Annotated in this window: 421 protein-coding genes, 9 tRNA genes, 3 rRNA genes, 3 pseudogenes, 1 riboswitch and 1 other annotated feature (2 of these 438 running past the window's edge); of the genes and pseudogenes, 190 read left to right on the top strand and 246 right to left on the bottom strand. The window is 56.4% G+C overall.

Features of this window, described 5'->3' with window-relative positions; genetic code table 11:
* Positions 1 to 1,778: the 3' portion of a glucose/quinate/shikimate family membrane-bound PQQ-dependent dehydrogenase gene (locus GVO84_RS03935; RefSeq protein ID WP_159515529.1), read on the top strand. It extends 613 nt beyond the left edge of the window; 1,778 of the gene's 2,391 nt are visible here — the last part of the coding sequence; the start codon falls outside the window, past its left edge; the stop codon is at positions 1,776 to 1,778.
* A gap of 136 nt (positions 1,779 to 1,914) precedes the next feature.
* Here the strand turns inward: GVO84_RS03935 and cueO are convergent, their stop codons facing one another.
* On the bottom strand, positions 1,915 to 3,483 hold the full coding sequence (cueO, locus tag GVO84_RS03930; RefSeq protein ID WP_159515528.1) for a multicopper oxidase CueO: 1,569 nt from the start codon (positions 3,481 to 3,483) through the stop codon (positions 1,915 to 1,917).
* Between the two features lie 145 nt (positions 3,484 to 3,628).
* Here cueO and GVO84_RS03925 point away from each other — a divergent pair, with 145 nt between their 5' ends.
* The 3 genes from GVO84_RS03925 to speD all read left to right on the top strand — a co-directional run bounded on the left by GVO84_RS03925 (position 3,629) and on the right by speD (position 5,755).
* Positions 3,629 to 3,976, top strand: a complete 348-nt coding sequence (locus tag GVO84_RS03925; protein WP_121425082.1) for a YacC family pilotin-like protein — start codon at positions 3,629 to 3,631, stop codon at positions 3,974 to 3,976.
* Positions 3,977 to 4,090: 114 nt separating this feature from the next.
* A complete protein-coding gene (gene speE, locus GVO84_RS03920; protein ID WP_023310424.1) occupies positions 4,091 to 4,960 on the top strand; it encodes a polyamine aminopropyltransferase in 870 nt (289 codons plus the stop codon).
* Complete coding sequence (speD, locus tag GVO84_RS03915) at positions 4,961 to 5,755, top strand: adenosylmethionine decarboxylase (RefSeq protein WP_023334531.1); 795 nt, start codon at positions 4,961 to 4,963, stop codon at positions 5,753 to 5,755.
* 31 nt (positions 5,756 to 5,786) lie between these two features.
* On the opposite strand, the gene yacL is transcribed toward speD, so the two are convergent.
* On the bottom strand, positions 5,787 to 6,149 hold the full coding sequence (gene yacL, locus GVO84_RS03910; protein WP_023310423.1) for a protein YacL: 363 nt from the start codon (positions 6,147 to 6,149) through the stop codon (positions 5,787 to 5,789).
* 182 nt (positions 6,150 to 6,331) lie between these two features.
* On the bottom strand, positions 6,332 to 8,929 hold the full coding sequence (gene acnB, locus GVO84_RS03905) for a bifunctional aconitate hydratase 2/2-methylisocitrate dehydratase (RefSeq protein ID WP_023334530.1): 2,598 nt from the start codon (positions 8,927 to 8,929) through the stop codon (positions 6,332 to 6,334).
* Between the two features lie 621 nt (positions 8,930 to 9,550).
* Between acnB and GVO84_RS03900 the strand changes: the two genes are divergently transcribed.
* Positions 9,551 to 11,116, top strand: a complete 1,566-nt coding sequence (locus GVO84_RS03900) for a DUF3300 domain-containing protein (RefSeq protein ID WP_159515527.1) — start codon at positions 9,551 to 9,553, stop codon at positions 11,114 to 11,116.
* 10 nt (positions 11,117 to 11,126) lie between these two features.
* Positions 11,127 to 11,918 carry a DUF2950 family protein gene (locus tag GVO84_RS03895; RefSeq protein WP_159515526.1) on the top strand — a complete coding sequence of 264 codons (792 nt, stop codon included), beginning with the start codon at positions 11,127 to 11,129 and terminating at the stop codon, positions 11,916 to 11,918.
* A gap of 53 nt (positions 11,919 to 11,971) precedes the next feature.
* Here the strand turns inward: GVO84_RS03895 and lpdA are convergent, their stop codons facing one another.
* The 4 genes from lpdA to pdhR all read right to left on the bottom strand — a co-directional run bounded on the left by lpdA (position 11,972) and on the right by pdhR (position 19,033).
* On the bottom strand, positions 11,972 to 13,396 hold the full coding sequence (lpdA, locus tag GVO84_RS03890) for a dihydrolipoyl dehydrogenase (RefSeq protein ID WP_003856313.1): 1,425 nt from the start codon (positions 13,394 to 13,396) through the stop codon (positions 11,972 to 11,974).
* Positions 13,397 to 13,571: 175 nt separating this feature from the next.
* Positions 13,572 to 15,467, bottom strand: a complete 1,896-nt coding sequence (aceF, locus tag GVO84_RS03885; protein ID WP_159515525.1) for a pyruvate dehydrogenase complex dihydrolipoyllysine-residue acetyltransferase — start codon at positions 15,465 to 15,467, stop codon at positions 13,572 to 13,574.
* Positions 15,468 to 15,481: 14 nt separating this feature from the next.
* Entirely contained in the window at positions 15,482 to 18,145 is a 2,664-nt protein-coding gene (aceE, locus tag GVO84_RS03880; RefSeq protein ID WP_059310644.1) for a pyruvate dehydrogenase (acetyl-transferring), homodimeric type, read from the bottom strand.
* Positions 18,146 to 18,268: 123 nt separating this feature from the next.
* Positions 18,269 to 19,033: a pyruvate dehydrogenase complex transcriptional repressor PdhR gene (pdhR, locus tag GVO84_RS03875; RefSeq protein ID WP_008501960.1), complete on the bottom strand. Its 765-nt coding sequence runs from the start codon at positions 19,031 to 19,033 to the stop codon at positions 18,269 to 18,271.
* Positions 19,034 to 19,296: 263 nt separating this feature from the next.
* Here pdhR and GVO84_RS03870 point away from each other — a divergent pair, with 263 nt between their 5' ends.
* The 4 genes from GVO84_RS03870 (at position 19,297) to GVO84_RS03855 (ending at position 23,464) form a co-directional block, all read left to right on the top strand.
* Positions 19,297 to 19,524, top strand: a complete 228-nt coding sequence (locus tag GVO84_RS03870; RefSeq protein WP_159515524.1) for a hypothetical protein — start codon at positions 19,297 to 19,299, stop codon at positions 19,522 to 19,524.
* A 46-nt stretch (positions 19,525 to 19,570) separates the two neighbouring features.
* Positions 19,571 to 20,941: an aromatic amino acid transporter AroP gene (aroP, locus tag GVO84_RS03865; protein ID WP_121425028.1), complete on the top strand. Its 1,371-nt coding sequence runs from the start codon at positions 19,571 to 19,573 to the stop codon at positions 20,939 to 20,941.
* Between the two features lie 164 nt (positions 20,942 to 21,105).
* A complete protein-coding gene (locus GVO84_RS03860) occupies positions 21,106 to 22,503 on the top strand; it encodes a glycoside-pentoside-hexuronide (GPH):cation symporter (RefSeq protein ID WP_159515523.1) in 1,398 nt (465 codons plus the stop codon).
* Between the two features lie 10 nt (positions 22,504 to 22,513).
* Positions 22,514 to 23,464, top strand: coding sequence for a glycoside hydrolase family 43 protein (locus tag GVO84_RS03855; protein WP_121425027.1), 951 nt, complete (start codon positions 22,514 to 22,516; stop codon positions 23,462 to 23,464).
* An 18-nt stretch (positions 23,465 to 23,482) separates the two neighbouring features.
* Here the strand turns inward: GVO84_RS03855 and ampE are convergent, their stop codons facing one another.
* Positions 23,483 to 24,337, bottom strand: coding sequence for a beta-lactamase regulator AmpE (gene ampE, locus GVO84_RS03850; protein ID WP_159515522.1), 855 nt, complete (start codon positions 24,335 to 24,337; stop codon positions 23,483 to 23,485).
* A 9-nt stretch (positions 24,338 to 24,346) separates the two neighbouring features.
* Entirely contained in the window at positions 24,347 to 24,898 is a 552-nt protein-coding gene (ampD, locus tag GVO84_RS03845; protein ID WP_159515521.1) for a 1,6-anhydro-N-acetylmuramyl-L-alanine amidase AmpD, read from the bottom strand.
* Between the two features lie 87 nt (positions 24,899 to 24,985).
* Here ampD and nadC point away from each other — a divergent pair, with 87 nt between their 5' ends.
* The 4 genes from nadC (at position 24,986) to hofC (ending at position 29,058) form a co-directional block, all read left to right on the top strand.
* Positions 24,986 to 25,879: a carboxylating nicotinate-nucleotide diphosphorylase gene (gene nadC / locus GVO84_RS03840; RefSeq protein ID WP_159515520.1), complete on the top strand. Its 894-nt coding sequence runs from the start codon at positions 24,986 to 24,988 to the stop codon at positions 25,877 to 25,879.
* Positions 25,880 to 26,053: 174 nt separating this feature from the next.
* The gene (gene ppdD, locus GVO84_RS03835; RefSeq protein WP_159515519.1) at positions 26,054 to 26,491 is read left to right on the top strand and encodes a prepilin peptidase-dependent pilin; all 438 of its coding nucleotides are present in this window, start codon (positions 26,054 to 26,056) and stop codon (positions 26,489 to 26,491) included.
* Between the two features lie 10 nt (positions 26,492 to 26,501).
* Positions 26,502 to 27,884: a type II secretion system protein GspE gene (gene gspE / locus GVO84_RS03830; RefSeq protein WP_159515518.1), complete on the top strand. Its 1,383-nt coding sequence runs from the start codon at positions 26,502 to 26,504 to the stop codon at positions 27,882 to 27,884.
* Complete coding sequence (gene hofC / locus GVO84_RS03825) at positions 27,874 to 29,058, top strand: protein transport protein HofC (protein WP_159515517.1); 1,185 nt, start codon at positions 27,874 to 27,876, stop codon at positions 29,056 to 29,058. Before gspE ends, hofC begins: the two co-directional genes overlap by 11 nt.
* Positions 29,059 to 29,103: 45 nt before the next feature.
* On the opposite strand, the gene GVO84_RS03820 is transcribed toward hofC, so the two are convergent.
* Positions 29,104 to 30,147: a GMP reductase gene (locus GVO84_RS03820; protein ID WP_023310407.1), complete on the bottom strand. Its 1,044-nt coding sequence runs from the start codon at positions 30,145 to 30,147 to the stop codon at positions 29,104 to 29,106.
* A gap of 228 nt (positions 30,148 to 30,375) precedes the next feature.
* On the opposite strand from GVO84_RS03820, the gene coaE reads away from it, so the two are divergent.
* Genes coaE through yacG form a run of 3 tightly spaced genes read left to right on the top strand, consistent with a single transcriptional unit; the run spans position 30,376 to position 31,943 of the window.
* A complete protein-coding gene (gene coaE, locus GVO84_RS03815) occupies positions 30,376 to 30,996 on the top strand; it encodes a dephospho-CoA kinase (RefSeq protein ID WP_121425022.1) in 621 nt (206 codons plus the stop codon).
* Positions 30,996 to 31,739, top strand: a complete 744-nt coding sequence (zapD, locus tag GVO84_RS03810) for a cell division protein ZapD (protein WP_023310405.1) — start codon at positions 30,996 to 30,998, stop codon at positions 31,737 to 31,739. The genes coaE and zapD overlap by 1 nt, the downstream gene beginning before the upstream one ends.
* 9 nt (positions 31,740 to 31,748) lie before the next feature.
* Complete coding sequence (gene yacG / locus GVO84_RS03805; protein ID WP_023310404.1) at positions 31,749 to 31,943, top strand: DNA gyrase inhibitor YacG; 195 nt, start codon at positions 31,749 to 31,751, stop codon at positions 31,941 to 31,943.
* A 34-nt stretch (positions 31,944 to 31,977) separates the two neighbouring features.
* Here yacG and mutT read toward each other — a convergent pair whose 3' ends face one another.
* The 23 genes from mutT to leuO form a co-directional block, all read right to left on the bottom strand.
* A complete protein-coding gene (gene mutT, locus GVO84_RS03800; protein ID WP_023310403.1) occupies positions 31,978 to 32,370 on the bottom strand; it encodes an 8-oxo-dGTP diphosphatase MutT in 393 nt (130 codons plus the stop codon).
* A 57-nt stretch (positions 32,371 to 32,427) separates the two neighbouring features.
* Positions 32,428 to 35,133, bottom strand: coding sequence for a preprotein translocase subunit SecA (gene secA, locus GVO84_RS03795; RefSeq protein WP_032660674.1), 2,706 nt, complete (start codon positions 35,131 to 35,133; stop codon positions 32,428 to 32,430).
* A gap of 58 nt (positions 35,134 to 35,191) precedes the next feature.
* A complete protein-coding gene (gene secM / locus GVO84_RS03790) occupies positions 35,192 to 35,695 on the bottom strand; it encodes a secA translation cis-regulator SecM (RefSeq protein ID WP_201283087.1) in 504 nt (167 codons plus the stop codon).
* 279 nt (positions 35,696 to 35,974) lie between these two features.
* A complete protein-coding gene (gene lpxC / locus GVO84_RS03785; RefSeq protein ID WP_008501977.1) occupies positions 35,975 to 36,892 on the bottom strand; it encodes a UDP-3-O-acyl-N-acetylglucosamine deacetylase in 918 nt (305 codons plus the stop codon).
* A 101-nt stretch (positions 36,893 to 36,993) separates the two neighbouring features.
* Positions 36,994 to 38,145: a cell division protein FtsZ gene (gene ftsZ, locus GVO84_RS03780; protein ID WP_008501978.1), complete on the bottom strand. Its 1,152-nt coding sequence runs from the start codon at positions 38,143 to 38,145 to the stop codon at positions 36,994 to 36,996.
* A 63-nt stretch (positions 38,146 to 38,208) separates the two neighbouring features.
* Positions 38,209 to 39,465 carry a cell division protein FtsA gene (ftsA, locus tag GVO84_RS03775; protein WP_023334508.1) on the bottom strand — a complete coding sequence of 419 codons (1,257 nt, stop codon included), beginning with the start codon at positions 39,463 to 39,465 and terminating at the stop codon, positions 38,209 to 38,211.
* Positions 39,462 to 40,304, bottom strand: a complete 843-nt coding sequence (gene ftsQ / locus GVO84_RS03770) for a cell division protein FtsQ (protein ID WP_023334507.1) — start codon at positions 40,302 to 40,304, stop codon at positions 39,462 to 39,464. The genes ftsA and ftsQ overlap by 4 nt, the downstream gene beginning before the upstream one ends.
* Before the next feature lies 1 nt (position 40,305).
* Positions 40,306 to 41,226 carry a D-alanine--D-alanine ligase gene (locus GVO84_RS03765; protein ID WP_159515516.1) on the bottom strand — a complete coding sequence of 307 codons (921 nt, stop codon included), beginning with the start codon at positions 41,224 to 41,226 and terminating at the stop codon, positions 40,306 to 40,308.
* The gene (gene murC / locus GVO84_RS03760; RefSeq protein WP_159515515.1) at positions 41,219 to 42,694 is read right to left on the bottom strand and encodes a UDP-N-acetylmuramate--L-alanine ligase; all 1,476 of its coding nucleotides are present in this window, start codon (positions 42,692 to 42,694) and stop codon (positions 41,219 to 41,221) included. Before murC ends, GVO84_RS03765 begins: the two co-directional genes overlap by 8 nt.
* Before the next feature lie 56 nt (positions 42,695 to 42,750).
* Positions 42,751 to 43,815, bottom strand: coding sequence for an undecaprenyldiphospho-muramoylpentapeptide beta-N-acetylglucosaminyltransferase (gene murG / locus GVO84_RS03755; RefSeq protein WP_023334504.1), 1,065 nt, complete (start codon positions 43,813 to 43,815; stop codon positions 42,751 to 42,753).
* Positions 43,812 to 45,056 carry a cell division protein FtsW gene (ftsW, locus tag GVO84_RS03750; protein WP_023310395.1) on the bottom strand — a complete coding sequence of 415 codons (1,245 nt, stop codon included), beginning with the start codon at positions 45,054 to 45,056 and terminating at the stop codon, positions 43,812 to 43,814. The genes murG and ftsW overlap by 4 nt, the downstream gene beginning before the upstream one ends.
* Positions 45,056 to 46,372: a UDP-N-acetylmuramoyl-L-alanine--D-glutamate ligase gene (gene murD, locus GVO84_RS03745; protein WP_159515514.1), complete on the bottom strand. Its 1,317-nt coding sequence runs from the start codon at positions 46,370 to 46,372 to the stop codon at positions 45,056 to 45,058. Before murD ends, ftsW begins: the two co-directional genes overlap by 1 nt.
* Positions 46,373 to 46,374: 2 nt before the next feature.
* Positions 46,375 to 47,457: a phospho-N-acetylmuramoyl-pentapeptide-transferase gene (gene mraY, locus GVO84_RS03740; RefSeq protein ID WP_008501985.1), complete on the bottom strand. Its 1,083-nt coding sequence runs from the start codon at positions 47,455 to 47,457 to the stop codon at positions 46,375 to 46,377.
* Positions 47,451 to 48,809, bottom strand: coding sequence for a UDP-N-acetylmuramoyl-tripeptide--D-alanyl-D-alanine ligase (gene murF / locus GVO84_RS03735; protein WP_159515513.1), 1,359 nt, complete (start codon positions 48,807 to 48,809; stop codon positions 47,451 to 47,453). Before murF ends, mraY begins: the two co-directional genes overlap by 7 nt.
* Positions 48,806 to 50,293: a UDP-N-acetylmuramoyl-L-alanyl-D-glutamate--2,6-diaminopimelate ligase gene (gene murE / locus GVO84_RS03730; protein WP_159515512.1), complete on the bottom strand. Its 1,488-nt coding sequence runs from the start codon at positions 50,291 to 50,293 to the stop codon at positions 48,806 to 48,808. The genes murF and murE overlap by 4 nt, the downstream gene beginning before the upstream one ends.
* Positions 50,280 to 52,046: a peptidoglycan glycosyltransferase FtsI gene (locus GVO84_RS03725; protein ID WP_159515511.1), complete on the bottom strand. Its 1,767-nt coding sequence runs from the start codon at positions 52,044 to 52,046 to the stop codon at positions 50,280 to 50,282. The genes murE and GVO84_RS03725 overlap by 14 nt, the downstream gene beginning before the upstream one ends.
* A gap of 15 nt (positions 52,047 to 52,061) precedes the next feature.
* The gene (ftsL, locus tag GVO84_RS03720) at positions 52,062 to 52,427 is read right to left on the bottom strand and encodes a cell division protein FtsL (protein WP_008501989.1); all 366 of its coding nucleotides are present in this window, start codon (positions 52,425 to 52,427) and stop codon (positions 52,062 to 52,064) included.
* Entirely contained in the window at positions 52,424 to 53,365 is a 942-nt protein-coding gene (gene rsmH / locus GVO84_RS03715) for a 16S rRNA (cytosine(1402)-N(4))-methyltransferase RsmH (protein ID WP_021240527.1), read from the bottom strand. The genes ftsL and rsmH overlap by 4 nt, the downstream gene beginning before the upstream one ends.
* A gap of 2 nt (positions 53,366 to 53,367) precedes the next feature.
* Positions 53,368 to 53,826, bottom strand: a complete 459-nt coding sequence (mraZ, locus tag GVO84_RS03710) for a division/cell wall cluster transcriptional repressor MraZ (protein ID WP_032642561.1) — start codon at positions 53,824 to 53,826, stop codon at positions 53,368 to 53,370.
* A gap of 600 nt (positions 53,827 to 54,426) precedes the next feature.
* Positions 54,427 to 55,434, bottom strand: coding sequence for a catabolite repressor/activator (gene cra, locus GVO84_RS03705; protein ID WP_008501993.1), 1,008 nt, complete (start codon positions 55,432 to 55,434; stop codon positions 54,427 to 54,429).
* 179 nt (positions 55,435 to 55,613) lie between these two features.
* Positions 55,614 to 56,105, bottom strand: coding sequence for an acetolactate synthase small subunit (gene ilvN / locus GVO84_RS03700; RefSeq protein ID WP_023310389.1), 492 nt, complete (start codon positions 56,103 to 56,105; stop codon positions 55,614 to 55,616).
* A gap of 1 nt (position 56,106) precedes the next feature.
* Positions 56,107 to 57,831, bottom strand: a complete 1,725-nt coding sequence (gene ilvI, locus GVO84_RS03695; protein WP_159515510.1) for an acetolactate synthase 3 large subunit — start codon at positions 57,829 to 57,831, stop codon at positions 56,107 to 56,109.
* Between the two features lie 380 nt (positions 57,832 to 58,211).
* Positions 58,212 to 59,174, bottom strand: a complete 963-nt coding sequence (gene leuO, locus GVO84_RS03690) for a transcriptional regulator LeuO (RefSeq protein ID WP_306432148.1) — start codon at positions 59,172 to 59,174, stop codon at positions 58,212 to 58,214.
* A gap of 588 nt (positions 59,175 to 59,762) precedes the next feature.
* Between leuO and leuL the strand changes: the two genes are divergently transcribed.
* The 5 genes from leuL to leuD all read left to right on the top strand — a co-directional run bounded on the left by leuL (position 59,763) and on the right by leuD (position 64,622).
* On the top strand, positions 59,763 to 59,849 hold the full coding sequence (gene leuL / locus GVO84_RS03685; protein ID WP_071787438.1) for a leu operon leader peptide: 87 nt from the start codon (positions 59,763 to 59,765) through the stop codon (positions 59,847 to 59,849).
* 91 nt (positions 59,850 to 59,940) lie between these two features.
* On the top strand, positions 59,941 to 61,512 hold the full coding sequence (gene leuA / locus GVO84_RS03680; RefSeq protein WP_024907451.1) for a 2-isopropylmalate synthase: 1,572 nt from the start codon (positions 59,941 to 59,943) through the stop codon (positions 61,510 to 61,512).
* The gene (gene leuB / locus GVO84_RS03675; RefSeq protein ID WP_159515509.1) at positions 61,512 to 62,603 is read left to right on the top strand and encodes a 3-isopropylmalate dehydrogenase; all 1,092 of its coding nucleotides are present in this window, start codon (positions 61,512 to 61,514) and stop codon (positions 62,601 to 62,603) included. The genes leuA and leuB overlap by 1 nt, the downstream gene beginning before the upstream one ends.
* A 2-nt stretch (positions 62,604 to 62,605) precedes the next feature.
* On the top strand, positions 62,606 to 64,006 hold the full coding sequence (gene leuC, locus GVO84_RS03670; RefSeq protein WP_159515508.1) for a 3-isopropylmalate dehydratase large subunit: 1,401 nt from the start codon (positions 62,606 to 62,608) through the stop codon (positions 64,004 to 64,006).
* Between the two features lie 10 nt (positions 64,007 to 64,016).
* Positions 64,017 to 64,622 carry a 3-isopropylmalate dehydratase small subunit gene (leuD, locus tag GVO84_RS03665; protein ID WP_159515507.1) on the top strand — a complete coding sequence of 202 codons (606 nt, stop codon included), beginning with the start codon at positions 64,017 to 64,019 and terminating at the stop codon, positions 64,620 to 64,622.
* Positions 64,623 to 64,714: 92 nt separating this feature from the next.
* Here leuD and GVO84_RS03660 read toward each other — a convergent pair whose 3' ends face one another.
* The 3 genes from GVO84_RS03660 to sgrT all read right to left on the bottom strand — a co-directional run bounded on the left by GVO84_RS03660 (position 64,715) and on the right by sgrT (position 66,535).
* On the bottom strand, positions 64,715 to 64,867 hold the full coding sequence (locus tag GVO84_RS03660) for a Hok/Gef family protein (protein ID WP_010427008.1): 153 nt from the start codon (positions 64,865 to 64,867) through the stop codon (positions 64,715 to 64,717).
* 217 nt (positions 64,868 to 65,084) lie between these two features.
* Positions 65,085 to 66,263, bottom strand: a complete 1,179-nt coding sequence (locus GVO84_RS03655; RefSeq protein WP_159515506.1) for a sugar efflux transporter — start codon at positions 66,261 to 66,263, stop codon at positions 65,085 to 65,087.
* 119 nt (positions 66,264 to 66,382) lie between these two features.
* On the bottom strand, positions 66,383 to 66,535 hold the full coding sequence (sgrT, locus tag GVO84_RS03650) for a glucose uptake inhibitor SgrT (protein ID WP_159515505.1): 153 nt from the start codon (positions 66,533 to 66,535) through the stop codon (positions 66,383 to 66,385).
* Between the two features lie 88 nt (positions 66,536 to 66,623).
* Here sgrT and sgrR point away from each other — a divergent pair, with 88 nt between their 5' ends.
* The 4 genes from sgrR to thiQ all read left to right on the top strand — a co-directional run bounded on the left by sgrR (position 66,624) and on the right by thiQ (position 71,702).
* On the top strand, positions 66,624 to 68,279 hold the full coding sequence (gene sgrR, locus GVO84_RS03645; RefSeq protein ID WP_121425008.1) for an HTH-type transcriptional regulator SgrR: 1,656 nt from the start codon (positions 66,624 to 66,626) through the stop codon (positions 68,277 to 68,279).
* A gap of 36 nt (positions 68,280 to 68,315) precedes the next feature.
* A riboswitch (TPP riboswitch) is annotated at positions 68,316 to 68,416 on the top strand.
* A 31-nt stretch (positions 68,417 to 68,447) separates the two neighbouring features.
* The gene (gene thiB, locus GVO84_RS03640; RefSeq protein ID WP_159515504.1) at positions 68,448 to 69,431 is read left to right on the top strand and encodes a thiamine ABC transporter substrate binding subunit; all 984 of its coding nucleotides are present in this window, start codon (positions 68,448 to 68,450) and stop codon (positions 69,429 to 69,431) included.
* The gene (gene thiP / locus GVO84_RS03635; RefSeq protein ID WP_159515503.1) at positions 69,407 to 71,017 is read left to right on the top strand and encodes a thiamine/thiamine pyrophosphate ABC transporter permease ThiP; all 1,611 of its coding nucleotides are present in this window, start codon (positions 69,407 to 69,409) and stop codon (positions 71,015 to 71,017) included. Before thiB ends, thiP begins: the two co-directional genes overlap by 25 nt.
* A complete protein-coding gene (thiQ, locus tag GVO84_RS03630; protein WP_159515502.1) occupies positions 71,001 to 71,702 on the top strand; it encodes a thiamine ABC transporter ATP-binding protein ThiQ in 702 nt (233 codons plus the stop codon). Before thiP ends, thiQ begins: the two co-directional genes overlap by 17 nt.
* 471 nt (positions 71,703 to 72,173) lie before the next feature.
* On the opposite strand, the gene GVO84_RS03625 is transcribed toward thiQ, so the two are convergent.
* Together GVO84_RS03625 and araC are read right to left on the bottom strand one after the other, a co-directional pair.
* Positions 72,174 to 72,941, bottom strand: coding sequence for a DedA family protein (locus GVO84_RS03625; protein WP_121425004.1), 768 nt, complete (start codon positions 72,939 to 72,941; stop codon positions 72,174 to 72,176).
* Positions 72,942 to 73,059: 118 nt separating this feature from the next.
* Complete coding sequence (gene araC / locus GVO84_RS03620; RefSeq protein WP_023310373.1) at positions 73,060 to 73,905, bottom strand: arabinose operon transcriptional regulator AraC; 846 nt, start codon at positions 73,903 to 73,905, stop codon at positions 73,060 to 73,062.
* A 337-nt stretch (positions 73,906 to 74,242) separates the two neighbouring features.
* On the opposite strand from araC, the gene araB reads away from it, so the two are divergent.
* From araB to rluA, 6 genes are all read left to right on the top strand, one after another.
* Positions 74,243 to 75,952: a ribulokinase gene (araB, locus tag GVO84_RS03615; RefSeq protein ID WP_159515501.1), complete on the top strand. Its 1,710-nt coding sequence runs from the start codon at positions 74,243 to 74,245 to the stop codon at positions 75,950 to 75,952.
* 10 nt (positions 75,953 to 75,962) lie between these two features.
* Positions 75,963 to 77,465: an L-arabinose isomerase gene (gene araA, locus GVO84_RS03610; protein WP_023310371.1), complete on the top strand. Its 1,503-nt coding sequence runs from the start codon at positions 75,963 to 75,965 to the stop codon at positions 77,463 to 77,465.
* An 86-nt stretch (positions 77,466 to 77,551) separates the two neighbouring features.
* Positions 77,552 to 78,247: an L-ribulose-5-phosphate 4-epimerase gene (araD, locus tag GVO84_RS03605; protein WP_039260840.1), complete on the top strand. Its 696-nt coding sequence runs from the start codon at positions 77,552 to 77,554 to the stop codon at positions 78,245 to 78,247.
* Positions 78,248 to 78,403: 156 nt separating this feature from the next.
* Positions 78,404 to 80,761 (top strand): DNA polymerase II, encoded by a 2,358-nt coding sequence (polB, locus tag GVO84_RS03600; RefSeq protein ID WP_121425002.1) that lies wholly within the window; start codon positions 78,404 to 78,406, stop codon positions 80,759 to 80,761.
* Positions 80,762 to 80,889: 128 nt separating this feature from the next.
* Positions 80,890 to 83,796 (top strand): RNA polymerase-associated protein RapA, encoded by a 2,907-nt coding sequence (rapA, locus tag GVO84_RS03595; protein WP_159515500.1) that lies wholly within the window; start codon positions 80,890 to 80,892, stop codon positions 83,794 to 83,796.
* Positions 83,797 to 83,808: 12 nt separating this feature from the next.
* Positions 83,809 to 84,468, top strand: coding sequence for a bifunctional tRNA pseudouridine(32) synthase/23S rRNA pseudouridine(746) synthase RluA (gene rluA / locus GVO84_RS03590; protein ID WP_159515499.1), 660 nt, complete (start codon positions 83,809 to 83,811; stop codon positions 84,466 to 84,468).
* Positions 84,469 to 84,496: 28 nt separating this feature from the next.
* Here the strand turns inward: rluA and djlA are convergent, their stop codons facing one another.
* Entirely contained in the window at positions 84,497 to 85,312 is an 816-nt protein-coding gene (gene djlA / locus GVO84_RS03585; RefSeq protein WP_008502016.1) for a co-chaperone DjlA, read from the bottom strand.
* 239 nt (positions 85,313 to 85,551) lie between these two features.
* Between djlA and lptD the strand changes: the two genes are divergently transcribed.
* The 6 genes from lptD to apaH are packed head-to-tail and all read left to right on the top strand — an operon-like array spanning position 85,552 to position 92,275.
* Positions 85,552 to 87,897 (top strand): LPS assembly protein LptD, encoded by a 2,346-nt coding sequence (lptD, locus tag GVO84_RS03580; protein WP_121425000.1) that lies wholly within the window; start codon positions 85,552 to 85,554, stop codon positions 87,895 to 87,897.
* Between the two features lie 53 nt (positions 87,898 to 87,950).
* Positions 87,951 to 89,237 carry a peptidylprolyl isomerase SurA gene (surA, locus tag GVO84_RS03575; RefSeq protein WP_159515498.1) on the top strand — a complete coding sequence of 429 codons (1,287 nt, stop codon included), beginning with the start codon at positions 87,951 to 87,953 and terminating at the stop codon, positions 89,235 to 89,237.
* Complete coding sequence (gene pdxA / locus GVO84_RS03570) at positions 89,237 to 90,223, top strand: 4-hydroxythreonine-4-phosphate dehydrogenase PdxA (RefSeq protein WP_029740873.1); 987 nt, start codon at positions 89,237 to 89,239, stop codon at positions 90,221 to 90,223. The genes surA and pdxA overlap by 1 nt, the downstream gene beginning before the upstream one ends.
* Positions 90,220 to 91,041 (top strand): 16S rRNA (adenine(1518)-N(6)/adenine(1519)-N(6))-dimethyltransferase RsmA, encoded by an 822-nt coding sequence (gene rsmA / locus GVO84_RS03565; protein ID WP_023310362.1) that lies wholly within the window; start codon positions 90,220 to 90,222, stop codon positions 91,039 to 91,041. Before pdxA ends, rsmA begins: the two co-directional genes overlap by 4 nt.
* 3 nt (positions 91,042 to 91,044) lie before the next feature.
* On the top strand, positions 91,045 to 91,422 hold the full coding sequence (gene apaG / locus GVO84_RS03560; RefSeq protein WP_121424998.1) for a Co2+/Mg2+ efflux protein ApaG: 378 nt from the start codon (positions 91,045 to 91,047) through the stop codon (positions 91,420 to 91,422).
* Between the two features lie 4 nt (positions 91,423 to 91,426).
* Complete coding sequence (apaH, locus tag GVO84_RS03555; protein WP_159515497.1) at positions 91,427 to 92,275, top strand: bis(5'-nucleosyl)-tetraphosphatase (symmetrical) ApaH; 849 nt, start codon at positions 91,427 to 91,429, stop codon at positions 92,273 to 92,275.
* Between the two features lie 81 nt (positions 92,276 to 92,356).
* On the opposite strand, the gene folA is transcribed toward apaH, so the two are convergent.
* The 13 genes and pseudogenes from folA to GVO84_RS03490 all read right to left on the bottom strand — a co-directional run bounded on the left by folA (position 92,357) and on the right by GVO84_RS03490 (position 107,721).
* Positions 92,357 to 92,836, bottom strand: coding sequence for a type 3 dihydrofolate reductase (gene folA / locus GVO84_RS03550; RefSeq protein ID WP_045907772.1), 480 nt, complete (start codon positions 92,834 to 92,836; stop codon positions 92,357 to 92,359).
* A 114-nt stretch (positions 92,837 to 92,950) separates the two neighbouring features.
* On the bottom strand, positions 92,951 to 94,816 hold the full coding sequence (kefC, locus tag GVO84_RS03545) for a glutathione-regulated potassium-efflux system protein KefC (protein WP_121424996.1): 1,866 nt from the start codon (positions 94,814 to 94,816) through the stop codon (positions 92,951 to 92,953).
* Positions 94,809 to 95,339, bottom strand: a complete 531-nt coding sequence (gene kefF / locus GVO84_RS03540; RefSeq protein WP_159515496.1) for a glutathione-regulated potassium-efflux system oxidoreductase KefF — start codon at positions 95,337 to 95,339, stop codon at positions 94,809 to 94,811. Before kefF ends, kefC begins: the two co-directional genes overlap by 8 nt.
* A 103-nt stretch (positions 95,340 to 95,442) precedes the next feature.
* A complete protein-coding gene (locus tag GVO84_RS03535; RefSeq protein ID WP_023310357.1) occupies positions 95,443 to 95,676 on the bottom strand; it encodes a YgdI/YgdR family lipoprotein in 234 nt (77 codons plus the stop codon).
* Positions 95,677 to 95,815: 139 nt separating this feature from the next.
* Positions 95,816 to 99,040 (bottom strand): carbamoyl-phosphate synthase large subunit, encoded by a 3,225-nt coding sequence (gene carB / locus GVO84_RS03530; RefSeq protein ID WP_023310356.1) that lies wholly within the window; start codon positions 99,038 to 99,040, stop codon positions 95,816 to 95,818.
* An 18-nt stretch (positions 99,041 to 99,058) separates the two neighbouring features.
* Complete coding sequence (gene carA / locus GVO84_RS03525; protein ID WP_010427050.1) at positions 99,059 to 100,207, bottom strand: glutamine-hydrolyzing carbamoyl-phosphate synthase small subunit; 1,149 nt, start codon at positions 100,205 to 100,207, stop codon at positions 99,059 to 99,061.
* Positions 100,208 to 100,660: 453 nt separating this feature from the next.
* Positions 100,661 to 101,482 (bottom strand): 4-hydroxy-tetrahydrodipicolinate reductase, encoded by an 822-nt coding sequence (gene dapB, locus GVO84_RS03520; protein ID WP_159515495.1) that lies wholly within the window; start codon positions 101,480 to 101,482, stop codon positions 100,661 to 100,663.
* A 205-nt stretch (positions 101,483 to 101,687) separates the two neighbouring features.
* Entirely contained in the window at positions 101,688 to 102,638 is a 951-nt protein-coding gene (gene ispH, locus GVO84_RS03515; RefSeq protein ID WP_159515494.1) for a 4-hydroxy-3-methylbut-2-enyl diphosphate reductase, read from the bottom strand.
* Between the two features lies 1 nt (position 102,639).
* Positions 102,640 to 103,089 carry an FKBP-type peptidyl-prolyl cis-trans isomerase gene (gene fkpB / locus GVO84_RS03510; protein ID WP_003856450.1) on the bottom strand — a complete coding sequence of 150 codons (450 nt, stop codon included), beginning with the start codon at positions 103,087 to 103,089 and terminating at the stop codon, positions 102,640 to 102,642.
* A 117-nt stretch (positions 103,090 to 103,206) separates the two neighbouring features.
* Positions 103,207 to 103,707: a signal peptidase II gene (gene lspA, locus GVO84_RS03505; RefSeq protein WP_048975056.1), complete on the bottom strand. Its 501-nt coding sequence runs from the start codon at positions 103,705 to 103,707 to the stop codon at positions 103,207 to 103,209.
* Positions 103,707 to 106,523 (bottom strand): isoleucine--tRNA ligase, encoded by a 2,817-nt coding sequence (ileS, locus tag GVO84_RS03500; protein ID WP_159515493.1) that lies wholly within the window; start codon positions 106,521 to 106,523, stop codon positions 103,707 to 103,709. Before ileS ends, lspA begins: the two co-directional genes overlap by 1 nt.
* Before the next feature lie 45 nt (positions 106,524 to 106,568).
* Positions 106,569 to 107,495, bottom strand: a complete 927-nt coding sequence (gene ribF, locus GVO84_RS03495) for a bifunctional riboflavin kinase/FAD synthetase (protein ID WP_159515492.1) — start codon at positions 107,493 to 107,495, stop codon at positions 106,569 to 106,571.
* Positions 107,496 to 107,502: 7 nt separating this feature from the next.
* Positions 107,503 to 107,721 (bottom strand): annotated as a pseudogene (locus GVO84_RS03490) (DUF2575 domain-containing protein).
* 101 nt (positions 107,722 to 107,822) lie between these two features.
* Here GVO84_RS03490 and rpsT point away from each other — a divergent pair.
* Positions 107,823 to 108,086, top strand: coding sequence for a 30S ribosomal protein S20 (gene rpsT / locus GVO84_RS03485; protein WP_003856458.1), 264 nt, complete (start codon positions 107,823 to 107,825; stop codon positions 108,084 to 108,086).
* 57 nt (positions 108,087 to 108,143) lie between these two features.
* Here rpsT and nhaR read toward each other — a convergent pair whose 3' ends face one another.
* The 4 genes from nhaR to dnaK form a co-directional block, all read right to left on the bottom strand.
* Entirely contained in the window at positions 108,144 to 109,043 is a 900-nt protein-coding gene (nhaR, locus tag GVO84_RS03480; RefSeq protein WP_029740864.1) for a transcriptional activator NhaR, read from the bottom strand.
* Positions 109,044 to 109,101: 58 nt separating this feature from the next.
* Complete coding sequence (gene nhaA, locus GVO84_RS03475) at positions 109,102 to 110,277, bottom strand: Na+/H+ antiporter NhaA (protein WP_159515491.1); 1,176 nt, start codon at positions 110,275 to 110,277, stop codon at positions 109,102 to 109,104.
* A 172-nt stretch (positions 110,278 to 110,449) separates the two neighbouring features.
* Positions 110,450 to 111,595: a molecular chaperone DnaJ gene (dnaJ, locus tag GVO84_RS03470; RefSeq protein WP_159515490.1), complete on the bottom strand. Its 1,146-nt coding sequence runs from the start codon at positions 111,593 to 111,595 to the stop codon at positions 110,450 to 110,452.
* An 87-nt stretch (positions 111,596 to 111,682) separates the two neighbouring features.
* Entirely contained in the window at positions 111,683 to 113,596 is a 1,914-nt protein-coding gene (gene dnaK, locus GVO84_RS03465) for a molecular chaperone DnaK (protein WP_024907421.1), read from the bottom strand.
* 296 nt (positions 113,597 to 113,892) lie between these two features.
* Between dnaK and satP the strand changes: the two genes are divergently transcribed.
* Positions 113,893 to 114,459, top strand: coding sequence for an acetate uptake transporter (gene satP, locus GVO84_RS03460; protein WP_023334461.1), 567 nt, complete (start codon positions 113,893 to 113,895; stop codon positions 114,457 to 114,459).
* On the opposite strand, the gene GVO84_RS03455 is transcribed toward satP, so the two are convergent.
* The 3 genes from GVO84_RS03455 to tal form a co-directional block, all read right to left on the bottom strand.
* Complete coding sequence (locus GVO84_RS03455) at positions 114,436 to 115,758, bottom strand: MFS transporter (RefSeq protein WP_159515489.1); 1,323 nt, start codon at positions 115,756 to 115,758, stop codon at positions 114,436 to 114,438. The genes satP and GVO84_RS03455 overlap by 24 nt on opposite strands.
* Positions 115,759 to 115,880: 122 nt before the next feature.
* Positions 115,881 to 116,468, bottom strand: a complete 588-nt coding sequence (mog, locus tag GVO84_RS03450; protein ID WP_159515488.1) for a molybdopterin adenylyltransferase — start codon at positions 116,466 to 116,468, stop codon at positions 115,881 to 115,883.
* Between the two features lie 110 nt (positions 116,469 to 116,578).
* Positions 116,579 to 117,532 (bottom strand): transaldolase, encoded by a 954-nt coding sequence (gene tal / locus GVO84_RS03445; protein WP_023334458.1) that lies wholly within the window; start codon positions 117,530 to 117,532, stop codon positions 116,579 to 116,581.
* A gap of 262 nt (positions 117,533 to 117,794) precedes the next feature.
* Here tal and GVO84_RS03440 point away from each other — a divergent pair, with 262 nt between their 5' ends.
* Positions 117,795 to 119,225, top strand: coding sequence for an alanine/glycine:cation symporter family protein (locus tag GVO84_RS03440; protein ID WP_121932470.1), 1,431 nt, complete (start codon positions 117,795 to 117,797; stop codon positions 119,223 to 119,225).
* Positions 119,226 to 119,291: 66 nt separating this feature from the next.
* On the top strand, positions 119,292 to 120,065 hold the full coding sequence (gene yaaA / locus GVO84_RS03435; RefSeq protein ID WP_159515487.1) for a peroxide stress protein YaaA: 774 nt from the start codon (positions 119,292 to 119,294) through the stop codon (positions 120,063 to 120,065).
* Between the two features lie 32 nt (positions 120,066 to 120,097).
* Here yaaA and GVO84_RS03430 read toward each other — a convergent pair whose 3' ends face one another.
* The 7 genes from GVO84_RS03430 to yjjY form a co-directional block, all read right to left on the bottom strand.
* Complete coding sequence (locus GVO84_RS03430) at positions 120,098 to 120,400, bottom strand: DUF2502 domain-containing protein (RefSeq protein WP_159515486.1); 303 nt, start codon at positions 120,398 to 120,400, stop codon at positions 120,098 to 120,100.
* Positions 120,401 to 120,739: 339 nt separating this feature from the next.
* On the bottom strand, positions 120,740 to 122,026 hold the full coding sequence (thrC, locus tag GVO84_RS03425; protein WP_159515485.1) for a threonine synthase: 1,287 nt from the start codon (positions 122,024 to 122,026) through the stop codon (positions 120,740 to 120,742).
* A gap of 3 nt (positions 122,027 to 122,029) precedes the next feature.
* Positions 122,030 to 122,959, bottom strand: coding sequence for a homoserine kinase (gene thrB, locus GVO84_RS03420; RefSeq protein ID WP_159515484.1), 930 nt, complete (start codon positions 122,957 to 122,959; stop codon positions 122,030 to 122,032).
* 1 nt (position 122,960) lies between these two features.
* Positions 122,961 to 125,423, bottom strand: coding sequence for a bifunctional aspartate kinase/homoserine dehydrogenase I (thrA, locus tag GVO84_RS03415; protein ID WP_159515483.1), 2,463 nt, complete (start codon positions 125,421 to 125,423; stop codon positions 122,961 to 122,963).
* A 24-nt stretch (positions 125,424 to 125,447) separates the two neighbouring features.
* Positions 125,448 to 125,565, bottom strand: a sequence feature (Thr leader region).
* Positions 125,504 to 125,572, bottom strand: coding sequence for a thr operon leader peptide (gene thrL, locus GVO84_RS03410; RefSeq protein WP_015572623.1), 69 nt, complete (start codon positions 125,570 to 125,572; stop codon positions 125,504 to 125,506). It overlaps the preceding feature by 62 nt.
* Before the next feature lie 211 nt (positions 125,573 to 125,783).
* Positions 125,784 to 126,470 (bottom strand): tRNA/rRNA methyltransferase, encoded by a 687-nt coding sequence (locus GVO84_RS03405; protein WP_029740855.1) that lies wholly within the window; start codon positions 126,468 to 126,470, stop codon positions 125,784 to 125,786.
* Between the two features lie 399 nt (positions 126,471 to 126,869).
* Positions 126,870 to 127,010: a protein YjjY gene (yjjY, locus tag GVO84_RS03400; RefSeq protein WP_085928893.1), complete on the bottom strand. Its 141-nt coding sequence runs from the start codon at positions 127,008 to 127,010 to the stop codon at positions 126,870 to 126,872.
* 95 nt (positions 127,011 to 127,105) lie between these two features.
* On the opposite strand from yjjY, the gene arcA (GVO84_RS03395) reads away from it, so the two are divergent.
* Positions 127,106 to 127,822: a two-component system response regulator ArcA gene (gene arcA / locus GVO84_RS03395; RefSeq protein WP_003856501.1), complete on the top strand. Its 717-nt coding sequence runs from the start codon at positions 127,106 to 127,108 to the stop codon at positions 127,820 to 127,822.
* A 46-nt stretch (positions 127,823 to 127,868) separates the two neighbouring features.
* Here the strand turns inward: arcA (GVO84_RS03395) and creD are convergent, their stop codons facing one another.
* From creD to creA, 4 genes are read right to left on the bottom strand one after another with little or no spacing between them, the layout of a single operon-like run.
* Positions 127,869 to 129,221: a cell envelope integrity protein CreD gene (gene creD / locus GVO84_RS03390; protein ID WP_059347196.1), complete on the bottom strand. Its 1,353-nt coding sequence runs from the start codon at positions 129,219 to 129,221 to the stop codon at positions 127,869 to 127,871.
* Positions 129,222 to 129,277: 56 nt separating this feature from the next.
* Positions 129,278 to 130,702: a two-component system sensor histidine kinase CreC gene (gene creC, locus GVO84_RS03385; RefSeq protein WP_159515482.1), complete on the bottom strand. Its 1,425-nt coding sequence runs from the start codon at positions 130,700 to 130,702 to the stop codon at positions 129,278 to 129,280.
* Complete coding sequence (creB, locus tag GVO84_RS03380) at positions 130,702 to 131,391, bottom strand: two-component system response regulator CreB (protein ID WP_159515481.1); 690 nt, start codon at positions 131,389 to 131,391, stop codon at positions 130,702 to 130,704. Before creB ends, creC begins: the two co-directional genes overlap by 1 nt.
* Positions 131,392 to 131,405: 14 nt before the next feature.
* Positions 131,406 to 131,876 (bottom strand): protein CreA, encoded by a 471-nt coding sequence (gene creA, locus GVO84_RS03375; RefSeq protein ID WP_121424986.1) that lies wholly within the window; start codon positions 131,874 to 131,876, stop codon positions 131,406 to 131,408.
* 211 nt (positions 131,877 to 132,087) lie between these two features.
* Between creA and robA the strand changes: the two genes are divergently transcribed.
* The gene (gene robA / locus GVO84_RS03370) at positions 132,088 to 132,957 is read left to right on the top strand and encodes an MDR efflux pump AcrAB transcriptional activator RobA (RefSeq protein WP_159515480.1); all 870 of its coding nucleotides are present in this window, start codon (positions 132,088 to 132,090) and stop codon (positions 132,955 to 132,957) included.
* Here robA and gpmB read toward each other — a convergent pair.
* The gene (gene gpmB, locus GVO84_RS03365) at positions 132,954 to 133,601 is read right to left on the bottom strand and encodes a 2,3-diphosphoglycerate-dependent phosphoglycerate mutase GpmB (protein WP_008502057.1); all 648 of its coding nucleotides are present in this window, start codon (positions 133,599 to 133,601) and stop codon (positions 132,954 to 132,956) included. The genes robA and gpmB overlap by 4 nt on opposite strands.
* Positions 133,602 to 133,652: 51 nt before the next feature.
* Here gpmB and yjjX point away from each other — a divergent pair, with 51 nt between their 5' ends.
* The gene (gene yjjX, locus GVO84_RS03360) at positions 133,653 to 134,168 is read left to right on the top strand and encodes an inosine/xanthosine triphosphatase (protein WP_023334447.1); all 516 of its coding nucleotides are present in this window, start codon (positions 133,653 to 133,655) and stop codon (positions 134,166 to 134,168) included.
* Positions 134,169 to 134,195: 27 nt separating this feature from the next.
* Here the strand turns inward: yjjX and trpR are convergent, their stop codons facing one another.
* Both trpR and sltY read right to left on the bottom strand, forming a co-directional pair.
* Positions 134,196 to 134,525 (bottom strand): trp operon repressor, encoded by a 330-nt coding sequence (gene trpR / locus GVO84_RS03355; protein WP_010427104.1) that lies wholly within the window; start codon positions 134,523 to 134,525, stop codon positions 134,196 to 134,198.
* 55 nt (positions 134,526 to 134,580) lie between these two features.
* Positions 134,581 to 136,518, bottom strand: a complete 1,938-nt coding sequence (gene sltY, locus GVO84_RS03350) for a murein transglycosylase (protein WP_159515479.1) — start codon at positions 136,516 to 136,518, stop codon at positions 134,581 to 134,583.
* 227 nt (positions 136,519 to 136,745) lie between these two features.
* Between sltY and ettA the strand changes: the two genes are divergently transcribed.
* Positions 136,746 to 138,413 (top strand): energy-dependent translational throttle protein EttA, encoded by a 1,668-nt coding sequence (gene ettA, locus GVO84_RS03345; protein WP_159515478.1) that lies wholly within the window; start codon positions 136,746 to 136,748, stop codon positions 138,411 to 138,413.
* Positions 138,414 to 138,541: 128 nt separating this feature from the next.
* On the opposite strand, the gene GVO84_RS03340 is transcribed toward ettA, so the two are convergent.
* The gene (locus GVO84_RS03340) at positions 138,542 to 139,441 is read right to left on the bottom strand and encodes a LysR family transcriptional regulator (RefSeq protein ID WP_121424983.1); all 900 of its coding nucleotides are present in this window, start codon (positions 139,439 to 139,441) and stop codon (positions 138,542 to 138,544) included.
* A gap of 108 nt (positions 139,442 to 139,549) precedes the next feature.
* Between GVO84_RS03340 and GVO84_RS03335 the strand changes: the two genes are divergently transcribed.
* Positions 139,550 to 140,551: a zinc-binding alcohol dehydrogenase family protein gene (locus GVO84_RS03335; protein ID WP_121424982.1), complete on the top strand. Its 1,002-nt coding sequence runs from the start codon at positions 139,550 to 139,552 to the stop codon at positions 140,549 to 140,551.
* A gap of 65 nt (positions 140,552 to 140,616) precedes the next feature.
* Here GVO84_RS03335 and nadR read toward each other — a convergent pair whose 3' ends face one another.
* From nadR to serB, 3 genes are all read right to left on the bottom strand, one after another.
* Positions 140,617 to 141,849 carry a multifunctional transcriptional regulator/nicotinamide-nucleotide adenylyltransferase/ribosylnicotinamide kinase NadR gene (gene nadR / locus GVO84_RS03330; RefSeq protein WP_015572616.1) on the bottom strand — a complete coding sequence of 411 codons (1,233 nt, stop codon included), beginning with the start codon at positions 141,847 to 141,849 and terminating at the stop codon, positions 140,617 to 140,619.
* Between the two features lie 37 nt (positions 141,850 to 141,886).
* Entirely contained in the window at positions 141,887 to 143,272 is a 1,386-nt protein-coding gene (gene radA, locus GVO84_RS03325) for a DNA repair protein RadA (RefSeq protein WP_014068810.1), read from the bottom strand.
* Positions 143,273 to 143,346: 74 nt separating this feature from the next.
* Positions 143,347 to 144,315 (bottom strand): phosphoserine phosphatase, encoded by a 969-nt coding sequence (gene serB / locus GVO84_RS03320; protein WP_025757501.1) that lies wholly within the window; start codon positions 144,313 to 144,315, stop codon positions 143,347 to 143,349.
* Between the two features lie 117 nt (positions 144,316 to 144,432).
* Here serB and GVO84_RS03315 point away from each other — a divergent pair, with 117 nt between their 5' ends.
* Positions 144,433 to 145,077, top strand: coding sequence for a YtjB family periplasmic protein (locus tag GVO84_RS03315; RefSeq protein WP_159515477.1), 645 nt, complete (start codon positions 144,433 to 144,435; stop codon positions 145,075 to 145,077).
* Between the two features lie 39 nt (positions 145,078 to 145,116).
* Positions 145,117 to 146,133, top strand: a complete 1,017-nt coding sequence (gene lplA / locus GVO84_RS03310) for a lipoate--protein ligase LplA (protein WP_159515476.1) — start codon at positions 145,117 to 145,119, stop codon at positions 146,131 to 146,133.
* An 85-nt stretch (positions 146,134 to 146,218) separates the two neighbouring features.
* On the opposite strand, the gene deoD is transcribed toward lplA, so the two are convergent.
* From deoD to deoC, 4 genes are all read right to left on the bottom strand, one after another.
* Complete coding sequence (gene deoD / locus GVO84_RS03305) at positions 146,219 to 146,941, bottom strand: purine-nucleoside phosphorylase (protein ID WP_010427122.1); 723 nt, start codon at positions 146,939 to 146,941, stop codon at positions 146,219 to 146,221.
* 105 nt (positions 146,942 to 147,046) lie between these two features.
* The gene (gene deoB / locus GVO84_RS03300) at positions 147,047 to 148,270 is read right to left on the bottom strand and encodes a phosphopentomutase (protein ID WP_159515475.1); all 1,224 of its coding nucleotides are present in this window, start codon (positions 148,268 to 148,270) and stop codon (positions 147,047 to 147,049) included.
* A 52-nt stretch (positions 148,271 to 148,322) separates the two neighbouring features.
* Positions 148,323 to 149,645 carry a thymidine phosphorylase gene (gene deoA, locus GVO84_RS03295; protein WP_121425080.1) on the bottom strand — a complete coding sequence of 441 codons (1,323 nt, stop codon included), beginning with the start codon at positions 149,643 to 149,645 and terminating at the stop codon, positions 148,323 to 148,325.
* A 109-nt stretch (positions 149,646 to 149,754) separates the two neighbouring features.
* Complete coding sequence (gene deoC, locus GVO84_RS03290) at positions 149,755 to 150,534, bottom strand: deoxyribose-phosphate aldolase (protein ID WP_201283086.1); 780 nt, start codon at positions 150,532 to 150,534, stop codon at positions 149,755 to 149,757.
* Positions 150,535 to 150,796: 262 nt separating this feature from the next.
* On the opposite strand from deoC, the gene GVO84_RS03285 reads away from it, so the two are divergent.
* Both GVO84_RS03285 and GVO84_RS03280 read left to right on the top strand, forming a co-directional pair.
* On the top strand, positions 150,797 to 152,344 hold the full coding sequence (locus tag GVO84_RS03285) for a YjjI family glycine radical enzyme (protein WP_159515474.1): 1,548 nt from the start codon (positions 150,797 to 150,799) through the stop codon (positions 152,342 to 152,344).
* Positions 152,319 to 153,179 (top strand): YjjW family glycine radical enzyme activase, encoded by an 861-nt coding sequence (locus tag GVO84_RS03280; protein WP_159515473.1) that lies wholly within the window; start codon positions 152,319 to 152,321, stop codon positions 153,177 to 153,179. The genes GVO84_RS03285 and GVO84_RS03280 overlap by 26 nt, the downstream gene beginning before the upstream one ends.
* Here the strand turns inward: GVO84_RS03280 and GVO84_RS03275 are convergent.
* The 8 genes from GVO84_RS03275 to GVO84_RS03240 all read right to left on the bottom strand — a co-directional run bounded on the left by GVO84_RS03275 (position 153,174) and on the right by GVO84_RS03240 (position 159,536).
* Positions 153,174 to 153,956, bottom strand: a complete 783-nt coding sequence (locus GVO84_RS03275) for a TatD family hydrolase (RefSeq protein WP_159515472.1) — start codon at positions 153,954 to 153,956, stop codon at positions 153,174 to 153,176. The genes GVO84_RS03280 and GVO84_RS03275 overlap by 6 nt on opposite strands.
* Complete coding sequence (locus GVO84_RS03270) at positions 153,953 to 155,005, bottom strand: patatin-like phospholipase family protein (protein ID WP_159515471.1); 1,053 nt, start codon at positions 155,003 to 155,005, stop codon at positions 153,953 to 153,955. The genes GVO84_RS03275 and GVO84_RS03270 overlap by 4 nt, the downstream gene beginning before the upstream one ends.
* A 120-nt stretch (positions 155,006 to 155,125) precedes the next feature.
* Positions 155,126 to 155,287: a DUF1328 domain-containing protein gene (locus GVO84_RS03265; RefSeq protein ID WP_003856556.1), complete on the bottom strand. Its 162-nt coding sequence runs from the start codon at positions 155,285 to 155,287 to the stop codon at positions 155,126 to 155,128.
* Positions 155,288 to 155,414: 127 nt separating this feature from the next.
* Positions 155,415 to 156,032, bottom strand: a complete 618-nt coding sequence (gene osmY / locus GVO84_RS03260; RefSeq protein WP_032660819.1) for a molecular chaperone OsmY — start codon at positions 156,030 to 156,032, stop codon at positions 155,415 to 155,417.
* Positions 156,033 to 156,331: 299 nt separating this feature from the next.
* Entirely contained in the window at positions 156,332 to 157,921 is a 1,590-nt protein-coding gene (gene prfC / locus GVO84_RS03255; RefSeq protein ID WP_023334426.1) for a peptide chain release factor 3, read from the bottom strand.
* A 91-nt stretch (positions 157,922 to 158,012) separates the two neighbouring features.
* Entirely contained in the window at positions 158,013 to 158,690 is a 678-nt protein-coding gene (gene yjjG / locus GVO84_RS03250; RefSeq protein ID WP_032660825.1) for a pyrimidine 5'-nucleotidase, read from the bottom strand.
* A gap of 20 nt (positions 158,691 to 158,710) precedes the next feature.
* Positions 158,711 to 159,154, bottom strand: a complete 444-nt coding sequence (gene rimI / locus GVO84_RS03245) for a ribosomal protein S18-alanine N-acetyltransferase (RefSeq protein ID WP_063143284.1) — start codon at positions 159,152 to 159,154, stop codon at positions 158,711 to 158,713.
* Entirely contained in the window at positions 159,123 to 159,536 is a 414-nt protein-coding gene (locus GVO84_RS03240; RefSeq protein WP_063143283.1) for a DNA polymerase III subunit psi, read from the bottom strand. The genes rimI and GVO84_RS03240 overlap by 32 nt, the downstream gene beginning before the upstream one ends.
* A 102-nt stretch (positions 159,537 to 159,638) precedes the next feature.
* Here GVO84_RS03240 and rsmC point away from each other — a divergent pair, with 102 nt between their 5' ends.
* The 4 genes from rsmC to GVO84_RS03220 all read left to right on the top strand — a co-directional run bounded on the left by rsmC (position 159,639) and on the right by GVO84_RS03220 (position 161,160).
* Positions 159,639 to 160,667: a 16S rRNA (guanine(1207)-N(2))-methyltransferase RsmC gene (gene rsmC / locus GVO84_RS03235; RefSeq protein WP_121424966.1), complete on the top strand. Its 1,029-nt coding sequence runs from the start codon at positions 159,639 to 159,641 to the stop codon at positions 160,665 to 160,667.
* A gap of 172 nt (positions 160,668 to 160,839) precedes the next feature.
* A tRNA-Leu gene (locus GVO84_RS03230) sits at positions 160,840 to 160,926 on the top strand.
* 28 nt (positions 160,927 to 160,954) lie between these two features.
* A tRNA-Leu gene (locus GVO84_RS03225) sits at positions 160,955 to 161,041 on the top strand.
* Positions 161,042 to 161,074: 33 nt separating this feature from the next.
* Positions 161,075 to 161,160, top strand: a tRNA-Leu gene (locus GVO84_RS03220).
* A gap of 41 nt (positions 161,161 to 161,201) precedes the next feature.
* Here the strand turns inward: GVO84_RS03220 and GVO84_RS03215 are convergent.
* The gene (locus GVO84_RS03215) at positions 161,202 to 161,471 is read right to left on the bottom strand and encodes a DUF1435 domain-containing protein (protein ID WP_032660829.1); all 270 of its coding nucleotides are present in this window, start codon (positions 161,469 to 161,471) and stop codon (positions 161,202 to 161,204) included.
* Between the two features lie 215 nt (positions 161,472 to 161,686).
* On the opposite strand from GVO84_RS03215, the gene GVO84_RS03210 reads away from it, so the two are divergent.
* Both GVO84_RS03210 and fhuF read left to right on the top strand, forming a co-directional pair.
* Complete coding sequence (locus GVO84_RS03210; RefSeq protein WP_159515470.1) at positions 161,687 to 162,751, top strand: GGDEF domain-containing protein; 1,065 nt, start codon at positions 161,687 to 161,689, stop codon at positions 162,749 to 162,751.
* A 95-nt stretch (positions 162,752 to 162,846) separates the two neighbouring features.
* On the top strand, positions 162,847 to 163,635 hold the full coding sequence (gene fhuF, locus GVO84_RS03205) for a siderophore-iron reductase FhuF (RefSeq protein ID WP_159515469.1): 789 nt from the start codon (positions 162,847 to 162,849) through the stop codon (positions 163,633 to 163,635).
* Between the two features lie 95 nt (positions 163,636 to 163,730).
* Here fhuF and GVO84_RS03200 read toward each other — a convergent pair whose 3' ends face one another.
* Positions 163,731 to 165,077 (bottom strand): PTS sugar transporter subunit IIC, encoded by a 1,347-nt coding sequence (locus GVO84_RS03200; protein ID WP_159515468.1) that lies wholly within the window; start codon positions 165,075 to 165,077, stop codon positions 163,731 to 163,733.
* A gap of 328 nt (positions 165,078 to 165,405) precedes the next feature.
* Between GVO84_RS03200 and GVO84_RS03195 the strand changes: the two genes are divergently transcribed.
* On the top strand, positions 165,406 to 165,864 hold the full coding sequence (locus tag GVO84_RS03195) for a YbaK/EbsC family protein (RefSeq protein ID WP_008502085.1): 459 nt from the start codon (positions 165,406 to 165,408) through the stop codon (positions 165,862 to 165,864).
* A 38-nt stretch (positions 165,865 to 165,902) separates the two neighbouring features.
* Here GVO84_RS03195 and bglJ read toward each other — a convergent pair whose 3' ends face one another.
* Complete coding sequence (gene bglJ, locus GVO84_RS03190; RefSeq protein WP_159515704.1) at positions 165,903 to 166,538, bottom strand: DNA-binding transcriptional activator BglJ; 636 nt, start codon at positions 166,536 to 166,538, stop codon at positions 165,903 to 165,905.
* The gene (locus GVO84_RS03185) at positions 166,535 to 167,272 is read right to left on the bottom strand and encodes a helix-turn-helix transcriptional regulator (RefSeq protein WP_121424961.1); all 738 of its coding nucleotides are present in this window, start codon (positions 167,270 to 167,272) and stop codon (positions 166,535 to 166,537) included. The genes bglJ and GVO84_RS03185 overlap by 4 nt, the downstream gene beginning before the upstream one ends.
* Before the next feature lie 410 nt (positions 167,273 to 167,682).
* Between GVO84_RS03185 and GVO84_RS03180 the strand changes: the two genes are divergently transcribed.
* From GVO84_RS03180 to GVO84_RS03135, 10 genes are all read left to right on the top strand, one after another.
* Positions 167,683 to 168,459: a threonine/serine ThrE exporter family protein gene (locus GVO84_RS03180; RefSeq protein WP_023334415.1), complete on the top strand. Its 777-nt coding sequence runs from the start codon at positions 167,683 to 167,685 to the stop codon at positions 168,457 to 168,459.
* The gene (locus GVO84_RS03175; protein ID WP_020885295.1) at positions 168,450 to 168,923 is read left to right on the top strand and encodes a threonine/serine exporter; all 474 of its coding nucleotides are present in this window, start codon (positions 168,450 to 168,452) and stop codon (positions 168,921 to 168,923) included. Before GVO84_RS03180 ends, GVO84_RS03175 begins: the two co-directional genes overlap by 10 nt.
* Positions 168,924 to 168,990: 67 nt before the next feature.
* Positions 168,991 to 169,632: a TetR family transcriptional regulator gene (locus GVO84_RS03170; RefSeq protein WP_159515467.1), complete on the top strand. Its 642-nt coding sequence runs from the start codon at positions 168,991 to 168,993 to the stop codon at positions 169,630 to 169,632.
* Positions 169,633 to 169,673: 41 nt separating this feature from the next.
* Positions 169,674 to 170,126, top strand: a complete 453-nt coding sequence (locus GVO84_RS03165) for a MarR family winged helix-turn-helix transcriptional regulator (protein ID WP_121425078.1) — start codon at positions 169,674 to 169,676, stop codon at positions 170,124 to 170,126.
* Between the two features lie 83 nt (positions 170,127 to 170,209).
* Complete coding sequence (locus GVO84_RS03160) at positions 170,210 to 170,638, top strand: organic hydroperoxide resistance protein (protein ID WP_010427173.1); 429 nt, start codon at positions 170,210 to 170,212, stop codon at positions 170,636 to 170,638.
* A 148-nt stretch (positions 170,639 to 170,786) separates the two neighbouring features.
* Positions 170,787 to 171,332 carry a primosomal protein DnaT gene (gene dnaT / locus GVO84_RS03155; protein ID WP_063143277.1) on the top strand — a complete coding sequence of 182 codons (546 nt, stop codon included), beginning with the start codon at positions 170,787 to 170,789 and terminating at the stop codon, positions 171,330 to 171,332.
* Positions 171,329 to 172,066, top strand: a complete 738-nt coding sequence (gene dnaC, locus GVO84_RS03150; RefSeq protein WP_023334409.1) for a DNA replication protein DnaC — start codon at positions 171,329 to 171,331, stop codon at positions 172,064 to 172,066. The genes dnaT and dnaC overlap by 4 nt, the downstream gene beginning before the upstream one ends.
* Before the next feature lie 83 nt (positions 172,067 to 172,149).
* On the top strand, positions 172,150 to 172,632 hold the full coding sequence (locus tag GVO84_RS03145; protein WP_121425077.1) for a DUF2501 domain-containing protein: 483 nt from the start codon (positions 172,150 to 172,152) through the stop codon (positions 172,630 to 172,632).
* Between the two features lie 270 nt (positions 172,633 to 172,902).
* Positions 172,903 to 175,194 (top strand): phosphatidylglycerol--membrane-oligosaccharide glycerophosphotransferase, encoded by a 2,292-nt coding sequence (gene opgB, locus GVO84_RS03140; protein ID WP_159515466.1) that lies wholly within the window; start codon positions 172,903 to 172,905, stop codon positions 175,192 to 175,194.
* A complete protein-coding gene (locus GVO84_RS03135) occupies positions 175,194 to 175,709 on the top strand; it encodes a GNAT family N-acetyltransferase (protein ID WP_159515465.1) in 516 nt (171 codons plus the stop codon). Before opgB ends, GVO84_RS03135 begins: the two co-directional genes overlap by 1 nt.
* A gap of 138 nt (positions 175,710 to 175,847) precedes the next feature.
* On the opposite strand, the gene tsr is transcribed toward GVO84_RS03135, so the two are convergent.
* Together tsr and hpaR are read right to left on the bottom strand one after the other, a co-directional pair.
* A complete protein-coding gene (gene tsr / locus GVO84_RS03130; protein ID WP_029741346.1) occupies positions 175,848 to 177,512 on the bottom strand; it encodes a methyl-accepting chemotaxis protein in 1,665 nt (554 codons plus the stop codon).
* Positions 177,513 to 177,595: 83 nt separating this feature from the next.
* The gene (gene hpaR / locus GVO84_RS03125; protein WP_023334396.1) at positions 177,596 to 178,036 is read right to left on the bottom strand and encodes a homoprotocatechuate degradation operon regulator HpaR; all 441 of its coding nucleotides are present in this window, start codon (positions 178,034 to 178,036) and stop codon (positions 177,596 to 177,598) included.
* Positions 178,037 to 178,307: 271 nt separating this feature from the next.
* Between hpaR and hpaG the strand changes: the two genes are divergently transcribed.
* The 14 genes from hpaG to yjiA all read left to right on the top strand — a co-directional run bounded on the left by hpaG (position 178,308) and on the right by yjiA (position 193,281).
* Positions 178,308 to 179,585, top strand: coding sequence for a 4-hydroxyphenylacetate degradation bifunctional isomerase/decarboxylase (gene hpaG, locus GVO84_RS03120; protein WP_159515464.1), 1,278 nt, complete (start codon positions 178,308 to 178,310; stop codon positions 179,583 to 179,585).
* On the top strand, positions 179,582 to 181,048 hold the full coding sequence (gene hpaE / locus GVO84_RS03115) for a 5-carboxymethyl-2-hydroxymuconate semialdehyde dehydrogenase (RefSeq protein ID WP_149367762.1): 1,467 nt from the start codon (positions 179,582 to 179,584) through the stop codon (positions 181,046 to 181,048). The genes hpaG and hpaE overlap by 4 nt, the downstream gene beginning before the upstream one ends.
* Before the next feature lie 2 nt (positions 181,049 to 181,050).
* The gene (gene hpaD, locus GVO84_RS03110) at positions 181,051 to 181,902 is read left to right on the top strand and encodes a 3,4-dihydroxyphenylacetate 2,3-dioxygenase (protein ID WP_121424955.1); all 852 of its coding nucleotides are present in this window, start codon (positions 181,051 to 181,053) and stop codon (positions 181,900 to 181,902) included.
* 9 nt (positions 181,903 to 181,911) lie between these two features.
* Entirely contained in the window at positions 181,912 to 182,292 is a 381-nt protein-coding gene (locus tag GVO84_RS03105; protein WP_159515463.1) for a 5-carboxymethyl-2-hydroxymuconate Delta-isomerase, read from the top strand.
* 107 nt (positions 182,293 to 182,399) lie between these two features.
* Positions 182,400 to 183,203 carry a 2-oxo-hept-4-ene-1,7-dioate hydratase gene (gene hpaH, locus GVO84_RS03100; RefSeq protein WP_042717304.1) on the top strand — a complete coding sequence of 268 codons (804 nt, stop codon included), beginning with the start codon at positions 182,400 to 182,402 and terminating at the stop codon, positions 183,201 to 183,203.
* Positions 183,204 to 183,212: 9 nt separating this feature from the next.
* On the top strand, positions 183,213 to 184,010 hold the full coding sequence (gene hpaI / locus GVO84_RS03095) for a 4-hydroxy-2-oxoheptanedioate aldolase (RefSeq protein WP_159515462.1): 798 nt from the start codon (positions 183,213 to 183,215) through the stop codon (positions 184,008 to 184,010).
* Positions 184,011 to 184,031: 21 nt separating this feature from the next.
* Positions 184,032 to 185,384, top strand: a complete 1,353-nt coding sequence (hpaX, locus tag GVO84_RS03090; RefSeq protein WP_159515461.1) for a 4-hydroxyphenylacetate permease — start codon at positions 184,032 to 184,034, stop codon at positions 185,382 to 185,384.
* Positions 185,356 to 186,246: a 4-hydroxyphenylacetate catabolism regulatory protein HpaA gene (gene hpaA / locus GVO84_RS03085; protein ID WP_042717310.1), complete on the top strand. Its 891-nt coding sequence runs from the start codon at positions 185,356 to 185,358 to the stop codon at positions 186,244 to 186,246. Before hpaX ends, hpaA begins: the two co-directional genes overlap by 29 nt.
* Before the next feature lie 232 nt (positions 186,247 to 186,478).
* Complete coding sequence (hpaB, locus tag GVO84_RS03080; RefSeq protein ID WP_121424951.1) at positions 186,479 to 188,041, top strand: 4-hydroxyphenylacetate 3-monooxygenase, oxygenase component; 1,563 nt, start codon at positions 186,479 to 186,481, stop codon at positions 188,039 to 188,041.
* A gap of 17 nt (positions 188,042 to 188,058) precedes the next feature.
* Positions 188,059 to 188,571: a 4-hydroxyphenylacetate 3-monooxygenase reductase subunit gene (locus tag GVO84_RS03075; RefSeq protein ID WP_159515460.1), complete on the top strand. Its 513-nt coding sequence runs from the start codon at positions 188,059 to 188,061 to the stop codon at positions 188,569 to 188,571.
* Positions 188,572 to 188,750: 179 nt separating this feature from the next.
* Positions 188,751 to 189,668 carry a helix-turn-helix transcriptional regulator gene (locus tag GVO84_RS03070; RefSeq protein WP_159515459.1) on the top strand — a complete coding sequence of 306 codons (918 nt, stop codon included), beginning with the start codon at positions 188,751 to 188,753 and terminating at the stop codon, positions 189,666 to 189,668.
* A 191-nt stretch (positions 189,669 to 189,859) separates the two neighbouring features.
* The gene (locus GVO84_RS03065) at positions 189,860 to 192,013 is read left to right on the top strand and encodes a carbon starvation CstA family protein (protein ID WP_023334384.1); all 2,154 of its coding nucleotides are present in this window, start codon (positions 189,860 to 189,862) and stop codon (positions 192,011 to 192,013) included.
* A 100-nt stretch (positions 192,014 to 192,113) separates the two neighbouring features.
* The gene (locus GVO84_RS03060) at positions 192,114 to 192,317 is read left to right on the top strand and encodes a YbdD/YjiX family protein (protein ID WP_003856610.1); all 204 of its coding nucleotides are present in this window, start codon (positions 192,114 to 192,116) and stop codon (positions 192,315 to 192,317) included.
* A gap of 10 nt (positions 192,318 to 192,327) precedes the next feature.
* A complete protein-coding gene (yjiA, locus tag GVO84_RS03055; protein WP_121424948.1) occupies positions 192,328 to 193,281 on the top strand; it encodes a GTPase in 954 nt (317 codons plus the stop codon).
* A 53-nt stretch (positions 193,282 to 193,334) separates the two neighbouring features.
* Here the strand turns inward: yjiA and GVO84_RS03050 are convergent, their stop codons facing one another.
* Complete coding sequence (locus GVO84_RS03050) at positions 193,335 to 194,693, bottom strand: esterase-like activity of phytase family protein (protein WP_159515458.1); 1,359 nt, start codon at positions 194,691 to 194,693, stop codon at positions 193,335 to 193,337.
* 410 nt (positions 194,694 to 195,103) lie between these two features.
* Between GVO84_RS03050 and GVO84_RS03045 the strand changes: the two genes are divergently transcribed.
* Positions 195,104 to 195,649, top strand: coding sequence for a YfaZ family outer membrane protein (locus tag GVO84_RS03045; RefSeq protein WP_063143257.1), 546 nt, complete (start codon positions 195,104 to 195,106; stop codon positions 195,647 to 195,649).
* A 167-nt stretch (positions 195,650 to 195,816) separates the two neighbouring features.
* Here the strand turns inward: GVO84_RS03045 and GVO84_RS03040 are convergent, their stop codons facing one another.
* A complete protein-coding gene (locus GVO84_RS03040; protein WP_159515457.1) occupies positions 195,817 to 197,187 on the bottom strand; it encodes an NAD-dependent succinate-semialdehyde dehydrogenase in 1,371 nt (456 codons plus the stop codon).
* 151 nt (positions 197,188 to 197,338) lie between these two features.
* On the opposite strand from GVO84_RS03040, the gene GVO84_RS03035 reads away from it, so the two are divergent.
* Both GVO84_RS03035 and GVO84_RS03030 read left to right on the top strand, forming a co-directional pair.
* Positions 197,339 to 198,082 carry a helix-turn-helix transcriptional regulator gene (locus tag GVO84_RS03035; RefSeq protein ID WP_159515456.1) on the top strand — a complete coding sequence of 248 codons (744 nt, stop codon included), beginning with the start codon at positions 197,339 to 197,341 and terminating at the stop codon, positions 198,080 to 198,082.
* A gap of 47 nt (positions 198,083 to 198,129) precedes the next feature.
* Complete coding sequence (locus GVO84_RS03030; protein WP_121424943.1) at positions 198,130 to 198,768, top strand: LysE family translocator; 639 nt, start codon at positions 198,130 to 198,132, stop codon at positions 198,766 to 198,768.
* A 30-nt stretch (positions 198,769 to 198,798) separates the two neighbouring features.
* On the opposite strand, the gene GVO84_RS03025 is transcribed toward GVO84_RS03030, so the two are convergent.
* On the bottom strand, positions 198,799 to 199,101 hold the full coding sequence (locus GVO84_RS03025) for a BrnA antitoxin family protein (RefSeq protein ID WP_116342305.1): 303 nt from the start codon (positions 199,099 to 199,101) through the stop codon (positions 198,799 to 198,801).
* The gene (locus tag GVO84_RS03020; protein ID WP_010427219.1) at positions 199,088 to 199,375 is read right to left on the bottom strand and encodes a BrnT family toxin; all 288 of its coding nucleotides are present in this window, start codon (positions 199,373 to 199,375) and stop codon (positions 199,088 to 199,090) included. Before GVO84_RS03020 ends, GVO84_RS03025 begins: the two co-directional genes overlap by 14 nt.
* Before the next feature lie 170 nt (positions 199,376 to 199,545).
* Here GVO84_RS03020 and GVO84_RS03015 point away from each other — a divergent pair, with 170 nt between their 5' ends.
* Positions 199,546 to 200,817 carry a DUF445 domain-containing protein gene (locus GVO84_RS03015; protein ID WP_159515455.1) on the top strand — a complete coding sequence of 424 codons (1,272 nt, stop codon included), beginning with the start codon at positions 199,546 to 199,548 and terminating at the stop codon, positions 200,815 to 200,817.
* On the opposite strand, the gene GVO84_RS03010 is transcribed toward GVO84_RS03015, so the two are convergent.
* The 7 genes from GVO84_RS03010 to GVO84_RS02980 all read right to left on the bottom strand — a co-directional run bounded on the left by GVO84_RS03010 (position 200,814) and on the right by GVO84_RS02980 (position 206,527).
* On the bottom strand, positions 200,814 to 201,890 hold the full coding sequence (locus tag GVO84_RS03010) for a DUF2955 domain-containing protein (RefSeq protein ID WP_119935694.1): 1,077 nt from the start codon (positions 201,888 to 201,890) through the stop codon (positions 200,814 to 200,816). The genes GVO84_RS03015 and GVO84_RS03010 overlap by 4 nt on opposite strands.
* 4 nt (positions 201,891 to 201,894) lie before the next feature.
* Positions 201,895 to 202,962 carry an HlyD family secretion protein gene (locus GVO84_RS03005; RefSeq protein ID WP_121932425.1) on the bottom strand — a complete coding sequence of 356 codons (1,068 nt, stop codon included), beginning with the start codon at positions 202,960 to 202,962 and terminating at the stop codon, positions 201,895 to 201,897.
* The gene (locus GVO84_RS03000) at positions 202,959 to 203,429 is read right to left on the bottom strand and encodes a MarR family winged helix-turn-helix transcriptional regulator (protein ID WP_121424941.1); all 471 of its coding nucleotides are present in this window, start codon (positions 203,427 to 203,429) and stop codon (positions 202,959 to 202,961) included. The genes GVO84_RS03005 and GVO84_RS03000 overlap by 4 nt, the downstream gene beginning before the upstream one ends.
* A gap of 148 nt (positions 203,430 to 203,577) precedes the next feature.
* Positions 203,578 to 204,273 (bottom strand): ArsR/SmtB family transcription factor, encoded by a 696-nt coding sequence (locus tag GVO84_RS02995; RefSeq protein ID WP_159515454.1) that lies wholly within the window; start codon positions 204,271 to 204,273, stop codon positions 203,578 to 203,580.
* Entirely contained in the window at positions 204,248 to 204,643 is a 396-nt protein-coding gene (locus GVO84_RS02990) for an amino acid-binding protein (protein WP_159515453.1), read from the bottom strand. Before GVO84_RS02990 ends, GVO84_RS02995 begins: the two co-directional genes overlap by 26 nt.
* The gene (locus GVO84_RS02985; RefSeq protein WP_159515452.1) at positions 204,636 to 204,959 is read right to left on the bottom strand and encodes an antibiotic biosynthesis monooxygenase family protein; all 324 of its coding nucleotides are present in this window, start codon (positions 204,957 to 204,959) and stop codon (positions 204,636 to 204,638) included. Before GVO84_RS02985 ends, GVO84_RS02990 begins: the two co-directional genes overlap by 8 nt.
* Before the next feature lie 152 nt (positions 204,960 to 205,111).
* Positions 205,112 to 206,527, bottom strand: a complete 1,416-nt coding sequence (locus GVO84_RS02980) for an aldehyde dehydrogenase family protein (protein WP_159515451.1) — start codon at positions 206,525 to 206,527, stop codon at positions 205,112 to 205,114.
* 100 nt (positions 206,528 to 206,627) lie between these two features.
* Here GVO84_RS02980 and GVO84_RS02975 point away from each other — a divergent pair, with 100 nt between their 5' ends.
* Positions 206,628 to 207,530: a LysR family transcriptional regulator gene (locus GVO84_RS02975; RefSeq protein WP_159515450.1), complete on the top strand. Its 903-nt coding sequence runs from the start codon at positions 206,628 to 206,630 to the stop codon at positions 207,528 to 207,530.
* Here GVO84_RS02975 and GVO84_RS02970 read toward each other — a convergent pair.
* Positions 207,517 to 207,996 carry a carboxymuconolactone decarboxylase family protein gene (locus GVO84_RS02970; RefSeq protein WP_023334367.1) on the bottom strand — a complete coding sequence of 160 codons (480 nt, stop codon included), beginning with the start codon at positions 207,994 to 207,996 and terminating at the stop codon, positions 207,517 to 207,519. The two genes, GVO84_RS02975 and GVO84_RS02970, sit on opposite strands and share 14 nt — an antisense overlap.
* A 102-nt stretch (positions 207,997 to 208,098) precedes the next feature.
* Between GVO84_RS02970 and GVO84_RS02965 the strand changes: the two genes are divergently transcribed.
* Positions 208,099 to 209,487: a PLP-dependent aminotransferase family protein gene (locus tag GVO84_RS02965; RefSeq protein WP_159515449.1), complete on the top strand. Its 1,389-nt coding sequence runs from the start codon at positions 208,099 to 208,101 to the stop codon at positions 209,485 to 209,487.
* Between the two features lie 137 nt (positions 209,488 to 209,624).
* Here the strand turns inward: GVO84_RS02965 and GVO84_RS02960 are convergent, their stop codons facing one another.
* The gene (locus GVO84_RS02960; RefSeq protein WP_003863073.1) at positions 209,625 to 209,786 is read right to left on the bottom strand and encodes a DUF1127 domain-containing protein; all 162 of its coding nucleotides are present in this window, start codon (positions 209,784 to 209,786) and stop codon (positions 209,625 to 209,627) included.
* A gap of 176 nt (positions 209,787 to 209,962) precedes the next feature.
* On the opposite strand from GVO84_RS02960, the gene GVO84_RS02955 reads away from it, so the two are divergent.
* On the top strand, positions 209,963 to 211,381 hold the full coding sequence (locus GVO84_RS02955; protein WP_159515448.1) for a PLP-dependent aminotransferase family protein: 1,419 nt from the start codon (positions 209,963 to 209,965) through the stop codon (positions 211,379 to 211,381).
* Between the two features lie 100 nt (positions 211,382 to 211,481).
* Here the strand turns inward: GVO84_RS02955 and GVO84_RS02950 are convergent, their stop codons facing one another.
* Positions 211,482 to 212,603 carry a cupin domain-containing protein gene (locus GVO84_RS02950; protein ID WP_159515447.1) on the bottom strand — a complete coding sequence of 374 codons (1,122 nt, stop codon included), beginning with the start codon at positions 212,601 to 212,603 and terminating at the stop codon, positions 211,482 to 211,484.
* 134 nt (positions 212,604 to 212,737) lie between these two features.
* Positions 212,738 to 213,340: an ATP-dependent Clp protease proteolytic subunit gene (locus GVO84_RS02945; RefSeq protein WP_008501342.1), complete on the bottom strand. Its 603-nt coding sequence runs from the start codon at positions 213,338 to 213,340 to the stop codon at positions 212,738 to 212,740.
* 88 nt (positions 213,341 to 213,428) lie between these two features.
* Between GVO84_RS02945 and GVO84_RS02940 the strand changes: the two genes are divergently transcribed.
* Together GVO84_RS02940 and GVO84_RS02935 are read left to right on the top strand one after the other, a co-directional pair.
* Positions 213,429 to 213,815 (top strand): VOC family protein, encoded by a 387-nt coding sequence (locus GVO84_RS02940; RefSeq protein ID WP_159515446.1) that lies wholly within the window; start codon positions 213,429 to 213,431, stop codon positions 213,813 to 213,815.
* A 185-nt stretch (positions 213,816 to 214,000) separates the two neighbouring features.
* Complete coding sequence (locus GVO84_RS02935; RefSeq protein WP_121932418.1) at positions 214,001 to 214,618, top strand: response regulator transcription factor; 618 nt, start codon at positions 214,001 to 214,003, stop codon at positions 214,616 to 214,618.
* Between the two features lie 3 nt (positions 214,619 to 214,621).
* On the opposite strand, the gene GVO84_RS02930 is transcribed toward GVO84_RS02935, so the two are convergent.
* From GVO84_RS02930 to GVO84_RS02910, 5 genes are all read right to left on the bottom strand, one after another.
* Positions 214,622 to 220,204, bottom strand: coding sequence for a trifunctional serine/threonine-protein kinase/ATP-binding protein/sensor histidine kinase (locus GVO84_RS02930; RefSeq protein ID WP_159515445.1), 5,583 nt, complete (start codon positions 220,202 to 220,204; stop codon positions 214,622 to 214,624).
* Positions 220,205 to 220,213: 9 nt separating this feature from the next.
* On the bottom strand, positions 220,214 to 220,594 hold the full coding sequence (locus GVO84_RS02925) for a response regulator transcription factor (RefSeq protein ID WP_159515444.1): 381 nt from the start codon (positions 220,592 to 220,594) through the stop codon (positions 220,214 to 220,216).
* 23 nt (positions 220,595 to 220,617) lie between these two features.
* On the bottom strand, positions 220,618 to 220,878 hold the full coding sequence (locus tag GVO84_RS02920) for a XapX domain-containing protein (RefSeq protein WP_010427264.1): 261 nt from the start codon (positions 220,876 to 220,878) through the stop codon (positions 220,618 to 220,620).
* Positions 220,875 to 221,096: a DUF1427 family protein gene (locus GVO84_RS02915; RefSeq protein WP_069303606.1), complete on the bottom strand. Its 222-nt coding sequence runs from the start codon at positions 221,094 to 221,096 to the stop codon at positions 220,875 to 220,877. The genes GVO84_RS02920 and GVO84_RS02915 overlap by 4 nt, the downstream gene beginning before the upstream one ends.
* A 61-nt stretch (positions 221,097 to 221,157) precedes the next feature.
* On the bottom strand, positions 221,158 to 221,844 hold the full coding sequence (locus GVO84_RS02910) for a hydrolase (RefSeq protein WP_008501349.1): 687 nt from the start codon (positions 221,842 to 221,844) through the stop codon (positions 221,158 to 221,160).
* Positions 221,845 to 222,062: 218 nt separating this feature from the next.
* Here GVO84_RS02910 and GVO84_RS02905 point away from each other — a divergent pair, with 218 nt between their 5' ends.
* From GVO84_RS02905 to GVO84_RS02890, 4 genes are read left to right on the top strand one after another with little or no spacing between them, the layout of a single operon-like run.
* A complete protein-coding gene (locus GVO84_RS02905; RefSeq protein WP_159515443.1) occupies positions 222,063 to 223,934 on the top strand; it encodes an amidohydrolase in 1,872 nt (623 codons plus the stop codon).
* Entirely contained in the window at positions 223,934 to 224,341 is a 408-nt protein-coding gene (locus GVO84_RS02900; RefSeq protein ID WP_159515442.1) for a DoxX family protein, read from the top strand. Before GVO84_RS02905 ends, GVO84_RS02900 begins: the two co-directional genes overlap by 1 nt.
* Positions 224,338 to 225,957 (top strand): MFS transporter, encoded by a 1,620-nt coding sequence (locus GVO84_RS02895; protein ID WP_126796770.1) that lies wholly within the window; start codon positions 224,338 to 224,340, stop codon positions 225,955 to 225,957. Before GVO84_RS02900 ends, GVO84_RS02895 begins: the two co-directional genes overlap by 4 nt.
* A gap of 30 nt (positions 225,958 to 225,987) precedes the next feature.
* On the top strand, positions 225,988 to 226,809 hold the full coding sequence (locus GVO84_RS02890) for an alpha/beta fold hydrolase (RefSeq protein WP_023293378.1): 822 nt from the start codon (positions 225,988 to 225,990) through the stop codon (positions 226,807 to 226,809).
* On the opposite strand, the gene GVO84_RS02885 is transcribed toward GVO84_RS02890, so the two are convergent.
* Together GVO84_RS02885 and GVO84_RS02880 are read right to left on the bottom strand one after the other, a co-directional pair.
* Positions 226,772 to 228,193, bottom strand: coding sequence for an MFS transporter (locus GVO84_RS02885; RefSeq protein WP_159515441.1), 1,422 nt, complete (start codon positions 228,191 to 228,193; stop codon positions 226,772 to 226,774). The two genes, GVO84_RS02890 and GVO84_RS02885, sit on opposite strands and share 38 nt — an antisense overlap.
* Positions 228,194 to 228,243: 50 nt before the next feature.
* Positions 228,244 to 229,332 (bottom strand): cellulase family glycosylhydrolase, encoded by a 1,089-nt coding sequence (locus GVO84_RS02880; RefSeq protein ID WP_159515440.1) that lies wholly within the window; start codon positions 229,330 to 229,332, stop codon positions 228,244 to 228,246.
* 185 nt (positions 229,333 to 229,517) lie between these two features.
* Here GVO84_RS02880 and GVO84_RS02875 point away from each other — a divergent pair, with 185 nt between their 5' ends.
* Positions 229,518 to 230,525, top strand: coding sequence for a LacI family DNA-binding transcriptional regulator (locus tag GVO84_RS02875; protein ID WP_159515439.1), 1,008 nt, complete (start codon positions 229,518 to 229,520; stop codon positions 230,523 to 230,525).
* Here GVO84_RS02875 and fosA read toward each other — a convergent pair.
* Positions 230,511 to 230,936: a FosA/FosA2 family fosfomycin resistance glutathione transferase gene (gene fosA, locus GVO84_RS02870; protein ID WP_040020209.1), complete on the bottom strand. Its 426-nt coding sequence runs from the start codon at positions 230,934 to 230,936 to the stop codon at positions 230,511 to 230,513. The genes GVO84_RS02875 and fosA overlap by 15 nt on opposite strands.
* Positions 230,937 to 231,135: 199 nt before the next feature.
* Here fosA and trpS point away from each other — a divergent pair, with 199 nt between their 5' ends.
* Positions 231,136 to 232,137, top strand: coding sequence for a tryptophan--tRNA ligase (gene trpS, locus GVO84_RS02865; RefSeq protein ID WP_159515438.1), 1,002 nt, complete (start codon positions 231,136 to 231,138; stop codon positions 232,135 to 232,137).
* A gap of 43 nt (positions 232,138 to 232,180) precedes the next feature.
* Here the strand turns inward: trpS and GVO84_RS02860 are convergent, their stop codons facing one another.
* Both GVO84_RS02860 and GVO84_RS02855 read right to left on the bottom strand, forming a co-directional pair.
* Entirely contained in the window at positions 232,181 to 232,636 is a 456-nt protein-coding gene (locus GVO84_RS02860) for a SymE family type I addiction module toxin (RefSeq protein ID WP_095429133.1), read from the bottom strand.
* Between the two features lie 301 nt (positions 232,637 to 232,937).
* On the bottom strand, positions 232,938 to 233,246 hold the full coding sequence (locus tag GVO84_RS02855) for a helix-turn-helix domain-containing protein (RefSeq protein ID WP_063152437.1): 309 nt from the start codon (positions 233,244 to 233,246) through the stop codon (positions 232,938 to 232,940).
* 557 nt (positions 233,247 to 233,803) lie between these two features.
* On the opposite strand from GVO84_RS02855, the gene dndB reads away from it, so the two are divergent.
* From dndB to dndE, 4 genes are read left to right on the top strand one after another with little or no spacing between them, the layout of a single operon-like run.
* Positions 233,804 to 234,889, top strand: coding sequence for a DNA sulfur modification protein DndB (dndB, locus tag GVO84_RS02850; protein ID WP_159515437.1), 1,086 nt, complete (start codon positions 233,804 to 233,806; stop codon positions 234,887 to 234,889).
* Positions 234,886 to 236,520, top strand: coding sequence for a DNA phosphorothioation system sulfurtransferase DndC (gene dndC / locus GVO84_RS02845; RefSeq protein ID WP_159515436.1), 1,635 nt, complete (start codon positions 234,886 to 234,888; stop codon positions 236,518 to 236,520). Before dndB ends, dndC begins: the two co-directional genes overlap by 4 nt.
* Positions 236,510 to 238,519: a DNA sulfur modification protein DndD gene (dndD, locus tag GVO84_RS02840; RefSeq protein ID WP_159515703.1), complete on the top strand. Its 2,010-nt coding sequence runs from the start codon at positions 236,510 to 236,512 to the stop codon at positions 238,517 to 238,519. Before dndC ends, dndD begins: the two co-directional genes overlap by 11 nt.
* Positions 238,519 to 238,878: a DNA sulfur modification protein DndE gene (gene dndE / locus GVO84_RS02835; protein ID WP_159515435.1), complete on the top strand. Its 360-nt coding sequence runs from the start codon at positions 238,519 to 238,521 to the stop codon at positions 238,876 to 238,878. Before dndD ends, dndE begins: the two co-directional genes overlap by 1 nt.
* 49 nt (positions 238,879 to 238,927) lie before the next feature.
* On the opposite strand, the gene GVO84_RS02830 is transcribed toward dndE, so the two are convergent.
* The 6 genes and pseudogenes from GVO84_RS02830 to GVO84_RS02805 all read right to left on the bottom strand — a co-directional run.
* A complete protein-coding gene (locus GVO84_RS02830; RefSeq protein ID WP_159515434.1) occupies positions 238,928 to 240,136 on the bottom strand; it encodes a DGQHR domain-containing protein in 1,209 nt (402 codons plus the stop codon).
* 2 nt (positions 240,137 to 240,138) lie between these two features.
* Positions 240,139 to 240,642 (bottom strand): hypothetical protein, encoded by a 504-nt coding sequence (locus tag GVO84_RS02825; protein ID WP_159515433.1) that lies wholly within the window; start codon positions 240,640 to 240,642, stop codon positions 240,139 to 240,141.
* Entirely contained in the window at positions 240,642 to 245,747 is a 5,106-nt protein-coding gene (gene dptH / locus GVO84_RS02820) for a DNA phosphorothioation-dependent restriction protein DptH (RefSeq protein WP_159515432.1), read from the bottom strand. Before dptH ends, GVO84_RS02825 begins: the two co-directional genes overlap by 1 nt.
* A complete protein-coding gene (gene dptG / locus GVO84_RS02815) occupies positions 245,728 to 247,053 on the bottom strand; it encodes a DNA phosphorothioation-dependent restriction protein DptG (protein WP_159515431.1) in 1,326 nt (441 codons plus the stop codon). Before dptG ends, dptH begins: the two co-directional genes overlap by 20 nt.
* A gap of 4 nt (positions 247,054 to 247,057) precedes the next feature.
* Positions 247,058 to 248,707, bottom strand: coding sequence for a DNA phosphorothioation-dependent restriction protein DptF (dptF, locus tag GVO84_RS02810; RefSeq protein WP_159515430.1), 1,650 nt, complete (start codon positions 248,705 to 248,707; stop codon positions 247,058 to 247,060).
* A 292-nt stretch (positions 248,708 to 248,999) separates the two neighbouring features.
* Positions 249,000 to 249,247: pseudogene (locus GVO84_RS02805) on the bottom strand (Arm DNA-binding domain-containing protein); the annotation flags it as partial.
* Positions 249,248 to 249,601: 354 nt separating this feature from the next.
* Between GVO84_RS02805 and GVO84_RS02800 the strand changes: the two are divergent.
* A complete protein-coding gene (locus GVO84_RS02800; protein ID WP_047646536.1) occupies positions 249,602 to 250,852 on the top strand; it encodes a site-specific integrase in 1,251 nt (416 codons plus the stop codon).
* A gap of 90 nt (positions 250,853 to 250,942) precedes the next feature.
* On the opposite strand, the gene GVO84_RS02795 is transcribed toward GVO84_RS02800, so the two are convergent.
* From GVO84_RS02795 to GVO84_RS02735, 13 genes are all read right to left on the bottom strand, one after another.
* Positions 250,943 to 251,410: a hypothetical protein gene (locus GVO84_RS02795; RefSeq protein WP_047646535.1), complete on the bottom strand. Its 468-nt coding sequence runs from the start codon at positions 251,408 to 251,410 to the stop codon at positions 250,943 to 250,945.
* Positions 251,411 to 251,464: 54 nt separating this feature from the next.
* Positions 251,465 to 251,593: a hypothetical protein gene (locus GVO84_RS02790; protein ID WP_023294885.1), complete on the bottom strand. Its 129-nt coding sequence runs from the start codon at positions 251,591 to 251,593 to the stop codon at positions 251,465 to 251,467.
* 146 nt (positions 251,594 to 251,739) lie between these two features.
* Entirely contained in the window at positions 251,740 to 252,771 is a 1,032-nt protein-coding gene (locus tag GVO84_RS02785) for a hypothetical protein (protein WP_159515429.1), read from the bottom strand.
* On the bottom strand, positions 252,771 to 252,962 hold the full coding sequence (locus GVO84_RS02780) for a hypothetical protein (protein ID WP_025203992.1): 192 nt from the start codon (positions 252,960 to 252,962) through the stop codon (positions 252,771 to 252,773). Before GVO84_RS02780 ends, GVO84_RS02785 begins: the two co-directional genes overlap by 1 nt.
* A 121-nt stretch (positions 252,963 to 253,083) precedes the next feature.
* Complete coding sequence (locus GVO84_RS02775; protein ID WP_025203991.1) at positions 253,084 to 254,115, bottom strand: major capsid protein; 1,032 nt, start codon at positions 254,113 to 254,115, stop codon at positions 253,084 to 253,086.
* A 21-nt stretch (positions 254,116 to 254,136) separates the two neighbouring features.
* On the bottom strand, positions 254,137 to 254,505 hold the full coding sequence (locus GVO84_RS02770; protein WP_025203990.1) for a hypothetical protein: 369 nt from the start codon (positions 254,503 to 254,505) through the stop codon (positions 254,137 to 254,139).
* Positions 254,502 to 254,726: a hypothetical protein gene (locus tag GVO84_RS02765; RefSeq protein ID WP_025203989.1), complete on the bottom strand. Its 225-nt coding sequence runs from the start codon at positions 254,724 to 254,726 to the stop codon at positions 254,502 to 254,504. Before GVO84_RS02765 ends, GVO84_RS02770 begins: the two co-directional genes overlap by 4 nt.
* Positions 254,727 to 255,444: 718 nt before the next feature.
* Positions 255,445 to 255,789: a hypothetical protein gene (locus tag GVO84_RS02760; RefSeq protein ID WP_159515428.1), complete on the bottom strand. Its 345-nt coding sequence runs from the start codon at positions 255,787 to 255,789 to the stop codon at positions 255,445 to 255,447.
* On the bottom strand, positions 255,782 to 256,165 hold the full coding sequence (locus GVO84_RS02755) for a hypothetical protein (protein ID WP_159515427.1): 384 nt from the start codon (positions 256,163 to 256,165) through the stop codon (positions 255,782 to 255,784). Before GVO84_RS02755 ends, GVO84_RS02760 begins: the two co-directional genes overlap by 8 nt.
* Positions 256,166 to 256,273: 108 nt before the next feature.
* A complete protein-coding gene (locus GVO84_RS02750) occupies positions 256,274 to 256,555 on the bottom strand; it encodes a hypothetical protein (RefSeq protein ID WP_159515426.1) in 282 nt (93 codons plus the stop codon).
* 12 nt (positions 256,556 to 256,567) lie between these two features.
* Positions 256,568 to 257,191, bottom strand: a complete 624-nt coding sequence (locus GVO84_RS02745; RefSeq protein ID WP_159515425.1) for a helix-turn-helix domain-containing protein — start codon at positions 257,189 to 257,191, stop codon at positions 256,568 to 256,570.
* Positions 257,192 to 257,244: 53 nt separating this feature from the next.
* On the bottom strand, positions 257,245 to 257,412 hold the full coding sequence (locus GVO84_RS02740) for a hypothetical protein (RefSeq protein WP_167853599.1): 168 nt from the start codon (positions 257,410 to 257,412) through the stop codon (positions 257,245 to 257,247).
* A gap of 19 nt (positions 257,413 to 257,431) precedes the next feature.
* Positions 257,432 to 257,617 (bottom strand): hypothetical protein, encoded by a 186-nt coding sequence (locus tag GVO84_RS02735; RefSeq protein ID WP_025203984.1) that lies wholly within the window; start codon positions 257,615 to 257,617, stop codon positions 257,432 to 257,434.
* Positions 257,618 to 259,385: 1,768 nt separating this feature from the next.
* Here GVO84_RS02735 and GVO84_RS02730 point away from each other — a divergent pair.
* On the top strand, positions 259,386 to 259,946 hold the full coding sequence (locus GVO84_RS02730) for a tyrosine-type recombinase/integrase (RefSeq protein ID WP_032937054.1): 561 nt from the start codon (positions 259,386 to 259,388) through the stop codon (positions 259,944 to 259,946).
* Positions 259,947 to 259,956: 10 nt separating this feature from the next.
* On the top strand, positions 259,957 to 260,163 hold the full coding sequence (locus tag GVO84_RS02725) for a hypothetical protein (protein ID WP_236545915.1): 207 nt from the start codon (positions 259,957 to 259,959) through the stop codon (positions 260,161 to 260,163).
* Between the two features lie 23 nt (positions 260,164 to 260,186).
* On the opposite strand, the gene GVO84_RS02720 is transcribed toward GVO84_RS02725, so the two are convergent.
* Positions 260,187 to 260,477: a hypothetical protein gene (locus GVO84_RS02720; protein ID WP_159515424.1), complete on the bottom strand. Its 291-nt coding sequence runs from the start codon at positions 260,475 to 260,477 to the stop codon at positions 260,187 to 260,189.
* Positions 260,478 to 260,487: 10 nt separating this feature from the next.
* Positions 260,488 to 260,898, bottom strand: a complete 411-nt coding sequence (locus GVO84_RS02715; RefSeq protein WP_047646524.1) for a hypothetical protein — start codon at positions 260,896 to 260,898, stop codon at positions 260,488 to 260,490.
* 196 nt (positions 260,899 to 261,094) lie between these two features.
* Between GVO84_RS02715 and yecR the strand changes: the two genes are divergently transcribed.
* A complete protein-coding gene (gene yecR, locus GVO84_RS02710) occupies positions 261,095 to 261,415 on the top strand; it encodes a YecR family lipoprotein (RefSeq protein ID WP_072034176.1) in 321 nt (106 codons plus the stop codon).
* Between the two features lie 23 nt (positions 261,416 to 261,438).
* On the opposite strand, the gene GVO84_RS02705 is transcribed toward yecR, so the two are convergent.
* The 6 genes from GVO84_RS02705 to rraB form a co-directional block, all read right to left on the bottom strand.
* A complete protein-coding gene (locus GVO84_RS02705) occupies positions 261,439 to 261,795 on the bottom strand; it encodes a putative T6SS immunity periplasmic lipoprotein (protein WP_047646523.1) in 357 nt (118 codons plus the stop codon).
* 2 nt (positions 261,796 to 261,797) lie between these two features.
* The gene (locus GVO84_RS02700; RefSeq protein WP_047646522.1) at positions 261,798 to 262,340 is read right to left on the bottom strand and encodes a type IV secretion protein Rhs; all 543 of its coding nucleotides are present in this window, start codon (positions 262,338 to 262,340) and stop codon (positions 261,798 to 261,800) included.
* 519 nt (positions 262,341 to 262,859) lie between these two features.
* Positions 262,860 to 262,944: transfer RNA gene (locus GVO84_RS02695), tRNA-Leu, on the bottom strand.
* Positions 262,945 to 263,048: 104 nt separating this feature from the next.
* Positions 263,049 to 263,771, bottom strand: a complete 723-nt coding sequence (locus GVO84_RS02690) for a topoisomerase II (RefSeq protein WP_159515423.1) — start codon at positions 263,769 to 263,771, stop codon at positions 263,049 to 263,051.
* Positions 263,772 to 263,801: 30 nt separating this feature from the next.
* The gene (miaE, locus tag GVO84_RS02685) at positions 263,802 to 264,560 is read right to left on the bottom strand and encodes a tRNA isopentenyl-2-thiomethyl-A-37 hydroxylase MiaE (protein ID WP_022646893.1); all 759 of its coding nucleotides are present in this window, start codon (positions 264,558 to 264,560) and stop codon (positions 263,802 to 263,804) included.
* Positions 264,561 to 264,606: 46 nt separating this feature from the next.
* Entirely contained in the window at positions 264,607 to 265,032 is a 426-nt protein-coding gene (gene rraB, locus GVO84_RS02680; protein ID WP_029739283.1) for a ribonuclease E inhibitor RraB, read from the bottom strand.
* 99 nt (positions 265,033 to 265,131) lie between these two features.
* On the opposite strand from rraB, the gene argL reads away from it, so the two are divergent.
* The 3 genes from argL to xynR all read left to right on the top strand — a co-directional run bounded on the left by argL (position 265,132) and on the right by xynR (position 267,143).
* A complete protein-coding gene (gene argL, locus GVO84_RS02675) occupies positions 265,132 to 265,227 on the top strand; it encodes a putative translational regulatory protein ArgL (protein ID WP_213328991.1) in 96 nt (31 codons plus the stop codon).
* On the top strand, positions 265,197 to 266,201 hold the full coding sequence (argF, locus tag GVO84_RS02670) for an ornithine carbamoyltransferase (protein ID WP_010427327.1): 1,005 nt from the start codon (positions 265,197 to 265,199) through the stop codon (positions 266,199 to 266,201). The genes argL and argF (GVO84_RS02670) overlap by 31 nt, the downstream gene beginning before the upstream one ends.
* 180 nt (positions 266,202 to 266,381) lie before the next feature.
* Complete coding sequence (gene xynR / locus GVO84_RS02665) at positions 266,382 to 267,143, top strand: DNA-binding transcriptional repressor XynR (RefSeq protein ID WP_159515422.1); 762 nt, start codon at positions 266,382 to 266,384, stop codon at positions 267,141 to 267,143.
* Here xynR and GVO84_RS02660 read toward each other — a convergent pair.
* The 5 genes from GVO84_RS02660 to GVO84_RS02640 form a co-directional block, all read right to left on the bottom strand.
* Positions 267,128 to 268,738, bottom strand: a complete 1,611-nt coding sequence (locus GVO84_RS02660; protein WP_159515421.1) for a glycoside hydrolase family 43 protein — start codon at positions 268,736 to 268,738, stop codon at positions 267,128 to 267,130. The genes xynR and GVO84_RS02660 overlap by 16 nt on opposite strands.
* A gap of 11 nt (positions 268,739 to 268,749) precedes the next feature.
* The gene (locus GVO84_RS02655; RefSeq protein WP_159515420.1) at positions 268,750 to 270,132 is read right to left on the bottom strand and encodes an MFS transporter; all 1,383 of its coding nucleotides are present in this window, start codon (positions 270,130 to 270,132) and stop codon (positions 268,750 to 268,752) included.
* A gap of 226 nt (positions 270,133 to 270,358) precedes the next feature.
* Positions 270,359 to 272,326 carry a xylonate dehydratase YagF gene (gene yagF, locus GVO84_RS02650; RefSeq protein WP_159515419.1) on the bottom strand — a complete coding sequence of 656 codons (1,968 nt, stop codon included), beginning with the start codon at positions 272,324 to 272,326 and terminating at the stop codon, positions 270,359 to 270,361.
* 14 nt (positions 272,327 to 272,340) lie between these two features.
* On the bottom strand, positions 272,341 to 273,249 hold the full coding sequence (yagE, locus tag GVO84_RS02645) for a 2-keto-3-deoxygluconate aldolase (RefSeq protein WP_159515418.1): 909 nt from the start codon (positions 273,247 to 273,249) through the stop codon (positions 272,341 to 272,343).
* A gap of 242 nt (positions 273,250 to 273,491) precedes the next feature.
* A complete protein-coding gene (locus GVO84_RS02640) occupies positions 273,492 to 273,944 on the bottom strand; it encodes a YhcH/YjgK/YiaL family protein (protein WP_159515417.1) in 453 nt (150 codons plus the stop codon).
* Between the two features lie 675 nt (positions 273,945 to 274,619).
* On the opposite strand from GVO84_RS02640, the gene arcA (GVO84_RS02635) reads away from it, so the two are divergent.
* From arcA (GVO84_RS02635) to GVO84_RS02615, 5 genes are all read left to right on the top strand, one after another.
* A complete protein-coding gene (arcA, locus tag GVO84_RS02635; protein ID WP_159515416.1) occupies positions 274,620 to 275,840 on the top strand; it encodes an arginine deiminase in 1,221 nt (406 codons plus the stop codon).
* Between the two features lie 10 nt (positions 275,841 to 275,850).
* A complete protein-coding gene (gene arcC / locus GVO84_RS02630; RefSeq protein ID WP_159515415.1) occupies positions 275,851 to 276,762 on the top strand; it encodes a carbamate kinase in 912 nt (303 codons plus the stop codon).
* Positions 276,763 to 276,890: 128 nt separating this feature from the next.
* Entirely contained in the window at positions 276,891 to 277,895 is a 1,005-nt protein-coding gene (argF, locus tag GVO84_RS02625; protein ID WP_159515414.1) for an ornithine carbamoyltransferase, read from the top strand.
* A 47-nt stretch (positions 277,896 to 277,942) separates the two neighbouring features.
* Positions 277,943 to 279,346, top strand: a complete 1,404-nt coding sequence (locus tag GVO84_RS02620) for a YfcC family protein (protein WP_121424897.1) — start codon at positions 277,943 to 277,945, stop codon at positions 279,344 to 279,346.
* Between the two features lie 75 nt (positions 279,347 to 279,421).
* Positions 279,422 to 279,901: an arginine repressor gene (locus tag GVO84_RS02615; protein WP_023334317.1), complete on the top strand. Its 480-nt coding sequence runs from the start codon at positions 279,422 to 279,424 to the stop codon at positions 279,899 to 279,901.
* A 3-nt stretch (positions 279,902 to 279,904) separates the two neighbouring features.
* Here the strand turns inward: GVO84_RS02615 and GVO84_RS02610 are convergent.
* A pseudogene (locus GVO84_RS02610) lies at positions 279,905 to 280,022 on the bottom strand (hypothetical protein).
* On the opposite strand from GVO84_RS02610, the gene GVO84_RS02605 reads away from it, so the two are divergent.
* The 5 genes from GVO84_RS02605 (at position 280,002) to gbpA (ending at position 283,598) form a co-directional block, all read left to right on the top strand.
* The gene (locus GVO84_RS02605) at positions 280,002 to 280,106 is read left to right on the top strand and encodes a pyrBI operon leader peptide (protein ID WP_022646880.1); all 105 of its coding nucleotides are present in this window, start codon (positions 280,002 to 280,004) and stop codon (positions 280,104 to 280,106) included. The pseudogene GVO84_RS02610 and the gene GVO84_RS02605 overlap by 21 nt on opposite strands.
* A gap of 34 nt (positions 280,107 to 280,140) precedes the next feature.
* Positions 280,141 to 281,073: an aspartate carbamoyltransferase gene (gene pyrB / locus GVO84_RS02600; protein WP_025759900.1), complete on the top strand. Its 933-nt coding sequence runs from the start codon at positions 280,141 to 280,143 to the stop codon at positions 281,071 to 281,073.
* 12 nt (positions 281,074 to 281,085) lie between these two features.
* A complete protein-coding gene (gene pyrI, locus GVO84_RS02595; protein ID WP_023310197.1) occupies positions 281,086 to 281,547 on the top strand; it encodes an aspartate carbamoyltransferase regulatory subunit in 462 nt (153 codons plus the stop codon).
* A 74-nt stretch (positions 281,548 to 281,621) separates the two neighbouring features.
* Positions 281,622 to 282,008, top strand: coding sequence for a 2-iminobutanoate/2-iminopropanoate deaminase (gene ridA / locus GVO84_RS02590; RefSeq protein WP_014882305.1), 387 nt, complete (start codon positions 281,622 to 281,624; stop codon positions 282,006 to 282,008).
* A gap of 138 nt (positions 282,009 to 282,146) precedes the next feature.
* Complete coding sequence (gbpA, locus tag GVO84_RS02585) at positions 282,147 to 283,598, top strand: N-acetylglucosamine-binding protein GbpA (protein ID WP_159515413.1); 1,452 nt, start codon at positions 282,147 to 282,149, stop codon at positions 283,596 to 283,598.
* A 95-nt stretch (positions 283,599 to 283,693) separates the two neighbouring features.
* Here the strand turns inward: gbpA and GVO84_RS02580 are convergent, their stop codons facing one another.
* Positions 283,694 to 286,078 carry a beta-N-acetylhexosaminidase gene (locus GVO84_RS02580; RefSeq protein ID WP_159515412.1) on the bottom strand — a complete coding sequence of 795 codons (2,385 nt, stop codon included), beginning with the start codon at positions 286,076 to 286,078 and terminating at the stop codon, positions 283,694 to 283,696.
* Positions 286,079 to 286,300: 222 nt separating this feature from the next.
* Positions 286,301 to 289,009 carry a magnesium-translocating P-type ATPase gene (gene mgtA / locus GVO84_RS02575; RefSeq protein ID WP_159515411.1) on the bottom strand — a complete coding sequence of 903 codons (2,709 nt, stop codon included), beginning with the start codon at positions 289,007 to 289,009 and terminating at the stop codon, positions 286,301 to 286,303.
* A gap of 391 nt (positions 289,010 to 289,400) precedes the next feature.
* Between mgtA and treR the strand changes: the two genes are divergently transcribed.
* The 5 genes from treR (at position 289,401) to nrdG (ending at position 296,677) form a co-directional block, all read left to right on the top strand.
* Positions 289,401 to 290,348: a trehalose operon repressor TreR gene (gene treR, locus GVO84_RS02570; protein ID WP_159515410.1), complete on the top strand. Its 948-nt coding sequence runs from the start codon at positions 289,401 to 289,403 to the stop codon at positions 290,346 to 290,348.
* A 129-nt stretch (positions 290,349 to 290,477) separates the two neighbouring features.
* Positions 290,478 to 291,896 (top strand): PTS trehalose transporter subunit IIBC, encoded by a 1,419-nt coding sequence (gene treB / locus GVO84_RS02565; RefSeq protein ID WP_193940877.1) that lies wholly within the window; start codon positions 290,478 to 290,480, stop codon positions 291,894 to 291,896.
* 51 nt (positions 291,897 to 291,947) lie between these two features.
* Complete coding sequence (treC, locus tag GVO84_RS02560; RefSeq protein WP_159515408.1) at positions 291,948 to 293,591, top strand: alpha,alpha-phosphotrehalase; 1,644 nt, start codon at positions 291,948 to 291,950, stop codon at positions 293,589 to 293,591.
* Between the two features lie 376 nt (positions 293,592 to 293,967).
* Positions 293,968 to 296,106, top strand: a complete 2,139-nt coding sequence (gene nrdD, locus GVO84_RS02555; RefSeq protein WP_159515407.1) for an anaerobic ribonucleoside-triphosphate reductase — start codon at positions 293,968 to 293,970, stop codon at positions 296,104 to 296,106.
* 106 nt (positions 296,107 to 296,212) lie between these two features.
* Positions 296,213 to 296,677, top strand: coding sequence for an anaerobic ribonucleoside-triphosphate reductase-activating protein (gene nrdG / locus GVO84_RS02550; protein WP_159515406.1), 465 nt, complete (start codon positions 296,213 to 296,215; stop codon positions 296,675 to 296,677).
* 3 nt (positions 296,678 to 296,680) lie between these two features.
* On the opposite strand, the gene GVO84_RS02545 is transcribed toward nrdG, so the two are convergent.
* The 14 genes from GVO84_RS02545 to pmbA all read right to left on the bottom strand — a co-directional run bounded on the left by GVO84_RS02545 (position 296,681) and on the right by pmbA (position 308,045).
* Positions 296,681 to 296,965, bottom strand: coding sequence for a type II toxin-antitoxin system RelE family toxin (locus tag GVO84_RS02545; RefSeq protein WP_120159597.1), 285 nt, complete (start codon positions 296,963 to 296,965; stop codon positions 296,681 to 296,683).
* On the bottom strand, positions 296,955 to 297,197 hold the full coding sequence (locus tag GVO84_RS02540) for a type II toxin-antitoxin system RelB/DinJ family antitoxin (RefSeq protein ID WP_063144050.1): 243 nt from the start codon (positions 297,195 to 297,197) through the stop codon (positions 296,955 to 296,957). Before GVO84_RS02540 ends, GVO84_RS02545 begins: the two co-directional genes overlap by 11 nt.
* Before the next feature lie 77 nt (positions 297,198 to 297,274).
* Positions 297,275 to 299,185 (bottom strand): BglG family transcription antiterminator, encoded by a 1,911-nt coding sequence (locus GVO84_RS02535; protein ID WP_159515405.1) that lies wholly within the window; start codon positions 299,183 to 299,185, stop codon positions 297,275 to 297,277.
* Between the two features lie 19 nt (positions 299,186 to 299,204).
* Positions 299,205 to 300,341 (bottom strand): lactonase family protein, encoded by a 1,137-nt coding sequence (locus GVO84_RS02530; protein WP_159515404.1) that lies wholly within the window; start codon positions 300,339 to 300,341, stop codon positions 299,205 to 299,207.
* Between the two features lie 124 nt (positions 300,342 to 300,465).
* The gene (gene dagF / locus GVO84_RS02525; protein ID WP_159515403.1) at positions 300,466 to 301,206 is read right to left on the bottom strand and encodes a 2-dehydro-3-deoxy-phosphogluconate aldolase; all 741 of its coding nucleotides are present in this window, start codon (positions 301,204 to 301,206) and stop codon (positions 300,466 to 300,468) included.
* Positions 301,203 to 302,321, bottom strand: coding sequence for a DgaE family pyridoxal phosphate-dependent ammonia lyase (locus GVO84_RS02520; protein ID WP_029739261.1), 1,119 nt, complete (start codon positions 302,319 to 302,321; stop codon positions 301,203 to 301,205). The genes dagF and GVO84_RS02520 overlap by 4 nt, the downstream gene beginning before the upstream one ends.
* Positions 302,305 to 303,438, bottom strand: coding sequence for an amidohydrolase/deacetylase family metallohydrolase (locus tag GVO84_RS02515; protein ID WP_159515402.1), 1,134 nt, complete (start codon positions 303,436 to 303,438; stop codon positions 302,305 to 302,307). Before GVO84_RS02515 ends, GVO84_RS02520 begins: the two co-directional genes overlap by 17 nt.
* A gap of 42 nt (positions 303,439 to 303,480) precedes the next feature.
* Entirely contained in the window at positions 303,481 to 304,122 is a 642-nt protein-coding gene (locus tag GVO84_RS02510; protein WP_010427370.1) for a DUF4310 family protein, read from the bottom strand.
* A gap of 13 nt (positions 304,123 to 304,135) precedes the next feature.
* The gene (locus GVO84_RS02505; RefSeq protein ID WP_023310182.1) at positions 304,136 to 304,912 is read right to left on the bottom strand and encodes a DUF4311 domain-containing protein; all 777 of its coding nucleotides are present in this window, start codon (positions 304,910 to 304,912) and stop codon (positions 304,136 to 304,138) included.
* Between the two features lie 22 nt (positions 304,913 to 304,934).
* The gene (locus GVO84_RS02500) at positions 304,935 to 305,234 is read right to left on the bottom strand and encodes a DUF4312 family protein (RefSeq protein WP_006810338.1); all 300 of its coding nucleotides are present in this window, start codon (positions 305,232 to 305,234) and stop codon (positions 304,935 to 304,937) included.
* A gap of 2 nt (positions 305,235 to 305,236) precedes the next feature.
* A complete protein-coding gene (locus GVO84_RS02495) occupies positions 305,237 to 305,599 on the bottom strand; it encodes an SFCGS family glycine-rich protein (protein WP_010427372.1) in 363 nt (120 codons plus the stop codon).
* Positions 305,600 to 305,609: 10 nt separating this feature from the next.
* Entirely contained in the window at positions 305,610 to 305,948 is a 339-nt protein-coding gene (locus GVO84_RS02490; RefSeq protein ID WP_025911967.1) for a glycine dehydrogenase, read from the bottom strand.
* Between the two features lie 316 nt (positions 305,949 to 306,264).
* Positions 306,265 to 306,651, bottom strand: coding sequence for a cytochrome b562 (gene cybC / locus GVO84_RS02485; protein WP_032651443.1), 387 nt, complete (start codon positions 306,649 to 306,651; stop codon positions 306,265 to 306,267).
* A gap of 41 nt (positions 306,652 to 306,692) precedes the next feature.
* On the bottom strand, positions 306,693 to 308,045 hold the full coding sequence (gene pmbA, locus GVO84_RS02480; RefSeq protein ID WP_023310180.1) for a metalloprotease PmbA: 1,353 nt from the start codon (positions 308,043 to 308,045) through the stop codon (positions 306,693 to 306,695).
* A 95-nt stretch (positions 308,046 to 308,140) separates the two neighbouring features.
* Between pmbA and yjgA the strand changes: the two genes are divergently transcribed.
* Complete coding sequence (gene yjgA / locus GVO84_RS02475) at positions 308,141 to 308,692, top strand: ribosome biogenesis factor YjgA (RefSeq protein ID WP_042713463.1); 552 nt, start codon at positions 308,141 to 308,143, stop codon at positions 308,690 to 308,692.
* Positions 308,693 to 308,786: 94 nt separating this feature from the next.
* Here the strand turns inward: yjgA and mpl are convergent, their stop codons facing one another.
* Positions 308,787 to 310,166 carry a UDP-N-acetylmuramate:L-alanyl-gamma-D-glutamyl-meso-diaminopimelate ligase gene (gene mpl / locus GVO84_RS02470; RefSeq protein ID WP_159515401.1) on the bottom strand — a complete coding sequence of 460 codons (1,380 nt, stop codon included), beginning with the start codon at positions 310,164 to 310,166 and terminating at the stop codon, positions 308,787 to 308,789.
* Between the two features lie 197 nt (positions 310,167 to 310,363).
* On the opposite strand from mpl, the gene fbp reads away from it, so the two are divergent.
* Both fbp and GVO84_RS02460 read left to right on the top strand, forming a co-directional pair.
* A complete protein-coding gene (gene fbp, locus GVO84_RS02465) occupies positions 310,364 to 311,362 on the top strand; it encodes a class 1 fructose-bisphosphatase (protein ID WP_023310178.1) in 999 nt (332 codons plus the stop codon).
* A gap of 150 nt (positions 311,363 to 311,512) precedes the next feature.
* Entirely contained in the window at positions 311,513 to 311,869 is a 357-nt protein-coding gene (locus tag GVO84_RS02460; RefSeq protein ID WP_121424882.1) for a helix-turn-helix domain-containing protein, read from the top strand.
* Here GVO84_RS02460 and GVO84_RS02455 read toward each other — a convergent pair.
* The 5 genes from GVO84_RS02455 to ytfQ form a co-directional block, all read right to left on the bottom strand.
* On the bottom strand, positions 311,841 to 313,412 hold the full coding sequence (locus tag GVO84_RS02455) for a methyl-accepting chemotaxis protein (protein ID WP_159515400.1): 1,572 nt from the start codon (positions 313,410 to 313,412) through the stop codon (positions 311,841 to 311,843). The two genes, GVO84_RS02460 and GVO84_RS02455, sit on opposite strands and share 29 nt — an antisense overlap.
* 93 nt (positions 313,413 to 313,505) lie before the next feature.
* On the bottom strand, positions 313,506 to 314,507 hold the full coding sequence (gene yjfF / locus GVO84_RS02450) for a galactofuranose ABC transporter, permease protein YjfF (RefSeq protein WP_023293434.1): 1,002 nt from the start codon (positions 314,505 to 314,507) through the stop codon (positions 313,506 to 313,508).
* Positions 314,494 to 315,519: a galactofuranose ABC transporter, ATP-binding protein YtfT gene (gene ytfT, locus GVO84_RS02445; protein ID WP_201283085.1), complete on the bottom strand. Its 1,026-nt coding sequence runs from the start codon at positions 315,517 to 315,519 to the stop codon at positions 314,494 to 314,496. The genes yjfF and ytfT overlap by 14 nt, the downstream gene beginning before the upstream one ends.
* A gap of 10 nt (positions 315,520 to 315,529) precedes the next feature.
* A complete protein-coding gene (ytfR, locus tag GVO84_RS02440) occupies positions 315,530 to 317,032 on the bottom strand; it encodes a galactofuranose ABC transporter, ATP-binding protein YtfR (RefSeq protein ID WP_159515399.1) in 1,503 nt (500 codons plus the stop codon).
* A 139-nt stretch (positions 317,033 to 317,171) separates the two neighbouring features.
* The gene (gene ytfQ / locus GVO84_RS02435) at positions 317,172 to 318,128 is read right to left on the bottom strand and encodes a galactofuranose ABC transporter substrate-binding protein YtfQ (RefSeq protein WP_014830433.1); all 957 of its coding nucleotides are present in this window, start codon (positions 318,126 to 318,128) and stop codon (positions 317,172 to 317,174) included.
* Between the two features lie 309 nt (positions 318,129 to 318,437).
* On the opposite strand from ytfQ, the gene ppa reads away from it, so the two are divergent.
* Positions 318,438 to 318,968: an inorganic diphosphatase gene (gene ppa, locus GVO84_RS02430; protein ID WP_010427397.1), complete on the top strand. Its 531-nt coding sequence runs from the start codon at positions 318,438 to 318,440 to the stop codon at positions 318,966 to 318,968.
* Positions 318,969 to 319,086: 118 nt separating this feature from the next.
* Here the strand turns inward: ppa and GVO84_RS02425 are convergent, their stop codons facing one another.
* From GVO84_RS02425 to tamA, 3 genes are read right to left on the bottom strand one after another with little or no spacing between them, the layout of a single operon-like run.
* Positions 319,087 to 319,431: a gamma-glutamylcyclotransferase family protein gene (locus GVO84_RS02425; RefSeq protein ID WP_014830431.1), complete on the bottom strand. Its 345-nt coding sequence runs from the start codon at positions 319,429 to 319,431 to the stop codon at positions 319,087 to 319,089.
* A 2-nt stretch (positions 319,432 to 319,433) separates the two neighbouring features.
* Positions 319,434 to 323,210, bottom strand: coding sequence for an autotransporter assembly complex protein TamB (gene tamB, locus GVO84_RS02420; RefSeq protein ID WP_159515398.1), 3,777 nt, complete (start codon positions 323,208 to 323,210; stop codon positions 319,434 to 319,436).
* Complete coding sequence (gene tamA / locus GVO84_RS02415; protein ID WP_159515397.1) at positions 323,207 to 324,940, bottom strand: autotransporter assembly complex protein TamA; 1,734 nt, start codon at positions 324,938 to 324,940, stop codon at positions 323,207 to 323,209. Before tamA ends, tamB begins: the two co-directional genes overlap by 4 nt.
* A gap of 224 nt (positions 324,941 to 325,164) precedes the next feature.
* Between tamA and msrA the strand changes: the two genes are divergently transcribed.
* A complete protein-coding gene (msrA, locus tag GVO84_RS02410; protein WP_029741954.1) occupies positions 325,165 to 325,806 on the top strand; it encodes a peptide-methionine (S)-S-oxide reductase MsrA in 642 nt (213 codons plus the stop codon).
* On the opposite strand, the gene GVO84_RS02405 is transcribed toward msrA, so the two are convergent.
* Positions 325,807 to 326,865 (bottom strand): LacI family DNA-binding transcriptional regulator, encoded by a 1,059-nt coding sequence (locus GVO84_RS02405; protein WP_159515396.1) that lies wholly within the window; start codon positions 326,863 to 326,865, stop codon positions 325,807 to 325,809.
* A gap of 192 nt (positions 326,866 to 327,057) precedes the next feature.
* Here GVO84_RS02405 and GVO84_RS02400 point away from each other — a divergent pair, with 192 nt between their 5' ends.
* From GVO84_RS02400 to GVO84_RS02375, 6 genes are all read left to right on the top strand, one after another.
* Positions 327,058 to 328,209 (top strand): Gfo/Idh/MocA family protein, encoded by a 1,152-nt coding sequence (locus GVO84_RS02400; protein WP_159515395.1) that lies wholly within the window; start codon positions 327,058 to 327,060, stop codon positions 328,207 to 328,209.
* A 16-nt stretch (positions 328,210 to 328,225) separates the two neighbouring features.
* Positions 328,226 to 329,395 (top strand): Gfo/Idh/MocA family protein, encoded by a 1,170-nt coding sequence (locus GVO84_RS02395; protein ID WP_159515394.1) that lies wholly within the window; start codon positions 328,226 to 328,228, stop codon positions 329,393 to 329,395.
* Between the two features lie 11 nt (positions 329,396 to 329,406).
* Positions 329,407 to 330,474 carry a Gfo/Idh/MocA family protein gene (locus GVO84_RS02390; RefSeq protein ID WP_159515393.1) on the top strand — a complete coding sequence of 356 codons (1,068 nt, stop codon included), beginning with the start codon at positions 329,407 to 329,409 and terminating at the stop codon, positions 330,472 to 330,474.
* Positions 330,475 to 330,486: 12 nt separating this feature from the next.
* Positions 330,487 to 331,509 carry a Gfo/Idh/MocA family protein gene (locus GVO84_RS02385; protein WP_159515392.1) on the top strand — a complete coding sequence of 341 codons (1,023 nt, stop codon included), beginning with the start codon at positions 330,487 to 330,489 and terminating at the stop codon, positions 331,507 to 331,509.
* Positions 331,510 to 331,588: 79 nt separating this feature from the next.
* Complete coding sequence (locus GVO84_RS02380; RefSeq protein ID WP_159515391.1) at positions 331,589 to 333,136, top strand: MFS transporter; 1,548 nt, start codon at positions 331,589 to 331,591, stop codon at positions 333,134 to 333,136.
* 196 nt (positions 333,137 to 333,332) lie between these two features.
* A complete protein-coding gene (locus GVO84_RS02375; RefSeq protein ID WP_032662457.1) occupies positions 333,333 to 334,670 on the top strand; it encodes a hemolysin family protein in 1,338 nt (445 codons plus the stop codon).
* A gap of 70 nt (positions 334,671 to 334,740) precedes the next feature.
* Here the strand turns inward: GVO84_RS02375 and GVO84_RS02370 are convergent, their stop codons facing one another.
* Positions 334,741 to 334,947, bottom strand: coding sequence for a DUF1107 domain-containing protein (locus GVO84_RS02370; RefSeq protein WP_008501430.1), 207 nt, complete (start codon positions 334,945 to 334,947; stop codon positions 334,741 to 334,743).
* Positions 334,948 to 335,271: 324 nt separating this feature from the next.
* On the opposite strand from GVO84_RS02370, the gene GVO84_RS02365 reads away from it, so the two are divergent.
* Positions 335,272 to 335,829, top strand: coding sequence for a YtfJ family protein (locus tag GVO84_RS02365; RefSeq protein ID WP_121424870.1), 558 nt, complete (start codon positions 335,272 to 335,274; stop codon positions 335,827 to 335,829).
* On the opposite strand, the gene cysQ is transcribed toward GVO84_RS02365, so the two are convergent.
* Positions 335,823 to 336,563: a 3'(2'),5'-bisphosphate nucleotidase CysQ gene (gene cysQ / locus GVO84_RS02360; RefSeq protein ID WP_023310160.1), complete on the bottom strand. Its 741-nt coding sequence runs from the start codon at positions 336,561 to 336,563 to the stop codon at positions 335,823 to 335,825. The two genes, GVO84_RS02365 and cysQ, sit on opposite strands and share 7 nt — an antisense overlap.
* A 190-nt stretch (positions 336,564 to 336,753) precedes the next feature.
* Between cysQ and GVO84_RS02355 the strand changes: the two genes are divergently transcribed.
* The gene (locus GVO84_RS02355; protein WP_159515390.1) at positions 336,754 to 338,697 is read left to right on the top strand and encodes a bifunctional 2',3'-cyclic-nucleotide 2'-phosphodiesterase/3'-nucleotidase; all 1,944 of its coding nucleotides are present in this window, start codon (positions 336,754 to 336,756) and stop codon (positions 338,695 to 338,697) included.
* A 98-nt stretch (positions 338,698 to 338,795) separates the two neighbouring features.
* Here GVO84_RS02355 and GVO84_RS02350 read toward each other — a convergent pair whose 3' ends face one another.
* On the bottom strand, positions 338,796 to 339,182 hold the full coding sequence (locus tag GVO84_RS02350) for a winged helix-turn-helix transcriptional regulator (protein ID WP_023334278.1): 387 nt from the start codon (positions 339,180 to 339,182) through the stop codon (positions 338,796 to 338,798).
* A gap of 84 nt (positions 339,183 to 339,266) precedes the next feature.
* On the opposite strand from GVO84_RS02350, the gene GVO84_RS02345 reads away from it, so the two are divergent.
* Together GVO84_RS02345 and GVO84_RS02340 are read left to right on the top strand one after the other, a co-directional pair.
* Positions 339,267 to 340,115 carry an SDR family oxidoreductase gene (locus tag GVO84_RS02345; protein ID WP_121424867.1) on the top strand — a complete coding sequence of 283 codons (849 nt, stop codon included), beginning with the start codon at positions 339,267 to 339,269 and terminating at the stop codon, positions 340,113 to 340,115.
* Between the two features lie 96 nt (positions 340,116 to 340,211).
* Entirely contained in the window at positions 340,212 to 340,925 is a 714-nt protein-coding gene (locus tag GVO84_RS02340; RefSeq protein ID WP_159515389.1) for a 4'-phosphopantetheinyl transferase family protein, read from the top strand.
* Here GVO84_RS02340 and GVO84_RS02335 read toward each other — a convergent pair.
* From GVO84_RS02335 to GVO84_RS02300, 8 genes are all read right to left on the bottom strand, one after another.
* Positions 340,893 to 341,840 (bottom strand): alpha/beta fold hydrolase, encoded by a 948-nt coding sequence (locus GVO84_RS02335; protein WP_159515388.1) that lies wholly within the window; start codon positions 341,838 to 341,840, stop codon positions 340,893 to 340,895. The genes GVO84_RS02340 and GVO84_RS02335 overlap by 33 nt on opposite strands.
* A complete protein-coding gene (locus GVO84_RS02330) occupies positions 341,833 to 343,002 on the bottom strand; it encodes an alkane 1-monooxygenase (protein ID WP_159515387.1) in 1,170 nt (389 codons plus the stop codon). The genes GVO84_RS02335 and GVO84_RS02330 overlap by 8 nt, the downstream gene beginning before the upstream one ends.
* Positions 342,996 to 344,051 carry a 2Fe-2S iron-sulfur cluster binding domain-containing protein gene (locus GVO84_RS02325; RefSeq protein WP_159515386.1) on the bottom strand — a complete coding sequence of 352 codons (1,056 nt, stop codon included), beginning with the start codon at positions 344,049 to 344,051 and terminating at the stop codon, positions 342,996 to 342,998. The genes GVO84_RS02330 and GVO84_RS02325 overlap by 7 nt, the downstream gene beginning before the upstream one ends.
* A 1-nt stretch (position 344,052) precedes the next feature.
* Positions 344,053 to 345,069: an arylesterase gene (locus tag GVO84_RS02320; RefSeq protein ID WP_159515385.1), complete on the bottom strand. Its 1,017-nt coding sequence runs from the start codon at positions 345,067 to 345,069 to the stop codon at positions 344,053 to 344,055.
* The gene (locus tag GVO84_RS02315) at positions 345,066 to 352,802 is read right to left on the bottom strand and encodes a type I polyketide synthase (RefSeq protein ID WP_159515701.1); all 7,737 of its coding nucleotides are present in this window, start codon (positions 352,800 to 352,802) and stop codon (positions 345,066 to 345,068) included. Before GVO84_RS02315 ends, GVO84_RS02320 begins: the two co-directional genes overlap by 4 nt.
* A gap of 43 nt (positions 352,803 to 352,845) precedes the next feature.
* Positions 352,846 to 353,673, bottom strand: a complete 828-nt coding sequence (locus tag GVO84_RS02310) for a hypothetical protein (RefSeq protein ID WP_104949582.1) — start codon at positions 353,671 to 353,673, stop codon at positions 352,846 to 352,848.
* Between the two features lie 25 nt (positions 353,674 to 353,698).
* Positions 353,699 to 354,109: a membrane protein gene (locus GVO84_RS02305; RefSeq protein ID WP_024907308.1), complete on the bottom strand. Its 411-nt coding sequence runs from the start codon at positions 354,107 to 354,109 to the stop codon at positions 353,699 to 353,701.
* Between the two features lie 91 nt (positions 354,110 to 354,200).
* Positions 354,201 to 356,099: a beta-ketoacyl synthase gene (locus tag GVO84_RS02300; protein ID WP_159515384.1), complete on the bottom strand. Its 1,899-nt coding sequence runs from the start codon at positions 356,097 to 356,099 to the stop codon at positions 354,201 to 354,203.
* Between the two features lie 176 nt (positions 356,100 to 356,275).
* Here GVO84_RS02300 and GVO84_RS02295 point away from each other — a divergent pair, with 176 nt between their 5' ends.
* The 3 genes from GVO84_RS02295 to GVO84_RS02285 all read left to right on the top strand — a co-directional run bounded on the left by GVO84_RS02295 (position 356,276) and on the right by GVO84_RS02285 (position 359,233).
* The gene (locus GVO84_RS02295) at positions 356,276 to 357,319 is read left to right on the top strand and encodes a GlxA family transcriptional regulator (protein WP_236545913.1); all 1,044 of its coding nucleotides are present in this window, start codon (positions 356,276 to 356,278) and stop codon (positions 357,317 to 357,319) included.
* Between the two features lie 48 nt (positions 357,320 to 357,367).
* Entirely contained in the window at positions 357,368 to 358,192 is an 825-nt protein-coding gene (locus tag GVO84_RS02290; RefSeq protein WP_159515383.1) for an AraC family transcriptional regulator, read from the top strand.
* 75 nt (positions 358,193 to 358,267) lie between these two features.
* Complete coding sequence (locus GVO84_RS02285; protein WP_159515382.1) at positions 358,268 to 359,233, top strand: DMT family transporter; 966 nt, start codon at positions 358,268 to 358,270, stop codon at positions 359,231 to 359,233.
* Between the two features lie 87 nt (positions 359,234 to 359,320).
* Here GVO84_RS02285 and GVO84_RS02280 read toward each other — a convergent pair whose 3' ends face one another.
* Positions 359,321 to 360,970, bottom strand: a complete 1,650-nt coding sequence (locus tag GVO84_RS02280; protein ID WP_121424858.1) for a methyl-accepting chemotaxis protein — start codon at positions 360,968 to 360,970, stop codon at positions 359,321 to 359,323.
* Positions 360,971 to 361,213: 243 nt separating this feature from the next.
* On the opposite strand from GVO84_RS02280, the gene ytfE reads away from it, so the two are divergent.
* Complete coding sequence (gene ytfE / locus GVO84_RS02275; RefSeq protein WP_159515381.1) at positions 361,214 to 361,876, top strand: iron-sulfur cluster repair protein YtfE; 663 nt, start codon at positions 361,214 to 361,216, stop codon at positions 361,874 to 361,876.
* A 97-nt stretch (positions 361,877 to 361,973) separates the two neighbouring features.
* On the opposite strand, the gene cycA is transcribed toward ytfE, so the two are convergent.
* Together cycA and fklB are read right to left on the bottom strand one after the other, a co-directional pair.
* Complete coding sequence (gene cycA / locus GVO84_RS02270; RefSeq protein WP_024907315.1) at positions 361,974 to 363,383, bottom strand: D-serine/D-alanine/glycine transporter; 1,410 nt, start codon at positions 363,381 to 363,383, stop codon at positions 361,974 to 361,976.
* Positions 363,384 to 363,694: 311 nt separating this feature from the next.
* Positions 363,695 to 364,315 (bottom strand): FKBP-type peptidyl-prolyl cis-trans isomerase, encoded by a 621-nt coding sequence (fklB, locus tag GVO84_RS02265; RefSeq protein WP_008502892.1) that lies wholly within the window; start codon positions 364,313 to 364,315, stop codon positions 363,695 to 363,697.
* Between the two features lie 233 nt (positions 364,316 to 364,548).
* Here fklB and GVO84_RS02260 point away from each other — a divergent pair, with 233 nt between their 5' ends.
* A complete protein-coding gene (locus tag GVO84_RS02260) occupies positions 364,549 to 365,193 on the top strand; it encodes an OapA family protein (RefSeq protein WP_121424856.1) in 645 nt (214 codons plus the stop codon).
* 67 nt (positions 365,194 to 365,260) lie between these two features.
* Here GVO84_RS02260 and rplI read toward each other — a convergent pair whose 3' ends face one another.
* Genes rplI through rpsF form a run of 4 tightly spaced genes read right to left on the bottom strand, consistent with a single transcriptional unit; the run spans position 365,261 to position 366,700 of the window.
* Positions 365,261 to 365,710 carry a 50S ribosomal protein L9 gene (gene rplI, locus GVO84_RS02255; RefSeq protein WP_023310148.1) on the bottom strand — a complete coding sequence of 150 codons (450 nt, stop codon included), beginning with the start codon at positions 365,708 to 365,710 and terminating at the stop codon, positions 365,261 to 365,263.
* A 41-nt stretch (positions 365,711 to 365,751) separates the two neighbouring features.
* A complete protein-coding gene (gene rpsR, locus GVO84_RS02250) occupies positions 365,752 to 365,979 on the bottom strand; it encodes a 30S ribosomal protein S18 (protein WP_000135199.1) in 228 nt (75 codons plus the stop codon).
* A 4-nt stretch (positions 365,980 to 365,983) separates the two neighbouring features.
* A complete protein-coding gene (priB, locus tag GVO84_RS02245) occupies positions 365,984 to 366,298 on the bottom strand; it encodes a primosomal replication protein N (RefSeq protein WP_008502895.1) in 315 nt (104 codons plus the stop codon).
* Between the two features lie 6 nt (positions 366,299 to 366,304).
* The gene (rpsF, locus tag GVO84_RS02240; RefSeq protein WP_080328808.1) at positions 366,305 to 366,700 is read right to left on the bottom strand and encodes a 30S ribosomal protein S6; all 396 of its coding nucleotides are present in this window, start codon (positions 366,698 to 366,700) and stop codon (positions 366,305 to 366,307) included.
* A 341-nt stretch (positions 366,701 to 367,041) separates the two neighbouring features.
* Here rpsF and yjfY point away from each other — a divergent pair, with 341 nt between their 5' ends.
* A complete protein-coding gene (gene yjfY, locus GVO84_RS02235; protein WP_159515380.1) occupies positions 367,042 to 367,317 on the top strand; it encodes a DUF1471 family protein YjfY in 276 nt (91 codons plus the stop codon).
* A 142-nt stretch (positions 367,318 to 367,459) separates the two neighbouring features.
* On the opposite strand, the gene GVO84_RS02230 is transcribed toward yjfY, so the two are convergent.
* Genes GVO84_RS02230 through ulaA form a run of 6 tightly spaced genes read right to left on the bottom strand, consistent with a single transcriptional unit; the run spans position 367,460 to position 371,868 of the window.
* Entirely contained in the window at positions 367,460 to 368,146 is a 687-nt protein-coding gene (locus GVO84_RS02230; RefSeq protein WP_159515379.1) for an L-ribulose-5-phosphate 4-epimerase, read from the bottom strand.
* Positions 368,139 to 368,999: an L-ribulose-5-phosphate 3-epimerase gene (locus tag GVO84_RS02225; protein WP_159515378.1), complete on the bottom strand. Its 861-nt coding sequence runs from the start codon at positions 368,997 to 368,999 to the stop codon at positions 368,139 to 368,141. Before GVO84_RS02225 ends, GVO84_RS02230 begins: the two co-directional genes overlap by 8 nt.
* Positions 369,000 to 369,008: 9 nt before the next feature.
* Entirely contained in the window at positions 369,009 to 369,659 is a 651-nt protein-coding gene (ulaD, locus tag GVO84_RS02220) for a 3-keto-L-gulonate-6-phosphate decarboxylase UlaD (RefSeq protein WP_063144079.1), read from the bottom strand.
* Between the two features lie 12 nt (positions 369,660 to 369,671).
* Complete coding sequence (gene ulaC, locus GVO84_RS02215; RefSeq protein ID WP_013095304.1) at positions 369,672 to 370,139, bottom strand: PTS ascorbate transporter subunit IIA; 468 nt, start codon at positions 370,137 to 370,139, stop codon at positions 369,672 to 369,674.
* Positions 370,140 to 370,149: 10 nt separating this feature from the next.
* Positions 370,150 to 370,455 carry a PTS ascorbate transporter subunit IIB gene (gene ulaB, locus GVO84_RS02210; RefSeq protein WP_003856022.1) on the bottom strand — a complete coding sequence of 102 codons (306 nt, stop codon included), beginning with the start codon at positions 370,453 to 370,455 and terminating at the stop codon, positions 370,150 to 370,152.
* A 12-nt stretch (positions 370,456 to 370,467) separates the two neighbouring features.
* On the bottom strand, positions 370,468 to 371,868 hold the full coding sequence (gene ulaA, locus GVO84_RS02205) for a PTS ascorbate transporter subunit IIC (RefSeq protein WP_126545637.1): 1,401 nt from the start codon (positions 371,866 to 371,868) through the stop codon (positions 370,468 to 370,470).
* A gap of 358 nt (positions 371,869 to 372,226) precedes the next feature.
* Here ulaA and ulaG point away from each other — a divergent pair, with 358 nt between their 5' ends.
* Positions 372,227 to 373,291, top strand: a complete 1,065-nt coding sequence (ulaG, locus tag GVO84_RS02200; protein WP_010427455.1) for an L-ascorbate 6-phosphate lactonase — start codon at positions 372,227 to 372,229, stop codon at positions 373,289 to 373,291.
* A 110-nt stretch (positions 373,292 to 373,401) separates the two neighbouring features.
* Positions 373,402 to 374,157: an HTH-type transcriptional regulator UlaR gene (ulaR, locus tag GVO84_RS02195; protein WP_045907973.1), complete on the top strand. Its 756-nt coding sequence runs from the start codon at positions 373,402 to 373,404 to the stop codon at positions 374,155 to 374,157.
* On the opposite strand, the gene yjfP is transcribed toward ulaR, so the two are convergent.
* Positions 374,154 to 374,876: an esterase gene (gene yjfP / locus GVO84_RS02190; protein WP_159515377.1), complete on the bottom strand. Its 723-nt coding sequence runs from the start codon at positions 374,874 to 374,876 to the stop codon at positions 374,154 to 374,156. The genes ulaR and yjfP overlap by 4 nt on opposite strands.
* 137 nt (positions 374,877 to 375,013) lie before the next feature.
* Here yjfP and bsmA point away from each other — a divergent pair, with 137 nt between their 5' ends.
* From bsmA to GVO84_RS02175, 3 genes are all read left to right on the top strand, one after another.
* Positions 375,014 to 375,343 carry a biofilm peroxide resistance protein BsmA gene (bsmA, locus tag GVO84_RS02185; protein ID WP_029740376.1) on the top strand — a complete coding sequence of 110 codons (330 nt, stop codon included), beginning with the start codon at positions 375,014 to 375,016 and terminating at the stop codon, positions 375,341 to 375,343.
* 136 nt (positions 375,344 to 375,479) lie between these two features.
* Positions 375,480 to 375,767 carry a DUF1471 family protease activator YjfN gene (yjfN, locus tag GVO84_RS02180; protein WP_032665074.1) on the top strand — a complete coding sequence of 96 codons (288 nt, stop codon included), beginning with the start codon at positions 375,480 to 375,482 and terminating at the stop codon, positions 375,765 to 375,767.
* 172 nt (positions 375,768 to 375,939) lie between these two features.
* Positions 375,940 to 377,871: a methyl-accepting chemotaxis protein gene (locus tag GVO84_RS02175; protein ID WP_159515376.1), complete on the top strand. Its 1,932-nt coding sequence runs from the start codon at positions 375,940 to 375,942 to the stop codon at positions 377,869 to 377,871.
* Here the strand turns inward: GVO84_RS02175 and GVO84_RS02170 are convergent.
* Positions 377,868 to 379,490 (bottom strand): isovaleryl-CoA dehydrogenase, encoded by a 1,623-nt coding sequence (locus tag GVO84_RS02170; protein ID WP_159515375.1) that lies wholly within the window; start codon positions 379,488 to 379,490, stop codon positions 377,868 to 377,870. The two genes, GVO84_RS02175 and GVO84_RS02170, sit on opposite strands and share 4 nt — an antisense overlap.
* A gap of 193 nt (positions 379,491 to 379,683) precedes the next feature.
* Between GVO84_RS02170 and GVO84_RS02165 the strand changes: the two genes are divergently transcribed.
* Positions 379,684 to 380,958 carry an MFS transporter gene (locus GVO84_RS02165; RefSeq protein ID WP_121424849.1) on the top strand — a complete coding sequence of 425 codons (1,275 nt, stop codon included), beginning with the start codon at positions 379,684 to 379,686 and terminating at the stop codon, positions 380,956 to 380,958.
* Between the two features lie 84 nt (positions 380,959 to 381,042).
* Here GVO84_RS02165 and rlmB read toward each other — a convergent pair whose 3' ends face one another.
* The 14 genes from rlmB to nnr form a co-directional block, all read right to left on the bottom strand.
* The gene (rlmB, locus tag GVO84_RS02160) at positions 381,043 to 381,774 is read right to left on the bottom strand and encodes a 23S rRNA (guanosine(2251)-2'-O)-methyltransferase RlmB (RefSeq protein WP_058840431.1); all 732 of its coding nucleotides are present in this window, start codon (positions 381,772 to 381,774) and stop codon (positions 381,043 to 381,045) included.
* 66 nt (positions 381,775 to 381,840) lie between these two features.
* Positions 381,841 to 384,285, bottom strand: coding sequence for a ribonuclease R (gene rnr / locus GVO84_RS02155; protein WP_159515374.1), 2,445 nt, complete (start codon positions 384,283 to 384,285; stop codon positions 381,841 to 381,843).
* 38 nt (positions 384,286 to 384,323) lie between these two features.
* Complete coding sequence (gene nsrR / locus GVO84_RS02150; RefSeq protein ID WP_023334253.1) at positions 384,324 to 384,749, bottom strand: nitric oxide-sensing transcriptional repressor NsrR; 426 nt, start codon at positions 384,747 to 384,749, stop codon at positions 384,324 to 384,326.
* 193 nt (positions 384,750 to 384,942) lie between these two features.
* On the bottom strand, positions 384,943 to 386,241 hold the full coding sequence (locus GVO84_RS02145; protein WP_024907332.1) for an adenylosuccinate synthase: 1,299 nt from the start codon (positions 386,239 to 386,241) through the stop codon (positions 384,943 to 384,945).
* Between the two features lie 104 nt (positions 386,242 to 386,345).
* Positions 386,346 to 386,543: a DUF2065 domain-containing protein gene (locus GVO84_RS02140; RefSeq protein WP_003855996.1), complete on the bottom strand. Its 198-nt coding sequence runs from the start codon at positions 386,541 to 386,543 to the stop codon at positions 386,346 to 386,348.
* Between the two features lie 71 nt (positions 386,544 to 386,614).
* Positions 386,615 to 387,619, bottom strand: coding sequence for a protease modulator HflC (hflC, locus tag GVO84_RS02135; protein ID WP_159515373.1), 1,005 nt, complete (start codon positions 387,617 to 387,619; stop codon positions 386,615 to 386,617).
* Between the two features lie 2 nt (positions 387,620 to 387,621).
* On the bottom strand, positions 387,622 to 388,881 hold the full coding sequence (gene hflK, locus GVO84_RS02130) for an FtsH protease activity modulator HflK (RefSeq protein ID WP_121424846.1): 1,260 nt from the start codon (positions 388,879 to 388,881) through the stop codon (positions 387,622 to 387,624).
* Positions 388,882 to 388,937: 56 nt separating this feature from the next.
* Complete coding sequence (hflX, locus tag GVO84_RS02125) at positions 388,938 to 390,218, bottom strand: ribosome rescue GTPase HflX (RefSeq protein WP_023310136.1); 1,281 nt, start codon at positions 390,216 to 390,218, stop codon at positions 388,938 to 388,940.
* 74 nt (positions 390,219 to 390,292) lie between these two features.
* Complete coding sequence (gene hfq / locus GVO84_RS02120) at positions 390,293 to 390,604, bottom strand: RNA chaperone Hfq (RefSeq protein WP_023334248.1); 312 nt, start codon at positions 390,602 to 390,604, stop codon at positions 390,293 to 390,295.
* An 85-nt stretch (positions 390,605 to 390,689) separates the two neighbouring features.
* Positions 390,690 to 391,640 carry a tRNA (adenosine(37)-N6)-dimethylallyltransferase MiaA gene (gene miaA, locus GVO84_RS02115; RefSeq protein WP_063144099.1) on the bottom strand — a complete coding sequence of 317 codons (951 nt, stop codon included), beginning with the start codon at positions 391,638 to 391,640 and terminating at the stop codon, positions 390,690 to 390,692.
* Positions 391,633 to 393,477 carry a DNA mismatch repair endonuclease MutL gene (mutL, locus tag GVO84_RS02110; RefSeq protein ID WP_159515372.1) on the bottom strand — a complete coding sequence of 615 codons (1,845 nt, stop codon included), beginning with the start codon at positions 393,475 to 393,477 and terminating at the stop codon, positions 391,633 to 391,635. The genes miaA and mutL overlap by 8 nt, the downstream gene beginning before the upstream one ends.
* Positions 393,478 to 393,486: 9 nt before the next feature.
* On the bottom strand, positions 393,487 to 394,827 hold the full coding sequence (amiB, locus tag GVO84_RS02105; protein ID WP_159515371.1) for an N-acetylmuramoyl-L-alanine amidase AmiB: 1,341 nt from the start codon (positions 394,825 to 394,827) through the stop codon (positions 393,487 to 393,489).
* A gap of 16 nt (positions 394,828 to 394,843) precedes the next feature.
* Positions 394,844 to 395,305: a tRNA (adenosine(37)-N6)-threonylcarbamoyltransferase complex ATPase subunit type 1 TsaE gene (gene tsaE / locus GVO84_RS02100; protein WP_013095283.1), complete on the bottom strand. Its 462-nt coding sequence runs from the start codon at positions 395,303 to 395,305 to the stop codon at positions 394,844 to 394,846.
* Positions 395,298 to 396,821 carry a bifunctional ADP-dependent NAD(P)H-hydrate dehydratase/NAD(P)H-hydrate epimerase gene (gene nnr / locus GVO84_RS02095; protein WP_159515370.1) on the bottom strand — a complete coding sequence of 508 codons (1,524 nt, stop codon included), beginning with the start codon at positions 396,819 to 396,821 and terminating at the stop codon, positions 395,298 to 395,300. The genes tsaE and nnr overlap by 8 nt, the downstream gene beginning before the upstream one ends.
* Between nnr and queG the strand changes: the two genes are divergently transcribed.
* Positions 396,820 to 397,959, top strand: coding sequence for a tRNA epoxyqueuosine(34) reductase QueG (gene queG / locus GVO84_RS02090; RefSeq protein WP_148244452.1), 1,140 nt, complete (start codon positions 396,820 to 396,822; stop codon positions 397,957 to 397,959). The two genes, nnr and queG, sit on opposite strands and share 2 nt — an antisense overlap.
* A gap of 270 nt (positions 397,960 to 398,229) precedes the next feature.
* Here queG and GVO84_RS02085 read toward each other — a convergent pair.
* From GVO84_RS02085 to orn, 4 genes are all read right to left on the bottom strand, one after another.
* Positions 398,230 to 398,305: transfer RNA gene (locus tag GVO84_RS02085), tRNA-Gly, on the bottom strand.
* 36 nt (positions 398,306 to 398,341) lie between these two features.
* Positions 398,342 to 398,417, bottom strand: a tRNA-Gly gene (locus GVO84_RS02080).
* Between the two features lie 36 nt (positions 398,418 to 398,453).
* Positions 398,454 to 398,529 (bottom strand) — tRNA-Gly (locus GVO84_RS02075).
* 196 nt (positions 398,530 to 398,725) lie between these two features.
* A complete protein-coding gene (orn, locus tag GVO84_RS02070; RefSeq protein WP_121424841.1) occupies positions 398,726 to 399,271 on the bottom strand; it encodes an oligoribonuclease in 546 nt (181 codons plus the stop codon).
* Between the two features lie 107 nt (positions 399,272 to 399,378).
* Between orn and rsgA the strand changes: the two genes are divergently transcribed.
* The 3 genes from rsgA to mscM all read left to right on the top strand — a co-directional run bounded on the left by rsgA (position 399,379) and on the right by mscM (position 404,840).
* Positions 399,379 to 400,431 (top strand): small ribosomal subunit biogenesis GTPase RsgA, encoded by a 1,053-nt coding sequence (rsgA, locus tag GVO84_RS02065; RefSeq protein WP_023334242.1) that lies wholly within the window; start codon positions 399,379 to 399,381, stop codon positions 400,429 to 400,431.
* A gap of 97 nt (positions 400,432 to 400,528) precedes the next feature.
* Complete coding sequence (asd, locus tag GVO84_RS02060) at positions 400,529 to 401,497, top strand: archaetidylserine decarboxylase (protein WP_121424840.1); 969 nt, start codon at positions 400,529 to 400,531, stop codon at positions 401,495 to 401,497.
* Positions 401,498 to 401,516: 19 nt separating this feature from the next.
* Positions 401,517 to 404,840, top strand: a complete 3,324-nt coding sequence (mscM, locus tag GVO84_RS02055) for a miniconductance mechanosensitive channel MscM (protein ID WP_121424839.1) — start codon at positions 401,517 to 401,519, stop codon at positions 404,838 to 404,840.
* Positions 404,841 to 404,877: 37 nt separating this feature from the next.
* Here mscM and yjeM read toward each other — a convergent pair whose 3' ends face one another.
* On the bottom strand, positions 404,878 to 406,377 hold the full coding sequence (gene yjeM, locus GVO84_RS02050) for a glutamate/gamma-aminobutyrate family transporter YjeM (RefSeq protein ID WP_159515369.1): 1,500 nt from the start codon (positions 406,375 to 406,377) through the stop codon (positions 404,878 to 404,880).
* 195 nt (positions 406,378 to 406,572) lie between these two features.
* Positions 406,573 to 407,550 (bottom strand): elongation factor P--(R)-beta-lysine ligase, encoded by a 978-nt coding sequence (gene epmA / locus GVO84_RS02045; protein ID WP_023334238.1) that lies wholly within the window; start codon positions 407,548 to 407,550, stop codon positions 406,573 to 406,575.
* A 310-nt stretch (positions 407,551 to 407,860) separates the two neighbouring features.
* Here epmA and frdA point away from each other — a divergent pair, with 310 nt between their 5' ends.
* From frdA to frdD, 4 genes are read left to right on the top strand one after another with little or no spacing between them, the layout of a single operon-like run.
* Complete coding sequence (gene frdA / locus GVO84_RS02040; RefSeq protein WP_121424837.1) at positions 407,861 to 409,651, top strand: fumarate reductase (quinol) flavoprotein subunit; 1,791 nt, start codon at positions 407,861 to 407,863, stop codon at positions 409,649 to 409,651.
* Complete coding sequence (locus GVO84_RS02035) at positions 409,644 to 410,378, top strand: succinate dehydrogenase/fumarate reductase iron-sulfur subunit (RefSeq protein ID WP_023310124.1); 735 nt, start codon at positions 409,644 to 409,646, stop codon at positions 410,376 to 410,378. Before frdA ends, GVO84_RS02035 begins: the two co-directional genes overlap by 8 nt.
* A gap of 10 nt (positions 410,379 to 410,388) precedes the next feature.
* Positions 410,389 to 410,784 (top strand): fumarate reductase subunit FrdC, encoded by a 396-nt coding sequence (frdC, locus tag GVO84_RS02030; protein ID WP_111965403.1) that lies wholly within the window; start codon positions 410,389 to 410,391, stop codon positions 410,782 to 410,784.
* 10 nt (positions 410,785 to 410,794) lie between these two features.
* A complete protein-coding gene (gene frdD / locus GVO84_RS02025) occupies positions 410,795 to 411,154 on the top strand; it encodes a fumarate reductase subunit FrdD (protein ID WP_000609653.1) in 360 nt (119 codons plus the stop codon).
* 29 nt (positions 411,155 to 411,183) lie between these two features.
* Here frdD and ampR read toward each other — a convergent pair whose 3' ends face one another.
* Positions 411,184 to 412,059: a LysR family transcriptional regulator AmpR gene (gene ampR / locus GVO84_RS02020; protein ID WP_121424835.1), complete on the bottom strand. Its 876-nt coding sequence runs from the start codon at positions 412,057 to 412,059 to the stop codon at positions 411,184 to 411,186.
* A 132-nt stretch (positions 412,060 to 412,191) separates the two neighbouring features.
* On the opposite strand from ampR, the gene blaACT reads away from it, so the two are divergent.
* Together blaACT and GVO84_RS02010 are read left to right on the top strand one after the other, a co-directional pair.
* On the top strand, positions 412,192 to 413,337 hold the full coding sequence (blaACT, locus tag GVO84_RS02015; RefSeq protein ID WP_159515699.1) for an ACT family cephalosporin-hydrolyzing class C beta-lactamase: 1,146 nt from the start codon (positions 412,192 to 412,194) through the stop codon (positions 413,335 to 413,337).
* A gap of 122 nt (positions 413,338 to 413,459) precedes the next feature.
* A complete protein-coding gene (locus GVO84_RS02010; protein ID WP_045888999.1) occupies positions 413,460 to 413,990 on the top strand; it encodes a lipocalin family protein in 531 nt (176 codons plus the stop codon).
* On the opposite strand, the gene sugE is transcribed toward GVO84_RS02010, so the two are convergent.
* On the bottom strand, positions 413,987 to 414,304 hold the full coding sequence (gene sugE / locus GVO84_RS02005; protein WP_006178944.1) for a quaternary ammonium compound efflux SMR transporter SugE: 318 nt from the start codon (positions 414,302 to 414,304) through the stop codon (positions 413,987 to 413,989). The genes GVO84_RS02010 and sugE overlap by 4 nt on opposite strands.
* Before the next feature lie 261 nt (positions 414,305 to 414,565).
* On the opposite strand from sugE, the gene GVO84_RS02000 reads away from it, so the two are divergent.
* Entirely contained in the window at positions 414,566 to 415,165 is a 600-nt protein-coding gene (locus GVO84_RS02000) for a helix-turn-helix transcriptional regulator (RefSeq protein ID WP_121424834.1), read from the top strand.
* A 38-nt stretch (positions 415,166 to 415,203) separates the two neighbouring features.
* Here the strand turns inward: GVO84_RS02000 and ecnB are convergent, their stop codons facing one another.
* The 3 genes from ecnB to efp form a co-directional block, all read right to left on the bottom strand.
* Positions 415,204 to 415,350, bottom strand: a complete 147-nt coding sequence (gene ecnB / locus GVO84_RS01995; protein ID WP_047346104.1) for a lipoprotein toxin entericidin B — start codon at positions 415,348 to 415,350, stop codon at positions 415,204 to 415,206.
* A 108-nt stretch (positions 415,351 to 415,458) separates the two neighbouring features.
* On the bottom strand, positions 415,459 to 415,590 hold the full coding sequence (locus GVO84_RS01990; RefSeq protein ID WP_032643762.1) for an entericidin A/B family lipoprotein: 132 nt from the start codon (positions 415,588 to 415,590) through the stop codon (positions 415,459 to 415,461).
* 58 nt (positions 415,591 to 415,648) lie between these two features.
* Positions 415,649 to 416,215, bottom strand: a complete 567-nt coding sequence (gene efp, locus GVO84_RS01985) for an elongation factor P (protein ID WP_010427766.1) — start codon at positions 416,213 to 416,215, stop codon at positions 415,649 to 415,651.
* 40 nt (positions 416,216 to 416,255) lie between these two features.
* On the opposite strand from efp, the gene epmB reads away from it, so the two are divergent.
* Positions 416,256 to 417,284 carry an EF-P beta-lysylation protein EpmB gene (gene epmB, locus GVO84_RS01980; RefSeq protein ID WP_159515368.1) on the top strand — a complete coding sequence of 343 codons (1,029 nt, stop codon included), beginning with the start codon at positions 416,256 to 416,258 and terminating at the stop codon, positions 417,282 to 417,284.
* Between the two features lie 66 nt (positions 417,285 to 417,350).
* Here the strand turns inward: epmB and GVO84_RS01975 are convergent, their stop codons facing one another.
* From GVO84_RS01975 to GVO84_RS01965, 3 genes are all read right to left on the bottom strand, one after another.
* The gene (locus GVO84_RS01975) at positions 417,351 to 417,704 is read right to left on the bottom strand and encodes a DUF4156 domain-containing protein (protein ID WP_023310115.1); all 354 of its coding nucleotides are present in this window, start codon (positions 417,702 to 417,704) and stop codon (positions 417,351 to 417,353) included.
* A gap of 134 nt (positions 417,705 to 417,838) precedes the next feature.
* On the bottom strand, positions 417,839 to 419,482 hold the full coding sequence (gene groL / locus GVO84_RS01970; protein WP_010427772.1) for a chaperonin GroEL: 1,644 nt from the start codon (positions 419,480 to 419,482) through the stop codon (positions 417,839 to 417,841).
* 31 nt (positions 419,483 to 419,513) lie between these two features.
* Positions 419,514 to 419,807 carry a co-chaperone GroES gene (locus GVO84_RS01965; RefSeq protein WP_003855929.1) on the bottom strand — a complete coding sequence of 98 codons (294 nt, stop codon included), beginning with the start codon at positions 419,805 to 419,807 and terminating at the stop codon, positions 419,514 to 419,516.
* Positions 419,808 to 419,987: 180 nt separating this feature from the next.
* On the opposite strand from GVO84_RS01965, the gene yjeH reads away from it, so the two are divergent.
* On the top strand, positions 419,988 to 421,235 hold the full coding sequence (yjeH, locus tag GVO84_RS01960) for an L-methionine/branched-chain amino acid transporter (RefSeq protein WP_159515367.1): 1,248 nt from the start codon (positions 419,988 to 419,990) through the stop codon (positions 421,233 to 421,235).
* 24 nt (positions 421,236 to 421,259) lie between these two features.
* Here the strand turns inward: yjeH and GVO84_RS01955 are convergent, their stop codons facing one another.
* Entirely contained in the window at positions 421,260 to 421,724 is a 465-nt protein-coding gene (locus GVO84_RS01955; RefSeq protein ID WP_183078920.1) for an FxsA family protein, read from the bottom strand.
* 335 nt (positions 421,725 to 422,059) lie between these two features.
* On the opposite strand from GVO84_RS01955, the gene aspA reads away from it, so the two are divergent.
* The 5 genes from aspA to GVO84_RS01930 all read left to right on the top strand — a co-directional run bounded on the left by aspA (position 422,060) and on the right by GVO84_RS01930 (position 427,666).
* Positions 422,060 to 423,496, top strand: a complete 1,437-nt coding sequence (aspA, locus tag GVO84_RS01950; RefSeq protein ID WP_003855923.1) for an aspartate ammonia-lyase — start codon at positions 422,060 to 422,062, stop codon at positions 423,494 to 423,496.
* A gap of 115 nt (positions 423,497 to 423,611) precedes the next feature.
* Positions 423,612 to 424,913 (top strand): anaerobic C4-dicarboxylate transporter, encoded by a 1,302-nt coding sequence (locus tag GVO84_RS01945; RefSeq protein WP_024907357.1) that lies wholly within the window; start codon positions 423,612 to 423,614, stop codon positions 424,911 to 424,913.
* A gap of 113 nt (positions 424,914 to 425,026) precedes the next feature.
* Positions 425,027 to 425,350 carry a divalent cation tolerance protein CutA gene (gene cutA / locus GVO84_RS01940; RefSeq protein WP_014168278.1) on the top strand — a complete coding sequence of 108 codons (324 nt, stop codon included), beginning with the start codon at positions 425,027 to 425,029 and terminating at the stop codon, positions 425,348 to 425,350.
* Positions 425,326 to 427,041 (top strand): protein-disulfide reductase DsbD, encoded by a 1,716-nt coding sequence (locus tag GVO84_RS01935; protein ID WP_159515366.1) that lies wholly within the window; start codon positions 425,326 to 425,328, stop codon positions 427,039 to 427,041. Before cutA ends, GVO84_RS01935 begins: the two co-directional genes overlap by 25 nt.
* A 49-nt stretch (positions 427,042 to 427,090) precedes the next feature.
* Positions 427,091 to 427,666, top strand: coding sequence for a transcriptional regulator (locus GVO84_RS01930; protein WP_159515365.1), 576 nt, complete (start codon positions 427,091 to 427,093; stop codon positions 427,664 to 427,666).
* Here GVO84_RS01930 and GVO84_RS01925 read toward each other — a convergent pair.
* Positions 427,663 to 428,253: a LysE family translocator gene (locus tag GVO84_RS01925; protein WP_159515364.1), complete on the bottom strand. Its 591-nt coding sequence runs from the start codon at positions 428,251 to 428,253 to the stop codon at positions 427,663 to 427,665. The two genes, GVO84_RS01930 and GVO84_RS01925, sit on opposite strands and share 4 nt — an antisense overlap.
* A 36-nt stretch (positions 428,254 to 428,289) precedes the next feature.
* A complete protein-coding gene (locus GVO84_RS01920; RefSeq protein WP_159515363.1) occupies positions 428,290 to 429,135 on the bottom strand; it encodes an AraC family transcriptional regulator in 846 nt (281 codons plus the stop codon).
* A 169-nt stretch (positions 429,136 to 429,304) separates the two neighbouring features.
* Between GVO84_RS01920 and GVO84_RS01915 the strand changes: the two genes are divergently transcribed.
* Positions 429,305 to 429,380 (top strand) — tRNA-Phe (locus GVO84_RS01915).
* 214 nt (positions 429,381 to 429,594) lie between these two features.
* Here GVO84_RS01915 and rrf read toward each other — a convergent pair.
* From rrf to GVO84_RS01895, 4 genes are all read right to left on the bottom strand, one after another.
* Positions 429,595 to 429,710: ribosomal RNA gene (gene rrf, locus GVO84_RS01910) — 5S ribosomal RNA — on the bottom strand.
* A 71-nt stretch (positions 429,711 to 429,781) separates the two neighbouring features.
* Positions 429,782 to 432,687, bottom strand: a 23S ribosomal RNA gene (locus GVO84_RS01905).
* A gap of 193 nt (positions 432,688 to 432,880) precedes the next feature.
* Positions 432,881 to 432,956 (bottom strand) — tRNA-Glu (locus tag GVO84_RS01900).
* A gap of 85 nt (positions 432,957 to 433,041) precedes the next feature.
* A 16S ribosomal RNA gene (locus GVO84_RS01895) occupies positions 433,042 to 434,583 on the bottom strand.
* Together the 16S, 23S and 5S rRNA genes with 1 tRNA gene alongside form the textbook arrangement of a ribosomal RNA operon.
* A gap of 496 nt (positions 434,584 to 435,079) precedes the next feature.
* On the opposite strand from GVO84_RS01895, the gene GVO84_RS01890 reads away from it, so the two are divergent.
* Complete coding sequence (locus tag GVO84_RS01890; protein ID WP_159515362.1) at positions 435,080 to 436,033, top strand: nickel/cobalt transporter; 954 nt, start codon at positions 435,080 to 435,082, stop codon at positions 436,031 to 436,033.
* 35 nt (positions 436,034 to 436,068) lie between these two features.
* Here the strand turns inward: GVO84_RS01890 and proP are convergent, their stop codons facing one another.
* Positions 436,069 to 437,571, bottom strand: a complete 1,503-nt coding sequence (proP, locus tag GVO84_RS01885; protein ID WP_047345547.1) for a glycine betaine/L-proline transporter ProP — start codon at positions 437,569 to 437,571, stop codon at positions 436,069 to 436,071.
* Between the two features lie 648 nt (positions 437,572 to 438,219).
* Here proP and kdgT point away from each other — a divergent pair.
* Complete coding sequence (kdgT, locus tag GVO84_RS01880; protein WP_159515361.1) at positions 438,220 to 439,212, top strand: 2-keto-3-deoxygluconate transporter; 993 nt, start codon at positions 438,220 to 438,222, stop codon at positions 439,210 to 439,212.
* 63 nt (positions 439,213 to 439,275) lie between these two features.
* On the opposite strand, the gene GVO84_RS01875 is transcribed toward kdgT, so the two are convergent.
* Together GVO84_RS01875 and crfC are read right to left on the bottom strand one after the other, a co-directional pair.
* Complete coding sequence (locus tag GVO84_RS01875; RefSeq protein ID WP_121426273.1) at positions 439,276 to 440,151, bottom strand: diguanylate cyclase regulator RdcB family protein; 876 nt, start codon at positions 440,149 to 440,151, stop codon at positions 439,276 to 439,278.
* Positions 440,148 to 442,502, bottom strand: coding sequence for a clamp-binding protein CrfC (gene crfC, locus GVO84_RS01870; protein ID WP_159515360.1), 2,355 nt, complete (start codon positions 442,500 to 442,502; stop codon positions 440,148 to 440,150). Before crfC ends, GVO84_RS01875 begins: the two co-directional genes overlap by 4 nt.
* A 597-nt stretch (positions 442,503 to 443,099) precedes the next feature.
* Between crfC and GVO84_RS01865 the strand changes: the two genes are divergently transcribed.
* The 16 genes from GVO84_RS01865 (at position 443,100) to phnP (ending at position 455,006) form a co-directional block, all read left to right on the top strand.
* Positions 443,100 to 443,435: a zinc ribbon domain-containing protein YjdM gene (locus GVO84_RS01865; RefSeq protein ID WP_023334217.1), complete on the top strand. Its 336-nt coding sequence runs from the start codon at positions 443,100 to 443,102 to the stop codon at positions 443,433 to 443,435.
* Between the two features lie 80 nt (positions 443,436 to 443,515).
* Positions 443,516 to 443,959 (top strand): VOC family metalloprotein YjdN, encoded by a 444-nt coding sequence (gene yjdN / locus GVO84_RS01860; protein WP_159515359.1) that lies wholly within the window; start codon positions 443,516 to 443,518, stop codon positions 443,957 to 443,959.
* Between the two features lie 173 nt (positions 443,960 to 444,132).
* Positions 444,133 to 444,921, top strand: a complete 789-nt coding sequence (phnC, locus tag GVO84_RS01855) for a phosphonate ABC transporter ATP-binding protein (RefSeq protein WP_159515358.1) — start codon at positions 444,133 to 444,135, stop codon at positions 444,919 to 444,921.
* A gap of 24 nt (positions 444,922 to 444,945) precedes the next feature.
* Positions 444,946 to 445,962 (top strand): phosphonate ABC transporter substrate-binding protein, encoded by a 1,017-nt coding sequence (gene phnD / locus GVO84_RS01850; protein WP_159515357.1) that lies wholly within the window; start codon positions 444,946 to 444,948, stop codon positions 445,960 to 445,962.
* A 117-nt stretch (positions 445,963 to 446,079) separates the two neighbouring features.
* Positions 446,080 to 446,859, top strand: coding sequence for a phosphonate ABC transporter, permease protein PhnE (phnE, locus tag GVO84_RS01845; RefSeq protein WP_159515356.1), 780 nt, complete (start codon positions 446,080 to 446,082; stop codon positions 446,857 to 446,859).
* Between the two features lie 20 nt (positions 446,860 to 446,879).
* The gene (gene phnF, locus GVO84_RS01840) at positions 446,880 to 447,605 is read left to right on the top strand and encodes a phosphonate metabolism transcriptional regulator PhnF (RefSeq protein ID WP_159515355.1); all 726 of its coding nucleotides are present in this window, start codon (positions 446,880 to 446,882) and stop codon (positions 447,603 to 447,605) included.
* Entirely contained in the window at positions 447,606 to 448,058 is a 453-nt protein-coding gene (gene phnG, locus GVO84_RS01835; RefSeq protein ID WP_159515354.1) for a phosphonate C-P lyase system protein PhnG, read from the top strand.
* Positions 448,055 to 448,639 (top strand): phosphonate C-P lyase system protein PhnH, encoded by a 585-nt coding sequence (phnH, locus tag GVO84_RS01830; RefSeq protein WP_032662532.1) that lies wholly within the window; start codon positions 448,055 to 448,057, stop codon positions 448,637 to 448,639. The genes phnG and phnH overlap by 4 nt, the downstream gene beginning before the upstream one ends.
* Positions 448,639 to 449,703, top strand: a complete 1,065-nt coding sequence (locus tag GVO84_RS01825) for a carbon-phosphorus lyase complex subunit PhnI (protein ID WP_159515353.1) — start codon at positions 448,639 to 448,641, stop codon at positions 449,701 to 449,703. Before phnH ends, GVO84_RS01825 begins: the two co-directional genes overlap by 1 nt.
* Positions 449,696 to 450,541: an alpha-D-ribose 1-methylphosphonate 5-phosphate C-P-lyase PhnJ gene (gene phnJ / locus GVO84_RS01820; protein WP_159515352.1), complete on the top strand. Its 846-nt coding sequence runs from the start codon at positions 449,696 to 449,698 to the stop codon at positions 450,539 to 450,541. Before GVO84_RS01825 ends, phnJ begins: the two co-directional genes overlap by 8 nt.
* Positions 450,538 to 451,293 (top strand): phosphonate C-P lyase system protein PhnK, encoded by a 756-nt coding sequence (gene phnK / locus GVO84_RS01815; RefSeq protein ID WP_048958899.1) that lies wholly within the window; start codon positions 450,538 to 450,540, stop codon positions 451,291 to 451,293. The genes phnJ and phnK overlap by 4 nt, the downstream gene beginning before the upstream one ends.
* Before the next feature lie 156 nt (positions 451,294 to 451,449).
* Positions 451,450 to 452,130, top strand: coding sequence for a phosphonate C-P lyase system protein PhnL (phnL, locus tag GVO84_RS01810; protein ID WP_159515351.1), 681 nt, complete (start codon positions 451,450 to 451,452; stop codon positions 452,128 to 452,130).
* Positions 452,127 to 453,263 (top strand): alpha-D-ribose 1-methylphosphonate 5-triphosphate diphosphatase, encoded by a 1,137-nt coding sequence (gene phnM, locus GVO84_RS01805; RefSeq protein ID WP_159515350.1) that lies wholly within the window; start codon positions 452,127 to 452,129, stop codon positions 453,261 to 453,263. The genes phnL and phnM overlap by 4 nt, the downstream gene beginning before the upstream one ends.
* Positions 453,260 to 453,811, top strand: a complete 552-nt coding sequence (gene phnN / locus GVO84_RS01800; RefSeq protein ID WP_121426261.1) for a ribose 1,5-bisphosphokinase — start codon at positions 453,260 to 453,262, stop codon at positions 453,809 to 453,811. Before phnM ends, phnN begins: the two co-directional genes overlap by 4 nt.
* Positions 453,804 to 454,238, top strand: coding sequence for an aminoalkylphosphonate N-acetyltransferase (phnO, locus tag GVO84_RS01795; protein WP_159515349.1), 435 nt, complete (start codon positions 453,804 to 453,806; stop codon positions 454,236 to 454,238). Before phnN ends, phnO begins: the two co-directional genes overlap by 8 nt.
* 9 nt (positions 454,239 to 454,247) lie before the next feature.
* Positions 454,248 to 455,006 carry a phosphonate metabolism protein PhnP gene (gene phnP / locus GVO84_RS01790; RefSeq protein ID WP_159515348.1) on the top strand — a complete coding sequence of 253 codons (759 nt, stop codon included), beginning with the start codon at positions 454,248 to 454,250 and terminating at the stop codon, positions 455,004 to 455,006.
* A gap of 82 nt (positions 455,007 to 455,088) precedes the next feature.
* Here phnP and yjdP read toward each other — a convergent pair whose 3' ends face one another.
* The 3 genes from yjdP to GVO84_RS01775 all read right to left on the bottom strand — a co-directional run bounded on the left by yjdP (position 455,089) and on the right by GVO84_RS01775 (position 458,512).
* Complete coding sequence (yjdP, locus tag GVO84_RS01785; RefSeq protein ID WP_121426258.1) at positions 455,089 to 455,412, bottom strand: DDRRRQL repeat protein YjdP; 324 nt, start codon at positions 455,410 to 455,412, stop codon at positions 455,089 to 455,091.
* Positions 455,413 to 455,487: 75 nt separating this feature from the next.
* On the bottom strand, positions 455,488 to 456,114 hold the full coding sequence (locus GVO84_RS01780) for a GNAT family N-acetyltransferase (RefSeq protein WP_159515347.1): 627 nt from the start codon (positions 456,112 to 456,114) through the stop codon (positions 455,488 to 455,490).
* A gap of 121 nt (positions 456,115 to 456,235) precedes the next feature.
* A complete protein-coding gene (locus GVO84_RS01775; RefSeq protein WP_159515346.1) occupies positions 456,236 to 458,512 on the bottom strand; it encodes a hybrid sensor histidine kinase/response regulator in 2,277 nt (758 codons plus the stop codon).
* A 233-nt stretch (positions 458,513 to 458,745) separates the two neighbouring features.
* On the opposite strand from GVO84_RS01775, the gene GVO84_RS01770 reads away from it, so the two are divergent.
* The 3 genes in view from GVO84_RS01770 to GVO84_RS01760 are tightly spaced (at most 32 nt apart) and all read left to right on the top strand, a layout consistent with a single transcriptional unit that may run on beyond the window.
* Positions 458,746 to 460,263, top strand: coding sequence for a sugar ABC transporter ATP-binding protein (locus tag GVO84_RS01770; RefSeq protein ID WP_159515345.1), 1,518 nt, complete (start codon positions 458,746 to 458,748; stop codon positions 460,261 to 460,263).
* The gene (locus tag GVO84_RS01765; RefSeq protein ID WP_032662554.1) at positions 460,260 to 461,255 is read left to right on the top strand and encodes an ABC transporter permease subunit; all 996 of its coding nucleotides are present in this window, start codon (positions 460,260 to 460,262) and stop codon (positions 461,253 to 461,255) included. The genes GVO84_RS01770 and GVO84_RS01765 overlap by 4 nt, the downstream gene beginning before the upstream one ends.
* 32 nt (positions 461,256 to 461,287) lie before the next feature.
* Positions 461,288 to 461,373 carry the 5' portion of an ABC transporter substrate-binding protein gene (locus tag GVO84_RS01760; RefSeq protein WP_021242935.1) on the top strand. Its footprint extends 856 nt past the window's final position, so only the first 86 of its 942 coding nucleotides appear in the window; it begins with the start codon at positions 461,288 to 461,290; the stop codon falls past the right edge of the window.

Raw genomic sequence — 461,373 nt, 5'->3', positions numbered from 1 at the left:
TGAAGATGCCGAACGATCCGGGCGAGCTGACCAACGAAGTGACGCCAATTAAAGTTGGCAACATGCTTTATCTGTGTACGGCGCACCAGCGTCTGTTCGCGCTCGACGCGGCCACCGGTAAAGAGAAATGGCACTTCGATCCACAGCTGAACTCCAACCCGTCCTTCCAGCACGTCACCTGCCGTGGCGTCTCTTACCACGAAGCGCGTGCCGATAATGCCAGCCCGGAGGTCATTGCCGACTGTCCTCGCCGCATTATGCTGCCGGTGAACGATGGCCGTCTGTTCGCCATCAATGCCGAAACGGGCAAGCTGTGCGAAACCTTTGCTAACAAAGGTATCCTGAACCTGCAGACCAACATGCCGGACACCACGCCGGGTCTGTATGAGCCAACCTCGCCGCCAATCATCACCGATAAAACTATCGTGATTGCCGGTTCGGTAACTGATAACTTCTCCACGCGTGAAACCTCCGGCGTTATCCGTGGTTTCGACGTAAACACCGGTAAACTGCTGTGGGCCTTCGACCCGGGCGCGAAAGATCCAAACGCGATCCCGTCGGACGAGCACACCTTTACCTTTAACTCGCCAAACTCCTGGGCACCAGCGGCGTATGACGCGAAGCTGGACCTGGTCTACCTGCCAATGGGCGTCACCACGCCGGATATCTGGGGCGGTAACCGCACGCCGGAGCAGGAGCGCTATGCGAGCGCTATCGTGGCGCTGAACGCGACCACCGGTAAGCTGGCGTGGAGCTACCAGACCGTTCACCACGATCTGTGGGATATGGATATGCCGTCCCAGCCGACGCTGGCGGACATTACCGTTGACGGCAAAACCGTGCCGGTGATTTACGCCCCGGCGAAAACCGGCAACATCTTCGTCCTGGATCGCAGCAACGGTAAGCTGGTTGTCTCTGCCCCGGAAAAACCGGTTCCACAGGGTGCAGCGAAAGGCGATTACGTCAGCAAAACCCAGCCGTTCTCTGACCTGAGCTTCCGTCCGAAGAAAGACCTCAGCGGGGCAGACATGTGGGGTGCCACCATGTTTGACCAGCTGGTGTGCCGCGTGATGTTCCACCAGCTGCGCTATGAGGGCATCTTCACGCCGCCGTCTGAGCAGGGCACGCTGGTCTTCCCGGGTAACCTGGGGATGTTCGAGTGGGGCGGGATCTCCGTCGACCCGAACCGTCAGGTGGCGATTGCCAACCCAATGGCGCTGCCGTTCGTTTCCCGTCTGATCCCACGCGGTCCGGGCAACCCAATGGAGCAGCCGAAAGACGCGAAAGGCAGCGGTACCGAAGCCGGCATTCAGCCGCAGTACGGCGTACCGTTTGGCGTGACGCTGAACCCGTTCCTGTCTCCGTTTGGTCTGCCGTGTAAACAGCCTGCCTGGGGTTATATCTCCGGTCTGGATCTGAAAACTAACCAGATCGTGTGGAAAAAACGTATTGGTACGCCACAGGACAGCATGCCGTTCCCGATGCCGGTTCCGGTGCCGTTCAATATGGGTATGCCGATGCTGGGTGGCCCAATTTCCACCGCCGGTAACGTGCTATTCATCGCGGCAACCGCAGATAACTACCTGCGCGCGTACAACATGACCAACGGTGAAAAACTGTGGCAAGGCCGTCTGCCGGCCGGTGGACAGGCCACACCGATGACCTATGAGGTGAATGGCAAGCAGTACGTTGTCATCTCTGCGGGCGGTCACGGTTCGTTTGGCACGAAGATGGGCGACTACATCGTCGCGTATGCGCTGCCTGACGAAAACAAGTAACTGAAAAAGCCGGGTGGCGGCTACGCCTTACCCGGCCTACGAAAAGATGCAAAACGGCAACTTCGGTTGCCGTTTTTGTGTTTGTTCCCTCTCCCCGTGGGAGAGGGTCAGGGTGAGGGCATCAGGCCGCACTGTTTTAAACAGTGAAACCGAGCATCATCCCCGTATCCTCATGCTCCAGCAGGTGGCAGTGCGCCATATAGGCAAACTCCTTCGGCGCGTCGTGGTCAAACTTCACCAGCACCTCGCTGACGCCGCCTTCCACTCTCACCGTGTCTTTCCAGCCCGCGCGATGCGCATCCGGCGCTTTGCCGTTCTCTGAAAGAATGCGGAACTGGGTGCCGTGGATGTGGAACGGGTGCAGCATCATGTCCCCTTCGCCTGAAATCACCCAGCGCTCAAACTGGCCCTTTGTCGCAGCAAACATCGGCGCGTTCATGTCGAACGCTTTGCCGTTGATCGTATTGGCGTTGTGGAAATCAAAGCCATGATCGCCGTGATTCATATTCCCCATGCCGCCCATTTTCCCATGGTCCATATTCATATGGCCCATCATCTGCCCGTGATGCATCCCCGCCATCGCCTTATCGCCATATTTCGCCATCAGCGCCTGCATGCCCATCATGTCGAGCATCGGGTTCATGGAGAGCTGCAGCTTGCGCTGCGTAAGCCCGTCAAGCGACGGGAGCGCTGGCAGCGTGGTTAACATATCAGGCAGCGTGCCGGAAGCGGCCACCAGTAATGGCTGAATACGCAGCACCGGATGCGGCTTATCAAACGGTGCGACCGACATCCCCATCTGGCTAACCGGCAGGGTTACGAGGTCAAACGGCTTGCCGTCGCTGATGTCCACCAGCACCTCAAAGCGTTCACCCATCAGCATCGGCAGCTCGCTCACCTTCACCGGCTCCGGCAGCAGGCCGCCGTCGCTCGCTACCACATACAGCGGGCGTTTATCGCTGGCCGCAAAATTGAGCGAGCGTGCGTTACAGCCGTTGAGCAGGCGCAGGCGCAGCCAGCCTTTCGGCGCGGCATGCTGCGGGTAAATGGCGCCGTTGGTCAGCAGCGTGTCGCCAAACCAGCCTACCGCCGCGCTCATCACGTCCAGCTGGTAGTCAATTTGCCCGTCAGCGTTGAATTTCTTGTCCTGCACAATCACCGGCACATCGTCGATGCCCCACTGTTTCGGCAGGCGCAGCAGGCGGCTTTCGTCGTCTTCAATCAGCACCAGCCCCGCCAGCCCCATCGCAACCTGATGGCCCGTCTTGCCATGCTGATGCGGGTGGAACCAGCAGGTCGCCGCGCGCTGGTCAGGCGTAAAGGTGACGCTGCGCGTGCCGCCCGCTTTGATGACGCCCTGCGGCCCGCCGTCCACCTCGCCCGGCACTTCCAGCCCGTGCCAGTGCAGCGTCGTCTCTTCCGACAGCGTGTTATGGATATCGACGGTAACGGTTTTTCCTTTGCGCAGCTGGAGCGCCGGGCCAAGGAGATTTCCGTTATAGCCCCAGGTTGTGGCGGTATTTGCACCAAAGGTCGTTTTGCCCGATTGCACCACAAGCTGGATACGGCTTCGCGCGTCAGCAGTTACTAAGTCAGGGATGGGTAAGGCGGGCCTGTCAGCCGCGAAAACCGCGCGGCTCCAGAGAGGTAATGCGCTGGCAGCCCCCAGCACAGCGGAATATTTTAAAAAATCACGACGTTGCATGTTCATTTCCTTATTTCCAGCAGGCGATCTTTTGAGCATAAACCCTCCCCTTACCGGAAGGTCAAGTCAAGCGGCAATAATAAAGATCGTCGCACCGGCATCAAGTATGCTAACGTTAATTTTCCGTGAAGAAGTGGTAGAAGCAATGAAGATGTTTTTCAGGACAATTTTGTTCGGTAGCCTGATGGCGATGTGTGCGAACAGCTATGCGCTAAGTGAAAATGAAGCGGAAGATATGGCCGATTTAACGGCGGTTTTTGTATTCCTGAAAAATGATTGTGGCTACCAGAATTTACCCAACGGGCAAATTCGCCGCGCGCTGGTCTTTTTTGCCCAGCAAAACCAGTGGGATCTCAGTAACTACGACAGCTTCGACATGAAGGCGCTCGGCGAAGACAGCTACCGTGACCTAAGCGGTATTGGTATTCCCACGGCCAAAAAATGCAAAGCGCTGGCTCGTGATTCACTCAGCCTGCTCGCCTACGTGAAATAACCTTCCCAACGCCTCCTGTTGAACCTCTGGCCGTGCAACCACGGTTAGAGTTAGCTATCATGTTTCGTTCATTTTTTGTGAGCGTAATGGATGTTTACACAGGAGGAGTTCGCTATGGCCGACCACACGTTGTGGCATGAAACACTGCATGACCAGTTTGGTCAGTACTTTGCCGTTGATAACGTGCTCTATCATGAGAAAACCGATCACCAGGATCTGATCATCTTCGAGAATGCCGCCTTTGGCCGCGTCATGGCGCTGGACGGCGTCGTGCAAACGACCGAGCGAGATGAGTTTATCTATCATGAGATGATGACCCACGTCCCGCTGCTGGCGCACGGTCACGCGAAGCATGTCCTGATTATCGGCGGTGGCGACGGCGCAATGCTGCGTGAAGTTTCCCGCCATCGTTCCATTGAAACCATCACCATGGTGGAAATCGATGCAGGCGTCGTCTCTTTCTGCCGTCAGTATCTGCCCAACCACAATGCCGGTAGCTATGACGATCCGCGCTTTAGCCTGGTGATTGACGACGGCGTTAACTTTGTTAACCAGACCTCGCAGACCTTTGACGTTATTATCTCCGACTGCACCGACCCTATCGGCCCCGGCGCGTCGCTGTTTACCTCCTCATTCTACGAAGGCTGCAAGCGCTGCCTGAACCCGGGCGGGATCTTCGTCGCACAAAATGGCGTCTGCTTCCTGCAGCAGGATGAAGCGCTCGACAGCCATCGTAAGCTCAGCACCTATTTCGATGATGTCAGCTTCTATCAGGCGGCCATTCCGACCTATTACGGTGGGATCATGACCTTTGCCTGGGCGACGGATAACGACGTGCTGCGCCATCTCTCCACCGAAATTATTCAGGCCCGCTTCCATCAGGCCGGTCTTCAGTGCCGATACTACAATCCGGCTATTCATACCGCAGCGTTTGCGCTGCCGCAGTACCTGCAAGACGCATTATCCACTAAGGGGGTGAGCTAATTGAAAAAGCTTAAACTGCATGGCTTTAACAACCTGACGAAAAGCCTGAGTTTTTGTATTTACGATATCTGCTATGCCAAAACAGCGGAAGAACGCGATGGTTACATCGCCTATATCGACGAACTCTACAACGCCAACCGTCTGACCGAGATCCTGTCAGAAACCTGTTCCATTATTGGCGCAAACATCCTGAACATCGCCCGACAGGATTATGAACCCCAGGGCGCCAGCGTAACCATACTGGTCAGCGAAGAGCCGGTCGATCCTAAGCTTATCGACAAAACTGAACATCCGGGCCCGCTGCCGGAAGTGGTCGTGGCCCACCTGGATAAAAGCCATATCTGCGTGCACACCTACCCAGAGAGTCACCCGGAAGGCGGGCTGTGTACGTTCCGTGCCGATATCGAAGTGTCGACCTGCGGCGTGATTTCCCCGCTGAACGCGCTGAACTATTTAATTCACCAGCTGGAATCGGACATCGTCACCATTGATTATCGCGTGCGTGGTTTCACCCGTGATATCAACGGCATGAAGCACTTCATCGACCACGAGATCAACTCCATCCAGAACTTTATGTCCGACGACATGAAATCGCTGTACGACATGATGGACGTGAACGTGTACCAGGAAAACATCTTCCATACCAAGATGTTACTGAAGGAATTCGACCTTAAGCACTATATGTTCCACACGAAGCCGGAAGATTTGAGCGAAGAAGAGCGTAAGGCAATTACTGACCTGCTCTGGAAAGAGATGCGCGAGATCTACTACGGCCGCAATATTCCGGCCGTGTAAAAGCAAACCGGAGCAGGGATGCTCCGGTCTGTTATTTCTGTTTCATGAAGTCACGGTAGGCATTTACCACCTGAAGGAAATCCTCTACGCCGCACATCGACAGGCTCTCTTCGTCGTAGTAGCTCATCCCCTCTTCCATCTCGTCACCTGAAAACTCGAGCTGGTTGGCACGCACCATGACCTCTTCACCGTCCATCCACAGCGTGTATTCATGCCCGGCGCGCTGCCAGGAGCGTTCACTGCCTTTCACCGTATTTGCCGCCTGTTCAACCTCATCAAGAAGTGCGAGATTTTCTTTCACCTCTTCGTTAAACCAGTGTCCAACGGCTTCGTGGCCCATCGACATACGCACTTTCACCACTCCGGTGATGTCGCGCAGAAATTCGTAATCCATAGTGTTTTCCTCTGCAAAGCCATTAGGGTAATTATCGCAGCAGCGAGGAAGAAAAAAAGCGTGAGAGGTGGGAGGAATGAAAATAAAAAAGCCCCTCACCTTAACCCTCTCCCCAAAGGGGAGAGGGAACTGGGCTCCCCTCGCCCCTTCGGGGAGAGGGGCTGGGGGTGAGGGGTTGGTTTTTATACCGCCGTCTGGAAGATAACCCCGTCGGCCTTCTCGGTGTACTGAGAGAGCTGGTCGAAGTTCAGATAGCGATAGGTATCCACCGCGGTCTTATCCACCTGAGCCACAAAGGTCTGGTACTCTTCCGGCGTTGGCAGTTTGCCAATCAGCGCCGCAACCGCCGCCAGCTCCGCAGAGGCCAGGAAGACGTTCGCACCGGTACCTAAACGGTTCGGGAAGTTACGGGTAGAGGTAGAAACCACCGTCGCACCGTCGGCTACGCGCGCCTGGTTGCCCATACACAGTGAACAGCCAGGGATTTCAATACGCGCACCGCTCTTACCAAACACGCTGTAGTAGCCCTCTTCTGTCAGCTGAGCCGCGTCCATACGGGTTGGCGGCGCCACCCACAGACGGGTTGGCAGCTGGCCTTTGTGGGTATCCAGAAGCTTACCGGCGGCACGGAAGTGACCGATGTTGGTCATGCAGGAACCGATAAACACTTCGTCGATCTTCTCGCCCTGCACTTCAGACAGCGGACGCGCGTCGTCCGGATCGTTCGGTGCACACAGGATTGGCTCTTTGATATCCGCCAGATCGATGTCGATCACCGCCGCGTAGTCTGCGTCAGCATCGGCTTCCAGCAGCTGCGGATCGGCCAGCCATTTTTCCATGCCCTGGATACGGCGCTCAAGTGTACGACGGTCGCCGTAGCCTTCTGCAATCATCCACTTCAGCAGCACGATGTTAGAGTTAAGATACTCAATAATCGGCTCTTTGTTCAGCTTGATGGTACAGCCCGCCGCAGAACGCTCGGCGGAGGCATCGGTCAGCTCGAACGCCTGTTCCACTTTCAGATCCGGCAGACCTTCGATTTCCAGGATGCGGCCAGAGAAGATGTTTTTCTTCCCTTTCTTCTCAACGGTCAGCAGGCCCTGTTTAATCGCATACAGCGGGATCGCGTGAACCAGGTCGCGCAGGGTGATACCCGGCTGCATTTTACCTTTGAAGCGCACCAGCACCGATTCCGGCATATCCAGCGGCATCACGCCGGTCGCAGCAGCAAACGCCACCAGACCAGAGCCCGCCGGGAAAGAGATACCGATTGGGAAACGGGTATGGGAGTCACCGCCGGTACCCACGGTATCAGGCAGCAGCATGCGGTTCAGCCAGGAGTGGATGACGCCGTCACCCGGACGCAGAGACACGCCGCCGCGGTTCATGATGAAGTCTGGCAGCGTGTGGTGCGTGGTCACGTCAACCGGCTTCGGATAGGCCGCCGTGTGGCAGAAGGACTGCATCACCAGATCAGAAGAGAAGCCCAGGCACGCCAGGTCTTTCAGTTCGTCACGGGTCATTGGGCCAGTGGTATCCTGAGAGCCCACGGAGGTCATTTTCGGTTCGCAGTATGCGCCCGGACGCACGCCGGCGACGCCGCATGCGCGACCGACCATTTTCTGCGCCAGCGAGTAGCCGCGGCTGCTTTCCGCCACATCTTTCGCCTGACGGAACACGTCGGAGTGCGGCAAACCGAGCGCTTCACGCGCTTTGGTGGTCAGGCCACGACCGATAATCAGCGGGATACGGCCACCGGCGCGAACTTCGTCGATCAGCACGTCGGTTTTCAGCTCGAAGCTTGCCAGCAGCTCGTTGGTTTCGTGGTTACGCACTTCACCTTTGTACGGGTAAACGTCAATCACGTCGCCCATGTTCAGGTTAGAAACATCCACTTCAATCGGCAGTGCGCCCGCATCTTCCATGGTGTTAAAGAAGATTGGTGCAATTTTGCCGCCAAGGCACAGGCCACCGCCGCGCTTGTTCGGCACGTGCGGAATGTCGTCGCCCATGAACCACAGCACGGAGTTGGTCGCGGACTTACGGGAAGAACCGGTACCCACAACGTCGCCCACGTAGGCCAGCGGGAACCCTTTTTTCTGCAGGGCTTCGATCTGTTTGATCGGGCCGACGCTGCCCGGCTGATCCGGCTCAATACCTTCACGGGCGTTTTTCAGCATCGCCAGGGCGTGCAGAGGGATATCCGGGCGAGACCACGCATCCGGCGCCGGAGAGAGGTCATCGGTGTTAGTTTCACCGGTCACTTTAAAGACGGTCACGGTGATTTTTTCAGCCAGAGCAGGACGGTTCAGGAACCATTCCGCATCAGCCCAGGACTGCATCACCTGCTTCGCATAGACGTTGCCTGCTTTGGCTTTTTCTTCTACGTCATAGAAGTTATCGAACATCAGCAGCGTGGAAGAGAGCGCTTTAGCGGCAATCGGTGCCAGCTTGTCGTTATCCAGCGCGTCAATCAGCGGATGAATGTTGTAACCACCCTGCATGGTGCCGAGCAGTTCAATGGCTTTTTCAGGAGTAACCAGTGGGGAGGTGGCTTCGCCTTTGGCGATAGCAGCAAGGAATCCGGCTTTTACGTAGGCAGCTTCATCTACGCCAGGCGGTACGCGGTTGATCAGCAGATCTAACAGGAATTCTTCTTCGCCCTTAGGCGGGTTCTTCAGCAGCTCGACGAGCGCGGCCATTTGGGTTGCATCTAAAGGTTTGGGTACAATTCCCTCGGCGGCACGTTCTGCTACGTGCTTACGGTATTCTTCTAGCACGACGGTTCTCCTCGCTCTCATTGTCATATGCGGCGGGCGTTCTCTTCACGCTCCTGTGAGACAGCAGTTTGTAGGGTAAATGCCCGATACCGCGTCGGGCAGCATAGCAGGATTTCTGCACAGTGTTAATCCGTTTACAAAAAAGCAACATTAAAAAATTTGCTGAATCGTTAAGCATGGTGTAGCGGGGAGACAAGACGAATTTTGGGTACAAAAAAACCGCCTGATAGCGGTTTATTTGTTGCCTTGCGGTGGTAGCACACCGTGTTGGCAGATTTGCGGCAATGCACTCATCGTGAATAATGCGCCTGAGTATGCGGATCCGCAAGCACATCTTTTTACTGCTAACCGCACTACACGGTGGCTGGAACATATTCGACATCACGGTGCTGTTTGTCGTCAACCTCGGTAACTAGCTGCTGGCCGCTCGCAAGAGCGGCCTTCTGAATTCCCAGCGCCTTTTCCCGCATCGCATATAATTGTGTAATAAATACTCACACTCTTTATCCGGACGTACCGGACGCTTCCCAATAAAAGTCAAAACAGTAAAAGACGGGTGAATAATACTCACGCCAACCGTAACGCCTCACGGCACAGCGCTTGTCTCGTTGGAGTCATTTTATGAAGTTGCCCTTTAAGCCACATCTGCTCGTCCTTCTGTGCAGTGCCGGGCTGTTTGCCGCCTCAGGCGTCATGTTTGTCAAAAGTCGCGCAACGGAGCCCGCTGCGCCGGCCCCCGTCGCACAACAGCCGGCTACACCGGCAGCGCCTGCCGCAGCCCAGCCCGCCCCTGCTGTCGCGCCAGCCTACACCGCCGCGCAAATCGATCAATGGGTTGCTCCCATCGCGCTCTACCCGGATGCCCTGCTGTCGCAAATTTTAATGGCGTCGACCTATCCGGCCAACGTGATCCAGGCGGCGCAGTGGTCTAAAGACAACCCTAAAATGGAAGGGGACGCCGCGATTCAGGCCGTTGCCAGCCAGCCCTGGGATCCCAGCGTAAAATCGCTGGTCGCGTTTCCTCAGCTTATGTCCCTGATGGGTGAAAACCCGCCGTGGGTACAAAATCTGGGTGATGCGTTTCTCGCGCAGCCGAAGGACGTGATGGATTCCGTTCAGCGCCTGCGCGCGCTGGCGCAGAAGACCGGCGCTTTACAATCCACGCCTCAGCAGACGGTCACCACCGTGACAAAACCGGCATCAGCGAAAACCAGCACCACTGAGACAACGACAGCCACGACGTCCGCGCCCGCCCCAACGGTAATCAAAATTGAATCCGCCGATCCGCAGGTTGTTTACGTCCCTACCTATAACCCCAATACGGTTTACGGGACCTGGCCAAACACCGCCTATCCGCCCACCTATCTCCCGCCTACACCCGGGGAGCAGTTTGGCAACAGCTTCGTAAACGGTTTAGGCTTCAGCCTGGGCGTCGCCACAACCTATGCCATCTTCAGCAACATCGACTGGGATGATGACGATGACTGGGACCACCACCATCACGATGATGACTGGGACAATCACGGCGGCTATAACCGCAACGGTGATAACAACATCAATATCAACGTTGATAACTTCAATAAAATCAGTGGGCAGCGCCTGACGGACGCCAACCGCACCTGGCAGCACAACCCGGCCTACCGGGAAGGCGTGCCCTATCCGACTAACCAGCTCAACACTCGCTTCCACTCCACCAACACGGCAACAGGGCTCAGTTCAACGCAGCAAAAACCGGTTAACCGCGATAGCCAGCGTCAGGCCGCGCTGAGCCAGATGGAGAAATCCACGGGCAAAACCTTCCCCCAAACGGCGCGCACCGGAACGAAAGATGTGCAGCGTCAGGCCTCAAGCGAACAGCTGAAGCAGATTTCGCAGCGCAATAACTACCGTGGCTACGACACCAAACCGCAGACGGCGAAGCGGAGCACCGCGCAGCAGCGAGAAAATCGCCAGACCACCGCGCAGAGACAAGAGAAGCGGGTTTCTCAGCCCGCGCAGCAACGCCCTCTCCAGCAGCGAAATAACCAGCCGCGGGCCAATGCGCTGAGCGGTAACGACAGCCGCTCCGCCAACTGGCAGGCGCAACAGCAGCGCGGTGCGCAAAGCAGGCAGCTTGCTGCTCGCCAGCAGCAGCCGCGTCAGGCGTCTGGTGGACGTGCTGAACGCCGTGAAATTCGACATCGCTAAGGGAACCGACATGAAAAGTAAACTACTCAGTGGAATCGTGTTGTTCATGCTTTCGGCCTCGGTGATGGCGCAGCAGTCTTTTAGCACACCCGCTCAGGCAACCGATGCGCTGGCCAAAGCCATCAGTGAGCAAAATGAGAGCGCGATGACCAACCTGCTCGGAGAGAACTGGCGCGATTTTCTGCCCCCTGAAGGCGTTGATCCGGATGCTGTCGATCGCTTCCTGCGCGACTGGAACGTCCGTCACAACACGGTTGTCGAAGGGGATACGGCGCATCTGGTTGTGGGAGACAGCGGCTGGCAGCTACCCATCCCGGTGATCAAAACCTCTGCCGGCTGGCAGTTCGATATCAAAGAAGGGGCTGAGGAGATCCTGACCCGCGAAATCGGGCGTAACGAGCTCGCCGCCATTGAAGCCTTACATGCCTATGTTGATGCGCAGCAAAGCTATTTTGCGATGAACCAGACATACGCGCAGAAGATTGTCAGCTCGAAAGGGAAAAAAGACGGTCTATACTGGCCAGCCTCGCCCGGCGAAGCGCCCAGCCCTCTCGGCCCGGCATTTAGCCCGAAAGAGCCTGGTACCGGCTATCACGGCTATCGCTTTAGAATTCTGCCGGATAATCACGGTTTCGCGATGGTTGCCTGGCCGGTCAGCTATGGTCAGACGGGCGTAATGAGCTTTGTGATAAACCAGGACGACAAGGTGTACCAGTCCGATCTCGGCAGCGATTCAGAGCAGAAAGCCCGGGCGCTAGCCACCTATGGCCCTGATAAAACCTGGCAGCCGGTGTCGCCCTAAACGCAGCGCATAAAAAAAGCGGCCATTGGCCGCTTTTTTTTATCTGAAGAAACTTATTTCTTCTTCGCTTTCGCGTTTGGCAGGTCGGTGATGCTGCCTTCAAACACTTCTGCCGCCAGACCCACGGACTCGTGCAGAGTCGGGTGAGCGTGGATGGTCAGCGCGATGTCTTCAGCGTCACAGCCCATTTCGATAGCCAGACCGATTTCACCCAGCAGCTCGCCGCCGTTGGTACCGACAATCGCACCACCGATGACGCGGTGAGTCTCTTTGTCGAAGATCAGTTTGGTCATACCGTCAGCGCAGTCGGACGCGATAGCACGGCCAGAAGCAGCCCACGGGAAGGTGGCGGTTTCGTAGCTGATGCCTTTCTCTTTCGCTTCTTTCTCGGTCAGACCCACCCATGCCACTTCTGGCTCGGTGTACGCGATGGATGGAATGACTTTCGGATCGAAGTAGTGCTTCATGCCGGCGATAACTTCAGCGGCAACGTGACCTTCGTGAACACCTTTGTGCGCCAGCATTGGCTGACCGACGATGTCGCCGATAGCAAAGATGTGCGGCACGTTAGTGCGCAGCTGTTTGTCAACGCGGATAAAGCCACGGTCGTCCACTTCGACGCCAGCTTTGCCCGCGTCGAGGTTTTTACCGTTCGGCACGCGGCCGATAGCCACCAGCACGGCGTCGTAACGCTGTGGTTCGGATGGGGCTTTTTTGCCTTCCATGGAAACGTAAATACCGTCTTCTTTCGCTTCAACGGCAGTCACTTTGGTTTCCAGCATCAGGTTGAATTTCTTGCTGATGCGTTTGGTGAAGACTTTAACGATGTCTTTGTCGGCAGCCGGGATAACCTGGTCGAACATTTCAACCACGTCGATCTCTGAACCCAGCGCATGGTACACGGTACCCATTTCCAGACCGATGATACCGCCGCCCATGACCAGCAGACGCTTAGGAACGGTTTTCAGCTCCAGCGCATCGGTGGAATCCCACACGCGTGGATCTTCATGCGGAATGAATGGCAGTTCGATTGGGCGAGAGCCTGCCGCGATGATCGCGTTGTCGAAGTTGATCACGGTTTTGCCGTTTTCGCCTTCCACTTCCAGGGTGTTCGCACCGGTGAATTTACCCAGACCGTTTACCACTTTCACCTTACGGCCTTTGGCCATACCCGCCAGACCGCCGGTCAGCTGAGTGATAACTTTCTCTTTCCAGGTACGAATTTTGTCGATATCGGTTTTTGGCTCGCCGAAGACGATACCGTGTTCAGCCAGCGCTTTGGCTTCTTCGATAACTTTCGCTACGTGCAGCAGCGCTTTAGAAGGGATACAGCCGACGTTCAGACAAACACCGCCGAGGGTGCTGTAACGTTCTACGATGACGGTTTCCAGACCTAAATCCGCTGCACGGAATGCTGCGGAGTAACCTGCCGGGCCTGCCCCAAGTACTACGACCTGAGTTTTGATTTCTGTGCTCATCATGACCTCTTAATTTATACCCGTCGTCCACCGGGTCGTTCTATCCGCCCGCAGTTTACAAAATTGTTAACAATTTTGAAACAACAAACGGCTCACGAATTGTCGCTTTCGCCAATAACCTCACAAACACCATGAGATTATCAGAAAAAAGCCGGCCGACTGGCCGGCTTTTCGATTACATCACCAGGCGGCGAATGTCGCTCAGGGTGTTGTTGATGATGGTGATGAAGCGCGCACCATCAGCACCGTCGATCACGCGGTGGTCGAAGGACAGAGAGATTGGCATCATCAGACGCGGCACGAACTCTTTGCCATTCCACACCGGCTCCATCGCTGATTTGGACACACCGAGGATAGCCACTTCCGGCGCGTTCACGATCGGCGCGAAGTGGGTGGTACCCAGGCCGCCGATGCTGGAGATAGTGAAGCAGCCGCCCTGCATTTCGCCGGCAGTCAGCTTACCATCACGCGCTTTCTTGGAGATCACGGTCAGTTCACGGGACAGCTCGGTAATGCTCTTCTTGTTCACGTCTTTGAAGACCGGAACAACCAGACCATTTGGCGTATCAACCGCAACACCGATGTTGATGTATTTCTTCAGCGTCAGCTTCTGACCGTCTTCGGACAGGGAGCTGTTGAAGCGTGGCATCTGCTCAAGGGCAGCGGCAACGGCTTTCATGATGAAGACCACTGGGGTGAATTTCACGTCCAGTTTGCGCTTCTCTGCTTCAGCGTTCTGCTGTTTACGGAACGCTTCCAGATCGGTGATATCGGTCTTATCGAAGTGCGTAACGTGCGGGATCATCACCCAGTTACGGCTCAGGTTAGCACCAGAGATTTTCTGGATGCGGCCCAGCTCCACTTCTTCGATTTCGCCGAACTTGCTGAAGTCCACTTTCGGCCATGGCAGCATGCCCGGGATACCGCCACCGGCGGCGGCAGCTGGTGCAGCTTCGGCGCGTTTCACCGCGTCTTTCACGTAGGTCTGAACGTCTTCACGCAGGATACGACCCTTACGGCCGGTCCCTTTCACTTTCGCCAGGTTCACACCGAATTCGCGCGCCAGGCGACGAATCAGCGGGGTCGCGTGGACGTAAGCGTCGTTTTCAGCGAACTCAGATTTTTCTGCTTTAGCAGCAGGGGCAGCGGCTGGTTTAGCAGCCTGAGCCGGTGCAGCAGCAGGGGCTGGAGCAGCCGCGGCAGCCGGAGCTGCGGCAGGCGCAGCGCCTTCCACTTCGAAGACCATGATCAGAGAGCCGGTAGAGACTTTGTCGCCGGTGCTGATTTTGATCTCTTTAACGGTACCCGCGAACGGTGCAGGGACTTCCATAGAAGCCTTGTCGCCTTCAACGGTGATCAGTGACTGTTCAGCGGCAACTTTATCGCCCACTTTCACCATCACTTCGGTCACTTCAACTTCGTCACCGCCGATGTCCGGTACGTTAACGTCTTTCGCCCCGCCAGCAGCTGCTGGTGCAGCAGCCGGAGCCGGAGCAGCGGCCTGTGCAGGCGCGGCGGCGCCTTCTGCACCCGCCACTTCGAAGATCATGATAAGCGACCCGGTAGACACTTTGTCACCAGTGTTGATCTTGATTTCTTTAACGGTACCCGCGAACGGAGCCGGCACTTCCATAGAGGCTTTGTCGCCTTCTACGGTGATCAGTGACTGCTCGGCCGCAACGGTGTCGCCCACTTTCACCAGGATTTCAGTGACTTCAACTTCGTCACCGCCGATGTCAGGCACGTTCACTTCTTTCGCGCTCGCGGCAGCTGCTGGAGCAGCGGCGGCCGGAGCGGCTTTCTTCTCTTCCTGCGCAGGTGCAGCAGCTGCTGCACCGTCGGCGGAATCGAAAATCATGATCAGTTTGCCGGTCTCGGTTTTATCGCCAACAGAGACTTTGATCTCTTTAACGATGCCAGCCTGAGGAGACGGGACTTCCATAGAGGCTTTGTCGCCTTCTACGGTGATCAGCGACTGTTCAGCTTCAACTTTGTCGCCTACTTTGACCAGGATCTCGGTGATTTCAACTTCATCAGCCCCGATGTCCGGTACATTGATTTCGATAGCCATTATTCTTTTACCTCTTACGCCAGACGCGGGTTAACTTTTTCTGCATCGATGTTGAATTTGGTGATTGCGTCCGCAACCACTTTCTTATCGATTTCGCCACGTTTAGCCAGTTCGCCCAGTGCTGCTACAACCACGTAAGAAGCATCAACTTCGAAGTGGTGACGCAGGTTTTCGCGGCTGTCAGAACGACCGAAGCCGTCAGTACCCAGAACGCGATAATCATCAGCTGGAACGTAAGTACGAACCTGCTCAGCGAACAGTTTCATATAGTCAGTAGACGCCACCGCTGGCGCGTCGTTCATCACCTGAGCGATGTACGGAACGCGTGGAGTTTCCATTGGGTGCAGCATGTTCCAACGCTCACAATCCTGGCCATCACGCGCCAGTTCAGTGAAGGAAGTCACAGAGTACACGTCGGAACCCACACCGTAGTCTTTCGCCAGGATCTGCGCTGCTTCACGTACGTGACGCAGGATAGAGCCGGAGCCCAGCAGCTGAACTTTACCTTTGCTACCTTCGAGGGTTTCGAGTTTGTAGATACCTTTACGGATACCTTCCTCGGCACCTGCTGGCATTGCCGGCATGTGGTAGTTTTCGTTCAGGGTGGTGATGTAGTAGTAAATGTTCTCTTGCGCTTCACCGTACATGCGCTGCAGACCGTCATGCATGATGACTGCCACTTCGTACGCGTAAGACGGATCGTAAGAGATACAGTTAGGGATAGTCAGAGACTGAATGTGGCTGTGGCCATCTTCGTGCTGCAGACCTTCACCGTTCAGAGTCGTACGACCGGAGGTACCGCCTACCAGGAAGCCGCGAGCCTGCTGGTCGCCTGCCTGCCAGCACAGGTCACCGATACGCTGGAACCCGAACATGGAGTAGTAGATGTAGAACGGGATCATCGGCAGGTTGTTGGTGCTGTAAGAGGTCGCAGCAGCCAGCCAGGATGCGCCTGCGCCCAGCTCGTTGATACCTTCCTGCAGGATCTGACCTTTCTCGTCTTCTTTGTAGTATGCAACCTGCTCACGGTCCTGCGGGGTGTACTGCTGGCCGTTCGGGCTGTAGATACCGATCTGACGGAACAGACCTTCCATACCGAAAGTACGCGCTTCGTCGGCGATGATTGGAACCAGACGATCTTTGATCGACTTGTTCTTCAGCATCACGTTCAGGGCACGAACGAAAGCGATAGTGGTAGAGATCTCTTTGTTCTGCTCTTCCAGCAGCTGAGAGAAGTCTTCCAGCGCTGGCAGTTCCAGCTTCTCGGTGAAGTTTGGCTGACGAGCTGGCAGGTAGCCTTTCAGCGCCTGACGACGTTCGTGCAGGTACTTGTGCTCTTCAGAACCTTCCGGGAAGGTGATGTAAGACAGGTTTTCTACCTGCTCATCGGTCACTGGAACGTTGAAACGGTCGCGGATATAACGCACGCCGTCCATGTTCATTTTCTTAACCTGGTGAGCGATGTTTTTACCTTCTGCGGTATCACCCATGCCGTAACCTTTGATGGTATGGGCCAGGATTACAGTCGCTTTACCTTTGGTTTCCTGCGCTTTTTTCAGTGCAGCGTAGACTTTCTTCGGATCGTGACCACCGCGGTTCAGGGCCCAGATCTGCTCATCAGTCCAGTCTGCAACCAGTGCTGCGGTTTCAGGATATTTACCGAAGAAGTGCTCACGAACGTAGGCACCGTCTTTGGATTTGAAGGTCTGGTAGTCACCGTCAACGGTTTCGTTCATCAGCTGGATCAGTTTGCCGCTGGTGTCTTTACGCAGCAGCTCATCCCAACGACCGCCCCACATGACTTTGATCACGTTCCAGCCAGCACCAGCGAAGATGCCTTCCAGTTCGTTGATGATCTTGCCGTTACCGGTTACCGGACCATCCAGACGCTGCAGGTTACAGTTGATGATGAAGCACAGGTTGTCCAGCTTCTCACGGGTAGCGATGGTGATCGCACCTTTGGATTCTGGCTCATCCATTTCGCCGTCGCCCAGGAAGGCGTAAACGGTCTGCTCAGAGGTGTCTTTCAGACCACGGTGTTCCAGGTATTTCAGGAATTTAGCCTGATAGATCGCACCGATTGGGCCCAGACCCATAGATACGGTCGGGAACTGCCAGAATTCAGGCATCAGTTTAGGGTGCGGGTAAGAAGACAGACCTTTACCGTGAACTTCCTGACGGAAGTTGTTCATCTGCTCTTCAGTCAGACGACCTTCCAGGAATGCACGTGCATAGATGCCAGGAGAGATGTGGCCCTGGAAGTACACCAGATCGCCGCCGTCTTTCTCGTTCGCTGCACGGAAGAAGTGGTTGAAGCACACTTCGTAAACGGTTGCAGAAGACTGGAAGGACGCCATGTGGCCACCCAGTTCCAGGTCTTTCTTGGATGCGCGCAGAACGGTCATGATGGCGTTCCAGCGGATTGCAGAACGGATACGACGTTCCAGATCCAGATTGCCCGGGTATTCCGGTTCGTCTTCGACGGCAATCGTGTTTACGTAGTTGCTAGCCCCTGCACCTGAAGCAACCTTCACACCGCCTTTGCGGGCTTCAGAAAGCAGCTGATCAATCAGATACTGAGCGCGCTCAACACCTTCTTCACGGATGACCGATTCGATCGCCTGTAGCCAGTCGCGAGTTTCGATCGGATCCACGTCATTTTGGAGACGTTCTGACATGGGGGTATTCCTTATCTATCTAATACGTTGATTTGTCTGGAACCTGTCCCATTGTGCTCTTGGGTAAGAACACAATAAGACAGGTTCTGCGTTTAGTTGCCGCGCTCTAAAAGTACCTGGCGCTTAATCCTTTCGTTGCTGTATGCGGCGTAATGAACGTTCGCGACGCGATTGTTCACGGCTGCGGTCCAGCAAGATTTCCTCAATGAAAGCCAGATGGCGGTGCGACGCTTCGCGCGCCTGCTCCGGTTCCCCGGCCATTATCGCCTCGAATACTCGGGTGCGATGGTTGCTTACCAGTGGGAGCATGTCCCGACGGGCATACAACAATTCAAAATTCTGACGAACGTTCTGGGCCAGCATGGGCTCCATGCAGCGTAGCAGATGGAGGAGCACCACGTTGTGGGCCGCTTCGGTGACGGCAATTTGATACTGGACGACGGCGCTGGACTCGGCGTCTAAGTCGCCGGACTGCTGTGCCCGTTCAATGGCCTGATGCAGCTCGCGGATACGCACGCGATCTTCATCAGTGCTGCGAAGTGCGGCGTAATAGGCCGCAATACCTTCAAGCGCGTGACGGGTCTCAAGCAGGTCAAACTGGGATTCTGGGTGGTCAGAGAGAAGTTCTACCAGCGGATCGCTGAAGCTCTGCCACAGGCTGTTTTGCACAAAGGTTCCGCCGCCCTGGCGACGAAGCAGCAAGCCCTTTGCTTCGAGACGTTGAATCGCCTCACGCAGAGAGGGACGTGAAACGTCGAACTGTTTTGCCAGCTCGCGTTCTGGCGGAAGTTTCTCACCCGGGCGCAGAGTCCCTTCGAGGATTAAAAACTCCAGCTGCTGCTCAATCACATCAGATAGTTTTGGTTGGCGAATTTTGCTGTAGGCCATATTCCCTGTCTTACGCCTTTTTGCCCGGAGTCAATTGGTCTTACCAATTTCTATTTCGTATCGCTAAAGTAACAAAGTATTCACCTTCTGTCCATATTGGTTTTGATTGAAATCAGTAAACCCTGCACATTTTAACAACCTTACAGAAATAACGTTTCAGAAATGTAACTTTGCACAAATGAGTTGATTACTCCTTAAGAGGGAGTTTTAACCATAATGAAACGAGGGTTTTTGCAATCTGAAGCGATTCAACAAGGCAAATAATGAAAATTCGCCCACTTATGGAGCATTTCTATTCTATAGGTTGGGTTAGGAAGAATAAGCGGGACGATTTACAAATGCTTTCTTTTTATTCAAGTCGTCATCACCCCTTCATAAAGCAGGTGCATTCACAGGCGCTTACCACTATTCTTGCGCTTACGGAAGTCATCTCCGCTTTTTTCGGTCTCGTTAACCGTAAAGAAATGAATACAGAATATGGATTTTCATAATTACACACGCACAGCGTGAATATAACAACCACACACGAGGTTTCAAATGGAAGCTCAACAGCACGGCGATCAGCTAAAGCGCGGGCTTAAAAACCGCCATATACAGCTCATCGCACTGGGCGGTGCAATTGGTACCGGCCTGTTTCTGGGCAGCGCGTCCGTTATCCAGTCAGCCGGTCCCGGCATTATTTTGGGTTACGCGATAGCCGGTTTTATTGCCTTTCTGATTATGCGCCAGCTGGGTGAAATGGTCGTTGAAGAGCCGGTCGCAGGCTCCTTCAGCCACTTTGCCTATAAATACTGGGGCAGCTTTGCCGGTTTCGCATCGGGCTGGAACTACTGGGTGCTGTACGTTCTGGTTGCCATGGCTGAGCTTACCGCCGTCGGGAAATACATTCAGTTCTGGTATCCCGAGATCCCAACCTGGGCCTCCGCAGCGGCTTTCTTCGTCATTATTAACGCCATTAACCTGACCAACGTAAAAGTATTCGGGGAAATGGAGTTCTGGTTTGCCATTATTAAGGTGATTGCCGTAGTGGCGATGATCATCTTCGGCGGCTGGCTGCTGTTCAGCGGCAACGGCGGCCCGCAGGCAACCGTGCGCAACCTCTGGGAACAGGGCGGATTCCTGCCTCACGGCATGACGGGCCTGGTGATGATGATGGCTATCATTATGTTCTCCTTCGGCGGCCTGGAGCTGGTGGGCATCACCGCCGCTGAAGCCGACAACCCGGAGCAGAGCATTCCAAAAGCCACTAACCAGGTTATCTACCGCATTCTGATCTTCTATGTGGGCTCGCTGGCCGTGCTGCTCTCCCTGCTGCCGTGGACCCGCGTGACCGCCGACACCAGCCCGTTTGTGCTGATCTTCCACGAGCTGGGCGACACCTTTGTCGCTAACGCCCTGAACATCGTGGTGCTGACCGCAGCGCTCTCCGTTTACAACAGCTGCGTGTACTGCAACAGCCGCATGCTGTTCGGCCTGGCCCAGCAGGGCAACGCGCCAAAAGCGCTGCTCAACGTCGATAAGCGCGGCGTGCCGGTAAACACCATTCTGGTTTCGGCAGTCGTGACCGCGCTGTGCGTGCTCATTAACTACCTGGCACCGGAATCGGCGTTTGGTCTGCTGATGGCGCTGGTGGTCTCAGCCCTGGTCATCAACTGGGCGATGATCAGCCTGGCGCACATGAAGTTCCGCCGCGCCAAGCAGCAGCAGGGCGTTACCACCCGCTTCCCTGCCCTGCTTTACCCGCTGGGCAACTGGGTTTGCCTGGTGTTCATGGCGGCCGTGCTGGTGATCATGCTGATCACCCCGGGTATGGCGATTTCCGTCTACCTGATCCCGGTCTGGATTGCGATCCTGGGCGTTGGCTATCTCTTCAGCCAGAAAAGCCGTAATGCCATGAAGGCCCACTAAGCCTCTCTCCGCGGCGCCTGCTTTTGCGGGTGCCGCGCGGTGTTACCTCCCTCACACTTTCACGCCCACAGCGCATTTATCCATATCACCGCCCTGATACTGCAACGCATATATTCCTTTGCCAGCGAATAATTCTCTCCATACCGTAAACCGGAGAGCTGTCGATGGATAACAACACACTGTCAGTAAAAGAAAAGATCGGCTATGGGATGGGCGACGCGGGATGCAACATCATCTTCGGCGCCATCATGCTGTTTGTTAACTATTTTTATACGGATATTTTTGGCCTGGCGCCTGCGCTGGTCGGCGTGCTGCTGCTTTCCGTCCGCGTGATTGACGCCGTAACGGACCCGATCATGGGCGCGATTGCCGACCGTACCCGCAGTAAATATGGCCGGTTTCGTCCATGGCTGCTGTGGATTGCGTTCCCCTACGCGCTGTTCAGCATCCTGATGTTCACCACGCCAGAGTGGAGCTATAACAGCAAAGTTATCTATGCGTTTGTCACCTACTTCCTGCTCTCTTTGACCTATACGGCAATCAACATTCCCTACTGCTCGCTCGGCGGGGTGATCACCAACGATCCAAAAGAACGCGTCGCCTGCCAGTCGTATCGCTTCGTGCTGGTCGGCATCGCCACGCTACTGCTGTCTCTGACGCTGCTGCCAATGGCCGACTGGTTTGGTGGGGACAACAAGGCCAAAGGCTATCAGATGGCGATGACCGTGCTGGCGTTGATTGGAACCTGCATGTTCCTGTTCTGCTTCGCCACCGTGCGCGAGCGCGTGCGCCCGGCGGTACAGACCAACGACGAGCTGAAAAACGATCTGAAAGACGTGTGGAAGAACGACCAGTGGGTACGCATTCTGCTCCTGACCCTGTGCAATGTCTGCCCGGGCTTTATCCGCATGGCGGCCACCATGTATTACGTCACCTGGGTGATGGGCCAGAGCACCCACTTCGCCACGCTGTTTATCAGCCTGGGCGTAGTCGGCATGATGCTCGGCAGCGTGCTGGCAAAAGTGCTGACCGACCGCTGGTGTAAGCTGAAGGTTTTCTTTTGGACCAACATCGTGCTGGCGGTATTCTCAACCGCCTTTTATTTCTTCGACCCGAAAGCCACCGTTACCATCGTGGTGCTCTACTTCCTGCTGAACATCCTGCACCAGATCCCGTCTCCGCTGCACTGGTCGCTGATGGCCGACGTGGACGACTACGGCGAGTGGAAAACCGGGAAACGCATCACCGGGATCAGCTTCTCCGGCAACATCTTCTTCCTGAAGCTGGGCCTGGCGATTGCCGGCGCGATGGTCGGCTTCCTGCTCTCCTGGTACGGTTATGACGCGGGCGCCAAAGCGCAAAGCGCGGACGCCATTAACGGGATCGTGCTGCTCTTTACCGTCATTCCCGGCATTGGATACTTAATTACCGCTGGCGTGGTACGTCTGCTGAAAGTGGACCGCGAAACCATGAAGCAGATCCAGTCCGATCTGGAAAAGCGTCGCGCCAACTACCGCGAGCTGAACGATTATCAGGAACTTAAAGCCGCTGAGACTAAATAAGGAAAGCTGAATGCAAACCTGGCCAAACCCGTTTATTGAGCAACGCGCCGATCCGTATATTTTGCATCACGAGGGGCAATACTATTTCATTGCCTCCGTGCCGGAGTACGACAGGCTGGCGATCCGCCGCGCCGACACGCTGGAAGGGCTACGCGACGCTGAAGAGGTCGTTGTCTGGCGTAAACCCGAGAGCGGCCCGATGAGTCAGCTAATCTGGGCGCCGGAACTGCACCACATTGACGGCAAGTGGTACATCTATTTTGCCGCGACGCACACCCAGGCGCTCGACGCGCTCGGGATGTTCCAGCACCGTATGTTTGCTGTTGAATGTGCCGACAGCGATCCGCTCACCGGCGCGTGGGTAGAAAAAGGCCAAATAAAAACGCCGTTCGACACCTTTGCGCTGGACGCTACCACGTTCGTGCATCAGGGCAAACGCTGGTACCTGTGGGCGCAAAAAGCCCCGCATATTTCCGGTAACTCTAATCTTTATCTTTGCGAAATGGAGAACCCGTGGACGCTGAAAGGCGAGCCGGTGATGCTCAGCAAGCCGGAGTATGACTGGGAGTGCCGCGGTTTCTGGGTCAACGAGGGTCCGGCGGTGCTGGTTCACGGCGATAAGCTGTTTATCAGCTATTCCGCCAGCGCGACCGACGAGAACTACTGCATGGGGTTACTGTGGATAGACCTGAATGCCGATCCGCAAAACCCGGCAAACTGGCACAAATCCCCGCGTCCAGTGTTCGTTACCAGCTATGAGAACCGCCAGTTCGGCCCGGGACACAACAGCTTTACGCAAACGCCCGAAGGGGAAGATGTGCTGGTGTATCACGCGCGCAATTACACCGAAATTGAAGGCGATCCGCTGTACGATCCGAATCGCCATACCCGCCTGAAGCGCGTCCGCTGGAATGAAAACGGGATGCCTGATTTCGGCATCCCGCCCGCGGATACGCTTTAGTTTTTGCGGCGCGCTGGCCTACACCAGCGTGCCGTAAATCGTCAGCAGTGCCACGATCACCACCACCACGAACGAGGTTTTCTTCGCCATCGAGACAGCGGCCTTCGGCGTTTCAATCTTGTCGGTATGCGGCTCACGCGCCAGCGAGAACTGCGCCAGACGCGTTAGCACCTGGTACTGCGACGTATGGCGATCGGCAAGAGACGCGAACCATGCGGGCAGCGCTTTTTCACCGTGACCAATTAACGCGTACACCACGCCCACCAGACGCACCGGAAGCCAGTCGAGCACGTGCAGGATGGCATCAATACCGGACTGCAGGCGTTCGTGCGGCGTCAGATAACGGGCAAGCCAGGTCTGCCAGGCGCGCAGAAACGCATACCCCATCAGCAGTACCGGCCCCCACGGGCCGCCCACCACAAACCAGAACAGCGGTGCCAGGTAGTAACGGAAGTTAATCCACAGCAGCGCGTTTTGCAGCTCGCGTAGAAATTCGCGCTCGTCGCAGTCCGGCGGCACGCCGTGGATCATGGTCAGTTCGCTCGCCATGGCACCGCGCGCATGGGCATCGTCACGGGAGGCGGCTTTCAGGTAGGCGTGATAGTGCAAACGCACCTTGCCCGCACCAATGCACAGCACGCCAAGCAGGATCCACACCACCAGCAGCGGCACGTTGAAAAACAGTCCGTGCAGCGAGCGCAGGAGCAGGAACGTAATGACCATCACGCCCGCCATCATCAGCAGCGTGCGCAGCATGGAAAAGTGCTTAATCCGGCGGAATAACACCTCCAGCCGGTGATCCAGATGCCAGTGCTCGCCGAGCTTGAACAGGCGTTCAGCGATGATAACCAGCAGCATGGTAAACAACGTCATGGTATCTCCTTATTCTGACGACGCGGTGAGCATGGCGCGAAACCGGGGCCAGTCAAAGGCCGGACCGGGATCGGTTTTTCTCTCCGGGGCGATATCACTGTGTCCCGTGATATTGTCGGCGATAGCCGGGTAGAGTCCAATAAGCGTGCGGGTTACAGCCGCCAGCTGTTGATACTGTGAATCGGTGTAGGGCGTCGTATCCGTGCCTTCCAGTTCAATCCCGATGGAAAAATCGTTGCACCGTTCGCGCCCGTGATACATCGACACCCCGGCATGCCAGGCGCGCTTATCAAAGGGAACATACTGAACCACTTCACCATCGCGACGAATCAGGCAGTGAGCCGATACGCGCAGATGCGCAATTTCAGCGAAGAAGGGATGAGCATTCGGATCTATCGTTCCCGTGAATAACGCATCGATCCACGGACCGCCAAACTCACCCGGCGGGAGACTTATATTATGAACCACCAGCAGTGTGGGCTTTTCATCCTCCGGGCGGCAGTCGTGGTGCGGCGAAGGCATATGCCGCGCATCCACCAGCCATCCGTTTTCTAACAACATGCTGGAACTCCTTCTGTATGGTGCAATGACTCGGTTCAGAGTAGCATGTTTCAATATTATGATTCGTTACCAATTTGGAGTTTTATCATGCCGCCTCGCCGCTATAACCCCGACCACCGACGTGAAGCGCTTCTGGAACGTATTAATATGGATATTCCGGCAAGCGTCTCCCATGCTTTGAAAGAAGATCTGGGCGGTGACGTTAACGCTGATAAGGATATTACCGCACAATTATTGCCAAAAGAGACACGCTCCCACGCGGTCATTATCACCCGTGAAGACGGCGTCTTTTGCGGCAAGCGTTGGGTTGAAGAGGTCTTTACCCAGCTGGCGGGCGATGATGTGCAGGTGACCTGGCATGTTGAAGACGGCGACGCAGTCACGGCCAACCAGCCGCTGTTCGAACTGGACGGTCCTTCCCGCGTCTTGCTGACCGGCGAACGTACCGCGCTTAATTTTGTACAAACGCTCTCAGGCGTGGCCAGTGAAGTGCGTCGCTACGTTGACCTGCTGGCAGGCACCCGCACCCAGCTGCTGGATACCCGCAAAACGCTGCCGGGCCTGCGCACCGCGCTGAAGTATGCGGTGCTCTGCGGCGGCGGCGCGAACCATCGTCTGGGCTTATCCGACGCCTTCCTGATAAAAGAGAACCACATTATTGCCTCTGGCTCCGTGCGTCAGGCGGTTGAGAAAGCCTTCTGGCTGCACCCGGATGTGCCTGTTGAGGTGGAGGTCGAAAGCCTGGAAGAGCTTGAGCAGGCGATTAAGGCCGGGGCCGATATCATCATGCTCGATAACTTCGAAACAGAGCAGATGCGCGAGGCGGTAAAACTGACAAACGGCCGGGCCCAGCTTGAAGTGTCCGGGAACGTCACTTTCGAAACGATCCGTGAATTCGCCGAAACCGGCGTGGATTACGTCTCCGTCGGCGCGCTGACCAAACACGTTCGCGCTCTCGACCTCTCAATGCGCTTCAAATAACGCATTCTCCCCTCTCCACCCGGAGAGGGGAATTTCAGCCCCGCTCGCATATCCGCTGTTCTACCCTGCAACACTGAATAAATTCTCTGAAGACCCCTTCCCGTTCCTTTTTTTGCCCCTCGTTTCTGCACTTTCCCGCTGACAAAGTAGCGCCACTTTGCACAAGGAGCAGATATGGAAAGACAACAAGGCTTCACACTTATTGAGCTGATGGTGGTCATTGGCATCATTGCGATTCTGAGCGCCATCGGCGTTCCCGCCTATCAGAACTACCTGCGCAAGGCGGCGCTGACCGATATGCTGCAAACCTTCGTTCCCTACCGTACGGCCATCGAGCTTTGCGCGCTGGATCACGGTGGCGTGGAGAGCTGCGATGCTGGCAGTAACGGTATCCCTTCCCCCACCACGACCCGCTACGTTTCAGGAATGAGCGTGGCTAAAGGGATCGTGACCTTAACAGGACAGGAGAGTCTTAACGGTCTGACGGTAACCATGACGCCACGGTGGAGCGACGGCAACGGTATGACGGGCTGGACGCGCGACTGCAGCATCGGTGCTGACAGCGCCCTGAAACAGGCCTGCGAAGACGTTTTCCGCTTCGACAATAACTGAGGAGCGGATAATGAATACCGATCAACTCGTGGCGCTTTGCCTGCGCCATCACGCTCTGCTGCTCACCAGCGACAGTGACATGGTCAGCATCGCCGTCGTGGGCAGCCCCGCGGCTGAACTGATGGAGGCGCTGCGCTTCGCGACCCAGAAACGGATTGATATTGAGTGCTGGAGCGCTGAGCGCATGGAAAAACACCGGCAGCTAACGTCACAATCGCATCTGCCCGTTGTTTCGCAAACACACTCAACGGTGGATATTCTCAACCACACGCTGCAGCAGGCAATCAACCAGCGCGCCTCCGACATTCATATCGAACCGATGGAGCACGCGTGCCAGATCCGTTTACGCATCGACGGGGTTCTTTGCCCCCAGCCTTCGCTTTCCGCCTCGCTGGCAAGTCTGTTCAGCGCACGTTTAAAAGTGCTGGGTAACCTGGATATTGCAGAACGTCGTTTGCCTCAGGACGGCCAGTTTACGATTGAGCTGGCAAACGCGCCGGTCTCGTTTCGAATCGCGACGCTTCCCTGCAGCGGCGGCGAGAAAATTGTGCTGCGTCTACTGCATCAGGTTCAGCAGGCCCTCGAGCCAAACGCGCTTGGCATGAGTGCTGAACAGCTGGCCTGTTTTACTGAGGTCCTTCACCAGCCGCAGGGGCTGATTCTGGTCACCGGCCCTACCGGCAGCGGCAAAACCGTGACGCTGTACAGCGCGCTGCAGGCGCGTAACACCCCTGACGTCAACATATGTAGCGTGGAGGATCCCATTGAGATCCCCCTTGCGGGATTAAACCAGACGCAGATTAATCCCCGGGCGGGCTTAACATTCCAGAGCGTGCTGCGGGCGCTGCTGCGTCAGGATCCAGACATCATTATGGTCGGCGAAATCCGTGACGGCGAAACGGCAGACATTGCCATTAATGCCGCCCAAACCGGTCATCTGGTGCTGTCAACGCTGCACACCAACTCGACGACGGAAACGCTCATTCGCCTGGAGCAGATGGGCGTCGCCCGCTGGATGATATCTTCCGCGCTGTCGATGGTGATTGCCCAGCGGCTGGTCCGGCGTCTGTGCCCGCACTGTCGTCGGGAAGCCAGCGAGCAGGCTGAATTACCCCGCGCCGTATGGTCCAGACCGCTTCCACTCTGGCAGCCCACCGGCTGCGATCGCTGCTATCACGGTTTTTATGGCCGCGTGGCCATTTTTGAGGTACTCGCGATCGACAATGCCCTGCGGCAGGCCATTGCCAGCGGGGCGGGAACAGAAGTAATAGAGGCAAGCGCCCGGCAGGCGGGAATGATTTCTCTTTTTGAGCACGGCTGCATGGCCGTCGAACAAGGCCTGACCACGCTCGAAGAGCTGGTGCGCGTCCTGGGCATGCCCGATGGCTGCTAATCAGCTCTGGCGCTGGCGAGCGCTCACCCAGGAAGGAGAACCCCGAAGCGGGACGCTCTGGGCCACAGACCGCAATGCCGCCTTCACCAGGCTGATGCGCAGCGACCTCCATCCTCTGACGCTGACCCGATGCGCTCAGCGACACCGCTGGCGGCCGCATCACTGCTACGAGATGTTTCGCCAGCTCGCAACGCTTCTGCAGGCCGGGCTGACATTGTCCCACAGCCTGCAGATGCTGGCAGAGCAACATCCGTTAAAACCCTGGCAGGCGCTGCTGCAAAGCATTGCCGATGAGCTCAGTGAGGGAGCTCCCTTTTCTGAGTCGCTAAAAAAGTGGCCAGCCGTTTTTAGCCCACTGCATGTCTCGATGGTGAAAACCGGTGAGCTCACAGGAAAGCTGGAGGAGTGCTGTCGCCAGCTTGCGCAGCAGCAAAAAGCGCAGCAGCAGCTCAGTGCGAAAGTGAGAAAGGCGCTGCGCTACCCGGCGATCGTCCTGACCCTGGCCATACTCGTGGTGCTGGCGATGGTCACCCTGGTCTTGCCCGAGTTTGCCGCGATCTACAAAACGTTTAACACTCCGCTTCCGCTGCTGACGCAAATGGTCATGGGGATGGCCGCATTTATGCGGTCATATGCCCTTGCGTTGTTCGCCGCGTTATTAGCGCCCTTAGCCGCCGCCTGGGCTCTGCGGCAGAACCCTCGCTGGCAGCGCATGCTGATGCACGCGCCCGTTCTGGGCGCACTGGCAAAAGGTCAAAAACTGGGGCACATCTTTACCGTGCTGTCACTCACGCAGCGGGCCGGTATCCCCTTTTTACAGGGACTGGAGAGTGCGGAGGAGACCGTTGAAAGTCGCTACTGGCGGGGAATACTGCGCAGCGTTCGGGAGGACATTGAAAAAGGCCTCCCCGTCTGGTCATCCTTTCAGAAAGCGGCCATCTTTACCCCGCTCTGTATTCAGCTTTTACGCACCGGCGAAATGTCAGGTGCGCTGGACATCATGCTGGCAAACCTCGCCCGACACCACACGGAACAGACCTTTCAACGGGCAGATAATCTGGCGGCACTTCTTGAGCCGGTGCTTCTGATTGTGACAGGGGTCATCATCGGCACGCTGGTGGTGGCAATGTACCTGCCGATTTTCCATCTGGGAGATGCGATGAGCGCGGGCTAGTGCAGAGAACAGTGCTGGCGCACGGGCATGCGCCAGCCGAAGCCATTACAGGCTATTGAATACGCGGTTTTCCTGTTCCTGAACGCGAATAAACGTTGTACGTTTCGTCAGCTCTTTCAGGCGGGATGCCCCAACGTAGGTGCAGGCCGAGCGCAGGCCGCCGAGGATATCGCGCGCGGTGTATTCAACCGGGCCGCGCAGAGGCAGCTTAACGGTTTTGCCTTCTGCCGCACGGTATTTTGCCACGCCACCGACGTGACGGGTCATCGCGGATTCAGAGCTCATGCCGTAGAACAGCATAAATTTCTCGCCGTTCTCTTCAACAACGGTACCACCGCTCTCTTCGTGGCCAGCCAGCATACCGCCGAGCATCACGAAGTCCGCGCCGCCGCCGAAGGCTTTCGCAACGTCGCCCGGCATGGTACAGCCGCCATCGCTGATGATCTGGCCGCCCAGACCATGCGCTGCATCGGCACATTCAATGACTGCGGAAAGCTGCGGATAACCGACGCCGGTTTTGACGCGTGTTGTGCACACGGAGCCAGGGCCAATACCCACTTTCACGATGTCTGCGCCGGAAAGGATCAGCTCTTCACACATTTCACCGGTCACCACGTTGCCCGCGATGATGGTTTTCGTCGGCCAGGCCTCGCGCGCCTTGCTGACGAACTGCACAAAGTGCTCGGAGTAACCGTTCGCCACGTCAATACAGACGAAGTTGAGCGCCGGGTTAGCGTTCAGGATCTGTTTGGTCTTCTCGAAATCCGCATCGGAGGTACCAGTGGAGACCATCACATGTTTCACCACGTCAGCAGACGCGGACGCAACAAACGCATTCCACTCTTCAGGGCTGTAATGTTTGTGAACGGCGGTGAGAATGTCGAACTGTGCCAGGGCGGTTGCCATCTCAAAGGTTCCCACAGTATCCATGTTGGCAGCGATGATCGGCACGCCAGACCAGGTCTGACCGGAATGCTTAAAGGTGAATTGACGTTCGAGTTCAACGTCTGAGCGACTTTTCAGTGTAGAGCGTTTAGGGCGGATAAGAACGTCTTTGAAACCTAACTTCAGATCTTCTTCGATACGCATGTGCGGATTCCTGGGGTTAGAGGCAAATATGTTAAAAGCACAACTCCAGTGACGTTATCATACGCACTAATACCTGCTCCGCAAGACTGCGAAATTCTCTTTTTTTACGCTACAATCCTATAAATTTACCTGGTAAAAAGCCGGTAAACGGAGCTAAACAGTTGCTGGCGCACCTAAGAGTTTTAATCAACTGATTTTAATAATGAATAATTCCCAGGATTTGATTTAATGGGGTATATCGTCGCATTAACCGGCGGCATCGGTAGTGGCAAAAGTACCGTTGCGGACGCGTTCTCACGTTTGGGTATCACGATTATTGATGCCGATATCATTGCCCGCCAGGTGGTAGAGCCCAATACACCCGCGCTAAAGGCCATCGCAGAACATTTTGGTCAGGCCATCATCAATGCCGATGGCACATTGAACCGCCGTCAGCTTCGCGAATGCATTTTTTCCGATTCTGCGGAAAAAGCCTGGCTTAATGCGCTGCTCCACCCCATCATCCACCAGGAAACTCAGCGTCAGATAGCCGCAGCCCGCTCGCCCTATGTCCTGTGGGTGGTTCCGCTACTGGTTGAAAATCAGCTGCATATGAAAGCCGATCGGGTGCTGGTGATTGATGTCTCTCCCGAAACGCAAATTCAGCGAACCATGACGCGCGATCGCGTTTCGCGGGAGCATGCTGAACACATTCTTGCCGCTCAGGCTACGCGCGCTCAGCGCCTTGCCGTGGCGGATGATGTCATTGATAATAACGGCGCACCAGATGCCATTGCATCGGATGTTGCCCGTCTGCACGCGCAGTATCTGACGTTCGCCGCGCAGGCCGTTGCACAGGAAAAACCATAATGTCGACACACATCCTTTTTGAGCATCCGCTCAACGAAAAAATGCGCACCTGGCTGCGCATCGAATTTCTTATTCAACAACTTTCACAACATCTGCCTGTTAACGATCATGCCACGGCGCTGCACTTCTTCCGCAACGTAGGCGATCTGCTGGATGTGATTGAACGCGGCGATGTCCGCACAGAATTACTCAAAGAGCTGGAGCGCCAGCAGCGTAAATTGCAGGCATGGACAGAAGTTCCCGGCGTAGACCAGAGCCGTATCGACGCGCTCCGCCAGCAGTTGAAAAGCAGTAGTGCCGTCCTGATGGCCGCGCCGCGCGTCGGGCAGTTTTTGCGTGAAGACCGCCTGATTGGCCTGGTGCGCCAGCGTCTGAGCATTCCTGGCGGCTGCTGTAGCTTCGACCTGCCGACGCTGCATATGTGGCTACATATGCCACAGGCGCAGCGTGACGCGCAGGTGAACAGCTGGCTGGCAAGCCTGGAGCCAATGCACCAGACGCTGTCGCTGATCCTCGATCTGATCCGTAACTCTGCGCCGTTCCGCAAGCAAACCAGCCTGAATGGTTTCTTCCAGGATAACGGTGATGATGCCGATCTTTTGCGTCTCAATCTGTCTCTTGGCGAACAGCTTTACCCGCAGATTTCCGGGCATAAGAGCCGCTTTGCGATTCGCTTTATGCCGCTGGACAGCGAAAATGGCACCGTGCCGGAACGTCTCGATTTTGAACTGGCCTGTTGTTAAGGAGTACCGATGTCTGATGTCACCACCGTAAGCTGCCCAACCTGTGGCAAAACCGTTGTCTGGGGCGAAGTGAGTCCGTTCCGCCCATTCTGCTGCAAGCGCTGTCAGCTTATTGACCTGGGCGAATGGGCGGCGGAAGAGAAACGCATTCCAAGCGAAGGCGATCTCTCGGACAGCGATGACTGGAGTGAAACCCAGCAGTAATCTGTAAAGCCTGCTGGCGCTTCGCTCAGCAGGCCTACGGTTGTGCGACTAACCGCAGGATCACGGGCTCATTGGCTGGCGGGAATTTTTCGGCATCACTTGCCTGAAGCTCTACCCAGTTACCCGGCTGTCCCTCTTTTCCCCAGGGTTCACCTTCCCAGTTTTCCACCAGCCAGAACCACAGCGTGATGTGCCTGTCCGGAAACTGGTACTCAAGCTTATCAAACAGCGTTGCGCCAAGCGGCGTGATCCCCACCTCTTCCTGAAGCTCCCGAACCAGCGCTTCTTCCGGTGTTTCACCTGACTCGATTTTACCGCCCGGAAACTCCCACTTGTTCGCCATATGGGCGTCGGCAGCGCGCTGGGTGATGAATATTTGGTTTTGCGGGTTGCGAATAATCCCGACGGCAATTTGCAGTATTTTCATAGTGTCACTTCCATAAAAAAGGCGCAGAAATCTGCGCCTTTTTGTTTTTTTATGTACTTAGCTCAGACGGCCGTGGCACGCCTTGTACTTTTTACCGGAACCACACGGGCACGGATCGTTACGACCCACTTTACGATCGCCGGTCTGTGCGGCGATCGCCGCTGCGGCTTCGCTGTCGTCGGTCTGATGACTCAGCTGCTGCATCTGTGCCAGACGCTCGGCTTCTTCACGACGCTGCTGCTCCATCGCTTCCACTTCTTCCGGCATACGCACCTGAACTTTGCTCAGGGTACTGATCACTTCGTACTTCAGTGACTCCAGCATAGACGCAAACATGGAGAATGACTCACGCTTGTATTCCTGCTTCGGATCTTTCTGCGCATAGCCACGCAGGTGAATACCCTGACGCAGGTAGTCCATCGCCGCCAGGTGCTCTTTCCACAGGGAGTCGAGCGTCTGCAGCATCACGCCTTTTTCGAAGTGACGCATCATCTCTTCGCCTACGACTTCTTCCTTACGCTTGTAAACGTCCAGCGCGGTTTCGAAGATACGTTCACGCAGGGTCTCTTCGTGCAGCTCAGGCTCTTTGTCCAGCCACTCTTTGATTGGCAGATCGAGGTCAAAGTCATTTTTCAGACGTTCCTGCAGGCCTTCGATATCCCACATCTCTTCCAGAGACTGCGGTGGAATATGCGCGTCGATGGTGGCTTTAAACACATCTTCACGAATGCTGTTGATGGTTTCGCTCACGTCGGATACGTCCAGCAGTTCGTTACGCTGGGTGTAGATCGCACGACGCTGATCGTTAGCCACATCATCATATTCCAGCAGCTGCTTACGAATATCAAAGTTGCGGCTTTCCACTTTACGCTGTGCGTTAGCGATCGCTTTAGTCACCCACGGGTGCTCAATGGCTTCGCCAGGCTTCATACCCAGCTTACGCATCATGCCGGATACGCGGTCGGAGGCAAAAATACGCATCAGCGCATCTTCCATAGACAGGTAGAAGCGGGATGAACCGGCATCACCCTGACGACCCGCACGGCCACGCAGCTGGTTATCGATACGACGGGATTCATGACGCTCTGTACCGATGATGTGCAGACCGCCGGAAGCCAGAACGGCGTCATGACGAACCTGCCAGTCGGCTTTGATCTGCGCAATCTGTTCTGGCGTTGGGTTTTCCAGCTCCGCCACTTCAGCCTGCCAGCTACCGCCCAGCATAATATCGGTACCACGACCCGCCATGTTGGTGGCGATGGTCACGGCAGCCGGATAACCCGCCTGCGCAACAATGTCCGCTTCTTTGGCGTGGAATTTGGCGTTAAGAACGTTGTGCTTGATGCCCGCTTTAGTCAGCTCGTGCGAAACCACTTCGGATTTCTCGATGGAGATGGTCCCCACCAGAACCGGCTGGCCATTGGCAGTACGATCGCGAATATCTTCGATGATTGCCTGAATTTTTTCTGCTTCGGTCATGTACACCAGGTCCGGCATATCCTTACGGATCATCGGACGGTTGGTTGGGACAACCACGGTATCCAGCTTGTAGATAGAGCTGAATTCAAACGCTTCGGTATCAGCAGTACCGGTCATGCCCGCCAGCTTCTCGTACAGACGGAAGTAGTTCTGGAAGGTGATAGACGCCAGCGTCTGGTTTTCATTCTGAATATCTACACCTTCTTTGGCTTCTACAGCCTGGTGCAGACCGTCAGACCAGCGACGTCCCTGCATGGTACGCCCGGTGTGTTCATCGACGATAATCACTTCGCCGTCTTTTACGATGTAATCGACGTCGCGGGTGAACAGCGCGTGGGCGCGCAGTGCCGCGGTCACGTGGTGCATCAGCATGATGTTGCTTGGGGAGTACAGGGACTCGCCCTCTTCCATGATGCCTTCAGCGACCAGCAGCTCTTCAATTTTCACCAGACCGCGTTCGGTCAGGTTCACCTGGCGCGCTTTTTCATCAACGGAGAAGTGGCCTTCACCCTGGAAGGTATCGGAGTCCTCTTTCTCCTGACGCAGCAGGTGTGGAATGATTTTGTCGACTTTACGGTACATCTCGGAGCTGTCTTCAGCCGGGCCGGAGATGATCAGCGGGGTACGCGCTTCATCGATCAGGATGGAGTCCACCTCATCCACCAGCGCATAGTGCAGTTTACGCTGTACGCGCTCTTCCGGGCTGAACGCCATGTTGTCACGCAGGTAGTCGAAGCCGTATTCGTTGTTGGTGCCGTAGGTGATGTCCGCGTTATACGCTTCGCGCTTGGCCGGCGCAGGCAGGCCGGACATGTTGATGCCGACGGTCATACCGAGGAATTCGAACAGTGGACGGTTGTTTTCGGCGTCACGCTGCGCCAGATAGTCGTTGACGGTAACGACGTGAACGCCTTTACCGGTCAGCGCGTTCAGGTAAGCCGGCAGCGTTGCGGTCAGGGTTTTACCTTCACCGGTACGCATTTCCGCGATGCAGCGCTCGTTAAGCACCATACCACCCAGCAGCTGAACGTCGAAGTGACGCATGCCGAATACGCGCTTACTTGCTTCACGCACGACAGCAAACGCTTCCGGGATCAGGCTTTCTAAGGTTTCACCTTTTTCCAGACGCGCGCGGAATTCCGCCGTTTTCGCTTTGAGCTCGTCATCAGAGAGCTTCTCCATCGCAGGTTCCATACCGTTGATGACGGCAACAGCTTTACGCATACGGCGCAGGGTACGATCGTTACGACTACCAAAAACTTTAGTTAACAATTTGATTAGCATAATAAATTCTCAAACGCCCCAGTGTGGGCAGATAAATTAAGGTATTGAAAAAGTTAATTTAACTGAGGCGCTGCGGCCCGGCGCGAATGCCGTGGGCCTGGCTAATCCAGGTGGAAACAGAGAATGAAACCGGTGAAACCAACGCACGCTGTGTCGTCTGGCGAACCATGACCGGCGGCTGGCCGTCCTGCGTGAGCAGCGCGTTGAGCGTGTCCAGCAGGGCAAGATGCTGAGCCTGCACCGGCAGCGTCTCTTCCGCAACAGGCATGGCCTGCGGCGCCATCGCGAAGGACAGATGGCGGATAACCGTGCGGATAGCATGCTGGTGCCAGTAATCGACGGAGAAGTTTGGGCGGCGGTTGGCTTCAAGCCACGCGAGGTTAGTAAAGTTAACCCGCGTGTTGAGATCGTGTTTGGTGGTAGAGGTTTTTGCGGGCGTCGCCGCTTCGGCATTGTTGCAGAGCGCAGGCAAGCCGAAACTCGCCGCGACCATCCCTAATAAGAGATGCGGCCAGAAGTAACGTCTGCCAAATTGTCGCCAGCGCGTCAGTATTCCGCTCACCTGCTCCACCCAATAAGCCAGCCTTGCAGAGGCTGAGTTCAGTTATTCTTTTTAGCGCCCAGATAGTACCACTAAAGCCAATATACATCAGCAGGAATGAGGTGCCGCCGCGGGGAAAAACGGTCAAGAATGCAGCTAACGCACACATTTTCTGCGTAAGACAAACGAGAGATAACGCTGGGGCAAACGAAGAAGGGTAAAAATAAAAACGACTGGTCTTCCTGGTCGGAGAGAGTACCAGGTTAACCAGTCGATTTTTTTACGAAACGGTTTGAACCGTTACGCCAGAACCATGCTTGGTGCTTTGAAAGCCAGCGGCAGTTCAGCTTCGTCTTCGAAGGTCACATATTCCCAGGCTTCCTGTTTTGCCAGGACGGCCTGCAACAGTTTGTTGTTCAGCGCATGACCGGATTTGAACGCGGTAAATGCACCAATGATGTTGTGACCACACATGAACAGGTCGCCGATCGCATCCAGCATTTTGTGACGAACGAATTCATCTTCGAAACGCAGGCCGTCTTCGTTCAGTACGCGATAATCGTCAACAACGATGGCACAATCGAAGCTGCCGCCCAGGCACAGGCCGCGGGACTGCAGATATTCGATATCACGCATGAAGCCAAATGTACGGGCTCGGCTGATCTGGCGCATAAACGCATCGGCAGAGAAGTTCATCGCATAGCGTTGGGTGCTGGAGTCAATCGCCGGATGGTTAAAGTCGATGGTAAAGTCCAACGAGAAACCATTGTACGGTTTGAATTCAGCCCACTTGTCGCCATCTTCGACGCGAACGGTCTCTTTGATGCGTACAAATTTCTTCGCGCAGTTCAGTTCTTCGATGCCGGCATCCAGCAACAGATAGACGAACGGTGCAGCACTGCCATCCATAATCGGGATTTCTGGCGCATCGACTTCAACAATAATGTTGTCGATACCCAGACCCGCCAGGGCGGCGTTCAGGTGCTCTACGGTAGAAATCCGCACGTCATGCTCGTTCACCAGACAAGTACAGAGCATAGTATCACGCACAGATTTGGCATCGGCCGGAAAATCTACCGGTGGATTCAAGTCGGTGCGACGATAGATGACCCCGGTATTGGCCGGCGCAGGGCGTAACGTCAGCGTGACTTTCTTGCCGGTATGTAAACCGACACCCGTCGCCTGAACGATACGTTTAAGTGTCCTTTGTTTGATCATCGTATAATCTCGCCAAATTAACTATCCAACCGAGAGTGTATATCACTAACGGTGGGCCAGTTTAGCACAAAGAGCGCAAATCCCCTAATTCCAGCCAATTCTTAGTCAGCTTGCTTACGCAGGAACGCCGGGATATCCAGATAATCTGGCTCTTTCGCCGTTTGCGGCGTTGGGTCGTTCACCACTTTTGCGGCCGGTTTCTGCTCCTGAGTCAGAGGAGACATACCGTGCTGCTGGTAACGGTCCATTACCGGTTGCTGAGTCTGCTTGTTGGTCACTAAGGTGATCTCAGGACGTTTGTCCATACCGATACCGGTCGCAACAACCGTCACACGCAGCTCGTCGTTCATTTCAGGGTCAAGGGAAGTACCGATTACCACGGTAGCGTTGTCAGAAGCGAACGCACGGATAGTGTTACCCACGGTTTCGAACTCATCCAGACGCAGGTCAAAGCCAGCGGTAATGTTGACCAGCACGCCGCGCGCACCAGACAGATCGATATCTTCCAGCAGTGGAGAAGAGATAGCCATTTCAGCCGCTTCTTCTGCACGGTCTTCACCGCTCGCCACGCCAGAACCCATCATCGCGTAGCCCATTTCGGACATCACGGTGCGAACGTCTGCAAAGTCAACGTTCATCAGGCCAGGACGGGTAATCAGTTCAGCGATACCCTGAACAGCGCCTTTCAGCACGTCGTTTGCTGCACCGAATGCGTCCAGCAAGGAGATACCGCGACCCAGAACTTTCAACAGCTTGTCGTTCGGGATGGTGATCAGCGAGTCCACATGCTTGGACAGCTCGGTGATACCCTGTTCCGCGAACGCCATACGCTTTTTGCCTTCAAAGTTGAAAGGCTTGGTCACGACAGCAACGGTCAGGATACCTAAATCTTTTGCAACTTCAGCCACAACAGGTGCTGCGCCGGTACCAGTACCGCCGCCCATACCTGCTGCGATGAAGACCATGTCCGCACCTTCCAGTGCAGCGCGCAGCGCTTCACGATCTTCTTCAGCCGCATTGCGACCAACTTCCGGGTTAGCCCCTGCTCCCAGCCCTTTGGTGATACCACCGCCGATCTGGATAGTCTGGCCTACAGCCGTCTTACGCAGTGCCTGTGCATCGGTGTTAACTGCGAAAAATTCAACACCTTCAATGCGTTCACGCACCATATGCTCTACGGCGTTACCGCCGCCGCCACCGACGCCGATGACTTTAATCACCGCGTCGTTGGTCAGTTCCATAGGTTCAAACATAATTTCTCTCTCCGTTGTGCCTGTCGCCCGAGACCGCTAATTCTCTCCGGTCTCTTAAAAAAATTAAAACTCTTTTCGCAACCAGTTGTTCAGTCGTTTGACCCACGACCCCACTGAGACGCGTTTTTCCACTTCTGCTTCACCACTGAGATGAGATTCCTTCCCGTAGTGGAGCAGGCCCACAGCCGTTGAATAATACGGCTCCTGAGCATAATCCGTTAAACCGGTGATATTCAGCGGCGCACCAATACGCACCTGCGTATGGAACACGCGCTGAGCACAGGCCGCAAGACCTTCAATTTGCGCTGCACCGCCGGTTAATACAATCCCCGCCGCAAGATGATGTTTAACGCCCTGCTGACGAAGCTGTTCCTGTAACTGTAAAATTTCTTCGTTGACCAGGTTGAGCAGCTCGGTATAGCGCGGCTCAATTACCTCTGCCAACGTCTGGCGCTGCAGGCTACGCGGTGGACGACCACCGACGCTCGGCACTTCAACGCTCTCATCTTTGCCAACGATAGACCCCAGCGCACAGCCGTGGCGCACTTTAATCGCTTCTGCATCGCTCGGCGGCGTACCAAAAGCGTAAGCAATATCGCTGGTCACAACGTTACCGGCATAAGGGATCACTTTAGTGTGGCGCAACGCACCGCCGGTATACACGGCGATATCCATTGTACCACCACCAATATCGACCACACAGACACCCAGTTCACGTTCATCTTCGGTCAGCACGGAATAACTTGCCGCCAGACCCGCGAAAATAAGTTGGTCAACTTTCAGGCCACAACGTTCAACGGCTTTTACAATGTTCTTCGCCATATCGTTGTGACATGTGATCAGGTGCACTTTTGCCTGCATACGTACGCCAGAAAGACCGACCGGGTTCTTGATCCCTTCCTGGTAGTCAATCGCATATTCCTGCGGAATGACATGCAGCACGCGATGTTCGTCGCGGACACGCACGGATTTCGCCGTGTGTACGACGTTTTCAACGTCTTCCTGCGTCACTTCTTCTTCGGAAATCGGCACCATACCAATTTCGTTCTGGCAGCTAATGTGCTTGCCAGAAAGGGCCAGATAGACAGAAGAAATCTGGCAATCTGCCATCAATTCAGCCTGATCGATGGCGCGCTGAACGCATTTCACCACCGATTCAAGATCGTTTACCCCACCTTTATCCATACCACGGGACGGGCAACTGCCTACGCCAATGATATTGACCATACCGTCGGGCAGAACTTCCCCTACTAAAGCGGCAACCTTCGCGGTGCCAATCTCCAGTCCAACTACCAGTTTTCTGTCCGTCGCCTTGATCATTGTTGTTCTGCCTGTACCTGTGCCTGATTCTGTTGCTGATTAGGTTCCTCGACCGGAGCCGGTACCCAACCGACTGCTGCGCCTGAGTCATAGCGCAAATCAACGTAGCTTATCCGTTTGCCGTCAGTCTGTGCCTGCTGCTGTAAAACCGGGTAAAGTTCGACAAAACGCGCCAGACGCTTCATTGTGTCTCCGCGTCCCAGGTTGAGCTTAATGCCGTTCGTTAACGTCAGCTGCCAGGAACGGCGCGCCGTCATGGCTGCATCTTTTAACGTAAACCTGTCCTTCGCCAGCACCTGACCCATTTCGCGAAAACCCTGTAACACTTCGTTTTCGCTGCCTTCAGGGCCATACAACATCGGTAAATTTTGCTTGTTGACACGATCGGCCGGGACGCTGAAGGAATTTCCGTCTACGTCAACCATGTGCTGATCATTCCAACGCGCAATGGGCACATATTCAACCAGATGAATCTTCAATTCATCAGGCCATTGCTTTCTTACGCTCGCCTGTTTTATCCATGGCAGACGTTCTATCTGGCTCTGGATAATGTTGACGTCCTGCGTCATAAAGGTGCCAGGCGAGCCCAGCGCCAGAATTGACTGGCGAATATCGTCGTTACGCGTGTAGTGACGCTCACCGGTGACCACCAGCTTAGAGAGCGGCAACCGCTGCGCATCTTCCATCCAGCCCAGGACCATCCAGCCGCTGATAAACACGGTGCACAGCACCCCGAGCAGGAAAATGATGCCTGCAAGACGCGTTCCATTACTGCGGCGTGAAGAGGTGTATTCATCCTCGTCATCGCGGTTGCGCGTGTTCAATGCAGCCTGAGACATATCAGCCCGCCTGGTCCAGAATGCGTACGACTAACTGCGAGAAGCTCATCCCCGCCTGACGCGCGGCCATCGGCACAAGGCTGTGGCTGGTCATTCCCGGAGAGGTATTGGCTTCCAGCAGATAAAATTGTCCATCACTGTCCTGCATCACGTCGATGCGTCCCCAGCCGCGGCAACCCAGAACATGCCAGGCTTTAAGCACCAGGGACTGTAAATCTGCTTCACGCTCAGCTTCAAGACCACAAGGGCAGAAATATTGCGTCTCATCAGAGAGATACTTCGCCTCATAATCATAGAAGGTTCCGGCCGGTTGGATACGGATTGACGGTAAAATTTCTTCGCCAAGCATCGCGACGGTAAATTCCGGCCCGCCGAGCCATTTTTCAATCAGAACTTCTTCATCATGTTGAAATGCCAGTGCTAAAGCGGACGAAAGATCTGCTGCTTTGTCGACTTTGGACATTCCCACGCTGGAGCCTTCCCGGCTGGGCTTTACAATAACCGGTAAGCCCAGCTCAGCAATGCGTGCATTAACGCTATCCGGCAGGCCCAATTCAAATTCGCGACGCGTCAGCGCAACCCATGGCGCAACGGGCAACCCCGCACCCTGCCACAGAAGTTTGCTGCGCAGTTTATCCATAGAGATAGCGGAGGCCATCACGCCGCTGCCGGTGTACGGCATGCCGATCAAATCCAGAAGCCCCTGCAGGGTGCCGTCTTCACCGCCGCGACCATGCAAAGCGATAAAGACTTTATCGAAGCCCATGGCTTTCAATTGCGTCACGTCGACCTCTTTTGGGTCGACCAGGTGCGCATTGACGCCACCTTCGCGCAGGCCCGCCAGCACGGCCGCGCCGGAATTCAGGGAAACCTCGCGCTCGGCGGAGGTGCCGCCAGACAGGACAGCAATCTTATCAGCCATGATGCTCATCCTCCTGGGTTTGCGGCTTCAGTTTGATTTCAGCTAAGGTACGGGCGATTTTGCCGATATTTCCCGCACCCTGAATCAGAATCAGATCGTTACCTGTCAGGACCGGTGCCAAAATTTCCGCCACCTGTGCAGGATCAGAAACCAGAATAGGATCAACTTTCCCGCGCCCACGGATGGTACGGCACAGAGAACGGCTGTCGGCCCCTGGAATCGGCGTCTCGCCTGCGGCGTACACATCCAGCATTAACAGGGTGTCGACCTGTGACAGAACGCTGGCAAAATCGTCGTACAGATCGCGCGTACGCGTGAAGCGGTGCGGCTGGAAGACCATCACCAGATTTTTGTCAGGCCAGCCTGCACGCGCGGCTTTAATGGTGGCGTCCACTTCGGTCGGATGGTGGCCGTAGTCGTCCACCAGCATCGCTGAGCCGGTTTTACCGTTCACGGCGTCCAGCGGGAATTCACCGAGGAAGTCGAAACGGCGGCCGGTGCCCTGGAAGCTTTCCAGCGCGCGCAGAATCGCATCATCATCAATGCCTTCTTCCGTCGCAACGGCCACTGCCGCTGCGGCATTGAGGGCGTTATGGCGACCTGGCGCATTCAGCGTGACGTGCAGCAGCTCTTTGTCCTGACGCGCCAGCGTGAAATGCCCCTGCGCACCAATCTGTTTGTACTCTTCCACGCGGACGTCAGCATCTTCGCTGAAGCCGTAAGTGGTGATTTGACGCCCCACGCGCGGCAGCAGCTCGCGGATCACCGGATCGTCTACGCACATCACCGCGCGTCCATAGAACGGCAGGTTGTGCAGGAAGTTGATGAAGGTCTGCTTTAAGTTCTCGAAGTCGCCCTGGTAGGTATCCATATGGTCAGCTTCGATGTTAGTGACAATCGCCACCATCGGCTGCAGGTGCAGGAACGACGCGTCGCTCTCATCCGCTTCGGCAATCAGATAACGGCTGTGGCCCAGACGCGCATGTACGCCTGCGGCTTTGACCAGACCGCCGTTGACGAACGTCGGGTCAAGGCCCGCTTCCGCATAAATACTGGAGACCATCGCCGTGGTCGTGGTTTTACCGTGGGTCCCGGCAATGGCGATGCCGTGACGGAAACGCATCAGTTCCGCCAGCATTTCTGCACGGCGGATCACCGGAATGCGCGCTTCGTGCGCGGCAACGATTTCCGGGTTGTCAGAGGAGATGGCGCTGGAGACCACCACCACGCTCGCATCGCGCACGTTTTCCGGACGATGGTTGAAATAGATAGTCGCCCCAAGCGACGCCAGCTGCTGCGTAACAGGGTTTGGCGCCAGGTCAGACCCGCTGATCTGATAGCCTTCGTTAGCTAACACTTCGGCAATACCGCCCATGCCAGCACCACCGATGCCAACAAAGTGAATGTGCCGGACGCGACGCATCTCGGGCACGATTGAACGCAGTTTTGCCAGTTGTTGTGTATTCATTCTCTAAACGCCATCGACTACTTAAAATTCGTGCCGCGCTTCACGCGCTGCGAGGGTTAAGCCTGGGCTGCCAGGCTCACTTCTTTTGCCACCCGTTCCGTCGCATCAGGGATAGCGGCCGCGCGCGCGCGTTGCGCCATCTCCAGCAGTGCGTCTCTGTTCCAGCCCGCCAGGGTGGTGGCGACCGCGTCGGCGGTAAATTGTGGCTGCTCAAATATCTTCGCGGCACCGGCTTTCTCAAGCGGCAGCGCATTCCAGTACTGCTGTCTGTCTTTGTGCTGGAACGGCACAAACAGGGCCGGCAGACCGGCGGCGGCGATCTCGCTCACCGTCAGCGCGCCTGAACGACAGACCACGACATCGGCCCAGGCATACGCTGCCGCCATGTCGTCGATAAACTCTGTGACTTTATGCTGCGGCTGACCTTCATCTGCATAAGCCTGCTCAACGGTCTGCTGAGCGCCTTTTCCGCTCTGGTGCCAGATCGTCACGGCATCCCCCAGCTTTGCGGCAACCTGCGGCATCGTCTGGTTTAAGATGCGCGCGCCCTGGGAGCCGCCGACGACCAGTACACGAACAGGCCCTTCACGGCCCGTCAGGCGAGCGTCCGGCAGCGGCAGCGCCAGCACGTCCACACGCACCGGGTTACCTACCACGTCCGCTTTCGGAAACGCGCCGGGAAACGCCTGCATAACTTTAGTGGCGATTTTCGCCAGCCATTTGTTGGTCAGACCGGCAATACCGTTCTGCTCATGCAGCACAACGGGAATACCTAACGACCACGCCGCCAGCCCGCCAGGACCCGAGACATAGCCGCCCATGCCCAGCACCACATCGGGCTTAAAGCGCTTCATGATGGTGCGAGCCTGACGCCAGGCGTTAAAAATACGCACCGGTGCCAGCAGCATTGCCTTGAGGCCTTTGCCCCGAAGGCCGGAAATACGAATAAAGTCGATCTCGATACCGTGCTTCGGTACCAGATCGGCTTCCATGCGGTCTGCGGTTCCCAGCCAGCGTACCTGCCAGCCCTGATCCATTAAATGGTGCGCAACCGCCAGTCCCGGGAACACGTGTCCGCCGGTACCGCCTGCCATCACCATTAACCGCTTCGGTTGATTCATCGTGAACCTCGTGTAAACGCCTGGGCTTTCTCCAGACGCGTCTCATAATCTATGCGCAACAAAAACATGATGGCCGTCGACATAATCAACAGACTCGAACCACCATAACTGATCAACGGCAACGTCAGACCTTTGGTCGGCAGCATACCCGCTGCGGCCCCGACGTTAACCAATGCCTGGAAGCTAAACCAGATACCAATTGAACAGGCTAAGAATCCTGAGAAGCGGTGATCGATCTCCAGCGCTTTCCGGCCGATGGACATGGCGCGGAAAGCGACGAAGAATACCATTAATAGCGCTAATACCACACCGATATAACCCAGTTCTTCCGCAATAATGGAGAAGATGAAGTCAGTGTGCGCTTCCGGTAAATACTCCAGTTTCTGTACCGAGTTCCCCAGACCCTGTCCCCAGACTTCACCGCGACCAAAGGCCATCAGCGACTGTGTCAGCTGATAACCGCTGCCGAACGGATCTTCCCACGGGTTCCAGAACGAGGTCACACGGCGAATACGGTAAGGCTCGGCGAGGATCAGCAGCACAACCGCCGAAATCCCCATCCCGATGATAGCGATGAACTGCCACAGCTTCGCGCCCGCCAGGAACAGCATCGCCAGAGTGGTAACGAACAGCACGACAACGGTACCGAGGTCAGGCTGCGCCAGCAGTAATACCGCCAGCACCAGAATCACGCCCATCGGTTTTAAGAAGCCGCGCAGGTTGTTACGCACTTCGTCTACCTTACGCACCAGGTAGTTCGCCAGGTAGCAGAACAGGGAGAGCTTGGTAAATTCCGCAGGCTGAATACGCAGCGGGCCAAAGGCGATCCAGCGCGATGCCCCGTTAACAGAGCTCCCCACCACCAGTACGATCAGCAGCATAATAATCGAGGCGATCAGCATCGCCGTACTGTGCCGCTGCCAGAACTCCATCGGCAGACGCAGGGTCACCAGCGCCAGGCAGAACGCCAGGATGATGTAAAGACCATCACGCTTGGCAAACAGGAAAGGATCGTTCGCCAGACGCTGGCCGACAGGCATTGAGGCTGACGTCACCATAATAAAGCCGACCGCCGCCAGCCCCATCGTGAGCCAGAACAGCGTGCGATCGTACATGACCAGGCTGTCGTTATCTTTTTGACGAGAGCCCATCACCCAGCCTTTGAGCGCCGCAAACACCCATGCCAGGATCCCAAATCCTGGCAGGCGCGGCATTTTCAGGCGAGGGAGAGATAAACGCATTAGCCTAACTCCTTCGCCAGGCGGGTAAAGACATCACCACGCTGTTCGAAATTCTTGAATTGATCGAGACTGGCACAGGCCGGAGAGAGCAGCACCATATCGCCTGGCCTCACGCGAGGAGCAATCAGCCGCATCGCCTGTTCCATGGTTTCGGTTTGCTCGGCAATCTCAGGGCGCAGTTCAGCCAGCTCGCTGCCGTCACGGCCGAAGCAGTACAGACGGACGTTATCTCCAGAGAGATACGGCTTCAGTGAGGAGAAATCAGCTGATTTACCGTCGCCACCCAGCAGCAAATGCAGCGTGCCGTCAACGTGCAGGCCGTTCAGCGCGGCCTCCGTGCTTCCCACGTTGGTGGCTTTGGAGTCGTTGATCCAGCGCACGCCGTTGTGCTCCAGCGCCAGCTGGAAGCGGTGTGCCAGGCCAGAAAACGTGGTTAACGCTTTCAGGCTGGAGGAGCGCGGCAGCCCGACTGCATCCGCCAGCGCCAGCGCCGCCAGGGCATTGGTATAGTTGTGCTGACCAGTGAGCTTCATCTCTTTCACGTTCAGCACTTTCTCACCCTTCACGCGCAGCCAGGTTTCGCCCAGCTGGCGGTTCAGGTGGTAATCCCCCATCGTGATACCGAAGCTGATACAGCGATCGTCTGCACCGCGTACGGGCATGGTCAGCGCGTCATCGGCGTTAACGACGCAGACTTTGGCATTTTCATAAACGCGCAGCTTGGCGGCACGGTACTGCTGCAGGCCAAATGGATACCTGTCCATATGATCTTCAGTCACGTTGAGGATCGTCGCAGCCGCAGCGTGCAGGCTGGAGGTCGTTTCCAGCTGGAAGCTGGAAAGCTCGAGAACATACAGCTCACAGCCTTTGTCCAGCAGCATCAGAGCGGGTAAACCAATGTTACCGCCAACGCCGACGTTCATGCCCGCCGCTTTCGCCATTTCACCCACGAGGGTAGTGACGGTGCTCTTACCGTTAGAACCGGTAATGGCGATAACGGGCGCCTGCGCTTCGCGGCAGAACAGCTCGATATCGCCGACAATCTCAACGCCCGCATCCGCGGCAGCGCTCAGCGAAGGGTGCGCCAGCGCCATACCTGGGCTGGCGATAATCAGATCGGCGGCCAGCAGCCAGTCATCATTCAGACCACCAAGGTGGCGTTCAACCTGTTCCGGCAGTTTGTCCAGACCCGGCGGAGAGACACGCGTATCCATCACGCGTGGCGTCACGCCGCGTGCGAGGAAAAAGTCCACGCAGGAGAGCCCCGTGAGGCCCAACCCGATGATAACGACTTTTTTGCCCTGGTAATCTGCCATGATTAACGTACCTTCAGCGTTGCCAGGCCAATCAGCACCAGCATCAGCGAAATAATCCAGAAGCGCACAATCACGCGCGGCTCCGGCCAGCCTTTCAGTTCATAGTGGTGGTGAATCGGCGCCATACGGAAGATGCGCTGACCGCGCAGCTTGAAGGAACCGACCTGCAAAATCACCGACAGGGTTTCAACCACAAACACGCCGCCCATGATCACCAGCAGGAACTCCTGACGCAGCAGTACGGCGATAATGCCGAGCGCACCGCCCAAAGCCAGAGAACCGACGTCACCCATAAAGACCTGCGCCGGATACGTGTTGAACCACAGGAAGCCCAGCCCCGCGCCGACTATCGCCGTACAGACGATCACCAGCTCACCCGCGTGGCGCAGATAAGGGATGTGCAGGTAGTTCGCAAAGTTCATGTTACCGGTCGCCCATGCCACCAGCGCAAAACCGGCGGCCACAAAGACGGTTGGCATAATGGCCAGGCCATCCAGACCGTCGGTCAGGTTAACGGCGTTGCCGGTACCGACAATCACAAAGTAGGCCAGCAGGATGTAGAACAGCCCCAGCTGTGGCATCACGTCCTTAAAGAACGGCACGACCAGCTCGGTGGCTGGCGTGTCTTTCCCGGCCAGATACAGCGCGAAGGCCACGCCCAGCGCGATCACCGACATCCAGAAATATTTCCAGCGCGCGATCAGGCCCTTAGTATCTTTACGAACGACTTTGCGGTAATCATCCACAAAACCGATGATCCCGTAACCCACCAGTACCGTCAGAACGCACCAGACGTACGGGTTGGAGGGATACGCCCACAGCAGCACGGAAACGACGATGGCGGTCAGGATCATGATCCCGCCCATGGTCGGCGTGCCGCGCTTGCTGAAGTGCGATTCCGGACCGTCGTTACGTACAACCTGGCCGAAAGAGAGTTTTTGCAGACGGGCAATCATGCGCGGGCCCATCCACAGCGAGATGAACAGCGCAGTCAGCAGGCTGACGATGGCGCGAAACGTCAGATAGGAAAAGACGTTAAAGCCTGAATAATATTTGACCAAATGTTCGGCCAGCCAAACTAACATGTCCCGTTCTCCTGTAATGCGTGCACAACCTCTTCCATGGCGGCACTACGTGAACCTTTCACTAACACAGTCACAATTTGTTTTTCTGTCATCAGCGCCTTAAGGCGCTCTATCAACGCGGTTTTGTCAGCAAAATGCTCGCCAACGCCGCTGGCATGGCTAATTGCCTGGCTCAGTTTTCCTGCGCTCAGCACGCAGTCCAGCCCCGCCGCTTTCGCCGCTTCACCGACCTGGGTATGGCAGGCTTCGCTTTCGTCGCCCAGCTCGGCCATATCGCCAACCACCATGATGCGATAGCCCGGCATTTCAGATAACACCTGCACCGCCGCCGTCATCGAGCCAACGTTCGCGTTGTAGGAGTCATCCAGCAGCAGCTTGTTTTCCGAAAGCTGAATCGGGAACAGGCGTCCCGGTACGGCTTTCAGGTTCGCCAGCCCGGTTTTAATCGCTTCATGCGACGCGCCCACCGCCGTCGACAGCGCCGCCGCCGCAAGCGCATTGGCGATGTTATGGCGACCCGGCAGTGGCAGCAGCACATCGACGCCACCCGTTGGGGTGGTGAGGGTGAACTCTGTGCCGTGCGACGTCACATGGATATTGGTCGCGGTAAAATCACTGTTTGCCGCATTCGGCGAGAAGCGCCAGGTTTTACGCGAACCAATGATGCTCTGCCAGTTCAGCCAGTCGTTGTTGTCGGCGTTCAGGATGGCGATACCGTCATCCGGCAGACCGGTGTAAATCTCACCTTTGGCTTTCGCTACGCCTTCCAGCGAGCCAAAGCCTTCCAGATGCGCAGCCGCGAGGTTATTCACCAGCGCGGCTTCCGGGCGAGTCAGGCTCACGGTCCAGGCGATTTCGCCCTGGTGGTTTGCTCCTAACTCGATCACCGCAAACTCATGTTCTTTGGTCAGGCGGAGTAATGTCATCGGCACGCCGATGTCATTATTGAGGTTGCCCGCGGTATAAAGCGTATTGCCGCACTGGCTGAGGATCGCCGCCGTCATCTCTTTCACCGACGTCTTGCCTGATGATCCGGTCAAGGCGACAACGCGCGTAGGGACCTGCTGACGAACCCAGGCGGCCAGTTCACCGAACGCGAGACGCGTATCTTTCACCACCATTTGCGGCAGATCGATATCAAGCTTGCGGCTGACCAGCAGCGCACCGGCGCCGTTCTCTTTGGCCTGTTCAGCAAAATCATGCGCGTCAAAACGCTCGCCTTTCAGCGCCACAAACAGACAGCCTGCGGTGATTTTGCGGGTGTCCGTCGTTACGGCATCAATCGTCAGGTCTTGCCCGTACAGGTCGCCCTGCAGGATGGCAGCGGCCTGGCTTAAGGTGATGCTAATCATGCCACGACTCCCAGCAGACGCGCTGCCGTTACGCGGTCCGAGTAGTCCAGACGGCGGTTGCCAACGATCTGATAATCTTCATGGCCTTTACCCGCCAGCAGGACAACATCATTCTCCCGCGCCTGCATGATGGTGTTCGTCACAGCTTCCGCACGGCCTTCCACCACGCGAGCGCGGCCCGCGTCCAGCATGCCCGCCAGAATGTCATTGATGATGGCGCGCGGCTCTTCCGTACGCGGGTTGTCATCGGTGACTACCGGAATATCTGCGAACTGCTCGGCAATAGCCCCCATCAGCGGGCGTTTGCCTTTATCGCGATCGCCGCCGCAGCCAAACACGCACCAGAGCTTCCCTGTGCAGTGCAGGCGCGCCGCCTCCAGCGCTTTTTCCAGTGCATCCGGTGTGTGGGCATAATCAACCACAACGGTCGGCTTGCCCGGCGCGCTAAACACTTCCATACGGCCGCAAACCGGCTGCAGACGCGCTGAGGTTTTCAGCAGGTCAGCCATCGGATAACCCAGCGCCAGCAGCGTTGCCAGCGCCAGCAGCAGGTTGCTGACGTTAAAGGCGCCCATCAGGCGGCTTTCAATTTCGCCTTCACCCCAGGAAGAGGCAAAGCGGATTGTCGCCCCGCTGTCGTGGTAATTCACCGCAACCGCCTTCAGCCAGCGGCCGTGGCAGTTCGGATTGATATGGTCTTCCATCGACACCGCAACCGCATCCGGCAGCTTCGCCAGCCAGCGGCGGCCCACTTCGTCGTCGGCGTTGATGATGGCTTGTCCGTAATGGTGAGTAGAGAACAGCAGCCATTTCGCGGCTTCGTAATGCTCCATATCACCATGATAATCAAGATGATCGCGACTCAGATTGGTAAACACTGAAGCGGCAAATTTCAGCGCCGCGACGCGGTGCTGTACCAGACCGTGCGAAGAGACTTCCATTGCAGCAAAGGTTGCCCCCTGCCCTGCCAGACCGGCAAGCACGTGCTGTACGTCTACCGCCGAGCCGGTGGTGTTTTCCGTCGGGCTCACTTTGCCCAGCAGGCCGTTACCCACGGTCCCCATCACCGCACCGGTTTCACCCAGCAGCTGAGCCCACTGCGCCATCAGCTGCGTGGTGGTGGTTTTACCGTTGGTACCCGTCACGCCAACCAGGCGCAGCTGGTCGGAAGGTTCGTGATAAAAACGTCCCGCCAGCGCGGAAAGACGCTCGTTCAACTGGCTGAGATAGATAACCGGCACACCGTGCATTTCACGGATCTCACCGTCGGTTGCCTCATCTTTCGCCTCAGCAATAATGGCAGCCACACCTTGCGCAATCGCCTGCGGGATATAACGACGCCCGTCCGCCTGATGACCGACCACCGCCACAAAAAGATCGCCAGAAGCAGCCACGCGGCTGTCCAGTACCATCTCTCGCAGTGCTCGCTCCGGTGCATTTGGCACCCACGGAGCGAGAAGGTCGCGCAAATTACGATCTGCCACCTGTACCCTCGCCTTGATTAATTACAAATTCACTTTTTTCGCCCGTCGCCAGCGCATCCGGTTCAATGTTCATGGTGCGTAACACGCCGCCCATGATAGCCCCGAACACAGGCGCGGAGACGGCGCCGCCGTAGTATTTACCCGCCTGTGGATCGTTTATCACGACCACCAGCGCAAAACGCGGATTGCTTGCAGGCGCAACGCCTGCGGTATAGGCAATGTATTTGTTGATATAGCGGCCGTCCGGCCCCACTTTTTTCGCCGTACCGGTCTTGATGGCGATGCGATAACCTTTGATTGCCGCCTTCACGCCGCCGCCGCCGGGCAGCGCCACGCTTTCCATCATATGAACAACAGTACGGACGGTCGATTCCGGGAAAATACGCTCGCCGGGAACCGGTGGATCAACTTTGGTAATCGACAGCGGACGATAAACGCCATAGCTGCCGATCGTTGCGTAGACTCGCGCTAACTGTAACGGTGTCACCATTAGCCCGTAGCCGAAAGAGAAGGTGGCCCTCTCTATGTCAGACCACCGTTGTTTTTGAGGATATAAGCCACTGCGTTCTCCGACCAACCCCAAATTGGTCGCCTTTCCAAGCCCAAAACGTGAGTAAGTCTCTACTAACGCTGAGGACGGCATCGCTAACGCCAGCTTTGAAACACCGACGTTACTCGACTTCTGTAACACCCCGGTCAGGGTCAATTCGCTGTAGCGCGCCACGTCTTTGATTTCGTGACCGTTAATTCGGTAAGGAATGGTATTCAGTACGGTGTTTTCATTGACGATACCGCGCTGAAGTGCAGTCATGACCACCATCGGCTTAACGGTCGAACCCGGTTCGAACACGTCGGTGATGGTGCGGTTACGCATAACATCCTTCTGCGTACCGGTAAGATTGTTAGGGTTGTAGGACGGGCTATTGGCCATCGCCAGCACTTCACCCGTGCTGACATCAACTAACACGGCACTGCCCGATTCCGCTTTGTTAAAGGCCACGGCGTTGTTCAGCTCGCGGTAAACCAGCGCCTGTAAGCGCTCATCGATACTCAGCGCAAGGTTGTGTGCGGCCTGGCTGTCCGTTGAGGAAATATCCTCGATCACGCGACCGTAGCGGTCTTTACGCACAATGCGCTCGCCGGGCTGGCCGGTCAGCCATTTATCAAAGCTTTTTTCAACGCCCTCAATCCCCTGGCTATCCACGTTGGTGAAACCAATGAGGTGAGCGGTCACTTCGCCGGATGGATAGTAACGGCGCGATTCTTCACGCAGGTGGATCCCCGGCAGCTTCAACTTCTTGATGTAGTCCGCCATGTCAGGGTTCACCTGACGCGCCAGATAGATAAAACGCCCTCTCGGGTTGGTATTCACGCGTGATGCTAACTGGTCCAGCGGCATGTTCAGCGCGTCCGCAAGCGCCTTCCAGCGGTTATCAAGCGTGATACCGCCAGCATCATGCAGTTCTTTCGGATCGGCCCAGATAGCCTTCACCGGCACGCTCACCGCCAGCGGACGACCCGAGCGGTCGGTGATCATCCCACGAGATGTCGACACTTCCTGGACGCGCAGAGAGCGCATATCGCCCTGGCGTACCAGCATGTCAGGGGCGACGATTTGTAGCCAGGCCACGCGTCCCAGCAGGAAACCCAGCGCCAGTAAAATGCAGCCGCAAAGCAACGCAAAACGCCAACTGATAAAGTTGGCCTGTTCTTCCTGACGTTTTGGTTTTAGCGTTTTTGCCGCTGCTTTCATGCGTCGCGTTTTCCCTTATTTTTGTACTACGATATTTTCCTGCGAAGGATCAACATGCTGCAGCTGCAGCTTTTCCGTTGCGATCCGTTCAACCCGGCTGTGATCGCCGAGCGCGTTTTCTTCAAGGATCAAATTTCGCCATTCAATATCCAGCGCATCGCGTTCCAGTACCATCTGCTCGCGTTGCGCAGTCAATAAACGCGTATGGTGGGCGGTGGTCACCACCGTAACTGCCGTGACAATGATGCAAATGAACAGACAGAGTGGCAGTTTCCCAAACCGCAAAAGATCGTCGCCGATCACGCCAGGCAAGGCATGGCGCTCGTTGCTTCCTAACGAATCCTTAACTTTGCTTAGGGTCTCTGTCACTCTGCCGATCATGCGTTCGTCCTCTCTGCAACACGCAGCACTGAACTACGGGCGCGTGGATTCTCTGCCACTTCTTCTTCGCCCGGCATCAACTTGCCTAATGCTCGCAACTGACGGCCACCCAGCTTCCTGAGTTGTTCTTCCGTCATCGGCAGCCCCGCTGGCACTTGTGGACCGCGGCTTTGTTCACGCATAAAGCGTTTCACAATACGGTCTTCCAGCGAATGGAAGCTGATGATGGATAACCGCCCACCCGGGGCCAGCACGTCGAGCGAGCTTTTTAGCGCCAGCTCTATTTCCTCCAGTTCACTGTTTACCCAGATGCGAACCGCCTGGAAGGTACGGGTCGCGGGATGTTTGTGCTTATCCTTCACCGGTGTCGCCGCCGCGATCACTTCGGCCAACTCTTTGGTGCGGGTCATCGGCTCAATGCGATTGCGCTCAACGATGGCGCGCGCAATACGTTTGCCAAAGCGCTCTTCGCCGAACGTTTTGATGACCCATGCAATATCGGCTTCGTCAGCGGTCTGTAACCACTCAGCGGCAGACTGACCGCGCGTCGGGTCCATCCGCATGTCCAGCGGACCGTCACGCATAAAGGAGAAACCACGTTCAGCATCATCAAGTTGAGGTGAAGAGACGCCAAGATCGAGAAGAATCCCGTCGATCTTGCCCGTCAGGCCGCGCTCAGCGACATAATCCGCGAGCGCAGAGAAAGGTCCATGCACGATGGAAAAGCGTGGGTCATTGATGGTCTGTGCAACGGCAATAGCCTGCGGATCGCGATCGATTGCCAGCAGGCGTCCTTCCTCTCCAAGCTGGGAGAGAATCAAACGCGAGTGACCACCGCGACCAAACGTGCCATCAATGTAGATGCCATCCGGACGAATATTCAGGCCGTTAACGGCTTCGTCCAGTAACACCGTTTTATGTTTATAATTTTCCATCATATTTATAGAGACAAGTCCTGCAGCCGTTCCGATAATGTCGCGGAATCAGACTGCTCAGCGTCGATATCTTCCTTGACCTGTTGATACCAGGTCGTTTCATCCCACAGTTCAAACTTGTTGAACTGCCCGACCAGCATCACTTCTTTGGTCAGACCGGCATGTTGCCGCAACACAGGGGCAATCAGTAATCGCCCTGCGTTATCCATCTGACATTCACTGGCATGTCCCAATAACAAACGCTGCACGCGGCGTTCCTGCGGGTTCATGCTCGACAGTCGCGACAGCTTTTGCTCAATAATTTCCCATTCGGGCAAGGGGTAAAGCAGCAGGCAGGGGGAGTTAATGTCAATGGTGCAAACCATTTGACCCGCAGCGTTCTCAATCAGCCGATCGCGGTATCGGGTTGGTACCGATAAACGCCCTTTGCTGTCGAGATTGACTAACGTAGCTCCACGGAACATGCCAGTCTCACCCCTCCTCACCACTTTAACCCACAAATTCCCACCTAAAGGAGTTTACGGAGCGAGGGAAAAGCTTGTCAAGCCAGGACTCTCCCTATAAGGACTCGAAAGCCCTCTATTTACAGAGATAAACAGTCCTGGTTAATAACTGCACAACTGGCGAGGCAAAATTAACGTTATGAATATTTGTAAGAAAAAAACCGAATATGCACACTAGCGTTAAAGCTCACTCAATATCATCGCAGATAAATATAAAGTGTCAGTTTGCGACGCGGGCAGCATTTTATGACAGATTCTCAGGGGATAACAGCGCCAGATTCATCCAGGCACCCGGTAAGCGCGGCGGTTGCCACGTAAGCTGGCAAAGGAGGAGGAAAAACGTCTGAATATTCATCGACCGAAGAGGGTTTGTAACAAAGTAATACAAAGAATGCCGTTTAAAATCGCTCAGACGTTCTTTAAAAGAACAATTTAAAAGCCAGAATGAATTAAGAAAAATAGGTGATTAGGATCCCTCAAGAATTATCCTAATTTCTCTCCGGGAATTATCTGCACGAATTATCGCAGCAAAATGGGGCAGATTTCGCCGCCCCGGTCATTTCATTTTTGGCGGCTTAAAATTCCGCGATGGTAGAGATTACGTTTGATACGCGTCAGGCCCGGCTTCGGCTTGCGCGGCTCATCCAGGCTTGCCAGCACAATCTCAAGCACGCGTTCAGCCACATCGCGGTGACGCTGTGCTACCGCCAGCACCGGGCACTGGAGGAAGTCGAGCAGCTCGTTATCCCCGAACGTGGCAATCGCCAGGTCGGAAGGCAGTTTACCTTCACGGCGTAAGGTCACATCCATGACGCCCTGCAACAGCGCGAAGGACGTGGTGAACAGCGCCTGAGGCATCGGATGCGTTTCCAGCCATTTCTCGAACAGCTGCGCCGCGGCTTCACGCTCGTAGCTATTGGCATAGAGGTAGTGGACCTCGCGCGGATCGTCTTTCCAGGCGGTTCTGAACCCCTGCTCACGCAGGAAGCTCACGGAGAGCTCGGGCAGCGCGCCAAGATACAGCACCGTTTCAGCGGGGAATGTTCTCAGCTCTGCAGCCAGCATTTCTGCATCATCCTGATCCGCACCCACGACGCTGGTGAAATGCTCGCGATCGAGCGCGCGATCCAGCGCAACGATTGGGAACGGGTCGTTCGCCCAGCGCTGGTAGAACGGATGCTCTGGCGGCAGGGAGGTCGACACGATGATGGCATCCACCTGGCGCTGGAGAAGATGCTCAATGCAGCGCATCTCGTTGTCGGGCTGGTCTTCCGAGCAGGCAATCAGCAATTGATAGCCGCGCTGGCGCGCCTGACGTTCAAGATAGTTGGCGATACGGGTATAGCTGGTGTTTTCCAGGTCAGGGATCACCAGACCAATAGAGCGGGTTCGCCCGGCACGCAGACCGGCTGCGACAGCATTCGGATGGTAGTTATGCTCACGAACGACCGCCATAACTTTTTCAACGGTCTTGTCGCTGACACGGTACTGCTTTGCTTTACCGTTAATCACATAGCTGGCCGTTGTTCGTGACACGCCGGCTAGCCGGGCGATTTCATCCAGTTTCACAATTGCCCCTTAAAAAAAGAAAAGAGTCCATGGCCCTGTCAAGGTTATGGTTAAATCTTTTAACATCTAAACGCAGAAAAGCCTTCGCGGCAACCGCTTTTATCTGCGTTGTCGGCTGATTACGCAAAAAAAAGCCCGGCTTTGGTGACCGGGCAGAAAGAGGCGAACCTTTTTGACAACTAACGCATGATTTTCTCGCCGCGTGACAGACCTACTACACCCGATCTCGCCACCTCGACAATTTTTGCGACGTCCCGCACGGACGCCAGGAAAGCATCCAGCTTGTCGCTTGTCCCGACCAGCTGAACCGTATAAAGAGAAGGCGTGACGTCGATAATCTGTCCGCGGAAAATATCCGCATTGCGTTTGACCTCATCACGCCCGTAGCCGCTGGCCTGGATTTTCACCAGCATGACCTCACGCTCAACATAGGCTCCCTGCCCCAGCTCGCTCACGCGCAGTACATCGACCAGCTTATGCAGCTGTTTCTCAATCTGCTCAAGCACTTTGGCATCGCCGACGGTTTGGATCGTCATGCGCGACAGCGTGGGGTCTTCCGTCGGGGCGACAGTCAGGCTTTCAATGTTATAGCCGCGCTGCGCAAAAAGGCCAATGACGCGCGACAGTGCGCCAGACTCGTTTTCCAGTAAAACAGATAATATCCGGCGCATATCAGGTTCTCTCCGTTTTGCTTAACCACATTTCATCCATACCACCACCACGAATATGCATCGGATAAACGTGCTCGGTTCCATCAACAATCACATCCATAAAGACGAGGCGGTTGTTTTTAACGTGCTCAAGCGCCTGTGCGAGCTTCGTTTCCAGCTCGGCCGGATCGGTCACCCGCATGCCTACATGGCCGTAAGCTTCAGCAAGACGAACAAAGTCCGGCAGCGATTTCATGTAGGACTGAGAATGACGGCCAGAGTAGATCATATCCTGCCATTGCTTCACCATACCGAGATAGCCGTTATTCAGGTTCAGCACCAGTACCGGCAGTTCATACTGCAGGGCGGTAGACAGCTCCTGAATGTTCATCTGAATACTGCCATCTCCCGTCACGCAGACGACGGTTTCATTCGGCAGCGCCAGCTTCACGCCCAGCGCGGCAGGCAGACCAAAGCCCATCGTTCCTAAACCACCGGAGTTGATCCAGTGTCGCGGTTTATCAAACGGGTAATAGAGGGCGGCAAACATCTGGTGCTGCCCCACGTCTGAGGTCACGTACGCCTCACCTTTCGTCAGTCGCCACACCGCTTCAATGACCGCCTGCGGCTTAATGTTTTCACTCTGCGTGTCATATTTCAGGCACTGGCGCGCGCGCCACTGTTCAATCTGCTGCCACCAGTCGCGGATCTCATCCAGCGGCTGGGTTGCACTCTCCTGGGCCAGCAGGTCCAGCATTTGCTCCAGAACCTGACGGGCATCGCCGACGATCGGCACATCAGCCGACACCGTTTTTGAAATTGACGTTGGATCGATATCAATGTGCAACACGGTGGCGTTCGGGCAATACTTCGCCAGGTTGTTGGTGGTGCGATCGTCAAAGCGCACGCCAACGGCAAAGATGACATCGGAATGATGCATCGTCATGTTGGCTTCATAGGTACCGTGCATACCCAGCATCCCCAGCGCCTGACGATGGGTGGCAGGAAACGCCCCCAGCCCCATCAGTGATGACGCAACGGGAAGGTTAAGCTTTTCAATCAGTTCACGAAGCTGAACTTCGCAGGCGGAGTTGATCGCCCCGCCACCAACATAGACCACCGGTTTTTTGGCTGCCAGCAGCGTTTGCAACGCTCGCTTGATCTGGCCTTTATGCCCCTGCGTTGTTGGGTTATAAGAGCGCATGCTGACCGACTCCGGCCAGACATAGGGCAGCTTGTTTGCCGGGTTCAGGATATCTTTAGGCAGATCAACCACCACCGGTCCGGGACGTCCGCTCGCCGCCAGCCAGAAGGCTTTTTTCAGTACGCCGGGAATGTCTTCTGTTTGCTTGACCAGGAAGCTGTGCTTCACAACGGGACGCGAAATCCCGACCATGTCGCACTCCTGAAACGCATCGTAGCCAATCAGTGAGGTTGCCACCTGCCCGGAGAGGATCACCAGCGGGATAGAGTCCATATAGGCCGTCGCAATGCCGGTAATGGCGTTTGTCGCGCCGGGGCCGGACGTGACTAACACCACGCCCACTTCACCCGTCGCACGCGCCAGGCCGTCAGCCATGTGCACCGCCGCCTGCTCGTGACGTACCAGAACATGGTCAATGCCCCCTACCGTATGCAGCGCATCATAAATATCGAGGACCGCACCGCCAGGGTAGCCGAACACTTGCTTTACGCCCTGATCGATCAGCGACCGAACGACCATTTCCGCGCCAGACAACATCTCCATGCTTTGCCTCCAGGCATTTTGTTATAGACGGACTGCCGAATTCATTTCCGCACCGTCTTACGATTGGGATAGACCAATCTTATATTTTGCAGAGTGTTCTTTACCTTAACCGCTCGTTATGAGGCAGGCAATTAGCAAACCCGGGGAGATAAACGGCGCGTAAAGCAGAAAAAGCAGCCGTTAACTGAAGATATGGTTAATTCCTCTGGGAATAGAGGATGGGGTGATAAATCATCACTGAAAAGCGCGACAATGCAGGAAATCATCTATTTTTGCGTGCCGCAGAGCAGCCTGAAAAAAAGCACCGCAGAACAAAATAGCAATTATCTAAAAGAACTCAGGATAAATCACATAAACCAATGCGATTTACCCTGATGCGTTTACCGGCGACAGATGCCAACCAGCAGCTCTTCCATCCACTGATGTCCTTTATCCCGGCCCGCCGCTTCATGCCAGGAAAGATAACAGGTACGGCTATTTAACTTGAGCGGCAGAGGCAAAATTTGCAGATTTAAAGGGTCAGAAAACTCTTCTGCCAGCCAGCGCGGTGCAATCGCCACCAGCTGCGTCTGGGAGACCACGTTTAATACGCTGACCATGGCCATGCCCTGATAAGCCACGCTCGCCTGTTTATCCGCAGTGTCATACCACGGCAGGCTAAAGGACGCATATCTGTCGAGTGCTACAACGGCGTGTTGCTCGTTATAAACATCGCTTTCTCGCAGCGGAGAATTCAGGCGCGGATGCTTTTTACTGGCGACCAGAACCATTTCATCTTTAAACAGCGGCACGCAGGAAAATTCTGGACGACGAAACTCTTCATATCCCAGAACGAATTCGATTTCCTGATAGCGTAACTGATGTTCGGTGTTTTGATTCAGGGATGATTTAAAAACAAGATTGATATTGGGTGCGATCTCTTCAACTTTATTATAAATAATCGACGTTAAATAATTATCCAGTGGGCTACAGACGCAAAGATGGAATACGCGCTCGCTGCTTAAGGGTTCAAAGCCCGAGCCCGGCAGCTCGTTCTGGACCAGTTGCAACGCCTGGCGGATGGAGCCAAACAGCTGGAATGCGCGCGCCGTAGGCTGGATCCCTCTCCCGTAGCGAACAAATAATTCGTCGTTAAACATGACCTTAAGTCTGGCAACGGCATTACTCACGGCAGGTTGCGACATCCCCAGCGTTTGGGCCGCGCGGGTGATATTCTGTTCCTGCATGACAGCATCAAACACCGTCAGAAGATTAAGATCCACCGTGCGTAACTGCGGTTTAATCCCATCAGTAGCTTGAGGTTGTTTAATATTATTTTCTGACACTTCTGACTCCACTGTCACGCTACACTCCCTTTGCCATCGTACGGTAATAATCTCGAAAAATATGATTTATCATGCAAATACGATCAGCGAAAGAGAATTATTTAAAATTCGGAATATATAAAGACTCTATATAAACGAAAATTAATGAACGCGAATGATATGTTTGACTTTAGGATTTGAATGAAACCATAAACCAAACAAATATACAATTGGCATCAGGTTAATGATGACTTAAGTATTATTAAACTGTTATTGCTATCGCCCTACAGTTAGTTAACAACCTGTTATCTCTGTTCGCTTTTTAGCATTATGGAATAGATTCACAGCATTTATAACTTAATGATATCAAAACCTTTTAATCAGAAGGCCTCCTCTTCAGTACATTTCACTCATTTTAAACAATTATATTTATTTATTTCTGCAACTCTTTTCTTAAGTCCAAAATTAGACAATTAGTCGGGTCGCGAAAGCTAAAACCAGCACAATTAGCTAAAGTGAATACCCGGTAGATTCCGTCTGTCGGGTCCGTTTTCATCGTCAGGGGTTGACATGAACGGCCGTATCCAGTACCACTAAAAGCATATTGAATTTAACGGAGCACGATTCATGATTCGCACCATTCGTTTCACCGGTCTACTACTACTAAACGCATTCACTGTGCGCGGTAGACTGGCGGGCGAAATTCAGCGTTGAATCGTCACCAGTAAGACTAAAAACCCGCGCCACTGCGCGGGTTTTTTTATGCTCGTAGCAAGGCGCCCTAAGACTGACAAGGACCTAACCCATGAGCCAGCAAGTCATTATTTTCGATACTACTTTACGTGACGGTGAACAGGCATTACAGGCAAGCCTGAGTGTAAAAGAGAAACTGCAGATCGCGCTGGCTCTCGAACGTATGGGTGTCGACGTGATGGAGGTCGGTTTCCCGGTCTCGTCTCCGGGTGATTTCGAATCCGTCCAGACTATCGCTCGCACCATTAAAAACAGCCGCGTGTGTGCCCTGGCGCGCTGCGTAGAGAAAGACATCGACGTTGCCGCCGAGTCATTGAAAGTCGCCGAAGCGTTCCGTATCCACACCTTTATTGCGACCTCGCCTATGCACATCGCAACCAAGCTGCGCAGCACGCTGGATGAGGTGATTGAGCGCGCAGTCTATATGGTTAAGCGCGCACGCAACTATACCGATGACGTTGAATTCTCCTGTGAAGATGCGGGCCGTACGCCAATCGAAGACCTGGCGCGCGTTGTGGAAGCCGCCATCAACGCGGGCGCGAAAACCATTAACATCCCGGACACCGTCGGCTACACCATGCCGTTTGAGTTCTCTAACATCATCACCGGCCTGTATGACCGCGTACCGAATATTGATAAAGCAATTATCTCCGTTCACACCCACGATGATTTGGGTCTGGCCGTGGGCAATGCCATCGCCGCCGTCCACGCCGGGGCGCGTCAGGTTGAAGGCGCGATGAACGGTATCGGCGAACGCGCGGGCAACTGTTCGCTGGAAGAAGTGATCATGGCGATCAAAGTGCGCAAAGACATCATGGACGTGCACACCCGCATCAATCACAACGAAATCTGGCGCACCAGCCAGACCGTCAGCCAGATTTGCAACATGCCCATTCCGGCTAACAAAGCGATTGTCGGCACTGGCGCCTTCGCACACTCCTCCGGTATTCACCAGGATGGCGTCCTGAAGAACCGCGAAAACTACGAAATCATGACCCCGGAATCTATCGGCCTGAATCAGGTGCAGCTGAACCTGACCTCCCGTTCCGGCCGCGCGGCGGTTAAGCACCGTATGGAAGAGATGGGTTACAAGGACAGCGATTACAACATGGATCAGCTGTACGACGCATTCCTGAAGCTGGCCGACAAAAAAGGTCAGGTGTTCGACTATGACCTGGAAGCGCTGGCCTTTATTAACAAGCAGCAGGAAGAGCCAGAGCACTTCCGTCTGGATTACTTCAACGTGCAGTCCGGCTCCAGCAACATCGCCACCGCCTCGGTCAAACTGGCCTGCGGTGATGAAATTAAAGCAGAGGCCGCGAACGGTAACGGCCCTGTCGATGCCATCTACCAGGCAATTAACCGCGTCACCGAGTACGACGTTGAGCTGGTGAAGTATGACCTGACGGCCAAGGGCCACGGCAAAGATGCACTGGGTCAGGTCGACATTGTTGTTACCCACAATGGCCGCCGCTTCCATGGCGTGGGCCTGGCGACCGATATCGTTGAATCCTCCGCGAAAGCGATGGTGCACGTTCTGAACAACATCTGGCGCGCCGCCGAAGTCGAAAAAGAGTTGCAACGCAAAGCTCAGAATAAAGAGAACAACAAGGAAACCGTGTAATGTCGAAGAATTACCATATTGCTGTGTTACCGGGCGACGGTATTGGTCCGGAAGTGATGGCACAGGCGCTGAAAGTACTGGAAGCCGTTCGCGCGCGTTTTGCGATGAAAATCACCACCAGCCACTACGACGTGGGCGGTATTGCGATTGATAACCACGGTACGCCACTGCCGAAAGCGACCGTGGAAGGCTGCGAAAATGCCGATGCCGTCCTGTTTGGTTCCGTCGGTGGCCCGAAATGGGAACACCTGCCGCCGGCAGAGCAGCCAGAGCGCGGCGCGCTGCTGCCGCTGCGTAAACATTTCAAGCTGTTCAGCAACCTGCGTCCGGCGAAGCTGTATCAGGGTCTGGAAGAGTTCTGCCCGCTGCGCGCGGATATCGCCGCCAACGGTTTCGACATTCTGTGCGTGCGTGAACTGACCGGCGGGATCTATTTCGGTCAGCCAAAAGGGCGCGAAGGCAGCGGACAACACGAGAAAGCGTTCGACACCGAGGTGTATCACCGTTTCGAAATCGAACGTATCGCCCATATCGCGTTCGAGTCGGCGCGCAAACGCCGCCATAAAGTGACCTCCATTGATAAAGCGAACGTGCTGCAGTCTTCCATTTTGTGGCGCGAGATCGTCAGTGAAGTGGCTAAGCAGTACCCGGACGTCGCGCTGTCGCACATGTACATCGACAACGCGACCATGCAGCTGATTAAGGATCCGTCCCAGTTTGACGTGCTGCTGTGCTCCAACCTGTTCGGCGATATCCTCTCTGACGAGTGCGCGATGATCACCGGCTCCATGGGCATGCTGCCCTCCGCAAGCCTGAATGAAGAAGGCTTTGGCCTGTACGAGCCTGCGGGCGGCTCCGCGCCGGATATCGCAGGCAAGAACATTGCCAACCCGATTGCGCAGATCCTCTCCCTGGCCCTGCTGCTGCGCTACAGCCTGGATGCAGGCGATGCGGCAACCGCAATTGAGAACGCCATTAACCGGGCGTTAGAAGAAGGCGTCCGTACCGGCGATTTAGCTCGCGGCACGGTGGCAGTCAGTACCGATGAAATGGGCGACATTATTGCCCGCTATGTCGCTGAAGGGGTGTAATCATGGCTAAGACGTTATATGAAAAGTTGTTTGATGCGCACGTTGTTTACGAGGCACCAAACGAAACCCCGCTGCTGTACATTGATCGTCATCTGGTGCACGAAGTGACCTCTCCTCAGGCATTTGACGGCCTGCGCGCGCACAAGCGTCCGGTACGTCAGCCGGGTAAAACCTTCGCGACGATGGATCACAACGTATCCACCCAGACCAAAGACATTAATGCCTCGGGTGAGATGGCGCGTATCCAGATGCAGGAGCTGATTAAGAACTGCAACGAGTTTGGCGTTGAGCTGTACGACCTGAACCATCCGTACCAGGGCATCGTCCACGTGATGGGGCCTGAGCAAGGGATCACCCTGCCGGGCATGACCATCGTGTGCGGTGACTCCCATACCGCGACCCACGGCGCGTTTGGCGCGCTGGCGTTCGGTATCGGCACGTCCGAAGTGGAACATGTGCTGGCAACGCAGACCCTGAAACAGGGCCGCGCCAAAACCATGAAGATTGAAGTGAAGGGTAAAGCCGCACCGGGTATTACCGCAAAAGACATCGTGCTGGCCATCATCGGTAAAACCGGCAGCGCGGGCGGCACCGGTCATGTTGTTGAATTCTGCGGTGAAGCCATCCAGGCGCTGAGCATGGAGGGACGCATGACCCTGTGCAATATGGCCATTGAGATGGGCGCAAAAGCCGGTCTGGTCGCCCCGGACGAAACCACCTTTAACTATGTGAAGGGTCGTCTGCACGCGCCGAAAGGTCAGAATTTTGACGACGCGGTCGCGTACTGGAAAGCCCTGAAAACCGACGATGGGGCAACGTTTGATACCGTTGTCACGCTGCAGGCTGAAGAGATTGCGCCTCAGGTGACCTGGGGCACTAACCCGGGCCAGGTGATTTCCGTCAACGACGCCATTCCCGATCCGGCCTCCTTCGCCGATCCGGTCGAGCGCGCCAGTGCGGAAAAAGCGCTGGCCTATATGGGGCTGAAGCCCGGCGTGCCGTTGACCGACGTAACCATTGATAAGGTCTTTATCGGTTCCTGCACCAACTCCCGTATCGAAGATTTGCGTGCCGCCGCCGAGATTGCCAAAGGCCGCAAAGTGGCACCGGGCGTGCAGGCGCTGGTGGTACCTGGCTCCGGTCCGGTGAAGGCTCAGGCGGAAGCCGAAGGTCTGGATAAGATCTTTATCGAAGCGGGCTTCGAGTGGCGTCTGCCTGGCTGCTCCATGTGTCTGGCCATGAACAACGATCGCCTGAATCCGGGTGAGCGCTGCGCCTCTACCAGCAACCGTAACTTTGAAGGCCGTCAGGGCCGCGGTGGGCGCACCCATCTGGTCAGCCCGGCAATGGCCGCCGCTGCGGCAGTCAGCGGCCATTTCGCCGATATTCGCAGCCTGAAATAAGGAGACAATCATGGCAGAGAAATTTACCCAACATACGGGCCGTGTTGTCCCGCTGGACGCCGCCAACGTCGATACTGACGCTATTATTCCGAAACAGTTTCTGCAGAAGGTGACGCGTACCGGTTTTGGCGCACATCTGTTTAACGACTGGCGATTCCTGGACGATAAGGGCGAAGTGCCTAATCCGGAATTCGTTCTGAACTTCCCGGAATACAAAGGCGCCTCCATTTTGCTGGCGCGGGAAAACTTTGGCTGCGGCTCATCCCGTGAACACGCGCCGTGGGCGCTCACCGACTACGGCTTTAAAGTGGTCATTGCCCCAAGCTTCGCGGATATCTTCTACGGTAACAGCTTCAACAACCAGCTGCTGCCGGTGACGCTGAGCGATGAACAGGTCGATGAATTGTTCGCGCTGGTTAAGGCGAATCCGGGCATTTCGTTTGAAGTGGATCTGGAAGCCGAAGTGGTGAAAGCCGGAGATAAGACCTACAGCTTCAGCATCGATGCCTTCCGCCGTCACTGCATGCTGAACGGTCTGGACAGCATTGGTTTGACGCTCCAGCACGAAGACGCCATCTCAGCGTACGAGAAAAAACAGCCTGCGTTTATGGGCTAAAGGCAATGGCCCGCAAAAAGCGGGCCATTGATAAGGGTGCGTTGAGGCTCAACCACTCTGGAGAGGCGAGGAAATTTCCCCCGCCAATACCGCTAACGTTTTGCTTCGTAAGCCAACACTGCCGCCAGCTCTGTTTTCTCCTGTCTGAAGTGCAGCTCACACAGCGAGTCGCGCACCATCCAGGTGAAGATCAACAGCGTAGTACAGATCAGAAACAAACCTAACAGCAGAGTACGTTTTGGCATTCCAGTCTCCTTATTGCTTTTCGGCAATGAAGAGACTAACCTCGCAATGTTGGTTGTGAAGTTGGTCTCCCCATCAGTTTTTTTGATGTGGGACTCTCCACTGTTTGCCTCTTGCGAAAGCCTGAGGCAAATAGCCTCAAGCACCCGCCACGCACTCTATTCTCCTTCCAGGTACCTGTCAGAAAGTCGTTTCATTTCGTGAAGCCGCCTTCCAGAATCAGACATCCTTAACCCGGCAGGTCAGCCCAAGCGTAACCACCGAAATCGCGGCAATCATCCAGTAAACTGAGCCATGCCCATAGCTTTGCGCCAGCGCCCCTTGAATGACGCCTGCCAGAATCACTCCGGTTGAAATACTGTTGGTAAAAAGCGTGGTCGCCGAGCCGGCACGACCGGGCATGAGATCCTGAAACCAGAGCATGCCGATCCCGGCAACAATCCCGATAAACACGGCGTTAAACAGCTGCAGCGCCAGCAACGCTTCACGCGAATGGAAAAGGATCAGCCCCGCGTAGAACAGCACCCCGGCCGCCACGGCGACGATCATCATCCGACGCTTTCCAAAGCGCTTAACGTAGTAACCCGCCAGAATCATCGCCGGAATTTCCAGACCGGCAGCGGTCCCCATTAAGATCCCCGCGAGTTTGTCCGGTAAACCCAGATCGCTGCTGATCCACAGCGGCATATCGATGATGTACATGGTGTTGCAGGTCCACATCAGCGTGGAGGCAATAAACAGCATGCGGACGTTTTTGTCCTGCCAGCCGCTCACCTGGGTGACAGGTTTATCCGTCGCCTGTTCGACGCGCGCCACGGACGGCAGCGCGAAGGCAATCAATACCAGGCTGATGACAAAAATCCCGGCGGCGATGGAGAACATGGCGGTAAAGCCGTAGTTCAACGCCAGCATGAAGGCCAGCGGCGGGCCAATGACCCACGCCAGCGAGAGCTGGGCACGCATCACCGAGCTGAACATCACCACTTCCCGCGCCGAGTTATCCGCGTATTCACGGGCCAGCGCGAACAGCTGCGGCATGGCGGTGTTCGCCAGCGACGCCAGCAGCACGCCGCAGGTAATGAGCGTCAGGTAATGGCGGTTAAAGGCAAAGAGCAGCGCGTTGCCCACGGCCATGGCGCAGCAAAAGAGGATCAGCCTGCGGCGATCGCCCTGGCTGTCCGATCGTTTCGCCAGCGCGAGGCTGACCAGGATCCCGGCAATGGCGTTGACGGTATAAAACAGGCCGACCCAAAACGGCTGTGCCCCCACCTCGCGGCTGAGAAACAGGCTCAGCGTCGGTGCCTGCAGCGCCCCCGCCACGCCCATCATAAAGGCCACCAGCATAAAAGCGGCATACACGCCGTTCAGGCGTCGCCCCATCGTCATCAACCACAGCATGCGCAAGTCCTTGTGAAAGCGAATCGAAATTGGGTGAATAGTAAACGAAAAAAGCCAGCAAAAACATTTTGCTGGCGGGTGATAAGCACCAATACTCAGTCACACATGATCGAGGCGAGTCAGCGGGAAGAGGCCGGTTCCGTAACGTCCCACTGCATCAGTTCTTCTAACATTTTCAGCCGTTGCTCGGCACACTGGCGGGCCAGCCAGGACGATCCCTTCGTCGCTGAAAAGTACTGCTGATAAAACTGACGTGCGGTAGACCTCTTCATAATTTACCTCCTCGCTTCATCGAGGAGAATTATTGGCCTAATATAGGGATAAATAAATTGCTGGTTTTTTGTCAGGAGTTCCCCTTTTATGCCTTCCGGTCGTCTGCAACAACAGTTTATCCGCCTCTGGCAGTGCTGCGAGGGGCAATCGCAGGAGACCACGCTCAACGAGCTGGCGGACCTGCTTAGCTGTTCCCGCCGCCATATGCGCACGCTGCTCAACACCATGCAGCAGCAGGGTTGGTTAAGCTGGGAAGCGGAGGCGGGACGCGGCAAACGCTCGCGACTGACCTTTCTCTATACCGGGCTGGCGTTGCAGCAGCAGCGCGCGGAAGACCTGCTGGAGCAGGACCGCATCGATCAGCTGGTCCAGTTGGTGGGCGACAAGGCCGCCGTGCGCCAGATGCTGGTTTCCCATCTCGGGCGCAGCTTTCGTCAGGGCCGACACATCCTGCGGGTGCTTTACTATCGCCCAATGAAAAATCTGTTGCCCGGCACGGCCTTACGCCGCTCTGAAACCCACATGGCCCGGCAAATCTTCAGCGGCCTGACGCGCATAAATGAGGAAAACGGGGAACTGGAAGCAGATATCGCGCACCACTGGCAGCAGGTTTCCCCGTTTCACTGGCGCTTCTTCTTACGCCCCGGCATCCACTTTCACCACGGCCGCGAGCTGGAAATGCACGACGTCATCGCCTCTCTGGAACGCGTCCGCAAGCTCCCGCTCTACTCCCATATCTCCCGTGTGCACTCCCCCACGGCCTGGACGCTGGATATCGAGTTGTCGCAGCAGGATAAGTGGCTTCCCTGGCTGCTGGGCTATGTGCCGTCGATGATTTTGCCCGGCGAGTGGGAATCGTTGAACAACTTTGCCAGCCAGCCGATTGGCACCGGGCCCTACTCCGTCTCCCGCAATAACAGCAACCAGCTGAAAATCCGCGCGTTCGACGACTACTTTGGCTATCGGGCGCTGATCGACGAAGTGAACGTGTGGGTATTACCGGATCTCAATGAAGACCTGAGCTGCGGGCTGACGCTTGAAGGCCCTACCACGGGAGAAAAAGCCGTAGAGAGTCGCCTGGAAGAGGGATGTTACTATCTCCTCTTTGACCGCCGCACCCACCGTGGGGCAAATCAGGCCGTGCGCAAGTGGGTCAGCCACGTTTTGTCCCCTTCCAATCTGATTTACCATGCGGAAGAGCAGTACCAGACATACTGGTTCCCGGCGTACGGCCTGCTTCCGCGCTGGCACCACGCCCGCCCGGTGCACTGCGACAAACCCGCCGGGCTGGAGTCCATCACCCTGACCTACTACCGCGAGCACGTGGAGCATCGTTTTATCGCCAGAATCATGACCCGACTGCTGGCAGCCGAGGGGGTCACGTTAGACGTCAGGGAAGTAGACTATGACGAATGGCATCAGGGGGAGATCGCCAGTGATATCTGGCTCAACAGCGCCAACTTTACCCTGCCGCTCGATTTTTCCCTTTTCTCGCATCTATATGAAGTGCCTCTCATCCAGCACTGCATCGACCGTGACTGGCAGCAGGACGCCGCCCAGTGGCGTGCGGGCGAAATGAATCTTGCGGCGTGGTGCCAGCAGCTGCTGGGCGAGCAGGCGATCGTACCGCTGATCCACCATTGGCTGATGATCCAGGGCCAGCGCAGCATGCGCGGCCTGCGGATGAATACCCTGGGCTGGTTTGATTTTAAATCCGCCTGGTTTGCGCCGCCGGAGCCATAACGCTTTCGTAATATTCACCAAATCATTACAATAGCGCCGTTCTCAACGGGGTGCTGCATCACAGATGTGCGCTGAGATAATACCCGTCGAACCTGATCCGGATAACGCCGGCGAAGGGATTTGAGGCTGTCGCTCAAAATCCTTTGCCACTCAACTTTGAGGTGCAAAGTGTTAAAAAAAGTTCTCCCCCTGCTGGCGCTGTTTGCGCTGCCTGCTTTTGCGAAGCCCGTCCTGACGGTCTACACCTATGACTCCTTCTCTGCCGACTGGGGCCCTGGCCCGGTGGTCAAAAAAGCCTTCGAAGCGGACTGTAACTGCGAGCTGAAGTTCGTGGCGCTGGAAGATGGCGTTTCTCTGCTCAACCGTCTGCGCATGGAAGGGAAAAACAGCAAGGCCGACGTGGTGCTCGGGCTGGATAACAACCTGCTGGAAGCCGCCTCGCAAACCAAACTGTTTGCCAAAAGCGGCGTTGCGGCAGATGCCGTTAACGTGCCGGGCGGCTGGAAAAACGACACCTTTGTGCCGTTCGACTACGGCTACTTTGCGTTCGTGTATGACAAAAACAAGCTGAAAAACCCGCCGAAGAGCCTGAAAGAGCTGGTGGAAAGTGACCAGAAATGGCGCGTGATTTATGAAGATCCGCGTACCAGCACGCCGGGCCTGGGCCTGCTGCTGTGGATGCAGAAGGTCTACGGGGATAAAGCGCCGGAAGCGTGGCAGAAGCTGGCCGCCAAAACCGTCACCGTGACCAAGGGCTGGAGCGAAGCCTATGGCCTGTTCCTGAAAGGCGAAAGCGATCTGGTGCTGAGCTACACCACCTCTCCGGCCTACCACATTATCGCCGAGAAGAAAGATAACTATGCTGCCGCTAATTTTGCTGAAGGGCACTATCTGCAGGTGGAAGTCGCCGCGCGTACCGCCACCAGCAAACAGCCGGAGCTGGCCGAGAAGTTCCTGAAGTTCATGGTTTCACCGGCGTTCCAGAATGCGATTCCCGCAGGCAACTGGATGTATCCGGTCACTAACGTTACCCTGCCCGCAGGTTTCGAGCAGCTGACCAAACCAAACACCTCGCTGGAGTTTACGCCGCAGCAGGTCGCCGCGCAGCGTGCAGCATGGGTAAGTGAATGGCAACGCGCCGTCAGCCGTTGATTCCCGGCTGGTTACTTCCCGGGCTGCTCACCGCCATAGTGATGGTAGTGGTCAGCCTGGGGGCTTTTCTTGCACTGTGGTTCAACGCGCCAGAGAGTGACCTGCTCGCCCTCTGGCACGACAGCTATCTCTGGCACGTGATCCGGTTCTCCTTCTGGCAGGCGTTTCTTTCTGCCCTGCTGTCGGCGATCCCGGCCATTTTTCTTGCGCGCGCCCTGTATCGTCGGCGTTTCCCCGGCAGGCTGGCACTGCTGCGCCTGTGCGCCATGACGCTGATCCTGCCCGTGCTGGTGGCGGTATTTGGTATTCTGAGTGTCTACGGCCGCCAGGGCTGGCTGGCTACGCTGTTCGGCCTGTTTGGTCTGGAATGGTCATTCTCTCCCTACGGCCTGCAGGGCATTCTGCTGGCGCACGTCTTTTTCAATATGCCGATGGCAACGCGCCTCTTCTTGCAGGCGCTGGAAAACATTCCCGGCGAACAGCGTCAGGTTGCCGCCCAGCTCGGCATGCGCGGCTGGTCGTTCTTCCGCTTTGTCGAATGGCCGTGGCTGCGCCGCCAGCTTCCCCCCGTCGCGGCGTTAATCTTCATGCTCTGCTTTGCCAGCTTTGCCACCGTGCTGTCGCTCGGCGGCGGGCCGCAGGCCACCACCATTGAGCTGGCGATTTACCAGGCGCTAAGTTACGACTACGATCCCGGTCGCGCCGCGCTGCTGGCGATGGTGCAGATGGCGTGCTGTCTTGCGCTGGTGCTGCTGAGCCAGCGGCTGAGTAAAGCCATTCCCGCGGGCAGCAATCAAATAACCGGCTGGCGCGATCCGCAGGACAGCCTGCACAGCCGCGTCACCGATTTTATCCTGATTGCGCTGGCGCTCCTGCTGCTGCTGCCGCCGCTGATGGCCGTTATCGTTGACGGACTGAACCGCAATCTCATATCCGTCCTGCAACAGCCCGTGCTCTGGCAGGCCACCTGGACCTCGCTGCGTATCGCCCTGGCGGCTGGGTTACTGTGCGTCATGCTGACCATGATGCTGCTGTGGAGCAGCCGTGAACTCTATGCCCGGCGGGCCCAAAAGGCCGGACAGGCGCTGGAGCTGACGGGCATGCTGATTCTGGCGATGCCGGGCATCGTGCTGGCGACGGGCTTCTTTTTACTGTTCAACAGCACCATCGGTCTGCCGCAAAGCGCCGACGGCATTGTGATTTTCACTAACGCTCTGATGGCCATTCCCTACGCGCTCAAAGTGCTGGAAAACCCGATGCGCGACGTCAACAGCCGCTACGGTTTGCTGTGCCAGTCGCTGGGCATGCAGGGCTGGCAGCGGCTGAAGGTGGTCGAACTGCGCGCGCTAAAACGCCCGCTGGCGCAGGCGCTGGCGTTTGCCTGCGTGCTGTCGATTGGGGATTTTGGCGTGGTGGCTCTCTTTGGCAATGACGATTTCCGCACGCTGCCATACTGGCTCTATCAGCAAATCGGCTCTTATCGCAGTCAGGACGGCGCGGTCACCGCGCTGTTACTGCTGCTGCTGTGCTTTGCCTTATTTACCGCTATCGAAAAACTTCCGGGGCGTGATGTTAAAACTGACTGATGTAACCTGGCTTTACCAGCATCTGCCGATGCGCTTCACACTCTCCGTGCGCCAGGGGGAGATGATCGCCGTACTTGGCCCAAGCGGCGCGGGAAAAAGCACGCTGCTTAACTTGATTGCGGGTTTTCTGCAGCCAGCAAGCGGCGCGATCGTCATTGAAAATCACGATCATACCTACACGCCGCCCGCAAAACGTCCGGTCTCAATGCTGTTTCAGGAAAACAACCTGTTTACCCACCTGACGGTGCGGCAAAACATCGCGCTGGGAATGCATCCGGGACTCAGGCTGAACGATGCCCAGCGCCAGAAGCTGGAGATTATCGCCGCACAGATGGGGATCGCTGAATTCATCGACAGGCTGCCAGGCGAGCTTTCCGGCGGCCAGCGTCAGCGCGTGGCGCTGGCGCGTTGTCTGGTGCGCGAGCAGCCAATCCTGCTGCTGGATGAGCCGTTCTCGGCGCTCGATCCCGCACTGCGTCAGGAGATGCTAGCGCTGGTGCAGGACGTCTGTCAGCGCCAGCAGCTGACGATGCTGATGGTGTCGCACAGTATCGAAGATGCCGCCCGCATCGCGCCGCGATCGGTGGTGATTGCCGAAGGGCGTATTTTGTGGGATGGACATACAGAAGAACTGCTGAGTGGTAAAGCGGGGGCGTCTTCGCTGTTGGGCATTCGTGCGGTCTGATGCCCTCTCCCACGGGGCTGAGGGTTCCCCACAAATTAAAGCGAGCAGTGAACAATCCCCTCGCCCCTCCGGGGAGAGGGTTAGGGTGAGGGGAACATACGGCTAAGGTGGTATTTCCGTTCACTTCAATTTTCTTGCTACTCTGTAACGCCATAACCGGTGAACGTGCCAGGGTGGCTCAGTCGCCACCACCCTGGCAACCCGGGCTCCCGGCGGTAAATCGCCGCTACGCGGTGCCTTCGGCTTATTCCTTCCGGCTTATCGGGTACGGGCGGAGGTAACATCCCTGTAAAGCCCGCCCTCTCGGCGCATCCATGCGCCTCGCCCCGGCCTACAGGAAACGCCTCAGCGATTTACAGCCGGACCAGGATATCGCTGTAAGCCATTCATTTTACTGATGAAACTCTAATCGCTTCCAGTTTAAAAAATTACTGGGGAACCCTCAGCCCACGGGGAGAGGGAAAAAAGTCCTTAACGGCTGACCACTTTTAATAAAATCTCGCCGTATACCGGCATCAGCGGGTGACGAATCAGCGCGACCAGGGCTACCACGGCCACACCCAGCGTCAGCGGGGCCAGCCAGAGCAGGCGAGTACGCGGGAGGTAGCGCGTCAGGCGATCGATATTCGCTTTCGCACTGCGCCACAGCCGCCAGCAGAGCCATGCCGCCAGCCACAGCAGCACAGCCGTGCCCAGCAGCAGCCACTTAAACTCACCGCTTTGCATACCGTCAGGAATATCAATCGCAGCACCCGCGAGGATCCCCGGCAGGAAGTAGAACGGCGGCCAGAAGACGCAGCCGATAATGTTCGGCACCACGAATTTCGCGACGGGCAGATCCAGCATTCCCGCCACCATCGGCACCAGCGGACGCGTTGGTCCGACAAAGCGGCCGACGAGGATAGTAAACATGCTGTGCTGATGCAGCGCATGCTCGGTTTTATCCAGCAGGGCTTTGTTCTTTTTCATGAACGACCAGCGGTGCAGCGGCTTCTTAAAGCGCCAGCCCAGCCAGAAGGAGATCCAGTCGCCCAGCAGGCAGCCGATAATCCCGGCCAGCCACGCCTGCCAGAAATTAACCTCGCCGCTGCCAATCAGTGCGCCAAGCCCCGCCATCATCACGGTGCCGGGCAGGATCAGCCCAACCAGCGCCAGCGATTCCAGAAACGCCACCAGCGCCACGGCGATGAGCGAGTACATAACGGACTGGGTAATAAAGTGTTCCAGCAATGCCTGCATAACTATTCCGGTCAGAAAACGAATCAGCGATTCTGCTTAGCGCCCCGCACCGCGTCAAGGCATCAATTGTCTGAATAGTTTACAGGATGCTCCTGAAGTTCACCTGAATGTTTACCGTTTATTCACATCCCGCGCGGAATTCGCTCGGGCTGGCGCCAGTGCACTTCTTAAACACGCGAGAAAAATAGAGCTGATCCTCAAAGCCCACGTTGCGCCCCACTGTGGCGATCGGCATCCGGGTGGTGCTGAGCAGCAGCTTCGCCTGGCTGATGCGCTGATCCTCGCGCCAGCTCAATACGCTGACGCCAAGCTGTTGGCGGAACAGATGCGACAGCCGCGACGGCGACAGGCAGACGTGCTGGGCAACGCTGGCGATATCAAACTGGCTATCGGCCAGGTGGTCGCTGATGTACTGGCAGGCGTCGCGCACGCGGTTATCCAGCGGTGGGTTAAGCGACTCGTTAATCGCCTCCATCCTTCGCAGCAACAGCTGCTCGAGCAGGTTAATCGCCAGCAGTTCAGCGTAACGCCCGCCCGCCTGCCCTGCCTCAATAATCTGCGCGAACAGCTCGCGAAACTGCGCCAGATGAACCTCATCCGGGCGATAAAAACCGGTGTGCGCAAAAATAGCTGGCCAGGAAAGCCACTCCTGCCAGTAGGCGCGCGGACGGAAGTAGACCCACTGGTGATACCACTCTTTGGCATCCGGATGTCGGCCATAGTGGTGGATCTCCCCCGGCGGGAACAGCAGGATATCGCCGGGGCGGCAGACAAACTGCTGGTCACCGTTCTTGATGATCCCTTCCCCTCGAACGGTCAGGTTGAGGATATACCCTTTCATGCCGAGCGGTCGGTCGACGTAAAAGTCGAGGTATCCCTCAGCCTCGATAGGGGTCAGTCCCGCCACAAGGTGCGCGTTAAACGAGTATCCCGGCAGCAGGGGATCGTTTTGCGTTTCGGCCATAGATTCAGTTCTCCCAAGGGTCCTGAAGGAAACCAATTGTCCATATCACTAAAAGCAGGTTAAAAATGGCCAGCGAAAAGATCCAAAAAGCATCACGCCGCTTTTACGTCCGCCATGTTTCAGCCTTTCCCCCTGATTTCTCCGCAAGAGCAGGCAGATAACCAGTAACAAAAGTGTCTATAAGTGCGGCAGAAATGTCCACATTGAATATTTGCACGGCGTCACACTTTCCGTTGTAACAGCAATTTAGTCCATAAGATTAGCGGATCCTGCCTGACGACTTTTGTTCCCAGTCTCTAATGTTCTTCCATACCTGTTTTTTCGATGGAGCAACACCATGGCAATTGCGATTGGCCTCGATTTTGGCAGCGATTCAGTTCGCGCGCTGGCAGTGGACTGTACGTCCGGCCAGGAGATAGCAACCAGCGTTGAGTGGTACCCGCGCTGGCAAGAGGGGCGCTACTGCGATGCGCCAAACAACCAGTTCCGCCACCACCCGCGTGACTATATCGAGTCGATGGAAGCGGCGATCAAAACCGTCCTGGCCGAACTGACTGATGCCCAGCGGGCGGAGATTGTCGGCATCGGCGTCGACAGCACCGGCTCCACGCCAGCCCCCGTGGATGCCGAAGGCCGCGTGCTGGCGCTGCGCCCGGAGTTCGCCGACAACCCGAACGCCATGTTTGTGCTGTGGAAAGACCACACCGCCGTGGAAGAGGCCGAAGCCATCACCCGCCTGTGCCATCAGCCGGGCAAAACGGATTACTCACGCTATATCGGCGGGATTTATTCCAGCGAATGGTTCTGGGCCAAGATCCTCCACGTCACCCGTGCCGACGCCTCCGTCGCACAGGCTGCGGCGTCATGGGTTGAGTTGTGCGACTGGGTGCCTGCCCTGCTCTCCGGGACCACGCGCCCGCAGGATATCCGCCGCGGTCGCTGCAGCGCCGGGCATAAATCCCTGTGGCATGAAAGCTGGGGCGGCCTGCCTCCGGCCGCGTTCTTCGATGAACTCGACCCGATCCTCAACAAGAGCCTGACATACCCGCTGTTTACCGACACCTTCACCGCCGATATTCCGGTCGGCACGCTGTGCGAAGAGTGGGCAAAACGCCTGGGGCTTCCGCAAAACGTGGCCATCTCCGGCGGCGCCTTTGACTGCCATATGGGCGCCGTGGGCGCGGGCGCGCAGCCAAACACGCTGGTCAAAGTTATCGGCACCTCCACCTGCGACATCCTGACGGCGGATAAAGCCACCGTCGGCGACCGCGCGGTGAAAGGCATCTGCGGCCAGGTGGACGGCAGCGTGGTGCCGGACTTCATCGGCCTCGAAGCCGGTCAGTCCGCGTTTGGCGATATCTACGCCTGGTTTGGCCGCGTGCTCGGCTGGCCGCTGGACCAGCTGGCGGCGGCGCATCCTGAACTGAAAACCCAGATAGCCGAGAGCAAAAAGCAGCTTCTGCCGCAGCTCACCGAAGCCTGGGCAAAAAATCCGTCTCTCGAACACCTGCCGGTGGTGCTGGACTGGTTTAACGGCCGCCGCACGCCGTTTGCCAACCAGCGTCTGAAAGGGGTGATTGCGGATCTCAACCTGGCGACCGACGCGCCTGCACTGTTCGGCGGTCTGATTGCCGCAACGGCTTTCGGTGCCCGCGCCATTATGGAGTGCTTCACCGGGCAGGGCATCGACGTGAACAACGTGATGGCGCTGGGCGGCATCGCCCGTAAAAACCCGGTGATCATGCAGGCCTGCTGCGACGTGCTGAACCGTCCGCTGCAGATTGTGGCCTCCGATCAGTGCTGCGCGCTGGGCGCGGCGATTTTCGCCGCCGTGGCCGCAGGCATTCACGCCGACATTCCGACCGCGCAGCAGCATATGGCGAGCGCCGTCGAAAACACGCTCCAGCCGCGCGTCCAGCAGGCACAACGCTTTGAACAGCTTTATCAGCGCTACCAGCAATGGGCAAAAAGCGCCGAACTTCACTATCTCCCTGTCGCCGCCCCGGCCAAAAACACCGCGGACACTACGGCAACCCTGACCCATTAAGGACACGATGATGACCATTTTTAATAACTATGAAGTGTGGTTTGTGATTGGCAGCCAGCATCTGTACGGACCGGAAGCGCTGCAGCAGGTGACGAAACACGCGGAGCACGTCGTTAACGCGCTGAACGCGGAAGCTAAACTGCCGTGCAAACTGGTGCTAAAACCGCTGGGCACCACGCCTGACGAAATTACCCACATCTGCCGCGACGCCAACTACGACGATAAATGCGCCGGTCTGGTGGTGTGGCTGCACACCTTCTCGCCAGCAAAAATGTGGATCAACGGTCTGTCTATCCTCAACAAACCGCTGCTGCAGTTCCATACCCAGTTCAACGCCTCCCTGCCGTGGGACAGCATCGACATGGACTTTATGAACCTGAACCAGACCGCGCACGGCGGCCGGGAGTTCGGCTTCATCGGCGCGCGTATGCGTCAGCAGCACGCGGTGGTGACCGGCCACTGGCAGGATGGTAAAGCGCAACAGCGCATCGGCTCCTGGATGCGTCAGGCCGTCTCTAAGCAGGACACCCGCCACCTGAAAGTGGTGCGTTTCGGCGACAACATGCGTGAAGTGGCGGTCACCGACGGCGACAAAGTGGCCGCGCAGATCAAGTTCGGCTTCTCCGTGAATACCTGGGCCGTGGGCGACCTGGTGCAGGTGGTGAATGAAATAAGCGACGGCGACGTGAGCGCGCTGGTGGACGAGTACGAAAGCAGCTACCGCCTGACGCCTGCGGCACAAATCAACGGCGACAAGCGCCAGAACGTGCTGGACGCGGCGCGCATCGAGCTGGGCATGAAGCGCTTCCTGGAACAGGGCGGCTTCCACGCCTTTACCACCACCTTTGAAGACCTCCACGGCCTGAAACAGCTGCCGGGCCTGGCGGTACAGCGTCTGATGCAGCAGGGCTATGGCTTTGCAGGCGAAGGCGACTGGAAAACTGCCGCTCTGCTTCGCATCATGAAGGTGATGTCGACCGGTCTGCAGGGCGGCACCTCCTTTATGGAGGACTACACCTACCACTTCGAAAACGGCAACGACCTGGTGCTCGGCTCCCACATGCTGGAAGTGTGTCCGACAATCGCCGTCGAAGAGAAACCGATCCTCGACGTACAGTACCTCGGTATCGGCGGTAAAGCCGATCCGGCGCGTCTGATCTTCAACACCCGCACAGGCCCGGCCATCAACGCCAGCCTGATCGACCTGGGCGATCGTTTCCGCCTGCTGGTGAACTGCGTCGATGCGGTTGAAACGCCGCACTCCCTGCCGAAACTGCCGGTCGCCAACGCCCTGTGGAAAGCACAGCCTGACCTGCCAACCGCCTCAGAGGCCTGGATCCTGGCCGGCGGCGCGCACCATACGGTGTTCAGCCACGCGCTGGATCTGAACGACATGCGTCAGTTCGCCGAGCTGCACGATATCGAGCTGACCGTCATTGATAACGATACCCGCCTGCCCGCCTTCAAAGACGCGCTGCGCTGGAACGAAGTCTATTACGGTTCAAAACGCTAAGCCCTGAATGCCCGGTGGCACTGCGTTTACCGGGCCTACGGTTCCGTAGGCCGGATAAGCGAAGCGCCATCCGGCAGGAGACAACTATGTTAGACGATCTCAAACGTCAGGTGCTCGAAGCCAACCTGGCGCTGCCGAAACATAATCTGGTGACCCTGACCTGGGGCAACGTCAGCGCCGTTGATCGGGAAAAAGGCGTGTTCGTGATTAAGCCTTCCGGCGTGGATTACACGGTGATGACCGCAGACGATATGGTCGTTGTCAGCCTCGAGACCGGCGAAGTGGTCGAAGGTAAGAAAAAACCGTCCTCCGATACGCCGACACACCGCCTGCTCTACCGGTCATTCCCAACCATCGGCGGCATTGTGCATACCCATTCGCGCCATGCGACCATCTGGGCGCAGGCGGGCCAGTCCATCCCGGCGACCGGCACCACCCACGCGGACTACTTTTACGGCACCATTCCCTGCACGCGTCTGATGACCGATGCGGAGATTAACGGTGAGTACGAGTGGGAAACGGGCAACGTGATTGTCGAAACCTTCGAAAAACAGGGGATCGACGCGGCGCAGATGCCCGGCGTGCTGGTGCACTCCCACGGCCCGTTTGCCTGGGGTAAAAACGCAGAAGACGCGGTGCATAACGCCATCGTGCTGGAAGAGGTCGCCTATATGGGGATCTTCTGCCGCCAGCTGGCGCCGCAGCTGCCGGATATGCAGCAAACCCTGCTGGATAAGCATTACCTGCGCAAGCACGGCGCGAAGGCCTACTACGGGCAGTAAACCCTTGCCCGGTGGCGCTGCGCTTACCGGGCCTACGGAACCTGTAGGCCGGATAAGCGCAGCGCCATCCGACGAAACAGGCACTGTATAAAACCCCAGCAAACCTACCTTAACCAGGCTATAATCAGGCCTGGTTTTGTTTTCTGGGATAACGGCGTGGCGCAGGCGCAAGAAGGCTTTTTACTGACCCGACACTGGCGGGATACCCCTCAGGGTACCGAGGTCGCGTTCTGGCTGGCAACCAATAACGGTCCGCTACACGTTACGCTGCCCCCGCAGGAATCCGTGGCCTTTATTCCTGAAGCCCACGTCGAAAAAGTGAAACAGCTGCTGCGCGGCGAAAACGGCTGGCGCATCACCCCGCTTGAGCTGAAAGATTTCCACCGCCAGCCGGTTTACGGCCTCTATTGTCGCGCCCATCGACAGCTGATGCGCTATGAAAAACTGCTCCGCGAAGCGGGCGTGACGCTCTACGAAGCAGATATCCGCCCGCCGGAACGTTTTCTGATGGAGCGGTTCATCACCGCCCCCGTCTGGGTTGATGGCATTGAACAAAACGGCGGCGTCGTTAACGCGCGCCTGAAGCCTAACCCACACTATCGCCCGCCGCTGAAGTGGGCCTCCCTGGATATCGAAACCACCCGCCACGGCGAGCTGTACTGCATTGGCCTGGAAGGGTGCGGCGATCGGGTTGTCTATATGCTCGGGCCGCCGAATGGCGATGCGTCCGCGCTGGATTTCCGGCTTGAGTATGTCAATAGCCGTCCGCAGCTGCTGGAGAAGCTTAACCAGTGGTTTGCCGACTACGATCCCGATGTTCTGATCGGCTGGAACGTGGTGCAGTTCGACCTGCGCGTGCTGCAAAAACACGCCGAGCGCTACCGCATCCCGCTGATGCTGGGGCGCGGAAACAGCGAGCTGGAATGGCGCGAACACGGTTTTAAGAACGGCGTTTTCTTCGCGCAGGCTAACGGTCGCCTGATTATCGACGGCATCGAGGCGCTAAAATCCGCCTTCTGGAACTTCTCTTCATTCTCCCTCGAAGCCGTCGCGCAGGAGCTGCTTGGCGAAGGCAAATCCATCGACAACCCCTGGGACAGAATGGACGAGATCGACCGGCGCTTTAACGAAGATAAACCCGCGCTCGCCACCTATAACCTGAAAGACTGCGAGCTGGTGACGCAGATTTTCCACAAAACCGAGATCATGCCGTTCCTGCTGGAGCGCGCGACGGTGAACGGCCTTGCGGTCGACAGGCACGGCGGCTCGGTTGCCGCCTTTAGCCACCTCTATTTTCCGCGGATGCACCGGGCAGGATACGTCGCCCCCAACCTCGGAGACGTGCCGCCGCAGGCAAGCCCCGGCGGATACGTCATGGACTCCCGACCAGGATTGTATGACTCCGTTCTGGTCCTGGATTACAAAAGCCTGTACCCGTCGATTATCCGCACCTTCCTGATCGATCCCGTCGGGCTGGTTGAGGGCATGGCCCAGCCGGATGATGAGCACAGCACCGAAGGCTTCCTCGGCGCACGCTTCTCGCGGGAAAAACACTGTCTGCCTGAAATCGTGGGAAACATCTGGCACGGCCGCGACGAGGCCAAGCACCACGGTAACAAACCCCTTTCTCAGGCGCTGAAAATCATTATGAACGCCTTTTACGGCGTGCTGGGCACCAGCGCCTGCCGCTTCTTTGATCCGCGTCTGGCCTCCTCGATCACCATGCGCGGGCACGAGATCATGCGCCAGACCAAAGCGCTGATTGAGTCCCGGGGCTATGACGTCATCTACGGCGACACGGACTCCACCTTTGTGTGGCTTAAGGGCGCGCATTCAGAAGACGACGCCGCGCAAATCGGCAAAGCGCTGGTCGCCTTCGTGAACGACTGGTGGCAGGAACATTTGCAGAAAGAGCGGTTAACCAGCGCGCTGGAGCTGGAATTTGAAACCCATTTCGCCCGCTTTTTAATGCCCACCATTCGCGGCACCGATCAGGGCAGCAAGAAGCGCTACGCCGGGCTGATTCAGGAAGGCGACACGCAGCGGATGGTTTTTAAAGGGCTGGAGACGGTACGTACCGACTGGACGCCGCTGGCGCAGCAGTTCCAGCAGACGCTCTATCTGCGGGTGTTTCGCAATGAGCCGTATCAGGACTACGTACGCGAGACGATAGCCAGCCTGATGGCGGGCGAACTTGACGCGCAGCTGGTATACCGCAAGCGCCTGCGCCGCCCGCTGGCGGAGTACCAGCGCAACGTTCCTCCGCACGTACGCGCCGCGCGTCTGGCGGATGAAGAAAACATCCGCCGTGGCCGCGCGCCGCAGTATCAAAACCGGGGAACCATTAAATACGTCTGGACCACTAGCGGCCCGGAACCCGTGGATTATCAGCATTCTCCTCTGGATTACGAACACTATCTGACGCGTCAGCTTCAGCCGGTTGCCGACGGAATTTTGCCCTTCATCGACGATGATTTTGCTACACTAGTGACAGGGCAACTTGGCCTATTTTGACGCGTGACGAAATGGCTGCCATCCAGTACCATAGCGCCCTTTCCATTCCCGGACCCATTTTTCGATGACCGTCTTTTTTGACGGTAGTCGAACTATTGCCTGCAATTAAAGATTAGAGCCGAACAACTATGCCTTTTACACTTGGTCAACGCTGGATCAGCGATACAGAAAGCGAACTTGGATTAGGAACCGTCGTAGCTATCGATACGCGTATGGTTACCCTCCTCTTCCCTGCCACCGGTGAAAACCGTCTGTACGCTCGCAATGACTCCCCTGTAACCCGCGTGATGTTTAATCCGGGTGACACCGTGACCAGCCATGACGGCTGGCAGCTCAAGATTGAAGACGTAAAAGAAGAGAATGGACTGCTCGCCTACATCGGGACTCGTCTGGACACCGACGAGACCAATGTCGTCCTGCGCGAAGTGCTGCTCGACAGCAAGCTGGTGTTCAGTAAGCCACAGGACCGCCTGTTTGCCGGGCAAATCGACCGTATGGATCGCTTCTCCCTGCGCTATCGCGCGCGTAAGTTCCAGAGTGAACAGTACCGCATGCCGTGGAGCGGCCTGCGCGGCCAGCGCACCAGCCTGATCCCCCACCAGCTGAACATTGCCCATGACGTGGGCCGTCGCCACGCGCCGCGCGTGCTGCTGGCAGATGAAGTGGGTCTGGGTAAAACCATCGAAGCGGGCATGATCCTGCATCAACAGCTGCTTTCCGGCGCTGCCGAACGCGTGCTGATTGTGGTGCCAGAAACCCTGCAGCACCAGTGGCTGGTTGAGATGCTGCGCCGCTTTAACCTGCGTTTCTCCCTGTTCGATGACGAGCGCTATGCCGAAGCGCAGCACGACGCCGACAACCCGTTTGAAACCGAGCAGCTGGTCATTTGCTCCCTGGACTTCGTGCGCCGCAGCAAGCAGCGCCTTGAGCACCTGTGCGATGCCGAGTGGGACATTATGGTCGTTGACGAAGCGCACCATCTGGTCTGGAGCGAAGACGCGCCGAGCCGCGAATACATGGCTATCGAGCAGCTTGCCGAGCGCGTGCCTGGCGTTCTGCTGCTGACCGCAACGCCGGAGCAGCTGGGTCTGGAAAGCCACTTCGCCCGCTTGCGCCTGCTCGATCCAAACCGTTTCCACGATTTTGCGCAGTTCGTGGAAGAACAGAATAACTACCGTCCGGTCGCGGATGCCGTCGCTATGCTGCTGGCGGGCAAGCGTCTGTCAAATGACGAACTCAACACCCTGAGCGATCTGATTGGCGAGCAGGACATCGAGCCGCTTTTGCAGGCTGCGAACAGCGAAAGCGACAACGCGGAATCCGCGCGTAAAGAGCTGATCGACATGCTGATGGACCGCCACGGCACCAGTCGCGTGCTGTTCCGAAACACCCGTAACGGCGTCAAAGGCTTCCCGAAACGCGAGCTGCACACCATCAAGCTCCCGCTGCCGACGCAGTATCAGACGGCGATTAAAGTCTCCGGCATTATGGGTGCGCGCAAAACTCAGGAAGAGCGCGCCCGCGACATGCTTTATCCGGAACAAATCTACCAGGAATTTGAAGGCGATACCGGCACCTGGTGGAACTTCGATCCGCGCGTGGAGTGGCTGATGGGCTATCTGACCGCGCACCGCTCCCAGAAAGTGCTGGTGATCTGCGCCAAAGCGGCCACTGCGCTGCAGCTGGAGCAGGTCCTGCGCGAGCGCGAAGGTATTCGTGCCGCCGTGTTCCACGAAGGCATGTCCATCGTCGAGCGCGACCGCGCCGCGGCGTGGTTCGGAGAAGAGGACAGCGGCGCACAGGTTCTGCTGTGCTCGGAAATCGGCTCTGAAGGCCGTAACTTCCAGTTCGCCAGCAACCTGGTGATGTTCGATCTGCCGTTTAACCCGGATCTGCTGGAGCAGCGTATTGGCCGTCTGGATCGTATCGGTCAGGCGCATGATATTCAGATCCACGTTCCTTACCTGGAAAAAACCGCCCAGTCCGTGCTGGTGCGCTGGTTCCACGAAGGTCTGGACGCGTTTGAACATACCTGCCCGACGGGCCGCACCATTTATGATCAAGTGCATGGCGATCTGATCGGCTACCTGGCCGCGCCGGAAAACACGGAAGGGTTTGATGAGCTGATCAAGTCCTGCCGTGAGAAGCACGATGCGCTGAAAGCGCAGCTGGAGCAGGGCCGCGACCGCCTGCTGGAGATCCACTCCAACGGCGGTGAAAAAGCGCAGGCGCTTGCCGAGAGCATTGAAGAGCAAGATGATGACACCAGCCTGATAAGCTTCTCCATGAACCTGTTCGACATCGTCGGCATCAACCAGGACGATCGCGGCGAGAACCTGATTGTCCTGACCCCGTCCGATCACATGCTGGTTCCGGATTTCCCGGGCCTGCCGGAAGATGGCTGTACCATCACCTTTGAGCGTGACGTGGCGCTGTCCCGCGAAGATGCCCAGTTTATCACCTGGGAACACCCGCTGATCCGCAACGGTCTGGACCTGATCCTCTCCGGCGATACAGGCAGCAGCACCATCTCCCTGTTGAAAAACAAGGCGCTGCCGGTGGGCACCCTACTGGTAGAGCTGATCTACGTTGTGGAAGCGCAGGCGCCGAAACAGCTGCAGCTCACCCGCTTCCTGCCGCCAACGCCGGTCCGCCTGCTGCTGGACAAAAACGGCACTAACCTGGCGGGACAGGTTGAATTCGAGAGTTTCAACCGACAGCTGAGCGCGGTAAACCGCCATACGGGCAGCAAGCTGGTGAACGCGGTACAGCAGGATGTGCACGCTATTCTGCAACTGGGCGAAACCCAGATTGAAAATGCGGCCAGAGCGCTGATTGACGCCGCGCGCAGCGAAGCCGACGAGAAACTCTCTGCGGAGCTGTCCCGTCTGGAAGCGTTAAAAGCCGTCAACCCGAACATCCGTGACGACGAGCTGTCGGCGATTGAAAGCAACCGTCAGCAGGTGCTGGAAAGCCTGAATCAGGCGAGCTGGCGTCTGGATGCCCTGCGTCTTATCGTTGTGACGCATCAGTAAACGGAGCGCAAAATGGTGATGGAGCCTTACAATCCGCCGCAGGATCCCTGGCTGGTCATTCTGTATCAGGATGAACACATTATGGTGGTCAACAAGCCCAGCGGCCTGTTGTCCGTGCCGGGGCGTCTGGACGAGCACAAAGATAGCGTGATGACGCGCATTCAGCGCGATTATCCGCAGGCGGAGTCAGTCCATCGCCTGGATATGGCCACCAGCGGCGTGATTGTGGTGGCGCTGAATAAAGCGGCGGAACGCGAGTTAAAGCGCCAGTTCCGCGAGCGCGAGCCGAAAAAACAGTATGTCGCCCGCATCTGGGGCCACCCCGCGCAGGCGGAAGGGCTGGTGGATTTACCGCTGATCTGCGACTGGCCGAACCGGCCAAAGCAGAAGGTGTGTTATGAAACCGGCAAGGCCGCGCAGACCGAGTATGAAGTGCTGGAGTACGCGCCGGATAATACCGCGCGCGTCCTGCTTAAGCCGATTACCGGACGTTCACACCAGCTGCGCGTGCATATGCTCGCCCTGGGTCATCCGATTCTGGGCGACCGGTTTTACGCACCGCCTGAAGCGCTGGCCTTAGCGCCACGTCTGCAGCTGCACGCGCAGACGCTCACCATTACCCATCCGGCCTTCGGTAACGCGATGACGTTTAAAGCCCCGGTGGACTTCTAAAAAAAAGCCCGACATCGTCGGGCTTTTTTTATTTGAAACCTTTCTTCTCTTTTATGAGCTCGTACGCCTTCTGGATTTCCTGCGCTTTTTGCTTCGCCATCTCCATCATTTCTGGCGGCAGGCCTTTCGCGACCAGTTTGTCGGGATGATGCTCGCTCATGAGCTTACGATAGGCACGTTTAATCGTGGTCTGATCGTCAGAGGGCTTTACACCCAGCACGTTGCAGGCATCTTCCAGCGTCGGACCACGCTGCGCCTGCTGCCAGGCTCCGCCGGACGACTGCTGGTGATAGCCGCCGCCAAACTGCGCCCCGCCCTGCATCATGCGCAGGAACTGGTCGAACTGCATGCGGGAGATGCCCAGCTCTTCCGCAATGACGTACAGCACATCACGTTCATTAGGGTGAAGCGAACCGTCGGCGAAGGCCGCCTGGATTTGAATTTCCAGAAACATCCGAATTAAATCAAAACGTCCAAAACAGATGCTGCGGAACTGACGCATTTTTTCGCGAAGCGGATAATTATCCGATTTACCGATGCGAAACGCATTTTGCGCTTCCAGACGGGAGTCGCCGTGCAGGTTCATGCGATCCATAAAGACGCTGGCAATCTGAATGTCGGCTTCTGTGACACGCCCTTTGGATTTGGTTAAGTGCCCCATCACCTCAAAGGTGGTGGAGAAAAAGAGTGACTGACGCTCGCGCTGATTGGCAAACCAGGCCATTTTGCGGCTGCGCGCCTTATCAAACATATGGCCGATAATAAGCCCAAGCACAATCCCCCAGAACCCGGCACCCATGATGATGGCGAACGCAACGCCGATTATTTTACCCCAATACTGCATATACTCCCCGGATAGTCATATTCCTGGCCGACGCAACGTCATCATCACTGTGTTCAAGTCACGGTCAATTGAAGGACATCGCCTATAATTTGCTTTATCATACTCGTCATTCGATAGCGAGCCTAACACTCTGGCACGCAAACGGGCAGGATTAACGCTGGTACTGCGCAGATGAGTAAGATAGTCTCTGAGCGTTTGTAAGCCGTAGCCACTGATGACGGAACAATAAAATACAACGTATGAAAAAACGTATCCCCACCCTCCTGGCCACAATGATTGGCACCGCCCTGTACAGTCAACAGGGGCTGGCGGCCGATCTCGCCTCGCAGTGTATGCTTGGCGTCCCAAGTTATAATCGCCCACTGGTGAGTGGCGATACAAATAGCTTGCCGGTAACCATTACTGCCGACAGTTCGAAAGGGACTTACCCTGACAATGCCACGTTTACGGGCAATGTAGATATTAACCAGGGCAATAGCCGCCTGCAGGCAGACGAAGTGCAGTTGCACCAGAAGCAGCCGGAAGGTGCGGCCGAGCCGGTACGAACGGTGGATGCGCTGGGTAATGTGCACTATGACGACAATCAGGTCATCCTGAAAGGTCCGAAAGCCTGGTCAAACCTGAATACGAAAGATACTAACGTCTGGGAAGGTGATTACCAGATGGTGGGTCGCCAGGGGCGCGGTGACGCAGACCTGATGAAACAGCGCGGTGAAAACCGCTATACGATCCTGGAAAACGGTACGTTCACGTCATGTCTGCCGGGTTCAAATACCTGGAGCGTAGTCGGGAGCGAGGTTATCCATGACCGCGAAGAACAGGTCGCAGAGATCTGGAACGCCCGCTTCAAGCTGGGTCCGGTACCGATATTTTACAGCCCTTATCTGCAGCTTCCCGTGGGTGACAAACGTCGCTCCGGTTTCCTGATCCCGAATGCCAAATACAGCACCACGAACTACTTTGAGTTCTACCTGCCGTATTACTGGAACATCGCGCCAAACATGGATGCGACGATCACGCCGCACTATATCCACAAGCGCGGCAACATCATGTGGGAGAACGAGTTCCGCTACCTGACCCACGCCGGTGCGGGTCTGATGGAGCTGGATTATCTGCCGTCGGATAAAGTCTTCCAGGACGAGCATCCGACCGAAGGTGATAAGCACCGCTGGATGTATTTCTGGCAACATTCCGGGGTGATGGATCAGGTCTGGCGTTTCAACGTCAACTACACCAAGGTCAGTGATCCGAACTACTTCAACGATTTCTCGTCAAAATACGGTTCAAGCACCGACGGTTACGCCACACAGATCTTCAGCGTTGGCTATGCGGTGCAAAACTTCGATGCGACGGTAACCAACAAGCAGTTCCAGGTGTTCTCCAGCCAGACCGCGAGTACCTATGGTGCCGAGCCGCAGCTGGACGTCAACTGGTACCAGAATGACGTGGGTCCGTTCGACACCCGTATTTATGGTCAGGCGGTGCATTTTGTAAACACCAATTCCAGTATGCCGGAAGCCACCCGAGTTCACCTGGAGCCCGTCATCAACTTGCCATGGTCGAATGACTGGGCAAGCCTGAACACGGAAGCCAAGCTGATGGCGACACACTATCAGCAAAAAAATATTGATGATTACAATACCAGCAATAACGCCCATCTTGAGGAATCCGTAAACCGTACGCTTCCGCAGTTCAAAATGGACGGTAAGCTGATCTTCGAACGCAATATGGGACTTCTGGCGGATGGCTATACCCAGACGCTGGAGCCACGTATGCAGTACCTGTACGTGCCTTATCGCGACCAGAGCAACATCAATAACTACGACTCCTCTTTACTGCAATCTGACTACAGCGGCCTGTTCCGCGACCGTACCTACGGTGGTCTTGACCGCATCGCCTCAGCGAACCAGTTAACGACCGGGGTCACATCACGCGTTTATGATGACGCTGCCGTTGAACGTTTTAACGTTTCTGTTGGTCAAATCTACTATTTCACCGAGTCTCGCACGGGCGATGACAATATTAAGTGGGAGAAAGATAACAAGACAGGTTCGCTGATTTGGGCTGGTGATACCTACTGGCGCATGACCGATCGTTGGGGTCTGCGCGGTGGCGTGCAATATGACACCCGTCTCGACAATATCGCCAACAGTACGGCGTCCATTGAGTATCGTCGGGATGAAGATCGTATGTTGCAGTTGACCTATCGTTATGCCAGCCCGGAATATATTCAGGCGACGTTACCAAACTATGGTACTGCAGAGCAGTATAAAGACGGTATTTCGCAGGTGGGTGGCGCAGCGAGTTGGCCAATCGCCGACCGCTGGTCAATCGTAGGCGCGTACTACTTCGACACTAACGCCAATAAAGCTGCTGACCAGATGGTAGGTCTGCAATATAACTCCTGCTGTTACGCGCTGCGTGTCGGTTACGAACGTAAGCTTAACGGCTGGGAAAACAATCAGAGCAAATACGATAACGTGATTGGCTTTAACTTCGAGTTACGCGGCCTGAGTTCCAACTACGGTCTGGGTACGCAGAAAATGCTGCGCTCGAATATTCTGCCGTACAGTAGCGCCTTGTAATGTGCTTGATTTGCAACGTAATCCGCTTTGCGGTTAATTGAAATGGAAAAAGTATGAAGAACTGGAAAACGCTGCTGCTCGGTGTCGCTATGGTTGCGAATACCAGCTTCGCGGCCCCCCAGGTTGTTGATAAAGTCGCTGCTGTGGTTAACAACGGCGTCGTGCTTGAAAGTGACGTTGACGGTCTGATGAAATCGGTGAAGCTCAATTCGGGCGAAGCCGGTCAACAGCTTCCGGATGACGCCACGCTGCGCCACCAGATCCTGGAGCGTCTGATCATGGATCAGATCGTTCTGCAGATGGGGCAGAAAATGGGTGTGAAGGTCACTGACGAGCAGCTCGATCAGGCGATCGCTAACATCGCGAAGCAGAACAATATGTCTTTAGACCAGATGCGCAGCCGTCTGGCCTATGACGGCATCAGCTACGCCACCTACCGTAACCAGATCCGTAAAGAGATGCTGATTTCGGAAGTGCGTAACAACGAAGTGCGTCGCCGCGTCACGATCCTGCCTCAGGAAGTGGACGCGCTGGCAAAACAGGTGGGTAACCAGAACGATGCGAGCACAGAGCTGAACCTGAGCCACATTCTGATCCCACTGCCGGAGAACCCAACGTCCGATCAGGCTGCGGAAGCAGAAAGTCGGGCGCGTTCTATTGTTGAACAGGCGCGTAACGGCGGCGACTTTGGCAAGCTGGCAATCACCTACTCCGCTGACCAACAGGCGCTGAAAGGCGGCCAGATGGGCTGGGGACGTATTCAGGAACTGCCATCCATCTTTGCCCAGGCGCTGAGCACGGCGAAGAAAGGGGATATCGTCGGTCCTATCCGTTCAGGCGTGGGCTTCCACATTCTGAAGGTGAACGATCTGCGCGGCCAGAGCCAAAATATCTCCGTCACCGAAGTTCACGCTCGCCACATTCTTCTGAAACCGTCACCGATCATGACTGACGATCAGGCGCGGGCGAAGCTGGAACAGATCGCAGCAGACATTAAGAGCGGCAAAACCTCGTTTGCGAAGGCTGCAAAAGAGTTCTCTCAGGATCCAGGCTCTGCTAACCAGGGCGGCGATCTGGGCTGGGCGGCTGCGGATATTTACGATCCTGCCTTCCGCGACGCATTGATGAAGCTGAACAAAGGCCAGATCAGCACGCCGGTCCACTCTTCGTTTGGCTGGCATCTGATCGAGCTGATGGACACCCGTAACGTTGATAAAACGGATGCGGCACAGAAAGACAGAGCCTACCGTATGCTGTTTAACCGTAAGTTCTCTGAAGAAGCAGCAACCTGGATGCAGGAACAACGCGCCAGTGCTTACGTGAAAATTCTGAGCAACTAATGAAACAGCATCGTGTTGTTATCACGCCCGGCGAACCCGCCGGGATTGGGCCTGACCTCGTTGTCCAGCTCGCCCAGCGCAGCTGGCCGGTAGAACTGGTTGTCTGCGCCGATGCAACACTGTTACAAGACCGGGCAACGCTGCTCGGTCTGCCTTTAACGCTCATCCCTTACGTTGAAGGCCAACAGCCTGCACCGCAGCAAGCCGGTACGCTCACCCTTCTTTCAGTTCCCCTTCGTACGCCGGTCATCCCGGGCCAGCTCAGCACGGAAAACGGTCATTATGTCGTTGAAACCCTGGCGCGCGCCTGCGACGGTTGCCTGAAGGGCGAATTTGCCGCCCTGATCACTGGCCCCGTCCACAAAGGCGTCATCAACGAAGCGGGTATACCGTTTACCGGGCATACGGAGTTCTTCGAAGAGCGCTCGCACAGCCCGAAAGTGGTGATGATGCTGGCGACGGAGGAGATGCGCGTTGCGCTGGTGACCACCCATCTGCCGATCAAAGCCATTCCTGATGCGATCACCCCTGAACTCCTGCGCGAGATCATCGGGATTTTGCACCACGATCTGCAGACGAAATTCGGGATCCCGCAGCCGCACGTGCTGGTCTGCGGCCTGAATCCGCACGCCGGAGAAGGCGGGCACATGGGCACCGAAGAGATCGACACCATTATTCCGGTGCTCAACGAAATGCGGGCGAAAGGGATGAATCTCAGCGGGCCGCTGCCTGCAGATACCCTTTTCCAGCCGAAATACCTGGATAATGCCGACGCCGTGCTCGCGATGTACCACGATCAGGGCCTGCCCGTGCTAAAATACCAGGGCTTTGGCCGCGGAGTGAATATCACCCTCGGTTTACCCTTTATTCGAACGTCCGTTGACCACGGTACTGCGCTGGATCTGGCAGGCCAGGGGAAAGCGGATGTCGGCAGTTTTATTACGGCGCTTAATCTCGCCATCAAAATGATTGTTAATACTCAATGACTAATCGAGTCCATCAGGGCCACTTAGCCCGTAAACGTTTCGGGCAAAACTTCCTTAACGATCAGTTCGTGATCGAAAGCATTGTCTCGGCTATTAATCCGCAAAAAGGTCAGGCGATGGTCGAAATCGGCCCGGGCCTTGCCGCGCTGACCGAGCCGGTAGGCGAACGCCTCGACGAGCTGACCGTCATCGAACTGGACCGCGATCTGGCCGCACGCCTGCAAACGCACCCGTTCCTCGGGCCGAAGCTGACCATCTATCAGCAGGACGCCATGACCATGAACTTTGGCGAGCTGTCGGAAAAAATGGGCCAGCCGCTGCGCGTCTTCGGCAACCTGCCGTACAACATCTCCACGCCGCTCATGTTCCACCTCTTTAGCTATACTGATGCCATTGCCGACATGCACTTCATGTTGCAAAAAGAGGTTGTTAACCGTCTGGTTGCAGGCCCGAACAGTAAAGCGTATGGTCGTTTAAGCGTGATGGCACAATATTACTGCAACGTGATCCCGGTACTCGAAGTACCGCCGTCAGCGTTCACACCACCACCGAAAGTGGATTCAGCGGTTGTGCGCCTTGTGCCGCACAAAACGAAACCGTATCCGGTTAAAGATCTGCGCGTACTGAGCCGCATTACCACAGAAGCCTTTAACCAGCGCCGTAAAACGATCCGTAACAGCCTGAGCAATTCGTTTACCGTTGAGGTGTTAGCCGAGCTGGGGATCGACCCGGCAATGCGTGCGGAGAACATTTCCGTAGAGCAGTACTGCAAGCTGGCTAATTACATCAGCGATAATGCGCCGCCGAAGGAGAGTTAAGCCATGATTGATTCGCCCCGCGTATGTGTCCATGTACAAAGCGTCTATGTTGAATCACAGTCCTCCCCGGACGAAGAACGTTTTGTTTTCGCTTACACCGTGACCATTCGCAATCTGGGGCGGATGCCCGTGCAGCTGCGCGGGCGCTACTGGCTTATCACTAACGGCAATGGCCGCGAAATCGAAGTTCAGGGCGAAGGTGTGGTCGGTGAACAGCCTCACATCGCCCCTGGCGAAGAGTACCAGTACACCAGCGGCGCGGTGATTGAAACGCCGATGGGTACCATGCAAGGCCATTATGAAATGGTCGACGTCGATGGCAATGATTTCCGCGTTGCCATTCCTGTGTTCCGTCTCGCCGTAACCACATTCATTCATTAATCTAATGTCTACATATCTGATTGGCGACGTTCACGGTTGCTACGATGAACTGATCGCATTGTTAAAACAGGTCGACTTTACGCCAGGACAGGACACGCTCTGGCTGACGGGCGATTTAGTCGCGCGTGGCCCCGGCTCCCTTGAAGTATTACGTTTCGTCAAATCGCTGGGCGACAGCGTGCGCATGGTGCTGGGTAATCACGATCTGCATCTGCTGGCGGTTTTCGCCGGGATCAGCCGCAACAAACCTAAAGATCGCCTCACCCCACTGCTGGAAGCGCCGGACGCGGACGATCTGATTAACTGGCTGCGCCGTCAGCCCCTGCTGCAGATCGACGAAGAGAAAAAGCTGGTGATGGCGCATGCCGGGATCACCCCGCAATGGGATCTTGAGACGGCAAAAATCTGCGCGCGTGACGTTGAGGCGGTGCTGGCGAGCGACTCGTATCCTTTCTTCCTCGATGCCATGTACGGCGATATGCCGAACCACTGGAGCGAAGAACTCAGCGGTCTGGCCCGCCTGCGCTTTATCACCAACGCCTTCACCCGCATGCGCTTCTGCTTCCCGAACGGACAGCTGGACATGTATTCCAAAGAGACGCCGGAAAGCGCGCCCGCCCCGCTGAAACCGTGGTTTGCCATTCCGGGACCGGTGACCAGCGAGTACAGCGTGGTCTTTGGTCACTGGGCTGCGCTGGAAGGGAAAGGAACACCGGAAGGGATTTACGGTCTGGATACCGGATGCTGCTGGGGCGGAGAGTTAACCTGCTTACGCTGGGAAGATAAAGCTTACTTTGTGCAGCCGTCCAACCGACAGCTGGACTTAGGTGAAAGTGAGGCCGTTGCCTCCTGACTATTGCCCCCTCCCCAAAAGACCGCACCGAACAGTCCCCTCTCCCCTTTGGGGAGAGGGTTAGGGTGAGGGGTACATCACTTAACGACGTTCCAGAATCTCGAAGCAGTAGCTGTGGGAGTTCTGTGCATCCGCGTCGTGGAATTCGCTGAATACCGATTCCCACTCGTCCGGATCGTAGTCAGGGAAATGGGTATCCCCTTCCACTTCTGCATCAATGTGGGTCAGATACAGCTTCTGCGCTTTTGGCAGGAACTGCTCATATACGCGACCACCGCCAATCACCATGATCTCTTCGGCATTGCCACATGCAGCAATCGCATCGTCTACTGATTTTACCCATTCGACGCGATCGTCAGTACCCGGCTGGCTGCTGATAACGATATTCTTACGGCCCGGCAATGGACGACCAATCGACTCCCAGGTCAGGCGGCCCATCACTACCGGCTTGTTTAACGTAGTACGTTTAAACCATGCGAGATCGGCAGGCAGGTTCCACGGCATGGCATTTTCCATACCGATAACGCGGTCCACCGCCAGCGCTGCAATCAGACTGATCATTGAAAATTTCCCGGATGCAAAAAATTGCCGCCACTATACGGAAAGCTTAATCTTTCGTCGACTGGCGGCAGGGTAAAGATAAAGAAATTTTTTAATATTGCTGGCAACTCCACTTCACGCGGAAGGTTTACTCTCGGGCTCGTCAGCCGGATCGCCGGTATGCTTGCCCTCTTCCGTGCCCTGCCAGCCATGGCGCTGGGTAAGCGACAGGTGGTTACGGTCCTCGTTAATGATTTCCGTCAGCATCGCGCTGGTGCGTTTAAACACCGCCGCGCGCTCGGTGGCCGTACTGCCGGCCATCGCTGCCATCTCTTCAACCATCTCGGTATTAAAGCGGCGGAACAGGTCCGCCCGCTCGCGCGCTTCATACGCGCCGAGCCCGAGGTTTTCAAGCGCCACACGGCCAGACTTCAGCGCACCTTCGAACGTTTCACGCTCCGGCGCGTCTACGCCCGCCTGCCGCAGCCGGATGTAGTGATCCACATCGCGCGCGCGGGAAATAATGGTCAGCGCCGGGAAATGTTCTTTTACCAGCTCCACCATCTGCATGCTGGTTTCCGGATCGTCAATGGCGTTAATCAATACCTCGGCTTTTGCCGCCCCGGCGGATTCCAGCAGATCGACGCGGGTCGCATCCCCGTAGAACACCTTCATATCGAATTTACGCAGGGTATCGACATGGTCGGGATCGTGATCGAGGATAACCATCTTCACTCCGCTCGACAGCAGTAAGCGGCCCACAATCTGCCCGTAGCGGCCAAATCCGGCGATGATGACGCGCGGCTGCTCCTCGTCAATCTCATCGGCTTCGCGCTCCTGCTCGCTGTCCGATTTTTCCAGGCGCGTCAGCACCACCAGCAGCACAGGCGTCGCCGCCATCGACAGTGCGACCGCCAGCGTCAGCGCTTTCGCCCACTCGGGATCGAGCACGTTTGCCATCTGCGCGGCGCCAAAGACCACGAACGCAAATTCACTCCCCTGCCCCAGCAGCACGGCAAACCAGCGGCGCTGCCTGCCCGGCACGTTCAATGGACGCGCAATCAGCCACAGCATCACCATTTTAATGACCAGGAAGCCGACGAGCAGGATGACGATCCGCAGCGGGTGCGTCACCAGCGTGCCGAAGTCGACGGACATCCCGACGCCAATGAAAAACAGCCCCAGCAGCAACCCTTTGAACGGCTCGATATCGCTTTCCAGCGCGTGACGGTATTCAGAGCTCGCCAGCAGAACGCCTGCGAGGAACGCCCCCATCGCCATCGACAGCCCGGCCTCTTCCAGCAGCAGACCGAAGCCAAACACCAGGAACAGCGCCACGGCGCTGAACACTTCGCGCAGGCCAGAGCGGGCAACAAACCGCAGCAGCGGGCGGGTCACGTAGCGGCCAAGCAGCACCACCAGCGCCAGTGCGCCCGCCACCTTCAGCGCCGACAGCGCGAAAGCGCCCAGCGTGGTAGAGGAACCGCTAGCCGCCAGCAGCGGGATCATCGCCACCAGCGGGATGGCGGCAATGTCCTGGAACAGCAGCACCGAGAACGCGCTGCGTCCCATCTGGGATACCGTCAGATTTCGCTCGTTCATCGCCTGCATGGCAATGGCCGTTGAGGAGAGCGCCAGCGTCATGCCGATGAGCTCAGCCACTTTCCAGTCCATGCCCAACAGGATACAGAACCCGCCCAGCAGCAGGCCGCAGGCCACCATCTGCAGCGCCCCACCGCCAAATACCGAGGCGCGAAGCTTCCACAGCCGCTGCGGGTCGAGCTCCAGGCCAATCACGAACAGCATCAGCACCACGCCAATTTCAGCGAAATGCAGTATCGCTTCAGCATCGGTGACTAAACGAAAGCCCCACGGCCCAATAACGCAGCCCGCAATCAGGTAGCCGAGAACAGAGCCCAGCCCCAGGCGTACCGCCACGGGCACAATCAGCGCCGCCGCGCCGAGGTAAATCAGCGCCTGTATCAGCGTATGGCTATCCAAGGTGCGCCTCCTGCCACTCAAGTAAGCGTTGTTTATAATGGCGAGCCTGCGCCTGCAGCGTTTCATCGTCGCAAACGAACGTGCAGTGCATCGCAAACGGCGGGAGCCAGTTCAGGCCGCAATAGAGCGCAGTCGCCTGCAGCGGCTGCGCCAGGACGTCAAACCCCGGGAAGGAACCGATATCAAAGTGGCTTTCCCCTCCGCCGGTAGTGACCGCCCACATCAGGCTTTTTCCTTTTAGCGCATTGCCGTTGTGGCCGTACGCCCAGCCGTGGGAGAAGACTTTATCAATCCACAGCTTCAGGAGCGGGGGCGTGCTGTACCACTGCATGGGATGCTGCCAGACAATCAGATCGGCACGGGAAAGCGCCTCCTGCTCGGCGGCAATATCGATATTAAAATCGGGATAGAGTTGATAGAGGGAACGTATCTCTACGTTATCAAGCGTCCTTACCTGCTCAAGCATCCGCTTATTCGCATGCGAGTGCTGCGGATATGGATGGGCATAAATTATCAGAATCATTGATTAGCCTGTTGTTACTGCTTTCTTTTAACAAAAGAGTGTAGTCAGTAATTCAACAGGCTAATAGTGAATATTATTGACGGGCTTACGTCAGAATTCTGAATTAGTTATCCAGCTCGCCCATGGATTTCACCTGGTCACGGTTGATCTGCTCGGTTTGACCGGTTTCGGCGTTTTTGTACGACACTAGTCCGGTATCGTCATCCACCTGCGGTTTGCCGTCGGTGACAATGGTTTTGCCATCGGTGGTTTTTACGGCCTGATTAGACGAACAGCCCGCAACGGTAAACATTGTCGTGGCAGCCAGAACGGAAGCGATCAGTAATTTATTTTGCATGGTGTTTTCCCCTGCTCTCAGTTGAATTTCGTTATCGACCTAACCATTTTAGGCTAACTGACTGAAAGCGGATGAAAAACCAGAAGGTTCTGAAGATGGGGAGAATGCCCGGCAACCGAACGGCACCGGGCATTTTGACTTACTTGCTAATCTGCGCGTGCATTTCCTGCACTGAAATCACCTTCTCGGTGGCATCCGCGTTCAGCGCCATGGCCGTTGCGAAACCGCCGTTCAGGGTGGTGTCGTAGTGCACTTTGTACTGCAGCGCGCTGCGGCGAATCAGCTTGGAGTCTTCAATCGCCTGGCGGCCTGCGGTGGTGTTGATGATGTAGGTGTATTCGCCATTCTTGATACGGTCCTGAATGTGCGGACGACCTTCGTGCACCTTGTTCACCAGACGCGGGTTGATACCGGCTTCGCCCAGCACAATCGCCGTACCGTGGGTTGCATCCAGCTCGAAGCCCTGTTTCAGCAGCTTAGCGGCGAGGTCAACCACGCGCTCTTTGTCGCCTTCGCGAACGGAGAGCAGCGCACGGCCTGATTTTCTCATGGTGGAGCTACTGCCCAGCTGCGCCTTCGCGAACGCTTCTGCGAAGGTGCGGCCCACGCCCATCACTTCCCCGGTAGAGCGCATTTCTGGCCCTAACAGCGGGTCAACGCCCGGGAATTTGTTGAACGGCAGCACCACTTCTTTCACCGAGTAGTACGGTGGAATGATCTCTTTGGTCACGCCCTGCTGCGCCAGCGTCTGGCCCGCCATCACGCGCGCCGCCACTTTCGCCAGCGGTACGCCGGTGGCTTTGGAGACGAACGGTACGGTACGTGCCGCACGCGGGTTCACTTCAATCAGGTAGACTTCGTTATCTTTCACCGCGAACTGGACGTTCATCAGGCCGCGAACCTGCAGCTCGAAGGCCAGCTTCTGCACCTGCTGGCGCATCACGTCCTGGATCTCCTGGCTCAGGGTGTACGCTGGCAGAGAACAGGCGGAGTCGCCGGAGTGTACGCCCGCCTGCTCGATGTGCTCCATGATGCCGCCAATCAGCACCATTTCGCCGTCGCAGATAGCGTCCACGTCCACTTCCACCGCGTCGTCGAGGAAGCGGTCGAGCAGCACTGGCGCATCGTTGGAGACGCTTACCGCGGTCTGGAAGTAGCGGCGCAGGTCGGCTTCGTCATACACGATTTCCATCGCGCGGCCGCCCAGCACGTACGAAGGACGCACCACCAGCGGGTAGCCAATCTCTTTCGCCTTCTCAACGGCCATTTCGATGGCGGTGACGGTGGCGTTCGCCGGCTGTTTCAGCTTCAGACGGTCAACCGCCTGCTGGAAACGCTCGCGGTCTTCCGCACGGTCAATCGCGTCCGGGCTGGTGCCGATAACCGGCACGCCTGCTGCTTCCAGCGCGCGCGCCAGCTTCAGCGGGGTCTGGCCACCGTACTGCACGATAACGCCTTTTGGCTTCTCGATGCGCACGATTTCCAGCACGTCTTCCAGCGTCACCGGCTCGAAGTAGAGGCGGTCAGAGGTGTCGTAGTCGGTCGATACGGTTTCCGGGTTACAGTTGACCATAATGGTCTCGTAACCGTCTTCGCGCAGCGCCAGGGAGGCGTGTACGCAGCAGTAGTCGAACTCGATGCCCTGGCCGATACGGTTTGGACCGCCGCCCAGCACCATAATCTTGTCGCGGTCGACGGACGGGTTCGCTTCGCACTCGTCTTCATAGGTGGAGTACATGTACGCGGTATCGGTCGAGAATTCAGCCGCACAGGTGTCCACGCGCTTGTAGACCGGGTGCAGGTCGTACTGGTCACGCAGCTTGCGGATTTCCGCTTCACGCACGCCCGCCAGCTTAGCCAGACGCGCATCGGCGAAGCCTTTACGCTTCAGCACGCGCAGGAAATCAGCGTCCAGGCCGGTGATGCCCAGCTCAGCGACCTGCTCTTCCAGACGCACCAGCTCTTCAATCTGCACCAGGAACCAGCGGTCGATGTTGGTCAGGTTGAACACGCCGTCGACGGACAGGCCCGCACGGAAGGCATCGGCGATGTACCAGATACGCTCTGCGCCCGCGTCTTTCAGTTCGCGGCGGATTTTCGTCAGTGCTTCCGGGTCGTCCAGGCTCACTTTCGGGTCGAAGCCGGTCGCGCCCACTTCGAGGCCGCGCAGCGCTTTCTGCAGGGATTCCTGCTGCGTGCGGCCAATCGCCATCACTTCACCGACAGATTTCATCTGGGTGGTGAGACGGTCGTTCGCGCCTGCGAATTTCTCGAAGTTGAAGCGAGGAATTTTGGTAACAACGTAGTCGATGGACGGCTCGAAGGACGCAGGCGTGCGGCCACCGGTGATGTCGTTCATCAGCTCGTCGAGGGTATAACCCACCGCCAGCTTCGCCGCCACTTTCGCAATCGGGAAGCCGGTCGCTTTAGAGGCCAGCGCGGAGGAACGGGACACGCGCGGGTTCATTTCGATAACAATCAGACGGCCGGTTTTCGGGTTAACGGAGAACTGCACGTTAGAACCGCCGGTTTCCACGCCGATCTCACGCAGTACCGCCATCGAGGCGTTACGCATGATTTGATACTCTTTGTCGGTCAGGGTCTGGGCTGGCGCAACGGTGATGGAGTCACCGGTGTGGATACCCATCGCATCGAAGTTTTCGATAGAGCAGACGATGATGCAGTTGTCGTTTTTATCACGCACCACTTCCATCTCGTACTCTTTCCAGCCAATCAGCGATTCATCAATCAGCAGTTCTTTGGTTGGAGAGAGATCCAGACCGCGTTCGCAAATCTCTTCGAACTCTTCGCGGTTGTAGGCGATGCCGCCGCCGGTGCCGCCCATGGTGAACGATGGGCGGATGATGCACGGATAGCCCACGTCAGCCGCGACGGCCAGCGCTTCTTCCATGTTGTGTGCGATACCGGAACGCGCGGTGTCGAGGCCGATTTTCTTCATCGCCACGTCGAAGCGGCGACGGTCTTCTGCTTTATCAATCGCGTCGGCGGTTGCGCCAATCATGGTCACGCCGAACTCTTCCAGCACGCCCTGACGCTCCAGCTCCAGCGCACAGTTCAGTGCCGTCTGGCCGCCCATGGTTGGCAGCACCGCGTCCGGACGCTCTTTCTCGATGATTTTACGCACCACTTCCCAGTGAATCGGCTCGATGTAGGTTGCATCAGCCATTTCCGGGTCGGTCATGATGGTCGCCGGGTTAGAGTTCACCAGGATAACGCGGTAACCCTCTTCACGCAGGGCTTTACACGCCTGCGCGCCGGAGTAGTCGAATTCGCAGGCCTGGCCGATGACGATCGGGCCAGCGCCAAGGATCAGGATGCTTTTTATGTCTGTACGTTTTGGCATTGTCTTCTCGGCTCCTGATTATTTAGCGGTCTTACGGTATTGCTCGATAAGTTCGATGAAGTGATCGAACAGCGGCGCGGCATCGTGTGGGCCCGGGCTGGCTTCCGGGTGGCCCTGGAAGCTGAACGCTGGCTTATCGGTACGATGAATCCCCTGCAGAGTGCCATCGAACAGTGACTTATGGGTTACGCGCAGGTTAGCCGGCATCGAGGCTTCATCGACGGCAAAGCCGTGGTTCTGCGCGGTGATCATCACCGTGTTGTTATCGATGTCTTTCACCGGGTGGTTACCACCGTGGTGGCCGAACTTCATCTTAACGGTGTTCGCACCGCTCGCCAGCGCCAGCAGCTGATGGCCAAGACAGATGCCGAATACCGGGATGTCGGTTTCCAGGAAGGACTTGATGGCGGCGATGGCGTAATCGCACGGCGCCGGGTCGCCAGGGCCGTTGGACAGGAAAATACCGTCCGGATTCATCTTCAGCACGTCTTCGGCAGACGTTTGTGCCGGAACCACCGTCAGGCGGCAGCCGCGGTCAACCAGCATGCGCAGGATGTTGCGCTTGGCGCCGAAATCGTAGGCCACCACGTGGAACGGCAGCTCGCTCTCTTTTTTCGCTTCCGGCAGGTCGCCTTCCAGCGTCCAGCTACCCTGCGTCCAGCTGTAGGCTTCAGCGGTCGTCACTTCTTTCGCCAGGTCCATGCCGTTCAGGCCCGGGAAGGCTTTCGCTTTTTCCAGCGCCAGCGTCGCATCGAGGTTATCACCCGCGATGATGCAGCCGTTCTGTGCACCCTTCTCGCGCAGCAGACGCGTTAACTTACGGGTATCGATATCGGCAATCGCCACGATGTTATGGCGCTTCAGATAAGAAGAGAGGTCTTCGGTATTGCGGAAGTTGCTGGCAATCAGCGGCAGGTCGCGGATGACCAGGCCTTGCGCATGTACCTGAGAAGATTCTTCGTCAGCCGCATTGGTGCCGACATTGCCGATATGAGGATAAGTAAGAGTAACGATTTGGCGAGAATAGGAAGGATCAGTGAGGATTTCTTGATAACCGGTCATTGAAGTATTGAAAACGACTTCCCCAACCGCCGAACCCGTTGCCCCTATGGCCCGACCGATAAACTGGGTTCCGTCTTCCAGAACCAATAGCGCTGACTTAATCAAAACACCCTCCAGAGAATATTCACTCACTTTATTTGCATATTAATTCATAGCATGTCATGGATCAATGCAAATGTGTTGCCAGCGGATTTTTGGCAAACGGCGGCATTCTGGGGATTTGGTGGGTAAAAGTCAACTTAAAACGGATATTTTGTTTAGTCTTTTGCAGGCCTGGCGAGAGGAATGCGGCTTAAGCGACAAAAAGACCAGGTAAATCACTGCGGAAAACGCTTGCGCGCCTGGTTTAATAAAAAATAACGCGATGGAGCTTAATAAAGTGGACCAAATGGTCAAAATTTACATTTCAGTAACGCAAAAATGCAACTTCAGATAGATATTTGTGCCCTTGGAGTAAAATACACCATGAAATAGATAAAATAAAAGGGCAATAAAATATTGCCCTATGCAATCAAACAATTACGACTGCAATAACCACATCACGATGGGTAATAATGCTTATAAATTGTTGAGATCGAGCACATCTCGCATATCAAAAAGGCCATCTTTCTTGGTTTTAAGCCATAAGGCGGAACGTACGGCGCCGTTGGCGAACGTCATTCGGCTGGAGGCTTTATGCGTAATTTCGACGCGTTCACCAATATCGGCGAACATCGCCGTGTGTTCGCCGACGATGTCACCCGCTCGCACGGTTGCAAAGCCAATGGTGCCCGGCACGCGTTCGCCGGTGTAACCTTCGCGGGTGTAGACCGCACAATCTTTTAAATCTTTATCGAGTGCATGAGCAATCGCTTCGCCCATCGCCAGCGCCGTACCTGATGGCGCATCAACTTTGTAACGGTGGTGAGCTTCTACGATCTCAATATCCGTGTAGTTGCCCATCACCTTCGCGGCCTTCTCCAGCAGCTTAAGCATGACGTTAACGCCCACGCTGAAGTTTGCGGCGAAGACAATCGCAATCTCTTTTGATGCATCCTGGATAGCCTGCTTACCCGCATCGTCAAAACCGGTGGTGCCGATCACCATCCCCTTGCCGTGCTGGCGACAGAACGCCAGGTGCGCGAGCGTCCCTTCCGGGCGGGTAAAATCGATGAAGACATCGAAGTCCTCTTTTACCGCCTCCAGGCTGCTTTGCACGGTAACGCCCGTGTGGCCTGCGCCCGCCAGCTCACCGGCATCGGTCCCCAGAAGCGAAGAACCTTCACGCTCCAGGGCCGCGCCAAGCGCGACGCCATCCATCTGAAGTGCCGCCTGAATAAGCTGACGGCCCATACGTCCACCCGCGCCCGCAATGGCGACACGGATCTGTGCATCATGCATAGTTATTCTCTTACGTTAAAATGATGTAAACCGTTTTCAGATTAACCAGCCTTGAGAAGCACTGCCAACTGAAAACACCGATAATTAGAATTTAACGTGAAACCGACTTAAATATCAGTAAAAGACATGATTTTGTCGTCACGATAAAGTAACGGGTAAAAAAAAGGCCAGCACAGGAGGTGCTGGCCTTTCATCAGAAAAAGGACTATTCGACTTCGCGGGCGTCGATGCGCAGTTCTTTCGGGACTTCGAAAACGATGTTCTCTTCACGTCCTTCCAGCGGCACCGCTTCGCCACCGCCCAGCTCCTGCAAACGGGAAATGACGTTCTGTACCAGAATATCTGGCGCAGACGCCCCGGCCGTCACGCCGACACAGGCCGCGTGTTTAACCCACTCTTCCTGAATATCCGACGCGTCATCAATCAGAAAAGCCATTTTCCCCATACGCTGCGCCAGTTCGGCCAGACGGTTGGAGTTAGACGAGTTTTTGGAGCCGACCACCAGCACCACGTCCGCCTGTTCAGCCAGTGCGCGCACCGCTTCCTGACGGTTAGTGGTCGCGTAGCAGATATCATCCTTACGCGGACCGACGATTTTCGGGAAGCGCTGGCGCAGGGCGTCAATCACGTCTGAGGTATCGTCTACGGAGAGCGTCGTCTGGGTCATAAACGACAGACGGGCTTCATTTTTCACGTTCAGCGTTAACACATCTTCAGGCGACTCAACCAGATACATACCCCCTTCCGGGTTGCTGTACTGGCCCATGGTGCCTTCGACTTCCGGATGCCCGGCATGGCCAATCAGAATCGACTCTTCACCACGACGGCTGGCGCGCGCCACTTCCATATGCACTTTTGTCACCAGCGGACAGGTGGCATCGAATACGGTCAGGTCGCGGCTTTTCGCCTCGTTGCGTACCGCCTGCGAGACGCCGTGCGCGGAGAAGATCAGGATCGCACCGTCCGGCACTTCGCTGATCTGCTCAATAAAGATTGCGCCGCGCTCGCGCAGGCTGTCGACCACGTAGCGGTTATGCACCACTTCGTGACGCACATAAATCGGCGCGCCGTAAATCTCCAGCGCGTTTTCAACAATGCTGATAGCGCGGTCTACACCGGCGCAGAAGCCGCGCGGGTTAGCCAACAGGATCTGCATTTCAGGCCTCCAGTGCAGGATCGATTTCCAGCACTTCAACATCAAAATGAACGGTACGCCCGGCAAGCGGATGGTTGAAATCAACGGTAATAGAGTCGCCGTTGATTTCGCGGATCACGCCAGGCATTTCGCTGCCGTCCATAGCGGTAAAGAGCATAATCGCCCCGATTTCCGGTTCACCCGCGTCCATAAACTCGCGGCGCGAGAAATACTGGATCAGGTCCGGGCTCGGCACGCCAAACGCGGCATCCGGCTCCAGCGAAAAGGCTTTTTTCTCACCCTCTTTCAGACCGAGAAGCTGCTGCTCAAGACCTTCAGAAAGTGAGGTATCGCCAAGACGAAACAGGGCCGGTTTGCCGTTGTTGCGGGTGGATTCGGCCGTGGAGCCGTCATCCAGCTTCAGCGTGAAGTGAACGAGAACCGCGCTGTTGCTCTGTACGGATTTAGACATGCAAATTGCTCGCTTGTTTTGGGTCACCTGTTGCCCGGTGGCGCTGCGCTTACCGGGCCTACGGGAGGCCACAAATTCTGTAGGCCGGGTAAGCGCAGCGCCACCCGGCATTGACAATTAAGCCTGCTCTTTCGCGGCCGGTTTAGGCAAGAAGCCTTCCAGCACGATTAACGCCGCACCGATACAAATTGCCGTATCGGCCAGGTTAAAGGTCGCGAAGTGCCAGTCGCCGACGTAGAAGTCGATCATATCGACCACAAAGCCGTGCCACAGGCGGTCAAACAGGTTGCCCAGCGCGCCGCCAATGATCAGCGCGTAGGCGATGTTATTCAGCTTTTGCGTGGCCTTCGAGCGGTACATCAGCACCGCGAGGATCACGCAGATACCAAGAGCGATACCCGCAAAGAACCAGCGCTGCCAGCCACCGCTGTCGGCAAGGAAACTAAACGCTGCGCCGTAGTTACGTGCGTAGTGCAGGTTAAGCGACGGGAACAGCGGGACCGTATCCCCCAGAGCGAAATTCTGGAGGATCAGGAACTTGCTGCCCAGATCAATAATCAGCACCACCACAACCAGCCACAGCCAGCGCAGTCCTGTTGAACAGAGAGTTTTACTCATCAGGCAAACTTACGTTTTTCGCCGTCACCGGCGACGTTGCTTACACAGCGTCCGCAGATGTCTGCGTGTTCCGCCACCTGGCCAACATCGGTGGTGTAATGCCAGCAGCGCGGGCATTTCTCACCGTCGGCTTTGCTCAGCGCGACTTTCAGTCCTTTGAGCAGCTCGCTCTGCTGAGCATCAGCAGAAGCATCGGCATAATCCGCAACTTTCGCACCGGAGGTCAACAGGACAAATCGTAATTCATCGCCCAGCGCCGTCAGTTTGGCCGCCAGCTCCGGTTCGGCGTACAGGGTCACTGCCGCTTCCAGAGAGCCGCCGACTTTCTTGTCCGCACGCGCCTGCTCGATAACCTTGTTCACTTCGCCACGCACTTTCAGCAGTTCGTCCCAGAAGGCATCGTTCATCGCTTCAGTGCTTGAGAGATCGAACAGACCTTCGTACCACTCACCCGTGAAGACATACTTCTCACGATCGCCCGGCAGATAGCCCCAGATTTCATCCGCGGTGAAGGACATGATCGGCGCCATCCAGCGTACCAGCGCTTCTGCGATGTGGAACAGCGCGGTCTGGCAGCTACGACGCGCCACGCTGTCCGCTTTCGCGGTGTACTGGCGGTCTTTGATGATATCGAGGTAGAACGAGCCCATCTCGATGGAGCAGAAACGCATCAGGCGCTGCACCACTTCGTGGAAGTCGTAAGACTCATAGGCTTTCAGGATATCGTCCTGCGCTGCTTTCGCACAGCCTACCGCCCAGCGGTCCAGCACCACCATCTCTTCCGGTTTCACCATGTCTTTTGCCGGATCGAACCCGTTCAGGTTCGCCAGCAGGAAGCGCGCGGTGTTACGGATACGACGATAGCTGTCGGCAGCACGCTTCAGGATCTCGTCAGACACCGCCATTTCGCCGGTGTAGTCAGTGGATGCCACCCACAGACGCAGAATGTCTGCGCCCAGCTTGTTCATCACATCCTGCGGAGAAACGGTGTTACCGATAGATTTGGACATCTTACGGCCCTGACCATCCACGGTGAAGCCGTGAGTCAGTACCTGACGGTAAGGTGCTTTACCCTTCATAGCGGTGGAGATCATCAGAGATGACATGAACCAGCCGCGGTGTTGGTCAGACCCTTCCAGATACATATCGGCAGCGTGACCGGCAAACTCCGGGCGCACGTCAACCACGGAGGAGTGGGTAGACCCGGAGTCGAACCACACGTCCAGGGTATCCGGCACTTTCTCGTAGCTGTCTGCGTCAGCGCCCAGGATGTCGCGGGAGTCGAGATCCCACCACGCCTGAATGCCGTCAACTTCGACGCGCTTCGCCACTTCTTCCATCAGTTCCAGGGTGTTCGGGTGCAGCTCCTGCGTCTCTTTATGTACGAACAGAGACATCGGTACGCCCCAGGTACGCTGACGGGAGATACACCAGTCAGGACGGTTAGCCACCATGGATTCGATACGCGCCTGGCCCCAGTCAGGGATCCACTGCACGCCTTTGATCTCTTTCAGAGACTGCTCGCGCAGGCCTTTCTGATCCATGCTGATGAACCACTGCGGGGTCGCACGGAAGATGATCGGGGTTTTGTGACGCCAGCAGCACGGATAGCTGTGCTGCATTTTTTCTACGTGCAGCAGCGCGCCGCTGGTGCGCAGCATGTCGACGATGATGTCGTTCGCTTTGAAGACGTTGATACCGTCCAGCGCCGGGTAGGTGCCAGGCAGGTAAGATCCGTCCGGGCCAACCGGGTTAGCGATTTCCAGACCGTACTTCAGGCTGATGCTGTAGTCGTCAGGACCGTGGCCACCGGCGGTATGCACCGCACCGGTACCCGCTTCCAGCGTCACGTGGTCGCCCAGGATCGCCGGAACGTCGAAGTCCAGGAACGGGTGTTTGAAGCGCATCAGCTCCAGCGCGTCACCTTTCACGGTGCCCAGCACGGTGTAGTCGGTGATATGCGCGCGCTTCAGCACGCTCTCAACCAAATCTTTCGCCAGGATAACCGCCTGACCGTCAATCTGAACCAGCGCGTATTCGAACTCACCGGACAGGGAGATCGCGCGGTTGGCTGGCAGGGTCCACGGGGTGGTGGTCCAGATAACCAAAGAGATTGGGCCGTTAACGGACGACACGCCAAATTTGGCTTTCACCGCATCCTGATCGACGGCATGGAACGCCACGTCGATAGATGGAGAGGTTTTGTCGTAATACTCCACTTCCGCTTCTGCCAGCGCAGAGCGGCAGTCCACGCACCAGTGCACCGGCTTAGCGCCTTTGTGCAGGTGGCCGTTACCGATGATTTTACCCAGCGCACGGATGATGTTGGCTTCAGTTTTGAAGTCCATGGTCAGGTACGGGTGCGACCAGTCGCCCAGCACGCCCAGACGGATGAAGTCAGCGCGCTGACCGTCAACCTGCGTAGCGGCGTATTCGCGGCACTTCGCCCGGAACTCGGCAGCGGTGAACTTCTCACCCGGCTTGCCAAACTCTTGCTCTACCTTCAGCTCGATTGGCAGACCGTGGCAGTCCCAGCCCGGAACGTAAGGCGAGTCATATCCCGTGAGGCCTTTGGACTTCACGATAATGTCTTTCAGAATCTTGTTAACCGAGTGACCAATATGAATGCTGCCATTCGCATATGGAGGGCCATCATGCAGAATGAAGGATTTTTTGCCTTTTTTGGCTGCACGAATGATGCCGTACAGGTCATCATCGGTCCAACGCGCCAGCATTCCCGGTTCGCGCTTGGCGAGATCGCCGCGCATCGGGAACCCTGTTTCCGGCAAATTCAGGGTTGATTTATAGTCACTCATCAGATTCTCGGTTCCGTATTTATCACGTAGGCAGTTAAGCCGGGTTCAAAGCCCAAAAAACTCGCGGGCCGTCAATTCATCTCGCGCAATTTGCGCTTTTAGTTCATCCAGCGAACCAAATCGCTGCTCGTTGCGTATTTTTTTACGCAGTATCACATCTATATGGCGACCATAGAGGTCCATTACAACGTCCAGCAGGTGCACTTCTAGCTGTTGACGCACACCGGCGACGGTCGGACGCGTGCCAATGTTGGCGACGCCGTAAAACGGCTTATCGCCCAGTCCTGCCACTTCCACCGCATACACCCCTTTAACCGGGGAAACCTGACGACGCAGCGGTATATTCGCCGTCGGGAAGCCTATCGTGCGGCCCAGCGCATCGCCATGGACCACGCGGCCAGAGATAGTGAACGGATGCCCCAGCAGGGTTTCCGCCGTATCCAGTTCGTCATCGGCCAGTGCCCGACGAACCGCCGTGCTGCTGACGCGCACGCCGCCTTCGCAGAAGGTCATCGCGCTGGTGACGTCAAATCCGTACTCCAGACCAGCCTTCTGTAATAGCAAGAAATCGCCCTGACGACCAGCGCCAAAGCGGAAATCATCGCCCACGGCGAGAAACTGCACGCCAAGACGCTTAACCAGCAGGTCACTGACGAAATTTTGTGCTGTCAGCGCGGCAAAGCGACGATCGAAACGTACACACAATACATAGTCCACGCCGGACTCCGCCAGATAGCGCAGCTTCTCACGCAGGCGAGTGAGGCGGGCGGGAGATTTATCGCCCGCGAACAGCTCCAGCGGCTGCGGCTCGAAAATCATCACTACAACGGGCAGGCCGCGGGCCTGCCCTTCTTTACGCAATCCCTGCAACAGCGCCTGATGACCACGATGCACGCCGTCGAAATTACCAATGGTCAGCACGCACCCGTGTGGCGCGCTGCTGAGATTATGTATGCCGCGTATCAGCTTCATGTCTGGCTCAAAACAGTGAAAATCGCCAAAGTATACCTTGTACAGCGGTTAAGGTTAACCGGCGATTGTTCGCGCAAAACAGAAAGCCGTAATGATTTCATCAGGCTGACCTTTCGCAGCGAAAAAATCTGCTCGTGAACTGCGATTTTTATGCCGAAAGGCTGTATTCAGGGAAGACAAGCTGGTAGAATCCTGCGCCATCACTACGTAACGTAGCGTCGCTAATTAACGGCGCTTATTTGCACAAATCCATTGACAAAAGAAGGCAAAGAGGGCATATTCCTCGGCCTTTGAATTGTCCACATAGAACATATTTGGGAGTTGGACTTGGCTAATATCAAATCAGCTAAGAAACGTGCCGTTCAGTCTGAAAAGGCTCGTAAGCACAACGCAAGCCGTCGCTCTATGATGCGTACTTTCATCAAGAAAGTATACGCAGCAATCGAAGCAGGCGACAAAGCTGCAGCGCAGAACGCATTTAACGAAATGCAACCAATCGTGGATCGTCAGGCTGCTAAAGGTCTGATCCACAAAAACAAAGCAGCGCGTCATAAAGCAAACCTGACCGCGCAGATCAACAAACTGGCTTAATCGCTACTTGTTGTTGCTTGTTTAAAGAACCCGCTTAACGCGGGTTTTTTTATGCCTTCAGATTGCCGGTGGCGTAAACAGCGCCGCGTAGTCACGGTTACAGATTCGCTGCACCGCCGGGTGCTGAATCATCCGTTCGGCAAATATTGCGTGATACTCCTCCATCACGTTATCCACTCTGCCTATCTCCGTAATCTTATCGTCCGAATAGAGATCGTGCGCGTACAGCGTCGGCGCAACGAAGATCGCGTTATGCGCTTCGCCAAAGGCTTTCATCAGCGCCGCATCGTCGAACTCACCGAGGATTTCTACCTTTAGCCCCTGCGAGTTAAACCAGTTCAGCAGCTTGCGTCCGAGCATGGAACGCCTTCCCGGTACCAGCAGGCGGCGCTCTTCCAGGCACGCGGGGAACGGTTTTTCCGGCGGCGGGTTAATGCACCAGAAGCTGACACCGCATTCGCCAATCTTCACCGAGAACAGCCCTTCCTGCTGAGTGGAGTCAATCGGGCAGTCCGAGATAATCATGTCCAGCTTGTGCTGGCTCAGCTGTTCCAGCAGCATCTCGTGGGTGGATTCAAAGCAGCGCAGATGGATTTGCTCATCTTCCACCACCGCCGCATCCAGCACGCCGCTCACCAGCCGCTTGGACAGCGCATCCGCCACGCCCACGTCAAAGAGCAGGTTCGACTCTTTGCGGTAGTTGACGATATCCAGCATCTCCTGGCTCAGGGTGAACATTTTGTCCGCATAGCGGAACACTAGTTCGCCCAGTTCGCTGGGTTCAATCCCACGACCTTTACGCTTAAACAACTTGCCCTGCAGGCGCTCTTCAAGGGCCTTGATTTGCCCGGTGATGGTTTGCGGCGTCAGGTAGAGCGCCTCTGCCGCTCCCACCACCGAGCCCTGTTTATAGACGTGCCAGAAGTAGTACAGATGGTTGTAATTTAAATGAGACATCGCGTCTTCTCTCCCTGAGTGTGTATCGGGAGAAGGATCGCCTCCTCCCGGTGTTCCGTTATGCCTGGACAGCCTGTCCGGGCAATTTCACCTTCAACAAGGTATAACCGATTACCGCGGCCAGTAATGACCCGATGAGAATGCCGAGTTTAGCCCAGACGATAAGCTCAGGCGCATGCGCACCAAACGCCAGCGTCGAGATAAAGATCGACATCGTAAACCCGATGCCACACAGCACGCCGACGGCCATAATCTGCTTAAAGGTGGTGCCGTGCGGCAAAGACGCCAGCTTCAGCTTCGTCGCCAGCCAGCAGAAGAGGCTAATGCCCAGCGGCTTACCGATAAACAGCCCAGCAATGATGCCCAGCGGCAGCACGGACGTCAGCCCGTCCAGCGTCACGCCGCCGAGGGAAACGCCCGCGTTGGCAAACGCAAACAGCGGCAGGATCATAAAGGCAACCCACGGGTGCAGCACGTGCTCCAGCTGTTTGGCAGGCGACTTGCCGTCCTGCGGCTTAAGCGGCACGAAGAAACCGACGATTACTCCTGCCAACGTGGCGTGCACGCCCGATTTGAGCACCGCCGTCCACAGCACCATCCCCACCAGGATATAGATACCGATGCGGCGAACATTGAAGATGTTCAGCAGCGCCAGCACTGCAATCGCCCCAGCGGCCACGCTCAGGGACAGGATCGACAGATCGCTGGTGTAGAACAGCGCGATAATCACAATGGCGCCCAGGTCATCGATGATCGCCAGCGCCATCAGGAAGATTTTCAGGGCCACCGGCACGCGGCTACCGAGCAAGGCTAAGACACCGAGCGCAAAGGCGATATCCGTCGCGGCCGGGATCGCCCAGCCGTCACGCGCAACAGGATCCTGCCAGGTGAACGCCAGGAAGAGCAGCGCCGGCACTACCATCCCACCGAGCGCGGCAATCACCGGAAACGCCGCGCGCTGGCGGCTGGCAAGCGAGCCCAGTACCAGCTCACGCTTAACCTCAAGCCCGACGAGCAGGAAGAACACCGCCATCAGCGCATCGTTGATCCACAGCAGCATGTTCTTGTTAATTTCGAGCGCCCCGACCTTCAGCTCAACGGGCGTTTCCAGAAATGCATGGTAGAATTCCTGCGTGATGCCAAGGTTAGCCAGCACCATCGCGGCCGCAGCGGCAATAATCAGGATCACGCCGCCGGACGCCTCACTGCTAAAAAAACGGTGTAGTAATTTCACTTTAATTCTCTCTGTTACAACAATACCTCGATAAAACCATAATACCAAGCCAGATAGCTCGGCAAAAACAGATTAATATTGAGTATAGATTCAGTTTTACCGAGCAATACCCATAAATAGAAAAAGCCCGGAATCGCTTCCGGGCCTTTGCAGATGAAAAACTGAGAACAGATTAACGGGTCAAATCATCGAAGAATTTTTTGACGCCATCGAAGAAGCTTTTGGAGCGCGGGCTGTTTTTCTCACCCGTCGGGCCGCCAAAGCTCTCCTGCAGCTCTTTCAGCAGCTGTTTCTGCTTGTCGTTCAGGGCAACCGGCGTTTCCACGACGACGCGGCACAGCAGGTCGCCCTGCGCACCACCGCGAACAGATTTAACGCCTTTCCCGCGCATGCGGAACAGCTTACCGGTCTGGGTTTCGCCCGGCACTTTCAGGTTCACGCGACCATCCAGCGTCGGTACTTCGATTTCACCGCCCAGTGCCGCCATCGCGAAGTTGATCGGCACTTCACAGTACAGGTTATTACCTTCACGCTCGAAAATAGCGTGCTGCTTCACCTGCACCTGAACGTACAGATCGCCTGCCGGTGCGCCATGCTCGCCCGCTTCGCCTTCACCTGCCAGACGGATGCGGTCGCCCGTATCAACGCCAGCCGGGATTTTAACGGACAGGGTCTTGGTTTTCTCAACGCGACCGTGGCCGTGGCATTTGGTGCACGGATCTTTAATCAGCGTACCGCGACCGTGACAGTGCGGACAGGCCTGCTGTACCGCGAAGAAGCCCTGACGCATCTGTACCTGACCAGAGCCGTGACAGGTTGGACAGGTCTGAGGCTGCGTACCCGCTTTCGCGCCGCTGCCGTGGCAAACGTCACACTCTTCCAGCGTCGGGATACGGATCTCTTTGGTGACACCGCGAACGGCCTCTTCCAGCGTCAGCTCCATGTTGTAGCGCAGGTCCGCGCCGCGCGCCGCGCGCTGACGACCACGACCGCCGCCGAAGATGTCGCCAAATACGTCGCCAAAGATATCGCTGAAGTCAGCGCCGCCGCCAAAGCCGCCGCCACCGAATCCACCGCCGCCCATGCCGCCCTGTTCAAAGGCTGCGTGACCGTACTGGTCATAGGCTGCACGTTTTTGTGCATCGGTCAGGACTTCGTAGGCTTCTTTGATCTCTTTAAATTTGGCTTCAGCCTCTTTGTCACCCTGGTTACGGTCCGGGTGGAATTTCATGGCCAGGCGCTTGTACGCCTTTTTGATTTCACGCTCTTCCGCAGTTTTCGGAACGCCTAAAATCTCGTAATAGTCTTGCTTTGCCATTGGTTTTTTTAAGCCCCTTAACATGCGAGCACGGGCGTGGAGAGTTCTCCTACGCCCGTGCCGATTAATTACCCTGCATCAGGGCGATTATTTTTTATCTTTAACTTCTTCGAACTCAGCGTCGACAACGTCGTCGTCTTTCGCGTTGTTCGCCGAAGCGTCAGCGCCCGCCTGCTGTTGAGCGTGCTGCTGCTGAGCGATTTCCATCAGCTTCTGAGAAGCCTGCGCCAGCTCCTGCATCTTCGCTTCGATGTCCGCTTTGTCTTCACCTTTCAGTGAGGATTCCAGCGCACTCAGTGCAGCTTCGATAGCAGTTTTGTCTTCCGCTGGCAGTTTGTCGCCCGCTTCTTCAACCTGCTTACGGGTGCTGTGCAGCAGATGGTCACCCTGGTTACGGGTCTGAACCAGCTCTTCGAACTTACGGTCGGATTCCGCGTTAGCTTCGGCATCGCGAACCATTTTTTCGATTTCTGCTTCGTTCAGGCCAGAAGATGCCTTGATGGTGATCTTCTGCTCTTTACCGCTGTTTTTGTCTTTCGCAGACACGTGCAGGATACCGTCAGCATCGATGTCGAAGGTCACTTCGATCTGCGGCATGCCGCGCGGTGCCGGGTTGATACCATCCAGGTTGAACTGACCCAGAGATTTGTTATCCGCCGCACGCTTACGCTCACCCTGAATCACATGGATGGTTACCGCAGACTGGTTATCTTCAGCGGTAGAGAACACCTGGCTGTGTTTCGTTGGGATGGTGGTGTTTTTGTTGATGAGCGCAGTCATCACACCGCCCATGGTTTCGATACCCAGAGACAGCGGGGTAACGTCCAGCAGCAGTACGTCTTTAACTTCACCGGTCAGTACGCCACCCTGAACCGCAGCACCGATTGCGACCGCTTCGTCCGGGTTAACGTCTTTACGTGGTTCTTTACCAAAGAATTCAGCCACTTTCTTCTGAACCATTGGCATACGGGTCTGACCACCCACCAGGATAACGTCCTGGATGTCAGATACGGACAGGCCAGCGTCCTGCAGAGCAACTTTCAGCGGCTCGATAGAACGGTTCACCAGGTCTTCTACCAGGCTTTCCAGTTTCGCACGGGTCACTTTGATGTTCATGTGTTTAGGACCGGTCGCGTCTGCAGTGATGTACGGCAGGTTCACGTCGGTCTGCTGAGCGGAAGACAGCTCGATCTTCGCTTTCTCAGCGGCTTCTTTCAGGCGCTGCATCGCCAGCGGGTCGTTACGCAGGTCAATGCCCTGATCTTTCTTAAACTCGTCAACGAGGTAGTTGATCAGACGGGTATCGAAGTCTTCACCACCCAGGTGGGTATCACCATTGGTTGCCAGAACTTCGAAGGTTTTTTCGCCGTCAACTTCGTCGATTTCGATAATAGAGATATCGAAGGTACCACCACCCAGGTCGTAAACCGCGATAGTACGGTTGCCAACCTCTTTATCCAGACCGTAAGCCAGTGCAGCAGCGGTTGGTTCGTTGATGATACGTTTTACTTCCAGACCTGCGATACGGCCAGCATCTTTGGTTGCCTGACGCTGAGCATCGTTGAAGTATGCAGGTACGGTGATAACAGCTTCAGTTACCGGCTCACCCAGGTAATCTTCAGCGGTTTTCTTCATTTTTTTCAGCACTTCAGCAGAAATCTGCGGTGGTGCAGTTTTAGCGCCTTTCACATCAAGCCATGCATCGCCGTTATCTGCCGCGATGATTTTGTAAGGCATGATGGAAACGTCACGCTGAACTTCTTCGTCCTGGAAGCGGCGACCGATCAGGCGTTTAATCGCAAACAGGGTGTTTTGCGGGTTTGTCACTGCCTGACGTTTAGCCGGCTGACCAACCAGAGTTTCACCATCCTGGGTATAAGCAATGATAGAAGGCGTGGTGCGATCGCCCTCGGCGTTCTCCAGCACGCGTGCAGTAGTGCCATCCATAATCGCTACACAAGAGTTGGTAGTACCCAGGTCGATACCAATAATTTTACCCATCTAAACGTCTCCACTAAAAATTCAGTCAACATGTGGTTGTGTACCTGTAATAAGGGCAGAACGTGCTTTTTCAACTGCCCAGATTTGATTTTTTTCAGGTCCACACACTGCGGTTGACTACAAGATGGGGTCGCGACGGCATCCATCAAGGGGCAAGCATAAAAAAAATTTTAATTTCACCCTGATGAGATCATAGACGCCATCGATTGCGCCCATTATGATGCCGCGCCCAGTCAGGGAGTACTGACGCGGGTTTAACCATTTCACCATATTAATGATGATTTTTTTGAGGACTTATGGGCAACACTAAGTTGGCTAATCCGGCTCCGCTGGGCCTGATGGGTTTTGGCATGACCACTATCCTGCTGAACCTGCACAATATCGGGATGTTCCCGATGGATGGCATCATCCTGGCGATGGGCATTTTTTACGGCGGTATCGCGCAAATCTTCGCGGGCCTGCTGGAATATAAGAAAGGCAATACCTTTGGCTTAACCGCCTTCACCTCTTACGGTTCTTTCTGGCTGACCCTGGTTGCCATTCTGCTGCTGCCTAAAATGGGCATGGCGGACGCGGCAAACGCCCACTTCCTGGGCGTTTACCTGGGCCTGTGGGGCGTCTTCACCCTGTTCATGTTCTTCGGTACCCTGAAAGGTAACCGCATGCTGCAGTTCGTTTTCCTGAGCCTGACCGTACTGTTCGCCCTGCTGGCGATTGGTCACCTGGTGGATAACGAAGGCATCGTTCATGTTGCAGGCTGGATTGGTCTGGTTTGCGGCGCAAGCGCTATCTACTTGGCAATGGGCGAAGTGCTGAACGAGCAGTTTGACCGCACCATTCTACCTATTGGTGAAAAACACTGATCCCTCTGTCGTGTCCGCCTCGCGGGCACGACATCCCCCCGCCTGACGAAGCCAAAATCCTAATACCAGCCCCATCAGCGAGAGCGCGAGTACATACCAGGCTGGCGCCATCGGCGACACGCCCATCAGTACGGTAACCGCAATAGGCGTCAGCCCGCCGAAAATGGCATATGAAACGTTGTAAGAGAACGAGATCCCGGTGAAACGAACTTCCGGCGGGAAAGCTCGTACCATGACGTAAGGCACAGCACCCACTACGCCCACGCACAGCCCTACCGCGCCGTACAGCAGGAACAGCTGTTCAGGATGGCTGCCCGCCAGATGGTAAAACGCCCAGCTTGACGCGGCCAGTAGCAGGCTGCCGACGATAAAGGTAACGCTGGCACCGAAACGATCTGCTGCCAGCCCGGCGGCCAGACAGCCAAAGCAGAGCATGATTGTCGCGATACTGTTCGCCTGAAGCGTCACGGCAGGGGCGAAGCCGTACTGCTTTTGCAGCCACACCGGGGACATCAATATCACCACCACAATGCCCGCCGAAAGCAGCCAGGTGAGCAGCATCGACACCACCACCGCTTTTTTATGGCGAACCACGACCGCCTTCACCGGCAGCTCCTGCGCCAGCGCTTTGCGCTGCTGCATCTCGAGGAAAATCGGCGTCTCCTGCAGCCAGCGGCGCAGGTACATCGCGACCAGACCAAACGCCCCGCCCAGCAGGAACGGAATACGCCAGCCCCAGTCGTGCACGGCCTGCTGCGTCATGCTGGTGTTAACAATCGTTGCGACCACCGAACCGAGCAGGATTCCGACGGTCAGCCCCGCCGTTAAGGTTCCGCAGGCGATACCAATGCGGCGGGCCGGAACATGCTCTGCGACAAACACCCACGCGCCCGGCACTTCACCGCCAATCGCCGCGCCCTGAAGTACGCGCATCAGCAACAGCAGCAACGGAGCAAGGATGCCCATCGAGGCATAGGTGGGCAGCAAACCAATGGCCAGCGTGGGTACGGCCATCAGCAGGATGCTAAGGGTAAACATCTTCTTGCGCCCGACCAGATCGCCAAAGTGGGCCATGACAATGCCGCCCAGCGGACGCGCCAGATACCCGGCGGCAAAAATGCCGAAGGTTTGCACCTGACGCAGCCATTCCGGAATATCCGCCGGGAAGAAGAGCTCTCCCACCACGGCGGCGAAAAAGACGAAGATGATAAAGTCGTAAAACTCCAGCGCGCCGCCTAGGGCCGCGAGCGTGAGGGTTTTGTAGTCCTGTCGATTCAGAGGTCGGGTGTTATGTGACATAGCGAACCATTATGCGTGTATTGTGGATTTATTTTTACAGCAATCGTAAAGAAAAAATTACTATACCGTAAAAGCGTTACCACGCTATCGCCGCTTCAGCTAATGTCACATATTAGTTAATTTCAGGAGATTGTTTCGCGACGTGCGTTTTTCGGACGAAAAGCTGCTACCACTTTCTCATCAGTTTCCACATACGGACCGTCAAGAAGCTGTATACAATACGGTACACTTGCAAAGATGCCGTGAACGATGACGCTGCCATCTTCCGCCTTCAGCCCTTCCAGCGTCTCTTTGATCGACTTCGGCTGCCCCGGCAGGTTCAGAATCAACGCCTGCTTGCGGATCACTCCCACCTGGCGGGAGAGAATGGCCGTCGGGACAAAGTGTAGACTTATCTGGCGCATCTGCTCGCCGAAGCCCGGCATTTCACGATCGGCAATCGCCAGCGTTGCGTCCGGCGTCACGTCGCGGCGCGCGGGGCCGGTTCCGCCCGTTGTCAGAACAAGGTGACAGCTCATCTCATCCACCAGCTCACACAGGGTCTGCTCGATGGTCGGCTGCTCGTCCGGGATCAGGCGGGTCTGGATCTCGAACGGGGTGGTCAGCGCGCTGCCAAGCCACTCTTCCAGAGCGGGGATGCCTTTATCCTGGTAAACACCGCTGGAGGCGCGGTCAGAAATCGACACTAGGCCGATGCGTAAGGTATTCATATCCATTCCATTCAAAGAGTACTGATTAAAGGGAATGATACACGCAGAGAGGAAATTCAGACAGAGGCGGGGGTAAGACGCGTGACCGGGAGCCCGGTCACGCAGAATGATTACAGCAGGTCGCCGATCATTTTTTCCAGTTTGCCCTGGTCAACAGCAAACTTACGGATACCGTCCGCCAGTTTGTCTACAGCCATTGGATCCTGGTTGTGCTGCCACAGGAACTCGGATTCAGTGATGCGCTCTGGGCGTGCTTTCACTTCACCGGTGTAGGACAGTTTACGCTCCAGAGTACCTTCGCTTTCAGCCAGCTCTTTCAGCAGTGCAGGCGCGATGGTCAGGCGGTCACAGCCAGCCAGCTCGATGATTTCACCGACGTTACGGAAGCTTGCGCCCATAACCACGGTCTCATAGCCGTGCTGTTTGTAGTATTCGTAGATTTCAGTAACAGAAACCACGCCTGGATCTTCAGCAGGTGCGTACTCTTTCTTATCGGTGTTGGCTTTGTACCAGTCCAGAATACGGCCCACGAACGGAGAAATCAGGTATACGCCTGCTTCTGCACATGCACGTGCCTGCGCGAAGGAGAACAGCAGGGTCAGGTTACAGTTGATGCCGTCTTTTTCCAGCTGCTCTGCCGCGCGGATACCCTGCCAGGTGGAAGCCAGTTTGATCAGGATACGGTCGTTGCTGATGCCAGCGTCGTTGTACATTTTGATCAGACGTTTCGCTTTGGCGATAGACGCTTCGGTGTCGTAGGAGAGACGCGCATCCACTTCGGTAGAGATACGGCCAGGAACCAGTTTCAGGATTTCCAGACCGATATTCACTGCCAGCTTGTCGGTGGCATCCACAACCTGCTGCGCGCGGTCGTTGCTCTGTGCTTTCGCCCAGGTCACTGCGTCGTCAATCAGTTTGCGATACTCAGGGATCTGTGCGGCGTTAAGGATCAGAGAAGGGTTAGTTGTGGCATCCTGCGGCTGGTACAGCTTCATTGCCGCGATATCTCCGGTGTCAGCTACGACAGTGGTGAACTGACGAAGGGAGGTCAATTTATCCGTCATGATAGTGTTTCTCTTTTAACGTGCCCTGGATAATTCACGCTACCGACAGCATGCCTGCAGCGGAAAAATGACAGGTTTACTTGTTAGGGGGATGTAACCGGTCTGCCCTGATGATAACACGACGGAGGGGTAGCGCAACCGCAGACAGTGCGCTTAGGCAGAGTATGGTAAACTCGGAAGATTAACAGGCTGCTAAGCAACAGCATGCCCAATCAGTGGTAGCGCTTACATATTCATTTTGGCATCAACAAGAGGGACGTTAATGCCTGATTTCTTTTTCTTTATTAACGAAGTTCTCTGGGGTTCGATAATGATTTACCTGCTTCTGGGAGCAGGTATTTGGTTTACGCTACGCAGTGGGTTTATCCAGTTTCGTTATATTCGCAAGTTTGGCAGAAGTCTGAAAAACAGCGTTACGCCCCAGCCGGGTGGATTAACGTCGTTCCAGGCCCTCTGTACCAGCCTGGCGGCACGACTCGGCAGCGGCAATCTGGCGGGCGTTGCGCTGGCCATCAGCGCCGGTGGGCCAGGCGCGGTCTTCTGGATGTGGGTAACGGCGCTACTCGGGATGGCCACCTCCTTCGCCGAAAGTTCGCTCGCCCAGCTTTATAAAGAGAAAGATAAAAACGGCCAGTTTCGCGGTGGTCCTGCCTGGTACATGGCGCGTGGCTTAGGGATGCGCTGGATGGGCGTCCTGTTCTCGCTTTTTTTACTGCTCGCGTACGGTCTTATTTTTAATACCGTCCAGGCAAATTCTGTCGCCAATGCCCTGAGCTACGCCTTCTCCTGCCCGGAGTGGGTCGCCGGTATTGCTTTAGCCCTCGTCGTTCTGCTCACCATTTCTGCCGGTCTTAAGGGCATCGCCCGCCTGATGCAGTGGCTGGTTCCCATTATGGCGCTGCTCTGGGTTGCCGCGAGTCTGTTCGTCGCCGCACTGCATATCGACCTGGTGCCGGGCGTGATTGCGACCATCGTCAAAAGCGCGTTTGGCTGGCGCGAGGTGGCCTCCGGGGCGCTGGGCTACACCTTCAGCCAGGCGCTGATGGCGGGTTTTCAGCGGGGAATGTTCTCCAATGAAGCCGGTATGGGATCAACCCCCAACGCGGCAGCCGCCGCCTCTTCCTGGCCGCCGCACCCGGCCGCACAGGGCATTGTGCAGATGATTGGCGTCTTTACCGATACCATTATCATCTGTTCCGCCAGCGCCATGATTTTGCTGCTGGCAGGCCCCGTACCGCATTCCTCAGGAACCGCCGGGATACAGCTTCTCCAGCAGGCGCTGGTGAACCTGACCGGCGGCTGGGGCGCAGGGTTTGTCTCGCTAATCCTGATCCTATTTGCCTTCAGCTCGATTGTGGTGAATTACCTCTACGCCGAAAATAACCTTATTTTCCTGAAGCTCGACTCCCGCGCTGCAATCGGAACCCTGCGCCTGGGGGTCATACTGATGGTGATAGCAGGCTCCCTGCTCAGTATGCCGCTGGTCTGGCAGTTGGCCGATATCATTATGGCGCTGATGGCGATCACGAACCTCACGGCGATCCTGCTGCTCTCGCCGGTTGTGACCCTGATTGCCAGAGACTATCTGCGTCAGCGCAAACTCGGCGTTCCGCCGGTATTTGATCCCGCCCGCTATCCCGACATTAAGGCGCAGCTTGCCCCCGGCACGTGGGATGATTTGCCGCGGCAATAACAGCTATCGATCAATTCAGGGCGATTTTTTGCTAAAGTCGCTCTAAATTTCCTGCAAGGACTGGATATGCTGATTCTGATTTCACCTGCAAAAACGCTCGACTACCAGAGCCCGCTCGCCACCGAGCGCTATACCCAGCCTGAACTGCTGGACTACTCACAGCAGCTGATCCGCGAAGCGCGTAAGCTCTCTGCGCCGCAAATCGCCTCGCTGATGAGCATCAGCGACAAGCTGGCCGATCTTAACGCGACCCGCTTTCACGAGTGGCACCCGGATTTCACCCCGGCTAACGCCCGCCAGGCGATTCTGGCGTTTAAAGGCGATGTCTATACCGGCCTGCAGGCGGAAGATTTTAGCGAAGCCGATTTCGATTTTGCCCAGCAGCATCTGCGCATGCTGTCAGGCCTGTACGGCGTACTGCGCCCGCTGGACCTGATGCAGCCGTATCGTCTGGAGATGGGGATTCGCCTGGAAAACGCCAAAGGCAAAGACCTGTACCATTTCTGGGGCGATATCATTACCGACAAGCTGAACGCGGCGCTGCGCGCGCAGGGCGATAACGTGGTGATTAACCTGGCATCCGACGAATACTACAAGTCCGTGAAGCCGAAAAAGCTGGATGCAGAGATTATCAAACCGGTCTTCCTCGACGAGAAGAACGGTAAGTTCAAGGTGATCAGCTTCTACGCCAAGAAAGCGCGCGGCCTGATGAGCCGCTACATCATCCAGAACCGCCTGACGAAGCCGGAGCAGCTGACCGCCTTTAACAGCGAAGGCTATTTCTTTGACGAGGCGTCGTCGGGGAGAGGCGAGCTGGTGTTTAAGCGCCACGAGCAGTAAAAACAAACCCCGCCAGATGGCGGGGTTTTGCATTAATGGTGTTTCCAGTCCGGGCCGCGATCGTCACGGTGGTCATCGTGGTGATGGTCATCATGGCGATCGTCATGTTTACGATGCTCATCATGTGGACGCCAGTGGTTATCACGCCAGTCATAGTGCGCTTTCCACCAGTCATGGTCGCGCCAGCGGCCGCCGTCCCAGTAATGCCCGTTGTTATCCTGGTCGCCAATCTGCAATTTTACCGCAGGTACGAGGGTAATTTCAGATGCCTGAACCGCCATGGGGGCGACCAGCATTAGTGAAAGCGCGATGAGTGCAGGTTTCAGTGTAGACACAGGTGACTCCTTATTCTTCTTGCCCAACGTGGGCCGATGTAAGGAGAGTACGCGAGGGGAACGGGGGATGTTATTCTCTGCAATCCTAAACGCTAAGTGACCGCATTTATTGGGAATTTCTGCTTTTTTCCTGCTTTATTTCTCCTTAATTTCTTCACAAAAAAAGCCGGGTGGCGCTGTGCTTACCCGGCCTACACGTTGGTGCCGTTATTGCCGGGTGGCGCTGCGCTTACCCGGCCTACGAATTGGTACCGTTATTGCCGGGTGACGCTGCGCTTACCCGGCCTACGTTCTGAGCCGTTGTAGGTCGGGTAAGGCGTAGCCGCCACCCGACAAAAATCACGCTCGAGCCATCATCAGCTTACGCAGCGCGGCAAAATCTGCCGGCAGTTCATGAGACAGCAGCGGCAGGTCGGCACGCTCGGCCAGCTCTTTCGGCAGCGGCAGCGTTTCGCCCAGGATCGCTTCCACGCTCTCTTTGAACTTCGCCGGATGCGCGGTGCCCAGGAACAGGCCGTATTCACCCGGGTTAAGCTGGTCGCGCAGCGCGCGGTAGGCAATCGCCGCATGCGGTTCAGAGGTATACCCCACCGCCTTCAGCTCGCGCATGGTCGCTTTGGTGGTTTCATCCGTCACCGCAGCGTAGCCCAGGTCACCCAGACGCCAGATCTTACGACGGAACAGCTCTTCCACGCGCGGCCAGTTGTTCGGCTGGGACACATCCATCGCATTGGAGAGCGTTGCCTGCGTGGCGTTAGGCGCCCACTTTCCGTCTTTCAGGAAGCGCGGCACGGTGTCGTTGGCGTTGGTGGCGGCGATAAAGCGTTTCACCGGCAGACCCAGGGATTTTGCCAGCAGGCCCGCCGTCAGGTCACCGAAGTTACCGCTCGGCACGGAGATCACCAGCTGGTTGCGCGCTTCCTGCGGCAGCTGCGCCACCGCTTCGAAGTAGTAGCAGATCTGCGCCAGAAGACGGCTGATGTTGATGGAGTTGGCGGAGTTCAGGCCCAGAGCCACCTTCAGTTCTTCGTCGTCGAAGGCCTGCTTGACCAGCGCCTGGCAGGCATCGAAATCGCCGTCAATTGCCACGGTTTCAATGTTGCCGCCGAGCGTACAGAACAGTTTTTCCTGCAGCGGGCTGATTTTGCCTTTCGGATAGAGGATCACCACGCGGACGTTTTTCAGGCCGTAGAACGCGTGCGCCACCGCCGCACCGGTATCGCCGGAGGTCGCGGTCAGGATGGTCACCGGTTTGTCGCCGCTGATGTGGGTCAGCATCTGCGCCATAAAGCGGCCGCCGAAGTCTTTAAACGCCAGGGTTGGGCCGTGGAACAGCTCCAGGCAGCCAACGTCAGGCTCAACCTGCTTCACCGGCGCCGGGAAAGCGAACGCCGCACGCACGCGCTCTTCCAGCAGCTCCTGCGGGATTTCGTCGCCGATAAACGCCGAAAGGATTTTGGTGCTGCGGGTGACAAAGTCCTGCTTCAGCAGTTCGTCGATGTCGGTCAGCTGAAATTCCGGCAGGTCATGCGGGAAAAACAGCCCCTGATTTTTGCCCAGCCCCTGAGTTACCGCCTGCGCGAAGCTGACCTGCTCGTTATGATCTTTAAGGTTGTAGAGTTTCATTGATTATCCCAGTACTCGTGCGCCAGCCGTGTCCAGACGGCAAATATGAACAAAGCCTTCCTGATTTTGCAGGTAGTGTTTAGAGAGCCAGTCCGCCACGCGCTGCGCGGTGTCAGGCTTGTCGCACAGGGCGAACAGCGTCGGGCCGGAGCCGGAAATGCCGCACGCCTGCGCGCCGATATCCATCGAGGCCTGTCGCGCCTCGTTAAAGCCGGGCAGCAGCTTCGTGCGGTACGGCTCGGCAATGACGTCCTTCATCAGCTTCGCCGCCAGCTGCGGCTGACGGGTGTAGCAGGCGTGAATAAAGCCCGCCAGATGACGCCCGTGGGCGATACAGTCCTGACGACGATACTGCGCGGGCAGGATCGCACGCGCTTCCGCGGTAGAGACCTTAATGCCCGGATAGGCCAGCACCCACAGCCACTCATCAAACCCTGGCACCTGCTGGCTGATGATGCCATTTTCTTCGATCATCAGCTGCATGCCGCCGAGGAAGCACGGCGCCACGTTGTCATAGTGAATGCTGCCGGAGATGCGCCCTTCCAACTCGCCCATTAACCCCAGCAGGCGATTGTTGTTCAGCGGCTTGCCGCAGTGCTCGTTCATCGCCACCAGCGCGGCGACAACCGAGCAGGCGCTGGAACCCAGTCCCGAGCCAATCGGCATGCTTTTTTCCAGCGTCATGGCAACCGGCTCGTTTTTGCCGATCTCCTGACAGAAGCGTTCCCAGCACTGATAGACGATATTTTCGCGCGGCTCAGACGGCAGTTTGCTGGCGAAGCGGCCCACGTTATTCAGGCTGAAGCTGTCTGCCGCTTCCACCGTGACCGTATCGCCCAGCAGCGAACCATCCACCGGCGTTACCGCCGCACCCAGCACGTCAAATCCGACGCTCATATTCGCGCTGGAAGCCGGGGCATAAACTTTGACCATGTTAAACTCCTAACTTCCATGACAGGGTACGCAGCAGATCGGCAAACACACCCGCCGCCGTAACATCGTTCCCTGCGCCATAGCCGCGAAGCACCAGCGGCAATGGCTGATAATAGTGGCTGTAGAACGCCAACGCATTCTCGCCGTTTTTGACTTTGTACAGCGGGTCGTTGCCATCCACTTCGGCAATCTTCACCCGGCACACGCCATCTTCTTCAATGTTGCCAACATAGCGCAATACCTTACCTTCATCACGGGCTTTCGCAACGCGCGCGGCAAAAGCGTCGTCAAGCTGCGGCAAACTGGTCATAAAGGCAGCGACATCACCGCTGCTGTCAAATTCTGCCGGCAGGACAGGCTCAATCACGATATCCGAAAGCTCAAGCTCGCGGCCCGTTTCACGCGCGAGGATCAGCAGCTTGCGCGCCACGTCCATCCCGGAAAGGTCGTCACGCGGATCCGGCTCGGTATAGCCCAGTTCGCGCGCGGCGCGGGTCGCTTCCGACAGGCTCATCCCTTCATCCAGCTTGCCGAAGATAAACGACAGCGAGCCGGAGAGAATACCGGAGAAACGCTGCAGTTCATCGCCCGCGTTCAGCAGGTTTTGCAGGTTCTCGATAACCGGCAGCCCCGCGCCCACGTTGGTGTCGTACAGGAACTTGCGGCGCGACTTGCTCGCCGCCAGACGCAGCTGGTGATAGTAATCCATCGACGAGGTGTTGGCCTTTTTGTTTGGCGTCACCACGTGGAAACCTTCGCGCAGGAAGTCTGCGTACTGATCGGCCACCGCCTGGTTGGAGGTACAGTCGACGATCACCGGGTTGAGCAGGTGGTACTCTTTCACCAGACGGATCAGGCGGCCCAGGTTGAAAGGCTCTTTCGCCTCGTTCATCTCGGCCTGCCAGTTCTCCAGGTTCAGACCGTGAACGTTGGTGAGTAGCGCTCTGGAGTTGGCAATCCCGCAGACGCGCAGATCGATATGTTTCTTCTTCAGCCACTCCTGCTGACGCTTCACCTGCTCCAGCAGCGCGCCGCCCACGCCGCCCACGCCAATCAGGAACAGCTCGATAACCTGATCGGTGTTGAACAGCATCTGGTGAACCACGCGTACGCCGGTGGTGGCGTCATCGTTGTCCACAACAACAGAAATTGAACGCTCTGACGAGCCCTGGGCAATCGCCACGATATTGATATTGGCGCGCGCCAGCGCGGCAAAGAACTTGGCGGAGATACCGCGCAGCGTGCGCATGCCGTCGCCTACCACGGAGATGATCGCCAGACGCTCCTGAATGGAGAGCGGCTCCAGCAGCTCTTCTTTCAGCTCCAGATAGAACTCTTCCTCCAGCGCGCGGCGGGCGCGCAGGCAGTCGGCCTGCGGCACGCAGAAGCTGATGCTGTACTCGGAAGAGGACTGGGTGATCAGCACCACCGAAATACCGTTGCGTGACATGGCCGCAAACACGCGCGCCGCCATGCCGACCATTCCCTTCATCCCCGGACCGGAGACGCTGAACATCGCCATGTTGTTGAGGTTGGAGATGCCTTTCACCGGCAGACCGTCCTCATCGGTACTCGCGCCAATCAGCGTACCCGGCGCCTGCGGGTTACCGGTATTTTTAATCAGGCAGGGGATCTGGAACTGGGCAATCGGGGAGATGGTACGCGGGTGAAGCACTTTGGCGCCGAAGTAGGAAAGCTCCATTGCCTCCTGGTACGACATCGACTTGAGCAGCCTGGCGTCCGGAACCTGGCGCGGGTCGCAGGTATAGACGCCGTCGACGTCGGTCCAGATCTCACAACAGTCCGCGCGTAAACAGGCGGCCAGCACGGCGGCGGAGTAGTCGGAGCCGTTACGGCCCAGCACCACCAGCTCGCCCTTCTCGTTACCGGCGGTGAAGCCTGCCATCAGGATCATGTGGTCAGCGGGAATTTTGCTCGCGGCGATACGGCGGGTTGATTCGGCAATATCAACGGTGGATTCGAGGTAGTGGCCCACCGCCAGCAGTTTTTCAACCGGGTCAATTACGGTCACGCTATGGCCGCGCGCTTCCAGCACGCCCGCCATGATGGCGATTGAGAGTTTTTCGCCCCGGCAGATCAGCGCCGCGTTGATGCTGTCCGGGCACTGGCCGAGGAGGCTGATGCCGTGCAGGACGTGTTTGATTTGCGCGAATTCCTGCTCAACGAAGGACTTCAGCTGAGCGTGCGGGAAGCCAGGCAGCGCCTCTGCCAGCCCTTGCAGTAAGTCAGCGAAGATACGCTCTGCGTCGCTGATGTTCGGGAGTGCATCCTGGCCACCGATGGTTTTTTCAATCATCGCCACCAGATGGTTCGTGATTTTTGCCGGGGCAGAGAGCACGGTCGCAACCTGCCCCTGCCTGGCGTTGCTTTCCAGGATATCGGCAACACGCAGAAAACGTTCTGCATTTGCCACTGATGTACCGCCGAACTTCAACACTCGCATGGTTCTACCTCGTTTCCTTTAGCCGAAAAAAAAGCCCGCACTGTCTAGGTGCGGGCTTTTTTTTGTTTTTCCTGTACGCGTCAGCCCGCATCGTTACCTGTGGTAATGATGATGGTTGTAGTAATGGTGGTGATGCTGATGCGTTTCATGGATGTTGTGTACTCTGTAATTATTATCTGTCTGTGCTGTATTCTTTTAGGGTTAAAGGATCGGGCACCTTAAGTCAACGAATTTTTAATTTGATCACAATTCGGGAGACTCTCACGTCCCGCTGCTTGCAGATTTATTTTCATCCGATTCGCCCAAGTGCAACCCTTCTGGACAGACTTATTCGCCATAGTAAAAACTTATGGCAGTATTTTACTCGGCCAGTTTTTTTTCAATATCGTGCAGCAAACGGTGCAGCATTGCGGTGTCCCGCTGCTCAAGACGCCCCAACCGCTGCTGCAGCCAGTCAGCCATTTTTTGATCGTCGGCCACCCCCAGCTGAGATAACAGCTGCTCGACGCGTGCCCGCAGCGCAGCCAGCTGATTTTCATTTGCCCCTTCTGCCGGAGGCTGGGGGATTTGTATTAGGGAGGCTAATTGATAGCAGTAGACCATAACCGCCTGGCCTAAATTCAGAGAGGGGTAATCGGCTACCATCGGTGCACCGGTAAGAACGTCCGCCAGCTCCAGCTCTTCGTTGGTTAATCCGGAATCCTCGCGCCCAAACACCAGCGCCGCCTTATCCAGCCACTGGCTTTTCTCGCTCAGCATCGGCACCAGCTCCGCTGGCGTGGCATAGTAATGGAACTTCGCCCGGCTGCGCGCGGTGGTGGCAACGGTAAACGAAATGTCGTGCAGCGCATCAGCAAGCGTCGCGTAAGTGGTTATATTATCGAGAATATCGCCTGAACCATGTGCCACCCAACGCGCCGCAGGCTCCAGGTGGGCCGTGCTGTCCACGATACGTAAATCGGTAAAACCCATGGTCTTCATGGCACGCGCGGCAGCGCCTATATTTTCTGCTCTGGCCGGGGCAACCAGTACAATCGACAGATGCATTTATGCTCTCTTTTTAATCAGTTAGCGGGTAGAAATGTGATGCGCCTCAACATATTACGCAGCGCGAATTTACAAAATTGCAACACAAATCACCGAAATAGCGTTTCATAACAAATTAAAAACGCTAAACTATTCCTTGTCTGAACAATCAGTTAGAATGTTAACAGAACACTATTATCCCTATGTTTTATAATGATAATAGCGACATGAATACCCTATTCTGATTGGATTCGCTTCGTTTATAAATCAATGTCCGCAACTAGTTGGTTTATTGAAAAATTGTGACAAAGGCTAGCATTCGGCTACGATGATTTCATCAAACTGTTAACGTGCTACAATTGAACTTGATATATGTCAACGAAGCGTAGTTTTATTGGGTGTCTGGTGTCACTTAGCCTGTTATGTTGCTGTTAAAATGGTTAGGATGACAGCCGTTTTTGACACTGTCGGGTCCAAAGGGAAAGTACCCAAGACCAAGCTAATGATGTTGTTGACGTTGATGGAAAGTGCATCAAGAACGCAATTACGTACTTTAGTCACGTTAAGCCGATCATGTTAATTTGCGACATGCATCAGGCAGGTCAGGGACTTTTGTACTTCCTGTTTCGATTTAGTTGGCAATTTAGGTAGCAAACATGCAGACCCCGCACATTCTTATCGTTGAAGACGAGTTGGTAACACGCAACACGTTAAAGAGCATTTTCGAAGCAGAAGGCTACGATGTCTTTGAAGCGACCGATGGCGCAGAGATGCATCAGATCCTTTCTGAAAATGATATCAACCTGGTGATCATGGATATTAACCTGCCGGGCAAAAACGGTCTTCTTCTGGCGCGCGAACTGCGCGAGCAGGCGAACGTCGCGTTAATGTTCCTGACGGGCCGTGATAACGAAGTTGATAAAATTCTTGGCCTGGAAATCGGTGCGGATGACTACATCACCAAGCCGTTCAATCCTCGCGAGTTAACCATTCGTGCACGCAACCTGCTGTCCCGCACCATGAACCTGGGTACGGTCAGCGAAGAGCGTCGTAGCGTAGACAGCTACAAATTCAACGGCTGGGAACTTGATATCAATAGCCGTTCGCTGATTAGCCCGAACGGTGAGCAGTATAAACTGCCGCGCAGTGAATTCCGCGCGATGCTGCACTTCTGCGAAAACCCGGGCAAAATTCAGTCCCGTGCAGAGCTGCTGAAGAAAATGACCGGCCGTGAGCTGAAACCGCACGACCGTACCGTAGACGTGACCATCCGTCGTATTCGTAAGCATTTCGAATCTACGCCAGATACGCCGGAAATCATCGCCACGATCCACGGCGAAGGGTACCGTTTCTGCGGCGATCTGCAGGAGTAATCCCGCAGTCTACGCATTAAAAAACGGCGCATTTGCGCCGTTTTTTTTATTTCCAGATCCGCATCGTATCGTCATCCGGTGCGGCGGGTGGCTCAGGTCGCTTCGGCTGAGAGAGCGAGTACCAGTCGAAATGCCGGGTCAGGTACATCACGGCGAACAGCGCCAGCGCGAGAACCGCTGACCCCAACAGCAGCGCGCTGTCCTCCGAGCGCAGCAGGAACCACATCACCACATCCAGCCCGAGTAGCGCCAGCACAAACAGCCCGCTGCGCTTCCAGCTTTTCAGCACGGCCTGCAGGTACATTCCGTTCATCGCTGCGCCAACCAGGCTTGCAACAACCCAGGCTGGCGTAAACCCGACGTGTTCAGACAGCGCCAGCAGCACCAGATAGAACAGGACAAGCGACAGCCCCACCAGCAGATACTGCATCGGGTGAAGGCGTAATCCGGTTAAGGTTTCGAAGACAAAGAAGGCCATAAACGTCAGCGCAATCAGCAAAATGGCGTACTTGATCGCACGGTCGGTCAGCTGATACTGATCGGCGGGCGTGGCTACCGTGACGCTAAAGGCCGGGAGTGCCTCCCACTCCGGAGACTCCTTGTCGTAGAACCAGCTTTCAAGGTTATTTGCAAACCAGCTGCTCTGCCAGTTCGCCTGGAAACCGGACTCACCAATCTGATGCTTAACAGGGAGATAATCGCCCATAAAACCCGGATGCGGCCAGTTGCTGTTGAGCGTCATTTCGCTATTACGCCCTACCGGTACCACCGCAAAACTGCCGGTTCCCGCCAGGCTGAGGGACATCTCAAGCGCAAACGTTTTGGCTTCCAGCGCTTTGTCGGTCAGCGGGATGTGGATCCCTGCAAGCGCCCCGTAGACGCCTGAGCCGGGTTCCACGCTTAGCGTCTCACCGTTGATTTTAGAGATACTGACCGTGCCAATGCCCCGCGCGTCGCCAACGCCCGTCACGATAAACGGCTGCCCTGTCGCGATCGTTTCCCCTTTCAGCTGCTTCAGCTCTTCGGTATTAAACTGCGCTTTTATCTTCAGGTCAGTGTTCCAGATTTGCCCGTCGTAGATGCCAATATTGCGGGACTCCACGCGCTGGTTCCCTTCCACAACCAGAGATTCCGGCAGGATGAAGTGCATATAGCTTTTCTTGTACTCGACCTTCTTCTCGTCCTCTATCTTGTAAAAGATCTCCGTCATCGGAATCGCAATCATCGGACCGACCAGCTTTTGCGGTCCGCTGGTGCTCTGACGAAGCGTATTTTCGACATCGTTGCGGTAGCTCTCCCGCTCTGATATCAGGTTACTGACCATAAAAAGCGGGACTAACAGCAGCAGGATGCACCCCAGCAGGGTGCTTACTTTCCAGAACAGGGGGGATTTCATCATTACGTCTCCTTTGTGATGAGGAGAGCGTAACCAGGCCGTGTGGGGTCAGTTTGAAGCTATGTGAAGGGACGGTGAAGCGTCAGCGTGGCTATCACGCCGCCTTCATCACGATTACGCAACGTAATCTCTCCCTGATGCAGACGCGCCACCTCCTGGACAAACGCCAGCCCGAGTCCGCTGCTCTTCAACCCGTTCTCGCGCGGCAGGGAATAGAAGCGCTCAAAAATACGCTCCAGCGCGTAATCCGGGATCCCGCTTCCGCTGTCGGTGACGAGAAGCTGTATCTGCCCCTGCTCTTCCCGGGCCGCCAGTTCAATGGCGCCACCCTGCGGCGTAAAATCGATAGCGTTATCCAGCAAGTTACCGAGCGCCTGCTCGAGCAGGTCGGGATCGCCTTCAACATGAAGCGAAGCGGGCTGGAGGGTCAGCCCAATCTCTTTTGCCGCCAGCACCGCCGAGCGGGCGTCGGCAAGACGCGTAAACAGCAGGTCGACGCGGACGGTCTGAGGCATAATCTCGACCCGATTTTCCAGCCGCGCCTGGGTGAGCAGTTTTTCAACCAGCGACTGCATGCGCGCGTTTTGTACCAGAATATTATCGATAAACCGCGCGGCCACCTGCGGCGGCGGCTGCTCGGCGAGAATTTCCGCCGCGCCGCGTATGGCGGCAATGGGGCTTTTCAGCTCGTGGGTCAGCGCATGGACATAGTGTTCAATGTAGTTTTTCCCTTCCAGGCGAATGCGCATATTCTCCAGCGCCAGGGCCAGCTTGTGCAGTTCGCTGCTGCCAGGATTAGGCAGCGGGAGAGGCGAATCCGTGGTCACCGAGTCGGCATAGCGCGATAACGTACTGATAGAACGATTGATCCACCAGGCGACAAGAAGACCGATCAGCAGGGCAATGCCGAGCAGCGCCCCGCCTGCCCACAGGATCCGACGCTCGCTGCGATGGATAACCGGGGCCATCGCGCTGTTAGGTTTCCCGACCGACAGCACGCCGATAATCTTGCCCTGCTCCACAACCGGCGCGGCAACATACATCACCGTGCTCTCCGGATCGTCGGGATGGCTCTGGGTACTGCGCGCGCCGTATTCGCCGCGAAGCGTCAGCCAGACATCGTTCCAGCGTGAGTAATCTTGCCCCACGGCCAGACCGGCGGAATCAAATACCACTCTGCCCTGCGCATCGGTCATGTAGACGTGGTACTCGTTACGCACTTTATGAATCCCGCCGATATTGGCGCGGAAAGGGCGCTGATGAAGCTGAGAAAAGGCCTGCGCCAGTTTACCCTGCTGCGCATGACCCGAAAGCAAATCATCACGTCCAATTTCCGCCAGCAGGGTCGCGGTGTCGATCAACGTGCCCTCGGTTGCCCTGCGCACGCCGGGCTTTACTTCCTGAACAAAGATTGACAGCACAAACCACGCGGCGATGGCCACGATCAGGAAATACCCCAGCAATAGCCGCATCCCAATGCGCATCAGTAAAGACCCAGACTGTAGCCCATACCGCGATGGGTGCTGATGGGTGAAAGTTCCTCGTTCACCGCCCGCAGCTTGGCGCGCAGGGTTTTGATGTGGGTGTCCACGGTACGATCGAAGCTGTCGCCGTCTTCACCCCACACCTTGTCCATGAGCTGCTGACGAGAAAAGACCCGCCCGGGGGCCTGCAGCAAGGTTTTGAGCAGCAAGAATTCATAGCGGGTCAGGGGCAGTGCTTCCCCGCACCAGCTAATCCGCGCGGCAGGCTCGTTCAGTTCAAACTGCCCGATACGCAACGTCTCTGATGGCGCGGCGGATTTTTGCATACGCCGTAAAATCGTCCTTACCCGGGCGCAGACTTCACGAGGTGAGAAGGGTTTCGCAACGTAGTCATCAGCACCCATTTCCAGGCCAAGCAGCTTGTCTACCTCATCACTGCGCGCCGTCAGAAACAGCACGGGCAGCGAAGGATGCTGCGCCAGCAGCTGGCGGCAAAGCTCAAATCCACTGATGTCCGGCAGCCCGACGTCCAGAATAGCGAGCGCCGGAACCTGCCGCCGCGCCGCCTCCAGCACGGGTAAACCGCGTTCAAACGCCTTTACCGCGAATCCTTCCTGCTGAAGCATGTAGATCAGCGTATCGGCGATACTGGTTTCGTCTTCAACCAGCCAGACCACAGGTTGTTGCATGGTTCATCCCTGAATTAATGCCACGGCATAATCGGCACCGCGCTGATGGCGTTTTTCGGCGAGCCTTCCACCACTTTGTCAGAATAGGCGAGGTAAGCCAGGGTGTTGCGTTTGGCATCATAGAAACGTACCACCTGCAGCTTTTTAAACACCAGCGAGGTCCGTTTCTGGAATACCACGTCGCCCTGCGCTTTACCGTTTTTAATTTTATCGCTCAACTCAACCGGCCCCACCTGCTGACAGGAAATCGCCGCATCGGAGGTATCTTCCGCCAGCCCCAGCCCGCCTTTGATACCGCCCGTTTTCGCACGGCTGACGTAGCAGGTGACGTTTTTCACGTCCGGATCGTCAAACGCCTCCACCACGATTTTGTGGTCCGGGCCAAACATTTTGAACACGGTATCGACGGAGCCAATCTGTTCTGCCTGCGCCGCGTGCCCGACCATCAGCATCAACGCGGTGAAGATCAAAGTCTTGTATTTCATATTGTTACCATTCTTTAAAATTACACTGAGCGATTATTCAACACTTTAGACAAAAATGTAGCAAGATCACAGGATTAGAATATATCTGCCTGTAATGTGCTCTAAAAAGCATGAATGCGCAAAAAAAACACTGAATGCTAAAACATCAAAAAATGCTATTATCCGCTAACCTGTTATCAGGCACCTGCTGTTTTAAGGATGAGGATAGTATATGGATCAGGCTGGAATTATTCGCGACCTGCTCACCTGGCTGGAAGGTCATCTCGACCAGCCTTTGTCACTGGATAATGTGGCGGCTAAAGCAGGCTATTCCAAGTGGCATCTGCAAAGGATGTTCAAGGATGTCACCGGTCATGCTATCGGGGCCTATATTCGCGCACGTCGTTTATCTAAATCTGCGGTGGCACTGCGCCTGACCGCGCGGCCGATTCTGGATATTGCTCTGCAATATCGTTTCGATTCGCAGCAGACTTTCACCCGCGCCTTTAAAAAACAGTTCTCGTTGACGCCAGCGCTTTATCGTCGCTCGCCTGACTGGAGTTCGTTTGGCATGCGTCCGCCGCTGCGTCTGGGCGAGTTCGCGATGCCGAAATATGAGTTTGTCGCGCTGCCGGAAACCCATCTGATCGGCACAACCCAGAGCTACTCCTGTTCACTGGAGCAGATTTCTGAGTTCCGTCATCAGATGCGCGTCCAGTTCTGGCGCGACTTCCTGAGCCACGCACCGGCGATCCCGCCAATTCTGTATGGCCTCAACGAAACGCACCCAAGCCAGGAAAAAGACGACGAGCAGGAGGTGTTCTATACCACCGCGCTGACGCCAGAGATGGCCAATGGCTACATTCAGGGTTCGAAGCCTGTTGTGCTGGAAGGCGGCGAATACGTGATGTTCGCCTATGAAGGGCTGGGAACGGGGGTTCAGGAGTTTATCCTGACCGTTTACGGAACCTGCATGCCGATGCTGAATCTGAATCGCCGTAAGGGTCAGGACATTGAGCGCTACTACCCGGCGCAGGATGCCAAACCGGAAGAAGGCCCAATCAATCTGCGTATGGAATTCTTGATTCCGATACGTCGTTAACGCTGCAGTTCGTCAAGCGCAGGGGCATCAAGATGCGAAATGTCCCCTGCCATCTCCACTACCCAGCCCGACGCCAGCCACGCGCTTTCCTGATAATCAATTCGGGAAATGGAGCAGTTGCGCAGACGCAAACGGCGCTCAGCGTAAGCCGGTAACCCCAGAATGGTGCTCACCAGGCAACCCAACGCAATCCCGTGACTCACCAGCAGCGGACGGCTTCCCGCCGGAAGCTTCAGGCATTCCGCCAGTGCGGCATGCATGCGTACGCTGAGCTCCTGCATGGATTCGCCCTCAGGAATACGGCCATCTTCGGTACCGTTCACCAGCGTGCGGCGCCAGCCCTCTTCCGTTTCCGTCAGCGTATCGATATGGCGTTTTTCGAGCACGCCCATATCCAGCTCGCGCAGGCGCGGCTCAAGCATGACGTCACAGCCGCAGGCATCTGCGATGATGCGCGCCGTCTGCTGTGTGCGACCTAAATCGCTGGTGATCACGTGGGTAATGCCCAGCGTTCTGGCGCGTTCCGCCACCTGCCACGCTTGCTGCACACCCTTCTCAGTGAGAGGACTGTCTGACTGGCCTTGAATACGTCGCTCGGCGTTCCACTGCGTTTCACCGTGGCGAACAAGGTATACCTGTAACATGCTTTTTTTCCGTTATACTGCGATGAGTTTTTTTTTGAATCGAGCTTAATTATGCACCATGTTGTCTCTGCTACCACTAATCCTGCCAAAATTCAGGCAATTCTAAGGGCATTTGACGAGATCTTCGGCGCAGGATCCTGCCATATTGAGGCCATCGGCGTCGAGAGCGGCGTACCTGAACAGCCGTTTGGCAGCGAGGAAACGCGCGCTGGCGCACGAAATCGCGTGGCAAACGCTAAGGCCGCGGCACCGAATGCTGACTTTTGGGTAGCGATTGAAGCAGGTATCGACGAGGGAGCAACCTTTAGCTGGGTGGTCATCGAAAGCCGCGAGCAGCGCGGTGAAGCGCGTTCGGCCACCCTGCCGCTGCCGGAGATCATTCTGGAAAAAGTCCGTGCGGGTGAAGCGCTCGGGCCGGTGATGTCGCAGTACACCGGCATCGATGAGATTGGTCGTAAAGAAGGGGCGATTGGCGTCTTTACCGCAGGCGCGCTGACGCGTTCAGGCGTTTACCACCAGGCGGTGATTCTGGCGTTAAGCCCGTTCCATAACGCGATTTATCGGTAAGTTTCCAGGCCGGATAAGGCGTAGCCGTCATCCGGCGTTTTTCAGCAATACCGCTTCCAGCCACTGGCGCAGCTCAACCGGTGCCGACTTCAGGCTGTTCGAGCCGCGGGTGATCGTTGCGATACCCGCGCCGAGCTCGTTTTTCAGCTCGCGCTGGCTCATCTCGCCGCGCAGCAGCTCTTCAATGATCCGCACGCGCGTACCCAGCGCCTCACGCTCGTCCGGCGTGAGCATCAGCTGCATAAGGGGCAAGTGCAAATCCTGCTCGTAAGACTGACGCAGCAGCTCCACAAAACGAAGCCACTCCTGATGACGTTGTTCGGCCATTGCCGAGGAATACGGGGAATGCTGGGTCATGTTATGCTGCCTCTTGTACTCATTAGCGAGTACAGCATAACACAACCCGCGCCGATCAGTAACGTCTCTGCCACTCGGCATCGCTCATCAGGGTATCTTTCTGCCCCATGAAGTAGCGATAGTAGGCGTCATAGGCCAGCACGTTCTTCACGTAGCCGCGCGTTTCCGAGAACGGGATGCTCTCGACAAACGCCACGGCGTCGATGCGTCCGGCGCTGTTGCCGAGCCAGGTACGCACGCGTCCAGGCCCCGCGTTATACGCCGCCGAAGAGAAGATGCGGTTATTGCCGAACTGCTGATACACGTACTGGAGATAGCTGGTACCGATGTTGATGTTGGTATCCGGATCCAGGAGCTGTGACGGGCTGCTGTACCCCGGAATATTAAACATCTTCACCGTGTGCGTCGCCGTGCCCGGCATAATCTGCATCAGGCCGCTGGCGCCTACCGGGGAACGGACTTTCGGGTTCCAGGCGCTCTCCTGACGGGCGATCGCCATCGCGTAGCTTTGCGGGATATCTTTGCCGCTGGTATAGCGATCGAAAAGATCTTTATACGCCAGCGGGAAACGCTCTTCGAGATGATCCCAGAGCTTGCCGGCGATCGTCGCCTGCACGCTGAGATCCCACCAGTGATTATCAAACGCATAGCGGGCAAGCTGGGCTTTCTCGTCGGTGGTGCGGCTGGTCACCAGATTCGCCCACTCGCTGCGCGCGGTGTTATCCATATTCCAGTACATCAGCTCGCGAACGCGCGCCATTTCTGGCCCCTGCGTCAGCGCCGGGTTCGCGTTAGCGGGCGCTTTATCAATGCGGAAGGTGTACTCCTCGCCCAGACGCTGCGCGGCGGCCATCGGGTAGAACCCGCGCTGCTGCATCAGCGTATGTAGGATCTCTTTGGCTTCATCATCACGACCGCGCTCCATCAGCAGGTCGGCCTGCCAGTAGCGCCATTCGTCTTTCTCTTTGGCCTCCATTGGCAAGCGCGCGAGCCAGGTATTCAGCCCACGGCGATCTCCCGTGCCCAGCGCCATGCGCACGCGGCGTTCCACCAGCGACGTGGAGTTCGAACGCATAATGGCATCGTCACGCCAGCGCGCCTGTTCATCGGTCACATCGGTGCCCATCAGTCGCCACGCCACGATGTCGCGCAGCTCCTGGGTTTGCTCCTCATTGAGCTGCTGCGCCTGCACCAGTTGCGGGATCATCAGCCGCGCGTTTTCCACATCGTCACGCGCCACGCTGGCAAAGGCCACCGCCGCCATCTGGCGGGTAAAATCGGTCGCGCCCGTACTGCGGGCAAAGGTCAGCACGCTGTTTGGATCGTTAGCCAGCGAGATAACCGCGGTGGAGATCGTCTGATAATCGGACGGCATCTGCCCCGCCAGCGTGGTCACCAGACGCGTGTTACCGGCTTTCATCGCCAGACGGATACGCTCGAGGTAGGACAGCGGATCCTGCTTGCCGGAAGCGCGCCATGCGCCGAACAGGGAATCACAGGCGTTCGGCTGGCTTTTCCCGGTCAGCCAGAGCTCTTTCGCCCCGGCCCAGGCCTCTTCCTGCTGGCCGGTCGCCCATTTCGCGTAGTAATAGTTACACTGGGCTTCGGTGGCGTTCGGCTTTTCAGGGCTAAACGCCAGCAGTCCGCGCCAGTCTTCGCGACGCGCCAGCTCATTCACAAAGCGAGACTGGAGATTTCGGGCAGGCGGCAGGGTTGGGTTCGCCTGAATGAAGTTATTCACGGTGACGGTAGGCTGGTTCATCAGATCGTCGGTTATCTGGCGATACTCCAGATACGGATACAGCGGATAATCCTTTAGCGTCGGCATCAGCGCCTGCACGGTATCCATCTGCTTGTTGTCCCACGCCTGTTTAATCTGGGCGTAGCGGTTACGTTGTTCATCCAGTGAATCGGCATGCACCGCCTGGCTTACCGCCATTACGCATACGCTGGCAGCCAGCAGACGCCAGACCACCCGTTTGGCTTTTTCCACAAGCTCTTCCTCATTGTTTTTTCGTCAATTGCAGCGTCTTGCCACGTCAAAGTCTAATTAACTTATGCTAACCAGGCATCCTTCAACGCGCCACGTCATGGACACTTTTTTACCTTTCTTGCGCGTTTTAACACTCCCGACGTTCCTGGCTGGGATTAGGACGTGAAAAAGGCTACACTTCGAGGCTGAAATTCCTTCTCATTACGATAAAAGAGGCGAAGTCCAACGTGGCTCAATTCGTTTATACCATGCATCGTGTCGGCAAAGTTGTCCCGCCGAAACGTCATATTCTTAAAAATATCTCGCTGAGCTTCTTCCCGGGCGCAAAAATCGGTGTTCTGGGTCTCAACGGTGCCGGTAAGTCCACCCTGCTGCGCATCATGGCCGGGATTGATACAGACATCGAAGGTGAAGCCCGTCCGCAGCCTGGCATCAAGATTGGTTACCTGCCGCAGGAACCTCAGCTGAACCCGGAACACACCGTTCGCGAATCCGTTGAAGAAGCGGTTTCCGAAGTGGTTAACGCGCTGAAAGGTCTGGATGAAGTGTATGCCAAATACGCCGAACCAGATGCGGACTTCGACAAGCTGGCCGCGCAGCAGGGCAAGTATGAAGAGATCATCCAGGCGCACGACGGTCACAACCTGAACGTGCAGCTGGAGCGCGCGGCTGACGCCCTGCGTCTGCCGGACTGGGATGCGAAAATCGCTAACCTCTCCGGTGGTGAACGCCGTCGCGTGGCGCTGTGCCGCCTGCTGCTGGAAAAACCAGACATGCTGCTGCTCGACGAACCGACTAACCACCTGGATGCGGAATCCGTGGCGTGGCTGGAACGCTTCCTGCACGACTTCGAAGGCACCGTTGTGGCGATTACCCACGACCGTTACTTCCTCGACAACGTCGCTGGCTGGATCCTCGAGCTGGACCGCGGCGAAGGTATTCCGTGGGAAGGCAACTACTCCTCCTGGCTGGAGCAGAAAGATCAGCGTCTGGCGCAGGAAGCTTCCCAGGAAGCGGCGCGTCGCAAGTCTATTGAGAAAGAGCTGGAATGGGTGCGTCAGGGCGCGAAAGGCCGTCAGTCTAAGGGCAAAGCCCGTCTGGCACGCTTCGAAGAGCTGAACAACACCGAATACCAGAAACGTAACGAAACCAACGAACTGTTTATTCCGCCTGGAGCACGTCTGGGGGATAAAGTGGTTGAAGTCAGCAACCTGCGCAAGTCTTACGGCGACCGCCTGCTGATCGACGACCTGAGCTTCTCCGTACCGAAAGGCGCTATCGTTGGCATCATCGGTCCGAACGGCGCGGGTAAATCGACCCTGTTCCGCATGATGTCCGGTCAGGAACAGCCTGACAGCGGCTCTATCACCCTGGGTGAAACCGTGAAGCTGGCCTCCGTTGACCAGTTCCGTGACGCGATGGATAACAGCAAAACCGTGTGGGAAGAAGTCTCCGGCGGTCTGGATATCATGCGTATCGGCAACACCGAGATGCCAAGCCGCGCCTACGTTGGCCGCTTTAACTTCAAAGGCACCGACCAGGGCAAACGCGTGGGCGAGCTGTCCGGCGGTGAACGCGGTCGTCTGCACCTGGCGAAGCTGCTGCAGGTTGGCGGTAACGTTCTGCTGCTCGATGAACCAACCAACGACCTGGACATTGAAACCCTGCGCGCGCTGGAAAACGCCCTGCTGGAGTTCCCGGGCTGCACGATGGTTATCTCGCACGACCGCTGGTTCCTGGACCGTATCGCGACCCACATCCTGGACTACCAGGACGAAGGTAAAGTGGAGTTCTTCGAAGGTAACTTCACCGAATACGAAGAGTACAAAAAACGCACGCTGGGCGCCGACGCGCTGGAGCCGAAGCGTATTAAGTACAAGCGTATTGCGAAATAAAAGCAAAACGGCAACTTCGGTTGCCGTTTTTTATGTTTGTTCCCTCTCCCCGTGGGAGAGGGCCAGGGTGAGGGCATCAGGCCGCACACTTTGTAGGCCGGGTAAGGCGAAGCCGCCACCCGGCTTTTTTATTTGCCCACGTAATACCGCTTCACCTCATCGAACTGCATCGCAAACTCGATATAGCTCATCAGCGCGGGCGAGTTCAGCTTGCGGCTCGGGTAGGCCAGCCACAGATCGTTACCTTCAACATTCCACTCCGGCAGCACCTGAACCAGCGCACCTTTTTCGATCTTATCCTCCAGCAGAAACGCGGGTAAGAGCGTGATCCCCGCACCGGCAATCGCACACTCGCGGGCGTATACCAGATTATCGGTCATGTGTGCGTTATCCGGCAGGTAGCGGTAATCCTCGCTCTCGCTTCGCAGAAGCCACTCCGACCACGCCCGGTGCGTAATGCAACGATGATCCACCAGTTGACGGGGATGAATTAACGGCTCCCGACGCGCCAGATAGTCCGGCGAGGCCAGCATATAACGCGGGCAGTGTCCGATCATCCGGCCAATCAGTGAGGAGTCCTGCGGCTTGCCGGTACGCAGCGCCACGTCAAACCCGGCCTCGACCAGATCCACCACGTCATCAGAGATCGACACATCCAGCGAAACGTCAGGATAGCGAAGCTGGAACTCGGCATTCATATGCGCCAGCAGCGTCGCCCCTATCCCCGCCGGGCAGGTGATCCGCAGCCGCCCGCTCGGGTTTTCGCGCAGTCGCTGGATGGCATACTCCGCCCGCTCGCTGGCCGCCAGCATCTCACGACAGTGCACCAGATAGTGCTCGCCCGCAAACGTGAGGCTGATCCTGCGCGTGGTGCGGTTGAGCAGGCGGATCCCCACCTGCTGCTCCAGCTGGCTAATTCGCTGGCTAACGCTGGATTTCGGCAGTTCGGCCTTCTGCGCCGCTGCGGTAAAGCTGCCCATCTCCGCCACCAGCGCGAACAGCGCCATATCCTGCAGCTGTTTAAACATGATTGTTCATCCTGTACGAACGCTGAGTTCTTGATTGTCCATCTTATCACGCAGCTGTCCACTTTATAGACTAGCCTCAACAAAACGCATTCCATTGAGGAGCACACCATGTCTGTTAAAGCCATCGCCGTTAACCCAGAAAATCCGTCCACCTTCATTGAAATCACCCCGCCGATGCCGCAACCCGGCGAGCACGATCTGCTGGTGGAGGTGAAGGCCGTTTCCATTAACCCGGTCGATACCAAAGTCCACGCGGGCATTGCCAAAAGCGGGCTGAAAGATCCGCGCATTCTCGGGTGGGACGCCAGCGGGATCGTCAAAGCCGTTGGGGCTGGCGTCACCGGATTCAAACCAGGTGACGAAGTATGGTACGCGGGCGATATCACCCGCCCGGGCAGCAACACCACGCATCAGCTGATCGATGCGCGCATTGTCGGGCGCAAGCCTGCCAGTCTCGGCTGGGCGGCTGCCGCCGCACTGCCCTTAACCGCGCTTACCGCGTGGGAAGGCCTGTTTGAACGGCTGAACATTCAGGATGCCGGGGCGGACAAAACGCTGCTGATCATCGGCGGCGCGGGCGGCGTAGGATCGCTGGCGATCCCGTTTGCGAAGCACAACAGCAAGGTGAAAATCATCGCAACCGCTTCACGAGAAGATTCCGCCCGGTGGTGCCGCGAGCGCGGGGCTGACGTGGTCGTCAACTACCGTGACCTGAAAGGCGAGCTGGCGAAACACGGGCTCACCTTTGTGGATTATATTTTCATCCTCAACGACACCGACGGGCACTGGGATGCGGTCAGCGAACTGATTGCGCCGCAGGGGCATATCTGCTCCATCGTTGAGAATGAACGTCCGCTGAACCAGGACAAGCTGAAGTCCAAATCCGCCGCGCTGCACTGGGAGTTTATGTATACCCGCAGCATGTACCAGACGGCAGATATGGCGCGTCAGGGGGAGATCCTCAATGAGGTGGCCAAGCTGGTGGATAACGGTGTGGTGGAAAGTTCGCTGAGTGAAACGCTGCACGGGCTGAGCGTGGAAAGCATTACCGAGGCGCACCGTAAGGTGCTGGAGGGGCATATGCGGGGGAAAGTGGTGGTTGAGTATTGAGTGGTTTGTTTCCCCTCACCCTAACCCTCTCCCCATAGGGGAGAGGGGATAGCACGGAGCCGTCTTTAACCCTGCTCCCCCATCATCTCCTTCACCAGCTCGACGCAGCGCAGGAAACGGGAGTCGTAGTCCGACTCTTCCACATGCACAAACTCAACGTTGTTCTCATTGAGCATCTCCACCAGCATGGTCTGAAACTCTCGCCTGTCCACCGAGCTGCCGAGGCTGCGCATGCCGTCAGCCACCCACGGGGTGTTGTTCTCCAGCAGGATCACCAGGTCAAAGCGGTATTCGTCAATCAGCGCCTGCACGAACGGGTGCTCGCGCCCTTCGTATTTTTTACAGAACGCCTGCGTGGTGACGAAATCGGTATCGATAAACGCCACTTTATTAGCGTATTTCACCGCAAAATCAATGTACTGGGCGTGTCCGAGCGCAATTTTGTCATAGTCGGAATACTGCAGTGCCATCTCGTCGCCGCCGAGGTGCGAGAAGACATAATCGCGGCCATACTCCCACGCGCTGGTGGTGTTGAAGATGTTCGCCAGCTTGTTGACCAGCGTCGATTTACCACTCGACTCGCCGCCCAGAATAGCTACCGTGCGCACGAAGAACGGCTTCACTTCGGTCGGAATGTAATCCCAGTAGCGGAACGGGTTTTCGCGGATCTGCGCCCCGCTGATGTTCATAAAGGTGCGTTTCGGATCGATCAGCACCGTCTCGATGCCCAGATGCTCGCGGAACTGCGGCGCGTCGGACTCTTCAGAGGTGTAGATCCAGTTCGGCGCAATGCCCTTCTCTTCCATAAACGCTTTGATGCCGTTGCTCCACACGTCCCAGCCGTGCGGATACGGCTCCATGCCCTCTTCGTTAAAGGCATGAATACGAATATTTTTCTGATACTTAAAGGTCTGGAGCAGCCAGCGCAGGCGGTCCGGCACGGTCGGCTGTTGCGACATGGCGCTGTCTTCGAACAGCTGACGGTCGCGGGTTTCGTCGTAGCCCATAATGATGTGCAGCTCGTCAACCTGGCTACAGGCGCGCTGGATCAGATAGATATGCCCGGTATGCAGCGGGTAAAACTTGCCGAACACCACGCCGATGTTCTTTTGCATACGCGGGAATTCCAGCCCCAGAAAGCGGTGCAGCGCTTCGAGCTTCTGCGCGCTGGGGCTTTTGATTTTGGCGTTCAGCAGCTGGCTCAGGTAGCCTTTGGTCATGCCGCTGGCATCCGCCACCTGCTGCAGCGTGCAGCCCTTCTGGCGGATTGCGGTCTTGATATAGTCAAATGATGACATAAATTACGGTGCCTCCTGCAAAATCAATTTTACGTAATTATAAGTCGTCAAAGACATTTAACGCATCTGCGAGTTTCTTCACGCCAAATACCTGCATCCCTTCCGGGATTTTTTTCGGCACGTTGGCGGCGGGAACGATCGCCCGGCGGAAGCCGTGTTTTGCTGCCTCGGAGATACGCTCCTGACCGCTGGGCACCGGACGGATCTCCCCGGCGAGGCCCACTTCGCCGAAGACGACAAGATCCTGCGGCAGCGGTCGGTCGCGCAGGCTGGAGACCATCGCCAGCAGCAGCGCCAGGTCTGCGCTGGTTTCAGTGACTTTGACGCCGCCGACCACGTTAACGAAGACGTCCTGATCCGCCATCTGCAGCCCGCCGTGACGGTGCAGCACCGCCAGCAGGATCGCCAGACGGTTCTGTTCCAGACCAACCGCCACGCGCCGCGGGTTGCCCATCATCGACACGTCCACCAGCGCCTGAATTTCGACAAGCAGCGGGCGCGTCCCTTCCCACAGCACCATCACCGAGCTGCCGGAGGTGATCTCATCTCCCCGGCTCAGGAAGATAGCCGACGGGTTGCTGACTTCGCGCAGCCCCTGTTCGGTCATGGCAAACACGCCCAGTTCGTTCACCGCGCCAAAGCGGTTCTTATGGCTGCGCAGGGTACGGAAGCGGGAATCCGCGTCGCCGTCGAGCATCACGGAGCAGTCGATACAGTGTTCAAGCACCTTCGGTCCGGCCAGCGAGCCGTCTTTGGTCACATGGCCGACCATCACAATCGCCACGCCGCGCGTTTTGGCAAAGCGCGTCAGGTAAGCTGCGGTTTCACGCACCTGCGCGACGCTGCCCGGCGAGGACTGAATGTCCGCCATGTGCATCACCTGGATGGAGTCGATCACCATCAGCTTCGGCTGCTCTTCTTCGGCGATCATGCAGATCTGCTCGATGCTGGTTTCCGACAGCATATTCAGGTTGCCGGTCGGCAGGCCCAGACGGTGCGCGCGCATCGCCACCTGCTGCAAAGATTCTTCGCCCGTGACGTACAGGGTTTTCATCTGTTCGGCGAGCTTGCAGAGCGTTTGCAGCAGCAGGGTCGATTTACCCGCCCCCGGGTTACCGCCGATCAGAATGGCGCTGCCCGGAACCACGCCGCCGCCGAGCACGCGGTCAAACTCTTTGAACCCGGTGGAGAAGCGCGGCAGCTCTTCGAGGCTAATGTCCGAGAGTTTTTGCACCTTCGCCACGCCCGCGTTACCGGCATAGCCGCTCAGGCGCTCGTTGCGGGCCACGCTCGGCGAAGCCGCCACACCACGCACTTCGGTGATGGTGTTCCAGGCATGGCAGGCGCTGCATTGCCCCTGCCAGCGCGGATAATCCGCACCACATTCATTACAGACAAATGCGCGTTTTGGAGCTTTCGCCACGGTTTACCTCGTTATTTCTGTGCGGCCTGCGTGCCGGGTGGCGCTTAGGCTTACCCGGCCTACAAAGCAGACCGTTATTTCTGATTAAGGCTGCCGGAGAGAATGCAGAACACCCCCATCAGGTCAGCGTGACGGATAGTGACTTCCGTCTTTTCATTCACTTTTGGCTTGGCGTGGTAGGCAATGCCCAGTCCGGCCGCTTTGATCATCGGCAGGTCGTTCGCGCCGTCCCCGATGGCGACGGTCTGGACAACCGGAATTTCATATTTTTCCGCCAGACGCGTCAGCGTATTGGCTTTGTACTGGGCATCCACGATATCGCCGATCACCTGGCCGGTCAGCTTGCCGTCCATGATCTCCAGCTCATTGGCCACCACGGTGGTCAGATGCAGTTTTTCCCGCAGGTAATCCGCAAAGAAGGTGAAGCCACCGGAAGCGATCGCCACTTTCCAGCCGAGGGACTGCAGCTTCAGCACCAGCTGCGTCAGACCTGGCATCAGCGGCAGCACGTCGCGCACCTGGCGCAGGATGTTGGCATCGGCCCCTTTCAGTGTCGCCACGCGCTGGCGCAGGCTGGCGGTGAAGTCCAGCTCGCCGCGCATCGCACGTTCGGTGACTTCCGCCACCAGCTCGCCGCTGCCCGCCAGCTTCGCAATCTCGTCAATACACTCGATCTGAATGGCGGTTGAGTCCATGTCCATGACCAGCAGGCCAGGGGTTTTCAGGTGTGGGATTTTACCCAGCGGCGCGACGTCCAGCCCGGCGTCATGCGCCAGACGCGTTGCGCGCTGCGTCAGGGAACCCGCCAGGCGAATAACCTGGTAGTCTTCCACGCACCAGGCGGCGACGATGACCATCGCCGCACCCAGCTTGCTTTGATACTGGGTCAGGCGTTGCTTATCCAGACCGCGTCCGTAGAGGAGCCAGCCGCTACGACCGGCGTGGTAATCCAGAGGCATCACCTCATCGCCACTTAAAGAGAGCGGCAATCCTGGCCATAAAGAGACATCCGTTGGCAGGTCACACCAGGTAATGTTCGGCATTAAAGCTCCTGTAATTTCGTTCGCGCCGGAAGGTTGCAGAGGGAAAATAACGCATGAGGCTACCCTGTAACCATCACTTCTGGCAACATTAAGCCGTAAATTTTCAGCAGGTGGAATATGGCTCGCGCAAAACTGAAATTCCGGCTTCATCGCGCCGTGATTGTCCTTTCCTGTCTCGCACTATTAGTGGTGCTGATGCAAGGGGCATCGTGGTTTAGCCAGAACCATCAACGGCAACGTAACCCGCAGTTTGAAGAGCTGGCCCGCACGCTGGCGCGCCAGGTGACGCTCAACGTCGCGCCGTCCATGCGTACCGAAACGCCGGACGATAAGCGGATAGGCCAGGTTTTACGCCTGCTCACGGAGAACAGCCGCATTCTTGATGCCGGCGTCTATGATGAGCAAGGCAACCTGATTGCCCGCGCGGGCGAGCACGTCGACGTGCGCGACAGGCTGGCGCTGGACGGTAAAAAAGCCGGGGGCTATTTTAACCAGCAGATCGTCGAACCTATTCAGGGGAAGAATGGTCCGCTGGGCTATCTGCGCCTGACCCTCGATACCCACACCCTGCCTACTGAAGCCAAACAGGTCGATAATACCACCAATATTCTGCGCCTGATGCTGCTGCTTTCACTCGCCATCGGCGTTGTGCTGGCACGTACCCTGCTTCGCGGCAAGCGCTCGCGCTGGCAGCAATCCCCGTTCCTGCTGACCGCCAGCAAATCCGTCCCCGAAGACGAAGAGAGCGAGAATAAAGAATAGTGATAAAGTAGGCGAACGATTCGGAAAAGGAACTTTGCCATGACGACGTTACGCCTGCTTATCTCTGACTCTTACGATCCCTGGTTTAATCTCGCGGTAGAAGAGTGCATCTTCCGCCAGATGCCCGCTACCCAGCGCGTACTGTTTCTCTGGCGTAACGCCGATACGGTGGTCATTGGCCGCGCGCAAAACCCGTGGAAAGAGTGCAATACGCGGCGCATGGAAGAGGACAACGTCCGTCTGGCACGCCGCAGCAGCGGCGGCGGCGCGGTGTTTCACGATCTGGGCAATACCTGCTTTACCTTTATGGCGGGCAAACCGGAGTACGACAAAACCATCTCAACCTCCATCGTCCTTAACGCCCTCAATTCACTCGGCGTGACGGCGGAAGCGTCCGGGCGTAACGATCTGGTGGTGAAAACCCCCGAGGGCGACCGGAAGGTCTCCGGCTCCGCCTACCGCGAAACCATGGATCGCGGCTTCCATCACGGCACCCTGCTGCTGAACGCTGACCTGAGCCGTCTGGCGAACTACCTGAATCCGGACAAGAAAAAGCTCCAGGCTAAAGGGATTACCTCCGTGCGCGGGCGCGTGGCGAATCTGGTGGAGCTGCTGCCGGGCATTACTCACGAGCAGATTTGCGATGCGATCCGTGACGCGTTCTTTGAATATTACGGCGAGCGCGTGGAGGCAGAAGTGATCTCCCCTGACAAAACCCCGGACCTGCCCAACTTCGCCGACACCTTCGCCCGCCAGAGCAGCTGGGAGTGGAACTTCGGCCAGGCACCTGCGTTTTCCCATCTGCTGGATGAGCGTTTTACCTGGGGCGGCGTGGAGCTGCATTTTGACGTGGAGAAAGGCCATATCACCCGCACGCAGGTGTTTACCGATAGCCTGAACCCGGCGCCGCTGGAAGCACTCGCGGCACGTTTGCAGGGCTGTTTGTACCGGGCGGATATGCTGCAGCAGGAATGCGACGCGTTGATTGGAGATTTCCCGGGGCAGGAAAAAGAGTTAAGAGATTTGTCAGCATGGATTGCACAGGCCGTGCGCTAGTTAAAAAGCCCGCTGGCGCTGCGCTTAGCGGGCCTACAAAACCATAGGCCGGGTCAGGCGAAGCCGCCACCCGGCTCAACAGCTCTTACTCTTTATCGCCCAGCAGAACGGATTCCAGCGCGATTTTGATCATGTCGTTGAAGGTCGTCTGACGCTCGGCAGCGGTGGTCTGCTCGTGGGTACGGATATGGTCGGACACGGTGCAGATGGTCAGCGCTTTCGCACCGAACTCAGCCGCAACGCCGTAGATACCCGCCGCTTCCATTTCCACGCCCAGGATGCCGTATTTTTCCATCACGTCGAACATCTCGCCGCCGTCCGGTGCATAGAACAGGTCAGCAGAGAAGATGTTACCCACGCGCGCTTCAACGCCCAGCGCTTTTGCCGCGTCAACCGCGTCGCGCACCATACCGAAGTCAGCAATCGCCGCGAAGTCATGGTCTTTAAAACGCATGCGGTTAACTTTGGAATCGGTGCAGGCGCCCATACCGATAACGATGTCGCGCAGCTTAACGTCCATGCGCACCGCGCCGCAGGAGCCAACGCGGATGATTTTCTTCACGCCGAAGTCGGTGATCAGCTCTTTGGTGTAGATGGAGCAGGATGGGATACCCATGCCGTGGCCCATCACGGAGATTTTGCGGCCTTTATAGGTACCGGTGAAGCCCAGCATGCCGCGAACGTTGTTCACTTCACGCACGTCTTCCAGGAAGGTTTCAGCAATGTGCTTCGCGCGCAGCGGGTCGCCCGGCATCAATACGACGTCAGCGAAATCACCCATTTCTGCATTAATGTGAGGAGTTGCCATCTTCAGTTCCTTTTCATTTGAATTTTTTTTGCCCGGTGGCGCTTCGCTTACCGGGCCTACGGTTTTGTAGGCCGGGTAAGGCGCAGCCGCCACCCGGCAATGACATCAGAACATGGCCTTGCCATATTCCATGTCAGACGTACCAAAGTATTTCGCGATAGTCTGGCCGATGTCCGCGAAGGTTTCACGGTGACCAAGCGAGCCCGGCTTCACTTTCGGGCCGTACACCAGCACCGGAATGTGCTCACGGGTGTGGTCGGTACCGGTCCAGGTTGGGTCACAGCCGTGGTCCGCGGTCAGGATCAGAATGTCATCTTCACCCACCAGCTCCATCAGCTCCGGCAGACGACGGTCGAACAGTTCCAGACCGGCCGCATAGCCTGCGACGTCGCGACGGTGGCCCCAGGAGGAGTCGAAGTCCACGAAGTTGGTGAAGACAATGGTCTTGTCGCCCGCGTCTTTCATCTCTTTGATGGTGGCATCGAACAGCGCATCCAGACCGGTGGCTTTCACTTTTTTGGTGATGCCGCAGTTGGCGTAGATATCCGCGATTTTACCCACGGAAACCACGTGGCCGTCTTTCTCTTCAACCAGCTTCTGCAGCACGGTTGGCGCCGGTGGCTCAACGGCCAGGTCGTGACGGTTACCGGTACGCTGGAAGTTACCCGCTTTGTCGCCGATAAACGGACGCGCGATCACGCGGCCAATGTTGTAGCCGCCTTCGGTCAGCTCTTCACGGGCGATTTCGCACAGCTCGTAGAGTTTATCCAGGCCGTAGGTCTCTTCGTGGCAGGCAATCTGGAACACGGAGTCAGCGGAGGTGTAGAAAATCGGCTTGCCGGTTTTCATGTGCTCTTCGCCGAGCTCATCCAGAATTACGGTCCCGGAAGAGTGGCAGTTGCCGAGGTAGCCCGGCAGATTGGCGCGCCTCACCAGCTTATCGAGCAGCTCCTGCGGGAAGCTGTTCTCGTGATCGGAGAAATAACCCCAGTCGAACAGCACCGGCACACCGGCGATTTCCCAGTGGCCAGACGGGGTGTCTTTACCGGAGGAGAGCTCGTGAGCCCAGCCGTAGGCGCCCACGACTTCCGCGTTGCCGTCCATACCGGCTGCGATTTTACCGGTAGAACCTTCATGCGCTTTCACCAGACCGAGGCGGGTCAGGTTGGGTAGAGTCAGAGGGCCTTTACGACCGTTGTCCGCTTCGCCTTTCGCACAGGCTTCCGCGATGTGACCCATGGTATCGGAACCCACGTCACCAAAACGTTCTGCATCTTCGGTTGCGCCGATGCCGAATGAGTCCAGCACCATAATAAATGCACGTTTCATAATTGTTCTCCGTACGTAGTGCTTAAAAATGATTGATCAGATCAGTATACCGCTATTCGGTGATACGGCGATAGACAGTCGGTGTGGTTTCCGGCGCTTTATCGTCAAGCGTAATGGCTGCCTTCACCGCTTTCGCCGCTTCCTGCCAGCTGGCTTCGTCTTTGGCGTGGATCACCGCCAGCGGACGTTGACCGTCAACGCTGTCGCCCAGACGGGCCATATCGGTAAAGCCGACGCTGTAATCAATGGTGTCCGATGCCTGACGGCGTCCGCCGCCCATCGAGACCACCGCCATGCCGAGCGCGCGGGTGTCCATTGCGGAAACGAAGCCTTCGGTATCTGCGTAAACGGCTTTGCTGAGCATCGCGGTTGGCAGGTATTTCGCGTAGTGTTCGACGAAATCGGTCGGGCCTTTCTGCGCCGCAACCATGCGGCCAAAGATCTCCGCCGCTTTGCCGTTGTCCAGCACCGCCTGCAGCTTCGCGCGCGCTTCTGCATCGTCTTTGGCCAGCTTGCCGGAGATTAACATCTCAACGCACAGCGCCATGGTGACGTCGAACAGACGCGGGTTACGGTATTCGCCGGTGAGGAACTGTACCGCCTCACGCACTTCGACCGCGTTACCGGCGCTGGAGGCCAGCACCTGGTTCATGTCGGTGAGCAGCGCGGTGGTGCGCACGCCCGCGCCGTTGGAGACGCCAACGATCGCTTCGGCAAGCGCAGCAGAAAGTTCATAGGTCGGCATAAACGCGCCGCTACCCACCTTCACGTCCATCACCAGCGCGTCCAGACCTTCTGCCAGCTTTTTGGCAAGAATCGACGCGGTAATCAGCGGGATGGAGTCAACGGTCGCGGTGATATCGCGGGTCGCGTAGAAACGCTTGTCTGCCGGAGCAAGAGAGCTGGTCTGGCCGATAATCGCCACACCAACGTCTTTAATAATGTCGCGGAAGCGGCTGTCATCCGGGAAGATATCGAAGCCCGGAATGGCTTCCAGTTTGTCGAGCGTACCGCCGGTGTGGCCCAGGCCGCGCCCGGAGATCATCGGGATGTAGCCGCCGCAGGCTGCCACCATTGGGCCGAGCATCAGAGACGTCACGTCGCCCACGCCGCCGGTGGAGTGTTTGTCCACAATCGGGCCGTTAAGGTTGAGGCTTTTCCAGTCCAGAACGGTTCCTGAATCTCGCATCGCCATGGTCAGCGACACGCGCTCAGGCATCGACATATCGTGGAAGAAAATGGTCATCGCCAGAGCCGCAATCTGCCCTTCTGAGACGGTGTTATCACGAATGCCGTTGATAAAGAAGCGGATCTCTTCGTCGCTTAATGCATGACCATCACGTTTTTTACGAATAATTTCTTGTGCGAGAAACACGGTAACCTCCATGCGGAATCGGGGGAGTTGTGGCGGGTGGCGCTACGCTTACCCGCCCTACGATCCTGTAGGCCGGATAAGCGAAGCGTCATCCGGCATTATCTGGCAATCAGTAGCTGCTTGCGCTCTTACCGTCGCCGTGACCCAGCGCTTTCAGCAGGCTGGCCAGCAGGCTGGACGCGCCGAAGCGGTAGTGGCGGGAATCGGCCCAGTCGGCGCCAAACAGCTCGTCGGCAATCGCCAGGAACTGCTGCGCGTCTTCGGCAGTACGCACGCCGCCCGCAGGTTTGAAACCAACGGTTTTGGACACGCCCATGTCGCGGATCACTTCCATCATGATGCGCGCGCTTTCTGGAGTCGCATTCACCGGCACTTTACCAGTAGAGGTTTTAATGAAATCCGCACCGGCTTTGATGGAAATTTCAGACGCCTTACGAATCAGCGCCTCTTCTTTCAGCTCGCCGGTTTCGATGATTACTTTCAGCAGCACGTTTGCCGCCGCGCAGGCCTCTTTACAGGCTTTCACCAGGTCAAAACCAACCTGCTCGTTGCCGGCGATCAGCGCGCGGTATGGGAACACCACGTCAACTTCGTCTGCGCCGTAGGCAATCGCCGCGCGGGTTTCTGCCAGCGCAATCTCGATATCATCGTTGCCATGCGGGAAGTTAGTTACGGTTGCAATGCGCACGTCCGGCGTGCCCTGCTCTTTCAGCGTCTTACGGGCAATCGGGATAAAGCGCGGGTAGATACAGATGGCTGCGGTGTTACCCACCGGCGTTTTCGCCTGATGGCACAGGGCGATGACTTTTTCATTGGTGTCGTCATCGTTCAGGGTGGTCAGGTCCATCAGTTTCAACGCGCGCAGGCTGCTTGCAGTTAAATCGGTCATAACATTCTCCAACGGCAGTGCCGTATAAATTTTACCTTGCGGGTCTGTGAGTATTCTAACATTCACCCGCATCCACACTTCGACATTCATCACAGTTAATGAAAACTGCGTACAAATTTGCATTACTGTAATGAGATCTTCTTCAAACTTTAGCGCGTAAATTGTCGACTAAAGCAGCGATACCCCCTGTCGGATCAAAAGCCCCGACAGGCTGGCTTCCTACAATCCGTTCATCATCCGCAGAACACTCAAGGAAGCGAATATGCCCCACTCCAGCCCCGACGCCCTGCAACAACGTTGCCAGCACATTGTGACAAGCCCGGTGTTAACCCCGGAACAAAAACGTCATTTTCTGGCGCTGGAAGCGGAAAACAACCTGCCTTATCCGGCACTTCCTGAGGCCGCGCGAGCCGCGCTGGACGAAGGGTTTATCTGCGACATGTTCGAAGGTCACGCGCCTTACAAACCCCGTTACGTTCTGCCGGATTACGCAAAATTTCTGGCTAACGGTTCAGAGTGGCTGGAGCTGGAAGGGGCGAAAGATCTCGACGACGCCCTCTCGCTGTTAACCATCCTCTACCACCATGTTCCGTCCGTCACATCGATGCCGGTCTATCTCGGTCAGCTTGATGCGATATTAACTCCATATGTTAGAATTATAACACAAGAAGAGATCGATAGCAGAATAAAACGTTTCTGGCGCTATCTCGACCGTACGCTGCCGGATGCGTTTATGCACGCCAATATCGGCCCGGCGGATACGCCCGTCACACGCGCCATTCTGCGTGCCGACGCAGAGCTGAAGCAGGTCGCACCGAACCTGACCTTTATCTACGATCCCGATATCACCCCGGACGACCTGCTGCTTGAGGTGGCAAAAAACATATGTGAATGCAGCAAACCGCACATTTCTAATGGCCCGATGAATGATAAAATTTTCACAAAAGGCCGTTACGGCGTTGTGAGTTGTTACAACTCCCTGCCGCTTGCAGGCGGTGGCAGCACCCTGGTGCGCCTTAACCTCAAAGCCATTGCTGAACGCAGCACATCCATTGAAGACTTCTTTACCCGCGCGCTCCCGCACTACTGCCAGCAGCAAATTGCCATCATCAATGCGCGCTGCGATTTTCTGTACGGGCAGTCTGGCTTCTTTGAAAATAGCTTCCTGGCAAAAGAGGGGCTGATTGATGCCGATCGGTTTGTGCCCATGTTTGGCATGTACGGCCTGGCGGAAGCGGTAAACGCGCTCTGTGAGAAAGCAGGAATAGCGGGACGCTACGGAAAGGACGAACAGGCCAACGCGCTGGGCTATCGCATCAGCGAACAGCTTGCGACGTTTGTGGAAAACACGCCGGTGAAGCACGGCTGGAAGCACCGCGCGATGCTCCACGCGCAATCGGGGATTAGCTCCGACTCCGGCACCACACCGGGCGCGCGCTTGCCCTATGGCGACGAGCCGGATCCCATCAGCCATCTGCTGGCCGTTGCGCCGCATCACAAACACTATCACGCCGGAATCAGCGATATTCTCACCCTGGAGGAGACGGTAAAACGCAACCCGCAGGCGGTGGTTCAGCTTTGCCTGGGCGCGTTCAGGGCGGGAATGCGGGAATTTACCGCCAACGTGGCGGGTAACGATCTGGTCCGCGTGACCGGTTATATGGTTCGCTTGTCGGATCTGGAGAAATACCGGGAAGCCGGATCGCGCACCAATACCACGTGGCTGGGAGAAGAGGCCGCACGCAATACCCGTATTCTGGAACGTCAGCCGCGCGTGATTAGCCATGAACAGCAGATGCGCTTTAGTTAGTCAGGTCATTCCTTTTTCCTGCGTGGACGGACCGGGCAGCCGCCTGGCCCTGTTCCTGCAGGGCTGCAACCTGCGCTGCAAAACCTGCCACAACCCGTGGACGATCGGCCGCTGCAACGACTGCGGGGACTGTGTGCCCCACTGTCCGCACGACGCGCTGACCATTCAGGCCGGACGCGTCTGGTGGCAGGAGAGTGACTGCCAGCAGTGCGACACCTGCCTGCACCTGTGCCAGCAGCAGGCAACGCCTATGGCGCACCGCTTCAGCGTGGATGAGATCCTCACCCAGATCCGCAAATCCGCACCGTTTATCGAAGGGATCACCGTGAGCGGCGGTGAAGCCACAACGCAATTGCCGTTTTTGATAGCCCTGTTCAACGCGATCAAAGCCGATCCCGCCCTGCGTCACCTCACCTGCCTGGTAGACAGCAACGGTCTGTTAAGCGAAACCGGCTGGCAAAAGCTGCTGCCGGTACTGGATGGCGCGATGCTGGATCTGAAGGCGTGGGGGAACGAGCATCACCGCTTCCTGACCGGGCGCGAAAACCCGCAGATTAAGCAGAGCATCCGCTGGCTGGCCGATCGCCGCCGTTTGACGGAACTCCGCTTATTGGTCATCCCAGAGCAATGTGATTACCTGGAACATCTCAAACCGCTAACGACCTTTATCCACGGGCTTGGGAATGTGCCGGTGCGCATCAACGCGTTTCATGCGCATGGCGTTTACGGTGAGGCGGCCTCATGGCGCAGCGCCACGCCCGAGGACGTTGAGCCGCTGGCGCTGGCGCTGGAAAAACAGAAGATAACGGTGATCCGTCCGGCGCTTTACCTATAGCGTGATGCCAAATACCGAACGGGTATTTTCAAGCAGCGCGTCGGCAATCACCTCTTCAGGCTCCTTTCGCAGTTCACACAGGGTGGTAAACACGCGCGCCGCCTGTTCCGGACGATTCGGCTGACCCTGAAAACCATTCAGCGGCATATCCGGCGCGTCGGTTTCCAGCAGAAGCGCCGACAGCGGCAGCTGTGCCATCACGTCACGGGTTTTACTGGCGCGCGGATAGGTGATGGTGCCGCCGACGCCGATTTTATAGCCCAGCTCAATAAAACGCTGCGCCTGCTGCAGGCTGCCGGAGAAACCGTGCACTACGCCCCTGCGCGGCAAATCGATGCGTTTCAGGTGCATCGTCAGCTTATCGTGCGTACGTCTTGAATGGAGGATCACCGGCAGATCGTGGCGCTTCGCCAGCCTGAGCTGCGCGTCGAGGATCGTCTGCTGGCGCTCAAACTGCGGATCCTCGCGATAAAGATCGAGGCCGATCTCACCGATGGCGACAAGTTTGTCTCCTGCGGTCTGCAGGACCTCATCAAGCCTCTCAATGTGCTCATCAAGATGCCTCTCAATCACAATCGGATGCAGGCCGAGCGCGGCATAGAGCGCGGGGTACCGCATGGAAAGATCCAGCACCCGGGAAAAATATACCGCTTCCACTGACGGCACAATGATGGCCTGAACGCCTGCCTCGGCAGCTCTCGCAATACTTTGCGCTTCATCCCCCGTAAACGGCGGGAAATCAAAGTGGCAGTGGGTATCGACAAAGCGGTGCGTCACGCCAGATCCTCGTTATCCAGTGGAACATCGTTCGCCTGGGGAATATCCACCAGCGGCATGGTCAGCGGGTCGTTGGCGACAATCGCAGGCGGCATAATAATGCGTTTATGGCGATGAAGCGGCGGTTGCTCCGCCAGCATTTTCCCCACCGTTGCCAGGAAATAGCGCCCGCACAGCCGCCCCGTTTTGTAATCCATGCGCAGCGCAGGAACGCGGCTGCCCAGGGCCATGCTCAGCAGCGGCTTAGGCGGATAGATTTCAAAAATACGCAGCTTACCCGGCGGTTTTTCAATGAAGCGCTGCATCGCGCCGTAGGTGGTTTCATGCTGCTTCGCGATGTTCACCAGCGGCTGCAGGCTGCTGTCGCCCAGCCAGCGCTCCATCCGTTTAAACCACTGCGGGGTGTAATACATTTGCGACGGTACGGTACGGATCACCACAATGGTTTTCGCCCCGCGTCGGGCGGCCTCCTGTACCGGCACCGCGTCACTGATCCCGCCGTCCAGATAGCTAATGCCGTCCAGCAGGGCGCCGGTACGATAAAAGCCGGGGATCGCGCTGGAGGCGCGGATGATGTCCAGCCAGTTCTCCTTCTGAGGAGAAAAATAGCCCGGCGAATAGTCATCGCCCCGGCTGGCGCACATCCAGAATTCTTTGCCGCTATCAAACAGACGGGCGGCAGTATCCATGGCCAGCGGCATCTGGCAGGAGGTCGACTCCAGCAGCCAGTCGAGATCGATCAGGTTGCCGCCGCGCACAAAGCGCACCGGATTAAAAAATTCTTTCGCCGTGGTGTAGCGCATAATGACCTTTCGCGCGTAGCCGGGCTGGTTGCAGACATAGGCAGAGAGGTTCTGCGCGCCGGCAGAGGTGCCGAAGTAAAGGTCAAACGGGTTGAACTGCGCGCGCATAAATTCATCCAGCACGCCGGCGGTGAAAATGCCGCGCTGTCCTCCACCTTCGCAGACCAGCGCGAGTTGACCTGCGCGAAACGGCTTTAACGTCAGCGGCGCAATATTGCCGAGCGTAACGGGAATTCGTTGCCCCACCTCTGCTTTCCTGTTTTGATTATTTTATAACACCACAGTAACGCACCCGACCTGTTCCGCAAATAAGAAAAAGCCAGTCGCAGTGACTGGCTTTATTTTGTTGAAGGAATATTGCGTTTGCTACGGACGTCTACGACCCGTAAACAGGCTGACCAGGAACAGAATAATACCCACAACGAAGACAATTTTAGCTGCCCATGCCGCTGTACCTGCCAGTCCACCAAAGCCCAATGCGGCGGCAATTAACGCGATAACCAGAAATATAATGCCCCAACGAAACATAAGCTTCTCCTTTACCATAGTTAATGTCGGCCGCTAAACGTGAGCGCTCAGGTCACTCACCGGCGTTCTTCCAGAGTCGTTCTTATTTCGCCCGCAGGTGTTAGCCAGACGGGCGAATGGTCCAGATTTACTTCGTTTTCAGATCGTTTTTAACGCTTTTCACACCGTCAATCGCTTTCGCGATGGACTCGGCGCGTTCACTTTGCGCCTGCGAATCTACCGTACCGGAAAGCTGAACCACACCATCGGTGGTTTCCACTTTCACCTTACGAGACGGCACGATGTCATCTGCTAAAAGTTTAGCTTTGATTTCGCTGGTGGTAGCGGCATCACCGGCATAACCTTTCACCGACGCGTTTTTGCCGTCACGTACGTGCAGCTTATCGCTGACGGAGGCAACACCTTCGACGCCCTTCGCGACTTTCACCGCCTGTTCGGCCTGAGCCTGGCTTTCCACGAAGCCGCTCAGCGTGACCACTTTCTTGTCGGTCTTAACGGAAATATCGGTGCTTTTGATGGATTCATCATCCACCAGTGCGGCTTTCACTTTTGCTGTGATTGAGCTGTCATCCATGAAGTTGCCGACTTTATTCATAGAGCTATCGATTTTTTGCCCTGCGGTATCGGCAGTGGACTGTGCTTTATCCATGGTGGTGCTTTCCGCCAGGGCGGAACCGCTCACCAGAACGCTACCCAGGGTTACAGCCAGCAGAGTTTTCGAAATCTTCAGTCTTGTCATATTCATCGATCTATTCCTGTGTTGACCCGTTATTCGGGCTACATACTTCCTTAGTAGTTTTATATATTGCGAATAAACACGCGGGCAAAATGGACAACCTAAAGTCATGCATTGAACAGTTAATTTATCCACGCCCGGTGTTAAACACTGAGTTAAATATAGATCACTCTCACAGAGCCGCTTTCAGAATTGGGTAAAAAACGCGCGAATAGCGTAAAATTGCGTTGAATTAAGAACATTCCGCAAGGGATTAATAAGACAGGAATTAAAGAAGAGCACGGCGGCAGCCGTGCTCTGAGAGGGGATTAGTGCTCGCGGGTTTTACGGAACTGGACGTCAGGATAACGTTCCTGCGTCAGGTTCAGGTTTACCATGGTTGGTGCGATATAGGTCAGGTTATCGCCGCCATCCAGCGCCAGCTGAATTTCGTTCTTACGCTTAAATTCTTCGAATTTCTTCACGTCAGAACACTCAACCCAGCGCGCGGTCGCGACGTTCACAGACTCGTAAATCGCTTCCACGTTGTACTCGCTCTTCAGACGTGCAACAACCACGTCGAACTGCAGCACACCGACTGCGCCCACGATCAGATCGTTGTTCGCAATTGGGCGGAACACCTGCACGGCGCCCTCTTCGGAGAGCTGAACCAGGCCTTTCAGCAGCTGTTTCTGCTTCAGCGGATCGCGCAGACGAATACGACGGAACAGCTCCGGCGCGAAGTTCGGAATACCGGTGAACTTCATCATTTCGCCCTGGGTGAAGGTATCGCCGATCTGAATAGTGCCGTGGTTGTGCAGACCGATGATGTCGCCCGGATAGGCTTCTTCAACGTGCGAACGGTCGCCCGCCATAAAGGTCAGGGCGTCAGAAATCACCACGTCTTTACCGGTACGCACCTGGCGCAGCTTCATGCCCTTTTCATACTTACCGGACACCACGCGCATAAAGGCCACGCGGTCGCGGTGTTTCGGGTCCATGTTGGCCTGAATTTTGAACACGAAGCCGGTGAATTTCTCTTCTTTTGCTTCCACTTCACGGGTGTCGGTTTTACGCGGCATCGGACGCGGCGCCCACTCCACCAGACCGTCCAGCATGTGGTCAACGCCGAAGTTACCCAGCGCGGTACCGAAGAAGACCGGGGTGATTTCACCGCTCAGGAACAGCTCTTTGTCGAACTCGTGAGACGCGCCCTTCACCAGCTCCAGCTCGTCGCGCAGCTGCGCGGCCAGCTCTTCGCCGACTGCCACGTCCAGCTCAGGGTTATCCAGACCTTTCACCACGCGAACATCCTGAATGGTGTGGCCTTTACCGGTCTGATACAGGTAGGTTTCGTCTTTATAGAGGTGATACACCCCTTTGAACAGCTTACCGCAGCCAATTGGCCAGGTGATGGGTGCACAGGCGATTTTCAGCTCGCTTTCCACTTCGTCCATCACTTCCATCGGATCGCGGATGTCACGGTCGAGTTTGTTCATAAAGGTGAGGATCGGCGTATCGCGCAGACGGGTGACTTCCATCAGCTTACGGGTCCGGTCTTCTACACCTTTCGCGGCGTCGATCACCATCAGACAGCAGTCCACCGCCGTCAGGGTACGGTAGGTATCTTCAGAGAAGTCTTCGTGGCCCGGGGTGTCCAGCAGGTTCACGAGGCAGTCGTGATACGGGAACTGCATCACGGAGGTGGTAATCGAAATACCACGCTGCTTTTCCATCTCCATCCAGTCAGATTTTGCATGCTGGCTGGAGCCACGGCCTTTAACGGTACCGGCGGTCTGGATCGCCTGTCCGAACAGCAACACCTTCTCGGTGATGGTCGTTTTACCGGCATCCGGGTGCGAGATAATGGCAAAAGTGCGGCGCTTGGCCACCTCTTGCAGATAAGGAGACAACGTCATAATTAAATCTTCTTTTATAAGCGCGGCAGCACGCCACGCATCATGGAATACAAAATTGCGGCTATTTTACCCATCAATGGGGGGCAGGCAATCATTGTTTACACAGGAGTTGCTCCAGTTCGTTCAACGACGTTACGGTCCAAGTCGGCTCGATGCCTTCTGGCTTCACGCGGCCATGCGCATTGAGCCAGACGGTCGACAGACCGGCATTCATGCCGCCCAGGATATCTGACTCTGCCGTATCACCCACCATCAGTACGCGATCGCGGTCAGGATTACCGGCCTGCGACAGCGCATAATCGAAAATACGCGGATCCGGTTTAGGTACACCCACCTCTTCGGAGATCACCAGCGCGTCGAAATGATCGCGCAGGCCAGTGCGCTCGAGGCGGATCTGCTGCAGGGCGGTAAAACCGTTGGTGATGATCCCCAGTTTCACCTTGCCTTTCAATGCATTCAGCAGGGAAACCGCGCCCGGCAGTGGCGCACAGATATCGGCCATCGCGTTCAGGAACGCCTCGTTCAGCGTCCCCGGACTGACCTTTAAGCGTTCCGCCCAGACGTCAAAGCGCTGGTGCTGAAGCTGTAACGCGGTGATGGCACCGTTCTGGTAATCCACCCACAGCGGCTTGTTTACCGCCTGATAGTCCTGAAAATCTTCAGCGGTGAAGGTCACGCTATAGTCGAGAAACATCCGCTGTAGTCCGCCGAACGAATCGAACGTAAACAGCGTTTCGTCGGCATCAAAGAAAATCCAGTCCCATTTCATCGTTACAACCTTATTTTTTATTATCCAATCGGCAGAGCCATTATGATGGCGTCTTCACGTCCCTCTGCGGTGGGGTAGTAGTTACGGCGGATTGTCGCCTCGTTAAAGCCTAAGCTTTCATAGAGCGCGATGGCGGCGACATTCGACGCGCGCACCTCCAGCCACAGGGTGAAAACGTCACGGGTTTCGAGCTCACGGATGAGGTGCTCGAGCAGTTCTCTTCCCAGCCCACGGCGCTGGAACGCGGGATCAACCGCGATATTAAACAGCGTCGCTTCATCAAGAACAACCTGCGTGATCGCGAAGGCGGCCATGGTGCCGTCAACGTCCAGTCGGTAGTTCAGATACCGTTCGCCCTGATTGCTGGCGAAGGTTTTTTCGCTCCACGGAAACGCGTGGGCGCGTGTTTCAATCGCAAACGCGGTGGTCAGGTCAGTCGTCGTGAGGGAAGAAATCGTGTTCATATTCGCAGATTTGTTGCCATAGCGCGCTGCGCGCTTTTGGGTTGGCTTTCAGTTCGTCCAGCGCTGGCGTGGAGATCTGGCTCCCCTGGAGGGGGATCTCGTTTGTCTCTCCGATACGCCAGCTGTTACAGCGGCTATCAGGAGGAAGCATCGCGACACGCTCTGGCGTCAGCTGTAAAACCTGGTCGGCCGTCATCTTCAGGCTGCGAAGGACATCATCGATCAGGGGTTCATTCAGGGCAGGCAGTTCTTCCGCCACCATCACCAGGCGTACGTGCGCAGGGATGGAAATGGCGATTTCGCCCTGCAACGCCGTCGGGCGACGCAAAGCCCACTGGGTAATGCCCAGCTGCTGCAACTGCCAGTCTCGTCGGGATGTCATAGGGAAAACTCCTGTCTCTCAGGCGCGCAAATATAGCAAATGTGTCGAAAGTGCGCCATCTACCTACTATAATCCCCGCCTGAGTTTATTGAGGAACAATTCATGTCTGCATTTACCCCGGCAAGTGAAGTCTTGCTGCGTCACAGTGATGATTTCGAAGAAAGCCGTATTCTGTTTGCCGGAGATATGCAGGATGACCTGCCTGCGCGTTTCGACTGTGCTGAAAGCCGTGCCCATACCCAATACTACCACCACTGGCAGGTGCTGAGCCGCCAGATGGGCGAGCGCGCGCGCTTTAGTCTGGTGGCGGAGCAGAGCGATATCGCCGACTGCGATACGCTGATTTACTACTGGCCGAAGAACAAACCGGAAGCCCAGTTCCAGCTGATGAACCTGCTCTCCCTGCTGCCGGTCGGCTGCGATATTTTCGTGGTGGGTGAGAACCGCAGCGGCGTGCGCAGTGCAGAACAGATGCTGGAAGCTTACGCCCCGCTGAACAAAGTCGACAGCGCTCGCCGCTGTGGTCTGTACCATGGCCGTCTGGAAAAACAGACAACGTTCGATCCACAGGCTTACTGGGACGAGTACCAGCTTGACGGCCTGACCATCAAAACCCTGCCGGGCGTGTTCAGCCGTGACGCGCTGGATACGGGCAGCAAGCTGCTGCTCTCCACCCTGACGCCGCACACCAAAGGCAAAGTGCTGGACGTGGGCTGTGGCGCTGGCGTGCTCTCTACCGTGCTCGCCAGCCATTCACCAAAAGTCCGTTTAACCCTGTGTGACGTAAGCGCCCCGGCGGTAGAAGCCAGCCGCGCAACGCTTGCCGCAAACGGCATTGAAGGCGAGGTGATTGCCAGCAACGTCTTCTCTGACGTCACCGGTCGCTTCGACATGATTATCTCCAACCCGCCGTTCCACGACGGCATGGAGACCAGCCTTGAAGCGGCACAAACGCTGATCCGTGGCGCAACCCGTCACCTCAACAGCGGCGGCGAGCTGCGTATCGTTGCGAACGCCTTCCTGGCGTACCCGAAAGTGCTGGACGAAACCTTCGGCTTCCACGAAGTGATCGCCCAGACCGGTCGCTTCAAGGTCTACCGTACCGTGATGACGCGTCAGGCCAAAAAGTAATCTCCACTCCTGCTTGCCGGATAAGCGCAATCGTCATCCGGCAAGCAGGCGTCTCCGTTCCGGCCATTTTTGCAGCAATCAATAAAAGGTGAGCACTTTTCAGTTGACGTAAAGCTGAAAACATCTAGAATGCGCCTCCGTGGTTACGATACTTTTACAGTATCGATGGTATGCGAAGGTGGCGGAATTGGTAGACGCGCTAGCTTCAGGTGTTAGTGTCCTTACGGATGTGGGGGTTCGAGTCCCCCCCCTCGCACCATAAATCACGATGATATTGCTCGCACTGGGCGAAGGTGGCGGAATTGGTAGACGCGCTAGCTTCAGGTGTTAGTGTCCTTACGGATGTGGGGGTTCGAGTCCCCCCCCTCGCACCAACGAGGCGATATCAACAATAGTAAGATGACTGTGCGAAGGTGGCGGAATTGGTAGACGCGCTAGCTTCAGGTGTTAGTGTCCTTAGGATGTGGGGGTTCGAGTCCCCCCCCTCGCACCAATTATCTTACATCCCCTCTGAAGTTCCTCTTGTTTTCCCTGTTATTTCAAACTCATCAGTATTACCAGAATTCCACTGACCAGTGCTACGCAGGATGGCAGTAAAACAAAGTGGCGTAGCTGCTTATGCCAGATCATGCCTGACGTAACTAACAGGCCTGACACAATGATCGCTTTCCAGGTATCAAGGGAGAGATCGGCAAACATCAAACCGCCGAGAATGGCTCCCGGTAGCAATACCCCCCAACCACTTCCCAGCGCCCTGTTCAACATGATCTGCCCTCTCACAACGATAATGATAACCAATATCATATGACAGAGATTATCATTTGTCAGCTAAATGAATCAAAATCCATCGACCTTTACCTTTCCCGTAATGACAGGAATTGCCTAAGGTGATAAATTGCACACCTGTTAACAACACCTAAAGATTTTCTGATAATTACTCTTTGAGTTTTTTGCATATTTTATTGCGAAACAACACCTACTTATTTGTTTTAATTAAATTTTAATAAAAACGCACGACTATGACATCACAATCCTGGCGGTCTTTGGTTCACAGAAAATATCAATTGTCGTTACGTTTGTTTTTATTTCTGAACGCAACCTCGGCAGTGTTCTCGGTAACAAACCCGCTCAATTCCGTACGCCTGTTATCTGCACCACTTATTGCTATTTTCTCCATCAGCACAGGGCTGTTCGTCTGGCACTGGAGAAAGCGCGCGCGGAAGATAAATATTCCTGTTGTTTCAGGGATCTTCGGTATTTTATGGGCCTGGCAAATTGTGTCGAAATTCGCCTTAATTTCCCACGACCATGCGACGTATTTGCTAATTACCCTGTTGACGGTACTTTTTATCGGAACGCTTGCATTCGCCAGTAATATCAAAGCATTTACGCTGCACTCATTGCCCACCTTTATTGTCTGCCTGTGGCTAAGCGATCACGATATATGGCTGAGAATGACCTATTCTTTCGCACTTCCTGTGGTGGCAATTGCTATTCATAACATTTTGCAAAGACGTAACGATCGTTTCGCTCAGGAATTGCTCTCTCGCCTGTTGGAAGAGCGAGAAACCCTTACCGATCTCAGCATGATGGACCCGCTTACCGGGCTCTATAATCGTCGCGGTCTGCAAAGCCGTCTGGAGAACCTGCCGACGGTAGAAAATGGCGAGCACTTTGTCCTGCTGATGGATATCGACCACTTCAAAGCCTATAACGACCATTATGGCCATATGATGGGCGACCAGGCGCTGAAGCGCGTCTCTGCGGCAATCCGCGACGCCGTGCGTTCTCGCGATATTGTGGCGCGCTTTGGCGGGGAAGAGTTTATGGTGCTGCTGACCAATATTTCACTCGAGCATGCTCGCCAGACGGCCGAGCGGATCCGTCAGAAAGTCTACGATTTGAAAATACCGCATCTGTTTAACGAGAGCGTCGCGACAAACGTCACCATCAGCATTGGTATTGCTATTTTCGAGGATGAAGACGTGGAAGGCGCGCTGGAAAAAGCGGACAAAGCCCTCTACGAAGCAAAGCATATGGGGCGCAATAACATTCTGTTGAGTGAAGAGCTACAGACGGCGTAAACATCGCGGCGATGTCACCAGGACAAAAGTCTTGCCATTGGTATGAGCAATAGTTAGGATTGGCAATCATTATCATTTAGATTTCTATCTATACTATGGCCACGCAAACCGCACACATCGTCGAACCCCTCCTCTGGCGAGCCCCCCTCACCAGCGGGAATGCTTCGCTTGCGGATGCCATACGGGATAAGATTGCGGAGACGCGCGCCCACCTGCTGGACTTTATCCGGCTTGATGAAGCGCCCCCGAACCACGCCATGACGCTCGCAGAGTGGCGCCAACCGACAAAACTGCAATCGCTGCTGGCCACCTATTCCGACCATATCTATCGCAATCAGCCCACCCTTACGCGGGAAAATAAACCTCTGCTCTCACTCTGGGCGCAGTGGTATATCGGGCTGATGGTGCCTCCCCTCATGCTGGCGCTGTTAACGCAAAAGAGCATGCTGGAACTCTCGCCGGATAATTTCCACGTCGAGTTCCACGAAACCGGGCGTGCAGCCTGCTTCTGGATCGATCTTCACGAAGACCAGAACGCGGAACGCCTGACGGCTCAGGAACGCATGGAGCGGCTTATCACGCAGGCCCTGATCCCGGTGGTGGAAGCGCTTGAAGCGACGGGAGAGATTAATGGGAAGCTTATCTGGAGCAATACGGGGTATCTAATCCACTGGTATTTAACGGAAATGAAGCCTCTGCTTGGTGATGAGAACGTTGACGCCCTGCGTCAGTCCTGTTTCTTTGCAAAACAGCTTTCCGATGGCCGTGACAACCCGTTATTCCGTACCGTCGTGCTCCGTGATGGGCTTCTGGTTCGCCGCACCTGCTGCCAGCGCTACCGCCTGCCGGACGTTAAGCAGTGCGGGGATTGCACGTTGAAGTAGTCAGGCCCGGCCTGATACCCTCACCCTGCCCCTCTCCCTGTGGGAGAGGGAACAAACACTAAAAACGGCAACATGCGTTGCCGTTTTGCTTTTACCTAGGCCACCTGCTGATTGTCCTCTTCCGCGTTACGCTGCGCTTCTTCCGCTTCCTGCTCCAGCAGCTGCTTCTCGTACACTTTGAAGAACGGGTAATAGATGATTGCCGATACGCAGGCCAGAACCACAACCAGAATAGCCGCGCGGAAATCCCAGCCCAGAGCCCACGCTGCGCCTATCGGAGCCGGTGCCGTCCAGGGGACCACTGAGATGACGCGGCCAATCAGGTCAAAGGTCATCGCCGCCCAGGCCAGCACGGCATTTACCATCGGTGCCAGCAGGAATGGAATAAAGAACACCGGGTTCATCACAATCGGCGTACCGAAAATGACGGGTTCGTTGATGTTAAAGAAGCTGGGTACCACGCTCAAACGCCCGATAGAGCGTAAATGCGCTGAACGGCTACGCAGATAGCAAATCACCAGCCCCATCGTGGCGCCCGACCCACCAATCACGATAAAGAACGTCCAGAACGCCTCCATAAAAATATGCGGCAGAGGCTGGCTGGCGGCCAGCGCGGTCTGGTTAGCGCCCAGGTTAGTCAGCCAGAACATCTGCAGCATCCCGGAGACGATGGCGGCGCCGTGGATCCCGGCGAACCACAGCAGATGGCCAATCAACACGGCCAGCAGGATCGCAGGCAGCGAATCCGCCGCGGACACCAGCGGTTTAAAGACCGACATAATGGCCTGCGGGATCAGCATGCCGAACTGAGACTGAATGAGCAGGCTCAGAGGATAGAGCGTTAACACCACCACCAGCACTGGGATCAGCAGATCAAAAGAGTTTTTGATCATCGGAGGAACCTGGTCTGGGAGGCGAATACCGATGTTATGCGCCTTGAGGAAACGCATCATCTCAACGCAGTAGATCGCCACCAGAATCGCGGTAAAAATCCCCGTGCCACCCAGGCTGTCGACAGGAAGCGTGCCTTTGGTTTTCGGTGCCGCGACCAGCAGAAACGCCATCAGCGACAGCATGGCGCACATGAACGGATCTAACTGGTGCGATTTGACATAGTGTTTGCCAAGGTTATAGGCAATCGCCGCACAGATATAAATGGACATAATGCCCATCGTCATATCAAACGGCGTCAGGATCTGGCCTTCAAACTGCTTCGCCATATCCAGCCAGGCGCGGGCGAAACCCCAGGTGGTATCAGGCGAAAAAGGTGGGTAAGCGAACACTAACAAAAATGAACCCACAATCATAAATGGCATCGCGGAGATGAACCCATCACGAATAGCCATGACATGACGCTGGGAAGAGATCCGCCCGGCAATCGGGCTCACGTAATTTTCAACGAAACGGAATATCAGGTTAAACGCAGCATGGTTGGCAGACATGGCAGATCTCCTGTCAGACGTTTGTTACGGGCACATTCGCGCCGCACGTTGTTCCATAAATCAGCTTCACAACCTTGCTGGCTTGTGTACCAGTGGTACTGCTCAGACGAAATGGTTTCATAATTTGCTCTTATTATTGGATACAGGGGACGTTACGTACTCAGTATTAATCGACGCATCACGCTCTGCAACCGGTTACTGTAACCGGTTTCTGTGAATGTGAAGAGGATCCAGAAATCAGCCGTTCTGGATATTTGTTACTTAAGAGATATTTACAGAGCATAAATTCTTATGACAGATTACGCAGGATATTTGTCAGGAGGAAACAATGAGTTTGCAGTCTGTACAGCAGTTTTTTGCCGACAACGCGCCGGATATAGACGTAATTGAACTTAGTCAGAGTACCGCTACCGTTGCGTTGGCTGCTGCCGCCCATCGTGTTGAACCGGGACAAATCGCCAAGACCTTGTCATTAAAGGTGAAAAATGAGGTGATTCTGGTGGTAGCGAAAGGCGATGCGCGCCTGGATAACAAAAAGCTGAAAGATACGTTTGGTGCGAAAGCGCGCATGCTCAGCAGTGATGAAGTGGTGACCATCACCGGTCATCCCGTTGGCGGCGTGTGCCCGTTCGGGCTGGAAAACCCGCTCGCGGTTTACTGCGATATCTCATTAAAGCAGTACGCCGAAGTCCTGCCCGCAGCAGGCGCAATTCACAGTGCCGTGCGTATTTCACCTGACAGAATGGCAGAGCTGACTTCCGCAAAGTGGGTTGATGTTTGCATCTGATTGATGCGCCAGAGCCTGTCTGGCGCGCAACGGACAGGTTATAAAAAGGTCGGCTTGCCGAGTGCCGAACTTCGCGGTTCTCTTGCCGGAAGGTGAGTAATAATATCCGCCGCATCGAGCAACCCGACGTCAGAGTTCACCCCTAGCTTCACCATCGCATTAAACTTATGCGCCCGGATGGTCTTAATATTGCGTTCAAGCTGTGCCGCGATTTGAGGAATAGAATAACCGCAAGACATATAACGCAATATTGCCCGTTCCGTTGGGCTTAACATTCTGTTTTGGCTCCGGTACCAGTGATTCATCATATTGTCATTGATGCGCAGCGTTTCACTCAACAACACCATAAGTTCCTGCTGCAGGTGCTCAAGCGTCAGCGATTTACTGACCACACCGTGAAGGCGTGACGGCGAAAGATGGCTAATTAACCGTGCTTCCGTCTCATCAGCGACCAGGATAATGCGCTGGATATGACCATGCGTAAACGCGAGGTCCCGCAGGTGCGCCAGACAGTTACGACGTTCCTCTCGCGCATCGGAAAGTGAATAGATCAGCGAGAAAAAATTGACGTGCTGAAGTGCTTTCTTAAAGCTGTCAAATTCGCTAAACAGATGCAGCTGATATTGGTTCAGGCCGGGCATGGCAAAAAGATGCTGTAGCCCAACGGCACTCATCGTGCAATTTTCGACGATGGCGATATGTCTTGTTGAATCGGTTTTTTCCATTCCTCGAACTCTCCATAGGCTGACATCAAACTCAGCTCTCTCATTCCCTGCGTACTGTTGATCCAGGCGTACATATCGGCATTACTGCGTAAGGACAGCCGTCGCATCGCACTGTTTTTCTGCGCACTGATGGTTTTATTGCTCTTCTTGAGCAGGGTGGCGATTTGGTTAATCCCCCATCCTTTACCTAGCAGACGCAGTACCTTGCGTTCCGAGTGCGTGAGCGCGATAACGTGTTCGTCTTCATCCTCCGTACTTTGAGGTTCCGGGGTTAATAACGTCTGGCTTATCCGCTCTGCCCGCTCGCTACCTGCCCGAATAGCGTTCACCACGCCTTCAATGGGCTCCATATCAGACAGCAACGTACTTTCCGGGCGCATAAGCAGCTCAACCGCAATAGGATAAAGCGGCCGCGAAACTAAAAAGATCCAGTGAATGTCCCGGTATTGATTCAATAAACCGTAATACTCTTCGAGGGTGCCCCGAGGATTCCTGTATTCACCTGAAACATCGGCAATAATGACATCCGCGCGGCGTAACTGGAGCAGCGTTAGCTCCTGCAGTGAGCGGCAATAGGTCAATTCAAAATCCGGGAAATGGCGTGCCATCAAGCCCCCTAACCCGTTTTGCATCACGGGTATCCGGCTAATGACCACGCCGCGCTTACCATGCAATGACAACATAGACCCTCCGTGTCCATTCTTCATTTGATGAGTCACGTTAAAACGCATCAATGTATGAGTATTTTCGTCCCTGAGTGTAAAACTGATTAATACAAGCAGAAGATGAGATAAGTTCTTAGTTTAAGAAATGCCTAAAACAGCGGTAATATCTCATAAAGCGCAAATAAATTTAATTGCGGAGCCATTAAAATAACGACAATATAAAATTAGAATAACTAAATACAAATATTCTATATTTCCATATTAATAATTCACCGCACTGATAAATTAATCCCACTCCCCTTTCGCGATACGGGCGGAAACTGTTTGCATAAACCTTGATCTGGCCCACAGCAAGAGGCACGGCTCTTTGTGCTAAAAGTAATCACTATGGGCCAACCGGCAACTTTCCATCTTCTTCAGGACAATACATGCAGGCAGATCGGTCAACGCAGCGTGCTATCACGCGGCTATGTATTCAGTGCGGTCTTTTTCTGCTCCAGCACGGCGCGGAAAGCGCGCTGGTTGAGGAGCTTTCAACCCGGCTGGGAGTGGCACTGGGTATGGATAGCGTTGAAAGCGCTATCTCATCCAACGCCATTGTGCTGACCACCATCAAAGACGGTCAGTGCCTGACCTCCACCCGCAAAAACCATGACCGCGGCATTAACATGCACGTCGTGACCGAAGTGCAGCACATCGTGATCCTTGCTGAACACAAGCTTCTCGATCTCCATGAAATTGAAAAGCGGTTCAACCAAATTAAGCCGTTACGTTATCCGCGCTGGCTTGTCGTGCTGATGGTAGGCCTGTCGTGCGCCTGCTTTTGTAAGCTCAATAAAGGTGGCTGGGACGGTGCGATCGTCACCTTTTTTGCCAGCAGTATCGCCATGTATGTTCGCCAGTTGCTGACGCACCGGCAGCTGCATCCGCAAATTAACTTCTGCATTACCGCGTTTGTCGCCACCACGGTTTCCGGCCTGCTTCTGCGCCTGCCGCAGTTTGCTAACACCCCGACGATTGCCATGGCCGCCAGCGTGCTTCTGCTGGTCCCGGGCTTTCCGTTGATCAACGCCGTCGCCGACATGTTTAAAGGGCACATCAATACCGGCCTGGCACGCTGGGCTATCGCCAGCCTGCTGACGCTGGCGACCTGCATCGGCGTTGTTATGGCTATGACACTCTGGGGGTTACGCGGATGGGCGTGATAGATTTTCTGCTGGCGCTGGCGCAGGACATGCTTCTGGCCGCCATTCCTGCCGTCGGCTTTGCGATGGTATTTAACGTTCCGCAACGCGCGCTGCCGTGGTGTGCGCTGCTGGGCGCGATTGGCCATGGCTCGCGAATGGTGATGATGACCGCGGGTTTTAACATCGAATGGTCAACGTTCATGGCGTCCATGCTGGTCGGCAGTATCGGCATCCAGTGGTCGCGCTGGTATCTGGCGCATCCCAAGGTGTTCACCGTCGCCGCCGTGATCCCGATGTTCCCGGGCATATCTGCGTATACGGCGATGATTTCCGCGGTGAAAATCAGCCATTTTGGCTACACCGAGCCCCAGATGATCCTCCTCCTGAGCAACTTTCTTAAGGCCTCGTCCATCGTCGGCGCGCTCTCTATCGGGCTGTCGATCCCCGGACTGTGGCTGTACCGCAAACGCCCACGCGTTTGATATTTGTGTTATTTCGCTGCCATGGAGATAATCCTTCTGGTCCGTTTGGTGAAAATAAGGAAAGGATGTGGCTAACCCTGGCAGCGAACACCCCGATCACGGCGAAGAATCCAGCCTGAAAGAGAAAATTTTTCAGAGCGCCATCGCGCTTTTTGCTGAGTATGGATTGAACGGTGCCCGCATGGAGCAGATCGCGGAGAAAGCGGGTACCACCAAACGCATGGTGGTTTACCATTTTAAAAATAAAGAGAATCTCTATCTCCTGGTGCTGGAACACGTTTACACCCAGATTCGCGCCAGTGAAAAAGCGCTAAGCCTGGCGGGAATGCCCCCTGTTGAAGCGCTGGTCGACCTGGTTGAAGCCACCTTTGACTATCATGCCGACCATCCCGACTACATCCGGATTATCTGCATGGAAAACATGCAGCGTGGCCGCTTTATGCAGCAGTCGAGCTATCTTCGTCAGGTCAACCGCAGCGCGCTCGACCTGCTGGAGGAGATCCTGCGCCGGGGCAAAGAAAAACAGCTCTTCAGCCAGACGGTCGACGCCCGCGATCTTCACCGTCTGATAAGCAGCTTCAGCTTTCACTACGTTGCCAACAGCTACACCTTCACGCTCCTGTTTGAAGACGGTGCGGACGAACAGGCCCAGCGCCAGCACTATCGCAAAATGGCCGTTCAGGTAGCGCTCCGCTACACCTGCCCATAAAATTGCTTGCAATTAAATCGTGCACTATCTATATTTATTTCATGAACGCGAAAACGAACGACGCAACCGCTGCGCTCAAGCTGGATAACCAGCTCTGCTTTGCCCTCTATTCGGCAAATCTGGCGCTTAATAAGCTGTACCGGCAACTGCTGGCACCGCTGAACCTGACCTACCCGCAATACCTGGTGATGCTGGTGCTGTGGGAGCAGGATGACATGACGGTATCGGACATCGGCGAACGGCTGTTTCTGGACTCAGCGACCCTTACGCCGCTGTTGAAGCGGCTGGAAAGTGCTGGGTTAATCAACCGTCACCGTTCGCGCAAAGACGAACGTCAGGTCGCCGTCACCCTGAGCGAAGCGGGACGTGAACTGCAGCAGCAGGCATTGGGTATCCCCCATGCGGTGGGTTGCGCAGCGCAGTGTGATACCGACACCCTGCTGGCGCTCAAACAGCAGCTCGAATTTTTGCGACAACAGCTACACCGCGCGTAAGGCTATACTTTACGCGTGATTATTACCCATATATATCGCACGCTATTTAATAGCACACATTAAAGCAAGATGAGGAACCTGCCATGTCTTTAGAAAAAGTCGTTTATACCGCCAAAGCCAAAGCAACCGGTGGCCGTGACGGTCGTGCCACCTCTTCCGATGGCGTACTGGACGTAAAACTGGGCGTGCCAAAAGAGATGGGCGGCATGGGGGGAGAAGTAACGAACCCTGAGCAGCTTTTTGCTGCCGGCTACTCTGCCTGCTTCCTGGGCGCGATGAAGTTCGTGGCGGCGCGCGACAAATTTGCCCTGCCAAAAGAGGCCTTTATTGAAGGCGAAGTGGGTATTGGCCCGCTGCCAACCGGTTTTGGTATCGAAGCGAAACTGAACATCCACGTTGAGGGTATGGATCCCGCGGAAGCCAAAAAGCTGGTCGACGCGGCGCATATTGTTTGCCCGTACTCTAACGCGACCCGCGGCAACATCGACGTGACCCTGAACATCATCGCGTGATAAATACCTGATGGCGCTGCGCTTTTCAGGCCTACGACCGTAGCCCCGGTAAGCGCAGCGCCACCGGGGAAATCCCCTCCTTCCCTTTCCTCTCTCTGTGCTACCATAAGCCCATATCACGCCCGTAGTAATCAGTAGAGTAAGCGTTATGTCCTCCAGAATTCTGACCACCAGCATTGCTGGCATTGATGCCTTTATGCGCGACCCACGCGGTGTGTTGACCCACGCCGAAGGCGGCACGGTTGCGGTTTTTGCCGACAACGCGCCGGCGTTTTACGCAATCACGCCGGAACGTCTGGCACAGCTTCTGGAGATCGAAGCGCAACTGTCACGTCCGGCGAGCGATGTCGCGCTGGACAACCAGTTCTTTGATGAGCCGGTCAACGTTCCCGTGACCGTTCCGATGGGAAAATTTGCCCTGTACGCGGGCTGGCAGCCGGATGCGGATTTTCAGCGACAGGCGGCGCTGTGGGGCATCGCGTTAACCCAACCGGCCACCGCCGAAGAGCTCGCCGCGTTTACCGCCTGGTGGCAGGCGGAAGGTAAAGTCTTCACCCACATTCAGTGGCAGCAAAAGCTCGCGCGTCATCTTCAAATTACCCGCGCCGGCAACAACGGCCAGCCCAAACGCGATATCAACGCGTTTTCAGAACCGGATAAACAGATCCCCAGCGGATTCCGAGGTGCGAAATGAAGAACGTCGGCGACCTGATGAAACGTCTGCAAAAAATGATGCCTGCCAACGTGAAGCCCGCTTTCACTACGGGTGAAGAGCTGCTGGCGTGGCAAAAAGAGCAAGGTGAGATCCGCGCCGCCGCGCTCGCCAGGGAAAACCGGGCGATGAAAATGCAGCGCACCTTTAACCGCTCCGGTATCCGTCCCCTGCACCAGAACTGCTCGTTCGATAACTATAAAGTCGAAACCAACGGGCAGATGAACGCCCTTGCCGCCGCCCGTCAGTACGTGGATGAATTCGACGGCAATATCGCCAGCTTCATCTTTAGCGGCAAGCCGGGCACCGGAAAAAACCACCTTGCAGCCGCCATCTGCAACGAGCTGCTTCTGCGGGGTAAATCGGTTCTTATCATCACCGTGGCCGATATCATGTCCGCGATGAAAGACACCTTCAGCAACCGCGAAACCAGCGAAGAACAGCTGCTTAACGATCTGAGCAATGTGGATTTGCTGGTCATCGACGAGATTGGCGTTCAGACAGAATCCCGCTATGAAAAAGTGATCATCAACCAGATTGTCGATCGCCGCTCCTCGTCCAAGCGCCCCACCGGCATGTTGACGAACCACAATATCGACGAGATGACCCGCCTGCTGGGGGAACGCGTCATGGACCGCATGAAGCTGGGTAACAGCCTCTATGTCATCTTCGACTGGGAAAGTTACCGCAGCCGCGTTACCGGCAAAGAGTATTAAGACAGTTCCAGGAATCGCCGCCAGGGCATAGGTATATACTGGAACCCCTTCGGCCCAAAACGGACCTTTTTGAGAGAGCCATGATGAAAAAACAGATTCTAATCAGCACCTTTTTAGGCGCGCTGCTGGTGACTGGCGCAGCGCAAGCGGCGTCCTGGCAGGAGTCCCTGTCAAGCGCAGCAAATGAGCTGACCAAAGAGAGCAGCAGCTCTCAGGGCGGACTCTCCGCCTCCTCCCTCACCAGCCTGTTGGGCAACAGCTCTCAGAGCCTCAGCGCGGGCACGATGAACAATGCGGCGGGGATTCTGGAATATTGCGCGAAGCAAAAGCTGGCCTCCGTGACCGACGCGCAAAACGTGAAAAACCAGGTGCTGGGTAAACTGGGTCTGGATACCCAGGAGCAGAAAGCGGACACCAACTATATGGACGGCATTCAGGGCCTGCTTAACGCGCAAAACGGCCAGCAGCTTAACCTGAGCACCCTCGGCAACTCTTCTCTGGCAAAACAGGTGAAAACCAAAGCCTGCGATCTGGTGCTGAAACAAGGCGTTAATTTCCTCTCCTGATCCACCCCATTTTCTGCCACAACACGCCGCGTTTAATGCGATAGTCTTGCAGCGCGGCGCTAAACGAGCGTTTTTCCCACCTGCCACCGTCTCAGCGTCCGTTTGTCAGGATGTGTCCGTCTTCATAAAAACGATTTTCTAAACCAAATCCTAACAACAGCACACTTTCGTGACACTAAAATTGCAGCTTAACGACATCGCAATTACATTGTATGACCCAAAAAATAAACAGTTAGCCAGCGAATCATCTGGCGTCATGAGGATATGCTGTTGTCTGAATTCATGTCTCTTATGCTTTTTCTGGCTTCCGTCGGCGTTTACGCCTGGAAAGCCGGCCGTCACACCTGGTGGTTTATCGCCACGCTGGTGGTGCTCGGCATTTTTATTATTTTAAACATTACCTTATACGCCAGCGATTACTTTACCGGTGACGGTATTAACGATGCGGTGCTCTACACGCTGACGAACAGCCTGACGGGCGCGGGTGTGGGCAAGTACATTCTTCCGGGGCTCGGCATTATTGTCGCGCTGGTGACGATTTTTGGCGCGCTGGCCTGGGTGCTGCGCCGCCGTCGCCATCTTCCGCACCATCATGGCTACAGCCTGCTGGCGTTATTCCTGGCGCTGGCCTCCGTCGACGCCAGCCCGGCGTTCCATCAGATCACCGAGCTGGTGAAATCCCAGTCGCGCGAAGGCGATCCTGATTTCGTGGCTTACTATAAAGAACCGTCGAAAACGATCGCCAACCCGAAGCTCAACCTGGTCTACATCTACGGTGAAAGCCTGGAACACACGTACTTTGATAACGACGCGTTCCCGAACCTGACGCCAGACCTGGGTGCGCTGAAAAATGAAGGTCTTGATTTCAGCCACACCATGCAGCTGCCCGGGACGGATTACACGATTGCCGGGATGGTTGCCTCCCAGTGCGGTATCCCGCTGTTTGCGCCTTTTGAAGGTAACGCCTCAGCCTCGATGTCGACGTTCTTCCCACAGAATATTTGCCTCGGCGATATCCTGAAAAACTCCGGCTACGAAAACTATTTTATGCAGGGGGCAAACCTGCGCTTTGCCGGAAAAGACGTGTTCCTGAAATCCCACGGTTTTGACCACCTGTATGGCTCAGAAGAGTTAAAAACGACGGTTGCCGATCCGAGCTACCGTAACGACTGGGGCTTCTATGACGATACGGTACTCGACGAAACCTGGAAGAAATTCGAGGAGCTTTCCCGCGCGGGCAAGCGCTTCTCCCTCTTTGCGCTGACGGTGGACACCCACCATCCGGACGGGTTCGTCTCGCGCAGCTGTAAACGCAAAAGCTATGACGTTGACGGCAAAAACAACAAATCTTTCAGCGCCGTGACCTGCAGCCAGGAGCACATTGCCGCGCTGGTCGAGAAAATCAAAGCCTCGCCCTGGTTCAAAAACACCGTCATCGTCGTTTCGTCTGACCACCTGGCGATGAAAAACAGCGCCTGGGATCAGCTCAACAAGCAGGATCGCAGCAATCTGTTCTTCGTCCTGCGCGGCGACCAGCCGCAGCAGGAGGTCATCGCCACCAAGCGCAACTCCATGGATAACGGCGCAACCGTGCTCGACATTCTGGGCGGCGACAACTTTATTGGCCTGGGCCGCAGCACGCTGTCGGGGCAATCCCTGTCGGAAGTGTTCCTCAACATGAAGGAAAAAATCCTCGCCTGGAAGCCAGACATCATCCGCCTGTGGAACTTCCCGAAAGAGATGAAGGACTTCACCGTCGATCGGGATAAAAACACGATTGCCTTCTCGGGCAGCAGCTTCCGTCTACCGCTGCTGGTGCGCGTGTCAGAGGGGCGCGTAGAGCCTCTGCCGGAAAGCGAATATTCCGCGCCGCTGCGCTATCAGCTGGCCGATTTTGCTCCGCGCGATAATTTCGTCTGGATCGACAGGTGTTACAAAATGGGCCAGCTCTGGTCGCAGCCGCTGGCGCTTTCTACCGACTGGTGCGTCTCTCAGGGCCAGCTCGGCGGGGAGCAAACCGTACAGCACGTGGATAAAGCCCAGTGGAAAGGCAAAACCGCGTTTAAAGATACGGTGATTGATACCGCGCGCTATCAGCACAACATCGACATGCTGAAAGTCAGCGATAACGATATTCGCTATAAGGCGGACAGCTTTATCTTTAACGTGGCCGGCGCGCCCGAGGAAGTGAAGCAGTTTAGCGGCATCTCGCGTCCGGAGTCCTGGGGACGCTGGTCAAACGCGCAGCTGGGCAACGAGGTGAAAATTGAGTACACCCATCCGCTGCCGGAACAGTTCGACCTGGTGATCACCGCCAGAGCGTATGGCCCGAACGCTAACAGGCCCGTACCGGTGCGCGTGGGCGACAGGGAGCAAACGCTGACGCTCGGGAACGAGGTGAGCACGCACACGCTGCATTTTGAGAACCCATCGCGCAGCAACACCCTGGTGATTGTGCCGCCGGACCCGCAGTCGACCAATGAAGGGAATATCCTTGGACACTCACCGCGCGAGATCGGGATTGGCATGGTAGAAATTAAAATTGTGAGTCGCGCAGGCTAATGGTCGATCTTAACCTCACCGTTCGCCCCACGCGTCCCGGCGACGTTACCGCCCTGCCCGCCATTGAACGCGCGGCGGGCGAGCGCTTTCGTGAAGACACGGAGCTCGCCTGGCTTGCCGACGGTGAGGTCATTTCCGCTGAGCAGCACCTTGAGTATGCCGAACGTGGGCTAAGCTGGCTGGCGCTGGTGAATGACTGTCCCGTGGGGTTTATCCTCACCGAAGCGCACTCTTCGTCGCTGTTTATCGTGGAGCTCTCGGTCGATCTGGACTGGCAGGGAAAAGGAATAGGTCGGCAGCTCATCTCCCGTGCGGCTGACCATGCCCGCAGGCTGGGGCTGGCGTCGCTGACGTTGACAACGTTTCGGGACGTACCGTGGAACGCGCCTTTCTATGCAAAGCTGGGGTTTGAATACGTAACTGAACTCACGCCTGAACTGCGTGAAAAACGTGAAGAAGAGACAGCGCACGGCTTAGCGTATGAAACGCGCTGCGCCATGCGCCTGCCTCTGTAATATCGCCCGGTGGCGCTGCGCTTACCGGGCCTACAAAATCCTGCCCCGTAGGCCGGGTAAGGCGCAGCCGACACCCGGCAAAAACCACGAACCGTAGGCCGGGTAAGGCACAGCCGCCACCCGGCACAACGCGCAGAGTTAGAACGTTTCCCAGTTATCGCCTGAATCGGCCGTCGCGGTTTTACGCGCCATCACCGGCGTGGAAACCGCTTTAGCCGCAGCGAATTCGCGCGCTTTCATCTGTTCCTGCTGAATGCGGAACACCGCCACGGCCTGAGTCAGACGGCTCGCCTGCTCTTCCAGTGCGGCGGCCGCTGCAGCAGATTCCTCAACCAGCGAGGCGTTCTGCTGGGTCACGCGGTCCATCTCTGCCACCGCCAGACCCACCTGGTCGATACCGCGGCTCTGCTCGTCAGACGCAGAGGCGATTTCCCCCATAATGTCCGTTACGCGGGTCACCGCGTTCACGATCTCACCCATGGTTTCACCGGCGCTTTCGACCAGCGTTGAACCCACTTCCACGCGGCCCACGGAGTCTTCAATCAGACTCTTGATTTCACGAGCCGCCTGGGCGCTGCGCTGGGCCAGGTTACGCACTTCACCTGCCACCACCGCAAAACCACGACCCTGCTCGCCCGCACGCGCAGCTTCTACCGCCGCGTTCAGTGCCAGAATGTTGGTCTGGAAGGCAATGCCGTCGATCACGCTGATAATATCGGCAATTTTCTGCGAACTGCCCGCGATATCGCGCATGGTCTGCACCACGTTATCCACCACTTTACCGCCTTTCTGCGCGGTTTCAGAGGCGCTCAGCGCAAGATGGCTCGCCTGACGGGCGTTTTCGGCGTTCTGCTTAACGGTCGCCGTCAGCTGCTCCATGCTGGCCGCGGTCTCTTCCAGGGAAGCGGCCTGCTGTTCAGTACGGGAGGAGAGGTCGTTATTGCCCATCGCAATTTCGCTCGCGCCGCTGTAGATAGCGTTCGCGCCGTTACGCACGTCGCCGACGGTACGCACCAGCTCACCCTGCATATGACGCAGCGAGTCGGCCAACTCCCCCATCTCGTTGGTGCCCTGAACCTCAATGCGCTTCACCAGGTCGCCGCTGGCGATGTGGCGAATGTTGTCGATCAGACGATTCAGAGGAGAGATCAGCGTCTGCTTGATGTTGAGCCAGACGGCCACGATCACCACCAGCACGGCAATCAGGACGCTGATCAGCACCCAGATAGCCTGGCTGAAGGAGCTGTTGCTGTCTTCGACCGCCGTCTGGTACAGCTTGTCGTTCTGCTGCAGGTAGCTCACATACTGCTTCTCAAAACCGTCCTGATAGCTCTGGGTCGGCTGGTCGAAGAAGGCGTTGATTTTGCCCGCGCCCAGCAGCTGAATCAGCTCCGCCAGCGCGCCGTGGTAAATATCATAGTTACGCTTGATCTCCATGGCATCCGCATCGCTTTGACGCGGATCGCGCGGCAGGGCTTCGTAGGCAGCCCAGTTTTTTTCTGCCTGTTTCAGAGACGTAGACGCGATTTGCATCAAATCGTTAACGGTCGCGCCGCTGCCGATATTGCTCTGATCCATCATGTAGCGGATACCCGCGCGGTTCAGGGTATTACGGGTTTGCAGCAACGCGACCCAGCTGGCGTTCAGCGTGGATTGTTGCTGGCGAATGGTTTGCAGGACGGTGAAATTCTCTTTGTCATTCTTAAGGGCATTAAAGAAAAGACCACCGGACGTGAGTTGTAAAAGGCCAAATATCGCTAAAACCAGCATTAAGCTGGTGACAATCTTGATACGGTTTAACATGTTTTCTCTTTCCTCAGACAGATACAGAATTTTCGGCCTGGAAAGGGAAAACTTTACGAAAATCATCCTGGAATTTGTGGTTTTTACTCTTCTTCCCGCGCTGCGTTATGCCGGTTTCCGAGTTCAATAAACTCTTCCAGCAGCGCCGTCAGCTGTTTCATCTTCTCCGGCGTGTATTCCGCCTCAATTTGCTGATACGCCTCTTCGACCTGCGCCTGGGCGTGTTCGTACAGCGCATTCCCCTCTTTGGTCAGCGACACGTACAGCTTGCGCTGGTCGTTCACCGGCTTTAGGCGCAGCACCAGGCCGTCACGCTCCATGCGCGTCAGGATGCCGGTCAGGCTCGGGCGCAAAATGCAGGTGCGAAACGCCAGATCGTGAAAATCCATCGACGGATGCTCAGCCAGCACGCGCACAATGCGCCACTGCTGCTCGGTCAGATTATGGCGCTTTACGATCGGGCGGAAGTACGACATCGCCGCTTCCCGCGCCTGCAGCAGCGCGATGGTTAATGAGTCATGCATAGCCTCTCCCCTTCACATCATTAACAAGTAAACAATCACTAAAAGTTGCTTTTATAAACAACACGTTTTCCGTCAAAAAGTCTAACAGAAACCATTCAGTTTTATTAACAACCTGATTTAACTATAAATAAAAACCAATATGTAAATTTATTGTTATTCATATCACAAATTTTTCACTTCTGATTGCGAAATAAACAGCAAAAGCATAAAACCAGATCATTAACATATTAATGAAATCATAACCCGGACCGCCGGGGTGAGGAGTATGTGAATGAAAGGTACCGTTTTTGCCGTCGCCCTCAACCATCAAAGCCAGCGTGACGCCTGGCGCGAGGCGTTTGAAAAAGCCCCTTACAATACGCCGCCGAAAACAGCCGTGTGGTTTATCAAACCGCATAACACGGTGATCCGCGCGGGCGAGCCGATCCCCTTCCCGCAGGGGGAAACGGTGCTGAGCGGCGCGACGGTGGCGCTGGTCGTGGGCAAAACCGCCAGCAGGGTGAGCGTGGAAAATGCGGCGGAATACATCGCCGGATACGCGCTGGCCAACGAGGTGAGCCTGCCGGAAGAGAGCTTCTACCGCCCGGCCATCAAGGCCAAATGCCGGGACGGATTTTGCCCGCTGGGCGAACTTGTCGCCGTTGATAGCGTGGATAACATGACCATCATCACCGAGATCAACGGCCGCGAAGCGGACCACTGGAACACCGCCGATCTTCAGCGCAGCGCTGCCGAACTGCTGAGCGCCCTGAGCGAGTTCGCCACCCTCAATCCCGGCGATGCGATCCTGCTCGGCACCCCGCAAAGCCGCGTGGAGATCCGCCCGGGCGATCGCCTGCGTATTCTGGCGGCAGGCTTTCCGCCGCTGGAAAACCCGGTGGTGGATGAGCGCAACGTCACTATTGCCCACAGCACGCCGCCGCACGCCACGCTGTTTGCCCTCGGTCTGAACTATGCCGACCACGCCAGCGAGCTGGACTTCAAGCCACCCACCGAGCCGCTGGTATTTATCAAAGCGCCAAACACCTTCAACGGCGACAACCAGACGTCGGTGCGCCCGAACAATATCGAATACATGCACTACGAGGCGGAGCTGGTGGTGGTCATCGGTAAAACCGCGCGCAGAGTGAGCGAAACCGAGGCGATGGACTACGTGGCGGGCTACACGGTCTGCAACGACTACGCCATACGCGACTACCTGGAAAACTACTACCGCCCGAACCTGCGGGTAAAAAGCCGCGACGGGCTGACGCCTATTTCTCCCCACATCGTGCCGAAAGCGGCAATTCCCGACCCGCACAACCTCGCCCTGCGCACCTTCGTCAACGGCGAGCTGCGCCAGGAAGGCACCACGGCGGATCTGATCTTCAGCATTCCGTTCCTGATTGCGTACCTGAGCGATTTTATGACCCTGCAGCCGGGCGACATGATTGCCACCGGCACGCCAAAAGGGCTGTCCGACGTGGTGCCGGGCGATGAGGTGGTGGTGGAAGTGGAGGGCGTCGGACGCCTGGTGAACCGAATTGTCAGCGAGGAGACTGCAAAATGAAAAAGATTAACCACTGGATCAACGGTAAAAACGTCGCCGGAAGCGAGTACTTCCACACCACCAACCCCGCCTCCGGCGAGGTGCTGGCAGAAGTCGCCTCCGGCGGTGAAGCTGAAATTCACCAGGCCGTCGCCGCCGCCAAAGAGGCGTTCCCGAAGTGGGCTAACCTGCCGATGAAGGAGCGCGCGCGCCTGATGCGTCGTCTGGGCGATCTGATCGACCAGAACGTGCCCGAGATCGCCGCCATGGAAACCGCCGACACCGGCCTGCCGATCCACCAGACCAAAAACGTGCTCATTCCGCGCGCCTCGCACAACTTCGAGTTCTTCGCCGAAGTGTGCCAGCAGATGAACGGCAAAACCTACCCGGTTGACGATAAGATGCTCAACTACACGCTGGTGCAGCCGGTGGGCGTCTGCGCGCTGGTCTCGCCGTGGAACGTGCCGTTTATGACCGCCACCTGGAAGGTCGCGCCCTGCCTGGCGCTGGGCAACACCGCGGTGCTGAAGATGTCTGAACTCTCGCCGCTGACCGCCGACCGTCTGGGCGAGCTGGCGCTAGAGGCGGGCATCCCGGCGGGCGTGCTCAACGTGGTGCAGGGCTACGGCGCGACGGCAGGCGACGCGCTGGTGCGCCATCACGACGTGCGCGCGGTCTCCTTCACCGGTGGCACCGCTACCGGGCGCAACATCATGAAAAACGCCGGGCTGAAGAAATACTCCATGGAGCTGGGCGGCAAATCCCCGGTGCTGATTTTTGAAGATGCCGACATCGAGCGCGCGCTGGACGCCGCCCTGTTCACCATCTTCTCCATCAACGGCGAGCGTTGCACCGCGGGCTCGCGCATCTTTATCCAGCAGAGCATCTACCCGGAATTCGTCAAGCGCTTTGCCGAGCGCGCCAACCGCCTGCGCGTGGGCGACCCGACCGATCCGAACACCCAGATTGGCGCACTCATCAGCAAGCAGCACTGGGAGAAGGTCTCCGGCTACATCCGCCTCGGCATTGAAGAAGGCGCAACCCTGCTGGCAGGCGGCCCGGACAAACCGACCGATCTGCCTGCGCACCTGAAGGGCGGCAACTTCCTGCGCCCAACCGTGCTGGCGGACGTTGATAACCGCATGCGCGTGGCCCAGGAAGAAATCTTCGGCCCGGTGGCCTGCCTGCTGCCGTTTAAGGACGAAGCGGAAGGCCTGCGCCTGGCGAACGACGTGGAGTACGGCCTGGCGTCGTACATCTGGACCCAGGACGTGAGCAAGGTGCTGCGCCTGGCGCGCAGCATCGAGGCGGGCATGGTGTTCGTGAACACCCAGAACGTGCGCGACCTGCGCCAGCCGTTTGGCGGCGTGAAGGCCTCCGGCACCGGCCGCGAGGGCGGTGAGTACAGCTTCGAGGTCTTCGCGGAGATGAAGAACGTCTGCATCTCCATGGGCGACCATCCGATTCCAAAGTGGGGGATCTGACCATGGGTAAATTAGCGTTAGCGGCAAAAATCACCCACGTACCGTCGATGTACCTCTCCGAGCTGCCGGGGAAAAACCACGGCTGCCGCCAGTCGGCCATCGACGGGCATAAAGAGATCAGCAAGCGCTGCCGCGAGCTGGGCGTGGACACCATCATCGTGTTCGACACCCACTGGCTGGTGAACAGCGCGTACCACATCAACTGTGCGGACCATTTTGCGGGCGTCTACACCAGCAACGAGCTGCCGCACTTTATCCGCGACATGACCTACGACTACGACGGCAACCCGGAACTCGGCCAGCTGATTGCCGACGAGGCGGTGAAGCTGGGCGTGCGCGCCAAAGCGCACAACATCCCGAGCCTCAAGCTGGAGTACGGCACGCTGGTGCCGATGCGCTACATGAATGCGGATAAGCACTTCAAAGTGATATCCATCTCGGCGTTCTGCACGGTTCACGACTTTGCCGACAGCCGCAGACTGGGAGAGGCCATCGTCAGCGCCATCGAAAAATACGACGGCACCGTGGCGGTGCTCGCCAGCGGCTCGCTGTCGCACCGCTTTATCGACGACCAGCGCGCGGAGGAAGGGATGAACAGCTACACCCGCGAGTTTGACCGTCAGATGGACGAGCGCGTGGTGAAGCTGTGGCGCGAGGGCCAGTTCAAAGAATTCTGCAGCATGCTGCCGGAGTACGCCGACTACTGCTATGGCGAGGGCAACATGCACGACACCGTGATGCTGCTGGGCATGCTCGGCTGGGACCAGTACGACGGCAAGGTGGAGTTCCTCACCGAGCTGTTCGCCAGCTCCGGCACCGGCCAGGTTAACGCCGTTTTCCCGCTGCCCGCGTAAGGAGCCACCATGCCGCACTTTATTGCTGAATGTACCGACAATATCCGCGAGCAGGCCGACCTGCCGGGGCTGTTCGCCAAAGTCAACGAGGCGCTCGCCGCCACAGGCATCTTCCCCATCGGCGGTATCCGCAGCCGCGCCCACTGGCTGGACACCTGGCAGATGGCCGACGGCAAGCACGATTACGCCTTTGTGCATATGACGCTGAAGATTGGTGCCGGGCGCAGCCTGGAGAGCCGGGAAGCCGTGGGGGAGATGCTGTTTGCGTTGATTAAAGATCATTTCGCAGCGCTGATGAACAGCCGGTATCTGGCGCTGTCGTTCGAGCTCGACGAGCTGCACCCGACGCTCAATTACAAACAAAACAACGTGCACGCATTGTTTAAGTAGCCGTTTGCTCGCCCGGTGGCGCTGCGCTTACCGGGCCTACAACGGCTCCGAACGTAGGCCGGGTAAGCGCAGCGCCACCCGGCAACAGCCGCACAAAGGATATCGCCATGCTCGACAAACACACCCATACCCTGATCGCCCATCGCCTGCACCAGGCGGAACAATCCCGGGAGCAGATCCGCGCGATCTCGCTGGAGTACCCGGAGATCACGATTGAAGACGCCTACGCCGTCCAGCGCGAATGGGTCAGCCTGAAAATCGCCGAAGGCCGCGTGCTGAAGGGCCACAAGATCGGCCTCACCTCCAAAGCGATGCAGGCCAGCTCCCAGATAAGCGAGCCGGACTACGGCGCGCTGCTGGACGACATGTTCTTCCACGACGGCAGCGACATTCCCGTCGATCGCTTTATCGTTCCGCGTATCGAAGTGGAGCTGGCCTTTGTGCTGGCAAAACCGCTGCGCGGCCCGAACTGCACCATCTTCGACGTCTACAACGCTACGGACTACGTCATCCCCGCGCTGGAGCTGATCGACGCCCGCTGCCACAACGTTGACCCTGAAACCCAGCGCCCGCGCAAGGTGTTCGACACCATCTCCGATAACGCCGCCAACGCGGGGGTGATCCTCGGCGGTCGTCCGATTAAGCCCGACGCGCTGGATCTGCGCTGGATCTCCGCCCTGCTCTACCGCAACGGTGTGATCGAAGAGACCGGTGTTGCCGCAGGCGTGCTTAACCACCCGGCGAACGGCGTGGCGTGGCTGGCGAACAAGCTGGCGCCGTACGACGTGCAGCTTGAGCCGGGGCAAATCATCCTCGGCGGCTCCTTTACCCGCCCGGTGCCCGCCAGCAGAGGCGACACCTTCCACGTGGACTACGGCAATATGGGCTCCATCAGCTGCCGCTTTGTTTAGGAGAGGACCATGCAAAACGCATTCAAAGCGGCGCTGCAGGCAGGCCGCCCGCAAATTGGCTTATGGCTGGGGCTGACCAGCAGCTACAGCGCCGAGCTGCTGGCGGGGGCAGGCTTCGACTGGCTGCTGATCGACGGCGAGCACGCGCCGAACAGCGTGCAAACCGTGTTAACCCAATTACAGGCCATCGCGCCGTATCCCAGCCAGCCGGTAGTGCGCCCGTCGTGGAACGACCCGGTGCAGATCAAGCAGCTGCTGGACGTGGGGGCACAAACCCTGCTGGTGCCGATGGTGCAAAACGCCGACGAAGCGCGGCTGGCGGTACGTGCCACCCGCTACCCGCCCGCAGGCATTCGCGGCGTCGGCAGCGCCCTGGCGCGCGCCTCGCGCTGGAACCGCATCCCGAACTACCTGCAGCAGGCTAACGACGCCATGTGCGTGCTGGTACAAATCGAAACCCGCGAGGCGCTAAAAAACCTGCCGCAGATCCTGGACGTGGAAGGCGTCGACGGCGTGTTTATCGGCCCGGCGGATCTGAGCGCCGACATGGGCTTTGCCGGCAATCCGCAGCACCCGGAGGTGCAGGCCGCCATCGAGCAGGCGATCGCGCAGATCCGTGCGGCGGGTAAAGCGCCCGGCATCCTGATGGCGAACGAGCAGCTGGCGAAACGCTACCTTGAACTCGGCGCGCTGTTTGTTGCCGTCGGCGTCGACACCACCCTGCTCGCCCGCAGCGCGGAGGCGCTGGCGGCACGCTTTATCGAACAACCGGTTACGTCAGTTAATAACAATAAATCCGTCTACTAAACGTAAGATCTGGAGCGCACCATGACGACCTCTACCCTGCAAACACATGATAATAAAGCTGTTGAACATCGCGCCATTAACAAGCTGTTCCGACGCCTGATCGTCTTTCTCTTTATCCTGTTTGTCTTTTCGTTTCTCGATCGCATCAACATCGGCTTTGCCGGGCTGACGATGGGCAAAGATCTGGGCCTTACGTCGACCATGTTTGGCCTGGCCGCGACGCTGTTTTACGTCACCTACGTGCTGTGCGGGATCCCGAGCAACATCATGCTGGCGAAGATCGGCGCGCGGCGATGGATCGCCGGGATCATGGTGGTATGGGGCATCGCCTCCACCTGCACAATGTTCGCCACCAGCCCCCACACGCTCTATGTTTTACGCATGCTGGTAGGCATTGCCGAAGCAGGCTTCCTGCCGGGGATCCTGGTCTACCTCACCTGGTGGTTCCCGGCGTATCACCGCGCTCGCGCCAATGCGCTGTTTATGATCGCCATGCCGGTGACCATGATGCTCGGCTCGATCCTCTCCGGCTACATTCTGGCGATGGACGGGCTGTGGAATCTGAAGGGCTGGCAGTGGCTGTTCCTGCTGGAGGGGCTGCCGTCGGTGGTGCTCGGCGTGGTGACCTGGTTTTACCTCAACGACACGCCGGATCAGGCCACCTGGCTCGACGACGACGAAAAGCAGGCGCTGAAAACGATGATCGCCCGCGAGCAGGAGGTCGCCATTGCCCGGCCCGTCACGCCGAAATCAACGCTTCGCGAAGTGCTGACCCCGGCGGTGCTGCTTTACACGCTGGCCTACTTCTGCCTGACCAACACGCTCAGCGCCATCAACATCTGGACGCCGCAGATCCTGCAAAGCTTTAACACGGGGAGCAGCAATATCGTCATCGGCCTGCTGGCGGCGATCCCGCAGTTTTGCACCATTCTTGGGATGATCTGGTGGAGCCGCCGCTCCGACAGGCTGAAAGAGCGAAAAAAGCACACCATCCTGCCGTACCTGTTCGCCGCGGCGGGATGGATGCTGGCCTCGGCCACCGATCACAGCCTGATCCAGCTGCTTGGCATCATTATGGCCTCAACCGGATCCTTTACCGCCATGGCCATATTCTGGACCACGCCGGATCGGGTGATTAGCCTGCAGTCACGCGCGGTGGCGCTGGCGGTGATCAACGCCATCGGCAACGTCGGATCCGCCGTCAGCCCGTTGCTGATTGGGATCCTGCGCGACGCCACCGGCAGCTTCAGCTCCGGGCTGTGGTTTGTGGCCGGGCTGCTGGTGGTCGGCGCGCTGGTGCTGACGCGCATTCCGATGACGCAGCGGGATCAACAGAGGAACGATCATGTGCCAGAGCCCCATCGCCAACATTGATATCAGCAAGGAGTACGACGAAAGTCTGGGCACCGACGATGTGCACTACCAGTCGTTCGCCCGCATGGCGGCCTTTTTTGGCCGCGACATGCAGGCGCATCGTCACGACCAGTATTTTCAGATGCACTTTCTCGATACCGGGCAGATTGAGCTCCAGCTCGACGATCACCGCTACTCAGTGCAGGCCCCGCTGTTCGTCCTCACGCCGCCGTCGGTGCCGCACGCGTTTATCACCGAATCCGACAGCGACGGGCACGTGCTGACGGTGCGCGAGGATCTGATCTGGCCGCTGCTTGAAGTGCTCTACCCCGGCACGCGGGAAGCGTTTGGCCTGCCGGGGATCTGCCTCTCGCTGGCCGATAGGCCGGACGAGCTGGCGGCGCTGAAGCACTACTGGCAGCTGATTGCCCGGGAATCCACGGAACAGCTGCCGGGGCGCGAGCATACCCTGGTCCTGCTGGCGCAGGCGGTCTTCACCCTGCTGCTGCGCAACGCGAAGCTCGACGACCACGCTTCGGGCGGCATGCGCGGCGAGCTGAAGCTGTTCCAGCGCTTTACCCAGCTGATAGATGCCCACTACCACCAGCACTGGACGGTGCCGGAATACGCCAGCGAACTGCACCTGACCGAATCCCGCCTGACAGATATCTGCCGCCGCTTCGCCAACCGCCCGCCGAAGCGGCTGATCTTCGACCGGCAGCTTCGCGAAGCCAGGCGGCTGCTGCTCTTCTCCGACAGCGCGGTGAGCGAGATTGCCTGGCAGCTGGGGTTTAAGGATCCGGCCTATTTTGCCCGGTTTTTTAACCGCTTAGTGGGGTGCTCGCCGAGCGCGTATCGGGCGCAGAAAGTACCAGTGTCGTAAAACCTTACCCCTCACCCTAACCCTCTCCCCAAAGGGGAGAGGGGACGATTTCTCCCTCGCCCCTTTGGGGAGAGGGCCGGGGTGAGGGGACAACGATCACAAATCCCAATCCCGCCCGAAAAGTACCCGCAGTTGTCCCAATCGTCCCTTCACGTTACGCCCCTCTCAGGCTTCAATTAAACAACAAAAACAAAACATAAATTTAACAACCCTATTCCGATACGAGGTCCCTATGAAGCCTGAAGATTTCCGCGCTGATGCCAAACGTCCGTTAACCGGCGAAGAGTATTTAAAAAGCCTGCAGGACGGCCGTGAGATTTATATCTACGGCGAGCGCGTCAAAGACGTCACCACCCATCCGGCGTTTCGCAACGCGGCGGCCTCTATCGCGCAGATGTACGACGCGCTGCACAAGCCGGACATGCAGGACACCCTCTGCTGGGGCACCGACACCGGCAGCGGCGGCTATACCCATAAGTTCTTCCGCGTGGCGAAAAGCGCCGACGACCTGCGCCAGCAGCGCGACGCTATCGCCGAGTGGTCGCGCCTGAGCTACGGCTGGATGGGCCGCACGCCGGACTACAAGGCCGCGTTCGGCTGCGCGCTCGGCGCCAACCCGGGCTTCTACGGCCAGTTCGAGCAGAACGCCCGCAGCTGGTACACGCGCATTCAGGAAACCGGCCTGTACTTCAACCACGCCATCGTTAACCCGCCGATCGACCGCCACAAGCCGGCGGACGAGGTGAAAGACGTCTACATCAAGCTGGAGAAAGAGACCGACGCCGGGATCATCGTCAGCGGCGCGAAAGTGGTGGCAACCAACTCGGCGCTGACCCACTACAACATGATCGGCTTCGGCTCCGCGCAGGTGATGGGCGAAAACCCGGACTTCGCGCTGATGTTCGTCGCGCCGATGGATGCCGAAGGCGTGAAGCTGATCTCCCGCGCCTCTTACGAGATGGTGGCAGGCGCAACCGGATCCCCGTACGACTACCCGCTCTCCAGCCGCTTCGACGAGAACGACGCGATCCTGGTGATGGATCACGTGCTGATCCCGTGGGAAAACGTGCTGATCTACCGCGATTTCGACCGCTGCCGTCGCTGGACGATGGAAGGTGGATTTGCGCGGATGTACCCGCTGCAGGCCTGCGTGCGTCTGGCGGTGAAGCTCGACTTCATCACCGCCCTGCTGAAGAAATCTCTTGAGTGCACCGGTACCCTGGAGTTCCGCGGCGTGCAGGCGGATCTCGGCGAAGTGGTGGCCTGGCGCAACATGTTCTGGGCGCTGAGCGACTCCATGTGCTCCGAAGCCACCCCGTGGGTCAACGGCGCGTATCTGCCGGATCACGCCGCGCTGCAAACCTACCGCGTGATGGCGCCGATGGCCTACGCGAAGATCAAGAACATCATCGAGCGTAACGTGACGTCCGGTCTGATCTACCTCCCGTCCAGCGCCCGGGATCTGAACAACCCGCAGATCGACCAGTATCTGGCGAAATACGTGCGAGGCTCCAATGGCATGGATCACGTTGAACGCATCAAGATTTTGAAGCTGATGTGGGACGCCATCGGCAGCGAGTTCGGCGGCCGCCACGAGCTGTACGAGATCAACTACTCCGGCAGCCAGGATGAGATCCGCCTGCAGTGTCTGCGCCAGGCGCAGAGCTCCGGCAACATGGACAAGATGATGGCGATGGTCGACCGCTGCATGTCCGAATACGACCAGCACGGCTGGACGGTGCCGCACCTGCACAACAACAGCGATATCAACATGCTCGACAAGCTGCTGAAATAGCGCAGCGGGAGGTTGCAATGCATTTAGATGAACAACGCCTGCGTTTTCGCGACGCAATGAGCAGCCTGTCGGCGGCGGTCAATGTGGTCACCACAGAGGGCGAGGCGGGCCGCTGCGGTATTACCGCTACAGCCGTCTGTTCGGTGACTGACACCCCGCCGTCGGTCATGGTGTGCATCAACGCCAACAGCGCCATGAACCCGGTATTTCAGGGCAACGGCAGGCTGTGCGTGAACGTGCTGAATCACGAGCAGGAGATCATGGCTCGCCATTTCGCCGGGATGACCGGAATGACGATGGAGGAGCGCTTTGCCCTCTCCTGCTGGCAGAAAGGTCCGCTGGCGCAGCCGGTGCTCAAGGGCGCGCTGGCCAGCCTTGAGGGCGAGATTAGCCAGGTGCAAACCATCGGCACGCATCTTGTCTACCTTGTTGAAATTAAAAACATCATCCTGAGCGACGCGGGACACGGCCTGATCTACTTCAAGCGCCGTTTCCACCCGGTCATGCTGGAGGCGGAAGCCGCCGTGTAATCCCCCCTCGCGCTGGCCTTTTTCTTCGGCCAGCGCCGCTTTCTACAAAAACTCCTAAGGTTTCCGCTAAATCACGCCGTTATATACCCATAAGAGAAATTTTCTGTGACTGAATACTGACACCACCTGTCAGTGCACCCGCATCATTCAGCGCATACCTAAATATACAGGATGACCTTATGGCTAAAACGACGCGGAGCCGCTCGGCTGAACGTCTGGTCGATATTCTGGTTGAGCTACATTTAAACGGTGTGGTAAACCGCAGTGCGCTAATGGAGAAATTTAAAATTACCGAGCGCACCGTCTACCGGGATTTAAATGCCCTCTCTCCCATTGTTGAACATACCGGTAACGGGCTATATCGACTGATCCATTCTGCACAATCGCCCGGCGGACAAGGCCTACATCACACCCTTGCTAACTTCCTGAATGCGGACAGCTTTTTCCCTGAAAGAAATACGGAATTCTGGCAGAATCTTGAAACGCGCGTTGACGAAAACCATATTCTTATTCTTGCGAATGAAGCCGAACACACGGTACAGCGTGATATTCGCCGTCATTTAACGAAAATCGAGAGATCGATTAAAAACCATAATGTTTGTCAGATTGTTTATAAGGGGAAAACCCGTCTGATTAATCCCTATAAACTCATTAACAAAAAAAATATATGGTATTTACAAGCCACCGAAAATAGCCGCCTGAAATCCTTCTCATTGAGCCAGATTAGCTGGTTTGATATTCATAAAACGACCTTCACTCCGGAAGAAAATGTCCTTGAGCTGCTGGAAAAAAGCCTCGACCCCTGGGTATCTGAAAATACTTTCGCGGTGAAAATATTCATCAAAGATAATATTTCGCATTACTTCCTGCGCCGCGATCTTCTGCCGGAACAAGAGCTGCTGGAGGAGCAACAGGGCGGCGTCACGCTGCGCTGCCAGGCGGCGCACGAGAACCAGATCCTGCCGCTGCTGTTCTACTGGCTGCCCCATATTCAGATTCTGGAGCCGAGCTGGCTGAAGGAAAAACTGATCGGAACGCTGGAGAACTATCTGGCGGTGGAACGCAACCCGAATAATCAAGTGATCTCAATCACATAATTTCGCCCCCTGGCGGCGAGCCGGAACCGCTCGTCGCCCCCTTTGACCGCTCACCTCGCACTTTCAACCACTCATTCATTTACCGTCCTTTACACGCGCGAGGATCTGGCACGATCGCTCCAGCATTAATCAATACCTCCTCACAACGAACCCTGACCCTTTTTTCTTTACATAAAAAACCAGGTCTTACTATGGATACTAAAAAACTACTGAAGCACGTGCCCTGGGCCTTACTCGGGATCCTCGGCGCTTTTTGTCTGGCGGTTGTCGCATTACGCCGGGGCGAACACGTAAGCGCCCTGTGGATCGTGGTCGCGTCCGTTTCCGTCTATCTTGTTGCTTATCGCTACTACAGCTTGTACATCGCGCAGAAGGTCATGAAGCTCGACCCGACGCGCGCCACTCCGGCGGTCATTAACAATGACGGCCTGAACTACGTGCCAACCAACCGCTACGTGCTGTTTGGTCACCACTTTGCCGCTATCGCCGGTGCAGGCCCGCTGGTCGGCCCGGTGCTGGCCGCGCAGATGGGCTACCTGCCGGGTACCCTGTGGCTGCTCGCTGGCGTCGTGCTGGCGGGTGCGGTGCAGGACTTTATGGTGCTGTTTATCTCTTCTCGCCGTAACGGCGCCTCTCTGGGTGAGATGGTCAAAGAAGAGATGGGCCGCGTGCCGGGGACCATCGCCCTGTTCGGCTGCTTCCTGATTATGATCATCATCCTCGCGGTGCTGGCCCTGATCGTGGTGAAAGCGCTGGCCGAAAGCCCATGGGGTGTCTTCACCGTCTGCTCAACCGTGCCGATTGCGCTGTTCATGGGTATCTACATGCGCTTCCTGCGTCCGGGACGCGTGGGTGAAGTGTCGGTGATTGGTATCGTGCTGCTGGTGGCCTCCATCTACTTCGGCGGCGTAATTGCGCACGACCCGTACTGGGGCCCGGCGCTGACCTTCAAGGACACTACCATTACCTTCGCGCTGATTGGCTATGCGTTTATCTCCGCGCTGCTGCCGGTCTGGCTGATTCTGGCCCCGCGTGACTACCTGGCGACCTTCCTGAAAATCGGCGTTATCGTCGGTCTGGCGATCGGCATCCTGGTGATTAACCCGGATCTGAAAATGCCTGCGGTAACGCAGTACATCGACGGCACCGGCCCGCTGTGGAAAGGCGCCCTGTTCCCGTTCCTGTTCATCACCATCGCCTGCGGTGCGGTCTCCGGCTTCCACGCCCTGATTGCGTCCGGCACCACGCCTAAGCTGCTGGCGAACGAGAAAGACGCGCGTCTGATCGGCTACGGCGCAATGCTGATGGAGTCCTTCGTGGCGATCATGGCGCTGGTTGCAGCCTCCATTATCGAACCGGGTCTGTACTTCGCGATGAACACCCCGCCTGCTGGCCTCGGCATTACCATGCCAAACCTGCACGAGATGGGCGGCGATAACGCGGCGCTGATTATGGCGCAGCTGAAAGACGCAAGCGCACACGCGGCGGCGACCGTCAGCTCCTGGGGCTTCGTGATTTCGCCTGAGCAGATCATGCAGACCGCGAAAGACATCGGCGAACCGTCCGTGCTGAACCGCGCAGGCGGTGCACCTACGCTTGCCGTCGGTATCGCACACGTGTTCCACAAAGTGCTGCCGTGGGCGGACATGGGCTTCTGGTACCACTTCGGTATTCTGTTCGAAGCGCTGTTCATCCTGACCGCGCTGGACGCAGGTACCCGTGCGGGCCGCTTCATGCTGCAGGACCTGCTCGGTAACTTCGTGCCGTTCCTGAAGAAAACCGACTCTCTGGTGGCGGGCATTCTGGGTACTGCCGGCTGCGTCGGCCTGTGGGGCTACCTCCTGTATCAGGGCGTTGTCGACCCGCTCGGCGGCGTGAAGAGCCTGTGGCCGCTGTTCGGTATCTCTAACCAGATGCTCGCAGCCGTTGCTCTGGTGCTCGGTACCGTGGTCCTCGTGAAGATGAAACGCACCAAATACATCTGGGTAACGGTTGTTCCTGCGCTGTGGCTGCTGCTCTGCACCACCTGGGCGCTTGGCCTGAAGCTGTTCAGCGCCAACCCGCAGCTGGAAGGCTTCTTCTTCATGGCTAACCAGTACAAAGAGAAGATTGCCGCAGGCGGCGCGGATCTGACCGCGCAGCAGATTGCCAACATGAACCATATCGTGGTGAACAACTACACCAACGCGGGTCTGAGCATTCTGTTCCTGGTGGTGGTGTACAGCATCATCTTCTACGGCATCAAAACCTGGCTGAACGTGCGCAACGCCGACGGTCGTACGGATAAAGAAACTCCGTACGTGCCGGTGCCGGAGGGCGGCGTGAAGACCTCTTCACACCATTAATCCGCAATCCTCCCCCTCTCCCTTTGGGAGAGGGTTGGGGTGAGGGGAACACAAGCCCAGCGGACTCACATCGCCGGGCTTTTTCTGTCTGGAACCCACAATGTTTGGTAACTTAGGCGAAGCAAAAAAATACCTCGGTCAGGCGGCGAAAATGCTGATTGGCATTCCGGACTATGACAACTACGTTGAGCATATGAAGACCAACCATCCGGATAAGCCGTACATGACCTACACCGAATTCTTCCGCGAGCGTCAGGAAGCGCGCTACGGCGGAAGTGGAGAAGGCGGCGTCCGCTGCTGCTAAAGGAGAGACCATGACCCCGATTGCCGTTACCCTGCTGACCGGTTTTCTCGGCGCCGGCAAAACCACCCTGCTGCGCCACATCCTGAATGAACAGCACGGCTTCAAAATCGCCGTCATCGAAAACGAATTTGGTGAGGTCTCGGTAGACGATCAGCTGATCGGCGATCGCGCCACCCAGATCAAAACCCTCACCAACGGCTGCATCTGCTGCACCCGCTCTAACGAATTAGAAGACGCCCTGCTGGACCTGCTCGACAGCCGCGACCGCGGTGAAATCGATTTTGACCGTCTGGTGATCGAGTGCACCGGCATGGCCGACCCCGGCCCGATTATTCAGACCTTTTTCTCTCACGAGATCCTCTGCCAGCGCTACCTGCTTGACGGCGTGATTGCCCTGGTGGATGCGGTTCACGCTGACGATCAGATGAACCAGTTCACCATCGCCCAGTCTCAGGTGGGCTACGCCGACCGCATCCTGCTGACCAAAACCGACGTGGCGGGCGAAAGCGTTAAGCTGCGCGAGCGTCTGACGCGCATTAACTCCCGCGCGCCGATTTACACGGTGACGCATGGCGACATCGATCTGTCTCAGCTGTTCAACACCAACGGCTTTATGCTGGAAGAGAACGTCACCGCGAAACCGCGCTTCCACTTTATATCCGACAAGCAAAACGACGTGGCGTCGATTGTGGTCGAGCTGGACTACCCGGTGGACATCAGCGAGGTCTCGCGCGTGATGGAGAACCTGCTGCTGTCGTTTGCCGACAAGCTGCTGCGCTACAAAGGGATGCTGTGGATTGACGGCGAGCCGAACCGCCTGCTGTTCCAGGGCGTACAGCGCCTGTACAGCGCCGACTGGGACAGACCCTGGGGCGATGAAGCGCCGCGCAGCGTGATGGTGTTTATAGGTATCCAACTCCCGGAAGAAGAAATTCGAGCGGCGTTTGCGGGTCTGAAAAAATAACCGCCTTGCATCCCCTCTCCCCTATGGGGAGAGGGTTAGGGTGAGGGGTAAACTTATTTCACCGCTTCCGGCAGCGTTATAATCCAGAGCTCGCTGTCCGACTCCGGCTTCTTCAGCGGCTTCACGCTGAGCGTGGTTTCAACCGCCTTATCATCCAGCGTCAGCTTGCCTTCCGCGTTCACCCGATAATCCTTGAGCTTCTTGCCCTCGACCGGGTTTTGCATCGCCACCTTCACGCCAAAGTCGTTATCGTTCGCCACCGCCAACGTTTTGCTGTCAATTAGCGCCAGCCCTTCGGCCTTTTCCTGCTGCCAGCCCAGCGCGCGCAGATCGACAACCTGCGTTTTAGCCGCAAGCGTTATGCCGCGCTGCGCCAGGGTTTTCTCATCATCAAACTCCGGGTACTCGCCCGGCTTGTCAAAGGCGGAAAGGTCGCTCGCCTTGCTGAGATCCACCTTGTAAATCAGGTTACGCATGCCGTCGTTTTTATCGCTTCCCTGCTCAATCAGCAGGATGTGCTGGTCATCGAGCGCCACAATGTCGCCGATTTTGGCGTCGCTGTTTTTACCGTAGGCCGCGCTGTCGATTGGGTAACCGTACATCGCGGTTTTCCCGGTCGCCGGGTCGAAGCTCACCAGACGCGTAAACAGCGCCTGTTTTTTGCTCTTACCGTCAATATCCAGCGTGCTTTGTACGGCGGCGATAATCCGCCCGTCCGGCATCCGGGTCAGGCCTTCAAAGCCCCGATTCGCCTGGCGCCATTTGATAATGTTTGGCAGACCGTCCGCGATGGACTTCTCCCCTTCCGCCGCCTGCGGCCCGTGGATCGCCAGGATCTTCCCTTTGCCGTCGACGTTAATCAGGAACGGGCCATACTCGTCGCACAGCCAGAAGCCACCTTTCCCGTCCGGCGTGATGCCTTCCGTGTCCAGGCCACGGTTGTCACCCTTCAGAATTTTTAGCGTGTCGCTGAACGCCACTTCATTGGTGGAGCCAATCACGCCGCTTTGCAGCGGCAGACCGTTGATCTCGCCTTTATCATCATGCAGCGGCCGGGCATCGACAGCCTCCGCTTTGCCGTTCTGAACGCGGATGGTCATCAGCAGGGGGGCGAAATCTGGCGTGACAAATATTTTGGCTTCGTTTTTACCCATTTTTGGCGCATCGGCGTTTGGACCGCGATCGGTTACGGTCGCAAAGGTCAGGGCATCGCCCTGCTTGCCCGTAAACAGCAGGCCAGAACCGATTCCCACCGGGAGTCCGTTCGGAAACGCACTGGCAAACGCGCCGCTGTAGCTCACGTGGGAGCCTTCAGGGAAGCTGACGACATAGCGCTCAGCAGTAGGCTGCGCCGCCAGGCCAGAGAAAGAGAGCGCACAACCGATTAGCACAGGAATAATTTTTCTTTTCATATTGTTAGCATCCAGTTAGTGAAGCCAACAACGTAAAGAATAAACGTGTCAGAAAAATGACATGAAAAGGAAACCGACCTGCGCGATTGAACGTATATTCATCACTCGAAATGTAAGGCTTTGTTGTTTAGTGTGACAGCTGAAACACTTTCGGAAATTATTAGAAACCCAATTAATTCATCTCAAACCACTATCCCCGCCTCGTTCAGTTTATGTTTAGTCAAAAAACTAAACGGTTCCTAAACGCTAAAACATCACCCGTTGACACCCCGGCAATAAAACATCACCGCAACAATCGCAATAAAAAATTTAACAATATCAGTATAAAAGCGCGATTTACATCACATTTGCAGTCATAAACATCGCTTGTTAAGGTGTCCTCAGATTAATTTGAAGACGAGGAAATACTCATGAAAAAGCTTAACATTCTTATCCTTTCTGCTTTGACCGCGGTATCGGGCTCCGCTTTGGCCATGGGCGGCAGCATCGAGCAGGGTAAAAACTTCACCAACCTGAATGTGGAAATGGGTAAATCCTCATCCGGCCTGTATACCGAAGGTAACTGGCTCAAAAATACCGATGATGGCACCCAGACCGGCGGCGTGGGCGCAGGCTACAACCTGGAAGTGGGCCCGGTGATGCTGAATGCAGGCGCGAAAGCCATCTACATCGGCCCGAAAAAAGGCGATAACGGCGTAGCGTTCCCAATCGGTGGCGGCGTGAATGTTGCCCTGACTGACAGCATTAACGTATTTGGTGAAGGATACGTTGCACCAGACGGACTGAACAACAGCGTGAAAAACTACGTTGAAGCTAACGGCGGCGTAAGCTGGACCCCAATCAAACCGGTTACGCTGAAAGTGGGCTACCGCCACGTAAGCGTCGACGGCAAAGATGGTCGTCCAAACCACACCCTGATTGACGGTGCGTACGTGGGCGGCGGCGTTAGCTTCTAAGCCTGTATTGCGCCCGACGGCGCTACGCTTGCACGGGCCTACAAAAACTGTGCAATCTATTGATGCTGTTGCAGATTGTAGGTCGGGTAAGCGTAGCGCCACCCGGCAAGAAAGGCGATGACACTATTCATGGAAAACCTGCCGGTTGGCAGGTTTTTTATTATCTCTTACTTACGCACCACCACCAGCTTCTGGTTCACAAACTCTTTGATCCCCAGGTCCGACAGCTCGCGCCCGTAGCCGGAGCGCTTCACGCCGCCAAACGGCAGCTCTGGCGCGGTATCGGTGAGCCAGTTGATGTACACCATCCCGGTCTCAATCCGTGACGCCATTTTCTTCGCGCGCTCGATATTCTGACTAAATACCGCCCCGCCCAGGCCGTAGTGGGAGTCGTTCGCCAGCGCGACCGCCTCGTCGTCACTTTTCACCACGTAAATCTGCGCTACAGGGCCGAAGAACTCCTCGAAATACGCCGGGTTGTCGCGGGAGATATTCGTCAGGATCGTCGGTTCGAAGAAACTCCCGTCGCGCTGTACCGGTTTGCCGCCGTAGTGCAGCGTCGCACCGTTTTTCACCGCCTCGTTAACCTGTTTGGTCAGCGTTTCGAGCGCATCTTTAGACGACAGCGGCCCCAGCGTGGTGCTTTCGTCCAGCGGATCGCCAATCTTCACCTGCTTAAACGCCTCGGTGAATTTGCTCAGGAACTTATCAGCAATCTTCTCGTGCAGAATAAAGCGCTTCGCCGCGGTGCAGACCTGCCCGGCGTTGTTGAGTCGCGCATTCACGCCAATTTTCACAGCCTTCTCAAGGTCTGCATCGTCCAGCACCACGAACACGTCGTTACCGCCCAGCTCCAGCGTGGATTTCTTGATGTGCTTCGCCGCCTGCGCGGCCACCACGCTGCCCGCCTTTTCGGAGCCGGTTAATGCGGCACCCTGTACGCGATCGTCAGCGATAATTTTTGCCACCTGCTCGGACGAGATAAACAGGTTGGTCCACGCCCCTTCCGGCGCACCCGCTTCGCGCACCAGATGCGCAAAGGTCTCGGCGCAGTGCGGCACGATGCTGGCATGCTTGGCGATCACCGGGTTCCCCGCCGCCAGGTTTGGCGCCAGAACGCGCATCAACTGGTAGTACGGGAAGTTCCACGGCTCAACGGCCATCAGGACGCCGATGGGGTGATGCTCCACCCACGCTTCCCCGAGCTCAGACGGATACTTCACCGGGGCCAGGAACCGCTTCGCGTTATCGGCGTAATAGCGGGCGATCTGCGCGCACAGCTTTACCTCGCCGCGGCTCTGTTCGATGAGCTTACCCATCTCCTGGCTGGCGATTTTCGCCAGATCCTCCGCGCGCTCGTCGATCAGATCGGCGAGCTTATGCAGCACGGGCAGGCGCTGGCTGATGTCGCCTTTCGCCCAGTCCGAATGATAAAGCGCATCGGCCGCCTTGAGCGCCGCTTCGATATCCACGTCGGTATGCGAGGGGTATTCTTTGATGAGCTGGTTAGTGGCAGGATTTACTGTCTGATAAGCCATGTCGAATCTCCTTGTTTTACCGCTTAGGGTATTAAGGGTAGTCAACATGACTGGCTATGGACGTAAAGTTGGGTATATCCGGAAGGTTCTTAATGAAGCGCTGCCAGACGGTTCGCTGACATGGTATAAAAAACATTCAGAAGGAGCGCCCATGACCAATACCCGACACGTCCGCCAGACTTTTCACCGCGCCTCAGGCCTTGAGCTACGCAGCACCTGGCAGAGCACGCAGGCGTACAAACGCCATAGTCACCCTCAGCTCTCCATCGGCGCGATTGTGGAGGGCCAGACCTGCTGCGTGTGTCATGACAGAGAGTACATCCTTAACCCCGGAGACCTCATCGTGATCCCGGCCTGTGCGCCGCACAGCTGCAACCCCGTCGCCGGGAATCCGCGCAGCTACCATATGCTCTATATCGACACCGAGCGTCCTCTGGCGCTACAGGTGATTCGTAACCCTGACCTGTTTGCCCACTACCTGGACGTTGTCGAGACCCTGTCTCAGGCATCACTGGAGACACTGCTTTCTGCCCTTCCCCGCGCTGCGGATAGCGCTGACGCGCTTCGCCCAACCAGCCAGAAGGTTCAGGAGGCGTTTCTTTCCGATCTCACCTGCCCGCCTTCCCTCGACGAGCTTGCCCAACGCTTCTCGCTGCGCAAGGAGACGCTGATTCGCACCTTCAGGCAGGACACCGGCCTGACGCCGGGCAGCTTCCTCAACATCTCCCGCGTGGAGTACGCCAAGGCGCGGCTGCGCGCCGGGGATGATATTGCCGACGTCGGCTACCAGAGCGGCTTTGCCGACCAGAGCCATTTTCATAAGACCTTCGTCAGCTATACCGCCGCCACGCCGCGCCAGTACGCCACGGGCCGATCAATATCAGACAATAAATAGGTTCTGCAGCGCCGTACTCTGGCCTCGGATTGTTAACCGAGGTCGCTATGGAACTGTTCTTCCCTTCCGCTTTTCTCGCCCTGGCGCTGGCGCACTTTGTTGCCCTGCTAAGCCCGGGCCCGGATTTCTTCCTGCTGGTGGGCTACGCCGCGCGCTATCGGCTGCGCGGCAGCGCCGGGCTGTGCCTCGGCATCGCCGCGGGTAACGGGCTCTATATTGTTCTGGTGATTATCGGCTGGAGCGCGCTGCGCCAGTTTACGTGGCTGTTTACGCTTATCGAGCTTTGCGGGGCGCTGTATCTGCTGTGGATCGGCTCGCATCTGGTGCGCAGCCGACCTCAGGCGCTGGCACTGAATGAAACCCATCAGCGCTTTCCCTCGCTGCGTAAGCAGATCCTGCTGGGGCTCGGTTCGGCGCTGTTAAACCCGAAGAATGCGCTGTTCTATCTGGCGCTGATGACGGCGCTGCTGGGGCCGGACGTGACGCTGCTTCAGCAGGCGACCTGCGGCGTCTGGATGGTGATGGTGGTGCTTGCGTGGGATCTGGCGCTGGTATCGCTGATGGGGTTGAGGGCGGTTCAACGCAAGCTCAGCCGTTCGCTGTGGTGGATTGAGCGCACGGCAGGGGTGGTGCTGATGGGGTTTGGGGGATGGGTGCTGTGGCGGCTACTGGAAATTATACGCTGAGATAGCGGGCAGCCTGACGCCGCCCGTTGCTTATTTTTTATTTTGATCGCGCAGCATTGCTTCACGCAAAATGGCATTGAGCCTCGTCTGGTAACCTTTTCCAGGCCGTTTAAGCCACTCCATCACGTCAGCGTCGATACGTACAGATGCCTGAGTTTTGAGTGGCCGATAGAACTTCCCTCGCACCGCCCCTGACCACTGTTCATCCCCCGTGGCAGGGATATCGCTGTAATCAATCTCTGCTTCCGATTTTTCGGCGAGTGCTTTGAGCTCAGCCTCACGACGAGCACTAACCTCAGGCGCACTACCGCGTTTATGTTTAACCATGCTCATAACGGCTCCTCTCTTTACGGTCCGCCTTTCGTGCGCTAATGATTCGAATGACTTCGTCACCACTTTCAAAACGTACCGTGTGTGCGACCATAATGACAATTAGACCATGTACAAGGCCAATGGTCTGCCAACGGAACTCTCCATTTTCATGACGATCCTGCAGAGATAAATGGTAAGGATCGTCAAAAACCAGAACAGCCTCTTCAAAGCGGATCCCATGCTTAATGAGATTACTCTTCGCTTTGTTGGTATCCCATTCAAACTCCGTTGGCATAGTGTACCCTTCCCTTATTGTATATACAAAAAAGCATATACAAAACGTTCGTAAATTGAACCGGTCGACATCGTTCAATTTCATTTTCTGAAGGCGCATTCCAGAAACTGAAACGCGAAGGTCCTTCTCCTTCTTTGCACTTTCCCCTCGCTTCCCTCTATCCTTAACCCATGGAAAAAATAGCTGAACTCAAACGCGCCAAGCTGCTGGCACTGTCGCTGCTGCTGATTGCCGCCGCGGCCTTTATCACCACCCTGTTCCTGCCGCAGACCTTCTGGGTGCGCGGCGTGAAGGCCATTGCCGAGGCGGCGATGGTCGGCGCGCTGGCAGACTGGTTTGCCGTGGTTGCGCTGTTCCGCCGGGTGCCCATTCCGTTTATCTCGCGCCATACCGCGATCATTCCGCGCAATAAAGACCGAATAGGCGACAATCTCGGCCAGTTTGTGCAGGAGAAGTTTCTCGACACGCAATCGCTGGTGGCGTTGATCCGCCGCTATGAACCTGCCCAGATGATCGGCGCCTGGTTCAGTAAGCCCGACAATGCCCAGCGCGTCGGGCTGCATTTGATGCAGGTGATGAGCGGTTTTCTCGAACTCACCGACGACGGGCGCATTCAGCGCCTGCTCAAACGGGCGGTGCATAAAGCCATCGACAAGGTCGACTTCACCGAAACCAGCGCCGTAATGCTGGAGAGCATGACCAAAAACAACCGCCACCAGGTGCTGCTGGACGCCATCATCAACCGTTTGATTACCCTGATTCAGCGGGAGAGCACGCGGGAGTTTATCTCTGACCAGATAGTCCACTGGCTGAAGACCGAGCACCCGCGCAAGGCGATGGTGCTGCCCACCGAGTGGCTGGGCGATCAAAGCGCGGAGATGGTGTCGAACGCGGTGAACACGCTGCTGGACGATATCAGCCACGACCGCACGCACCAGATCCGCCAGGCGTTCGACCGCGCCACGCTGAAGCTTATCGACAACCTGAAAAACGATCCGGAAATGGCGGCGAAAGCCGACAACATCAAGCACTACCTGAAAAACGATGAGGCGTTTAACCGCTATCTGGGAGAGATGTGGGCTGACCTGCGCCAGTGGCTGAAAGCGGATATGCAAAGCGAGGACTCGCGCGTGAAGCAACGCATCGCCAACGCCGGGCTGTGGTTTGGCGAAACGCTAACAAACGACGCCAGCCTGCGGGCGTCGCTGAACGAGCATCTGGAGCAGGCCGCGCACCGCCTCGCGCCGGATTTTGCCGCGTTCCTGACCCGCCACATCAGCGACACTGTCAAAAGCTGGGACGCCAAAGACATGTCCCGCCAGATTGAGCTTAACATCGGTAAAGATCTGCAGTTCATCCGCGTCAACGGCACGCTGGTCGGCGGGACGATTGGCCTGATCCTGTTTTTACTCTCGCAGCTGCCTGCCGTGCTGGGGCATTAATCTACTTTGGGCGGCGCGATGACGTAGCGCGTCGCCTCAAAGCGGTTGAGGATCAGGTGCACCAGGAAGACCATCGTCAGCGTTGCCACCAGCGAAAAGGTGACGGAGGTGATGCGGTACAGATCGCTGAACACCAGGTCAGTGTCCGGGTGCATGTTCTGCCCGAACATAATGCCGATGGTCGTGATGCTGGAAAACCCCACGCCCGCGCCCACCTTTTCCATCACGTGCAGGCGCGCGCCAAACGCCAGCCCGAGGCCGATCAGCGGCATCATCAGCAGCATATGGCTGCTGTGATCGTAGAGGATCAGCTGCACCACCAGAATATAAAGGCAGCCCAGCACTACCCCGACCACGCGCCAGATAGAGCTCATCACCGAACCGCGATAGTGCATCGGGAACAGAATCAAAATCCCCGCCATCAGCGCCGAAAGCGAATCGCTTAAGTCGCTAATCTGGAACACCACGAATATCAGCGTCGCGACGGTGCCGGAGAGCAGCGACTCGTGGCGCACCCGGGCGTCGTCTTTCTCAATCAGCGGCGGCGGCTTGCGGGGCTCCACGTCCGGCAGGAGGTAGTTCATCAGCGCGCTCAGACACACCGCCATCACGCTCGCTTCGATGTTGGAAAACAGCAGCGTGTGCCAGTTGGTAGTGGGGTAGCTCATAAAGTTGAGCATCACGCTCTGGCACACCACGCCCATTGAGCCAAACAGGAACAGCGGCCCCTTGCTCATAAAGCGAAAACGCATCACGTACAGGGCAAACACCACCAGCGTCATGATGACCGGCCATTGCGACAGATAGCCGATGATGAAGATCATTTCGACGCAGTTAAGCGCAGCGCTGAAGATAAACTGCTTCGCCACGTGGCGGTTAAAGACCGGTACCAGCGACAGCAGCATGATCGGATAGACCACAAAAAACACGCCGTAGCTGGTGTTGTAAAAGCTGGAGATGCTCAGCGCAATCATCCCGGCAAAGACGATGCGCAGGGTCTGGCGAAAGTCGTTTGCCGTGTAGACGATGTTGCCGTGCGGGGTAAAGACCCGCGCCAGGGTGCTAATAGACATCGAACTAATAAACATAGTGAAGCAGGCTCACCAGGTGGATCTGCATCCCGGAGAAGAAGCGCGCAAACGGTCCTTCGCTGTTGTAGAGCTGCACGGTCGCGCGTGCACCGGTCGGCAAATGCTTCGGCAATTCTTCGTCCAGCGCCACGTGGATGCGCATGCGTTGGGCATCGCGCACCCAGCGGTTGGAGGTCTCCGGTTCGGACAGTTGACCGTTCACGGCCTCCTGACCCGCCAGTATCCCCGCATCGCTGCTGGTCACGTGGGCGCGGAAAACGTGCCCCGGGAAGGCGTCAAACACCACGGCGGCGTCGGTGCCCTGATGGGTATGGCGCAGGCTCTTCTCGCGGAAATCGGCGACGATATCGGTCTGGTTGTTCACCAGCGCCAGCGCGGCTGAACCTGAGGAGGCGTAAAAGCCCGGGCTTAACTGCAGGTTACTGACCGTGCCGTCCGCCTGAGCGTAGACCTTCGTCCAGCCGAGATTCAGCTCCGCTTCATCCAGCGCGTTCCGATATTTTTGCAGCGTCACGTTGCGGTGCTCGTCCCGCTCGCCGCGCTGAATGCGCAGGTTATGGATGTTGGCCTGGATGGAGCTGACGGACTGCTCGCTGCTCTGCCAGGTGGTGCGGACCTTATCCAGATCCGCCTGCGAGACGTTCTGCAGCGTGCTCAGCTTCTGGTAGCGATCGAAGGTCACTTTGTCGTTGCGCGCGGTCAGCACGGCGGTTTTCAGGCTGGCCTGCGCGGCGGCGATCTGCGCATCCAGCTGTTCGTTGGAAAGGCGTGCCTGCTCAAGCGCGATTTGCGCCGCTTCCACTTTGTTGCGAAACGGCGTGTCGTCGAGCTCAAACAGCAGATCGCCTTTCTTCACCTGGCTGTTGTTGTGGACATGTACCGCCGCCACATAGCCGGAGACGCGCGGAGAAACCGGCGTCACCACGCGCATCACGGTGGAGTCCGGCGTCAGCGGGATCCAGATATCCGCGACGATAAAGTAGACAAACATCAGCAGGAAAGAGGCAATACTCACCCTTACCCAGCGGGCAAACTTTTGTTCAGGAGTCATTATTTTTCGGTCTTGTTATCTTCTTCGCGGATTGTCCGCAAATTGCAGGCGATTTGATTCAACGTGGCGCTGAAAATGTCGATATGTTCCGGCGCGATGTTTTGCGATACGCGCGCCTGATAGGTCTCAATCACCTGAGTGAGCCGTTTTAATATGGCTTTTCCCTCGGGCGTCAGCGTCAGAAGCCGGATGCGCTTGTCATAAGGCGATACGGCGCGCAGCAGGTAACCCTGCTTTTCCAGCTGTGTCAGGGTGCGCATCAGCGGCGGCAGTTCAATGCCCTGCACCTCCGCCAGCTCACTCACCGAGACGTTATCCCCGAGCTGATGCAGCTGCATCATCACCGTCCAGCTCGACTGGGTTAACCCGGTATCGAGAATGGCATCGTCGATCACGGCACGCCACTGGCGCACGATCATCGCCATCCGCATACCCATCGGCCTGCGGCTGAACAGTTCTTCTTCACTCATGGGGGAAACCTCTCGTCACACGCGGTCAAGATAATAGTTATCAGGGTAAGTATCAAGAAACGAGAGGCAAAAGCGCAGGAATTGCGAAAGGCGTTACGGGAGGCGATTTACACGTAGGCCCGGTAAGCGCAGCGCCACCGGGCTTTTTTTAGCGGCTAAAAAGTCTCTGAACGGCACTTTTCCCCGACGCCGTCATCACCACCTCCCTGTACCCCGCCACCCGCTGGATCCACCCTTTGTTTTCCAGATGAATAAGCAGCGCCGCACCCGCCTCGCCGCCAAGGTGAAACCGCCGCTCGCTCCAGTCCAGGCAGGCGCAGCAGGCCTTTCGACGGGGGTGAGGCGTTAACGGAATACCGAGCTTCAGGAACTGCTCCCGGCCATACGGCGTCAGCGCTGAACCGTCTGCCTCCAGCCAGGCTTCCGCCTGCATAAAATCATAGATTTGGACCGCGACCGTTCCAGCAAGATGGTCGTAGCAGGTCCTGGCTTCACGCATGGCTTTCGGCACGGTGGTTTCCGGCGGGGTGATGCGGCTCCAGGAGAGCCCCATCATCTGCTCGACCAGCGCCGCCACGTCGTGCCCCGCCAGGCGATAGTAGCGATGCCGCCCCTGAGACAGGCAGGTAATCAGCTTCCCCTCCACCAGCCGGGCGAGATGCCCGCTGGCGGTCGACGGCGCAACGTCTGCCGCCGCGCTCAGCTCAGTTGCGGTCCACGCCCGCCCGTCCATCAGCGCGCAGAGCATCTTCACGCGCGACGGATCGGCCATTGCCGCCGCCACAGCCGCAACGGCCTGTTCCAGCGCCACGCTGTTATCAGGAGGTAGGCTCGTTTTTAACATATGTCGCCCAGGGTTCGGTGATCTCTGCGGCCAGCTTATCATCATCCGTCAGCAGAATAAGGTGATTCGCGTGGTCGCTGTACTGGGTAAGGATAGACACGCCGCATGCCGCCAGCGCCGCCGCAATTTCACCCAGCTCGCCGGGGCGCTCCTGCCTGAGTTTCCGGATCACCGGCTTACGCACCGCCTGCACGGTAAACCCGGCGTCGAGCAGCACGCGTCGCGCTTTTTCCCCGTCTTCCACCAGAAAATGGGCATCGGTACCAAATACGCCGCCGCCCTCCAGCCCCACGCCGTTGCGCCCCAGCAGCTGTCCAAAGCGCGCCAGCTCGCCGGGCCTGTCGCTAAAAATCACATGAACGTCATACATCCGCGCGCCCTCCGGTTTCGGAACTGTACTCCCGCACCAGCTGCGCCACCCGAATACGGTAAAAAGAGAAAATCGACTCCCGCCCTTCGGCCTGCGCGGCCTGATGGAAGACGTTCTGCTTCCAGCTGCGGACGGCCTCTTCATCCCGCCACCAGGAAAGGGAAAGAATTTTGCCGTCGGTCGTCAGGCTCTGGAACCGTTCGATATCGATAAAGCCGTCGATGTCGGCCAGCAAAGGCTTAAGCTCTGCGGCAAGCTGAAGATAGCGCGCCTGATGGGCAGGCGCGGCTTTGGCTTCGAAAATGACTGCAATCATGATGGTCTCTCCGTAGTGATGTTGGGGAGAGAATGTAGGGTAGAGAGGAACAATGCTTCGGTAAGGAGCGAAGTGTTGTGCCGGATGGCGCTGCGCTTATCCGGCCTGTGGGATGATGTAGGCCCGGTAAGCGCAGCGCCACCGGGCGGGTCTTAACCCAGAATCGACCTCGGCTCCATAAACGCCCTAATCCCCCACTCGCCCATCTCGCGCCCCACGCCGGACTGCTTAAACCCACCGAACGGCGCTTTCGGTTCATGGGCAAGCGTGTTCACCAGCACGCGACCGGAAACAATCTGCTGCGCCACGCGTCGCGCGCGGTCCGCATCGCCGCCCAGCACCATCGCGCTCAGCCCGTATTCTGTGTCATTGGCAATGGCGACAGCCTCCGCTTCGTCCTGATAAGGGATTACGCACAGCACCGGGCCGAAAATCTCGTCGCGGGCAATGGTCATCCGGTTGTTCACGTCGGCAAACAGCGTCGGGCGCACAAACCAGCCATCTCGCGTCCCGTCCGGTCTCCCTTCACCACCCGCCAGCAGACGCGCCCCCTCTTCGGTGCCTTTACGGATATAGCCCTGTACCCGCTGCCACTGCTTTTCGCTCACCATCGGGCCGACGTCCGTCGCGCTATCGCGCGGGTCGCCGGATTTGACCGCCGCCACGGCCTGCGCCAGCGCGGTTTCGATCTCCGCCTTACGCGCCTGCGGCACCAGAATGCGCGTCCCGGCCACGCACGCCTGCCCGCTGTTCATAAACCCGGCCTGAATCACCAGCGGGATCGCCTGCGCCAAATCCACATCATCCAGCAGGATCGTCGGCGATTTGCCGCCTAATTCCAGGGTCACGCGCTTAAAGCTCTCCGCCGCGTTGCGCAGGATCGCCTTGCCGGTATTCGTGGAGCCGGTAAACGAGATTTTTGCCACGTCCGGATGGCGGCTAATGGTTTCACCTACCGTCTCGCCGCGCCCGGTGACGATGTTAAACACGCCCGGCGGCAGCGCGGCATCGCGCAGCGCTTCGGTGACAATCCGGGTTTGCAGGGCGCTCATTTCGCTCGGCTTGATGACTGCCGTACAGCCCGCCGCCAGCGCGGCCGCCAGCTTGCCGCAGATAAAGCCCGCGTCGCTGTTCCACGGCGTGATAAGCCCGGCCACCCCAAGCGGCGTCATCTGCACCGTTGCCGCGCCTGCGGGAGTGACGAACTCAAACGCCTCCAGCGCCTCAATAGCCTGAGCAATCACTTCCGCCGGATAGCTGGCCATCCACGCCGAGCGCGAGGCGGGCGCGCCGTACTCTTCAACGATCGCGTCGAGCAGGTCGTCGTGGCGAGCGGCCACGGCGGCGTGCATACGTTTTAGCGCCGCGATGCGTTCCTGCTTTGTGGTCTGCGACCACGCCGGAAAAGCTGCTTTTGCCGCCGCAATGGCGCGCTCTGCGTCAATCTCATCCGCCAGACGAACCTGGCCGATAACCCGCGCCGTCGCCGGGTTGTATAAATCAAACCACTCTGTGCCGTGCGCGGTAACAAATTCGCCGTTAATAAAGATCTGTTCGATGGTGTGCATATAAACCTCCTCAGGCTGTGTGAGCACAGTCTGGCACGGCTTTTCCGTTGCGATAATCCACGCTATGCTGCAAGGGTTGTTTCGATTTTCAGGATAATCTATGCATCGTTCAGGTCTGACAGAGCTGGAAGTGGTGATGGCGGTAGTGCGGCGCGGCAGCTTTCGCGCCGCGGCGCAGGAGCTGGGCATGTCCGCCACGGCGGTCAGCAACGCCATCGCCGGGCTGGAGAGCCGCCTTGATACCCGCCTTTTCAACCGCACCACCCGCAGCGTGGCGCTCACCGACGCCGGACAGCGCTACGTGGCGCGTATCGGCCCGGCCCTGCAGGAGATCCGTCTCGCCAGCGAGGAGATCCACAGCGACACCGGGGAACCTGCTGGCACGCTACGGCTGAACGTGCCGAACCATATCGGCACCCTGTTTCTGGACCAGCTACTGATCGACTTTATGATCCGCTACCCGAAGATGCGCGTAGAGACCGTCAGCGAAGCGCGAATGATCGACATCGTCGCGGAAGGCTTTGACGCGGGGATCCGCCTTGAGGAGTCCGTGCCGCAGGACATGATCGCCGTGCCGCTGACCGGGGAGATCCGCCAGCTGGTCACCGCCACGCCGGACTATTTTGCACGCCACGGCATTCCGCAGACGCCGGACGATCTGCTTTCACATCAGGGGATCGGCATGCGCATGGCCCACGGCGGGATCTACCGCTGGGAGCTGGCGCGTCGGGGGGAAACGTACGCCCTTGCCGTGCCGCCGCGCTTTGCGACGTCCGATCTTTTTGCCTCGATCCGCGCCGTGAAAGCGGGATTAGGGGTGGGATTTTTGCCGGAACTGTATATCCGTGAAGAGCTTGAGCGGGGAGAACTGGTGAGCGTCTTAAACGACTGGGCGCAGCCCTTTGCCGGGCTGCGCCTGTATTACCCCGGCCATCGCCACGTTCCGCCAGGGCTACGGGCGCTGGTGGCGATGATCCGCGAGCGCGGGATTATTCCAGGTTAGCCTTATTCAGCCCGTAAGCCGCGTCCAGCGAGCCGGGTTCCATGCGGGAGGTGATCCCCAGACGGTTCCAGGCGTTGATCGCCACGATGGCGAAGTTCAGCTCTGAAATCTCCACGTCCGAGAAGTGCTCCGCCACGCTGCGGTACAGCGCGTCGCTAACCCCGTGAACACCAATCTGGGTCAGCGCTTCGGTGAAGGCCAGCGCGGCTTTCTCGCGGGCGCTGAACAGCGGGGACTCGCGCCAGGCCGCCAGATGGTACAGGCGCAGCTCGCGCTCGCCGGCGATTTTGGCCTCTTTCGAGTGCATATCCAGGCAGAAGGTACAGCCGTTCAGCTGCGACACGCGAATGTCGATCAGGTGCTTCAGCGCCGGGTCGATGGAGGTTTTTGCCACTTCCATGCTCAGGGCGGACAGGGCGTTGGCGAGGGCAGGTGTAACTTTATGGTGGTTAACGCGAGTGCTCATTGTCTTTCCTCTTTTTTGTGCGGCATATGTCATGCAATGCAGCAAATCTACGCCGTTCATGACATAGTAAAAAGATACAAAAAGCGTGAAAAGAGGTAGGACATGAAGCCGGGATATCACGAGATTTATTCCCGCTATCGCGACAACATCACGCGCGGCGTGCTGAAGCCGGGCGATAAGGTGCCTGCCATCCGCGTGCTGGCGGAAGAGCTGAAGGTGGCGCGTAAAACCGTCGAAACGGCGTACGCCATTCTGACGGGCGAAGGGTATCTGGTGAGCCAGGGCGCGCGCGGCACGCGGGTCAATCCGGATTTACTGTTGCCGGATAACAATGCCCCTGCGGAACAGCCCACCGGCACGCTTCCGGCATCGCTCATCAGCCAGCGGGAACGAGCGGGGTTTCTGCGCCCCGGCATCCCTGCCCTCGACAGTTTTCCGTATAAAAAATGGCTGCTGCTGGCGGGCCAGGCGACGCGCGCCATGCGTCAGGAGGAGATGCTCAACCCACCGGTGCTGGGCTGGTATCCGCTGCGCCAGGCCATCGCCAGCTATCTCAATATTTCACGCGGGCTGTCCTGCAGCGCCGAACAGGTGCTGATCACCAGCGGCTACAGCGGCAGCCTGCGGCTGATCCTCGACACCCTTGCCAGCCGCAGCGACAAGGTGGTGTTTGAAGAACCGGGCTATTTTATGGGCCAGCAGCTGCTCAAGCGGATCGTGCCGCGCCTGCACACGGTGCCGGTCGATCGCTGCGGCATCGATACGGAATACCTGCTCCGTCACCATCGCGACGCCCGTTTTGCCATCGTCACCCCGTCGCACCAGAGCCCTCTGGCGGTCACCCTCTCGCTGCCGCGCAAGCAGCAGCTGCTCGACTGGGCCAGCCAGAACGAGGCGTGGATCGTTGAAGACGATTACGATGGGGAGTTTCACTACACCCGCAAGGTGCTGCCATCGCTGAAAAGCCTCGACCAACACGACCGTGTAATTTTTATGGGCACCTTCAGTAAAACCATCATGCCGTCGCTGCGCATGGGCTACGTGGTGATGCCCGCCAGCACCGTCGGGGCCTTTACCGACTGCGCGGACATTACCACCAGCGGCCAGCCGGTGCTGACGCAAAAGATCCTCACCGCGTTTCTCAACGAAGGGCATTTTTTCCGTCACCTGAAAAAGATGCGCGCGCTGTATCAGACCCGCCGCGACTGGATGATTGCCGCCCTGCGCGAGGTGTATGGCGATCTGTTTTTCACCGAGCAAAACGACGGCGGGATGCATATCGTGGCGTTCCTGACCAGAGGAAGCGGTGACCGGGAAGTGGCGCGCTGCTGGCAGGAACAGCAGCTGCAGGTGAATGCGCTTTCGGAGTGGTATCGCGGGTCCGGCAAACGCTACGGGCTGGTGATGGGCTATAACAACGTGCGGTCGTATCAGGAGGCGGTGGATTTGCTGGAAAGACCGAAGCGGCAGACGTTTGGGCTGTTGAGCTGAACATCGCCGGGTGGCGGCTATGCCTTACCCGGCCTACAGGATCGGCGCTGAATATCGCCGGGTGACGGCTACGCCTTACCCGGCCTACTCGATCCCGTAGGCCCGGTAAGCGTAGCGCCACCGGGCGATGACGCGGCTCATACATCATACCGCGACAACCCAACGTCCTTAAGCTGCTCGTCGCTCATTTGGCTCAGAATGCGGCGGGTACGGTTGATGCGATACCAGTTACGCAGCGTTTTCGCTACCCAGACAAACGCGATAAACGGACGTTTTGAACGATTCTCGTAGAATTCCATGATGCTCTCCTCGCTGTGTCAGTGGGGTTATCATCATGGAAAACGGTCTGTACAATACAGATTCAAAAACTGCTTTTGTTTACCATACAGATCCGCTAAAACGATATCTGCATGGCGGTTTACCCATCAATCTGTACTGGTTTTACAATCTGTATGGTGATAACAAAGGATACAGCATGACGCGCTATCAACATCTCGCCAACCTTCTGGCAGAACGCATTGAACAAGGGCTGTATCGCAGCGGCGAACGTCTGCCGTCGGTACGCGCGCTGAGCCAGGAGCACGGTGTGAGTATCAGCACCATACAGCAGGCCTATCAGATCCTCGAAAACCTCCAGCTGATCACCCCCCAGCCGCGCTCCGGCTATTTTGTTTCGCAGCGCAAAGCCCAGCCGCCGGTTCCGGCCATGACGCGCCCGGTACAGCGCCCCGTGGACGTCACCCAGTGGGATGAGGTGATGATGCTGCTGGACGCCCGCGCCGACAAAGAGATGATCTCCTTTGGCGGCGGCTCGCCGGATATTAACCAGCCGAGCCTGAAGCCCCTGTGGCGCGAGATGAGCCGCATTGCGCAGCATAATCCGGGTGAAATGCTGAGCTATGACGTGCTCGACGGCCGCCTGGAGCTGCGCGAGCAGATCGCCCGCCTGATGCTGGACGGCGGCTCGACCGTGGCAGCGAACGAGATTGTCATCACCAACGGCTGCCACGGCGCACTGTCGATCGCCCTACTCTCGGTGTGCAAGCCGGGGGACATCGTGGCGGTGGAGTCGCCGTCGTTTCACGGCACCATGCAGATGCTGCGCGGGTTTGACATCAAGGCGATTGAAATTCCCACCGATCCCGAGACCGGGATCAGCATCGAGGCGTTAGAGCTGGCGCTGGAACAGTGGCCGATCAAGGCGGTGATCCTGGTGCCCAACTGCAATAACCCACTCGGGTTTATCATGCCGGAAGCGCGGAAAAAGCAGGTGTTAGCCCTGGCCCAGCGGCACGATATCGTGATCGTGGAGGATGACATTTACGGCGAGCTGGCGGCGGAGTACCCGCGCCCGCGCACCATTCATTCGATGGATATCGACGGCCGCGTGATCCTCTGCAGCTCGTTTACCAAAACCGTGGCGCCGGGTCTGCGCGTCGGCTGGATTGTGCCGGGGCGCTATTACGACCGGGTGATGCACATGAAATACGCCGCGGGCGGGTTTAACGTGCCGGGGACGCAGATGGCGGTGGCGGCGTTTATTCGCGACGGGCATTATCATCGCCACGTGCGCCGTATGCGTCAGATTTATCAGCAGAATATGGAAACCTACACCTGCTGGGTGCGGCAGTATTTTCCGGCAGAGATTTGCGTCACGCGCCCGCAGGGAAGCTTCCTGCTGTGGATTGAGCTGCCGGAGAAGGTGGATATGGTGTGCGTCAGCAAGCAGCTGTGTCGGCTGAAGATCCAGGCCGCGGCCGGGTCGCTGTTTTCCGCCTCCGGGAAGTACCGCAACTGTCTGAGGATCAACGTGGCGCTGCCGCCGACTGAGAAGAATCGCGAGGCGTTGAAGAAGATGGGCGAAGCGATTGTGATTGCGATGGAGGAGGGCTAGTGCGGCCTGATGCCCTCACCCCGACCCTCTCCCACAGGGAGAGGGAGAAAACCGCCGTTGTAGGCCCGGTAAGCGCAGCGCCACCGGGCAACAGGCCGCACTACTCGTCGAAGTACCAGTACCCCTGATTAATCAGCCCGGTGAGCTCTTCAACAAACGCCGGGTTATTCAGCGCATCGCCCAGCTCGGCCTGGCCGAGTTCGGTGTAGCGGCACAGCGCATCCGCCGCCTTCGCGTCTACCGTCTCCAGCTGTTCGCTGTTGATGAAGAAGCTGCCGTTAATGTTCAGCACGCGCAGGCCGCTCAGGCGAGACAGCGTTTCGCCGCCCTGCAGCGCGTCCAGCACCTCTTCCGGCGCGTACGGCGGCTCGGCGGCGGCAATATCCAACTCGTGGCGCGGCGTCGAGACAAAGCTGCCGAACCATTTTGTGAAATCATCCGGCTTGCCGATCATGTCGATCATCATCTGACGAATGCGATCGAGCTCGTACTGCTCCACGCGGCCCGGGTGTTCGCGACAGGTCAGATCCGGATCGCTGTAGTGCTCGCCGCCCAGATCGTTTTCCAGCGCATAATCGGCGAAGCTGCTGATCAGATCGCGACCGTTCGGCCCGCGGAAGCCGACGGAGTAGTTCAGCGCGGTCTCATGGGTAAAGCCGTCGTGCGGGAATCCAGGTGGGATGTAGAGGATATCGCCCGGAGCCAGATCTTCGTCGATGATTGGCTCGAAAGGATCCACATGCAGCAGCGCCGGGTGTGGGCAGAACTGACGCATCGGCAGCTTATCACCCACGCGCCAGCGGCGGCTGCCCATCCCCTGAATGATAAACACGTCGTACTGATCGATATGTGGACCCACGCCGCCGCCGGGGACGGAGAAGGAGATCATCAGGTCATCCAGACGCCAGTCCGGCAGGACTCGGAACGGACGCACCAGCTCCGCGGCGGGCATATGCCAGTGGTTTACCGCCTGCGCCAGCAGCGACCATCCCGTTTCACCCAGATCGTCAAAGTGCTCAAACGGACCATTGCTGGCCTGCCACTTGCCGTTGAAATGGCTCACCAGGCGGCTATCGACTTCCGGCTCCATCGCCAGGCCTGCCAGCTCGTCCGGGGTAATCGGGTCGACAAAATTCGGGAAGGCATTTTTCAGCACAACGGGTTTTTTTTGCCAGTATTTCTCAAGAAATTCCGGCCAGTTCAGGTTCAGTTGATACGCCATGGGTAGCACCAGTGAGAGGGGAAACAGGCGCGATTATAGAAGAGACGGTACGAGGGGAACTTGTCATGGGTCAAACGAGGGCGTGTAGGTCGGGTAAGGCGAGGCCGCCACCCGACACGTACACGACGTAAATCTTAATCCAGCTTCAGCTCGTCATAATGGGTAATCAGCTTGCCTACGATGCCGTAGTCCAGCGCTTCTGCCGGAGACATCCAGAAGTTGCGGTCGGTGTCTTTTTTCACTTTTTCCAGCGGCTGGCCGGTGGCGTCGGCGATCAGCTTGTTCACGCGATCCAGCATGCGGATGATCTCGCGCGCTTCGATCTCAATATCCGTTGCCTGACCGCGCACGCCGCCCAGCGGCTGGTGGATCATAAAGCGGGTATTTGGCAGCGAGTAGCGGTGCTCTTTCTTCGCCGCCAGGAAGATGGTGATCCCGGCGCTCGCCACCCAGCCGGTGCCGATGACGTGAACTTCCGGGCGGATGAACTTGATGAAGTCGTGGATGGTATCGCCCGCTTCCACGTGGCCGCCCTGGCTGTTGATGTACAACTTGATCGGATCGTTGCTGACGCTTTGCAGCAGGATCATCTGGGTGATGACTTTCTGCGCCAGCTCCTGGTTGATCTCACCGGAGATCACAATCGAACGGGACTCCAGCAGTTTTTGCTGCAGAGCGCCCGCGCCGTTTGACCCTTCCGCTTTATCCTTGTCGCTTTCTTTCAGTGTGTAGTGCATTGTTATTTCCTCAGCTTGTAGCGCTCAAAACCAGAGTGTAGCCTGTTTTACCGATCAAAGTCCTCACAGACAAATAACGAGGGAGCATATGAATATTGCACATGTCGCACTCTGGACCCGCAGCCTGAACGCCCAGGTTGAGTTCTGGGAAACGGTGTTTAATGGCCGCAGAAACGAACGCTACGTCAGTAAAAATCGTCCCGGTTTCGAATCTCACTTTATTACGCTGGATAACGGGCCGACCATCGAGCTGATGACGCTGCCGGACCTGCCCGGTGCCCCTGCGCACCCGGAGTTTATCGGCTGGGCGCATATCGCCATCAACGTCGGCAGCAGGGCGCAGGTCGACAGCATGGCCGAGCGGGCGCAGGCAAACGGCACGCTGCTCAGCGCCCCGCGCATGACCGGGGACGGCTTCTATGAAGCGGTGATCGCGGATCCGGACGGCAACCGCATCGAACTTGTGGGTGCATAAAATCAGCGTTTCGTTGCTTAACCGCCCCGGCCACGTATCGCTATACTTCATCTTCATACGGTTATCATATTGTGAAATGATAATGATAGTTAATGTGTTAAGATGAAAGTCAGCATAAACAGTCCCTTACGTAACCGTCGGGATTGTTTGCATCCTCGACATGTCAATCAGCACCGGGGCGGTGAATGGAACACATTGTGTATGTGGTAGATGACGATGACGCAGTCAGGCAGTCCGTGATCGGTCTGCTGGATTCGGCAGACCTGAACGCCGTCGGCTTTTCATCGGCAGAAGCGTTTCTTCAACACCGCTTTGAAGATCTACCCTCGTGCGTGGTCCTCGATATGCAAATGCCCGCCATCTCAGGATTTGAGGTGGCTGACGCGCTCAAGGACAGCGGGCGCGAGATCCCGATTATTTTTCTCACCGGTCACGGCACCATCCCGATGTCGGTGCGCGCCATTAAAGGCGGCGCGTACGAATTTCTCACCAAGCCCGTCGAATCCACCGCGCTTATCGACGCCATCGAGTCCGCGCTTCAGCTGGCGGAACACAACGCCGTGCGCAATAAAGAGCATTATGCCCTGAAGCAGCGCCACATGTCCCTCACCCCGCGCGAGCACGAGGTGCTGACGCTGGCGATAAGCGGCATGCTGAACAAGCAGATTGCCGCCGAGCTGGGCGTCAGCGAGATCACGGTTAAGGTGCACCGTCGCCGCGTGATGGAGAAAATGCAGGTGCGCTCGGTGGCGGAGCTGGTCAGGGCCGTTGAGCGCCTGACGAATAGCCAGCCCGCGGAGTAACCTTTACCCTTCCTGCGCCGCCAGCGGCAGCGCAAACGCAAACACCGTGCCGTACGGCTCCCGGCGGCGCGCGCTCAGCTTCCCGCAGTGGCGCTCGATGATGCTGGCGCTGATGGTCAGCCCCATCCCCATCCCCTGCGCTTTGGTGGAGTAGAACGAGTCAAAAATCTGCTCCAGCCGCTCGGGCTCAATGCCGCTCCCGGTATCGGCGATCTCGACGATCACCTTCCCGTCCGCGTTAGCGGTGCTGAGGGTGATGGTGCTGGCGCGATCCTTCACATCGGCCATCGCCTCTACCGCATTCATCACCAGATTGAGCAGCACCTGCTGGATCTGCACGCTATCGCCGGTGATAAAGCTGTCCTGCGCCCTTAACAGATAATCAACGCTAATGTGTCTCTGCTCCAGCTCGCTGCGCGAAAGCGTGATGATATGGTGGATCAGGTAGTGCATGTCGATGCGCGAGAAGGTGGGATCCTGCTTGCGCGTCAGGGACTGGATGCTGCGAATGATCTCCCCCGCCCGCGCGCCTTCCGCGGCGATCTCCTCCAGCCCTTCGCGCACTTTATCCAGCCGGGCGGGCTCGCGGCTGAGCCAGCGCAGGCTCGCCCCGGCGTTCGAGACGATCGACATCAGCGGCTGGTTGATCTCGTGGGCGATGGAGGAGGTCAGCTGCCCGACGGTGGTGGCCCGGGACACCCGCGCCAGATCCGCCTGCGCGACCCGCATGGCATCCTCCGCGGCGCGCTGGCTGGTGATGTCGGTGATGATGCCGTAATACTCGTTCACCTCGCTGCCCACGCCCACCGGATCGCCAATCCCGAGGAGGTAGCGCGTTGAGCCGTCGGTACGCTTAACCCTAAACTCCGCGCGCATGGAGAGCCCGTCGCGCACGCTCTCGGTGACGATGGCGCTGATGCGGGCGTAATCGTCCTCATGAACGAAGGTCAAAAACTCCGCCATGGAGATCATCTTTTGCCGCTCGGGCAGGCCGAGAATGCGGGCGTACTCTTCCGAGACAAACATCAGATCCTGCTCCAGCTCCCAGCGCCAGCTGCCGGTGTGGCTGATCTGCTCGCCGAGCATCAGCGAGGTCTGGCTGGAGCGCAGCTCTTTCTCCACCCGTCGGCGCTGGATGTTCTCCGCCAGCAGCTCGGCGTACAGCCGCGCCGTCTCCAGGGATACTGCGGCCTGCGCGCCCAGCAGGCTCACCACGCGCGAGTGCTCGGCGGTGAAGACCTCCGGCATCAGGCGGTTTTCCAGGTACAGCACGCCCACCAGCCGCGCCTGCTTGAACATCGGGACGCACATGACCGCCGCCCCCGAGGTCACCAGATAGGGATCCTGACTGAAGGGATGGAACTCCTCCGGCCTGCCGGTGCGGATCTCCTGCCCGGTGCGGATCACCGCCGCCAGCACCGACAGCGGCAGGTCGGTCGCCGTCGGCACGTCTTTCAGGATCCGCACCCGCACGCCCTCGGTGCTGGTCCAGGCGCTGGCCTCGATCTCAGGAATGAGGCTCTCGCTCACGCGCAGCAGCAGGCCGCGCTGCGCCCCGGCGCGTTCGAGCAGGATGGTCATCAGGTTTTCGATTAAGCGCTCAAGGTTAATCTCTTCCGACAGCGCGCGGGAGGCTTTGATGACGCTTTGCAGATCGCGGATGGTCTCGTTCTGGGCGAACGCCACCGTGTCGTAGGCGCTGGCCTGCCCGGAGGCCAGCAGGTGCGGGAAATCCTGCTCCAGCTGGCGCACCTTGGCCTGCGCGCCCGCGCGGCCCCAGGCGGCAATCGCGCCGCGGAAGTGCGCGTCCGAGGCGGTCGGGTAGCCGCAGGCCAGCGAAAAGCGGCCCGCCAGCTCGTGGGCCAGGGCGTTGATCGGGTTAAACCCGCCCTCGCGGGAGAGCCGGACCGCCTTCTCATACTGCTCGAGCGCAATGCTGTTCATCCCGTCCAGCCGCACGATTTCGGCGTAGATCAGCGCCTCTTTATCCGCGAACGTGCCGGGATTAATGCGCGCCCAGAGGGCAATTTTGTCGTAGTGGGCGTGAATGCTGCGGCGGTGATTCGCCGAGAAGGTCTCCGGCGTCAGCTGACGGGAGAGCGCCAGAGCGCTGTAGAGATGGTAATCCAGCAGATGAATATGCCCCGGCGCAGACCACGCGAACCAGCCCGCCATCTCGAGATCCGCCTGCGCGTCGGCATATTCGCCGCAGGTAAAGTGCGCCATGCCGCGATAGAGCCAGTACCAGAACAGCATGGTGGCGTTCTTCTCCGGCGCCTGCTCCGGCGACGCGGGAAGCAGCGCCTCCGGCAGCACCTGCGACGCGGTCCAGGTGCCGATGACCGGCGTGCGCAGAAACTCAACGTAGCCGCGCTGGACCATCAGGATGGTTTCCACGTCCTGGAAGTGGGTTTTACGCACGAACGACAGGCCGCGATCGATGCTGGTCAGCACCCCGTCCAGGTGATCGCCCCGCGAGAGGAAGTTAATCACCTGATGGCAGGCCGCAAAGCAGGCCATCGTCATATCCCCGTGGGTCACCGCCGAGGTGAAGCAGGCCTTCGCGCACTCGATGGTAAACGATAAAGGCTGGGTCCAGACGCTGAGCTGGTCGAGCGGCAGCAGGGTTTTGGCTTCGAAGGCGTCGTAGCCGTGGCGATTCACCAGCTCGCGGGCCAGGGTGCCGTACTGAAACCCGAGGCGGTACTCGGCGTAGCGGTGGCCCATCAGCACGCCAAACCAGGCCATCGCCGTGGTGGAGGCGCCGGTAATGCCGTGGTCAAGGGTCAGGTGCATCATGCGGCAGAGCAGCAAAAAGTGCAGGCGCGGGCAGATGAAGCTGGCGCAAATGCTGGCGCTGTAGAGCAGGTTCATCACCGCTTCGGTTTCCGGGTTGTCCATCAGCGACAGCTGGGCAAACAGGTTTTGCGGCGCGTCGGCCGTGCGGTTGCAAAACAGCGCCCAGGCCTCGTCGCAGTCGGCATCTTCCGGATAGCGGCTAATCTGGATCCCGAAAATCCCCAGCCAGCAGAGTGCCGCCTCCAGCGCCAGACGGCTGTCCGACTGGCGAATGTACACCTCCACCAGCAGGTTGGCCGCCAGCGCCTTTTCGGTCAGCCCGCCGGGGCAGCCGAGAATGGCGTCGCACAGCTCGCGGGTGCGCTCCAGGTGCCCCAGCGCAAACTCGCAGCCCGCCTCTTCGATATCGAGCATAAAGTCCGACACCGTCCCGGCGTTGCCCAGCGCTCTGGCGGTCTGGATATAGCCGAGCGCCGAAAGGTAATCTCCCGAACGCTTCGCGCGTCGCGCGGCCAGCAGGCTCAGCTCGCGGAACATCTCCCGCTGCGGGGCGGGCTGGATGCTGTCCAGCGCGGCCGTGACGTGGTGAACGGCGCGGAACAGCAGCTCGTTCCCCGCCGCCTGACGCGCGGCGTCGGCCAGCAGGCTGGCGGTCGTCAGGTGAATATGGCTTTTCTCATGCCGTTCCAGCAGCGCAAAGGCCGCCTCCTGCACCCGGTCGTGGGTGAAGGCGTACTTTTTTTCCGTCAGCACGATGAGCTGGGCCATTACCGCCGGGTGCAGCGCATAGCGCATTTCCGCCATCGACATGCCAACCACGCGGCAAATCATCTCCATCTCGCCCGTGCCGCCGAGGCAGGCGATGCTGCCCAGCAGGCGGCGCGTCTCGTCGGGCAGCTCTTCGAGCTGCTCCAGCACAAGAGTGACGACGTTTTCGGTGTAATGCCTGGCGCGGATCGCCTGCAGATCGTAGTGCCACTTGTCCTGATATTTGTTGTGCACCACCAGGCCGTCATCAACGATGCGGCGGAAAAATTCGTGCACAAAGAGCGGGTTGCCGCCCGTCTTCTCGTGGATCAGCGTGGCGAGATCGGTCGTCGCCGCGCTGCGGGTGCGAAATACTGTCGCCAGCCAGCGCGCCACCGCTTTCACGGAAAGCGCCTGCGGGACAATCTCGCTCGCGTTTTGCGCCGCCTCCGGCAGGCCTGCCAGCAGCGCCTGCAGGGCGGCGTCGGACACGGAACTGATATCCCGGTGGGCCGCGACCACCAGCAGCGGAACAGCGCCGCAGTTCATCAGCAGATATTTGAGCGTATGCAGGCTGGCGGTATCGCTCCACTGGAGATCGTCGAGCACCAGCACCAGCGGGCAGCCCTGCGAGGCAAAGGTTTTCACCAGCGCCAGCACCATATGGCTGAAGCGCGCCCGGGCATCAATGGAAAACGTATCCGCCGAGAAGCGCGGCTTGCTCTCCAGCAGCAGGCCCAGCTCGGGCACCAGGCTGACGGCCAGCGCCTCGTGCCCCTCCAGGGCGCGAGACAGGCGGATTTTCCACTTCGCCACGTCCTCTGCGGGCAGCCCCAGCAGGTGCAGCGTCAGGGTGCGGAACGCGGAGCTTAATACGCCGTAGGGCAGCGACGGCGAAAACTGATCGACTTTGCCCACCGCCAGCAGCACCGTACGCTGCTGCAGCGTTTTGAGCGCCGTCGCGATAATTGAGGATTTGCCGATCCCCGACGGCCCGCCGATCGTCACCAGCTCCGGCGCCAGGTTCTGCCCCACCCGCTCAAACGCGGCAATGACGTCGTTCGCCTGCGGATGCGTCGCGAACAGGGAGTCCGCCAGATTGATCGCCGGGGTGCGGTCCTGCTGGCCGGGGGTAAAGGCGACGATCTCGCCCTCGCAGGTCAGCGTCGCCTGGCAGCGGCGGAGGTCGGCAATCAGCCCGTCGACCGTCTGGTAGCGGTTATCGGGGTGCTTTTCCAGCAGCTTCAGGATGATGGTCGACAGCATTCCCGGCACGTCCGGGCGGATCGCGTCCGGGGCCAGCGGCGCCGAGGCAATATGGTAGTGCGCCCAGTTGGTCTGTTCGTCCTCCCCCAGCTCAAACGGCAGGCGTCCGGTCAGGAGCTCATACAGCACCATGCCGAGGCTGTAGAGATCGCTGCGGCCGTCGACGGGGCGCTGGGTGCGGGTGGTGTGCTCCGGCGACATATACGCGGGCGTACCGCCTGAAACGGCAAGCCGGGTCTGGGTGATAGCATCGGAAAGGCTGCTGGAAAGGCCAAAGCTGCCCAGACGGCAGGTGGCATCGTGATGAACAAAAATACTGCCGGGCTTAATATCGCCGTGGATCAGGTTTTGCAGATGCATCTGGCGCAGGGGAGCGCAGATCTGGATCGCCATCTCGATAAAGCGCGCGATCCCCGAGATCGCCCTGCCCGCGCGCCGCGCCAGCAGCTCAAACGCAAACGGGGCGTACACCAGCGCGAAGCGCCCCCGGTACTGGGTGGAGGCAACGGCGCGGATGGCCCAGCTGTCCTGCAGCGCGTCGCGCAGCGCAAACTCGTTTTTCAGCAGCCGGGTGGCCCGCTCTTCCTCTTCGTCGCTCACCGCGGTGGCGATAATGAACGAGCCGCCAGAATGGGGATGTCGCGCGTGCATCCAGGCGATACCGCCCTCCTGCGCCAGCACGGTAAAAATCACATCCTCTTTAAGGACAAAAACCCGCCCCTGGTGAAGATTCCCCTGGGCGGGCCAGAATGCAGGCTGCTCGTGTTCGTTCATCCGCGATCCTTATTGTCGGCGGGCCATCTCCCGCTGAATATGATCCAGCAGAATATCGATGTTAATAGGCTTACGCAAAAATGCAGCGGCGCCCAGACTGAGAGCGTACCGCTGCATATTTTCATCAGCATGACCGGAGATAAAGATCACGGGCGGAGGCGGGACGGCCAGCAGCCGCAGCTTGTCAAACAGCTCCAGGCCGCTCATGCCCCGCAGCTTGATATCGGCGATCACCAGCGCCGCGCCGGACAGGGCGAGCGGATGGCTCAGAAATACCTCTGCCGAATCAAACGTATCGGCGGCATAGCCCTCCGACTCCAGGAGATTACTCAGCCCGCTGCGGACGGAACGTTCGTCATCAATGATGGCAATGCGCCACGGCAGCGTCATGCTGTCTTTCCTCTGGTAAATCATTAAACGTCGCGATCGTCCTTCGCGGGCGCAGGAGGCGCCGTGCCGCTGATTTTCGGTACGCATTCGTGACGAAACCAGGCGAGGGTAAGCGGTTCGCGACTCAGTAAACGCCGTCCCACCGGGATGAGCTGTTCGCCCACCAGCATGCCAAACAGGCCAAGCAGGGCGACAACCGGCGGTGCCGGGGAATGGACGTCGAGCAGAGCGTAAATTACCCCAGCAACCACGCCGCACACCAGCGAAATTATCCATGCTTTCATGACGACGCTCCCGTCTGCGAGTTGGCCTGCGGAACGGTCACCTGAGGAGGGGGCGCAGCGTCGCGGGATAACAGATGGCGCGTCGCCTGTTCGCCCGCCAGCATCCCCAGCAGGCCAATCAGCGCCAGCGCGGGCGGCGCGGGGGAGCGCACCTTCAGCACGGCATACATCAGGCCAATCAACACGCCTGCCGCAAGGGATATCAGCCCAGTACTCATTGTGAACTCCAGAGAAAGAGGCAGCGGCGAGCCGGATGAGGGACCAGCCCGCCAGCGGAACTTAGCGAGCCGGGACCGGCGCTAAGGTGCGGTGCTCGCTCTTCTGGCGAGACGGCGCTTTGTGCACCATGGTGTAGGCGTAATCGACGCCCATGCCGTACGCGCCGGAGTGCTCGCGCACGATGTCCATCACCGCGGTGTAGGTCTCTTTACGCGCCCAGTCGCGCTGCCACTCCAGCATCACCTGCTGCCAGGTCACCGGGATCACGCCCGCCTGGATCATGCGCTGCATCGCGTAGTCGTGGGCTTCTTTGGAGGTGCCGCCGGACGCGTCCGCCACCATATAAATTTCGTAGTCGCCTTCCAGCATCGCGCACAGGGCAAAGCTGTTGTTGCACACTTCGGTCCACAGACCGGCAACCACCACCTTCTTCTTGCCGTTGGCCTTCAGCGCGTCGCGCACCTTCTGGTCGTCCCAGGAGTTCATGGAGGTACGCTCCAGGATGTCCTGGCCCGGGAACACGTCCAGCAGCTCTGGATAGGTATTGCCGGAGAAGCTTTCGGTCTCAACGGTGGTGATGATGGTCGGGATGTTGAACACTTTGGCCGCTTTCGCCAGCGCCACGGTGTTGTTTTTCAGCACCTGGCGGTCAATAGACTGCACGCCAAACGCCATCTGAGGCTGGTGATCGATAAAGATGATCTGACAGTTCGCAGGGGTTAACACTTCGAGCTTTGAAGAGGTCATAGCATTTTCCAGTGGTTAAGGGTGAAATCGCCGCGAGCGCCGCGACGATAAAATCACCCTCATCCTGCGGTTTTCCGTCTCTGCGCGTAATTATCTCTTCGTATAGTTAACCTTAGGTATAGTTATACTTTGGTATACCTATCCTATTGTATAACTGGATCTTTGCCGAAACCGGTTCCCATAATCCTGACCATTCCCCTCTCAGTCAGGAGCAGTTTATGGTTACCCTCGGTAAAGCCGATCTCATTCTGGTTAACGGCCAGTTTCACACCGTCGATCGCGAGAACCCCGTCGCGGAAGCCGTTGCCGTGCGCGACGGAAAATTTCTGGAAGTGGGTACCGTCGCCGAGGTGATGCAGCACCACTGCGACGGCACCAAGGTGGTGGATTTGAAAGGCCATACCGCCATCCCCGGCCTGAACGACTCGCATCTGCACCTGATCCGCGGCGGGCTGAACTACAACCTCGAGCTGCGCTGGGAAGGCGTACCGTCCCTGGCCGACGCCCTGCGGATGCTGAAAGAGCAGGCCCTGCGCACGCCGTCGCCCCAGTGGGTGCGCGTGGTAGGCGGCTGGACCGAGTTCCAGTTTGCCGAGCGCCGCATGCCAACCCTCGATGAAATTAACGACGCCGCGCCGGATACCCCGGTCTTCATCCTGCACCTGTACGACCGCGCCCTGCTCAACCGCGCCGCGCTGAAGGTGGTCGGCTACACCAAAGACACGCCGAACCCGCCGGGCGGCGAGATCCAGCGCGATGCCAACGGCAACCCGACCGGGATGCTGATTGCCCGTCCGAACGCCATGATCCTCTACGCTACGCTGGCCAAAGGGCCGAAGCTGCCGCTGGAGCAGCAGGTCAACTCCACGCGCCAGTTCATGCGCGAGCTGAACCGTCTGGGGCTGACCAGCGCCATCGACGCGGGCGGCGGCTTCCAGAACTACCCGGAAGATTACGAGGTGATTGCCGAGCTGCACGAGAAAAAGCAGATGACCATCCGCATCGCCTACAACCTGTTTACCCAGCGTCCGGGCCACGAGCTGGAAGACTTTGAAAAATGGACCGATATGCTCACGCCGGGCCAGGGCAGCGACTTCTTCCGCCACAACGGCGCGGGGGAGATGCTGGTCTTCTCCGCCGCCGATTTTGAAGACTTCCTCGAGCCGCGCCCTGACCTCGCGCCGGGCATGGAGGACGAGCTGGAGCGCGTGGTACGCCATCTGGTGGAGCACCGCTGGCCGTTCCGCCTGCACGCCACCTACAACGAATCCATCAGCCGCATGCTGGACGTCTTTGAGAAGGTGAACCGCGACATACCGTTCAACGGCCTGCACTGGTTCTTCGACCATGCGGAAACCGTCACCCAGGCCAACATCGACCGCATCAAAGAACTGGGCGGCGGCATTGCCGTGCAGCACCGCATGGCCTTCCAGGGGGAATACTTTGCCGAGCGCTACGGCATCGAAGCCACCCGCCACACGCCGCCGGTGGCGAAAATGCTCGAGACCGGCGTGCCGGTGGGCTTAGGGACGGACGCCACCCGCGTGGCGAGCTACAACCCGTGGACCGCGCTCTACTGGCTGGTCTCCGGCCGCACCGTCGGCGGGATGCAGATGTACGATCACAGCGCCCGTCTGGACCGCGATACCGCCCTGATGCTCTGGACCCAGGGCAGCGCGTGGTTCTCCAGCGAGCAGAACCAGAAGGGGCAGATCAAGGTCGGCCAGCTTGCCGACCTGGCGGTGCTCAGCAAAGACTACTTCCGCGTGCCGGAAGAGGAGATCAAGGGCATCGAGTCCGTCCTGACGGTGGTCAACGGCGATATCGTTTACGCCGCAGGCAGCTTTGGCCCGCTCGCGCCGCCTGCCATTCCGGTTCTGCCCGAGTGGTCACCGGTGGTGAAGGTGCCGGGCCACTACCGCAGCGCGCCGCCGCAGGCCGCACGCGTCGGCATGAACCCTATCCATCACTGCAGCGGCCCGTGCGGGGTTCACAGCCACCAGCATGATTTCGCCCGCACGTCAGAGATGCCGGTGTCCGACGATAACGCTTTCTGGGGGGCGCTGGGCTGCAGCTGCTTTGCATTCTGATGAAAAACACCTTTACTCCGCCCCGGATCGACCTGGGGCTGTTATTCCTGCGCCTGACCGGCAGCCTGCTGCTGCTGTACGTGCACGGCCTGCCGAAGGTGCTGCACTTCAGCGAAGAGCTGACGCGCATTGAAGATCCGTTTGGCTTCGGGCCTTACGCCAGCCTGATCCCGGCGATTGTCGCCGAGGTGGTTTGCCCGCTGTTTATCATTGCGGGCGTGTACACCCGCCTGGCGTGCCTGCCGATTATCGCCGTGCTGCTGGTGGCGATGCTGGCGGTCCACCCGAACTGGTCGATTGCCGAAGGGCAGTTTGGCTGGCTGCTGCTGATTATCTTCACCACCCTTGCCCTCACCGGGCCGGGCCAGTGGCGGCTGCAGCGTAAGGCAGCGGAGAGGTTCGCATGACCCAGGTTAACGACGTTCGCGACGCACACGTCGAGACGACGCCCGCATCGACGGTTTCGCCCTGGCAGCCGCTGAGCCAGCCGGTGTTCCGCATGCTGTGGATCGCCACGGTGGTCTCTAACGTCGGCTCATGGATGAGCGACGTCGGCATAAACTGGAGCATGCTGACTCTGAGCGCCGACCCGCTGGACATCGCGCTGGTGCAGGCAGCCAGCAGCCTGCCGATGTTCCTCTTCGCCCTGCCGTCCGGGGTGATGGCGGACATCGTCGACCGACGTAAATACCTGCTCTTCTCCCAGCTGTGGGTGTTCATCGCCGCCGCCGGGCTGACGGTGCTCTCCTTCACCGGACACGTCACCCCCACCGTTCTGCTGGTGGCGACGTTTCTGCTGAGCGTGGGCGCGGCGATGAGCTCGCCGCCGTTCCAGGCCGTGGTGCCCGATCTGGTGAGCAAGCCGGAGCTGGGTGCCGCCGTGGCGCTGAACTCGCTCGGGGTGAACATCAGCCGGGCGATTGGCCCCGCGCTGGGCGGTTTTCTGCTGTCGCTCGCCGGGCCGTGGATGGTGTTTGCCCTCAACGCGCTGTCCGTGGTCGGCGTGGCCTGGGTGCTGTGGCGCTGGCGTCCGGCCCCGTCCATTCAGCGTCTGCCGCCGGAGCACTTCTTCTCCGCGGTGCGATCCGGGATTCGCTACGTGCACGCCGCCCCGGTGCTGCGCAACGTGCTGGTGCGAACGGTGGCCTTCTTCGTTTTCGGCAGCGCGGGCTGGGCGCTGCTGCCGCTGGTGGCGCGCCGCGAGCTGGGCCTGGGCCCGGCGGGCTACGGCGTGATGCTGGCGTGCATTGGCCTGGGGGCGATTGCCGGGGCGATCCTGCTGCCGCGCCTGCGCCAGCGGCTGGACGCCGACCGCCTGATGGTGGCCGCCAGCCTGACGTTTGCCCTCACCATGCTGGCGCTGGCGTTCGTGCGCCACGTCTGGCTGCTCAACCTGTTTGAGTTCTTCACCGGCTTCGCGTGGATTGCGGTGCTCTCCACCCTCAACCTCGGCGCGCAGCGCAGCGCCGCCCGCTGGGTGAAGGCCCGCGCGCTGGCGGTCTACCTGACGGTGTTCTTCGGCTCGATGACCGCGGGCAGCGCCATCTGGGGGCAGATCGCTTCCCGCTTCGGCACCCCGACCTCGCTGGTGGTCGCCACGCTGGGGATGGTGCTGGCGAGCGCGACGGTGTTCCGCTGGAAGCTGGGGAAAGATCCGGACCTGAACCTCGACCTCAGCGGCCAGCCGCTGGACGGCGTGGAGATTGACCTGCCGAACGAGCGCGGCCCGGTGCTGGTATCGCACGAGTACATCATCGACCCGCAAAACACCAAGGCCTTCCTGGAGGCGGTTCACGAGCTGCGCCGGGTGCGCCGCCGCGCCGGGGCGATGAGCTGGGCGGTGTACGAGGATATTGAACGTCCCGGCCTGTTTATCGAGACCTTCCTGATGGGCTCCTGGATTGAGCATCTGCGCCAGCAGGAGCGCCACACCATGAATGACCTCCTGCTGCAGAGCCGCGTTCTGGCTTTTCATCAGGGCACAACATCACCGGCTATTCGCTACCTGGTCGCGCCGGTATAACCATAATCATCACCTGCACAGGAACACACTATGGCAACGTTTAAGGCAAAAGACGGCACGCAGATTTACTACAAAGACTGCGGCGCGGGCAAACCGGTTCTCTTCAGCCACGGCTGGCCGCTGGACGGCGACATGTGGGACAGCCAGCTGAACTACCTGGCGGAGCGCGGCTTCCGCGCCATCGCCTTTGACCGTCGCGGCTTTGGCCGCTCGGATCAGCCGTGGAACGGCTACGACTACGACACCTTTGCGTCCGACATCAACGACCTGATCACCACCCTGGACCTGCAGGACGTAACGCTGGTGGGCTTCTCCATGGGCGGCGGCGACGTGACGCGCTACATTAACAACTACGGCAGCGCGCGCGTGGCAGGTCTGGCGCTGCTGGGCGCGGTGACGCCGATCTTCGGCAAATCCGACTCCTTCCCGCAGGGTGTGGATCAGAGCGTGTTCGACGGTATTCGCGACGGACTGCGTAAAGATCGCGCCCAGTTCATCAGCGACTTCGCGACGCCGTTCTACGGCATCAACGCCGGGCAGACCGTCTCTGCCGGTGCCCTGACCCAGACGCTGAACATCGCCCTGCTGGCGTCGCTGAAGGGCACCATCGACTGCGTGACCGCGTTCGGCGAAACCGACTTCCGCCCGGACATGGCGAAAATCGACGTGCCGACGCTCGTTATTCACGGCAGCAACGACCAGATCGTGCCGTTTGAAAGCACCGGCAAGCTGGCGGCAGAGATGATTAAAAACGCCACGCTGAAGGTGTACGACAACGCGCCGCACGGCTTCGCGCTGACCCACCAGGACCAGCTCAACGAAGATCTGCTGGCGTTTGTGAAGTCGCTGTAATTTTTTGTAGGCCGGGTAAGGCGCAGCCGCCACCCGGCGCTTTCGCAGACGCGTTCCGCTCCGCCAGCAGCCGACAAATCTCCGCATGCTTCTCCTCGGTAAAGGTAAAGCGCGACATAAACACGATGCGGATCAGCGACCCAATCGCCGGTAACAAACAAACCCCGAAGAACAGCCCCGACAGCACGCCTTCGCTCTGAATTTGCGCCTGCGGCACGTAGCCAATCATCGTCAGAAACACGCCGATTAACCCGCCGCCCACCGCCACCGACATCTTGCCGGTAAAAGTCTGCCCGGAGAAGGTGATCGCCGCGCAGCGCTTGTGGGTGTGGTACTCCGCGTACTCGATGGTGTCGGCAATCATCGACGAGGTGAGGATGTTGGTCATCATAACGAACAGCGTGCTCAGGCCAAGCAGAATAAACAGCATCGTCACCTGCTGATACCCGACAAACCACATCACCACGCGCACCGCCACGTCCAGCCCGCAGAGGATCATAAATAGCTTCCGCTTTTGCATCCGGCGCGTCAGCATCGGCGCGACCAGGCACAGCACCGCCGCGACTATCCCCATCACGCCAATCGCCATCTGCAGGCTGCCGTCGCCCAGGTTGTTGATAAAGAAGTAGATATACAGGCCGCCCGCCACGTTGTGGAACACGCAGAAAAAGAACGACAGCAGGACGATAAACAGCGGCTTGTTCTGGCGCAGATTGTGGAAGGTGTCGCGGATGGTCACCTTTTCCGGGCTCGGCGGCACGCGCTCTTTGATCTGCATAAAGCCGTTGAGCATCAGCGGCAGGCCCACCAGCATCATCACCAGCGCCGCCATAAAGTAGCCTTTATCGTTGCTGTACTGGGCGAAGAACGCCGCCAGCTTCGGGAAGAAGATGTTGGCACAGGCAATCCCCGCGTTGACCCCGAGCATCGCCGCCGTCACCGCACGGGTACGCTGGGCGGAGTCGTTGGTCATCACCGACGACATCGACCAGAACGGGATATCAGAGATGGCGTACAGCGTCCCCCACAGGATGTAGGTCACCCCGGCGTAGAGGATTTTGGTGGTCATGTCCGCTTCGATTTTATAGAACGACAGCAGCGTGACGCCGGTGATCAGCAAAGGCGCGATCAGCAAAAAGTGGCGAAATTTGCCGAACCGGCTGTTAATGGTGTCCATAATGCTGGCAAACAGCGGATCGTGAACCGCGTCCCACGCGCGGGCAATCAGGAAGATGGTGCTCGCCGCCAGCGCCGAGATCCCCAGCACGTCGGTGTAAAAATAGTTAATAAACGAACCCACTAAACCAAAGCTAAAACACTGACCTAAACCATAGCCAAAATAAGACCACAACTCGCGAGACGGTATTTTCATTGTCGTTGCCATTGTTATATGCCTGCCTGGTTGCCCGGCGGTGGTCCGCCGGGTCGATATTATTAGCCCTGAACTTTCGGGGCGATCTTGCGCAGCTGCTGCATTAATGCGATTTCACGGCGCGAGAACGGAATGCCGTTCTCCTCGAACACGTCGTGGAACCAGAGGCGGCAGTAGTCCGTGGACTCTTTCATCACCACCGGCCACGGCAGCCACGTCTGGGTTTTGCCGCGCACCAGCCCCCACTGGTACGGCGCGACCTTCGCCGCGTACATCAGCGGGAGCTGCTCTTCAATGGTGCTGCCCACGTGGCGCGCCAGCCATTCGGTGCAGAACAGCGGGCGACCAAGCGCCTGCAGCTGCTGGATAATCGCCGTCATGCGCCCGGTGTGGGTGTAGGCGTGGAAGCTCACCACGTCCGAGAGCGCCAGTGCGGTCTGGTCCAGCGGATGCTGAAAGAACGTCTCGCCCTCCTCTTCCGGCGGCAGACGCCACGCGCAGACGGTGAGCGGCTGGGTAGGGTCTTCTTCACGCACCCACTGGAACGCGAGCTTCATCAACTCGTGCGCGCAGGTCTCCAGCTTCGCGTCGTACTGCACCTCCTGCGTGCCCGTCGCGAAAATGCCGCGGTTGCCCGGCTCGTTGTAGAGATCCCACAGCAGCACGCGCTTATCGTCGCGGAACTGGCGAACAACGTCGCGGATATAGCGTTCAATGTTTGCCCAGCAGTCGGGATCGCACACCTTATCGCGCCCCGGGCTCGCCGCCGCCTGGCTGTTGTGCTTGCCCGGCACCGGCGGCTTTTGCGGGCCAAGGTACGGCTCGTCGCCGGAGAAACCGCAGTCGTCCATCAGGGTCAGCATGGTGCTGAAGCCGCGGCCGTCGGCAATCGTCAAAAACCGGTCGATGCGCGCCATCAGCCCGTCGCGGTCGTGCTCCCAGACGATAAACGGCAGGTTGATGCGCAGGGTGTTATAGCCCGCCTCCACCGCCCAGCCCAGCTCGCGCTCGATGGTTGCGGCATCGAAGGTTTCCTTCTGCCAGATATCGGTCCAGTTCACCGCCGTCGACGGCAGATAGTTAAACCCGCACAGCCAGCCTTTTTGCTGATACCACGCCTGTGCCTGCTCCCTGCTCCACTGCTCTTTCATTACGCGTCCTCTTACTGATAATATTTAGCTAATAAATATTAGTTGCGGGATAAATGCGCAAATCACGGCGTTTAGAAAAGCGATGCCCCTCACAAAGTTCACGCTTCGATGAATGAGAAACGTGATCGACGGCGCTAAAGCGTGCGGTTAGGGTATGATGCGAAATCGCGAAAGGGAGAGGACGGATGAAGCGAAAAACGAAAGTGACGATGAACGATATTGCGCGGGCGGCGGGGGTGTCGCAGGCGACGGTATCGCTGGTGCTTAACCAGTCACGCAACATCAAGCTTAGCGACGACACCCGCCAGCGGGTGATTAGCGTCGCCACCGAGCTCGGCTACGACCGCCTCCCCGCCGTTCACGCCCCGCGCAATCAGGAAGAGATCGCCCTGCTGGTGAGCTCCATGCAGAGCTTCGACCCGTTTATCGACGCCATCAGCCAGGCGCGTGAAGCCGCGTGGCGCAACGAGACCCTGCTCACCGTCTACGACTATGGCGACGATATCGAGCTGGCGCTGAACATCATTCGCCAGTTGGAGAAGCGTAACTGCATCGGGATTATTCTCGCGTCCCCGGTCACCACGCTGGTGGACATGACGGCCTTCCAGGACTGCACCCGCATCCCGCTGGTGCTGCTCAACCAGCGCGACCCCGGCTCGCCGCTGCTGCCGTCGTTTATCCCGGACGACTACGCCAACGCCTTCCAGGTGACTAAACACCTCATCGCCTGCGGGGCCACGCGCATCGCCCACATCACCGGGGAGAGCTGGATGGAGGCCTCGCGCCAGCGTCTGGCGGGCTACCAGGCGGCATTACAGCAGGCCGGACTCGCGTGCGACGACGGCCTGGTGCGCCAGACCAACTGGCAGTTCAGCGAGTCCTTTACCGCCACGACTTCTCTGCTGGAACTGGCCGAGCGCCCGGACGCCATCTTCTGCGCCAGCGACTGGCTGGCGATTGGCTGCTATCAGGCGCTGGCGGTGAACGGCGTGCGCATCCCGCAGGACATGCTGCTGGCGGGCTACGACGACCAGAAGATTTCCGAGCAGCTCACTCCGCCGCTGACCAGTATCCAGCTGCCCTACAGCGAGCTGGGACGGCTGGCGGTGGAGTACCTGTGCAATCAGGAAGATGCCGCCACGCACGTGACGCTGGCGGGCAGGCTGAAGGTGCGCGCCTCAAGCCCCGTCTGAGGTAAACACCATGCCCGCATAGGGCTTCTCGCGACACGCCGCCAGCCGCGCGGCGAGGCTGCCCACGTGCAGTTCCAGCTTGTGCCCGTCCGGGTCGAGAAAATAGAACGACGCCCCCTCGCTTTTGTTCTGCTTCCAGACGGTGACGCCTGCCTGCTCCAGTCTTTGCGAGAACGGTTCAAAATCCTCCTCCGCCACGGTAAACGCATAATGGGTGTAGTCGCTCTCCTGCGGCGGCACGTACTGGCGCGCCTCGTCGTACGACAGGCAGACCCACAGATCGCCGCAGGTGAGATAGGCCCCGGTATTCCAGCGGGCGTGCAGCGCAAGCCCCAGCAGCTCGTGCCAGAAGGTGACGCTTTTTTGCAGGTCGCTGACCGCGAGGGTCAGATGGTTGAGTGATTGCAGCATGACGTGCCCTTTTGTTTTTCGCGCCGGACGTGATACGGTAAAGAGATGAACATAAACCACGCCGTGCTCACCGTAAACCGCTGGTGGCTGCCTTCTTAAAGGCGGCTCGGAGTAGTTTTCCCCATTTTCAGATAGCCGCCGAAAGGCGGCTTTCACATTTCTAAGACCCCTTTCGGCAACTGCACATTAAGGAGTCTTTATGAACGCAACCACCATCCTCACCGGCGACCGCCCAACCGGCCCGCTGCACCTCGGCCACTTCGTCGGATCGCTGCGCCAGCGCGTGGCGCTGCAGCAGACGCACAGCCAGTTTGTGCTGATTGCCGACCTGCAGGGCCTGACCGACAACGGCAGCAACCCGCAAAAAATTCGCGACAACATCCCCGAAGTGCTGGCCGACTACCTCGCCGCCGGCATCGACCCGAGCCTGACCACGATCTGCCTGCAGTCCGCCCTGCCCGCCCTCGCCGAGCTGACGATGCTGTATATGAACATCGTCACCGTCGCCCGCGTGGAGCGTAACCCGACGGTGAAAAACGAGATTGCGCAGAAGGGCTTTGCCCGCTCGCTGCCGGTCGGATTTATGGCCTACCCCATCAGCCAGGCGGCGGACATCACCGCGTTTAAGGCCGAGTGCGTGCCCGTCGGCGACGACCAGCTGCCGATGATTGAGCAGACCAACGAGATTGTGCACAAGATGAACAGCCTGCTGCCCGCCCCGGTGCTGCGCCACTGCAAGGCGATGCTGAGCGACACCAGCCGCCTGCCCGGCATCGACGGCAGCGCCAAGATGTCGAAATCGCTGGGCAACACGCTGCACCTTTCTGCCAGCGAAGAGACGATCCACCGGGCGGTCAGCGCCATGTACACCGATCCGAACCACCTGAAGGTGAGCGACCCGGGGCAGATTGAGGGGAACGTGGTGTTTACGTACCTCGACGCGTTTCATCCGGACAAGGAGAAAGTGGCGGCGATGAAGGCGCATTATCAGGCAGGCGGGCTTGGGGACCGGGTATGTAAGAACGAGCTGGAGGGGTGTTTGCAAGAGCTGATTGGGCCGATGCGGGAGCGGAGGGCGATGTATATGCGTGACAGGGGAGAGCTGATGGCGATGCTGAAGCGTGGGACCGAGCGGGCGCAGGGGGTGACGCAGGCGACGTTGAGGGAGGTGAAGGTTGGGCTGGGGGTGCCGGTGTTTTGAAAGCGGCTTAAATAATAATCCCGGCGCAGGACCGGGATATTTATCAGGCGTTACGCTTAATTACCGGAATATCGCCGGTGTCATTTAATGCTCCCGGAAATGTTTTTAACCATTGTGCGACTTTCTGTTTATTGATATTCACCACGCTCATACCTTCCAGGCATCCCCATAATTCTCTTGTATGTTGTGGCGTAATCACAATGCAGTCTTTCATGGCGCGGATTTTTACCGGCATGCCGTTGATAAAGCCTGCGCGGGTTAACCACTCGCCGCCCAGAAGAAGGTATTTCATGTCTATGCGTGCATACAGTTCGCAGCAGGCTGCACTGTCCTGCGGCGTTTCCGCGCGGGGGTGAACGGGTGCCGCGTTGGGCTGGTTGCCGTGAAGACGGCGGGCACTGTTTTTGCGTACCAGCTCGCGGTTTTCAATCATGCCGGTGAAAGCGTCTGATTCTGTTTTGCAAACAGTAAACTCTGGCTTAAAATTCGTCGCAGCCATTTTCAACTCCTTGTAAGTTGTTTGTGGTTAGCGGTATGGGGGTGTTGCAGCACCTTCATATCGCGAATTCTTCTTTAAATTCTCTTTGATACTTCCTTTGCCGGTTGGCGTAATTTCTGGTGCTTATTATACAGGGCTGAATATAAATACAGCGGTTTTGGGTGGAGGAAATTCGAAATTTGCGAGGGGGATTCAGGAAATGAAATCAGACGAGTTAAGATCAGATTCTAACGCAACATTTTGGTTTTAAATTATGGATAGCTTTTCGAGAGGAGAAAGTACATCGAACCACTCTTTTCGTTTAGAGCTGCTGAAGGATGTTTTTTTTCTTCTCCGAGTCCAATTTCGGCCAAAGACGGACTAAAGAGGCAAGTTCATCATCTTCTGTGTAGAAGTATGCTACAGGCACTTCAAGAACTTTAGCGAGATGCCGGACGACTTCTATGCTTGCCTGGTGAACCCCTTTCTCGTAGCGGTTGATACGTGCGCTCGCTGCAAACTCATCTATGCCAGCCAAAATACCCAGGCTTTTTTGCGATAACGCCATGTCTAAGCGCACCTCTTTGAGGCGTCGACTGAAGAGCTGATTGTGGGGATTAGATGTTTTCATAACTACGATAATCGTAGTTAATGTCCAAGGAAGATACTACGTTTTACGTAGTGTAAACACTAAATTGATTTTTACGTAAGGATTTCACAAATTCTCGAGCGCTATCGCAAAACTACGTAAAACGTAGTTTTTTTTGATTTCAAAGAAGCTACGAATAACGTAGTGTCTGGTACAGTCATCTTTTCCAAAGGGGGATATGAAGAATGGTTTGGTACAAAGCATGTGTTTTAGCGGCTCTCAAAAGGAAGGAGGTTTCGCTCGCCACCTTAGATATTTGCTCCTACACAACGATTACCCCTCTGGGGAGAGCGTGGCAGAAAGTAAACTTCTTCCATGCCAGAGCAATTGGTATCAATCCAGAGCTCATACGGCCACGTTGTTACTCCAAATCTTTGGCTCAAGGTTTACATTCAATAAGAATCAAGCACAGCAAAGAGTTACGTTAAATCATACGTAAATCTTTAACAATTCGTGTTTTAACATCATAAAAATTTCGTACTCAGAAATTTTTTACGTAAAATGTAACGTAATTGCGTCTTTAAAACAGGGACTAGAACATGGCTAACTTTGATGCAGATTATTGCTACTCTTTCCCCGCAGTGAGGGGCGTCCAGGCTGGACGGCCATTCTACATTGCCACTTGCCCTATGCGCATCATCCCTAAGATCTTTAGCTTTGATGAGTCAGACGTTCCACCTGAGCTGCGTGCTCAGCGTATTCTGAACAAATCACGCATTCCCGAAATGGTTCGTTATTTACTTGAAAACCCAAAAGATTACGTTTTCTCTGCATTGACGGCATCCATTGCTGTCGATGTACAGTTTGATGAGTTCGAAAACTCTAACAACCTCGGAACGCTTCGCGTACCAATGGATGCTCAAATTCTTATCAATGATGGTCAACATCGCCGTAAGGCTATCGAGGATGCCCTTTCTGAGCGTCCCGAATTAGGGCAGGACAATATCCCCGTATTGTTCTTCGTTGATGAAGGTTTAAGGCGTAGCCAGCAGATGTTTGCTGATCTGAATAAATACGCCATCCGCCCCAGCCCATCACTATCCGCGCTTTACGATCATCGCGACGTAAGCTCGAACCTTGCTCGCTATCTTGCGATGTCTATCGAGCCCTTTATTGGTCTTACTGAACTTGAGAAATCCAGTATCAGTTTGCTTTCCAATAAACTGTTCACACTAAGCAGCATTAAACAGGCAACACGCGCCCTGCTTGGTAAAGACCCTAAAGTAGGCAGCATTGAGGACAATACGCATATCGCTACGTTATACTGGCAGGCTATTTTCAAAGTCATGCCAGACTGGCAGCTTGCTGCGCGCAAAGAAGTATCTCCAGCGCAGCTCCGCCAGGATTATGTGCATGCCCACGGTATCGGTTTGCAGGCTTTGGGCCTTATGGGCCGTTCACTACTGGTTGAAGAACCTGAGCACTGGCAGGAAAAACTGACAAAGCTAAAATCCTTTGACTGGCGTAAAAGCAATCCTGAGATGATTAAGCGCGCAATGCAGCATGGCAAATTAAGCAAAACCGGCACCGCCATTCAGCTAACGTGCAACGCTTTAAAAATTGCGCTGTCTCTCCCCCTTTCTCCTGAAGAACAAGAGCTTGAAGCTCAAATGGTTGTATCATGAGTACATTAACTCAGGCCTATGATCTGGCCGACTATGAAGATTTCATAAACGAAGAGCAATTTGCTGGGCGTACTCTCGCTGATTTTGTCTCGGAAGTTCAGCGCGTTTATTGCGCGGATAAACGCCCTTGGGTGATTGGCTACAGTGGCGGTAAAGACTCGTCAGCAGTTATTACTCTTGTTTATCTGGCGTTGATGGGCCTTCCGCCGGAGATGCGTACGAAGGATGTGTTTGTCGTTTCCTCTGACACGCTCGTAGAGACGCCGGTTGTAGTAGATCTCATCAAAAAAACGATGCTCCAGATTGAAGCAGGCGCTAAGCGCGACGGCTTACCGATCACACAACATGCTGTAACCCCAAAAACCAACGAGACATTCTGGGTAAACCTGCTTGGTAAAGGCTATCCAGCGCCTACCCGTAGTTTCCGCTGGTGTACAGAACGCATGAAAATCAACCCGGTAAGTGACTTTATCAAAGATAAAGTCAGCCAGTTTGATGAAGTGATAGTTGTCCTCGGCTCACGGAGTAGCGAGAGTGCCTCCCGTGCGCAGGTCATCGCAAAGCACAAAATTGATGGCTCGCGCCTGGCCCGGCATACCACGCTGGCAAATGCGTTTATCTATACCCCTATTGATACCTGGGATGTAGAAGACGTCTGGAAACTGCTGCGCGGCGCCTTCCGCTATGCTCCTGATGATATCGACGAATGGGAAAGCCCGTGGGGTGGAAATAACCGTCCTCTGTGGACGCTGTATATGGACTCTTCCGCACAGGGTGAGTGTCCCCTGGTGATCGACGAAAGTACCCCTTCTTGTGGAAACTCTCGCTTTGGCTGCTGGACCTGTACCGTAGTAACCAAAGATAAAGCGATGGAAAGTCTGATCAAAAATGGCGAAGAGTGGATGTCGCCATTGCTGAAATATCGTGATCTGCTGGCGTTTACCACCGATCCTGTGAATAAAGACACCTTTCGCAACTATAAACGCCGCACCGGTAAGGTGAGCTATCAGTACGCTAAAGACGGCGAAGATCGCAGTGCAGAGCGCAAGCATGTTCCTGGCCCCTACTGGCTCAAATACCGCCAGCAGTGGTTAAAAGACTTATTGGAAATTGAGCGTGATTTAAACGCCCAAGGTCACATGATTACGTTAATTACCCAGCCAGAGCTACACGCTATCCGCCAGGAGTGGTTAAAAGATCCTAATGAGCCAGACTGGCACGACACTTTGCCGGGTATTTACCGCGAGGTATATCAGCAGGATCTTAACTGGGTGGTTGACGATCAATCTCGCTTTGATGCCAGCGATGCTGATTTGCTGATACAGATAACGCAAGGGTTCGACGTAGTACCTGAAATGGTAATGAAACTGATTGAGCTGGAAACCTCGATGGAAGGGTTAAGTCGTCGTCAGGGTATTTTTGACAAGCTTGGCACAATTTTGAAGCAGGACTGGGGCAGCCTGGAAGAGATCCAGCAGCAACAGGCAACGCTGCAAAAACGCAACGATCGGGATATTCATCAGGACGAGGTGGATAAGCTAGAAGCTGAACTCCAGACTTTACAGCGCAGAATTATCGATGCGGGCGAATCGTCTGTGCTTATCGATGAGGAAAATGAACGTGCTCATTAAGCAACTAGTATTACATAATTTTCGCGTATTTTGCGGCACACACACTATCGATCTGGCGCCTAGAAAGCGTCCGCATGAAGTAAACCCTCGCCCGATTATTCTATTTGGTGGTTTAAATGGTGCAGGGAAAACATCTATTTTGTCGGCAATTCGACTGGCACTGTATGGGCGTTTAGCGTTTGGCTCGGCAATGCAGCAGCAGGAGTATGTTGAACAACTCGGAGCGCTGGTGCACAACGGGACGTATACAGCAGAGCGTCCGGATGAGGCCGCAGTAGAACTGACCTTTACCTACAACCAAAACGGCCATGAGACTGAATTCACCGTCACGCGTAGCTGGAAGAAAGGAAAGAAAGATCGTCTCTCTTTGCAGCAGGATGGACAACCGCGTAGTGAACTCAGTTATGACCAGTGCCAAGGGTTTTTGAATGAATTAATTCCTCACGGTGTTGCCGATCTTTTCTTTTTTGATGGAGAGAAGATTGCAGAGTTGGCGGAAGATGAATCCGGCAATATTCTGCGTACAGCGGTGCGTCGTTTGTTGGGACTGGATCTGATCGCCAGACTGCAAAATGATCTGATGATTTTTGTCAAACGTCAGCAAACCGCGCAGTTGGGTGGCTCACAACAACTGCAGGTCGAAGCGCTTGAGACAAAGATTAAAACGCTCGCCGGTCAGGCAGAGAAATTGCTGGAAGAGGCCGATTTCGTCAACTCGCGGATTGAATTTTTATCCCAGGACATTATTCGCCATGAGGGATTGTTAAATGCGCAGGGCGGCGCATTTGCCCAGACCAAAGCACAGGAAAAACAGAAAGTTGAAACGCTGTTAAAAGAAAAAGAGCGTCTGGAAAAAGCGTTACGACAGGAATGCGATGGATCGTTGCCCTATGCCTTAGCGCCTAATATGTTGTCGCGGTTGCTGGAAAAAATTGCCAATGAAGCACAGATCAAGCAGGCGAAAATTTTTGAGACGGAATTAAATCAATTTTTAACGCAACTCAAAAATGATATCGCGTTCCGTTCCAGCAGCGAGAGTAGTACCAGAGCCATTGCTACCGAAGCGATTACTAATAATTTGGACGCATATATGGCAGCCAAACCAAAAGGTGATTTGCTGTTTGATATTTCTGAACGTGAAGCCGGTATGCTGCAGCAATCAATTGAGCAGGACAGCAAAAAAGCTTGGCAGCGTTTTGATATGTACCGCCATCAATTAGCGGATATTGAACAACAACTGGAGCAGGCCGCTGCTAACATTGCTCGCGCCCCAGAAGATGAACAGTTAATGGATCTCTTTGCGGCATTACGCGATCTCGATCATAAGCGTGAAAAACAGCGGCAAAAATATCGCTCGTTGCTGGAAGAGGCTAAACGGACGAAACAGCAGCAACTGGACTGTGTTCGTCAGGTACAGAAAGCGCATGACATCACCCGTAGCCAATATGGTTTGAGCAGCGCATTCAAAAATGCGCAGGAGACCATTAACCTGCTCGATTACTACAGTGATGTGTTAACACAGGCTCGAGTGAAAAAGTTATCTGCTAACTTTGAAATAGCCTACCACAAACTTGCTCGTAAAGAGGATTTACAGCTTAATGCGCACATAAATCCACAGACATTTGATGTTGAACTGGTGGATGAAAAGGGTTCGGTGATTAATCGTAAGTTGCTTTCTGCGGGTGAAAAGCAGATTTATGCGATTGCTATTCTTGAGGCGCTGGCAAAAACCTCTGGCCGTGATTTCCCGGTGATTATTGATACTCCGTTAGGACGTCTGGATTCTCAGCACCGGGATAAGTTGATTAATCATTATTTTCCAGAGGCCAGCCATCAGGTTGTGATGCTATCCACCGATACTGAAGTGGACGAGCGTTATTTCGTCGATCGACTGCGTGATGATATTTCTCATGCTTATGAGATTGTATTTAATGCGCATACCAAATCATCTGCACTGAAACCTGGCTATTTCTGGGAATTAACAAAGGAGGCTGTCTGATGCTCCCGAATCGAATGGTGCTTAATCGTCAGACTGAAGACCAGCTCAAAAAGTTAAAAGGATATACTGGGATTACGCCCAATGTCGCTGCTCGACTGGCATTTTTCCGCTCGGTGGAGAGTGAGTTTCGTTATTCGCCTGAGCGAGATAGTAAGAAGCTGGATGGTTCGCTAGTGCTGGATAAAATTACGTGGCTTGGGGAAACACTACAAGCTACGGAGCTGGTATTAAAGATGCTTTATCCGCAGATCACACAGAAGGATATGATTAAGGCTTGGGCGGCGCATGTTGAGGATGGGATTGCTGCTTTGAGAAATTATAAAAGCATAAAAGATATAGCGCTTGCGTTAAAAATTTAAATATATTGACAGTCATTGTACACATTTACAATGACTGTCGTATTTTTCTTTACTTCAGGATACGAATATATTCTTGTAACTCGTCTGGATCCTTTATTTCAAGTTCTACAATGTCAATAACACCTGAAGCAAGCAACAAAATGTTCTTTAGCCTAACCCTTAGTTTCGTTTGAACACCAAAAAATGAATCATTGAAATTAACCTTAGCACAGCGAGCAGCCATGCTCGGAGTAAATTCAATATTTTTATTCAAAATTACCCTTAAGAAATCAAATGCTGCATGCACTCCCAATGTTTTATTAAAAACTTTATATTCACCTAAATATTTGCTTACAATCAAGAAAAAATCATTAATTATATTGTAGATGGTTTTGTCTTGATTTTTTATATAAAGCTCTCTTAATGGCGCATTGCTTTTAACTTCAGAAAGCATAGATCTGTTACGTCCATCACCTATTTTTTTAGTATGAAGTAATTCTCTATCTGACTTAGGATTATTTGTGATCAACGATAGAATCCCATCTATTACTGACGCCATTGATATAGATGTTGATGATGATGAGTTTTCAACACCAAGTTTAATTTTCCCTTTAAAAGGAGAATCTACATCCTTTTCTAAAACCCTAGCAAAATAGACTGCTAAAGTTTCCGGCGACCAAGTTTCGGGTTCCCCCTGCTCTATATCAAATTGAAATAAATTGTAAGCTAAGTTTTTATCAACTCTTTTTTGATTGATATTTATATTCGTAAATATTCGAGCATGATATGCTAAAGGCAGGTCCAGATAAACCGAGCATAAGAGCTCCATATTTTTCGCTTTAGAGTTTTCAAAACCGAATACTCTATGCTGACCATCAATTATTGAGGCCAGTTTCTTAGATGACGGAATAACTATATTATAAAAATCATTTCCAATGTTTTCTACATACCATCTTTCTTCAGGATTTGTTTCAAGCCCACCATCTTCGAGATAGTTAACTCCCAGAATAATAGAATTTGGGAAACTTGCATCAACTGTTTCTGTATAGGCCCGGATTTCCTCCAATCGTTTTGGAGTTCTTTTACGTTGATTACCTACCAGTTTATTAATCACCCCACCTAAATAACCAGGGGATGCCTCATCTTCATCATCCAATATTTCAGCTTTAATTGTATAACTAACTTCCAATAGAGTTTCTGCACTTATTGACGTAACATAAAACTCACCTAGTGGCTGTACTATTTTCAATGCAGGCAAGCGCAAAGGATAATTATTCATCGTTATTCCTTATCTTTTATCAAGTCTTTTCTGGCACTTTCAAAACCTACTGGGGAGGCAGGGGAAGGAGGATCATCATGATCAAATTTCTCATCATTAACATTTGCCAACAAAAAAAGGAGCAATGTTAAAAATGCTCCAATATTCAGAGAAATTGAATTACCATGTTTTATATCATAATATCCAAGCCCACAAAAAAATAATGCTATAGCTCCGATTAACAGCCCCAATGATTTCAAATACTTGCTAATAGACGAACTTAGCATAACCTCTATAGCTAAGGTGCCCAATATTGCAAAGGAATAAGTAAATACATTTTGACTTTCCATAAAAACAGGATTCGGATCATCTGAAGAGAAGTATGGTAACCAAATACCAACACCACCAATGAAAATGACACCAATAAAAAAATAAACTAAAAACGCAGGGCTTTTTATAGCATTGCATAAACGAGATGAAAACTCGTCCAAAACGTCCCCCCAAGGATTAGGCCTCTTTTTTATCATTATTCAATCCCCTTTGTATGCAATTCATATTGCAATTCCCAAAATGCCTTGTCACGCATCTTCTTAACCTTTTTATCTCCATCAACATACAGGCTAAAATGCTTCTCAAGCTGCCGAATCTGCCCCATCAAAGACTCCTGCTCACCTTTATCATCAACGTTAAATACCGCCTTGATATCCGCATTTCTAATTTCAGAAACACGGTGGATTACCCACGTTAAAATATAGGAGGCATAATTATTTTCTCCGGTCTTAAAGTGAGTGATCTCCTGCGTTGACAGGATCGCACCAACACCATACTCACGGCCTTCTTTAAGGATCTTACGCAGGCTGGAAAAATCCTGACGCATAAAGTTATCGGCTTCGTCCACCAGAATCATTTTGGTGAGCTGACGATAATCCCCCCGCACCACCGGTTTACCGCGCTTTTGCATCTGAGCGTAAAACAGATCCAGCGTAAGTGCGACTACCAGGTTTTGTACTTCTGGCGGGTAACCAGCCAGTTCGATCACGGTGACGCCGTCAATCAATTCGTACAAGCTGGTCATCTTCTCCGGGATAGTCTCGAATATCTTGTAACGCGCCAGTTTAGAAAGTGCTGCGTAAAGCGAATCTTCTTCAACCTTCTCCTGATCGAGGAAGCGCTGCCATACATCTTCAATCGTCGGCGCTGTTCTTGACCATGTTGTCGGATCTTCCGGCGAAATACCTGCCGCTTCGTAGCATTCTAAAATTAGATTTTCTAATTTGAGCTGCTGCTTATGTCCCAGCCCATAAGCTTTCGCCATCGTTTCCGATAGTCCACCAGCAGTATGGATTGGTAGCATTGGCGTATCGCCAAACAGTGATAAGGGGTTGTAAGGCAGTTTAAATAACTTGTACTTTTTGGCACCCGTTGCACCAAGAAAAGCCTCATCCACATAGTCTGATTTGTAGTCGAAGATCAGCAAACCGATAGGTTTACCATCAACGTTACAGGACTGATTACGCATCAACTGTGTGACCAGCGATTTAGTAAACTGGGTTTTACCGGTGCCCATCGTTCCAATAATGCCGGTATTGGTATTCATGAACTTCGCGGTGTTGGTTGGCTCCCAATGTAACGGGCTCTGACGCGCAGCATCATGACCAAACAGGATCTGTAATGGAGCATCGCTAATATCAGAAGTCGCCACCGGCACAGTAGGCTGTAACGACTCCGGTTCCGAAATGGGCCATGCAGTAGCCGGCGTTGTGACTTCTACCACGACTTTGGATTGTGACGGAGTGGCATCACTCTCTGGCTTAAGACGATATTTTTCCGGCACCCGATAACGTTCTGCCAGCGGTGGTTCATTCCCCTGCGCAGAAATTAGCGAAGGCAGCAGTGAATAAGGGATTTCGATCTGTAAGATATTATCCGCTGCCTCTTTATAGGAGAGATCGAAGCAGGTTGCGCTATCCACATGCGCCACGACGAAGCCGTCCGCATAGTCGGTCAACTCACCTAACTGATAGTCGCCCGTTAACCACCATTCGCGTCGATCCAACAAGGGAGACAGTTTGTTGCTGTCCAGCACCCCGTACAGACGTAGTTTCTCCACCTGCATCAACACCTGACGTATAAAGAGCGCGCGATATAGCTGTGATGCCAGCGTTTGTGGTTCCAGAATATCCTGCTGTAAATAACGTTTCAGCTCACGAGCCTGTTGACCCGCATAGCTGTAGTCAGGTCGCGCCCCGGTTTTAACTTCCAGAGGCAACAGATAGAGGCGGTCTTCTTTGAATCCCACGAAGAGCACATCATCAGAGATCGCACCTTTACGATAACCCTGTAAATTTCTTGATAAATCACTCTCTTTCATTTTCAGCCCGACATTGCCGGACACGCGGATCATTTCGGCTACTGATAACGGAATCCAGCAAATATCGGACTGGTGCAACATAGATTGCACAAATTTGTACGCACCTATAATGCCATGCTTCTCTTTACGCTCTCTTTCACTGGAACGCAGCATTTTCAGCAGCCATTCACCGTTAAAGGCATTAAATTCAGCCAACAGATGCTGACTATCAACAGCAGGTTGCCCTGACTGGCTTCCGGTCTGGAGCAACCGCAGGAACAAATCAACCTGCTTCGTGACGGTGACGGCATCGTAGCCTGCGCAACTGGTGTACTGGTCAGAATAGTGGATAAGCACCACATCTTTCTGACTGGTGAAAAAGTCGAGGGTGACTTTAGGATCAATGATGGTGGTCCAGAGCGCGCTATTGTAAGAGTAATTGAGTAGCTGTTTAAAATTGCCACTCACGGCCAGGCCGATCCCTTGTCCATGATACTGGCTGTTGCTTTGACGTGCGGGTTGCCACAGACAGCCGATTAGTCGGGCAAGACGCAGGGTGCTGTAGGGCTCAGTATCCACATCACGCAGTCCAAACGCGGTAAAGTAAGCATCCCCCTGCGTTTCGGCACCTTCCCCAGCGATCAACCCATGACACAATACCCCGCTGGACGCATCTTCAATGCGGATCTGGCGGCAATCCACAGGTGCTGTATTGGTGAAAAATGCCAGATGTGCATAGGCCAGCTTGTCGCTTTCTGACGGCAGAACAAATTTGCTGAACGTTAACCTGCTACGCAGCAGGTCAATCAGCATATCGGCTTCCGCCCGCCATACGCCGCTGTTCAGATCGAGATCGTTTTTAAGCTGCTCATAGCTACCACTTTCGGCAAAGTGATCGAACATATTGGGTAGCAAACGTTCATCGTAGCAGTTCACATGAACCGAAATAGCGCGCTCTTTTTCTTGCTTAAAATATTCTACTAATCCTAGAAACAGTTCTTTGGCATTCCCTTGATTAATGGCATTGATAATCAACGCACTGTTTTCAGCGCTCTGGAACAACCGGGCATAAGCGTCTGTGAACTCATTGAGTTTGTCTTTTACCAAACGTTTAACGTAGTCATGGCTGACCTGCCGCTGAGGAACCGCATCAATCCAGAAGCGGTTTTCCTCCACCGGCTGTAGTTGCGCATATTCATGCTCACTGTGGTAAACAAACGGCATTAACCCGGAAACCATCAAGCGATCAAGAGTGATCGGCGGTAGTGTGGCAAATGAAGCCGAATCGTTCTGTTCCGACTCCGCAACGATAGTTTCTGCCAGTTGAAGATGGTAGGCCAGCACTAATGGGTGCAGTGGTGAGAGACGCTCATGGCTATCATTGCGGCAAATCCCCAGATGCAGAAGACGTTTCTCGTGCGCTGTCAGCGCTCTGCTCAGGCCGATTTGCTGGAGTGAATGTTCAAACGTAGTAACAATGTAGCTGACCAGCGTGCGATATTCCGCTGACCACGACACCAGACTCGGTAGGGTGTTACGACGATGATAGTAGGCAAATAACTGCTCATAGGCGTTATAGAGCTCGGGGTAGCAGGTAAGAAGTTCATCCAGCGCAAACTCACTATCGTCACTTCCCTTACCCAGCAGACGTTGTTCAATTAATGAGGCTTCCAGTATCAACAACTGCTGGCGTACACCGACGACCTTGTGTTCAGTATTATCGAGTATGATGCGCCCTTTTAATCGGTTCCAGGTTGCATTGCCCTCTTCTTTGAACAATTTATTGAAACGACTTTGGTCAAAAAACAACGGCAACGTTAGCCCTTCTTCTGCTCCCGGCCCCTCGATGTTAAACGACAGACGGGAATCACCGGACACGAGCGCAAACTGAACCAGGTCACTTTTATTTGCCAGCGTCTCAAAATTCACATGAGCATAATGCTGGCAGTCGATATCTTCACTCTCGTCATCCAACGTACAGATCAAGTTGCCAGACTCGGCAATACGCAGCGTGTTATCTTCCAGTTGCAGGGTTATTTGATCTTTACCTGGCTCAACGCGGTAGCAGTGCTGAATATCGTTTAGCCAGAATTGTCCCTGCTCGACCAACAACAGGCGAAATTTATACTCTTCGGCTGAATTATTGCGGTTGGTCAGTTCGAGACTAAAGAAGCAGGGATGCCCATCAAAAGGCACCGACGCCATAATGCGGGAAGTCTTGCCGCCAGCCCGACTGGTGCGCCAGAAAGGTGCATTCTTTAACTGACGATTATGGGCAATCTTTATCTGGTTATCCTGAAGATCATTACCCTGAAAACTGAACTCCAGCTCAGCCTTTGATTGCCCTGGCTGCACCTGCACTAACAGGCTGATATCACGTTTGCCTGCCTTACTGGCGCTTTTTGCCCGTTGCCAAACCTCGCCATTTTCGACGGAGACGTTCTCCAGCACCAGTTTTTGTTCACTATTCTGTTCTTTCTCTTTCCTGTAGTCGGAGAAATCGAGCTCACGCCAGTCATCTTTATCGTAAAAATGCTCCTGAATGAATTTTGAACTAAACTCAGGTAGTACATTCTCCAGCTGTCCACTGTAGCGTTCAATACTATCTTCTATCTGGCGATATAATTTCCGGTTTTCATTCAGTCGGGTGCGTAGCTGCTTCTGGCTATAGTTCAGTAGTTCATCATCTTTAAACAGATGAAGCTCAGAGAAATCCAGATTGCCATCATCCAGCAAGCGATACAGCGACGAGAAACCAAATACGGTCGCTCCTTCATCCAGTACCGTCGCCAGTTGATCCTCCAGCAAACAACGGGACAATTCCGAACGGTTACTACCAGTGGTAATAAGCTTTTCCAGTTGATGACTGAAAGTTTGTGGGTACCAGATAGCATCCGGTGCCGCTACGTCTTTTGTGCTGTTAATCAGGGTATCGAGCATACTGTTGTGAATAATCAACAGCGCTGTTTGGGCAAAAATGCCGCTGCGCCCTGCAACTTCATCGCGCAAATGAGAAATGTAGTTTTCTGTGAATGCTGGAGCCTCGGCTCCGTGCAGTACAGGAATAAGCTGAACACCATTGCAGGGGAGGCAATCAATATATTGCCCTGGCGCAATTTCCAACTGATTGCCGTCCGCCAGAGAGACGAATGCTTCCCAGAGTTTTAGGGCATTATCTGGATCGGGAGATTTGAACTGGTAGCGCTCGCCGGGCTGAATGATGCCACCTACCCATTCAATAAAGGTTTCTGCCAGATAGGTTTCATACTGTTTTACGGACATAAACGGCGTCTCCACTATCACTCATTCGCTCTACATTTCCCATGCGTTCATAAAACGCCACCAGCGTTTGCGCCGACTGGTTGTCCAAATAAAAACCGCGCTGTTCAAAACCACGCAGCAGTTCATGCAGGCGGAGTTTGTCATTTATGCCCACAGTGAGATTAGTCAGTAACAGAAGACGATCCTGATTCAGCACCAGCACTTTCCCTGCCCGACCACGGACCTGAATGAAGTCAGTGCAAATCTGGCTTTCCAGCTCCTTAATGTAGTTCTTATTTATATCCGCGCGGTTAGTTTTTTTATCCTGGAATTGCTCTATGGCAACGGATAATAGCTGTTTGAAAGCACTTTCCAGGTTTGTTGCGCGGTCACGAGCAGGAAGATCTCGTTCTTCCTTACTGATAAATTTCTGTATGTAATCATTAATATCATCTAACACCTGATTTGGGGGACCTGAATAATTCAAACAATCCTGATATACCTGCCAGAGAGGGCGTTTTTTCTCTCCTTTTACCTGCAACACCTCCAGCGCGGAAAGTATCGGGAACAGTTTTTCGCTCTGGCTGGCGAACAGCTTATAGCCATAACGTTTCACCTTTTCCCGTTCGGAGCTGGCTTTTTCGCTATCAAGAATAAAAAACAGTGATTTGCTTTGTGGTTCGCCGTCCTGCCAGCTGTCCAGATTGAGCGCCAGTTGAGCGCACCAGCTAAAGGCGTACAAACGTAGGGTGTTGGTCAATTCTTGTAAAAGGTATTGTGGGTGCTCCGCCAAAAATGCCAGATCGGACTGAAAACACGTTACCATATACGGAAGATACGGTTGCTCTTCGGCAAACGGTCCTTTCCCCAACAGCTTTATTTTTTCATTGAGCTTATTCAGCATTTGCTGCTCGATGAAGTTCAGTCTGTCCTGTATGGGATAACGAAGGCTGAAATCTCCCATCAAATGGGCAAACAGCGTGCCAAGTCGTTTATCTGCCGTTGAACCAGCACTTATTTTTTCACCATTAAACTGGGCGTGGAACAGTAAAAAAAGTGGGGAGACACGGAAAATATCCTGACTGGAAAAATACATCCGCTCCAGCACGGACCAGAATTCAGGCTCATCAAGCAGCTCCTGCAGATGTGTTTTACAATCTTCACGGAATTGTTCGGGATCGTAAGCTTCGATTTTGCGTTTCAGGGCGTAGCTAAGGACCAGACCGGTGACGAATTGCCAGCTAATATCGTTATTTTTATTGCGCACAGGCAGGTAACTATCCAGTTGATTGTTACCCACTTTTAACTCGTTTGCGATAGGGTACATTCTGCTAACCCTCCATACCGCTAATAGTGATCATATCGTCATCCGCCTTTGCACGATAAACCCTTTGTCTGCCATCATAAAATTTGATTTCGCTGCTGGATTTAGCCTGCTCCGCGATCAACTCAACAATTTCATCCAGTAACACGATGGCATTTTTATCGTATTTATTCGGACGATAGCCATTATTCAACTTGTACAATAATTCGAACAAATTAAGCCCGATATGGATATGCGGCAGTGGATTTCGCCCCACCTTTAAATAGACATCGAAGCCAGTTGAATGAGCCGTATGTTTATTACGGATTGCATCCCAATCAGGCTTCACCTCTACCGGTGCGGTTATTTTTACCCCACCAAACTCACCCAAGAAGAACTCTTCTTTTTGCATACTTAATTCAGGTGCTTTGCGGTTAGCATAGCGCTGAATACCCGCGATAAGCTCAAAAGCATAGAAGCGATTAAGTGATCTTTTTTGCTCCGGATCTGCTGTGTAATTTCTATGCAAATGCCAGATTTCTGAGTAACGTTCAAGCAACGATTCGTTAAAGAACGCGGAAAATCTCCGATGATAATCATTACCCAACGACTCGTGCTGCAACAGCCAGAAAAGCCGGATCAAGGAGGTTGCGTCACCGGGCTTAACGCTCTGACGATCAAACTTAATGTGCAACGGCTCAAGTGCGGCTAAAAAATTATCGAGATCAGCATCACCCAGTCCCAGTTCATAGCGCAAAACAAACTGATCAAGTTCATAGGTATGAAATCTGGCGGGATCAAAATCAGAAACTTTTTTAATCAGATCATTTTCTGCACCGATGAAGAGGTTATCAAATAAGTAGCCAGGCCCCATCACCAGATGATGCAGAAAGTCCAGCAGCGTTCGGGTTGTGACAAACTGGTCTTTAATCAACCGCGCTTTAAAGAGCTGCGTAATTAATACATTCTGCACGCCTGGCATGCAAAGCAATTTAAAGTTTGCGACCTCTTTTAGATCCGGATGAATTGACTCATCGCGCCGAAAAATAAACTGAAATAAATTATTATCATCATCACGAGTTAAATTATATAATAAAGTCTTAATAAATGATGAATATTGTTTATTTTCGTCAAACTGGAATTTAGGGTAATGTTCAAAATCAAAAAAAGAACAATTCTCGTTACGGTAAGGACGGCTTGCATCCTGCTGCCCTGATAAAAATGAGTCAATTGCAGACCGGATCACCCTGTGGCATTCAGCGCCTTCTCGGGCAAAGTTAGCGAGCATTCCGGTGTTGATGCCAATGAGCAATGCAGATGACTGCTGATGATGATTAGCAAATAATTCATTCAAAGCATCAATGGCTGATTGTCGAGGTGCAAAGCTATGGGTGGCATCCAGATGGAAAATAAATCTCCGCTGATAACGCGGATCTGACTGACAGCGGGTTAAAATTTCGGACTTTCCATCCCCGCTACTGCCGCACAAAAAAATGATTTCACCGGGTTTAGCAACATCCAGATAGCGTTGTAATTCGGTTTCAATTTCTTGTTTAACAAAGAGTTGTTCCTTTAACTGATCGAACTCATCCTTCTGACGGTGTGTCACGGTGGTGACGGAAAACGAAGATGACTTCGCAAGTACACCCAACGCTTTACGTAATGTGATTGCGCTCATGAGTTCATGTTCTCTAAAGTAAGAATTCACCTATTGTATAAAAGCTAACCCATGATATCTATAGGCTCTTAGACACAATCATTACGTATGCTTTCAACATCGTATCTTTACCTATCCGTACAAGGTTACCAATGATACCAAACACATCCAGAGACGGCGGGTCAAACCCAAAATCATCAACTAGCCTCCAAAGTCAGGCTAATTGAGCTGGTTGATTAGTTGTACCTTCGTTAAACATATACTCTAAATATGACCCCGATTTAACTTCGCATAGACAAACGGCGTAATCCCCTTCTCCCGGATCGACGCCATTTGCTAGTAGTTTACCAGCTTCATTACGGCGAGTTCTGGCATCCGCCAGTGTAATTTCAGGATAAACCCCAAGTGCCAGCATCTTTTGCTTGCCGTCAAAACGGTACTGCAAACGCCAGTACTTAGAACCATTAGGGTGGACAAGAAGATGCATACCACTGCCATCAGTCAGCTTGTATTGCTATCCGTTGGCTTGGCTGTTCTGACTTTGATATCTGTTAGAGCAATGCTTATCTCCTCCCTGTTGGTACAAGCATTATCGAACCTGAAATACCATCATCTGTACCAACACCTGTTAGTACATGTAGGTTGAAGCCGGTTGACCTTGGGAGAGTTAATATAGCGGGGATGATGGGTAAATACTGGATTTCAGACACAAAAAAAGCCGCCCTTAAGCGACTTTCATTTGCATCTTTTGGTGCCGAAGGCCGGACTCGAACCGGCACGTATTTCTACGGTCGCTCGCTTGTCTGGCAAGCTCCTGTAATGCTTTGAATCAAATGCAAAAACAGGGAAAGACTTCGACATTTCACACTATTCAAAATCAAGTGCAAAAGCCCTGACAAAATAGCCGGGGTGAACATGATTTACAAGAGAGATCGTTACTTAGTTTTAGATCCTTGCGGAAACTATCTGGTGAGGATTGCCATACCAAAGTACATGCGCCATCTGTTCGGAGGGCGGCACAACTATGTGAAGAGCACAGGCACACGCGATGTGCGCGAAGCCCGTCTCTTTCGTGATGCGGTTGCTCTGGAGTGGTTTAAGATTCGTAACCTGATAAAGCCGCAGCGTGATCGAGGCTCGAAGGTAGAGCAAATCCTTAATGAGCTACGTCAGGTTGGTACGTATGCACATGAAGCGCCGGAGCCATTAAGCGCCCCTGTAATGAGTTGCCCTTCCCTCTTGAGGATGCGGGATCAGTACATTCTCCAGTTCAGCGAGAAGCGCAAGCTCACCACACTATCGAAGACAAACAAAGCCGTAGAAGTTTTCTTAGAACATCTGAAAAAGCGTGACGTTCAGCTTCGTGACATTAACCGAACCACTGTTACAGGCTGGCTTGATAAGCTCAAGACGGAAAAAGCACCCCAGACGATACAAAACTACGTCAGCGCACTGGCGCAGATCTGGGATCTGGCTCGTAACAGATATCACGATGCACCACAGGAAAACATCTGGCGAGGTCATGCACTGGAAGCCAAAAGTAGCAAGGTGAGTTATGAAGTGTTTGAACCTGGCGAACTGGCGAAAGTGTTCGCAGAAATGGCAGATGATGAAGAGATGCAGAACGTAACACTGATCGGGATGTATAGCGGGATGAGATTGAATGAGATCTGTTCTTTACGTACAGCCAACATCCGAGAGATTGAGGGGGTGTTATGTTTCGAAGTAACTGAGGGAAAGACAAAATCAGCCGTCCGCATTGTTCCCGTGCATAGCCTTATCACTCCTTTAGTGTTGTCTCTACGTGAGAAGCCCTACAACGGCTTTTTATTCTATCGTGCGTCAATCACTGACCGTGCAGACGGGAAGCGCTCTACGTGGCATTCACAGCGTTTTACGAGGGCTAAACGCAAGGCTTTAGGCGAAGCGGGATCAGAGTTAAAAGTTTTCCACAGCTTACGCCATCAAGTGGCGCAAATGCTGGACAGGGGCGGCATTGGCAAGGGGAAGTTAAAGCCTGTTCCAGAAGACCGCATTGCCTTGCTACTTGGCCATGATCGCGGGAGTACAGAAAGTTTCAAAACATACAGCAAGAATGCAGCCTCTCCGGTGGAGCTTAGACAATATATCGAGTTGTTACGTTATCCAGAGATTGAGAACCAATAAAAAAGGGGCGCAAGCCCCTTTTTTCTAAAACTCTGTATAGAATGTGTTGGCTTTCAGATTTTTCACATCGGAGTTACAAAAAAATAATACTCATCTTGCTGTACGATTCTTAACAACAACTTCCTTAAGGATGCGATTATTTATTTTCTCTTTCCACAACTTTTGTTTTTCGCTAAGGTTTCTTTTCTTCATCGTATCAACAAGGAAATCATACTCTTTATCGTATAAATACCCTTTATCATTTGCATACTCAATCAATGCCAAGTTTGGATTGGCATGAATATTTTTCTTAATCCTTTTCAACCCTTCAAACAAAGTTCCTGTTGAAATATTAAGAAATCTATTTATACACTGATTACCAACATAGGTTTTATTACCATTTTTCTTATTTTCAATAAAGCAATGCTCTTTAATATCTTGACCGCATGGACAGGAATCCATTTCTTCAGAAACTTCTATCGAATGTAAACTCCACTCTGTTTTAGCAACTTCGAAGTTTTTTGAAACAGATAACGATAAGATATGTTCTTTTAGCCTTTCAAAGTTATGACTTTCCATCAAAAGATCTCCAGAGATAGAAAAAGCGCTACTAATGAGCGCTTTGAGATGTTTTTACTTTTTCCCTTTTTTAGGGGGGATTTTTACAGTTTCCGTAACAGTTGTCCCTGGACGTTTCTTAGCCTCTTCCGGCTTAACAAACTGACCAGTACCCGCATCACGAACTACCTTTTGTTTAGGCATGAAAACACCTCATCTAAAATGAAGGATAGAACTACTTAACCTTTTTAAGAGTAGGTAATAAGCGAAGCGGCGTCAATGAAAAGAACACAATATATACACATAGATCACGAAACATCATACAACATATAGCGAAGTGGTACTTTCTATCATCCCCCAGTCGATGACTGACCGCTACTCACTTGTAGAGTTAAGCTCTGCATAAAGCTTGCCTGACTTGCTTTATCCTGGTATTTGCTAATGTCAGCTTTATTCCATCCAAACTGATTCATAATAGTGTTAACACCACCATCACCACCTCTCCATTTACCACTTTTAGGATCTAAAGATGCGTTTGTAACAGTATTAGCTAAACGTTCACGCACATCCTTCATATTGTCTGTGGCTTTATCCACGTTAGCAGAGTCAACACCGTTTTGTTGCCCCCATGCCACCATAGCTTTGATTACATTCGGATTGGTTCTAACACGTTCACTCATTCTCACCAGTTCGAGGTTTTCATTACCTTTATCAATAATGCGTTGACCAACCCCCATCGAACCAGCGGCTAATACTGCACTCCCTAACATGCCACCCATCATTGGAGAATGGGTTGCTTTAGGAGATCTGAGCTTCTCCGCTGTCGCTGCATACTGTGTACGCTGTGCCTGTGTCACCTTCGCTTGTTGTGCGGCTTCTCTGCGTAATAGGGTTACACGCTCACGAATAGAGGCGTTCATTCGCTGGCTTGTGATGTTACCTTGAGCAAAAGCTTCTGTTTGCTTCTGGATGAAATGCAAGGCCTCATACTGTTGCTTAGCATCAAGCCCGTATTTACCTTTAATCCCAGAGATTTGCAGCCCTGCATGACGAAGTTTAAGCTCAGCGGTTTCCTGGCGTTTCTGAATCTGCTGCTGCGCTCTCAGGTTGGCCCTTTCATCTCTCGCTTTCTGCTTCTCTGCTGCTCGCTGGGCTTTCATTTCCTTTGTATCACGAGGTTTATCATTAAAACGTGCATCATCGGCTTGTTGACGGGCTTTCTGTCTGCGCTGCTTCAGATCCTGGAAGCGAATCTTGGGATCGGCTATTTTCTGAAAGTGCTTTTGAAGGTTATCCGCTGCGGCCTTGGCCTCTGCAATACTTTGCTTGTCCACAACGAAGGTGACTGTATTTTTTAGGGTGCTAACATTCAGATCAAGCATTATTCACCGCCTTTCTTACTCACCAGGTAGTTGAGTGCCTCAGATACACTACGCCCACGGTGTAATAACTGACGCAGATGACCGTGATCTATTTCAAGCACACGACACACCCCCGCCAAGTTCAATAACTCTTCTGCTGTTTCAGCATTTACGGCGAGGTGAAGCCCCGCGCTTTTTAAAATCACTTGCATTATCTTTCCTCATTATTCTGGAAATAAAAAAGGGCGGGAACACTGGGGAGATGTTCCCAACGTTCACACGCCCTATTCAAAAGCCTGATTATTCCAGCGGGTCAGGCTCCCGCTTCACTCATTAAGCTGCTGTGATATGTACAGAGAAGCCCAGCCCATGGTTAACAGGCAGAGAACTGTTCTCTGAAATCACATTAACCACATCGCCGCGTTCGCTCTCGTAACTCCAGCTATACGTTTCTGCTGCCGCTGCATCCAGAAGCTCAAATGAACTTGATGGTGCACCATAGATGTTCTGATAAACCATCGAACCAGTAGCAAACTGTGGAATAGCGATAGCATCAGCATCTCCCATCTGTGCGAGTAGAAGCGGATCAGTGACTTTCACCACATCGACGTTAGAACCTGGAATGCTGAAAGTGCTAATACCTGGCAGGAGATCACGGCGCTGATATACAACGTTGCTTTCATCAAGTGGGCTAACATAGCGGAAAGCCGCTTCCATCGCTGGCGAGAAGCGAAGATTGCTGTAGAAATCACCTTTAGCAAATACAATGATTCGCTCTACCTGTGCAGCCATACCTTGAGCCGCCTCAGTGATTTGGCTCACCATGTCGTCTATAGCACGTAAGGTGCTGCTATCTGTAGCAGTCAGATTAAGTGTGGTGTTCATTGGAGTTACACCGAAAAGAGCACCAAAGTCGATCAGCACATCATCAGTTTTCGGAGTGTGAACAGTACCGGAGAATAGACAACGAGCGAGGTAACTTTCACGAGTACGCATAAACGCTACACTGTGCTTCTGAGTAAATGCAGCATATACATCAGTAAGGGTTTCTTGTACGTCTGTTCCAGGTTTACGCTTGCCCTGAATATCTGCCGGAGTGATCTGATCTTCACGTAGAAAATATGGAAGCTCGATAAGATATTCTTTCCCGTTCTGTCGTGCTGTCACGTTATGCTCGCTGGAGAACCTTGCAGTAGGTTCGTTGTATAGAGAATGGTTATCTTCCACCAGACGGCTAACCGCCACTTTATGAGAAGAAACGCCCACACCATCGAACAGCCCCAGCGAAGCCAGCAGAGAGTTACGTGTTGGATTCAGATTGAATAGTGGACTCAGATCCACGAAGTTTTGACCTAAAATAGCCATGTTATTATTTTCCTTCCTTGATTAACTGGTGAAAAACTCACGCATCTGGAAGCCTTGAGCCGCCAGAGCAGCTACAGCGGCAGCATGTGCGCCATCAGCAGCTTTGAGGTTGTCTGATTTGATACAGACAAGAGAGCCACGCGCCGGAGAGCGTAGGACGTTTACAGCTTTATTAGAGCCAGCAGTGACATATTCAGACACCACGATAAAAGCATCAGCACCAGATTGATAAAGAGCACCGGAGGATGTAATAACATCCCCGCATTCAACATCAGTAGGAAGAGTGGCAAATACCTTGCTTTCCACAGAGGCAAAATGGTCAGTTGAATAACTAACCAGATCTGTTAGAGATTTTCGCTGTGGGAACAGCGTATCAAGTTCAATAATCATTGTTTGGTTGATTTCCTTTCCTGTACTTTACGTGCAATCAAATCCTGAATAGTTGTTTCTTGTTTTTGTGATTCATCAGGAAAATACATATCCATCGCTTTGATCACTTCATCAACCGAACAACCTGCATACTGAGCCACCATCTCAATCATTTGATGATTGACAGTGAGAACATCATTTTTATATTTGAGTACACGCGATTTGTTATTTAATAGAAACATTATCGTTTCCTCGCGTTGCATTAACTTATTTGTTACACTTAAGGCGTAACAGAAAAGGGGCCATTAAGCCCCTGGAGAGTATGCCCTTATTAAAAAGCATTTGTAACTTCATTTCATTAGAATGGATAATGAAGTTAAGAATACTATCTAATAAAAAGAACCCCCGTTTTATTATCTTAGGAGATTTAAAAAGATCGGGGGTACTTTGCATCTGCTACACGTGAAGCCCTTCACGCTGGCGTAACAGATATTCATTACATTATCTATTTAGTTGCACGTTCGTGGGTGCATTAATAGAATACCAGCTAAACCATCCAAAGAATCTCTTTAAATATGTTCAGTCTGACACTACCTATGTTCTAATAGATAGCTGGAAGCTTAAAAAGCTCCCTCTGAAAACGTCTATTCCATATTAAATGGAGATGCGCGGGTGAGTGCATATAATGCCAACACAACAAGGCATTATATCCCGCGCATTCCTTCGGAACTAAACAAAGAAGAAAACAACCAGAAGTTTTCAGGGGAAGCTCTAAAGAGCTAATAGAGAAGAAAGCACGATCTATGGGAATGATGCTCTCGGAGTGCTCACACTATGGGATAGTGTTTACAAGTCGTATTTTCATACGAGGGGGAAGTGATTCGAATACTTACCCTATACTTACATAGTAACATAAAAGTTATGCGCATGTCAAGCATTTTATGCACTCCCAATGAATATTTATTCACGCTGAATCATGCCATAAACCTTGGCAATGTCGAGGCTAAGCTCTCCCAGTTCAGCGGTGATCCACTGGAGGCTGCAAGCCAGCTCTTCAAGGTCATTAGCTACACGCCAGGCTTCTTCTGGTGTGATCGTACTGCCGTCACGCTGCACCAAACGAGCTACAGACGTTTGCAGATGTTCAAGGGCGGTGATTGCCTGTTCAGTGTGTTGCACCGCTTCCAGGAGCGCGGAGGGCGTTCCTGATACATGCGCCTGATTCACTAAAGACAATGTTGGCAAATGCCAATCATCTTCAAAATTCAGAATCATAGTTTCAATGGTGCTGTATGTATTAGTCATGTGTGATTTCCTTATCGTCAAAGAGAATGTCAAAGTCTTGTGTGTGGTGGGATAACCCGTTAGTGCGGATATATTCCCGCCAGTCAATATAGTTTTCTGCGTATAACTGCCACTTCTTAAGGTTCGATGAATCAACACGGTATTCACGGCGGCGGCGTGGTTTATAGAAGACGTTATCCGAAGATGCTAAAACATCCTGCAATAGTTCAAACTCTGATCCGGTTGGCACCGTTGCAGGGTATTCTATTATTTCGGTGATCCACTCCCCAGGGATGGATTCAGTTGCATGTTCTTTCAACTGACGGCTGTATTTACGTTTGCTGGCTTGTGCTGCTTTCTCAATACGCACTAAGTTGTTTCTTTGTCTTGTACTCATTTATCCTCGTAGAGGGAAACTTCCGTGTTTTCTCGTTAATGTCCATACTGCGTAAAATGCAAACAGCCAATAGATAGCGATGATCATAAAAGTTTCCCGTATTGTTTCTTAGTTGGTTGTCGTAATGAAGCTCACCGCTTCGTTTACGGTAATGTCGTAATACTTGCCGTGGCGTTCCATTGTAATAACCGCTGCATCTTTCATTATTAATAACCAATACCGCGCCCCGCTCTCACTTATTCCTACACCATCAGCAATATGTTTCACCGTGGAACGGATCTTTCCGTGTTCACGTATTAGAGATGCAAGGTGTTGATAAAGACGTTGGCAAATGGTGTTACATTCGATTTGATGATGTGTAGATTCGTTCAGTAGGTATAGCTTGTTCAATGTGTCTCCTGGTTAAAATGGTATCGTTGATTGTTCAATCTGGTGGTATTCATACGCGTGAGTTTCCTGAAATAGTTGTTCTATTCCCATTGAATGATCTATTCCGATTCGTTGAAGCACTCTTGATGACCAAGAATAAAAACTCTCGTCCTCTCGTCGTTGTTGCAGATTTTCAAACAGGTGTTTCACTGCGTCAGAAGTACGGATGCGAGGCGACGCTTTATCCGCTGTAACGCTTTCAGGGACGCTCTCAGGCATGATAATAGCTTCCTCTATAACTTTGGTCATTGTCGGCAGTGGCACTTCTTCTAAGGCTTCTGGCTTCGTTTCTGGTGCATACGGTAGAACGGTGAAGATACTTGTACACCCTGGACGCTCTTTCACATGTAGCCATCCAAAAGAAACAAGGTCTTTAATATGACGGCGCACAGTTTGATCTGTACCGAGTCCCAATCGCTTACCTATACCAGTTAAAGAAGGTGTCACCTGTTTGAACGTACCGGATAGGCTCTTGAGGTAGGAATATACAATCTTGTGGTGGAGTTTTACTTCTTTTGTTTCGCCGTTAACTTCTACGGTTATGATTTCAAGTAGTTCATAATCTACCATCAAAAATGGCGTAATCTGTTTTGTCATTAAATATCCTTCTATGTAATCGCGCTCACGGCGCTACTATGGTGATAATGGGATCACTTGCCCTTGTTAAGATTGGTTGCCTCTTTATTCAGAACGTCAAGGATATAGTCTGTAACAGTCATTCTCCTGCTTCTTGCCTCTTTAAATAAGGCTTGGAAAGTTTCATCAGGAATGTGTAGGCAAGTGCGTGGTTGTTTCTTCGCGTTTATAATGTCGCTCATGTGATTTTCTCCTTATTCTTTATTCGTTGGTTTCTTTTGTCGCGTTTCTGATTAAATCGAAGCGGCGTAGCACTTCCGTGAAAAACTCGGCGCGTTCTGAATAGCCCTGCTTACGATTGGAGTTACGTAGTGATTTAATCTGGTGGCGTGTCACTTCCCCTTTAATGAGGGATAGCACAGTAGTATCAATATCGAAGTATTTCATTAATGTCCTTTTCAAATATAAAATAAAACACCTCGCAAACCTGAAGGTTTCGAAGTGCATTGTGATTTGGATTGTAGGTGGGAATGTTTTCTTTACCCTATATAACTCATATTACACTAAAAGGCGGCATTTGTCAATATATTTTTAATATTCCCGCCCATCATATACAATATCACACACTATCGTTTGAAGTCAACGCTCATGATTAATATCAGAGACACCGCTTAAACATCCTATATCGCGTTCTGAGAGCTTTTGTTACATCGGTAGCCCCTCTTTCCCCTCCCTTCCCTCTTAAAATCGCTTACAGCGTATCTGAGGCGCTCTGTTTGCATTGCTGCCGCCCTCTGGCACTTACTCCCGAAACCAATAGCACAACTACTGAGGGGTAACGTTAGTTATCAGGATAGTAGTTAGTGGTCTTGGATTGAGGCTTAGTGAACTTGCACGAGTTACGAGGGTAAGTGAGCTTTAGCCATATTGTTCTACCTTCGAGGATTAACACAACTACAGACGAAAGGATGTAGGAAGGGTAATAGGAAGTAGGTAGAGTTAGCATGTGGTCAATCATCGTCAGATGGTTGGGTACATGGTTACATACCGCGCACAGCGCAAAGGAGATTTACGCCGTGGCGTAATATCGCTTGTGCAACCGTGAAACGGTGGCAAAGCCATTGCACAATACAAGAGGTAACGCTGGCGCTGGTTCCTGAGCGGAACGTGGGTCGAACCGTAAGCCCCACCAGGGTAGCGTAGGTGAGATTTCCCCTTGAGTGACGGCGAAGAGCCGCCAGCAAATAATCCTTGCGACAAGCGCAAAACATAAAGATCATTTTTATTAGGTTATTATTATTAACTTATTATTATCGGGTATCAGACTTGATAGGGGTAGAGGTATCAAAGTTGATAGGGGTACTCCTGTCAGAGTTGATAGGGGTATCGGTTTTGATAGGGGTATCAGTGATGCCGATCCGGTTGGTGAACCTCGCCAGGCGATACACGCCAGCAAAGCGAATCTTTCCATAGACTGCCATTTTGACACTTATTGATTAAGCTGAATCTCCCATTTGGTAATATGCAAATAAGCCTATTAAAACCACGCCTTAATCTATCAATAATGATAGCTAAATAACCCGCCTGTAATGCTCTATGAGCGCCTTTCTCACTTTCAAAGTATCTTTCATCCCTTATGCGGAAACCGCACCACGCAAGGCTTACAGCGTTCATTGTGGACAATGAGCACTTTCATGATAGGTGCAATGTGTTGAACGAGTATTCTTGAAGGATCACTCCGCTGATTTTCCATGCCTAAACCCATTAATTAGTTATCACTCTAATCATTTCATTGTGCAATCAGTTTCAAGTGCATAAACTCCGCATAATCAGTGCATAAAGGCAGGTTAGCGCCGCCCTTGCCTAACAACCTTACATTTATCACATTTAAATCAATGAGATAGACAATAACCACACACAAGCATTGGTAGTGTGATGTTCCGCTGTTGCCGTTGTTCTTCGTGCTAAGTTGAGGATTTGGCAATGTTCAAACACATGTTTATAAATGCCAACATTATGATTTTATTCAGATATTTCAAAATCATGCAGATTTCGATCTGGGTGTGCCTGATCTTCGCGTTAAGCACTGGACGCAATCGCGCCATTTACCACACACAATACTGTTTGATTTTTGATCATTTACATTGCAACTTACTGAAATTGATCATATTGTTTATTTCATAAGTTCAGATGTGTGACCTTGAAGGAGGGTAAATTGAACAGAGCCGTGGTATTAGATGAACAGCAAGCCAAAGCGATCAGGGAGTGGCTAAACGCTCATAACAAAAGCCTGATAGCTGACGTTACATTAATGATGCAAGCTGCCGTATTGCGTGTGGGGGATGCCGTAGCTTTGCGCTTCGACGAAGTGATCAACGGAGAGATAGACATAGAAGAACAGAAGACAGGGAAGCGTAAAGCCCTCACCCTTCCGGCTCCAGTTGTACAGATGATAGCTCGTCGCCGTGCTGAGTATCCGCATGATGTGCATGTGTTCAGAAGCCAGCGTAACCGCTCGATGAACAAGCAAGCACCTGTACGACGCGAAGAGGTGAGCAAGCAAATCGCAGAAGCCGCGAAAGCTATCGGGATTCATGGCACTGTATCGGCTCACAGCTTCCGCAAAGCTGGCGGGAATGCCATCTACAAGCGTTCAGCAAACAACATCGCTTTAGCTATGACCGTGCTTAATCACAGCAACATCACTGACACCAGGCGCTATCTGGACTTAGACAAGCAAGCCGTTAGCCGTGTGATCAATGAGATGGACTTATAAGGAGATACGCATGAAATATCTTGTGCTAACGCTGGCGCTTATGAGCTTACAGACTTACGCCGGACAGATAACTATGGTCAACCCACAGGAGGAACAGACGGAGAACGGAAAAACGCTATGCACGTATCAGAACAGCATCTACTTGTTCACCTACGTTACGAGTGCTCAAAGATGCCCGTATGCTAAGACATTCGACACTGATGATTCGGAGAAATAACAGACAGGGGTTGCCCCCTGCCTTCATGCGTTCACTAACCATTTTGAAGGGATTTCGAGCCATTCCTGACTTTCTTCATCAAAGTAAAATACATCATCAACCCCATGTTCAATGAGATTAATATCCTTCTGTATATTCCTTGTACCGCCATTTTCCATACGTTCTTGAGCAGGAATATGAGTCGGTTCAACATGTAAGTTAACAAGGTGACCTAAGACACTGTTGATCAAATCAACCCCATCAAACTGATACGCTGATTCAGCAGGCTTACCCTTGAAGTTATACCTAATATTTACTGTCTTGTGATCAACCATTCCAAATCCCCTATGCTTCAAATTCGTTGCGGCATACCTTACAGTACCAACCAGCACTGTAACTACCGCCTCCAGCAAAGTAATGCAAGTGTATGAATTTTGCATCTTTTTCTTTACATGCAGGGCAGAAGGGTGTCTTATCTCCTTCTTTCCAGTAAAGTCCACTGTCAAACGTAAAAGCGTGCTTATCCTTTAACTGCTCTTCAAGCTGTTTATTTTTCTGTTCAGCGTCGAAAAGTAGCGTTTGTGTTGTTATCGCTTCAATCTTGGCGTTAGCAAGTTCGACCATTAGATTAGCTAACTCAAGTTTGAGCGTAGCCTTGTCCAGTTCATCACTGTTATTTGCCAGCTTCTGAGTAATGCTTACCGCTTTATCAAGAATCCCTATAGCTGCCGCCGTGCTTGCTAATACACCTGCCATAACCTCTCCTACGTATGTATCGATTTGAAGAATATGTTACTGCCGATTTAATGAGCGTACCAGTGAGGGGAAGACTTCCACAAAGACGCATACACTTCCGCCATCACATCACAATCAGAATCCACTTAAACTTCTTAAAGTTATGTTTTACCATTGCAGACGCTTCAAAATAAAACAATCAATCGGGATGATTTCTATGCGTAAAGGTTTATTGGTGTTGGTAGCTACAACTCTGCTTCTCTCTGGGTGTGCTGTACAGAAACAACTGGTTCCTACTGGCGGTAGCAAGGCCGATGGGACTGTAAAAATGAGCTACTCTTTCGGGATGTTCGAATCCCCTAAAGTGAACGTCCAGCAAGGCGCTCAAGCAGCAGCACAGCGTTGCGCTGCATGGGGCTATTCTGGTGCAGAGCCGTTCGGCGGTTATACTTCAGTTTGTTCTCAACCATCCTCAAGCGGATGTATGGAAACAATGGTCACAATGGAGTATCAATGTACTGGTGACTTGAAGAAATAACATAAGGGGGCAGTTTGCCCCCCTTATTCCTTAGGATAAGAAAGTTCAGCAGTGACTAAATGCGAATATGATTTACCAGATTGGACGTCATACGCGAAGTTATACCGCTCTCCAGGCGTAAACTTAAATCCGAATACAGGAAGACACTCCCCCTTCGGTACATAAACAGGCTTGTCATCAAAAATCTTGTGAAGAGACTCGCTACTATCGCCATTGATTTGGATAGCAGTGATCCGTTCCTGTGGCTCCAGTGGTGACACCACACAAACTTGATTATCTTTGATTAATGCTGTTGTCGATTCTCGATCTACCATTCGATCACCAGGCCCAGGACATCCCGTTAAAAGGAATACAACACCCAGCAACATTTTGTTCTTCATGTTTAACGCCCCTTCCCTGTCACGATTTTCTGATAAAGCGAGGGGACATCCTGCAACATATCTACGCCCCTGTACATCCCCATGCGCCCAGCTCTCTGATAGTAAGACCACTTACTGATCCCATAAACCAGCAGTAACCAGTAATCAGCTAAAATAGAGGCTTGCTGTTCAAGAGAGTAATCAGTGAGCTTTTCTTTATCCAGCCTGTATGTATATTCAGCAGCCCAGCTAAAAGCTCCCCGCATTCTCACCCATTGCCCGTGTTGGTGTTGCCAGACATGCCCCAGCTCATGGATGAAAACATATTTATCTTCAACGAAAACCGAGTTTGCGGAAAAGTCTTCCCTGTACATCTGTTTTCTGTACCACAACTCCCCGTTGGGGGTCATCGCGTAGTTTTGTTTCTGTAGTCCGAACGGTAAATAGCTGTCGCAATGAATCCAGACACGGCTATACACTATCGAATCACCGAACACCCTACGAGCCATTGCAATCTCGCCTAACGTCATCCGGCGTAATGTTCCTTCCTCTGCCTGTGCGCTCATAAACTGTCCTCCTTGTATGATTTATATCAGGGTATCCAGGGAGCATAAAACGCGCAACTAACAGATTTTGGACAATAGAAGCCATAAAGCCCCGTTGGTGATACAGCAACAAGCGGAGCGTAGCGACTTCATCAGACTGTCAGAGGGATCTCACCTTATCAGGATAACCGTGTACCCTTGCGGGAGCGTGGTTGAAACGCTGATAGAGCCTACATATCGTTTGTAGGTACGTTATCACCATAAACCTGTTTACGTGGCTCATAAGGCCGCACATCGGGCTTAAATGCGTGTGATCAATCTGTTTTGGTATGGAGTTTTGAGACGGCGGCACGTCTTCCGGCTTCAAAGGAAAAGCGATACAAGGTTGAGCCTGGTAACTACTTGCCACTGCGTGCTAACATACCAAAGCCATTAACAATCACAGTGGCTTTTGTACTTGATAGGGAACTGACATTTCTTATATGCAAATGAGGCAGGCTTTTCACACTAACTCATTGTTTTTAAAGGAATTTAGTGACTTGGTGCCGAAGGCCGGACTCGAACCGGCACGTATTTCTACGGTTGATTTTGAATCAACTGCGTCTACCGATTTCGCCACTTCGGCACTGAAGGGGATGCGGAAACGTTGTGGATTATACCCGTCGCGCGCCGCCATGCAAGCGACGACGCGCTAAACCCGCGCTAAGTGCCCAAAAAACCAGCGCCCTTTCACTCCAGCTCAGACACCGCCAGACGAATCACCCCCGCCGCCTTCTGCTTCGGCAGCGCCAGCACCTTCGCCCACATCTCCTGCACCATATCGCAGGAGAGCTTCTCTTTGCCCGCCGCCTTCTCCGGCATCTGCAGCAGCTGGATGTCCTCGCCGTACTTATCGGCAAGCGCCTTCATAATCGGCCGCACATCCTCGACAGCCGCCTCACGCTCGGCCTGGGTCACGATGTGGCGGTTTTTGCCGTAGGCCGCGCGCATCATGTCGGCGTCGGCCTGCATGCGCCGCGCCATCAAGTCTTTATCCAGCATGCGCATCGGATTCACGCCGCCCTTCACCGTCGGGTAGAGGAAGCGGAAGCAGGCGTCGTCGCTCACCTTCTGGATGGCGGCGGTCTGCTCCATATTGATGGTCATGTAGTTCACCACGTTGGCGTCCGGGGCGTTCTGCAGGCGCGTCATCTGCAGATGCAGGATCTGCGGCTGGATGGTGTCGATAATCTGCTGCTCCGGCTCGCCCGCTTTTTGCAGGGCGGCCATCTGGTCGAGGATGCGCTGATGCAGCGCGGGCTCCTGCTCCTTGATCACCTGCCAGGCGGGCATCGCGTTAAGGGCAGAATCCATCTGCCGTTCCGGAGCGCGCTGCCTGTCGAAGAACACCCAGAACGCCACTGCGGCGGCCACCACAACAACCATCACGGTACGGGTCCACGTTTTATTCATCTCGCATCCTTATCCTTGAGTTGTGCCGGTTTACACCGGCACGCCGCTGTGGAAGCGAAACTCGTGGTCCGGTGTCGAGATAAGTGTGGCTTCAATTTCGCCAAAAAGCTGTATGCGCGGTGAGATATCGTCGTCGCTCACCTGCTGGGCCAGCGTCAGGTAGTCCTGATAATGGCGCGCTTCCGAGCGCAGCAGCGAGAGATAGAACTTCTGCAGGTCGTCGTCGAGGAACGGGGCCAGCGCGGCGAAGCGTTCGCAGGAGCGGGCTTCGATGTAGGCGCCGCAGATGAGCTTGTCTATCAGCGTCAGCGGTTCGTGTGTGCGCACTTCCTTCAGCATCCCTTTGGCGTAGCGGCTGGCGGTGATTTTGACGTACGGAATGTCGCGGGCCAGCATCGCCTCGCGCACCTGCCAAAAGTGGTGCAGTTCTTCTTTGATTAGCAGCACCATGCTGTCGATGAGCGCCTGGCCCCACGGGTCGTCGGTTTTGGGCATCACGCTTTTGCCAATCTGCCTGTGCAGGGCGATGAAGTCCGGCTCCGGGCCGTCGCGGAAGGTGAACTGTTCGTAGGGCTTGAGCCAGTCGAGCAGCGCGTCGGCACCGCTTTCGTCGGCGACGTATTTACGCACCAGCAGCAGCGCGGTCTGGGCGGCCTTGAGCTCGCACACCATGTGGTCGGTGAGCAGCAGCGGCAGGTTCGCCGGGTCACGGGCTTTATCAATCCATGCTTGTGGGGTCGGGCACTGGAGGAAGTTGAGTACGGGGGCGAGTATCTGCGGGTAATCCATGGTTCTGCCTTGAAAAAGCGGTGGCGCTCGCCACCGCCTGAAACGCTTAGTGACGCACGCCGTCGTCGTCTTCGTCGACGTAATCTTCGTCGTCGCCTTCTTCGCCGTCTTCACCGTTCGGATCTTCGAAGTAGGTTCCCCAGCCGTCGTATTCCACTTCAAACTTCTCGGCCAGGTTCATCAGCTGTTCTACCTGCGCGTCGATCAGCTCCGCCTTCAGCGCGCCTTCGCTCAGGATGTCGCAGCAGATGACGGTGTCGCCCTCTTCCACTTCCAGCTCTTCCGGCTCGGTCACTTCGTAACCCAGCTTGAAGGCTTCCACGGCCAGTTTTTCCAGCGCGTCGAAATCATCCGCAGAGAAATGGTGCTCGATGGTGTACAGCGCGTCCGGATCGCTACCGTCTTCCAGCAGTTCTTCAATAATCAGACGCGTCTCTTCGCGTTGCTCTTCCAGGTGTTCCGGGTTTGCCATGGCTCAATCCTCTTTAAAGTGCGGCAGATACTTCTATTTTCACACACGGACGGGTTTGCCTCCACCTTTGTAAGAAAGAATTGTGAAACGGGGTTGCAAATGAATAATTACACATATAAAGTGAATTTTAATTCAATAAGTGGCGTTCGCCATGCGAGGATAAAATGTCCGATTTATACAAGAAACACTTTCTGAAACTGCTCGACTTTACTCCTGCACAGTTCACCTCTCTGCTGACCCTTGCCGCACAGCTCAAAGCCGATAAAAAAAATGGCAAGGAAGTACAGAAGCTTACCGGTAAAAACATCGCGCTCATCTTCGAAAAAGACTCGACCCGTACACGTTGCTCTTTCGAAGTTGCCGCATTTGACCAGGGCGCGCGCGTCACTTATTTAGGGCCGAGCGGCAGCCAGATTGGGCATAAAGAGTCAATTAAGGACACCGCGCGGGTTCTGGGGCGGATGTACGACGGCATTCAGTATCGCGGCCACGGCCAGGAAGTGGTCGAAACGCTGGCGCAGTATGCGGGCGTGCCGGTGTGGAACGGGCTGACCAACGAGTTCCACCCGACCCAGCTGCTGGCGGACCTGCTGACCATGCAGGAGCACCTGCCGGGCAAGGCGTTTAACGAGATGACGCTGGTCTACGCGGGCGACGCGCGCAACAACATGGGCAACTCGATGCTGGAAGCGGCGGCGCTGACCGGGCTGGATCTGCGCCTGGTGGCCCCGAAGGCCTGCTGGCCGGAAGAGAGCCTGGTGGCGGAGTGCAGCGCGCTGGCGGAGAAGCACGGCGGGAAGATCACCCTGACGGAAGACGTGGCGGCAGGCGTGAAGGGCGCGGACTTTATCTATACCGACGTGTGGGTGTCGATGGGCGAAGCCAAAGAGAAGTGGGCGGAGCGGATTGCGCTGCTGCGCGGGTATCAGGTGAACGCGCAGATGATGGCGCTGACCGGCAACCCGGACGTGAAGTTCCTGCACTGTCTGCCGGCGTTCCATGACGACCAGACCACGCTCGGCAAGCAGATGGCGAAAGAGTTCGACCTGCACGGTGGGATGGAAGTGACGGACGAGGTGTTTGAGTCGGCGGCGAGCATCGTGTTTGACCAGGCGGAAAACCGGATGCATACGATTAAGGCGGTGATGGTGGCGACGCTTGGGGAGTGATGGACTCCTCTGCGGTCTGGTGCCCTCACCCCGGCCCTCTCCCACAGGGAGAGGGAGAACACCCAGCCCGTAGGCCCGTGCAAGCGAAGCGCCGCCGGGCAAACCGGCGCCATTTCATTGATTTTTCACCCCGAAAAAGGTACGTTTTCGCCTTAATTTCAGCGTGGACATGCCAGCATTATGCCGATTATTCAGTCTGTTGAACGTGCGTTGCAGATCCTCGACCTGTTTAACGAGCAGGCCACCGAGCTTAAGATCACCGACATCAGCAAACTGATGGGGCTGAGCAAGAGTACCCTCCACTCGCTGCTGAAAACCCTGCAGCTTCACGGCTATATCGATCAGAACCCGGAAAACGGCAAGTATCGCCTCGGCATGAAGCTGGTCGAGCGCGGTCATTTTGTCGTGGGCTCCATCGATATTCGTCAGAAGGCGAAAGGCTGGCTGACGGAGCTGTCACAGCGGACCGGACAGACCACCCATCTGGGGATCCTGGATGGGCGTGAAGGGGTCTATATCGAGAAGATTGAAGGCAAGCTGGCCGCCATCGCCTATTCGCGCATCGGCCGCCGCCTGCCGGTTCACGCCACCGCCATCGGCAAGGTGTTGATTGCCTGGCTGGGCGAGGCCGAGCTGAACGCCCTGCTGGAGGGCTATCAGTACACCACCTATACTCCTTCTACCCTCGCCTCTCGTGAAGCGTTAATGACCGCGCTGGCGCAGACCCGCGAGCAGGGCTATGCCCTGGACAGCGAAGAGAACGAGCAGGGCGTGCGCTGCGTGGCGGTGCCGGTGTGGAACCACGAGTCCCGCGTCATCGCCGCCCTGAGCCTGTCGACGCTGACCTCCCGCGTGGACGACGCCGAGCTGGCTAATTTCCGCGAGCAGCTTCAGCAGGCCGGGCTCGCGCTGTCACGCGCGCTGGGCTATGCCGGCTCGTAGGTGAAGTAGTCGAAGTCCGCGTGGCAGCCGTCGCCGCTGATGTCCTCGCAGTGCAGACCCACAAACGCGCCGGTGAAGAAGCCGCGGCCGCCGATGTAGTCGTCCGATAGCTTCCACGCCTCATACGTTACCGGCACGGCGTGCCACGTCTCGCCGTCGAACGAGTAGCTGTAGCGGTAGACCAGCGTATCCACGTCCACGCGCAGCCAGACGTTCTCCGCACTCTCCGGCACCGGAATGGGCTGCTCGTGCAACGGCCATGACGGCACGTTGTGGTCGAGCTGGATCACCTTAATCGTTCTGCCCCGTCCCTCCTCATAGTCCACAAAGCAGTAGCTCCAGTTTTTGCTGTTGTAGTAGCAGGTCAGCCCTGCGCTCTGCTGGAAGTGGACCGGCGAAAACTGCATCCGCGTTTCTGAGCGGAAGGCGAAGTGCTGCCAGCGGCGCGCCACGGTCGATTGGGTGAAGGTCGAGTTGAGCGAGTCGTTGCCGTAGAGCCGTAAATAGCCGGGGCGCGCGGTGAGCGAGCCGAGGGTGTCGTCGAACGGAATGCGCAGGGTCTGCAGTTCCGGGTCGAGCGAACTGGCGTCGAAATCGTCCCGCCAGGTGGCCTGAACGGCTGCAGGCTGCTCGGCCATCTGCGGGCCTTTCACAGTCAGCTGCGCGTGCTTGCCGCCTTCCACGTACGGCCAGTCGTCGCGCCATTCAATGCGGGCGATGCCGGTCTCGCGGCCCAGCGGGCAGTAGCCGCGTCCGCCGGAGGCCAGCAGCGGCACGCCGGGCAGGCGCAGCGGGCGGCTGGTGAGGTAGGCCATGTACCACTCTCCGGTGTGGGTCTGCAGCAGCGAGCCGTGGCCGCTCTTCTGCAGCGGGTTCTCCGGCAGGTGCCAGCTGGTCATCATCGTCACCTCCGGATGCAGCTCGTACGGCCCGTCGATGGTTTTTGAACGCAGCACCACAACCGCGTGCTCGTAGCTGGTGCCGCCCTCGGCGACCATCAGGTAGTACCATCCCGCGTGGCGATACAGGTGCGCGCCTTCGGTGTAGCAGAGCGGCGTGCCGGTAAACAGGGTCTTACGCTCGGGCGAGAGCGTGCCGGTCTGCGGGTCAAACGCCTGCAACACGATGGTGTTGTGCGGGTTGCTGTGGCGGCGCGGCCCCCACGGGCGGTAGAGGTAGTATTTGCGGCCATCGTCGTCGTGGAACAGGGACGGGTCAAACCCGCCGTTGCCCATCGGGATCGGCTCGCTCCACGGCCCTTCGATGGAGGGCGCGGTGACGAGATAGTTGCGGCCGTTTTTCCACGGCGAGTCGACAATCTTTACGTCGGTATAGAGCAGCCAGAATTTGCCGTCGGCGTAGCTCAGGCACGGTGCCCAGATGCCGCCGGAGTCCGGGTTGCCCTTCATGTCCAGCATCGACACGCGGTCCAGCGGGGTGCTGACCAGCGACCAGTTTTTCAGGTCGCGGGAGTGGTAAATGCGCACGCCGGGAAACCACTCGAAGGTCGAGGTGGCGATGTAGTAGTCCTCGCCCTGGCGGCACAGGGACGGGTCCGGGTTGAAGCCGGTGAGTATCGGGTTGGTGATTTGCATAGTGCCTCCGGTTAATGGGATGCGGCTGTCGCGGCGTCGGGAACGACCTCGCCCTGCGCCGCGCGGTGCTTGATCAGCTGCTGGCTGATGGCCTCCACGCGGGCGTCGGTGAGCTTGTAGAACGACAGCATGATGAACATGCCCGCGTAGAGCACCACCGGCACCACGCAGAACAGAATTTTGATGGTAGTGAGCACCTCGACCGGCTGCACGCTGCTGCTGGCGGAGTAGTTCACGTACGCGAGGATCCAGCCCACCACCGCCCCGCCAATCGCCAGGCCAATCTTCAGGCTGAACAGGTAGGTGGAGAACACCAGCCCGTCGAGGCGTCGCCCGCTGCGGCTCTCTTCGTAATCCACCACGTCAGAGGCCATCAGCCACTGCAGCGGCGTGGTGGTGTTAAAGACGAACAGGAACAGGATGTTGAGGGCAAAAATGAGCGCGATGTGCTCGGCCGGGGTGACGAAAATCAGCAGGCTGATCAGCGAGTAGGCGACGATGATCCACTTGAAGGCGGTGACGCGGTCGAAGCGGCCCAGCAGGCGGGAGGAGCAGAGCGAGCCGAACATGGTGGCGAGGCTGCCGTAGAGTAAGAACTGGGTCGCCATCTCCGGGTGATCCATCACGTATTTCACGAAGTAGAGCGTCGCCCCGCCGCGCACCACGTTGGAACAGGTCGCCATCATCTTGAACGCGCACATGATGCGCCACTGGCCGTTGCCCAGCAGCAGCTTAAGGTCTTTCGCCACCGACGAGCCCGGCTGCACCTCAAAGGTGTAGCGCTCTTTGGTAGTGAAGAAGCAGACGTAGAGCAGCACCACGCCGCTCAGCCCGAGCACGCACATGGCGCCGAAGTAGCCCACCTGCTCGTCCCCTTTACCGATGATGCTCACCAGCGGCAGCGCGATGCCGCTGATGGCGAGCGAGCCCGCCGCCGCCAGGAAGAAGCGCCAGGACTGCAGGGCGTGACGCTCTTTCGGGTCGGCGGTGATGACGCCCGGCATGGCGCAGTACGGCACGTTAACGAAGGTGTAGACCAGCGTCAGGAGAATGTAGGTCACGCAGGCGTAGATGATTTTGCCCTGCGCGGAGAAGTCCGGCGTGTAGAAGGTCAGCACGCAGACGATGCCGAACGGAATGGCCCCCCACAGCAGGAACGGGCGGAACTGGCCGTGCCGCGTGCGGGTGCGGTCTACCAGCAGCCCCATCAGCGGGTCGGTGACGGCGTCGAGCACGCGGGAGACCAAAAACAGCGTGCCCATAATCCCCGCCGACAGGCCGAAGACGTCGGTATAGAAGTAGGCCAGCAGGAACATCGTGGCCTGCCAGACGAAGCCGCAGGCGGTGTCACCGAGCCCGTAGCCAATTTTGTCTTTCATGGTTAATTGCGTCATCAGAATTACACCCTTATGTAGTGTGCTGAATTACAACATCGTGTTAATGGAGTGTAATGAGCTGTTCAATTAACCAGCAATGGTCATATCTTATTTCCGAATTACGTTATTTTGCTTTTGTGACGCCGACGATATATCTCAACCTATTGTTTATATTATTAAATAACAGAAACAGAAAAGCCGTCCGCGGAATATTTTCCGCAGACGGTTTAATCTCTGAAAATAATTAAATGCCGAGTGCTTTTTTACCGGCGTTAATTACCTCAATGATTTTATCGGTGTCATAAATACAGCCTTTCCAGGTGCCGCCGCTCACCGACTGCAGTGCCGCCCACAGCCGGGTGTCGTCCGGCAAAAAGTCGTGGGCGCGCAGGTCCGGGTGCGTCTGCCGCCGTGCCAGCTCGCGCGCGCCCTCCTCCGGCGTCAGCGGGTTGTCCGCGGTGCCGATGAAGTTCACGCTGCCTGTTAACGTCAGGCGGTCGACGGCAATCTCGATGATGTCGTTATCGCGCAGCTTGCCAATCGGCCCGCCCGCCAGCGCCTCCGGCGACACGTGGCCGAAGCAGGCCCCCGTCGATACGCCCGAGAAGCGCGCATCGGTGATGAGCGACACCGTCTTGCCCCACGAAATATGCTTCAGCGCGGAGGTAAGCTGGTAGGTCTCTTCCATGCCGGTGCCGGACGGCCCGCCGCCGATCACCACCATGATATCGCCCTGCGCAATCTCTTCCCGCTTGATGGCCTTAATCGCCTGCGCTTCCGAGACAAACACCCGCACCCGGCCGGTGTGGCGGTACACGCCATCTTCGCCCACCACCGACGGGTCGATCGCCGTGGCCTTGATCACCGACCCTTCCGGCGCGATGTTGCCCGTCGGGAAGCAGACCGTCGAGGTCAGCCCTTTCGCTTTTGCCTTCTTCGGCGGCAGGATCACCTCATCCGGCTCTACGCCGTCCTGCTCGCGCAGGCACTGGCGGAAGCGTGCCCGGCGCTCGGATGCCTGCCACCAGTCGAGGTTCTCGCCCACCGTCTGGCCGGTGACGGTCATGGCGTCCAGATGCAGCAGGCCGAGGTCGCGCAGGTGGAGCATCACCTCTGGCACGCCGCCCGCGAGGAACGCGCGCACGGTCGGGTGATAGTCCGGGCCGTTGGGCAGCACGCTCACCAGACGCGGCACCCTGCGGTTGACGCGCGTCCAGTGCTCAACGTCCGGGATCGTGCAGCCCGCCGCGTGGGCGATGGCCGGAATATGCAGCAGTAAATTGGTGGAGCCGCCGAACGCCGCGTGGATCACCATCGCGTTTTCGATAGCTTTGTCGGTGAGGATATCGCGCGTGGTGATGCCGCGGTTATCCAGCTCGCTCACCGCGCGCGCCGACTGGCGGGCGATCTCCAGCCACACCGCCTGCCCGGACGGGGCCAGCGCGGAGTGCGGCAGCGCCAGGCCCAGCGCTTCCGCGACCACCTGCGAGGTGCCCGCCGTGCCGAGGAACTGACACCCGCCGCCCGGCGACGCGCAGGCGCGACAGCCCAGCTCGGCGGCCTCCTGCAGGGAGAGTTCGTGGTTGGCAAAGCGCGCGCCAATGGTCTGCACCTTGCCCGCGTCTTCCCCGACGGTCGGCGGCAGCGTCGCCCCGCCCGGCACCAGAATGGTCGGCAGGTCGTGCATCGCGGCCAGCGCAATCATGGTAGCGGGCAGCCCTTTGTCGCAGGTTGCCACGCCGATCACCGCCCGACGCGTCGGCAGGGAGCGGATCAGGCGGCGAAAGACGATCGCCGCGTCGTTGCGGTACGGCAGGGAATCAAACATGCCGTGCGTGCCCTGCGAGCGTCCGTCGCACGGATCGCTGACGAAGGCCGCAAAAGGGATCCCGCCATTGCGGGTAATCTCCTTCGCCGCCGCCTGCATCTGCATGCCGATCTCCCAGTGCCCGGTGTGGTAGCCCAGCGCAACCGGGCGTCCGTCTCCGGCGCGGATGCCGCCCTGGGTGCCGATAATCAGCACCTCTTTGCCAGTGAGCTTGTTAGCGTCCCAGCCCATCCCGGCGTTCTGCGTCATGCCGAACAGGTTGCCGCTGGGGGATTCCATCAGCATCTGCGGGGTCAGCGGCAGCGCGCCCTGCGGCCCCGCCGCGTGGGTGATCACCGCATAAAACGCGTCATCCTGCGGGGTGAAAATTTTCTCGATGGTCATCGTTATCGTCCGGCTCAGCAAAGCTTGAGCTGTTGCAGCAGGGTTTTCAGCTGCGCCTTGCGCGGCTCGTCCAGCGGCGAGGCGGGCGGCAGCACGTGCGTAGAAATCGGGCGGCCGCAGAGCACGATCGCCTCTTTAATCACGTTCACAAACGGCGTATCCAGCTGATACATCTGCGGAATTTGCAGCAGGGTCTGATGATGCCCGGCCGCTTTCGCCACGTCCCCGTCGCGCCAGGCTTTCAGAAGATTCACCGACACCTGCGGGGCAAAGTTGCCGCTCGCCGAGATCGCCCCGTCGCCGCCGAGCAGCAGGGTATTGAACAGATGATCGTCGTAGCCGCAGAGTACGGTGAATTGCGGATGGGCACCTTTGACGGTATGGATCATGCTGCGCAGGTGGGCGACGGAATCGATGGTGTCTTTGATGCCGATAATATTGCTGCGCGAGTCGGCAAGGACTTTCACCAGCGCCGGGGTCAGATCCTGCCCGGTCAGCGCCGGGAAGTTATAAAGCATCACCGGCAGCGTGACGCTGTCGGCCACCTGCTCGAAGTAGCGGATCAGGTTCGCTTCCGACACTTTCCAGTAGTAGGGGTTAATCACCACGATGCCGTCCGCGCCCGCCTGCTGCGCGTGCTGGCTGAGTTCGATGGTTTCCCGGGCGTTAGTGCCACCGGTGCCGATCAGCACCGGCACGCGACGATCGACATGATCGATAGCAAAGCGCGCAATGGTTTTACGCTCTTCGGCGCTGAGCTGGGAGAACTCGCCGCCGCTGCCCAGGAAGAACAGGCCGTCAACGCCTGCCTTGATCAGATCGTCGATCAGCGCGGCGGTGCCTGACTTATCTAGCTGGCCGTCGGCGGTAAAGATGGTGGAGACAGGGGGAATGATTCCCGTGAACAACGCGGACTGCGGCATGAGATCTCCTTGCTGAATCATTTTGTTCTACATTATAGAACAGCGTTCATTAATTTAACGATCATACTATGACGCAGAAAAAGGAGAGGTAAATGGGAAGGGAAGAGGGAGTGCGGGAAATTTAAGCTGGATCACATATTGCCCCTCACCCCGGCCCTCTCCCCAAAGGGGCGAGGGGGAAAAGATGGCTCGGTGCAGTTCCCTCTCCCCTTTGGGGAGAGGGTTAGGGTGAGGGGTAAGGGTTACTCCACTAACATTTTAACAACCACTTTCCTGACCTTAGCAGGCGCCCCAACCGCGCACAGCGGCTTATGCACTTCACCCGGCCAGAACACCACGAAATCCCCTTCGCTCAGCACCACAGTTTTCTCCTGCTCGCCTTCCGGCAGGAAGGCGATGTCTTTATCCGCCAGCCAGTCGGTGTCGAGCGTGCCGTGCGGGAGGGTGCTGAAGGTCATCCCTTCCTGTCCTTTCATCACAATCTGAATATCCAGATAGCGTGCATGGTACTCGGCGCGGCGCTCGGCGAACGGCTGGGTCATGTCTTCAGAGACCAGAAAAAACAGGCTGCTGCCGTTGATGTCGTGTTTCCCGAGCGGCGTGGCGTCGGTGACGTGGGCTTTAACGTGCTCAATCGCCTGGCGCAGATCGTCAGGTAGCCAGGACTGCAGATGATGGATGTTGCCGATAATCATGTTTTAACCCTCAACATAAAACAACGTTTCATTTTTATCTTTTATACGAGAATCCCGGCTGCCATACCAGCCCTTTTTGGACGAGGTTTGCGCGAGCGCATGTTTATCGGGAAAGGTGTTAATTTGCTGTTAACCCTGCCCAGGCATTTATGCAGGGGTTATGCATAACCTCGATCCGCGCTTATCGCACGGCTGTTCTAACCTCTTGATCATGCTCTCTAATTAACAAAACCCCCTGCCGCCTCACACTTTACTGTTTTGATAATTCGTTCTAAAAATCCATAATTATTTATTGATTTTTCTTAAGTCAAAAATAGTTAATTACGTTAATTGCATAGCCATTCTTGAACATGATTTTTATCATTTAAATTCAGCCACATAACAAATTATTTCAAAAGATTAAAATCTACAAAATAATAACAACCTCAAATAATGCCACCGGATCCTGCTTAGCTATTCACCCCTCAATAATATGAAATTAATCATTATCTGATGCGAATCATGCAAATGAAAACAAACCCCTTAATATCCGTTTTCGCGTGAGCAACATCACAATACGGATTATTTAACTGCCTAGTATGAATCACGAAATCAATTGAGCTTAGCCGCCATGCAATTAAATACATCACATGGCGCATGCCCTTTTTATTCTGAAAAACAGTTAAAGGAATAATTATGGAAAAGCATTACGTCGGTTCTGAAATTGGTCAATTGCGTAGCGTTATGCTGCACCGCCCAAATTTAAGTCTGAAACGCTTAACGCCATCAAACTGTCAGGAGCTGCTTTTTGATGACGTACTCTCGGTTGAGCGGGCGGGCGAGGAGCATGACATCTTCGCAAACACGCTGCGCGAGCAGGGTGTGGAAGTCCTGCTGTTGACCGACCTTCTGACACAAACCCTTGATATTGCAGAAGCGAAAGCCTGGCTGCTGGATACGCAAATCTCCGACTATCGCCTCGGACCGACCTTTGCCGGCGACGTGCGCGGCTGGCTGGCGGATATGCCGCACCGCGAACTGGCGCGCAGACTGAGCGGCGGATTAACCTACGGCGAAATTCCGGCGGCCATTAAAAATATGGTGGTCGATACCCACACGGCGAATGATTTTATTATGAAGCCGCTGCCGAACCATTTATTTACCCGCGACACCTCGTGCTGGATTTATAACGGCGTCTCTATTAACCCAATGGCCAAACCGGCCCGTCAGCGTGAAACCAATAACCTGCGGGCAATATATCGCTGGCACCCGGCGTTTGCCGACGGCGATTTTATTAAGTATTTCGGCGACGAGAATATTAATTACGACCACGCCACCTTAGAAGGCGGCGACGTATTGGTTATTGGTCGCGGCGCGGTCCTGATCGGCATGTCCGAACGCACGACGCCGCAGGGCGTGGAGTTCCTCGCCAACAGCCTGTTCAAACACCGTCAGGCCGAGCGTGTGATCGCCGTTGAGCTGCCGAAACACCGCTCCTGCATGCACCTCGACACCGTCATGACCCACATCGACGTGGACACCTTCTCCGTCTACCCGGAGGTGGTGCGCAAGGACGCCCAGTGCTGGACGCTCACCCCGGACGGACGCGGCGGCCTGCTGCGCACGCAGGAAACCGATCTGCTGCACGCCATCGAGAAAGCGCTCGGCATTAACCAGGTGCGCCTGATCACCACCGGCGGGGATGCCTTTGAAGCGGAACGCGAGCAGTGGAACGACGCCAACAACGTGCTGACCCTCCGCCCGGGCGTGGTGATTGGCTACGAGCGCAACGTCTGGACCAACGAGAAGTACGACAAAGCGGGCATCACCGTGCTGCCCATCCCTGGTGACGAACTCGGACGCGGCCGCGGCGGCGCGCGCTGCATGAGCTGCCCGCTGGAACGCGACGGAATTTAAAGGAGCCATCATGGAACGAAAACCCACTCTGGTTGTGGCCCTTGGCGGCAACGCGCTGCTCAAGCGCGGCGAGCCGCTGGAAGCGGAGATCCAGCGCCAGAACATCGAGCAGGCCGCCCGCACCATCGCCGGGCTGACGGCACAGTGGCGCGTTGTGCTGGTGCACGGCAACGGGCCGCAGGTCGGGCTGCTGGCGCTGCAGAACAGCGCCTACGACAAAGTGACGCCCTACCCGCTGGACGTCCTCGGCGCCGAAAGCCAGGGAATGATCGGCTACATGCTCCAGCAGGCGCTGAAAAACAATCTGCCGCAGCGCGAGGTGAGCGTTCTGCTCACCCAGGTAGAAGTGGACGCCGCCGACCCGGCCTTCAGCAACCCGACCAAGTACATCGGCCCGGTCTACAGCGAAGCCCAGGCAAAAACGCTGGCCGCGGAGAAAGGCTGGGTGTTTAAGGCCGACGGCAGCTACGTCCGCCGCGTGGTGCCGTCGCCGCAGCCGAAGCGCATCGTTGAGAGCGACGCCATCACGGCGCTGATCCAGCGCGACCACCTGGTGATCTGCAACGGTGGCGGCGGCGTGCCGGTGGTGGAACACGCCAACGGCTATCGCGGGATCGAGGCGGTAATCGACAAAGACCTCTCCGCCGCCCTGCTGGCGAGGCAAATCGAGGCTGACGCCCTGCTGATCCTGACCGATGCCGACGCGGTGTACCTCGACTGGGGCAAGCCGACCCAGCGCCCGCTGGCGCAGGTGACGCCGGAGCTGCTCAGAGGCATGCAGTTCGACGCCGGATCAATGGGGCCGAAAGTGGCCGCCTGCCGCGAGTTTGTTGAGACCTGCAACGGCATTGCCGGGATCGGCGCGCTGGCCGACGGCGCGGAGATCCTCGCGGGCGAGAAAGGCACGTTGATTCGTAATTGAGCACACTCTCCCCTCACCCTAACCCTCTCCCCAAAGGGGAGAGGGGACGATTACACCCTCTCCCCTTTGGGGAGAGGGCCGGGGTGAGGGGTAAGGTCTTAGACATTAATTTAAAAAGGATTTCCCACATGACCATCAACCTGAAAAACCGCAACTTCCTGAAACTGCTGGACTACACCCCGGCGGAGATCCAGTACCTGATCGACCTCGCCATCGAGCTGAAGGCGGCCAAAAAAGCCGGGCGTGAGAAGCAAACCCTGGTCGGGAAAAACATCGCCCTGATCTTTGAAAAAACCTCCACCCGCACCCGCTGCGCCTTTGAAGTGGGCGCGTTTGACCAAGGCGCGCAGGTCACTTACCTCGGCCCAAGCGGATCGCAGATCGGTCATAAAGAGTCGATGAAGGACACCGCCCGCGTGCTGGGCCGTATGTATGACGGCATCGAATACCGCGGCTACGGGCAGGCCATCGTCGAAGAGCTGGGCGAATACGCGGGCGTGCCGGTGTGGAACGGCCTGACCGACGAGTTCCATCCCACCCAAATCCTCGCCGACCTGATGACCATGCTGGAGCACGCGCCGGGCAAAACCCTGCCGGAGCTGAGCTTTGCCTATCTCGGCGACGCGCGTAACAACATGGGCAACTCGCTGATGGTCGGCGCGGCCAAGATGGGGATGGATATCCGCCTCGTCGCGCCGAAATCCTTCTGGCCGGAAGCCGGGCTGGTCGAGCAGTGCCGCGCCATCGCCAAAGAGACGGGCGCGCGCATCACCCTCACCGACGATGTGGAAGAAGGCGTGCGGGGCACCGATTTCCTCTACACCGACGTGTGGGTCTCTATGGGCGAGCCGAAGGAGGCCTGGGCCGAGCGCGTCAGCCTGATGAAGCCGTATCAAATCAACGCGGACGTAATGAAAGCCACCGGCAACCCGAACGTCAAGTTTATGCACTGCCTGCCGGCGTTCCACAACGAGCACACCAAGGTGGGCCGCGAGATCGAGATGGCGTACGGCCTGAAGGGGCTGGAGGTGACGGAAGAGGTCTTCGAATCACCGAACGCCATCGTCTTCGACGAAGCAGAGAACCGCATGCACACCATTAAAGCGGTCATGGTGGCGACACTCGGCGACTAATCACCGCCCGGCGCGCCGCGGGGTGCGCCGGGTTTAAGGAGCACATCATGGGCAAGTTTAAGTTTCCCTCCGCTTACACCATTCTCTTTTTTCTGATTGCCGTTGTGGCGGCGCTGAGCTGGGTCGTCCCCGCCGGTCAGTACCAGATGGCGATGAACGAAACCCTCGGTAAAGAAGTCCCGATTGCCGGAACGTACGCCCACGTGGCGGCGCATCCGCAGGGGCTGGTTTCCGTCCTGATGGCGCCCATCGCCGGGCTGTACGATCCGGTTTCAGGCCAGGCCGGGGCGATCGACGTGGCGCTGTTTATCCTGATCATCGGGGGATTTCTCGGGATCGTCACCAAAACCGGGGCGATTGACGCCGGGATCGAGCGCGTCACCACCCGGCTGCGCGGGCGCGAGGAGTGGATGATCCCGATCCTGATGGCGCTGTTTGCCGCAGGCGGCACGATTTACGGCATGGCCGAGGAGTCGCTGCCGTTCTACACCCTGCTGGTGCCGGTGATGCTGGCCGCCCGGTTCGATCCGGTTGTCGCCGCCTCCACCGTGCTGCTCGGGGCGGGGATCGGCACCCTCGGCTCCACCATCAACCCGTTCGCCACGGTGATCGCCGCCAACGCCGCCGGGATCCCCTTCACCAACGGCATCGCCCTGCGCGTGGCGCTGCTGGTCATCGGCTGGATCATCTGCGTGGCGTGGGTAATGCGTTACGCCCGCAAGGTGCGCCAGGATCCGTCGCTGTCGATCGTCGCAGACAAACAGGAAGAGAACCGCGCCCATTTCCTCGGCGACAAGGGCGAACAGTCGCTGGAATTTACCCCGGTGCGCAAAATCATCCTGGTGATCTTTGCCCTCGCCTTCGCGGTGATGATCTACGGCGTGGCGGTGCTGGGCTGGTGGATGGCGGAGATCTCGGCGGTGTTTCTCGCCAGCGCGATTATCGTCGGCCTGATTGCCCGCATGAGCGAAGAGGAGCTGACGTCGACGTTTATCAACGGCGCGCGAGATTTGCTGGGCGTCGCGCTGATTATCGGCATCGCGCGCGGTATCGTAGTCATCATGGATAAGGGCATGATTACCCACACCATTTTGCACAGCGCCGAGGGAATGGTTACCGGGTTGTCGACGGTGGCGTTCATCAACGTGATGTACTGGCTCGAAGTGGTGTTGTCGTTTCTTGTGCCTTCTTCGTCCGGCCTTGCCGTTCTGACGATGCCGATCATGGCACCCCTTGCCGATTTCGCTAACGTCAACCGCGACCTGGTGGTCACGGCTTACCAGTCGGCGTCCGGCATCGTTAACCTGGTCACTCCCACCTCTGCCGTCGTGATGGGCGGGCTGGCTATCGCCCGCGTGCCCTACGTGCGTTATCTGAAATGGGTGGCGCCGCTGCTGGGGATATTAACGGTGGTGATTATGGTGGCGTTAAGCCTGGGGGCGATGTTGTGATGTTTTGAAGTTGTAGGCCCGGTAAGCGTAGCGCCACCGGGCGTTTTGTTTCAGCCACTTACATGGGAAATAGTTATGACGGAATATGGTGATTACTCTCCAAAAGAACAGCTTCAGCTGACGGTCTGCCAGCGCCTGATCGCAGAAAAGAGTTATCTCTCTCAGGAGGAGATCCGCCGGGATTTGCAGGAGCGTGGTTTTGAGACCATCAGCCAGTCCACCGTTTCACGTCTGCTTAAATTGCTCGGTGTCATAAAAATTCGAAATGCCAAAGGGCTAAAGATTTATTCGCTGAATCCCCAGCTGCGCCCTGCCCCCGACGCCGCGCGTACCGTGTCCGAAATGGTGGTCAGCGTCGAGCATAATAGCGAGTTTATCCTTGTTCATACCGTCGCCGGATATGGCCGCGCGGTGGCGCGTATTCTGGATTATCACCAGCTACCGGAAATTTTAGGCGTGGTGGCTGGCAGCAGTATCGTCTGGGTCGCGCCCCGGGTCGTGAAGCGCACCGCACTGGTGCATAAGCAAATTAATTATTTACTCAGAACGCATTAATATTCATAAAGAACCGTTTGCATTGAGTAAAGCGTGCATTAAATCGCTTGATCCGAAAAGCGAGCTGCGTATAATGCCCGACAATTTGCCGGGAGGAAGCATGGTCAAGCGTGTACGACATAACGTCTTACCGCGTCTGAAATCAGACGCTGGCCTGCCGTTTTTCTTCCCGTTGCTAAACCTATTCCCAGAGCCCCTCATTTGAGGGGCTTTTTTTTGCCCGGCGTCAGGAGATAAACATGAATCCGCTTTATCAAAAACACATCATTTCCATAAACGACCTCAGCCGCGAAGAGCTGGAACTGGTTCTGGAAACCGCGGCAAAACTGAAGGCCAATCCGCAACCGGAGCTGCTGAAGCACAAGGTGATTGCGAGCTGCTTCTTCGAAGCCTCGACCCGCACCCGCCTCTCCTTTGAAACCTCCATGCACCGCCTGGGCGCGAGCGTGGTGGGGTTCTCGGACAGCAGCAACACGTCGCTGGGTAAAAAAGGCGAGACCCTGGCGGATACCATTTCAGTGATCAGCACCTACGTCGACGCGATTGTGATGCGTCATCCGCAGGAGGGCGCGGCGCGTCTGGCGACCGAGTTTTCCGGCGGCATTCCGGTACTGAACGCCGGTGACGGTGCCAACCAGCACCCGACGCAGACCCTGCTGGATCTGTTCACCATTCAGGAGACGCAGGGCACGCTCGAGAACCTGAATATCGCCATGGTCGGCGACCTGAAGTACGGCCGCACCGTCCACTCCCTGACCCAGGCGCTGGCGAAATTTAACGGCAACCGCTTCTTCTTCATCGCGCCTGACGCGCTGGCGATGCCGCAGTACATTCTCGACATGCTGGATGAGAAAGGCATTCAGTGGAGCCTGCACGCCAGCATCGAAGAGGTGATGAGCCACGTGGATATTCTCTACATGACCCGCGTGCAGAAAGAGCGTCTGGACCCGTCCGAATACGCCAACGTGAAGGCGCAGTTCGTGCTGCGCGCCAGCGACCTCGAGGGCGCGCGCGACAACATGAAGGTGCTGCACCCGCTGCCGCGCATCGATGAGATCACCACAGACGTGGACAAAACGCCGCACGCCTGGTACTTCCAGCAGGCCGGAAACGGCATCTTCGCCCGCCAGGCGTTACTGGCACTGGTTCTGAATCGCGAATTGGCACTGTAAGGGGAAACGACCATGACACACGATAACAAACTCCAGGTTGAAGCCATCAAGCGTGGCACCGTGATTGACCACATCCCTGCGCAGGTGGGCTTTAAGCTGCTGACGCTGTTCAAACTGACCGAAACCGACCAGCGCATCACCATCGGCCTGAACCTGCCGTCCGGCGAGATGGGCCGCAAGGACCTGATCAAAATCGAGAATACCTTCCTGACCGACGAGCAGGTTAACCAGCTGTCGCTGTACGCGCCGGACGCCACCGTCAACCGCATCGACGAGTATGAAGTGGTGGGCAAATCCCGCCCGAGCCTGCCGGATCGCATCGAAAGCGTGCTGGTCTGCCCGAACAGCAACTGCATCAGCCACGCTGAACCGGTTTCCTCCAGCTTTGCAGTGAAAAAACGCGCCGATGACATCGCGCTCAAATGCAAATACTGTGAAAAAGAGTTTTCTCATTATGTGGTGCTGGCCAACTAATTGAGGTTGGTAAAGGATCCCGGCCTCCCTATAATGGCCGGGACTCTTAAATCAGCTGTTATTCTGGAGAAATCATGACCAAAGTACTCGCGACGGAAAATGCACCAGCGGCTATCGGCCCATACGTTCAGGGCGTTGATCTGGGCAGCATGATCATCACTTCGGGCCAGATCCCGGTGAACCCAAAAACCGGTGAAGTACCGGCCGACGTGGCGGCACAGGCGCGTCAGTCGCTGGAAAACGTGCAGGCAATCGTTGAATCTGCTGGCCTGAAAGTGGGCGACATCGTCAAAACCACCGTTTTCGTGAAAGATCTGAACGACTTCGCGACCGTTAACGCCACTTACGAAGCCTTCTTCACCGAGCACAACGCGACCTTCCCGGCGCGCTCCTGCGTGGAAGTAGCCCGTCTGCCAAAAGACGTGAAAATTGAAATTGAAGCGATTGCCGTACGTCGCTAATTTATTTCAATAAATAAAAGGCAGCGTAAGCTGCCTTTATTATTTCGGCTATTTTTACTCTCTGGATAAAATGACACATAGCCCAGTCCATTATTAGACTCCCCTCTCCTGGTAATATTCTCTAATAATGGATGAGTAATGAAACTTTCAAAAATTGCACTTGCCCTCGCAACAGTGACCGTTGCGTCTTCGGCATTTGCTCACGGATATATTGAATCTCCTGCCAGCCGCGCCTATATGTGTAAGCTGGGCCAAAACGTTGACTGTGGCTCCGTACAGTACGAACCACAGAGCGTAGAGAAAACCTCCGGCTTCCCGTCAGGCGCTGAGCCCGCGGACGGACACCTCGCCAGCGCGGGCATCTCTCAGTATTCTCAGCTGGACAAACAGAGCCTGAACGCATGGACCAAAAACCCGATGACGGCGGGTCCCCATCAGTTCGTCTGGCACCATACGGCCCCGCATAAAACCGTCAACTGGCGTTATTACATCACCAAACAAAACTGGGATCCAAATAAGCCGCTGACCCGCGATCAGTTTGAATTAACCCCATTCTGTACCATCAATGGTAATAGCCAGGCACCAGCGGTAACTCAGCCAATGAATTGTAATGTACCTGAGCGTACCGGCTACCAGGTTATTTATGGCGTATGGGAAATTGCGGATACCACAAATAGCTTCTATCAGGCCATTGACGTTGATTTCGGTAACGGCGGCAACGTTACGCCGGACGAAACGCCAGCGGTTGTTTCCCAGTGGAGCAAAACCCTGAGCGGCCAGATCGCGGGTAACAACCTGAACGCGGGCGATAAAGTGATTGCACGCTTCTTCGACGCGAATGGCGAAGTCACCTCCATGCGTACCGAAATGACCATCGGCTCAGCCGAGCAGGGCGACGCTAACCAGTGGTCTTACGATCTGGCGCAGAAAATCAACACCGCCCAGAGCGACGTGCGCGTCGGCGTGAAGGATGAAGCGGGAGAAATCAGCCCGGTTCATGGCGCAAACAGCGTATTCGTGAAAGACGGCAGCACGCTGCAGTCCGTGGCCGTCTCTTATGAAGAGCAGAAAGCGCAGGTGAATGAGACCATCGCCGTCACCGATCTGCAGTACAGCAAAATCGAGCATGGCAACGCGACCGTGACCTTCCACGTCAACACCAAAGGCGACGTGAATATGGAAGCACACGTGATGAACCACAGCGGTGCGGAAAAAGGCTACCTGAAGCAGGACATGAACAACGCCAATCAGGACGTGACCATGACCCTGAATGACGTGACGCCGGGCCACCACATGCTGAAATACTATGCGACCAACAAAGACGGCACGATGTTCGCCCAGGACGTGCTGAACCTGATGCTGGAAGGCGACGCCGCTGCGGACAGCACCGGTCATCACGACTTCACCTTCCCGGACAATATCGCGTCCTACAAGGCGGGTACCGTGGTGCTGCAGCCGAAAGACGGTAAGACCTACGAATGTAAGCCTTTCCCGTACAGCGGCTACTGCGTGCAGTACAGCTCAACCGCAAACCAGTATGAGCCAGGCGTTGGCGCACACTGGAAAGAGGCGTGGGTGTTGAAGAACTAAGTAGTCTTTTCCCCTCACCCTAACCCTCTCCCCATAGGGGAGAGGGAACCGATCGAGCCCCTCGCCCCTTTGGGGAGAGGGGTTGGGGTGAGGGGCTACTGATTCCGCGTCGCGCGCAGCAGCGTCTCCAGCGGATACACCGCCGCAATCACCACCTCGTCCTGAACCTTTGCCGCGTTATCCAGCTCGCTCTGAATCGACGCAATCTCTTTATCATCCAGCGTGCCCTGGCGCGCCACCAGATCCGTCAGCCTCAGGCCAATCGAGGCCAGCTTATCCACCTCCTGGATCACCGACTTCATCGCCTTCAGCTGATAGCTGTTTTCGCTAAGCGCCAGCGCGTCGCTGGTGTTGCTCTGCCAGCGGTTAAAGACGTGGCGCAGCGCGTCGGCGCTTTCCGTGTCTTCCGCGTCGCTTACCAGGCGGTCCGCCCATTTATTCATCTGGCGCACGGTGGCGCTTTCGGCGTTCAGCGCATCCGCGAAGCGGTTGAGCGGCTCAAACTGATGGTAGTTTCCGGCCTGGAACTTCAGGTGCTGACGGGTGTAATACTGCGCGGGCTCTACCGCCTGCGCGAGGATCTGCAGCGGCAGCGTGTCGGCATTACCGGCGAGGCGCGTGAACTGCACCTGCTGCTGGGTATGCTGCTGCAGCCCGACCGACACTGTCGACCAGCTGTCCATCGCCTGCAGGCGGGTGTACATGTTGTCGACGTCGTTGACGTCCTTCGCCGACCACAGCCGCTCCGCCACCGCAAAGGCGCGCGGCCACAGGCGGATATCCAGCACCGGCGCCACCACGTTCTCCGCCCACAGCGCGGCTTCACCGCCGAGCAGGTTGGCCTGATTCGCCACGTCCGGCACCACCGGCGGAATGCCTTTCGGCACCTCGTCCAGACGCGACCCGCTGATTGGGTATCGCGTGTTCCCCACCAGGAAATAGCCGGTGAGCCTGTCGTTATCAACGGAGACCACCGGGCGCGTTTCTCCCATCCAGGTGTCGACGCTAAACGTGACCTGATTGTCGTCACGCCATTCAATATCCTGCACCGCGCGGCGGGATTTCCCGGCAAAATCAATAAATCCGCGCCAGCCGGCATCCCCTTTCACCAGCGTGAAGCTCCCCTCCACCGGCTTGCCCTTCAGGCGCGGCATGGTGAAGGTCCAGCTCTGGGCGCTGTCGGTGTCTGCAATCACGTCCACGCCGTTCAGCCCCTGCGGGACAATTTCGTTGCGATAGTGATAGGCGGTGGACTGGGGCTGGTCGAGATAGAAGCCCGTCGAGAGAATCCCTTTGTAGCCGTTCTGCGCCACCTGTCCCAGCGCGTCCTGCCCCTGCCAGGACTGGATCAGAATGCTTTTCGGCAGGTCGGGATGGTAGATCTCGTCCCAGCCGACCATCTGCCGGTGGTGCTTCTCGAGGATCGTCTCCAGCTTGCGGTTGAAATAGGCCTGCAGCGCGTGGCTGTCCGCCAGCCTGTTGTCGCGCATGAAATTCTGGATCGCGGCGTTCGCTTTCCACTGGCTGTCGTCCACCTCGTCACCGCCGATGTGCAGATACGGATCGGGGAAGATCGCCGCCAGTTCGCTGACCATCGCGTCGGCAAAGGCATAGGTTGCGTCTTTTGTCGGATCCAGCACCGGCTTCAGCACGCCCCAGTGGCGCTCCATAGCGTACGGCCCCGGGGCGCTCATCAGCTCCGGATAGGCCACGGCAATCGCCGAGGCGTGGCCCGGCATGTCGATCTCTGGCACCACGCGGATGCCGCGTTCGGTAGCGTAACGCACCACCTCACGCATCTGCTCCGGCGTGTAGAACAGCCCGTCGCTGGCAAGCTGCGTCAGCTTAGGGTAGCGCTTCGAGCTGAAGCGCCAGCCCTGATCGTCGGTCAGGTGCCAGTGCAGAACGTTGAGCTTCGCCGCGGCCATGCCGTCGATTTGACGTTTGATATCCGGCAGCGGGATAAAGTGGCGCGCCGAGTCGAGCAGCAGTCCGCGCCACGGGAAGCGCGGCGAATCTTCAATGGTGACCCACGGCAGCGAGGTGTTTTCCGCTCCGTTCTGCATCAGCTGGAGCAGCGTTTCCATAGCGCGCAGCGCGCCGAAGCGGGTGTTAGCGGAGATATCGACGCCGTTGGCGTCCACCGTGAGCTTATAGCTTTCATCGCTGTCCGGCAGCGGCTGCGGCTTGACCTTTTTGGCGATGGCGATGCGGATGGTCGGTTTGTCTGGCTTTTCAGCCTGCGGCTGCAGCGTCCAGCCGGTTTGCAGGGCAATGCGCTGGCGCAGCCGGTTGACGGCGTCGCCGAGATCGTCGCCGCTGACGCTGACGGAGATTTTATCGTTAAGCACCAGCGCGCCCTGGGTCGTCGGGCGTTCAACCTTGGCAGGCCAGGGCATTAAGGGGAGATCGCCTGCCGGTGCGGCAAAGGCTGAGGCGCCGAGCATCAGCCCGGCGGTTAAGAGGCTGTACCGTAACATGAATGTTCCTTATCTGACGGGCCAAATAAAGGCAAAACATTCTGTTAACATGCGCTCAATTTGTCGTCAAGCGAATGCGCCGACGGAGATCACAGGTTGTTGAATTTGGGAGGAAAGCCACGCCCCTCACCCCGGCCCTCTCCCCAAAGGGGCGAGGGTGAAAGGCGGCACCGAGCGGTCCCCTCTCCCTTGCAGGGAGAGGGTTAGGGTGAGGGTGTGTTTTTACTGCCACCCGTACCGACGCGCATAGAATCCTTTCACCATCTGCGTCAGCACCATGTAGCCCGCGAGGATCGCCACCAGCCACGGGAAGTAGCTCAGCGGCAGCGCCTGAAGCTGCAGGTAGCCTGCCAGCGGCGAGAACGGCAGCGCGATGCCGAGCGCCATCACAATGCCCGTCATCACAATCAGCGGCCACGCGGCACGGCTCTGGATGAACGGAATGCGGCGGGTACGGATCATATGCACAATCAGCGTCTGCGACAGCAGACCTACCACGAACCAGCCGGACTGGAACAGCGTCTGATGTTCCGGGGTGTTGGCGTGGAACACAAACCACATCAGGCAGAAGGTCAGGATGTCAAAGATGGAGCTGATCGGCCCAAAGAACAGCATAAAGCGCCCCAGATCCGCCGGGTTCCAGTGCTGCGGCTTCTGGATCTGCTCGTCGTCCACGTTATCAAACGGGATCGCCACCTGAGACACATCGTACATCAGGTTCTGGATCAGCAGATGCAGCGGCAGCATCGGCAGGAACGGCAGAAACGCGCTCGCCACCAGCACGCTAAAGACGTTACCGAAGTTGGAGCTGGCGGTCATTTTGATGTACTTGAGCATGTTGGCGAAAGTGCGACGCCCTTCGATCACGCCCTCCTCCAGCACCATCAGGCTCTTTTCCAGCAGAATGATATCCGCCGCTTCGCGGGCGATATCCACCGCCCCGTCCACGGAGATACCGATGTCCGCCGCACGCAGCGCGGGCGCGTCGTTGATGCCGTCGCCCATAAAGCCCACCACGTGCCCTTCCCGCTTAAGCAGAGTGACGATGCGCTCTTTGTGCATCGGCGTCAGGCGGGCAAACAGCGTGGTGCGCTGGGCAAGCTGCGCCAGCTCGTCGTCGGAGAGATGTTCAATATCGCTCCCCACGACCACATCGCCCGCGTCCAGCCCCACTTCATGGCACACTTTAGCCGCCACCAGCTCGCTGTCGCCGGTGAGAATTTTGACGGTAATACCGCTCGCCTTCAGCGCCTTCAGCGCCGGGGCGGTAGTCTCTTTCGGCGGATCGAGGAATGCGATGTAACCCTCGAGGATCAGATCGGATTCGTCGATACGCTGATAGTCCCCCTCGCGCGCGGGCAGGAACTTGCTCGCGACCGCCACCACGCGCAGCCCCTGACGGTTCAGGTTGTCGGTGACACGTTTAATGCGGCGCAGCATGGTGTCGTCCAGTGGCACGATGTCGCCGTTATAGCGAACCTGCGTCGACACGTTGAGGATCTCCTGCAGCGCGCCTTTACAGATCAGCTGGTGGACGTTCTGCTGCTCGCTCACCACCACCGACATACGGCGGCGCTCGAAGTCGAACGGGATCTCATCCACCTTCTGCCAGCGGCCGGAGAGCGTGCGGGCGGACTCTTCATCCACCCCTTCCAGCACCGCGACGTCGAGCAGGTTTTTCAGCCCGGTCTGGTAATGGCTGTTCAGCCACGCGCTGTGCAGCACGCGCTCGCTGGTTTTGCCGGAGATATCGGTGTGGTTCTCCAGCACGATTTTATCCTGCGTCAGCGTGCCGGTTTTATCGGTGCAGAGGATGTCCATCGCGCCAAAGTTCTGGATGGCGTCGAGGTGTTTAACGATCACTTTCTGTTTAGAGAGCTTCACCGCCCCGCGCGCCAGCGTGGAGGTGACGATCATCGGCAGCATTTCTGGCGTCAGGCCAACGGCTACGGAGAGCGCAAACAGCGCCGCTTCCCACCAGTCGCCTTTGGTGTAGCCGTTGATCAGCAGCACGATCGGCGTCATCACCATCATAAAGCGGATCAGCAGCATGCTGACGCGGCCAATCCCTTTCTGGAAGGCGTTCGGCTCGCTCTCCTGCTCGCTGACGCGCCCGGCAAGCTGACCAAACCAGGTGTTGCCCCCGGTGGCGGTGACAATCGCCTGCGCGGTGCCGCTGACCACCGTGGTGCCCATAAAGCACAGGGTGTCGCACTCGAGCGGGTTCATCTGCTGCGGGTCGCGGCTGCGCGCCACCTTTTCAACGGGCAGGGATTCCCCGGTCAGGGAGGCCTGCGCCACGAACAGATCGCGCGCCTGGATGATGCGTAAATCCGCCGGGATCATGTCACCTGCCGCCAGCTTCACCAGATCGCCCGGCACCAGCTGGTCGATAGGCAGCTCCACCCAGGCGTTTTCGCCGAGATCGTTAATCACGCGCGAGACGGTCGCGGTGTTGCTGACCATCGCCTTCAGGGCATCCGCCGCCCTGGTGGAGCGGGCTTCCTGAATGAAGTTCAGCAGCGTGGAGATGCCGACCATCAGGGCAATGACGCCTGCGGCAAACAGATCTTCCGTCGCGTAAGAGATGAGGCCGAGCACCGTCAGCAGCAGGTTGAACGGGTTGCGGTAGCAGAGCCACAGGTGTACCCACCACGGAGACGGCTTCTGCGCCGGGATCTGGTTATCGCCGTGCACGGCGCGGATTTTTTCCACTTCGGCCGCGTTTAGCCCTTCCGGGTGTCCGCCGAACGCGCGCCAGACTTCGTTTTCATCCATCGCCGCCACGTTCAGGCAGCGTTCGGTCAGAGACGCGGGGATCGCCGCCCCCGCCATGTTTTTGGCGTTTGGCAGCGGGTCGCGCTGAACAAGACGGTGTGGCAGGTGGCGGCTCAGCAGGGCCTGCAGCTGCCGGGTGATATTTTTAAACATAGTCATTCCTCCACATCCGCGAATGCGGACGCAGCATTTCCTTCAGGCGTGGCAAGGCCGTACCTGAGAGGCACTCAATTTTTCAAGCAGGAACGTTTGTGGCGTTGCTGCCTCACATCACCGGTGAGTCAGCAACAGGCTGGCTTACCGGAAAGAACGCATTCTCCCGTTCAGGAGAGGTGTGGGATCGGGATCCATGAAGCCTCCGGTAAGTAAAAAGTAGGGTGTCGCCGCGCAGTATAAGGATTTAAGCGTACCCTTTGTGACGATTCGGGCGGTATTATACCCCCCTGCAAATAAACCGAACGTAAACCAGACTTTGCCCATAGCGAAATCGCGCTATAGCATTAGGCTCAATTCACTACATCGTCGTTGTTACAGGGAATACAGCATGCAGAACCGCCTAACGATTAAAGACATCGCACGTTTAAGCGGCGTGGGGAAATCGACCGTCTCACGCGTGCTGAACAACGAGAGCGGCGTCAGCGAACGCACCCGCGAGCGCGTTGAGGCGGTCATGAATCAGCACGGCTTTTCCCCTTCCCGCTCCGCGCGCGCCATGCGCGGGCAGAGTGACAAAGTCGTCGCCATTATTGTCTCGCGTCTGGACTCTCTGTCTGAAAACCTCGCCGTGCAGACCATGCTGCCCGCCTTCTACGAGCAGGGGTATGATCCGATCATGATGGAGAGTCAGTTCTCTGTGCAGCTGGTTGAAGAGCATCTGGGCATGCTCCAGCGGCGCAATATTGATGGCGTGGTGCTGTTTGGTTTTACCGGCATCAAAGACGAGATGCTCAAACCCTGGCAGCCTTCGCTGGTGCTGCTGGCGCGCGATGCCCACGGCTTTGCCTCCGTCTGCTATGACGACGAGGGCGCGATCATCACCCTGATGCAGCGCCTGTTTGACGAAGGCCATCGCCACATCAGCTTCCTCGGGGTACCGCACGCGGACGTCACCACCGGCAAGCGCCGTCATGAGGCCTACCTGGCCTTTTGCAAAAGCCACAGTCTCTCCGCCGTGGCCTCTCTGCCGGGGCTGGGCATGAAGCAAGGCTACGAGCAGGTCGCCAGCGTCCTGACGCCGCAGACCACCGCGCTGGTGTGCGCCACGGATACCCTTGCGCTGGGTGCCAGCAAATATCTGCAGGAGCAGCGCATCGATAACCTGCAGGTGGCGAGCGTCGGCAGCACGCCGCTGATGAAGTTCCTGCACCCGGAGATCATCACCGTCGACCCGGGCTACGCCGAGTCCGGCAGACAGGCCGCCGCGCAGCTGATCGAGCAGATCAACGGGCGTTCAGAGCCCCGTCAGATCGTTATTCCTGCTCGCCTTTCATAACCCCCGCAAATCAGTTTATTGTGATCTTCGCCCGATTTCGGGAACGTTCCCATTTTCGCCGTCACGCTGAAGGAGTAGGCTTGCGCTCAGGTCATTACACCCCTTCACCATCTGTCATGAGGTTTCATGATGAGTAAAGTCAAACAAGCAGATATCGATCGGCTGATCGTCCTGGTCGGCGGCCGCGAGAACATCGCCACCGTCAGCCATTGCATTACCCGCCTGCGCTTCGTGCTGAACGATCCGGCCAAAGCCAACCCGAAGGCCATTGAAGAACTTTCCATGGTCAAAGGCTGCTTCACCAACGCCGGTCAGTTCCAGGTCGTTATTGGTACCGAAGTGGGCGATTACTATCAGGCTCTGCTGGCGACAACCGGGCATTCTTCTGCTGATAAAGAGCAGGCGAAGAAGGCCGCGCGCCAGAATATGAAGTGGCACGAGCAGCTGATCTCCCACTTCGCGGAGATCTTCTTCCCGCTGCTGCCGGCGCTGATCAGCGGGGGCTTAATTTTAGGCTTCCGTAACGTCATCGGCGATGTGCCGATGAGCGACGGCAAAACGCTGGCGCAGATGTACCCGGCGCTGCAAAGCATCTACGACTTCCTGTGGCTGATTGGCGAAGCCATCTTCTTCTATCTGCCGGTCGGGATTTGCTGGTCCGCGGTGCGCAAAATGGGCGGCACGCCGATCCTCGGTATCGTGCTGGGCGTCACGCTGGTCTCTCCGCAGTTAATGAACGCTTACTTACTTGGGCAACAGGTGCCTGAGGTGTGGAACTTCGGCCTGTTTACCATCGCCAAAGTGGGCTATCAGGCGCAGGTCATTCCGGCACTGCTGGCGGGTCTGGCGCTGGGCTTTATTGAAACGCGCCTGAAGCGCATCGTGCCGGATTACCTCTATCTGGTTGTGGTGCCGGTCTGCTCGCTGATTCTGGCGGTGTTCCTGGCGCACGCCTTTATCGGTCCATTTGGCCGCATGATCGGCGACGGCGTGGCCTTCGCGGTGCGTCACCTGATGACCGGCAGCTTCGCGCCAGTCGGTGCCGCGCTGTTTGGCTTCCTGTACGCCCCGCTGGTCATCACCGGCGTGCACCAGACCACGCTGGCGATTGATATGCAGATGATCCAGAGCCTCGGCGGCACGCCGGTCTGGCCGATTATCGCCCTGTCTAACATTGCGCAGGCATCGGCGGTGACCGGCATCATCATCGTCAGCCGTAAGCACAACGAGCGTGAGATCTCCGTTCCGGCAGCCATCTCTGCCTACCTCGGCGTCACCGAACCGGCGATGTACGGTATCAACCTGAAATACCGCTTCCCGATGCTCTGCGCGATGATCGGTTCCGGTCTGGCGGGCCTGGTGTGCGGTCTGAACGGCGTGATGGCGAACGGGATTGGCGTCGGCGGCCTGCCGGGCATCCTTTCCATCCAGCCCGCGTTCTGGCAAGTATTTGCGCTGGCGATGGCAGTTGCAATTATCGTCCCAATGGCGCTCACCACCGTGGTTTACCAGCGTAAGTTCCGTCAGGGCACGCTGCAGATTGTTTAACGTCTTCTTTCGGGGCGCAGTTGCGCCCCTTCGCATTTGCAGGAACGCACTATGAATACTCTCCCTCAATGGTGGCAAAACGGCGTCATCTATCAGATTTACCCAAAGAGCTTCCAGGACACCACCGGCAGCGGCACCGGCGATTTACGCGGCGTGACGCAGCGCCTGGACTACCTGAAAACCCTCGGCATCGACGCCATCTGGCTGACGCCGTTTTATATCTCCCCGCAGGTGGATAACGGCTACGACGTGGCGAATTACACCGCCATCGACCCGGCCTACGGCACGCTGGATGATTTCGACGAGCTGGTTGCCAGGGCGCACGAGCGCGGCATTCGCATCGTGCTGGACATGGTGTTTAACCACACCTCCACGCAGCACGCCTGGTTCCGCGAGTCGCTGAACAAAGCGAGCCCGTACCGCCAGTTCTACATCTGGCGCGACGGCACCCCGGAGCAGCTGCCCAACAACTGGCGCTCCAAGTTTGGCGGCAACGCCTGGCGCTGGCACGCCGAGAGCGAGCAGTACTATCTGCACCTGTTCGCCCCGGAGCAGGCAGATCTCAACTGGGAAAACCCGGCGGTGCGCGCCGAGCTGAAAAAGGTTTGCGAGTTCTGGGCCGATCGCGGCGTGGACGGCCTGCGTCTGGACGTGATTAACCTGATTTCAAAAGACCAGGATTTCCCGGACGACAACATCGGAGACGGCCGCCGCTTCTACACCGACGGGCCGCGCGTTCACGAATATCTGCAGGAGATGAGCCGCGACGTCTTCACCCCGCGCAACCTGATGACGGTGGGCGAGATGTCCTCGACCTCGCTGGAGAACTGCCAGCAGTACGCGTCGCTCGACGGCAGCGAGCTGTCGATGACCTTTAACTTCCACCACCTGAAGGTGGACTACCCCGGCGGCGAAAAGTGGACGAAGGCGAAGCCTGACTTCGTGGCGCTGAAAACCCTCTTCCGCCACTGGCAGCAGGGGATGCACAACAAAGCCTGGAACGCGCTGTTCTGGTGTAACCACGATCAGCCGCGCATCGTGTCGCGCTTTGGTGACGGAGGGGAATATCGCGTTCATGCCGCGAAGATGCTCGGTATGGTGCTGCACGGCATGCAGGGCACGCCGTATATCTACCAGGGCGAAGAGCTGGGGATGACCAACCCGCACTTCAGCCGCATCACCGACTATCGCGACGTGGAAAGCCTGAACATGTTCGCGGAACTGCGCGCCAACGGCCGCGAGCCGGATGAACTGCTGGCGATTCTGGCGAGTAAGTCCCGTGATAACGGACGAACCCCAATGCAGTGGGACGCGTCGCACAATGCGGGCTTTACCGAGGGCGAGCCGTGGATTGGCGTCTGCGATAACTACGAAACCGTGAACGCCCGCGCGGCGCTGGACGACCCGGATTCGGTGTTTTACACCTACCAGTCGCTGATTAGCCTGCGCAAAACCCTGCCGGTGCTGACGTGGGGAGATTATGAAGATCTCCTGCCGGAACATCCTTCCCTGTGGTGTTACCGCCGTCAGTGGCAGGGGCAGACGCTGATAGTGGCGGCAAACCTGAGCCATACGCCTCAGGAATGGCAGACAGACGCTCTCAGCGGTCAGCCGCAGGTGCTGATAAGTAACTACCCGGCACCGCAAACGACGTCGCTCCGTCCGTTTGAAGCGGTCTGGTGGCTGCAGCAGTAACGTTCCCTGCCGGGTGCCGCCCAGCACCCGGCTTATTTTACTGTTTTTGTTGAATAATTAATCAGATTTTTCTCGCACGCCTTTACAATCGCTGAAGCGCCCGCCGTTTGTACTCTCGTCTTTTTACTTTGTCCTGCATCAAATAAATCGCAAACATGTTTGATGCAAATCACTATATGTAGCACTTAAAATGCACGCCAACCCAACATCTTGTATTTATCGTCTACTATTCCAACAACAAGACGGCGCTTACGCTGGCCGGAATTGTGGATAACACGAGCTGGGAACGCGGGAAGTCTTTGGCCCGGCGGGGAATACGCCCGGTGAATACTTCTCCACCTCTGTGGATAACCTGTTTTCAAAAAATGGAGTGATCATGACACCGCATGTGATGAAACGTGATGGCTGTAAAGTGCCGTTTAAATCAGAGCGCATCCAGGAAGCCATTCTGCGTGCAGCTAAAGCAGCGGGAGTCGATGACGCAGATTACTGCGCCACCGTCGCAGAAGTCGTTAGCAGCCAGATGGACGAACGCAGCCAGGTCGATATCAATGAGATCCAGACTGCGGTTGAGAACCAGCTGATGGCGGGGCCTTACAAGCAGCTGGCGCGCGCCTACATTGAGTACCGTCACGATCGTGACGTGCAGCGTGAGAAGCGCGGTCGTCTGAACCAGGAAATCCGTGGCCTGGTGGAGCAGACCAACTCAGCCCTGCTCAATGAAAACGCCAACAAAGACAGTAAAGTGATCCCGACCCAGCGCGACCTGCTGGCCGGTATCGTCGCCAAACACTATGCCCGTCAGCACCTTCTGCCGCGCGACGTGGTATCGGCGCACGAGCGCGGTGAAATTCACTACCACGACCTCGACTATTCGCCGTTCTTCCCGATGTTCAACTGCATGCTGATCGACCTGAAAGGCATGCTGACCCACGGTTTTAAAATGGGTAACGCCGAGATTGAACCGCCTAAGTCGATCTCCACGGCCACCGCCGTCACCGCGCAGATTATCGCCCAGGTCGCCAGCCACATTTATGGCGGCACCACGATTAACCGCATTGATGAAGTGCTGGCCCCGTTCGTGACGGCAAGCTTCAACAAGCATCGTAAAACGGCCGAGGAGTGGCAGATCCCGGACGCTGACGGCTACGCCCATTCCCGCACCGAGAAAGAGTGCTACGACGCCTTCCAGTCGCTGGAATATGAAGTGAACACGCTGCACACCGCCAACGGCCAGACGCCGTTTGTGACCTTCGGTTTTGGTCTGGGCACCAGATGGGAATCACGCCTGATCCAGCAGTCCATCCTGCGCAACCGTATTTCCGGCCTCGGCAAAAACCGCAAAACGGCGGTGTTCCCGAAACTGGTGTTCGCCATCCGCGACGGCCTGAACCACAAGTTTGGCGATCCGAACTACGACATCAAACAGCTGGCGCTGGAGTGCGCGAGCAAGCGCATGTACCCGGACATCCTGAACTACGATCAGGTCGTCAAAGTGACCGGTTCGTTTAAAACGCCTATGGGCTGCCGCAGCTTCCTCGGCGTGTACGAAGATGAAAACGGCGAGCAGATCCACGACGGGCGTAACAACTTGGGCGTCATCAGCCTGAACCTGCCGCGCATCGCGCTGGAGGCGAAAGGTAACGAAGACGCCTTCTGGACGCTGCTGGACGAACGCCTGCAGCTGGCGCGTAAAGCGCTGATGACCCGCATTGCGCGTCTGGAAGGGGTCAAGGCCCGCGTGGCGCCGATCCTCTATATGGAAGGGGCCTGCGGCGTGCGCCTGAAGGCGGACGATGACGTGTCGGAGATCTTCAAAAATGGTCGCGCGTCCATTTCGCTGGGCTATATCGGTATTCACGAGACCATCAACGCCCTGGCGGGCGATACGCATATGTACGACAGCGAGGCCCTGCGCGAAAAAGGCATCGCCATCGTTCAGCGCCTGCGCGACGCGGTTGACCAGTGGAAAGAGGAAACCGGCTACGGGTTTAGCCTCTACAGCACGCCGAGCGAGAACCTGTGTGATCGCTTCTGCCGTCTGGACACCGCCGAGTTCGGGATTGTGGAAGGCGTGACCGACAAAGGGTATTACACCAACAGCTTCCACCTCGACGTGGAGAAAAAGGTGAACCCGTATGACAAGATCGACTTCGAAGCGGCCTATCCGCCGATCGCCAGCGGCGGTTTCATCTGCTACGGCGAGTACCCGAACATTCAGCACAACCTGAAGGCGCTGGAAGACGTGTGGGATTACAGCTATCAGCACGTGCCGTATTACGGGACCAACACGCCAATCGACGAGTGCTACGAGTGCGGCTTTACCGGTGAGTTCGAATGTACGAGCAAAGGCTTCACCTGCCCGAAATGCGGCAACCACGACGCGGCTCGCGTCTCCGTGACCCGTCGCGTGTGCGGCTATCTCGGCAGCCCGGACGCGCGTCCGTTTAACGCCGGCAAGCAGGAAGAGGTGAAGCGCCGCGTGAAGCATTTGGGGAATGGGCAGATCGGGTAACCCTCTGCCACATTTATGCCCGGTGGCGCTACGCTTACCGGGCCTACAATCCGCAATCACACTGTAGGCCGGGTAAGCGCAGCGCCACCCGGCTTGGTTATCCGCTATGAACTTTCATCAATACTACCCCGTCGACATCGTCAACGGCCCCGGAACCCGCTGCACCCTATTTGTTTCAGGCTGCGTCCACGAATGCCCTGGCTGCTACAACAAAAGCACCTGGCGTCTGAACTCCGGCATGCCGTTTACCGCTGAGATGGAAGACAAGATCGTCAACGACCTGAACGACACGCGCATTCACCGTCAGGGGATCTCACTTTCCGGCGGCGACCCCCTGCACCCGCAAAACGTCCCGGATATCCTGAAGCTGGTGAAGCGCATTCGGGCAGAGTGTACGGGAAAAGATATCTGGGTCTGGACAGGCTACAGGCTGGATGAGCTGAACGCGCAGCAAATGGAAGTGGTGGATCTGATTAACGTCCTGGTCGACGGCAAGTTCGTGCAGGATTTAAAAGACCCGGCGCTGATTTGGCGCGGCAGCAGTAACCAGGTTGTGCATCATCTGCGATGAGCGTTAGAGCCGTTTGTTTGCATCATGATAAACGGCTGCTTTCTCTCTCTTACCGATAGCGATAACAAATACCGTTACAACATTGTCCTGAACCTGATAGACCAAACGATAACCCTGCGATCGGAGTTTTATTTTGTAGCAATCCGGTAGACCATGCAGGCGGGCCGATTCAACCCTGGGGTTCACCAACACGTCCGCAAGTTTCTTCTTAAACTGGTCTTTTACAGTCTCCCCCAGCTTGCTCCACTCCTTTAACGCCCTCGGATCAAATGCCAGTTCATAAGTCATCCAGGCTAACCTTAATTCCCTTTTGCGGATTAGCCAGCCGATCCCGGACTGCCTGTATCAGTTCATCTTCACTGTCGCTAATGGTGACCGTTTTCACGGGCATGCGTCCCGTCTCCGCGACGTACTGAAACAGTAATCGCACGGCTTCCGTTGGGGTGATATTAAGTTTTTCCAGCACGGCATAAGCCTCGTTTTTGAGTTTGTCATCCAGACGGACGTTCAGCGTGGCCATTATGCCTCCGGTAAAATCGAATGTGTAATGCAGTTTAGCATTACATTCGCATTACATCGAATTCTGGATAACGCCTCTCAAAACCGGCTCAAACTCTCCATTGCCACCGCCTTAAACTCGGCAAAATCTCCGCTGCTACACAGCCGCGACATCGCCCGTTCACGCAGGAAGGTGACGAAGATATCGTAAATCGCCATCGCCTCTTCGTATTCGCTTTTGCTGATGGCGAGCAGGAAGATGACGTGCGCGGTTTCGTCGCCCCACTGGACGCCGTGCGGGGCGAGCACGGTATAGACTACCGTTTTCTGCGCCAGCAGGCCGAGGGAGTGCGGGAGCGCAATGCCGTCGCCGAGCATGGTGCTGACGATGGCTTCGCGCTCGACGACGGAATCCAGAAACTCCGCGCCGACAAACCCCTCGCCTTCAAGCTGCGCGCACAGTTCCCGGAAAAGCGTTTGCTGATCAACGGGCTTGTCGATAATGCGGAAATGGGCCGCGTCGAAGTATTTATCCAGCATCCACGGGCGGGTGCGGTCCACCAGCACCAGCTTGCCGATCTGCTCTAACTGATAGTCGGTCGGGAACGGGGCGATCGTCACCACCGGTTTCGACTTTTCGCTGACGCGAGCGGTGGCGATCACAAAGTCTTCGCCAATCGTTTCCGCCAGCTCGTACTCGCGCAGGGTGAGCGTGCGCGTGACCTCAATTTGCGGGTATTTACGCTGCAGCACCGCTTCAATCATGCGGACCATAGCATTACCGGCGTCGCACACCAGCAGCACGCGCGGCTGGCGCTGGTAGCCGATGTTGTAGTGGCGCTCCAGCCCGACGCCAATGTGCAGCACCAGGAAGCCAATCTCGTTTTCGCTGATCACATACGGCGTGTATTTGCCCCAGCTCGACACCGCCGCGAGGGTCATATCCCACGCCATCGGGTAGTGCTGCTTGATGTTATCCAGCAGCGGGTTGGGGATCATGATTTGATACCGCACGCGGGTGATCATGGTTTTGATGTGCGTGAGCAGGTCAGCGTGCAGCTGCGCGTCGCTGAGCAGATTGTAGTTATAGTGGGTGTTGATATAGCGCAGGATGTAGTTGACCAGCGCTTCGTCGTCATCAGCGTTAATGGCGCTCGGGGCAATCTCCTGGATCTGCCGCGCCGCAATGTGCACGCAGAGCCAGCTCTCCTCCGAAGGTGAAAGCGCTTTGCCCGCCAGCTGCTGGATAGTGACGGCGATATCCTTCGCCGCCTCGCGCACGTTCTCTTCCACGTCTTCGGCGTGGAATTCCGGCAGCGGATAGCCCTCGCTGATGCGCCGCACCGACACCGCGCAGTACAGGCGCAGGAACAGCTCGCCTTCATCGGTCAGACGGATGTGATGACGCGTCAGCGCCTCGTGCAGCACGGGCACCATCTGCTCCGCTACGCCTGCATTCAGCGCCACGTCGGTCACCAGCGGGTTCAGGCTGTCCTGCTGCGCCAGCTCCCAGAGCAGATCGGTCAGGCAGGCGCGGGTCGACATCTCGCTGCCAAACAGCTTCATGCCGTGGCGCGGACGCGTTTCAAGCGTCAGGTTATAGCGATGGAACCACTCGCGGACTTCCGCCATGTCGCTTTGCAGCGTGGCGCGGCTGACGAACCACTCGTCCGCCAGGTCCTCGAGCTTAAGAGAAAATGCCGAGGTGAGAAAACGCACCACCAGATAGTGCACGCGCTCCGGCCCGGTCCGGGGAATACGCAGCGCGCGCGGGTGGGATGCCTGCAGCTGCTGGTAGCGCTGGGCATCATCAATTTTGAGCTGATAGCCGTTGCCCCGGCTCAATATAAACTGCGCGCCGTGGCCTGCCAGCAGCGCGTTCAGGGCGGTGATATCGGCACGGACGGTTCGCGTGGAGACCGACAGCCGCTGCGCCAGCTCGTCCTGCGGCAGCGTCTCGTTTTGCAACAGATCGAACAGTTGCGCTAAACGTTGGTTCGGAAATCGCACGGGTTTGTCCTCTTACGGCTTAAGGTGAAATGACCATCTGGGATGGGCTGCCGACCGGTGTGTAGTCTGGATCGAAGCTCAATTTGCCGTCCTGCGCCACGCGGAAACGGGTGATGTTGTCGCTGCGCTGGTTCATGACGTAGAGCCAGTGCCCCTGCTTATCGAGCGTCAGGGTGCGCGGATAGTCGCCCCGCGTCCACACGTCGTCCTGATGCGTCAGCGTGCCCTCCGCTGTTACGGTAAAGTGCCCGATGCTGTTATGCAAACGGTTAGCCACATACAGCTGTTTACCGTCGGCGCTTAATGCCAGCCCGGCGGCAAAGCTGGTGCCTTTATAACCTTCCGGCAGGGCTGAAAGCGTTTTGCCCTCTTTCAGGGTGCCGTTGGCGTTCACGGTATAATGGGTGAGCGTAGACGCCTCTTCGTTAATCAGCCACAGGGCATCGCCTTTGGGCGTAAAGACGAAGTGGCGCGGCCCGGCGCCTTTTGAGGAGGCGCTGATAAACGGCGGATCGTTCGGCGTCAGCTTCCCTGTTCGATCGTCAAAACGGTACTGGTAGAGGCGATCCAGCCCAAGATCGGTGGAAAAGACGTATTTCCCGCTCGGATCGGCGGCGATCATGTGCGCGTGGGGGCCGTTATGATCGCTGATGGCAAAGCTGCCCTCCGCTGCCGCTTCCGGCTTCGCCGCGCCCGCTTCGCCTTGATCCTGATGAGTGTCCGTGGCCTCACCCAGGCTGCCGTCTGCGTTGACCGGTAAAACGGCAATCGATCCGCTGACGTAGTTCGCCACCAGCAGATGGCGACCGTTCGGCGTCAGGGAAAGATACACCGGCCCCGCACCGCCGGAGGCCACCTGATTCAGCTCGCTCAGCTGGCCGTTATCCCCCACCCGCAGCGCCTGCACCACGCCCTGCTCCACCTCGCTTGCCAGATAGAGCGTTTTGCCGTCGTGCGAGACGGCCAGCTGCGCGGCGTTCGGCAGCTTGCTCACCAGCGTTTTATTCGCCAGCGCGCCGCTTTGCGGGTCAACGGTAAAGCGGTACAGCCCTTCGCCGTTGGGGTTGTAGGTGCCGACCCAGGCGTACTGGGTTTGAGCGATTGCAGAGGTAGCAAGTAAAGAGAGTGAAGCGACGAGCAGGGTACGGGTGTGCATGGTGGCTCCTTTGGGTATGTGCGGTGTTTGCCCCCTCACCCTAACCCTCTCACCAAAGGGGAGAGGGAACGATTACACCCTCTCCCCTTTGGGGAGAGGGCTGGGGTGAGGGGTGTCGTTTTTGTTACTTCACCAGCTTCTTCGTCATCGCAAGCAGCGTACGCACGTCTTCCGGGCGCGTATCGCCGCTGGCTTTGTCGATAATCGAGCTGTAGATATGCGGGATGATTTTGCTCACCCCCGCGTCCAGGGCGATCTGCAGGATCTCCTCAAAGTTCTCCAGATCGATTCCCCCGGTTGGCTCCAGCCAGAAGTCGTGACGGGCGCAGGCTTCCGCCACCGCTTTATACTCGTCACGGCACTTGAGGCCGCCCATCGGGAAGTATTTGATTGAGCTGCCGCCGAAATCTTTCAGCAGGGCAATCGCGGTTTCAACCGGTACGATGCCGTCAGGCGCGTTGCTGCTCAGCGGTCCGGTGGAGATTTTGACCATCCCGACAGTGCCGGTCGGCGAGACCAGACCGTTGACCACGGAGTCGTTCTGCCCCAGCAGCGCGCGGCTGGTGGCCACGCCGGTAAAGACCTGGTTGACGTGCTGCGGCTGCACCTGACGGGAGATTTCACTCACCATTGCCGACTGGTTCGGATCGCCCGCGCCGAGGCCTACGGAGAGCGCGTTATCAATCAGCGCGGCATATTCACGCATATCGGCAACGGCGCTCGCCACGTCCGGGTAATTTTTGGAGAGCACGCCCACCAGCACGTGACCTTCCGCCGCCTCGTAAATGGCGCTGGCGTTGGCTTTCGATCCTGCCAGCACGTTCAGGCAGACGCGGTCACGGTAAAAGTTGGGGGTCAGTTTCATGCTTTTTTCTCCTGTCCTAATACTTCACTAATGCGGCGGTACACGATGTTCAGCTGGTCAGCATTCACGCTGCGCACGTCCGCCTCGATAATCCCTTCGTTGGCCTTGTAGCCACGGAAGTAAATGGCGTATTCGCCCTGTTTCAGCTTCGCCACCAGATCGCCCGTGCCGACGCCCGTAGCGGCTTCGTCGAACTTAATCTCGGTGCGCGCGATATCGCGACCGGCGCTGTCCCAGACCACGCGCGCGGTCACGCCGTTCAGGGTATTGAGCGCGTCGATAAACGGCGTCATCTTCGCCACCATCTCGGCCCCGCTCTCTTTGGTCGCCGTCAGGTAGTGCTCGATGGCGCAGGTCAGGCCGAGGATCCCCTCTTTACCCACCTTCATGGCGCGACCAATGCCCGCCGTCTGGCGTTTCACCCATTCAACATACTGGGTTTTGCCGATCACCAGCCCGCTGGTTGGTCCTTCAATCGCCTTCGCGCCGCTGTAGATCACCAGATCGGCACCGGATCGGTAGTACGCGTGCAGATCTTCTTCCGCCGCCGCATCGACGATCAGCGGGAGATCGTGCTTGCGCGCCACCACCGCCGCCTGCTCGACGCTGAGCATGCTTTTCTGCACGCAGTGGTGCGATTTGATGTAGAGGATCGCCGCCGTGCGCGGGGTGATCGCCGCCGCCAGTTGATCGGCAGAGCATTCGTTGGCATAGCCCGCCTCCACCAGCTTGCCACCGCCCAGCGCCACCATGGTGCCCACCGGCGCGCCAAAGTTCACGTTGTGGCCTTTCGGCAGGACGATTTCGTTGTTCTCAATCGGGGTCACGTGCAGGTTTTCCAGCAGCCAGTCGCTGTCTTTCACCAGCACCGCCGCCACGGACTGGGCAATGCCCGCCGACGCGCAGGAGACCACCGTCGCGCCTTCCACATCCAACAGCTTCGCGATGTATTCCCCGGTTTTGTTGACCAGATCCTTCATCTCGAAATAGTGATTCATGCCGTCCATTGCCGCCTGCACCACTTCCGGGCGCGGGGTGGAGACGCCCAGCGCCGTCATGCGGCCGGAGGTGTTGATCACCTGCTTTAAGTTGTACTTCTCATAAATCGAAGGCATGTTCCGTGCTCCCTTGTTCGGTCATGTAGCCCTTGCCCGCGCGGATCGCGGCAAGCGGCACCAGAATGTGTTCAGCCTGCAGGCTGTCGTTTTCGGCATCCGTCAGCACCGTCGGCTGGCGTTTAAGCGTAAACAGCGTCAGGTCGGCGTCGAGGCCCGGCTGAATGCGGCCTTTATGCGACAGGCGCAGGCCGTCGGCGGCATTCGCAGTCACGCAGTCAATCACCTGCGGCAATGACATGCCGATGGCGAGAAACTTCGACATCACGCTCGCCAGCGAGCCGACCGGGCCGTTGATGCGGTTGCGGCAGTAGATATCCGAGCTGATGGTGTGCGGCAGAATGCCCATCGCGATGGCACGTTTCGCCACGTCGAAGCTGAAGCTCGCCGTACCGTGGCCGACGTCCAGACGCACGCCGCGCTTCAGGGCGGAGGTGATGGCGGCGCGCAGCTCGCCGGAGGGCGTCAGAATGCGGTTGGGTTTGCCGTTGTAGCAGTGGGTGATAATGTCGCCGGAGCTCAGCAGCTCGGCAATTTCGTCGAGGTTCGGCGGGTTGTTGCCAATGTGCACCATCAGCGGCAGGTCGCCGTTCTCTTTCTGAATGGCTTTGGCGCGCTCCAGCGGCGTGATGCCGTTTTCACCGACCACGCTGCTGCTCATGCGCGCCTTCAGGCCGACGATAAAATCAGGGTGGCGCTTCACCGCCTGCTTCACCGCGTCGGCGTCAATATTCGCCATGTTGGCCAGCTCGTTCTGGGCGATCAGCCCCACGCGGGAGATGTTCAGCAGGGCAAACACCTCGGTAGAGGCTCTGCGGGTGATTTCGTAGAAATCGTCCACGTCGTCGGCACCGGTGCTGCCCGCGTCCACCACGGTGGTCACGCCGGTGGCAATGCCCACGCTGTCCGGCTCGTCGTGGTAAATCGGGGAGTTCGGGTAGCAGTGAACGTGGGAGTCAATCCAGCCTGCGCTGACGAACACGTCGCCGTTCAGCTCAACCGTTTTATGCGCGGGGGCGTCAATCTCGCCCAGCGCCGCGATCTTCCCGCCCTGAATGGCGATATCGGTCAGGGTATCGTCGGCAAGGCGCGCACGGCGCAGGAGTAAATCAAACATGAGGATCTCCTGATAAGGCGGGCGCCTGAGCGCCCGCGGGTATTAAAGGGCGACCGGGAACAGCCAGCCCAACAGCATCGCGCCGAGAATGGCGCCACCGGTGATCGGCTTCTGCCAGATGTAGAACACCAGCGCACCCAGCAGGGAACCGACGCCGATAGGAATGGAGGCGGTCATGGCGCTGAGGATAATCAACGGCCCGAGGAAGCGGCCGGAGGCGTTACCCGCGCCCATCATCACGTCTGCACCGTAGGTGGAGTTACTCTGGTTGATGGTGAACTTACGCGCCAGGATAATGACGTAGCCAATCGCCAGACCAATCACCAGGCCGGTAATCAGCGCGGCAATGAAGTTGGTCACCGGGAACATGATGCCCGCGCCCAGCAGCAGCGCCGGAACGCCGAGGCCGACGCCGGTCTGGATCGCACCGCCGATATCGAGAATACCCACCAGCGACCCTTCGATAATACGGGCGAACAGGAAGCTTGCGCCGAACGCCGCCACCGCGCCGTAGACGCCGGTATCCATCCCCGCTTTCAGCATCGCCACGAAGGCCACTTCGTTAAACGCGCCGATGCCGTAGAGGTAGTACATGTGCGTCCCGGCGAAGACGCCGGAGGAGAGCAGGCCAACGAAGATCGGGAACGACCAGTCGGCATACCAAAAACCTTTATTCTGTTCCATGTAGAGGCTCCTGTTATTTACCGCTGAGCGAGTTGTGGATCATGTCGAGCCAGTTCGGCACGGTCAGATGGAAGGATTCGATCATCTTCATGTCGAAGCCGCGGAAGAAGCCGCTCAGCACGAAGAGCAGGACGATCGCCGCCATCATCACTTTGGTGACGTGGTTCCAGCCGCTCTCTTCCACGCCTTTACCGATCAGGATCCCCAGCACCAGGCCCGGTACGGCGTTGCCCATGATCAGCTGCGCCGCGCCGCCAAAGATGGTGGCCCAGAAGCCCGATTTTTTACCCGCGTCGATGGCCGCCAGCCAGAAGATCACCGGCATGACGGTGTTCACCAGCAGGTTAGCCGCAGGCACCAGCACCTTGACGGCGGTGACCTGAAGCGCAGCCGGAACGGAGGAGGCGGTCAGGTTCAGGAAGGTGACGACGAGCATGCCAATTACCCCGCAGGCAATCGCCATTTTGCGCGGGTCGTGCAGCGTTTCGCCGACGTTACGGTTTTTGATCATCAGTGCAGCAGCACCCCAGTTCGGGATGATGCGGTGGTCAACGTCCTGTGTGAAGGCACCTGCGGCCACGGAAGAGGCCCAGGCGTTAAAGAAGAAACCTAACCCAAAGGAGAAGTGGGACGCCGGATCCCCTTCACAGGAGTTCAGTTCCCCCAACGTACGAAACGCGCCCATACCCTGAGTGGTAGGCGCATGAAACATGCGTGCAGCCCCGGCTCCGACACCGACGCCAACCAGGCCGCCAATGATGAGCGATTTTATTAATATAATTAAGAACATCAGTCTGCCCTTTTATGAATAATCAGCGTTGCGTGACGAAATCCACCTGGTCAAGATTGATGGCGGTCACGTTGACGGTCACATCCAGCTCCACGCTGTAGGTGCGTCTTTCCCGGCGCAGAAAGAAGAACAGAAACGCTTCTTTACGCACCGCTTCTTGCGCCTGAACGACCTGCACATCCTGTGGCTCAATACGCAGTAAGATATGCGGTGAGGCTTTCATCACCGCGGCCTGAACGTGGTTGAGCGCGTCGGCAAAGGCGCGCGCTTTGGCGTCGCCTTTCCCCTTCACTCTCACCGTGGTTGTGAACTGTTCTTTCATGCTTATGCGCCGTATTTCTTCTGCCACGCCTGTACCAGACGCTCGCCCAGCTCTTCTTTATCCATAAAGCCAAAGCCCAGCACGTTGCAGCCTTCGTTGATGGCGGTCACGCCCTCTTCCACGGAACGCATGCCGTATTTGGCCTTATAGCCATATTTGGTTTGGGCCGTGATGGCACCCGCGCCGCCGCTGCCGCAGAAGGAGATGCCGAAGGTGGCGTTTTCCGCCTTCATCATGTCGCCCAGCTTCATGTCCGCCGCCATGCCCGGCACAACCACCGCGCGTCCACCTGCTTTTTCCACACCGGCAGCCACTTTCTGACCTTTGCCCAGGCGATCGCCAATCACGACTGTAATCTGTTCCATGTGTTGCTCCTTAAAGGTTGTCTTTCGCGACTTCAAAGTGAACGGAGAGCAGCCAGGCTTCTTCATCAGGAAGATTGCCAAACTGCGCGACCACTTCACGGGCGAGCCGCATTGAATCCGGTGAAATTTCGTCAAACAGCTCTGCTTCAACCTCCGGCAGCGGCTCGCCGGTCACGGACCGGTGCGCCATTGCGCGCACGTGGGAAGTGAGCATCTGCTCCTGTACCGCATTGGGGATGATGTTGTTCCGTGCCAGCAGGGCATAAACCTGCTGCAGCATGGTGTTCGCGAGCTGTTCTGTTTGCTCCGCCTGTTCCCCAACGTCGTTCATTACCGCTCCGTTAATCACTGGTCTTACCCCGTTAATGGCTCTGGAATAAAACTAACGTTGGGGGGGAATTGTTTGTAGCGAGTTGTTTTCCACTTCGAAGTGGAAAGGCGAGCCGCAGCAGTGATCTGTGCCACATAAATGCGGTGAATCTGGATTAATAACGGTATTTGCGTGATGAATATCACGTATTCCAGCGGCAAAACGCGCGCCGGGGAAGCGAAAACGTTCAGGGGTAGTAACGCAAAAATGTGATGGCGATAGGGTTTACTTATTACCGCGTAAAAAAAACGGGAGCCACTGGCCCCCGCTGATTGTTTTTCAGATGCGCGATCGGTTAACGGTATTTCTGGTGATACGTGTTGCGGGTCGTCGCAAACTGCTCGGCCGCCGCCTGGGCTTCCTTCACTTTGCCTTCGTTAGCCAGCTTCAGCGCGCCGTCGATCTGGCCGACCAGCACGTCAAAGCCGTGGCGATAGTCTTTCATCTCTGCGCTGTCTGCCGCTTTGCTTTCCAGCTTCGGTGGCGTCGCTTTTTGTGCGTCCAGCGCCGCTTCACGCATTTTGGTCAGCGCGTCTTTCATTTCAGCCGCATTGTCCGTTTTCTGCACCACCTTCAGGTTTTGACCGAGGATGCCCATGTCGTCTTCAAGATCGGCAGCAAACGCAGAAGAGCCAAGAACCAGCGTTGAAGCCGCGACGATCGCTAACAGATGTTTACGCATTGCTCACTTCCTTTTTTATTATTAAAACGCCTTTACGGGTATTACTGACCGGCGATTTTCATTTCCGGCAGAAGTACAGAACCACACTGTATATTGCTACGTGTTTCAATATCGTTACCGACCGTAACGATATTGCGCCACATGTCCTTCAGGTTGCCGGCAATCGTGATCTCGCTCACCGGATACTGGATTTCGCCGTTTTCCACCCAGAAGCCCGCCGCGCCGCGCGAGTAGTCTCCGGTGATGCCGCTTACGCCCTGGCCCATCAGTTCCGTTACAACCAGGCCGGTGCCCATCTCTTTCAGCATCTGCTCAAAGTTCAGGCCCTGTCCGGCAATGCGCCAGTTGTGGATCCCGCCCGCGTGTCCGGTGCTTTTCAGTCCCAGCTTGCGCGCGGAGTAGTTGGTCAGCAGCCACTGGGTCAGAATACCGTCTTTAATGATATCGCGACGTTCGGTGCGAACGCCTTCGCTGTCGAACGGCGTGGAGGCCAGCCCCTTCAGCAGGTGCGGATGCTCTTCAATCGTCAGCCATTCCGGCAGGATTTGCTTGCCCAGCGAGTCGAGCAGGAAGGTCGATTTACGGTAAACCGAGCCGCCCGCGATCGCGCCCACCAGATGACCAAACAGACCGGTCGCCACTTCGTTGGCAAAAATGACCGGAGCCTTCATGGTGGAGAGTTTACGCGGCGACAGGCGAGACAGCGTGCGTTCGGCACACTCTTTACCCACCCACTCTGGAGACTGCAAGTCCCCCAGCGCGCGGCCAATGGTGTAGGCGTAGTCGCGCTCCATGTCACCGTTCTCTTCGGCGATCACGCAGCTGGAGAGCGAATGACGGGTAGAGCAGTAGCCCTGCAGCATGCCGTGGCTGTTGCCGAAGACTTTGATGCCGTAGTGGCTGTTGAAGCTGCCGCCTTCGGTATTAGTGATGCGCTTATCAGCCTGCAGGGAAGCCTGCTCGGCGCGCGCGGCCAGCTCGATCGCTTCGTCCGGGGTCACTTCCGCCGGGTGGAAAAGATCGAGATCCGGCGCATCAAACGCAAGCAGATCTTTATCCGCCACGCCTGCGTAAGGATCCGGGGAGGTATAACGGGCGATATCCAGCGCCGCCTGCACCGTACGGGCAATGGCATCCGGGCTGAGATCGGTGGATGACGCGCTGCCTTTACGATTCTGGTGATACACCGTGATCCCCAGCGCGCCATCGCTGTTGAATTCGACATTCTCCACTTCGCCATAGCGGGTGCTCACGCTGATGCCGGTGGTTTTGCTGACCGCCACTTCGGCGCCATCTGATTTTTCTGAAGCAAGCATCAGCGCGGTGGAGACGGCTTCTTCAAGAATCTTACGCTGCGCTTCAACTTGTGAGGTTACTTTCATCGCAAATGCCATACTGTAAGAGAGAGTTATCTGAAGTCTAACAGAGAACCGTTTTTCAGTGCGCGTCTTAACTGGTAACATTAGCCTCTTTTTTTAAGGAGCCTGACATGACTAAGCAGCCCGAAGACTGGCTCGACGACGTTCCCGGTGATGACATCGAAGACGAAGATGATGAGATCATCTGGGTCAGTAAAAGTGAAATTAAACGTGACGCCGAAGAGTTAAAACAGCTTGGCGCAGAAATGGTAGAACTGGGTAAAAACGCGCTGGATAAGATCCCGCTCGACCAGGATCTGCGTGATGCCATTGAACTGGCACAGAAAATCAAAAAAGAAGGCCGTCGTCGCCAGCTTCAGCTTATCGGGAAAATGCTGCGTCAGCGCGACGTCGATCCGATCCGCCAGGCGCTGGACAAGCTGAAAAACCGCCACAACCAGCAGGTTGCGTTTTTCCACAAGCTTGAGCAGATCCGCGATCGCCTGATTGAACAGGGTGATGATGCCGTACCGGAAGTGCTGAACCTGTGGCCGGATGCCGACCGCCAGCAACTGCGTTCCTTGATCCGCAACGCGAAGAAAGAGAAAGAAGGGAATAAGCCGCCGAAGTCTGCGCGCCTGATTTTCCAGTATCTGCGCGAGCTGTCTGAGAACGACGAGTAATCTCTTCCCCTCACCCCGGCCCTCTCCCCGGAGGGGCGAGGGAGAAAACACGGGAAAGTAGGCCCGGTAAGCGCAAGCGCCACCGGGCTTTTTTTTACTCTGCGGCTACCGCTTCCGCTTTCTTCGCCAGACCGTCCAGCAGCTTCTGATGGATCCCACCAAAACCGCCGTTGCTCATCACCAGAATATGGTCACCGGGCTGAGCGGCTTTCACCACCATATCCGCAAGCGCATCTACATCCGCGCTCCAGTGCGCAGGCTGAATGCAGGCGTCGGCCACTTCGGCCACCTGCCACGGAATATGCTGCGGCTGCAGCAGGAAGACCTCGTCGGCACGCCCTAACGACGGCGCAAGGTCATCTTTGCAGATGCCCATCTTCATGGTGTTCGAGCGCGGTTCCAGCACCGCCAGAATGCGGGCAGTGCCGCCGACCTTGCCACGCAGGGCGGCAAGCGTGGCCAGAATAGCCGTTGGGTGGTGCGCGAAATCGTCATATACGGTAACGCCGTGGGCTTCACCGCGCAGTTCCAGACGGCGACGGGCATTGATAAACGAGCCCAGCGCATTAGCCGCATCCGCAGGCAGAACGCCCACGTGACGCGCCGCAGCAATGGCCATCAGGCCGTTGTGCATGTTGTGCTCGCCCACCAGGCCCCACTTCACCTCACCCACTTTTTCACCGTCGAGCAGCACCTCCCACTCGGAGGCGTCGGCGTTGAGTTTCTTCGCCTGCCAGTGACCCTGCTCGCCCACCAGCTCCTGCTCGCTCCAGCAGCCCATTGCCAGGGTCTGCTTCAGGTTGATGTCGTTCTCCGGCAGGATGATGCGCCCCTGGCCCGGAACAATGCGCACCAGGTGGTGGAACTGTTTCTGAATCGCTTTCAGATCGTCAAAGATATCCGCGTGGTCAAACTCAAGGTTGTTGAGGATCAGCGTGCGCGGGCAGTAATGCACGAACTTGGAGCGCTTGTCGAAGAACGCGCAGTCGTATTCGTCGGCTTCGATCACAAAGAACGGGCTGTCGCCCAGACGTGCAGAAACGTCGAAATTACCCGGTACGCCGCCAATCACGAAGCCCGGCTTGTAGCCGCAGGCTTCGAGGATCCAGGTCGCCATTCCGGCGGTGGTGGTTTTGCCGTGGGTACCGGCAACGGCAACCACCCAGCGGTCGCGCAGGACGAAGTCATGCAGCCACTGCGGGCCGGACATGAACGGAATATTGCGTTCCAGTACCGCCTCGACGCACGGATTGCCGCGGGTCATGGCGTTGCCAATGATCACCAGGTCCGGCTCGGGATCCAGCTGGCTGGCATCGTAGCCCTGAATTAACGAGATGCCCTGTTTCTCCAGAAGTGTGCTCATTGGCGGATACACATTGGCGTCCGAACCTGTCACTTCATGGCCCAGCGAGCGCGCCAGCATTGCCAGTCCGCCCATGAAAGTGCCACAAATCCCCAATATATGAATGCGCATACGTCACTATCCTTCTTCAATGTGGCGCACATTTTACTCACATGTTAGCGGCTGTGAAACGCATTTCAGGTAAATCCGTATGTTGCTGGCGCGATTCACCTCTGCGCTAATATTTGAATGTTTGTTAAGATTGTTGGGCTTTAGTCGTTTTAGTGAACATACAATCGCTCTACTCACAAAGATGCAGGGAAAGTGTTATGAAAACGTTAGGTGAATTTATTGTCGAAAAGCAGCACGAGTTCTCTCATGCTACCGGTGAACTCACTGCTTTGCTGTCGGCAATAAAGCTGGGCGCTAAGATCATCCACCGTGATATCAACAAGGCCGGTCTGGTCGATATCCTGGGTGCCAGCGGTGCCGAGAACGTTCAGGGCGAGGTTCAACAGAAGCTCGATCTGTTCGCAAATGAAAAATTGAAAGCTGCACTGCGCGCGCGCGACATCGTTGCGGGTATCGCCTCTGAAGAAGAAGATGAAATTGTTGTTTTCGAAGGGTGTGAACACGCTAAATACGTTGTTCTGATGGATCCGCTCGACGGTTCCTCAAACATCGACGTTAACGTTTCTGTCGGTACCATTTTCTCCATCTACCGCCGCGTCACGCCAGTTGGCACGCCGGTGACCGAAGAAGATTTCCTGCAGCCGGGCATTAACCAGGTTGCTGCCGGTTACGTCGTTTATGGCTCCTCCACCATGCTGGTGTATACCACCGGGTGCGGGGTTCACGCCTTTACGTACGATCCGTCACTGGGCGTTTTCTGCCTGAGCCAGGAACGCATGCGCTTCCCGGAGAAGGGCAACACCTACTCCATCAACGAAGGCAACTACATCCGCTTCCCGAACGGCGTGAAGAAGTACATTAAATTCTGCCAGGAAGAAGATAAAGCGACCCAGCGCCCGTACACGTCCCGCTATATTGGCTCTCTGGTCGCGGATTTCCACCGTAACCTGCTGAAAGGCGGTATCTACCTCTACCCAAGCACCGCCAGCCACCCGGACGGGAAGCTGCGCCTGCTGTACGAGTGCAACCCGATGGCGTTTCTCGCCGAACAGGCGGGCGGCAAGGCGAGCGACGGTAAAGAGCGTATTCTGGATATCGTGCCGGAAAGCCTTCACCAGCGCCGTTCATTCTTCGTCGGCAACAACCACATGGTTGAAGACGTTGAACGTTTTATCCGTGAGTATCCGGACGCGTAATACCTCTCTTCAGGGGAGCCGTTCTGGCTCCCCTGGTCATTTATATATTTTACCGTATAAGTGTTTATAAAAAACATGCTTTAATATTCACCACTGCTCCTGCATTATTTCCATAACAGTTTGACAGATATTTCGTGGAGCAGAATCGCAATGAAAAATTATTCCCGTGCTAATACCGGCATTGATTTAAATCTTATCCCTGTATTTATTGAAATCGTCCGCTGCGGCAGCATGGCAAAGGCCTCTTTGCGTCTGGAGATGTCCCGCCCCGCGGTGAGCCTGGCATTAAAGCGCTTTAATCAACTCTTTGATGAGCCGTTATTTTTCCGCAAAGGTTTATATCTTGAACCGACGGAAAAGGCGTTAGCCTTAACCAGCTCACTGGAAATATTAATGGGTGATATTCACGATAATATTGCGGCAGCTAATTCCGGGAAAAATAAAACCCCGGCACAGAGCGTACCGGGGCTGGGTAATATTATGCAGCGGTCTGAGTCGTCACTTTGAATGATGACATGGCTTCCATCAGCTGACGCGACTGCTCCTCAAGGGAGCGGGTCGCGGCGGAGGATTGCTGCACCAGCGCCGCATTCTGCTGCGCGGTTTCGTCCATCTGATTCACCGCAATATTCACCTGCTCAATGCCGCGGCTCTGCTCCTGAGACGCGGTCGCAATCTCACGCATCAGCCTGGTCATGCGCAGCACTTCTGTTGCGATCTCATCCATCGTTTCACCAGCCTGCTGGGCCAGCTCGCTGCCCTCGGTAACGTGGGTCTGTGAATCACTGATAAGCGTTCGGATCTCTTTCGCCGCGTCGGCGCTGCGGCTGGCGAGGTTTCGCACTTCGCCCGCGACGACGGCAAACCCGCGCCCCTGCTCGCCCGCGCGCGCCGCTTCCACGGAGGCGTTAAGCGCCAGGATATTGGTCTGGAAGGCAATACCGTCGATCACGCTCAGGATGTCGGCGATGCGCGCCGAGCTGCCGGAGATATCGCGCATTTTTTCAATCACGTAGCAGACCATCTCGCTGCCGTGATCGGCCGTGTCGGACACCGACTTAGCCAGCTGGTGCGCCTGCTCGGCGTTATCGGCGTTGAGCTTCACCGTGGCGGTGATCTGTTCCATGCTGGCCGCCGTCTGCTCAAGCGATGTGGCGGTGGATTCCGTACGCTCGGCAAGATCGCGGTTTCCCAGCGTCAGCTCGCGGCTGCCGGTGTCAATTTGCGCGCTGGCATCGCGTACCCGCATAACCGAGTTCATTAGCGACTGGCGCATCTCCTCTATCACCGCGTTGAGGCGGTTAAACTCCTGGCTCGCGGGGGCATTCAGCGTATGGGTTAAATCCCCCGCCGCCACGTTCTCCAGCTGCGCAATGGAGGCCGAGAGCGGCTTGAGCAGCATATGGCGCAGCACCAGCCAGGCGAGTACGATAATACCCGCCGTCAGCAGCGCGGCGACGATAATCAGGATCAGTACGCGGGTTTTACTCGCCTGCACGGCACTCACTTCCGCCTGACCACGCGCTTCGCTCCATTTCTGAAACGCCTGCATATCGTTATCAAACTGCTTCGCCACCGGTATCAGCGTCTTCTCCAGCAGATCGTAGTACCCGTCCGCGCTCTGATCGTTCAGGGTTTTCAGCATCGGGTTGATCCCCTGCTGGCTATACGTCGCCAGGCTGGCAGCCACTTTATCGAGCAGCTGTTGCCCCTGCTCGTCAGCCACGCCGCCGTCAATCACGCCTTTCAGCGTTTTCTGGGCCAGGGCAACTTCCTGATTGATGTTTTTTACCGCTTTGGCCGCATCGTCCAGCATGCCGATTTCCATCATGCGGACGGCCTGGCCCGCCTCATTGCGCGCGCGCAGGATCAGCGTATAGCCTGAATTAAGCTGCACCATCTGCTCACCCTGAAGGTGATTAATACGCTGCAGTGAAGAAGAACTCTGTGAGAGGGCATAAATGCCGATGCCGCTGACAATCAGCAGCAGAAGGGTCATAACGGCCAGTAAAGAGAGCAAGCCGGTACGAATCGATAGCGTTTTAAGCATGATATTATTTCCGGTAGCGAGATATTTCTGGGCATAAAAAAAGAGTATCGGCCGCTACCGGAAAATGTTTAGACTTTAAGCAAATTCAGCGTGTTATCGCTCTGTTACCGATGTGTTTACGCGAGTAACAGGCGAGCTTTGACGGTTCTCCCAGAGCACCGTCAGCCCCCGCTGCAGGGCAATAAAAATAAACAGCAGAATGCCGATGGCGATTTTTGTCCACCAGGAGCTGAGCGTGCCGTCAAAGTTGATATAGGTTTGTATCAGCCCCTGGATGGCCACGCCGAACAGCGTCCCCAGCACCGTGCCCACCCCGCCGCTGAGCAGCGTGCCGCCAATGACCACAGAAGCAATCGCATCCAGCTCAACGCCCACGCCTGCAAGGGCATAGCCCGCCTGGGTATACACCGAGAAGACGATACCCGCCAGCGTCGCCAGGCCGGTCGAGAGCATATAGATGCGGATAGTGGTGCTGCGGGTTGAGATCCCCATCAGGTTTGCCGACGTGGCGTTACCGCCGATGGCGTACACCTGATTGCCAAACCGGGTACGATGGGCGAGGAAGATGCCAATCACGACCACGCCCAGCATCAGCAGTCCCATCGCGCTCAGGCGGCCTCCGCCGGGAATTTTCCACGCCAGGCTGGAGAGCGTGTCGTACACCGGATGGTTAATCGGAATCGACTCTTCCGACACCAGATAGCTTACCCCGCGCAGGAAGAACATCCCCGCGAGGGTGATGATAAAGGCCGGGATTTTTAACGCGTCGATCAGCAGCCCCATAAAGGCGCCAAACGCGCAGCCCATCGCCAGCACCAGCGGAAACGCCACCAGCGGAGAGATCCCCCAGAAGCCGATCGCCTTCGCGAGGAACACGCCCGTAAACGCGATCACCGACCCGACGGAGAGATCGATCCCGCCGGAGAGGATCACAAAGGTCATCCCGACGGCGATGATGCCTAAAAAGGCGTTATCGGTCAGGATATTGCAAATCACGCGCGTCGAGGCAAAACCGGGGAACTGCGTCAGACAGTAGAGATACCCCAGCACAAATACGCCCAGCGTGATCATCAACGGTAAATTACGTTTTATCATGGCCACGGATCCCCTTAATGATGCTGACAAAGCGCGGCGACTGGACGATCAGCACGCAGAGTACGACCACCGCTTTCACCACCTGGTTGAGCTCCGGCTGGAATCCCGAAAGCAGGATCCCGGTGTTCATGCCCTGAATGATCAGCGCGCCGATCACCGAGAGCAGCAGGTTAAAGCGCCCGCCCATTAGCGACCCGCCGCCGATCACCACCGCGAGGATCGCGTCCAGCTCCAGCCAGAGTCCCGCGTTGTTGGCATCCGCCCCGCGAATATCCGCCGCGACGATGACCCCGGCGATGGCGGCGCACACGCCGCTCAGCACGTAGGTTAGCATCACCATCAGGCGGGTGTTGACCCCAGCGTTGCGCGCGGCGCGGATGTTGATCCCGACGGCTTCAATGAACATGCCGAGCGCCGTTTTGCGGGTGAAGAGCCAAAAGACGACGAGCGTGGCCAGGGCAATAATTACCGGCGTCGGGAAGAACAGAAGATTGCCGCTCCCGAGCCACGCCAGGCTCGGGGAGTTAAAGGTGACAATCTGTCCGGAGGTAATCAGCTGCGCCACGCCACGCCCGGCCACCATTAAGATAAGGGTGGCGACAAAGGGCTGAATTTTCAGCACCGCCACCAGAATGCCGTTCCATAATCCGGCCAGCACGCCGGTGCCTAAGGCCGCCAGCAGGACCACCGGCAGGCTGTGTCCGGCGACGGTCATGGAGGCGGCCGTAGCCCCGGAGATGGCCATCACCGCGCCGACGGAGAGGTCAATCCCGCCGGTGGCGATGACCAGCGTCATCCCGATGGCCAGCAGCGCCACAGGTGCGGCACGGTTCAGGATGTCTATCGGGCTGCCAAACAGGCGGCCATCCTGCACGATAATTTGGAAAAAATGCGGCGCGACCAGGCTATCCACCAGCAGCACCACCAGCAGCGCCGCGATTTGCGGCGTGCCGGTCGGCCAGCTAAAGCGGCGCTTTGACTCACCGGTTTGCGAAAGCGAACGGGGCATCACGATTCACTCCTTACGCCGCGATGGCATTCATGATTGCCGGAACGGACAGCTTATCCAGCGGGATCTCTGCCACCTGCTTGCGATCGCGCATGATGATGACGCGATCGGCATAGCCCACCAGCTCTTCCAGCTCGGACGAAATGACCAGCAGCGCCAGACCGTCCGCGCACAGCGTTTCGATCAGACGAATAATTTCAGCGTGCGCACCTACATCGATGCCGCGCGTTGGTTCGTCGAGGATCAAGAACTGCGGTTTGGTCAGCAGCCAGCGCGAGAGGAGAACCTTCTGCTGGTTACCACCGGAAAGAAACTCAATAGGCTGTTCCGCGCTCGGGGTGCGAATGCCCAGCTGGCGGATAAAGCGCTCGGCAATGGCGTTTTGTTCTTTACGCGGAATGGGGCGCAGCCAGCCGCGCTGCGCCTGCAGCGCCAGAATGATATTTTCCCGCACCGAGGCCGCGGCGATAATGCCGTCCGTTTTTCGGTCTTCCGGGCAGAAGCCGACGCCCAGACACGATGCCTGATGCGGCGATCGCAGGGCTTGCGGTTTGCCCTTGATCAGCGCGCTGCCGCTGTCCGCTGGCTTGATCCCGAAGATCACCTCGGCGGTTTCGGTCCGGCCGGATCCCAGCAGGCCCGCCAGGCCGACAATTTCGCCCGGGCGGACTTCCAGGTTAAACGGCGAGATCACCCCTTTTTTGCCGTAATCGCTGAACGCGGCGACCGGCTTCTCGCTCAGCAGCGTGCGCCCTGCGCGCTGGAGGGCGTTGGTTTCCAGCTCGCGGCCGAGCATCATTTTGACCAGCTCAATCTGCGGCAGCTCGCGGGTTTCGCGGCAGCCGACAAAGCTGCCGTTGCGCAGCACCGTAATGCGATCGCTCACCTCATACACCTGATCGAGGAAGTGCGTAACGAAGATCAGGCTGACGCCCTGATCGCGCAGCTGGCGCATCAGGGTAAAGAGCATCTCCACTTCCTGGGTATCGAGGCTGGCGGTGGGTTCGTCGAGGATGAGGACCTTCGCGGAGAGATCGATCGCGCGACAAATGGCGACGATCTGCTGCATCGCCACGGAAAAGCGGTTCAGCGGCTCGCGGACGTCGAGGGAGAAGCCGTACGATTCCATCAGCTTTGTCGCCCGCGCTTCCATCTCTTTGCGGCGCAGCAGGCCAAAACGGCGTGGCTCGCGGCCAATAAACAGGTTATCCGCCACCGACATGTTCGGCAGCAGGTTCACTTCCTGGTACACCGTCCCGATCCCCAGCTGTTGGGCATGGGCGGTATTTTTTGGCGAAATGGCGTTGCCTTCCAGCCAGATGGTGCCGCGATCGGCGTGATAAACGCCGGTGAGGGATTTAATCAGCGTCGATTTTCCCGCGCCGTTCTCGCCCAGCAGCGCCATAATCTCACCGCGCCGGAGGCTGAAATCAACGCTATCCAGCGCCTTTACGCCGGGAAAGAATTTACTCAAGCCCTCTGTGCGGAGGATTTCCTGGTGTTGTTCAGTTTTCATATGTCCTCCCCTCACCCTGACCCTCTCCCCGGAGGGGAGAGGGGACTATTCGTGCCAGTCTATAAATTTCTGCCCAAACCGCCCTTTTCCCTCTCCCCTCCGGGGAGAGGGCTAGGGTGAGGGGTGAGGGGCGCGAGTCTTAGTAGCCCATATTTTTCTTCTTCTCTAACTCTTCTTTCGCCGTGTCAGGCAGGTAGAGCGTGGACTTGGTGACCGTTACCTTCTCAGGCAACGTGCCGTCTTTCTTGAATTTCTCCAGCGCGTCGAATGCCGGGCCCGCCATGTTTGGCGTCAGCTCCACGCTGGCGTTGGCTTCGCCGTCGATCATCGCTTTATAGATGTCCGGCACGCCGTCGATAGAGCCGGTGAGGATATCTTTGCCCGGCTTCAGGCCCGCTTCTTTAATCGCCTGAATCGCACCGATCACCATGTCATCGTTGTGGGCGTAAACCATGCAGATGTTCTTGCCGTTGTTTTCAGCCTTAATGAAGCTCTCCATGACCTCTTTACCTTTACTACGCGTAAAGTCGCCGGACTGAGAGCGGATGATCTTGATGTTTGGCGCTTTAGCGATGGCTTCAGCAAAGCCTTTTTTACGGTCGATGGCCACGCTCGCGCCGACGGTGCCCTGCAGCTCAACGACGTTACACGGCTTGCCGTCAACCTGCTTCACCAGCCAGTCGCCAATCAATTGCCCTTCAAGCACGTTGTTGGCGGTGACGGTGGTCATATAGAGGGATTTGTCTTTGACGTCGATGGAACGGTCGAGCAGGAAGACCGGGATCTCAGCGTCTTTCGCTTCCTTCAGGACGGGTTCCCAGCCGGTCGCCACGACAGGTGCAATAAAGATGGCATCCACGCCCTGGGCGATAAAGGAGCGCACGGCTTTGATCTGATTCTCTTGTTTTTGCTGACCATCGGCGATTTTCAGAGTAATACCGCGTTTCTGAGCCTCGCTTTTCGCCACGTTGGTTTCTGCCGCTCGCCAGCCAGATTCAGAGCCGACTTGCGAAAAACCTACGGTTAAGGGAGCGGCCATCGCCATAGACGACATGGCTGCCGAAACTGCTGTGACCAGGAGTAAGCGCTTCCACATATGAACGTCCTCGTAGGGTGAGTTATTGTTGGTTAAAAGATGTTCTGCGGAATGACTATAGCCCATGAAATATGTAACGAATTGCGTTACATCACACTTCAGAAAAGTGAATAAAACGTTAATCACAAGTTTGTAATCGCTTTCATTTCGCCATGAAAAAAGCGGCTGAGTTTATGGATTTTCCTGTCATGGAATCGGTCTGAAAAGTGGAGAAAGCAGGGAGAGAAAGCGAAAACAGGCGGAGACATTCAGCGCGAGTTGGCTATAATACCTGCCACTTGTTTACCATCCATTTTAAAGGACACCGACATGAGCTTACTCAACGTCCCAGCGGGTAAAGAACTGCCAGAAGACATCTACGTAGTTATCGAAATCCCGGCTAACGCAGATCCGATCAAATACGAAGTGGACAAAGAGAGCGGCGCCCTGTTCGTAGACCGTTTCATGTCTACCGCGATGTTCTATCCGTGCAACTACGGTTACATCAACCACACCCTGTCTCTGGACGGTGACCCGGTTGACGTGCTAGTCCCAACGCCATACCCACTGGAGCCAGGCTCCGTCATTCGCTGCCGTCCAGTTGGCGTGCTGAAAATGACCGACGAATCCGGTGAAGATGCGAAGCTGGTTGCGGTACCGCACACCAAGCTGAGCAAAGAATACGATCACATTAAAGATGTGAACGACCTGCCAGAACTGCTGAAAGCGCAGATCACTCACTTCTTCGAGCACTACAAAGACCTCGAAAAAGGCAAGTGGGTTAAAGTTGACGGCTGGGACAACGCAGAAGCGGCGAAAGCAGAAATCATCGCCTCTTTCGAACGCGCTGCTAAGAAGTAATTCTTACTGCCGATCGATGAAAGCCCCGCGAGTCGGGGCTTTTTTGTGGCTGGAGCGCAGCGCCCCCCGGCAAGAGGCGCAAAAAAACAACGCCACCTCACGGTGGCGTTGTTTTTTTTCAGTACTGGTCTCTGTCTAACCAGTTACCGCTTACAATCCGCGTTAACCCTTCGACCGGACGCTGGTAGACATACATCCACGCACTTCCGTACGGCGTCTGGATCAACTGGCGTGCGTATTCACCGCCCCTGGTGCGCAAGGCATCAAGTTCGGCAAGCGTCGCGTTATCAATACGATAGACTTCACCCTGTACTGTTCCTTCGCCCGGAACCGCGCCTGGATAGTGGCCCAGGCTGTACAACTGGTAGTTCTCGATATTGTAATTCCCCAGCAGCAGGGCATTGGTCATCCAGTGACTGTTGCCTTGCTTGGTTCGTAAACTGCCGTAGACAAATATTCGCATTGCTAAAACTCAAACTGATAGAGCAGATCAAGTGCCTGGTCTACGCCGGACACTGCTTCCAGATATAGCTTAGGCATCAGGCGATAGCGTAACGTGAGTGTTGCCAGTGAGTCAAAGATCCCCACACCATATTTTACCTGCAGACCCGGCAGCACATAGCCGCTGACCACCACCTGCGAGGAGTCACCCACGCCCTGGGTGTCCAGCGCCAGATTGCTTACGCCGAACGTCTCGCCGATTTTACCCACAACCTGCCCACTTTGTGCAACCCCCAGACCCACTAACATCGAGGTCATCGCCGCGCTGTCGCTTTGTCCGCTGTCCAGACCTTGTCCACGCAGAAGATAAGAGAGAGCTTCCTGCTGCGACATCGCCGGGTCAGAGAAGATCTCCGCCTTCGGTTCGTCAGCAGAACCGGTGACGCGAACGCCAGCAATGACGTCGTTTTCCGTCGCTTCCGGGTTACGAATCGCTTCGATGTTCAACAGGGGCTGATCCGGTGGACCGGAGAACAGCAGCTCGCCTTTGCGGACAATCAGATCCTGACCATAGGCGTGGAAACGCCCTTCAGGGATATTGATCTGCCCGTTCAGGCCAAGCCCTTGTTTATCCTGCGCCACCTTCAGGTCGCCCGTGAGCCTCGCCTTCAGCCCAAACGCATCCAACCGCACGTTATTCCCCACGTGCACGATAAGGTTACTATTAATCGGTATGCCAGCGCTCTTCTGTTCGACAGGTTTCAGATTTTCATTGAGCATAACTTCATCACTTGAGACGCCGACCGCACTTTCCGGCACGTCGTGAACCACGATGCGCGCCCAGGGTACGTCGACGCGTCCGTCAAGCGTGAAGAGGCTTGGCGTCGCCTCAAAGACCACGTCTGGCGAGACGTCCAGGCGCACCATCGGCGGTACGGTGATGCGTACCCGACTCCCCTTCGCCGCGATGCGGGCGCGCCAGTTATCGATCTGGCTCCAGTCCGCGTCGCCGCTCAGGTTGATTTGCCCCTGCTGGGTGAGCACCGAGCCGCTCAGCGTCGAGCTCATACCGTTGAAGTTCATCGCAATCTGGCTGGGCTGCATATCGAACGGCATGAAGTTACCGTCGATATCCACACCGCTGAGGCGCAGCTGGCCGAACAGCTGCGGGCTTTGCGCGTTGCCGGCCAGGCGCAGGTTAGCATTCACCATGCCCTCTGCTTTTTCCCCGCGCGCGAAAATCGGGTTCACCATCGCCAGGTTGAAGTTACGAATGTTGACGTTGCCGCCCAGATTACGCCGTCCCTGCGGATCGGTAATCTGTATCTGTCCGTCCATCTGGCCGTTGTTGGTCAGACGGATAAGCCACCCCAGCTCCGCACGGTTGTTATGCAGGTCAGCACTCAGGTTTAGGGTGTCGAACGCCACCGGCAGCGGCGCGTCGTTGACCTCCTGCGTCACCTTCACGTTACGCCCGGACAGCGTGACGCTGCCCTGCGGCAGCCCCTCTTTGGTGGTGTCCCAGGCCACATCGGCTTTCCCGCTGAAGACGCCGCTGGCCTGGGTCGTGTCCGGCATAAACGGCTTCAGCATCGCCAGATCGAAGCGGTTGAGGTTGATCTGCGCGCGTCCTTCCGCACCCGCATCAATGGTCTGCGGCACGCACAGCTCCGCATTCGGGTTGGTCCAGCAGTGTGGCCCAATGCTGATCTTCTGCTCGGCGTTGCGGTAGTCCAGCGCGATGGAGCGCGACAGCGCCAGCGGCCCAACCGGCGTATTGAAGCGGGTGTTGTCCAGCGTTCCTTTCCAGCGTTCTTCCTTGCGGTCAAAGCTGCCGGTCAGGTGCAGCTGGCCGGAGACCGGCTCGCCCTGCACGCGCAGCTGGAGATCGTGCTGCTTCTCGTTCCCTTTGGCGTCCAGGGTGACCAGATTAATGTTCACGTCCGGCTGTGAAATGCGCTCCACGCGCAGGTTCAGGTTACCGCCGATCTGATCGGTGGATTTCACATCCCCTTCCACGCGGACGCGGGCCACGCTCAGCTCCTGCCAGCGCAGGTTATTGGCGGTAATGTCCGCCAGCAGCTGCGGCGCCTCCACGGTGCCGCGCACCTTCACGAGCCCTTTCGCGGTGCAGCCCAGACCCGGCAGGGCGTTATCCAGATTCGGCGCGTCGATGGTGGCGTCAAGATTGAGATCTTTTACCCCCAGCTCGCCTTTGATATCCGCCGTGTTGCGGCCCAGCGCCACGTGCAGACCCGGGATAACCCACTGCAGATAGCTGTTGCCTTTCACCGAGCCTTCAACGTTAACCTTGTTCTGCTTCACGTTGCCGGTAAGCTTAATTTCCGGCACGTCCATCTGCCACGTACCGCCGTACAGACTGCCGCGCGTTTTGATCAGGCCATCCAGTTTTGACGGCCAGTCCGGCACCTCTTTGGCGGTGTTAATGCCCGTCAGCTTCAGCTCGCCGCGCCAGCTGATCGCCTGCTGCCAGTCGAGCAGCGCGGTCAGCTCGGTTTTGCCCTCCAGCGCCGCGACGGTCAGCTTGTCGAGGTTGACCTGCTGTTCGTTGCCCTTCGCATCCAGCGTAATGTTCGCGGGCGGCACGCCCTGCCCCTTCACCGCGGTGCGGAACGAGAGCGTGTAGTCGGTCATCTTGCCGCTCAGCTTCAGCTTCAGGTCATCGGCCTGGAACTGCTTTTCGCCGGTGAACGGCCAGGCAAGCTGCTTGCTGACAACCTCAAGATTGAGCGGCAGCCCGGCTTCCGCCAGCTGCGCTTGCGCGCGCAGGACCATGTCCACCGGGCCGGAGAGATTGACCCCGACGTCCAGCTTCTCGCGCAGTGCCCCGCCCACTTTGACCTTCACCTTTTCGCCTTTCAGCGGATCGATGTTTAGCGCGCTGTTCAGCGTAATATCCACCGGCCAGTTATCGCGCAGCAGGGCATTCCCCGACGCATTCACCGAGCCCTGATTGGTGTCGATATCCAGCGCGTCGAGCTTCATGTTGCCGTCAATGCTGCTGACTTTCAGCAGCATGGTGTAGACCGTCAGATCGGTATCGCCGGTCAGGCGCAGCTGCTCGCCTTTGAACTCCTCAATGTTGAGGTTCAGCGGCAGGTGAACGTCGGTCATTTCCGGCAGGACAGGCTTCGAGAAGAGATCTTTCAGCGTTTCGCCCAGCGGCTTCTCTTCCGGCTGCGGGTTCTGGATCTTCGGCTCGACGATCTCCTCCTGCGCCACGTCGGCCACCTTCGGCAGCGCGATCAGCAAGCCCTGCAGGGACGTAGGCGTCAGGGTGAGGTTTTTCTCCTGCCAGCGCAGGCCGGAGGTGAAATCCATCACGGACACGGTGGTGTCGTCGATTTTGATATTGACGTTATCCAGCGCCACCCGATAGAGCGCGATCGGGTACGGCGTGGAGAGATTCAGAGGGCCGCTGTCCTCTTCCTCGACCGGCGCAGACTTCGGCATTTTTTTCGAATCTATCGCCACGTTGACGTCTTTAAGCGACAGATCGTTGACGCAGAGCTTGCTGTCACGCAGGCAGCCCAGCTTCACCGCGAGATGGAACTCCCCGGCGTTCACCGCCACGCCCGGCTGCTCGTAGCGGATGTTCTTCAGACGCAGATCGCGCCAGCCGCCCGTCACCTGACCAATCTCCAGCCCCGGCACCCAGCGGTTCGCAGCGTTAAACAGCAGATGCAGCCCGGTCGTCGTTCCCACCAGAAACGCCACCGTACCGAGCAGCAGCACGATAAAAATCAGCACCCCGAGGCTTATTTTCTTCCATAAACTCATAATTCAGGCCCCAGACCGATGTAAAACTGTAATCCGTGTTCTTCTTTATCGCCGACAGGCACGGCGAAATCGAGCTTGATGGGCCCGACGGGTGACTGCCAGCGTACGCCCACGCCCGCGCCGGTTTTAAAGTCGCTGCGGCGGATATCGTTCACCGCTTCACCGCCGTCAACAAACATGGCGCCCCACCACTTTCCGCTGACGTTGTACTGATACTCCAGCGATCCCGTCGCCAGTTTTGACGCACCGGTTAGCTGGCCCTTTTCGTTCTCAGGTGAGATCGATTTGTACTTATACCCACGAATGCTGCGGTCGCCCCCGGCGAAGAAGCGCAGATCCGGCGGAACGCGCTCGAAGTCTCCCGTTTCAATCCAGCCGAGATTGCCGCGCATCACAAAGCGGTGTTTGTCATACAGCGTGCGGATCCAGACGTTTTGCGCCTGCAGGACGGAGAAGTCCACGTCGGAGCCCCAGGCGGAGTTGGAATAGTCGATGGAGTAGCGCTGCGAGTCGCCCCAGGTCGGCATCAGGCCCCCACGCGAGCGGGTGCGGCTGATCATCACGCCCGGATAAAGCAGCATGGTGGTGTTGGTGACGTTGGCCTGGGTAAAGTGGTCAAGGCTCCAGCGCAGGTTAATGGCGCGCTGCCAGCCGCTGGAGAGATCCCAGAAGCGGGAGACCGCAAGCGTCGTAGAGTCCTGCCTGGTGTCGTTCAAATCGGTGCGCTTGAAACCGCCCTGCAGAAGGTAATATTGCTCAAGCGGATTTTTCAGCAGCGGCATTTTGTAGCTGAAATCCAGCTGCTGCTCGGGCGCAGAGAGGCTCAGGCTGGTGGTCAGGCTGTGACCGTACGAGTTCATCCACGGCTTTTTCCACGAGGTTTTCACGCGTGGTCCAACATCCGTCGAGTAGCCAACACCGGTCTCAATGGTGTTCTCGGTGCGCGGCGAGACAACGCCATGCAGCGGCAACACCTTGGTTTTGCGAGACTTCTCAAATTCCGGTGCGACAACCACGGAATTAAACCAGCCAGTAGCGGAAAGGCGACGGTTCAGTTCCGCCAGGTCCCTCGACTGGTAGTAATCCCCTTTTTTGAACGGCACGAGGTTCTGCAGGTACTCTTCACGAATTTGCGAACCTTCAAACGTCACATCGCCAAAGCGGTAGCGTTCCCCGCTGTCGTAGTCGATATCCCAGAAGGCCTGACGTCGATCCAGCGCAATGCCCAGCTGGCTTTTATTGAACTGGCTGTCGAAGTAGCCCTTGCGCAGGGAAACGCTCGTCAGCTCTTTTTTGAAATGGTCGTAGTCGCCGTGGTTAAGCACGGTACCGACTTTCGGACGCGTGCTGAGCAGATCCAGGTAATCCCGGTCGGTACGCGCCCCGCCGCGCAGGATGACGTTCGTACCGCCAATCAGTACCGGCTCACCCGGCGAAACGCGGGCAATAAGAACCTGGCGCCCCTTCTTTGGCGGCGGACGGAGATCGAAATCAATGGTGGGTTCGTAATACCCCAGCGCTTTCAGCCCTTCACGGATGGCGTCATCGACGCGCGCGCGAAAACGCCGGTCCGGCGTCACCTCATCACTCTGGATGGTCGATAGCTGCGCACGCACGTTTTTTTCCAGCGCCCCGGATAACCCCTCAACCTGCAAACGGACATTCGCCGCGCTGGCAATCCCGCTTGTCAGCAACACACTGACCAAACATAACTGGCGGATTTTTGTCACGTTTTCTCCTGAATATCCCTGTTTCCACCCTGGAAGCAAATGAAGTGCCGCTCCGCGGCAAAACACGGCCTGTTGGCCAAAAACCCGAATCGCGGGTTGAAAATGGGTGTAACACCCAAATATTTCTTATGATTAAATCTAGACTCATTCAGCGCATTTATTGTGTTCAATTAAACGCTTCGTGACAACCTTAACTGAAACATCGCACCCCGGGAGGCCCCATCGTGAGTTTATTCGACAAAAAGCATCTGGTTTCACAAACCGATGCATTACCGGGACGCAACACCCCTATGCCTGTGGCGACCTTACACGCCGTCAATAACCATTCCATGACCAACGTGCCGGAGGGAATGGAAATCGCCCTGTTCGCCATGGGCTGTTTCTGGGGCGTTGAGCGCCTCTTCTGGCAACTGCCCGGCGTTTACAGCACGGCGGCGGGCTACACGGGCGGTTACACGCCGAATCCGACCTATCGCGAAGTCTGCTCCGGCGAAACCGGGCATGCGGAAGCGGTACGTGTGGTCTATGACCCTGCGGTGATTAGCTACGAGCAGCTCCTGCAGGTCTTCTGGGAAAACCACGACCCGGCGCAGGGCATGCGTCAGGGCAACGATCACGGCACCCAGTACCGCTCGGCCATTTATCCGCTCACGCCTGAGCAGGACGCCGCCGCGCGCGCCAGCCTTGAGCGCTTCCAGCAGGCCATGCGTGAAGCGGGCGATACGCGCGAGGTAACGACGGAAATCACCACCGCGAAACCGTTCTACTATGCAGAGGACGACCACCAGCAGTATCTGCATAAAAACCCGTACGGCTACTGCGGAATCGGAGGTATAGGCGTCTGCCTGCCGCCACAGCTGGCCTGATTATTGATCCAGCGCCACGCGCGCCGCGTGGCGCGTGGCGTTACTGACTGAACCGTAATCCATCACTTTGCCCTGCAGCAGCAGGTTAAAGACCGGCGCCTGCGGCCGGTTAAGCCGCGTTTGCAGCAGATGAACGGCCTCAATCCCCAGCTCCCGGCAGGGCACCGTGACGCCCGTGACCGGTTTTTCCAGACGGTGCGCTAAATTCCATGCAAAATCGGTCGTAATTAGCGAAATGTCTTCCGGAATGCGCAGCCCGTGGCGCGTTAACGCTCTGACCACGCCTTCCACCATGCGGGTACTGTTCGGGAAAATGACCTCCGGCCACTGGGAACGGTCATGACTCAACAGCCACGCATCCAGCGCCTGCTCGGCCTCTTCAGCGGTAAACCACTCCGTCACGAGCAAATCGCGCTGCGGGTCAAAAGCCACATGAAAATGGCGGTACGCCTCTTTGATGCCGTCCAGACGCGCATACAGCGTATCCCGCCGCAGGCAGGTGAGCGTCAACACCCGGCGATGCCCCTGCTCAAAAAGGTACTGCATGGCGGTAAAGCCAATCGCCCGGTGATCGGGCGACACGGCATCCAGCACCCGATCCCGATCGACGGAATTAATCAAAACGCAGGGCTTATTCAGCGTGCTCGCCAGTTTAAATATGGTGGAATCATCAGTCCCAATAATAATTATCGCGTTGATATTCTTATGACTGGCCTTTTCCATAAAGACTTTCACATCGGCGTGCTGCTCTTCTAAACCACAGCAGCTGACCCACACGTTGTGCCGCGAGCAGGCTTCAGCGATCCCTTTCGTCACTTCCAGATAAAAAATATCCCCGCGTCCCTGAAAGGTTCTTTCCGGCGCAAAAACAGCGATACCGTTAATTAGTAGTCTTCCGCTCGCCATTGACTCCAGCACCCCTAATTCTCGCGCGGTGCGAACAATCGCCTCTCTGGCTTTATCGCTGGTATAAGACTTGCCGCTTAATACCCGCGAAACCGTGCTGACGGAATAGCCCGTCAGGGCCGCAATTTCCTCCATTTTCAACCTGCCCGGCATAGTGTGACCTCGCTCTCATTCAGTTTTTGCAAATATTTGCAGAAACAGTCCGTTGATTTTAAAACTAAATTTCAGGAAGCCTGGAGATTACTTAATCACCTTGCGAGTATTCTCACAAAAACACATTGTCGCTACTGCTCCCCTTTCCTATTTTCCGGTCATCACTCATTTCAACTGAAATTAAGGTGTGACATGGAAAAGGTACGTTTTGGCATTATTGGAATAGGTAATATCGGTACGGTCCATGCGCGTTATTTACTGGCGGGTACGGTCAGTGACGCCTGCCTGGCGGCGGTTTGCGATAATGCACCGGAAAAGCACCCCGCTATCCGCCAGCTGGTCGGCACCCTCCCGTTATTCAGCGACGCGCAGGAGATGCTCCAGAGCGGGCTTATCGACGCGGTGATTATCGCCACGCCGCACTACGAGCATCCACGGCTTTCGATGCTGGCGATGCGCAACGGCATCCATACCCTGTGTGAAAAACCAGCGGGCGTGTATACGGCGCAGGTGCAGGAGATGAACGCCTGCGCCCAGGCGTGCGACGTGGTGTTCGGCATCATGTACAACCAGCGCCCGAATCCGCTCTACCAGAAAGTGAAAGATCTTATCGACAGCGGCGAGCTGGGTGAGATCCGCCGCTCCAACTGGATCATCACCAACTGGTATCGCTCGCAGAGCTACTACAACTCCGGCGGCTGGCGCGCTACCTGGAAAGGAGAAGGCGGCGGCGTACTGCTCAACCAGGACCCGCATCAGCTCGATCTCTGGCAGTGGCTGGTCGGCATGCCGGTCCGCCTGCGCGCGTTCTGCCAGTTCGGCAAGCATCGTCAAATCGAAGTTGAAGACGAGGTCACCGCCTACGCCGAGTACGCCAGCGGCGCGACGGGCGTGTTTATCACCACCGTGGCGGAAACGCCGGGCACCAACCGGCTGGAAATCGTCGGCGATCGCGGCAAGGTGGTCGTCGAAGAGGGCAAGCTGCGCTACTGGCGGCTGCGTGAGTCTGAAACTGCCTTCAACGCCCGCTGGCAAAACGGTTTTGGTGAACCCGAATGCTGGGAGGTCACGCTTCCCGTCGCCCCGGAATGCAGCGAACACCACGTCATTACCGCCAACTTCTGTGCCGCCATCCTGCGCGGCGAGCCGCTGATTGCGCCGGGCCTGGAAGGGATCCATGGGCTCACGCTCTCCAACGCCATGCACCTTTCCACCTGGACGGACGACTGGGTCGAACTCCCGCTCAACGAAAAACAGTATCTGCGCCTGCTTCAGCAGCGCATCAGCACCTCAGTGGCTAAAGAGACAGCCAGCGTCACGCTGGATGCCTCCGGCACCTGGTAACTCCGGAGAAGAATCGATGTTAAATGTCGCTATTGTGGGAACAGGGAATATCTCGCATAACCATATTCAGGGCTATTTGCAGTTTGGCCAGCGCTGCCGGATCGTCGCGCTGGTGGATATCTACCCGGAAAAAGCGGAAGAGAAAAAAGCACGCTACGGCCTGACGGAAGCACGCGTGTATGACAGCCACCAGCAGATGCTGGCCTCAGAGCCGGATATCGACATCGTCGACGTCTGCACGCCGCCCTACGTCCACGCAGAAATCAGCATCGACGCGCTCAAGGCCGGCTGTCACGTACTGTGCGAAAAACCGATGGCCGCCTCGCTGGAGGAGTGCGACGCGATGATCGCCGCACAAAAGGCCAGCGGTAAAACGCTCGCCATCATTGCCCAGAACCGCTTTACCGATGCCTTCTGGCGTCTGAAAGCCGCGCTCGACTCCGGCCTCGCGGGAAAAGTCTGCCACGCGCAGGTGGATTCGTTCTGGTGGCGCGGACACTGCTACTACGACCTGTGGTGGCGCGGCACCTGGGAAAAAGAGGGAGGCGGCTGCACCCTAAACCACGCGGTTCACCACATCGACGCCATTCAGTGGATGCTCGGCTTCCCGTCCGAGGTGGTGGCGATGATGACCAACGTGGCGCACGACAACGCCGAGGTGGAAGACCTCAGCGCCGCGATCTTCAAATACCCCAGCGGCGCGCTCACGCAGTTGACCGCCTCGGTCGTGCACCACGGCGAAGATCAGAAAATTATCATTCAGGGCGACAAGGCGCGCATCTCCGCGCCGTGGCAGGCCTTTGCCAGCGTCAGCGCCGATAACGGCTTCCCGCAGGAGACTAACGACCTGACGCGAGAAGCGCAGCTCAACGCCGTTTTTCAGGAGACGCCGAAGCTCGAGTGGACGCTGCACACCGGGCAGATCGATGACCTGCTTTATTCCATCGAGCACGGCACCGCGCCGTTAGTGGATGGCCTGCAGGGCAAACGCTCGCTGGAGCTGATTACCGCGATCTATAAATCCGCCATTACCCGCAGCGTGGTCTCGCTACCGATTCGGCGCGATGACCCGTTTTACCGTACCGGCGGGACCAACGCCCTCGCCCCCCGTTTTTATGAAAAATCCGCAAGCGTCGCCAACTTCAGCGAAGTGGGTGCGATTCCCCTTGGCAAAGATCTGGATTAAGGAGTGACACCATGAACAAGCATGACGGAATGAACTACGCCCCGGTGGGCAAACCGCAGCCAGTTGTCCGCGAGGGTGAATTCGTCTTCGCCGCCGCCGCGCTCGACCACGGCCATATCTACGGGATGAGTAACGGCCTGATAGAAGCCGGGGCCACCCTGAAATGGGTGTACGACCCCGATCCGGCCAAAGTGGATAAATTTATCCAGCAGTACCCGCAGGCAAAAGTGGCGGAGTCGCTGGAGGCGATCCTCAACGACGACGAGGTGCGTCTGGTTGCGGGTGCGGCCATCCCCTCCGAGCGCTGCGCGCTGGGGCTGAAAGCCATGGCCGCAGGCAAGGACTACTTCACGGATAAAGCGCCGCTCACCACTCTCGAACAGCTGGCGGATGCCAAAGCGATGGTGGAAAAAACCGGGCGGAAATACGCGGTGTACTACAGCGAACGCCTGCACGTCGAGAGCGCGGTGTTTGCCGGACAGCTGGTGCAGCAGGGAGCGATCGGTCGCGTAGTGCAAACCCTGGGAACCGGCCCGCACCGGGAAGGCACGGGCCGCCCGGACTGGTTCTACGATCGTCGCCACTTCGGCGGCATTCTGTGCGATATCGGCAGCCACCAGATCGAGCAATTTCTGTTTTACACGGGCAACAGTGAGGCATGCGTGGTCGCCAGCCAGGCACGCAATTTCAACCATCCTCAGCATCCGGCATTTGAAGATTTCGGCGACGCGACGCTCAGAGGCGAAAACGGCGCCAGCGGCTATTTCCGCTGCGACTGGTTCACCCCGGACGGACTCTCAACCTGGGGTGATGGCCGTCTGACCCTGCTCGGCACCGAAGGCTATATCGAAATCCGCAAATATGTCGATCTCACCCGCGGCGAGCAGGACGTGGTGTATCTCGTCAATAAAGAGGGGGAATTCCGTTATCCGGTCGCCGGAGAGGTCGGGTTCCCGTTCTTTGGCGAACTGATCCTCGACTGTCTGCACCGCACCGAAAACGCCATGACGCAGGCGCACGCCTTCAAAGCGGCGGAGCTCTGCGTGAAGGCTCAGATGCTGGCAAACGCGACGGAATAACGGGAGGCGATAATGACGATCCTGAACACGGCGGTTATCGGTGCCGGAGCAATTCACGGCTGCCACGTGAACGCGTTGCGCCAGATGCCCAACGTCGCGCTGCGCGCGCTGGTAGACATCGACAGCGTCAAAGGGCTGAAGCTGGCGATGGGGTATCAGTGTCGCTTTTATCAGGATTACCGGGAAATGCTGCTGGATGACGCCATCGACGTGGTCCATATCTGCACCCCGCATTTCGAGCATAAAACCATGATCCTGGCGGCGCTCGCCGCCGGGAAGCATGTTTTCTGCGAAAAACCGGTGGGAATGAACGGCAGCGAGCTCGAGGAAATCACCCGCGCCGCAGAGCAGGCACCGGGGCTGCTCGGCGTGTGCTACCAGAACCGGCTTAACCCCACCAGCCTGGGCATTCTCCAGGCGCTGGACGACGGCGTGCTGGGGAAAATGCTCAGCATCAAGGCGGTACTGACGTGGTCACGCTCGGGCGCGTACTACACCGAAAGCCCGTGGCGCGGGCGGCTGGCAACGGAAGGCGGCAGCCTGCTGATCAACCAGGCCATCCATACCCTCGACCTGATGCAGTGGTTCGCCGGCGGCGTGACGCGGGTGAAAGGCGTGGTGGACCGCGGCGAGCTGGCGGACGTGACCGAGGGGGAAGACAGCGCGATGGCAACGCTGCATTTTGCCAACGGCGCGCGCGGCCTGTTTTATGCCAGCAACTGCAATACCGCGGACTCCCCCCTCTGGCTTGAAATCCACTGCGAACGGGGCTCTCTGCTGCTGAGTGACAACGTGCTCTGGCGCATTACTCCCGGCGAGCGCCTCAGGCTAGCCAGCGATAACTCCCCTGACGGCCAGGTCAAAAGCTACTGGGGGCTGGGGCATGAGCAGGCGATCCGCCGTTTTTATCATGCCATTTCTCATCCCGGAAACGCGAATTACACCGACATCCGCGAAGCCGGGAAATCACTCACCCTTGTGGAGGCTATTTATCGTTCATCTCAGTTAAGACAATGGATAGAAATCAATAAGTAGAACGTAATGTGTCGTCCAGATTTGAATAAAAAAACGACCTGAAAAACAGGTTAATCATTACCCTACACTGGATATTATTATGGTCAAACCTACTGAACGTAGAGTAGGTTACGGCGTGGCGCTTGGCTACGGCGTAACCGATCTGTTTGGCGGAGGGGCTTTCGCCATTATCGGCACCTGGCTGCTCTTTTTTTACACCACCTATTGCGGGCTCTCGGTTATTGAAGCGGGCTCTATATTCGCCATTGCCCGCGTGATTGATGCGTTATTAAGCCCGATTATGGGCTATATCACCGATAATTTCGGCGATACCTGGCTCGGGCGTAAATTTGGCCGTCGCCGCTTCTTTTTATTACTCAGTTCGCCGCTCATGTTTTTGTATGCCCTGCTGTGGCTGACGGACATGGGCTACTGGTATTACCTTGGGACCTATCTCTCTATCGAGCTGCTGTCGGCAATGGTGCTGGTGCCCTGGGAGACGCTGGCGGCGGAGATGACCAACCGCTATGAAGAGCGTAGCCGCCTCTCCGGCGTGCGCATGATCTGCTCTCAGCTGGGCGGTTTTCTTGCGGTTTCCGTTCCCGGCGTGATTATGCAGTTCACGGGAAAAGATAATCCGTTTACGTATACCCTCACCGGGCTGATATTTTCCTGCGTGTTCTGCATCGCGGTATTTATTACCTGGTACACCACCTGGGAAGCAAAGGATGTGCATCAAGAGTCCGATTTTAAAGTGGACAACCAGCGCAGCAGCGGGATACTCAATCACCTGAAATATCTGGTGCTGGATCTCTTTTCCTCCTTCCGCATTCGCGCGTTTCGCCTGCATATCATTATTTACATCTTTTCGTTCACGGCGATGGACGTATTCGGCTCGGTCTTTACCTATTACGTCGTGTATTGCCTGAGCCAGGATGCCTCGGCGGTTTCCGGCTGGCTGAGTATTGCCGCCTTTGCCTCAGTACCGGGTACCTATGGGTTTATGCTGCTATTGAACCGTCTGAACATGACGCCGTCTGCCGCCCTGCGGCTCTCGTACGGCTGTATCCTCCTGGTGCTGGCGTTCCTGTTTACGGTCTACCTGACCAAAACGCAGGTGCCGACGCTGCTGTTCTCGGCGGTCTTTATCCTGTTGGGCGCCGCCCGCGCGGGCCTCTATTATATTCCGTGGAACATTTACAGCTTCATTCCGGATATCGATGAGATGGTGACGCAGCAGCGCCGCGAAGGGATTTTTGCCGGGGTGATGGTCCTGACCCGCAAAAGCACCGTGGCGATTGCCATTATGATTATCGGCCTGGTGCTGCAGGAGTCCGGATTTGTGAAGGGCAGCGGTGCGCAGCCTGAAAGCGCGCTGGGTGCCATTATCGGGCTGATGATTTTCGCCACGGCAGCCCTGCTGGCGGTCAGCTTCTTCACGACATACAAATTCAAGCTGACCCGTGAGACACACAAGCTGCTGCTCAAAGAAATTGCCCGCCGCAAGCTGGGTGGCGATTATCGCGACTGCGACGAGAAGACCCGCGTGGTAATCAAGCAACTGACGGGCTACGAGTATGACCAGGTGTGGGGAGGCGATGCAACGCGCCGTGCAGTGGGTAACGTCCCGCTGTCGACCGTCAAATAGCGACATATGCCGGGCTGGCTCCCCGCCTGCCCGGCCTTTTTTTGCCCAAAATGTGACCTCTGGCAGATTTACATCTCTTTACGCTATACTACCCGCTGAAATAATCGGCTCAACGCTACGAGCTGACGTTCAATGTGTCTTCACACAAATGGTATCAACTCCCCTTCAGAGGATCTGGCGAGAAGCCGGATAAACTATGTTAAACAGTATTTTAGTAATACTTTGCCTTATTGCCGTCAGTGCATTTTTCTCGATATCTGAGATCTCGCTGGCCGCCTCCCGTAAAATCAAACTTAAGCTGCTTGCCGATGAAGGCAACATCAATGCTACCCGCATCCTGAAAATGCAGGAAAACCCCGGCATGTTCTTCACCGTGGTGCAGATTGGCCTCAACGCGGTCGCCATTCTCGGCGGTATCGTGGGCGATGCGGCGTTTTCCCCGGCGTTTTATAGTCTGTTTGTTAAGTACATGTCCGTTGAACTGGCCGAACAGTTGAGCTTTATCCTCTCCTTCTCGCTGGTAACCGGCCTGTTCATCCTCTTTGCAGACCTGACCCCGAAACGCATCGGTATGATTGCGCCAGAAGCTGTGGCTTTGCGTATCATCAACCCGATGCGCTTCTGTCTGTACGTGTTTCGTCCGCTGGTGTGGTTCTTCAACGGCCTGGCGAACGTCATTTTCCGCATCTTTAAGCTGCCGATGGTGCGTAAAGACGACATCACGTCTGACGACATTTATGCGGTCGTGGAAGCCGGCGCGCTGGCCGGGGTGCTGCGCAAGCAGGAGCACGAGCTGATTGAGAACGTATTCGAACTGGAATCCCGTACCGTGCCCTCTTCCATGACCGGCCGTGAGAACATTATCTGGTTCGATTTACATGAGGATGAGCAGAGCCTGAAGAACAAAGTGGCGCAGCATCCGCACTCTAAGTTCCTGGTCTGTAATGAAGATATTGACCACATCATCGGTTACGTCGACTCCAAAGACCTGCTGAACCGCGTGCTGGCAAACCAGAGCCTGGCGCTCAACAGCGGCGTGCAGATCCGCAATACCCTGATTGTGCCGGACACTCTGACGCTCTCAGAAGCGCTGGAAAGTTTCAAAACCGCCGGGGAAGACTTCGCGGTGATCATGAACGAATACGCGCTGGTGGTGGGTATTATCACCCTGAACGACGTGATGACCACGCTGATGGGCGACCTGGTTGGCCAGGGGCTGGAAGAGCAGATTGTTCAGCGTGACGATAATTCATGGCTGATTGATGGCGGCACGCCGATTGAAGACGTGATGCGCGTGCTGGATATCGACGAGTTCCCGCAGTCCGGCAACTACGAGACCATCGGCGGCTTTATGATGTTTATGCTGCGTAAAATCCCGAAACGTACCGACTCGGTGAAGTTCTCCGGCTACAAGTTTGAGGTGGTGGATATTGATAACTACCGCATCGACCAGCTGCTGGTGACGCGCATCGACAACAAACCGACCGTACTGGTGCCGAAGCTGCCGGACGCGGAAGAGAAGGTTTCCGCGTAAAGTACCTGCCCCACATACATCAACGGCTCCCATTGGGAGCCGTCTTTTTAACTACTGCATAGCACGTTGGTTAAGCCATCTCAGTCTGCAGACGCATAACCTGACGGTTGACTTCGGACATCACAGACAGGTGCTGCTTGTCCTTCACTTTTGGGACAAGGATCTTGCCCTTATCAAACTCAAAAGCGCCAACATCCTTGATATACAACCGTCCACGGAACAGGATCTTCACGTACTTCGCCACCTGAAGCGGGTTGTAGCGTTGGAAAATTTTCATTCTTGTATCTCCTGCGAATCATACGCTCTTGCGGTGCCACAATCGGCCCGACTGTCCTGAGCGCAAATTTTGATGCCCAATGACTATAGACCAGAACTTAGGTGTTACCCAGTGTGCATAAGTTTATTTACCGTTTGATTACAATTATTCAGAATAATCTTTGCAAAGCGTGACTGAGAGCAGTATAAGCCGTCGTTTTTTCATGGATATGTGCGTTCACCCGCAAACTGGCATCGGGATTGCGGGAAAACCTCATTGATCGCACTTATGATTAAAAGCGCAAGACCAAGTGGTCGGATCACCTGCAAACAATAAGGAAACGCCATGACCCTACGTAATATCCTTGCAGCAGCCTGCCTGCTGCTGCCCCTGTGGGCTTCCGCTCACAACATTGAAAAAGGACAACGTGTACCGCCAGTCGGCATTGCTGACCGGGGAGAATTGATTCTCGACAATGATAAGTTTAGCTACAAACCCTGGAATAGCGCGCAGCTCGCGGGCAAAGTGAGAGTTGTACAACATATTGCCGGTCGTACATCCGCAAAAGAGAAAAATGCTAACCTGGTGGAAGCGATCAAGGCCGCAAAATTCCCTCACGACCGCTACCAGACCACCACGATCGTGAATACCGATGACGCCATCCCGGGCTCCGGGATGTTTGTGCGCTCAAGCCTTGAGAGCAATAAAAAGCTCTACCCGTGGTCGCAGTTTATCGTCGACAGCAACGGCGTAACCCGTAAGGCCTGGCAGCTTGAGGAAGAGAGCTCCGCGATTGTCGTGCTGGATAAAGAGGGCCGCGTACAGTGGGCGAAAGACGGCGCGTTAACCCAGGAAGAGGTGCAGCAGGTTGTCGACCTGCTGCATAAGCTGCTGGCTCAATAAATAGAGACGCGGAAGCCGGGGTTGAGGAAGGATTCGCGCGGGGTATAGTCCAGCGGCTTGCCCTGCCAGTCATGAACGTGCGCCCCGGCGGCCGCGGCAACGGCATGACCTGCCGCGGTATCCCAGACGTTGGTTGGCCCAAAGCGAGGGTATAGCTGCGCATGGCCTTCTGCCACCAGGCAGAATTTCAGCGATGAGCCAATCGACGTGGTCTGGTGTTCACCCAGCTGCTGCAGGTACTCCTGCAGCTCGCTGTCGCTGTGCGAGCGGCTAATCACCACCAGCGGTGGACGCGCATCGCGCACCTGGATCTGCTTGCGCACGCCGCACTCTTCCTTCCACGCCTTCCCTTCTGCGGCGCTGTACATCACCTTCATTACCGGCGCGTAAACTACGCCCAGCACCGCTTTGCCCTTCTCAATCAGGGCTATATTGACGGTGAATTCACCGTTGCGCTTGATGAACTCTTTTGTCCCGTCGAGCGGATCGACCAGCCAGTAGCGCTGCCAGTGCTGGCGTTCGTCCCAGCTTTGCGGCGCTTCTTCTGACAGAACGGGGATGTCCGGCGTTAAGGCCTGTAACCCTTTCAGGATCACCTTATGCGCCGCAATATCCGCCGCCGTGACCGGAGAGTCGTCGGCTTTGCTGACCACCTCCATAGGTTTACTACCGTCATACACCTGCATGATGGCATCTCCCGCATCCCGTGCGAGCTGACAAATTTTATCTAGCATTTTCCACCTCTTTGTTAACGCAGTGAGGTTAACTCTTTGTTTTAGTTATATCGTAATGTGAACAATTCCGCTATCTGTGAAGCAATTCCGGTTTCAGGTTACTTTTTTCTGTCAGGATTCACATTTCTGTAAGCAACACGCTATAGATACATACTCTTTTGTGGTCTGCATCGAAAAAAGGACTCCTCTGATGATTAAGTTTAGTGCAACGCTTCTGGCGACGCTGATTGCAGCGAGCGTGCAGGCGGCGACGGTAGATCTGCGTATTCTGGAAACGACCGATCTGCACAGCAACATGATGGACTTCGATTACTACAAAGATACCCCGACGGAAAAATTCGGACTGGTACGCACGGCAAGTTTGATCGATGCGGCGCGTGGCGAAGTGAAAAACAGCGTGCTGGTCGACAATGGCGATCTCATTCAGGGCAGTCCGCTCGGGGATTACATGGCGACCAGGGGCCTGAAAAAAGGCGAGGTTCATCCGGTATATAAGGCGATGAACACCATGGACTATACCGTCGGCAACCTTGGCAACCACGAATTCAACTACGGTCTGACATACCTGCATGACGCGCTGGCCGGTGCGAAATTCCCGTACGTTAACGCCAATATCATCGACGTTAAGACCCAAAAGCCGCTCTTTACCCCTTATCTGATTAAAGAGACAAACGTCGTCGATAAGGACGGCAAAAAACAGACGCTGAAAATCGGCTATATCGGTTTTGTCCCGCCGCAGATCATGACGTGGGATAAGGCTAACCTCGACGGCAAAGTGACCGTGAACGACATCACCGAAACCGCGCGCAAATACGTGCCGGAAATGCGCGAAAAAGGTGCCGATCTGGTGGTCGTTGTCGCCCACTCGGGTCTCTCCGCCGATCCGTACCAGGCCATGGCAGAAAACTCCGTTTACTATCTGAGTGAAGTTCCGGGTATCGACGCGATCCTGTTCGGCCACGCCCACGCGGTCTTCCCGGGCAAAGATTTCGCCAGCATCAAAGGGGCGGACATTGAGAAAGGGACGCTCAACGGCGTGCCGTCGGTGATGCCGGGCATGTGGGGCGACCACCTTGGCGTGGTGGATCTGGTGCTGAATAACGACAGCGGCAGTTGGAAGGTGATGCAGTCAAAAGCAGAGGCACGCCCGATTTACGACGCTGCGGCTAAAAAATCGCTGGCGGCTGAAGATAAAAAGCTGGTCGACGTGCTGAAGCACGATCACGACGCCACGCGCGAATTCGTCAGCAAGCCGATCGGCAAATCCGCCGACAACATGTACAGCTTCCTGGCGCTGGTTCAGGACGACCCGACCGTTCAGGTCGTCAACATGGCGCAGAAAGCCTATGCCGAACACTTTGTGCAGGGCGATCCGGATCTGGCAAAACTGCCGGTCCTGTCAGCCGCTGCGCCATTCAAGGTGGGCGGGCGTAAGAATGACCCGGCAAGCTATGTTGAAGTCGAAAAGGGCCAGCTGACCTTCCGTAACGCCGCCGATCTCTACCTCTACCCGAACACGCTGGTGGTGGTAAAAGCGACGGGCCAGGAGGTGAAAGAGTGGCTGGAGTGCTCTGCCGGACAGTTTAACCAGATTGACCCGCACAGCGGTAAGCCGCAGTCGCTGATTAACTGGGACGGCTTCCGGACCTATAACTTCGACGTGATCGACGGCGTGAACTACCAGATTGACGTCACCCAGCCGGCGAAATATGACGGCGAGTGTCAGGCGATCAACCCGCAGGCGGAGCGCATCAAAAACCTGACCTTCAACGGCAAGGCCATTGACCCGAATGCCACCTTCCTGGTGGTGACCAATAACTACCGCGCCTACGGCGGTAAGTTTGCCGGGACGGGAGATAGCCACATCGCCTTTGCCTCGCCGGACGAGAACCGCTCGGTGCTGGCGGCGTGGATCAGCGCGGAGTCGAAAAAGGCGGGCGAAATCCATCCGGCAGTGGATAACAACTGGCGTCTCGCGCCGATCCACAGCGATACGAAACTGGATATCCGCTTCGAAACGTCACCGTCCGATAAAGCTGCCGCGTTCATTAAGGACAAGGCGCAGTATCCGATGAAACAGGTCGCAACGGATGATATCGGGTTCGCGATTTATCAGGTGGATTTGAGCAGGTAAAAGCAAAACGGCAACACACGTTGCCGTTTTTGGTGTTTGTTCCCTCTCCCTGTGGGAGAGGGTCAGGGTGAGGGCATCAGGCCGCACATACCCGGCTTTTACGCCGCACGATCGTCCCTGTTCGCCATCACCTTCGGCGTATTCACCTCAATCCAGTCCGCCAGCGCGGCGACCTTCTCGCTCACCTCAACGCCCAGCGGCGTCAGGCTATACTCTACGTGCGGCGGGACCACCGGATACGACACGCGATCGACAAATCCGTCCAGCTCCAGCGCCTGGAGTGACTGGGACAGCATCTTTTCGCTCACCCCGCCCATTTTACGGCGCAGATCGCTAAAGCGATGCGTTCCCTGGCGCAGGGCCAGCAGAATCAGAACACCCCAGCGGCTGGTCACGTGTTTGAGTACCTCGCGTGAAGGGCACTGCTCCGCGAAAAGATTGCCATCGCGCATTTGTTCGCTGAGCGTTGGTATCGTTGTTTTCATACTTACCTTTTTGTACGTACTTACTAAAAGTTAGCTATGGTGCTAGTGTGCCACAACACCAGACAAACACGAAGGAGATTCATCATGATCGCGATTACCGGCGCTACCGGCCAGCTTGGCCATCTCGTTATTGAACAGCTGTTGAAAACCGTACCGGCCAACCAGATTGTAGCCATCGTACGTAACCCGGCGAAAGCGCAGGCCTTAAGCCAGCAGGGAATTGTGGTTCGTCAGGCGGACTATACGGATGAAGCCGCATTCACCGACGCGCTGAGCGGCGTAGATAAGCTGCTGCTGATCTCTTCCAGCGAAGTTGGCCAGCGCGCCACCCAGCACCAGAACGTGATTAACGCCGCCAAAACGGCAGGCGTGAAATTTATCGCCTACACCAGCCTGCTGCATGCGGACAACTCCCCGCTGGGTCTGCACGTTGAACACGTTGCCACTGAAAAAGCGCTGGCGGCGTCCGGCATTCCTTATGCCCTGCTGCGCAATGGCTGGTATACCGAAAACTACCTGGCGAGCGCGCCGCCTGCGCTGGAACACGGCGTGTTTATTGGTGCGGCAGGCGAAGGCAAAATTGCCGCTGCGACCCGTGCTGACTATGCCGCGGCGGCAGCCAAAGTGATCGCTGAAGAAGGCCATGCAGGCAAGGTCTATGAACTGGCGGGCGACCACGGCTGGACGCTGAGTGAACTGGCGGCTGAACTCAGCAAGCAGAGCGGGAAGCCGGTAACCTATCAGAATCTCAGTGAAGCGGATTTTGCCGCCGCGCTGAAAAGCGTCGGCCTGCCTGCCGGACTGGCAGATATGCTGGCGGACTCCGATGTGGGTGCGTCCAAAGGGGGACTTTTTGACGATAGCCATACGCTGAGCAAACTGATCGGGCGCGCGACTACGCCGCTGGCGCAGAGCATTAAAGCCATTCTGTAACGGCCAAGCCGTTTTTTCCTGTGGCCGGGTCATTCCCCTTACCCGGCCCGCACTTATATGGCATTCTGTTCCCCCGACAGATACCGATACCCCGCTATGTTTACTGCAATAAACACAGATTCAGCACCCCCTTTTATTCACTCCGTTGAGATGGGCAACGTCGACCCTTTTCCCGCACTGCGCTACTGCCTGGTCTCATTCACCGCGCGTGATTACCATGACGGGCTCTTTGATAATTGGGGCATCCCCTTTCCCGGTCAGCTCGATAGCGCCGTGGTCAAACGCAGGGCGGAGTATCTTGCGGCACGTTACGCCGCGCAGCGGGTGCTGAGATCCAGGGGCTGTGACGCTACGCCGGGCAGTACGCCGGACCGTTCTCCGGTGTGGCCTTCCGGCTGGCGGGGAAGCCTGTCACATTCTCAGGAATGGGCGCTGGCGGTCGTTGCCCCAGAGGCGTCGGGCCTGACGCCGGGCGTCGACATTGAGTTTTTGGCACCCGAGACTATCCGGCGGACAGCGCACCTGTTTACCACACCGCAGGAGCGGGAGTGCCTTGCCGCCAGCCCGTTCGACGAAGCCAGCGCGCTATTGATGACCTTTTCCGCGAAGGAGAGTCTCTATAAAGCGCTCTATCCTGACGTTGGCCGCGTCCTCGATTTTGACGCGGCCCGCGTGTGCCACATCGCGCCTGAACAGCAGAGGATCACCCTGGAGCTGACCCGGACGCTTTCCCCCCAACGCCTAAAGGGCAGCCGGATCCAGGGCTATTATCAGTTCTCAGGCGACAGGGTTATCACGATCATTGCCTGACGTCAGCAAGGGGGCCAGATAGGTCATCACCATGTCGATCCCCTCCCCCGGACGGCGCAGCGGATTATGCCCCTGGCCGTGGGTCTCTGCCAGCCTCGCGCCAGGCCAGGCGTTGACCAGGCATTCAGCTTCGACCCGCAATACGATGTCATCGCTGCTGTCGTGAATAACAAGGGCGGGCTGATCGACCTGCTGCAGCCCCTCATAGGCGTTAAAGCGCTGCCAGACCGCCTCGCCAATGCCAAAGTACCCTTCAATATACCGACGCAGTCTCTGCTGCTGGCGTGCCGGGAGGTTCAGGATCGCGGCATATTTGGTGACCAGCCCGCTAAAGTGCGTCGGTGCCCCTACGATAACCAGCGCGCGGGTCCGCAATCCCGCCTTTACCGCATTAATGACGGATAAACCGCCAAAAGAGTGCGCCACAATCGCGTCAAAACCCCCTTCCTGCTGCGCCAGCTGTTCAATGATTTCAATGAACTCGACGATGCTGCTCTGGCGTCCAGCCGCGTTGCCATGTGCGGGGGCGTCAAACCCGATGACCTGAAAGCCCTTTTCGACCAGCGTCTTGATCAGCCTGCCAAAGTGGGAAGCCCTCGACTCCCAGCCGTGGGCTAACAGCACGGTAGGTCCCTCGCTGCCCCAGCGGTACACCACCGCATGTTTACCATTACTCAAAGGGAGAGATTCAATGCGGCTCGCCAGCGCCGTCATTTCTTTATCGCCTGCACGCGTCGGCACCCGGCGCGGCGTAAAAAACCGATTGCCCAGCCAGTCGGCGGTCGCCCCCGGCACAACCCGATCCATCAGGCGGATACCGGCCTTTACGCATGAAACCATCGGAGAGCGCAGGTAGGCGGGTCCACGATACTGCTGGTAGGCTTGCTCAATCAGTCGATCAAATTGCTCACTCATGGGACTCTCCAGAAACACAGGGAACAGTGGACTGAACCGCGGATGATTCAGACTGGCGGATCAAGGCACGCTCTGCGTCACTGGCAACGTGTTCGTCCCAGTACGCGAGTTTTGCTTCCATTCGTTTAAACCACAGTGGCGGTATCAGCGCGTAAAAAATATGGGCGACATACCCTTTTTCTATTCCCACCGCGTAGCTGTGCGCCTGCAAATTCCAGTATTCACGACGCGGATGGGTGTGATGATCGGAGTGGCGCGTCAGGTTCAACAGACCGGCCGACGAGGCCCGGTTATTGCAATCCCAGCTGTGTCGCGGCTCCACGCGCGTGCCGGGAAGGCGGACCAGACCGTAGTGCTGGATGTAATTCACCGTTTCAAACAGGAATTTAGACACCAGCATGGTCACCAGACACGCCAGCACGCCCCTGACGCCCGCCGCCGTGAAGCAGACCGCCAGGATCAGCAGGCTCATCAGCACGCCGCGCATCACCCGGTTCGCCAGCATGGCGCCGCGCCGGTTCTGCTGCGACAGCCGCTGCGCTTCCACCTGCCAGGATTCAACATACTGCGACAGAGAAGAACGGATAAAGAAGCGATACACGGTCTCTCCACGACGCGCCGTCGCGCCGTCCGCCGGGGTCGCCACGTTAGGATGATGCGAATAGACGTGTGAAATCGAAAACTGCGCATCGCCGACCAGCGCCAGAAGCCAGCGCCCGACCACCATCGCCGTCAGACTGTGGGTTTTGTGGATAAGCTCATGGGCCACCACGGTATTGGTGCTCATGGTATAGCCGGTGGATGCCGCCGCAAGCAGCAGCTCCGGCAGGGCAAGGTTATGCAGCGCCATGACGTTGTGACCCGTCAGAGCGGAAAGCCATGCGCCAAACCCGAGCAAATCGCCCGGAGCGGCCTGCCAGATAAGGGTGAACAATGCCAGCAGCGCGGCCGGGAGCTGTAAATACGGGATGATCTCCAGCAGCGCCGGAAGGCGGTAGTGGCGATCGGCGGTGTCGTGCGTGGTTGCGTTATCGAAAAAGACATAGCTCAGCGTCACGCAGAGCATGGAAACGACGATCCACACGCCGCCGAGCAGGGTGGTTAGCGCGGTTAGCGGTAAAAAAACGCAGGGGACAAGGGCAAATCTCAGGTAACTCAACATACGGGCTCCTTATTGTTATGACTGTTTTTTGCACCGACCGGCGGGGAGAAGCAGTCCATTTCAAGCAGGTGGCTCATCACCCCTCCGGCAAGCAGCCTTTGCCGGCACGCCTGCGCCAGCGCTGGATTGCCGCAAATCACGACGCGCCATTCGGCTACCGCCGTCCGGCGGGGATAGAGGGCACGCCAGTCGTCCAGCCAGCAGGTAATACGGCCTGCCAGCTCCAGCTCCTGAACCTCGCGCTCCCGGGATAACGCGTGCAGAAAGTGAAAACCGGGATAGTGCTGACGCAGACGCTGCAGCTCAGGCAGGTCGAATGTGTCCTGCCGCCTGCGAACCGCGTGGATCAGCATGACCTCGCGGTGGGGATGACGCGCCAGCGCGGCGCGGACCAGACCCAGCGTCGTTCCCAGTCCCGATCCACTGGCGATGGCCAGCAGCGGACCGTTACCGTCATCCTGCTGGCCGAACTGCCCCCGGCAGTCTGAGAGCCACACCTTCCGGCCAGCCCCCCGTTCATCACACAGCAGCGGGGATAGCCGCCCCTCTTCACGGCGCGTGATATCCAGAACAATCTCTCGCCCGCGGCTCGGCCAGCTGACGGAGAAGCTCCGGATATCCTTATCCTTTTCGAGACCGACCTGAACGTATTGTCCTGGCTGAAAGGGCAGCGCCTGCTCCGCCAGGAGCGTCACGCGCCATACCGTTGCTGAGAGCGCGACAACCTGCGTAATTTGCGCAGACGTCCAGGGCGTGGACGCCGCGGCCAGCGTTACATCCGATTCCGGCAGGCACTGGCATGCCAGCACGTGGCCAGCGGCAATCTCCTCCTGGCTGAGCAAATAGCTCAGGTCGACAAGCGAACGCACCTTGCCGCTCGTTACCCGGCAAAGACAGGATTTACACGAGCCGACCTGGCAGTTATACGGCAGGGAAACACCGGCGTTGAGCGCGCTTTCGAGGAGCGTATGGCCGGACGTCAGGGGGAATACCCGTCCCTCAAGCGTCCCCTGAAAATGACCGCGTCGGGAAAACCATCTCTTCAGCATCTTATTGCTCCCCGCACAGCAGCAGCCCGTCGTCAAAGACGCTGCCCATCATCACCTTTCCGCCCACTGGCGCGGCGACGCTGACCGCCGCCAGCGCCTCGCCGTGGCTCTGATAGAGCATACTGGCCTGAGCGATCTCCCCCTGAGCGCCGGTTGTCAGCCGCCACACCATGGACGGTGAACGCGCCTGTGCATCTTTCTGATAGGCGGCCAGCTTCAGAAGCTGCGGGTGCGACGCCACCAGCATTCCCTGCCCGTCCGGCAGGATATTGTCGACGCCATGCAGACCGCTGAAGCGCCCCAGCAGGACGGGCGCAGCCTCGTTCGGCTGCCACGCCCAGCTGCTCACCGCGCCGCGGGTGGTTTCCGCCACGTACAGACGCCCCCGCGCTCGGCTGTAGTAAATGCCGTTCGCAAAATGCAGTCCATCAATCAGGGTATGCAGCCCCGCCTCGTCTGCCAGCAGAACGCTGGACAGCGGCAGCCGCAGATAGTCCTCCACGCGTCCCGCGAAGCCCTTCCACCGGTGGTCCCGCGTCAGCAGCCAGTGGGTTTTATCAATGACGCTGATATCATTGATGTTGTTTCCGACCGCGCGCGACAGGGCGGGCTGATACTCAAGACGCATCTGCGCGCGATTAAAGCGAAACACATCAATGCTGTCCTCCTGCGGGCGGTGGTTCACCACGTAGATCCACGTCTCGCCCTCCTGCTGCCAGACATCGATGCCGTGCGGGAAGAAGGTATCCGGATAGTCGCCAGCCAACCGCTGCGGCTTGTCGCTGCCGTTGAGGTAATACAGCGCCCCGGGCGCGCTGCCGTGTCGGTTGAGGCTACTGGCTATCGCCCCGCCGTCCGATAAGGGAGCGATATCCTCCGCGCCCTCAATGCCCGTTATTTTTTGGCACTGTTCCCCGCCGCTCTCCTGCACCCGATAAAACAGTCCGGCATCGATCAGCAGGTTTACAGCGAACGCTAGCACGGCGCCCGCGAGGACGATAATCGTCAGCTTTTTCATGATGCGGCCAGCGCCTCTGACGATGAGAATAATGCTTCGACGGCCTCTTCTCCCTGCTCGGCCAGCACGGTTATCGCCTTCAGGAAATGCGCCAGTAACGCGCGGGCACGTTCCTCGGTGAAATAGCGCATCTGGTAATCCAGCTCGACGGACAGCCCCTCTTTCGTCTCAAGAATGTTAACCATCAGCGGGAATTCGACGGCGCCGATCGGGAGCAGCGACAGGCTGGCCTCCCACTGCCGCATTTCTGCCAGCGGAGCATGCGGTTCGACGTTAAAGGTCGCCAGCAGCGGAAGCGGCGCATCCTGACCGTGGAAGCAGCGTGACGGCATTGCGGGCTCGCCGCGCTGGGCGAGGATACCGTCATGGATTGCCCTGGCGACCCCGGCCACCGACGCGCAGACAGCGCTGTCGATACACAGCGGCAACAGCCTGACGCACTGGCCGACAAGCGCGTCGCCCTGCCCGAAATCCCGCCCGGCATCCGGCACGCCGACCGGCACCGGAGCATGGCCGAACGCCTTCTCCAGGGTCAGGGTAAAGAGCGCATTCAGCATCGCGAAGCGGGTCACCCGCAGCTCGGCAGAGGCTTTGCGCAGCTGCCCGGTCAGGCCCGGATACGACAGGCGCTGTACCAGCCGCTGCCCCTGATACGTCCGGGAGGGGGCCAGCACGGTAAGAGCATCTGGCGTTGCCCGGCGCACAGGAAGCGCCGCAATACGCGCAGATAGCTCCGCCTCGCTGACGATGTTCTGCGCACGGATGACCTGCAGATAGCTTGCCGCAGCCGCCAGCTCAGGACGTTTACCCGACGCCAGGGCATCGTAAAGATGCAGCAGCTCGCGCAGCATCACCATAAACGACCAGCCATCCGCCACCGAATGATGTGCCGAGATGGCGAGCGTGGTTTTCCCCTCATGGCGGACCAGCAGCAGGCGAGCCAGCGGCGCGGCGGTAAGATCAAAAGGACGCGCGGCAAAATCAGCGAGACAGGCGGCAGGCGCAGCGTATTCCTCGCAGACGTCGACGGTGGGCGCCAGGGCCACCTGAAGTTCGCCTGCGTCAGTGAACTGCATCCGCAGCGCGTCATGGCGCTCGCACAGCAGTTGCCAGGCGGCGCGCATGATGTCGCTGTCTACATTGCGCGGCGTTTCAATGACGCCGCCGATCGTCCCGGCCAACAGTCCGCTTTCATCCTGCGCGGCCAGCTGCAGAAAACGCTGCTGGCTGTCCGCAGCGGCATAACGCGTGTCGGGGCGCAATCCCGCCTCCCCAAAGAAGCCGTCCACGCGCATGGCGCTAACGCTCTCTTTCACTGCCGCAATAAACCGATCGATATCCTCGTCCGCGTGTGCGACCGAGACAAAACAGTTACGCCCTTCCCAGATGAAAATGCCGCGCAGCATCAGGTGGTGGAAGAGGATGTCGTAGTTGCCGTTGAATTTGAAACGGAACAGGCTACCGGCAGAGACGATCTCAATCGGCGTACCGGTTGCAGAGAACCAGGTATTTAGCGACATCGTCAGACGCGCGGTTTTTTGGTTGATGTCGTCATACAGCGCCGGATGGGCTTTGATGTACTCCAGCACGGCTTTGCTTGCCGCCATGGTCAGCGGATGCTTGGAGAACGTACCGGCAAAGAAGATCAGTTCAGCCTGCGGCCAGGAGTCATCGCCATACTGCCAGAATCCGCCGTCGATACTGTCCATAAAGCGGGCAGAGCCTGCAATCACGCCGATCGGCATACCGCCGCCGACAATCTTTCCGTAGGAGGCAATATCCGCCTGAACGCCGTAATACGCCTGCGCGCCACCGGCCGCCAGACGGAAACCGGTGATCACCTCGTCAAACATCAGCGCAATGTTGTGGGCTGTCGTCAGTTCACGCAGGGTATGCAGGTATTCGCGCGGCTGATGATCGGGATAACGGCTCTGCACCGGCTCAACGATCACCACCGCCAGCTCGGCGGCATAGCGGGCGATAAGCGCCAGACTCTCTTCGCTGCCGTAGTCGAGCACCAGCAGGTCGTCTACCAGCGATGGCGGCGTGCCTGCGGCAATCGGCGTGGCGCGCTCGGGGGTTTCGCCCCCCTGCTGTCGCCCAAGAATGCCGTCAAACACGCCATGATACGAGCCGCTAAACAGCGCGACTTTATTTTTCCCCGTCACGGCGCGCGCCAGGCGCACGGCGCTCATTACCGCTTCAGAGCCGGAGTTACAAAAGGCCACGCGCTGCTGGCCGGTCAGCTCGCTGATAAGCGTTGCCACCTCGCCCGCCAGCGCGCTTTGCGGCCCAATCTGCATGCCCTGTGCCAGCTGGTCGGCTACCGCCTGCTGTACACAGTCCGGCGCATGGCCCAGCAGGTTAGCGCCAAACCCCATTGTAAAATCAATATACTCGTTGCCATCGACATCCCAGATGCGCGATCCCTGAGAGCGTTCCCCCACTAAGGGGTAAAGCATCTCTTTGGTGGATAAACGAAAGCCCGCAGAGGCCCGGTTATCCGCCAGCACTGCGCGGTATTGCTGGGCATTGCGTTTCGACCCGCCCGTTTTATCGACAAACCGCTGCGTGAGTTGCGCCAGATGCTGGTCTCGCTCAGCGCCCAGGGATACCTTTTTCGTCTCTTTTTTAAACCAGCTGTTGTGCGCGCTGGCCTTCACCGGTGCGGCCGGGGTCGCGACAGGCGCAGGCGCGATAACGTCCGGCGTCGCGGGTGCGGCTGGCATCGGGAGAGCCTTCGCCGTGCCGTTGAGCAGCGTGAGCTGCTGGGACATAAGCTCCAGCTGGCGGGCAATCAGATCCTGAACCGTATCAGGCACCGGCCTGCTGGCGCCCTGCTGCGCCACGACAGGCGGTGTCGCCTGACCGGCGGTTTCCGGGGTGCTGAGCAAAGCCGCAGCCGCCGCTGGCTGCGCGTGCTCCACCACATAACCGATCACCGCATCCAGCGTATTGAGCTCTTCAAACAGCGCCCGCACCGGGATGGCCACGCCGTAGCGGTCTTTAATGGTATTGATGGCATCCAGCAGCACCAGCGAGTCCGCCCCCATTTCCAGGAAGGGCAGAGAGTCGTCAAGCGCGGCGGGATCCGCCTCAAGAAAACCGGCAATAATCGCTTTTATTTCAGCGGCTAAATGGTGTTGATTTGACATAGCGTCCTCTTTTGCAGATGGGGTCTGCGCTGGCGTCTCACCCGCCAGCCAGTAACGTTTGCGGCAGAACTGGATTGCGGGCAGGGCTAGCGCCTCCCGCGTGGTCGCGTGGTAAAGCCCGCTCCAGTTGATGTCGTGCCCTTGCTGCCACAGCGTACCCAGCAGCGTCAGCAGTGATTTGTACTCATGTCGCCGATCGCCTGCGGCCAGCACCCGGTGACGGCGGTCGGTTGCGGTCACAAATTTGCCCAGCGAACTGTCCGCGCTCAGATCGATAAAGGTGAACTCCCCCTGCGTAAGCACGTTTTGCACGCCCTGAAGGAAACTCACGGGCTGGCGAATTTGCCGGGTCCAGTAGTCGGCGTCGGTGCGGTCGCACGCCTCGCCGTTCAGGTTGCTGTAAAACGGGATCGTCCCGCGGGTGAAGGTGACGTTGTTGACCAGCCACTCGCGCCAGGCACCGAGGATCGGATCCATCATCGGGGAGTGAAATGCGCTGGCGGTTTTAATTTTTCTGGCGTGACCACCCTGAGAAGAAATGGCCTGAAGGCAGGCGTCAATCGCCGTCTGGCTGCCTGCTATGGTGGTCAGCGTCGGCGTATTGAATGCGGCAATATCAATGTCGCCCGCCCAGGGGGTAATCATCTGACGGACGTCGGCTTCGCCGCTGAAGACGACCGCCATCGCCCCTTCCTGCGTCAGGGCTGACATCAGCAGCGCGCGCTGATGAACCATTGCCAGCCCGTCGTCCAGCGAGAGATAGCCGGCGATAACCGCCGCGCAGTACTCTCCCAGGCTGTGGCCCATCACGGCTGCCGGACGCGGGCCGAACTGCATCACGCTCTGAGCAAGCGCGTAGCTACAGGCAAATAAGGAGAGCTGACACGTTCTGGCGCAGCGCTGCCAGCTATCGTCTCGGGCAAACAACGCCTGCGTGATATCAATCTGATAGCGCTGCTGGATGGTCGTCGCCAGCGCGTCAAACTGGGTGCGATAGTGCGGCAGATGGTGATACAGCTCGGCACCCATGCCGATTTGCTGGGTGCCCTGCCCCGGGAAGAGCCAGACCTGGGGCTGGGCTTTACCCGCCTTGCAGGCCGTGAGCTTCGCAAGGCTTTCTGCCAGCTGGGTGCGATCCGCGCCATACGCCACGCCGCGATAGCGGGCCGCGTCGTAGCGGGTGTTCACCAGCCGACACCAGGTGGCGATATCGCTCTCCTGGCATGCAGATAACCCTTTTTTGACCTCCTCCCGCTGAAGGGTAAACGCGCCTTCATCATGAGAACCGATCAGAAGCAGGCCGTGGGGCGCAGCGGGCTCCAGGCGTTTTTCCACCGCTGGTGCGCTGCGCAAAATCACGTGACCGTTGGTACCGCCGAAGCCAAAGCTGCTTACGCCCGCGTAGCGTGCTTCGCCATCGGCATGCCATGAGGCAGGCTGCGCGCCACTCACCTCAACATGACGGCTAATCGCCGCAATATGCGGGTTTTTATGCTGGAAATTGAGGTGAGGAACGAATTGCCGGTAGTGCAACATCAGGGACGCTTTCACCACACCCAGCACGCCCGCCGCCGCCTCCAGGTGGCCAATGTTGGTTTTGATCGAGCCCACCAGGACAGGTGCGGTTTTTTTCCGGTCCGCAAACACCGCTTCCAGCGCCTGATATTCGATCAGATCGCCAAGCGCCGTTCCCGTACCGTGCGCTTCGATATAGTCAATCTTATCGCTATCCACCCCGGCGTCCGCCATCGCCTGCCGGATGACCGCCTGCTGCGATGGGCCATTTGGCGCGGTAATGCCGTTGCTGCGGCCGTCCTGATTGACGGCGCTCGCCACCAGCGTGGCATAAACCCGATCGCCATCCGCCAGCGCCTGGGTCAGCGGCTTGAGCACCACGACGCCGCACCCTTCACCGCGGACATAGCCATCCGCGCGGGCGTCAAAGGTTTTACACCGACCGTCGGGGGCCAGCATCTGTGCTTCGGTGAAGACTTTTTGCAAATGCGGCGTCAGCGCCAGATTAACGCCACCGGCAATGGCCAGGGCGCAACGTCCGCTCCGCAGGCTCTGCATTGCCCCCTCAATCGCCACCAGCGAGGAAGAACAGGCCGTGTCGACGGCGACGCTTGGCCCTTTTAAATCATAAAGATAAGAAATTCGGTTGGCCGCGATACTGTGCGCGTTGCCTAAGCCGCTATAGGCCGAGACGTTATCGCCGCAGGCCAGCGCGTAGTCGCTGGCGCTGATCCCGACAAAGACCGCCGTATCGCTACCGCGCAGGGATGACGCCTTAAGACCAGCATCGGTTAGCGCCTGTTGAACGGTTTCTAGCAGCAGACGATGCTGCGGATCGATATAGACGGCTTCACGGGGAGAGATGCCAAAGTAGCCTGCGTCGAACGCGTCGACCTCGTCAAAAAAACTGCCTTTACGGTTAAAACCGTCAAGGGACGAGGTACGCCAGCGGTGCGCCGGGATCTCGCCGGTCGTGCTGTGGCCCTGCTGCAGCAGCGACCACAGCGCCTCTACGCCGCTATGCCCCGGTAGTTCCACGCCGATGCCGATCACCGCAATGGCGCTCTCTGCGACGGCTGAGCTGACCGGCCGGGCCGCAGCGGGTTGTCCCAGCGCGGCCGCCAGCTGATTGATGGTGGGGTAGTCATAAATCAGCGCCGGAGAGAGCTCGCGGCCCAGCCGCTGTTCAAGCTCGCCAATAACGCCCACGGCCTGCAGAGAGCTCATGCCAAAGCGGGTAAACGCGTCATCCCACTGGGATTCGCCGATCGTCGTATTCATCGCGCTGCTGATTATCCCGGCAATCAGCGCCGCCAGAGCGGGTGGGGTTTCCCCCTCGGTTACGGCAGGTTTAGACGCGGCCTGGCGGCTGCGCCACGCCACGTCCAGGGTCCCCTGCTGATACATCACTTTTGCGCGGGTGCGCTGTAATTTCCCGCTGGTGGTGCGGGGGATTGCCCTTCGCTCGACAAGGAGCAGTTCATCCAGCGTAATGCCGTGACGCTCTGCTACCGCCGCGGTAATACGCGGAGCAAGCGCCGCCATATCGAGGTCATTTTTATGACGCGTCATCAGCTCAAGCAGCGCAACCGGGCGTTCGGCTTCGCTGGCAAACACGCAAACCGTCGCTTCCGCCAGCGCGGGATCGGCCTGACGGATGGTCTCTTCTATATCCGTCGGGTAGTGGTTCTGACCGTTGATAATCAGCAGCTCTTTGAGCCGTCCGGTGACGTACAAATGACCGGACTGGAGAAAACCCATATCGCCGCTGCGCAGCCACGGGTGCGGATGGCCAGCCAGAGACGCCTGAAAGGTTTCGCGCGTGGCGGCGTCATTGTCCCAGTATCCTGCGGCAACGCTCGGACCACGCAGCCATATTTCGCCGCTCTCACCGTCAGCAAGCGGCTGATGGTGGTCAGGATCGACGATACGCACCTCGGTATCAGTCAGAGCCTGCCCGCAGCTCACCGCACCGGCCTCGTCGGAAACGCGGAGCCCCTGCCCTTTGTCCATTCCGGTGACGATGAGCGTGGTTTCCGCCATGCCGTAGCAGGGCAGGAACGCGCCGGGCCGAAACCCTGCGGGCGCAAAGTGTTCGCTAAACTGCTGGAGCGTGGCGGGCCGAATCGGCTCTGCGCCGCAAAAGGCCACATCCCAGCGCGAAAGATCCAATGCCTCAACCTGCTCTCGGCCAATCTTGCGCACGCACAGCTCGTAGGCGAAATTAGGGCCGCCGGAGGTCGTCGCCTGATAGTCGGAAATCTGCTTGAGCCAGTTAAGGGGGTTTTTCATTAGCATCATGGGCGACATCACTCGGCAGGGGAATGCGCCAAACACGGGCTGCAGTAGCCCGCCAATAAGCCCCATATCATGAAAATGCGGCAGCCAGATCGTGCCCCGGCTTTCGCTGTGGTGGCCGAAAAAGCGGTGAATGGCATGCGAGTTAGCCCACAGGTTGCCATGGGTCACCATCACGCCTTTCGGAGAGCCCGTCGAGCCCGAGGTGTACTGTAAAAAAGCCAGATCGTTTTCTGCTACCGAAACGGGGTGAAATGCCCCGGAGAACGTGCGCTCAAGATGATGCAGACGATAGCCCGCAGGTAGCGCAGCTGTGTCTGGTTTGTCGAAGGTAAAAATAAGCGGGGATAACGGAAGTGATAGCTGGCCTAGCGTTTCTGCTCCCTTTGCTGTCGTAACAATACATTCCGTTTGCGCATTACGTAATACTCCGGCGAAACGCTCCCACGCGCTTCCTGACGATTTTGCGGGCATTGGGACGGGAACCGCCACCCTGCCGGCATAAAGACAACCAAAAAAAGCGCCAATAAAATCTTCGCCATCCGGATAAAGCAATATTACCCGGTCGCCCCGCTGCCCGTATTGCATTAATGCTTGTGCAAGCGACGCGGCGCGCTGGTGTAACTGGTCATAGCTTTGGCTGTGAATATCTCTGGCGCTGCGGACGAATTCAAATGCCGTCTGAGTAGTCTGTTGAACAGCAAGTTCGGGCAAAAGCTGGTTGAAGGAATGATATCCCCTGTTAAACAACTGATGAGACGGCATCATAATTCGCTCTATATTTTCAAATGTAATGAGGGTGAAAAGATTATTTTCCGGCGCGGCCAGCCAGCAGATCGTTACAGAAGTCGTTCCATACCTTCAGCCAGAGATCGACGCGCTGTTCCATCTCGGCATAGCGGTCTTCTGTCAGCGCCTGGCAGAACAGGATCCATGCATCTTCGGAGTGACCATCTTCAATGGACTCTCCCGTTTCGCTTTCTACATGGATGCTGTGATAGCCCTTCGTGACGTCAATATCCGTCGCTTTATCAACGCCTTTGGCCCACGGCGTGGCGAAGTCATGGAAGACGGTCTCAGCCACGGCCAGCAACCCCACCAGCTGGGTATAGTCGCCATAGGCATTCTCAAACGTTGCGCGGCAGGCCAGAGAGCTGGACATCGGCAGCCAGGATTTCACCTCGTGCTCTGTCATCCCCAGCTGCTGGATGGTCGTAAAGAACTGCACGTAGTGCGCCAGCGCGGGCTGGCCGTTGTAATTACCCTCGGCGTCTTCGCCAGGGTGGAAGCCCAGCTCATCCAGCAGGTTGATTTGCAGCAGAAAACGGGCCGCCATTTTCGCCTGCGCGCCCAGCGGAGCTTCCAACTGCTTCGCCGCGCTTAACGCTTCAATAACGGCATCGGTAAAGACTTGCGCAAAAGCGTGATAAAACTCCAGATGGAATACGCGCATCTGTTGAAGATCGACTTCACCGCTGTTCATTTTTGACAATATTGGGCTGCGCATCAGCGGATGGGATTCAATCCGGTCAATAAGCCTGTTGGCAAATGCGCGGTTTTCTGTATAAACGTGCTTATCTACGGTCGCGACAATAGCGTCCCGACCCAGCTGGCGGGTATTCAGTAACGTTTTCATTTTTATATCTCAGGTAGGTGATAGTTTACAGGGCTGAAACCCTGCCAATTGCCATTACGACTAACGCATACATTCCACAGCTAAACGGTATAACCTGCACATATTTAAATGGCAGATAAAAACACGATGCAATCAGGAGAACCGGAATACCTACCGAAAGTATCATCATGCAAATAACGGCATAATATTTATAGGTATAAGACACGGCGAGGTCATCAATACACATGCCATAGAGCATGGATATTAACGGCAGCATAATAAAGGCAATATGTGCCAGCCTTAACATTCTGCGGTTTAAATCGGTATAGTTTTCATGTCCTTTGGGGGCACGAAACGGTCCCTTAAACGCATACATCCCCATTAATCCGCCCATCATTATGCCAACGACAATACCGCTCCAGCCAAAGGCAATCAGTATTGCACTGAGATTAGCCACTCTCTTTCTCCTGTTTAGTGGTGCACAAAGGTAAGGCGCCTGAGAAAATACAAGCACCTTTATTTATTAATAATAAAATCAGATATAACGATTAAAAGTCCGGGTATTCTTTATCCGTCGCGTACGTTATCGGTTTTTCAAATCCGGGAATGGTGATGCCATTCCTATCAATCTTTATATCTTCCTCATTTATCCCCTGCTGTCCGAACAGATAAATGACATTGAGTTCCCCCTGCGAAGCCGCCTCGTCGTACGCGTTAGCCTGACGTCGCACCTGGCGGTTACGCTGCTGATATTCCGCAAACACCGCGTCCCCATAGCGTTTGCGCAACCATTGATGGGTAAGCTTTGGCGAGTAAACCACCCCCGTGGCATTATTACCGCCAAAGCCTTTTGAATTTATAAAGGCGATTTGTCCCTGGCCTTCCTCTAATTTGCAGTCCTGAAGAGGAATGGTTAAGCGTGCGTTGTTCACCTGCGGCGCGATGTGCGACACGCTTTTAATTCCCGGCAAAATACCGTAGCGGAAGACGCCGAGGCAGCCGATCAGCTGGTCGCCGCTGGCGGGCCCCAGGGAGTGTCCGAGATACGATTTCACCGCCGTCACCGGCCAGTCGCGAATCGAAAAGGCTTGCGCAACGCGGTCAAAAATATCCGCCTCGGAGACGCAATTCTTCGGCGTGCTTGAACCGTGCGCCTGAATAAACGAACCCTTCTGCACCGTCTCCATCCCGGCCATCGATACCGCAGAGGCTACGGCTTTCGCCATGGTGATGTAGTTCCCCGGCCCCGGTGACGCGATAGAACGCTTAAAGCCGTCAGCGTTGATGAAGACATTTCCCACCGAACCGTGGATCTCTGCGCCAAGCTGCAGCGCCAGCTCGTCGTCCATTAACACGACATACTGGCTGGATTCCGCGATCACAAAACCGCAGCTGTTGCCAAACGGGCGGCTGCTGTTGCGCCAGTCGGCGGTTTCCTTTTCATCAATATGCTTAAGCTTGCTCTCCGTTGCCAGGGCGCCCATGGCATCGAATCCTTCAATCACTTCTGAGGTGACCGGCGCTTCGGCGCTACCCACGACGGCTACGCGAATGCGCCCCGCTTTGATATCTTCAACCGCCGCATTCAGGTTATACAGAAACGTGGCGCATGCCCCCAGCGTGGCGCTGGTGTGGCCGACGCTACCCAGCACATACGCATTGAGGAAATCGGCACACATGCTGTTCAGGCCCAGCGGACACTGCTTGGCGCTAACGCGATGGCCTTTCAGGCGCGACTGCAGCATCCCGCCAAAGCCATAATCGTCGAGCTGCCCCATGATATTGCCCGAATAGACGCCGAGCTGATCCGGCGTGATATTTGCCTGCACCTCTCGCCACGGGATCCCCAGGGCGTTGATGGCGTCAGATGCCCCGACAATCGCCATTTGTAACGCCCGCGGATGGAACTGCGAATTGTAGTGGTCGCCCGGGCGGAATCCCTGCGGCAACAGCCCGGCAGCCTGCACCTCCGTGCGCAGCAACGCCTCAATTTTACAGTCCATCTCTCCCTGAACGGTGATGCGGACACGCTGATCCGCTAATTCTTCAACGTGCCATCCCGCAGGTAAGGGCTGAGGTAATTGTCTGGCAGATATATTAAAACTGAACCCTTCTTCGCCTGAAACCATATTCAATTTTGCATGGCTGGCGATAGCATCGACATCAAAATAGTCGCGCGTGATTTTTCTGATAAGGGTCCCCTCAAGCGCCTCGTCTTTTATCCTCGCGGCGGCCTGAGCAGGTGTAAATCTTTTACCGGAATTGTCGCAATACCCGCCCTCATCATATTTAAGCACGCCCATCAGGATGGCTAACGATAATAACGTCTCCTGCCTTTCCTCTTCCGATAATGACTCAATTATCATTCGACGAAATGCATGATGCGAAGAACTACGACCAGCTGGACCATAGCCGCCAAAAGCCGTTATTACGGGTAATTTCACCATAATTCATCCTGTAGTGGTCGTGGATTTATTTTGTTAAGTAAGTGCGATAATTTCAGATATTAGTTTACAAATTACCAACAAAAGCTAATATGAAAATCCAGCCAAAATGCTGACTTTTTTGGCCAGGACAACGATGAGCTACCAAAAATAATAGTCAAAACAGGTATTAATCAAAAATGACAAATACACAAATAGGATTTGTGTTATGCGAACGCATGCTAAGTTCCGGTCTCAGTCTTCCGATTGAAATGTGGAAAGCCGCAGCCAGTAGCTATTTAGCTGAGCAAAAAACAACATCCCACGCAGACACGCACAAACCGGAGAGGTCACCCTTCAGGCTCTGTCGCCCGGAGAATATTCTGAAGGTGAATACGATTGGCATAAACAGCGAGCCTATCCTGACGCACAGTGGCTTTAGCATTACCGCCGATACCACCCTTGCCGCAGACAGACACTATGACGTTATCTATCTTCCTGCCTTGTGGCGCAATCCTCGCGGAGTGGTCAGGCAACAGCCTGAACTCCTGGAATGGCTGACCGAGCAGGCCGCGCGAGGAACCCGCATCGCCGCCGTCGGAACGGGCTGCTGCTTTCTCGCGGAGTCGGGACTGCTCGACGGGAAACCCGCCACCACCCACTGGCACTACTTCAAGCAATTCGCGCGCGACTACCCCACCGTAAAATTACAAACAAAACATTTCCTCACTCAGGCCGATAATATTTTCTGCGCCGCAAGCGTTAAGGCCCTATCAGACCTGACGATCCATTTTATAGAAACGATATACGGGAAACGGGTAGCCACACATACCCAACGGACATTTTTCCATGAGATTCGCAGCCAGTTTGAGCGTCAATGCTACAGTGAAGAAAACAAACCCCATCCGGATGAAGACATTGTTCAAATTCAAATCTGGATAAAAGCCAACTGCGCTTCGGATATATCCATGCAAAGTCTTGCAGATATGGCTGGCATGAGTTTGCGCAACTTTAATCGCCGCTTTAAAAATGCCACCGACATGTCTCCTCTGCAGTATTTATTAACCGCCAGAATTGAATCCGCCATGACAATGCTGCAATCCACCAATCTGTGCATTCAGGAGATCGCGAATGCGGTTGGATATCAGGATATTGCGCACTTTAATCGCCAGTTTAAGCATAAAACAACGGTTTCACCGGGGGATTACCGTAAGACCGTCCGGGCAAAGATGTTTAGTGCATAAACGCCGGTCATCTCTGATAATGAAAAGATGACCACGAGGAGGCTCACCGTGCAAGGCGTACCGGAACAGTTTACTGATGAAAGAGACAGCGCGCGCTTTCGCCATCTGGCGCATCTGCCGGGCCTGGAGCTTTATCACGCGCATATTTCTGACTACGCCTTTGAGCCTCACACCCATGAAGCCTTCGGGATCGGCACGATTGAAACCGGTGCCGAACGCTTTCGCTATCGCGGTACCCAGCATCTCGCGGCGGAAAAATCCGTCGTCACCATGAACCCGGACGAGATCCATACCGGAGAATCCGCCACCGAAGGCGGCTGGCGCTACCGGATGGTCTATATCGAACCCGACCTGCTGGAAGAGGTGACCGGCCTCCGGCACTGGTGGTTTAGCGATGTCACGCGTCATGACCCGCTGCGCTCGCAGCAAATCGGCAGGCTCATTTACGGCCTGTGGCACACGGAAGATCCGCTTGCGCAAAAAGGATTGCTGCTGGATTTGATTGAGACCTTCCGGCCGTTTGCCCATCACGCGCCGGTGGTTCTGGAAGGCGCGCACCGCTTCGAACGCGTGCGCGAGTATCTGCACGACAACTATATGCGCGCCCTGACGCTGGACGAGCTGGCCAGCGTCGTTTCGCTCAGCCCGTATCATTTCCAGCGCCAGTTCAAAGCCCATTTTCACGTTACGCCGCACCAGATGCTGATGGCCATTCGCCTCTGGCGCGCTAAAGCGTTCCTCACCCACGGCATGCCTGCGGCAGAGGTCGCCGCCGCAACCGGACTGACCGACCAGTCGCATTTAACCCGCGCGTTTACCCACCGCTACGGCATTACCCCCGTGCGCTACCAGAAGCAGGTCACCCGGCGCTAATGCGCAATCTCATACAATACGCGCGCATTTTCCCTTCCTACACTGCATACAGCGTAAATACCTGTGGATGGAAAAATGATTAGTGGTGTGTTGTATGCCCTGCTGGCCGGGATGATGTGGGGGCTGATTTTTGTCGGCCCATTAATCGTGCCCGAGTATCCGGCAATACTGCAGTCGACCGGACGTTATCTGGCGCTCGGGCTGATTGCCCTGCCTCTGGCGTGGCTGGGACGCGCGCGCCTGCGTCAGCTCAGCCGTCAGGACTGGAGTACCGCGCTGGCGCTGACCATGATGGGCAATCTTATCTATTACGTTTGCCTCGCGAGTGCCATTCAGCGTACCGGTGCGCCGGTATCTACCATGATTATCGGCACGCTGCCGGTTGTTATCCCCGTCTTTGCGAACCTGCTCTACAGCCACCGCGATGGCAAACTGGCATGGTCAAAAATGACCCCGGCGCTGGTATGCACCGCCGTGGGGCTGGTATGCGTCAATATTGCCGAGCTGCGTCATGGGCAGGCGGAAGTTGACCTGTGGCGCTACGGCTCTGGCATTGTGCTGGCGTTCATTTCCGTGGCGTGCTGGGCATGGTATGCCTTGCGCAATGCGCGCTGGCTGCGGGAGAACCCGGACAAGCACCCGATGATGTGGGCGACGGCGCAGGCGCTGGTCACGCTGCCCGTCTCGCTGGTGGGATATGCCGGGGCGTGCATCTGGTTAGGCCATCAACAGCCAGACTTCGCCCAGCCCTTCGGGCCAAGACCCTGGGTGTTTATCGGCCTGATGGTGGCGATTGCAGTGCTGTGCTCATGGGTGGGCGCGCTGTGCTGGAACATTGCCAGCCAGAAGCTGCCGACGGTGATTTTAGGGCCGCTGATTGTCTTCGAAACCCTGGCCGGACTGCTTTATACCTTCCTGATGCGCCAGAGCGTGCCGCCGTTATTCACGGCCTGCGGGATCGCGCTGCTGGTGGTGGGGGTGGTGATGGCGGTAAGAGCGAAGCCGGAGAAAGCGAGGGTCGTTCCGGCGTCGGAGGTGTGATTTTTGCCGGGTGGCGGCTCCGCCTTACCCGGCCTACAAGAAGCCGTTTCGTAGGCCGGGTAAGCGCCAGCGCCACCCGGCATGATGTTAAAACGTTTCCCAGTTCCCTTCAGACGCCGCCGCTGCGGGCTGCGCTTTTGGCACATAGGTTTTCACCGGCGCCGCTTTGACCGCCTGGTTGCGGGTGATTTTGAACACCGCCACCGCTTCGTTCAGGCGTGCAGCCTGATCTTCCAGCGCCGCCGCCGCGGCCGCGGACTCCTCTACCAGCGAGGCGTTCTGCTGGGTCACGCGGTCCATCTCGGCTACCGCCTGACCCACCTGGTCGATACCGCGGCTCTGCTCGTCAGAGGCCGAGGCGATTTCGCCCATGATATCGGTGACGCGGGTGACCGCATTAACGATCTCCGCCATCGTCTCCCCGGCTTCGTTAACCAGCTGGGAGCCCGCGTTCACGCGCTCGCCGGAGTCATCGATCAGCGCTTTGATCTCTTTCGCCGCCTGGGCGCTGCGCTGTGCGAGAGTACGGACTTCCCCTGCCACCACCGCAAAACCACGGCCCTGCTCGCCCGCGCGCGCCGCTTCCACCGCCGCGTTCAGCGCCAGAATGTTAGTCTGGAAGGCAATACCGTCGATCACGTTAGTAATTTGCGCGATTTTACTGGAGCTGGTGGCGATTTCGTCCATTGTACGCACCACGCCTTCCACCACGTTACCGCCCTTCTTCGCCGTTGATGAGGCGTCCAGCGCAAGACGGGACGCCTGACGCGCATTATCGGCGTTCTGCTTCACGGTTGCCGTCAGCTGTTCCATGCTGGCTGCCGTTTCTTCCAGAGACGCGGCCTGCTGCTCGGTACGGGAAGAGAGATCGTTACTGCCCGCAGAGATTTCGCCGGCACCGGTGTAAATCGTATCTGCGCCTTCACGCACCACGCCCACCGTGTTCGCCAGCGAGGTTTGCATCTCCTGAACGTTGCGCGCCAGGATAGCCATCTCATTTTTACCGTCAGCCTGAATGGGCTGGGTTAAATCCCCTGCCGCAATGGCGCGAATATGGTTAATCACCTCTTCCAGAGGCAGCAGCAGCACGCGGCGCATGGCTACCCAGCTGGAAATAATCACCACAATCACCAGCAGCATGACCGCAGAGAGGATCCACAGGATATGTTTGTAATCACTTTCATTATCCTGAATGCCTTTATCGGTGAGCGCAGCCTGCGCTTCACGCCATTCACGATAAACCGTCTGCATCGCGTTTTGCTTTTGTTCTGCATTCTGCTTGAACATATCTTCCAGATTGCCCTGGCTCAGCAGAACGTTCATTTGGGTCAGCGTTGCAGAGTAAATGCGGTACTGCTCTTCGAGCCGGTTAGCCAGGTTCTCGTCCAGGCCTGGCGTATTCGGCAAGGCATAGTATTTATCGTAATGGACCTGCGCTTCAGTCAGCAGATTTTTCGCCGTCGTCACCAGCTCATTCAGCTGACCGCCGTTAATTTGCGAGGCCATGCTGCTTTGCAGGCGCAACATCCCGCGGTTCAGGGTGACGCGTGCCTGGTTCAGACTGATCCACGCATCGGTAAACTCCGCCACGTTCTGGCTGGAGAGCTGCGACACGGTGAAGTTGTCTTTATCGTTGTTCAGCGCGTTGATAAAGATACCGGCGGAAATCACTTGCATGATGCCGAGCACAAGCAGCACCGAAATCAGAAGGGTAATGACTTTTATACGTTTAAACATGCGTTGCCTTTGTTATATGCAGGTTTGTCTGACGTGGATATATCGGCAGTCGCGGCGGGTTGTTTACTGTTTCTACACCTTTAAAAAGTTTCTAAACCACTTTCCTAAGTCCATTCAGAGAGTTAAATGGGGTATTTTTTGTGATCTGCATCTCATTTTCCCCCTTCCCTCTAAAGGGTTATAGCGCCGCCTTAAAGATGCATTTAATATGCATCTTATATTATTGATGACGAGGTAACTGCTATGGCCTTTCGCGACCAACCCCTTGGCGAGCTGGCGCTCTCCATTCCTCGCGCTTCTGCGCTGTTCCGTAAATACGATATGGATTACTGCTGCGGCGGTAAGCAAACCCTGGCGCGTGCGGCCTCACGCAAAGAGCTGGACGTTGAGGTGATTGAAGCAGAGCTGGCGCTACTGGCCGAGCAGCCCGTCGACAAAGACTGGCGAACCGCCCCGCTTGCTGAAATCATCGACCATATCATCGTGCGCTACCATGACCGTCACCGTGAACAGCTGCCGGAACTGATCCTGCAGGCGACCAAAGTCGAGCGCGTACATGCCGACAAACCGTCCGTACCGCGCGGTCTGGCGAAATACCTGACCCTGCTGCACGAAGAGCTTTCCAGCCATATGATGAAAGAAGAGCAGATCCTCTTCCCGATGATTAAACAGGGAATGGGAAGCCAGGCGATGGGGCCTATCAGCGTGATGGAAAGCGAGCATGATGATGCGGGTGAACTGCTGGAAGTGATCAAACACACCACCCACAACGTCACGCCGCCGCCAGAAGCATGCACAACGTGGAAAGCGATGTACAACGGCATTAACGAAACGATCGACGACCTGATGGAACACATCAGTCTTGAGAACAACGTTCTGTTCCCGCGGGCTTTAGCTGGGGAATAAAAAAGGCCGCTGCGGCCTGATGCCCTCACCCCGGCCCTCTCCCACGGGGAGAGGGTGCAAAAACTAAAAAACGGCAACCGAAGTTGCCGTTTTGCTTTTACCTTACGCCTGCCATACGTTTCTTACCGATAAACACCCAGCCCAGCCCCAGCGCGATAAACCACAGCGGCGTGACGATGAGTGCCTGACGGGTATCATCTTCCAGCGTCAGCAGAACCAGCACGAAGACGAAGAACGCCATGCACACCCAGCACATCAGTTTACCCAGCGGCATCTTGTAGATCGATTTTTCATGCAGGTGTGGACGCTGCTTGCGGTACACCAGGTATGAACAGAGGATGATGGTCCAGACGAACATAAACAGGATCGCAGAGACCGTGGTAATCATGGTAAACGCGCCAATCACGCTTGGGTTCACGTAGAGCATCACCACACCGCCCAGCAGGCACATGCAGGAGAAGGTCAAACCTTTCGCCGGTACCGCACGCTTAGACAGCTTCGCGAACGCGCTCGGCGCCACGCCCTCCTGCGCCAGACCAAACAGCATACGGCTGGTGGAGAATACGCCGCTGTTGGCAGACGAGGCAGCAGAGGTCAGCACCACGAAGTTAATCAGGCTCGCGGCAGCAGGCAGGCCTACCAGCACGAACAGCTCAACGAACGGGCTCTTGGTGGGCACCACGGAGCTCCACGGCGTCACGGACATAATGATGACCAGCGCGAAGACGTAGAACATGATGATACGAACCGGAATAGAGTTAATGGCGCGCGGGAGAGACTTCTCTGGATCTTTGGTCTCCGCCGCCGTGGTGCCCACCAGCTCAATGCCCACGAAAGCAAACACCGCAATCTGGAAGCCGGCAAAGAAGCCGCTGATGCCTTTCGGGAACCAGCCGCCGTCATTCCACAGATGGGTAAACGACGCCTGAACGCCGGTTGGTGACTGGAAGTGCGTCAGCACCATCACCAGACCCACAACAATCAGTCCCACGATAGCGACGATTTTGATCATCGCGAACCAGAACTCCATCTCACCGAACATTTTGACGGTGGCGAGGTTAAGGCTCAGCAGCAGGACAATGACCGCCAGCGAGGCGACCCAATCCGACAGCCCGGGGAACCAGAACTGCGCGTAGGCGGTAATCGCCACGACGTCCGCCATACCGGTGACGACCCAGCAGAACCAGTAGGTCCAGCCGGTGAAATAGCCCGCCCACGGCCCGAGCAGGTCAGAAGCGAAGTCGCTAAAGGATTTGTATTCGAGGTTCGAGAGCAGCAATTCACCCATTGCACGCATCACGAAGAACAGCATAAAACCGATAATCATATAGACAAATATGATTGACGGTCCAGCGAGACTGATGGTTTTGCCCGACCCCATAAACAGCCCGGTACCGATGGCACCCCCAATCGCAATGAGCTGAATATGACGGTTTGTGAGATTGCGCCGTAGCGACTGTTCGGACGACGCCTCTTCGTCGGCGACGACTTTGACCTGATCTACCATGTGATATTTTCCTGTTTATGCCTGTCTGTGTTGTTAAGGCTCTTCTGGCCTTTAAATACGTCAAAAGATGACGTTCCCTTGTAAGGGCTAATCGATATTAGGTAAGAATCGGCGGGATGAATACTATGATTTAGATATTATGTTAATAATATGTTGAAAGTGAGTGTCATATCACTCATACAGCGCGAAACAGCTCACAAAAATACACGCAACAGTTTCGTTTGCAAGATAAAATGTTGATAGCACCGTAACTATAGGTTTTTACACTATTTTCCTCTCCCCAACCGGGGAGAGGAAATAAGAAAATTCGATTACAGAATTTCCAGCAGCTCGACTTCAAAGACCAGGGTGCTGAATGGCGGGATGGACGCGCCAGCGCCGCGCTCGCCGTAGGCCAGGTTATGCGGGATAGTCAGTTCCCATTTGGAACCGACCGGCATCAGGGTCAGCGCTTCGATCCAGCCTGCGATAACGCCATTCACCGGGAATTCAGCCGGTTCGCCGCGCGCCACGGAGCTGTCGAAGACGGTACCGTCAATCAGCTTACCGGTGTAGTGTACGCGAACGTGGTCGGTACGTGCCGGGATTGCGCCGTCGCCCTGATTGATCACGCGGAACTGCAGACCAGACTCGGTGCTGTTCACGCCTTCACGTTCGCGGTTCTCTTCCAGATATTTCACACCTTCGGCGGCCATCTCTTCAAAGCGCGCACGACGCACGGCGTCAGCACGTTCGTGGATTTCACGCAGCGCACGGTGCACGACGTCAACCGGAACGGCAGGCTGTTTGCCTTCCAGCGCGTCAGCGATACCCGCCACCAGCGCTTCTGGTAACAGACCTTCCAGGCCGGATTCGCTCAGCTGCTGTCCTACCTGCAAGCCGATACCGTAACTTGCCTGCGCTTCGATAGTGTCAAAAGTCGGGGTGGTCATGGGTTTTCCTTCCATCACATTTAAAGTAGCGGGCAGCATATCAGCCATGCCCTTATGGGTAAAACTTTGTCTGAAGTTAAGGTGACAAACCGCGACGAAACAGAAACAATAGAGATAACCAGGATTAATCCCGAACTGATGTCACGGATGTCGGGTTTACTACGCCGTTCAGGCAGTTAGCAAACTATACTTCAGGGCACAGGATAAAAAATACGCGGAGCAGGAGGAGTGCCATGCCCGGGCGATTTGAACTGAAACCTACCCTGGCGAAAATCTGGCAGGCGCCGGACAATTTTCGCATCATGGACCCGCTGCCTCCTCTGCATCGCAGAGGGATCATCATTGGCGCGCTGATGGTGATCGTGGGCTTCCTGCTTCCTTCCGGAGGCGATGATGTTGATACCGCACCCGTCACCCGCAATGCCCAACTGGACATTCAGTCGCAGACGCGGCCGCAGCCTGACGCACAGCCGATGCAGACGCAGCTCGTCACCCCGTCTAACGATCCGGGTCAGGTCGCGCCGGTTGAGCCAGAGCCTATTCAGGATGAACAGCCGCAGGATCAAGCAGCCGCCCCGTCTCAGCCTCAGGTGCAACAGCCCACCGGCATTGAGCAACAGTGGCGTTCTTATCGCGTAGAGCCGGGCAAAACTCTGGCGCAGCTGTTCCGGGATCACAACCTGCCGCCGACCGACGTCTATGCCATGGCGAAGGTGGAAGGCGCAGGCAAGCCGCTCAGTAACCTGCAGAATGGTCAGATGGTACAGATTCGCCAGAATGCCAGCGGGGTGGTGACAGGGTTAACGATTGATACGGGAAGTGGACAACAGGTACTGTTTACCCGCCAGCCAGACGGCAGTTTTATCAGGGCGCGTTAAGGCCCGGTTCTCTAAAAAGCAAAACGCCGGCACAAGGCCGGCGTTTCAACGTGAGCAGAGTAAAAAATTACTCAGCTACAACGTTAACAACCAGTTTAGCGAACACTTCGCTGTGAACCTGGAAGTCAACTTCGTGCTCACCAGTGGTACGCAGAACGCCGTTCGGCAGACGAACTTCGCTCTTAGCCACTTTAACGCCTGCTGCAGAAACTGCATCAGCGATATCGCGGGTACCGATGGAACCGAACAGTTTACCTTCGTCGCCAGATTTAGACGCGATGGTAACGGTGCCCAGTGCGTTGATTGCTTCAGCGCGAGCGTTAGCAGCCGCCAGAACGTCAGCCAGTTTGGCTTCCAGTTCAGCGCGACGTGCTTCGAAAAACTCTACGTTTTTCTTGGTAGCTGGAACAGCTTTACCCTGTGGAACCAGGAAGTTACGTGCGTAACCCGCTTTAACGTTAACCTGATCACCCAGGCTGCCCAGGTTTGCTACTTTATCAAGCAGAATAACTTGCATTACCTTATCCTCTTAAAGTCGTATTAATGGACCGTGCCCGATTACTGATGACGATCAGTGTACGGCAGCAGGGACAGGTAGCGAGCGCGTTTGATAGCGCGAGCCAGCTGACGCTGGTATTTTGCACGAGTACCGGTGATACGGCTTGGGACAATCTTACCGCTTTCGGTGATGTAGTTTTTCAGCGTTGCGATATCTTTATAGTCGATCTCTTGAACGCCTTCCGCGGTGAAACGGCAGAACTTGCGACGACGGAAATAACGTGCCATATGGCTAGTCTCCAGAATCTATCAAATCAATCTGCTCGGCATGCAGAACCATTTTGCTCAGGCCGTTCTTTGCCTTGTGGCAAGAGATGAACCCCTGAACGATTACTGCGCTACCGACCGTTAAACTGTGAGTAATGGCCTGGTTTTCGTGTCCGCTAATAATAACGGGCATTTGGCACCACGCCTGCCGGTGAAACCCGGCTTCCTCTTGCACAGAACGATGCTCAAGCACGAACTGGCAATGCGGAATTCCTGATGGACTGACCTTTCGAAGGGGAGCCCTGCATACGATGCCGGACAACGCCAGACGGTTGGTCATCAGAAATTACTCTTCAGAATCCCCAGCATCAGAATCATCTGCGGTTTCGTTTGCGAAATCATCGCGACGCTCACGGCGCTCGTCTTTCGCTTTAACCATCGGAGATGCTTCGGTAACTGCGTTTTTGGTACGCATAACCATGCTGCGGATAACGGCATCGTTGAAGCGGAAGGTAGTTTCCAGCTCATCGATCACTTCCTGCGGCGCTTCAACGTTCATCAGAACGTAGTGTGCTTTGTGCAGTTTGTTGATCGGGTAAGCCAGCTGACGGCGGCCCCAGTCTTCCAGACGGTGGATCGTACCTTCTGCACCAGTGATGGCAGCAGTGTAACGCTCGATCATACCCGGAACCTGTTCGCTCTGGTCAGGATGGACCATAAAAACGATTTCGTAATGACGCATCGAATTGCTCCTTACGGATTATTCAGCCTCCTGTCTGGGTCAGCCGAGGCCCGGGGAGGCAAGGAACGTGTTAAAGGTCGGCTGAAAAATTGACGCGTCATAATACTTGCGCGCCCCTGGAAACTCAAGCTGATTGCACAAATAATTCGCACAAAGCGCGAAGCGGGTCTAAGTGGGTGATTTAAAATTGGTCACACCCGGAAGCGCTGTTTTTTTGAACAACTGCATCAGAAATGGTCACGCATCCCCGCCGGATGAGTGATTACACTTTAATCAGAGATCACCTGAATTAAAGAAGGAGCATCCCCCCTCTCGCAGCACGTAGTCGTGGAGCGCATATCATGAAAAAAATCGCATTAGCCATAATGGCGGCGCTTTTGCTCAGTGCAAACGCGATGGCAGCCATCAAAATAGACGGCCGACAGGCCAGAAACATGGATGATGTGCAAAGCTTGGGCGTCATTTACATCAATCATAATTTCGCCACGGAAAGTGAAGCAGATCAGGCATTAAACGAAGAAACCGATGCGCAGGGCGCAACCTATTACCACGTGATGTTAACCCGTGAGCCCGGCAGCAACGGCAACATGCACGCCAGTGCAGATATTTACCGATAACGCTTTAACGCTAGCACCAGGAAAGCCAACAACGAGAACATAGCCATAGTTGACGTTGCCCCCTGCCCGGGGGCTTTTTTTTTGTGAATGGCTCCGGAATACCACCGGTTACAACTGTTTTTCGGTATTCCAGAGCACTTATTCACTTCTGCCCGTAGTAGGCATTCGGGCCGTGCTTGCGCATGAAATGCTTGTTCATCAGGTAGTCATCAATGCCCTGAAGCTGTGGGTTGATGCCGCGGGCAATCCACGCCATACGCGCCACCTCCTCCATGACAACCGCATTATGGACGGCGTCGTGGGCATCTTTTCCCCAGGAGAACGGACCGTGCTGATACACCACAATACCCGGCGTATGCAGCGGTTCGCTTTCACCCAGCGTTTCGATGATGACCTTACCGGTGTTGAGCTCGTATTCGCCTTCCACTTCAGCCTGCGTTAATGCGCGCGTGCAGGGGATGTCGCCAAAGAAGTAGTCCGCGTGGGTCGTGCCCAGCGCCGGGATGGGCAACCCCGCCTGTGCCCAGGCCGTCGCGTGCGTGGAATGGGTATGCACCACGCCGCCAAGGGACGGATAACGCCGGTACAGCGCCAGATGGGTTGCGGTATCTGAAGAGGGACGCCATTTTCCCTCCACGACGTTTCCGTCGAGATCCACCACCACCATATCCTCTGCTTTCATGGTGTCATACGCCACGCCGCTCGGCTTAATCACGATCAGCCCCTGCTCGCGGTCGATCGCGCTCACGTTGCCCCAGGTGAACGTGACCAGGCCATAGCGCGGCAGATCCATGTTGGCTTCAAAGACCTGCTGTTTAAGCTTAAGCATGTTCAGCCTCCAGCAACCCTGCCCGCGCCATACGTTCGCGCACCCAGTCCCGTGCCTTCGCCACTTCCGCAGCCGGGTCGTCCGACGTCTCGCTCCACATCTCAATCAGGTAAGGCCCGCAATAGCCTGTCTGCCTGAGCGTCTCGAAGCACCGTTCGAAATCCACCACCCCGGTGCCGAACGGTACGTTTTTAAACACGCCAGGACGGGTATCTTTGACGTGTACCGCCACGATATGCCCGACGCCCGCCTGCAGCTCCATCTGTACGTCGTTATCCCATGCCGACAGGTTGCCGATATCGGGATAAAGCTGGAACCACGGGTTGTTCAGATAGTGCGCGTAGCCCAGCGCCTTGCTGATGGAGTTCATCAACGGGTAGTCCATGATCTCCATCGCCAGCGTGACCTGCGCGCGGCTTGCCATCTCGACGCTCTCTTTCAGGCCATCACGGAAACGACGACGCGTTTCATCGTTGGCTTCCTGATAGTAAACGTCATAACCCGCCAGCTGGATCACGCGAATACCGACATCCTGCGCAAAGCGAATGGCTTTACGCATGATCTCCAGCCCCTGCGCGCGTACGGCATCGTCTTCGCTGCCGAGCGGAAAACGACGGTGGGCGCTCAGGCACATGGACGGCACGCGTACGCCCGTTTCAGCAACGGCGCTCACCAGCGCCAGGCGCTGTTCGCGGCTCCAGTCGAGGCGAGAGAGACGCTCGTCCGTCTCATCCACGGACATTTCGACAAAATCGAAACCCAGCTGTTTTGCCAGCTGTAGCCGCTCCAACCAGCACTCCCCCGCAGGGAGTGCCTTTTCATAGATGCCAAGCGGGACCTGTTTTGACAACATACCCGCTCCTTAGCCCCAAAGCTGAGCGATTGAGCGTTTGAACTGACGCGCCGCTTCCACCGGAGACGCCGCATCACGAATACTACGACCGGCAATAAAGACGTGAATTGGAATGCCCTGGAACAGCGGCAGATCTTCCAGCGCCAGGCCGCCGGTGACGGTGACTTTGAAGCCCATATCCGCCAGACGTTTGATGGCGCTGATATCCGCGTCGCCCCACGCCACGCCTGCGGCCTGCGCATCGCGGCTACGGTGATAAACCACCTGCTGAATGCCCGCGTCGCGCCACTCCTGCGCCTGCTCCCAGGTCCAGAAACCGGTCAGCTCAATCTGCACGTCGCCGTTAAACTCTTTCGCTACGTCCAGCGCGCCTTTGGCGGTGTTGATATCCGCACAGCAGATCACGGTGACCCAGTCGGCGTTGGCTTCAAAGCACATGCGGGAAAGGATTTTGCCTGCATCGGCGATCTTGGCATCCGCCAGTACGATTTTATGTGGATAGAGCGCCTTCAGGTCGCGAACGGCGCGAACGCCTTCGCCCACGCACAGAATGGTACCCACTTCGATGATGTCCACTTCTTCCGCGATCAGGCGGGTGGTTTCGTAAGCGTGGGACAGAGTTTGGTTATCCAGCGCAACCTGCAACATAGGTAATGACATGTTCAATTCCTCTTAGACTGCCGCCGCAGTGGCGTTATCAATTAAATCCAGCACTTCCTGCTCGGTACGGCAGGCGCGTAAACGGTCAAAATTGGCTTCGTCATCAAACAGATTGACGATCTGCATGATGCCCACCTCCTGGTGGGTGTTGGCATCTACGGCGGCCATGGTGATCAGGATGTCGACCGGGTCGTTATCTTCGTGGTTGAACACCAGCGGCGTTTTCAGCGTCACCAGCGCGAAGCCGGTTTTCTTCACGCCCTCTTCAGGACGCCCGTGCGGCATTGCCAGCCCTGGTGCGATCACAAAGTAAGGGCCGTGCTGCGCCACGCCATCAAGAATGGCCTGGTAGTAACGCGGCTCGACAACGTCAGCCTTAACCAGCAGATCCACGCTCAGCTTCACCGCTTCCTGCCAGGTGCTGGCCTCAGCCTGTAAAAGGATGGAGTTATTCTCTGCCAGCGAATCACGTAGTTTCATGATGGAGTCCTTACTTCACGTCTTGTGGGAAGTGCTCTTTAATCACTTCCAGCAGTTTTGGTCCGAAATCCGCAGGCGACAGCATGTTGCGTACGCCCACCACATATTTATTGCCCGACACGCTAATTTCGCCGGCGATATGGGTTGAGGCGATGATGATGTCCGCGCCGTTCAGTTCACTTTTGTATTCACCCACCGCGCAGCTGTTCACCGTGTGGTCGATGTTTGACTGGGTTAAAAACTGGTCCACTTTCATCTTCATGATCATGGAGCTGCCTTGCCCATTGCCACACACAGCCAGGATACGTACGGTCATAATCGAAACTCCTTAATGAGCAGACACTTCTGCTGTTTGTTTTTCCGCATCTTCTTCAGCTCGCAGCGAACGGCCAGCGAAGAACATATAAGCCAGAGCAATCAGGATGATGACGGCCATAAAGACCAGCCCGACGGAGGCAAAGCCCTGCATCATCGGCGGTGCCAGAATTGACCAGTCCGCCATGCCCATCCAGGCACTCATACCGGTGAGCTTGACCGCCCACACGCAACCGAAGATTTCAACCATGCCCATCACCAGGCAGATCTTGAGCGCCGCCCGCCAGCCGCCGAAGTGGTTAGCGAAGACGCCAATGGTGGCGTTGGAGAAGAACATCGGGATAAAGCCAGGAATAATCAGGATGGAGGAGCCGCAGCCGACCAGGATGCCCACCGCAATCAGCTGGCCGATGGTGCCCCACATAAAGCCCCAGACCACCGCGTTTGGCGCGAAGCTGTAGATAGCGGCACAGTCAATTGCCAGCACCGCACCGGGGATCAGGCGCTGTGAGATACCGTTGAAGGCTTCCGACAGTTCGGCGACGAACATACGCACGCCCTGCGTGATGATGAAAATGGCCACCGCGAAGGAGAAGCCGGTCTGCAGGATATAGACCGTCCAGTGGGTTTTACCCGCCATCGCCTGAACAACGTCAATGCCGAAGGAGAGCAGAATGGCACCGAAGAAGATGGTCATCACAATGGCGGTGGAGACGATGTTGTCGTGGAAGATATTCAGCCAGCCCGGCAGCTTAAGGTCTTCAACGCTCTCTTCTTTTTTGCCCAGGTACGGCGCAACTTTATAGGCAATCCAGGAGGCAAACTGCTGCTGGTGACCGATGGAGAAGCCGCAGCCGTCAGTCACTTCCTGGGTTGGCTTGTACATCATGTTGGAGGTGATACCCCAGTAGAGCGAAACCAGCACCGCGGTGCAGATAATCGTGGTCCACATTGGGTAACCGAAGATATAGAGAGAAACCGCGATCAGCCCCGCCTGCTGGAACATGATGTGCCCGGTAAGCATGATGGTGCGAATGCCGGTAATGCGGCGCAGCAGCACATAAATGATGTTGAGCGCCAGCGCGAGCAGGACCGCATAACCCACCCAGCTGTAGGCATCCCCCATGCGTTCGATGGTCGCCATCATGGATGCGTAGGTGTCAGAGATGGCACCGTTGATGCCATATACCTCAGACATTTTGGCGACGACCGGCTTAAAGGTGCTGGTCAGAATGCCTGAACCCGCCTGCAACAGCATGAAACCGATAATGGTTTTGATGGTGCCTTTAATAATCACGCTGACGCTTTTGCGCAGCAGGATATAGCCCAGGCACGTCACGATACCCAGCAGCAGCGGGGCGTTGGTCATTACCTGATTAAAGAACACGGTAAAGACGTTGTAGAGGATCTCCATAACTCTCTCCAGAAATGAGAACACGAGGGGCAATCCCTGTGTGGTTGGTGCCATCACTCTATTAATCACAAATAATCACCACAAGATTGCATTTGATTATTTGTGACGTATCACGCAAATTATTTCCATGGTGTTAGTAATGATTTTCACTACCGTACATAAAAAATCAATTAATCTTTATAATTCATGCAATTAATGTTTTATACAGGATAGTCTAACAAGGAATAAGTGCAGAGTCCGTGAAGTCGAGCAGATAAAATTCCGCATTTTTGCCATTGCAAAGCGCATCAAATGGTGACAGCATTAATCACAACGAATCATTTAATGATTACTTTTGATTAAACCAGGAGTCAAAACGATGAGTAAAGTGAACACCATCACCCGTGAGTCATGGATTCTGAGCACCTTCCCGGAGTGGGGCAGCTGGCTGAATGAAGAGATCGAGCAGGAACAGGTTGCTCCTGGCACGTTTGCAATGTGGTGGCTCGGCTGTACCGGTATCTGGCTGAAATCAGAGGGTGGCGCAAATATCTGCGTCGATTTCTGGTGCGGCACCGGCAAGCAGAGCCACGGTAACCCGCTGATGAAAAAAGGCCATCAGATGCAGCGCATGGCGGGCGTAGAAAAACTGCAGCCGAACCTGCGTACCACACCGTTTGTGCTTGATCCGTTTGCCATTCGCCAGATCGACGCTGTCCTTTCTACTCACGATCACAACGATCATATCGACGTGAACGTGGCGGCAGCGGTAATGCAAAACTGCGCGGACGACGTGCCGTTCATCGGGCCACAGACCTGCGTGGATCTCTGGATTGGCTGGGGCGTGCCGAAAGAGCGCTGCATCGTGATGAAGCCTGGCGACGTGGTGAAAATCAAAGATATTGAAATCCATGCGCTTGATGCCTTTGACCGTACCGCATTGATTACCCTACCAGCCGACCAGAAAGCCGCTGGCGTGCTGCCGGACGGTATGGATGAGCGTGCGGTTAACTACCTGTTTAAAACCCCTGGCGGTTCCCTGTACCACAGCGGTGACTCTCACTACTCCAACTATTACGCGAAGCACGGTAACGAGCACCAGATTGACGTGGCGCTGGGCTCCTACGGCGAGAACCCGCGCGGCATTACCGACAAAATGACCAGTGCCGATATGCTGCGTATGGCGGAAGCGCTGAACACCAAAGTAGTCATTCCGTTCCACCACGATATCTGGTCAAACTTCCAGGCCGATCCGCAGGAAATCCGCGTGCTGTGGGAAATGAAAAAAGACCGCCTGAAGTATGGCTTCAAGCCGTTCATCTGGCAGGTCGGCGGCAAGTTCACCTGGCCACTGGACAAAGATAATCTGGAATATCACTACCCACGTGGTTTCGATGATTGCTTCACCATTGAGCCAGACCTGCCGTTCAAGTCCTTCCTCTGATAGTGCAGCCAAATCGCCAGACGTGATGTCTGGCGATGTCATATTTCTTTTAGTAATTTCACGCTATTTCAAATATCATCTTTTCAAATCAATTCTTATCGGAATAGCTCATGACGGAAGCGCAACGGCATCAAATTCTCCTGGAACTCCTGGCGCAAACAGGGTTTATCACCGTCGAGAAAGTGATCGAACGTTTAGGGATCTCCCCGGCAACGGCGCGGCGAGACATTAACAAGCTGGATGAAAGCGGCAAGCTGAAAAAGGTCCGCAACGGCGCGGAAGCCATCAGCCAGCAGCGCCCCCGCTGGACGCCGATGAATATTCATCAGGCGCAAAATCATGATGAAAAAGTACGGATCGCCAGAGCCGCGTCGCAGCTGGTGAATCCCGGTGAGAGCGTGGTCATCAACTGCGGCTCCACGGCGTTTCTGCTGGGTCGTGAAATGTGCGGCAAGCCGGTACAAATCATCACCAACTACTTGCCGCTCGCCAACTATCTCATCGATCAGGAGCATGAGAGCGTGGTGATCATGGGCGGCCAATACAACAAAAGCCAGTCCATCACCCTTAGTCCTCAGGACAGCGAAAATAGTCTCTATGCCGGGCACTGGATGTTTACCAGCGGCAAAGGCCTGACGGCGGATGGCCTGTATAAAACCGATATGCTGACCGCGATGGCGGAGCAAAACATGCTTAACGTTGTGGGCAAGCTCGTTGTGCTGGTCGACAGCAGCAAAGTGGGCGAGCGCGCAGGGATGTTATTCAGCCGTGCCGAACAGATCGACATGGTAATCACCGGCAAAGGCGCCAACCCTGAGATCCTCCAGAAGCTGGAAGATCAGGGGGTGAAAGTCCTGCGCGTCTAAAGATGCTGGCGGAAAAACGCCACCGTGGCGTCCAGCGCCGTCGGCGTGATGCGGTGGCGGACGCCCGGTTCCCACAGACAGGTCAGATTACCGTCCAGCCCTTCATTCATTAACACCTGCTGCAGACGGAAGGTTCCCTCGGGCGGGACCACATCATCCGCGTCACCGTGCCACAGCAGCAGCGGGCGATCGGCCACGCGCGGCAAAGCCCGGGTCACTTCCCACTCTGCCAGCGTCGCGGTCATTTCCGTTAAATCCTGAGGGGGAAAAAGCGTCTTCGCCAGCGAAGTAAAGTAGCCCGAGCCCATCAGACAGGCGACAGACTTCACTTCAGGATGATGCGTCATAATTCCCAGCGCCGTCATACCGCCCATCGATGCCCCGGCGACAGCCAGACGATTGTCGGCCACCAGCCCTGCCTCATAAAGCGCATCGCGCAGCCTGGCAAATTCGGTCAGGCTCCCGAGCAGGATCTGCCAGAACTGCCCCAGCCGCGCCTGCTCATTGCCCATAAAGCGTGCGCCGTGGTCTGGTGCATCTGGCATCACCACGCGGAAACCCGCCTGCGCCAGCGCTACCGCAAAATAACTGTAAACCAGCTTCGATGAGGTAAACCCGTGATAAAAAACCACAACAGGCAGCGGTTTATCACGTTTACCCGCTGGCATCGCGTGTAAAATTTCATGGTCGCCGAGGTGGCGTATTTCAATTTCAATCATTGTCGACCCTGTGCGAATGTATGATTCATAATGTTGAGAACTGGGTTACGCTTTCACGTCATTTTCATTCGAAATATACGTCCCAGATAACACTTCGGGAACATTCCCCCAAAACTAAATTCACAGACAACTACACTATGGCTATCAGGAAACGAGATATGGTTATGCGCAGGTTTGCTGCTTTATTGCTGGTGTTTCTGCTGAGTGGCTGTAGCGCGCTGCAGGGAACGCCGCAACCCGCTCCACCGGTCGCCGATCATCCACAGGAGATTCGTCGTAATCAGACGGAAGGATTACAACGAATGGGCACCATCTCCGCGCTGGTTCGCGGCTCTCCGGATGACGCAGAATCGGCAATAAAAGCACAGGCCGTCGCCGCCAAAGCAGATTATTACGTCATCATTATGATCGACGAAACCATCATAACGGGACAGTGGTATTCACAGGCCATTTTGTACCGTAAATAATGGTTTTCCTTTGAACGAGATTTACACTGCTTTGCGTCCATAGACATTTTCCTGTCCACAATAAACTCCACGCCCGCGTCAATGGAAGGGAGTTTATTCGCGAAGGATTGCCCGGCGGATACCGGATATATGTGAAATGGAGCTGACGATGAAACGAACTCTTGCTTTGACCTCACTGTTGCTCTCAGCAGGCCTGCTGAGCACCACCGCGCAGTCAGCAGAATTCGCCAGTGCTGATTGTGTGACTGGCCTGAATGAAATTGGCCAGATCTCCGTGAATAATATCTCGGGGAGCCCGCAAGACGTTGAACGTGTCGTGGCATTAAAGGCCGATGAGCAGGGTGCTTCTTGGTATCGCATCATCCAGATGCAGGAAGATAACCATATCGATCGCTGGCGGGTACAGGCCATTCTCTACGTGTAATCTCCCTCCTGATAAAAGCCACTTATTTTTAGTGGCTTTTCGTTTTTGCAAATTTTTTATCTTATTTAAAACCAATTAAGAACAATAAAATAACATTTTGTTACATTAATTCAGTAAACGTAATCCCCGCTCTGCCGTTGAAGAACCATACCTTTTCAATGATGAGCAATTTATGATCAACGTTTTTCGCCGCGCAGGCCTGGGTGCGAAGCTGTCACTGCTTACGGGCGTCAGTGTCGCCACGCTGTTTCTGCTTTTCACTTTTCTGCTCAGCCAAAAAGCCAGCCAGCAGCTTGAAGCCCTTGCGGTAGAAGATCTGCATAATCAGTCCACCGGCATGGTCGACATGGTGCAGATGTTTAATACCAGCCTGAGTGAAGAGGTTGAGAGCTATACCCGTCTGTTCACCACCTTTTTACCGCAGCCCCTGAACATTGATACTTCCCAACCCCAGACGATCAACGGGCTCAGCGTTCCGCTTCTGAAAGGCGGAGAAACCGGGCTGCATGAAAACAACACGCTTTCGGACGAGTTCCTGAACCGTACGGGAGCCATTTCGACGCTGTTTGTTCGCAGCGGTAACGACTTTGTTCGCGTAGCCACTTCCCTGCGCAAAGAGAACGGCGATCGCGCAATGGGTACCGTTCTGGATAACGCCAGCCCGGCCTTTGCCGCCGTCAGCAAAGGTGAAGTCTACCGCGGCCTGGCGCTGCTGTTTGGCAAACGCTACATCACCCAGTACCAGCCCGTGAAAAACGCCGAAGGACAGGTCATTGCGATCGTCTTTGTCGGGGTGGACATCACCCACTCCTGGAACGTCATGCGTGAGAAAATCCTCAACCGCCGGCTGGGCGAGAGCGGTCACTTCTTTGTGCTGGATCGCAGCAACGGAAAAACGCGCGGGCAATACCTGTTCCACGCCAGCGAAGAGGGAAAACTGCCGAAGTGGGACGGCGCGACGCAGCAGCAGCTTCTGAGTGATAAACCCGGCACGCTGGAGCGCGTAAGCGACGACGGCCGCACGCTGAAAATGGCCTATACCCCGCTGCCGGGCTGGAACTGGACTATCGTGGGTGAAGTGGATAAATCGGTGCTGCTCTCAAGCGTCACCGCCATGCGCGATCGTTTCCTGCTGGCCGGCGTGGTCTTATCCATCCTTTTTGCTGGCCTGTTCGTGGTCCTGATTCGCCGCGTGCTAACCCGGCCGCTGCGCAATGTGATCCACCTTGCCCGGCAATATGCCGCAGGGGATCTCCGTTCCAGCCTGCCCGTGACGCGCCAGGACGAAGTCGGCCAGCTGATCGATGCTATCAACGGCATCGGCGGCGGCCTGCAAAAAATTGTGCTGCAGGTCCGTGAGGCCGCAGGCGAGATCCATTCAGGCACCAACGCGCTGGCCGCCGACACTGGCGAGATTTCAGAGCAGATCAACAAGCAGGCCAGCAGCGTTGAAGAGACGTCTGCCAGCATGGAGCAGCTGGCCGCCACCGTGCAGCAAAATGCCGCCAATATGGAGCAAACGCAGCAGTTGGTGGGTGAAACCTCGCTCGCGGTTCATCAGGGCGGTGAGACGGTCACCCACGCGGTGTCGACCATGGACGACATTCGCGAAGCGTCAAAACGCATCGAAGACATCACGCGCGTGATCGAGTCCATTGCTTTCCAGACCAATATTCTGGCGCTGAATGCGGCAGTGGAAGCGGCCCGCGCGGGCGAGCACGGTAAAGGATTTGCGGTAGTCGCCCAGGAAGTTCGCGCGCTGGCGGGACGCAGCGCTAACGCGGTGAAGGAGATTGAACAGCTGATTGGCGATACGCTCAGAAAAGTGAGTGAGGGTCATGCGCTGTCTGAACAGACGCGCCTGGCGATGGATGACATCATCATTCATATCGATAACATCAGCCAGCTGGTCACCGAGATTAACCATGCCTCACGCGAGCAGTCCGCCGGGATCGGCCAGGTGAACCTCGCCATGACCCATATTGGCGAAGCGTCACATATCAATGCCGATCGCATCTCACGCAGCGAGCAAACGGCTCAAACGCTGCGCGAGAAGGGTTCACACCTGGCTCAACTGGTGAGTCTGTTCCAGCTAAAAGGCTAGCCGACTCTGCCCGTGGCGCGCAGCAGCAGATCACTTTGCACCTGCTCGCTCATCAGCGTACCGCCACGGGTGTCCAGTATCATGCGGCACCACGCCTGCGCCACCGGGGGCGATGCGTGCCGCAGCATCTGGCTCCCGGTACCGAGCAAGAAAAGCTGCTGCGCGATCTCCCTCCCCTGCGCCTCCTGCGGCTTACGCAGTTTTTGCTGAAGCTGTCGCCAGCTGCGGTCGAAGTGTCTGTCCTGCCCTTTTACCTGCGCAAACTCGTCGGCAAGCAGATCGTGAATACCGGGCTGCTTCGCCAGCACGCGCAGAACGTCCAGGCACATAATATTTCCCGATCCTTCCCAGATGCTGTTGACCGGCATCTCGCGATACAGGCGGGGAAGTTCGCTCTCTTCGCAATATCCGATCCCACCCAGCACCTCCATCGCCTCAGCGACAAACGGGATGCCCGCTTTACAGACGCTAAATTTCGCCGCCGGGGTAAACAGCCGCGCCCAGGCGGCCTCTTGCGGATCGGCACGCTTGTCCCACGCCCGGGCCAGGCGGAACAGCAGCGCCGTGTGCCCCTCCAGCACCAGCGCCATCCGGCTTAACACCTCACGCATTAGCGGCTGATCGATGAGGTTTTTGCCGAAGGTTTGCCGCTGATGGGCATGGTACAGCGCCACCGAGAGCGCCCGACGCATCAGTCCGTGGCTGCCCAGCGCGCAGTCAAAGCGCGTCAGGCCGCCCATTTTGAGGATCTGCCGTACCCCTTCGCCCTCTTCCCCCAGCAGCCAGCCGGAGGCATCAAGAAACTCCACCTCGCTGCTGGCGTTGGAGCGGTTCCCGAGCTTGTCCTTGAGGCGCTCCAGCCGGACGGCGTTGCGCTGTCCGTCAGGCAAAAAGCGCGGCACAAAAAAGCAGGATAGCCCGCCTTTCGCCTGGGCCAGCACCAGGTGCGCATCGCTTTGCGGGACGGAGAAAAACCATTTATGCCCCACCAGCCGGTAGCTGCCGTCGCTGCATTTTTCCGCTTTGGTGGTGTTGCTGAGCACGTCTGAGCCGCCCTGCTTTTCCGTCATTCCCATGCCGATCAGCAGGCCGCGCTTTTGCGCACCAGGGGCCAGATGCGGATCGTAGCGATCGCTGAGCAGCGGCGTCAGCCAGTCGTGAAATGCTTTGGGGAGTGCCAGCTGCAGCAGCGGCGTGGCGGCGAACGTCATGGTGACCGGGCACAGCGTACCCGCCTCCACCTGAGCATGCAGCACAAAGCGTGCGGCCCGAGCGACAAACGACCCTTTACGTGCCTCCTCTTCCCACGCCAGGTTATGCACGCGGTTGGCACAGAGTCCCTGCATCAGCAGGTGCCACGCCGGGTGAAAGCGCACGTCGTCCAGCCGCTCCCCGGCGGCGTCATAACGGAGTAGCTCCGGAGGATTAACGTTTGCCAGCCTGCCCAGCTCCAGCGACTCCGCGGTGCCTAACTGCTGTCCGATGCTGGCGAGCAGCTCAATATCCCACTCGGCCCCTTCACGCGCGACCGCATCGCGCAGGGCGCAGTCCGAGAGGAAAAGGTTGCTGTTGGAAAGCGGTGCAGGTTGATTGAAAACGGTATGGGTCTGCCAGTGCATGCTGTCTCCCTCCTTCAGTGGCAATGACGATAAGTATGGACAGACCGCGCGCACGCTGCATGGGAGGGGAGTCACACGTTCACGATCCCGCTGATATCATTCGTGAAATAGCTCACAGAACATAAGAATAAACTATTTCATCACTTCGCTTTTGTTGAATAATTTATTCTTACCCTTTTCAGTGAGGATCGTTATGCAACCGGATGCGCACAAGCGAGCATTAATTGCAGGCTCCATTGGTAACTTTATCGAGTGGTATGAGTTTGCGGTCTACGGTTTTCTGGCGACCGTGATTGCGAAAAACTTCTTCCAGCTTGAAGGAGAAGCGGGGCTTACCAGCCTGATCCTCACCTATGCCTCGTTTGCCATCGCCTTCTTCTTCCGCCCGCTGGGTGCGGTGGTGTTTGGCCGCATCGGCGACCGGATTGGCCGTAAGCCGACGCTAATCATTGTGCTGGTATTGATGACGCTCGCTACCGCCGCCATCGGCGTTGTGCCGGTCTATGCCAGCATCGGGATTGCCGCGCCGCTCATTATTACGCTGCTGCGCATCCTGCAGGGGCTGTTCGCGGGCGGCGAGTACGGCGGTGCGGTCTCGCTGATGACGGAGTTCGCCCCGCGCGGCAAGCGTGGGCTCTATGGCGCGTGGCAGTCCTTTACCGTGGCGCTGGGGCTGTTAGCGGGCGCAGGCATCGTGGCGCTGCTCTCCGCCCTTCTCACGCCTGAAGCCCTGCACGACTGGGGCTGGCGCATTCCTTTCTTCCTGGCGCTGCCCATGGGCGTCGTTGCGCTGTGGCTTCGCGTCAGCATGGAGGAGACGCCCAGCTTTGTGCAGCAGCAGGATAAACCGACTGTCGCTCAAGCGGATACTGCCGCCACGCTCCGGGCCATCGTGATGGGGATTGGGCGCGTCATGGTCTGGTCTGCGGCGGGGTATACCTATCTGGTGATTATGCCAACCTATCTGCAGTCGGCGCTGCACACCGGGTTTAACCAGGCGCTGCTGATAGCGGTGATTTCGAATATTGGTTTTGCACTCACCATCATTCCGTCGGGGATCCTGAGCGACCGGATCGGGCGCCGCACGGTGATGATTATCGCCACCGCGCTGCTGCTGATCCTCGCCCTGCCGCTGCTGAAAATCCTTCAGGCTGAGTCGAGTACGCTGGTGGTTAAGGCTGGTGTGGTATTGATTGCAGGCGGTCTGGTGGGCATGCTGGCGGGGCCAGGCCCTGCAATGCTATCTGAGATGTTCCCGACGCGCGTGCGCTATACGGGGCTGGGGCTGGCCTACTCTTTGTCGAACGCGATTTTCTCGGGATGTGCAGGGCTGATTATTACCGGGCTGATTAAGCAGACGGGCAACCTGGATATTCCGGCGTATTACGTGATGGCGACGGCGGTAGTGAGTATTTTCGCGCTGATGACGCTGAGGAAGGATGACCATTTGCGGTCGCTGGAGGAGTGAGGTTGTTTTTGCCGGGTGGCGGCTTCGCCTTACCCGGCCTACAAAACCGTAGGCCGGGTAAGGCGAAGCGCCACCGGGCGAAAATCAGCTACGCTGGCGCACCGCTTCAAACAGGCAGATGCCCGTCGCAACGGAAACGTTCAGGGACGACACGCTGCCCGCCATCGGGATGCTAATTAGCTCGTCGCAGTGCTCGCGGGTCAGACGACGCATGCCTTCGCCTTCCGCACCCATTACCAGCGCCAGACGGCCGGTCATTTTGCTCTGGTACAGAGTATGATCCGCCTCACCGGCGGTACCGACGATCCAGATGTTCTCTTCCTGCAGCAGACGCATGGTGCGCGCCAGGTTGGTCACGCGAATCAGCGGAACGTTTTCCGCCGCGCCGCAGGCCACTTTCTTCGCCGTCGCGTTCAGCTGCGCGGAGCGGTCTTTCGGCACAATCACCGCGTGCACGCCCGCTGCATCCGCGCTGCGCAGGCAGGCACCGAGGTTATGCGGATCGGTAACGCCATCGAGGATCAGGAAGAACGGGTTATCCAGCTCGGCAATCAGATCCGGCAGATCGTTTTCCTGATACTGACGACCCGGCTTCACGCGGGCAATGATCCCCTGGTGCACCGCGCCTTCGCTTTTCTCATCCAGGAACTGGCGGTTCGCCAGCTGGATCACCACGCCCTGTGCTTCCAGCGCGTGGATCAGCGGCATCAGACGCTTATCTTCACGCCCTTTCAGAATAAACACTTCCTGAAAACGCTCCGGTGCGCGCTCGAGAAGGGCCTGCACCGCGTGGATGCCGTAAATCATTTCACTCATTGATGGTTCTCGTAATAAGTATTTCCCCTCCCCCCGTAGGGGAGAGGGTCAGGGTGAGGGGAGAATTTACTCCGCCTGCTTTTTCTTGGCCGCGCGTTTCGCTTTGGTGGCGGCAGCTATTTTCTGCGTTTTCGCGGACGGTTTTTTCGCTGAACGGGCTTCTTTCTTCGCCGCCTTCGGCTTCTGTTTCTTCTCGCCGCGGAAGGCGCTGTCCGGCTCGAAGTTTACCTTCTTGCCCGCCTGACGACGTTTACCGCCGCCCGGTTTACCGTTACCGGTTTTTTTCGCCCTTTCACGCTCGGTTTTGCCGACGTTACGCGGCGCGCGCTCGCTGGAGATCAGGCTGAAGTCGATTTTACGGTCGTCCATATTCACGGCTTCGACCTTCACTTCGACACGGTCGCCCAGACGATAGGTCTGGCCGCCAGATTCGCCAATCAAGCGCTGACCGACCTGGTCGAAGCGGTAGTAGTCGTTATCCAGGCTGGAGACGTGCACCAGACCGTCGATGAACAGCTCGTCCAGACGAACAAAGAAACCAAAGCCGGTCACGCTGGCAATCACGCCTTTAAAGACGTTACCCACCTGATCGAGCATAAAGTCACACTTCAGCCAGTCCGCCACGTCACGGGTTGCCTCATCGGCACGACGTTCGGCCATGGAGCAGTGCTGACCCAGCTGCAGCATCTCTTCCATCGAATAGTGGTAGCCCCCGGTTTCGGTGGTGTTCCCTTTATGGCCCTGCTCCTGCGCCAGCAGATACTTGATCGCACGGTGCAGAGAGAGGTCAGGATAACGACGGATCGGCGACGTAAAGTGGGCGTATGACTGCAGCGCCAGGCCGAAGTGTCCCCGGTTTTCCGGATCGTAAATCGCCTGCTTCATAGAGCGCAGCAGCATCGTCTGCAGCATTTCTGCGTCAGGACGGTCGCCAATGGACTCCAGCAGCTCGGCGTAATCGCGCGGCTCTGGCTTGTTACCGCCAGGCAGCTCCAGACCCAGTTCAGCCAGCACGGAGCGGAACGCGGTGATAGCTTCCGTCGAAGGTTTATCGTGAATACGGAACAGCGCAGGCTCTTTGGCTTTCTCGACGAATCGTGCCGCTGAGATGTTCGCCAGAATCATACACTCTTCGATCAGCTTGTGCGCGTCGTTACGCTGGGTCTGCTCGATACGCTCAATGCGGCGTTCTGCGTTGAAAATGAATTTCGCTTCTTCACTCTCAAACGAGATCCCGCCGCGCTCTTCGCGCGCCTGATCCAGCGTTTTGTAGAGGTTATGCAGCTCTTCGATGTGCTTGACCAGCGGCGCGTACTGTTCGCGCAGATCCTGGTCGCCCTGCAGCATATGCCAGACCTTGGTATAGGTCAGACGCGCGTGCGAGCTCATCACCGCTTCGTAGAACTTGTAGCCGGTTAAGCGCCCTTTGGTGGAGATGGTCATCTCGCAAACCATACAGAGGCGGTCAACCTGCGGGTTCAGGGAGCACAGGCCGTTAGACAGCACTTCCGGCAGCATCGGCACGACCTGCGACGGGAAGTAGACCGAGGTACCGCGGCTGCGCGCTTCGTTATCCAGCGGGGTGTGCGGACGAACATAGTAGCTTACGTCTGCAATAGCGACCCACAGGCGCCAGCCGCCGCCGCGTTTTTTCTCGCAGTAGACGGCATCATCGAAGTCGCGGGCGTCTTCACCGTCGATAGTGACCAGCGGCAAATCGCGCAGATCCACGCGGCCCACTTTGGACTCTTCCGGCACTTCTTCGCGCAGGCTTTCGATCTGATCTTCAACCGCTTTCGGCCAGATGTACGGAATTTCATGGGTGCGCAATGCCATATCAACGGCCATGGTAGTGCCCATGTTGTCGCCAAGCACTTCGACGATTTTACCTACCGCTTTGGTGCGACGGGTTGGGCGCTGGGTGAGTTCCACCACCACCACAAAGCCCATGCGGGCGCCCATCACCTCTTCAGGTGGGATGAGGATGTCGAAGCTCAGACGGCTGTCGTCCGGCACCACGAAGCCCACGCCCGCGTCGGTAAAGTAGCGGCCGACGATCTGGCTGGTTTTTGGCACCAGAACGCGTACCACGCGCGCTTCACGGCGACCTTTACGGTCAGCGCCCAGCGGCTGCGCCAGGATCTGGTCGCCGTGGATGCACATTTTCATCTGTTCAGATGAGAGGTACAGATCGTCTTTACGGCCTTCCACGCGCAGGAAGCCGAAGCCATCGCGGTGACCAATAACGGTCCCTTTCAGCAGATCGAGGCGTTCTGGCAGCGCGTAGCACTGGCGGCGGGTAAAGACCAACTGCCCGTCACGCTCCATTGCGCGCAGGCGGCGGCGAAGGGCTTCAATTTGCTCTTCACCTTCAATGTTTAATTCAACGGCAAGTTCTTCACGATTGGCGGGTTTTTCGCGTTTTGTTAAGTGTTCAATGATGAACTCGCGGCTGGGAATAGGATTCGCGTATTTTTCGGCTTCGCGTTCCTGGAAAGGATCATGTGACATGTCGGTTCCTCCGTTGTCAGCTCCGGTGGAAATTTTCTTCATTCCACCAGCAATAATTTATAAAGCGGTTGATTCTCTTCAACCAAATCGGCCAGCGTGTAGTTATCCAGTTCCATGAGAAAACTTTGCACGGCCTTTGAAAGCGCCTTTTTCAGGCGGCAAGCGGGCGTGATGTGGCAGAACTCGCTGCTGCAGTTCACCAGAGACAGCGGCTCCAGTTCACGTACCACATCGCCCACACGAATACTCTGTGCCGGTTTACCGAGACGGATCCCACCATTCTTCCCGCGGACGGCAGCAACGTATCCGGCACGACTAAGTTGATTGATTATTTTGACCATATGATTACGGGATACGCCGTAGACCTCTGTGACTTCAGAGATACTGGTCATCTTCCCCTCGGGTAACGACGCCATGTAAATCAGCGCACGTAAGCCGTAATCGGTGAAACTTGTTAACTGCACATCAACCTCAGGAAAAAAGGGAAAACGCGGTCAAACCGCAGAGATATTCATTAATGATGATAAACCAGCCAGATAGTTAGCGGCTAATTTATTTGACAGACGGGGCGAAAAAGCGGAGATCCAGGAGCGTTCGCCGGATGGCGCTACGCTTATCCGGCCTACGGGGCACCCCGCAGGCCAGCATTCACGAAGATTATGCGTCGAACGGGTCGCGCAGGATCATCGTTTCAGTACGATCCGGGCCGGTAGAAATAATATCGATCGGCACTTCGGTCAGTTCTTCAATACGCTTGATGTAATCCAGCGCCGCCTGCGGCAGGCCGCTACGCTCTTTCACACCGAAAGTGGTCTCAGACCAGCCCGGCATGGTTTCGTAGATTGGCTCAATGCCTTCCCAGTCGTCAGCAGCCAGCGGAGTGGTGGTCACTTCGCGGCCATCTGGCATACGGTAGCCTACGCAGATTTTCACTTCTTTCAGGCCGTCCAGTACGTCCAGCTTGGTCAGGCAGAAGCCAGACAGGGAGTTGATCTGCACTGCACGACGCACTGCAACCGCATCCAGCCAGCCGGTACGACGACGACGACCGGTGGTCGCACCAAACTCGTTACCCTGCTTGCACAGGAACTCGCCGGTTTCATCAAACAGCTCGGTCGGGAATGGACCTGCACCCACGCGAGTGGAGTATGCTTTGATGATGCCCAGAACGTAATCCACATAACGTGGACCCAGGCCAGAGCCGGTCGCCACGCCACCTGCAGTGGTGTTAGAGGAGGTCACGTACGGATAGGTACCGTGGTCGATGTCCAGCAGCGTACCCTGCGCACCTTCGAACATGACGAAATCGCCACGCTTGCGCGCCTGGTCCAGCAGATCGGACACATCAACAACCATACCGGTCAGAATGTCAGCGATCGCCATGACGTCATCCAGCACTTTCTGGTAGTCAACAGCGTCAGCTTTGTAGAAGTTCACCAGCTGGAAGTTGTGATATTCCATCACTTCTTTCAGTTTTTCAGCGAAGGTGGCTTTGTCGAAGAGGTCGCCCACGCGCAGACCGCGACGCGCAACTTTATCTTCGTAAGCCGGGCCGATACCACGACCGGTGGTACCGATCGCTTTCGCACCGCGCGCTTTCTCACGCGCTACGTCCAGCGCCACGTGATAATCCAGAATCAGCGGGCAGGCCTCGGAGAGCAGCAGACGCTCACGAACAGGGATACCACGGTCTTCCAGACCTTTCATCTCTTTCATCAGCGCAGCAGGAGACAGCACAACGCCGTTACCGATGATGCTGGTGACGTTATCACGAAGAATGCCTGATGGAATAAGATGGAGGACGGTTTTTTCACCGTTGATTACGAGAGTATGGCCTGCGTTGTGACCGCCCTGGTAGCGTACAACATATTTAGCCCGTTCAGTCAGAAGATCAACAATCTTCCCTTTACCTTCGTCACCCCATTGGGTGCCCAGTACGACGACGTTGTTACCCATTTTTTTCAAAATCACCGTTTGCTTAAAAATGGATTCTACCATCGCTTTTTCAGATATACAGCACTTTTTGACCTCAAAACACGCCGATTGCGCCTACTTTTTGATCAGCCAATCGTTTTCCTCAACATGTAGTAGATCACGATGCCCGCAACCACAAGACCTCCGCCGAAACGACGCAAAATATTATCCGGCAGTTGGCTCATCGTGGCGATCATTCGACGCCAGGCGCGCGGATAAAGCATCGGTCCAAGACCTTCCAGCACCAGGACCAAAGCCAGTGCGAGCCAGATCGTTGAATTCATTTTTATTCCTTATAAAAGAAAACCACCGCTCCGTTGAGAGCGGTGGTTTGAATACTCAAACGAGCCTGAGTTTATCGCGTTGCGTTAGTCGGCGTCTTCATATAACGGAAGAAATCGCTGTCCGGGCTGAGCACCATCACATCCTGGTTGCTCTGGAAGCTATTCTCGTAAGCACGCAGGCTACGGATAAAGGCGTAGAAGTCAGGATCCTGGCTGAAGGCATCAGCGAACAGCTTCGCCGCTTCGGCATCGCCTTCACCGCGCAGGATACGGCCCTGGCGCTCAGATTCCGCCAGCGTCTTGGTGACTTCATAGTCCGCTGCTGCACGCAGCTTCTCAGCCTCTTCCTGGCCCTGTGAACGGTGACGACGGGCTACCGCTTCACGCTCGGCGCGCATACGGTTGTAAATCGCCTCGGACACTTCTACTGGCAGGTTGATCTGCTTGATACGCACGTCAACGACTTCGATACCCAGCGCAGCCATACTGTTCGGGTTGATCACCGGCACTTTGCCGTTGGTCTCCGTCTGAACGCGTTCAGCCGCTTTGGCAATCGCATCATCTGCTGCCGGCGTTGAAACTTCATCTTCCGTGCCCGCGGTACCGGAGTTCAGCGCATCGCGAACTTCCAGGGTCAGACGACCGCGGGAGTCGGTCACGATGTCTTTCACATCCAGACGACCAATCTCGGAACGCAGACGGTCAGAGAACTTACGTTTCAGCAGCACTTCTGCCTGAGAAACATCGCCACCGCCCGTTGCCAGGAAGTAACGGCTGAAATCGCTGATGCGCCATTTGATATAGGAATCAACGATCAGGTCTTTCTTCTCTTTGGTCACGAAACGGTCGGCCTGGTTATCCATGGTCTGGATACGCGCATCAAGCGTTTTCACTGACTGAATGAACGGCACCTTGAAGTGCAGGCCCGGTTCATAAATCACCGGACGTTTGTCTCCATCACGCACGACGCTGCTGAACTGGAACTTAATCCCACGCTCGCCTTCTTTCACCACAAAGATCGAGGTATAAAGCGCGACCAGTACGATGACGATGATCGCAATAACTGACTTACGCATCCTTATTCCCCCTGACGCTGGTAGTCGTTACGCTGCGCGTTAGCACGGCGTTGGTCCATAATGTCACCATCGTTCGAAGAAGGCGTTGTGTTCGTGCTGGCGCTGCCTGATGAGGCTGGCGGCAGACGCAGCAGGTTGTTCGCGCCGCTGGTGTCGCCTTTCGCTGCTGGCGCAGAACTGCCTTTCAGCATCTGATCCAGCGGCAGAACCATCAGGTTTCCGCCTTTACTGTCGTTAACCAACACTTTGCGGGTGTGGCTCAGCACTTTTTCCATGGTCTCGATATAGAGACGCTCACGGGTAATTTCAGGTGCCGCTTTGTATTCCGGCAGGATCTTCGCAAAGCGAGCCACTTCACCCTGAGCTTCCAGGATGGTCTGCGTCTTATACGCGCGCGCTTCTTCCAGAATACGCTGCGCCTGACCGTTAGCGCGTGGCTGAACTTCGTTGGTGTACGCTTCTGCTTCACGGATGTACTGCTGTTCGTTTTCACGGGCAGCAATCGCATCGTCAAATGCGGCTTTCACCTCTTCCGGCGGACGCGCAGCCTGGAAGTTGACGTCCAGCAGGGTGATACCCATGTTGTACGGACGAATGGTCTCTTCCAGCTCGCGCTGGGTATCGCTACGAATAACGGTACGACCTTCGGTCAGGATACGGTCCATGGTGTATTTACCGATCACACCGCGCAGGGCGCTGTCGGTCGCCTGACGCAGGCTGTCATCGGCGCTGGTCACGCTAAACAGATAACGCTCAGGATCGGTCACGCGGTACTGCACGTTCATCTCAACGCGCACCACGTTTTCGTCAGAGGTCAGCATCACGCCAGAGGCGGCCAGTTCACGGACGGATTCCACGTTTACCGCGGTCACGTCGTCAATGAAGGTCGGCTTCCAGTTCAGACCCGGCTCAACCAGATGGCTGAACTTACCGAAACGGGTGACCACGCCGCGTTCTGCTTCTTTAATGGTGTAGAACCCGCTGGCCGCCCAGATGATGACTACCGCAGCGGCCACGATGCCCACTACGCGGCCCCCCATTGGCGGGCGCGAACTCTGAGTGGAATTGCCACCCGAGCCAGAACCTTTTCCTCCGCCAAGGCCACCAAGCTTCTTGCTCAGTTTGCGGAAGATATCATCCAGATCCGGCGGCCCCTGCTCGCGACCACCTTTGTTGCCATTTCCCTCAGAGTTGCCGCCAGGTTTGCTGCTTCCCCACGGGTCGCGGTCTTGTCCGTTATTACCGGGCTGATTCCACGCCATGTATATGCTCCATATTTGTTATGCAAGGGCGAATTATTCAGGCATCCCCTTTCTGATCAGACGATATAGTCGACCAGCGCAGGTTCTTGTTTACAGAGGCGACGCCAGTCAACGATCGGCATACGCACCTGCATCCCCACGCTGCCGTCATCCTCCATCCACTCTTTTTCTATCGCCTGAAGCTGATAAAACCGGCTGCGCAGCCTGCCTTCCTGTGGCGGCAGTCGCAGCGTGTGCTGAGCTACCTCACCGGAAAGACGTTCTGTCAAAGCCTGGAAAAGCAGTGGCACACCAATACCGGTCTGGGCAGAAAGCCAGACCCGAATCGGTTTGTTTTCTTCATCTCTGTCGATACGCGGTTCGAAATCGTCCAGCATATCGATCTTGTTCATGACCAACAGCGTTGGGATCTCATGGGCGTCTATCTCTTCGAGCACCACGTTCACCGCGTCGATATTCTCCTGCACGCGCACGTCTGCCGCATCAATCACGTGCAGCAGCAGAGTCGCCTGTCGCGTCTCCTGCAGGGTGGCTTTAAACGCCGCCACCAGGTCATGCGGCAGGTGGCGGATAAACCCTACGGTATCCGCCAGCACCGTTTCACCGACGTCTGCAACGTCAATACGGCGCAGCGTAGGGTCCAGGGTCGCAAACAGCTGGTCTGCGGCATAAACCTGGGCCTCGGTTATCTGGTTAAACAGGGTGGATTTACCGGCGTTGGTATAGCCCACCAGCGACACCGTCGGGATGTCGGCTTTCGTTCGCGCCCGACGTCCCTGCTCACGCTGTTTCTCTACACGTTCCAGACGTGAAAGGATCTGGGTAATTCGGCCACGCAGCAAACGACGGTCGGTTTCGAGCTGGGTTTCACCCGGGCCGCGCAAACCAATCCCGCCTTTTTGTCTTTCAAGGTGTGTCCAGCCACGCACCAGACGCGTTGCCAGATGGCGCAGCTGCGCCAGCTCAACCTGCAGTTTCCCTTCATGGGTACGTGCACGCTGAGCAAAAATATCTAAAATCAAACCCGTGCGATCGATAACACGGCATTCGCAAAGGGCTTCCAGGTTGCGCTCCTGGGCTGGAGACAGCGCATGATCAAACAACACGACTGACGCGCCGGTTGCTTTTACGGCATCCGCAATTTCGACTGCTTTACCTTCACCAACAAAATACTTTGGGTGCGGCGCTTTACGGCTACCGGTAATCACCTGCATTGCTTCGACACCGGCGGAAGAGACCAGAGATTCAAACTCCTGGAGGTCTTCCATATCTTTGTCTTGCGAAAAATAGATGTGTACCAGCACCGCCTGCTCACCGGCATCATAACGGTCAAACAAGCGTAAACCTCTCTAAAAAGATCAGCGGGGAACGCAGGATCCCTGGCTCCCCGTGTGGAAAACAGTGCGAAACCTTATTCGGTTTCGTCGCTGTCCTGCGCCGGCGTTGAAGAACCCTGCGCGCTGCTGCCATGATGGTAGTTACTACCAGTGCCGCCGCCAGCGTTATTGCTGTGATGAGATACCGGACGGGACGGAACAACAGTAGAAATAGCGTGCTTGTAGACCATCTGACTGACCGTGTTTTTCAACAGAATCACAAACTGATCGAAAGACTCAATCTGACCTTGCAGCTTAATACCATTCACCAAATAAATAGAAACTGGAACACGTTCCCGACGCAATGCGTTCAGGAACGGATCTTGTAAAGATTGCCCCTTAGCCATTCTATCTTTTCCTTATATGCTTGTTTTGTACTTAGAACCTTGCGATTCTGAAAAATTGCGCACGATACGTCTCAATTGTACACATTCAGTGAGCGATATCACCAACAACCTCAATCACTTCGTTTAACGCCTGTTGCGGTTTTTCACTGTCTAACCAGTGAACGCCGTCCCAACCGCGCAACCAGGTGATCTGGCGCTTCGCTAACTGTCTCGTGGCGCAAACACCTCTATAAACCATTTCATCGTATGAAATCTCACCTTCAAGATACGACCACATCTGGCGGTATCCCACACAACGAATGGAAGGCATGTCCGTATGCAAATCTCCACGGGCAAATAGCGCCCGCACTTCTGCTTCAAAATCTGAAGCTAACATCTGATGAAAACGCTGCTCAATTCGCTGATGGAGCAGTTCACGGCTCGCCGGGGCGATGGCGAACTGATGCACCTGATACGGCAGAGCGTCTCCTGACGTTTGCGTCAGTTCCGTTAAAGTTTTACCCGAAATGAAAAAAACTTCCAGTGCCCGGGAAAGCCTTTGCGGATCATTTGGATGGATCCGTGCTGCCGCAACCGGGTCAATCTCCGCCAGTTGCTGATGCAAAACGTCCCAACCCTGCTCTGCCGCCTGCTGCTCAATTTTCGCTCTTACTTCCGGATCCGCGGATGGCAGAGGTGACAACCCCTCCAGCAACGCCTTGAAATAGAGCATAGTTCCGCCAACCAACAGCGGTATACGTCCCGCCGCCGTTATCTCGGCCATCTCGGCTAAGGCATCCCGGCGGAAATCCGCTGCGGAGTAAGCCTGAGCCGGGTCGAGAATATCCAGCAAACGGTGCGGTGCCGCACGCAGCTCTTCTGCGTCAGGCTTCGCCGTGCCGATGTCCATCCCTCGGTAGATGAGGGCGGAGTCGACGCTAATCAACTCTACAGGCAAAACTTTACGCAACTCAATGGCTAGCGCCGTTTTGCCGGAGGCCGTTGGGCCCATTAAAAAAATTGCCTTAGGCAGGCTCGCCTTACTTGCGTCAATCATGTTTCAGGGCGTTCATCGCCGTTTGTAAATCAACAGGTTGTAATAACCCACCCGGCGGCGTTTTCACCAGATGCGGACAGAGGCGTTCCACCTCCGCCAGCACGCTAATGGCCTGCGCCATACTCCACGGCGTGTGTTCGCTTGCCAGATGGCGGGCGATCCACTGCGCGGTGTTGGCGGCATCAAACGATGTTTGCTGCGCCAGGTAGCCTATCAGTTCAGGAATCAAGTTTTGTAAATTTTGTTGGCGTAAGGGTAAAGGCACTGCACGAATTGTCACATGTTGTGGTTCGAGCACAGTTTCAATACCCATTTGCGTCAGCTGCGGCTCGGCGCGCTGCAATACCCTTGCTTCTTCAGGGGATATCTTCAGGCGAACCGGAATTAACAACGGCTGCGCGCAGGCTGCATTTTCGCCAGGCGTGAGCTGCACCTGCTTGAGCCAGCGTTCGGCGACCGGCAGTGCCAGAAGCATCAATTTGCCGTCACGCTCAAGCAGTGCCATATCCGGTGCAATAATCGTCAGCACCCGGCCAAAACTCTGGCTATGGCCGTCCAGAGAAGGCTGAGCGGCCTGAATGTGCTCTTTACGCTCCACGGCTGGCGTTTCCAGCAGCTTGCGGTACAACGTGCCCTGCTGCTTCTGATAGCCAGGCTGAGCATTCGGGTAGTTCGCGCCCGTTGGACGCGGTGCGCTCCCTGCCGGGGAGTAACGCGGGGCCTCCGGTTCACGCGCGACGGCAGGCTCCGCAAAATGGTTGCGGCCTGCCGCGACACGGTTTTCTGGCAGCGGACGCGGTGCAGGGGCGTCGTTCTCCAGCGGCAGCGTTGGCTCTGCCTGCTGCTGCAACACGGTGGCCACGCCCTGATAAATGAAGTCGTGAACCAGACGCGACTGGTGGAACCGCACCTCATGCTTGGCAGGATGGACGTTCACATCCACCTGATGGGGGTCGATTTCCAGATAAAGAACGAAAGCAGGCTGCTGATCGGCACCAAGTTTGTCTTCGCAGGCCTGGCGAATCGCGTGATTGATGAGACGGTCGCGCATCATGCGGCCGTTTACGTAGCAATACTGGATCTCCGCAAACGCAGCACTGCTCGCGTTGGGATCGGCAACCCAGCCGCGTAAAGCCAGATCGCCGTGCTGCCACTCAATGGCCAGCGCCTGTTCAAGAAACGGCGTACCGCAGATCGCCCCCAAACGTCGCTCTTTCTGTCCCCCTTCTGCCACCGCGCGATACTGGCGCATCACCTTGCCGTTGTGGCTGAGGTTGATGGTGACATCGAAGCGGGCCAGCGCGATACGGCGAATGATCTCGTCGATATGTCCGAACTCGGTCTTCTCGGTACGCATAAACTTGCGTCGGGCGGGGGTGTTGTAGAACAGATCCAGGACTTCCAGCGTCGTGCCGACAGGGTGCGCTGCGGGTTTAACCGTCACATCCATATCGCGCCCTTCGGCGTAAGCCTGCCAGGCTTCCTGCTGTTCAGCGGTACGGGAGGTCAGCGTTAAGCGCGAAACCGAGCTGATACTGGCCAGCGCTTCACCGCGAAAACCGAGGCTAATAATCGCCTCCAGGTCATCCAGAGAGGCTATTTTACTGGTGGCGTGACGGGCCAGCGCCAGCGCCAGCTCGTCTTTTTTAATGCCACAGCCGTTGTCGCGAATGCGAATAAGCTTCGCGCCACCGCGTTCGATATCAATATCGATGCGGGTTGCGCCCGCATCGAGGCTGTTTTCCACCAGCTCCTTCACCACCGACGCAGGGCGTTCCACCACCTCACCGGCGGCGATTTGGTTCGCGAGCTGCGGCGGTAGAACCTGAATCGGCATGAATTCTCCTTAGTTGGTCGCGGTCATCTCACCCGGTAGCGCAGCACTGGCCGTCTGGGCAGCGCCGCTCTGCGGCGCGGACTGCAGCGGATGGGCATCAAAATATTTACGCAGACCGTTATAAATCGCTTCGGCAATTTGCTGCTGGTAGCTGTCGCTTCCCAACAGACGCTCTTCGCCGTTGTTACTGATAAAGCCCGTCTCTACAAGGATGGACGGGATATCCGGCGAGCGCAGAACGCCGAGGCTGGCATGTTCCGGACGACGCTTATGCAGCACGCCAACGCTTTGCAGCTGGTTCAATACGTTAGTGGCGACATCATACCCGACGCGCTGAGAATGACCGAACTGTAAATCCAGCACCGCCTGGCTGAGGTACGGATCGGACTGGCTGTTCGCCAGCACGTCGCCCGCGCCGCCTAACAGTTCAGACTGCTTCTCATGCTCTTCCAGCCAGTTGGCCATTTCGCTGTTAGCGCGACGGTTCGACAGCACCCAAACCGAGGCGCCGGTGGCGCTACGATTCGGTGCGGCGTCCGCATGAATGGAGACCAGGAAATTCGCGTTTTGCTTACGCGCCACATCCGAGCGTCCCATGACGGAAATAAAGTAGTCCCCGTCGCGGGTCAACACGCCTTTAAACATAGGGTCGTCATTGAGTAGCGAACGCAGCTTACGCGCGATAGCGATGGTCACGTTTTTTTCTCGCGTGCCGCCAGGGCCAATCGCCCCCGGATCTTCCCCGCCGTGGCCCGCATCAATGGCGATAATCACTTTGTCACCGCTGACCGTCGCGCGTCGCGCGCTGGCCGCCGGACGCGTCACCGTATTGCTGCTGGTTGCCGCAGTAATGCGATCGTTCTGCGATTTAAACGGGTTACGCGCAGGTTCAGAAGGACGCGGCGTATACACCGGTTCTTCCACGCGCTTCGCTACGACCGGCGGCGGTGGAGGCGGTGGCGGTGCGTCGGCATTGATGGTAAAGACCACCGTATAGTTCGCCCCGTTTTGCTGCTTCACCGCCTTCGTTTTTCCCTTTTCGGTCAGATCGACCACCAGGCGTAACGACTGGCTATCCTGCGGCGTTCCCGAACGGATACTTTTCACCAGGTTGTTACCGCTGAACCGCAGCGGTAGCCCCTGGATCACGCCAGTCTGCTTGATATCCAGCGCCACGCTGTGGCTGTCTGGCTGTGAAAACGCATATTCAGGATCGCCCATAAAGCTGAACGTGATCCGGGCCTGGCTTTCGCCGTTTGATACCTGAATATCTGAGAGGTTTGCCGCCCCGGCCTGCGCGCACAGCAGCACGGTGGCAGCCAACAACCAACCTTTAACGCGATTTATCATCCCGTCATCCCTACGCTTAACCGGCCAGTCGCGCCAGTAAGGAACTGCCTGATGAGGAAACAGCACTGATGCGTGCCTCACGCCCTTGTGCCTGGTAATCTAAGTGAATTTCGACATCCGGGTCAGGCAGCACACCCGCACCTTGTTGCGGCCACTCCACCAGGCAAATGGCGTCGTTGGCAAAATAATCACGGATCCCCATAAATTCCAGCTCCTCAGGATCCGCAAGGCGGTATAAATCGAAGTGGTACACCATGAGATTTTCAAGGGTGTACGGTTCGACCAGCGTGTAGGTTGGGCTTTTCACATTCCCGTTATGCCCTAACGCCTGCAAAAAACCCCGGCTGAAGGTGGTTTTACCCGCACCTAAATCACCATACAGATAAATGACGGTTGCCCCCTGACAGGCCTGCGCCACGCGCTTGCCGAGTTCTAAAGTGGCTTGTTCATCAGGTAAAGGAATCGCTCGATTAGTCATTTTCTACGTCAATCACATCCGGGTTAACAACACGCCGCAGCGTGCAAAAAAGATCGGTGGCCAGCATACCGCGTGTACCGTAACGCGCGGCGAGTTTATCCGCCGCGACACCGTGGGCCACGCAGCCCGCACAGGCTGCATCATAAAGGGGAAGTTTCTGTCCAAGCAATGCGCCAATGATGCCGGAAAGCACATCGCCCATGCCGCCGCTTGCCATGCCCGCATTTCCGGCATCAATAATGCCCTGTGCCTCATCGCTGGCGACAACGGTTCCTGCCCCTTTCAAAACAGCAACACCTCCGTAACGTTTTACCAGACGCTGAGCAGAAAGTAAGCGATCGCTTTCAATTTCTGCCACGCTGCAGTTAAGCAGCCGCGCGGCTTCGCCGGGGTGTGGCGTCAGAATGCGATTGTGACGCTTATCCGGATTGATTGCCAGAAGGTTCAGCGCGTCGGCATCCCACAGCATCGGTTTACGAAAATTCTCGACCTTTTGCAGGGCCTGTTTACCCCATGCCTGCTGCCCAAGACCCGGGCCAATCACCACTACATCCGCCCATTCAAGGCTCTCTTCAAGCGCCTGGGGCGTAAGCTCGTGCACCATCAGCTCCGGTCGGGCTGTAACGATCGGCGCAATATTCTCGATGCGAGTGAGTACTCGCACTAATCCGGCACCGCTGCGCAGCGCCGCTTCGCCGGTCATGCGAATCGCACCTGCCGTACCGTGGTCGCCGCCAATAATGACCAGCCTGCCGTGATCGCCCTTATGGGACGTCGGCCGACGCGGCGGGAGCCACGCCGCAAGCTGCGACGCATCAAAACGCGCGATGCGCATTTCCTGCCCGGCCAGCCAGCTCTCCAGCCCCAGCGCATTGTGGTGCAGTACGCCAACGACGTCTCGCGCTTTACCGGTCAGTAACCCCGGCTTGAGGGCGATGAAGGTCACCGTATGGGCAGCCTGAATGACCGCCCCCGGCGTCGCGCCGGTTGGTGCAATCAGGCCAGAGGGAATATCCAGGGCGACTACCGGCGCGGAATGTCTGTTAGCGTGTTCAATAAGCGCGGCGATGTTCTCACGAGGCGCGCTGCGTAGCCCGGTACCCAGCAGGCCATCCACAATCAGATCCACCTCTTCCGGCCAGACGATATCAGGCGCATGAATCACACCGCCCGCGTTAAGCCACGCCTCCCGCGCCGCGTCGGCCTCTTCCGGCAGAGGTTTATCGCTCTCCAGGGCCAGCAACGTCACGCGGATACCTGCCGCAACCGCCAAACGGGCGACGACGTAGCCGTCGCCGCCGTTATTACCGTGACCGCACAGAATCAGCCAGTGGGCGGCCTGCGGGTAAGCGCTGCGGGCAACGTTAAACGCCGCCTCACCCGCGCGCAGCATCAGTTCATAAAGGGTAATTCCGAGGCTATCTGCGGCCTCTTTTTCGGCGCGCCGGAGGTCATCCGCATGCCAGATGGAATGTGGTATACTTGCGGGGTTTTTCTTCACCGTATGGTCCGTCATGTCACAGCCCCTCGATCTCAATGAATTAGCGCAAAAAATAAAACAGTGGGGTGCTGAGCTTGGCTTCCAGAAGGTCGGCATTACCGATACCGACCTTTCCGCCAGCGAGCCGAAACTGCAGGCCTGGCTGGACAAACAATACCACGGCGAAATGGAATGGATGGCGCGTCATGGCATGATGCGCGCCCGTCCTCACGAGCTTTTGCCGGGCACATTACGCGTCATCAGCGTGCGCATGAACTACCTGCCCGCCAACGCGGCCTTTGCGCGCACGCTAAAAAATCCCTCTTTGGGTTACGTCAGCCGGTACGCCCTGGGACGTGATTACCATAAGCTCTTACGTAACCGTTTAAAAAAACTCGGGGAAACTATTCAGCAGCACTGTGTTTCGCTGAATTTTAGACCCTTTGTCGATTCTGCGCCTATTCTTGAGCGCCCAATCGCCGAAAAAGCCGGGCTTGGCTGGACAGGTAAGCACTCACTAATCCTCAGCCGCGACGCCGGATCGTTCTTCTTCCTGGGTGAACTGCTGATTGATTTACCGCTGCCGGTAGACGGCCCGGTAGAGGAAGGCTGTGGCCGCTGCGTGGCCTGCATGACCATCTGCCCGACGGGTGCCATCGTAGAGCCTTACACCGTTGATGCGCGCCGCTGCATCTCCTACCTCACTATCGAACTGGAAGGGGCCATTCCCGAAGAGTTTCGACCGCTTATCGGCAACCGCATCTACGGCTGCGACGACTGCCAGCTGATCTGCCCGTGGAACCGCTATTCGCAGCTCACGGACGAAGAGGATTTCAGCCCGCGTAAGGCGCTGCATGCGCCGCAGCTCATTGAGCTGTTCGCCTGGACCGAAGCCTGGTTCCTGAAGGTGACGGAAGGTTCGGCCATTCGCCGTATCGGTCATCTGCGCTGGCTGCGTAATGTTGCCGTCGCGCTGGGTAATGCCCCGTGGGATGAAGCGAACGTGCGGGCGCTTGAAAGCCGTAGAGGTGAGCACCCACTTCTTGATGAACACATAGAATGGGCGATTGCGCAGCAGATTGAGAAGCGTAATGCCTGTGCGATCGAGGTGCAGCTACCGAAGAAACAGCGTCTGGTGAGAGTGATTGAAAAAGGGCTTACACGGGATGCCTGATCTATTCACAGCCTGTGAATAAAATTACAAACTCAAGCACCATCTGGGCTGGAGAAGAGGTCAAGTGATCTCGCTAACATTTTGAAATGAAAATTTATCCATTAAATACAGTGCGTTAAATGGATACTATTCACCCTGCTAAGTTTTAACCCTGTTCAGGGTAAGCGCGGTTTCTGTGGATAACTCTGTTCACAAGAGTATTTCAGAGACAATAGAAAACGTCCCCAACGAGTTTCTTCGCTGTGGATACTTTAGAGATTAAGAAGAATTTGGAGCGGGAAACGAGACTCGAACTCGCGACCCCGACCTTGGCAAGGTCGTGCTCTACCAACTGAGCTATTCCCGCTTGGGTGGTCCGTGCTTTAGAAGCACTTTCAAATTTTGGAGCGGGAAACGAGACTCGAACTCGCGACCCCGACCTTGGCAAGGTCGTGCTCTACCAACTGAGCTATTCCCGCTTGGGTGGTCCGTGCTTTAGAAGCACTTTCAAATTTTGGAGCGGGAAACGAGACTCGAACTCGCGACCCCGACCTTGGCAAGGTCGTGCTCTACCAACTGAGCTATTCCCGCAAATCTGCACTGCTTTTGTTGCTGTCGTAACGTGTAATTCTCTGTCGTTACGGGAGGCGCATTATACGAGAAATCCTTTTAGCTGCAACCCCCCTTAAAGCGATTTTTTCGAAATTAAGTTCAAATGCTTATTAAATCGGCAAGCTGAACAATTTAACGACAAAAACCCGGCCACGCAAGGCGCCGGATCGCAAAATCACAGCTTAATAAAGTTTTCGCGGTAGTAGGAAAGCTCCGCCACGGACTCACGGATATCGTCCATCGCCTGGTGGGTCCCCTGCTTTTTAAAGCCGTCGAGGATTTCAGGCTTCCAGCGACGCGCCAGCTCTTTCAGGGTGCTGACATCCAGATAGCGATAGTGGAAGTAAGACTCCAGCTCCGGCATGTACTTAAACAGGAAACGGCGATCCTGGCCGATGCTATTCCCACAGATTGGCGATTTGCCTGCCGGAACCCACTGTTTCAGGAACTCAAGCGTCGCCAGCTCCGCCTCACGGTCGCCGAACGTGCTCGCCTTCACGCGCTCCACCAGGCCACTGCCGGTGTGGGTGCGCACGTTCCAGTCATCCATCAAAGCCAGCTGATCGTCGGACTGATGCACCGCAATCGTTGGCCCTTCAGCCAGGATATTCAGGTTAGCGTCCGTCACCAGAGTTGCAATTTCAATGATGCGATCGCGCTCGGGATCCAGCCCGGTCATTTCGAGATCGATCCAAATCAGGTTGTTTTCATCCGCGCTCATGTTATTTTCCACCCTTCTCGCATAACCGGCAGTAGCAGGTTAACTAGTATTAATTAGAGTGTATCATAGAGGTTTTGCCCCTTACGGGCGACCAGGAGCCAGCGCGATTGAGTAAAAATAAACTCTCCAAAGGGCAGCAGCGCCGCGTAAACGCCAACCACCAGCGCCGTCTTAAAACCACTTCGGAGAAGCCGGATTATGACGACAACCTGTTTGGTGAAGCTACAGAAGGCGTAGTCATTAGCCGTTTCGGTATGCATGCCGATGTCGAATCCGCCGACGGTGATATTCACCGTTGCAATATCCGTCGCACCATCCGTTCACTGGTTACCGGCGATCGCGTGGTCTGGCGTCCGGGTAAAGAGGCCGCTGAAGGGGTCACGGTTAAGGGCATCGTTGAAGCCGTGCATGAACGCACGTCGGTGCTCACCCGACCGGATTTTTACGATGGCGTAAAACCGATTGCCGCCAACATTAACCAGATCGTCATTGTTTCGGCGATTTTACCTGAGCTTTCGCTCAACATTATCGACCGATACCTTGTCGCCTGCGAAACGCTGCAGGTTGAACCGATCATCGTGTTGAATAAAATCGATCTGCTGGATGACGACGGTATGGCCTTCGTGAATGAGCAGATGGATATCTACCGTAAGATCGGTTATCGCGTACTGATGGTCTCCAGCCACACCAAAGATGGCCTTAAGCCGTTAGAAGAGGCGCTGACTGACCGTATCAGCATCTTTGCGGGCCAGTCCGGCGTGGGTAAATCGAGCCTGCTGAACAACCTGCTTGGCCTCCAGCAAGAGATCCTGACTAACGATGTGTCCAACGTCTCGGGTCTGGGCCAGCACACCACCACCGCCTCGCGTCTGTATCATTTCCCGCACGGCGGCGACGTGATTGACTCCCCAGGGGTGCGTGAGTTCGGTTTGTGGCACCTTGAGCCGGAACAAATCTTTAACGGATTTGTCGAATTCCATGATTATTTAGGCGCTTGTAAATACCGCGACTGTAAACACGATAACGACCCAGGCTGCGCTATCCGTGAAGCGGTTGAGAAAGGCGAGATCGCGGAAACCCGCTTCGAGAATTACCACCGTATTCTTGAGAGCATGGAAGACGTAAAAACGCGTAAAAACTTTTCTGATTCTGATAACTGACAACTAAGCTAAGCATCGCTAAAATCGTCCCCTTTTTTCAGGTTCCGGCGGCTTAACGCCGGATCAGGAACGACAAAACAATGGCCTGGAGGCTACCTTGTTAAACGCATTTAAACTTTCGCTTCAATACATTCTGCCAAAACTGTGGCTCACTCGCCTGGCGGGCTGGGGCGCAAGCAAACGCGCGGGCTGGCTGACCAAACTGGTCATCGACCTTTTCGTAAAATATTACAAGGTCGACATGAAAGAGGCGCAGAAGCCGGACACCGCCAGCTATCGCACCTTCAACGAGTTCTTCGTGCGCCCGCTGCGTGACGAAGTGCGCCCGCTGAACACCGATCCTAACGTCCTGGTGATGCCAGCAGACGGCGTGATCAGCCAGTTGGGTAACATCGAAGACGACAAAATCCTGCAGGCGAAGGGCCATAACTACAGTCTGGAAGCGCTGCTGGCAGGTAACTACCTGATGGCGGATCTGTTCCGCAACGGTACGTTTGCCACTACCTATCTGTCACCGCGCGACTATCACCGCGTGCATATGCCGTGTAACGGTATCCTGCGTGAAATGATTTACGTCCCGGGCGACCTGTTCTCCGTAAACCACCTGACCGCGCAGAACGTGCCGAACCTGTTTGCCCGTAACGAGCGCGTCATCTGTCTGTTCGATACTGAATTTGGCCCTATGGCACAGATTCTGGTGGGTGCAACCATCGTAGGCAGCATCGAAACCGTCTGGGCGGGCACCATCACCCCACCGCGCGAAGGCGTGATCAAACGCTGGACCTGGCCTGCCGGTGAAGCGGAAGGCTCTGTGGCCCTGCTGAAAGGTCAGGAGATGGGTCGCTTCAAGCTGGGCTCTACCGTGATCAACCTGTTTGCGCCGGGCAAAGTAAAGCTGGCTGAACAGCTTGAAAGCCTGTCAGTCACCAAGCTGGGCCAGCCGCTGGCGGTCTCTACCGAAACCTTCGTGACGCCAGATGCAGAACCTGCTCCGCTGTCACAGGAAGAGATCAACGCCGAGCACGACGCCAGCCCGCTGGTTGTCGACAAAAAAGACGAAGGCTAACAACAGAAGGATCGCTGACGTGCGCCCGATTATCGTTCTACTGATGGCCTGGTGCCTCAGCATGGGGGCGTACGCAGCGACAGCCCCCAACGCCAAACAGATAACCCAGGAACTGGAGCAGGCAAAAGCGGCCAAACCCGCTCAGCCAGAGACCGTCGAGTCGCTCCAGGCTGCCCTGAACGCGCTTGAGGAGCGGAAAGGCTCTCTTGAGCGCGCTCAGCAATATCAGCAGGTTATCGACAACTTCCCCAAACTCTCGCAGACGCTGCGCGCGCAGCTCAATAATCTGCGTGACGAACCGCGCGATGTTCCTGCGGGCTTAACCTCCGATGCGCTAAACCAGGAGATCCTCCAGGTCAGCAGCCAGCTTCTGGAAAAGAGCCGCCTGGCGCAGCAGGAACAGGAGCGCGCGCGCGAAATCGCCGACTCGCTCAGCCAGCTTCCGCAGCAGCAAACCGACGCCCGCCGCCAGCTAAACGAGGTGGAGCGCCGCGTGGGCACGCAGTCTGGCAATTCAGCACAAAGCCAGGCGCAAAATCTTGGGATTCAGGCTGAATCCGCCAGACTTAAAGCGCTGGTTGATGAGCTCGAGCTGGCGCAGCTTTCTGCCAACAACCGTCAGGAGCTGTCGCGCATGCGCGCCGAGCTGGCGCAAAAGCAGAGCGAGCAGCTTGATGCCTACCTTCAGGCCCTGCGTAATCAGCTGAACAGCCAGCGCCAGCGTGAAGCCGAACGGGCGCTGGAAAGTACAGAACTGCTCGCTGAAAACAGCGAAAACCTGCCTGCCGGTATCAACGAACAATTCAGGGTCAACCGCGAACTTTCTGCCGCGCTGAACCAGCAGGCGCAGCGCATGGATCTGGTTGCCTCCCAGCAGCGTCAGGCGACCAATCAAACCCTCCAGGTTCGCCAGGCGCTCAACACGCTGCGCGAACAGTCACAGTGGCTCGGGTCATCAAACCTGCTGGGCGAGGCGTTACGCGCCCAGGTCGCGCGCCTGCCGGAAATGCCGAAGCCGCAGCAGCTAGATACCGAGATGGCCCAGCTGCGCGTTCAGCGCCTGCACTTTGAAGATCTCCTCAACAAGCAACCGCAAATCCGCCAGATCCGTCAGGCTGACGGACAGCCCCTGACCAGCGAGCAAAACCGTATTCTGGAAGCCCAGCTGCGTACCCAGCGTGAACTGCTGAACTCTCTGCTCCAGGGCGGGGATACGTTGATTCTGGAGCTGACCAAGCTAAAAGTATCCAACAGCCAGTTGGAAGATGCGCTGAAAGAGGTGAACGAGGCTACGCACCGTTATCTCTTCTGGACGTCCGACGTGCGTCCGATGACCTTCTCGTGGCCGATTGAGATTGTCCAGGACCTGCGCCGCCTGATTTCACTGGATACCTTCAGCCAACTGGGACAGGCCAGCGTGATGATGTTCACCAGCAAAGAGACCATTTTCCCGCTGCTGGGAGCGTTGATTCTGGTGGGCTTCAGCATTTACTCGCGCAGACATTTCACCCGCTTCCTGGAGCGTTCCAGCGCTCGGGTGGGGAAAGTCACCCAGGATCACTTCTGGCTTACGCTGCGCACCGTATTCTGGTCGATTCTTGTCGCCTCTCCGCTGCCGGTGCTGTGGATGACGCTGGGGTATGGCCTGCGGGAAGCCTGGCCCTATCCGCTCGCGGTAGCGATTGGCGATGGCGTCACCGCCACGGTGCCGCTGCTGTGGGTGGTCATGATTTGCGCCACCTTCGCGCGCCCCAATGGCCTGTTCATCACCCACTTTGGCTGGCCGCGTAATCGCGTCGCGCGCGCCATGCGTTACTACCTGATGAGCATCGGGCTGATTGTGCCGCTGATTATGGCGCTGATCATGTTCGATAATCTCAACGATCGGGAATTCTCAGGCTCGCTGGGCCGCCTCTGCTTTATGCTGATATGCGGGGCGCTGGCCATCGTCACGCTCAGCCTGAAACGCGCGGGCATTCCGCTCTATCTGGATAAATCCGGCAGCGGTGACAATATGTTCAACCGGCTGCTCTGGAACCTGCTGCTTAGCGCGCCGCTGTTTGCGATGCTGGCAGCCGCGGTAGGTTACCTGGCAACCGCGCAGGCGCTGCTGGCAAGGCTGGAAACCTCGGTAGCCATCTGGTTCCTGCTGCTGGTGGTGTATCACGTGATCCGTCGCGGAATGCTGATCCAGCGTCGCCGTCTGGCCTTTGACCGCGCCAAGCATCGCCGGGCGGAGATCCTCGCCCAGCGTGCGCGGGGTGAGGAAGAGCCAAACCATGTCAACAGTACGGAAGGCACGATGGATGCCGACGAGGTCGAACTGGATCTGGATGCTATCAGTACCCAGTCTTTGCGCCTGGTGCGCTCCCTCCTGATGCTGGTTGCCCTTCTGTCGGTGATCTTCCTGTGGTCGGAAATTCATTCCGCGTTTGGCTTCCTGGAGAATATCTCTCTGTGGGACGTGACGTCCACGGTACAGGGTGTTGAAAGCCTGGAGCCGATCACCTTAGGCGCGGTGCTGATTGCCATTCTGGTGCTGATCATCACCACGCAGCTGGTGCGTAACTTCCCTGCACTGCTGGAGCTGGCGCTGCTGCAGCATCTGGATTTAACCCCTGGCACGGGATACGCCATCACGACCATTACGAAATACCTGATACTGCTGTTTGGCGGGATGGTTGGGTTCTCAATGATTGGTATTGAGTGGTCTAAACTGCAGTGGCTGGTTGCCGCGCTAACGTTTGGTCTTGGCTTTGGCATGCAGGAGATTTTCGCTAACTTTGTATCCGGCCTGATCATCCTGTTTGAAAAGCCGATTCGTATCGGTGATACGGTGACGATTCGCGATCTGACCGGGAGCGTAACGAAGATCAACACCCGAGCCACTACGATCAGCGACTGGGATCGGAAAGAGATCATCGTGCCGAACAAGGCATTTATTACCGAGCAGTTTATCAACTGGTCCCTGTCAGACTCCGTCACGCGCGTGGTGCTGACAGTACCGGCGCCGTCGGATGCCAACAGTGAAGAAGTCACCCAGATCCTCTACACCGCTGCCGAACGCTGTACGCTGGTGCTCGATAACCCCGTACCGGAAGTGTTCCTGGTTGATTTACAGCAGGGGATCCAGATTTTCGAGCTGCGTATCTACGCTGCCGAAATGGGGCACCGTATGCCGCTGCGCCATGAGATCCATCAGCTGATCCTGGCGGGCTTCCGCGAACACGGTATTGATATGCCGTTCCCACCGTTCCAGATGCGTCTGGAAAGCATGGACGGACGCAAGATGGGTAAAACGCTCACGTCGGTGGCAAGATCGCGCCCGGCGGGAAGTCTGTAATCTCTCTCCCCTCCCTTTCGGGAGGGGCACTTTACCGCTACGCCACTTCTGCGACGTACGCCATCGCACGTCGACGATAATTCTCATAAATCCCCATCGCCAGCAGCGAGAAGAAGATAGGCCCACCCACCATCCACAGCGCGCTGTTCCAGTCGTTCGCCTCAATTACCGGCTGAATAATGGTGAAGATGTTGGCAAACGCCACCACCAGCACTACCACCGTGGTTGCCAGCAGCGTTGCCGCGCGGGTTTTAAAAATCACAAACGGACGTTCAAGATCCTGCTTCGCCTTAAAGAACGGGAACGCCAGGGTCAGGAACAGGTACGGCAGCGTCATCGACACGTTCGCCATCAGGGTCAGCTTGTTGTAAAACGCAGATGCCGTATCGCCGCCAAATGACACCAGCAGAATGAACACGCACACCAGCAGACACTGCATCCACATGGCGTTGGCAGGCATGCCTGCGCTATTCAGTTGGGTCATACGTGCGGGCCACAGCGCTTTTGGTGTACCCTGAATAATCGCTTTCAGCGGCGAGTAGATCAGCGTGAAGAACGCACCGGTATAGGCCAGGAACATCGACAGGCCGGTAATACGCGCGAACCAGACCCCCATTACCGATGCCGCCTCGGGACTCAGGTTCATCGCCTGTCCCAGCGTCATCCCCAGGCTTTTCATCAGCACATAGGTGATGTTGCCAAGATTAGTGGTGTTGTTACTCAGCACCTGCTGCCAGTTGGTGCTGACGCCCCAGAGAAAAATCGCCAGCGAATAGCCAATGGAAATGACGATGGCGGCAAAAATAATGCCTTTCGCAAAGTTCTTTTCCGGGTTCTCCGTCTTATCCACCAGCCCGCCTACGGCTTCAATACCGCCGTAAGCGAAGATGGCAAACACCACGAAGGAGAGCATGGCGAGCCCGGACTGGTAGCCCGGATTCGGCGAGGAGGCAAAGTTCACCTCCTGCGCGAAGTGACCACCGTTCAGGCACAGGATAGCGATGCTCGCCAGCAGCAGTACCAAATTCAACCCCATAACCGAGATCCCGCCCACGGCGGTAATCCGGGCAATTTTATTGATGCCTTTAGACGCCACCAGGGTGACCACCACCATCCAGCCTACCGCCAGAATGCCGACGACCTGCGTGGAGCTTAGCCCGGCTAAAGACCAGACCTGCGTTTTATCGGCACCGAAAAGAAACGTGGAGAACGGCACCCAGACTTTGGCCGCCGTACTGACCATCCAGACGACGTAGGATGAAAACCACATAAACGTGCCGATAAACGCATAGCGCGGCCCGACGCTGTTATTCATCCATGAGTAGATCCCGCCCTCTTCTTTCCGGTAAGCCGAGCCCATCTCCGCCATCATCAGCGCAAACGGGATAAAGAAGAACAGAGCAGAAACGATATAAAACGGCGTCGCGCTGTAGCCCATCAGATAGAACGCTGACGGGCTGTTGGCAAAGCCAAAGACTGAGGTAAATATCATCAGAATGAGCCCGGTGAGGGTCATCTTTTTGAGTGACTGGGACATAGAACCATCCGAAGAGGAATTAAACTGCGCGGATGGTAGCAGAAGACCAGACAGATATTGTGGCTATGCGGGGCAAATTAAGAAAAAGACCCGTGTATAGAGAATGTGGCAGTTTTTAATGTTGTCGTGCTGAAATGGAAAGGTTAATTGACAGGAATGGGAGGCCGGGTAAGCGCAGCGCCACCCGGCATTTTATCAGGCGCGATCGACCGTAAAGGCAATCACATCGCCTAGCTGCTCTGCGCCAAGCGCCAGCATCACCAGACGGTCAACGCCCAGCGCCACGCCGGAGCAATCCGGCAAACCTGCTTTTAATGCTTCAAGCAGATTAACATCAATAGGCTGCTGCGGCAGACCGCGCGCGGCGCGCTTGCGGTTATCCTGCTCGAAGCGCTGCTGCTGCTCGCGGGCATCAGTCAGTTCGTGGAAGCCGTTCGCCAGCTCGATGCCTTTGTAATAGACCTCAAAACGCTCTGCGACACGATGATCTTCGGTACTGATCTGCGCCAGTGAGGCCTGGCTTGCCGGGAAGTGATAGACAAACGTCGGGCGATCTTTGCCAATCTGCGGTTCAACGCCAAAAGTGAACAGCAGCTGGAGCAGCGTGTCGCGATCCTCTTCGGTATCCGCCACGTTGCTGAGATCCAGTTTTGCCGCCACTTCGCGCAGCTGGGCTTTGTCCGCCGACAGCGGATCAATTTCCAGATGGCGCTGGAAAGCCTGTTGATAGGAGAGCGTTTCGGCTTCCGAGCATTCCAGGACCTGCTGCAGCAGATCGTCCACCTCATTCATCAGGCGGTACATATCATAATGCGGGCGGTACCACTCCAGCATGGTGAATTCCGGGTTGTGATGACGACCCATCTCTTCATTACGGAAACTGCGGCATAGCTGATACACCGGGCCACATCCCGCCGCCAGCAGGCGTTTCATGTGGTATTCCGGGCTGGTCATCAGATACAAATTCATGCCCTGAGAGTGGCCGGGGCCAACAAAACGGGTTTCAAACGGGACCAGATGAATATCCGTTACCGTTGCCTGACTCATGCACGGCGTTTCCACCTCCAGGACTCCGCGGTCGGCAAAGAAACGGCGGATCTCCGCCATAATTGCAGCGCGTTTTAACAGATTAGGGATGGATGCGCTCGGCTGCCAGGTGGCCGTTTCGCTCATGAGTTGTTCTCCGATTTCAGACAAGGGCACGAAGTCTACTCGTTAGCTGGGGCAGAGACAAATTTTGCGCAGTAAAAAAGCGCATTTCATTTAGGTGAGTAATTACGTGACGTAATTCATCAATCTTCATGATAAATCGCCTGACAGAACAGCAAAAAAATCGAACACGTCAAATTTCCCTGACATCTACACGGTTATACTGTTTTACCCATAAAGGAGCAGTGGAAACGCTTTCGCAATCGTCCTTTTGGACGGGTGAACTACCTTTAGTTTGTCGCGTTGCGAAATAACAAAAATCTGGAGGAATGTCGTGCAAACTTTTCAAGCCGATCTTGCCGTAATAGGCGCTGGCGGGGCTGGATTACGTGCTGCGATTGCTGCAGCACAAGCTAATCCCAACGCTAAAATCGCATTGATTTCAAAAGTCTATCCAATGCGTAGCCACACAGTGGCAGCAGAAGGAGGGTCCGCCGCCGTTGCGCAGGATCATGACAGCTTTGAATACCATTTCCACGACACGGTTGCAGGGGGCGACTGGCTTTGCGAACAGGATGTCGTTGACTACTTTGTGCATCATTGTCCAACGGAAATGACCCAGCTTGAACAGTGGGGATGTCCGTGGAGCCGTCGTCCGGACGGCAGCGTCAACGTTCGCCGCTTTGGCGGAATGAAGATTGAACGCACCTGGTTCGCCGCCGATAAAACCGGCTTCCACATGCTGCACACCCTGTTCCAGACTTCCCTTCAGTTCCCACAAATTCAGCGCTTCGATGAACATTTCGTCCTCGACATTCTGGTCGATGACGGTGAGGCTCGCGGTCTGGTAGCGATGAACATGATGGAAGGCACGCTTGTCCAGATCCGCGCGAAAGCCGTGGTGATGGCAACAGGCGGTGCGGGCCGCGTTTATCGCTACAACACCAACGGCGGCATCGTCACCGGCGACGGCATGGGCATGGCGCTCAGCCACGGCGTGCCGCTGCGCGATATGGAGTTCGTGCAGTATCACCCAACCGGCCTGCCGGGATCCGGCATTCTGATGACGGAAGGCTGCCGCGGTGAAGGCGGTATTCTGGTCAATAAAAACGGCTACCGCTATCTGCAGGATTACGGCATGGGCCCGGAAACCCCGCTCGGCGAGCCGAAGAACAAATACATGGAACTCGGCCCGCGCGATAAAGTCTCTCAGGCCTTCTGGCACGAGTGGCGCAAAGGCAACACCATCTCCACGCCGCGCGGCGATGTGGTCTATCTCGACCTGCGTCACCTTGGCGAGAAGAAACTGCTGGAACGTCTGCCGTTCATCTGCGAGCTGGCGAAAGCTTACGTCGGCGTCGACCCGGTGAAAGAGCCGATTCCGGTGCGTCCAACCGCGCACTACACCATGGGCGGGATCGAAACCGACCAGCAGTGCGAAACCCGGATTAAAGGCCTGTTCGCCGTCGGCGAGTGTTCCTCAGTCGGCCTGCACGGCGCTAACCGTCTCGGGTCTAACTCGCTGGCAGAGCTGGTCGTCTTTGGCCGCATGGCGGGCGAGCGCGCGATGGAGCGAGCGGCTACCGCGAGCGAAGCCAACGGTGCCGCGCTGGATGCGCAGGTCGCAGACGTTGAAAAACGCCTGAAAGATCTGGTGAACCAGGAAGGCAATGAGAACTGGTCGAAGATCCGCGACGAGATGGGCCTGTCGATGGAAGAAGGCTGCGGTATCTACCGTACCCCTGAGCTGATGCAAAAAACCGTCGACAAGCTGGCGGAACTGCAGGAGCGCTTCAAGCGCGTGCGCATCACCGACACCTCCAGCGTATTCAACACCGACCTGCTCTACACCATCGAGCTGGGCCACGGTCTGAACGTCGCGGAATGTATGGCGCACTCTGCGCTGGCGCGTAAAGAGTCGCGTGGGGCCCACCAGCGTCTGGACGAAGGCTGTACCGAACGTGACGACGTCAATTTCCTGAAACACACTCTCGCCTGGCGCGATGCGGATGGCACCACACGTCTGGACTACAGCGACGTGAAAATCACCACGCTGCCGCCGGCTAAACGCGTGTACGGTGCAGAAGCAGAAGCCGCCGAGAAGAAGGAGAAGGCGAATGGCTGAGATGCAAAAAATGAAAGTTGAAGTGGTGCGCTACAATCCGGAAGTGGATGCCGCACCGCACAGCGCTTTCTATGAAGTCCCTTATGACGAGCAAACCTCCCTGCTGGATGCGCTCGGCTATATCAAAGATAACCTGGCGCCAGATCTGAGCTACCGCTGGTCCTGCCGCATGGCAATCTGCGGCTCCTGCGGCATGATGGTCAACAAGGTGCCAAAGCTGGCCTGTAAGACCTTCCTGCGCGAATACACCAAAGGCATTAAGGTCGAAGCGCTGGGCAACTTCCCGATTGAACGCGATCTGGTGGTCGATATGACCCACTTTATCGAAAGCCTGGAAGCCATTAAGCCGTACATCATTGGTAATCCGCGCACGCCGGATCAGGGGCCGAACACCCAGACGCCGGCGCAGATGGCGAAATACCATCAGTTCTCCGGCTGCATCAACTGCGGTCTTTGCTACGCCGCCTGTCCACAGTTTGGCCTGAACAAGGAGTTCATCGGCCCGGCCGCCATTACCCTGGCGCACCGCTACAACGAGGACAGCCGCGATCACGGTAAAAAAGAACGTATGGCGCAGCTTAACAGCCAGAACGGCGTCTGGAGCTGTACCTTTGTGGGTTACTGCTCCGAAGTTTGTCCGAAGCACGTCGACCCGGCCGCCGCAATTCAGCAGGGTAAAGTGGAAAGCTCGAAAGACTTTCTTATCGCTACCCTGAAACCACGCTAAGGAGTGCATGATGACGACTAAACGCAAAGCCTATGTGCGGCCTGTGCCGTCCACCTGGTGGAAAAACCTGCCGTTTTATCGCTTCTACATGCTGCGTGAAGGCACGGCGGTACCGGCGGTCTGGTTCAGCCTTGAGCTGATGTACGGCGTTTTTGCCCTCAAGCACGGTCCGGAAGCCTGGGCCAGCTTTGTCGGTTTCCTGCAAAACCCGATCATTGTGGTTCTGAACCTGATCGTGCTCGCGGCCGCGCTGCTTCATACCAAAACCTGGTTTGAGCTGGCGCCAAAAGCGGCGAATATCATCGTAAAAGACGAGAAAATGGGGCCAGAGCCGGTGATTAAAGGGCTCTGGGCAGTGACGATTCTGGTCACTGTGGTCATTCTGTTTGTCGCACTGTTCTGGTAAGGAGACACCTGTGATCAATCCAAATCCAAAACGTTCTGACGAGCCGGTCTTCTGGGGCCTGTTTGGCGCAGGCGGCATGTGGAGTGCCATCATCGCCCCCGTCATCATCCTGCTGGTCGGCATTATGCTGCCGCTGGGGCTGTTCCCGGGCGATGCGCTGAGCTACGAGCGCGTACTGGCGTTCGCGAGCAGCTTTATCGGCCGCGTATTCATCTTCCTGATGATCGTCCTGCCGCTGTGGTGTGGTCTGCACCGTATTCACCATGCGATGCATGACCTGAAAATCCATGTCCCGAGCGGTAAGTGGGTGTTCTACGGTCTGGCGACCATCCTGACCGTGGTGACGCTGATTGCCGTGGTCACCATCTGACGCTTCTGGCCCGCCATCCGGCGGGCCTTTTATTTCTGCATCTTCTCCACCAGCCACTGGGCAAACTCGCGCATTGCGGGCGTTTCTGTCCGTGACTGTAGTCTTGTGAGCCAGTAGCTGCCGAGGTCAATCTGCGTTGCAAACGGCTGCACGATGCGCTCGCTGCTGAGTAAATGGGTAAACATATCGACAGGCGCAATGGCAATCCCTGCGCCTGCCTGCGCGGCTTCCAGCATGGTCACGGACGAATCAAACACCATCACCCGGTGCGTCGGTGAGGGAGGATGTTCACCCGCTGCCTGCATCCACGCAGCCCACTCGTCACGCCGGTAGGAGCGCAGCAGGGTAAACTTCAGGATATCTGCCGGGCTTTTTAGACAGGAGGCAATATCGGGTGTACAGAGCGCAGACAGCGGCGCAGGGCAAAGGAATTCTGCATCGGTTCCATGCCACGCGCCGCCACCGTAGCGAATAGTGTAATCAAGCCCTTCAGCCGCCGGGTCGACGCGATTGTTATGGGTGGAAAGATGAAGATCAATATGCGGATAGCGGCGGCGAAAGTCCGCAAGCTCAGAGAATAAAACCCCTGTGGCAAAGGTCCCTACCACACCTATTTTGAGCTTCTCCTGAGCGCGCTGGCTGGCAAAGCGATCCAGCATTCCGGCGATACGATCGAACGAGTCATTCAGCACCGGCAGTAAATTTTCGCCTTCGGTGGTCAACATCAGCCCACGCGACACGCGGACAAACAGCTGGCAATTAAGGTGCTGCTCCAGCGCCTTTACGTGCTGGCTAATCGCGGAATGGGTGACGTTCAGCTCGATAGCGGCATGCGTAAAACTGAGGTGCCTGGCGGCAGCTTCAAACGCCCGCAGGGAATTAAGAGGAAGATAGCTGCGCGTCATGGCCTCGTCCGTTAGAAAAATTAACAGCTAATGCTAAATTTAACCGTTTGTCAGCCATAGTCAAATCCAACAGACTACAGCGGTCTGACGGGCCCGGACACTCCCTTGAACTGCTATTACGGAAGATAAATGATGATGACAAAATCCCTTTGCTGCGCCCTGCTGCTCAGCACCTCCTGCTCGGTATTGGCTGCCCCGATGTCAGAAAAACAGCTGGCTGAGGTGGTTGAACGGACCGTTACGCCGCTGATGAAAGCGCAGGCCATTCCGGGCATGGCGGTGGCGGTGATTTATCAGGGTCAGCCGCACTACTTTACCTTCGGTAAAGCCGATGTTGCGGCAAACAAGCCTGTCACCCCACAAACCTTGTTCGAACTGGGTTCTATAAGTAAAACCTTCACCGGCGTACTGGGTGGCGATGCGATTGCTCGCGGTGAAATATCGCTCGGCGACCCGGTGACAAAGTACTGGCCTGAGCTGACGGGCAAGCCGTGGCAGGGGATCCGCATGCTGGATCTGGCAACTTATACCGCAGGCGGTCTGCCGTTACAGGTACCGGATGAGGTCACGGATAACGCCTCTTTGCTGCGCTTTTATCAAAACTGGCAGCCGCAGTGGAAGCCGGGTACCACGCGTCTTTACGCCAATACCAGCATCGGCCTTTTTGGCGCGCTGGCGGTCAAACCTTCCGGCATGAGCTATGAGCAGGCCATAACGGCGCGGGTCTTTAAGCCGCTCAGGCTGGACCATACGTGGATTAACGTTCCGAAAGCGGAAGAGGCGCATTACGCCTGGGGATACCGTGATGGTAAAGCGGTACACGTTTCGCCAGGCATGCTCGACGCGGAAGCCTATGGCGTAAAAACCAACGTGCAGGATATGGCAAGCTGGGTGATGATAAACATGAAGCCGGACTCCCTTCAGGATAATTCACTCAGGCAAGGCATTGCCCTGGCGCAGTCTCGCTACTGGCGCGTGGGGGCCATGTATCAGGGGTTAGGCTGGGAAATGCTTAACTGGCCCGTCGATGCCAGAACCGTGGTTGAAGGTAGTGACAATAAGGTAGCACTGGCGCCGCTGCCCGCAAGAGAAGTGAATCCTCCGGCGCCTCCGGTAAAAGCCTCATGGGTGCACAAAACCGGCTCAACCGGCGGGTTTGGCAGCTACGTGGCCTTTATTCCTGAAAAGCAGCTCGGCATTGTGATGCTGGCGAATAAAAGCTATCCGAACCCGGCACGCGTTGAGGCGGCATACCGTATCCTCGACGCGCTGCAGTAAAACATTGCCGGGTGGCGGCTTCGCCTTACCCGGCCTACAAAATCCACGGTGTGACGCCGCACAAAAACCACATTTTCCTTGCCGTCATCTACACTTAACAAAAAAACAGTAAGGAAACTCCTATGCGCATTCTGCCTGTTATCGCCGCGGTGACAGCCGCGTTTTTAGTGGTTGCCTGCAGTTCCCCTACCCCACCGCCTGGCGTTACCGTCGTCACGCCTTTTGATGCACAACGCTTCCTTGGAACATGGTATGAAATCGCGCGCCTCGACCATCGGTTTGAACAGGGCCTGGAGAAGGTCACGGCGAATTACAGTCCGATGGACGATGGCGGTATTCAGGTGATCAACCGGGGCTATAATCCCGACCGGGAGATGTGGCAACAGTCGATTGGGAAAGCGTACTTCACGGGCGACCCGCGACGGGCCGCGCTCAAAGTCTCTTTCTTTGGCCCGTTTTATGGCGGCTATAACGTGATCGCGCTCGACAGAGAGTACCGTCATGCGCTGGTCTGCGGGCCGGATCGCGACTATCTGTGGATACTTTCCCGCACGCCAACTATTTCGTCTGAAATGAAACAGCAGATGCTGGACGTCGCGACCCGGCAAGGGTTTGATGTGTCAAAACTTATCTGGGTAAAACAACCCCATTAATGGGTGCTGAGCTTGAGCCCAATGATCCCGGCCACAATCAACGCGAGGCTGGCGATACGCGCCAGACTCGCTGACTCTCCCAGCAGCAGAATGCCGGTGATGGCGGCCCCTACCGCACCAATGCCCGTCCAGACGGCATAAGCCGTTCCCACAGGCAGCGAACGCATCGCCCAGGATAACAGGACAATACTCACGATCATCGCGGTGACGGTAATGACGCTGGGCGTCAGACGGGTAAATCCGTGGGTGTATTTGAGACCAATCGCCCATACCACTTCGAGCAGGCCAGCAATAAAAAGAATGATCCAGGACATTTCAGGCTCCTTAACTTAATTCAAGTTGGGGCCGTCCCCGGTGAAAGAAACGCTTACGGGTCGTCCCGTAAGGCAGAGATTACGCCCCATATTGTGGTTAGCGTGCTATTTTTTTTCAATCATTTTTTGCTGAACACGTTAAGGCAAGAAATAGCCGCAGTATGGCGCGTAGTTCCGGCATTTAGCACTCATCCGACTTCTCTATGATGATGTGCTTTCTGATGGCAGGAAGCCAAACCACTAGCCGACTGCGAATAAAATATGTTCAAAATTCTTTTGATTGACCGTTGTCACTTCACCCGCACGGGATTTGAAGCATGGCTCAATCATTCCGGTTTGTTCCCGGGACACTACGTTGTGACCGGGCTGAATAATCTGTTCCTTGCCAGAGAGCACATTCTGCAATGGAAACCCACGCTGGTTATCGCTGACCTGTACGGCTTCAGGCAGGATATCCATCATTTTCAGCAGCTCTCGTCCTTGCTCAACGCCAGTGAACGCTTACCGTTTATTTTGCTGCAATCGGGAGAGGACAACGGCATGACAGACTGGCTCGGACAGTTCCCGGTGTGGTCGTCATTGTTGAAAAACGCCAGTCTCGGAGAGGTGGCAACGGTTATCAACGACGCATTGATCTCGCGCTCATGCGCTGAAAGGCCAACGGCAGCCGCCCCCTTGCTGACCCGGCAGGAAGAGAAAGTGCTGACATTGTGGATGGACGGCGCGAGCAATCAAAAGATTGCCGCTCACCTGAGTATCAACGGAAAAACGGTCTATACCTATAAGCGCAATATCCGCATGAAACTGCATATGGATACGCGTTTTTCTCCGTTTTTATCCCTGCAGGAAGTCGAGAATTGACGGTACGGTGAAAGTATCGTGCCGTACCGTCCATACATTTAGTTCTGGGCTTTCGTTGCTGCACCAGAAATAGCATTACCACCGTCGGAGATATCTTCCCCTACGCCGCGGGTGGTATTACATGCAGTCAACACTGTGGAAAGCACAAGGACAGAAAAGATCGCTGCAATTGTTTTCTTAACCATAATATCTTCCTTTTATAGCCAAAGTTGTTTTGTGTATAGCAACTTAAGGATAGACAAGATCCCGTCGTTTGACGGAAAAGGAAGCATTTTTAGGAAAATTAGACGGTGTTAGCTGGCAGCGTGAGAAATGATATGGCCGAGATCCTGGATATCTTCACCCACGCCGCGCGCGGTGTTACACCCGGAAAGCAATGCGCTGGAAAGCGCTAACAGAAGCAGAATTTTAACGGTACGTTTCATCATCCCTGCCTGCAAAAATCAGGCGCAGCGGACGCTGCGCCTTCAATCATGACGTAAATTACTTCACGCGGGACACGTATTCGCCGGAGCGGGTATCCACTTTGATCACTTCGCCAGTCTGTACGAACAGTGGCACTTTAACCACTGCACCGGTAGACAGTTTGGCTGGTTTACCGCCGGTACCTGCGGTATCACCTTTCAGACCTGGATCGGTTTCAACGATTTCCAGTTCTACGAAGTTTGGTGGGGTCACAGCGATAGGCTGGCCGTTCCACAGGGTCACGATGCACTCAGCCTGATCCAGCAGCCATTTAGCGCTGTCACCTACCGCTTTCTCATCAGCAGACAGCTGTTCGAAAGTGGAGTTGTTCATGAAATGATAGAACTCACCGTCGTTGTACAGATAGGTCAGGTTCATATCAACAACATCAGCGCCTTCAGCGGAGTCAGTAGACTTGAAGGTTTTCTCAACACGGGTACCGGTCAGCAGACGGCGCAGCTTAACGCGTGCGAATGCCTGGCCTTTACCTGGTTTAACGAATTCGCTGGCTTCAACCGCGTACGGTTCGCCGTCCATCATGATTTTAAGACCAGCACGAAAATCGTTGCTATAGTACGTTGCCATAAGGCCCTCTAAATTTGTTAACTGGTAGCTAAGCCACAAAATGGCGCATATTGTAACCCTAAACACCCCGTCCAGAGAAGATTGGTTATCGCAACTTGCCGATGTAATCACCAGTCCTGATGAATTGCTGCGTCTTTTAGACCTCGATCAGCACCCAGAGTTGCTTGCAGGCCGCGAGGCAAAGCGCCTTTTCGCCCTGCGCGTTCCCCGTCCGTTTGTGGCGCGGATGGAGAAAGGCAACCCCAACGATCCGCTATTAAAACAAACGCTTACTTCGCAGGATGAGTTTGTCACCGCGCCGGGTTATAGCACCGATCCGCTGGAAGAGCAGAACAGCGTGGTGCCGGGTTTACTGCACAAGTATCTCAACCGCGCCCTGCTGCTGGTAAAAGGCGGCTGTGCGGTAAATTGTCGTTATTGCTTCCGTCGGCACTTCCCTTACGCCGAAAATCAGGGCAATAAACGCAACTGGCAGGTCGCGCTGGACTATATCGCCGCCCATCCGGAGCTGGATGAGATTATTTTTTCCGGCGGCGACCCGCTGATGGCGAAAGATCATGAGCTGGACTGGCTGCTGACCGAGCTTGAAGCCATCCCGCATATTAAGCGCCTGCGTATTCACAGCCGTTTACCGATTGTTATTCCGGCGCGGATCACGGACGGCCTGGTCTCACGCCTGGAGCAGTCTCGCTTGCAGGTGCTGCTGGTGAACCATATCAACCACGCGAACGAAATTGACGATGCGTTTCGCGCGGCAATGGCGCGTATGCGTAAAGCGGGCGTGACGCTACTGAACCAGAGCGTGCTGCTGCGCGGTGTAAACGATAGCGCGCGCGTGCTGGCCGACCTGAGCAATGCCCTGTTTGATGCGGGCGTGATGCCCTATTACCTGCACGTGCTGGATCGCGTTCAGGGCGCGGCGCATTTCATGGTGACGGATGAAGAAGCCCGGCAGATTATGCGCGAACTGTTAACGCTGGTTTCAGGCTATATGGTGCCGAAGCTGGCACGCGAGATTGGCGGAGAGCCGAGCAAGACGCCGCTGGATTTGCAGCTGCGGCAGAACTAAAAAGGCAGGTGGCGCTACGCTTACCTGCCCTACGGGGTCCGGGCGCAGCGCCATCAGCAAGTTAACTCAGTTCGGGCACTTGTAGACCTGGCCGTTCATCTGGCTGGCGGTCGGCACGAAGCTGGACAGCATACTCTGCGTTGGGCTGCTCACGCCGTAAATCACGTTACCGCCCATCGCCGCAGCCTGGTTACGCAGGGCATTCGCCGCACCGCGCATAGAACCACCTTCTTCGCCATGCTGACCTGACATCCAGTTACTTTGCTCACCGGTTGCCGTGCCTAACAGCTGGCATTCACTGCCAGGCTTATCTTCCACAAAGCGAACGCCCTGGCCCGCTGCCGACAGCTCATTGCTGGAGCTACAACCCGCCAGCAGCAATGCTGCCCCTACAATCCCTGCACAGACTTTTACGCGCATGTTATTCCTCGTTTTCAATAAGCTGGACAGTAGTTGTCCGTGTGTAAATCTTATACCTAAAAGATGACCAAAAGAAAAACCCCCGAGCATTTCTGCCCGGGGGTTTTTCACATTCTACGACGTAGAGCGCACGATTACATCATGCCGCCCATACCGCCCATGCCGCCCATGCCAGCAGCACCTAAGTCAGGTGCATCGCCTTTAGGCAGGTCGGTTACCATGCACTCGGTAGTGATCATCAGGCCAGCAACAGATGCCGCGTACTGCAGAGCAGAACGGGTCACTTTCGTTGGGTCCAGGATACCGAAGTCGATCATGTTGCCGTATTCTTCAGTTGCCGCGTTGTAACCGTAGTTACCTTCGCCCGCTTTCACGTTGTTGGTCACAACAGATGGCTCTTCACCGGCGTTGGACACGATCTGACGCAGAGGCGCTTCCATTGCGCGCAGCGCAACTTTGATACCCACGTTCTGATCTTCGTTCTGTGCGGTCAGGCCTGCCAGCTTAGCGGCAACACGCACCAGCGCAACACCACCACCAGCAACCACGCCTTCTTCTACCGCAGCACGGGTCGCGTGCAGGGCATCGTCAACGCGTGCTTTTTTCTCTTTCATTTCAACTTCGGTCGCCGCACCAACTTTGATAACCGCAACGCCGCCAGCCAGTTTCGCTACGCGCTCCTGCAGTTTTTCACGGTCGTAATCGGAAGTTGCTTCTTCGATCTGCTTACGGATCTGACCAACGCGGCCCTGAATAGCGGCTTCTTCACCCACGCCATCGATGATGGTGGTGGTGTCTTTGTTGATCACAACGCGTTTCGCCTGGCCCAGGTCTTCCAGGGTCGCTTTTTCCAGCTCCATACCGATCTCTTCAGAGATTACGGTACCGCCGGTCAGGGTAGCGATATCCTGCAGCATCGCTTTACGGCGATCGCCGAAGCCAGGTGCTTTAACCGCAGCCACTTTCACGATGCCGCGCATGGTGTTAACCACCAGGGTCGCCAGCGCTTCGCCTTCAACGTCTTCAGCGATGATAACCAGCGGCTTGCCTGCTTTCGCAACGGCTTCCAGCACTGGCAGCATTTCGCGGATGTTGGAGATTTTCTTGTCAGCCAGCAGGATGAACGGGCTTTCCAGCTCAACAGCGCCAGTCTCTGGCTTGTTGATGAAGTATGGGGACAGGTAACCGCGATCGAACTGCATACCTTCAACCACGTCCAGTTCGTCTTCCAGACCGGTACCGTCTTCAACGGTGATCACGCCTTCTTTACCGACTTTGTCCATCGCTTCAGCGATCAGTTTACCTACGGTTTCGTCGGAGTTAGCGGAGATGGTACCAACCTGAGCAATGGCTTTGGAGTCAGAGCACGGTACGGACAGCGCTTTCAGTTCTTCAACAGCGGAAGCGACAGCTTTGTCGATACCACGTTTCAGATCCATTGGGTTCATGCCCGCAGCAACGGCTTTCAGACCTTCAGTGATGATCGCCTGCGCCAGTACGGTCGCGGTGGTGGTACCGTCGCCTGCAGCGTCGTTCGCTTTAGAGGCAACTTCTTTCACCATCTGCGCGCCCATGTTTTCGAACTTGTCTTCCAGCTCAATTTCACGTGCTACAGAAACACCATCTTTGGTGATGGTTGGCGCGCCGAAGGATTTATCCAGCACTACGTTACGGCCTTTCGGGCCCAGGGTCACTTTAACTGCATCTGCCAGTACGTTTACGCCGCGGAGCATTTTTACACGAGCGTCGTTCCCGAATTTTACGTCTTTAGCTGCCATGTTCTTATTTCCTCAAATTCTCGTGCGTAAATTACGCTTCAACAATTGCCAGAATGTCGCTCTCGGACATGATCAACACTTCTTCATTGTCGATCTTCTCGGATTTCACGCCGTAGCCATCGTTGAAAATTACGATGTCACCAACTTTAACGTCCAGTGGCTGCACAGTTCCGTTTTCCAGGATGCGGCCCTTACCGACAGCGATGATTTCGCCACGCGTTGATTTGGCTGCTGCAGAACCGGTCAGAACGATGCCGCCAGCAGACTTGGTTTCAACTTCTTTACGTTTGACGATCACACGATCATGTAACGGACGAATACTCATTGATAGCTCTCCTTTGAGAAAGTCATTATCAGTTATGGATGACGCCGGACCGCATGCGGTTTTCCGACTAGTGCCCTGAGAGATGGGGATAGCTTTTTACCCCTTCAAGGGGGGAGTCGAAAAAAAAATTTGCGAAAGTGTTACCATCGCCTCTCTTTTGGTACGGGCAGGGCGATGTCAATGAGTGGACTAAAGCAGGAGTTGGGGCTGGCGCAGGGCGTTGGACTGCTCTCAACCTCCTTGTTAGGTACGGGCGTGTTTGCCGTCCCCGCGCTGGCGGCGCTGGTGGCTGGAAATAATAGCCTGTGGGCGTGGCCAGCGCTGATTGTACTGGTTTTCCCGATAGCCATTGTGTTTGCCATCCTGGGGCGGCATTTCCCCAGCGCGGGCGGCGTAGCGCACTTTGTCGGCCTGGCCTTTGGCCCGCGGCTGCAGCGCGTCACCGGCTGGCTGTTTCTCTCCGTCATTCCGGTTGGCCTTCCTGCGGCGCTGCATATTGCGACCGGCTTTGGTCAGGCGCTGTTTGGCTGGCATAACGAGCAGTTATTGCTGGCCGAGCTGGGTACGCTGGCTATCGTCTGGTGGGTAGGCTCTCGCGGAGCGAGCTCCAGCGCCAACCTGCAGACGCTGGTTGCGGTGCTGATTGTCGCGCTCGTTGCCGCTATCTGGTGGGCAGGCGATATTACAATCAAGGACATTCCCTTCCGGGCGGTGACAGACGTCGACCATTCACAGCTTTTCGCCGCGCTCTCCGTCATGTTCTGGTGTTTTGTGGGTCTGGAAGCCTTTGCCCATCTGGCGTCGGAATTTAAGCAGCCTGAACGCGATTTCCCCCGCGCGCTGATGATAGGCCTGCTGCTGGCAGGCACGGTCTATTGGGCCTGCACCGTGCTGGTATTACACTTCAACGCGTTCGGTGCGGATCTCGCCGCTGCTGCATCGCTGCCGGGTATCGTGGTGGAGCTGTTCGGCGTGAAGGCGCTGTGGATCGCCTGCATCATTGGCTATCTGGCCTGTTTTGCCAGCCTGAATATTTATATCCAGAGCTTTGCGCGGCTGGTGTGGTCGCAGGCGCTCGACAAACCTGAGAATCGCCTCGCGCGCCTGTCTAAACGCCAGCTTCCGCTGAATGCCCTGAATGCCGTACTGGGCTGCTGCGTGCTGAGCACGCTGTGTATTTACGCGCTGAAGATCAATCTGGACGCGCTGATCGTCTACGCCAACGGTATTTTCATCATGATCTACCTGCTGTGCATGCTGGCGGGATGTCGTTTGCTGAAAGGTCGTTATAAAGCTCTGGCGGTCGTCGGGGGCGTGCTTTGCCTGCTGTTGCTGGCGATGGTGGGATGGAAGAGCGTGTACGCGATTGTCATGCTGGCTGGGCTGTGGCTGTTCTTACCGAAACGGCAGAATCGGGAGGCCCGGTAAGCGAAGCGCTACCGGGCAAAAAAATCACCGATCGTCCTTATGATCTAACCGGTCGCGCTGGTCGTCCTTACGCTGGTATTCCCCTTCAAACGTATCGCCCGGCCCGGTACTGAACCCGCCACCCGGCATGCGGTTGAAACGCAGATGCGGCAGCAGCTTCATGGTCAGGTGCTTCTGCACCGGCGGTAACAGCAGCAACAGGCCGAGGAAATCGGTAAAGAACCCCGGCAGGATCAGCAGCAGGCCCGCAATAATCAGCGATACGCTTTTGATCATCTCCGCTGCCGGGCTTTCGCCTGCGGCCATCTTCTCCTGCATTAACAGGAAATTTTTGAAACCCTGATTACGCACCAGCGACATGCCGATGACGGAGGTGAAAATCACCAGAATCAGCGTCAGCAGGACGCCCAGCACGTGGGCAACCTGGATGAAAATGGAAATCTCAATGTAAACATAGAGAAAGAAAGCAATAAACGGTATCCAGCGCACTGGCATCTCCTGTGTGGCAAGGGCCGTCGGGCCCCTGTCTGAATGTGTTCGCGACGCGCGTTTGTATGAAATGGTGACGATTAGCGAAAATTCAATCAGTTTGCACGGATATTTTTTTTGGAAATATTAAAGCGGTGACCCATTTCACAGATTAATAATTATCATGGAATCGGCTCGATAATAAGTGATCCAGCTTACGGCAATTCGCTATCATCAGCATATGATCTCGAGCATCTGGCTGATTGAGGGAATAATCGTCGGCCAGAAAATATTCAAAACCACATATATACTGTGTGTTTAGTACAATCCATCGGCAGCTTGAAAAGAAGGTTCACATGTTAAACAACATTCGTATCGAAGAAGACTTGTTGGGTACCAGGGAAGTTCCAGCGGATGCCTACTACGGTGTTCACACTCTGAGAGCGATTGAAAACTTCTACATCAGCAACAGCAAAATCAGCGACATCCCTGAGTTTGTCCGTGGCATGGTGATGGTGAAGAAAGCCGCAGCGCTGGCCAACAAAGAGCTGCAAACCATTCCTAAAAGCGCGGCAAATGCGATTATCGCGGCCTGCGATGAAGTGCTGAACAACGGCAAATGCATGGACCAGTTCCCGGTTGACGTCTATCAGGGCGGCGCGGGCACCTCCGTCAATATGAATACTAACGAAGTACTGGCAAACATTGGCCTGGAGCTGATGGGTCACCAGAAAGGTGAATACCAGTACCTGAACCCGAACGACCACGTTAACAAATGCCAGTCCACCAACGACGCCTACCCTACCGGCTTCCGTATCGCGGTGTATGCCTCTGTAGTGAAACTGGTAGATGCGATCAACCAGCTGGGTGATGGCTTCCAGCGTAAAGCGGTTGAGTTCCAGGACATCCTGAAAATGGGTCGTACCCAGCTGCAGGACGCGGTGCCGATGACGCTCGGCCAGGAATTCCACGCGTTTAACGTGCTGCTTAACGAAGAGACCAAAAACCTGCTGCGCACCTCCGAGCTGCTGCTGGAAGTGAACCTGGGCGCAACCGCCATCGGTACGCGTCTGAACACTCCGGACGGCTATCAGCAGCTGGCGGTACAGAAGCTGGCTGAAGTCTCTAACCTGCCGGTTGTGCCTGCAGAAGACCTGATTGAAGCGACGTCCGACTGCGGCGCCTACGTCATGGTGCACAGCGCCCTGAAACGTCTGGCAGTGAAACTGTCCAAAATCTGTAACGACCTGCGCCTGCTCTCTTCCGGTCCGCGCGCAGGCCTGAACGAAATCAACCTGCCAGAACTGCAGGCCGGTTCGTCCATCATGCCAGCCAAGGTGAACCCGGTTGTGCCAGAAGTGGTGAACCAGGTTTGCTTCAAAGTCATCGGCAACGATACAACCGTGACCATGGCCTCTGAAGCCGGTCAGCTGCAGCTGAACGTGATGGAGCCAGTGATTGGCCAGGCGATGTTTGAATCTATCCACATCCTGACGAACGCCTGCTACAACCTGCTGGAAAAATGCATTAACGGCATCACAGCGAATAAAGAAGTCTGTGAGGGTTATGTCTATAACTCCATCGGGATCGTCACCTACCTCAACCCGTTCATCGGTCACCACAACGGTGACATCGTCGGTAAGATTTGTGCCGAAACCGGTAAGAGCGTACGTGAAGTGGTGCTGGAGCGCGGGCTGTTGACCGAAGCTGAGCTGGACGATATCTTCTCGGCCCAGAACCTGATGCACCCGGCATATAAAGCAAAACGATATACCGATGAAAGCGAACAGTAACCGTTCAGGCTAGGCTTCTTAAGGCACGTCACTTGTGACGTGCCTTTTTTCTTTTTAGGCGTTACCAAAATACAACAATTCAATATCAACTTGTTAATAAGCAAGGAAGGTCCTTATGTTTGGAGCAGAACTCGTCATCGTCTTGTTGGCGATTTATTTGGGAGCAAGACTCGGGGGTATCGGCATCGGTTTTGCTGGCGGTCTCGGGGTGCTCGTTCTTACCCTCATCTTTCAGATTAAACCCGGCGCAATCCCGTTTGACGTTATCGAAATCATCATGGCAGTTATTGCCGCTATCGCCGCCATGCAGGTGGCTGGCGGTATGGACTACCTGGTGAGCCTGGCGGAGCGTATGCTGCGCCGCCATCCAAAATACATCACCTTCCTTGCCCCGCTGGTGACCTGGTTTATGACCATTCTCGCCGGTACGGGCCACACCGCCTTCTCTACGCTGCCGGTGATTACCGAAGTGGCGAAAGAGCAGGGTATCCGCCCGTCTCGTCCGCTCTCTATTGCCGTCGTCGCGTCCCAGATTGCAATTACCGCCTCGCCGATTTCCGCTGCGGTGGTCTTCTTCGCCGGTATCCTTGAGCCGATGGGCGTGAGCTACCTGACGCTGCTGGCGATCTGTATCCCGGTGACGCTGATTGCGGTGATGATCACTGCCGTGCTGTGTAACTTCCTCGGCGCTGAGCTGAAAGACGATCCGGTGTATCAGGAACGTCTGGCAAAAGGTGAAGTGAGCCTGCGCGGCAGCCAGGTCTTCGAGCTGAAGCCGCACGCAAAACGCTCCGTGCTGCTGTTCCTGATCGGTATTGTCGCCGTCATGTTCTACGCGACCGCTATCAGCGATACCGTGGGGCTGATCCAGAACCCGGTCCTGCCGCGTAACGAAGCGATTGTGGTGTTTATGCTGACCATCGCGACGCTGATTAGCATCACCTGTAAAATTGATACCAGCGAAGTGCTGAACGCCAGCACCTTCAAATCCGGTATGAGCGCCTGCGTGTGCGTCCTCGGCGTAGCCTGGCTTGGTGATACCTTCGTGAAAGCGCACATCAGTGACATCCAGACCGTAGCCGGCGACCTGCTGCACAACTACCCGTGGCTGCTGGCGGTGGTGCTGTTCTTTGCCGCTACCCTGCTTTACTCTCAGGCGGCGACCACCAAAGCGCTGATGCCTGCGGCACTGATGCTGGGCGTTACCCCGCTGACGGCGATTGCCTCTTTCGCGGCGGTTTCTGCCCTGTTCGTTCTGCCAACCTACCCAACCCTGCTGGCGGCGGTGGAGATGGACGACACCGGCTCAACCCGTATCGGTAAGTATGTGTTTAACCACGCGTTCCTGATCCCGGGCGTGGTCGCCATTTCACTTTGCGTGATCCTCGGCTTTATCATTGGCGGCGTGGTGCTGTAAACGGTGAGTGGTTGTAAAAATAGTTAAAATCGGGCCGCTCTGCGGCCCGTTTCATTAATGACCAACCGCCTTGCGTGATATAGTGAAGCCTTTCGTGATGAGGAGGTCGACTTGTGAACACGCCTGATGCTGTTGTCGTACTGTGTACCGCCCCTGATGAAGCCTCTGCCCAGGATCTCGCCGCCAAAGTGCTGGCCGAAAAACTGGCTGCCTGCGTGACGCTCCTCCCCGGTGCCACCTCCCTTTATTACTGGGAAGGCAAGCTGGAGCAGGAGTACGAAGTCCAGATGTTGCTCAAAACCAATCTGGCGAATCAGCAGGCGCTCCTGGACTGCCTCAAATCTCATCATCCTTACCAAACCCCGGAACTGCTGGTCTTGCCAGTGGTTCATGGCGATAACGACTATCTCTCATGGCTCAACGCTTCCTTACGCTGATCCTGCTGCTGTGCAGCACGTCAGCTTTTGCCGGGTTGTTTGACGCGCCCGGCCGTTCGAACTTCATCCCTGCCGACCAGGCGTTCGTTTTCGACTTTCAGCAAAACCAGCACGATCTCAGTCTTACCTGGCAGGTGAAAGAGGGCTATTACCTCTATCGCAAGCAGGTGAGCATTACCCCTGCCCAGGCAAACGTGGGCACCCTGCAGATGCCCGCAGGCGAGTGGCACGAGGACGAGTTTTACGGCAAGAGTGAGATCTATCGCCAGCGCTTAAGCGTGCCCGTTACGGTGAATCAGGCCGATAAAGGCGCAACGCTGACGGTGACGTATCAGGGCTGCGCCGACGCGGGATTCTGCTATCCGCCGGAAACGAAGGTCGTTCCGCTCAGCGAAGTTAAGGCTGCCGCCGCTATTCCCCCTCTCCCCTCAGGGGAGAGGGCCAGGGTGAGGGATGAAGGAGAAGGCGAAGCCGCGCCAGACCTTCCGTTCTCAGCGCTTTGGGCCTTGCTGATCGGGATCGGCATTGCCTTTACGCCGTGCGTGCTGCCGATGTATCCGCTCATCTCTGGCATAGTGCTGGGCGGTAAGCAACGGCTTTCCACCGCACGCGCCCTGCTGTTGGCCTTTATTTATGTGCAGGGCATGGCGTTGACCTACACAGCCCTTGGTCTTGTGGTTGCCGCTGCCGGGTTACAGTTCCAGGCCGCGCTGCAGCATCCTTACGTCCTTATTGGCCTGTCGGTGGTCTTCATCCTGCTGGCACTGTCGATGTTCGGCCTGTTTACCCTGCAGTTACCCTCGGCTCTGCAGACTCGCTTAACGCTGATGAGTAACCGCCAGCAGGGTGGCTCGGCGGGTGGGGTATTCGCGATGGGAGCCATCGCCGGTTTGATTTGTTCCCCTTGCACCACCGCACCGCTGAGCGCCATCCTGCTCTATATCGCCCAGAGCGGCAATATGTGGCTCGGCGGCGGAACGTTGTACCTGTATGCCCTGGGCATGGGCCTGCCGCTGATTCTGGTCACGGTTTTCGGCAATCGACTGCTGCCGAAGAGCGGCCCGTGGATGGAGACGGTGAAAACCGCGTTTGGCTTTGTCATCCTCGCGCTGCCGGTGTTCCTCCTTGAGCGTATCATCGGCGATGTCTGGGGCTTGCGCCTGTGGGCGATGCTTGGCGTAGCATTCTTTGCCTGGGCGTTTATCGTCAGCCTGGGGGCGAAACAGCCATGGATGCGCCTGGTGCAAATCCTTCTGCTCGCTGCCGCGCTGGTGAGCGTACGCCCTCTGCAGGACTGGGCGTTCGGCACACCGGTGGGTCAGACGCAAGCGCATCTGAACTTCACCCAGATTAAAAACGTGGATGAACTCAACAGCGCCCTGGCAGAGGCAAAAGGCAAACCAGTGATGCTCGATCTCTATGCCGACTGGTGTGTCGCCTGCAAAGAGTTTGAAAAATATACCTTTAGCGATCCGCAGGTGCAAAGCGCCCTGAAAGAGACCGTTTTGCTCCAGGCGAACGTGACCGCCAATAATGCGCAGGATAAAGCTCTGCTGAAGCAGCTTAACGTGCTCGGGCTGCCAACCATTCTGTTCTTCAATCAACAGGGCCTGGAGCAGCCAGAACAGCGTGTAACCGGGTTTATGGATGCGGCGGCATTTAGCGCGCATTTGCGCAATCGCCAACCGTAAACAACACTTTAAACGGGACAAACCGTTGGGAATAGCGGAGGAGATAACCGTGCAACGTGAAGACGTACTGGGACAAGCCCTGCAACTACTTGAGATTCAAGGGATCGCCAGCACCACGCTTGAGATGGTAGCCGACCGTATCGATTATCCCCTGGATGAACTTAAGCGCTTCTGGCCGGATAAAGAGGCGCTACTCTATGATGCCCTGCGCTATCTCAGCCAGCAGGTTGATATCTGGCGCAGGCAACTAATGCTGAATGAAGAACTGACCTCGGAGCAAAAGCTTCTGGCGCGCTATACCGCCCTGACGGAATGCGTCAGCAACAACCGGTACCCGGGTTGTCTGTTCATCGCCGCCTGCACTTATTTTCCCGACCCAGGCCATCCTATCCACCAGTTGGCGGATCAGCAAAAACGGGCGGCGCATGACTTCACCCACGAGCTGCTGACCACGCTGGAAGTCGATGATCCGGCGATGGTGGCGAAGCAGATGGAGCTGGTGCTGGAAGGTTGCCTCAGCCGCATGCTGGTGAACCGTAGCCAGGCCGATGTGGATACGGCACACCGTCTGGCGGAAGATATTTTGCGATTTGCTCAGTGTCGTATGGGCGGAGCACTGACCTAAGCCAGGATGCCCGCCCAGGCAGAGACGAGAAGACACAGCGCCATCAGGCGCTGAAACCGCACCATCGCCACGGTGGTGCGAAAAATTCGGTTCACCGCTTTACCCAACCACGCCCAGCACATCAAACAGACTATTGAGATCAGCAGAAACCATAGCGCCATTAGCGCAATATCCCGCAATGCATGGTCGCCAGCAGGGGCAAACAGACTGACGACGGCCAGCGCCATCATCCAGGTTTTCGGGTTCACGATCTGCAGCAGCGCCGCCGCCTGAGCGGTGAATCGGATACGGTTCTCAGCGGAAAGACGGGCGGCCGGAGCGCGAAACAGCTGCCAGCTCATCCAGCTTAGCCACAGCACGCCTGCCCAGCTCATTATCTGACGTATCAGAGGATACTGACGCAGCACTTCTCCTGCGCCCGCGCCTGATACCAGCACGATCGCACTGGCCGTGATACACCCGCCCAGAATAGCAGGTACGGTATTTTTTACGCCAAAGTGCTGGCTGTTCGTCAGCACCAGGATATTGGTTGGCCCCGGCGTAATGGAGGCAACAAATGCGAACAACAGAAAGGGTATCAAACTCACAGGTGGCTCCTTTTTATTAGAGCCATGAATGTGCCGTTATTTTTTGGAAACGTCTGGAAGGTTTGTGCACAACCGGCGGTAGTGTGCAGGAGAGATACGGTAAGCCCGCTGAAACCATCGCCCCAGATGGCTTTGATCGGCAAAACCCACTGCGGCAGCCACATCAACGGGCTGGTCACCGCGTGCCAGCAGCTGTCGGGCCTTTGCCAGACGCAGCTGAATAAGCCATGCGTGGGGCGCCAGGTTGAACTCGCGCTTGAAACAGCGCGTCAGGGTAAAGCGATCCGTGCCCGTCTCGCGCGCAAGGTCTGACAGCCCCACGTTCTCACCGATATGGGCATAGAGATAGTCGCGCGCACGATGCGCCACGGCAGCGCTTTGTAACTGCGACGGCAGTTTCTTACGCCAGTGGCAATGGGCGGTGATCCGGGAGAGCAGATTATCCATTGTGCTCTGCTGAACGATTTTCATCTCGTCATTATGCAGGGTAGAGAATGTCTCACCGATAGCGCACACCAGCTGCGGCTCCCGCGTCAGCGTTTGGGCAAAGTGGAGTGAATAACTCCCGGGAGTCGATTCGTAGAGCCCCTGTAGCGCATGGGTAAGCCAGCGCTCATCAAGATAGAAGGTCAGATAGGTAAAACCGCCCTCTACAGGCGCATCTCCGTCGTGAATTTCTCCAGGCTCGAGGAGAAATGCGTCGCCCGGCTGGCTACGATGACGCTCACGGCGGCAATGAAACTGCTGCGTGCCGGAGAGGGTTATCCCTACCAGATAGCTATCGTGCCAGTGCGGATCAAAGGCATGCCCTTCGAAATGCGCTTTAATCGTCTCAATACCCGTATCTGCATGCTGACGCAGTTCAAGCCAGTCATTCGTCATACTGCCCTCCTCTTACTCTCAGCATTGCCGTATCACACAGGTACTGTCTGGAAGATTTGTGCATTTTCGCGGCGAAAGCGGACAGATTGCCGCAAACTTAAGCAGTTGAACAGCTTTTCCCGAAATAATGTTGACGATCGGGCGTGATTGCGGTTTAATGCGCTCCGTTGCCCGGATAGCTCAGTCGGTAGAGCAGGGGATTGAAAATCCCCGTGTCCTTGGTTCGATTCCGAGTCCGGGCACCACTATTTAAAGAACCCAGCCTATGGCTGGGTTTTTGCTTTTCTGCGTTTATAAATCCCTTCTTTGTATTCTTGTTTCTCTTTGTCGTGGGATCGTGCGACCTGCGTTGCCGGATGGCGGCTTTGCCTTATCCGGCCTACTAAGCCACTCGGCATGATTTCTGACGCACAAAGCAAAAAACCCCGCACCTTACGGTACGGGGTTCTTCTAATTGATGCCTGGCAGTTCCCTACTCTCACATGGGGAGACCCCACACTACCATCGGCGCTACGGCGTTTCACTTCTGAGTTCGGCATGGGGTCAGGTGGGACCACCGCGCTAAAGCCGCCAGGCAAATTCTGTTAAATCTGTATCAAGCTGAGTTGAATGTGTCGTCTCTTCGCCGAAACAGCTTCGGCGTTGTAAGGTTAAGCCTCACGGTTCATTAGTATCGGTTAGCTCAACGCATCGCTGCGCTTACACACCCGACCTATCAACGTCGTAGTCTTCAACGTTCCTTCAGGACTCTCAAGGAGTCAGGGAGAACTCATCTCGGGGCAAGTTTCGTGCTTAGATGCTTTCAGCACTTATCTTTTCCGCATTTAGCTACCGGGCAATGCCATTGGCATGACAACCCGAACACCAGTGATGCGTCCACTCCGGTCCTCTCGTACTAGGAGCAGCCCCCCTCAATTCTCCAGCGCCCACGGCAGATAGGGACCGAACTGTCTCACGACGTTCTAAACCCAGCTCGCGTACCACTTTAAATGGCGAACAGCCATACCCTTGGGACCTACTTCAGCCCCAGGATGTGATGAGCCGACATCGAGGTGCCAAACACCGCCGTCGATATGAACTCTTGGGCGGTATCAGCCTGTTATCCCCGGAGTACCTTTTATCCGTTGAGCGATGGCCCTTCCATTCAGAACCACCGGATCACTATGACCTGCTTTCGCACCTGCTCGAGCCGTCACTCTCGCAGTCAAGCTAGCTTATGCCATTGCACTAACCTCCTGATGTCCGACCAGGATTAGCTAACCTTCGTGCTCCTCCGTTACTCTTTGGGAGGAGACCGCCCCAGTCAAACTACCCACCAGACACTGTCCGCAACCCGGATTACGGGTCTACGTTAGAACACCAGCCATTAAAGGGTGGTATTTCAAGGTTGGCTCCACGCAGACTGGCGTCCACGCTTCAAAGCCTCCCACCTATCCTACACATCAAGGACCAGTGTTCAGTGTCAAGCTATAGTAAAGGTTCACGGGGTCTTTCCGTCTTGCCGCGGGTACACTGCATCTTCACAGCGAGTTCAATTTCACTGAGTCTCGGGTGGAGACAGCCTGGCCATCATTACGCCATTCGTGCAGGTCGGAACTTACCCGACAAGGAATTTCGCTACCTTAGGACCGTTATAGTTACGGCCGCCGTTTACCGGGGCTTCGATCAAGAGCTTCGCGTTACCGCTAACCCCATCAATTAACCTTCCGGCACCGGGCAGGCGTCACACCGTATACGTCCACTTTCGTGTTTGCACAGTGCTGTGTTTTTAATAAACAGTTGCAGCCAGCTGGTATCTTCGACTGATTTCAGCTCCACCCGCAGGGGCTTCACCTACATATCAGCGTGCCTTCTCCCGAAGTTACGGCACCATTTTGCCTAGTTCCTTCACCCGAGTTCTCTCAAGCGCCTTGGTATTCTCTACCTGACCACCTGTGTCGGTTTGGGGTACGATTTGATGTTACCTGATGCTTAGAGGCTTTTCCTGGAAGCAGGGCATTTGTTACTTCAGCACCGTAGTGCCTCGTCATCACACCTCAGCGTTAATAAACGACCGGATTTACCTAATCGTTCCGCCTACATGCTTAAACCGGGACAACCGTCGCCCGGCTAACATAGCCTTCTCCGTCCCCCCTTCGCAGTAACACCAAGTACAGGAATATTAACCTGTTTCCCATCGACTACGCCTTTCGGCCTCGCCTTAGGGGTCGACTCACCCTGCCCCGATTAACGTTGGACAGGAACCCTTGGTCTTCCGGCGTGCGGGCTTTTCACCCGCATTATCGTTACTTATGTCAGCATTCGCACTTCTGATACCTCCAGCATGCCTCACAGCACACCTTCAACGGCTTACAGAACGCTCCCCTACCCAACAACACATAAGCGTCGCTGCCGCAGCTTCGGTGCATGGTTTAGCCCCGTTACATCTTCCGCGCAGGCCGACTCGACCAGTGAGCTATTACGCTTTCTTTAAATGATGGCTGCTTCTAAGCCAACATCCTGGCTGTCTGTGCCTTCCCACATCGTTTCCCACTTAACCATGACTTTGGGACCTTAGCTGGCGGTCTGGGTTGTTTCCCTCTTCACGACGGACGTTAGCACCCGCCGTGTGTCTCCCGTGATAACATTCTTCGGTATTCGTAGTTTGCATCGGGTTGGTAAGCCGGGATGGCCCCCTAGCCGAAACAGTGCTCTACCCCCGAAGATGAGTTCACGAGGCGCTACCTAAATAGCTTTCGGGGAGAACCAGCTATCTCCCGGTTTGATTGGCCTTTCACCCCCAGCCACAAGTCATCCGCTAATTTTTCAACATTAGTCGGTTCGGTCCTCCAGTTAGTGTTACCCAACCTTCAACCTGCCCATGGCTAGATCACCGGGTTTCGGGTCTATACCCTGCAACTTAACGCCCAGTTAAGACTCGGTTTCCCTTCGGCTCCCCTATACGGTTAACCTTGCTACAGAATATAAGTCGCTGACCCATTATACAAAAGGTACGCAGTCACACCACGAAGGTGCTCCCACTGCTTGTACGTACACGGTTTCAGGTTCTTTTTCACTCCCCTCGCCGGGGTTCTTTTCGCCTTTCCCTCACGGTACTGGTTCACTATCGGTCAGTCAGGAGTATTTAGCCTTGGAGGATGGTCCCCCCATATTCAGACAGGATACCACGTGTCCCGCCCTACTCTTCGAGTTCACAGCCTGTGTGCTTTCGTGTACGGGGCTGTCACCCTGTATCGCCGGACTTTCCAGACCGTTCCACTAACACACAAGCTGATTCAGACTCTGGGCTGCTCCCCGTTCGCTCGCCGCTACTGGGGGAATCTCGGTTGATTTCTTTTCCTCGGGGTACTTAGATGTTTCAGTTCCCCCGGTTCGCCTCGTTAACCTATGTATTCAGTTAACGATAGTGTGTCGGAACACACTGGGTTTCCCCATTCGGACATCGCCGGGTCAAAGGTTCATATCACCTCGCCGGCGCTTTTCGCAGATTAGCACGTCCTTCATCGCCTCTGACTGCCAGGGCATCCACCGTGTACGCTTAGTCGCTTAACCTCACAACCCGAAGATGTTTCTTTCGATTCATCATCAAATTGCGAAAATTTGAGAGACTCGAACACACCATTAAAGATGTGTCGTTTCAATTTTCAGCTTGATCCAGATTTTTAAAGAGCAAATATCTCAAACGTCACCCGAAGATGAGTTTTGAGATATTAAGGCAGGTGACTTTCACTCACGAACCAGCAAGTGGCGTCCCCTAGGGGATTCGAACCCCTGTTACCGCCGTGAAAGGGCGGTGTCCTGGGCCTCTAGACGAAGGGGACACTGAAGTCTCAATCGCAAGACGCCTTGCTATTTACTTTTCATCAGACAATCTGTGTGAGCACTACAAAGGCAGGTTCTTTAAGGTAAGGAGGTGATCCAACCGCAGGTTCCCCTACGGTTACCTTGTTACGACTTCACCCCAGTCATGAATCACAAAGTGGTAAGCGCCCTCCCGAAGGTTAAGCTACCTACTTCTTTTGCAACCCACTCCCATGGTGTGACGGGCGGTGTGTACAAGGCCCGGGAACGTATTCACCGTAGCATTCTGATCTACGATTACTAGCGATTCCGACTTCATGGAGTCGAGTTGCAGACTCCAATCCGGACTACGACGCACTTTATGAGGTCCGCTTGCTCTCGCGAGGTCGCTTCTCTTTGTATGCGCCATTGTAGCACGTGTGTAGCCCTACTCGTAAGGGCCATGATGACTTGACGTCATCCCCACCTTCCTCCAGTTTATCACTGGCAGTCTCCTTTGAGTTCCCGGCCGAACCGCTGGCAACAAAGGATAAGGGTTGCGCTCGTTGCGGGACTTAACCCAACATTTCACAACACGAGCTGACGACAGCCATGCAGCACCTGTCTCAGAGTTCCCGAAGGCACCAAAGCATCTCTGCTAAGTTCTCTGGATGTCAAGAGTAGGTAAGGTTCTTCGCGTTGCATCGAATTAAACCACATGCTCCACCGCTTGTGCGGGCCCCCGTCAATTCATTTGAGTTTTAACCTTGCGGCCGTACTCCCCAGGCGGTCGACTTAACGCGTTAGCTCCGGAAGCCACTCCTCAAGGGAACAACCTCCAAGTCGACATCGTTTACGGCGTGGACTACCAGGGTATCTAATCCTGTTTGCTCCCCACGCTTTCGCACCTGAGCGTCAGTCTTTGTCCAGGGGGCCGCCTTCGCCACCGGTATTCCTCCAGATCTCTACGCATTTCACCGCTACACCTGGAATTCTACCCCCCTCTACAAGACTCTAGCCTGCCAGTTTCGAATGCAGTTCCCAGGTTGAGCCCGGGGATTTCACATCCGACTTGACAGACCGCCTGCGTGCGCTTTACGCCCAGTAATTCCGATTAACGCTTGCACCCTCCGTATTACCGCGGCTGCTGGCACGGAGTTAGCCGGTGCTTCTTCTGCGGGTAACGTCAATTGCTGAGGTTATTAACCTCAACACCTTCCTCCCCGCTGAAAGTACTTTACAACCCGAAGGCCTTCTTCATACACGCGGCATGGCTGCATCAGGCTTGCGCCCATTGTGCAATATTCCCCACTGCTGCCTCCCGTAGGAGTCTGGACCGTGTCTCAGTTCCAGTGTGGCTGGTCATCCTCTCAGACCAGCTAGGGATCGTCGCCTAGGTGAGCCGTTACCCCACCTACTAGCTAATCCCATCTGGGCACATCTGATGGCAAGAGGCCCGAAGGTCCCCCTCTTTGGTCTTGCGACATTATGCGGTATTAGCTACCGTTTCCAGTAGTTATCCCCCTCCATCAGGCAGTTTCCCAGACATTACTCACCCGTCCGCCGCTCGTCACCCGGAGAGCAAGCTCTCCTGTGCTACCGCTCGACTTGCATGTGTTAGGCCTGCCGCCAGCGTTCAATCTGAGCCATGATCAAACTCTTCAATTTAAGTTTGATGCTCGTGAATTAAACTTCGTAATGAATTACGTATGTTCACTCAGAGACTTGGTATTCATTTATTGTCCGAAGACATTAAGAATCCATGTCACTTTGAGTGCCCACACAGATTGTCTGATAAATTGTTAAAGAGCAGTGCAACGCGGCTTTCGCTCACCGTTGCGAGGTGGCGTATATTACGCTTTCCTCTTTCAGAGTCAACCCGTTATTTCAGGATTTTTTCTCTTCAACCGACCGGGTTGTTTGTGAAGTGATTCACATCCGCCGTGTCGATGGAGGCGCATTATAGGGAGTTCTCAGCAGGCCGCAACCGCTAAATGACAGAAAAATGACTGACTGCTGCATTCCACAGCAAAACCCCGCCTTATACCCTTTTATGCACAAAGTTATCCACAATCGTGAGCGGATCGCGATGCGATCCTACGAATTGAACGGGAAGATCAACTATACTAGCGGCAAATACTCTCCTCTGTGCAGGCCCATCCTCATGACCACACAACGCCTTGCCCGTGACTGGCGTCTCCCTACTGCAGGAGTGATGCTGCTGGCAATCCTCTTTGCCGGTTTTACCCTGCATGCGCACTGGAACGCTTTTATCCAGTGGTGTCTCGCCACACAAATTACGCTGCACCGTTATCTGGTGATGTATCTGCTGCAGCTTAATAACCACCAGTACAGCGGCGGATTATGGCTGTTAACGGGGGCTTTCCTTTATGGTGTCCTTCACGCCATCGGACCCGGGCACGGAAAATTCATTGTGACGACCTATCTGACCACCAATAAGGAAAGCGAGCTGGCCGCCCGGGTCGTCCCCTTCCTCGGTAGCCTGATGCAGGGCGTGAGCGCCATTCTGTTTGTCTTTATTCTGGCGGTGGGGTTTAACCTCGCCTCAGGGGATATCAGTACCAGCCGCTGGTACGTGGAGAAGATAAGCGCAGTGCTTATTGGCGCTTTTGGCGCGTTTGTTATTTATCAGGCGCTGAAGAGCCTGCGTCCACACAGGTTAACGATCTCAGCCATCAAACCGCTTCATCAGCACGATGAACACTGTGGCTGCGGCCACCACGGCGTGGGGGCAAACCTGACACAAGGCGACTGGAAAACGCGCCTGGGTGTCATTCTGGCGATTGGCGCACGCCCGTGCAGCGGGGCGATCATGATCCTGATGTTTTCGAACGCGCTGGGGATTGTCACTTGGGGGGTGGCCGCAGTCATGACCATGTCTTTGGGAACCGCGCTCTCTATCGTGGGGCTTTCACTGGCAGTACGCTACGCCCGCGAGCGCACGGTGAGCTGGTTCGGAGAAAGCGCCTCATTAAGATGGCTCGTACCGGCAGTCAAAATAGCCGGGGGGATAGTCCTGATCCTGTTCGCGACGGTGCTGTTTCTGACGGTGATCCCCGTCAGCGCCAATGGCGACTACATCGCTGCTGGATGCTAATAAAAGAAAACCCGCCGTTGGCGGGTTTTCTTTTATTACTCGTTGATGCGTGGATGCTGGTCCACTAGTCGGGAGCGTTTTTTCTGCAGCTCTTCAATCTCTGCGTCAATATCCTCAATCTTCTGCTCTACGTTATCGTAATGCTCACGCAGGATCTCTTTCGCTTCCTGAATATCAGACGCCGCAGGCGTTGCACCTTTCAGAGGACGGTTCGCCGTCTCCTTCATGGTAATACCGGTAATCAAACCAATCACCGCGATCACCATCAGATAATAAGCCGGCATCATCAGGTTCTGCGTGCTCTCTACCAGCGAGGCGGCAAGCGTCGGGGTCAGACCGGCAATCAGCACCGAGATGTTAAAGGCCGCGGCCAGCGCGCTGTAGCGAATATGCGTCGGGAACATCGCGGGCAACGTTGAGGCCATCACCCCGATAAAGCAGTTAAGGATCACCGCCAGCAGCAGCAGACCGGCAAAAATCAGCCCCAGCACATTACTGTTGATCAGAATAAATGCCGGAATGGCCAGAGCAAACAGCGCGACGCTTCCCAGGATAATGAACGGTCGACGGCCAAAACGGTCACTCAACAGGCCCATTATCGGCTGCACAAACAGCATACCGACCATGATGGCGATAATAATCAGTACACCGTGATCTTCCGAGTAGTGCAGGTTGTGCGACAGATAGCTCGGCATGTAGGTCAACAGCATGTAGTAGGTCACGTTGGTCGAAATCACCAGGCCAATACAGGTCAGCAGGCTGCGCCAGTGCTTAGTGGCAATCTCTTTAAACGACACCTTCGGACCATCCTGCAGCCCTTCGCGGTCACCCTGCTCCAGTTTTTCGACGTGCTGCTGGAACGCGGGCGTCTCCTCAAGCGCATGACGCAGGTAGAGACCAATAATCCCCAGCGGCAGTGCCAGGAAGAACGGGATACGCCAGCCCCAGTCGAGGAAGTTATCTTCGCCCACGACAGTTGAAATCAGCACCACCACGCCCGCGCCCATAACAAACCCGGCAATCGAGCCAAAGTCCAGCCAGCTCCCCATAAAACCGCGCTTACGGTCAGGGGAATACTCGGCAACGAAGATCGAGGCACCTGTATATTCACCGCCCACGGAGAAGCCCTGAGCCATCTTACAAATCAGCAGCAAAATCGGTGCCCAAATGCCGATGGTGGCGTAAGACGGTATAAGGCCGATACAGAATGTACTGATCGACATAATGACGATGGTGATGGCCAGGATCTTCTGACGACCATATTTATCGCCGAGCATACCGAAGAACAGACCGCCCAGCGGGCGAATCAGGAAGGGAACGGAGAACGTACCCAGTGCGGCAATCATCTGCAGGCTGGGATCGGCCCCGGGGAAAAACACTTTACCTAACGCATAGGCCACAAAGCCGTAGACACCAAAATCGAACCATTCCATCGCATTACCGAGCGAGGCTGCGGTAATGGCTTTACGCAGCTTTGCGTCATCAATAATGGTGACGTCGCGAAGCGTGATGGGTTTAATCTTTTTCCTTCTTAGCATAGCTATCCTCGTTGACTCGGCCCTGTCTGTTTCACAGTCCAGTTAGCGTTCTGTGAACCATGGGATCCGCTCCATGCGAATCGCCTTATTCAAGCGTAGCAGGTTTACTTACATTGACGTTTTACGTCGATACAACCGAACCTGTTGACGCCTGCCTGGGCAGTTAATGACCTTTTTACCCTACCAGCGTTTATATTTGTGATCAACTTCACACATATTTTCGCGTCAGGTCAGCTCAGGCAAATTTTTGTCAAGGAGTGCCAATAAGCACTTCCTTAACCTGCCTAAAGATCATCCTCACGCGCGTCATTATTTCTTTCCTAACAGAAAAACAAACCACGTTAATTCACATCGGCTTTACATAAATTCCCACCAACAGGAACCGTCCTCAAGTTTTACATTGAATATGTGACACGGATAACTAAAACGATGTTTTATTTTCATTGAATCACTATTCCAATGATCGGATGATAAATCCGAATTCAGCGTTTAAGGTGTTTCTGAATCAGTTTAATCGGGAGCACACATTTAATTATGTTGCAGAGTTATCGAAAAAAGACCGCAAGCAATACGAGCAATCAATTGAATTTATTGACTAATTTTTAACAGCTATCACCCGTCCTGCGGGACCCGATGTGAGGTTTGTCCATGAAGATTAAAGCCACGATAGAACGCATACCTGGCGGTATGATGCTGGTTCCGCTGGTGCTGGGCGCGATCCTGAATACCCTTGCTCCCGATACCGGAGCTTATTTTGGCGGTTTCACAAAAGGCATGATAACAGGCACGGTTCCCATTCTTGCCGTCTGGTTTTTTTGTATCGGCGCATCCATTAATTTGCGGGCAACGGGGACTGTAATACGCAAATCCGGCACGCTGGTGATAACCAAAATAGCCGTAGCCTGGGCGGTAGCAATGATATGCGCAATGTTCATTCCGGAGGATGGAATTCAGACCGGGTTCTTCGCGGGATTATCGGTCCTGGCGATTGTCTCGGCGATGGATATGACCAACGGCGGATTGTACGCCAGCCTGATGAACCAGTACGGGACGAAAGAAGAGTCCGGCGCATTTGTGTTGATGTCTCTGGAGTCCGGCCCGCTGATGACGATGCTGATCCTGGGATCTGCTGGCCTGGCCTCGTTTGAACCCCACCACTTTGTCGGCGCGATCCTGCCCTTCCTGATCGGTTTCGCCCTTGGCAATCTCGATCACGACCTGCGTGATTTCTTTAGCAAAGCCACGCCGGTGCTGATCCCGTTCTTCGGTTTCGCACTGGGGAACACCATCAACCTGAAGGTCATTCTCGATACCGGCCTGCTGGGGATTGTGCTGGGTGTCGCCGTGATCGTCATCACCGGTATTCCGCTGATTATTGCCGACCGCGTAATCGGAGGAGGAAACGGCACGGCCGGCGTCGCCGCCTCTTCAGCCGCGGGCGCAGCCGTCGCAAACCCGGTGATTATTGCCCAAATTAACCCGGCCTTCGAACCGGTGGCCGCTTCAGCGACGGCGCTGGTTGCCGCGAGCGTGATTGTCACCGCGATTCTGGTCCCCATCATCACGGCGCTGTATGCGAAACGCTACGGGAATATGCCAGAGACCCAGCCTGAACCGAAACCAATACAAATGAATCATTAACACACCGCACCAGGCCATCCCCTCTCCCCTACGGGGAGAGGGTTAGGGTGAGGGGTAAGGGATTTACCCAAAAATCTCTTCCACCATCGCATCCACCAGCCGTTTTGCCGAACAGAGCCTTGGCATACCCAGCGCGACGGTCTGCCAGTTTTGCGTCACTGACCAGCTCACCGGATGTTGATCCGCCTGACACCAGTCCCCCAGCCACCCCAGCATGTCTTTATGATCGATTAAACCCGGAGAGGCAGGCGTTGTCAGCCACTGGTGATAGAAATGGCGGGTCGTGGGGGATGCATTAATGCCCTGCGCCAGATAGTTAGCTGCCATGCTGCGCAGGTTATCCTTAAGCATTGCCGCCACATCTTCATTCGCGAGGCGGCATGCATCACCAAATGCCCCCCAGCGCAGCTCTTCCAGCACGATAAAACAGCGCCCGGCCAGCGACCAGCCATCATAATGCCCGGCCCGCCAGCGGGTAAAAATCTGCTCACTGTGCTCGCCCGCCTGCACCGTGAGCCCGCGCTGGGTCAGCGCCTTTTCTTTATATGCTGCACGTTGGGTAAAATGAGAGGCGAGTTCAGCGTACTGCTGCATCAGCCCGGGGGATTGCGGGGCGCGCGGGTTCGTCTGCTGGCGCAAAGCAATCAGCTTCTCTGCCATCAGCGTCAGCGCCAGATGACCCGGATCCAGCATGCCGGCCAGTTTTTCCGCCAGCCCCAGGCGCAGCGCTGCATTTTCATTGAGCATACCCGCCATCGCCCAGGGGCGTAGCCGGGTATGCGTCATGATTTCCTGAGTCAAACGCTCGCGAAACTGAAGCTGTTGTGGTCCCAGGTGAGGATGACGCGCCGCGTCTCCCCCCTGCACCAGATCGACCATAAATTTTGGATTAATACACTCCAGCGTTCGCCCGGGGCCGTCCAGTAGTGGTGTTGTCATGGTTGCTCTGCCGCGAATAGAGTTTGAATATCATCGCGTAACAGTCGGGTATCTTCCTGTATCCACGTCGCAGTCGTAATGCTTTGCTTCAACAGCTGACAGAGCGCTCGGGTTGAATGCTCATTCTGTTGACGCACTGCGAGGCTATCACGCAAGCTTTCCTGTAACCCGGTCAGGCACAGCGAAAATTCTGCAAAGAACGTTGCCATTCCTGCCGTAACAGAGACATCGACCTGCGCGGACAAAGCTTTACGTATTTGTTCACAAAACTGTTCAATATGTTGCTTAAATTTGTCATGTAGCTGCGCAATGTCGATAACATAGCGCGTGCGCGTTTCCACATACTCATCCCAGCCCCAGCCCGGATTATTGAGCCAGCGAGAGACCGTCTCTCGCATGCTGCCCCCACCCGATGGCGGGCCTGCCTGGCTGTCATCCTGCGCAATCGCATCATTAAACAGCGCCCGCGTATTGAAGTTAAGCTGGTGAGCCTGAAACGCCGGGAAACTGATTCGCGCCCGAAAACCCGCATGGCTCAGATGCTCTTTAATACGCGTTTCGATAGGGCGCATAGCTTCGTTAAGGGAGCGCGCCAGCGTGGACTCAAGCTGGTCGAAGCGTAGCGCCAGCTCCCGGCAAATCTTCGTCTGCGCATCCAGCATCACCCGCTCGCAGGAGGAGCGGATTTTACTCAGCGCAATCTGCGCCTGCCCTTCGTCGTCCAGAACCAGCTGCTTCAGCTCGTGCGGCTCGTCACCGTGAGGGGTCTGCCGATCGATGCCTGCCAAATCACGAATATGCTGAGCGCTGAACACCTCGCCAATCGCCTGGTTAAGCGCGGTTTTTTGGGCCCCCATAAAGTCCGCAGTGGCGTTCAGCGCCTCCTCAACTTCATGTTTCACCTCATCGCTCACCACGCTCTGGCGCGTCTGCAGAAGCGCCATGTCCTCTTCCAGACGTGCGATATTCAATTCCAGCGCCTCAAAGGCGACCGTCAGACCCTGATAGCGGAAGTCGAGGTACTCCCGGGCATTTTGTGCGTAATTAAGCAGCTTATGCGAGGCCGAACGCAGCGCGTATAGCGAGGCGTTGGCATAGGCGGCGTAAATCAGCTTGCGTATAGGTTGTTCGAAGAGCGAATCTTCCCAGAGCAAATCGGCAGAATGACGAATATGATCGATATCGTCCAGGTCCGCCGTACGCCAGCGCCGCCCAAGCGCCGCTTCGGCAAAATCCTGCACCCAGGGTTGCTCCTGATGATCCGGCAGCTGTCCGTGGGTACTCATCTCGTAGCGAGCGCGGTTCGCCAGATACGCCCACATGGAGGAAACGGGGTAGATCTGGCCAGGCGAAATATTGCCTTTCATTAAGGTGCCGGAGATCATCGCCCGGATCTGCTCTTCATCGTCGCTGTTGCGATCTTTCTGATCGAACTTATTGACCAGCGCATACAGCGGCACGGATTTTCCCGCCGCGGAAATAGCCTGGCGGACTTCTTCATCAGAGATGGATTTAAGCTGGGTATAATCCATCACGGCCAGCACAGCCGACGCGCGGGACAACTGTTCGTTGAGCATTTTTTGCAGATGCGGCTGTCCGGCCTCATTCGGCCCGGGCGTATCGAGCAACGTCAGCTGTCCGAGGTGAGCATCCAGACCCGCAAGATGCACGAACTCCACTTCAATCACCGGAATATGTTCGATGGCGGCATATTCAGAGAAGGGAAACTCCACGCCTAGCGCCTGGGATAGTCTTACCAGGTCATTGAGGCTTTTCAGACAATGAAATATCGGCTGCGCGCCCAGGTGATGCTTCTCAAAAGCTTCTCCTTTTTCAATGCGCTCCAGCAGCGTATTCATGTCTTTATCAATTTCCAGATGCTGGGCCAGCTTCCCGCGATCGTAATCGCATAGCTTTTTCTGCAGCAGTTGAATCAAATCATCAATCGGCGAGGCATGTGAGAAATGCAGCACCGGGTCCTTCTGACCCGGCGTATGGCGAATCAGGGTAGGTAGCGCCGTCATCGGACGATTGCGGTTCGGCAACACTTCGGTACCCACAATCGCATTAATGGTGGTCGATTTCCCCGCTTTCATGGTGCCAACAATAGCGAGGACCATTTCCAGCCGGGTTATTTTCCGTAATTCATTATTCAGCATCGCCTGCTGCGCTTCGACACCGCGCGCACTAAAATGCAAAGGTAAAACGTTGTTCTTTTCACCCGTAATGGCTGCCGCTGTGCTCTCCAGCATCGCAGTCGGCATTGATTTCAACGTATCAAGATTTTGCAGGGCGAGCTGTAACAAACGCTCAGCTTCCTGGCTTAATTCAAAAATGGTCTGTGTGTGCATGATAAAAGCCTTTCCTTAACGCAAATTTATTACTTTTATTAAGCCACTGGTATTAATTATGTTGTTCAGGCTTATATGATCACGTGTGGAAAACATGTTCGCCGAAATATAACCGATTGATGATAATCAGAAATAATTCGCTATCCTTGCATGGCGTGTATAGCTCCCCTCCGGGCCTGACGGCCAAAGGAAAAAAGCGTAGCCCAATTTTAAGAAACTTCAGGATATATCATCATTATTTACCCACCTAAAAAGAGAGGTAATACGCCCCTGCCAAAAGATATGGATGGCAGCGAAGTCAGGAGATAAATAACAATGTGTCGCTTCACCTTATCCGAAATGGCGGAGCGTAGCAATTTGCCGCAATAAAATATTCGATATATTTAGCACCCATTCTTTCCACCGTGTTAATGACGTTAGCATCGCTTAACTGACTGACAGGAAGTGTCACTCCCGATACGCTTTTTGCATTTTTTTAATTCACAATATCACCGACAACCGTGTGGATTTGCGCTATACTTGCCGCCTTTTTCGGCACGCTGCCGTCATTTAGCTGGCACTTTCCAGCGCGTTTACACTTTTTTTGAGGATACCGATATGTCACTCCCACATTGCCCAAAATGCAATTCTGAATACACCTATGAAGATAATGGCATGTTCATCTGCCCGGAATGCGCTCACGAATGGAATGATGCCGAACCATCACACGATGCTGATGCACTTGTCGTAAAAGATGCGAACGGCAATCTGCTGGCGGACGGCGACAGCGTTACCGTGGTTAAAGACCTGAAAGTGAAAGGCAGTTCTTCCATGCTGAAGATTGGCACCAAAGTGAAGAATATCCGTCTGGTTGAAGGCGATCATAATATCGACTGCAAAATTGACGGCTTCGGTCCGATGAAGCTGAAATCCGAGTTCGTGAAAAAGAACTGATTTACCCGCCCGGTGGCGCTTCGCTTACCGGGCTTTCGGGAACTACACTTAACGGGCTTTTCTTACGTGAGGTAAAGATTATGCCGTTAAGTCCCTACATCTCTTTCGCCGGCAACTGTGCAGAAGCCACTTCTTTCTACCAGCAAGCCGTCGGCGCAGAACCCCTCTATAAAATCACCTTCGGCGAAATGCCAAAAAGCGATAACAGCGATGAAGGCTGTCCGTCCGGTATGCAATTTCCGGATTCGGCTATCGCTCACTCCAACGTTCGCATTGCGGGCAGCGATATCATGATGAGCGACGGGATGCCGCCGGGCAGCAACGCGCAGTACGCGGGTTTCACGCTGGTACTCGATACCCAGGACGTTAATGAAGGCAAGCGCTGGTTCGACAACCTCGCCGCGGGCGGGAATATCGAAATGGCCTGGCAGGAAACCTTCTGGGCGCACGGTTTCGGTAAAGTCACCGATAAATACGGCGTGCCGTGGATGATTAACGTCGTTAAGCAACACCAAACGTCGTAGGCAGGATAAGCGCAGCGCAGCCGGCAACAGTGCCCGGTGGCGCTGCGCTGACCGGGCCTACGGTGATTGTCATCGAATTCCCCTCAACTCTTCAAACTCCCGCAACCCAGACTTAACCCAAATGTCACATTGATGCGCCAGCATGAGGCCACATTTATCGTGAGGCCCAGCACATGCAAACCGTCATCCGCGTCGAGAAACTGAGCAAGACCTTCAATCACAATAAGGCTCTGCATGCCGTTGATCTGACCGTCCATCAGGGCGAAATGGTGGCGCTGCTGGGGCCATCCGGTTCAGGTAAATCCACCCTTCTGCGTCATTTAAGCGGCCTTATCACCTGCGATAAAACGCCGGAAAGCCACGTCGAGCTGCTGGGCAATAGCGTGCAGCGCGCGGGGCGTCTCGCCAGCGATATCCGCAAGAGCCGCGCCCAGACGGGCTACATCTTCCAGCAGTTCAACCTGGTGAACCGCCTGACGGTGCTGGAGAACGTGCTGATTGGCGCGCTCGGCAGCACCCCATTCTGGCGCACCTGTCTGCGCTGGTTCTCCCCTTCCCAGAAGCAGGAAGCCTTACAGGCGCTGACCCGCGTCGGCATGGCGCATTTCGCCCACCAGCGCGTCTCCACCCTGTCCGGTGGACAACAGCAGCTCGTTGCCATTGCCCGCGCCCTGATGCAAAAAGCGCAAATCATTCTCGCTGACGAACCCATTGCCTCGCTGGACCCGGAGTCCGCCCGCATCGTGATGGAGACCCTGCACGACATTAACCAGAACGACGGCATCACCGTGGTGGTCACGCTGCATCAGGTGGATTACGCCCTGCGCTATTGCGAGCGCATTGTCGCCCTGCGTCAGGGACATGTGTTCTTTGATGGCGCGAGCCATCAGTTTGATAACGAACGTTTTGACCATCTCTACCGCAGCATTAACCGCGTCGAAGAGAACGCGCAGGCTGCTTAATTAAACCCGATCCGAGGAAAGTACATGAGCTACAAAGCCGTTGCCGCGCTGGCCTTTACCAGCATGTTCAGCCTCAGCACCCTGTTTAGCCCAGCGTATGCGGAAGAGCAGGAAAAAGCGCTGAACTTCGGCATTATTTCGACGGAATCACAGCAGAACCTGAAGCCTCAGTGGGAACCGTTCCTGAAAGATATGGAAACCAAACTGGGGATCAAAGTTAACGCCTTCTTTGCCCCGGACTACGCGGGCATCATCCAGGGAATGCGCTTCAACAAAGTGGACATCGCCTGGTACGGCAACCTCTCCGCCATGGAGGCGGTGGACCGCGCGAACGGCCAGGTCTTTGCCCAGACCGTCGCGGCAGATGGCTCCCCGGGCTACTGGAGCGTGCTGATCGTGAACAAAGACAGCCCGATCAACAACCTCAACGACCTGCTCGCCAAACGCAAAGAGTTAACCTTCGGCAACGGCGATCCGAACTCCACCTCCGGTTACCTTGTCCCCGGCTACTACGTCTTCGCCAAAAACAACGCCTCCGCCAGCGACTTCAAACGCACGGTGAACGCCAGCCACGAAACTAACGCCCTGGCCGTGGCCAACAAGCAGGTGGACGTTGCCACCAACAACACCGAAAACCTCGACAAGCTGAAAACTTCCGCGCCGGACAAGCTGAAAGAGATCAAGGTCATCTGGAAATCGCCGCTGATCCCGGGCGACCCGATCGTGTGGCGTAAAAACCTGTCTGAAAGCACCAAGGACAAGGTGTACGACTTCTTTATGACCTATGGTAAAACGCCGGAAGAGAAAGCGGTCCTGGAGCGTCTGGGCTGGGCACCGTTCCGCCCGTCAAGCGACCTGCAGCTGGTCCCGATTCGTCAGCTGGCGCTGTTTAAAGAGATGCAGGGCGTGAAGGACAACAAAGGGCTGAAGGACGAGGAGAAGACCAGCAAAGTGACCACCATTCAGGCCCAGCTGGAAGACCTCGACCGCCTGACCGCCGCGCTGAGCGCCATGACCAGCGTGAATAAAGCGGTGCAGTAGTGCCTTTCTCCCTCTCCCCGTGGGAGAGGGCCGGGGTGAGGGCATCAGCGCGCACATTTCCCCCTCACCCTAACCCTCTCCCTCAAGGGAGAGGGGACTAAACCCAAAGGAGCCAACATGCAAACCATCACCCTCCCACCGCCGAAGCGCAGCTGGTTTTCGCTCATAAGCTGGGCCATCCTGCTGGCGGTGCTGGTTATCTCCTGGAAGGGCGCGGAAATGGATCCGCTGCTGCTCTTCAAAGACGCTGGCAACATGGCGACCTTCGCCGCCGACTTCTTCCCGCCGGACTTCAGCCAGTGGCAGGACTATCTCAGCGAAACGGCTGTCACCCTGCAAATCGCCGTCTGGGGCACCGCCCTTGCCGTCGTTCTCTCCATTCCATTTGGCCTGATGAGCGCCGAAAACATCGTGCCGTGGTGGGTGTATCAGCCGATGCGTCGCCTGATGGACGCCTGCCGCGCCATCAACGAGATGGTCTTTGCGATGCTGTTCGTGGTCGCCGTCGGCCTGGGTCCGTTCGCCGGCGTGATGGCGCTGTTCATCCACACCACCGGCGTGCTTTCCAAGCTGCTCTCCGAAGCGGTCGAAGCCATCGAGCCCGGCCCGGTGGAAGGCATCCGCGCCACGGGCGCCAACAAAATCGAAGAGATCCTTTACGGCGTCCTGCCGCAGGTGATGCCGCTGCTGATCTCCTACTCCCTGTACCGCTTTGAGTCCAACGTCCGCTCCGCCACCGTGGTGGGCATGGTGGGCGCAGGCGGGATTGGCGTCACCCTGTGGGAAGCGATTCGCGGTTTCCAGTTCCAGCAAACCTGCGCCCTGATGGTGCTCATCATCGTCACCGTCAGCCTGCTGGATTTCCTCTCTCAACGTTTGCGTAAGCACTTCATCTGAGAAGCGAGGCTTTGTTTTCTATGCACTTATCCAGACATCCGACCAGTTACCCCACCCGCTGGCAAGAGATTGCGGCAAAGCTCGAAGTGGAGCTGCGCACGCACTACCGCTGCGGGGACTACCTGCCCGCCGAGCAGCAGCTTGCCGACCGCTACGAGGTAAACCGCCACACCCTGCGCCGCGCCATTGACCAACTGGTCGAGCGCGGGTGGGTCCAGCGTCGTCAGGGCGTGGGCGTCCTTGTGCTGATGCGCCCGTTCGACTACCCGCTCAACGCCCAGGCGCGCTTTAGCCAGAACCTGCTGGATCAGGGCAGCCACCCGACCAGCGAAAAGCTGCTCTCGGTATTGCGCCCGGCCTCCAGCCACGTGTCGGACGCGCTGGGCATTCAGGAGGGCGATAACGTCATTCACCTGCGCACCCTGCGCCGGGTTAACGGCGTGGCGGTGTGCCAGATAGACCACTACTTCGCGGACCTCGCCCTCTGGCCCGTGCTCCAGCATTTCTCCAGCGGCTCGCTGCATGACTTTCTTCAGGATGCAACAGGCGTTGCGCTCAAGCGCACCCAGACGCGCATCAGCGCCCGTCGCGCGCAGGCGAAAGAGAGCAAGGTGCTCGAAATTCCCAATATGGCCCCGCTGCTCTGCGTGCGCACCCTCAACCACCGTGACGGCGAGATCAACGCGACGGAATACTCCGTCAGCCTGACCCGCGCCGACATGATCGAATTCACCATGGAGCACTGAATGCACTTCGACACCTCCACCCGACAGCGCTGGATGCGCGTGCTGGCCCACAGCCAGCCTGCCGCGCTCTCTGCCCGCATGAGCGCCCTGAGTCTGGCACCCGATTACGACACCCTCCGCGCCCCGGAGATCGGCCTCGTTCAGATCCAGGCGCGCATGGGCGGCACCGGCGAGCGCTTCTTCGCCGGAGACGCCACCCTCACCCGCGCGGCGATCCGTCTGAACAGCGGCACGCTGGGCTACAGCTACGTGCTGGGGCGCGACAAAGCCCACGCCGAGCGCTGCGCGGTGATCGACGCGCTTTTACAGGAACAACCCTATTTCCAGACGTTAATGGAAACCCTTATTGCCCCGCTGGAAGCCGACCGCGCCGCGCGCATTGCCGCACGTCAGGCCGAAGTGAACAGCAGCCGGGTCGACTTCTTTACGCTCGTTCGCGGAGACAACGCATGACGCTTCAACCTGCTTTTACCCTGGCCGTCCAGGATGCCCAACACAGTTTTCGTCGCCTGCTGAAGGCGATGAGCGAGCCGGGCGTGATTGTCTCGCTGCACCAGCTCTCCCAGGGCTGGCTGCCGCTGAACCTGGCGACCACCAGCGTGCTGCTGACGCTTGCCGATAACGACACTCCGGTGTGGCTTTCGGGCGCGCTGTCGAACGATATCGCCAGCCAGAACCTGCGTTTTCACACCAGCGCCCCGCTGGTCGATCAGCCCCAGCAGGCGGTTTTTGCCGTGGCCGACGAACAAATTAGCCATGAACAGCTCAACGCCCTGAGCGAAGGCAGCGCCGTCGCCCCGGAGACCAGCGCCACGCTGATCCTGCAGGTCTCCAGCCTGAGCGGCGGCCGCATGCTGCGCCTCACCGGGGCAGGCATCGCCGACGAGCGCATGGTCGCGCCGCAGCTGCCGGAGTGCATCATTCACGAGCTGACCGAACGCCCGCACCCGTTCCCGCTGGGCATTGACCTGATCCTGACCTGCGGCGAGCGCCTGCTGGCAATCCCGCGGACCACCCACGTGGAGGTGTGCTGATGTACGTTGCCGTCAAAGGGGGCGAGAAGGCCATCGCCGCCGCCCATGCGCTACAGGCGCACAGACGACGGGGCGATGAACGGCTTCCCGAGCTGAGCGTCGCCCAGATTGAACAGCAGCTAAACCTTGCCGTCGACCGCGTGATGACCGAGGGCGGCATCGCCGACCGCGAGCTGGCGGCGCTGGCCCTGAAGCAGGCCAGCGGCGATAACGTGGAAGCCATCTTCCTGCTGCGCGCCTACCGCACCACGCTTGCCAAACTGGCGGTGAGCGAGCCGGTGAACACGGCGGAGATGCGCCTGGAGCGCCGCATTTCTGCCGTTTATAAAGACATCCCCGGCGGCCAACTGCTTGGCCCGACCTACGACTACACCCATCGCCTGCTGGATTTTACCCTACTGGCGAACGGCGAAGCGCCGCAGCTGAGCACCTCCGACGCTGAACAGGAACCGTCTCCGCACGTCTTCAGCCTGCTGGCAAAACAGGGCCTGGCGAAGGCGGAGGAAGATTCAGACGCGCAGCCGGATGACATCACCCGCACGCCGCCGGTTTACCCGTGCTCGCGCTCGTCCCGCCTGCAGCAGCTGATGCGCGGCGACGAAGGTTATCTGCTGGCGCTGGCCTACTCCACCCAGCGCGGCTACGGGCGCAACCACCCGTTTGCAGCCGAAATTCGCAGCGGCTACATCGACGTCGAAATCGTGCCGGAAGAGCTGGGTTTTGCGGTGAACGTCGGCGAACTGCTGATGACCGAATGCGAGATGGTGAACGGTTTTGTCGCGCCCGAAAATGAAGACCCGCACTTTACCCGCGGCTACGGGCTGGTATTCGGCCTCGGCGAGCGCAAGGCCATGGCCATGGCGCTGGTCGACCGCGCCCTGCAGGCGCCGGACTACGGCGAGCACGTTGCAGGCCCGGCGCAGGACGAAGAGTTCGTGCTGGCCCACGCGGATAACGTTGAGGCCGCCGGCTTTGTCTCGCACCTCAAGCTGCCGCACTACGTCGATTTCCAGGCCGAACTGGAACTGCTGAAACGCCTGCAACGGGAGCGCGCCAATGGCTAACTTAAGCGGCTACAACTTTGCCTATCTGGATGAGCAAACCAAACGCATGATCCGCCGCGCGATACTTAAAGCGGTGGCTATTCCGGGCTATCAGGTGCCGTTCGGCGGCCGCGAAATGCCGATGCCCTACGGCTGGGGCACGGGCGGTATTCAGATCACCGCCAGCGTGATCGGCGAGGCGGACGTGCTAAAGGTCATCGACCAGGGCGCGGACGACACCACCAACGCCGTGTCGATCCGCAGCTTCTTCCAGCGCGTCACCGGCGTCACCACCACCGAAAAAACCGAAGACGCGACGCTGATCCAGACCCGTCACCGCATCCCCGAAACCCCGCTGACGGAAGATCAGATTTTGATTTTCCAGGTGCCGATCCCGGAGCCGCTGCGCTTTATCGAGCCGCGCGAAACCGAAACCCGCACCATGCACGCGCTGGAGGAGTACGGGGTGATGCAGGTGAAGCTGTATGAGGATATCGCCCGCTTCGGCCATATCGCCACCACCTACGCCTACCCGGTGAAGGTGAACGGGCGCTACGTGATGGATCCGTCGCCGATCCCGAAATTCGACAACCCGAAAATGGACATGATGCCCGCCCTGCAGCTGTTCGGCGCCGGTCGCGAGAAACGCATCTACGCCGTCCCGCCTTACACCCGCGTGGAAAGTCTCGATTTCGACGATCACCCGTTTACGGTGCAGGAGTGGGACGAGCCGTGCGCCATCTGCGGATCCAAACACAGCTATCTGGACGAAGTGGTGCTGGACGACACGGGCAAACGGATGTTTGTCTGCTCCGACACCGATTACTGCCGCCAACAGAGCGAGGCGAACGGCCAATGAAACCGCTGCTTTCGGTTAACAACCTGACCCACCTGTATGCGCCAGGCAAAGGCTTCAGCGACGTGTCGTTCGAGCTGTGGCCGGGCGAGGTGCTGGGGATCGTCGGCGAGTCCGGCTCCGGCAAAACCACCCTGCTGAAGTCCATCTCCGCGCGCCTGACGCCGCAACACGGCGAGATCCTGTATCAGGGACGCTCCCTCTATGGCATAAGCGAGGCCGAGCGCCGCCGCCTGCTGCGCACCGAGTGGGGCGTGGTGCATCAGCACCCGATGGACGGCCTGCGCCGTCAGGTCTCCGCCGGGGGCAACATCGGCGAACGCCTGATGGCCACCGGCGCACGCCACTACGGCAACATCCGCGCCACCGCCCAGCACTGGCTGGAGGAGGTGGAGATCCCCGCCTCGCGCATCGACGACCTGCCAACGACCTTCTCCGGTGGGATGCAGCAGCGCCTGCAGATTGCCCGTAACCTGGTGACCCATCCGAAGCTGGTGTTTATGGATGAACCCACCGGCGGGCTGGACGTCTCCGTGCAGGCGCGCCTGCTCGACCTGCTGCGCGGCCTGGTGGTGGAGCTGAACCTTGCGGTGGTGATTGTCACCCACGATCTGGGCGTCGCGCGCCTGCTGGCGGACCGTCTGCTGGTGATGAAGCAGGGTCAGGTGGTGGAAAGTGGGCTCACCGACCGGGTGCTCGACGATCCGCACCATCCGTACACCCAGCTGCTGGTGTCGTCCGTATTGCAGAACTGAGGTTGCTGTTGCCGGGTGGCGCTGCGCTTACCCGGCCTACGAACGCCGCACCTGTAGGCCGGGTAAGGCGAAGCCGCCACCTGGCAAAATGAACACCGCACCCGTAGGCCGGGTAAGGCGAAGCCGCCACCCGGCAAAACGAATCGCGAGGCCAACATGATCCACGTACAAAACGTAAGTAAGACCTTTGTGCTCCACCAGCAAAACGGCGTGCGCCTGCCGGTGCTGCAAAATGCCTCGTTAGAGGTCAGCAGCGGCGAATGCGTGGTGCTGCACGGCCATTCCGGCAGCGGAAAATCCACCCTGCTGCGCTCCCTGTACGCCAACTACCTCCCGGACGAAGGCCATATCCGCATTCGCCACAACGATGAGTGGGTCGATCTGGTGCAGGCCCCCGCGCGTAAGGTGCTGGAAGTGCGCCGCACGACGATCGGCTGGGTGAGCCAGTTTCTGCGGGTGATCCCGCGGATCTCCGCCCTGGACGTGGTGATGCAGCCCCTGCTGGATCTCGGCGTACCGCGCGAAACCTGCGCCGCCAAAGCCGCCAGCCTGCTGACGCGCCTCAACGTGCCCGAGCGCCTGTGGCACCTTGCCCCGTCGACCTTTTCCGGCGGCGAGCAGCAGCGCGTCAATATCGCCCGCGGCTTTATCGTCGACTACCCGATTTTACTTCTGGATGAACCCACCGCCTCGCTCGACGGTAAAAACAGCGCGGCCGTGGTGGAGCTGATCGAACAGGCCAAAGCGCGCGGCGCGGCGATCGTCGGGATCTTCCACGACGACGCCGTACGCAACCGCGTGGCGGACAGATTGCACCCGATGGGGACAAACGCATGATTATCAATAACGTCAGGCTGGTGCTGGAAAATGAAGTCGTTGATGGCTCGGTTGAAGTCCATGAAGGCGTTATTCGCGCCTTTGCCGAAACCCAGAGCCGTGCCCCTGAAGCGATGGACGGCGAAGGCGGCTGGCTGCTGCCGGGGCTGATTGAACTGCATACCGATAATCTGGACAAATTCTTCACCCCGCGCCCGAAGGTGGACTGGCCCGCCCATTCGGCCATGAGCAGCCACGACGCGCTGATGGTCGCCAGCGGCATCACCACCGTGCTGGACGCGGTGGCGATTGGCGACGTGCGCGACGGCGGCGACCGCCTGGAGAATCTGGAGAAGATGATCAACGCGGTAGAAGAGACGCAAAAACGCGGCCTCAACCGCGCCGAGCACCGTCTGCACCTGCGCTGCGAGCTGCCGCACCACACTACCCTGCCGCTGTTTGAAAAGCTGGTCGGGCGCGAGCCGGTCTCGCTGGTCTCCCTGATGGACCACTCGCCGGGGCAGCGCCAGTTCGCCAACATTGAGAAGTATCGCGAATACTATCAGGGCAAATACTCGCTCAACGACGCCGAGATGGCGCGCTACGAAGAAGAGCAGCTGGCGCTGGCGGCACAGTGGTCGCAGCCTAACCGCCTCAGGATTGCCGCCATGTGTCGTGACCGCAATATCGCGCTGGCCAGCCATGACGACGCCACGCACGATCACGTGCGCGAATCCCACCAGCTTGGCAGCGTGATCGCCGAATTTCCCACCACGTTTGAAGCGGCTGAAGCCTCCCGCAGGCACGGCATGAACGTGCTGATGGGCGCACCGAACATCGTGCGCGGCGGATCGCACTCCGGCAACGTGGCGGCAAGCAGGCTCGCCTCCCTCGGCCTGCTGGATATTCTCTCGTCCGACTACTATCCCGCCAGCCTGCTGGATGCGGCGTTCCGGGTGGCGGACGACGAAGGCAACAGCTTTACGCTGCCGCAGGCGATTCGTCTGGTGACGAAAAACCCGGCCACCGCGCTTAATCTTCAGGATCGCGGGGAAATCGCCGAGGGTAAACGCGCGGACCTGGTGCTGGCCCACCGCAAGGGCGAACACGTTCATATCGACCACGTCTGGCGTCAGGGAAAAAGGGTGTTCTGATGGGAAGGCTCATCTGGTTAATGGGGCCCTCCGGCTCCGGTAAAGACAGCCTGCTGTCCGCCTTGCGGCAGCGGGAACATCCGCAGCTGCTGGTTGCGCACCGCTATATTACTCGCGCGGCCAATGCCGGGAGTGAAAACCATATTGCCCTGAGCGAGCAGGAGTTTTTTACCCGCGCCGGGCAAAACCTGCTGGCGCTGAGCTGGCACGCCAACGGCTTTTATTACGGTGTCGGCATTGAGATCGACCTCTGGCTGCACGCGGGTTTTGACGTGCTGGTTAACGGCTCGCGTGCGCATCTGCCACAAGCGCGCGCCCGCTATGAGGCGGCCCTGCTGCCGGTCTGCCTGCAGGTTTCGCCGGACGTCCTGCGCAGCCGGTTGCAGAGTCGGGGGCGTGAATCAGCCCGTGAGATCGATCAGCGGCTTGAGCGTGCGGCCCGCTATGCCCCGTCCGACTGCCACATCCTCAATAACGACGGAAGTTTGCTACAGTCAGTCGATACCTTTTTATCGCTTATCCGCCAGAAGGAGAAACAGCATGCCTGACTGCCAGCTTCGCCCCGCTACTGCCGACGATGCGCAGATTGTCTATGCCCTGATCTGCGAACTGAAGCAGGCAGAGTTCGACCATCAGGCGTTCCACGCCGGGTTTCTTGCCAATCTGCAGGATCACAACATGCGCTACCAACTTGCGGAGAGAGAGGGACAGGTCATCGGCATGATCGGTCTGCACATGCAGTTTCACCTCCATCACGCGCGCTGGATCGGCGAGATCCAGGAGCTGGTCGTGATGCCGCAGGCGCGTGGGTTAAAGGTGGGAAGTCAGCTGCTGGCCTGGGCGGAAGAGGTGGCACGACAGGCCGGTGCGGAGCTAACCGAGCTTTCCACCAGCGTGAAGCGCACCGACGCGCACCGTTTTTACGTTCGTGAAGGATACACGCAGAGCCATTTCCGATTCACCAAACCGCTGTAGAGGTGCGTTATGAGTCTGACCATCACGTTGACGGGAACGGGTGGCGCCCAGCTGGTGCCGGTCTTTGGCTGCGACTGCGCGGCCTGCCGCCGGGCGCGCCTGCAGGACAACTATCGCCGTCGCCCCTGCAGCGCGATGGTCAAATTCAACGATGCGGTGACGCTGCTGGACGCGGGCATTCCGCACCTGATGGATGACTGGCCTGCGGGCAGCTTTCAGCAGTTTTTGCTGACCCATTACCATATGGATCACGTTCAGGGTCTCTTCCCCCTGCGCTGGGGCGTTGGCGCGACCATTCCGGTTTACGGTCCGCCGGACGAAGCGGGCTGCGACGACCTGTTTAAACATCCGGGGATTCTGGATTTCAGCCACACGGTCGAACCGTTTGTGATGTTTGAACTTCAGGGAATGCGGGTCACGCCGCTGCCGCTCAACCATTCAAAACTAACCTTCGGGTATTTGCTGGAATCGGCCCACAGCCGCGTGGCCTGGCTTTCCGACACCGCCGGGCTGCCGGAAAAAACGGTGAAGTTCCTGCTCAACAACCAGCCGCAGACCATAATCATCGACTGCAGTCACGAACCGCGCAACGAGACGCCGCGAAACCATTGCGACTTAAATACCGTGATTGCGTTAAACGAGGTGATTGGCTGCCCGCAGGTGATCCTGACGCACATCAGCCATCAGTTTGACGTGTGGATGATGGATAATCCGCTGCCGCAGGGCATAGAAGCGGGCTATGACGGGATGATTTTGGTACTCGACTGAGTTTTGCCGGGTGGCGGCTGCGCCTTACCCGGCCTACGGTCCAGGATTTGGTAGGCCTGCGTAAGCGAAGCGCCACCAGGCTTTAACCTCGATCGAAATCGTCCTCTAACCTGCGCTCATCTTCTTCTAACCGACGGCGATCGTCATCCAACTGGCGCTGACGCTCGTCGAGACGGCGACGTCTGTCTTCAAGCTGCCGACGGCGATCGTCGTACTGGCGGCTGTCGATTTGACGGCTGCGGTCATAACGATCGTCGTCGCTGCTGCTACGGCTGCTGCTGGGATTATAGGCATCGTTGATCGCCTGCTGAATGTTGCCAATAGCATCATCAACAATATCGGCATGAGCCAGCTGGCTGGTGAGTGACAGCAGACCGAATAACAGAGCAGTTGAGTAACGTTTCATAAGGCCAGACTCGCAGGTGAACTGGCTTTACGATAATGAACGACAGGGAACGGGGGTAGCGGAGGAATCTCAAATTCAGTTGTGCCCAGGATCTTCCATCAGCTGATTCGCACGCTGTTTATTTTCTGCAACCAGTACAATGCCATAACATTTTTGATCCGGTGAATGGCTCCAGATACGATCTTCGGGGATACACCCTCCGTCATAGATAACCTTGCTACCATCATACGGCCAAAATGCTCCCTGCTCGGTATCGAGAACAAATACAGCGATTTGGTCAGACTCCCGGGCAATTTTCTGCCAGAGCATCTTCCCACCCTCATATTGTTCAAAGTCGCTGACAAGCGTCACGCCGCAATGTAATACCAGGGCTTCATACAGACGAGTTGCCAATCCCTTGTCGCGCTCGGCGGGATCAACGCATATACCTTCTACCTGAATAACATTGGCATCTTCCCAACAGCGCTCGACAGCAATGATATCTTCACCCAAATGCGTTTTACGCTGTAAATCCAGGGCAGCAACAACCCGATGCCGAGGTACACCATCGAAGGTTTCGACATCCGCTTCAATAATCGCAGCCCTTGGCGTCTGCCTATCAAAAATGACATGTAACACTCGCCCGGAGAGTTCGAATTCATCAACGAGCTTGAAAGACCTTGCTACGGTCTTTGGGCTGTAAGTTGTAGGCATCACAATCATTTGTGAGTCCCCTCTTGTAAGTACCGGCATAGTTCCCTTTATATCCCAATCTGCCAAATTTTGCGCAGGTTAGCATCCCCCGGTTTACTCAGGCTCTTGATGAATTCCTAAATATCACTGCTTATAAACAGACTTTCCGCAGCGCCTGCGCCAGCTGCACCCGCGTAAACGGCTTACGCAGTAGCTGGACGTCCGGCAGCTGTGGGTTATGCGCGGGTCGTAAATCCTGGCCGCTAATCAGCAGCACCGGAAGCTGCGGATAATGATTACGCACATGGTTAATCACCTCGGCCCCGCTGAGGCTGCCGGGCAGCATCAGGTCGCTGATAAACATGCCAATATCCGGCGACGCCGCCAGCATGTTCAGCGCCTGCTCGCCGTTGTCCGCTTCCAGCGTCAGATAACCAAGCTGGTGCAGCTGCTCGCACAGGGTCTGACGGACATCCGCCTCATCTTCCAGCACCAGAACCAGCCGCTCGCTATCCACGGAGTCGGTGGCTGAGAGCGCTTCATCATCTGCGGCGGCGGGCAGCACAGAGCGCGGGAGATGAAGCCGGACGGTCGTTCCCTGTCCCGGCGCGCTTTCAATCTCCACGCGCCCGCCGGACTGGCGCACAAAGCCGTAGACCATCGACAGGCCCAGCCCGCTCCCGCTTCCGGTCTGCTTGGTGGTGAAGAACGGTTCAAAGACCCGGGATTTTACCTCCTGCGACATGCCGCTGCCGCGGTCAATAACCTCCAGCGCCACCATATCCTGCCTGCGTCCGTCGCTGCGGGTGACGCGCTGGTTCCAGGTCCGAATTTTAATCACCCCGCTTTGCCCTTCCATCGCATCGCGCGCGTTCATCACCAGGTTGATGATGGCGTTTTCCAGCTGGCTGACGTCTATCCACGCGGGCCAGGCCGGGGATTGCGCTTCAATCTCCAGGGTCAGGGTGGCAGGCAGAGAGTGGCGCATCAGTTCCCGGAGGTTCTCCAGCAGCGGCAGCATCTCTACCGCATGCGGCGTCAGGGACTGCTTGCGGGAAAACGCCAGCAGGCGCTGCGTCAGTAAGGCACCACGCTCGGCCGCCTTCAGCGCCCGGCTAATGCGCGGCGCGTCTTTCGATTCGGGGTCGGTGAGCTCAAGGCTGCCGATGATCACCGCCAGCAGGTTGTTAAAATCATGCGCCAGCCCGCCGGTCAGCTGTCCGACCGCTTTCATCTTCTGGCTGTGCAGCAGCGCCTCTTCCAGCCCCTGACGCTCGACGCGGTCAATCTCCATCTGCGTGGTTTTCTCTTTCAGCAGGCGCGTGGTGTGCTCAAGCGAGGCGGTATTGCGGGCAAAAACGTTAAACGCGCGCGCCAGCTCGCCCAGCTCATCGCGCCGCTGGAGGGCGGGAACGGAAACATCCTGTTCGCCGTGAGCAAGGCGCGACATCGCCCGGGAAATGGCCGTCAGGTTAGAGGCCAGATTGCGGTAGATATACCAGCAGGCGCACCCGGTAATGATCAGCGCCAGCACGGCGAAGATGCTGATAAACACGCTGATGGACTGCAGCTCGTGATGGCTCTGGGCCGTGCGAAGCCGGGAGGCCTGCGCCACCTGCTCGACGTACTGATTAATGTCACCGTTGAGGATCGCCACCAGCGCCTTGATGTGGAACATATACCAGCTTATCGCCAGATCGCTCTCTTCCAGCTGCTTCGACAGCGGGGCGAGCTTGCCTAACTCGGCATTAAAATCAGGCAATACTCCCTTCACGACCGGCTGTACGGCATTTCGGGGCAGCGTTGCGGCCACGGCGTCCAGTTGATGAACGGTCGCGCGCGGCGAAGGGGTGTCGATGGCAGCGGCGATCAGCCGGTCCATCTCCATCAGCTGCTGCGCATCCGGTACGTTGCTGCCATAGCGGCGGTTGATGTCCTGCAGATGACGCAGGTAGCTCTGGCTTTGATACAGCGAGCTCAGCAGCGCGTTACGCTCCAGATGGCGTCGCTGTCCGCGCTCAAGCATCTCAGTCACGCTCTGCTGGAGCTCATTGCTTCGTTGAATAATGCGCGCCACCAGCGCCGGCTCCTGCTGCGCCAGCGGCGCATCCGCAAGCTGTTCCAGCGAGCGGCGCAGCGCCATTTGCGTCTGCTTCAGGCGCTCGGCTTCGCCTTTGTACTCCAGCGCCCCCACCACCTGCGAAAGCCGTACCGCCGCCGTCGCCACGTTGGCGGTATCGCGGGCCAGGTTCATGCTGCCGGTCATGTCATCCAGCGTTTGCTGCTGCACCTGCTCCTGGATCTGGCTGGCGTGACGAAAGCCGAGTACCGCCACGCCGCTCACCATCAGCGTAACGGCGACCACCAGCAGATTGAAAATCAGCAGGCGTCCGCGGGCGCTGGCGAAAAACGGGGGGCGTGATGGCATGGGTTTGGGCTCCTGTGCGGTTTGGTGTCCCCTCACCCTGGCCCTCTCCCCAAAGGGGCGAGGGGATGATTTGCTCCCTCTCCTTTTCAGGGAGAGGGCCGGGGTGAGGGTAGTTCAATAACTGTGATCTACATTAGCTATTCATAACTATGACAAATATGAACAGCTTCTGACATTTTGCATTTACGCACCTGTGATGAAGTGCAGATATCGGCATTCGCAGGAGATCCGCCATGAGCAGAACCCCGGTATTAGAGATGCGCAGCATTGCCAAAACGTTTGGCAGTTTCCACGCGCTCAAGGGTGTAGATTTGACGGTCTTTCCCGGAGAGATCCACGCGCTGATGGGGGAAAACGGCGCGGGAAAAAGCACGCTGATGAAAATCCTCGCGGGAGCCTATACCGCCACCAGCGGCGAGATCCTGATCGACGGTCAGCCGTTTCACATTAAAGGGCCGAAGGATGCGCTGACCGCAGGCATTACCCTGATTTATCAGGAGATGCAGCTCGCGCCCAATCTGACCGTTGCCGAAAATATCTTTCTCGGCAGCGAGCTGTCGCGCGGCGGGATGGTCCAGCGCAAAGAGATGGCCGCTCAGGCGCAGGCGGTGATTGACCGTCTCGGGGCACAGTTCAGCGCCACCGATCGGGTGATGAAGCTGACCATCGCCGAGCAGCAGCAGGTAGAGATCGCCCGCGCGCTGCACCGCAACAGCCGCATTCTGGTGATGGATGAACCCACCGCCGCCCTCTCCTCGCGGGAAACACACCGCCTGTTTGAACTGATTTTGCGCCTGCGCGATGAAGGGATGGCGATTATCTATATCAGCCACCGCATGGCGGAAGTGTATGAACTCTCTGACCGCGTCAGCGTGCTGCGCGACGGGCAGTACGTCGGCAGCCTGACGCGCGACAAGCTGAATGCCTCCGAGCTGGTGCGCATGATGGTGGGCCGCCCGTTAAGCGACCTGTTCAACAAAGAGCATGATATTCCCCTCGGCAGCCCGCGTCTCAACGTCCACCACCTCACCGACGGTAAAAAAGTGCAGCCGTGCAGTCTGCAGGTACGTTCCGGCGAAATCGTCGGGCTGGCGGGCCTGGTCGGGGCCGGACGCTCCGAGCTGGCGCAGCTCATCTTCGGCGTGCGTAAAGCCACCGGCGGCATGATTGAGGTCGACGGCGAGCCGGTGGTGATCCACTCCCCGCGCGCGGCCATCGAAAACGGCATCGGTTTTCTCACCGAAAACCGCAAGGAGCAGGGGCTGTTTCTGGAGCTGGCGGCGCAGGAGAACATCACCATGGCGACGCTGGAGCGCGACGCCACCTTCGGCATGTTAAACCGCAAAAAAGCGCAGGCCATTTCCGATGACGCTATCGCCCTGCTCAACATCCGCGTACCGCATTCGCAGGTGCGCGCGGGCGGGCTCTCCGGCGGCAATCAGCAAAAGCTGCTGATCTCCCGCTGGGTGGCCATCGGCCCGCGCATTCTGATTCTGGACGAACCCACGCGCGGCGTGGACGTCGGCGCGAAAAGCGAGATCTACCGCATCATGAACCAGATGGCGCGCAAAGGGGTGGCGATTTTGATGATCTCCAGCGAGCTGCCGGAAGTGGTGGGCATGAGCGACCGGGTGTATGTGATGCGGGAAGGCAGCATCGCGGGTGAACTCCACGGACGCGACATCTCTCAGGAAAATATTATGACGCTGGCAACCGGCGTGAACGACACTCATCAGGCGGTGCAATCATGACAACTCCTACCCATCCGCAGCAGGTGGCGAAATCCGCCTCCGCCAAAAAAATGCTGATGAGCGATCTGATGCAAACGGTCGGCATTTTGCCGATTCTTATCCTGATTGTGGCGGTATTTGGCTTTATCGCCCCTAACTTTTTCACCGAGAGCAACCTGCTCAACATTACCCGCCAGGCGTCGATCAACATCGTGCTGGCGGCGGGGATGACCTTCATCATCCTGACCGGCGGGATTGACCTCTCCGTCGGCTCGATTCTGGGCACCACGGCGGTAGCGGCGATGGTGGTCTCGCTTATCCCTGAATTTGCGATGCTCTCCATTCCGGCCGCGCTGATGCTCGGCATGGTGCTGGGCCTGTTTAACGGCGCGCTGGTGGCCTTTGCCGGGCTGCCTCCCTTCATCGTGACGCTCGGCACCTATACGGCGCTGCGCGGTGCGGCCTATCTGCTGGCGGACGGCACGACGGTTATTAACTCCAACATCAGCTTCGAGTGGATCGGCAATAACTACCTCGGCCCGATTCCGTGGCTGGTGGTGATCGCCCTGGCGGTGATTGCTATCTGCTGGTTCATCCTGCGCCGCACCACGCTCGGCGTTCACATTTACGCGGTCGGCGGCAACATGCAGGCGGCGCGACTGACCGGCATTAAGGTCTGGCTGGTGCTGCTGTTTGTCTACGGCATGAGCGGCCTGCTCTCGGGCTTAGGCGGCGTGATGAGCGCCTCGCGCCTCTACAGCGCTAACGGCAACCTCGGCACGGGTTACGAGCTGGATGCGATTGCGGCGGTGATCCTCGGCGGCACCAGCTTCGTCGGCGGGATCGGCACGATCACCGGCACGCTAGTCGGCGCGCTGATCATCGCCACCCTCAACAACGGGATGACGCTGATGGGCGTCTCCTACTTCTGGCAGTTGGTGATCAAAGGGGCGGTGATCATCATAGCGGTGCTGATCGACAAATACCGTACCCGACACCATCAAAGTGCATAACAACAAAACCCTACAGCTTCGAGGAAAATCCTATGCGTTTGAAACCGTTAGTGACCGCGCTCTGTGCTGGCGCACTGCTTGCCGCAACACCGTTTGCGCAGGCAAAAGATCTGAAGTC

This window comes from Enterobacter sp. SM3, from assembly GCF_009811935.2.
Taxonomy (GTDB): domain Bacteria; phylum Pseudomonadota; class Gammaproteobacteria; order Enterobacterales; family Enterobacteriaceae; genus Enterobacter; species Enterobacter asburiae_D.
This window is presented reverse-complemented; position numbering and strand designations above follow the sequence as displayed.

Bases quoted from the DNA above. Each gene is read 5' to 3' on its own strand.
- cueO (WP_159515528.1), bottom strand. From the start codon at position 3,483: ATGCAACGTCGTGATTTTTTAAAATATTCCGCTGTGCTGGGGGCTGCC.
- GVO84_RS03925 (WP_121425082.1), top strand. From the start codon at position 3,629: ATGAAGATGTTTTTCAGGACAATTTTGTTCGGTAGCCTGATGGCGATG.
- speE (WP_023310424.1), top strand. From the start codon at position 4,091: ATGGCCGACCACACGTTGTGGCATGAAACACTGCATGACCAGTTTGGT.
- yacL (WP_023310423.1), bottom strand. From the start codon at position 6,149: ATGGATTACGAATTTCTGCGCGACATCACCGGAGTGGTGAAAGTGCGT.
- GVO84_RS03900 (WP_159515527.1), top strand. From the start codon at position 9,551: ATGAAGTTGCCCTTTAAGCCACATCTGCTCGTCCTTCTGTGCAGTGCC.
- GVO84_RS03895 (WP_159515526.1), top strand. From the start codon at position 11,127: ATGAAAAGTAAACTACTCAGTGGAATCGTGTTGTTCATGCTTTCGGCC.
- lpdA (WP_003856313.1), bottom strand. From the start codon at position 13,396: ATGAGCACAGAAATCAAAACTCAGGTCGTAGTACTTGGGGCAGGCCCG.
- aceF (WP_159515525.1), bottom strand. From the start codon at position 15,467: ATGGCTATCGAAATCAATGTACCGGACATCGGGGCTGATGAAGTTGAA.
- aceE (WP_059310644.1), bottom strand. From the start codon at position 18,145: ATGTCAGAACGTCTCCAAAATGACGTGGATCCGATCGAAACTCGCGAC.
- pdhR (WP_008501960.1), bottom strand. From the start codon at position 19,033: ATGGCCTACAGCAAAATTCGCCAACCAAAACTATCTGATGTGATTGAG.
- GVO84_RS03870 (WP_159515524.1), top strand. From the start codon at position 19,297: ATGAAAATTCGCCCACTTATGGAGCATTTCTATTCTATAGGTTGGGTT.
- aroP (WP_121425028.1), top strand. From the start codon at position 19,571: ATGGAAGCTCAACAGCACGGCGATCAGCTAAAGCGCGGGCTTAAAAAC.
- GVO84_RS03860 (WP_159515523.1), top strand. From the start codon at position 21,106: ATGGATAACAACACACTGTCAGTAAAAGAAAAGATCGGCTATGGGATG.
- GVO84_RS03855 (WP_121425027.1), top strand. From the start codon at position 22,514: ATGCAAACCTGGCCAAACCCGTTTATTGAGCAACGCGCCGATCCGTAT.
- ampE (WP_159515522.1), bottom strand. From the start codon at position 24,337: ATGACGTTGTTTACCATGCTGCTGGTTATCATCGCTGAACGCCTGTTC.
- ampD (WP_159515521.1), bottom strand. From the start codon at position 24,898: ATGTTGTTAGAAAACGGATGGCTGGTGGATGCGCGGCATATGCCTTCG.
- nadC (WP_159515520.1), top strand. From the start codon at position 24,986: ATGCCGCCTCGCCGCTATAACCCCGACCACCGACGTGAAGCGCTTCTG.
- ppdD (WP_159515519.1), top strand. From the start codon at position 26,054: ATGGAAAGACAACAAGGCTTCACACTTATTGAGCTGATGGTGGTCATT.
- gspE (WP_159515518.1), top strand. From the start codon at position 26,502: ATGAATACCGATCAACTCGTGGCGCTTTGCCTGCGCCATCACGCTCTG.
- hofC (WP_159515517.1), top strand. From the start codon at position 27,874: ATGGCTGCTAATCAGCTCTGGCGCTGGCGAGCGCTCACCCAGGAAGGA.
- GVO84_RS03820 (WP_023310407.1), bottom strand. From the start codon at position 30,147: ATGCGTATCGAAGAAGATCTGAAGTTAGGTTTCAAAGACGTTCTTATC.
- coaE (WP_121425022.1), top strand. From the start codon at position 30,376: ATGGGGTATATCGTCGCATTAACCGGCGGCATCGGTAGTGGCAAAAGT.
- zapD (WP_023310405.1), top strand. From the start codon at position 30,996: ATGTCGACACACATCCTTTTTGAGCATCCGCTCAACGAAAAAATGCGC.
- yacG (WP_023310404.1), top strand. From the start codon at position 31,749: ATGTCTGATGTCACCACCGTAAGCTGCCCAACCTGTGGCAAAACCGTT.
- mutT (WP_023310403.1), bottom strand. From the start codon at position 32,370: ATGAAAATACTGCAAATTGCCGTCGGGATTATTCGCAACCCGCAAAAC.
- secA (WP_032660674.1), bottom strand. From the start codon at position 35,133: ATGCTAATCAAATTGTTAACTAAAGTTTTTGGTAGTCGTAACGATCGT.
- lpxC (WP_008501977.1), bottom strand. From the start codon at position 36,892: ATGATCAAACAAAGGACACTTAAACGTATCGTTCAGGCGACGGGTGTC.
- ftsZ (WP_008501978.1), bottom strand. From the start codon at position 38,145: ATGTTTGAACCTATGGAACTGACCAACGACGCGGTGATTAAAGTCATC.
- ftsA (WP_023334508.1), bottom strand. From the start codon at position 39,465: ATGATCAAGGCGACGGACAGAAAACTGGTAGTTGGACTGGAGATTGGC.
- ftsQ (WP_023334507.1), bottom strand. From the start codon at position 40,304: ATGTCTCAGGCTGCATTGAACACGCGCAACCGCGATGACGAGGATGAA.
- GVO84_RS03765 (WP_159515516.1), bottom strand. From the start codon at position 41,226: ATGGCTGATAAGATTGCTGTCCTGTCTGGCGGCACCTCCGCCGAGCGC.
- murC (WP_159515515.1), bottom strand. From the start codon at position 42,694: ATGAATACACAACAACTGGCAAAACTGCGTTCAATCGTGCCCGAGATG.
- murG (WP_023334504.1), bottom strand. From the start codon at position 43,815: ATGAATCAACCGAAGCGGTTAATGGTGATGGCAGGCGGTACCGGCGGA.
- ftsW (WP_023310395.1), bottom strand. From the start codon at position 45,056: ATGCGTTTATCTCTCCCTCGCCTGAAAATGCCGCGCCTGCCAGGATTT.
- murD (WP_159515514.1), bottom strand. From the start codon at position 46,372: ATGGCAGATTACCAGGGCAAAAAAGTCGTTATCATCGGGTTGGGCCTC.
- mraY (WP_008501985.1), bottom strand. From the start codon at position 47,457: ATGTTAGTTTGGCTGGCCGAACATTTGGTCAAATATTATTCAGGCTTT.
- murF (WP_159515513.1), bottom strand. From the start codon at position 48,809: ATGATTAGCATCACCTTAAGCCAGGCCGCTGCCATCCTGCAGGGCGAC.
- GVO84_RS03725 (WP_159515511.1), bottom strand. From the start codon at position 52,046: ATGAAAGCAGCGGCAAAAACGCTAAAACCAAAACGTCAGGAAGAACAG.
- ftsL (WP_008501989.1), bottom strand. From the start codon at position 52,427: ATGATCGGCAGAGTGACAGAGACCCTAAGCAAAGTTAAGGATTCGTTA.
- rsmH (WP_021240527.1), bottom strand. From the start codon at position 53,365: ATGATGGAAAATTATAAACATAAAACGGTGTTACTGGACGAAGCCGTT.
- mraZ (WP_032642561.1), bottom strand. From the start codon at position 53,826: ATGTTCCGTGGAGCTACGTTAGTCAATCTCGACAGCAAAGGGCGTTTA.
- ilvN (WP_023310389.1), bottom strand. From the start codon at position 56,105: ATGCGCCGGATATTATCTGTTTTACTGGAAAACGAGTCTGGCGCACTG.
- ilvI (WP_159515510.1), bottom strand. From the start codon at position 57,831: ATGGAGATGTTGTCTGGCGCGGAAATGGTCGTTCGGTCGCTGATCGAT.
- leuL (WP_071787438.1), top strand. From the start codon at position 59,763: ATGATTCGCACCATTCGTTTCACCGGTCTACTACTACTAAACGCATTC.
- leuA (WP_024907451.1), top strand. From the start codon at position 59,941: ATGAGCCAGCAAGTCATTATTTTCGATACTACTTTACGTGACGGTGAA.
- leuB (WP_159515509.1), top strand. From the start codon at position 61,512: ATGTCGAAGAATTACCATATTGCTGTGTTACCGGGCGACGGTATTGGT.
- leuC (WP_159515508.1), top strand. From the start codon at position 62,606: ATGGCTAAGACGTTATATGAAAAGTTGTTTGATGCGCACGTTGTTTAC.
- leuD (WP_159515507.1), top strand. From the start codon at position 64,017: ATGGCAGAGAAATTTACCCAACATACGGGCCGTGTTGTCCCGCTGGAC.
- GVO84_RS03660 (WP_010427008.1), bottom strand. From the start codon at position 64,867: ATGCCAAAACGTACTCTGCTGTTAGGTTTGTTTCTGATCTGTACTACG.
- GVO84_RS03655 (WP_159515506.1), bottom strand. From the start codon at position 66,263: ATGCTGTGGTTGATGACGATGGGGCGACGCCTGAACGGCGTGTATGCC.
- sgrT (WP_159515505.1), bottom strand. From the start codon at position 66,535: ATGAAGAGGTCTACCGCACGTCAGTTTTATCAGCAGTACTTTTCAGCG.
- sgrR (WP_121425008.1), top strand. From the start codon at position 66,624: ATGCCTTCCGGTCGTCTGCAACAACAGTTTATCCGCCTCTGGCAGTGC.
- thiP (WP_159515503.1), top strand. From the start codon at position 69,407: ATGGCAACGCGCCGTCAGCCGTTGATTCCCGGCTGGTTACTTCCCGGG.
- thiQ (WP_159515502.1), top strand. From the start codon at position 71,001: ATGTTAAAACTGACTGATGTAACCTGGCTTTACCAGCATCTGCCGATG.
- GVO84_RS03625 (WP_121425004.1), bottom strand. From the start codon at position 72,941: ATGCAGGCATTGCTGGAACACTTTATTACCCAGTCCGTTATGTACTCG.
- araC (WP_023310373.1), bottom strand. From the start codon at position 73,905: ATGGCCGAAACGCAAAACGATCCCCTGCTGCCGGGATACTCGTTTAAC.
- araB (WP_159515501.1), top strand. From the start codon at position 74,243: ATGGCAATTGCGATTGGCCTCGATTTTGGCAGCGATTCAGTTCGCGCG.
- araA (WP_023310371.1), top strand. From the start codon at position 75,963: ATGACCATTTTTAATAACTATGAAGTGTGGTTTGTGATTGGCAGCCAG.
- araD (WP_039260840.1), top strand. From the start codon at position 77,552: ATGTTAGACGATCTCAAACGTCAGGTGCTCGAAGCCAACCTGGCGCTG.
- rapA (WP_159515500.1), top strand. From the start codon at position 80,890: ATGCCTTTTACACTTGGTCAACGCTGGATCAGCGATACAGAAAGCGAA.
- rluA (WP_159515499.1), top strand. From the start codon at position 83,809: ATGGTGATGGAGCCTTACAATCCGCCGCAGGATCCCTGGCTGGTCATT.
- djlA (WP_008502016.1), bottom strand. From the start codon at position 85,312: ATGCAGTATTGGGGTAAAATAATCGGCGTTGCGTTCGCCATCATCATG.
- lptD (WP_121425000.1), top strand. From the start codon at position 85,552: ATGAAAAAACGTATCCCCACCCTCCTGGCCACAATGATTGGCACCGCC.
- surA (WP_159515498.1), top strand. From the start codon at position 87,951: ATGAAGAACTGGAAAACGCTGCTGCTCGGTGTCGCTATGGTTGCGAAT.
- pdxA (WP_029740873.1), top strand. From the start codon at position 89,237: ATGAAACAGCATCGTGTTGTTATCACGCCCGGCGAACCCGCCGGGATT.
- rsmA (WP_023310362.1), top strand. From the start codon at position 90,220: ATGACTAATCGAGTCCATCAGGGCCACTTAGCCCGTAAACGTTTCGGG.
- apaG (WP_121424998.1), top strand. From the start codon at position 91,045: ATGATTGATTCGCCCCGCGTATGTGTCCATGTACAAAGCGTCTATGTT.
- apaH (WP_159515497.1), top strand. From the start codon at position 91,427: ATGTCTACATATCTGATTGGCGACGTTCACGGTTGCTACGATGAACTG.
- folA (WP_045907772.1), bottom strand. From the start codon at position 92,836: ATGATCAGTCTGATTGCAGCGCTGGCGGTGGACCGCGTTATCGGTATG.
- kefF (WP_159515496.1), bottom strand. From the start codon at position 95,339: ATGATTCTGATAATTTATGCCCATCCATATCCGCAGCACTCGCATGCG.
- GVO84_RS03535 (WP_023310357.1), bottom strand. From the start codon at position 95,676: ATGCAAAATAAATTACTGATCGCTTCCGTTCTGGCTGCCACGACAATG.
- carB (WP_023310356.1), bottom strand. From the start codon at position 99,040: ATGCCAAAACGTACAGACATAAAAAGCATCCTGATCCTTGGCGCTGGC.
- dapB (WP_159515495.1), bottom strand. From the start codon at position 101,482: ATGCATGATGCACAGATCCGTGTCGCCATTGCGGGCGCGGGTGGACGT.
- ispH (WP_159515494.1), bottom strand. From the start codon at position 102,638: ATGCAGATCCTGTTGGCTAACCCGCGCGGCTTCTGCGCCGGTGTAGAC.
- fkpB (WP_003856450.1), bottom strand. From the start codon at position 103,089: ATGTCTAAATCCGTACAGAGCAACAGCGCGGTTCTCGTTCACTTCACG.
- lspA (WP_048975056.1), bottom strand. From the start codon at position 103,707: ATGAGTAAAACTCTCTGTTCAACAGGACTGCGCTGGCTGTGGCTGGTT.
- ileS (WP_159515493.1), bottom strand. From the start codon at position 106,523: ATGAGTGACTATAAATCAACCCTGAATTTGCCGGAAACAGGGTTCCCG.
- ribF (WP_159515492.1), bottom strand. From the start codon at position 107,495: ATGAAGCTGATACGCGGCATACATAATCTCAGCAGCGCGCCACACGGG.
- nhaR (WP_029740864.1), bottom strand. From the start codon at position 109,043: ATGTCTCATTTAAATTACAACCATCTGTACTACTTCTGGCACGTCTAT.
- dnaJ (WP_159515490.1), bottom strand. From the start codon at position 111,595: ATGGCAAAGCAAGACTATTACGAGATTTTAGGCGTTCCGAAAACTGCG.
- dnaK (WP_024907421.1), bottom strand. From the start codon at position 113,596: ATGGGTAAAATTATTGGTATCGACCTGGGTACTACCAACTCTTGTGTA.
- satP (WP_023334461.1), top strand. From the start codon at position 113,893: ATGGGCAACACTAAGTTGGCTAATCCGGCTCCGCTGGGCCTGATGGGT.
- GVO84_RS03455 (WP_159515489.1), bottom strand. From the start codon at position 115,758: ATGTCACATAACACCCGACCTCTGAATCGACAGGACTACAAAACCCTC.
- mog (WP_159515488.1), bottom strand. From the start codon at position 116,468: ATGAATACCTTACGCATCGGCCTAGTGTCGATTTCTGACCGCGCCTCC.
- tal (WP_023334458.1), bottom strand. From the start codon at position 117,532: ATGACGGATAAATTGACCTCCCTTCGTCAGTTCACCACTGTCGTAGCT.
- GVO84_RS03440 (WP_121932470.1), top strand. From the start codon at position 117,795: ATGCCTGATTTCTTTTTCTTTATTAACGAAGTTCTCTGGGGTTCGATA.
- yaaA (WP_159515487.1), top strand. From the start codon at position 119,292: ATGCTGATTCTGATTTCACCTGCAAAAACGCTCGACTACCAGAGCCCG.
- thrC (WP_159515485.1), bottom strand. From the start codon at position 122,026: ATGAAACTCTACAACCTTAAAGATCATAACGAGCAGGTCAGCTTCGCG.
- thrB (WP_159515484.1), bottom strand. From the start codon at position 122,959: ATGGTCAAAGTTTATGCCCCGGCTTCCAGCGCGAATATGAGCGTCGGA.
- thrA (WP_159515483.1), bottom strand. From the start codon at position 125,423: ATGCGAGTGTTGAAGTTCGGCGGTACATCAGTGGCAAATGCAGAACGT.
- GVO84_RS03405 (WP_029740855.1), bottom strand. From the start codon at position 126,470: ATGCATCTGTCGATTGTACTGGTTGCCCCGGCCAGAGCAGAAAATATA.
- arcA (WP_003856501.1), top strand. From the start codon at position 127,106: ATGCAGACCCCGCACATTCTTATCGTTGAAGACGAGTTGGTAACACGC.
- creD (WP_059347196.1), bottom strand. From the start codon at position 129,221: ATGATGAAATCCCCCCTGTTCTGGAAAGTAAGCACCCTGCTGGGGTGC.
- creC (WP_159515482.1), bottom strand. From the start codon at position 130,702: ATGCGCATTGGGATGCGGCTATTGCTGGGGTATTTCCTGATCGTGGCC.
- creB (WP_159515481.1), bottom strand. From the start codon at position 131,391: ATGCAACAACCTGTGGTCTGGCTGGTTGAAGACGAAACCAGTATCGCC.
- creA (WP_121424986.1), bottom strand. From the start codon at position 131,876: ATGAAATACAAGACTTTGATCTTCACCGCGTTGATGCTGATGGTCGGG.
- robA (WP_159515480.1), top strand. From the start codon at position 132,088: ATGGATCAGGCTGGAATTATTCGCGACCTGCTCACCTGGCTGGAAGGT.
- gpmB (WP_008502057.1), bottom strand. From the start codon at position 133,601: ATGTTACAGGTATACCTTGTTCGCCACGGTGAAACGCAGTGGAACGCC.
- yjjX (WP_023334447.1), top strand. From the start codon at position 133,653: ATGCACCATGTTGTCTCTGCTACCACTAATCCTGCCAAAATTCAGGCA.
- trpR (WP_010427104.1), bottom strand. From the start codon at position 134,525: ATGACCCAGCATTCCCCGTATTCCTCGGCAATGGCCGAACAACGTCAT.
- GVO84_RS03340 (WP_121424983.1), bottom strand. From the start codon at position 139,441: ATGTTTAAACAGCTGCAGGATATGGCGCTGTTCGCGCTGGTGGCGGAG.
- GVO84_RS03335 (WP_121424982.1), top strand. From the start codon at position 139,550: ATGTCTGTTAAAGCCATCGCCGTTAACCCAGAAAATCCGTCCACCTTC.
- nadR (WP_015572616.1), bottom strand. From the start codon at position 141,849: ATGTCATCATTTGACTATATCAAGACCGCAATCCGCCAGAAGGGCTGC.
- serB (WP_025757501.1), bottom strand. From the start codon at position 144,315: ATGCCGAACATTACCTGGTGTGACCTGCCAACGGATGTCTCTTTATGG.
- GVO84_RS03315 (WP_159515477.1), top strand. From the start codon at position 144,433: ATGGCTCGCGCAAAACTGAAATTCCGGCTTCATCGCGCCGTGATTGTC.
- lplA (WP_159515476.1), top strand. From the start codon at position 145,117: ATGACGACGTTACGCCTGCTTATCTCTGACTCTTACGATCCCTGGTTT.
- deoD (WP_010427122.1), bottom strand. From the start codon at position 146,941: ATGGCAACTCCTCACATTAATGCAGAAATGGGTGATTTCGCTGACGTC.
- deoB (WP_159515475.1), bottom strand. From the start codon at position 148,270: ATGAAACGTGCATTTATTATGGTGCTGGACTCATTCGGCATCGGCGCA.
- deoC (WP_201283086.1), bottom strand. From the start codon at position 150,534: ATGACCGATTTAACTGCAAGCAGCCTGCGCGCGTTGAAACTGATGGAC.
- GVO84_RS03285 (WP_159515474.1), top strand. From the start codon at position 150,797: ATGCCCCACTCCAGCCCCGACGCCCTGCAACAACGTTGCCAGCACATT.
- GVO84_RS03280 (WP_159515473.1), top strand. From the start codon at position 152,319: ATGAACAGCAGATGCGCTTTAGTTAGTCAGGTCATTCCTTTTTCCTGC.
- GVO84_RS03265 (WP_003856556.1), bottom strand. From the start codon at position 155,287: ATGTTTCGTTGGGGCATTATATTTCTGGTTATCGCGTTAATTGCCGCC.
- osmY (WP_032660819.1), bottom strand. From the start codon at position 156,032: ATGAATATGACAAGACTGAAGATTTCGAAAACTCTGCTGGCTGTAACC.
- prfC (WP_023334426.1), bottom strand. From the start codon at position 157,921: ATGACGTTGTCTCCTTATCTGCAAGAGGTGGCCAAGCGCCGCACTTTT.
- yjjG (WP_032660825.1), bottom strand. From the start codon at position 158,690: ATGAAATGGGACTGGATTTTCTTTGATGCCGACGAAACGCTGTTTACG.
- rimI (WP_063143284.1), bottom strand. From the start codon at position 159,154: ATGAACACGATTTCTTCCCTCACGACGACTGACCTGACCACCGCGTTT.
- GVO84_RS03240 (WP_063143283.1), bottom strand. From the start codon at position 159,536: ATGACATCCCGACGAGACTGGCAGTTGCAGCAGCTGGGCATTACCCAG.
- rsmC (WP_121424966.1), top strand. From the start codon at position 159,639: ATGTCTGCATTTACCCCGGCAAGTGAAGTCTTGCTGCGTCACAGTGAT.
- GVO84_RS03215 (WP_032660829.1), bottom strand. From the start codon at position 161,471: ATGATATTGGTTATCATTATCGTTGTGAGAGGGCAGATCATGTTGAAC.
- GVO84_RS03210 (WP_159515470.1), top strand. From the start codon at position 161,687: ATGACATCACAATCCTGGCGGTCTTTGGTTCACAGAAAATATCAATTG.
- fhuF (WP_159515469.1), top strand. From the start codon at position 162,847: ATGGCCACGCAAACCGCACACATCGTCGAACCCCTCCTCTGGCGAGCC.
- GVO84_RS03200 (WP_159515468.1), bottom strand. From the start codon at position 165,077: ATGTCTGCCAACCATGCTGCGTTTAACCTGATATTCCGTTTCGTTGAA.
- GVO84_RS03195 (WP_008502085.1), top strand. From the start codon at position 165,406: ATGAGTTTGCAGTCTGTACAGCAGTTTTTTGCCGACAACGCGCCGGAT.
- bglJ (WP_159515704.1), bottom strand. From the start codon at position 166,538: ATGAGTGCCGTTGGGCTACAGCATCTTTTTGCCATGCCCGGCCTGAAC.
- GVO84_RS03185 (WP_121424961.1), bottom strand. From the start codon at position 167,272: ATGTTGTCATTGCATGGTAAGCGCGGCGTGGTCATTAGCCGGATACCC.
- GVO84_RS03180 (WP_023334415.1), top strand. From the start codon at position 167,683: ATGCAGGCAGATCGGTCAACGCAGCGTGCTATCACGCGGCTATGTATT.
- GVO84_RS03175 (WP_020885295.1), top strand. From the start codon at position 168,450: ATGGGCGTGATAGATTTTCTGCTGGCGCTGGCGCAGGACATGCTTCTG.
- GVO84_RS03165 (WP_121425078.1), top strand. From the start codon at position 169,674: ATGAACGCGAAAACGAACGACGCAACCGCTGCGCTCAAGCTGGATAAC.
- GVO84_RS03160 (WP_010427173.1), top strand. From the start codon at position 170,210: ATGTCTTTAGAAAAAGTCGTTTATACCGCCAAAGCCAAAGCAACCGGT.
- dnaT (WP_063143277.1), top strand. From the start codon at position 170,787: ATGTCCTCCAGAATTCTGACCACCAGCATTGCTGGCATTGATGCCTTT.
- dnaC (WP_023334409.1), top strand. From the start codon at position 171,329: ATGAAGAACGTCGGCGACCTGATGAAACGTCTGCAAAAAATGATGCCT.
- GVO84_RS03145 (WP_121425077.1), top strand. From the start codon at position 172,150: ATGAAAAAACAGATTCTAATCAGCACCTTTTTAGGCGCGCTGCTGGTG.
- GVO84_RS03135 (WP_159515465.1), top strand. From the start codon at position 175,194: ATGGTCGATCTTAACCTCACCGTTCGCCCCACGCGTCCCGGCGACGTT.
- tsr (WP_029741346.1), bottom strand. From the start codon at position 177,512: ATGTTAAACCGTATCAAGATTGTCACCAGCTTAATGCTGGTTTTAGCG.
- hpaR (WP_023334396.1), bottom strand. From the start codon at position 178,036: ATGCATGACTCATTAACCATCGCGCTGCTGCAGGCGCGGGAAGCGGCG.
- hpaG (WP_159515464.1), top strand. From the start codon at position 178,308: ATGAAAGGTACCGTTTTTGCCGTCGCCCTCAACCATCAAAGCCAGCGT.
- hpaE (WP_149367762.1), top strand. From the start codon at position 179,582: ATGAAAAAGATTAACCACTGGATCAACGGTAAAAACGTCGCCGGAAGC.
- hpaD (WP_121424955.1), top strand. From the start codon at position 181,051: ATGGGTAAATTAGCGTTAGCGGCAAAAATCACCCACGTACCGTCGATG.
- GVO84_RS03105 (WP_159515463.1), top strand. From the start codon at position 181,912: ATGCCGCACTTTATTGCTGAATGTACCGACAATATCCGCGAGCAGGCC.
- hpaH (WP_042717304.1), top strand. From the start codon at position 182,400: ATGCTCGACAAACACACCCATACCCTGATCGCCCATCGCCTGCACCAG.
- hpaI (WP_159515462.1), top strand. From the start codon at position 183,213: ATGCAAAACGCATTCAAAGCGGCGCTGCAGGCAGGCCGCCCGCAAATT.
- hpaX (WP_159515461.1), top strand. From the start codon at position 184,032: ATGACGACCTCTACCCTGCAAACACATGATAATAAAGCTGTTGAACAT.
- hpaA (WP_042717310.1), top strand. From the start codon at position 185,356: ATGTGCCAGAGCCCCATCGCCAACATTGATATCAGCAAGGAGTACGAC.
- hpaB (WP_121424951.1), top strand. From the start codon at position 186,479: ATGAAGCCTGAAGATTTCCGCGCTGATGCCAAACGTCCGTTAACCGGC.
- GVO84_RS03075 (WP_159515460.1), top strand. From the start codon at position 188,059: ATGCATTTAGATGAACAACGCCTGCGTTTTCGCGACGCAATGAGCAGC.
- GVO84_RS03070 (WP_159515459.1), top strand. From the start codon at position 188,751: ATGGCTAAAACGACGCGGAGCCGCTCGGCTGAACGTCTGGTCGATATT.
- GVO84_RS03065 (WP_023334384.1), top strand. From the start codon at position 189,860: ATGGATACTAAAAAACTACTGAAGCACGTGCCCTGGGCCTTACTCGGG.
- GVO84_RS03060 (WP_003856610.1), top strand. From the start codon at position 192,114: ATGTTTGGTAACTTAGGCGAAGCAAAAAAATACCTCGGTCAGGCGGCG.
- yjiA (WP_121424948.1), top strand. From the start codon at position 192,328: ATGACCCCGATTGCCGTTACCCTGCTGACCGGTTTTCTCGGCGCCGGC.
- GVO84_RS03050 (WP_159515458.1), bottom strand. From the start codon at position 194,693: ATGAAAAGAAAAATTATTCCTGTGCTAATCGGTTGTGCGCTCTCTTTC.
- GVO84_RS03045 (WP_063143257.1), top strand. From the start codon at position 195,104: ATGAAAAAGCTTAACATTCTTATCCTTTCTGCTTTGACCGCGGTATCG.
- GVO84_RS03040 (WP_159515457.1), bottom strand. From the start codon at position 197,187: ATGGCTTATCAGACAGTAAATCCTGCCACTAACCAGCTCATCAAAGAA.
- GVO84_RS03035 (WP_159515456.1), top strand. From the start codon at position 197,339: ATGACCAATACCCGACACGTCCGCCAGACTTTTCACCGCGCCTCAGGC.
- GVO84_RS03030 (WP_121424943.1), top strand. From the start codon at position 198,130: ATGGAACTGTTCTTCCCTTCCGCTTTTCTCGCCCTGGCGCTGGCGCAC.
- GVO84_RS03025 (WP_116342305.1), bottom strand. From the start codon at position 199,101: ATGAGCATGGTTAAACATAAACGCGGTAGTGCGCCTGAGGTTAGTGCT.
- GVO84_RS03020 (WP_010427219.1), bottom strand. From the start codon at position 199,375: ATGCCAACGGAGTTTGAATGGGATACCAACAAAGCGAAGAGTAATCTC.
- GVO84_RS03015 (WP_159515455.1), top strand. From the start codon at position 199,546: ATGGAAAAAATAGCTGAACTCAAACGCGCCAAGCTGCTGGCACTGTCG.
- GVO84_RS03010 (WP_119935694.1), bottom strand. From the start codon at position 201,890: ATGTCTATTAGCACCCTGGCGCGGGTCTTTACCCCGCACGGCAACATC.
- GVO84_RS03000 (WP_121424941.1), bottom strand. From the start codon at position 203,429: ATGAGTGAAGAAGAACTGTTCAGCCGCAGGCCGATGGGTATGCGGATG.
- GVO84_RS02995 (WP_159515454.1), bottom strand. From the start codon at position 204,273: ATGTTAAAAACGAGCCTACCTCCTGATAACAGCGTGGCGCTGGAACAG.
- GVO84_RS02990 (WP_159515453.1), bottom strand. From the start codon at position 204,643: ATGTATGACGTTCATGTGATTTTTAGCGACAGGCCCGGCGAGCTGGCG.
- GVO84_RS02985 (WP_159515452.1), bottom strand. From the start codon at position 204,959: ATGATTGCAGTCATTTTCGAAGCCAAAGCCGCGCCTGCCCATCAGGCG.
- GVO84_RS02980 (WP_159515451.1), bottom strand. From the start codon at position 206,527: ATGCACACCATCGAACAGATCTTTATTAACGGCGAATTTGTTACCGCG.
- GVO84_RS02975 (WP_159515450.1), top strand. From the start codon at position 206,628: ATGCATCGTTCAGGTCTGACAGAGCTGGAAGTGGTGATGGCGGTAGTG.
- GVO84_RS02970 (WP_023334367.1), bottom strand. From the start codon at position 207,996: ATGAGCACTCGCGTTAACCACCATAAAGTTACACCTGCCCTCGCCAAC.
- GVO84_RS02965 (WP_159515449.1), top strand. From the start codon at position 208,099: ATGAAGCCGGGATATCACGAGATTTATTCCCGCTATCGCGACAACATC.
- GVO84_RS02960 (WP_003863073.1), bottom strand. From the start codon at position 209,786: ATGGAATTCTACGAGAATCGTTCAAAACGTCCGTTTATCGCGTTTGTC.
- GVO84_RS02955 (WP_159515448.1), top strand. From the start codon at position 209,963: ATGACGCGCTATCAACATCTCGCCAACCTTCTGGCAGAACGCATTGAA.
- GVO84_RS02950 (WP_159515447.1), bottom strand. From the start codon at position 212,603: ATGGCGTATCAACTGAACCTGAACTGGCCGGAATTTCTTGAGAAATAC.
- GVO84_RS02945 (WP_008501342.1), bottom strand. From the start codon at position 213,340: ATGCACTACACACTGAAAGAAAGCGACAAGGATAAAGCGGAAGGGTCA.
- GVO84_RS02940 (WP_159515446.1), top strand. From the start codon at position 213,429: ATGAATATTGCACATGTCGCACTCTGGACCCGCAGCCTGAACGCCCAG.
- GVO84_RS02935 (WP_121932418.1), top strand. From the start codon at position 214,001: ATGGAACACATTGTGTATGTGGTAGATGACGATGACGCAGTCAGGCAG.
- GVO84_RS02930 (WP_159515445.1), bottom strand. From the start codon at position 220,204: ATGAACGAACACGAGCAGCCTGCATTCTGGCCCGCCCAGGGGAATCTT.
- GVO84_RS02925 (WP_159515444.1), bottom strand. From the start codon at position 220,594: ATGACGCTGCCGTGGCGCATTGCCATCATTGATGACGAACGTTCCGTC.
- GVO84_RS02920 (WP_010427264.1), bottom strand. From the start codon at position 220,878: ATGAAAGCATGGATAATTTCGCTGGTGTGCGGCGTGGTTGCTGGGGTA.
- GVO84_RS02915 (WP_069303606.1), bottom strand. From the start codon at position 221,096: ATGAGTACTGGGCTGATATCCCTTGCGGCAGGCGTGTTGATTGGCCTG.
- GVO84_RS02910 (WP_008501349.1), bottom strand. From the start codon at position 221,844: ATGACCTCTTCAAAGCTCGAAGTGTTAACCCCTGCGAACTGTCAGATC.
- GVO84_RS02905 (WP_159515443.1), top strand. From the start codon at position 222,063: ATGGTTACCCTCGGTAAAGCCGATCTCATTCTGGTTAACGGCCAGTTT.
- GVO84_RS02900 (WP_159515442.1), top strand. From the start codon at position 223,934: ATGAAAAACACCTTTACTCCGCCCCGGATCGACCTGGGGCTGTTATTC.
- GVO84_RS02895 (WP_126796770.1), top strand. From the start codon at position 224,338: ATGACCCAGGTTAACGACGTTCGCGACGCACACGTCGAGACGACGCCC.
- GVO84_RS02890 (WP_023293378.1), top strand. From the start codon at position 225,988: ATGGCAACGTTTAAGGCAAAAGACGGCACGCAGATTTACTACAAAGAC.
- GVO84_RS02885 (WP_159515441.1), bottom strand. From the start codon at position 228,193: ATGGCAACGACAATGAAAATACCGTCTCGCGAGTTGTGGTCTTATTTT.
- GVO84_RS02880 (WP_159515440.1), bottom strand. From the start codon at position 229,332: ATGAAAGAGCAGTGGAGCAGGGAGCAGGCACAGGCGTGGTATCAGCAA.
- GVO84_RS02875 (WP_159515439.1), top strand. From the start codon at position 229,518: ATGAAGCGAAAAACGAAAGTGACGATGAACGATATTGCGCGGGCGGCG.
- fosA (WP_040020209.1), bottom strand. From the start codon at position 230,936: ATGCTGCAATCACTCAACCATCTGACCCTCGCGGTCAGCGACCTGCAA.
- trpS (WP_159515438.1), top strand. From the start codon at position 231,136: ATGAACGCAACCACCATCCTCACCGGCGACCGCCCAACCGGCCCGCTG.
- GVO84_RS02860 (WP_095429133.1), bottom strand. From the start codon at position 232,636: ATGGCTGCGACGAATTTTAAGCCAGAGTTTACTGTTTGCAAAACAGAA.
- GVO84_RS02855 (WP_063152437.1), bottom strand. From the start codon at position 233,246: ATGAAAACATCTAATCCCCACAATCAGCTCTTCAGTCGACGCCTCAAA.
- dndB (WP_159515437.1), top strand. From the start codon at position 233,804: ATGGCTAACTTTGATGCAGATTATTGCTACTCTTTCCCCGCAGTGAGG.
- dndC (WP_159515436.1), top strand. From the start codon at position 234,886: ATGAGTACATTAACTCAGGCCTATGATCTGGCCGACTATGAAGATTTC.
- dndE (WP_159515435.1), top strand. From the start codon at position 238,519: ATGCTCCCGAATCGAATGGTGCTTAATCGTCAGACTGAAGACCAGCTC.
- GVO84_RS02830 (WP_159515434.1), bottom strand. From the start codon at position 240,136: ATGAATAATTATCCTTTGCGCTTGCCTGCATTGAAAATAGTACAGCCA.
- GVO84_RS02825 (WP_159515433.1), bottom strand. From the start codon at position 240,642: ATGATAAAAAAGAGGCCTAATCCTTGGGGGGACGTTTTGGACGAGTTT.
- dptH (WP_159515432.1), bottom strand. From the start codon at position 245,747: ATGTCCGTAAAACAGTATGAAACCTATCTGGCAGAAACCTTTATTGAA.
- dptG (WP_159515431.1), bottom strand. From the start codon at position 247,053: ATGTACCCTATCGCAAACGAGTTAAAAGTGGGTAACAATCAACTGGAT.
- dptF (WP_159515430.1), bottom strand. From the start codon at position 248,707: ATGAGCGCAATCACATTACGTAAAGCGTTGGGTGTACTTGCGAAGTCA.
- GVO84_RS02800 (WP_047646536.1), top strand. From the start codon at position 249,602: ATGATTTACAAGAGAGATCGTTACTTAGTTTTAGATCCTTGCGGAAAC.
- GVO84_RS02795 (WP_047646535.1), bottom strand. From the start codon at position 251,410: ATGGAAAGTCATAACTTTGAAAGGCTAAAAGAACATATCTTATCGTTA.
- GVO84_RS02790 (WP_023294885.1), bottom strand. From the start codon at position 251,593: ATGCCTAAACAAAAGGTAGTTCGTGATGCGGGTACTGGTCAGTTTGTT.
- GVO84_RS02785 (WP_159515429.1), bottom strand. From the start codon at position 252,771: ATGCTTGATCTGAATGTTAGCACCCTAAAAAATACAGTCACCTTCGTT.
- GVO84_RS02780 (WP_025203992.1), bottom strand. From the start codon at position 252,962: ATGCAAGTGATTTTAAAAAGCGCGGGGCTTCACCTCGCCGTAAATGCT.
- GVO84_RS02775 (WP_025203991.1), bottom strand. From the start codon at position 254,115: ATGGCTATTTTAGGTCAAAACTTCGTGGATCTGAGTCCACTATTCAAT.
- GVO84_RS02770 (WP_025203990.1), bottom strand. From the start codon at position 254,505: ATGATTATTGAACTTGATACGCTGTTCCCACAGCGAAAATCTCTAACA.
- GVO84_RS02765 (WP_025203989.1), bottom strand. From the start codon at position 254,726: ATGTTTCTATTAAATAACAAATCGCGTGTACTCAAATATAAAAATGAT.
- GVO84_RS02760 (WP_159515428.1), bottom strand. From the start codon at position 255,789: ATGACTAATACATACAGCACCATTGAAACTATGATTCTGAATTTTGAA.
- GVO84_RS02755 (WP_159515427.1), bottom strand. From the start codon at position 256,165: ATGAGTACAAGACAAAGAAACAACTTAGTGCGTATTGAGAAAGCAGCA.
- GVO84_RS02745 (WP_159515425.1), bottom strand. From the start codon at position 257,191: ATGACAAAACAGATTACGCCATTTTTGATGGTAGATTATGAACTACTT.
- GVO84_RS02740 (WP_167853599.1), bottom strand. From the start codon at position 257,412: ATGAGCGACATTATAAACGCGAAGAAACAACCACGCACTTGCCTACAC.
- GVO84_RS02735 (WP_025203984.1), bottom strand. From the start codon at position 257,617: ATGAAATACTTCGATATTGATACTACTGTGCTATCCCTCATTAAAGGG.
- GVO84_RS02725 (WP_236545915.1), top strand. From the start codon at position 259,957: ATGAAATATCTTGTGCTAACGCTGGCGCTTATGAGCTTACAGACTTAC.
- GVO84_RS02720 (WP_159515424.1), bottom strand. From the start codon at position 260,477: ATGGTTGATCACAAGACAGTAAATATTAGGTATAACTTCAAGGGTAAG.
- GVO84_RS02715 (WP_047646524.1), bottom strand. From the start codon at position 260,898: ATGGCAGGTGTATTAGCAAGCACGGCGGCAGCTATAGGGATTCTTGAT.
- yecR (WP_072034176.1), top strand. From the start codon at position 261,095: ATGCGTAAAGGTTTATTGGTGTTGGTAGCTACAACTCTGCTTCTCTCT.
- GVO84_RS02705 (WP_047646523.1), bottom strand. From the start codon at position 261,795: ATGAAGAACAAAATGTTGCTGGGTGTTGTATTCCTTTTAACGGGATGT.
- GVO84_RS02700 (WP_047646522.1), bottom strand. From the start codon at position 262,340: ATGAGCGCACAGGCAGAGGAAGGAACATTACGCCGGATGACGTTAGGC.
- GVO84_RS02690 (WP_159515423.1), bottom strand. From the start codon at position 263,771: ATGAATAAAACGTGGACCCGTACCGTGATGGTTGTTGTGGTGGCCGCC.
- miaE (WP_022646893.1), bottom strand. From the start codon at position 264,560: ATGGATTACCCGCAGATACTCGCCCCCGTACTCAACTTCCTCCAGTGC.
- rraB (WP_029739283.1), bottom strand. From the start codon at position 265,032: ATGGCAAACCCGGAACACCTGGAAGAGCAACGCGAAGAGACGCGTCTG.
- argL (WP_213328991.1), top strand. From the start codon at position 265,132: ATGAATAATTACACATATAAAGTGAATTTTAATTCAATAAGTGGCGTT.
- argF (WP_010427327.1), top strand. From the start codon at position 265,197: ATGTCCGATTTATACAAGAAACACTTTCTGAAACTGCTCGACTTTACT.
- xynR (WP_159515422.1), top strand. From the start codon at position 266,382: ATGCCGATTATTCAGTCTGTTGAACGTGCGTTGCAGATCCTCGACCTG.
- GVO84_RS02660 (WP_159515421.1), bottom strand. From the start codon at position 268,738: ATGCAAATCACCAACCCGATACTCACCGGCTTCAACCCGGACCCGTCC.
- GVO84_RS02655 (WP_159515420.1), bottom strand. From the start codon at position 270,132: ATGACGCAATTAACCATGAAAGACAAAATTGGCTACGGGCTCGGTGAC.
- yagF (WP_159515419.1), bottom strand. From the start codon at position 272,326: ATGACCATCGAGAAAATTTTCACCCCGCAGGATGACGCGTTTTATGCG.
- yagE (WP_159515418.1), bottom strand. From the start codon at position 273,249: ATGCCGCAGTCCGCGTTGTTCACGGGAATCATTCCCCCTGTCTCCACC.
- GVO84_RS02640 (WP_159515417.1), bottom strand. From the start codon at position 273,944: ATGATTATCGGCAACATCCATCATCTGCAGTCCTGGCTACCTGACGAT.
- arcA (WP_159515416.1), top strand. From the start codon at position 274,620: ATGGAAAAGCATTACGTCGGTTCTGAAATTGGTCAATTGCGTAGCGTT.
- arcC (WP_159515415.1), top strand. From the start codon at position 275,851: ATGGAACGAAAACCCACTCTGGTTGTGGCCCTTGGCGGCAACGCGCTG.
- argF (WP_159515414.1), top strand. From the start codon at position 276,891: ATGACCATCAACCTGAAAAACCGCAACTTCCTGAAACTGCTGGACTAC.
- GVO84_RS02620 (WP_121424897.1), top strand. From the start codon at position 277,943: ATGGGCAAGTTTAAGTTTCCCTCCGCTTACACCATTCTCTTTTTTCTG.
- GVO84_RS02615 (WP_023334317.1), top strand. From the start codon at position 279,422: ATGACGGAATATGGTGATTACTCTCCAAAAGAACAGCTTCAGCTGACG.
- GVO84_RS02605 (WP_022646880.1), top strand. From the start codon at position 280,002: ATGGTCAAGCGTGTACGACATAACGTCTTACCGCGTCTGAAATCAGAC.
- pyrB (WP_025759900.1), top strand. From the start codon at position 280,141: ATGAATCCGCTTTATCAAAAACACATCATTTCCATAAACGACCTCAGC.
- pyrI (WP_023310197.1), top strand. From the start codon at position 281,086: ATGACACACGATAACAAACTCCAGGTTGAAGCCATCAAGCGTGGCACC.
- ridA (WP_014882305.1), top strand. From the start codon at position 281,622: ATGACCAAAGTACTCGCGACGGAAAATGCACCAGCGGCTATCGGCCCA.
- gbpA (WP_159515413.1), top strand. From the start codon at position 282,147: ATGAAACTTTCAAAAATTGCACTTGCCCTCGCAACAGTGACCGTTGCG.
- GVO84_RS02580 (WP_159515412.1), bottom strand. From the start codon at position 286,078: ATGTTACGGTACAGCCTCTTAACCGCCGGGCTGATGCTCGGCGCCTCA.
- mgtA (WP_159515411.1), bottom strand. From the start codon at position 289,009: ATGTTTAAAAATATCACCCGGCAGCTGCAGGCCCTGCTGAGCCGCCAC.
- treR (WP_159515410.1), top strand. From the start codon at position 289,401: ATGCAGAACCGCCTAACGATTAAAGACATCGCACGTTTAAGCGGCGTG.
- treB (WP_193940877.1), top strand. From the start codon at position 290,478: ATGAGTAAAGTCAAACAAGCAGATATCGATCGGCTGATCGTCCTGGTC.
- treC (WP_159515408.1), top strand. From the start codon at position 291,948: ATGAATACTCTCCCTCAATGGTGGCAAAACGGCGTCATCTATCAGATT.
- nrdD (WP_159515407.1), top strand. From the start codon at position 293,968: ATGACACCGCATGTGATGAAACGTGATGGCTGTAAAGTGCCGTTTAAA.
- nrdG (WP_159515406.1), top strand. From the start codon at position 296,213: ATGAACTTTCATCAATACTACCCCGTCGACATCGTCAACGGCCCCGGA.
- GVO84_RS02545 (WP_120159597.1), bottom strand. From the start codon at position 296,965: ATGACTTATGAACTGGCATTTGATCCGAGGGCGTTAAAGGAGTGGAGC.
- GVO84_RS02540 (WP_063144050.1), bottom strand. From the start codon at position 297,197: ATGGCCACGCTGAACGTCCGTCTGGATGACAAACTCAAAAACGAGGCT.
- GVO84_RS02530 (WP_159515404.1), bottom strand. From the start codon at position 300,341: ATGCACACCCGTACCCTGCTCGTCGCTTCACTCTCTTTACTTGCTACC.
- dagF (WP_159515403.1), bottom strand. From the start codon at position 301,206: ATGAAACTGACCCCCAACTTTTACCGTGACCGCGTCTGCCTGAACGTG.
- GVO84_RS02520 (WP_029739261.1), bottom strand. From the start codon at position 302,321: ATGCCTTCGATTTATGAGAAGTACAACTTAAAGCAGGTGATCAACACC.
- GVO84_RS02515 (WP_159515402.1), bottom strand. From the start codon at position 303,438: ATGTTTGATTTACTCCTGCGCCGTGCGCGCCTTGCCGACGATACCCTG.
- GVO84_RS02510 (WP_010427370.1), bottom strand. From the start codon at position 304,122: ATGGAACAGAATAAAGGTTTTTGGTATGCCGACTGGTCGTTCCCGATC.
- GVO84_RS02505 (WP_023310182.1), bottom strand. From the start codon at position 304,912: ATGTTCTTAATTATATTAATAAAATCGCTCATCATTGGCGGCCTGGTT.
- GVO84_RS02500 (WP_006810338.1), bottom strand. From the start codon at position 305,234: ATGAAAGAACAGTTCACAACCACGGTGAGAGTGAAGGGGAAAGGCGAC.
- GVO84_RS02495 (WP_010427372.1), bottom strand. From the start codon at position 305,599: ATGGAACAGATTACAGTCGTGATTGGCGATCGCCTGGGCAAAGGTCAG.
- cybC (WP_032651443.1), bottom strand. From the start codon at position 306,651: ATGCGTAAACATCTGTTAGCGATCGTCGCGGCTTCAACGCTGGTTCTT.
- pmbA (WP_023310180.1), bottom strand. From the start codon at position 308,045: ATGGCATTTGCGATGAAAGTAACCTCACAAGTTGAAGCGCAGCGTAAG.
- yjgA (WP_042713463.1), top strand. From the start codon at position 308,141: ATGACTAAGCAGCCCGAAGACTGGCTCGACGACGTTCCCGGTGATGAC.
- mpl (WP_159515401.1), bottom strand. From the start codon at position 310,166: ATGCGCATTCATATATTGGGGATTTGTGGCACTTTCATGGGCGGACTG.
- fbp (WP_023310178.1), top strand. From the start codon at position 310,364: ATGAAAACGTTAGGTGAATTTATTGTCGAAAAGCAGCACGAGTTCTCT.
- GVO84_RS02460 (WP_121424882.1), top strand. From the start codon at position 311,513: ATGAAAAATTATTCCCGTGCTAATACCGGCATTGATTTAAATCTTATC.
- GVO84_RS02455 (WP_159515400.1), bottom strand. From the start codon at position 313,412: ATGCTTAAAACGCTATCGATTCGTACCGGCTTGCTCTCTTTACTGGCC.
- yjfF (WP_023293434.1), bottom strand. From the start codon at position 314,507: ATGATAAAACGTAATTTACCGTTGATGATCACGCTGGGCGTATTTGTG.
- ytfR (WP_159515399.1), bottom strand. From the start codon at position 317,032: ATGAAAACTGAACAACACCAGGAAATCCTCCGCACAGAGGGCTTGAGT.
- ytfQ (WP_014830433.1), bottom strand. From the start codon at position 318,128: ATGTGGAAGCGCTTACTCCTGGTCACAGCAGTTTCGGCAGCCATGTCG.
- ppa (WP_010427397.1), top strand. From the start codon at position 318,438: ATGAGCTTACTCAACGTCCCAGCGGGTAAAGAACTGCCAGAAGACATC.
- GVO84_RS02425 (WP_014830431.1), bottom strand. From the start codon at position 319,431: ATGCGAATATTTGTCTACGGCAGTTTACGAACCAAGCAAGGCAACAGT.
- tamB (WP_159515398.1), bottom strand. From the start codon at position 323,210: ATGAGTTTATGGAAGAAAATAAGCCTCGGGGTGCTGATTTTTATCGTG.
- GVO84_RS02405 (WP_159515396.1), bottom strand. From the start codon at position 326,865: ATGCCGGGCAGGTTGAAAATGGAGGAAATTGCGGCCCTGACGGGCTAT.
- GVO84_RS02400 (WP_159515395.1), top strand. From the start codon at position 327,058: ATGGAAAAGGTACGTTTTGGCATTATTGGAATAGGTAATATCGGTACG.
- GVO84_RS02395 (WP_159515394.1), top strand. From the start codon at position 328,226: ATGTTAAATGTCGCTATTGTGGGAACAGGGAATATCTCGCATAACCAT.
- GVO84_RS02390 (WP_159515393.1), top strand. From the start codon at position 329,407: ATGAACAAGCATGACGGAATGAACTACGCCCCGGTGGGCAAACCGCAG.
- GVO84_RS02385 (WP_159515392.1), top strand. From the start codon at position 330,487: ATGACGATCCTGAACACGGCGGTTATCGGTGCCGGAGCAATTCACGGC.
- GVO84_RS02380 (WP_159515391.1), top strand. From the start codon at position 331,589: ATGGTCAAACCTACTGAACGTAGAGTAGGTTACGGCGTGGCGCTTGGC.
- GVO84_RS02375 (WP_032662457.1), top strand. From the start codon at position 333,333: ATGTTAAACAGTATTTTAGTAATACTTTGCCTTATTGCCGTCAGTGCA.
- GVO84_RS02370 (WP_008501430.1), bottom strand. From the start codon at position 334,947: ATGAAAATTTTCCAACGCTACAACCCGCTTCAGGTGGCGAAGTACGTG.
- GVO84_RS02365 (WP_121424870.1), top strand. From the start codon at position 335,272: ATGACCCTACGTAATATCCTTGCAGCAGCCTGCCTGCTGCTGCCCCTG.
- cysQ (WP_023310160.1), bottom strand. From the start codon at position 336,563: ATGCTAGATAAAATTTGTCAGCTCGCACGGGATGCGGGAGATGCCATC.
- GVO84_RS02355 (WP_159515390.1), top strand. From the start codon at position 336,754: ATGATTAAGTTTAGTGCAACGCTTCTGGCGACGCTGATTGCAGCGAGC.
- GVO84_RS02350 (WP_023334278.1), bottom strand. From the start codon at position 339,182: ATGAAAACAACGATACCAACGCTCAGCGAACAAATGCGCGATGGCAAT.
- GVO84_RS02345 (WP_121424867.1), top strand. From the start codon at position 339,267: ATGATCGCGATTACCGGCGCTACCGGCCAGCTTGGCCATCTCGTTATT.
- GVO84_RS02340 (WP_159515389.1), top strand. From the start codon at position 340,212: ATGTTTACTGCAATAAACACAGATTCAGCACCCCCTTTTATTCACTCC.
- GVO84_RS02335 (WP_159515388.1), bottom strand. From the start codon at position 341,840: ATGAGTGAGCAATTTGATCGACTGATTGAGCAAGCCTACCAGCAGTAT.
- GVO84_RS02330 (WP_159515387.1), bottom strand. From the start codon at position 343,002: ATGTTGAGTTACCTGAGATTTGCCCTTGTCCCCTGCGTTTTTTTACCG.
- GVO84_RS02325 (WP_159515386.1), bottom strand. From the start codon at position 344,051: ATGCTGAAGAGATGGTTTTCCCGACGCGGTCATTTTCAGGGGACGCTT.
- GVO84_RS02320 (WP_159515385.1), bottom strand. From the start codon at position 345,069: ATGAAAAAGCTGACGATTATCGTCCTCGCGGGCGCCGTGCTAGCGTTC.
- GVO84_RS02315 (WP_159515701.1), bottom strand. From the start codon at position 352,802: ATGCCGTCTCATCAGTTGTTTAACAGGGGATATCATTCCTTCAACCAG.
- GVO84_RS02310 (WP_104949582.1), bottom strand. From the start codon at position 353,673: ATGAAAACGTTACTGAATACCCGCCAGCTGGGTCGGGACGCTATTGTC.
- GVO84_RS02300 (WP_159515384.1), bottom strand. From the start codon at position 356,099: ATGGTGAAATTACCCGTAATAACGGCTTTTGGCGGCTATGGTCCAGCT.
- GVO84_RS02295 (WP_236545913.1), top strand. From the start codon at position 356,276: ATGACAAATACACAAATAGGATTTGTGTTATGCGAACGCATGCTAAGT.
- GVO84_RS02285 (WP_159515382.1), top strand. From the start codon at position 358,268: ATGATTAGTGGTGTGTTGTATGCCCTGCTGGCCGGGATGATGTGGGGG.
- GVO84_RS02280 (WP_121424858.1), bottom strand. From the start codon at position 360,970: ATGTTTAAACGTATAAAAGTCATTACCCTTCTGATTTCGGTGCTGCTT.
- ytfE (WP_159515381.1), top strand. From the start codon at position 361,214: ATGGCCTTTCGCGACCAACCCCTTGGCGAGCTGGCGCTCTCCATTCCT.
- cycA (WP_024907315.1), bottom strand. From the start codon at position 363,383: ATGGTAGATCAGGTCAAAGTCGTCGCCGACGAAGAGGCGTCGTCCGAA.
- fklB (WP_008502892.1), bottom strand. From the start codon at position 364,315: ATGACCACCCCGACTTTTGACACTATCGAAGCGCAGGCAAGTTACGGT.
- GVO84_RS02260 (WP_121424856.1), top strand. From the start codon at position 364,549: ATGCCCGGGCGATTTGAACTGAAACCTACCCTGGCGAAAATCTGGCAG.
- rplI (WP_023310148.1), bottom strand. From the start codon at position 365,710: ATGCAAGTTATTCTGCTTGATAAAGTAGCAAACCTGGGCAGCCTGGGT.
- rpsR (WP_000135199.1), bottom strand. From the start codon at position 365,979: ATGGCACGTTATTTCCGTCGTCGCAAGTTCTGCCGTTTCACCGCGGAA.
- priB (WP_008502895.1), bottom strand. From the start codon at position 366,298: ATGACCAACCGTCTGGCGTTGTCCGGCATCGTATGCAGGGCTCCCCTT.
- rpsF (WP_080328808.1), bottom strand. From the start codon at position 366,700: ATGCGTCATTACGAAATCGTTTTTATGGTCCATCCTGACCAGAGCGAA.
- yjfY (WP_159515380.1), top strand. From the start codon at position 367,042: ATGAAAAAAATCGCATTAGCCATAATGGCGGCGCTTTTGCTCAGTGCA.
- GVO84_RS02230 (WP_159515379.1), bottom strand. From the start codon at position 368,146: ATGCTTAAGCTTAAACAGCAGGTCTTTGAAGCCAACATGGATCTGCCG.
- GVO84_RS02225 (WP_159515378.1), bottom strand. From the start codon at position 368,999: ATGTTGTCAAAACAGGTCCCGCTTGGCATCTATGAAAAGGCACTCCCT.
- ulaD (WP_063144079.1), bottom strand. From the start codon at position 369,659: ATGTCATTACCTATGTTGCAGGTTGCGCTGGATAACCAAACTCTGTCC.
- ulaC (WP_013095304.1), bottom strand. From the start codon at position 370,139: ATGAAACTACGTGATTCGCTGGCAGAGAATAACTCCATCCTTTTACAG.
- ulaB (WP_003856022.1), bottom strand. From the start codon at position 370,455: ATGACCGTACGTATCCTGGCTGTGTGTGGCAATGGGCAAGGCAGCTCC.
- ulaA (WP_126545637.1), bottom strand. From the start codon at position 371,868: ATGGAGATCCTCTACAACGTCTTTACCGTGTTCTTTAATCAGGTAATG.
- ulaG (WP_010427455.1), top strand. From the start codon at position 372,227: ATGAGTAAAGTGAACACCATCACCCGTGAGTCATGGATTCTGAGCACC.
- ulaR (WP_045907973.1), top strand. From the start codon at position 373,402: ATGACGGAAGCGCAACGGCATCAAATTCTCCTGGAACTCCTGGCGCAA.
- yjfP (WP_159515377.1), bottom strand. From the start codon at position 374,876: ATGATTGAAATTGAAATACGCCACCTCGGCGACCATGAAATTTTACAC.
- bsmA (WP_029740376.1), top strand. From the start codon at position 375,014: ATGGCTATCAGGAAACGAGATATGGTTATGCGCAGGTTTGCTGCTTTA.
- yjfN (WP_032665074.1), top strand. From the start codon at position 375,480: ATGGAGCTGACGATGAAACGAACTCTTGCTTTGACCTCACTGTTGCTC.
- GVO84_RS02175 (WP_159515376.1), top strand. From the start codon at position 375,940: ATGATCAACGTTTTTCGCCGCGCAGGCCTGGGTGCGAAGCTGTCACTG.
- GVO84_RS02170 (WP_159515375.1), bottom strand. From the start codon at position 379,490: ATGCACTGGCAGACCCATACCGTTTTCAATCAACCTGCACCGCTTTCC.
- GVO84_RS02165 (WP_121424849.1), top strand. From the start codon at position 379,684: ATGCAACCGGATGCGCACAAGCGAGCATTAATTGCAGGCTCCATTGGT.
- rlmB (WP_058840431.1), bottom strand. From the start codon at position 381,774: ATGAGTGAAATGATTTACGGCATCCACGCGGTGCAGGCCCTTCTCGAG.
- rnr (WP_159515374.1), bottom strand. From the start codon at position 384,285: ATGTCACATGATCCTTTCCAGGAACGCGAAGCCGAAAAATACGCGAAT.
- GVO84_RS02145 (WP_024907332.1), bottom strand. From the start codon at position 386,241: ATGGGTAACAACGTCGTCGTACTGGGCACCCAATGGGGTGACGAAGGT.
- GVO84_RS02140 (WP_003855996.1), bottom strand. From the start codon at position 386,543: ATGAATTCAACGATCTGGCTCGCACTGGCTTTGGTCCTGGTGCTGGAA.
- hflC (WP_159515373.1), bottom strand. From the start codon at position 387,619: ATGCGTAAGTCAGTTATTGCGATCATCGTCATCGTACTGGTCGCGCTT.
- hflK (WP_121424846.1), bottom strand. From the start codon at position 388,881: ATGGCGTGGAATCAGCCCGGTAATAACGGACAAGACCGCGACCCGTGG.
- hfq (WP_023334248.1), bottom strand. From the start codon at position 390,604: ATGGCTAAGGGGCAATCTTTACAAGATCCGTTCCTGAACGCATTGCGT.
- miaA (WP_063144099.1), bottom strand. From the start codon at position 391,640: ATGATTGACGCAAGTAAGGCGAGCCTGCCTAAGGCAATTTTTTTAATG.
- mutL (WP_159515372.1), bottom strand. From the start codon at position 393,477: ATGCCGATTCAGGTTCTACCGCCGCAGCTCGCGAACCAAATCGCCGCC.
- amiB (WP_159515371.1), bottom strand. From the start codon at position 394,827: ATGATAAATCGCGTTAAAGGTTGGTTGTTGGCTGCCACCGTGCTGCTG.
- tsaE (WP_013095283.1), bottom strand. From the start codon at position 395,305: ATGACTAATCGAGCGATTCCTTTACCTGATGAACAAGCCACTTTAGAA.
- queG (WP_148244452.1), top strand. From the start codon at position 396,820: ATGTCACAGCCCCTCGATCTCAATGAATTAGCGCAAAAAATAAAACAG.
- nnr (WP_159515370.1), bottom strand. From the start codon at position 396,821: ATGACGGACCATACGGTGAAGAAAAACCCCGCAAGTATACCACATTCC.
- orn (WP_121424841.1), bottom strand. From the start codon at position 399,271: ATGAGCGCGGATGAAAACAACCTGATTTGGATCGATCTCGAAATGACC.
- yjeM (WP_159515369.1), bottom strand. From the start codon at position 406,377: ATGTCCCAGTCACTCAAAAAGATGACCCTCACCGGGCTCATTCTGATG.
- epmA (WP_023334238.1), bottom strand. From the start codon at position 407,550: ATGAGCGAAACGGCCACCTGGCAGCCGAGCGCATCCATCCCTAATCTG.
- GVO84_RS02035 (WP_023310124.1), top strand. From the start codon at position 409,644: ATGGCTGAGATGCAAAAAATGAAAGTTGAAGTGGTGCGCTACAATCCG.
- frdC (WP_111965403.1), top strand. From the start codon at position 410,389: ATGACGACTAAACGCAAAGCCTATGTGCGGCCTGTGCCGTCCACCTGG.
- ampR (WP_121424835.1), bottom strand. From the start codon at position 412,059: ATGACGCGCAGCTATCTTCCTCTTAATTCCCTGCGGGCGTTTGAAGCT.
- blaACT (WP_159515699.1), top strand. From the start codon at position 412,192: ATGATGACAAAATCCCTTTGCTGCGCCCTGCTGCTCAGCACCTCCTGC.
- GVO84_RS02010 (WP_045888999.1), top strand. From the start codon at position 413,460: ATGCGCATTCTGCCTGTTATCGCCGCGGTGACAGCCGCGTTTTTAGTG.
- sugE (WP_006178944.1), bottom strand. From the start codon at position 414,304: ATGTCCTGGATCATTCTTTTTATTGCTGGCCTGCTCGAAGTGGTATGG.
- GVO84_RS02000 (WP_121424834.1), top strand. From the start codon at position 414,566: ATGTTCAAAATTCTTTTGATTGACCGTTGTCACTTCACCCGCACGGGA.
- ecnB (WP_047346104.1), bottom strand. From the start codon at position 415,350: ATGGTTAAGAAAACAATTGCAGCGATCTTTTCTGTCCTTGTGCTTTCC.
- GVO84_RS01990 (WP_032643762.1), bottom strand. From the start codon at position 415,590: ATGAAACGTACCGTTAAAATTCTGCTTCTGTTAGCGCTTTCCAGCGCA.
- efp (WP_010427766.1), bottom strand. From the start codon at position 416,215: ATGGCAACGTACTATAGCAACGATTTTCGTGCTGGTCTTAAAATCATG.
- epmB (WP_159515368.1), top strand. From the start codon at position 416,256: ATGGCGCATATTGTAACCCTAAACACCCCGTCCAGAGAAGATTGGTTA.
- GVO84_RS01975 (WP_023310115.1), bottom strand. From the start codon at position 417,704: ATGCGCGTAAAAGTCTGTGCAGGGATTGTAGGGGCAGCATTGCTGCTG.
- groL (WP_010427772.1), bottom strand. From the start codon at position 419,482: ATGGCAGCTAAAGACGTAAAATTCGGGAACGACGCTCGTGTAAAAATG.
- GVO84_RS01965 (WP_003855929.1), bottom strand. From the start codon at position 419,807: ATGAGTATTCGTCCGTTACATGATCGTGTGATCGTCAAACGTAAAGAA.
- yjeH (WP_159515367.1), top strand. From the start codon at position 419,988: ATGAGTGGACTAAAGCAGGAGTTGGGGCTGGCGCAGGGCGTTGGACTG.
- aspA (WP_003855923.1), top strand. From the start codon at position 422,060: ATGTTAAACAACATTCGTATCGAAGAAGACTTGTTGGGTACCAGGGAA.
- GVO84_RS01945 (WP_024907357.1), top strand. From the start codon at position 423,612: ATGTTTGGAGCAGAACTCGTCATCGTCTTGTTGGCGATTTATTTGGGA.
- GVO84_RS01935 (WP_159515366.1), top strand. From the start codon at position 425,326: ATGGCTCAACGCTTCCTTACGCTGATCCTGCTGCTGTGCAGCACGTCA.
- GVO84_RS01920 (WP_159515363.1), bottom strand. From the start codon at position 429,135: ATGACGAATGACTGGCTTGAACTGCGTCAGCATGCAGATACGGGTATT.
- GVO84_RS01890 (WP_159515362.1), top strand. From the start codon at position 435,080: ATGACCACACAACGCCTTGCCCGTGACTGGCGTCTCCCTACTGCAGGA.
- proP (WP_047345547.1), bottom strand. From the start codon at position 437,571: ATGCTAAGAAGGAAAAAGATTAAACCCATCACGCTTCGCGACGTCACC.
- kdgT (WP_159515361.1), top strand. From the start codon at position 438,220: ATGAAGATTAAAGCCACGATAGAACGCATACCTGGCGGTATGATGCTG.
- GVO84_RS01875 (WP_121426273.1), bottom strand. From the start codon at position 440,151: ATGACAACACCACTACTGGACGGCCCCGGGCGAACGCTGGAGTGTATT.
- crfC (WP_159515360.1), bottom strand. From the start codon at position 442,502: ATGCACACACAGACCATTTTTGAATTAAGCCAGGAAGCTGAGCGTTTG.
- GVO84_RS01865 (WP_023334217.1), top strand. From the start codon at position 443,100: ATGTCACTCCCACATTGCCCAAAATGCAATTCTGAATACACCTATGAA.
- yjdN (WP_159515359.1), top strand. From the start codon at position 443,516: ATGCCGTTAAGTCCCTACATCTCTTTCGCCGGCAACTGTGCAGAAGCC.
- phnC (WP_159515358.1), top strand. From the start codon at position 444,133: ATGCAAACCGTCATCCGCGTCGAGAAACTGAGCAAGACCTTCAATCAC.
- phnD (WP_159515357.1), top strand. From the start codon at position 444,946: ATGAGCTACAAAGCCGTTGCCGCGCTGGCCTTTACCAGCATGTTCAGC.
- phnE (WP_159515356.1), top strand. From the start codon at position 446,080: ATGCAAACCATCACCCTCCCACCGCCGAAGCGCAGCTGGTTTTCGCTC.
- phnF (WP_159515355.1), top strand. From the start codon at position 446,880: ATGCACTTATCCAGACATCCGACCAGTTACCCCACCCGCTGGCAAGAG.
- phnG (WP_159515354.1), top strand. From the start codon at position 447,606: ATGCACTTCGACACCTCCACCCGACAGCGCTGGATGCGCGTGCTGGCC.
- phnH (WP_032662532.1), top strand. From the start codon at position 448,055: ATGACGCTTCAACCTGCTTTTACCCTGGCCGTCCAGGATGCCCAACAC.
- GVO84_RS01825 (WP_159515353.1), top strand. From the start codon at position 448,639: ATGTACGTTGCCGTCAAAGGGGGCGAGAAGGCCATCGCCGCCGCCCAT.
- phnJ (WP_159515352.1), top strand. From the start codon at position 449,696: ATGGCTAACTTAAGCGGCTACAACTTTGCCTATCTGGATGAGCAAACC.
- phnK (WP_048958899.1), top strand. From the start codon at position 450,538: ATGAAACCGCTGCTTTCGGTTAACAACCTGACCCACCTGTATGCGCCA.
- phnL (WP_159515351.1), top strand. From the start codon at position 451,450: ATGATCCACGTACAAAACGTAAGTAAGACCTTTGTGCTCCACCAGCAA.
- phnM (WP_159515350.1), top strand. From the start codon at position 452,127: ATGATTATCAATAACGTCAGGCTGGTGCTGGAAAATGAAGTCGTTGAT.
- phnO (WP_159515349.1), top strand. From the start codon at position 453,804: ATGCCTGACTGCCAGCTTCGCCCCGCTACTGCCGACGATGCGCAGATT.
- phnP (WP_159515348.1), top strand. From the start codon at position 454,248: ATGAGTCTGACCATCACGTTGACGGGAACGGGTGGCGCCCAGCTGGTG.
- yjdP (WP_121426258.1), bottom strand. From the start codon at position 455,412: ATGAAACGTTACTCAACTGCTCTGTTATTCGGTCTGCTGTCACTCACC.
- GVO84_RS01780 (WP_159515347.1), bottom strand. From the start codon at position 456,114: ATGATTGTGATGCCTACAACTTACAGCCCAAAGACCGTAGCAAGGTCT.
- GVO84_RS01775 (WP_159515346.1), bottom strand. From the start codon at position 458,512: ATGCCATCACGCCCCCCGTTTTTCGCCAGCGCCCGCGGACGCCTGCTG.
- GVO84_RS01770 (WP_159515345.1), top strand. From the start codon at position 458,746: ATGAGCAGAACCCCGGTATTAGAGATGCGCAGCATTGCCAAAACGTTT.
- GVO84_RS01765 (WP_032662554.1), top strand. From the start codon at position 460,260: ATGACAACTCCTACCCATCCGCAGCAGGTGGCGAAATCCGCCTCCGCC.